The following is a 455,208-nucleotide window of genomic DNA, read 5'->3' on the forward strand; positions in this document are numbered from 1 at the left end:
GCAGCAGCTCCGGGTCCGGGTTGGCCTTGGCCGCGTAGTACAGCTCGATCCCCGGCAGCGCGGCCCGCACCGCCGCCGCGTGCGCGTCCAGGGCGGCCAGGTCGTACACGTAAGCGGGCAGCCTTCCATCCGCCGCCAGCTCACGGGCTCTTACGGTGAGAGCGTCCACAAAAATCTCCGATCGATGTGGGATGCCGAGGATCAGGTGAGCGGGAACGTGGATTCGATGATCAGGTAGCTGGTGGGCGTGACGGTCGTGGTCACTTCCACGGTCCGGCCGTCAGCCGTGCGCCCCGTGTGAAGAATGTCGAAGACCGGCCTTTCAGCACTGATCTCCAGCTCCTCCGCCTCTTCGTCGGTGGGCAGACGAACCAAGATCCGCTCGTCTGCCTCTACCTGAGGATGACCGAGGCCGGCGTACAGGGACTTGATACCCCCGACGATCATCGGCTCAGGTTCTTCGAGCGCGGTGCCGACCGCGATGTCAGCAGGCATGTAGGAAATGACGAGGCTGACGGGTATACCGGAGGCAAGCAGGCGACGTGACCGGCGCACCACGGTGATCTCCGAGAGGCCAAAGAGGGCGGAGATGTCGTTCGGAGTGGTCATCCGCGTAACCGAGATCTCATGCTGCGGTTCCAGGCCGATGGCACGGATCTCAGCGTCGAATGCTCCTTTCGCTCCTTCGTGCTCACGCGTGTCGCGCCGATAGCGGGCGCCGGACCGAGACAGGGGCGGAAGCCAAGTCACTCGGGTCCCGTCTCCCTGCCGGGGACGTACCAGGCCTTCAGCGGCCAGGAGCTGCAACGCCTTGTTCACCAGACTACGAGAGACGCCGTAGTTCGAGGCGAGGGCTGTCTCGGACGGCAGAGTCGTACCGGGAGCGTAGGTTCCACTCCGGATCAACTTACGTAGGTCTTCGGCTATGTCCCTGTACGTGAACTTCATGATCCAGCCTTCCTCTCTCGCAGCTACCTCAGCATAAGGGTCAAACGTTTGTCATCTCTTGACGTGGGGTCTCAGTCGCGCCAAGCTAAAGACGTTAAACGTTTGTCTTTTAGAGTACCGCCTTGAGCTGTCAGAGAAAAGATCGGGCCTGCTAGGTGCTGAGAACACCGAACAGGCCCTTGATCAGGAAGGCGCTCCTGACCCGTGAACAACCCTAATACCCCGGTTCTCGACCGGACTGCGGCAATCGGCTGTGGCTGCTTCGTCGAGGCTTCGCCGATGCCAATGGGCTGTGCCCTCTGCGGGCACGCCCCCTATGCGCACGGCTGCCCCGGCCAGGGCGCCGACCACGACTACGCCCAGCCGTCCCGGGAGCTGATGGCCATCCGCTTGGAGGCCCGCCGCCTCGGCGTCCTGCTGCCCGCCTCCGAGGCGTTCGCCGACGCCGAGATCATCCCCCTCGTGCCCGCGCAGTGCCGTCCTGAGCAGCCCGCCCCGGCCACGCCGACGCCGCTGCCCAGGGGCACACCCCGGCCCTTCCCTCGCCCAGACATCCGCCCCGCCGTCGTCGCACCGCCGGGGCGCGACGACGGCCGACGCCCCGCCCCGTCGAGACCCGGCAGGACCGCGCGGCCCGCCTGGCACTCGCCCGCGACCCGTGCGCCCGCCGCCGAGCCTGCGTCGCGGCCCGCGCTCGCAAGCACGCCTCCGCACCACACCACCGTACTCCAGCAGCTCGCGCACCTCCCCGACGCGAGTGAGCGGCGTCAGCCGCACCAGGTCCTCCGGCCGGGGCGGCCAGCGCCTTCGGCCGGGGCCACCCACCGACCTCCCTGCCTTCTCCCCTGCTCGCCCCGTATCGTCAGGAGGTCGCGGCATGAACGAGACTCCGGAACGGGGCGACGCCCCACCAGTTGGCGCGGCGGCAGTCCCGCAGCTCGGACGATCGCCGCCGCGTTGTCGACCGCCGCCGAGCGGCTGTCCCCCGTGCGGCACGCCGAGGACCTGGCCGCTCTCCTGGCCGACGTCCACGGCATCGTGGCCGACGTCCACGAGTTCACCTCCGGCAACGCCATCGTGTCCGTCCATTACGGGCTGCTGGCCTACACCGACGGCGAAAGCTTCTGGTGGACCAGCCCCGAACTCAACCACGCCGGAGCACCGATCCTCAGCTCCGCGCTCGCCCTGGCCGAAGCCGCCACCCAGCTCGCCGAACACCACGCCATCCTGAGCGCGCGGGAGGCTACCGACGTGGTGCGCGGCGGGCTGCCGCTGCTGGCCGACGTGATCGGTGCCGAGCATGTTGACCCTTGCTGACCTCGACGCGGCCCGAGCCGCCCAGCAGGTCCAACAGCACGCACCCGACTGGTTCGTCATCTGGAGCTTGCGCCACCGCCGCTTCGAGGCATGGAACTTACCGACCCTCAGGAGTGCCGCATCCTCTACGCGCAAAGCGCCATCGCCCTGTGGAACCTCATGCAACAGACCGAAGTCGACCTGTGGCGGACCTCACCATACGGCGCCACGCCGCCCCCCGGCGCGGCCAGCACGGAGCCGCCACTCCCGGTGACCCCGGGGCTCGTTCCCCACCCCCGCGCCCTGCCCCAGCGCACACCGAGCAAGCCCCGAGGCCACGCCCCTCGTCGTGGAAAAGGAGGCGCCCGTGATCCCGCACCCCGGCCCCCTGGCAGGCGACCGGCTGAGCGCGGCCACCTGGCGCCCCGGTACCATCAGCGCCCTCAAGCACCTGCGCACCGAACTGCACACCCACCGCATCTACCCAGAGATCGCCTACGACCAGGGCCGGCCCCGCCTCGTGATCAGTGCCGAGCTGACCGTATGGGCCGACCAGGCGGGCACGGTCTTCTGCTGGGGAGCCTGCTTCCTCGAAGAGCCCGCCGACCAGGCACCGACCGACAACATGCCGCAGGTCGCGCGCCGCATCGCCGGACGACTCGGCAAGCACTACGCCGAACCGATAGATCCGCCCTAAGCCGCGTGACGGTACGGCGAGACCTGATCTCCAGTGCCGTCGCGCCCCCAACTCCCTGCGGCGGTGGTGTGCATCACTAGTGGCCTGTCACGCAACCTTGGACGGGTAACTGGTCCAGCTACGGATGGGTGAGCTGGCGGCGAAGCTGGTCTTGGGTTGAGCGCGAGCGTTGCGCCAGCGGACGTAAGCGCCGATCGCCGCGTTCTGCTCGTCGTGGGTGCGGTGGTCGGTGCCGTTGAGGGCGTAGTAGCGCAAGGCGGCGAATTCGGACTCGATCCAGTTCAACCACGACCCGTAGGTAGGCAGGAACACCAACTCGACGTCGTGCTCGGCGGCCCAGGCGCGGACCTCGGAATGCTTGTGCGGCGAATAGTTGTCCATGATCACATACAGCTTTTCGCCCGGCCAGCGGGCGCGAAGGGTCTTGAGGAAGGACAGAAACTCCCGCCACCGCTTGCGTCTGCGGATGCGGTAGTAGAGCTGGCCGGTGGCCAGATCCAGCGCGGCGATCATGTGCATGACGCCGAAGTAACGGTTGTAGGTCGCCCGCAGCCGCGCCGGGCCGCCGGCCGGCCGCCAGCGTTTGCCCTTACGGGGCATCAGGTTCAGCGGGCCGAACTCATCGGCGCGGATCACCCGCCCAGCAGTGGGCCGCTGGTCGTATAACGCCAGTACACGCTGCATCTTGGCGATGAACTGTGGGTCGTTGGAGGACTTCCATGTGGTGGTGGTCTGCCAGGTCACCTTGCCCGCGCGCAGGATCCGCGACAGGTGCTGGCGGCTGATCGAGGTGACCACGCCCCGGCCGATGAGGTGCTCGGCCAGTGTGCGCAGGCTCCAGGTGGAGTGGCCGGTGATGCCCCACTCGGCGGGGACTGTCCGGGCGATCAGGCAGATGTGCTCGCGCGCCTGCTCACTGATCGCCGGTGGACGGCCCCCGCTCCATTTTGGGTTCAGCGCATCGAACCCCCGCTCGTTGAAGGCATGGATGACATCGCGTACGTAGTCCTCGCTGACCTGCATCAACGAGGTGATGTCCGGCGCGCTCTGGCCCTGGCCGGACATCATCACCACGATTGCCCGGCGCAGCTTGACCGGGTCCTTGGCGGTCCGGGTGATGCGCTGGAGTTTGCGGCCCTCCTCCATCGACAAGGGCCGGACGAACACATCCGGTCGACGAGCCACGACCACCTCCCAAGAGTTGCAGAGGAGTCAGCCTGCCGGGTTCACCGCCCGAGATCAATTACCGGGTTAACGTTCAGAGACGGGCCACTAGCCGGGGAGCCGCCTGGCAGGACATCGCTGACCTCGTCCCTCATATGATCATGGCGGGCCACTCTCCAGCGTCGGCGGAGAAAACGCTGATCGGCGTCCCGGCCTGGGATCTCGCCCTACCAGAAGTGATCACCAGCTATGCGGCATCGTTCGCCGGGTACTGGACCCGGATGAGTCGGCAGCCCGCGCCGACGGGCGTCCCGAACCTTCGCGGCTACCAACGCCGAGCGGCTGCCGCTGCCATCGCATGGACGATGTACCGCACCGGCTGGTGACCCGGCGACACAGCGTAGGTCCTCCTGCGAGGTTCAGGCCGCAAGCCGAGGCTTGGCGGCGGAACACCCTGATCCTGACCATCACCCTGGACGTAGGCGGGTTGAACTCCCGGCGCAGCTCGGCGCAGAGCGCGTGGTAGGCGTCGAGCTGCACGGCCGGCCACGGCGTATGGCTGTCGTTCCCGGCTCGATTTCGATGCTCGCGCTGTTGCGGGAGAGCGTGGCGCGTTCAGCCTGGGAGGCGGTAGGTGCCGTCGTCGAGGACCTCGGCCAGGCCGTCGGAGATCAGGCCGTCAAGGGCGCGCTCTCGTTGCGGGGCGTCGTCCCAGACCACGTCGAGGGCGTCCTTGGGCACCGGGCCGTGGGCCTGGCGCAGCACCGCGAGGAGGCGGCCGCGGCACTGGCGGTCCGTGCCCGCGTATGTCTGGCCCCTGCGCGCGGGACCGTCGTAGGCGGGCTTGCCCGCCAGGCGCCAGGCGCACAGGTCACTGATCGGGCAGTCGGCGCAGCGGGCGGCACGGGCGGTGCAGACCAGTGCGCCAAGCTCCATGACGGCGACCGCCCAGACGGGGGCGCGGTCGGCGTCGGGGAGCAGCGAGGCGGCGAGCCTGCGCTCGGGGGGCGTGGTGGCCTTCGGCGGATACTCCTCGCCGCTGACGGCCCGCGCCAGGACCCGCCGTACATTGGTGTCGAGAACCGCGTGGCGGCCTCCGAAGGCGAAGCTGGCGACCGCGGCCGCGGTGTACTCGCCGACGCCGGGAAGCGCCAGCAGGGCATCGTGCCCCGAGGGGACCTCGCCATCGTGCCGGTCGGTGATCGTGCGGGCGCAGGCGTGCAGGTTCAGTGCCCGGCGGGGGTAGCCGAGGCGGCCCCAGTGGCGTACGGCCTCACCGGGGGGCTCGGCGGCGAGGGAGGCGGGCGTGGGCCAGCGCTCCATCCACTCGGTCCAGACGCCCAGCACTCTGGCCACCGGTGTCTGCTGCAGCATGATCTCGCTGACCAGGATCGACCAGGGGGAGGCGCCGGGCGCCCGCCAGGGAAGGTTGCGGGCATGGCCGGCATACCAGTCGAGGACGGGTTCGAGTAAGCGGTTCGACTCGGGCACCTTTTGACGATAGTGCGGGATCAGGCCCCCTCGACCCGCCTTCACCCGCCTTCACCCGCCTTCATCCGTCTTCTGCCGATGATCGATGGCCGAAACGTGGACGGGAGCGGCGGGTCTCCCCCTGCGGCTCGCAAGCACTAACCATACTGTCTGTATGGATCCCGACACGTTCCGTAGCGATATCGGAGCTGACATCTACTGGCGGCGCCGGATGGCCGCGCTCGTCGGTGTGCTCGTGGTGGTCGCCGTCGTGGCGTGGGCCTGCTCGTCGACGAGCAGGCCGCAGGACGCCCGGGAGGCCAGGGAGGAAGGCACCTCGGCCGCGCGGAAGGACGCGCCGGACCCGCTGCTGGCCATCCTGCCGACCATGACGGTCATCCCCTCGCCGCCCGCGAGCCCGACCCCGGAGCCGCGGGAGAGCAAGGCGGCCCCCAGGCCCCGGAGACCTGGTGAGCCCTGCGCCTCCCCGCAGCTCGTGCTGAGCATGGAGGGGCAGGGGACGGTCTACCCGCCGGGCATCCGGCCCCGGTTCATCCTCACCCTCGTCAATGTCGGCAAGGTGATGTGCACCACGGACGTGGGGCCGCGCACCATGGAGGTGCGCATCACCTCCGGTGACGACCGTGTGTGGTCGTCCTCCGACTGCGTCAGCGGCGAGACCGAGAACGTCCGCAAGCTCGACCGGGGCATCCCCTACGTCCGGGAACTGGTGTGGGACCGCCGCAGGTCCGGGAACGACTGCTCCGTCGACCGCACCGCCGCGCGTCCCGGCACCTACGTCGCGGTGGTCCACGCCCCCGGCCTGAGGAGCCGCAAGGCCGTCTTCCACCTCCGGTAGGAGGATCGGGGTGGGGGTTTCCTACACGTAGCGTTCGAGGATGGACGACTCGGCCAGCCGGGACAGGCCCTCGCGGATGTGGCGGGCCCTGGCCTCGCCCACCCCGCCCACCTCCTGGAGGTCGCCGATGCTGGCGGCCAGGAGCTTCTGCAGGCTGGCGAACTGGTCGACGAGGCGCTCGACCACGGTGCCCGGCAGGCGCGGGACCTTGGCCAGCAGGCGGTAGCCCCTGGGGCTCACGGGTGTCTCCAGGGCGTCGTTGCCCGAGTGGCCGAGGATCTGGGCGACGACCGAGAGGTCGAGCAGGTCGGTGGAGGAGAGCTGGTCGAGCTCGTGCAGTGCCTCGGCGAACTTGCGCGGGCGGCGGCCCGTCGCGGGCAGGTAGTCGCGCACGATCAGCTCGAGGTCGCTCTCCGTGCCGGCCACCAGCTCGTCCAGCTGCAGCGAGAGCAACCGGCCGTCGGTACCGAGCTCGACCACGTAGCCCGCGATCTCCTCGGAGATGCGCCTGACCATCTCCAGCCGCTGGGCGACCACCGCGATGTCGCGGACCGTCACCAGATCCTCGATCTCCAGCGCCGAGAGCGTGCCGGAGACCTCGTCCAGGCGGAGCTTGTAGCGCTCCAGCGTGGCGAGGGCCTGGTTGGACTTGGACAGGATGACCGCCGACTCCTCCAGCACGTAGCGGATGCCGTCGAGATAGAGGGCGATGATCCGCATGGACTTGCTGAGGGAGATGACCGGAAAGGAGGTTTGAAGGGCCACACGCTGGGCGGTGCGGTGCCGGGTGCCCGACTCGTCGGTGGGCAGGGACGGATCGGGCATCAGGTGCACGGCCGCGCGCACGATCCGCAGGTCGCCGGAGTTGAGGACGATGGCGCCGTCCATCTTGGCCAGCTCGCGCAGCCGTGTCGCGGAGAACTCGACGTCCAGCTCGAACCCGCCGCTGCAGATCTCCTCGACGGTGCTGTCGTATCCCAGCACGATCAGACCGCCCGTGTGCCCTCGCAGGATGCGCTCCAGGCCGTCGCGCAGGGCGGTGCCCGGTGCGACCGCGGCCAGGATGCCCCTGCGGCGTTCATCGAGCCCTTTGTACATTGCTGCCACATGACCCCCGTGGTCTGCGTATAACGCTCAGCCTACCGGCGAAGACCTCGCGCGGCCCGGAATCATCTGATGACCATGGGGCGCCCGAGGGCCGTGGGACGTCGCGCCGCCAGGAGCGTGACGCCTCAGGTGACGTGGGTGAGGGCATCCCAGACGTTCTCCGCCTCGACGACGTCGAAGCCGGGTGCGAAGGGTGCGCCGCGCCCGGCCACCGGAACCAGGGAGTGGTCACCGTTGCGTTTCTTGCCCACCTCGAGGGAGCCCGCGGGGACCAGTGCCCGGGTGAAGCCCAGCCGCGCGGCCTCCGACAGCCGGCGCCGCACGTCGCGCACCGGGCGCAGCTCCCCTGCCAGGCCCACCTCGCCGAGCACCACCAGGCCGGCGGGGAGTGCCTTGTCGCCGGCCGCGCTGGCGACCGCCAGCATCACCGACAGGTCGACCGCGGGATCGCTGAGCTTGATCCCGCCGACGGTCGCGGTGAAGACGTCGCACCCGCCCAGCTTGGCGTTGAGCCGCCGCTCCAGCACGGCCAGCACCATCGTCACCCGGTAGGTGTCGAGCCCCGAGGAGGAGCGGCGCGGCTGCTGGGCCTCGGTCCTGGCGACCAGTGCCTGGACCTCGGCAGGCAGTGGCCGGGTGCCCTCCAGGGTGACCGTGACGCACGTGCCGGGCACCGGGTCGGTGCGGTGCGAGACGAACAGGCCGCTGGCGTCGGCGATACCCTCGATGCCGCTCTCGTGCAGGTCGAAGCAGCCGACCTCGTCGACGGGGCCGTACCGGTTTTTGATCGCGCGGACCAGGCGGAGCCGGGAGTGCCGGTCGCCCTCGAAGTGGAGCACGACGTCGACGAGGTGCTCCAGCGTGCGGGGGCCGGCGATCGAGCCCTCCTTGGTGACGTGGCCGACCAGCACGGTGGCCATGCCTCGCTCCTTGGCCAGCCGCACCAGATTTCCCGCGACCTCCCTGACCTGGGTCACCCCGCCGGGCACGCCGGTCGCCTGGGCCGAGCCGATCGTCTGCACGGAGTCGACGATGAGCAGGTCGGGCCGGACCTTCTCGACGTGCGAGACCAGCGCGCCCAACTCGGTCTCCGCGGCCAGGTAGAGGAGGTCCTGGATGGCGCCGATCCGGTCGGCCCTGATCCGCACCTGGGCGGCCGACTCCTCGCCCGTGATGTAGAGGACGGTCTGCTGCCGGGCGATCTTGGCCGCCGCCTCCAGCAGGAGGGTGGACTTGCCGATGCCGGGCTCACCGGCCAGCAGCACGACGGCTCCGGGCACCAGGCCGCCGCCGAGGACCCGGTCGAGCTCGGGCACCCCGGTGCCACGCGCGTGCGCCACCTCGGCCTTGACCTGGCCGATCGGCACCGCCGGCGCCGACACCGCCCCGGCGGAGGCCACCCGCGCGCCCGCGGGCGCCGTCTCCTCCTCGACCGTTCCCCAGGCCTGGCACTCGCCGCAGCGCCCCACCCACTTGGCCGTCTGCCACCCGCACTCGGCACAGCGGTAGCCACCAGCCTTCTTCGCCATGGCCGCACGTTACCCGGAGGAGCCGACAACTTTCACCCGGTACGGCGGCCGCACCGGGTGAAGGTCGCCGGAAGAGGCGCCAGGCGGCACGTCAGATGTGGCCTTCGAGGTCGGCCAGGAGCAGGCGCTTGGGCTTGGCACCCTTGATCTGCCGCACCACCTCGCCGTTCTTGTAGAGGTTGAGCGTCGGCAGGCCGAGGACGCCGTACCTCGCGGCGATCTCGGGGTGGTCGTCGGCGTTGAGCTTGGCGATCGTGAGGCGGTCGCCGTACTCGGCCTCGATCTCCGCCAGGACCGGCGCGATCATCTTGCACGGTCCGCACCACTCGGCCCAGAAGTCGACCAGGACAGGCTTGTCGCTCCGCAGCACCTGCTCGTCGAAGTTCTCGCCGGTCAGTGTGATCATGGTTTTCCCACTTTCCTCAGTACGCATCCTGGGCAGGCGGTGGTCAGCTGCGCCGCCACCTCCGCCCTCCGGGTGAGCAGCGTGCGGATCTCGTCGTCGATCTCCGCCAGCTTGCGCTGGTAGACGGCCACGGACTCCGGGCACGACCCCCCGGAATCGTGGCCGGCCCGCAGGCAGGCCACGAACGGGCGGGCGTCCTCCAGGGTGAAGCCGACGGCGAGCAGTGACCGGATCTCGGAGACGAGCCGCAGATCGGTCTCCCCGTACTCCCGGTAGCCGTTGGCCGAGCGCCGGGCCGTGATCAGCCCCTGCTGCTCGTAGTAGCGCAGTGCCCGGGTGCTGACACCCGCCCGCCGCGCCAGCTCGCCGATCCGCATCCGGACCTCCTCATGGCCCGACGATAAACCTTGACATCAACGTCAAGGTCAAGCCGGTGTCCCGTTGTTCCCCGCTCGCCCGCGCGGGGCCGGCCGGCATCCGCGGGCGAGGCTCAGAACCGCCTCCAGCGCAGCAGGTTGGGGTAGGCGATCTCCAGGCCTGGGGTCTCGGCGATGGCGAGGTCGGCGACCGCGGGGGTGAACTCGATGCGGAGCACCGCCTCCAGATCGGCGCGGCGCTCGAAGGACATGCGCAGGTCGAGTTTCTCCACCTGCCAGCCCTGGCGGTTCCAGAAGTTCTCGACGGCCCTGGCCGAGTACGCGGGGATGGACTGGCTGAACCAGCGGCCGAAGGCGCCGCGGGTGGTGTCGATGTCGATCACGAAGGCCGCGCCGCCGCGCCGCATCACCCGGGAGAGCTCGGCCAGGCCGGGCTCGCAGCCGGGGCCGAAGAAGTAGGCCCAGCGGGCGACGGCCACGTCCACGGAGGCGTCGGGCACCGGGAGGGCCTGGGCGGTGGCGGCGTGGACCTCGACGTTCCGCAGGGCGTGGCAGCGGCGCCCGGCCAGCCGTACGAGGTCCTCGTGGGGTTCGACGCCGATCACGCGGGCGGCGGTGGCGGCCATGGCCGGCAGGTGATAGCCGGTACCGCAGCCGATGTCGAGGACCGTCGCCCCTGTCCACGACCTGACGGCCGCCATCGCGGCCTCGGCGCGTCCCTCGGGATCCACCGCCCGGTTCTCCAGCTCGTAGGTCTGGGGCGTGTTCCAGATGTTGGGGCTGGGGATGACGCCCCTGGCGAACCTCGGCATGTCCTTACCGTAATGACTCCTCCGCTCCCCGAGGAGAGCGGCTTCCCGTCTCCTCCGGCCGAGGTGGGCGTCGGTCAGGCCCCGGCCGGTTCGAACTCGGCCGGCTTCCGGGGCGGCCCCGGAGGTCCCGTCGGCTTCCGGGGCGGCCCCGGAGGTCCCGTCGCCGAACATGAGGTGTGATCTCGGTCGTGTCGGTGGTGGCGGACAGCACTGCTCGCCGGACCCGCTTAGGCTGGCAAAGGTGAGCGACATGAGCGAGCGGGCCGGTATGCCCAACGGTGTTCGCCAGGGTGTGCTCCGAGCCGGAGACGAGGAAGCGGTATGAGCGTCCGTGTATCCAGCGCGAAGATCGCGCTGTCCACCGCGTCGGTTTATCCCGAACGCACCCCTGACGCCTTCGAGTTGGCCGCACGTCTGGGATACGACGGTGTGGAGATCATGGTGGGCGCAGACCCCGTGAGCCAGGACATCGACGTCCTGGAGCGCCTGTCGGACCATTACCAACTGCCGATCCTGGCCATCCACGCGCCGTGTCTGCTGGTGACGCAGCGGGTGTGGGGCAAGGACCCGTGGGCGAAGCTCCAGCGGGCGCAGCGCGCCGCCGAGCGGGTCGGTGCCAGGACCGTCGTGGTGCACCCACCGTTCCGCTGGCAGCGCGACTACGCGCGCGACTTCGAGCTCGGCCTTGCCAGGATGCGCGAGGAGACCGACGTGGTCTTCGCGGTGGAGAACATGTTCCCGCTGAAGGCCAGGGGCAATGAGGTGGTCCCCTACTCACCCGACTGGAATCCGGTCGACTACGACTTCCCGCAGGTCACGCTGGATCTTTCGCACACGGCCGTGTCCGGGTCCGACGCCATGGAGATGTTCACCAAGCTCGGCGACAGGCTTGCCCACCTGCACCTGGCCGACGGTGTGGGGATGGCGAACAAGGACGAGCACCTGGTTCCCGGGCGGGGTGGTCAGCCGTGCGCGCCGATCCTGGAGCGGATGGCGGGCAACGGCTACTCAGGGCTGGTCGTACTGGAGATCAACACGCGCAAGGCCGTCAGCCGCACCGAGCGGATCGACGATCTCGCCGAGGCGCTGGCCTTCGCCCGGCTGCACCTCGCCGCGTCCACCAACGTATGAGTGAGCCCGTCGTGAGCACGCCGCCCGCGAACCGGTCCTCCCGGGATGAGTCCGGAGCGGTCAGAAGGCGCCCGGGGCGCAGGCCGGGATCGGCCGACACCCGAGGGCAGATTCTCGCGGCGGCGCGCGAGACCTTCGCGGAGAAGGGGTTCGACAGGGCGACCATCCGGGGCATCGCCCGGCAGGCGGGGGTGGATCCGGCGCTGGTCCACCATTACTTCGCCGGCAAGGAGGGGATGTTCGTCGAGGCCATGGAGCTGCCGATCACCCCCGAGAGCGTCGTCTCGGCGGTCCTGGCGGGGCCGCGAGAGGAGGTCGGCGAGCGGCTGGCCCGGTTCATCCTGACCGTCACCTCGGATGCCGGGGCCCGCCAGCCGCTGCTGGCGCTGGTCCGCACCGCGATGACCAACGACCAGATGGTCGTCATGATCCGCGAGTTCATGACGCAGGCGCTGCTGGCCCGGGTCGCGGAGGTGCTGGGAGTCCCGCCGATCCGGATGGAGGCGGCCTTCGCGCAGCTGTTCGGCGTGGTCCTGGTGCGCTACGTGCTCAAGTTGGAGCCGCTGGCCTCGGTGGACGTCGAGGAGCTGGTCGAGCTGCTCGCACCCACGATCCAGCGCTATCTCGACGCGCCCGCCTAACCTCGACGGTATGTAGAGCATTGTTCTGGGAGCGGTGCCGGCCGTAGGGTGGCCGCGGTCGCCGTGAGCCTTCGGTTTGAAGTTAAGTTACCGATAAGTAGGATTTATGGAGACCCGTCGTCAGCGTGGATGACCGACAGTCGTACGCTGTCAGCCAACGTCGTCTGTGGGAGGACCCGTGCTCTGGGTAGCGATAATCGGGCTGGTCATGACAGCCGTGGCGCTCGCGCTTGCCGCGCGCCGCGTGTTGTTCTTGTACAAGCTCGCCACCATCGGGCCGGGCGCGCCCGAGCGCGTCGAGTACGCGAAGAACAACCTCGGCGAGGAGATCAAGGCTCAGCTGGTCGAGGTCTTCGGGCAGCGGAAGCTGCTGAAGTGGACCGCGTCGGGCGTCGCGCACTTCTTTGTCATGTGGGCGTTCTTCATCCTGGCGACCGTCTATCTGGAGGCGTACGGCTCGCTGATCCAGGGGGCCGTCACCGGGACCCCCGACTTCCACATCCCCCTCATCGGGACGTGGCCGATCCTGGGTTTCCTGCAGGACTTCATCGCGGTCGCGGCCCTGCTGGGACTCATCGCCTTCGCGACCATCAGGGTCAAGAACGCTCCGAAGAAGCTGGGCCGCAAGTCCCGCTTCTCCGGGTCGCACCTCGGCGGCGCCTGGCTCGTCCTCTTCATGATCTTCAATGTGATCTGGACGATGTTCCTCTTCCGTGGCGCGGCGGCCAACACCGGCAACCTGCCCTACGCCTCGGGGGCGTTCGCCTCCGACGCGACGGCCGCGCTGCTGCGGCCGCTGGGAGAGGCGGCCAACGAGGCGCTGGAGCACGTCGGCCTGCTCCTGCACATCGGCGTCATGCTGGTGTTCCTGGTGATCGTGGTGAACTCCAAGCACCTGCACATCTTCACCGCGCCGATGAACGTGGCCTTCTCCCGACGCCCGGACGGCAACGGCGCGGCCCAGCCGATGCGGATCGACGGCAAGATCGTCGACTTCGAGGACGAGGACCTCGACGGTGACAGGCTCGGCCGGGGCAAGATCGAGGACACCACCTGGAAGGGCTTCCTCGACTTCTACACCTGCACCGAGTGCGGCCGCTGCCAGTCGCAGTGCCCGGCGTGGAACACCGACAAGCCGCTGTCGCCGAAGATGCTGATCCTGGACCAGCGCGACCACGCCTTCAAGATCGCGCCGTACCTGATGGCCACCGAGGAGCAGCGCGCCGACCTGCACGAGGACGTGCTGGCCCTGCTGGAGAAGCCGCTGGTCGGCGAGGACGGTGTCATCCACCCCGACGTGCTGTGGTCCTGCACCAACTGTGGCGCCTGCGTCGAGCAGTGCCCGGTGGACATCGAGCACATCGACCACATCCTCGACATGCGCCGCTACCAGGTGATGGTGGAGTCCAACTTCCCCTCCGAGGCCGGCGTCATGGTCAAGAACCTGGAGAACAAGGGCAACCCGTGGGGGATGTCCGAGATGAAGCGGGCCGACTGGATCGAGGAGCTCGCGAGCCGCGAGGTCGACCCGATCGAGGTCCAGCTCATCGACGAGAAGATGCCCGAGGACACCGAGTACCTGTTCTGGGTCGGCTGCGCCGGCGCGCTGGAGGACCGGGCCAAGAAGACCACCAAGGCGGTCGCGGAGCTGCTGCACGTCGCGGGTGTCAAGTTCGCGGTGCTCGGCCCGATGGAGGCGTGCACCGGTGACCCGGCCCGCCGCCTGGGCATGGAGTTCCTCTTCGACATGCTGGCCAAGCAGAACATCGAGACGCTGAACGAGGCCGGGGTCAAGAAGATCGTCGCGACCTGCCCGCACTGTTTCAACACCCTCGCCAACGAATACCCGCAGCTGGGTGGCACCTACGAGGTGGTGCACCACACCCAGCTGCTGGCCAAGCTCGTGGACGAGGGCAAGCTGGTCCCGGTCACGCCGATCGAGGAGAAGATCACCTACCACGACCCGTGCTTCCTCGGCCGCCACAACAAGGTCTACTCCCAGCCACGCGACATCATGGCGAAGGTGCCCGGCGTGCGGACCCAGGAGATGCACCGTCACAAGGACCGCGGCTTCTGCTGCGGCGCGGGGGGCGCGCGGATGTGGATGGAGGAGCGGCTCGGAAAGCGGATCAACACCGAGCGCGTGGACGAGGCGCTGACGACGGACCCGGACACCATCTCCACGGCCTGCCCGTTCTGCCTGGTCATGCTCGGTGACTCGATCAACGAGAAGAAGAACACGGGCGAGGCCAGGGAGACGCTGGAGGTCGTCGACGTCTCCCAGCTGCTGATCAAGTCGATCAAGGGCCAGCCCGTCGAGGCTTCCTGACACCCGATGTCTGAACGTCAGGTGCGGCATTTTTTCGCATGCCGTACCTGACGTGCGGTCAAGTTATCGGGAAAAGGAAGTTAGGTCCGAAAACCTTCCTTTCACATAACGGTCAAATCACGGTAACCTCAACGTCGCGTAGCTCATTCAACGGGGAGGGGGCTTGACGATGCCTGTCGTCGTCAGCGATGCCGAGGTTACCCTGGCCGATGTTCTCTCACTTCGGCTGACCGTCGACGAGCCGCTGGCCGACGGCACCGAACTGGTCCTGCGCAACCGGGCCACCGCGGTCGAGAGCCGGGTGCCGCTGGGAGCGCCGGGCGTTCAGATACGCGAGGCGGCACTGGCGGTCTCGCTCGCCCCGCTGGCGCTGGGGCCCGGCCGCTGGGACACCTACCTGCAACAGGGTGCGGCGCGCACGCGGCTGCGCAGCGTCGACCCCGGGTTCTCCCTCGACCACCTGGACGCGTACGCGCTGAGCCGCCGCACGCTGGCCTACCGCGCCTACCGGACCCGTAACGGCTTCCTGGCCTTGAAGATCGACGACGCCCGGCCGACGGCGGAGGTCCGTTCCGTATGGTTTCGGGAGGGCCGCTTCGAGGTCACCGGGCTGCTGGCCTTCACCGGCCTCGACGACGACGAGGCCCGGCACGAGGCGCGGCTCGCCCTGCGCCGCAGCCGGCCCGACGCCGAGCTGACCTCCATTGCAACGGTCCAGGGCGTGCGCTTCCACGCCGCGCTCTCGCTCTGCGACGTGCTCGCCGCGGCTCCCGACCAGACCGGTACCTGGGAACCCTCACTGCGGGTGCGCGGCGTGGACACACCGCTCCGGCTGGGTTCCCGGCTGGATGACGTCGACGGCAAGCGCCGTCGTCTGCACTATCCCGCCGCGCAGATCGACGGGGTACCGATCCGACCCTGCTACACGGCGGACGACGAGCTCAGGATCGAGGTCGGCGGGTGAGGATCTGCCTGCTCGTCCCCTCCGTCTACGGCATGCGCGGTGACACTCGCTCGGTGGTCAACCTCGCGGGAGAGCTGGCAGCACGTCACGATGTCGAGATCCTCAGCGTCCGCCGCCAGCGGGAGAAGCCGTTCTTCCCGGTGGCGTCCGGGGTGAAGCTGTCCTGGGTGGTCGACGCCCAGCCGGGGGTGCGGCACCTGCTCCCGCGGGGCCAGATGCGCACCGAGGTCGCCCTCTGGCGGCGGCTGCGGGGCCTGAAGGCCGACGTGCTCATCAGCACCCGACCCGGCCTGAGCGTCCAGGTGGCCAGGCACGCGCCGCGTGGCGTCGTGCGGGTCGCCCGCGAGTGGGGCCGCCCGCCCGTGCCGGGGCCGATCAGGAAGCTCTATCCGCGCCTGGACGCGGTCGCCGCCGCCACCGAGACGAGCAGGCAGGAGTGGGACCGCCTGCTGGACGGGAACGTCGAGGTCGGCATGATCCCGGACGCGCTGCCCGCCGGGCCGTGGCCGCGCTCGCGGATGGACAACCGCATCGTCGCCGCAGGCGGGCGCCTGGTGCCGGCGAAGGCCCACGACCGGTTGATCCGCGCGTTCGCCGTCGTCGCGGGCAAGCGCCCCGACTGGCGGCTGCGCCTGTACGGCGGGGGTCCCGAGGAGAAGCGCCTGCGAGCCCTCGTCGGCGCCCTCGACCTGCACAACCACGTCTACTTCATGGGCACCACCTCCGACCTGACCGGTGAGTTCGCCAAGGCCTCGATCGTGGCGACCACCTCCAGGACGGAGATGCTCGGGATGACCGTGATCGAGGCGATGGCCAGCGGGGTGCCGGTGATCGCGTTCGACAGCCCGCGGGGAGCGGGCGAGTTCGTGGCCGACGGGCGGAGCGGGGTCCTGGTGGCCGAGGGGGAGGGCGAGATCGAGGCGTACGCGTCCGCGCTGCTCGCGCTCATCGACGACGAGCGGCGTCGGCGGGAGCTCGCGGCGGGGGCGCTGGAGGCCGCGGCGGCCCATGGGGCGGGTTCGGTGGCGGGCCGCTGGGAGAAACTGATCGCGGCTACATCCCGCTGCGCCTGACACGGGTACCGTTGGCACATGCATGGGTATAGCGGTGACAAACAGGCTTATCTGACCCGGTTACGGCGGATCGAGGGGCAGATCAGAGGTCTGCAGCGGATGGTCGAAGAGGACGCCTACTGCATTGACGTGCTGACCCAGGTGTCCGCCGCCACGCGGGCGCTCCAGGCGGTGGCACTCGGCCTGCTTGAGGATCACATCGGTCACTGCGTCGCCGACGCCATCAACATCGGGGGTCCGGAGGCGCAGGAGAAGGTCAAGGAGGCGTCGGCCGCGATCGCCCGTCTCGTCCGTTCGTGACTAGTCACTGACTATTTTTCCGACCACGTCCCGGACCCCGTTACGGGGTCCGGGACCGGGTCTTGAAAACGGTTCTTACCGTGGCTTCAGCAGACAGCCGAAGCACTCAACCCGAGCGCGTTGTCGAGCTCCACCAAGGTGAGGGGCCGTTCGCTGATGGCGACGGCGGACAGCACCTCGGCATAGAGCGCGATCTCGTCCAACGCGACACGGTCGTGGACTCTAGAGTCCAGGTCGTCGTGCCCCACCGCGTCGTCCTTCCTTCCGCAGCCCACACCCACTTCGAGGTTACGGCGGACGGTCATCGGTGCCCATGGCCCATCGGGACCATTCCTCGCCCCGCCCGGCACGCCCTCAAGGAGGATCATTTCCCGATTACGAGATCACAATTCAGCTAATTGTCTGATGCATAGGGGCCTAGAAGGATATAGGGAGAGTAAGGATGAAATAACTCTATTTGTGGTTTAAGCATACTGGCGTGTGTCAGAAGTGGCGGGGGTAGGTTCCCGATACTCCGGGGACGGGGTCGTCCCGCTCGTGTGTCAGCCGGTGCACGACCGCCGAGGCCGTCGCGAAACCGCGCTCGGGTATCTCGGTCCCGGTGAGACGGCACCACGCGAGCCCGGTGGCGTAGGCGGCGCCGAGCAGGGCCGCGGCCGAGGCCCGGTCAGGCGGGTGGAGCGCGGGAGGCAGCTCTCCCGAACGCGGCCAGCAGCCCCGCAGCGGGTGTGCGGCGTCGGTGAGCACCACGTGGAGGATGTGCCGCAGCTCGGGATCCAGCCACGGGTAGAGGCCGTCAGCCATTCTCGGCGCGCAGGCCGCCAGGTCGGCGGCGAGCAGTGAGGCGGCCACCGCCCGTGGATCGGCACCCATCGGGGCGAGGAACCCCAATGCCTGGACCAGGTCGTAGACCACGTGCTGGAAGTGGTCGCCGGGTGAGGTGTCGGGCAGCGTCATGTGGGGCGGGCAGCGCGAGATCCACGCGTGGCGTACCGCCTCGTCGCCGTGGTGGGCGGTGGCGGGATCCTGGCAGGCCCGGCGGAGCAGCGGTTCGATCATGGCCAGCAGGGCGCCGGCACGCGGCCCGAACCTCGGGTCGCCGCGTACCACGGCGGCGGTGTCGGCCATCAGCGCGACCAGCCGCAGGCCCGCCTCCGGATGCCCCGCCCTGACTCGCTCGCCGTACAGCGCGGCCAGCTCGCCCAGTGAGGTGGGCGGCAGCCAGCGGACCCACTCGTCACCGGGCAGCGGGCGGGCGAGGAACTCCCCGAACATCGACAGCAGCACCTCGTTGCCGTCGAAGGCGGGGGCGTAGGCGCACCACATGAGCGTTCCCCAGATCGCGGCGACCGGGCTGGCCACCTCCCCGGCGAAGAGCCGGGTGAACGGCTCGGTGAGCGGGAAGTCCTCCCTGCGCCTGCCTCGCTGGGCGATGACCAGTTCCCGGATCCGTTCGGTGATCTCGTAGGGCACGTCGGGACCGACGAACCCCTGGACCGACCCACGGTCGACGGCGAAGTCGGGGCCGGTCGGGATCAGATGCGGCAGGACCATCGAGGTGACCTGGATCACCTGCGCCGCGGTGCGGAAACCCCGGTCGGCGGGGGGCGCGGTCAGGTACCAGCGGCCGTCGGCGGGATCCTGGCGGTACCACCGGGCGTGGGCACCGAACAGCCAGTGCCCGCCGTCAGGGGTGGCCAGCGTGCGCTGGGCGATGGCCTGGGCTCGCGCGAGCGGCGGGAGTCCCGTCCACCGATGATCGGCGACCATGGTCCGCACGTCGCGCTCGATGGCGTCGAACCCATCCCACTGCCACATGCCGGTCATCGGTATTCCGGGGCCGGGGCCCCTGGCCTTCGCCACGGGCGGGATGCCCCTGCCTCCCTTCGGTCAAGGTCGTGTCCGGCGCCGCGATCGCCAAGCGGGCCTCGCACGATCGTAAGGCTCTCCCGGCCCCTCCGGCAGGCAGGCGTTCAGGCCGGTGGGAGAGCGACCGCGGCCCGGTGGCGGGCGGCCCTGGCGACGTAGCCGGCCGACGTGCGGGCGAAGGAGTCGCGGTCGTCGTCCGTGAGTTCTCGGACGATCTTCCCGGGGACGCCCGCGACGAGCACACCCGCCGGGATCCGCTTTCCGGGGGCCACCAGGGCGCCGGCCGCGATCAGTGACCCCGCGCCGATCCTGGCGCCGCCCAGCACGATCGCGCCGATGCCGACGAGCGCGCCGGTCTCCACATGGGCCCCGTGCACCATGGCCTTGTGCCCGAGGCTCACCCGGGGCTCCAGCACGGCCGGCTCGCCCGGGTCGGAGTGCAGGCAGCACAGGTCCTGGATGTTGCACTCCTCCGCTACCTCGATGTCCTCGTCGTCACCGCGGAGGACCGAGCCGTACCAGACGTTCGCGGCGCGGCCCAGCCGGACCCTCCCGACGACCACCGCTCCGGGGGCGACGTAGGCGTCCGGATGAATCCGCGGGATCGCGTCGCCGTCGAGGGCGGCGATGTATGGCATGGCGTTCATGGAGACGATGTTAGAGGGGGCGTTCTGTCCGGTATTTCGGCAAGCAGGTGGCGTGTTCAGGTTGCGGAGTCGGGCAGTAAGCAGGACAGTCGTCTCCTGACGTCACCTTTCCCACCACACAACCTCCACGGGCAGTGCCATGACAAACCAGCACGAGAGCTTTCCCGACCTGATGCATGAGGACTCGTTCGAGGTCGTCATGCGCGGTTACAGCCGCCGTCAGGTTCACGACTACATGGACCGCCACCGCCACCAGATCCGCGATCTGGAGGAGCGGCTCGCGCGCGCGATCGACCAGGCCGAGCAGGGCCGGGTCGAGCTGTCCGAGGCACGCAGGAGGCTCTCGGACGCCCCGCAGGACTACGACGAGCTCGGCGAACGGCTCAGCCAGATACTGAAGCTGGGCGAGGAGGAGGCCACCGCCAAGAGGCAGGTCGCCGAGGCCGAGGCCCTCAAGCTCAGCAACGACTCCGCCGCCGAGTCCGAGCGGCTGATCACCTCCGCGCAGGATCGGGCCGAGGCCATCCTGAACGCCGCGCAGCAGGAGGCCGAGCGCAGGGTCGCCGAGGCCACCGCCACCGCCGAGCAGAGGCTCTCCCAAGCCGGCAAGGAGGCGGAGGAGACGGTCAACGCGGCCCGCGCCGAGTCCGAGGAGACCCTGCGCAGCGCCCGTGCCGAGGCCGACCGGATGGTCACCTCGGCGAGGAAGGAGGCGGAGCAGACCGTCGAGAACGCCCGTGCCGAGGCCGACTCCACGCTGAGCGCGGCCCACGCGGAGGCGCGGGCGACGGTCAACGCCGCCAACACCGAGGCGCACTCCACGCTGTCGGCGGCCCAGCAGCGTGCCAACATCCTGGACGAGACCACCGGCCGCCGGGTCGTCTACCTCACCGACACCCACCACGAGGTCATGCGCCGCCTGCACGAGATGGGCGCCGTCCTGGGCGACCTGCTCCACCGCGAGAGCAGTTCGGGACCCCTGATCGACGAGGACTCCGTGCTGCCCCCTGCCCGCGTCCAGCCCGCGCTGGCGGCTCCCGTCCCCGCCGAGGCCGTCGACGACGAGGCCGTCGACGGTGTCTCCAGCGCCCCCGAGGCGACGCGGGAGGCCGCGCCCGACAACGCCGAGGTGACGGCGGGGTACGCCGGATCGGAGGACGCGCGAGACGCCGACCTCGATGCCTCACTCGACCTCGACGCCTCACTCGACCTGGACTCCGTACGGGTGATCGTGGACGACGCCCCCGGTAAGGATGCCGGTGACCGTTCGGGCGAGGAGATCGAGGTGTACGACGACACCGATGTCGACCTCGCCCCGGCCGTGGGAAAGAACGAGGGGAAGTACGCCGCCCCCGACGGTGAGGCCTTGCCGCCCCGGAGAGTGTGAGCGGGGCCGCACGGCCTCGGAGATCGGCGCGTGTGACCGTGGAGTTCCGCGGCTCCGCGGAGATCGTGAGCAGGTCCGAGTGGTTCCGGAGGCCGGCGTGCGTGACCGCGAGATTCGCGGTGTGGTCGGAGCCCGGAGCCGCCCGGAGGTCAAGCGGAAGCCCCCGCCCCCGATAGGGTCGGGGGCTTCCGCGATTGGGGGCCCGGCGCCGGGACCGCATCGGATCCGCTCACCCCGGCACCGGGCGGTCTTCAAGTGTCCGTTCCAGGCTCCGCCTCGCCGGAACGTTCCCGCTGGGCGCGCAGTTGCTCACGCAGCCCCTCGGGGTCGTCCGCGTCGATGGTCATCGCGCAGCCGACATCACGCTGGGCGGAGGTCAGCGGGTGGTGGCGGGTTGCCCACCACCTACCCGCGTCGCTCCGCCAGATCGTCCAGTCGGGAAACTCCCGGGCGATTTCTGCGAGATGTCGGTCGAAAGACATCCGTGCACCTTCCCCGCGCCCAGGCCCGTCTTTGCGACGTTCCACCTCTGACGGTGCGGCACTTCTCTAGAGAAATCAATGATCGTGAAGGACAGGTCAACCTATCGGTTGACGGACGGCCTTGAACTATGAGTCGAAGTCGTACTGAAGTACGTAAGAGGCGGCGTCGAGGACCATCTCGTTGACCTCGACGGCGACGCCGTCGGTGGTGCGGGCGACCCGGGCGATCACGATGACCGGGGTTCCGGCGGGGAGGTCGAGCTGGACGGTCTCATGGGGATGGGGCATACGGGCGCGGATCTCCTCGGTGAAGTGTGCCGGGGCGTGGCCAAGCTCGCCGAGGCGCGCGTAGACGCCCCCCGGACCTGTGTCCTCTCTCGTGATCGGGGTCCCCTCCACCAGTTCGGCGGGGAAGTGGGAGACCGACAGTTGCACCGGCCGCCCGTTCACCGAGTAGCGCCGCCTGCGGACCCACACCTCGGTGCTGTCCAGCACCTGTGCCACGGCGTCCTCGGCCCTCTCCCGGTCGATCTCCACCTCGTCCACGGTGTAGGGGCGGCCCTCGGTATCGGAGTCCCAGATGGCCGCGCCGCGCCCCCACCTGTCACGGGAGAGCCGCCGGGAACCGTGTCGCCTGATCGGGCGGAACTGCCTGACATACACCCCCGAGCCGCGTTTGGGGACGGCCAGCCCTTCGTTGATTAGCACGGAAAGGGCCTGTCTGGCGGTGGCGCGGGCTATGCCGTGCCGTGCCATCAGGGCGTTCTCGCCCGGAAGCCGATCCCCGTCTCGGAGATCGCCGGACAGGATCGCTTCGCGAAGCCCGTCGGCGATGCGCCGATAGATCGGGGGCTCGGGAGGTACCGGGGACTGCTGCACGTTCGATCACCCTCTGTCACCAACCGGGTTTGGCGTCTCCAGAGAACTTGCCCCGTCTTGTCCACGATCGCACAGATATAGGGGTTGGTAACGTGTTTCTTTTGGGAGGTATCGTGCCCGTGTGGCGAGCTTAAGGAGTTTTCCCGGTCCGTTACCGTGGAACGATCCCAGCCGCTATTCGGCCGGCCCACCACCGGCGCGTGACGGCCGCGGCCAGCACGGCACCCGCCGTGTTGACGATCACGTCGTCGACGGAGCTCACCCGCCCCAGGCGCAGGGCGTACTGGAGGACCTCCACGGTGAGTGAGGCGCCCGCCGCCACTGCCGCGATCCGGGCGAGTGAGGTGAGGTGCGCCGAGCGTACGGGGAGCATGGCGCCGAGCGAGGCGAAGACCAGAAGATTCCCTCCGACCTGTACGAACGCCGCCTGTGCCGGCCCCCGGAGGGTCGCCCACAGGTCCACAAGGGGGAGGAGGCTGACGTCGGAGGCGCCCGCCCGAGGAGTGAGGATCATCCAGATCCAGGGAGCGGTCCCGGTCACCGCGACCACGTCGGCCAGGGCGGTGCGGACGGGAAAGGGATGACCCGTACGGGCACGACGGCGGGCCAGCACGCGGACGGCGACGACGGCCACCGGGACCGCGAGGAAAGTCGCTATAACGATATTTCCCCATAGCTGCCATGCCTGGTACATGAGGCAATGATGCCGGTGCTCGAAGCCCGGTCGGCGGCCCTGTGAGGTTACGAGAAGGTGACCTTCAGGCAAGGGGTTTTCGCGGGCGTCGGATCCGAGTGAATCGGCACGATGTGGAAGCCGAGCCGTGGCCCGGATTCGAGGCGGCCGGTCGGCGGGTCAGATGGTTCTGGCCAGGGCGCGGGAGATGCCCAGGGCGGCGGCCTTGACGGCGGGAGCCAGCCGGGTGGGCTGGAAGCGGGCCAGCGGGACCGAGATCGACAGTGCGGCCACGGCCACCCCGTCTCCGAACACCGGGGCCGCGATGCAGGCGCCGCCCAGCTGGGCCTCCTCCCGCTCGTAGGCCAGCCCCGCGGCCTGGATCTGGCCGAGTGCCTCCTCCAGGCGTCGGGGATCGATGATCGAGTGCGGGGTCAGCCGGCGGAGCGGGCGGCCGAGAACCTCGTCGATCAGGTCGGGCCCGGAGTAGGCCAGCAGCGCCTTGCCGATTCCGGTGCAGGTCAGCGGGAGGCGCCCGCCGACGCGCGAGGGCAGCGCGAAGGCCGTCTGGCCGCGGATCTTCTCGACGTAGATGACGTCGAGGCCGTCGCGCACGCCCAGGTGGACGGTCTCGTGGGTGGCCTCGTAGAGGTCGTGCATGAAGGGCAGCGCCGCGTGTCTCAGGTCGCGCTCTCCGGGCACGATGCTTCCCAGTTCGAAGAGGCGGCGGCCGAGATAGTAGCCGTCGGGGCGGCGGGTGACCGCGCCGATCGAGGTCAGCTCGGTGAGCAGCCGGAAGGCCGTCGTCTTGGGCAGATGGCAGCGCTCGGCGACGTCGGCCAGGCGCAACGGCCCGCCCGTGGGGCGGAACGCGTCAAGCACCAGCCAGGATTTCTCCAGCACGGACAGCCGGTCGGGGTTCCGTTTCACGGAACACATTCTTGCTTATGAACCACCTGGGGCTCTATACCCGTATGGAGTGACCCAGCGGAGTACATACCCGAGGAGAAGTCTTGTCTGACCAGGTGAACCACTTCATCGGTGGGGTGCCGGTCGCGGAGGGCGCGACGTTCGCCACGTACGACCCGGTGACCGGGCTTGCGGTGCGTGAGGTCCGCGAGGCGGACCGGGGCATCGTCGACAGGGCGGTGGCCGCCGCCCGTTCGGCCCTGCCCGCGTGGGCGGCGCTGCCGGTGGCCGAGCGGGCCGCCTGGATGCGCCGCCTCGCCGACGCGATCGAGGAGCGGTTCGAGGATCTGGTGGCCGCGGAGATCGCCGACACCGGCAAGTCGATCACCCAGACCCGGACCCTGGACATCCCGCGCGGCGCCGCCAACTTCAGGTCGTTCGCTGAGATCGCGGCCCAGCACCCGGAGAACGCGTTCCACCTGACGGACGTGCTGAGCTACACGGTGCGCAAGCCCCTCGGGGTGGTCGCGGTGATCGTGCCGTGGAACCTGCCGTTCCTGCTGGCGACCTGGAAGCTCGGCCCGGCGCTCGTCGCGGGCAACACGGTGGTGGTCAAGCCCTCGGAGCACACGCCGGGCTCGGTCGCGGTGCTCGCGGAGATCGCCGCCTCGATCGGCCTTCCCCCCGGTGTCCTCAACGTCGTGCACGGCTTCGGCGGCGGCTCCACCGGCCAGTTCCTGGTGGAGCACCCGGGCGTGGACGCGGTCACCTTCACCGGTGAGAGCCGTACCGGTTCGACGATCATGAAGGCGGTGGCGGACCGGGTCAAGCCCGTCTCGTTCGAGCTGGGCGGCAAGAACGCCGGGCTGGTCTTCGCCGACGCGGACCTCGACGCGGCGGTCGAGGGGAGCGTGCGGTCGGTCTTCACCAACGGAGGCCAGGTCTGCCTGTGCACCGAGCGGCTGTACGTGGAACGGCCCGTCTTCGAGGAGTTCACCGCGCGGCTGGCCAGGCGCGCGGGGGAGTTGCGGTTCGGCCGCCCCGCCGACGAGGACACCACGATGATGCCGATGATCTCGGACGAGCACCGGGACAAGGTGCTCTCCTACTACGAGCTGGCCAAGAGCGAGGGCGCGGAGATCCGCGCCGGCGGCGGCGTGCCGCGTTTCGGCGACGACCGCGACGGCGGCTACTACGTCGAGCCGACGGTGCTGACCGGCCTGCCGCGCGACTCCCGGGTGAACCGGGAGGAGATCTTCGGCCCGGTCTGCCACGTCGCCCCGTTCGACACCGAGGCCGAGGCGGTCGGGCTGGCCAACGACAGCGAGTACGGCCTGGCGGCGACGGTCTGGACCTCCAACCTGAGCAGGGCCCACCGGGTCGCGCAGTCGCTGGAGGCCGGGCTGATCTGGGTCAACACCTGGTACCTGCGCGACCTGCGCACCCCCTTCGGAGGAGTGAAGCTGTCCGGCATCGGACGCGAGGGCGGCACGCGCTCGCTGGACTTCTACTCCGAACCCACCACGATCACCATCAAGCTGGAGCCCGGACATGACTGAGTGGAGCGAGGCGGTCGACGCGCACGTGGAGGCGGCCGACCGGTTGCTGGAGGCGGCACGGAGCGGCAAGCCGTGCCGCCCGGTGCGTGAGACGTTGCCCGGTCTGAGCGCCGAGATCGGCTACGCCGTACAGGAGATCAACACCAGGCGGGCGCTGGAGGAGGGGCGGCGGCTGGTCGGCAGGAAGATCGGGCTGACCTCCCCGGCGGTCCAGCGCCAGCTCGGCGTGGACCGGCCGGACTTCGGGATGCTCTTCGCCGACATGGCCTACCTCGACGGCCTGCCCGTCCCGACCGGCCGCTTCCTGCAGCCCAAGGCGGAGGCGGAGGTGGCGCTGGTCCTCGGGAGTGACCTGGAGGGCGGCCCGTTCACCGTCGCCGACGTCATCAGGGCCGTCGACTTCGTGCTGCCCGCGATCGAGATCGTCGACAGCCGCATCGCGGAGTGGGACATCACGTTCGTCGACACGGTCGCCGACAACGCCTCCAGCGGCGCGTTCGTCCTCGGCAACACCCCGATCGGGCTGCGCGGCCTGGACCTGCGCCTGGCCGGGATGACCATGAACAAGAACGGCCTGGAGGTCTCCACGGGCGCGGGTGCGGCCTGCCTCGGGCACCCGCTGAACGCCGCGGTCTGGCTGGCCGACGCGCTTGGCCGCACGGACTTCCCGCTGCGCGCCGGAGATGTCGTGCTCACCGGCGCGCTCGGCCCGATGGTCGGCGTCGAGTCCGGTGACGTGTTCGAAGCACATATCGAGGGCCTCGGCTCGGTCAGGGCGGTGTTCTCATGAAAATAGCGATCATCGGTTCAGGGAACATCGGCACCGACCTGATGTTCAAGGCACTGCTGTCGAAGAAGGTCGAGGTCTTCGCGATGGCGGGCATCGACCCCGACTCCGACGGCCTGGCCCGCGCCCGCCGTCGCGGGGTCGCCACCACCCACGAGGGCGTCGAGGGTCTGGTCGCGCTGCCCGGGTTCGCCGACGTGGACATCGTCCTCGACGCGACCTCGGCCGGCGCGCACCGGCACAACGACAAGGTGCTGCGGGCGCACGGCAAGCGGGTCATCGACCTGACCCCCGCCGCCCTCGGCCCCTACGTGGTGCCCCCGGTCAACCTGGAGGCACACCTCGCCGAGCCGAACCTCAACATGGTCACCTGCGGCGGGCAGGCCACGATCCCGATCGTCGCGGCGGTCGCCTCGCAGGTGCCCGTCCGGTACGCGGAGATCGTCGCCTCGATCGCCTCGAAGTCGGCGGGGCCCGGCACCCGGGCCAACATCGACGAGTTCACCGAGACGACCTCCCGGGCGATCGAGGAGGTCGGCGGGGCGGCCAAGGGCAAGGCGATCATCGTCCTCAACCCGGCCGAGCCGCCGCTGATCATGCGTGACACGGTCTACTGCCTGGTGGACGAGTGTGACGAGGCGGCGGTGGTGGAGGCCGTGCTGGCCATGGTGGAGCGGGTCCGTGACTACGTGCCCGGCTACCGGCTCAAGCAGGACGTGCAGTTCGAGACGGTCCCCGCCGGGGAGCCGCTCCCCGACGGCACCCGCGACGGCGGCGTCAAGGTGACCGTCTTCCTGGAGGTGGAGGGCGCCGCCCACTACCTGCCCGCCTACGCGGGCAACCTCGACATCATGACCTCGGCCGCGCTGCGCACGGCCGAGCGCCTGGCCGAGACCGAGGACCGTACCGACAACGAAGGCGTGCGCGCGGAGGTGAAGGCGTGAAACTGTACGTTCAGGACGTGACGCTGCGGGACGGCATGCATGCCATCCGGCATCGCTACACCGTCGCCCAGGCCGCCGAGATCGCCGCGGCACTCGATGCCGCCGGGGTGGCTGCGATCGAGATCGCGCACGGCGACGGCCTCTCCGGGGGCAGCTTCAACTACGGCATGGGCGCGCACACCGACGACGAGTGGATCGAGGCGGTCGCCGGGGCCGTGAGCCGGGCGAGGTTGACCACCCTGCTGCTGCCCGGCATCGGCACCATCGGCGACCTCAAGCGCGCCCACGCGCTCGGTGTCACCTCGGTCAGGGTCGCCACCCACTGCACCGAGGCCGACATCTCCGCCCAGCACATCGCCACCGCGCGCGAGCTCGGCATGGACGTGTCCGGATTTTTGATGATGTCGCACATGGCGGAGACCGATGAGCTGGCCAGGCAGGCCAAGCTCATGGAGTCGTACGGCGCGCAGTGCGTCTACGTGACCGACTCCGGGGGCCGGTTGACCATGGACGGGGTCAGGGACCGGGTCCGGGCCTACCGCTCGGTGCTCGACGAGGGCACCGAGATCGGCATCCACGCCCACCACAACCTGGGGCTGGGCGTGGCCAACTCGGTGGTCGCGGTGGAGAACGGTACCTACCGGGTGGACGCCTCCCTCGCCGGGATGGGCGCGGGCGCGGGCAATTGCCCGATCGAGGTGTTCGTCGCGGTGGCCGACCTGATGGGCTGGGAACACGGCTGTGATCTGAACGCCCTGATGGACGCGGCGGACAACCTGGTCAGGCCGCTGCAGGACCGGCCGGTCCGGGTGGACAGGGAGACGCTGACGCTCGGCTACGCCGGTGTCTACTCCAGCTTCCTGCGGCATGCCGAGGCGGCCTCGGCACGGTACGGGATCGACACCCGGACCATCCTGACCGAGGTGGGCCGCCGCCGGATGGTGGGCGGCCAGGAGGACATGATCGTGGACATCGCGCTGGACCTGGTGCGCTCGGGGGAGCAGTCATGACAACAAGCACCATATGGGTGCCTGTGAGAAGGATGGTGCCCTAGTGACCGACATCCACAAGCTCGCCGCGGTCCTGGACGAGGCTGCCCGCACCGGTCGTGCGGTGCCCAGGCCCGAGCAGGACTACGATGTGGCCGACGCCTACCGGGTGCAGGAGGAGCTGATCCGGCTCCGTCTTGAGCGGGGGGACCGGCTGGCCGGGGTGAAGCTGGGCTTCACCAGCGAGGGCAAGCGCCGCCAGATGGGCGTGCACGACATCATCTTCGGCCGGGTGCCCGAGTCGTCGGCCATCTCCGACGGTTCGTATGCGGACGTGTCCGGCTATATCCATCCGAGGGTGGAGCCGGAGGTCGTCTACCTCATCGGGCGGCGCATCGCGTCGCCGTCCGACGCGCTCGCGCCGGACGCCATCGCGGCCGTCGCCACCGGCGTCGAGGTCATCGACTCGCGCTACGAGGACTTCCGGTTCTCGCTGCCCGACGTGATCGCCGACAACACCTCGGCCGCCGGATACGCCGTCGGCCGGTGGCAGCCCTACGACCCGTCCCAGTGGAACCTGGGCGTCCTGCTGGAGATCGACGGGCGCGTGGTCCAAGCCGGATCCACCGGTGCCATCCTGGGCGATCCGCGCCGGGCACTCGCCGAAGCCGCCCGCCTGGCAGGGCAGGCAGGGGTGGTCCTGGAGCCGGGGTGGATCCTTCTCGCAGGTGCCGCCACACCCGCGGAACCGCTCGCGCCCGGCGCGCGAGTGCGGGCCGAGATCCAGCATCTGGGGTCGGTGTCGTTCACCGCGGCCGCGTCCGAAGAGAAGTCCTGAAGGGGGGCCGGGGATGTCGTCGGCGCCCATGGGAGAGGAGAGAGCATGAGCGACGGGCTCGTCGTCACCGGGAAGGCCACCCCCAGGGGAAGGTTTCCGCACGTCAAGCGGGCGGGTGACTTCCTGTACGTGTCCGGGACCTCCTCGCGCAGGCCGGACAACACGATCGTCGGCGCCGAGGCCGACGAGTTCGGCACGACCCGGCTCGACATCGTCGAGCAGACCAGGGCCGTGATAGAGAACATCGGCGACATCCTCCGGGCGGCCGGGGCCGACCTGAGCGATCTCGTCCAGATCACCACCTACCTGGTGAACATCAATGACTTCGCCGGATACAACGCGGTCTACGCGGAGTACTTCGACGAGACCGGCCCGACCCGCACCACGGTGGCCGTCCACCAACTGCCCCACCCGCACCTGCTCATCGAGATTCAGGCTGTTGCCCACCGACCGGAGGAGTTTTCGTGATCCCACCCATCGACTTCACCAAGTGGATCGACGAGCACGCCCACCTGCTCAAGCCGCCGGTGGGCAACAAGGTCATCTTTGAGGGCGCCAACGACCTCATCGTGATGGTCGTCGGTGGCCCGAACGCGCGGACCGACTTCCACATCGACCCGTACGAGGAACTCTTCTACCAGGTCCGCGGCAACATGCACGTCAACGTCATGACCCCGGAGGGGCCCGACACCGTGCACATCCGGGAGGGGCAGATGTGGCTGCTCCCGCCAAACCTGCCGCACTCGCCCCAGCGCCCGGAGGAGGGTTCGGTCGGCTTCCTGGTGGAGCGGATCCGGCCGGAGGGCATGCCGGAGAAGTTCCGCTGGTACTGCCAGGAGTGCAGTGCCGTGGTCCACGAGGTGGAGCTTCAGGTCCGCGACATCGTGACCGACCTGCCGCCGATCTTCCAGGCGTTCTACGACGACGAGAAGGCGCGCACCTGCGGGAACTGCGGCGCCGTCCACCCCGGCAAGGGATAGCCGTTGATCATCGATGTGCACACCCACCATGTCCCCAAGGGCTGGCCGGATCTCGGCTGGCCGGGGGCGCCACGGCTCCGGGTCGACTCCGAGCGGGAGGCCGTGATCCTGCTCGGGGACCGGGAGTTCCGCCGGATCGCCGACGACTGCTGGAACCCCTCGGTCCGCCTGGAGCGGATGGACGCCGACGGGGTGGACGTCCAGGTCGTCTCGCCGACGCCGGTCTTCTTCTCCTACGAGCGCCCGGCGGCGGAGGCCGTACGGGTCGCGAAGATCTTCAACGACCTGGCGCTGGACATCTGCGCCTCCGAGCGGCTGGTGCCGTTCTGCCAGGTGCCGCTCCAGGACCCCGACCTGGCCTGCGCCGAGCTTGACCGGTGCATGGCCTCCGGGCACGCGGGCGTCGAGATCGGCAACCACGTCGGCGACCGTGACCTCGACGACGAGGGGGTCGTCCAGTTCCTCCAGCACTGCGCCGCCGTGGGCGCGCCCGTCTTCGTGCACCCCTGGGACATGGCGGGCGGCCCCCGGCTGGAGCGCTGGATGGCGCAGTGGCTGGTCGGCATGCCCGCCGAGACGCACCTGTCGGTGCTCGCCCTGATCCTGGGCGGTGTCCTCGACCGGGTGCCGGACACGCTGCGCCTGTGCTTCGCGCACGGCGGCGGCTCGTTCGCCTTCTGGCTCGGCCGGTTCGAGAACGCCTGGCACCGCCGGGGTGACCTCGTCGGGGTCTCCGAGTTCCCGCCGTCGCACTACCTCGACCGGTTCAGCGTGGACTCGGTCGTGTTCGACGAGCGGGCGCTGCGGCTGCTGGTCGACACGATGGGAGAGGACCGGGTCATGCTCGGCTCCGACTTCCCCTACCCGCTGGGCGAGTCGCCGGTGGGCTCGCTGATCCGAGGGGCGGGGTTCCTCTCCGAGGACGCCCGCGCCAAGCTGCTCGGCGGCAACGCCACCCGCTTCCTGGGCCGCTGACTCCGGGAACGACACCACCGGTTCCCGGTTCGCTTGAGCATCCGCCTCACCTGGCAGGGACGTCCCATCTGGCAGGGACGTCCCATCTGGGCATCCGTCCCATCTGGCAGGGACGTCCCGCCTGAACATCCGTCCCATCTGGTGGAGACGTCTCATCTGGTGGGGTGAGAGGGCTCAGCGGTTGCTCAGCCTGCGTCCCCTGAACATCGGGTGCCTGGTCTCCCAGTATCTCCAGCCCTCCACCCGCGCGGGGATGTTGGCTACGCCGGCTGTGACCTTGCGTACGCGGCAGTTGTAGACCTGGCGCCACGCCGTGAAACTCACCCGGTAGCCGAAGACGCGGTACCACAGGTTTCCGTACATGCCGTCGCTGATTTCCCGCGTGTATTCGTGTCCGGTCTCGACGATGTGCTCGTTTGCGAGCAGCGGGCTCACAAAGTTTCGCAGCTGGCGGATCAGTTTGCCCGTTTCGATTTCGCTGATCTTTTCTCTTTCTATTTCCATCTCGGCGTATACGCGGTATTGCCGGGTGACCGCCGCCGCCATCGTGCCGCCGGGACCGTCGATGAATCGGGTACGGGGAATGAAGAAATTCCTTGGCCTGAAGGAACGGAACCTGAAGAAGGACCTCGGCCTGCACTTCCTGCGTGCCTGTTCCGCGAGCGAAGGGCGGGAGCCGCCGGAATCGGTGGCGGAGGGGGGATCGGTGCTGACCGAGGCGATGGGGGAGGTCGGGTTGGGTGGCGGCTCGTCGAGCGTGGACGAGGTGGTGATCGAAGAGGGCTCGGTGCTGGGCGAGGCGGTGGGCGAGGCAGTGGGCGAGGCAGTGGGCGAGGCGGTGATCGAGGCGGTGATCGAGACGGCGGGCGAGGCCGGGGCGGGTGGCGGGACGTTGGGTACGGACGCGGCGGCGGGCGTGGAAACGGTGATGGTGAGGGCCACGGAGAGGGATCCGGCCAAGGACAATATGGCCATCCCTTTTATTGGCCGATGTCCTTTGTGTCGATCGGGTGGGGCCGTCGGCTTTATTTGAGGCCTGGGGGTGGACATGGAGACCTCACTCCTTTCCACGCGCGATCCACGACCGGTCCGCTGGTTGGAATGTGGCCTCTGTCGTTATATGGAACAACCCAGCGTGACAGTGACGATGCTTACAGCCGGGATTCGCCGCCACGTGGTGCCACGCCGACCCCCACCCCACCGAACAGGGAAAGAGCAAGTGAAAAGACGTCCATGCCGACTGTCCGCCCGCGTGCCGCCCGCTTGTTCGGCGCTCGGTCTGTTCGGTGCTCCGTGCGAGGTCTCAGCGGGGAACGATCGGCATGATGATGAAGGAGTCGGGGAAGACGGCCTGTGTGAGGTCGCCGAGGATGGGCAACAGCGCACCGAACCCGGCCCCCACGTCCTCGCCCGCTGCCATCTGGTGCATCAGCCCGAGCATCGACTGCATTGACTGCATTGACTGCATTGACTGCATCGACTGCATCGACTCAGGTCAGGATGTAGGCGTCGTAGCGCACGGCGTCCGAGGTACGGGCCGCCGAGGCCACCGCCAGGGTGCGGTTGAGCCACAGGTAGCGTTCGTCGCCGGTCTCGAAGCGGCAGAACAGCCGGAAGTAGTACTCGCCCGGGTCGACGGGCTCGCCCCGAGACAGACGTTCCAGAACGGAGGGCTGGCCGTGCCGCACCCCGTTGGTGGAGATGAACAGGTGCGCGCCGTCGTGGGTGCGCAGGGTGTAGCGGGTGTCGATGCTGGCCATGCCGTCGGCGTGCAGGACCTGCCAGTCGGCGCCGCCGGGCAGCACGGTCCCGGAAAGGCGCGGCCCCTCGAACGACCCACCGACAACGTTGATCACTCGGCGTCGGCCCCACTGGGAGTCGCCGAGATCGAGGACCGGGTCGAGTTCCACATGAAATGTGGCGAGCGGTTCGAGGTTCACCGGGTCACGTTCCAGGAGGGACGCTCGTTGAGCGACACCGGGTCGAAGCCGGCCGTGCGCTTGTACGACGCGGCGATCTCGGTCCGCTCCGTGAGGGGGAGGACCCGCTCGATGTCGTCGAAGCCGTCCGGGGCACGCTCATGGGCGAGCTTCATCACCACCTCGGGACCCATCTGCCGGTTGGACAGTTGCAGCGCGGTCGTGACCGGGCGGCGGGCCGCCTCGTAGGCGGCGAGGTCGCCGTGCGCGAGGGAGTGGGCGAGCACCCGGGCGTCGATGATCGCCTGGGAGGCGCCGTTGGAACCGATCGGGTACATGGCGTGTGCGGCGTCGCCCAGCAGGATCACGTTGCCCGACGTCCAGTACGGCAGCGGGTCGCGGTCGACCATCGGGTACTCGTACGCGGCCTCGGCACCGGAGATGATCCTGGGCACGTCCAGCCAGTCGAACCGCCAGTCCGCGAAGTGCTCGACGATCCTCTGAGGATCCGCCGGGCGGTTCCAGTCGCCCCGGGCCGGGGCCTCGCCGTCCAGCGGGCGTTCGGCGATCCAGTTGATCAGCGTCCGCTCGCCCGTCTCGATCGGGTAGGCCACGAACTTCCGCGTGCCGTCCCCGGCCATGATCATGGATCGTCCGGTCAGGAACGGCTCGCCGTACGTCGTGCCGCGCCACAGGAGCAGCCCGTTCCAGGGCGGTGGTCCCTCGTCGGGGAACAGGTGCGCCCGGACCGCCGAGTGGATGCCGTCCGCTCCGACCAGCAGGTCGTCCGCCTCGATCCGCAGGTCGTCCGCCTCGATCCGCAGGTCGTCCGCCTCGATCCGCAGGTCGTCCGCCTCGATCCGCAGGTCGTCCGCCTCGATCCGCAGGTCGTCCGTCCCGATCCGCAGGTCGTCCGTCCCGATCCGCAGGCCGTCCGCGCCGGATCCCGGCCGCGGGCCGGTGGAGACGACGCGGCGGCCGGTCTTTACGGCGTGCGCGCCGAGGCGCTCGATCACGGTCTCCAGCAGGAGCATCTGCAGGCGTCCGCGGTGGATCGAGTACTGCGGCCAGTCGTATCCCGCGCCCAGGCCCCTGGGTTCCGACCAGATCGGCGTGCCGTACCGGTTGAAGTAGGCCAGCTCCCCGGTGGCCACCCCGATCTCGGCCAGCCGCTCCGCGAGGCCGAGCTCGGTGAGCTCGCGCACGGCGTGCGGCAGCAGGTTGATGCCCACGCCCAGCGGGCGGATCTCCCCGGCAGCCTCGCACACGACCACGTCCTCGAAGCCGGCGGCGTGCAGGCTGAGCGCCGTCGCCAGCCCGCCGATGCCGCCTCCGGCGATGACCACCCGCACAGGTGCCTCCCATAGATTGTTATGGCCATAACAATATTCACGACGGACCTCTCGTTGCGCAAGACTTGGCCGATGGACAGAGCAGACCTTCGATACGCCGCCTACGCGCGTGAGCGTCTGGCGGCCATGCCGCCCCCGGCGGACGCCGAGGCCTTCGCGCTGGCCTACAACCTGCTCCAGTTGGCCTACCTGCTCGTCACCGACCTGGAGACACGCATCCACCGCCCACGCGGCTGGACCCTGCCCGGCTTCCGCCTGATGTTCAAACTCTGGCTGTTAGGCCCCACCCAGCCCGCCAGGCTCGCGGAGATCTCCGCCACGTCCCGCTCCGCGGTGACCAACGCCGTCAACACCCTTGAGCGGGACGGCCTGGTCGAGCGCCGCCCGCTCCCCGAGGACAGGCGTGCCGTGGTGGTCGGCCTCACCCCGGCGGGCGAGGCGGCGGTCCGCGAGATCTTCGCCGAGCAGACCAGCAGGGAACAGGAGTGGTTCTCCTCGCTGGGGGCCGACGAGCGCAGGGACCTTACGGACCTCCTCGGCCGGGTCCTCGCCGCCCGGCCGGAGGACGCCCCTTGATCAGAGTCGGCGCGCGCGAGTTCGGGGGCCTGCTCCACCGGACTCGGGCACGGGGGCCGGTTCGGATGCCCGAGTCCGCTCGGCCCGCACGGCGGGGGCGCCGGGCTCAGGGACGCGGGATGCTCCGCAGGTTCGCCTTCGCCATGTCGACCATGCGCCCGACCCCGCCGGTGAGCACGATCTTGCTCGCGGCCAGGGCGAATCCCTTCACCTGCTCCGTGGTGATGCGCGGCGGCATGGCCAGTACGTCGGGGTCGGTGACCACGTCCAGCAGGAAGGGGCCGGGGGTCGCGAAGGCGCTTGCCAGGGCATCCCGTACGTCCGAGGGGTCCTCCACCCGTAACGACCCGATACCGGCCGCGGCGGCGAACGCCCCCGCCTCCTCGTTGCGTACGTGGACCCACTCGATGTGGCCGGTCCTCCTGACCGCGTCGACCACCGGGTTCAGGCTGTCGCCCACCACCCCGTAGATCCGTTCCACCCCGGCCTGGCGGAGAACCTCGATGAACTGCTCGGCGACGGTCGCCATGCTGCCCCCTCGTGTATGGCGTCACCGGTGTACCTCACCGCATTTCGCCGCATCATTCCCCGAGGAGGCGGTTGACCGGCCTCCTCGGCGGAGAGAGCACCCTTCAAAGCGGGTGTTCGCTTGTCAAACATAAGTTCTTTTTCCGGACATAGTGTGGCGCGGGGGATACGTTCTTCAAGGGGAAGGGTCCTGTGCGACCGAAAGCCTGTCACTTTCCGTGTCCTGCCGCTTACCATGCGACGGAGGTCACCCACTTTCGGAAGGTTCCACATGACCGGGCAGAACTCCGCGACCGCGTCTGACTACGTGTTCGACAACGACGGGGATCACTCGTCCGACCAGCACCGCTACCTCGCCCGGCTCCTCGACCCGCTGACGTTCGAGCGCCTCGCGCTGACCGGTGTCGGCGCCGGCTGGAACTGCCTGGAGGTCGGGGCCGGCGGAGGCAGTGTGGCGCTCTGGCTGGCCGAGCGGGTGGCGCCCGGCGGGCGCGTGCTGGCGACCGATATCAAACCCGGCCTGATCCCGTCCAGGCCGGGGCTGACCGTGGCTCGCCACGACGTCGTCACCGACCCGCTGCCGGTGGACGCGTTCGACCTGATCCACGCCCGGCTCGTGCTCAGCCACCTGCCCGGGCGCCGCCAGGTCCTGCGGCGCCTGCGCGCCGCGCTGCGGCCCGGCGGCTGGCTGCAGATCGACGAGATCGACATCACCCGCTGGGTGGCGCCGCCCACCCCCGGCGGGCGGGAGGGGGAGCTGTACGGGGCCTACATCGCGGCCATGACCCGGGTCCTGAGCGCCGCGGGCAGCGATCCGACCTGGGGCGGTTCCGCCGCGCGGGAGATGGCGGGGGCGGGCCTGGTCGATGTCGACCCGGTGCGCTGGACCGAGGTGTGGGAGCGCGGCTCCGCCGGGCTCGGCCTCCTGATCAGCAACAGCCATCATCTGGAGGAGCGCCTGGTGGAGGCGGGGATGACCCCACGGCAACTCCGGGAGGTCCGCGCGGTCATGTCGGCTCCGGGGTTCAGCGCGCCCTCCTTCGAGATCTACTCGATCCTCGCCCGCAGGGCCTGCGACGGCTGAGGGCGAGACCCGGCCCGGGAGGCGGTCCCCGATCGGGCATCGGTTGCTCGGCCGTCGGGCTGCTCGGCATCGGCGGGTGGTAACGGAATGCTTTCGATCCGTGGTGGCGAAGGCGGCGGTGCCGGACGGCCGTACCCGCTTTGAGCTGCGTGATCGTCTAAAGCCCCGGCCCGTGTGGATGAGAGGTCTCGTGGTCTGTCGCGAACATTGAGATTCAATCTTCGCTCTGCGGCTTGAAGCTACATATGTCCATGGGCATAGTGTTTCAAATCACACACGCACCAGTCGCGGTGTGCGACAGCGGGACTTTCTGAGCCCGGCGGCTGCAGGCCACGCGCAGGAATCGCGGATTGGACAAGAAGAATGAGTTCCCCCCCTCCGATCCGCTCGAAGATCCTCAAGATTCTTGTCGTTCCTGTGCTCTCGCTGATCGCCCTCTGGGTGTTCATCGCCTACTCGTCCGTCTCGCAGATCGCCGGCATCTCCCAGACGCAGACCCGCTGGCAGGTGACCGGGGCGCCGATCCGGGAGATGATCGTCGAGATCCAGCGCGAGCGCCGGCTCTCCGCCGACGCGGCCGGGGCCACCGCACAGAACGAGCCGCTCTCCGAGCAGCGGCGAGCCACCAATCGCACGGTGGATCTGGTGCGCCAGGCGATCTCGTCCGCCGAGGGTTACGAGCCGGAGAACGCCCCGGCCGACATGCGGACCCTGAAGTCGGCCATGGACGGGCTCGTCCTGGTGCGCACCTCCGCCGACAACGGCTCGATGAGCGCGATCCAGGTGACCGACGCCTACAACGCCTTCATCAGCGCCGCCGACAAGCAGTTCGGCGACTCGACGGAGCTCGTCGACGTGTCGTCCTTCCGTATCGTCCGAGGCATGACCGCTTACAGCACCACCGCCGAGTATCTGGGCAGGGAGCAGGCCGTGCTCGCCCCCGTGCTGAAGCGCGGCAGGATGACGAACACCGAGCAGGCGGCCTTCGTCGCGGCGATGACCAGCCGACGTAACTCCCTTACCGCCGCGGAGCGGGACATGAGTCCCGAACTGCGGGCGCACTACCAGCAGGTCGCCGGGGACGCCGCCCACCAGCGGCTGCTGGCCGTCGAGAACAAGATCTTCGCGTGGGACCTCAAGGGGAAACCGCCGCTGGACGCCGCCGAGTGGAAGCGGGACTCCGAGACGGTGGTGAGCACGGTCAACCAGCGCACCCGGGAGGAACTGGCCCGCGCCACGATCAAGGGCAACGAGCTCAGGAGCTCGGTGTTCCTGCGCATCGGGCTGGTCCTGGGCCTGGGCCTGCTCGCGATCATCGTCTCGATCGTGTTCTCCTACCGGTTCGGCCGCTCCATGATCGATGAGTTGAAGCGACTCCAGGCCTCGGCCGTGGAGCTGGCGGAAGAGCGGCTGCCGCGGCTGGTCGAGCGGCTGCGCAGGGGCGACGACGTGGACCCGGCGACCGAGGCTCCCGAATTGGATCGCGCCAACACCGCCGAGGTCGACCGGGTCGTGCACGCGTTCTCCGCGGTGCAGCGCACCGCGGTGGAGGCCGCGGTCGGCCAGGCCGCGCTCCGCAAGGGCATCAGCCAGGTCTTCCTGAACCTCTCCTGGCGCAACCAGGCGCTGCTCCACCGCCAGCTCCGGCTCCTCGACACGATGGAGCGCCGCGTCGAGGAGCCGGAGACCCTGGAGGATCTCTTCAAGCTCGACCACCTGACCACCCGCATGCGGCGGCACGCGGAGAATCTGATCATCCTGTCCGAGGCGTCCCCCGCCCGCAGGTGGCGCGACCCGGTGCCGATCTTCGACGTGGTGCGCAGCGCCGTGCTGGAGGTCGAGGACTACACCCGCGTCACGGTCCTCCCCATGCCGCAGGCGCCGCTGCTGGTGGGCGGGGCGGTCACCGACGTGATCCACCTGATCGCCGAACTGGTGGAGAACGCCGCGGTCTTCTCGCCGCCGAACACGGCGGTCCACGTACGGAGCATGGTGGCGGCCAACGGCTTCGCGCTGGAGGTCGAGGACCGGGGCCTGGGGCTGAACCGGGCCACCCTCGACGAGCTCAACGCCAAGCTCGCCGACCCGCCGGAGTTCGATCTGGCCGACAGCGACAGGCTCGGCCTGTTCGTCGTGGCCAGGCTCGCGGCCCGGCACGGGATCAAGGTCGTACTGCGGCCCTCGCCGTACGACGGCACCACCGCGATCGTGCTGCTGCCGCAGAGCCTCCTCGCCACCTGCGAGGCACTGACCGCCGAGGCCGTCCCCCACGTACGCCAGGTGGGCTCCTACCCGGGCGGGCCGGTGAAGGCGCTGAGCGCGACACCGGAGGTGCTGCCCAGGGCGCTCTACAGTGCGCGGGACCTGCCGGTGGCACGCACCGAGCCCTCGCCGGGATGGTTCCCCGCGCCGCAGCAGCGGCAGGAGACCTCCGCCCCCTCGATGCCCGTGCGGCGTGCGGTGTCCGTACCGGACGTCGACGAGGACCTGGACGGGTTGCCGGTGCGGGTGCGGCAGGCCAGCCTGGCCCCCCAGCTCCGCCGGACCCCCCAGCTCCGCCGGACGCCCTCACCGGAGCGGAACGACGTTCCCGCGCGTACTCCCGAGGAGCTCTCAAACCTCATGTCGTCCATGCAACGAGGCTGGCAGCAGGGTCGCAGCCAGACCGAGCAGGACCAGGACGTGTGGAAGCGAAAGGATGGCCACTCCGATGCCTGAATCCAGATCTGAACTGAGCTGGCTTCTCGACGACCTGACCCAGCGGGTCCCCGGTATCCGGCACGCCATCGTGCTGTCCGCCGACGGCCTGGCGATGGGCGGCTCCCGGGAGCTGACCCGGGAGGACACCGAGCACCTGTCCGCCATCTCCGCCGGGAGCCACAGCCTCGCGTCGGGCGCGGGGCGGCACTTCGGCCTCGGCGGCGTGCGGCAGACCATCATCGAGCTGGAGGGGGGCTTCCTGTTCGTCACCGCGGCGGGGCAGGGAGCCCGGTTGGCCGTGCTGGCCGCGGGCGACGCCGAACTCGGCATGGTGACCTACGAGATGGCGCTGCTGGTCAAGCGCGTCGGTGAACATCTGTCCTCACAGCCGAGGGGAGCTGCCCCGGCACCCGCCTGGAACGGTGCGAGATCGTGACAGGAGAGGATCCCGGGCCCCTGGTCAGGCTCTTCGGGGTGACCGGCGGCCGGGCGCGCCCGATCGGGGAGAGCATCGACCTGGTGGCCATCGTCACGACCGTCGACATACCCTTCGAGCCGGTCGGGTTGATGCCCGAGCATCTCGACGTGCTGTCGGCGTGCCGCCGGCCCACCCCCGTGGCGGACGTGGCGGCGCACCTCAAGCTGCCGCTCAACATCACCCGCGTACTCCTCAGCGAACTGCGCCGCGAGGGCCTGGTCACCATCGACAAGCCCCGGCCGATGGGGAAGACGATCGACGAACGCATCTACAGGGAAGTGCTGCATGGAATACGCGGCCTCTGAGCCGGGCATGAGCCTGGTCGACAGCCCGGCGATGGCCATCAAGATCCTTGTCGCCGGTGGTTTCGGGGTCGGCAAGACGACCATGGTCGGTACGATCAGCGAGATCAGGCCCCTGCACACCGAGGAACTGCTGAGCGAGCGCGGTGTCGGCGTGGACGACATCGCGGGCGTTGAGTCGAAGATCACCACAACCGTGGCGCTGGACTTCGGCCGGATCACCATCCGTGACGGGCTCTGGCTCTACCTGTTCGGCACTCCGGGCCAGGACAGGTTCTGGTTCATGTGGGACGAGCTGTCCGTCGGCGCGCTCGGCGCGGTCGTGCTCGCCGACACCCGTCGTCTGCAGGACTGCTTCCCCGCCGTGGACTACTTCGAGCAGCGCGAGCTCCCGTTCGTGGTGGCGGTCAACTGCTTCGACGGCGCGCGACGGCACGACCCGATCAAGATACGGAGGGCGCTGGGGCTGGACGGCGTGGCCCCGATCATCCTCTGTGACGTGCGCAGGCGCGAGTCGGTCAAGGAAGTGCTGACCACTCTGGTCACCTACTCGGTGGGAGGCGCCTTCCAGAAGGCTCACACGGGCGCCTGACGCCTGTTCCATCATCGGCCGAATCCAGGCTTCTCCGGCCAGACGTGCGTGACGGCTCACGTGGGCGCCCGGCGGTCACGTTCCACCGACGGCGGCTCGCTCGTCGCGTCTACCCACCCGGCGGCCCGGCCGCCGGGCTTCCGGCCGGTCCGCCCAACGCGTCATCTTCTCGCTGCGCGAGAAGGCTCCCGGCGCGGCTGGCGCACTGTATGCGCTGGATCTCCCAGGCCGATACCGCGCTCGACCGCGCGCTCAACCGCTACAGCCACGGATCGCTGCTGGCCGAGAAGCAGGGGATCCAGTGGCTGATCGCAGACTCGGCCATGGAGCTCTACCAGTGCAAGCTGATGGTCCTGCACGCCGCCTCGAAGATCGACAAGGGTGAGGACTTCCGGACCGAGGTCTCGATGTCCAAGCACTTCGTGGCCAACAGCCTCAACCGGATCGTCGACCGGGCGATCCAGGTGCACGGCGCGCTCGGCTACTCGACGGACACCCCGCTGGCCAAGATGCTCCAGCACGCCCGCTGGGCCCGCTTCGCGGACGGGGCCGACGAGATTCACCAGATGCGCATCGCCGAGCATACGATCGCGGCGTACCAGAGCACGGGCTCGACCAACGCCGCCACCGGAGGGCTGCCGCTTTGAGCACGAAAGCTTCGAGCACGGAAACTTCGAGCACGAAAGCTTCGAAAGCTTCGAGCACGGAACAGGCTGGGACGGTCCCTGACACCGTGCCTGGCACGGGGGCGGAGCCGGGGTCGGCGGCCGGTGTCGCGATGGGCACGGCCGGTGCCGGGTTCGCCGGCGGCGGAGGCGGGCTGCTCAGCGGGTTGGCGACCGAGAGCCCGGCCGAGGCGTTCAACGTGGTCCGCAGCGATCACCTGGAGGGCAAGGTCGCCCTCGTCACCGGCGGCGGCAACGGCATCGGCGCGGGAGTGGCCCGGCGGCTGGCCGAGGGCGGGGCTCGCCTCGTGCTCGCCGACGTCGACGACGCCGCGGGCGAGAAGTTCGCCGACGAGCTGGGCGCGACGTTCGTGCACTGCGACGTCTCCAGCCTGGAGGACAACGAGGCGGCGGTGGCGACCGCGGTCGAACGGTACGGCAGGCTCGACCTCGCCTTCCTCAACGCGGGTGTCTCCTCGGGGTGCGGGCTGGCTGAGGACTTCGACATCCGGCGCTACCGCCTGGCGATGGGGGTCAACCTCGACGGCGTCGTCTTCGGGGCGCACGCCGCGATCCCGGCGCTGCTGGCGGCGGGCGGCGGCACGATCGTGGCGACCGCGAGCATGGCCGGCATTGTCGGCATCCCCTCGGATCCCATCTACGCGGCCAACAAGCACGCCGTCGTCGGGCTGGTCCGCTCGCTCGGCCAGGATCTTCAGCCGCGGGGGATCAGGGTGCAGGGGCTCTGCCCCTCGTTCGCGGACACCGCGATCCTCGGCGAGGGCAGGGCGATGCTTCAGCAGCTCGGCTTCCCGATTCTGGACGTCTCGGCGGTCGTCGAGACGTTCGTCCAGCTGCTCGACAGCGACGGCACCGGCGAATGCTGGTTTGTGATCCCCGGCAGGGAAAGCCAACCCTTCTCCTTCCGCCGTGCCCCAGGCCCCCGAACCTGAGCCGACAGTCCCGTCTTCCGGGACTCCGAACACCTGCAGGTCGCGTCCACGGACGTGGTGTACGAGCATCCGAGTCCGGTGAGCCGGTCACGGTGGAAAAGCGTGGCGTCGTCCGTGGGGGAAAAGCGCGGCGAGGGGGGTGGAGTGGTTCAGGGCCGCTCGTTGGTGTCGCGTCGTGCGGGGTGGAAGGTCAAAAGCGCGGCGAGGGTGGTGGAGTGGCCCCAGACCGCTCATCGGTACGGGTCCGCCGCGGTGTGGAAGGATTCGGGGCCGCTCCTCGCCGCTGCTCGCCGCCGCCTTGCGCGGGGCTCTCGCCGTGCGGGGTACGAAGGTCCGCGGGGCGTCCGGTCACGGGTCGCCCTCGGCCGGGTGCGGGGACGAATCGGGCCTTCCACCACGAAAAGCGGCCCACCCGAGGGGCGGGGAGTGGCGCCTTCCTTGATCTGGGTGAATCCGCACGCCCCCAGCGTGCCAACTCATCCAGATCATGGAAAATCCCCGATCGTCACCGCCACGGCCCCGCCTCCACGCCCGCCATGACCCGCTTTGCCCCCTCCAGGAGCTCCACCGGCCCGCCCCCGGTCACCCACACCCGGCCAACGCCCGCCACCCCCCCCGTACGATGCGTTGCCGGTGAGCGGCCCTGAACCACTCCGCCGCCCTCGCTGCGCTTTTGATCTTCGGCCCTGTGCGATGCGTTGCCGGTGAGCGGCCCTGAACCACTCCGCCGCCCCTCGCCGCGCTTTTCCCCACGGACGACGCCGCGCTTTTCAACGGCGATCAGCCAGGCGCGACGCAGGTACCGATCTCAAACACTCGTACACCACCTGCGCGGACGCGACCCCTGCACCTTGAAGCACGACCCCTCGTGGGGGCGATGAGGACCCCAAGGTAAATGCGAACCTTTCGGGGCTGATCGCGGGGTCGGGGGCGATCGGGGAGTCATGGCCCCGACCGCGAAAGACCCCCTTCTCCCCCCGCCGAGCCCCGGGCCCACGTACCCGAGACGGTGTCATACGGGGTGTGATTTGTCTGAATTTTGGTGGTTCGTAGGCTCCGCTGCTCCGCCACGGGGTAGAGCACGAAAGGGTTGGACCCCGCGGGGGTCCGCGACGGGGGTGGACTCCGCGGGGGTCCGCGACCCTCTTCTGCATCGCGGGGAGGAAAAAATGACCGCTCGACCGCATCGGCCCACGCGGCCGACCCGGGTGCCCGCCGGCGCCTCCACGGCGGGAGACGGTATCGCCGTGGGCTCGGGCCCGGTCATCGTGGACGCCTACATCGACTTCCTCTGCCCGTTCTGCAGGATGTTCGAGGAGGCGGCGGGGCCGGCGCTAGGGCGGCTGGTGACGGACGGGGCGGTCAGTCTCGTCTACCATCCCATGGGCTTCCTGGACGAGCTGTCCACCAACCGCTACTCCTCCCGCGCGTCCGCCTCGTCGGGCTGCGCCTCGGACCGGGGGATGTTCGTCGAGTACGCCCAGGCGCTCTTCGCCAACCAGCCCGCCGAGGGGGGCCCGGGGCTCACCGACGACGAGCTGGTCGAGGTCGGCCGCGTCGTGGGGATCACCGATCCGGGGTTCGGTGGGTGCGTGCGCGAGGGTGTCTACCTCGACTGGGCCGACCATGTGACGGAGACGGCCATCGAGCGTAGGGTGGGTGCCACACCGACGGTCCTTGTCCAGAACATCCCGGTACCGGCCAACGCGCAGGCCATCCTCACCGCCGTGCTGGCCGTCGCCCGCTCGTTCCGGTGACCGGTCCGGGCCGGAGCCTCGGCCACCTCACCCCGCGCGTGCTCACCACGGACCGTTCGGATCTCGTACATCGGGGTCTGGGATCCCGAGTCCTCTGACATGCGGGAACACGGGATCCCCGGCTACGTACGGGAACACGGGATCCCCGGCTACGTCAGAACACGGGATCCCCGGCTGTGTCAGGAGGTGTCGGGATCCCGCTCGTCCGGGTCCCGTACCGAGATGGCGCCCGAGGGGCAGAGCCGCTCGGCCCGGCGGACGGCGGCGTGCAGCTCGGGTGGCGGTGTCTCGTCGAGGAGCACGACGGTGCCGTCCTCCTCGCTCTGGTCGAACACCTCCGGCACGGTGAGCACGCACATGCCCGCTCCGATGCACCGCGACGTGTCCGTGGTCACCTTCAACGTGTTCTCTACCATCTGACCGGCAGCTCCCGTACGCCGTAGATGGACATGGTGTCGCGCATGCGGACCTCCTGCGCCGGTATGGCGAGTCGTAGATCGGGGAACCGATCGAACAGCATGGGAAACGCGGTGCGCATCTCCACGCGGGCGAGTTGCTGTCCGAGGCACTGGTGCAGCCCGTGCCCGAACGTCAGATGCCCGCTCGCGGGGTGGGTGATGTCCAGATGGTCGGGGTCGGTGAAGCGCGAGGGGTCGCGGTTGGCGGCCTGGACCGAGAGGGTCACCACCTCGCCCGCCCTGATGAGCTCCCCGTCCACCTCGACGTCCTCCAGGGCGGCGCGGATCGGGCCGATGTGAATGATGCTGAGGTAGCGGAGCAACTCCTCGACCGCATTGTCGATCAGCGAGGGGTCCGCACGTAGCGCGGCGAGCTGGTCGGGGTGCTGGAGCAGGGCGAACGTGCCGAGCCCGAGCATGTTGGCGGTCGTCTCATGCCCGGCGACGAGCAGCAGGAACCCGATGTTGCCCAGCTCCTCGTCGGTCAGCTCACCGCCGGTGACGAGCCCGCTGAGCAGATCGTCGGCCGGCTCGGTCCGCTTGAACGCGATGAGCCGGGCGAAGAACGCGGCGGCGCGGGCGATCGCGGCGTGGATGTCCCCGACGGCGGACTCCAGGTTCAGCAACACCGAGGTGGTCTGCTGGAACTCCTCGCGGTCGGAGTACGGGACGCCGAGCAGCTCGCAGATCACCAGGGAGGGGATGGGCAGCGCGAACTCCCTGACCAGGTCCTGAGGAGGCCCGGCCTTCTCCATCGCGTCCAGCCGCTCCTCGGTGATCTCGTGGATCCTGGGCTCCAGCTGGTTCATCCGCCGCACGGTGAACTGCGCGGTGAGCAGCTTCCGGTAGCGGGTGTGGTCGGGCGGGTCCATCCGGATGAACATGCCGGGGTCGGCCGGGCGGCGCATCTCCTGCATCAGCGGGAAGGGCACCGGGACGTTCAGCAGCTCGCGCCGGGAGCTGAACCGGGGGTCCGCCAGGATCGAACGGACGGCGGGGTAGGAGGTCACGAGCCAGCCCACCCGGCCGTCGGGGTAGGTCATCCGGGTGACGGGCCGCTCCTCGCGCAGCGAGGCCAGGCGCTCGGGCGGGGTGAAGGGGTCGGGGCGTCCGAAGGGGAAGGTGATCACCTCGGGGTAGGGCTCTGTCATCTTTTGCTCCCATGCAGAGATGCGCTCCGTCTCCGCCCAGAAAACTACATCAAATGCAAAATTACAATAGATGCAGAGTATGGTGCTGTGCATTAAGATGCCCGCATGAGTGAGGTTCTGGGACTGCGTGAGCGGAAGAAGCTGCGCACCCGGCACGCTCTCATCGCCGCGGCGCTTGAGCTCTTCGTCGAGAAGGGCTACGAGCAGACGACCGTTTCGGAGATCGCCACGGCGGCCGACGTCTCGACGCGCACCTTCTTCAGCTACTTCGCGAGCAAGGAGGATGTGGTCTTCCACAACTCCCGCGAAGGCACCGACCGCGCCCTGCGGGTGATCGCCGAGCGTGGCCCGGGGGACCGGGCGGTCGACCTGCTGAGCCGCGCCATCACCTCTGGCTTCGCCGCGCTCGCCGTCGACGACCGGCTCGCCCGCGAGATAGCCCCCGTCAACCACCTCATCATGACCGTCCCCTCGCTCAGGGCGCGCGGCCTGCTGCTCCTCTTCGACAGCCAGCAGGAGCTCGCCGAGGCCCTGCACCGGGCATGCTCCGACGAGCTGAACCTGACCGAGGCGTCGGCGGCCGTCGGCTCGGTGATCGGCGCCGCGAAACTCGCCGCCTTCGTCAGCATGAACCGCGGCGCCTCCCCCGAGGAGATGCTGGAGGCCGGTCGCGAGGCCGCCGAATTCGCGCTGAACGGCCTCCGCGCCGCCTTCCCGCCCGTCTCCTGACGGCCCCCACGGGCGAGGCCGGAGTGCTTTCAGTCCTGGCCGAGCCAGAGGTCGGGAACGTTTTCAGTCCTGGCCGAGCCAGAGGTCGGGAACGTTTTCAGTCCTGGCCGAGCCAGAGGTCGGGGCCGAAGACCTCGTAGTGGACGTCGCGGGCGGGCACCCCGTGGCGGAGCAGGTCCGCGCGCACGCCGCGCATGAACGGCACCGGGCCGCACAGGTAGGCGACGAGGCCCGCCGGCAGGTCGATCGCGCCGAGGTCGGCGTACCCGATGCGGGGCGCGGGGTCGCAGGAGCAGGTGCCCGCCTCCTCGTACCAGCGGTGCAGGGTCGCGCCGGGCAGCTCGGCGACCAGCCGGACGAGCTCCTCGCGGTGGGCGTGGTCGGCGGGGCTCCGGTCGGCGTGGACGACGACCACCTGGCGGGTGGAGCCGGTGGCCACGAGGTGGTCGAGCATCGACAGCATGGGGGTGACCCCGATCCCGGCGGAGGCGAGCAGCAGCGGGGCGTCACCCGGAGCCAGGGTCAGGTCGCCGTACGGTGCCGAGATGGTGAGCTCGTCCCCGGCCTGGACGTTGGCGTGCAGCCACCCGGAGACCTCGCCGTCGGGCCCCGAGCCGCGGGCCCACCTGACGGTGATCCGCCAGTCGCCGCGCTCGGGGGCGCTCGACAGGCTGTACTGCCGGATCTGCCGTGCCCCGTCGGGCAGGGTGACCCCGACGCTGACGTACTGCCCGGGGGTGAAGGCGAGCGGGGCCGACGGGGCGAGGGTGAAGGAGACGGTGTCCGGTGTCTGGCGTCGCCGCTCCAGGACCGTGGCGCGCAGCCAGGGGTCGCCGGGCTCGCGCAGCAGCCGCGCCTCCAGCGCGATCAGCGCGTTGGCCATCAGCCAGTAGACCTCGTCCCAGGCCGCCGCGACCTCGGGGGTGACGGCGTCGCCGAGCACGTCGGCGATGGCGGCGAGGAGGTATTTGTGCACGATCTGGTACTGGTCGGGGGTGACCCCGAGCGAGGCGTGCTTGTGCGCGATGCGGGAGAGCATCGCGTCGGGCCGCTCGTCCGGCCGGTCGAGCAGGAGGGTGGCGAAGGCGGCGATCGACCCGGCCAGTGCCTGGCGCTGCGTCCCGCTGGCCTGGTTGCCCCGGTTGAAGAGGTTCCCCAGCAGGTCCGGGTTGTCGGCGAACATCGTCGCGTAGAACCGTCCGGTGATCTCCTCCAGGGCTTGCTGGACGACGGGCAGGGTGGCCCGGACGGTCGCCGCCGATTCATGAGAGAGCATGCCTTCTCCAAATTGGTAAATGATCTTCATATTAAAGTGTGCGATGACGGGAGGGGTTCGGGAAAGGACGATCAGGGCCGGGTGGACGAGAGGGCGATCAGCACGGGGCCGGTCGGCGAGGTGACCAGATCGTCCACGGTGAGCGGGTCGAGCGCCGCGTAGAAAGCCCGCTGGGCGTCGCGCAGCGCACCGCGCAGACGGCAGGCCGCCCGCAAAGGACACGGTGTTTCGCCCTCGCAGGCGACCACCTCCTCCTCTCCCTCCAGCTCGCGGACCAACCATCCCAGCGAGGCCTTGCGGCCGAAGCCGGTCAGTTCCAAGCCGCCGCCGCGCCCCCGGCGGGCGTCCACCACCCCCAGATGCTGCAGGCGTGCGATGGCCTTGGCCGTGTGGGTGTAGGGGATGGCCATGGCGTCGGCCACCTCCCGGGTGGTGAGGATCGTCCCGGGTTCGGTGACCGCCAGCCGCATGGTCACCCGGAGTGCCAGATCCGTGAACTTCGTCAACCGCACGATAGGACCGTAGCAAACATGAATGTCAGGTACCAATTCAGGGGTGCCTACAGAGAAGGGGGAAATGGTGAATCGCGTTCCGGCAGGCGTACGACCCGTACTGGAGGACGGGGGGCGGCTCGGCTAGGTTCGGGGAGATGACCCCCCTCGACGAACTCGCCGCTCGGGCCCGCTCTCTCGTACGGGAGGGGCGCCGCGCGCTGCTGGGCATCACCGGCGGTCCGGGGGCCGGCAAGACCACCCTCGCCGAACACCTGGTCGCGATGCTGCGCCCGGCGCCTCCCGAGGGGCTGCCGGCGCGGGAGTGGGTGGCGTACGTGCCGATGGACGGCTTCCACCTCGCCGACGTCGAGCTCGACAGGCTCGGGCGCCGCGACCGCAAGGGGGCCCCCGACACCTTCGACGCCGCCGGCTACGCGGCGCTCCTCCGCCGCCTGCGTGAGGACGAGGACGACGTGGTCTACGCGCCCGCCTTCGAGCGCGACCTGGAGCAGCCGGTCGCCGGCAGCATTCCGGTCCCGCGCGCCGCCAGGCTCGTCGTCACCGAGGGGAACTACCTGCTGCTCGGCCAGGGGGACTGGTCGAGCGTGCGGCCGCATCTCCACGAGGTCTGGTACTGCGACCTCGGCCCCGACGAGCGGGTGCGCCGTCTCGTCTCCCGCCACGAGCACTTCGGCAAGGACCGCGACGACGCCGTCGCCTGGGTGCTGGGCATCGACCAGCGCAACGCCGACCTCGTCGCCACCACCCGCTCCCGCGCCGACCTCGTCATCCCCGACGCCATCATCCGCTCGATCGGCTCCCCCGAGGCGACGGCCGGCTGACGGCCGTGGCTCCCGGCCTTTCTCGCCGGGATGAACGGCCTCGCACCGGAGCGGGCGTGCCGAATGCGAATCGGCCAGATTCTTGATCATCGGCGTGGTTCTCTTTGCCTTATATCAGGCAATATCCCCGCTGTACCGTTTATGTCTTTTGGGGGAGCAAATGTCTATTTCCCGCTGTCTCGTCACCGCCGCTCTGGCCGCTTCGGCGGTAGCGCTCGCCACACCGGTCGCGTACGCCGACCCCGTTCCGCCCTGGTCCCCCGAGTCGCCGTACTACGATCCCGCCGGCACGCTGACCCTCACGGACGGTGGCCGTACGGAGACCTGGACCTGGGAGCCCGGCCACCAGAGCTACCGGAGCAGCGAGAGCAACTCCGGGACGATCGAGCACGGGTAGCCTCCGGCAGGCCCGCCGAATAATGAAGAGCGTCAGCCAGGGCGGCGGGTTTGTGGTCGGCGGGCCGGCAGCAGGGCGCAGTCACCGCACATGCCGCCGCCGGGCAGGCGGTAGTACAGGCAGCAGCTGCGACGGACGAAGAAGAGACGGCCGGGTGCGGGCTCGGTCAGTTCGCCCGTGTCGCGCAGGAGATCCCGGTTCAGCAGTTCGCGGCCCAGCCTCACGGCCTTCGCGGTGAGGTCAGGCCGCCGGTGGGTGAAGGCGCCGATGGTTCCGACCAGTGCGGAGGCCGCATTGCCCCACAACAGCCCTGGCGCGATCTTCACGATCCGCCGGACCGCCTCCGCGAGCGGTTCCAGCATCTCGGTCATGATGTCGCGGTAGACCGGTCCGGCGATCCGCGTGGGGTCGCGGATGTCCCAGCCGGACAGCCGGGTGGCTCGCAGCGGCAGCGGGTCGGGGGCCGGCCGCCAGTACAGGTGCCCGGGGGCCAGGTCGATGAGCAGGTCGTGCGCGACCACGGCGCCGATGGACGGTGACCACAGGCGGGCGGCCAGGCCCTGGAACAGGATCGAGGCGGCCACCCGGTGCTCGGTGGTGCCCAGCCGTCCGGCCATGTCGTGGATTCTTGCCTCCAGGACGCCCGGATCCGTCCACAGATCGGGGAACGGCCGCCATCCGGCCTCGGCCTCGCCTGTCTCGATCTCGAAGTAGCCGCCGATGGTGCGGACGTCGGCGATCGCTCCGAAGACCGCAGCCGGGGCAGCGGGCAGCAGTCCGGGCGGAGCGCCGGCACGTGAGTCGCACGGCATGACGATCGCCTTCCTCTCCTCTCCCAGACTAAGGAAGCCACCGTTTCCGGCGGCGCGCTTTTCACCGTGTACCGGCGATATCTTGCTGAAAACGCATACGCCGTCTCGCGTGCTCCCCTAGCCTCTGCTAGGTCGTACCATCCGCACCTCAAAGGAAAACGGCATGGCACAGTCGTGGGCCGAGTTGCCGACGTGCCGTGTTGTGTGGGTGCGCGGAGTGAATTCCGCAGCCGTCACGTCGCGAACCGACGCATTACCCGAAGGCTTCCCCGCGATATTCGGCTACCTCGCGGTCAGGGGACGGACTGTGGCGGAAACGGTCGCCGATGTGCTTCACGAGCTGGAAAGAACCGTCGTTGATCTTTTCCCGGCCTGGCTCCCCGGTGCGGAGGGTATCGACGGTCCGGGGGGCGGCGCCGTGGCCGCCGTACGCGAACTCGCGAGGCGGGCGGCGTCCGGTCATCGGCACCTTGCCCCTTTCATGGCGGATCTCGCCGCGCGGTCCCTGACCGGTGAGGTGTCCCGTGGCCACCTGGGCGCGACCGAGGTGCGCGCCGCCGGGCTGGCCCTGGCATTCGCCACGAGTCTCGGCCGCCCTCGTACGTCGATTCTCGTCCAGATGCCGGAGGGTCTCTCCCCCGCCGAGGAGGAGACGCTGGTGGCGGCCGGTGAGTGGCTTGTCCAGCGCGGTGGGCTCGGTGTCTGGCTCACCGGCGCCGCGCCGGTCGCCGTCGACCGGATCCAGACGGTGGCCGTACGGCCTGAGCCGCAGGTAGGGCCCGCGCCGCAGGTAGGGCCCGAGTCGCAGGTAGGGCCCGCGCCGCTACGGCGCGTCTCCGGTTCCTCGGCCACGGCGGGGCTTCCGCATCCGTTCAGCCCCGTGGAGTCCGCGCTGGAGCGGGCACTCAGCTCTCATGGGTGGGCCGCGGGGCGGGCCTGGAACCAGACCTACCAACCGCACCCGCTGGCCAACCCCATCCGGGTGGATCTGCTCTGGCCGGATGAGCGCTGTGTCGTCGAGCTCGACGGTCCGGAGCATCGTCACCCGGGCAGGCTCGCCGACGACCTGGTGCGGGACACGCGGCTGGGAAAAGACGGTTACGCGGTCCTGCGCTTCACCAATGAGCGCGTCATGGCCGACATGCCGGCCGTGCTCCGCGAGCTGAAGCGATTTCTTCAAACCCACCGCACGCGCGAAGGACAGGGATATGCCGGGAACAGAACTCACGCTCTCCGAGACAGCGGTGCTGGTGGTGTTGATGGTCGAGGTGGATGAGATCTCCAACCCCGAGCTCAAGGCGCGCCATGGCCTGACCCTTGACGGGAAATCACGCCTGAAACTGAACGAGCTCAAGCTCGTCGAGAGCCGAAAGGTAGGCCGGGCGTTCGTCCATCTCCTGACCGAAGACGGCTGGGCCAGAATGGCCGAGGAGATCCAGTCCGGCATTCCCGTGCCCAGTGGTGCGGCCGGTGCGATGAATCGTGCCCTGCTGTTCTGGCTGCGTGGGTTTCTGATGCAGACCGGTCAGAGCCTGGCCGACATCTTCTCCCTCAAGAGCGATCCGGTCGAGGCCGGTGATGTCACCGCGCGTATCCCGGTCGAGGCCGGTGATGTCACCGCGCGTATCCCGGTCGAGGCCGGTGATGTCACCGCGCGTATCCCGGTCGAGGCCGGTGATGTCACCGCGCGTATCCGCGCCGCATACGCCGAGCTGGCCGCCGAGCCCGGTGCCTTGGTCAGCCTGGCGCGGCTGCGACCGCTGCTCGGCGAGTTCGCGAGAGCAGAGGTGGACGGTGCGCTCAAGGGGATGATCCATCTGCCGGGGGTGAGCATCGTGCCCGCGAACAACCAGAAACTTCTCAGCGCTGAGGCCAGGGCGGCGGCGGTGACCATCGGCGACCAGGACAAGCACCTGATCTCGATCGAGGTGCCATGAACAACGAACTGAAAGCCCTTCAGGCGCTCAGGTTCAACTGGGCCGAGGGGCCGGAAGACGTGTGGAGCCCCTCGCCCTTCCACGTGGAGGGCCTGAACCCGCACGTGGAACGCGGCATTCTCAGCGGGCTCGCCGACGTGGTCGCCGGGGGCGCCACCAGCCCGATCGGCCTGGTCCTGCGCGGGCAGCGAGGTTCGGGCAAGACCCACCTGCTCGGCTGGACCAGGGAAAGGATCCAGTGGGAGAGCGGCTACTTCTTCCTGGTCAGCCTGCTGGACGCGCGGACCTTCTGGGAGAGCACGCTGATCTCCATACTCGACGGCCTGCTGCGGGACGGCAGCGAGGGGGAGAGCCAGCTCAAGATCCTGCTGCGGCGGCTGGCGGAACTGGCCAACGTGCCGCGCTGGGCGCAGCGCGAAGTGATCGGGAACCGTCTGGTAACGCCTGAGGGGCTCGATGCCTTCGCCGCCGGTCTGCGCGAGTTCAACCCCCAGGTCGGCAAGGACGCCAGGGACACCCTGCGCGCGCTCGTGCTCTATGCCAGCGCCGACCACGGCATGCAGGACGTCGGCGACGGGTTCCTCTCCGCGCTCCGCGAAGAGGACCCGGGCGAGCGCGCGGCCTGGGGGATCCGGCAGTTCCCGAAGACGCCGCAGGAGATCGTCAAGGACATCTCCCGCCTCCTTGCGCTGACCGGGCCGTCCGTCATCGCCGTCGACCAGATAGACGTACTCGTGGCGCAGTCTCCGGTCCCCGATGAGGGCACAGCCGTGCACGACTGGCGTGACCTGATCGTGGTCGACCAGGTGGCCGGTGGCCTGATGGCGCTGCGTGAGATCACCCGCAGGACCCTGACGGTCGTCTCCTGTCTACAGCACACCTGGACCCTCATCGAGAAGTTCGCCACCGACACCGCGCGCGACCGGTTCCGGTCGATGCCCGACCTCCAACCGCTCCCCAACGCCGGGGCCGCTCGCGCTCTGATCGAGAAGCGGTTCGCCACCCGGTTCGCCGAACTCGGCTTCGAGCCGCCCTACCCGACCTGGCCGGTACGGGAGGCCGTGTTCGGCGATGCCGACGAGTTCACCCCGCGACAGCTCCTGATGAGGATCGACGCGCACATCGAGGCATGCCTGAACGACGGAGAAGTACGGGAACTGAAGCGCCTCGGCCAGATTGCCGATCCGAGTCCTAAGCCTGCCCTCGATGACCTACGCTTCCGCGCCATCGACTCCCGCTTCGCCGAACTCCGGCAGAAGGCGCAGGTGACCGACGCCCTGGACGCCACCGTCGAGGACGCCGTGATGCCCGCCCTGCTGGCGGCGGGGTTGTCGGCCTGGATCGACGGGCTCGGTGACGCCGGACGCGAGTTCAGCGTCGACCCGCCACCCGGCAAGAAGCCTCCGCTGCACGCCCGCCTGCGGCACACCCTGGACGAGGAGACCGAGGACGAGGCGCACTGGGCGTTCCGCGCCATCGCCGCCACGAATGCGATCGCCGCGTTGAGTCGCCTGCGGACCGCCTCGGTGGCGGCCGGACTGGACTCCAGGGTCCCCAGGCGGAGGCTGTTCGTACTCCGTACGGAGCCCTGGTCGAAGGGACCCCGAACGATCGAGGCCGTCGCCGAGTTCGAGCGGGCGGGCGGCAGGGTGCTCGCGGTGAGTGAGGAGGATCTCAGCGTCCTGGCCGAGCTGCGGGAGCTGTACGCGGAGAACCCGCCGAACCTGCGGGCCTGGATCGCCGCGCGGCGACCGGTGGGCGAGGTCACGCTGCTGCGCGAGGCCCTCACTGACATCGACACCGCACAAGTCGGGCACTCGGCCACCGAGCCCGTACTCACCGACACCGGCACCGCACAAGCCGAGCCCTTGGCCACCGAGCCCGTGCTCACCGACATCGACACCGCACAAGTCGGGCACTCGGCCACCGAGCCCGTGCTCACCGACCCCGTGGCCGTCGAGGTGACGAGCGGCACGCCGTACATCCCCCTTGGCGACACCGTTCCCGGCGGGCAACCCATCGGAATCGAATTGGAGGCGCTGAGAAAGCACGCCGTGATCTTCGCTGGTACCGGGTCGGGGAAGACGGTCCTCATCCGCCGCCTGGTCGAGGAGTGCGCGCTCCAAGGAGTCTCGGCGATCGTGCTCGACCCGAACAACGACCTGGCACGGCTCGGGGACGGCTGGCCGGAGCAGCCCTCGGAGTGGGGCCCCGGTGATCAGGAGAAGGCCGCCGACTACCTGGCAGCCACCGATGTCGTCATCTGGACACCCCGCCGTGTAGCCGGACGACCGCTCAGTTTCCAGCCACTGCCCGACTTCACGGGCCTCGCCGCGGACCCCGATGAGTTCGGCGCGGCGGTGGACACCGCCGTCGCCTCGCTCGTGCCGCGTGCCAAACTCGATTCCAAGATGGTCAAGGCCCAGCGCGGGCAGGCCGTGCTCAGGGAGGCCGTCGCGTACTACGGGCGCGCGGGCGGACAGGGAGTGCCGGGTCTCATCGGGCTGCTGGCCGCCCTGCCGGACGGGGTGAGCGGGCTCGACAAGGCCGAGCAGATCGCCGCCGACCTGGCGCAGACCCTGAAGGCGGCGATGGTCAACGACCCCCTGTTCGCCGGTACCGGAACTCCCGCGGACCCCGGTGTCCTGCTCACCCCGTCACCGGGCAAACGGGCACGGGTCTCGGTGATCAGCTTCGTCGGCCTGCCCTCGGATGAGCAGCGCCAGAGCTTCGTCAACCAGTTGCAGATGGCGCTGTTCGCCTGGATCAGGAGGCATCCCGCCGGTGACCGCCCGCTGGGCGGCCTGTTCGTGATGGACGAGGCGCAGACCTTCGCGCCGTCCGGTGCGATGACCGCCTGCACGCAGAGCACGCTGATGCTGGCCGCCCAGGCGCGCAAGTACGGCCTCGGCCTGGTGTTCGCCACCCAGGCTCCCAAGGGGCTGCACAACATGATCCCGGGAAACGCGGCGACCCAGTTCTTCGGCCTGCTCAACGCTCCCGCCCAGATCGAGGCGGCCAAGGAGGTGGCCCGGGTCAAGGGCGGCCGGGTCGACGACGTCTCCCGGTTGACGGCCGGTCAGTTCTACCTGGCCGCCGAGGGGACCGCTTTCACCAAGACCCGGGTGCCGCTCTGCCTGACCCACCATCCCAGGGCTCCTCTTACGGCGGAGGAGGTCGTCAGCAGGGCGGGCATCTGAGAGGAATTACCTTCGGTCGGATCGACGTGCCCGTGGGAGGTCAGGGGAGGCAGCCGACGTAGGCGAGGGCCTGCTTCAGCAGAGTGCCCTGACCGCCGAGCATCTCCTGCTGTACCAGCGGTGACGCGGCCTCCTCTGGAGTGAACCAGACAAGGTCGAGGGCGTCCTGCCGGGGGCGGCAGTCACCCGCGACCGGGACGACGTAGGCGAGGGAGACCGCGTGCTGCCGGGGGTCGTGATAGGGCGTGACGCCCTGCGTCGGGAAGTACTCGGCGATGGTGAACGGCTGCGGAGAGGCGGGGACGTTGGGCAGCGCCGTCGGGCCGAGGTCCTTCTCCAGATGGCGGATGAGCGCGTCACGGACCCGCTCATGGTGAAGCACCCGGCCGGAGACGAGGGCGCGGCTGACCGTCCCGTCCGCTCCGATGCGCAGCAGCAGGCCGACATGCGTGACCACTCCGGCCTCGTCGACTCGCACCGGCACGGCGTCGACGTAGAGGATCGGCATTCGTGCGCGGGTAGACTCCAGCTCGTCGGGAGAGAGCCAGCCGGGCGTGGTTTCGGTCATTTCGGTCATTGATCGATCGTACTTCGCGGCGGGCTCGGAAACGTGTTTCTCCTCGGACGACCTGCCGAAAGTCGGGGCCGGTGTACGTCGATCGGCGGATGGGCCGGACGTGCCGTCGGTGCCGCGCCCGCCACTAGACTTGAGCCCGTGGACGACGAGCCCGAGGTAGAGATCGGTGCACCGCTCCCCGCCACCGCCTACATGGTTCTGGGCGTTCTGTCGGTCCTCGACGAGGAGCTGTCCGCCGCTGAGATCAAGGTCCGGTGCGACCACACGCTGCGCTGGTTCTACTGGTCCCCCGCCATCAGCCACATTCGCCGGGAGCTGCGGAGACTGGGGGACCTGGGGCTGGTGACCGAGCGCGAGGTGACAATCGGCAGGGTCAGGCGGAGCACCCTGTACCAGACCACGGAGCGCGGTGAGGAGGTGCTCCGGCAGTGGGTCTCAAGCCCGCCGGTCGACGAGCCGGTGATGCTGAAGAACCCCGCGCTGCTCCGGGTCTACCTCGGCAGGTTCACCGAGCCCTACGAGCTCGTCAAGATCCTCGACGACCGGCTGGAGGAGTTGGAGGAGCAGATCAAGGACCTCGTCTGGGGCAGGAGGCGCAGCCAGGAGCTCGGCCTCGACGAGGAGGAGCGTGTCCAGTACGGGACCGCGCTCGGTGACTACCTGCTGCGCGCCGCCCACTTCGAGTACGGCAACGTGCGCCAGCTGCGCGATCGCATCGCCGACTACGACCCCGACCATCCGGAGCTGAAGGTCACCCGCCCGAAGGGCCTGCTCCGGCGCCGCCTGCGCCAGCACGACGCGCCGCCGGAGGACCTGCCCGACCAGTGACGTGGCGGAGACGGCGGGCACGCCGGAAGCCACCGACCTCGCCGAGACGGTCGGTGGCCCGGTGCGGCGGTGCGTTCCCGCGAGGGGCGGACGGTCAGTTCTCCTCCGAGACCACCCCCAGGTACGTCCCGTAGACACCGAGCCGCTCGCCGTCACGCTCGATCTCCCCGAGCAGCCGGCTGCGCGGGGAGATCTCGCCGCCCAGCGGGAGTACGCTGAACCGGACGTGGACGGGCCGGGAGGTCTCGGGGTCGGGAATCCGTTCCCAGCGGGCTCCGGGGATGAGCGCGGCGAGTTCCGCCGCCCCTTTGAAATCGCCGGTGAAGGAGTGCATCCGCAGCGTGCGTACCGAGGGCCGACGCCCGTGCGGCACGGCTGTCACGTCGGCCGTCCCGCTCACAGGCCCGCCGGCCGGGTACCGATCACCTTCTCCTCGGCCAGGACCCGGATCTCGTCCTCGCTCATCCCGAGGATGCCGGTGAGGATCTCCTCGTTGTGCTGGCCCAGCAGGGGCGCCGGGGTGCGGAACCACGGCTCGGTGACACTGGCGAGGCGGAACGGCAGCCCGGCGGTCAGGAACTCCCCGGTCGTCGGATGTGCCGACGGCTCCCAGAACCCGCGGGCGGTGAGTTGCGCGTCGGTCAGCAGGTCGGCCGCGGGACTCACCCGCGCGGTGGCGACCCCGGCCGCCCGGAGCCGGTCCACCGCGTCACCCACCTCGACGTGTGCGATCCACGAGTCGATCGCCTCGTCCAGTTCGTCGGCCGACGCCCGCCGGCCCGGTTCGTGGGCGAGGTCGGCGCGGCCGGCCAGATCCTCCCGGCCCAGCAGCCGCGCGAGCGCGGGCCAGGCGTCGTCGTCGAGCAGGGCCAGGGCCACCCACTCGTCGTCCCCGGCGCAGCGGTAGACCCCCTGCGGGCCGGCGCCCGGGCCGCGGTTGCCGTCGCGCCGCAGCTCCCGGCCGTTGACGCTCGCCTCCAGGAGTGCCTCGGCCGCGACGTTGAGCGCGGCCTCGACCATCGTCGACTCGACCTGCATGCCTACCCCTGTGGCGTCGCGTACCTCGAAGGCGGCGATCGAGGCGAACGCGGCGTGCAGCCCGGCGAGCTGGCCGCCCGCGTTCATGTCCCGGACCCGCTCGTCGACGTTGAAGCAGCCGGGCCGCATCTCGTCGTAGCTGCTGGCGTCGATGTTGTACATCTCGCGCGGCTTGCCGGCCACCGCGTTGAGGCCCATGTTCCGGCCGCGCAGGTCACCGTAGTACCACTGCTGGACCCCGTTCTCCTCGATGATCACCCGAAGAGCCTGGTCCTTGTACCGCTCCGGGACATGGGCGTGGAACATGTCCGCGGGTTCGGCGATGTGGTCGTCGACACTGATCAGGATCAGATCGTCCTTGTTCATTTCAACCTCCGTTGGCTGGTCCTGCCTGGCAGGACGGATGAGGGGATGCGGTCCGGACCCTCTTTTCGGGGACGAGTTTTCGGGCGCGAGCCGGGATCGATCGAGAAGCGCGAGCGGGATGAGCCGTCGCGACGAGGCGGGACGGTCGAGGCGGGACGGGGCGGTCGAGGCGAGGCGGGGCGGGGCGGTCGAAGCGGGACGAGGCGGGGCGAGGCGGGGCGAGGCGGGGCGAGGCGGGGCGGTCGAGGGCTCAGGCCCGTTCCCGTACCGGCCGCCACGTGGCGAGGAGCAGGACGGCCGCGCCACCCACGCCGACGAGAAGGGCGACCGCCAGCCCGGCCCATCCGTCGGCGAGGGCGTCGATTCCCAGCACCGCGTCGAGCGAGACTCCGCCCGGACCGGCGAGGGCGATTGCGAGGCAGGGCACCGCGAGCAGCAGCACGTACTCGTAGCCGTCCTTGAACACGAAGAAGCCGTTGCGGGCGTGGGCGGTGAGCCCGGCGACGACCGCGACACCGACCAGCACGCCGGCCGCCACCGGTGTCAGCAGTCCCAGCGTGAGCGCCGCGCCCGCCACGACCTCCACCGCGACCGACATGACGGCCTGCAGCCTGGGATGGCGCATGCCCAGGCCCGCGAACCAGCGGGCCGTTCCGGAGAGCTTCCCGCCGCCGAAGGCGTGGTTGAGACCGTGCACGATGAAGATCACTCCAACCGCGACACGGACGAGGAGGACGGCGCCGTCCGTCGATCCCATGCGGATCCCCTTTCCTCGGGTCCGGCCGGCTCAGTCGCTGGCCGGGAGCGGCTTGGCAGTCCTCCCTCGAATCCCCAAGGTGCGCAACTTCCGTGGCTACGCCGAGGCCGGACGGAAGCTTGCCGACCTGCACATCCACTATGAGCAGGCCGAGCCATACAAGGGCATCGTGGAGAAGGTCTCCGGCAATGCGGCCACCTCGCCTCACGAGCTGTACCACGTCGAGAAGATGAAGATCCCCAAGACAAAGGGGAAGGCGGACCGCTCGACCATCGTCTACAACAACCGGATGACCCTTACCAACATCCCGGAAGAGGCGTACCGCTACCAGCTCGGTGCCCGCTCCGCGATTGAGTGGATCATCGACCGGTACCAGATAAAGGTCGACAAGGACTCCGGCATCATCAACGACCCCAACGACTGGTCCGACGACCCGCGCTACGTCATCGACCTTCTCAAGCGAATCGTGACGGTCAGCCTGGAAACGATGAAGATCGTGGACCATCTCCCACCCCTGGGTATTTTGGAGTGGTCACTCACCCGCGAACCAGCACAACGTAGGCGTAGCCTCGCTCCTGCCCTCGCGTAACCTGGATGTGCTCGGGGTCTCATGGCAATAAAAAACAGAGTGCTCCTGGCGTCCCAGGAGCACTCTGTGCCAAGCGGTCGTGCATCACTTATGGTTTCATGATGGACGATTCTTCTGCCGACGCGGGGGAGGGATAATCAACCGCTCCTCTCCCGCACTGTCATCGGTTTCAGAGGTATCTTCGGAGTTGCGGAAGGTCAGCTCGATGCCAAAGATTGGACTCTTGACTGCGACTTTCTCAACATTGCACTCGTTCCCCTTGGACATTAGTCCTCGGATACCCATAAACGAGAGCACGATGATTAGGCCTAAGAAAAGGGCTCCAAGAAAGGGACTGCTGACCAATATGTTGGCCAGTGTCCCCATGGCTTCTAGCTAACCTTGTTCAGGCTCGCGATTTTCACCGACACCTGCCCTTTCGTTGGTTGAGCCTATCTAGGGGCAAGGGTGACGTCGCTTTTAACGTCTCTGCTGTCTGTTCTTTGTGTGGGCTCACAAAACCAGAGCAGCAGGCGCAGTCCGCTTGAAAAGCTCACGCTCGGTCAACACCGAGACGTTTACTAGCCGGAGGCGGTCCGTCTGGACCGTCTGAGGATGGACCGAGAGCCCCGACTCTCAGGCCGTCTTCAGGCGGACCAGACAGATAAGAAACGCTCACCCAACGCCTTCAAGGAAGACGCCCTGCCTGGCCGTCTGAAGGTGACCCAAGGAACAGAAGGTTGGGTCACCTTCAGACGGCCAGGCAAGGACCCCAGTCTAGCAACTCAGAACGTCCGGCCAGATTCTCTTAATGGCAGCTCTAATAATGCCTTTTAATGCAAGCCTAAAATGAAGCCGGTCGTGCGGCCTTTTGCCTGGGAACGCGATGCCTCCGAAGCCTGGGAACGCTCTCCGCGAGGCCAAGAGGCACTTCGTCCATAGCTGCGAGTTGCGGGACGAAGGTCCTGGCTGCTGCGTTGTTCCCTGGCTCGCGATCACGAGGAGGGCTTGTGCGGCCGCACGGCCAGACGGCCTTCCGGGCGGTTCTGGTCGTGCGGCACTTGTGGCCGGGTCAGATCTCTTCGCTGCGGATGCCTGTCAGGAAGTTGTTCCAGGCTGTGGGGGAGAAGGCCAGCGCGGGGCCGGCTGGGTCCTTGCTGTCGCGTACGGCGATGATGCCCGGCAGGTTGGTGGCTACCTCGACGCAGTCGTTGCCAGTACCCGAGTAGCTGCTCTTGCGGAACTCGGCGTCGGACAGGTTAGGGGAGATCATGCTCACTCCTCACCGCGACGAGGAAGGCCGCGGATTCCTTGGGGGACAGGGACGCGCCAGCGAGGCGCTCGAACGTCAGAATAAGTCGCCGTACCTGATCGGCCGCTTCTACATACACATCACCCGCCGGTCCTTCCACATACCCAACATCAGGATCAGTTGGCTCAGTGAATTCCAGGATGGAGAAAGCTCCTTCCAGGCCCCGGTGGAGTCCTGTGAGGTACGGAAGGACCTGGATCACGATGTTGTCCTGGCCGGTAAGATCCAAGATCGCGTCTATCTGCTGGACCATGACACCGGGGGCGGAGGACCTTCGTAGTACGGCCTCGTCGATCACTGTATGGAGCGTCGGGGCCGAGTCGTTCATCAGCGCGAGCTTTCGGGCCATCCTCGCGGATACGCGACGGTCCAGCTCTGATTCACTCAGGTCGGGAAGCCCGTGCCGGAACAGCTCGCGTGTGTACGCCTCGGTCTGGAGCAGGCCGGGCACCAACAGCGGCTGCCACGTACGGATGCATGATGACTCTGTCTCCATGCCGACGTAGCTGCCGGTGAAAACATCGCTGTATGCGGTCCACCAGCCACGTTGGCTGGCGTCCTTGCAGAGTTGGATCAGACTCGCTTTCGTCGCGGAGTCCGCACCGTAGAGATCACAAGCATCTGCGACATCTGTCGGGCTTGTTGCGATGCGAGCATTTTCGATTCGGTTGACCTTCGGTCTGCTCCAGCCGAGTTGTGTCGCAGCCGCTTCCGGTATGAGACCTGCTGCTTCACGGAGTCGTCGCAGCTCACGGCCTAGGCGGCGGTGACGGACCGTAGGGCTTCTCATGGTCATGGCGTCCAGTGAGGTGGGAGGGACGAAAAAATATCTGAGAACTCTTGCCGCGGTGCACAGTACAAGCGCATGATGGCTCAACAGCTCCACTACTGTGAGTGAGAACATGATGACACTGGATCACCGCTCTGCCTTGCGGATTGACTCGATTGTGATCGCAGAGGCTCTATCGCAGCTTTGCGGTCTGTGTGTCTCCGGGGTCACTTTGCCGGGTGAGCTCAGGCGGCAATGCAAAGGTTCCAGGGCTGACAACGAGGTTGACGAATCCAAGATCGCACAAGACTCGCGTGGCGCTCGCGCCATTGCCACCTGGCCCACCCCGGAACCGCTGATCATCTGTGACCGGACCATCGAGGGCCTGAAGGCCCAGATGCGCGAGGCCGAGATGACCGCGCTCCTGCACCGCTGGGCGCTCACCTCCGGCTCGGCCAGTATCGGCCACTTCTGATGAGCGGGCACGGCGGCCCCATCCCTTCCCCGGTCCGGGGCCGTCGTGCCGTCGAAGACGTACCGCGTGAGGGTGAAACGCGGTGCGTGACGCGGGCGGGCCGCCCACCCGGCCCGACCGCGTCATTCCTTGGCGGCCTGGCGCAGCGATACGGGCGTGCCGACCCTGCCCTGCAGGGGAGTTGAGGCAAAAAGAAAGGGGCAGTGGCCACGAATGGCGAGTGCCCCTCCAAGTCTGCTAGCGACACTAACACGCTCAGTAGCGATCCGCTACGGTACTCCATGTGCATCAGTCGTCACTTGAGGTGTCTGGCGAGTCGTACGCACGCCATGTTCTCGCACGTATGATCGATTACTTTACGGATGAGGGCACTCCGTGGGCACGCAGGCTCTGGGACATCGGGTCCCTGCTGGCATTGGAAGAACTGTGGGAAGCAGGGATCTGGCAAGCGCAGGGAGTTCTTTCCTCTGCTGCTTGTGACTGGCAACGTGCTGAGCTGCGGATACTCATCGGTCCGGACCGAGGGTTGGGCGAGCGCGAGCTACGTAAGGAAATCACCGGCCTGCTCAGTGGTCCGCTGCCCGACCCGAGCCCGGCGCGTCGGCGGCTGCGCGAGATCATAGATCATGCCCGCTCGGGGTACCTGGAGCGTTGGGCCACTGCCGTCGCCTTGTCGGATCGACCTGGGCCAGAGCGGTTCTCCCGTAGCATCGCCGCACATTTACTGGACCTGGGATACAGTGCGAGTTATTTGCTGGCATGGGCCAAAGAGCTTTACTCGAAGCGTGTGAATACCGGCACTATCGCCGAAAGCGCCGCCGGTCTCGCGCAAGCCAAACCGATTTCGTTTGATGTGCTGGTCGCTCTGTCGGGACTGCCGCAGCGTGAACTCGCCGAGTCGTTGGAGAACTGGCTGTCCAAGGGGAAAGTGATCTCGTGGTTGCAGGAACACGGGCACGACACGGCAGCTGTGCGACCAGGTGGAGGCTTCTCGTACCGTTTCACCGCACTTGACGCTTACGGGGCGGCCGAGCAGGCCAGGCAGATGGTCGAGCGAATGGTTGCCCGCTCGTCGTTTCTCCGTCGCAATAGGGGAGGGATCGACCCACTACCGTTCATCTGGGTGGCTGGGCATCCGAAACCGATTCCCTTCACACCGCCGGCACGGGGTGCCGATGTTTTGACCCTTGTCAATGAGGGACATCTGTACCGGGTAGACGGTTCCCGCAGCCGCATTGACGATGCTCTGGAGTTGGCAGCGCCCATTAACCAAGGCCCGCTTGGCCCGGCTGTGGCCGGTGCCTGGGCTGCCGTTGAAGCGCTGCTTTCGCACCCCGACGACCCTCAGGAGGCGGAGCGGTCTGGCAAGGCCGTCGCTGCTGACCGTCTTGCGGCGATCATTGCTTGTTCCTGGCCGAGAGCCGAACTCACTGCTCTGGCCCATCACCACAAGCCGCGACAGGCTGATGGCCTCGCTCGACGAATCTCTGGCTGTGCGACGAACCAGGAAAGGGCTCGGTGCATCGCCGAGGCCCTGCACATGTCCGGTACCGCAGCACTGGATTTTACGGGTGCTCGGACCAAGCACAGTGACAGCCCAGCTGCAGAGCGGATGGTCGCCCTGCTGGCGGATCCCCGCCGAGTACTAGGCGAGGTCATGGGCACGTACCGCATTACACTGCGCCGCCTGTATCGCACCCGTAACATCGTGCTGCATGGCGGTGCGATGCAGGGAGTAGCTCTGCACGCTTCTCTACGTACCGCTGCTCCCTTGATCGGTGCTGGCTTGGACCGGATCGTGCACGCGGACCAGGCGGAGCAACTCGCCCCCCTGGATCTCGCAGCTCGTGCGGAGGTCGCTTTAAAACTTGTGGGAGGCGAGACCGGGCTGTCCATCGTCGATCTTCTTGAAACGGCGCAGGTCTATTAGAGGGCATAGGCTCGGTTTGGCATCTACCGGGTGGGCGACGATGCTTCTCGTACACCACATGGGCGGATATGACCGGGCACGAGCACGTCGGGTCCGTGCCGGACGGCGGTCGGCCCCGGTGATCCGTTCGGACGAGCGCGCGGAGCGGATTCGTGACATCTTCTTATCTCTTGCGGGAAATCCCTTGTGTGAATCGGATACAACTGTCACCGCCGGTCCGCGGCTTTCCGGAACGATGTGGTTGACAGCGAACCCGTCAACACGATAAATGGCATCGCCATTCCTCGTGAAGGGACGCGACTGGGCCGGACGCTTGGCCGGCGGGCGAAACTCTGATTACTCTGGCGCTGCCATTCATCCCGAAATCGAGGAGAGGAAGGGTGATGAAGGGAATCGTTCTCGCCGGCGGTAGCGGTACGCGTATGTACCCCCTGACATTGGCTACGTCCAAGCAGCTGCTGGCCATCTACGACAAGCCAATGGTTTATTACCCGCTTTCCGTGCTCATGCTGGCCGGCATGCGGGACATCCTGGTGATCTCAACGCCTTCGAGTCTCCCCGCGCTGCACAACCTGCTGGGCGACGGGTCGCATCTGGGGCTGGACATCTCCTACGCCGAGCAGGCGGAGCCGCGAGGAATCGCCGAGGCGTTCATCATCGGCGCGGACTACATCGGCAACGACCAGACGGCGCTCATCCTGGGGGACAACGTCTTCCACGGCGCGGGCTTCCCGCGGATCCTGCGGGCCTGTCGCACCAGGTTGAACGGTTGCACGATGTTCGGATACCCGGTGTCGGACCCGGAGCGGTATGGCATCGGCGAGGTCGACGGCAGCGGTGCGCTGGTGTCGATCGAGGAGAAACCGCTCCGCCCGCGCTCGAACGACGCGATCACCGGGCTTTACTTCTACGACAACGACGTCGTGGAGATCGCCCGGGATCTGGTGCCCTCGCCGCGCGGCGAGTTGGAGATCACGGACGTCAACCAGACGTACCTGAAGCAGGGGCGGGCACACCTGGTCCGGCTCGGGCGGGGTTTCACCTGGCTCGACGCCGGCACGCACGACTCGATTCTGGCCGCGAGCCAGTACGTGCAGGTCATCGAGAAACGCCAGGGCGTCCGGGTGGCCTGCCTGGAGGAGATCGCGGTGCGCATGGGATACATCGACGCGGACGCCTGCCATCGGCTCGGCGCCGAGATGAAGAATTCGGAATACGGCCAGTACCTCATGGAAATCGCCCAGTCGCTCGGCTGAGCAGTACTGTCCCGCCAGCGGGACAGCAAATCCGATTCTTTCGTCTCTCTTTCCGCATGCCCGGGGTAAAGGAGTGGCCATGGATTATGCCGAGCTGAGCCCGGCCGAATTGCTTTCCCTTGAATTCAGCGCGCCGGCGATGACCGACAGGGCCTGGCAGGTGCGCTGGGATCTCGCCGACCGCGATCCGGGGGAACTGGTGCTCGGCATCCTGCCGCCGACCATTGATTTTCACACCTCGGGGAGTACGGGTCCGAGCCGGTGTTGGCGGCGGTTGCGGGAGAACGTCTGGCTGGAGGCGGGCATGCTCGCCGAGCTGATCGAACCGGAGAAGCCGGAGGCGGTCATCTCCTGCGTGCCCCCGACCCACCTGTACGGGGCGCTGGCGAGTGTGCTGATACCCGCTCATCTCCGGCTGCCGGTCTGGTACAAACCGACGTTCTACGGTGTCATGCCGCCGATCGAGCAGCGGCGGGTCGTGGTGGTGGCGACACCGTGGATCTTCACGTTGCTGTTGCAGCACATGAAGTGGGTCCGCGAGATGGAGCACATCACCGTGCTGTACGGCGGCGCGATGCTCCCCGCGACGGCCGGGGAGTTCCTCGCCGCGGCGGGTCCGGACCGGGCGCTCATCGTGGAGGTGCTGGGCTCCACCGAGGCGGGCGGCATCGCGACCCGGCGCTGGCGGGAGGGCGAACCTCCCCCCTGGACCCTCTTCCGCGACGTGTCCTTCGCCGAGCCCGCCGGGCCGGAGTCCGCCGGGCCGGAGGACGACGGGGAGATAGCGCTCGTGATCCGCAGTCCCCGGCTGGCGTTCCGGCCGGACGAGCGGCCACCGCCGCTCTGGGAGGCGGACGACCACGTCCAGCCGCTGGACGAGCGGACGTTCCGGTTCGCCGGTCGCCGCACCCGGCTGGTCAAGGTGAACGGCCGCCGGATCAACCTCGACGAGGTCGAGCACGCGCTGCGCGCCGTGCTGGACTGCGAGGACCTCGCGGTCGTCCCCGTCGCCGACCGGATGATCGGCGAGCACGTCGACCTGCTGGTCGTGCTGAAGCCGGGCACGGAGCTGGCCGACCTCGACCTGTCCACCGCGTTCGACCGGATCGGGGTCCGCCCGAAACGCGTGCACGCGGTGCCCAGGATCGAGCGGTCCGCGCTGGGCAAGGTACGGCACCTTCAGACATCACCCACCACTGAGGCAACCGAAGCAGAGGTAGCAACGTGACACTGACCGCCGAGATGACGAGCAGCGAGACGACCGGTGCGGCGTACCTGGCGGAGATCGCCAGGAGCGCCTCCTGGGAGGGCCGGGTCGATCCGTGCGACGACGCCGACATCGCCAGGATGGAGGCCAGCGCGGCGACCGTCGCGAAGCATCTGGCCGCCGACCAGCCCATCTACGGCCTTACCCAGGGATTCGGCCCGCTCGTCACGTACGCCGCGGAGTCGGAGATGGAGCAGGGCAGCTCGCTGATCTCGCACCTGGGCACCGGCCAGGGCAGGCCGCTGAGCCCGGAGGTGTCCAGGCTCATCTTCTGGCTGCGCCTCAACAGCATGCGCCGGGGGTTCTCGGCGGTCTCGCCGGAGTTCTGGCAGACCCTGGCCGACCTGTGGAACGCCGGTTTCACCCCGGTGATCCCCCGGGACGGCACGGTCAGCGCGAGCGGGGACCTGCAGCCGCTGGCACACGCGGCACTGACGTTCACCGGATTCGGCGAGGCGTGGATGCGTGGCGCCGACGGCGACTGGGAGACGAGGCCCGCCAGGGAGGCGCTCGCGGCGCTGGGCGCCGAGCCGTTCGAGTGGCCGGTCAGGGAGGCGCTCGCCTTCGTCAACGGCACCGGTGCGAGCCTGGCGGTGTCCATCCTCAACCACCAGTCGGCGCTGCGGCTGGTCCGGGCGGCGGCGATGCTGACCGGCCGGCTGGCCACCCTGCTGCGGGCCAACAGCGAGCACTACGCCGACGGCCACGCGTTCGCCCGCGGCCAGCTCGGGCAGCTCACCGCGGCCAGGTGGATCAGGCGGGAACTGCCCGCGGGCCTGGTCCGGGACGAGCGGCGGCCGCTGCAGGAGCCGTACAGCCTGCGGTGCGCGCCGCAGGTGCTCGGCGCGGTGCTCGACCAGCTCACCTCGGCGGGTGACGTGCTGGCCAGGGAGGCGAGCGGTTGCCAGGACAACCCGATCGCCTACGAGGGCCAGATCCTGCACGGCGGCAACTTCCACGCCATGCCGGTCGGCCTCGCCTCCGACCAGATCGGGCTCTCCCTGCACATGGCCGCCTACCTGGCCGAGCGGCAGCTCGGCCTGCTGCTCAGCCCGGCCACCAACGGAGACCTGCCGCCCATGCTCACGCCGAGGGCCGGTCGGGGCTGCGGGCTGGCGGGCGTGCACATCAGTGCGACGTCGTTCGTCTCCCGGATCAGGCAGGTCGTCTACCCGGCCTCGCTGACCACGCTGCCGACCAACGGCTGGAACCAGGACCACGTCCCGATGGCGCTCAACGGGGCGAACTCGGTGTCGGACGGCCTGGAGCTGGGCTGGCTGACCATCGGCTCGCTGGCCCTGGGGGTGGCCCAGCTCGCGGTGATGGTCGGCGAGGAGCCCCAGGCCGACGAGATCTGGGCGGAGCTGGCCGAGATCTCCCCGCCGCTGGACGCCGACCGGCCGATGGCCCGGGAGGTGCGGGACGCCCGCGACCTGCTCGACCGGCACGCCGCCGCGGAGCTGGCCGGGAGCGGTGCATGAGTCTTGATCGGTTGCGGGCCAGCGCGCGCGACTTCACCGCCGCTCCCGAGTCGTTGACCACGCGCGACTTCCACCCGAGCGCGGGGAGCGTCAAGACGGTACAGGCGCCGTCCGCCAAGGAGGTCGGGGAGTTCTACGACCGGAACGGCCGGGTGCTCACCGACATCTTCGCGGGCAGCATGCACCTCGGGTACTGGCTGGGCCCGGACGACGACAGCGATCTGAAGGCGGCCACCGAGCGGCTGACCGAAATCATGATCATCAAGCTCCGGGTCGAAGCGGGCGACACGGTACTGGATCTCGGCTGCGGAACCGGCAAGCCCGCGGTGCGGCTCGCCAAGACGACCGGCGCGCGGGTGGTCGGCATCTCGGTCAGTACGGAGGACGTCGCGCAGGCCACCGCGCTGGCCCAGGCGGAGGGGGTGGCCGACCTGGTCGACTTCCGGGTCGCCGACGCGATGGACCTCCCGTTCGAGGCCGGTTCCTTCGACGCCGTGCTCGCCCTGGGCTCCATCCTGCACATCCTCGACCGGACGCACGTGCTGAAGCAGGTCGCCCGAGTCCTGCGGCCCGGCGGCCGGCTGGTCCTCACCGACGCCATCAAGCGGGGGAACGAGGAGGAGGACGAGATGGCGGTGGCCATCCTGACCGAGGTGCTGGACGCCTGGCGGCAGGCGTCGCCGGTGCGCGCCAGCGACTACTGGCGGTTCGGGCGCGGCGCCGGTCTGGTCATCGACGAGATCACCGACATCACCGAGCACACGAAGTACACGTACCGGAAGATCTACGCGGAGATGGACGCGTACGGTGAGCTGCCCCCCGACATGGTCCGCATCCACGACCACGGCGAGGGCGTGGACTGGGTGGAGGTGGAGAACGGGCCGCAGCCCGACGGGATGCTGATCGTGGTCGCGCACCGGCCGTGACGGCAGGGAAGGACCCCGGGGCACCACTTCCCCGGGGTCCTTTCCCTATGGGCGGTACTTGGCGACGAGCTCTTCCAGCTGCGGGACGAGCTCGTTGGGCGTGGGCAGATCGTGCATCTCGTCCCGGAGGTCCTCGGCACGCTTCCGGAACGCCGGTTCGTCCAGCAGCCGGAGCAGGGCCTCCCGGACGGCCTGCCCGGTCCCGAGGGCGGAGGGGATGGCCAGCCCGGCGCCGTGTTCGGTCAGCGTCCTGCCCAGCAGTGGCCCCTCGAAGTGGTACGGCAGGGCGAGCTGCTGCACCCCGTGCAGCGCGACCGTGCTCAGCGTGCCCGCCCCGCCGTGGTGGATGACCGCCGAGCAGGTGGGCACGAGCGCGTGCAGCGGCACGTACGACACCAGGCGGGCGTTGGCGGGGACGCGGGCGAGCTTCTTCTGCTCGGCCTCGGCGATGGTGGCGACGACCTCGATGTCCAGGTCGGCCAGCGAGTCCAGGATGTCCTGCACGTTGGCGGCGTAGCCGGAGAACACGTCGGTGGCGGTCGTGCCGAGGGTGAGGGCGACGCGCGGCTTCTCGGGCGGTGCCCACAGCCACTTCGGGACGGCGGCGGGGCCGCCGTAGGCGACGTAGCGCATGTGCACGTTGTGCAGGCCGGCGGCCGTCACGCCGATCGGCGGGGGGAGCTGGTGGATGGTGAACTGGCCGGTGACCATGTCCTCGGTGAACTCGAAGCCGTACTTGCGGCTGTAGCCGGCGAGCCACTCGCCGAGCGGGTCGATCGGCGTCTCCTGGAGCCGGAGGAAGTGCTCCCGCGTGGCGCCGAAGACGTCCGCGCTCCACAGCAGGCGGGCGTGCGCGGCGCCACAGGCCTTGGCGGCGATGCTCCCGGCGGAGGTGAAGGGCTCCCAGATGATCAGGTCGGGCCGCCACTCGCGGGCGAAGTTCACCAGGCCGGCGATCAGCGGGAAGTTGTGCGGCTTCTGCTCGTACTGAACCGTGCCGCGATAGGCCTCCGTCATGGACTCTCCGGTGGCGCCCGTCGGATCCTCGGCGACCGCCCAGGGCATGGGCAGTCCGCCGCGTGCCTGTTCGAGCAGCGCCGGGTCCAGTTTCACGTCCCACCAGAAGTCGGCGTCGCGGCCGACGGGGACGGCGGTCAGCCCGGCCTGGGTGATGACATCGGCGAAGGAGGGCTGGCTGGCGACGCGGACCTCGTGCCCGGCGGTGCGCAGCGCCCAGGCCAGCGGCACCGATGGCAGGAAGATCGTTTTCTCGGGAATAGTGACAAACAGGACACGCATCGTGTCTCCTCAGCGGTGTTTCGCGGTGAGCTCTTCGAGCCGGGGGACGAGGTCGTTGGGGCTCGGCATCGCGTGGATCTCGTCGCGCAGGTCGGCGGCGCGCCCAGCGAAGGCGGGTTCGTCCAGCAGCCGGAGCACCCCGTCGCGGACGGTCACGTCGGGACCCACCTGCAGCGCGCAGCCCTGGGCCGCGAGCCCGCGCGCGATGATCGGCTCGTCGAAGTGGTAGCCCATGGTGAGCTGGGGGACCGCGTACAGGGCACTGTTGAGCACGGTGCCGACACCGCCGTGGTTGACGATCGCCGAGCAGGTCGGCATCAGCGCGTGCAGCGGCACGTACGACACCAGCCGGGCGTTGTCGGGGACGGCGCCCAGCTTCTCCCGCGCCGAGTCGGCGATGGTGGCCACCACCTCGATGTCGAGGTCGGCCAGTGAGTCGAGGATGCCGCGCACGTCGGCGGTGTATCCGGCGAACATGCCGGTGGCGGTGAGTCCGAAGCTGAGGGCGACGCGGGGCCGTTCCCGGGGAACCTGAAGCCACTTCGGCACCGTGGCGGCGCCGCCGTAGGGGACGTGGCGTATCGGCAGGTAGTCCAGGTCGGCCCGGATGCTCAGCGAGTCGGGTAGCAGGTCGACGGTGAAGTCGCCGGTGACCATGTCCTCGGTGAACTCGAAGCCGTACTTGCGGCCGTAGGCGCCCATCCAGTCCGCCACCGGGTCCTCGTCCCCCTTGAACTCCAGGAACCGCTCCCTGGCCACCCCGAAGACGTCGGCGCCGAACAGCATGCGGGCGTGCGCGGCACCGCAGGCCTTGGCGGCGATCGGCGCGGCGTAACAGAACGACGACCAGACGATGAGGTCGGGCTTCCACTGCCGGGCGAAGTCGGCCATGCCCGCGACCATCGAGAAGCTCTCCGCCCGATCCCCCTCGGCCATGTCCCGGCATGCCTGCAGCATGGTCTCCCAGGTGTAGCGATCGGGGTCCTCGGCCACGTCGTACGGCGCGGGCAGCCCGATCCGGACCTCCTCGAACTGGTCGCTCGTCATGCCGTACCACTGGAAGAGCCGCACGGTGTCGACGTCGCGGCCGACGGGGACGGCGGTCAGCCCGGCCTGGGTGATGACGTCGGCGAAGGAGGGCTGGCCGGCGACGCGGACCTCGTGCCCGGCGGTGCGCAGCGCCCAGGCCAGCGGCACCATGGGCAGGAAGATCGTCTTTTCCGGGACGGTGGCGAACAGGATGCGCATCGTGTCTCCTCAGCGGTGTTTCGCGGTGAGCTCTTCGAGCCGGGGGACGAGCTCGTTGGGGCTCGGCATCGCGTGGATCTCGTCACGGAGTTCGGCGGCGCGCTCGCGGAAGCCGGGTTCGCCGAGCAATCGCAGCACGTTCTCCCTGACGACCGCGCCGCTCGCCCGATCGGCCACGACGACCAGCGCCGCGCCCTGGTCGGCGACCTGCCGGGCGAACAGCGGTCCGTCGAAGTCCCACGGCATGGCGAGCTGGGGGACCGCGTTCCTGGCGGTGGTGAGCACGGTGCCGAAGCCGCCGTGGCTGATGACCACCGAGCAGGTCGGCGCCAGCGCGTGCAGCGGCACATAGGAGACGAGGCGGGCGTTGGCGGGGACGCGGTCGAGTTTGTCCTGCTCGGTCGCGGCGATGGTGGCGACGACCTCGATGTCCAGATCGGCCAGCGCGTCGAGGATCTCCTGCACGCTGACCGAGTAGCCCGCCTGGTGATCGGTGAGGCTCAGGCCCATCGTCAGGGCGACCCGCGGGCGTTCGGGGGCGGTCCACAGCCATTTCGGCACGACGGCAGGTCCGCCGTAGGGGACGTACCGCATGGGGACGTAGTCGAGGTCGGCTCGCATGCTCAGCGAGGCGGGCAACTGGTCGACGGTGAAGTGGCCGGTGATCATCTCCTCGTCGAACGCGAAACCGTGCTTGCGGCCGTAGCCTTCCAGCCAGTCGCGGAGCGGGTCGGCCCGCTCGTCGCCGAGCCGCAGGAAACGGTCCCGGGTGAGGCCGAAGATGTCCAGACTCCACGGCAGCCGGGCGTGGGCGGCGCCGCAGGCCTTGGCGGCGATGGGCCCGGCGAAGGTGAGCGGCTCCCAGATGACGAGGTCGGGCCGCCAGTGCCGCGCGAAGTCCACCAGCCCGGCGATGATCGGCAGACAGGCCGGCCGGTGCCACGACTGCTGCACCCCGGCGTACCCCGTGGTCAGATACTCCCGAGTGGCCTTCGCCGGAAACTCGGCGACATCGTATGGCGTGGGAAGGCCGTAGGCGGGCTCCCAGGACCAGTCCGGGATGCGGTGGTCGCGGGCGAGCAGTTGCCACAGGTCGGCGTCGCGGCCGACGGGGACGGCGGTGAGCCCGGCCTGGGTGATGATGTCGGCGAAGGAGGGCTGGCCGGCGACGCGGACCTCGTGGCCCGCGGTGCGCAGCGCCCACGCCAGCGGGACCATGGCCAGCAGGTGCGCCTTCTCCGGGTTGGCGGCGAACAGTACGCGCATGACGTCATCTCCCGCCGAGCATGGCGGGTCGCCGGTGCGACGCCACCCGCTCTTCGAGCTGGACCGCCATCTCGTTCGGGGTCGGCATCGCCAACATCTCCTCGCGCAACAGGTCCGCGCTCCGGCGGAACCGGGATTCGTTCAGCAGCCGCAGCAGTCGTTCCCGGAGGAGCACGCCGATGGCCTGGTTGCTGTGGACGGCGAGACCGGCGCCCTGGGCGGCGATCCGCCTGGCCAGGGTGGGGCCGTCGTTGTCCCACGGGATGATCAGCTGCGGGACCGCGTTCAGCGCGGTGGTGGCCAGGGTGCCGAATCCGGCGTGGTGTATCACGGCATCGCAGGTGGGGACGAGGTCTGCCAGCGGTACGAACGGAACGAGCCGGGCGTTCTCCGGGATCGAGGCGAGTTTCCGCTGCTCCGCCTCCGGGACGGTGGCGACGAGCTCGATGTCCAGATCGGCCAGCGAGTCCAGGATGTCCTGCAGGTCGAACCAGTAACCCGCTCCGCGGTCGGCGCCGCTGAGCCCCATCGTCAGCGCGACCCTGGGACGTTCGGGCCGCTTCCACAGCCACGACGGCATGACCGCCGCGCCGCTGTAGGGCACGTAACGCATCGGCAGGTAGTCCAGGTCGGCGTCCATCCGCAGGGAACGCGGCAGCAGGGTGATCGTGAACTGGCCGGTGACGAGGTCCTCGCCGAACTCGAAGCCGTGCTTGCGGGCATAGGGGGACAGCCAGTCGGCGAGCGCGTCGGCCCGCTCCCCGGGCGGCTGCTGCTCCTTGAGCCGCAGATAGTGTTCGCGGGTCACCCCGAGAGTGTCCACGCTGAACAGCAGGCGGGCGTGCGCGGCGCCGCAGGTCTCGGCGGCGATCGCGCCGGCGTAGGTGGTGGGTTCCCAGATCACCAGGTCGGGCTGCCAGCTCTGGGCGAACCTCACCAGATCAGCGATCAACGGGACGTTGCTCATCTTGTGCCAGCGGCCGACCTGGATGTCGTAGCCGTCCTTGAGATAGCTCCAGGTGATCTCCCGCGGATGCCACTCGGCCGCGTCGTACGGGATGGGCAGCCCGCTGACCCCCGACCCGATCCAGGTGAGGTTCCGGCCCATGAGCTGCCACAGGTCGGCGTCGCGGCCGACGGGGACGGCGGTGAGCCCGGCCTGGGTGATGATGTCGGTGAAGACGGGCTGGCTGGCGACGCGGACCTCGTGGCCCGCGGTGCGCAGCGCCCACGCCAGCGGCGCCATGCTCAGGAAGTGTGTCTTCTCCGGGTAGGTGACGAACAGGACGCGCATCGGCGTCACCGGGTCCCGCTGTGCTCGGCGACGAGTTCGAGGAGTCGCGGGACGAACTCGTTCGGGGTGGGCATGGCGAGGAACTCCTCGCGCAACCGGTCGGCGCCCTGGCGGAAGGCCGGCTCGTTCAGCAGCCGCAGCAGGTTCTCACGGACCACCGGGCCGGTCGCCTTGGTGGCGTGCACGGCCAGCCCGGCGCCCCGCGCGGCCAGCCGCTCGGCCAGGGCCGGCTGGTCGACGTCCCACGGCAACGCGAGCTGGGGCAGCCCCTGCAGGGCGGTGGAGGCGAGGGTGCCCACTCCGGCGTGATGGATGATGGCCGAGCAGGTGGGCAGCAACGCCTGAAGCGGTACGTAGGGCACCATCTTGATGTTGTCGGGAACCCGGTCGAGCTTGGCCTGTTCCTCCTCCACGATCGTGGCGATGACCTCGATGTCGAGGTCGCCCAGGGCGTCGAAGAGGTCCTGCACGTCGACGGGGTAACCGACGTCGCGGTCGGTGACGGTGAGCCCCATGGTGATGGCGACGCGGGTGCGCTCGGGCTGAGTCCACAGCCATTTCGGGACGACGGCGGCGCCGCCGTACTGGGTGTACCGGAGCGGGGCGTACTTCAGGTCGGCCCGCATCCGCAGCGAGGGCGGCAGCATGTCGATGGTGAACTGGCCGGTGATCATGTCCTCGTCGAACTCGAAGCCGTACTTGCGGGCGTAGCCGCCCAGCCAGTCGGCCATCGGGTCGGCGCGGTCCTCGACGGGGCGCTCGGCCCGCAGGCGCAGGAAGTGGTCCCTGGTGATGCCGTAGACGTCCGCGCCGATCAGCAGGCGGGCGTGCGCGGCGCCGCAGGCCTTGGCCGCGATCGCGCCGGCGTAGGTGGTGGGTTCCCAGATCACCAGGTCGGGCTGCCAGCTCTGGGCGAACTCCACCAGACTGTTGATCATCGGGGTGTTGCTCTGCTTGTGCCACTGGTGGATCTGCAGCTTGTACCCGTCGTGCAGGTAGTCCCAGGTGACATCCTCGGCCGGCCACTCCGCCGCGGCGTACGGCGTGGGCCAGCCCACCTCCTTGCTGCCGGTCCACTCCTTCTTCGCGTCGGCCATCTCCTTGAGGCGGCCGAGGTACTGCCACAGGTCGCGGTCGGTGCCGATGGGCACCGCCGTCAGCCCGGCCTGGGTGACCACGTGGGCGAACTTGGGCTGGACCGCGACGCGTACCTCGTGACCCGCGGTGCGCAGCGCCCAGGCCAGTGGAGCCAGCAGCAGGAAGTGTGTCCGCTCGGGATACGTCGTGAACAGGATGCGCATCGTGTCTCCTCAGCGGTGTTTCGCGGTGAGCTCTTCCAGCTGGGGGACGAGCTGGTTGGGGGAGGGCAGGGCGTGGATCTCGTCGCGCAGGTCGTGGGCGCGGTGGCGGAAGGAGGGTTCGGTCAGTAGCCGGAGCAGGTTTTCGCGGACGGCGGGGCCGGTGGCCTGGCTGGTGTGCAGTTCGAGTCCGGCGCCGTGGTCGGCGAGTTTGCGGGCCAGGATGGGCTGGTCGTAGTGGTAGTGCAGGGACAGGTGCGGGATGGGGTGGAGGGCGGCGGTGGCCAGGGTGGCGGCGCCGGCGTGGTGGATGACGGCCGAGCAGGTGGGGGTCAGGGCGTGCATGGGCACGTAGGGGACCAGGCGGGCGTTGTCGGGGACGCGGGCCAGTTTTTTCTGTTCGGATTCGGCGACGGTGGCGACGAGTTCGATGTCGAGGTCGGCGAGGTGGTCGAGGATGTCCTGGACGTTGACGGTGTAGCCGTTGTAGACCTCGGTCGCGCTCAGGCCCATGGTGAGGGCGACGCGGGGCTTCTCCGGTGGTGCCCACAGCCATTTGGGCACGATCGCCGGGCCGCCGTAGGGGACGTAGCGCATGCGCAGGTAGTCCAGGTCCGGGGCCTCGACCTGGAGGCTGGCGGGGAACTGGTCGATGGTGAAGTGGCCGGTGAGCATGTCCTCGCCGAAGTCGAAGCCGTACTTGCGGGCGTAGCCGCCCAGCCAGTCGGCGAGCGGGTCGGCCCGCTCCTCGGGGGGTTGGGCGGCGTTGAGCCGCCGGTAGATCTGGCGGACGCCGCCGTAGACGTCGACGCCGTACAGCAGGCGGGCGTGCGCGGCGCCGCAGGCCTTGGCCGCGATCGGCGCCGCCAGGGCGAGCGGTTCCCAGATGACCAGGTCGGGCTCCCAATGCCGGGCGAACCTCACCAGATCCGCGATCATCGGAAAGTTCCCGTAGCGGTGCCAGAAGCCCGTCGCCTCGGCCAGCCCGGGTTTGAGGTACTCCCAGGTGGCCTTCGCCGGATCGTCGAAGGCGTCGTACGGGGCCGGGATGCCCGGTCGTTCCGCTTCGAGCTCCTCCTGCTCCCGCGTCATCCGCAGGTCGCGATCGTGTCCGACGGGGACGGCGGTCAGGCCGGCCTGGGTGATGACGTCGGCGAAGGCGGGCTGGCTGGCGACGCGGACCTCGTGGCCCGCGGTGCGCAGCGCCCACGCCAGCGGAGCCATGTACAGGAAGACGGTTTTCTCGGGGGTCAGTACGAACAGAACACGCATGTCGGCTCCTCTCTCGTCTGTCAACGGGTGGCGGAACGATGCTTGGCTGTGAGTTCTTCGAGCCGGGGGACGAGCTGGTTGGGGGAGGGCAGCGCGAGGATCTCGTCGCGCAGGCCCATGGCGCGTTCACCGAACGCGGGCTCGTCGAGCAGGCGCAGTACGGCGGCTCGGACGCTCTCCCCGGTGGCCTGGTCGGCGAGGATCGCCAGTGATCCGCCCTGTGCGGCGGCGCGGCGGGCCAGTTCGGGCTCGTCGAAGTCCCACGGCACGGCGAGCTGGGGGACCGCGTGCAGGGCGCTGGTCAGGAAGGTGCCGGGTCCGGCGTGGCTGATGATCGCGTCGCAGGTGGGGGCCAGCGCGTGCAGCGGCACGTAGGACACCACCCGGGTGTTGCCGGGGACACGGGTCAGTTTCTTCTGCTCGGACTCGGCGATGGTGGCGACGACCTCCATGTCCAGGTCGGCCAGTGCGTCGAGGATGTCCGGCACGTTGGCGGCGTACCCGGCGAAACGGTCGGTCGCGGTGGTACCCAGGGTGAGGGCGACGCGGCGGCGTTCCCTGGGGGTCCACAGCCATTTCGGGACGACGGCGGCGCCGCCGTAGGGGACGTAGCGCATCGGCAGGTAGTCCAGGTTGGCGTGCATGCTCAACGAGGCCGGCAGGTGGTGAATGGTGAACTGGCCGGTGAAGAGGTTCTCGGTGTAGTCGAACCCGTACTTGCCGCCGTAGGAGCCCAGCCAGTCGGCCATCGGGTCGGCGCGCTCCTCGGCGGGCCGTTCGGCCTTCAGGCGCAGGTAGTGCTCGCGGGCGACGCCGAAGACGTCGACGCTCCACACCAGGCGGGCGTGCGCGGCGCCGCAGGCCTCGGCGGCGATCGCCCCGGCGTAGGTGTTCGGCTCCCAGATGACCAGGTCGGGCTGCCAGCTGCGGGCGAACTCGGTCAGACCGGCGATCAGCGGGAAGTTGTCCAGCCGATGCCACTGCTCCAGCAGGTTCTCGTAACCGGCCCGCATCGTCTCGAAGTCGAGGTCCGCCGGGTCCAGCACCGCCGCGTCGTACGGCGCGGGCAGCCCGGCCCGCTCCGCCTCGACCTGCTCGGGGTTGCGTTCCGCCATCCGCCAGGTCACCGGATTACGGCCGACCGGGACGGCGGTCAGACCGGCCTGGGTGACGGTGCCGGCGAACTCGGGCTGGACCGCGACGCGTACCTCGTGACCCGCGGTCCGCAGCGCCCAGGCCAGCGGAACCATCGCGTGGAAGATGGTCTTGTCCGGATAGGTGGTGAGCAGGATGCGCATCGTGTCTCCTCAGCGGTGTTTCGCGGTGAGCTCTTCCAGCTGGGGGACGAGCTGGTTGGGGGAGGGCAGGGCGTGGATCTCGTCGCGCAGGTCGTGGGCGCGGTGGCGGAAGGAGGGTTCGGTCAGTAGCCGGAGCAGGTTTTCGCGGACGGCGGGGCCGGTGGCCTGGCTGGTGTGCAGTTCGAGTCCGGCGCCGTGGTCGGCGAGTTTGCGGGCCAGGATGGGCTGGTCGTAGTGGTAGTGCAGGGACAGGTGCGGGATGGGGTGGAGGGCGGCGGTGGCCAGGGTGGCGGCGCCGGCGTGGTGGATGACGGCCGAGCAGGTGGGGGTCAGGGCGTGCATGGGCACGTAGGGGACCAGGCGGGCGTTGTCGGGGACGCGGGCCAGTTTCCTCTGCTCGGATTCGGCGACGGTGGCGACGAGTTCGATGTCGAGGTCGGCGAGGTGGTCGAGGATGTCCTGGACGTTGACGGTGTAGCCGTTGTAGAGCTCGGTCGCGCTCAGGCCCATGGTGAGGGCGACGCGGGGCTTCTCCGGTGGTGCCCACAGCCATTTGGGCACGATCGCCGGGCCGCCGTAGGGGACGTAGCGCATGCGCAGGTAGTCCAGGTCCGGGGCCTCGACCTGGAGGCTGGCGGGGAACTGGTCGATGGTGAAGTGGCCGGTGAGCATGTCCTCGCCGAAGTCGAAGCCGTACTTGCGGGCGTAGCCGCCCAGCCAGTCGGCGAGCGGGTCGGCCCGCTCCTCGGGGGGTTGGGCGGCGTTGAGCCGCCGGTAGATCTGGCGGACGCCGCCGTAGACGTCGATGCCGTTGAGCAGGCGGGCGTGCGCGGCGCCGCAGGCCTTGGCTGCGATCGGCGCGGCGAAGGTCAGCGGTTCCCAGATGACCAGGTCGGGCTCCCAATGCCGGGCGAACTCCACCAGATCCGTGATGATCGGGAAGTTGCTCACCCGGTGCCAGCCCTGCACGGCCTTGACCAGCCCGGGTTTGAGGTACTCCCAGGTGGCTTTCGCCGGATCGTCGAAGACGTCGTACGGCGCCATGATGCCCACGCGCAGCGCGTCGAGCGCCTCCTGCCGATTCTCCGTGATCCGCCACGAGCTGCGGTCGTTGCCCAGCGGAACCGCGGTGAGCCCGGCCTGGGTGATCACCTTGGCGAACGCGGGCTGGCTGGCGACGCGGACCTCGTGGCCCGCGGTGCGCAGCGCCCACGCCAGCGGCACGTGGTACTGGAAGATGCTCTTCTCCGGATTCACGGCGAACAGGACGCGCATGGCTCTCCTCTCAGAATTCTCTGGCGATGGCGGCGGCGACGCCGTCCAGGCCCTCGAACAACGGCACCCTCGGAGCCCAGCCGGTGGCGTCCTGGAACGCGGCCGGGTCGAGTACGAAATCCAGCACGTCCGTCGGCATGGAGTGGTCCGCGGGCGGGACCGAGACGACCGGGACCGGCGGTCGTCCCGAGCGGGTGGCGACGGTCTTGGAGATCATCGCGAACAGGTCGGCGACGCTGGTCGCCTGCCCCGTCCCGACCAGCCAGTGCCGGCCGGAGACCACTTCGGCCTGGTCCAGCGCGGTGACGAACGCGGTGGCCGCGTCGTCGACGCAGAGCAGGTCCCGCTTGACGGAGCCGTCGTGCCACATGGTGAGCGGTTGGTCGGCGAACGCCCGGCGCATCATGGCCGCGACCACGCCCCGGTCCAGGGCGGTGGGATCGGTGCCCCGGCTGTAGAGGGTCGCCAGCCGCAGCGTGCTGCCCCGGATCAGCCCTTCGGCGCAGGCGGCCTCGATCGCGCGTTCGGCGGCCAGTTTCTGCCGGTCGTACGCCGTCAGCGGCTCGTCCGGCTGGCTGCCGTCGATCCGCGCCGACAACGAGCGCCCCGCCTGCGAGACCGAGCCGGCGAACACCACCGTCGGGGGCCGGTCCGGCCGTTGCGCCCGGACCGCGTCGACGAGGTCGTGCACCAGGCCCAGGTTGACCCGCTCCGCGGCGGGGTCGACCGCGGCGGCCCGCCACGTGCTCGCGTTTCCCCTGTGCGCGACCAGGTGAATCACCGCGTCGGCGCCGTCGACCGCGGCGGCGAGGGCGTCGCCGTGGGTCAGGTCGGCGATGCGCACCTCGACGTCGGCGCGCGATCCGGACGGGACGGAAGTGGGGCGGCGCCCGACCAGCCGGAGCCGGACCGGCCTGACCGCCAGCTCGCGGGCGACGGCCGTGCCCAGCAGGCCCGAGGCACCGAGTACGGTGATCAGCGGTTTCGCGGCCGTGGTGGCCATGTGTTCTCCTTCACGTTGCCGGAGCGGATCGCGACGCGGGGACGGGGCGATGTCCAGCGGGCCGTCAGGACACCTCAAGAGGCCGGGGCGGCGCGGCCCGCCAGCTCAGCGGCGGGGGAAGCACGCCGGTGGCGTTCCGGTCGATGTACTCCTCCCACTTCGGGCGCTCGATCTCGAAGTTGTGCAGGTCCCACAGGCGCCCGCGGAAGTACATGTGATCGCGCAGGGCGCCGATCTCCTTGTCGCCCCCGGTGATCCCGAAGGAGGCGAAGCTGGCCTCGGTGGTCTGCCCGATCACCCGGTCGACGTTCAGTGTGGCGAAGGCATAGTTGATCATCAGCAGGATGGCCTCGGAGCCCACGCCCAGCCGGGCCCGCTGGGGATCCAGGTAGACGGCGCATCTGACATGCCCGGCCGGGTCGAGCGCGTGCAGGCCGGCGAAGCCCAGACGCTCGTTGGTGGCGGTCGTGGAGATGTGGAAGGCGGCGTGGGCGCGCATCGTTCCCCGGCCCGGCCGTACCGCCGGGCGGACGCTCTCCACCCCCGTACGTACGAAGATCTGGGCGAAGCCGGCCTGGTCGGTACCGCTCGCGGGGTGGAGCACGACACGGCGTGACGCCGTATGCGGAAAGATCAACTTCTTGGGTCCTGTCATCTGGGTCAGCTCCGGTGGGTCGGCGAGCCGGTGGAACGGAGCTGGTCCCAGCTCATCTCGCCCATCGCCGATGGGAGGTGGTGGATGTCGCGTAGATCCTCGGGGGTGAGGAGCAGGTCGACCGCGGCCGCGTTGTCCCTGAGCCAGTGCCGTCGCCTCGTTCCCGGGATGGGGACGACGTTGCCGCCCTGAGCCATCGTCCAGGCGATCGCCACCTGCGCCGAGGTGACGCCGTGCCGGGCGCCTATCGCGCGCAGGCCCTCGACGATCGCCTGGTTGACGCTCATCGCGTCGGGGCTGAAGCGCGGGTCCCGGTTGCGGGAGTCGTCCGCGCCCAGGGCGGTGTGGTCGACGTGGCCGGACAGGTACCCGCGGCCCAGCGGAGCAAAGGCGAGGAACCCCACGCCGTTCTTCTGACTCCACGGCAGGACGTCGTCGAGGGTGCCCGTGGACCATACCGACAGCTCGTACTGGACCGCGGTGATCGGGAACACCGAGTGGACCAGCTCCAGCTCCTCGCAGGTGGCATGGGAGATGCCGAGCGCCCGGACCTTGCCCTCGGTGACCAGCTCGCCCAGTGCTCCCCAGGTCTCGACGAGCGGGACGGCCGGGTCGACCCGGTGCAGCTGGTACAGCCCGATGGAGTCGGTCCCGAGCCGGCGGAGCGAGCCCTCACAGGCGGTCCGCAGGTACTCGGGACGGCCGTTGCGACGGAACCTGCCGTCCGGCCCGACCACCAGGCCGCACTTGGTGGCGATCGTCACGTCGTTCCGGTGTGATCCGAGCGCGCGCCCGAGCAGTTGCTCGTTGGTGTACGGCCCGTAGACGTCCGCGGTGTCGAAGATGTCGATGCCGTAGTCGATGGCCCGGTGGATGACCCGGACGGACTCCTCGTCGTCCCGGTCGGCCGGCCCGTAGCCGTGTGACATCGAGCTACAGCCGAGGCCGATCGCGCTCACGGAAAAGTCGTCCGTGAGGTTGGTCTGGCGCATTTCTACCTCCTGTCCACCAGGTAGGTGAGCGGGGTCAGCTGGACGGGTTGTCGTTGACCAGGAATTCGGACACCAGTTCCGGGGTCCCGCCGTGCGCGAACGTCACGGCCTGGTCCGCGGCGACGTCCGGTATCTCGTACGAGCGAGCCCCGGCCGCGGTAGACACCCGGATGGTCATCAGCCCCAGCGCGCGCTGCAGGAGCGACTGGCTCAACGTCCAGCCGATCACTCCCCGGCACTGCAGCACGACCGTGTTGCGCCGCACCACCCCGGACCGCATCACCAGGTACGGCCCGGCCAGCGTGTGCCCCAGTGACCGGTACGCCACGAACGCCAGAAGGCAGGTCACCGGCATCAGCGCGACGGGGACCAGCCAGATCCGGCCGGGGACGGCACCGGTCGCCCCCAGCCAGGCCAGCAGGCCGGCGACGACCCCCGGCACGTAGACGGCCCAGATCAGCCGGCGGTACAGCGCGGTGCGCGGGTGGGCGCGGAGCTTCGCCTCCAGCGGCCGGTGCTCGTCTCCGAGGACCAGGACCGCCACCCGGCGCGCCTCGCCGATGGGCGCGCGCGGCAGGATGCTGCTGGACGCGTCGCTCCCGGGGATCCACCGCAGCCCGGTCGAGATGACCTCCGTCTCGGCCAGTCCCATCCATCGGGAGAGCAGCGGTTCGCTGATGTGGACCCCGCGCAGGCGCCTGTCGTCGCGGTACACCTCGCGGGTGCCGAACAGCCCCTGCCGGGTGAGCAGCGCCGTGCCGCCGTCGTCGGTCGTGGTGCGGACCAGCTCGAAGTTCCACTTCTCCTTGAAGAAGGTGATCGTCAGGCCGATGGTGCCCACGACGAAGCAGCCGATGGCCCCGACGGCGATCGACCAGCCCAGGCCGAGGTCCTCCCAGCCGACCGCGTTACCGATGATCTCCCAAAGGTCGACGTCGAACATCTGCAGCGTCAGGCTGGTACTCAACAGGAACAGCCCCGCGGCCAGGAAGGACCAGATACTGATCACGTTGTACGGGATCCAGGACCAGCTGAGCCGCGCGATGACGGTCTCCTGGGGCGCCGGGCGGTCGTTCTCGGGAATCACGTCCTCGCGGGGATCCGCGCTCCCCCGATCGCGCAGCAGCTCGTCGCGGAGCTCCTCGGCCGCCTTCTTGGGGATGGCGTCGAGTTTGAAAGAGGTGCGCGCCTCGCCGGAGGCGATGTGCAGCACGCGGAGCCCGGCGATCCGGTGCCGGAACTTCGCGGTGGTGTCCACCGTGCGGATCCGGTCCCTGGGGACGGAGCGGTACTTGCGGACCAGCACCCCTCGGCGGATCTCGACCCGGTCGGTGGTCAGCCGGTACCTGGTGGTCAGCCAGCGCCGCAGGTTCAGGATGCTGACCGTGGTGCCGACCACGGTGATGATGAGGACCGGCCAGGCGTCGAAACCCCGGTCGAAGACGAACATGGTGAGAAAGCTGGGGATCAGGCTGAGCACGAATCTCAGCCCGTCGACCCACGCCACCCGGCCGCTCAGCCGTTGCCAGCCCACCCCGTCGTCGATCACCTCGTCGATCACCTCGTCGACCACCTCGACGGCCTCGGCCGCCGCCTTCGCGGTCGGCGGCGGGTCGGCGGGTGGTGGGTCGGCGGTCGGCGGCGGCGGGTCGGCGGGTGGTGGCGGCGGGTCCGTCCGGAGCGGTTCGTCCGCCGACCGGGTGGTGCTCACGTGGCATCTCCCGGAGTGGCCTGGGTGATCTCGGTGAGCCGGCGCGAGCACTCCTTGGCCACCCCCGCGTCCAGCCCGTCGATGGTGATCCCGCCCTCCCTGGAGGCGGTGGTCACCTTGAGCGTGGCCAGGCCCAGCACGCTCTGCAGCGGACCCCTTCTGGTCTCCACGGATTGGATGCGCGAGATGGGGGTGATCCGCCACTCACGGGTGATCCAGCCGTTGAGCGCGTAGACGGCCTGGTCGTTGATCTCCCAGCGGTGCACCAGATAACGCCAGGTCGGCATGACCGCCACGTTCACCGCGTAAATCGCCGAGAAAATCCAGATCACCGGGCCCAGCCACGGCCGGGTATCCGGAACCAGCACGTACAGCACGCTGAGAGCGCCGACGACGAATATTCCCCAGATCAGCGCGTTGAGCGTCCACATAAGGATCGACCGCTGCTCGATCCGATGCCTCGGGGGGTGCAACCTGAGTGGTTCCCGGGCCGGTTCGGGAGAGATCGCGTGCGATGTGTCAGGCATATCGTCATCCTGGGTCAATGGTACTCCGGGCGCAATGAACAGCCTGCCGATAAAAGTGGCCCCAGTGGCATTCCATGGATTATTCCGCGGCCGTTCTCCCAGGCGCATTGTTTGGCCGGCGGACACCCGGGATTCCGGTTCTGCCGCCACTGCGCTGTCTCGCTGGCGGGACAGCGCACGGGTCGGCGGCTAAACCGGCGACGCCTGCTCCCGGGGTGCTTCCGCGGCTCCCTGCTGCTTCTCCTGATCGTCCTCCACGGTCAACTTGACGATGAACTCCGCGAGGTCGCGGAACGTCTCGCCCTGGAAGCCCTCGAACCGCTCCAGCAGCTTGAGCTGCGTGGTGTTCTCCAGCTCCAGCAGGATCTGGACCATCGAGAACGAGTCGAGGTCGTGCAGCGACTCCGGCTGCGGCACATCGGGCTGCTCGGCGCAGATCATTTCGGCGGTACCCCGGACCATGCGCTCCACATCGTCGACCAGGGTGAGGTCGACATCGGTGGCCAGGTCATTGTCTGACATATCTTTCGTCCTTTCGTGCGGTCGCGGTGATGCCCACGCGAGGTCCGAATCGACAAAGCTTGGAAGTGCTTTCGCGGGCCCGCTCCTAAACGGGGCTTTGTCGGCGTACGCCTAAACGCCGACGACAGTAGTCACGGCCTCATGCCGGGGGCAATAGCGTTGGCCCCGTTCGCCGTTCTTATCCGGCTACCCGAAATAACCGGCGGGGTGCCGGTGACCGTGCCGATGTGATAGATCTGGTGAACACCCGAAGGATTTCCGGCCGACGTACTGATTCGGTGTGCGTCCACCTGTCCCGCCGGCGGGACAGGCGATGGTCCATGCGCGTTTCCCGAAAATCTGTGCCATTGGCGCGTGAATTCCATTTCATGTCGCCGGAGCTCGGCTCCGAAACGAGGATGACCAAGAAATGTTGTTTCCGTACACCGAGTCCAGGCAGATCGAGTTGCGGCCCGCGGGCGGCAAGGACGCCGCCAAGGTCTACGACATCCTGTTCCGACTGGGGCACAGCGGTCTGCCGGTGATCGACAGGTTCGTCGACACCTTCGGCCAGGGGTTGTCCGCCTGTTTCCTGGTGCACCGCAAGGACACCGGGGAGGTCGTCGGGTTCAGCACGCTGTCCGAACTCGCCCCGGCGGGCCATCTCAAGGCCGACGTCCACCTGGCCGGCCAGCCGGACGGGATCCGGACGGACGCGGCCGCGCTCACGGTCAACTTCGCCTTCGCGATGTGGCGCACTCGCAAGGTCTACTTCCACGCCACCGATCCCGGCGTCGAGAGCCTGGGGTTCGCCGAGCCGTACGCGCTGATGGTCGAGGCGGAGGCGGTCCTGCCCAGGCACACGTACTTCCACGGCCAGGTGCTGGACGTCCACGTCTTCGCGATCTACCGCGAAGCCTGGGACGTGCATGGAGTTGACCTGCTCAAGCACATCGTCTGAAACCCGTCGTCCGAGCCCGCGGCCAGCTGCTGGACGGGCCCTCGCGCATTGGAGGTGACGTGCCCCGATGACCCTTTTCGTGTGGGGTTATTTGCCGGAGTACGAGAAGGAACGCGACGACATCCTCGACGCGGTCGACACGGTGTTCCGTTCGGGCCGACTGGTGCTTGGGCCGAGCGTACAGGCGTTCGAGGAGGAGTTCGCCGCCTACCACGGCGTCCCGCACTGTGTGGGCGTCGACAACGGCACCAACGCGATCGTGCTCGGCCTGCGCGCCCTCGGCGTCGGAGCCGGTGACGAGGTGATCACCGTCTCGAACACGGCCGCCCCGACGGTCGTCGCGATCGACGCGGTCGGCGCGACGCCGGTGTTCGCCGACATCGATCCGGACACCTACCTGATGAACGTCGAGCAGGTGGCCGCCCTCGTCACCGACCGCACGCGATGCATCGTGGCGGTCCACCTGTACGGGCAGTGCGTCGACATGGCGCCGCTGGAGGCGCTCGCCGCCGAGCACGACCTGCCGATCCTGGAGGACTGCGCGCAGGCGCACGGCGCCCGCCACCACGGCCGGATCGCCGGCTCGATGGGGCAGGTCGCGGCGTTCTCCTTCTACCCCACCAAGGTGCTGGGCGCCTACGGCGACGGCGGCGCCACCATGACCCGGGACGCGGAGGTGGACGCGAACCTGCGCCGCCTGCGCTACTACGGGATGGAGAGCCAGTACTACGTCGTCTCCACGCCCGGATACAACAGCCGGCTGGACGAGGTGCAGGCCGAGATCCTGCGCCGCAAGCTGACCCGGCTCGACGACTACATCGCCAGGCGGCGGGTGATCGCGGCCCGCTACGCGGAGGCCTTCGCCGGCACCGACCTGGTGACCCCGAAGACCGCCCCGGGCAACGACCACGTGTACTACGTCCACGTGGTGCGTCACCCGAAGCGGGACAGGATCCTTGAGGCGCTCAAAGCGCACGGCATCGTGTTGAACATCAGCTACCCGTGGCCGGTGCACACCCAGTCGGGCTTCGCGCACCTCGGCTACCGGAAGGGTTCCCTGCCGGTCACCGAGACGGTGGCCGACGAGATCTTCTCCCTGCCCATGTACGCCTCGCTCTCCGACATCGACCAGGAACGGGTCATCGACACGCTCCGCGACGTCCTGGCGAAGGTCTGAAGGAAATCGCACCGAGGACGGGAAGGGACCCATCATGACGCGACTCGCGGCTTCGCGCGCGCAGACCGGGGAGGCGGCCGGTGCGCCGACGCGCCGGATCTCGGCGGCCGACGACGGGGCGCTCATGTCCACCGAGGAGTTCCACGACTGGTGGGCCGACCGGCACCGCAGCGGTCGCTTCATGGTGGAGCGGATCCCCTTCTCCCGGCTGGACGACTGGAACTTCGAGCCGGACACCGGCAACCTGGCGCACGCCAGCGGGCGCTTCTTCACCATCGAGGGCCTGCAGGTCCGCGACGGCGGCCGGGAGACGTGGTCACAGCCGATCATCAACCAGCCGGAGATCGGGATTCTCGGCATCGTGGTGAAGGAGTTCGACGGCGTCCTGCACTGCCTGATGCAGGCGAAGATGGAACCGGGCAACATCAACACGCTGCAACTGTCGCCGACCGTCCAGGCGACCCGGAGCAACTACACCCAGGTGCACCGCGGCGCGGGCACCAGGTACCTGGAGTGCTTCGTCGGACCGGCCCGAGGTCAGGTGCTGGTGGACGTCCTGCAGTCGGAGCAGGGGGCCTGGTTCTGGCGCAAGCGCAACCGCAACATGGTGGTGCTCATGACCGGCGACGTGCCGGTGCACGAGGACTACCGCTGGCTCACCCTGGCCCAGATCCGCGAGCTCACCCAGGTCGACAACCTGGTCAACATGGACGCCCGCACGGTCCTGTCCTGCCTGCCGGTCGAGCTGCCGGAGGATGAGGACGCGTCGACCGGAGACCCGTTCAGGGACGCGCTCATCCGCTCCTACCGGTACCGGCCGGACGACGTCGGCGCCGGCGAGGTGCTGAGCTGGTTCACCGAGGCGAAGACCCGGTGCGACTGGACGGCCCGCCTGGTGCCGCTGGCGAAGGTCGGCGGCTGGGAGCGGACCGACGACGAGATCACCGACGGTGAGGGCCGGCACTTCCGGATCATCGCGGCCGAGGTGGAGGCCGGGACCAGGGAGGTCAAGCGGTGGACCCAGCCGCTGCTGTTCCCCCGCGGGGAGGGGCGCGCGTTGTTCGTCGCGCGACCCATCGGCGGGGTGCTGCACCTGCTGGTCCAGGCCAGGCCGGAGTTCGGCCTGATGGACATGGTGGAGATGGCGCCGACCGTGCAGCTGCTGCCGGGGGCGGGGGTCACGGAGATCGAGGACCTTCTGCTGCGTGACGTCCTGGCCGACGCGACCATGCGCTACGACGCGGTGCTCTCCGAGGAGGGCGGGCGCTTCTACCAGGCCCTGACCCGCTACCAGATCGCCGAGGTCGGCGAGGACTTCTCCCTCGATGTGCCGGCGAACTTCCGCTGGATGACCGTCCGCCAGCTCACGGACCTGCTGCGGCACGGCCACTACCTCAACATCGAGGCCCGCAGCCTGCTCGCCTGCATGCACAGCCTGTACTGATCGCGGGCTCCCGTGCGGGCCGGGCCGCGTAGCCATCGGAAGGCCGGCGAGCCGATCGCCGGCCGTGACGTTCTCATTCAGGAGTGTGGTGCCGGATGTTCGACTCGATGATGGTGACCGAGCTGTCGGTGCCGGACGCCTACCGGTTGACGCCGACCAAGCACGACGACCGGCGCGGATACTTCTACGAGGCGTTCCGCTCCGAGGTGATCTCCGATGCGATCGGCTACCCCTTCACCGTCGGCCAGGCCAACTACTCGTCGAGCCGCCGCAACACGCTGCGCGGCATCCACGGCACCGCGCTCCCGCCGGGTCAGGCCAAACTGGTCACCTGCGTGCGCGGCGCGGTGCTGGACGTCGTGGTGGACCTGAGGGTGGGCTCGCCGACGTACGGGAAGTACGAGACGACGCTGCAGGACGAGAAGTCCGGCATCGCGGTCTATCTCGCCGACGGTCTCGGGCACGCCTTCCTGGCGCTGACCGACGACGCCTGCATGAACTACCTGTGCTCGGAGGCGTACGAACCGGGCACGATGCTCGAGATCGATCCACGGGACCCTGAGATCGGTATCCCGTGGGGTCTCACCGAGCCGCCGATCATGTCGGACAAGGACGCGGGCGCGCCCACCCTGGCTGAGGCGGCGGCCAAGGGGCTGCTCCCCACCTACGAGGATTGCCTGGCGCACTACGCGGCGCTGAAGGCCGGTCCGCAGCGCTGAACCGGGATGCCGCGGTGGGTTCGCGCGATCGCCTTCTGTCCGTCCTATGCCGAGTGGAGTCGCACCAATGATCAGTGTCAGCACCGACCGGCTCCGCATGGGAGTCATGGGATGCGCGGACATCGCCTGGCGGCGGACCCTTCCCGCGATGGTGGCCGACGCGGACGTGCAGGTCACCGCAGTCGCCAGCCGTGACCTGCGGAAGGCGACCGCGTTCACCGACCGGTTCGGCGGCGTCCCGCTCAAGGGGTACGAGTCGATGCTGGACCGTCCGGACGTCGACGCCGTCTACATCCCGCTGCCGGCGCTGTTGCACGCGGAGTGGATCGAGCGGACGCTCGAATCCGGCAAGCACGTCCTGGTCGAGAAGCCGATGACCGACAGCCAGGCGGAGACGAGCAGGCTCCTCGCGCTGGCCCGCTCGCGAGGGCTGGTGCTGCTGGAGAACTACATGTTCCTGCACCACTCCCAGCACGCCGCGGTACGCAAGCTGGTCGCCGACGGCGCGATCGGCGAGCTGCGCGGCTTCGCCGCCGCCTTCACCATCCCGCCCAAACCAGAGGGTGACATCCGCTACCAGCGTGATGTCGGCGGCGGCGCCTTCCTGGATTTCGGCGGCTACCCGGTCCGCGCGGCGGTGCACTTCCTCGGCGGGGATCTTCAGATCATCGGCGCCGTCTTTCGGCACGACCAGAAGCAGGACGTGGTGATGTCCGGGAGCGTCCTGCTCTGCACGCCGCAGGGCGTCCCCGCGCAGCTCACCTTCGGTATGGAGCACTCCTACCGGAACGACTACCAGCTCTCGGGCAGCACCGGCCGGATCCTGCTGGACCGGGTGTTCACCCCGCCGGAGACGCACCTTCCGGTGCTGCGGGTCGAGCGCCAGGACCACCGTGAGGAACTGGTCCTGCCGGCCGACCACCAGTTCGCGAACGTGATCGGCGCCTTCGTGCGCTCGGTGCTGCACGGTGGCGACGTCCGGCCGCAGCAGGAGGGAAGCCTGCAGCAGGCGGCCCTGATCGAGCGGATCCGGCAGGTGGCGCTGCACTTCGAGGCCTGACGGGTATGCGTGAGGGCGGGCCGGTGGCCCGCCCTCACGCATGTGGTCCTTCAGGAGCCCGGTCTGGCCCGCCGGGCGGCGTCCTCCCGCTTCAGCAGCGGCCAGATCCGGGACCAGGCCGCGGTACGGCCCTCGCAGAACCAGATCGGAGTGCCGATTCCGAGGCCGATCCTGCCCTCGACGGTGCCCACCTGCCGGACGCCGGAGAACATCGACCGCAGCTCATCGTCCATCCTGCCGACGTAGAGGACGGGGCCCGGCTCCTCCGGCGGGGTCGCCAGGTAGCCGTATCCGCGGTGCCCGCTGTACGGGTGCGGCAGCCCCTGCCTGGTGCCCAGCACCTCCAGGGCGCCCGCCTGCCAGAAGTATCGGGTGAGGACCGTGGTCCGGTCCCGGGTGGCCGGTGGCAGCGCCTGATAGGCCCGGGTCACCGAGTTCGCGAACTCCGGCCAGCCGAGCTGGAGGAAGGCCTCCAGCATGTCCGACCGTTCCTGCGGGGTGGTCGGCTGCCTGAGCTCCGCGACCGGGGTGATCGGCAGCTGCACCAGCGGCAGCAGCGCCGCCAGCACGAAGACCGGCCGGCTGACGGTCCAGCGCCACCAGCGGGCCGGCCGGTGCCGCTCCATCCGTACAGTCGCCGCCGCGAAGACGAGGGGGAACACCCCGCCGACGTAGGTGAAGCGGCCGCCGGCCGCGAGCAGGACGGCGATCACGCCGAGCACGGTCCAGCCGAGAAAGCGGTGGTCGCGCAGGTCGGGGGCGCGCAACAGCGCCCACAGGCCGTAACAGAACAGCACCGTCCCGACCGGGATGCCGGTGACCACCAGCAGCAGCGGCAGGAACATCGGCCGGCCGCCCCAGAGCATCTCGTTCTCTCCGGTCAGCGCGGCGGCCACCTGGAGCTGCGGCCATCCGTGAACGGTCTGCCAGACCAACCCGGGCACCGTGGCGACCACCGCGATCGCGGCCCCCGCCCACAGCGCCGGTCGCCGCAGCAGGTCGCGCGGGCCGACCGCGAGCACGCTCACCGCCAGAGCCACCCAGAAGACCGGGATGAGGAACTTGACCTGCAACGCCACGGCCGTGACGACGCCGGCCCACAGCAGCGGCAGGTCGGCGCTCCGGCCGGTGCGTCCCTCGCCGCGTAACCGGACCCAGCGGACCACCAGCAGGCCGGCCGTCATCCACAGCACGACGTCGAACGTCTCGGTGTCGAGCCTGCCCGCCTGGCCGAGGAACGCGATCGCGTAGGCGGCGGCCGCCATGACCTGCGCCCGCCCCCGGCCGCCCATCTCCCGTGCGATCTGCGCGGTGACCACGACACCGGCCGCGACCACGAGCAGGTCCAGCAGCCGGAGCGCGAGCAGCGAACCGGGGAACAGGGCGTCGGTCAGCGCGGCCAGTAGCGGCACGAGCGGCGGCTGGTCGGCGTATCCCCAGGCCGGCTGCCGGCCGGCCGCGATGAAGTAGAGCTCGTCGATGTTGTAGCCGTAGCCGTCGATGAGCAGCACCACCGGCACGACGACGGCCGCGACGAGCAGCGCCAGCGGTTTCCAGGCGAGCGGGTGGTACTCCCAGCGGGGCCGGGCCGACGGCTCAAGCGCGATGATGGCCAATGATGGTTCCTCCGTTGTGGGCGATGTCTCCGTGGGGCGGCGTCAACGCGCGTGGCCGGGCAGGCCCTCGGGGCCGATCAGGTCGGGACGGGTCCACCCGTCGAGGTCGTACTCGGCCATGCACTGCTCGGCGAAGCCCTTCAGCGCCTGGGCCTGCCCGCTCGCCGCGTAGGACTGCAGCGTCTGCACCCGGATGCCCTCGTGGTCACCGGCGTAGCTGCGCTCGTAGAGTTCGTGGCGTCCGGCGAACTCGGTGCCGACGCAGTCCCAGAGCAGCTTGAGCAGCTTGACCCGGTCGATGGCCTGGATGCCCCGCGAGCCGCGCAGGTAGCGGTCCAGGTAGGGGCGTACGTCGGGGTTCTTCCAGTCGGCGGCGTGCGAGTTCAGGTAGATCAGGCCGCTGCCGAGGGTCTGCTGGAGGATCTCCTTGATGCGGGGATAGCCGACGCCCATGAACGTGCGGTACGCCATGGCGTAGTTGAGGTTCGGCTGCACGGCGCCGCCGTTCCACGAGGTCGGCGACTTGGCCATCGCGTCGGACAGCCCCCAGAACAGGTCACGCCAGTTGAGGATCTCGCCGATCTGGGCCTGCACGCCGCGGAACGTCGAGACGCCGGTCGCCTCCACGCCCTTCATCGCGCAGCCCGCGATGAAGTCCAGCTTGACGGCCAGCCGCGCGCAGCCGTGGAAGGTGAAGCGCTCCAGGACACCGGATCCGGCGGAGAAGGAGTTGGCCGCGCCGGCGTCGTACATGAAGACGTTCTCCCAGGGCACGTGCACCCGGTCGAACACCATGATGCTGTCGTTCTCGTCCATCCGGCTGGACAGCGGGTAGTCGAAGGGGCTGCCCTGCGCCGCCGCCGCCTGCTCGTAGGAGGTGCGGCAGATGAACTTCAGGCCGGGAGAGTTCGTCGGCACCGTGAAGACCAGGCCGAACCTCTTGTCCCTGAGCGGGAGGCCGAAGTGGGCGATGAAATTCGCGTTGGTGATCGCGGACCCGGTCGCGACGACCTTCGCGCCGGACACGATCAGGCCGGAGTCGGTCTCCTCCTCGACGTGGACGCACACGTCCGCGGTCCGGTCGGCCGGCCGGTCCCGGTCGACGGGAGGATGCGCGATCGCGTGGTTGAAGTAGAGCAGCCGCTCCTGCGCCTCCTTGTACCAGCGCAGCGCGTTGTCCTGGAACGGGTGGTAGAAGTCCGCGTTGGCCTCCAGGGTGCCGAAGAAGCCGGCCTTGTAGTCCGGGGTGCGGCCCATCCAGCCGTAGACGAGCCGTTGCCAGGCGACGATCGCGTCCCGGGAGGCGACCAGATCGGCCGCGGAACGGGCCGTTTTGAAGTACGGATGGGTGAATCCACCGTTTCCCGTGTCGGTCGGCACCCGCAATACATCCGCGGCCTCCGGTTCGTGTAGCGCGTCGTACAGCCGGGCGATGGAACGCGCGCTGTTACGGAAGGCCGGGTGAGTGGTAACGTCCGGCACGCGCTCGCCCCCGATATATACCTCGCGGCCGTCGCGCAACGACTCCAGATATTCCGCACCGGTCATCGGCCGAACATTATTCAGCGGGCCCGCCGGAGCGGGCAAAATGGTGGTCATCTCGGCATTCTCCTTCGCGTGCGGGGGGCGGAGCGGCCATGGCACGCTCCCCGGCAGCCCGCGTCGCCCGGCTGTCCCGCCGGCGGGACAGCTCCCATCCATCGTCTAATAGCGACATTAATGCGCCGGGTGGCCCGTTCATTCGGTGAATACGGTGCGATAATTCGGCGGTGTCGAGACTTATCATGCACGGCTGGAGTTTTTGCGGCAACGACCATTTCCGCGGCCTGCGCTATTGACCCTGTCGAGGCGCCCTGGTTATGGTCGGGCCACGTTTTGGGGCCCGCTGCTGTGGACAGCCATTCGAGGTGGCCCGGTAAATATGTTCGGCGGGTTCCGGCGGGTTCCGGCGGGTGCCGCCGGAAACCCAGAAGAATGAAGCCATCAGGAAAGGTGTCAATGTCTCGCGGAGCATATCTTCTGAATTTCCTGACGGAGCGGAACGGTGAGCGCAGGATATGAGGCCGTCGACTGTGCGCCCCCCGGCCGGACGACTCCGGCGGTGAACGCGCGGGTCGGTGACGGCGTCCTCTCAGCGGTCGGTGCGACCCCCCTGGTGCGGCTGACCCGCCTCTTCGGGGACTCCCCGGTCCGGTTCCACGCCAAGCTGGAGTCGTTGAACCCGGGCGGCAGCATGAAGGACCGGTCCGCCATGGGCATGGTGCTGGGCGCGATCGAACGCGGCGAGCTCATCCCGAACCGGTCGACGATCGTCGAGTCGAGCTCGGGCAACCTCGGCATCGGGCTCGCGCAGGTGTGTCGCTGGTTCGGCCTCCGGTTCATCTGCGTGGCGGATCCGAAGATGACCGCCCAGAACCTGGCGATCCTGGCCGCGTACGGGGCGGAGCTGGACATCGTGCGCGAGCCCGACAACGAGATGGGCGACTTCCTGTCCGCCAGGATCCGGCGCGTCCGCGAACTCGTCCACGACATTCCCCACGCGTTCTGGCCCAACCAGTACGCCAACCCGCTCAACGCCCGCGCCCAGGAAACGATCATGCAGGAGGTCGTCCGGCAGCTCGACGGGGACGTCGACTACCTCTTCGTGGCCACCGGGACCTGCGGCACCATTCACGGGTGCGCCAGGTTCGTCGCGGACCACGGGCTGGGCACGCACATCGTCGCCGTCGACGCGGAGGGCAGCGCCATCTTCGGCGAGCCGTCCTGCCGACGGCTCATCCCGGGACACGGCGCGGCGATTCGTTCGGAGCTGTACTACGACGGCATCGCCCACTCCGTGGCCCGGATGACCGACCAGGACTGCGTGGTCGGCTGCCGGCGGCTGGTCGGCGTCGAGGCGATCCTGGGCGGTGGTTCCTCCGGCGCGGTGGTGAGCGCGGTCGCGCAGCGGCTCGCGGAGATCCCGGCCGGCGCCAACTGCGTCCTGCTGCTGCCCGACCGGGGCGAGCGGTACCTGGACACCATCTACTCCGACGTCTGGGTGGAGGAGAGGTTCGGCGACATCGCCCACCTCTGGAAGGAGCAAACGTCATGCTGATCCTCCGCAGGAGCGACGTGCTGGCGGTGCTGGACGACGCCGAGGACGCCGTCTGCCGGACCGTCAGGGACGCCTACCTGGCCCATTCGCGGCGGGAGACCTCGGTGCCGCACTCGGTCTTCCTGCGTTTCCCCGGCAACACGCGTGACCGGATCATCGCGCTGCCCGCCTACGTCGGAGGCGAGCGCCCGGTCGCGGCAGTCAAGTGGGTGGCGTCGTTCCCCGGAAACCTGGCCCTCGGGCTGGAGCGGGCGTCGGCCGCGATCCTGCTCAACTCCGTCACGGACGGACGGCCGGTGGCGCTGCTGGAGGGAGCGGTCGTCTCGGCCAGGCGCACCGCGGCCGGCGCGGCCGTGGCCGCGGCCACGCTCACCGCCGACGCTCCCGCCGACGTCCGGAGCGGGGTCGCGCTGATCGGCTGCGGGGTCATCAACTTCGAGATCCTCCGCTTCCTGCGGTCACAGCTCCCCGAGCTGGCGACGGTCACCGTGTTCGACCTCGACACCGAGCGCGCCCGGGCGTTCGCGTCCCGGGTGCCCGACCTGAAGGTCGAGATCGCCGGCGACGTCGAGGAGGCGCTGGCCGCGCACCGGATCGTCTCCCTCGCCACCACCGCCGGCGAGCCGCACCTGAGCACGGACTCCTGCCTGCCGGGCACCGTCGTGCTGCACGTGTCGCTGCGCGACCTGACCCCGGAGTCGATCCTGGCGGCCAGGAACGTGGTCGACGACACCGACCACGTCTGCCGCGAGGCGACCTCGCTCGACCTGGCCGCGCGGCTGGCCGGGAACCGGGGATTCGTCACCGCCGAGATCGGCGATCTGCTGGCCCCGGGCACCGCGCTGCCCTATGACGCCGGATCCGTGACGGTGTTCTCGCCTTTCGGGCTCGGCGCCCTCGACGCCGCCCTCGCCGCCCATGTCATGGACGAGGCCGCGGCGCGGGGGCTCGGGATCCACCTTCCCGACTTCTCCACGGACCCGGAGGCGGATCCGGGAGAAGTGGAACAACGCGACCGTTGAGGAGAGAGATGTCCGCGGACGAGAAGTACCTGGTCGTGGTCAACCACGAGGAGCAGTACTCGGTCTGGTTCGCCGACCGTGCGCTGCCCGCCGGTTGGCGGGCCGAGGGCGCCTCCGGGACCCGGCAGGAGTGCCTGGACCACATCGAGCGGGTCTGGACCGACATGCGCCCGCTCAGCCTGCGGCTGCGCATGGCCGACGAGGCTCGCTGACGATCCGCCGAGCCATCCCGAGGGGACGATGAGCATGCCTGACCAGACCGGTGTGGATCCCACCCCTTCGCGACGGCACGCGCCGCCAGCGGACCACCCTCCGGAGAGGGGCCGGGAGGCCGCGGCGGTGATGCCACCGGAGCCGTACCCCGCGCTTCCGGTGCATGAGCTGATCGCGGCACAGGCGGCCAGGACGCCGGACGCGGTGGCGGTCGAGTGCCGCGACCGGCGGCTCGGCTACGCGGAGCTCATGGCATTGGCCGGTGCCCTCGCCGGCCGCCTGCGGCGGCTCGGCGTGCGTTCCGGTGAACCGGTCGGCGTGGCCGTGCCGCGCGGCGTCGAACTCGTCGCGGCGCTGGTCGGTGTGCACCTGGCCGGGGCGGCCTACCTGCCGCTCGATCCCACCCATCCGGCGGACCGGCTCCGCTACGTGCTCGACGACGCCGGGGCGAGGGTGCTGGTCACCTCAGGCGCCGGCGGGGTGGACGCGGCCACCGTGGTGCGGATCGACGACCTCGCGGAGCCTGCTGTGTCGCCGGGGTCCCTGGGGTCTCTGGGGTCTCTGGGGTCTCTGGGGTCCGCGCGGTCCCCGGAACCCGCGCCGCGGGCGGTGGCGCCGGACGACCCGGCCTATCTCATCTACACCTCGGGGTCGACCGGACGGCCCAAAGGCGTGCTGGTCTCGCACCGGGCGCTCACCAACTTCCTGTGGTCCATGCGCGAGCGTCCTGGGCTGGCCCCCGGCACCGTCTTCCCGGCCGTGACCACCGTGTCGTTCGACATCGCGGCGCTGGAGTTGTTCCTGCCGCTCGTCGTCGGAGGGCGCGTGGTGGTCGCCGAGCCCGAGGACGCCCGCGACCCGGAGCGGCTCGCCGCCCTGCTGGTGAGGATCGGCGCGACCGTGATGCAGGCGACCCCGACGACCTGGCGGCTGCTGCTCGACGGCGGCTGGAGCCCGCCCGCCGGGTTCACCGCGCTCTGCGGCGGCGAGCGGCTGCCCGCCGAGCTCGCGCGCCGCCTGTGCGCGGCCGGCGCGCGGCTGTGGGACCTGTACGGGCCGACCGAGACGACCGTGTGGTCGTCGGTCGCGTTCCTGAAGGACGGCGAGGTGCGCGACTTCGCCCCGGTGGCCAACACGACGCTGCACGTCCTGGACGACGGACTGAACCCGGTGCCCACCGGGGCGAGCGGAGAGCTGTGCATCGGCGGCGACGGCGTCGCGGTCGGCTACCACCGCAGGCCGGCGCTGACCGCCGACAGGTTCGTCCCCGACCCCTACGGCACGGTGCCGGGTGGACGGCTGTACCGCACCGGCGATGTCGCCCGGCGGCACCCGGACGGCAGGATCGAGATCCTCGGCCGCACCGACGACCAGATCAAGATTCGCGGACACCGGGTCGAGCCGGGCGAGGTCGAGGGCGTGCTGGCGGCGCACGAGGGGGTGCGGTTCGCGGTGGTCCAGGCGATCGAGGCCGGTACCGGACCGCGCCTCGTCGCCCACGTTCAGCCGGTCGACCCGGCCGCGCCGCCCTCCGCGCGGGAACTGCACCTGCACTGCGCGCGGCTGCTCCCGCCGTACCTGATCCCGGCGGACTTCCTCGCGGTGGCGGAGTTCCCCACGACGCCCAACGGAAAGATCGACCGAGTGGCCCTGCGGGCGATGCCCGCCCCCGCGGTCACCGCGGGACGCGAGCCGGGGACGCCCGCGGGACGCGAGCCGGGGACGCCCGCGGAACGCGAGCCGGGGACGCCCGCGGAACGCGCGGTGGCGGCGGCGTTCGCGGAGGTGCTGGAGCGTCCGGTGGCCGACGCCGAGGCGGACTTCTTCGCCCTGGGCGGGCACTCGCTCTCGGCCAATCTCGTGCTCGGCCGCCTGCGCGCCGAACGGGGGGTCGAGCTGCCGGTCTCCGCGCTGTTCGAGGCCCGTACCGTCGAGCGTCTCGCCGCGCGGCTGGAGACCGCCGGCCGCGCCCTCCCACCGGTGCCGGTCGCGTCGCGGACCGGTCCCTCACCGCTCTCGTTCGCGCAGCGGCGGATGTGGTTCCTGCACCAGCTCGACCCGGAGGGCACCTCCTACCTGGAGCCCCTCGCGGTAAGGGTGCCGGGCCCGCTGAACCCCGACCGGCTGCGCGCCGCGCTGACCGGGCTCTTCGAACGTCACGAGATCCTGCGCACCCGCTACCCGGCCGAGGGCGACGGCGAGCCGGCGCAGGTCGTCGAGCCGGCCGGGCCGGTCCTGGCGCGGATCGAGGACGGCGACCCCCGGCAGGTGCTCGCCGAGGAGATGACCCGCCCCTTCGACCTGTCCGCGGCCCCGCCGGTCCGGGTCCGCGTGGTCCGCGGGCCCGGCGGCGAGCACACCGTGCTGTTCACGCTGCACCACATCGCGACCGACGACCGGTCGCACGAGGTGCTCGCCGGCGAGCTGGTCGCGGCACTGGAGGGCAGGCCGCTGCCGCCGCTCCCGGTCCAGTACGCCGACTACGCGATCTGGCAGCGCGACCGCATGGCGGGGTCCGCCGAGCTCGTCGAGCGGGAGCTGGGGTTCTGGCGGGAGCGGCTGGCCGGGATGGAGCCGACCGAGCTGCCGGCCGACCGGCCGCGCGCCGCGGTCCGCGACCCGAGGGCCGGTACGGTCAGGTTCGCCGTACCGCCGGAGACGGCGGCCCGCCTCGACGAGCTCGGCGGCGGCCACGGGGCGACGCCGTCCATCACGCTGCTGGCCGGCTTCCTCGCGATCCTGGCCCGCTACACCGGCCAGACCGACCTGGCCGTCGGCGTGCCGGTCTCCGCGCGGAACCGGCCCGAGCTGGACGATCTCGTCGGCCTCTTCGTCAACACCGTCGTGGTACGGGCGACTCTCGCCGACCGGGCCACCTTCACCGACCTGCTGGCGGAGGTCCGGGAGAGCGCCACGGCCGGATACGCGCACGCAGAGGTGCCGTTCGAGCTGGTCGTCGAGGAGCTCGCGCCGCAGCGCGACCTGTCCCGCAACCCGCTGTTCTCGATCATGTTCGCGACGCACGAGGCGGCGGCCCGCCCGCCCGGCGTGGAACCCCCCGACCTGCCGGGCGCCAAGTTCGATCTGGGCTGCCATCTGACGCGGCGGCCGGACGGCGGCCTGGACGGCCGGATCGAGTACGCGTCCGCGCTCTTCGACGCCTCGTCGGTGGCGGGCTTCGCCGGCCACTACGTGCGGCTGCTGCGGGCGGCCGTCGCGGCGCCGGACACACCCGTGCGGCGGCTGCCGCTGCTCACCGGCGCGGAGGCCGCGGCGCCCGTCCTGGTGGGCGAGCCGGTGCCGGACGACTCCGGCACCGTGCCGGAGCTGATCGCGGCCCGCGCGGCCGTCACCGAGGGGGTCGCCGTCACCGGCGGCGGAACCACCCTCACCTACCCCGAACTGAACCGCGAGGCCAACCGGCTGGCCGGCCACCTCCGCGCGCTCGGCGCCCGCCGCGGCACGCTCGTCGCGGTCCGGTTGCCGAGAACCGCCGACCTCGTCGTCGCGCTGCTGGCCGTGCTCAAATCCGGGGCGGCCTACATCCCGCTCGACCCCGCCCATCCGGCCGAGCGCCTGGCACAGGCGCTGGCGGACTCCGCCGCGCCGCTGTTGATCGCGACCGCCGACGCCGCTCCGCCGCTCCCCGCGGGAGTCCGGCTGGTGGCGCTGGACGACCCGGCCGAGCGGGCCGGGATACGGGCCTGCCCGCCGACCGCGCCGGACGTCCGGCCGCACCCGGACGACCTGGCGTACGTGGTCTACACCTCGGGATCCACCGGTCGCCCCAAGGGGGCCATGGTCACCCACGGCGGCCTGGCCGGCTACACCCGCTGGGCCTGTGCGGAACTGCGGCCGGGTGACGGTGTGGGATCGCCGCTGCACACCTCCATCGCCTACGACCTGGCCCTCACCTCGCTCTACCCGACGCTGGCCGCCGGAGCCCCGGTGCGGCTGGTGGACGAGGACCCGGCCGGCGTCGAGCAGCTGGCGCGGGCGCCGGCCGACGGCCCCTACGGCGTCGTCAAGCTGACCCCGACCCACCTGGACCTGCTGGCCGGGACGCTCCCCGCCGACGTGCTGGCCGGCACGGCCAGGTGCCTGGTGGTCGGCGGCGAGGAACTGCGCGGCGAGCAGCTCGCCGTGTGGTCCGCGCATGCCCCGGCGACCCGGATCGTCAACAGCTACGGTCCGAGCGAGACCGCCGTCGCCTGCTGCGTGCACGTCGTGCCCGCGGGTGAGACGGTGCCGGGTCCGGTCCCGATCGGCCGGCCGATCCCCGGCGCCACCGTCTGTCTGCTCGACGACGTCATGCGCGCGGTGCCGCCCGGCGTGGCCGGCGAGATCTACGTCGGCGGGCGCGGTGTCGGCCAGGGCTACCTCGGCAGCCCGCGCCTCACCGCGGACCGCTTCGTACCGGATCCGCACGCGACCGAGCCCGGAGCGCGCCTCTACCGGACCGGCGACCTCGCCCGGCAGCGACCCGACGGCACCCTGGTCTTCCTGGGCCGCGCGGACCAGCAGATCAAGATTCGCGGTTTCCGGGTCGAGCCCGGTGAGATCGAGGGCGTCCTGGCCGAGCATCCGGCCGTCCGCGCCGCCGCGGTGGTCGCCGACCGGTCCGACCCGGGCAACCCGAGGCTGGCCGCCCACATCCTCCCGGCGGGCCCCGGCGTGCCGCTCTCCGAGCTGCGGACCTACCTGGCCGAGCGGCTCCCCGGTCACCTGGTGCCCACCCTGTGGGGGACCCTCGCCGAGCTGCCGCTGCTCGGCAACGGCAAGCTCGACCGCCGGGCGCTGCCCGGCCTGGCCCCGCTGGGCGGCGCGGAGACCTACACCGCGCCCGCCACTCCGGCGGAGCGGGCGATCGCCGAGGTGTGGGCCGAGGTGCTCGGAGCCGGCCGGGTCGGCCGGCACGACCGCTTCTTCGACCTCGGCGGGCAGTCGCTGCTCGCCACCCGGGTGGCGGCCCGGCTGCGCGAGCGGTTCCCGGTGCCGGTCTCGGTGCGGGACGTGTTCGCCGCGCCGACCGTGGCCACCCTCGCGGACCTCGTCGCCGCCCGGGTGCGCGCCCAGACGGAGGAGATGTTCGGGGCGTCCGCCGGGGCGCGGCAGCCGGAGACGCCGCAGGCGACCACCCCCTCCTCACCTGTCACCCCCGCGGACAGGTCCGGCCCGCTGCCGCTCTCCTTCGCGCAGCGCGGCCTGTGGGTCCTGGACCAGTTGCGTCCGGGCGGGACGGAGTACCTCGTGGTGACCGCGCTGCGGCTGCGCGGAGAGCTCGACGTGGACGGGCTCGGGCGGGCACTGACCAGGGTGGCCGAGCGGCACGAGATCCTCCGCACCCGCTACGTCGCGGGCTCCGACGGCGAGCCCGTGCAGGTCGTCGACCCGCCGCCGCGGCTCCGCCCGGTCGCCGAGAACGCGGACCCGGCCACGGTCCTCGAAGCGGAACTGGCCACGCCGATCGACCTGGCGCGCGGTCCCGTCCTGCGCGTCCGGCTGGTGCGAGCCGGTACGGACGAGCACGTCCTGGTCCTGGTGACCCACCACATCGCCACCGACGGCTGGTCGAGCGGCATCCTCGCGACCGAGCTGGCGGACGCCTACCTGGGCCGGGACCTGCCGGAGCCGGCTCTGCAGTACGCCGACTTCGCCGCCTGGCAGCGCGAGCGGTTCGCCGGGCAGGCGCTGGACGGCGCACTGGCGCACTGGCGCGGCAGGCTCGCCGGTCTGGAGCCGACCGAACTGCCCACCGACCGGCCCCGTCCCCCGGTCGGCGACCATCGCGGGGCGGTCCTCCGCTTCGACGTGCCGCCCACGCTGGCCGGGGCGCTGGAGGAGCTCGGCAGGCGGGCCGGAGCCACCCCGTTCACGACCTACCTGGCGGGGTTCTACGCGCTGCTCGCCCGCCACACCGGGCGGAGGGACCTGGCGGTCGGCGTGCCGTTGTCCGGCCGCGACTCCGCCGAGGTCGAGGGGCTGATCGGCTTCTTCGTCAACACTGTCGTGATGCGCGCCGACCTCACCGGAGACCCGTCGTTCGGCACGCTGCTCGGCCGCGTCCAGGACGTCGTCGCCGAGGCGTACCAGCATGACGAGCTGCCGTTCGAGCGGCTGGTGGAGGAGCTGGCACCGAGCCGCGACCTGTCCCGGCACCCGCTGTTCCAGCTGCTCTTCGCGTTCCGGGAGGAGGGAGAGGAGCGGTTCCGGCTGCCGGGGCTGGACGTCTCGCCCGAGCCGGTGCCGTGGCGTACCGCGAAGTTCGACCTCACCGTGGAGCTGACCCGGCGTGCCGACGGCGGCCTGACCGGCGAGATCGAGTACGCGACCGCGCTCTTCGACCGGGCCACCGCCGACCGGCTCGCCCGCCACTACCTGACCCTGCTGGAGTCGGCGGCGGCCCGGCCGGACGGCGCGCTCGGGGAGCTGGAGCCGCTCGACGACGCGGAGCGGCACGCGCTCACCGCCGGCGCCGGTGGCCCCGTCCGGAGCAGGCCCGACCTCGGCCTGCCCGAACTGGTCGCCCGCCAGGCGGCCCTGGCCCCCGGCCGGGTCGCGGTGGAGTGCGACGGAGCCGCGCTCACCTACGGTGACCTGGACTCCGCCGCCAACCGGCTCGCCCACCACCTGCGGGCCGCCGGCATCCGCCGTGACGACGTCGTGGGCGTCTGCCTGCCCCGGCGACCGGAGCTGGTCGTGGCGCTGCTCGGGGTGCTGCGCGCCGGAGCGGCCTACCTCCCGCTCGACCCCGCCCACCCGGCCGACCGGCTGTCCTGGATGCTCCAGGACAGCCGGGTGCGGCTGGTCGTCGTCGACGCCGAGCCGTCTCCGGCGAGCGGCCACGGCACGCCGGTGCTGAGCCTGGCCGCCGAGCGGGCCGGCATCGACGGCAGCCCCGGCGAATCCGCACCGGTCGGCACCGACCTGGACGGGTTGGCGTACGTCATGTACACCTCCGGCTCCACCGGCCGGCCCAAGGGGGTGGCCGTACCGCACCGCGGCATCCGCAACCGGGTGCTGTGGACGGTCCACGAGCACGGGCTCGGCGCCTCGGACCGGCTCCTGCAGAAGACGTCGGTCACGTTCGACGCCTCCGTCTGGGAGTTCCTCGGGCCGCTGGTGTCCGGTGGCACCGTGGTGCTCCCGCCGGACGGGACCGAGCGCGACCCGGCGAGCATGGTCGAGGCGCTGGTCCGGGACCGGATCACCGTGCTTCAGGGCGTCCCCTCCTTCCTGCGGACGCTCGCCGACGAGCCGGGCCTGGAACGCTGCGGCACGCTCCGCCTGCTCTTCTCGGCCGGCGAGCCGCTGCCCGGCGAGCTCGCCGCCCGCCTGTCCACCCGGCTGGGGACGGCGCTGGTCAACACCTACGGCCCGACCGAATGCTCGATCGACGTGACCGCGTGGCAGTACGAGCCGGATGACGGATCCGGTGACGGGCCCGGCATCGTGCCGATCGGCAGGCCGCTGGACAACACCCGCACGGTCGTCTACACGCCGGACGGCAGGCTCGCCCCGGTCGGCACGCCGGGCGAGCTGCACGCCGCGGGGGACGGGCTGGCCCGCGGCTACCTCGGCAGGCCGGGACTGACCGCCGACCGGTTCGTACCCGACCCGTACGGGCCGCCGGGTGCCCGCGCCTACCGCACCGGCGACGTGGTGCGCCGCAGGACGGACGGCGCGCTGGAGTTCCTCGGCCGGGCCGACCGCCAGGTCAAGATCCGCGGTGTCCGGATCGAGCTGGACGAGGTCGAGGTCGTGCTGTCCCGGCATCCCGCGCTCGCCGCGGCCGTGGTCGAGGCCAGGCGGGGACCCGACGGCCTGCCCCGGCTGGTCGGCTACCTGGTGGCGCGGGGAGACGCGCCGGAGCAGCGGGAGATTCGCGAGTTCCTGCTCGCGCGGCTGCCCGAGCCGTACGTGCCCTCGGTGCTCCGCACCGTGGACCGCCTGCCGCGGACCTCCAGCGGCAAGATCGACCGAGCCGCGCTGCCCGACCCGGACGGCGTCCGGCAGGCCGGCCGGGCCGTCCCCGCAGCGCCGCGCACCCCGGCCGAGAAGATCGTGACGGATGTGATGGCCGAGGTGCTCGGGCTCGACGTGGTCGGGACGGGCGACGACTTCTTCGACCTGGGCGGCCACTCCCTGCTGGCGATCCGGATCGCGGCCCGGCTGCGGGCCGCGTTCGGCGTCGCCCTGCCGGTCCGCGCCGTGTTCGAGGACCGCACCGCCGCCGCGCTGGCGGCCAGGGTCGACGGCCTCGGCGTCCAGGCCGCCGGGGAGATCGTCCCGCTGGACGCGGAACGGCGGGCCGGACCGGTCCCGCTCTCCTTCGCCCAGCAGCGACTGTGGTTCCTCGATCTCCTCGACCAGGGCGGCCAGTATCACGTGACCTGGGCGTTCCGGCTGTCCGGGCAGCTGGACGACGACGCCCTGGCCGGCGCGCTGACCGGACTGTTCGCCCGGCACGGCGCCCTGCGCACCCGTTACGTGACCGGGCAGGACGGCGGCGCGGCCCAGATCGTGGATCCGGCCGCGCCCGTTCCGCTGCCGGTCATCGACCTGTCCGGAGCGGACTCAGAACGGGTGACCGCGCTCGTCCGCTCGCTCGCCGAGCGGCCCTTCGACCTGGCCGGGCAGGTGCCCGCGCTGCCCTACCTGATCAGGCTCGGCGCCCGGGAGCATGTGTTCCTGCTGGTCATGCACCACATCGTCGCCGACGCCTGGTCCGAGCAGATCATGGCGCGCGAGCTCTCCGAGCTCTACGAGGCCCGGGTGCAGGGCCGGCCGACGGTGCTCGGGCCACCCCCGCTGCAGTACGCCGACTACGCGTCCTGGCAGCGCTCCCAGCTGACCGGCGACGTGCTGGACCGTGAGCTGGCTCACTGGCGCGATCGGCTGGCCGGACTGCAGCCGCTGGAACTGCCCGCCGACCGGCCCCGGCCGCCGGTACGCCGGGGCCGCGGCGCGACCGTCACCTGCGACATCCCCGCCGAGGTCGCGCAGCCGCTGCTGGCGCTCGGCCGGCGGCATGGCGCGACCGCGTTCATGACCTTCCTGAGCGTGTTCGCCGCGATGCTCGGCCGCTACACCGGTGCCACCGACGTGGCGATCGGCACGGTCGTCGCCGGTCGTGGCCAGGCGGAACTGGACGATGTCGTCGGGTTCTTCGTCAACACCGTCGTGGTGCGGGTGGACCTGGCCGGCGATCCGACGGTGACGACCCTGATCGGCCGGGTCAGGGAGAGCGCGCTGGACGCCTTCAGCCACGACGAGTTGCCCTTCGACCGGTTGGTGGAGGGGCTGGCCCCGCAGCGGGACCTGTCCCGTTCCCCGCTGTGCGACGTCACGTTCGGGCTGCGCGAGCAGGCGCCTGAGCCGCCGCGCCTGACGGGGCTCGACGTGCGGCCGGTCGCCGTCGAGCGGGCCACGGCCAAGTTCGATCTCACCTTCGGCCTCGTCGCCGGCACCGATGGCGGCTATCTGGCCGAGCTGGAGTACGCGACGGACCTGTTCGCCGAGGCGACGATCCGCCGTCTCGCCGGACATTTCCGGACCCTGGTGGAGTCGGCGGCGCTGGCACCGGACCGGCCCGTCAGCCGCCTCGACATGCTGGACCCCGCCGAGCGCGGGCGGCTGCTGCGGGACTGGAACCCGCGGGCCACGCCGATCACGCACGAATCCCTGCACGAGGCGTTCGCCGCCCAGGCCGCCCGCACCCCGGACGCGCCCGCGGTCGAGTACGCCGGCGAGCGCCTGAGCTACGCCGAGCTGGACGGCCGGGCCGCCGCGCTGGCCAGGCGGCTGCACGCCGCGGGGGTGCGCCCCGAGGACCCGGTGGCCGTCTACCTGGACCGGTCACCGGCGGCGGTGACCGCGCTGCTGGCCGTGCTGCGGGCGGGCGGGGTGTACGTGCCGCTGGACACCGCGCAACCCGCCGAACGCCTGGCGGCGATGCTCGGCGACCTGCGGCCCGCGGTGGTGCTCACCGACCATCGGCCGAGTTCCCTCCCCGGCCCCCTCTCCGGCCCTCTCTCCGGCCCTCTCTCCGGCTCGGTCCCGATCCTCGTGGTCGGTGAGGCGGAAGACGCGCCACCCGGTGACCTCCCACTCGTCGACCTCCCACCCGGGGACCCCGGGCACGCCGCGTACATGATCTACACCTCGGGCTCGACCGGCCGGCCGAAGGCGGTCGTCGTCCCGCACGGCGCGTACACCCACCACTGCCGCGTCCACGCGGACGCGCACGACATCCGCCCCGGGGACAGGGTGCTGCTGCACGCGCCGCTCATCTTCGACCCGGCCATGGCGCAGATGGGCGCCACCCTGCTGGCGGGCGCCACCGTGGTGATCGGCGACACCGGCGTCGTCGCCCCCGCCGACCTGCCGGACCTGCTGGCCGAGACCGGGGTGACCCACGTCGCGCTCGCGGCCACCTACTACCGCGACGTGATGACCGGCATCCGGCCCGGCGACCCGAGGCCGGCCGCGCTGCGCGTGCTGGCCGTCGGCGGCGAGGCGGTCGGCTACCAGGACGCCCGGCTCTGGCTGGCCACAGGTCTGCCCGCCAGGTTCCTCTGCGTGTACGGCCCGACCGAGGCCACCATCGGCAGCCTGTGCCATTCCGTGACCCCGGCCGAGGTGGCCGCCGCCGCCCCGGACGCGGGCCTGCCGATCGGCCGCCCGCTGCCGGGCACCCGGGCCTACGTGGTGGACGCGGCGTTCAACCCGGTGCCCGTCGGCGTGGTCGGCGAGCTCTGCCTGGGCGGCCCGCGGGTCAGCCGGGGGTACCTGCGGCAGCCGGGGCCGACCGCTGATCGTTTCGTCCCCGACCCGTTCGGCGCGGAGCCCGGGGAACGGTTGTACCGGACAGGGGACCAGGTCAGGTACCGTCCCGACGGGGTGATCGAGTTCATCGGCCGGATCGACGCCCAGGTGAAACTGCGCGGGTTCCGGATCGAGCTCGGCGAGATCGAGACCGCGCTGGCCGCGCACCCCGGCGTCCAGGCCGCCGCCGCGGCGGTCTGGGAACTCGCGCCGGGCGACCGCCGGCTGGTGGGGTACATCGTGCCGACGTCCAGCTCCAGTTCCGGGTCCAGTTCCGGGTCCAGTTCCAGGTCCGGGTCCAGCTCCGGCTCCGGCGCCACGCCGTCGTCGCCGGAGCTCCGTGCCCACCTGCGCGACCGGGTGCCGGAGTACATGGTGCCCGCGCTGTTCGTGACGCTGGACGGGCTACCCGCGACCGCGGGCCAGAAGGTGGACCGCCGCGCGCTGCCGGTGCCCGACCCGGGCACCGCCCTCGCGCCGGAGGAGACGGTCCCGCCTGCCAACGAGGTGGAGGAGGCCATCGCCGCCGCCTGGGCCGAGGTGCTCGGCCTGCCCGCTGTCGGCGTGGCACACGACTTCTTCGAACTCGGTGGCCACTCGCTGCTCGCCACCCGCCTGATGGCCCTGCTGCGGGACCTGTTCGGACTGGAGATCCCGCTACGCGTCCTGTTCGAGGCCACCACCGTCCGCGCGCAGGCCACCGCGCTGGAAAGACTGGCCGAGGCCGCCGCCCCCACATCGTACGAGGGAAGAGACGATGAGCACTGACGTGACCAAGCCGGAGACGAGCGCGGGCGCCGGGCTGCTGAGGGATCGCCTGCGTTCCCGGCGTGCGGCGGGGCGGGAGGGCGCCATCCCGGTCATGCCCTCCGACGTTCCGCCGCCGCTCTCCTTCGCGCAGCGGCAGCTCTGGGTGCTGGACCGGCTCCGCCCGGGCGGCACCGACTACCTGGTGCCGCTGGTGATCCGGCTGCGCGGTGACCTCTCCGGCGTCGATCTGGGCGCGGCCCTCGACGAACTGGTACGTCGCCACGAGATCCTGCGCACCCGCTACACCACCGAAGGGCCCGACGCCGAACCGATCCAGACGATCGACCCGCCGGGCAAGGTGGATCTGGCCTTCGACGACCTCACCCCGGCCGAGTTCGACGCCCTCCTGGAAGCCGAGACCGGCACGCCGTTCGACCTCGCCGCGGGTCCGATGCTGCGCGCCAGGCTGGTACGGCTGGCACCCGAGGAACACGTACTGGTCCTCATGCTGCACCACATCGCCGTCGACGGCTGGTCGGGCGGCCTGCTGGTACGCGAGCTGGCCGCGCTGGCCACCGGCGAGGAACCGCCCGCGCCCGGGTTGCGGTACGCCGACTTCGCGGCCTGGCAGCGCGACCAGCTCTCCGGTGAACGGCTGGAACGCGACCTCGGCCACTGGGCGGAGACCCTCCGTGACCTGCCGGCGCTGGAACTGCCGACGGACCGGCCGCGCCCGGTGGTGTGGGACCCGGCGGGGGAGACCGTCCGGTTCGACCTCCCCGCCGAGATCGGGCATCAGGTCCGGGTGCTGGCCAGGGAGCACCAGGCCACGCCCTTCATGGTCTACCTGGCGGCGTTCTGGTCGCTGCTGCACCGGTACACCGGCCAGGCCGACTTCGCCGTCGGCAGCCCGGTGGCCGGCCGGACCCGCGCGCAGACGCACGACCTGATCGGCCTGTTCGCCAACCTGCTCGTGCTGCGAGCCGACCTGTCCGGCGACCCGACGTTCGCCGAGCTGCTCGATCGTGCCCGCGGTACGGCCCTTGACGCCTTCGCCCGCCAGGACGTCCCGTTCGAGCGCGTCGTCAACGCGCTGGCGGCCGGCCGGGACCTGTCCACCCACCCGCTGGTCAGCGTCAACCTGACCCTGCAGAACAACGAACCGCTGAGCTTCGAGGCCGGAGCGGTCTCCGGCGAGCTGGTCCCGGTCCTGGCGCGACAGGCCAAGTTCGACCTGAGCTGGACGCTGGAGGAGCGGCCGGACGGTTCGGTCGCGGGCGAGGCCACCGTCGCGCGCGCGCTGCTCGACCCGGACACGGCGCGGCGGATGGCCGGGCACTACGTCCGCCTGCTCGGCGCGGCCGTCGCCGACCCCGGGACGCGGGTGAGCGAGCTGCCGCTGATGGGTGCCGCGGAGCTCGATCGGCTGGTCCGCGGGCCGGTCGTCCCGCCGAGCTCAGAGACGACCGGCGAGCCCTGCCTGCATGAGCGCTTCGCCGCCCGGGTACGGGAGCGGCCCGGCGCGATCGCGGTGACCTTCGACGGCCGGCACCTGAGCTACGCCGACCTGGAGGCCAGGGCCAACCGGCTGGCGCACCGGCTGGCGGAACTCGGCGTGGGCCGCGAGGACCTCGTGGGGATCTGCCTGCCGCGCGGCGTCGACATGCTGGTCACCGTCCTCGCGGTGGTCAAGGCCGGGGCGGCCTACCTGCCGCTCGATCCGGATCACCCGGCCGAGCGGATCGACTTCCTGGTCCGTGACGCCGCCGCCTCCGTGGTGGTCACCGAGACCGCGCTGGCGGAACGGGTGTCCGGGCGCAGCCTGTATCTGGACGACGCCGATGAGATCGACCGCATCGCGGCGCTGCCCGCCGAGGCGCCCGCGCTCCGGACGCACCCCGACGATCTCGCCTACGTCATCTACACCTCCGGGTCCGCGGGCCGCCCCAAGGGTGTCCAGGTGACCCATGCCAACGCGGTCCGCCTGTTCACCGTGACCGAGGACGACTACGGCTTCGGCCCGGACGACGTCTGGGCGCTGTTCCACTCCTACGCCTTCGACTTCTCGGTCTGGGAGATGTGGGGCGCGTTCCTGTACGGCGGACGCCTCGTCGTCGTCCCCTACGAGGTGTCGCGCTCGCCCTGGGACCTGGCCGTGCTCCTCGCCGACGAGGGCGTGACCGTGCTCAACCAGACGCCGTCGGCGTTCCGCTCGCTGGTCGATCTGGCCAGGCGCGGTGAGGCCGCCCTCGACCGGCTCCGGCTCCGCCTGGTGATCTTCGGCGGGGAGGCGCTCGACGTCGGCATGCTGGAACCCTGGTGGGACAGGTACGGCGCCGACCGGCCGAGGCTCGTCAACATGTACGGCATCACCGAGACGACCGTGCACGTCACCTACCGGCCCCTCGGCCCGCCCGATCTGGCGGGGGAGCGCAGCCCGATCGGGCGGCCCCTCGGCGACCTCACCCTGCACGTGCTCGACGGGCGGATGCGTCCGGTGCCGGTCGGCGTGCCGGGCGAGCTCCACGTGGGCGGCGCCGGCGTCGCCCGCGGCTACCTCGGCCGTCCCGCGCTCACCGCGGACCGCTTCGTGCCCGATCCCTTCGGGCCGCCGGGCTCCCGGCTCTACCGCTCGGGAGACCGGGCGAGGTGGCGGCCGGACGGCGACATCGGCTTCCTCGGCCGCCTCGACGACCAGGTGAAGATCCGCGGGTTCCGGATCGAACTCGGTGAGGTCGAGGCGTGCCTGTCCGGCCATCCGGACCTGGACGACGCCGTCGTCACCGTGGACGAGAGCGTGCCCGGCGAGCGGAGGCTGATCGGCTACGCCGTACCCAGGGACAGTGCGCGGATCGGCGCGGCGGAGCTGCGCGCGTACGCGGTGGAGCGGCTGCCCGGCCACATGGTCCCGGCCGCCTTCGTGATCGTCCCGAAGCTGCCGCTGACCGCCAACGGCAAGGTCGACCTGCGGGCGCTGCCCGCCCCCGACGGCTCGCGGCAGGAGCAGGGCAACGGCTACGTCCCGCCGCGGACCGAGGCGGAGACGGCGATGGCCGGGATCTGGGCCGAGGTGCTCGGCATCGAGCGGGTCGGCGTGGACGACAACTTCTTCGAGCTCGGTGGCGACTCGATCCGCGCGGTCCGCCTCGTCGGGGCGCTGCGCGCCGGCGGCCTCGACTACTCCGTGCAGAGCCTGTTCCGGCATCAGAGCATCGCCGACCTGATCCTGGGGGGCGACGGCGACGTGACCCGCGTCGAGCGGGCCGGCACGCCGCCGTTCGCGCTGATCGGCGCGGCGGACCGGGCGAAGGTGCCGGCCGGAGTGGTGGACGCCTATCCGATGGCGCGGGTCCAGGCCGGCATGGTCTACGAGCTGCTGGCCGATCCGGACGGCAACCCGTATCACAACATCACCAGTTACCTGATCCGTGATCACGGCGTCTTCGACGCCGCGGCGTTCGCCGCCGCGACCGAAGAGGTCGTGGCCCGGCACGACATCCTGCGTACCTCGTTCGACCTGGCGGCCTTCTCCGAGCCGTTGCAGCTCGTGCACGACCGGGTGGAGGTCGAGGTCGGGTACGCGGACCTGCGCGGGGAGTCGCCGGACGAGCGGGAGGCGAGCATGACGGCGTTCCGGGCGGCGGAGCGCGCACGGCTCTTCGACCTCGGCGCGGCACCGCTGCTGCGCGTCCACGCGCACCAGGCCGGTGACGACCGGTGGTACCTCTCGCTCACCGAGTGCCACGCGATCCTGGACGGCTGGAGCCACAACTCGATCATCACGGAGGTGCTCGACCTCTACCGGGCGATCCGCGACGGCCGGCCCACGCCTGCCGAGGAGTCGAGCGCCGTCAGGTACGCCGACTTCATCGCGCAGGAGCGGCGCAGCCTGACCGGCCAGGCCGACCGGGTGTTCTGGCGGGACCGGCTGGGCGGCGCGAACCGGCTGACCATCCCCGCCGCCTGGGCCGACCCGGACGGCCCGGGGGCGTACTCGACGGTCGTGCCGTTCCACGACATCGAGGCCGCGCTGCGGCGGGTGGCCACGTCGGCGGGGACGTCGCTGAAGAGCGTGCTGCTCGCCGCGCACGTCGCCGTGTGGCGGGCGGTCGCCGGTCCGGGACCGTTCTACTGCGGCCTGGTGTGCAACGGCCGTACCGAGGTCGAGGGCGGGGACCGGGTCCGCGGCATGTTCCTCAACCCGGTGCCCTTCGTCGCCCCGACCGGGGCGGCCACCTGGCGTGAGCTGGTCGAGGCGGTGTTCGCCGAGGAGGTCGAGCTGTGGCCGCACCGCCGCTTCCCGCTGCCCGAGATGCAGCGCGAGTTCGGCGACGGGCAGCGCGTGCTCGACGTGGCTTTCAACTACCTCGACTTCCACGTACTGGACCGGGAGACGGTCGACACCTCCGGCAGCACGGACGTCAGCCCGAACGAGTTCCCGCTGGCGGTCATGAGGGGCGCCCAGGGGCTGGTGATCGCCACCAAGTCGTCGTGGGTCGGGCGCCCGTACGCCGAGCTGCTCGCCCGGATGTACCGGCGGGCGCTGACCCTGATGATCGCCGACCTCGACGGCGACGCCGGTGTGTCACTGCTCCCGGCGCGCGAGCGGGAACGGCTGCTGACCGGCGGGGTGGACCGGACCCGGGCGCCCCGGCCGCGCCGGGGTGTCCACGAGCTCTTCGCCGAGCAGGCCGCGCGGATCCCCGACGCGGTGGCGGTCGAGGCGGCGGGTGCCACGCTGACCTACCGGGAACTGCGCGACCGTGCCTGGCGCTGGGCGGCCGGCCTGCGGGAGGCGGGCGTGCGCGCCGGGGACCTGGTCGGGGTGTGCCTGCCCAGGGAACCCGACCTGGTGGCGGCCGTGCTCGGTGTCCTCGCCGTGGGCGCGGCGTACGTCCCCGTCGACCCCGGGCACCCGGCCGACCGGATCGCCGCGCTGGTGCGCGACGCCGGGCCGCGGGTCGTGGTGAGCGGCACCGAGATCGCCGGGGCCGTCGTGGTCACTCCCGGCCGGATCGATCACGCCGAGCCGGTCGCCGAGCCGCACCGGCCTGATCCGGAGGAGCTGGTCTACGTCGTGTACACCTCCGGGTCGACCGGCCGCCCCAAGGGGGTGATGGTCCGGCACGGCGCGCTCGCCGACCGGGTCTGGTCGATGTGGCGGAACCTCGGCCTGGCCGTCCACGACGTGGCGGCCGCGGTCGTGCCGATGGTGACCGACGTGTGCCAGCTCGCCGTCTTCACCACCCTCGCCAACGGCGGCCACCTGGTTCTGGCCGGTGAGGACCTCGGCCGGGACCCGGTCTCGCTCGCCGGGCTGCTGCGCGGCAGCGGCGCCAGGTTCCTGCAGGCCTCGCCCACCACCTGGCGGATGCTGACCGAGTCGGGCTGGTCCCCGCACGCCGGATTCCGGCTGCTGTCCGGGGGCGAGGCGATGAGCGCCGACCTGATGACCCGGCTGCGCGCCACCGATGCCCAGGTCTGGGACATGTACGGCCCGAGCGAGGCGACCGTCTTCGCCTTCGGTACCCGGATGACCGATGACGAGCCCGTCTGGGTGCCGGCCGCCGACACCACCGTGTACCTGCTCGACCGGGACCTGGAACCGGTGCTCGACGGGGTGGCCGGAGAGATCTTCGTCGGTGGCGACGGGCTGGCCCGAGGTTATCTCGGCAGGCCCGCCACCACCGCGGACGTGTTCCTGCCCGACCCGTTCGCCGCCGAGCCGGGCGGCAGGATGTACGCCACCGGCGACATCGGCAGGCGCGACCGCGGCGGCCGGATCGAGATCCTCGGCCGGCGCGACCACCAGCTCAAGATCCGCGGGTTCCGGGTCGAGCCCGGCGAGGTGGAGAACATCCTCGCCGGCCACCCGGACGTCCGGGCCGTGGTGGTGCACCCGGTCCCCGGGCCGCAGGGCGATCGGCGGCTCGCCGCCTACCTGATCCTCCGCGACGGCGCCGCCGTCGAGGAGGTGCGCCGCCACGCCGACCGGGTGCTGCCCGGGTACATGGTGCCGACCCACTTCGTGGTCCTGGGGTCCTTCCCCCGCCTGGCCAACGGCAAGGTCGACCGGGCCGCGCTGCCCGTGCCCGGTTCCGACCGGCCGAAGGTGACCACGCGGTACGAGCCGCCGGACGGCCCGGTCGAGACGGCGATCGCCGAGGTGTGGGCCGACGCGCTGGGCGTCGAGCGGGTGGGCCGCGACGACGACTACTTCAAGCTGGGCGGCCACTCGCTCCTCATGCTCCGGATCGTCGCCCGGCTGGCCAGGGAGCACCGCGTCGAGGTGACCTTCCGCGACTTCCTGGAACACCGCACGGTACGCGGTCTGGCGGCCGCCGCCGCGACGGAGCGGGAGAGGCCGTCGGTGCTGCTCTGGCTCAACGACCGGGGCGAGGGCACGCCGCTGTTCTGCGTCCACCCCGGTGGCGGGAGCGCCCACTGGTACCGGCATCTCGCCGACGTGTACGCGCCGGAACGACCCCTGGCGGCCTTCGAGTGGCCCGGATTGCACGGCGACCACGGTCACGCCACGAGCGTGCCGGAGATCGCGGCCACCTACCTGGCGGAACTGCGGGCGGCACGGCCACAGGGCCCGTACCACATCCTCGGCTGGTGCGCCTCCAGCGGTATCGCCTGGGAGATGGCCCGCCGGCTCCACGAGATCGGTGAACGGCCCCGGCTGATCCTGATCGACCCGTTCGAATACGCCTCGGCCGGGGTCAACCCGCTCCTGGCCAACCTGGAGGTGCTGCGCCGGGCCGAGGGGCTTCTCGCGGACCTTCGGGACGGTGCGGGCGGCGAGGAGGCGCGCGCCGAGATCATGGGCGTGCTGCGCGAGGTGATCGACGACGGCGACCTGCTGGTCGACGGTGCGGACCTCGACCTCGGCGAGGGCTGGACGCACTGGCTGCGCTCCTGGCGGGAGATGCTGGAGGCCCGCTCCCGCTACCGTTTCGCCGCCTATCCGGGCACGGTCGACCTGATCGTTTGCGAGGAGCTCGCCGCGGGCGGCTACCAGACCATTCTCGGCCGGTCGTTCGACGACTACCTGGACCAGTGGCGGCGGCAGGCCGCGGGGGTGCGTGTCCACCGCGTCCCCGGCGACCACCGGACGGCACTCTTCCCACCGCAGGTGTCCATCCTGGCGGCCGCTCTGACCGCGGTCATCGACAACCCCGAGGAGTGAGTCATGGTCGGTTCCCGTGATGTGATCTCGCTGCGCGACCTCAAGGACGACGACATCGAGTCGATCGTCCGGCGCGGTGTCGACCTCGCCGCGGCCCCGGAGGCGCACGACGCCCCGCTGCGCGGCCGGATCGTCGGCGTCTACTTCAGCAAGACCTCCACCCGTACCCGGACCTCCTTCACCACCGGCGCGCTGCGACTCGGCGCGCAGGTGATCACCTACGGGCCCGGCGACCTGCAGCTCAACACCGGTGAGACGCTGGAGGACACCGCGAGGGTGCTCGGCGGCATGCTGGACGGCCTGGTCATCCGTACCGCCGGGCCGCAGCGGGAGATGCGGACGTTCGCCGAGCACTGCCCCGCCGTCGTCAACGCGATGAGCGCCGAGGAGCACCCCACGCAGGCCCTGGCCGACCTCACCACGATGTCGGCCAGGTTCGGCCGTCTCAAGGGTCTGCGCGTGCTCTACGTCGGTGAGGGCAACAACACCGCGGTCGCGCTCGCCTTCGCGCTCTCCAGGTTCCCCAGCGTCGAGCTGGAGTTCCGCACTCCCCGCGGGTACGGCCTCACGCCGGACGTGCTCGCGGAGGCGGCCGCGCTGGCCGCGCGATCCGGCGGCAGTGTCCGCGAGAGCCACGACATGCTGTCGCTGCCCGCCCAGGTCGACGTCGTCTACACCACCCGCTGGCAGACCACCGGGACCAGCAAACCCGACCTGCGATGGCGGCAGATATTCGCACCGTTTCAGGTGGACGTATCCCTCATGTCCCGTTACCCGGACGCCTGCTTCATGCACGACCTGCCGGCGCATCGCGGCGAGGAGGTGACCGCCGAGGTGCTGGACGGCCCGTCGAGCATCGCCTTCGAACAGGCGCGTAACAAGCTCCACAGCGCCATGGCAGTGCTGGAATGGTGCCTGGCCCGGTAGCGCGTGTCGCCTGCGCTCTACCCAGACAGAAAGGTGTGTCTCACTCATGAGAATCCTCGTCACCGGCGGTGCCGGGTTCATCGGGTCCCATTTCGTGCGCACCACCCGGGATGCCCGGATCACCGTGCTCGACCGGCTCACGTACGCCGCGGACCCCACCAACCTGGAAGGGGTGCCGCACGACTTCGTCCAGGGCGACATCTGCGACGCCGAGCTGCTCGGCCGGGTGGTCCCCGGCCATGACGTCGTGATCAACTTCGCGGCCGAGTCGCACGTCGACCGGTCGATCGAGGGGGCCGGCGAGTTCGTCCGCACCAACGTGCTCGGCACCCAGACGCTGATGCAGGCCTGCCTGGACGCCGGTACGCCGAGGGTCGTCCAGGTCTCGACGGACGAGGTGTACGGGTCGATCGAGACGGGCTCCTGGGACGAGGACGCCCCGCTCCGCCCACGCTCGCCGTACGCGGCGGCCAAGGCGGGCGGCGACATGATCGCCCGCGCCTACGCGATCACGCACGGGCTGCCGGTGTCGATCACCCGGTGCGGCAACAACTACGGGCCGTACCAGTTCCCGGAGAAGGTCATCCCGCTCTTCGTCACCAACCTGCTGGAGGGCGGGAAGGTTCCGCTGTACGGCGACGGCGGCAACATCCGAGACTGGATCCACGTCGACGACCACTGCCGGGGCATCCGCCTGGTCGCCGAACAGGGCGAGCCCGGCGAGGTCTACCACATCGCGGGCACCGCCGAGCTGACCAACCTGGAACTCACCCAGCGGCTGCTGGACGCGCTGGAGGCCGACTGGACCATGGTCGAGCGGGTGACCGACCGCAAGGGTCACGACCGCCGCTACTCGCTCGACGACGCGAAGCTGCGCGCTCTCGGCTACCGGCCGCTGACCGCGTTCGAGGACGGCCTGGCGGAGACCGTCCGCTGGTACGCCGACAACCCCTCCTGGTGGAAGTCCAAGCGCGCCGCAGGCTGAGTCACCGCGGGTCGTCGAGCAGGCCCGCGTCGTGGACGAGCAGCGCGATCTGGACCCGGTTGTTGAGGTCGAACTTGGTGAGGACGCTGGACACGTGCGTCTTCACCGTGGCCAGGCTGAGGTGGAGCATGGCGCCGATCTCGGCGTTGGACCTGCCCTGTCCGACCGCGATCGCCACCTCGCGTTCCCGGCCGGCCAGCCGGGCCAGCCGCTCCCGCGCCCGGGTGCGGCGCTCGTTCTCGCCGTCGTCGGCGACCCGGGCGATGAGGCGCCGCGTCACGGCGGGGGAGAGCACCGGGTTGCCCAGGGTGACCTGGCGCACCGCGGCCACGATCTCCGCGGGCGGGGTGTCCTTGAGCAGGTAGCCGGCCGCTCCCGCGCGCAGCGCGCGCAGGACATGGTCGTCGGCGTCGAAGGTGGTCATCACGATGACCTCCGGGGCGCCGGGGCGGGCGCGGAGCTCCCTGGTCGCGGTCAGCCCGTCCATGACGGGCATCCGGATGTCCATCAGGACGACGTCGGGGCGATGCCGGGCGGCCAGCGAGAGCGCCTCACTCCCGTCGCCCGCCTCCGCGACGATGTTGAGGTCGGGCGCGCCGCCCAGCATCATCACCAGCCCGGCGCGTACCAGGGGGTCGTCGTCGACGATGAGCACGCCGACCTGCCGTGGCTGCTGGGAGGTCATACCGGCCAGGGTAGCCAGGACGACAGGCGCCAGCCACCTTCGGCGGTGGGCCCGTGCTCCAGCCGCCCGCCGATCAGGGCGACACGTTCGGCCAGCCCGACCAGCCCCTGCCCTGAGCCCTCGCCGGGCGCGGGGGAGGGAGCGGGGGCGGCCGAGGGAGGGGTGACGGGCGCGGAGTTGCGCACCTCGATCGAGAGCCACTGGCCGGGTGTCCCCGTGGTGTGCACCCACACCTCCGCTCCGGGAGCGTGCTTGCGGGCGTTGGTGAGGGCCTCCTGCACGATCCGGTAGGCGGTGCCGGCGCTCCGGCCGGGAACGGTCCCGGGAACCTCCTGGGTGAGGTTCACCCGCATCCCGGCCCGCCGGGACTCGGCGGCGAGCTCCTCGACGTCGGCCAGGGACGGCTGCGACAGCTCGCCGACCGGGGCCCGCAGCACGCCGATGGCCTCCCGCAGGTCCTGCAGCGCCTGATGGGCGCTCTGCCTGATCACCTTGGCCGCGCGGGCGATGTCCTCCGAGGGGGCGTCCGGCCGGAACTCCAGCGCGCCCGCGTGCACGCTCAGCAGGGACAGCCGGTGCCCGAGGACGTCGTGGATCTCCCTGGCGATCGCCTCGCGGGCACGCTGCTGGGCCTCGGCCTCGGCCCTGGCGGCGCTCTCCCGCAGCGACAGCAGGAGCCGGCGCCGGTGGTGCACGAAAAGGCCCCAGCCGGTGGCGGAGCCCTGGGTCGCGACCCCCAGCAGGAACAGCAGCTCGCGCGACGTGCCGACCTCCTGCCTGATCACGGCGTAGACCAGCGCGGCGAGCAGGCTCAACGCGAAGACGGCGATCGTGGTCCGCGCCGCCCGGTGCACCGCCACCGTGAACAGTGCCACCAGCATCGCGCCCGCGACCAGCTCGGAGAAGGCCGACAGGACGACGAGGGTCAGGGCCAGCTCGACCGGATGGCGCCGCCGCAGCCACAGCGCGGCACAGCCCAGCACGCCGATCACCTGGTCGAGCTGGAACACCCAGGGCAACACGTCCGGGGTGGGCATCTGAAGACGCTCGGCGGCCGCCACGATTCCGAAGGCCGCCGCGAAGAGGAACAGGCCGATGTCCACGAGCCAGTCGCGTACGCTGCGCCGGGACGCGGGCGGCACGGCGAATTCATCCATCCCGGGTAAGTCTAGGACGCGGCACGGGGGCCTGGCGGCGGTGCGGCTTCCGGCACCGCCGCTGGCCGGGGCATTTCGCCTCATTCGTAGCCGTACTGCTCCAGCAGGTCACCGAACTGCTCGTTGAACCTGGCCAGGTTGCGCGCGGTGAACCGCTCCTGCCAGCCGCCGCTGCGGCCCTTGTAGAAGCTCCACGAGTCGGGGTTGTAGACCCGGCCCGCGACCTCCTCCGCGTCCCGGTCGGAGCCGAGATGGCGCAGCACCCGGTTCACCGCGTCGAGCTGCCGCTCGCGGGAGCCGCCCCCCTGCGGCCCGACCAGGTCCTCGTACCGCACCTTGCAGACCTTCGGGTGATTGAGCAGCCAGAGCGCCTTCTCGAACTGGTCCCGGCCGAGGAACGACCGGTCCCGCAACGCGTAGTCGATCTTCTCTTCCCAGGTGGGCTTGCCGGCCAGGATCGCGCTGAAGATGTCGGCCTCGAAGAAGTTGCCGTACCCCTCCCTGGTCCGCCCCTCCAGAAAGTTGATCATGGAGACGACGGCGTCACGCGGGTCACGGTAGTTGAAGATGAGCGGCGGGCTCGCGGTCTCCACCCACTCGCTCAGGAAGGTGCCGTCCACCCGCTCGATGTCCAGCTCGTGGAAGATCCAGCACAGGCCGGGCGGGGTGTCGGCGAACCGGCTGTAGGACAGGTGCGGGTTGGTGGCGAGCCCTTCGGCGTACTCGTACCTGGTGCGCCCGTACCGGTTGACCACCCGCTGGCCGAGCTGGCGCTGCCAGTGCCAGACCATCGTCCCCCAGAGCTCCTGGGCGCGCTCGGCGAACGCCTCGGTGCCCCGCAGCTCGACGAACTCGTCGTAGTCGAGCTTGGAGAGAACCTGCGCCGCGATGGCCATGCTCTGCTCCTCGTCGAACACGGGCACGGTGTGCGGCGCGGGCCGGGGCACACCGACCATCTTGAAACCCAGCTCCAGCATGAGTTCCTGCATCAGGTGGGTCCCGCTCTTCTGGAGCGAGATCACCATCGCGCGCGGTTCTCGGGTCATGTGTGCGGCTCCTTCACTCGCTGCCGTTGCGGACGCGGCGGTACAGGACGCCGTCGCTCCAGATGATGTCGATCCGGCCCCAGCGCATCGCGGAGACGACGTCGGGGAAGAACCCGCTCCCGCTCAGACCGGCACTCGTGCCGCACAGCACCGGAATCCCGCTCCACTTGCGGTACTCGCGCAGGATGGTGGTCAGCGTCGGATCGTCGTCCGCGCCGACCGTCTGCAACCGGGTCGTGCCGTCCAGGTGCTGGACGGCGGGGATCCGATCCACCCACTCAGGGCGGAGGCGGTGCTCGAACAGCATGTACGGGTCCGGCGTCCCCGGATCGAACACGTCCCGCGCGTGGTCGGCCAGGCATATCGGGGTGACCGGCCGGTGCCCGTCGCGCTGCTTCACCTCGTTCAGCAGCCGGCGCATGCCCGCGTCGACGGCGGGGGCCAGGATGCTGCGCGACCCCAGCGCCTGTGGGCCGAGCTTGGCCCGCCCGCTGAGCACAATCGCCGGCTTGCCGGTGAGGTGCAGCAGGCGGGCCAGTTCCTCCGGCCGGCACGGCGACACCGACCAGCCCGCGGGCAGATGCGGGTGGCGGACCGGCACGGGGCCGGCCCGCAGGTCCCACTCGAGTGGGCGCAGGCCGTCCACACGGCCCAGATGGGCCGCCGCGGCGCCGATCGCCGATCCCGAGTCGTCGGGGAAGGGCGGCACCCACATCTCGCGGATCGCCGGCTCCGCACGGAGCGCGGAGTTCCACTTGACGTTGAGCGCGCAGCCGCCCGCGAAGCACAGGTTGAACGGCCCGTCTCCCCGCCACGCCCGCATCCGCGGCACCAGTCGCTCGATGAGGAGCCTCTCCACGAAGTCGTGCAGGCCGGCCAGTACGTCGGCGTCGCCGCCGCCCAGCCGGTCCATCCGCTCGCGGAGCTCGCCCAGGTAGGCGTGTACGTATCGGTGGGACGGCTCGGCGGTGCCGCCGCAGCCGACGACCGCCTGCCGGTACTCCCGCGCCCGAGGTGTGTCCGCCTCGAAGTGCTCGTGGAACAGCGTGCGGAGCACCACCTGGATCTCGTCCTTGACGGTGCCCATCGCGATGTACGCCATGAGGTTCCCCGCCGCGCGGGGGTCGGGTTCGCCCTCCCCGCTCTCCCGGGGAAACGGTCCGAAATGCCGGGTGGCCATGGCGTACACGTCGCCGATGAGCGGGAACAGCGCGCCGTCGGCCTCGATCCGCCCGCTCTCGTCGACATGGTAGAGCCGTGGGAAGCCGTCGCCGTCCCACACCAGGACCATGGCGGGCTCGCCGCGCCGGGCGAACGGGCTCGTGCAGTAGGCCGCCGCGATATGGCTCGTCACATGCGGATAGCTGGTATATGGTCTGGACTTCCCGCCCAGTAGGACGGTGCCCCGGTGGCCGGGCAGGGCGGGGTCGGGCGCCGACCCCGTCTCCAGGTACGACGCCACCTCGACATCCAGCACCCGACCGCTTTTCGTGCCCGTCCAGCCGTCGACCACCCATTCGTCGACGTCGTCCACGTCGTATCCCCGGTCGGCCAGCAATTTCGGCAGGGTTTCCAGGTCCTGGACGCCGCTATAACGTGGGTTGTTGTCCAGCTGCTGGATCTCGATATTGAACTCGAGCCTGCCATCCCGGATCAGGGCGAGGCCGCCGCTCTTGGTCAGCTTGAGCCCGGCAGTAATCATCGGTCTCCTCCGCATTCGTCGCGCGGTTGCGCCGTGCCCGCCATTGATAGCGAATTAACAACGCAAAATGCTAGGCGGCCGTCGGCCGGGTGGCGCCGCAGGGTGCTCCCGCCGTACCAGATAAACCCCGAGGCGAACCGCCTCTTCGTCCCGCTGGCGGGACAGCGAACCGGCCCGGCTCCCGGAAATTAAATCAGTTCCCGGCCAGCTCAAGAAAGGCGAAACACCATCGCCGTAGGGTGCTCTGGGAACGAAGTGTTTGCCGAAAGAGCATTGCTTGCGGAAACTTGTACGGAGCGATTCCCGTTCCTTGGTCGAGGACACCGCGGATGAGTCCGCCCATTGACGCTCGGCCCACTCAACTCGCCGTCGGTTTTGGTCAGTCAGGAGCTCATATGCCGAACACATCCCAATGCCGCGTGTGCGGTGGCACTGTTCATGAGTTTTTCGACTTCGGGCGCCAGCCGCTGTCCGACGCCTTCCTCGCCCCCGGCTCCGACCTCGGCCAGGAGTTCTTCTTCCGCCTCGCCACCGGCCTCTGCGAGGCGTGCACGATGGTGCAGCTCATGGAGGAGGTGCCGCGGGACCGCATGTTCCACGAGGAGTACCCGTACTACTCCTCCGGGTCGGCGTACATGCGCGACCACTTCGAGGGGCTGGCCAAGCGTCTGCTCACGACCGAGCTCACCGGCGAGAACCCGTTCATCGTCGAGGTGGGATGCAACGACGGCGTGATGCTCAGGGCGCTCGCGGAGGCCGGCGTCCGGCACCTCGGCGTGGAGCCTTCCGGAGGCGTGGCCGACCTCGCCGCCGAGAAGGGGATCAGGGTCAGAAAGTCGTTCTTCGAGGAGTCGACCGCGAAGGAGATCCTCGCCGCGGAGGGGCACGCCGACGTCGTCTACGCGGCCAACACGCTCTGCCACATCCCCTACATCGGGTCGGTCCTGTCCGGCGTCGCCGCGCTGCTGGCGCCGACCGGAGTGTTCGTCTTCGAGGACCCCTACCTCTCCGACATCGTCGAACGGACCTCGTTCGACCAGATCTACGACGAGCACTTCTTCTTCTTCACCGTGCGGTCGGTTCGTGCGATGGCCGCCGCGCACGGGCTGGAGCTGGTGGACGTGGAGCGGCTCCCGGTGCACGGCGGGGAGGTCCGCTACACGCTGGCTCCCGCCGGGGCGCGGCAGCCGTCCGCCGCGGTGGCCGGGCTGCTGGCGGAGGAGGACGCGCGCGGGCTCGGCGAGATGGCCACGCTGCGCCGGTTCGGCGAGAACGTGCTGAAGATCCGCGAGGGCCTCACGTCACTGCTGCGCCGCCTTCGCGACGAGGGGAGGTCGGTGGTCGGGTACGGTGCCACGGCGAAGAGCGCGACCGTGACGAACCTCTGCGGCATCGGGCCCGACCTGGTCTCCTTCGTCTGCGACAGCACCCCCACCAAGCAGGGGCGGCTCACCCCGGGTACGCACATCCCGGTGCGGACGCCTGCGGACTTCTCGCGGCCCTACCCCGACTACGCCCTGCTGTTCGCCTGGAACCACGCCGAGGAGATCATGGCGAAGGAGCAGGAGTTCCGGGACGCGGGCGGCAAGTGGATCCTGTACGTCCCGGACGTGCGGATCGTGTGACCCCTCCCCGGCCCGCGAGCCGGGACCTTTCCCGCCTGTACCGGCTCGCTGAACGCGACGGTCGTGTCGCCTTCGCCGATGCCCGCTTGAAGGAGAGCTTGATGACCGCACACGCGACCGGATTCGGCCCGTCCTCCGACGGCACGGGGCTGTCCGCCAACATCTTCAACTCCACCGTGGCCGGGTTCGCGATCGCCGCCGCGTGGGAGGTGGGCGCGTTCGACGTCCTGAACGACCGCGGCGTGATCGACGTCCCCGCGTTCTGTGCGAAGCACAACCTGCATCTGCCGTCCATGCGGAGCATGTTCGCCGCGCTCGGCTCGGCCGGTGTGGTGGTCCGCGACAGTGCGGACGACGGTGCGGACACGGTGCGTGCCGGGTCGGCGTTCGCCGAGGTCTACCGGGACAAGGCGTTCTTCCACTGGCTGACCATCGGCTGCGCCGAGCTGTTCGCGAACATGCCGGGCATCGTCCGCAACGAGAACAGGGTCGGTGGTTTCTATCGGCGCAACGCCGTGGCCATCGGTTACGCCTGCAAGGACATCAACCGGCATTCGTTCGATCCGGTCTTCTGGGAGGCGATGGAGGCGCTCGACTTCGACTTCGGCACCGTCGCGGACCTCGGGTGCGGCAGCGGCGGGCGCCTGGCGCAGATCGCGAGCCGCTACCCCAACGTCCAGGGCATCGGGATCGACATCGCGCCCGACGCCCTCCGCGACGCCGCGGAGAACGTGGCCGCCGAGGGCTTCGGCGGGCGCTTCGACTTCATCGAGGCGGACGTGCGCGACCTGGGCCAGGACCCCCGCCTGGAGAAGGTGGAGGTGCTCACCTGCTTCATGATGGGCCACGACTTCTGGCCGCGAGAGCGGTGCGTGGCCTCGCTGCGCCGGCTGCGCGAGGCGTTCCCCAACGTCCGGAGGTTCCTGCTCGGCGACACGGCGCGGACCACCGGCATCCCCGACCGGGACAAGCCCGTGTTCACGCTGGCGTTCGAGACGGCCCACGACCTGATGGGCGTCTACCTGCCCACGCTCGCCGAGTGGGAGGGCGTGTTCGAGGAGAGCGGCTGGAAGTTCCTGAACGCTCGCGTCGTGCGGGTCCCCGCCGACTCCGTCGTCTACGAGCTGGCCTGACCGGGCCGAGATCCGGCCTTTCCAACGAATGTTGAGGAGCTTTAATGATCCGATCCGTGGTTATCGTGGGCGGTGGTACGGCCGGATGGATGACGGCCGGCTATCTGATGGCGGCGTTCGGCGACCGGATCGACGTGACCCTGGTGGAATCGCCCCAGGTGAAGCGGATCGGCGTCGGCGAGGCCACCTTCAGCACCGTGCGGCACTTCTTCGACTACCTCGGTCTTGACGAGGCCGACTGGCTGCCGAAATGCGCCGGGGGCTACAAGCTCGGCATCCGCTTCGAGAACTGGAGCGGAACGGGCGAGTACTTCTACCACCCGTTCGAGCGGCTGCGCGTGGTGGACGGATTCTCCATCGCCGACTGGTGGCTCGAACTGGGCGACCGCAGCAGGCCGTTCGACCGCTCCTGCTTCATCACCACGGCGCTCTGCGAGGCCAAGCGCTCGCCGCGGATGCGGGACGGGTCGCTCTTCGCCTCCGAGCTGGACGGCCCGCTGGGCCGGTCCACCCTGGCCGAGCAGCGGGCCCAGTTCCCGTACGCCTATCACTTCGACGCCGACGAGGTCGCCAGATATCTGGCCGACTTCTCCGTCAAGCGCGGTGTCCGGCACATCCTGGACAACGTGCAGCACGTCGCGCAGGACGAGCGCGGCTGGATCAGCCACGTGCACACCGCGGCCCACGGTGAGATCGCCGGTGACCTCTTCATCGACTGCACGGGTTTCCGCGGCATGCTGATCAATCAGACGCTCGGCACCGAGTTCCAGTCGTTCGAGGACGTGCTGCCCAACAACCGCGCGGTCGCGCTCCGGGTGCCGCGTGAAGAGGCCACGGACATGAGCCCGTACACCACGGCGACCGCGATGAGCGCGGGCTGGATGTGGACCATCCCGCTGTTCCGCCGTAACGGCACCGGCTACGTCTACTCCGACCAGTTCATCGGCCCGGAGGAGGCCGAGCGGGAGCTGCGTCAGGCCGCCGCGCCCGGCCAGGAGGACCTCCAGGCCAACCACATCCGGATGCGCATCGGCCGCAACCGGGAGTCGTGGGTCAAGAACTGCGTGGCGATCGGCCTCTCCAGCGCGTTCGTCGAGCCGCTGGAGTCCACCGGCATCTTCTTCATCCAGCACGGCATCGAGCAGCTCGTCAAGCACTTCCCCGACGAGCGGTGGGACAGCGACCAGATCGCGGCGTACAACACCCGGGTCGCGCACGCCGTGGACGGGGTGAAGGAGTTCCTCGTCCTGCACTACAAGTCCGCGCAGCGCGACGACACGCCGTACTGGAAGGAGGCGAAGACCCGCGCGATGCCCGCCGGGCTGCGGGAGAAACTCGACCTCGCCCAGTCACGCCTGCTGGACGAGGAGACCATCTACCCCTACTTCCACGGCTTCGAGAGCTACTCGTGGAACGCGATGAACCTCGGTCTCGGCAACCCTCCCCGTACGGCGCCGCCGGCGTTGAAACACCTCGACCCCGGCAACGCCCTGGCCGAGTTCGCCCGGATCAGGTCGGAGGCCGAGGAGATGGTCGCCGCGCTGCCCAGCTGTTACGAGTACCTGGCCGGTATCAATGGCTGACCGGCATCACCTCGTGACGCCGGACGCCTTCCGCGGCTTCATGAGCTCCTACTTCACCGGTGTCACGATCATCACGTCCATCGACGGCGACGAGCGGCCGCACGGGCTGACCTGCAACTCGCTCACCAGTGTGACGCTCGACCCGCCGACGCTACTGGTCTGCCTGGACATCCGGAGCGGGACGCTGGCCGCGGTCGGCAGCCGGGGAGAGTTCACGGTGAACCTGCTCGACGACGGCGCCCAGAGCACGGCGGAACTCTTCGCCTCGCCGGAATCCGATCGCTTCGATCAGGTCGCCTGGCGGAGGACGGCGCTCACCGGGCTGCCCTGGCTGGTCGAGGACGCCTTCGCGGTGGCCGAGTGCCAGGTGGCCGAGACGTTGGTCGTGGGCGACCACGCGGTGCTCTTCGGCCGGGTCGTGAACGTGGAGGCCGGTCCTGGAAACCCGCTGCTGTACGGCATGGGGGCGTTCTCGGGTGGGAGGTCGCGGCCGGTGCCGGCCTCCTGACCCGCCCTCCTGACCCGCCCGATGGCACGACCTCGAAGAAAGGAGCCTGCTCCGCCCGGCCACCGTCGTCACCACCGCGCTCACCGGATGGCTCAACCGCCGCACGACAGGTCGTGAGCCGTCACGCCGAGCCCCGCTGAGGGCCACAGCCGCTGGGGCCTCCGCTTCTCCTGGAGTTCGCCGGCCCCACCGGTCCCGCCGGCGAGGTAGCGGGTCGTGATCCCCGGGACGGTGGCCGGGCAGGTGGGGGGTCGCCCGCGCAGGGCACGCCTGATCTCCTCGGCGCCGCCGGCGGCGTCGTCGACGGTCACCACGAATTCGCCGCCCCCGCGTAGCGCCACCAGGAGCCCCTCGCCCTTACGGATCACGATGGCGTGCCGTCTGATGCCGCGCAGCCGCCAACCCCAGCCCCACTCCCGCGGATCGATCTCGATCTTCTCCGCGGTCTCGATCCGGCTGAGCGGGATGCGCCGGATGAGACCGAACGGGATGCGGCCCCGGACCGAGAGCGCCGTTCCGTCGAAGGAGGCGACGATTCCGCCCCACAGATGCAGCGTGGTCAGCGACAGGAGAGCCGGTACGGCCATCCAGTACGTACCGGCGATCGTGAGCACGACCATGATGCAGGTGACCGTGAACGTCTTCCACACCAGGTCGGGATTGCGGGACTGACCGATCCACACCATACGCCCCCGCCGGGAGCGTGCCTGGCCGATGATCGGCTCGGTCGGCAGGTCGGTGGTCTCACGCGGGCCCCGCCGCAGCGGATGCACGGCGATCGCGCCGAACACGAGGGCCAGCGCTCCACCGGCAATCGTGATGACCTCCGAGGCCGGTGACGTGGTGGCCTCTCGCCAGGTCGGGGCGTCCAGGTTGGCGCCCACCGTGCCCAGTAGCACGGCGAGCCCCAGCGTGGTGGGCAGGGCCACGGCGCCGCCCGCGGCGGCCCTGCGCCCGAGCGAGCCCGGGGGCCGCAGGTAGGCGAGCAGGGCCAGGATCGACCACGCGCTCGCGCCGACTATCAGGATGTCCCGGATCAGTGGTTGCAGTGGGGCTGACTCATCGGGGCGTCCGTCGGTAAAGTGGGCGGCCACCGGGTCGGGCAGACGCTCGCTGAGGAGGAAGGGCACCGCCAGGGCCAAGACGAACACGCTGAGAGGAGCGAGCACCACAATGAGTAAGAAACGTATTGCCGCTCGCCTATCCTCCTCCTGGAATCGCATATTCCTCCACTATTATAACATTTATCTAAAAGCGGATAGATGACGCTGTATTGATCAGTCCGAGATGGTGTCATAACCTGTGTTGCTTCGGAAAGCGTGTGACACAAGATTCATCAGAGCACTCTCCGTGATGCCGGCCCGTCGCGCTTCGACGACGAGGCTCACGAGCGCTCTGTCCAGGCGCCGGTCTCCACTTCGTGTCCCGGGGGCGATGACCACGGTTCCCCTGCCGCGGCGTACCTCGACCATGCCCTCGTCGCGGAGCAGCGCGTAGGCGCGCAGCACCGTGTGCAGGTTCACCTGAAGGCTCGCCGCCAGTGTCTTGGCGGGAGGCAGGTGGTCACCGGGTCGCAACGTTCCCGTGATCAGCTCGCGCCGCAGGCCCCGGGCGATCTGGTCAAAAAGCGGGACTGTGGAGTTAGGGTCGATGTTCAGCTTCATAAGGTCTCAAGATTGGGCGCCTCCGCCGTAGGCAAAAAGGTGGTATGGCGTCTGGCCAGGCCATTGGCCCCTTTACTGATTGTTATAGAAATTATAGGATAACTTCCGTCTTGCCCGATACGGGTTGTTACGGGGTGCCAATGCAGCATAGACAGGTATCTATAGGACTATTGTGCGCTATAAGCCTCTTAGGTGCCTCCAGTGCGCTGGGGGCCACAGAGGTCAGACGTTATGACGGGGAAGCCCTGTTCCGAGGGCTTTTCCTGGGACAGGGCCAGGTGGCGGAAACGTATCCGGACCTGCGCGCCCCATCCTCGACCGGAGCCTGGCCCGCAGCCAAGGCGGAGCAGCTGGTCGCCGGGATAAAGCGCGCCGAGCCGGACTTCTTCCCCGCCTTCGAGACCGCGATCACCAGCGGCGACCGGATCCGCATCGAGCAGGCCGCGTCCACCGCTGGCGAGCTGGCCGCGAAGACGCCGGTCGGCGACAGCGGTCTCGCGTCCGCTCCCGACGTCGCCTACTCCTTCATCGTGGTCGATTCCACGCTGCTCAAGCAGACCAACACCATCTGGAACACCAACCGGTTCTGGAGCGTCATCCCCGAGGGTGGCACCGTTCTGGCCCAGGAACGCTGGGTCGACGACGTGGCGAAGACTCTTGCCCGGTGAACGCCGACGCCAGGCTGGGCATGTCCGCCGCCGCACTCGGCCTCGGGTGGACCGCCCTGATCCTCTATGTCGTCATCGGCCAGCTGCCCAGCGCCGCCCTCCGGCTGCCCGCGCAGCGAACGGTGAGCGAGGCGGCGCGGCTGGTCGCTCCCCAGGGGTGGGCGTTCTTCACCAAGTCCGCCCGCGAACCGAGGGAGACCGTGTGGCGCGCGTCCGCCACCGGAGCGTGGCAGTCCGTCGCGCTCGGGCCACACGCCGAGCCGCGCAACCTGTGGGGGTTTGACCGACGCTCCCGCGCCGAGGGAGTCGAACGCGGCATCCTGCTCGCGGCCGTACCCGCCGACCGGTGGCGCGACTGCCGACGCGAGGTGACCGGATGCCTCGGACTACCCGGCGCGGCGGTGCCGGTGCGCAACCCCTCTCCCGATCCGATTCTCTGCGGAACGCTTGAGGTGACACGGCAGAAGCCACTGCCGTGGGCCTGGGCGGACGCCGCGGCGCACACCCAGATGCCGGTCTCGGTGGTGCGATTGGAGGTCGCATGCTGAGTGGACTCGGCGCGAAGGCACGGGGAATCGCCGAGACGAGTCCGTGGACGAACGTGTACGGGCTGGCCAGGACCCTGCTCGCCCTCTGCACCCTGACCACGCTGCTCGCCAGCGAGACCTCCTCGCTCTTCAGGCCCGCGCAGGGCGTTCCCGACTACCCGTACTGTGACGGCGCCGCCGCCTACGGCCTGTTCTGCGTCCTCGACGCCGACCAGGCGCATCCGGTGGCCATCGCGGTCCTCGCTGTCGCCGCCTCCGGGTGGCGGCCGCGGTTCACCGCGCTGCCGCACTGGTGGGTGGCCGTGAGCTTCCAGGCGTCCGCGACGATCCCCGACGGCGGGGACCAGGTCGCCGCGGTGCTCACCCTCCTGCTCCTGCCGATCGCGCTGACCGACGGACGCGCCTGGCACTGGGGACACCCCCAGGCCGTCGGTGATCCGGTCACCTCGCTGGTCGCATGGTCGGCCCTGCTTGTCATCCGTGTCCAGGTCGCGGGCATCTACCTGCAGTCCTCGGTGGCGAAGCTGGGCCGGGAGGAATGGGCCGACGGCACCGCCCTGTACTACTGGCTCAGCGATCCGCTGTTCGGTGGTCCCGGCTGGGCGGCGGGGGTTCTCGAACCTCTGCGCGTCTCATCGGTCGGCGTCACGCTGCTCACCTGGGGGCCGGTGGCGATCGAGTTCGCCCTGGTCATGGGGCTGGTGTCCCGGCGGGCCGTCCGGCCGTACCTGCTGGTGGCCGGTCTCACCCTGCACACCCTCATCGGGCTGCTCATGGGGCTGGGAAGCTTCGCTCTGGCGATGTTCGCCTGCCTCGTCATATACCTGAGACCTCTGGACCGGCCGTTCGCGTTCGGGGACGTGACTCTTCCGATGCTTCTTCCACACCGACTGCGCGTCCTTACCGGCTCTGCCCGGCAGGCGATGGCACGCATCGCCCGTCAGCCCAGGGACGCGAGTGTTGCCGAGGCCGGCCTCGGCCTGACCGATACCGACGCACGCCGCTGACCATCTGGCGGCCGGCCAGAAGAGGGCCGGCGCCGCGGCACCTATTCGAGCTGCGCACCTTCGTGGTCTGGCTCCGCGCACTCGGAGCGATCACGATTCGGCCGTTCACGCCGTACTGATGCGAGGAGCAGCGATATGGCGAAGGAAGGAAAACGATGAGCAAGCCTCTCGTTCGGGGAAAGAAAGGCGGCGAGAGCCGCGTGACACCGGTCCTGTCTCAGGAGAACGGGATCAACCACCGTCTCGGGCTCGACCGGACGGTGATACCGAGAAGAACCGGTCTGCAGTTTCCGGCCCAGATCCCGTTCGCCAACTGGGAGAGCATCGGTCGCCAGCTCTCCCTCATCGCCGACTCCTCCGCGTGGTGGCTGGGCGACTGGCTGGTCTACGGGGAGAAGCAGTACGCCGACCGCTACCGGACGGCCATCGAGCGGACGTCGCTGGACTACCAGACGTTGCGCAACTACGCCTGGGTGGCCCGCCGCTTCGGCCTGCCCCGGCGCCGGGACAAGCTGAGCTTCGCCCACCACGCGGAGGTGGCGGCGCTGAGCGTGCCCGAACAGGATCTGTGGCTACAGCGCGCCGAGCAGCACGCCTGGTCCAGGAACCGCCTGCGCAAGGAGCTCAGGCAGGCGGCCGCCCTGAGAAACGGGGAGGGCGAGCCGGCCGAGGCGCCGAGCCCGCCGGTGGGCGGTGACGGGGTTGACACCGAGACCTCAGGCGGCTCCGGGCTCGCCGTGAAGCTGCAGCTGAGCCCGAGCCAGGAACAGCTCGAACGCTGGGAGTTCGCCGCGCGCAAGCACAACTGCGACCTGGTCAACTGGATGGTTCTGGCGCTGGAGAAGTTCGCGCGGGAGGTCACGCAGGAGGGTGCCGGGTCCGTGGCTAGAGCTCCATCCGGCGCAGCAGCGACCGCTTGGCCGAGCTGAACTCCTCGTCGGTGAGCACACCGGAGCGGTGTAGATCGCCGAGCTCGGTCAGGCGGCGCACCAGGGCGTCGTGCTCCTCCAACTCGGCCAGGCGCTGCCGCCGATCGTCCGGCCGGCTCGGCGGCAGCGCGGGCGGCAGCGCGGCCGGCTCCTCGGCACGGCGCGACAGCCGGGCCAGCACGGCGGCGGCGACCAGGACGGTCGAGCCGCCGTACCGCTGCACGCCCCAGGACAGGCAGTGCAGGTCCTTCTCCGGCGACACGGCGGGGGCGGCGCCCCTGAGGCGGAAGCGGAGGCGGCCATAGCCGATGCCGGTCTGCGGGGCCCACTCCACGCCCTCCACATCTCGCAGCGGGAACGTCTGCGGACCTGCCTCCTCCTTGACCGACTTGGCGAACACGCTCCACTCCAGGCGAATCCGCTCACCGTCGAAGTTCACCGTGCCGTCGCCCGCCGAGGCCGACACCGGTACGGCGGGGCCGGGCAGCAGGAAGGACTCACAGGGACCGCTCGGCACCTGCTCCAGCATCAGGTGGGTGCGCACCTCGTCGGCGAAGTACTCGGCGGCCCCGGTGCGCCCCTTGGGGACGGTCAGCCGGTACGGATCGGCGGATCCCGACAACCGCCCGGTGACCACGTCGGTCAGCGGATCGGCTCCCGGCCGCAGGCGAAGCTGCAGGTTGCCCCCCTTGCGCGAGGGCTCGAACGACACTCCGGAGATCGCTGTGAGGGGGATCTCCAGTTCGCCGAGCGTCTTGCGTAGTTCGTGGACGTCGCTGTCCCCGCCTGGCACGATCCTGAGGATTTCACTGTCGAACGTCCATGATCCGTCCGGAATGGAGATCTCGGCCATGTCGTCACCCTAGGACATCCGGGAGCGTCGCAGTACGCCCCCGGCAGACGTCGGTCGTGTCACCTGTCGACGGCTCACTGGTGCTGGATGGCCCGCAGGACGTTCATCCGCGAGGCCCGCCGGGCCGGCCAGATCGCCGCCACGACACCGATCAGGACGGCACTGAGCAGGTAGAGCCCGAGCCGGCCGTACGGGATGTCGAGTACCTCGACGCCGTCGGCCGCCATCACCCGCTGCAACGCCCAGCCGAGCGCGGTCCCGAGAGCCAGACCGGCCACGGCACCGAACAGCGAGACCATCACCGACTCGTAGCTGATCATGGATCGGGTCTGGCTGCGGCTCATCCCGACGGCTCGGAGCAGCCCGATCTCGCGGGTCCGCTCCATCACCGACAGGCTCAACGTGTTCACGATGCCCAGCGCGGCGATGGCGATCGAGAGCACCAGCAGGACCACGATCAGGTTCAGCACCTGATCGATCTCCTGGCGGGCGTCGGCCCGTACCGCCTCGCGATCCTTCGGCTCGACGTTCGGGTAGGCCTGAAGCGCCGACCGCACGTCCTGCAGGGCCCGCTCCCCGCCGCCGTCGTCGAGGTCGACGAACGCCTTCTGGATCAGACCGGCCGGAGCGTGCGCCTGGTAACCGGCCGGGCTCACGATGAAGGACATGCCCAGCACCTCGTTGGCGGCGAAGAGTCCGCTCACCCGCAGGGTCGCGGTGGACCGGTCCGGGTACCGGCCGGTGATGGTGCTGCCCACCTTCCAGCCACGCTCCGCGGCGAGTGCGCTCTGCACGAGCAGCCCGTCGGCGGCCAGGGTGCCGGTGCCGTCCTCGATCCTCAGGTTGGCCGGACCCGCCAGCGCGACCGGGTCGGCGACCAGGACGGGCACCTGTCCGTCGGCGATCCTCATCGTCCCGTGCCGGACCGCGGTGACGCCGCGCACGCCCGGGACGGCGGCCACCCGGTCCACCGTCTCCTGGCTGAAACCGGTGAGACCGCGCGGGTCCAGGGAGAGGTCGGCGCCGAACTGACGCGCGATCCTCTGGTCGGCGGACGTGCTCATCGAGCCGGCCACCACCGTCGCCACCGAGACGAGCGCGAGCCCGACCATCAGCGCCGACGCCGTGGCCGCGGTACGGCGGGGATCCCGCCGGGCGTTCTCCCGGCTCAGCCGCCCGACCGTGCCGCCGAGCCGGGAGATCGGCCAGCCGAGCAGCGCGATGACCGGCCGGCTCAGGAACGGGCTGAGCATCGTCAGGGCGAGCAACGCCAGCAGACCGCCGCCGATCACCAGGGCCGTGCCCCCCGCCTTCCCGGTCGCCAGGCCCGCGGCCGGCGCTCCCGCGCCCAGCAGCGCCATGACGACGCCGGCGACGAGGCGGAGGGTCATCGAACGGCGGGTGAGCGCCACGTCGTCGCGCATCGCCGCGACCGGCGGGATCTTCGCCGCGCGGCGCGTCGGCAGGTAGGCGGCCAGCAGCGTGACGAGCATGCCGACCGCGTACGCCCAGATCACGGTCGAGAGCTCGACCACCGGCGTGCGCAGCGGAACCTGGGTGCCGCCGGTGAACCGCTCGAACAGCAGCCTCAGCCCGTAGGACAGTCCCACGCCGGTGAGCAGGCCCAGGGTCGAGCCGAGGAAACCGATCCCGAGCGCCTCGCCGAGAACCGCCCGGGTCACCTGGGCGCGGCTCGCGCCCATGGCCCGGAGCAGCGCGAGCTCCCGGATCCGCTGCACGACCAGCATCGTGAACGTGTTGAGGATGATGAACGATCCGATGAAGACCGCCACACCGGCGAACACCAGCAGGAACCGGCTGATCAGCTCGAAGAGCGAGCTCAGCTGGGACTTGACCTCCTCCACCTCGTCCGCGCCGGTCTTGGCCTCGTACTGCGCCGGGAGTGCCGCGCCGACCTGCTGGAGAAGCTGCTGCTGCGAGACGCCCTCGCGTGGCCGTACGAAGATCGCCGAGTACTGCCCGGGGCCGGTCAGCAGGGCCTGCGCGGTCTCGGGGGCGAACATCACGTAGGTGGCGGCACGGCCGACCTGGTCGTTGACCGCCCTGAAGACGCCGGCGACGCGCATGGACCTCGTCGCCCGCGCGGTCACCACGCTGACCGAGTCGCCGACCTTGAGCTGCCCCTCGGCCGCGGTGCGCTCCTCGACGACGACATCGTCGGCCGCCGAAGGCTCCCGGCCGGAGAGTATCTGAAGGCCCGCGCCCGGGCGCTCCAGGTACGCCGCGCCCAGGTGCGCCGCGCGGTCCTCACCGACGATCCTCCCGTCCTGGCGGACGATCGCCGCGTACCCGTCGTGCTGCCCCTTGAGCTCTCCGGCGCCGGGCACGCTCTGCTGCAGCGTGCTGACCAGAGAGGCCGGTATCGTGGCCGGCGTCGCGTTCTCCCCCTCGGCCGGTTTGGGCCGGACGACCACGGTCGTGGTCTCGGTCCGCCCCGCGAAGATCGGGTCGAAGCTCTGGGTGGCGGTGTCCCGGAAGATCATCGTGCCCGCGACGAAGGAGACCCCGAGCGTCACCGCGAGCACGGAGAGCAGCAGCCGGACCCGATTCGCCATGAGATTGCGCAGTGTGAGCTTTGCGAGCATCAGATCCGCCCCCGCTTGCCAGGGGTCGTGCTGCTCGCCCCCGCGGGTTCGAACCTCTTCAGCCGCTCCAGGACCTTCTCCGCGGTGGGTTCCGGCATCCGGTCGACGACGCGGCCGTCGGACAGGAAGATCACGTGATCGGTGTACGCGGCGGCCGTCGGGTCGTGGGTGACCATGACGATGGTCTGGCCGGTCTGCCGTACCGACTTCTGCAGGAAGCCCAGCACCTCGGCACCGGACCGGGAGTCGAGGTTACCGGTGGGCTCGTCCGCGAAGATGACGTCCGGCTTGCCGGCGAGCGCCCGCGCGCACGCCACCCGCTGCTGCTGGCCGCCGGAGAGCTGGTTCGGACGGTGGTCCAGCCGCTCGCGCAGGCCGGTGGTCTCGATCACGGAGTCCAGCCATTCCTGATCGGGCGTGCGGCCGGCCAGCCGGATCGGCAGGACGATGTTCTCCAGCGCGGTCAGGGTGGGCAGCAGGTTGAAGGACTGGAAGATGAAGCCGATCCGGTCCCGGCGCAGCCGGGTGAGCTGCTTCTCGTTCAGGTCCGTCACGTCCTGGTCGCCGACGAACACCCGCCCGGAGTCCACACTGTCCAGCCCCGCCATGCAGTGCATGAGGGTGGACTTGCCGGAACCGGACGGTCCCATGATGCCGGCGAACCGGCCACGCGGGATGTTCAGCGACACGCCGTCGAGGGCCGCCACCGCCGTGTCTCCGGTGCTGTACCGCTTGGAGATGTTCTCCGCGCGGGCGGCAACGGGCTCACCCGTCTCCTCCGCCAGCACCGCCGTCGAGTTCTTCATTTCCGGCTCCTCGGACAGGTGGGTAATGGTCGTGACAATTCGTTCATGGCCTCTGCTGACATCCCGACATTGGATAGGTGGGGTGGAGAGCGCGGGACGCTAAGACGCCGGAGCTCTTTCCGCGGCGATGATCACAACAATCCCGAGGATCGCCAGGATCAGGTTCGCGTAGATCTCGTAACCTTCGAGGAAGGCCACGTTGTTGACGATGACGCGGTTAAAGAAGTTGAGCACTGCGCCGAGGACGGGCTGAACGGCGATCTGGTCGATGGCCCCGCTTACGCCTTCGAGGATCATGATGAACCCGATGAGCTGTAAGGATTTACGCACGATTCAACATTAAGGCCGGTCGTGGCGGCGGGAATCGGTCGTCGGCATCTCCCGTCTCAACCGAAGTCGCCGATACGGAACCTGCTTTCCGACTAAAGTATGGGCCGCATCGACTTTGGTATCACGACCGTCGGCGGGATCCCCAAAGCTGACCGTCTGCGGTCAGCATTGGATCGTGGCGGGAAAGGCCACAGCACGTTCTACACGGTCCGGTAAACGGCCGGGATCAGGAGCAGCCGAGATGCAGCCACTGAAAATCAAAGGCGCATGGATTGACGACCCGAAAATCCACATCGACGATCGGGGAGCTCTCCACGAATGGTTCCGCGAGGAGGAGTTCCACGCGGTCACCGGACGGCGGCTGCGGCTCTCCCAGGCCAACTGCTCCGTTTCGCGCCGGGGCACCCTGCGCGGGATTCACGTCGCCGACGTGCCACCGGGCCAGGCGAAGTACGTCAAGTGCGTGCGAGGGGCGATGCTGGATGTGATCGTGGACATCCGGGTCGGCTCACCGATGTTCGGCCAGTGGGAGATGGTGCGCCTGGACGACGAGGACCACCGGGGAGTGTTCCTGTCCGAAGGGCTGGGGCACGGCCTGCTCGCACTGACGGACGACGCGACCGTGATCTACCTGTGTTCGGAGGGCTACAACCCGACCAGGGAGCACGGTATCCACCCGCTGGATCCCGAACTGGGCATCACCTGGCCGGCGGACGTCGAACCGCTCCTGTCACCCAAGGACGCCGCGGCGCCCACCCTCGCCGAGGCGCGCGCGGGCGGCCTCCTGCCCTCCTACGAGGAGTGCCTGGCCTTCTACGCCTCGCACGCCCGCCCTTAGGACCTCACCGGCCCGTCGCGACGGTTTTCGGCCATCGCGTCGGCGCGCCGGCCGCGAACCGTCACCGGGTCTCCGCGGCCCACCGTCGACGGGCGGGCGCGTACCTTCTCAGCGGAGCGGCTTCGCCGGCTCGGGATGGGCCTTACGCAGGGCGTCCCGCCAGGGGCGGAGCGACTCCAGGCCGAGCTCTCGCCACCGCTCGTGCCCCCTCGGCGGGCGCGTACCTTCTCAGCGGAAGGGCTTCGCCAGCTCGGGATGGGCCTTACGCAGGGCGTCCCGCCAGGGGCGGAGCGGCTCCAGGCCGAGCTCTCGCCACCGCTCGTGCCCCAGGACGCTGAAAGCCGGTCGCCTCGCCGGGCGGACGAAGCCCTCGGAGGTCGTCCGGCGCACCCGGTCGGGATCGGTGCCGGACAGCCGGAAGATCTCCTGGGCGAACTCGAACCAGCTGGCCTTTCCGGAGTTGGTGGCGTGGAACATCCCCGCCGCCGAGCCGAGCTCGCCGAGCGTGATCAGCCGGTCCGCGAGGTCCGCGGCCCAGGTGGGCTGCCCGAACTGGTCGTCGACCACCTCGACGGTCTCCCGCTCCGCCATGAGACGGAGCATGGTGCGCGCGAAGTTCGGCCCGTGGGCGCCGTACAGCCAAGCCGTCCGGACCACGGCCGCGGAAGGCAGCGCATCGAGGACCGCCTGCTCTCCGGCCAGCTTGGTCCGCCCGTACGCGCTCCGGGGCTCGGCCGGATGGTCCTCGCCGTACGGGATGGTGGCGTCACCGGAGAAGACGTAGTCGGTGGAGACGTGAACCAGCCGGGCGCCGTGCCGCGCACAGGCCTCGGCGAGCAGCCGCGGACCGTCGGCGTTGACCCGGTACGCCTCTCGCTCCCGTTCCTCGGCGTCGTCCACCGCCGTCCAGGCAGCGCAGTTGACCACGACCCGCGGGGCGAGCGCCTGAAAGGCCGACTCGATCTGGGCCCGATCACAGACGTCCAGGTCCCGGCGGCCCCGCGCGGCGACGCCGTACCCTCGTCCGCGCGCCAGCGCGACCACCTCGTGCCCGAGCATGCCTGTCGCCCCTGTGACGAGCCAAGTCATGACGTCCTCTCCCTGAGCGGTCGACCAGGCGAGTGCTTCCCGGTATCGCGACTCTGATCACTCTAGGTTTGGAAGTCGAGATTTTCGCGAAAAGCGGCCATCATCTATTTCGAGCTGAGCGCCGCGGCCACCGCATCGGTCGCTCAGTCGCCGGACTGCCACCATCACCACCGAGGACTTGCCTGGCCTTGAACAACCATCTTGGCCCCTGAGGAACAGGTCGTCTGGCCCCGGTCAGCGATCGTGTTGGCCGGCTGTGAACGACGTGATCGGCTCCACCCGGACATGGTGTCGCGGCTGTTCAGGGTCGCCAGGTTTCTCGCCGGTACGAGTGTGGCTCGTGGCCGCCGTTTCACCGAGACGACGGAGCATGTGCGCCCAGCCGTCGCCGGTCTCCTCTTCGAGTAGGGCCGGCAAACCGCTGTGGTGGAGGGTGAGCTTGGTGCCGTCACCGTCCCGGGTCAGGGTGACTTCGACCCGGGAGGCCTCGGGTGGGATGTCGGGCGCTCCCGGCGTGGCCTCCCAGCCGAAGGTGAAGACGATCCGTTCATACGGCACGAGCTCCACGAACCGCCCGAGCATCACCGGGCGTGGGCCCTCGTGCATCGCGACCTGCAGGGTGCCGCCAGGGCGGGCGTCCAGCTCGGACGTTCCCCACCATCGCGCCAGGCGTGCCGGGTCCGTGAAGAACCGCCACACCGTCTCGGGACGCGCGCGGATGTGCAACGTCTGCTCGATCGTCCTGCTCACAATGATCCCTTCGCATCCTGGTCGCCGGTGTGCGCGTGTTCTTCTCGTTCGGCCTCGCGCTGGAGGCGGCTGAGCGAGGTGGACCACATCGTCTCCAAGAACGTCACCGCCTCGGCCAGGCCCTCGGGACGTAGTCGGTAGAAGCGGCGGTTGCCTGCGCGGCGGACGTCGACGAGGCGGGCTGCTGTCAGCGTCCGCAGATGCTGGGAGACCGCCGGGCGACTGATCTCAGGAAAGCGCTCGGCGATCTCGCCTGCCGACACCTCGCGGTCCCGCACCAGGACGAGGATGGCGCGGCGGGTCGGGTCCGCCACCGCCCGCAGGGCGTCGTCCATGGCCCACCGCCTTTGTTTGCGCACTGTCTGGAGAGTATGTAAGTGTTTAAGCAACATCTTACATACTTTCGAGGTGAGAGGAATGCGCCATGTCAGGAGACGGCAACACCCAAACCCGGTCCGGTAAAGGCGTCCTCCGACCACGCCGACCGTGATCGACGTGTGACAGCACACGGCGACCGGCCGGCTACCTCACGGTCTCTTAGGTGATGCGAGCGAGCGTGATCCTGCGTTGGGCGTCCGCGGCGGCGTCGATGAGACGCCTGCCGATCTCGGCGAGGTCCGAGGTCTGCATCCGATAGGTGGGCATGCACACGGAGATACCGGCGATCGGCCTTCGGCGGGCGTCGACGATCGCGACTCCGACGCCTCCGACCTCGGGACGGTAGGAGCCGCGGTTGATCGCGTATCCACGGGTGCGCACTCGCGACAACTCCTCGCGGATCTCGGCCTGGTCCGTCATCGACCGCTCGGTATAGCGCTGCAGCGGGACGGCCAGGATCCAGTTGAGTGTTTCGGCGGGCAGGGCGGCCATGAGCGCGAGTCCCGGTGACACGCAGTGGGCGGGGGAGCGGCTGCCGAGGGTGCTGACGGAGCGGACCGGTTTCGGTGAGACCAGCTGATCCAGATAGATGATGTGCCGGCCGTGGAGCTCGGTGAGATGGACGGTCTCCTTGGTGGCATCGTGGAGTTCTTCCAGGATCGGCCGCAACGTGGCCTTGAGGTCGTGCTTCGCCTGCGTGGCGGGCGAGAGGCCGAGGATTCCGGGGCCGAGCCGGTAGTGCAGGTCCGCGTCCTTCACCAGCCAGCCGCGATCGACGAGTGTCTTGGCGAGCCGGAAGGCGGTCGCCTTTCCGGTGCCGAGTCGGTCCGCGAGCTGGGTGACGGTGAGGCCGCTGCTTTCGGCCAGGAGCTCGATCATCGTCAGCGCCCGGTTCACCGATGACAGCGCCTTGGTGTCAGCCATGTTGTTCACCATAGCGGACCGATCCCCGGAAGAAGTGTTCCGCTATGGTGAACAACATATTGCGTACTGAGAAACGTCCTGCATATGGTGCACACCACCCCCCACAACCGCTGGGGCCCCAGCCATAGGAGAACCACGTGGACGATGTCAACGGCGTGCGCAAACGCCAGGTGCGATCGGCTGGCATCGCATCCATCACCGGATGGGCGATGGACCTGTATGACCTCACCGTCATCCTGTTCGTGGCCTCGACCATCGGCCCGCTGCTGTTCCCCGCGGGGAACGCGACCCTGCAGCTGACGTTCGTGTACGCCTCGTTCGCGGTCACTCTGCTGATGAGGCCGCTCGGCTCGGCGCTCTTCGGTGCCTACGCGGACCGCAACGGACGCAAACTCGCCATGCTCGTGTCCATCAGCGGTGTCGGCATCTCGACCGCCCTGATGGGCGCCGTACCCACCTACGAGGCGGCGGGCTACCTCGCGCCGTCGCTGTTCCTCATCCTGCGAATGATCCAGGGCATCTTCGTGGGCGGGGTTGTGGCGTCGACGCACACGCTCGGAACCGAGACCGTACAGCCCGGGCATCGCGGTCTGATGTCGGGCCTGGTCGCGGGTGGCGGCGCGGGTGCCGGAGCCGTCCTGGCGTCGATCGCCTACTTCGTGATCTCCACGCTGTTCCCGGGAGAGGCGTTCGCCACGATGGGCTGGCGGGTCATGTTCTTCACGGGCATCGTCACGGCCGTTTTCAGCTTCTACGTCTACCGCCGGACCGAGGAATCCCCGCTGTGGGCCGCGCGTCAGGACCGTCCCACCCCGCGGAAGTCGCCCCTGCGACAGGTCTTCGCACGTCAGTACCGCACCGTGATGCTGGTCAACACCGCCGTCACCGCCGGTGGCGCCGCGTTCTACTACCTCACGGTGGGCTTCTTCCCGACCTTCTTCGGTGCGAACATCGGCATCGGCAAGACCACCGCGGCGATTATCTTGATCATCGCCAACCTGGGCATCATCGCGGGAGGGATCATCGGTGGCCACCTCAGCGACCGGTACGGCCGCCGTCCAGTGTTCCTCGGGTTCGGGACCGCCACCCTCGTCGCGGTTCCCTTCCTGTACCTGTGGCTGGCGGACCGGCAGCCCGGCGAAGCCGTTGTGATCACGGTGGTCGCGACCGTCATGGCCTTCGTGGTGATGGCGGCGGGGGCACCGATGCTCATTTTCCTCAACGAGCGCTTCCCCACCGAGATCCGCGCCACCGGCACGGGGCTGAGCTGGAACCTCGGCTTCGCGATCGGCGGTGTGATGCCGGCGATCGTCACCTTCTTCAGCCCGGAGGTCAGCGACATCCCCTCCCGCCTGGCGATCGGCATCGCCGCCTTCGCCGTACTGTTCCTGCTGGGGGTGTTCGTCGCCGGCGAAACCCGCCACCTGGGCCTCGGCGAGGCGACCTCCGGTGATGGCTCCGATCGCCCGACGGGCGTGGCGGACCCGGCGGCACGGAACTGACCCACCAAGCGACCGCTACCTTTCCACCGACGCACTCGGAGAAGTGTCATGCCCCTGATCCGCATCAACCACGCCGCACCGCTGAGCCCGGAGGTCATCGAGAACCTGCTCCACACGGTCACAGACGCCTACGTCACGGCGACCGGCTCCGACCCGGCGGCAGTGCACGTGCTCGTGGAGCGGGTGCAGCCGGAGAACTGGGCGGTGGGAGGCACCAGCCTCGCCGCACGGAACGCCCGCTGAACGCCCACTGAACGCACGATGCCCCAACACCGAAAGGACGCCACGACCATGTCCCACCCACTGAGCGATCGAACCGCCGTCGTCACCGGCGCAGGAGGTGGCCTCGGCCGGGCGGTGGCGCGCGCGCTGTCGCGTTCGGGCGCTCGCGTGGCGTGTGGCGACCTCGACGGGCAGGCCGCGCGGGAGACGGCGCACGGCATCGTCTCCGACGGAGGGACCGCGATGTCGTGGCAGGTCGACGTCACCGACGAGGCAGCCGTGCAGGGCTGGCGAGACGAGATCACCACGCGTCTGGGCGCGGCGTCGATCATCGTCAACGTCGCCGGCACGATCGACCGGCGGCTGCTGCTCGACCTTGATCACGACGCGTTCCTGCGCGCCGTCGACGTCAACCTCGGCGGTCCCTACGCGGTTATCCGGGCGTTCGCCAGGGACCTGCTGGATCGCGGGAGCGGCCGGATCGTCAACGTCGCCTCGGTGGCGGGCACGACCGGATACCCGTTCCCCAGCTATGCCGCGTCCAAGGCGGGACTGGTCAACCTGACCCGGTCCCTCCTCACCGACTTCTGGGGAACCGGCATCACCGTCAACGCCGTCTGCCCGGGCGCGATGGACACGCCCATGTTCAATACGGCGCTGATCCCGGAGATGGCACGGCGTAGCCCGATCGGGAGGATCGTCACCGTGGACGAGGTCGCCGCCGCCGTGGAGTTCCTGTGCCAGGACGCCGCGGCCGGAGTGAACGGCGTCGCCCTGACCGTCGACGGCGGCGCCACCGCCGTCATCAAGTACTTCGACAATGAGTGAGGCATCGGCGATGACCACGGGTCCGGACAACCGCGAGGTCGTCGTGCTCCTCCACAGCCTCGGGACGGACCGGCGCCTGTGGCACCCCCAGGCCACGGCCCTCTCCGGCCGATACCGGGTGATCACTCCCGACAGCCGGGGTCATGGAGACACGGCGTGGCGGGGGCCGCTGCGCCTGTCGGACTGGGTCACCGATCTGCACGCGGAACTCGCCCCCGTCTCCCGCAAGGTGCACCTGGTGGGTCTTTCCATGGGGGGTGTCCAGGCGGTGGCGTACGCCGAGCGGCATCCCGATCGCGTGTGCAGCCTGGTGCTCGCCAACACCTTCGCCGGGCTCGCGCCCGAGATCGCCGACCGCCGTATGGAGGCCATCTCGCGGGCCCTGCCCGAGCAGGGCATGGCCGGCTACGCCGAGACCTACCTGAAAGAGACCCTCACCCGGCCGCTCGCGTCCGCCGACCGCGCCATGCTGTACGACGCCATCGCCTCCGTCTCACCCGAGGCGTACCTCGCCTCCGCCGAGGCCACCTTCCGGGTGGACAACACCAGCCGTCTCACCGGCATCGATGTCCCCACGCTCGTGCTCGCGGGAGCGGACGACAACAAGACCCCGCTGCCGTTGTTGCGGGAACTGGAGCAGGGGATCCACGGGGCTACCCTTCGGGTAATCCCCCGCGCCGGACATTTGTCCAATATCGAAAACCCGGAGGCGTTCACCGAAGCGCTGACGACGTTCTTCGCCGCGATCGGCGGCGAGCGACACATGAGGAAGGAACCGGCTCTATGACGGTCACAGTCGTCACCGGAGGCGCGAGCGGGATCGGTGCGGCCATCACACGATCCCTGTGCGCGGACGGGCTGCCGGTCGTCGTCGTCGACCTGCGCGTTCCCGAGGAGCGAGTCGACGGCGCACAGTATGTCGTGGCCGACCTGAGCACCGCCGACGGCATAACGGCGATGTGCGACGGGCTCGCCGCGGGCGGCGTGACCCAGGTCGATCACCTCGTGCACTGCGCGGCGGCCACCCACTGGTCATCGTTCCGTGACACCGGGCGTGAGGTGTGGGAGCGCGTACTGCGCACCAACCTGGAGGGGACCATCGCGCTCACCCAGGCGATCGTCCCGATGATGGTCAGGGGCGGCCGTATCGTGCTGTTCGCCTCTGGCACGGTGTTCAAGGGGCCGCGCAACCTCTTCGCCTACGTCGCCTCGAAGGCGGGGGTCATCGGGTTCGCGCGCTGTCTGGCCGATGAACTCGGCGACGACGAGATCACGGTGAACGTGATCAGCCCGGGCATCACCGCGACGCCGATGATCGCGTCGATGGCGCATACCGAGGAGCAGAACATCAGCACTCGCTCGCTGAAGCGCCGCGCCTACCCGGAGGACATCGTCGGGCCGGTCAGATTTCTGCTCTCCCCGGGCGCCGCCTTCGTCACCGGCCAGACGCTCTGCGTCGACGGCGGCTCAGTAAAGCACTGAGCACGCCCTCACCGACAAACAACCCAGAAACATCACAGGACTAAAGAGGAAGGGCATAAGCGTGACCAAGCCCAGTCGCCCCGTGCAGACAGTCATGGCCGGAGGTTTCCGCACCGCCTATGTCGAGGCCGGTGACCCCCAGCGCGACACGGTCGTACTCATTCATGACGGCGGTTTCGGCACCACCGCGGAACTCTGCTGGGGACCGGTGATCGACGCCCTGTCCGCGGACTTCCACGTGGTCGCGCCGGAACTCCTCGGCTGGGGCGGCACCGACAAGGCCGTCTTCCTCGACCGGTCCCCCTACGCGGCGCGCATCGTGCACGTCGCCGCCTTCTGCCAGGCACTGGGCATCGACCGGGCACACTTCGTCGGTGCCTCCTTCGGCGGCTCCCTGCTGCTGCGGGCACTGGTGGAACCCGGCCGTCCCTGGCCGGTCGACCGCGCCGTCAGCATCTCCGGCACCGGTGGACCGTTCCGAGTCCCCGAGGGCATCGCCGCGCTCGCGGACTACGAGCCCAGTCTTGAGGCGGCCGAGAAGATGACCCGGTTGATCGTCCGCAGCACCGAAGGACTGGACGACCACATCCGCCGGCGGCATGAGAACAGCCTCATCCCCGGCCACTGGGAGTCGCTGATGGCACCGCGGCTGAGCAACCCCGCCGTGCAGCGGCAGCTTCCTCCGGACACCTTCCTTGATCGGATGCGCGAGCTGGAGACGCCGTTGCTGCTCGTCGAGGGACGGTACGACACGCTTCTGGAAACCGGATGGTCCAAGAAACTGACCGATCTCGCACCCGGGGCGACCAGCGTGGAAGTCGACTACAGCCACGAGCCGAACATCGAGGCGCCGGAGGAGACGAGCCGCATGATCGCCGAGTTCCTCCAGAAGAAGGCGGTGTGAAACCGATGCCGGCGCAATCGGGGCCCAGCGATTTCATCGCTTTCACCGAACCCGACTACGACGACGTTCTGCCGATCACCGAGGACGACGACTTCATCGCCCGGGCGTTGGCGGATGCGGAGCTGCCCGCCCTGCTGGCCGCGCTGGCACTGGTCGACGACGAGCCCGAACTGCTCGGCGACGATCTCAAGCCGCCACTGCCTCCCATGGACTCCGTGATCGCTCCGCAGGGGGGGATGAGCGCGGCGAGCCAGGAGCGCGCACGCGCGGTGGCGCTCCAGGCGCTCATCCGTCTTCGGGACCGGGGGTCGGTCCGCGCCGCGGAGCCGAGCGCGGAGCCGAGCGCGGCCGCCCTCAACCGCATCATGCGGTTCCTCACCAAGGACGCCGGACCCGAATACATCCCGCTGCTCCGCCACGAGCTGGGTCTTCCCCGCGACTACGGGACACCGGGCTGGTCGAAGCAGGACATCGCCCCGGAGGCGGACTTCACCGTCGCCGTCATAGGGGCCGGCATCTCCGGCATGGCCGCCGCGCACCGCCTGCGCCAGGCCGGTGTGCCGTTCGTGATGTTCGAGAAGAACCCGGAGGTGGGCGGCACCTGGTGGGAGAACGTCTATCCCGGGTGCCGGCTCGACACCCCGAACTATGCCTACAGCTACTCGTTCGCGCAGAAGCCGGACTGGCCGCAGCAGTTCTCCGAGCAGGTGGAGATCGAGGCGTATCTCCAGGACGTGGCGACCCGGTTCGGGCTGCGCCCGCACATTCGTTTCGGCACCGAGGTCGTCGAGGCCTGCTTCGACGAGACGAAGCAGGGATGGGATGTGACCGTCCGGGACTCCGACGGCAACACCCGCACCCACCACTTCCAGGCGATCATCACCGCGGTCGGGCAGCTCAACCGCCCCAACATCCCCGACATCCCCGGCCGGGACACCTTCGCGGGCCGCTCGTTCCATTCCGCGCAATGGGACCGGGAACTCGACCTCACCGGCCTGCGGGTGGCAGTGATCGGCACCGGCGCCAGCGCGTACCAGATCGTGCCCGCGATCGCCGACCAGGTCGAGCACCTCACGGTGTTCCAGCGCAACGCGCCGTGGATGCTGCCCACACCGACCTACCACGATGACATCCGTCCCGGCATGTTCTGGCTGCTGCGTCACGTGCCGTACTACGGCCGCTGGTACCGGTTCTGGCATTTCTGGCTGGCCGCCGAGGGCCGGCTGCCGTTCGTCCAGGTCGATCCGGACTGGACCGATCCGCACTCGACGTCCGCCGCGAACGCCGCACTGCGCAGCCAGCTGCTGGAGCGCCTGAAGATCCAGCTCGCCGACCGCCCGGACCTGCTGGCCAAGATGACCCCCACCTACCCGCCCGGGGCCAAACGGATGACCCGGGACAACGGCGTGTGGGCGGCCGCGCTGAAGCGGCCGCACGTCGACCTCGTCGTCGACCCCATCGAGGCCATCACCGAGAAGGGGGTGCGGACGGCGGACGGGACCGTGCACGATGTCGACCTCATCGTCTACGCCACCGGCTTCCATGCCTCGGACTACCTGGAACCGATGACGATCCGCGGACGAGACGACGCCGACCTCCACGAGTACTGGGGCGGAGACGCCCGTGCCTACCTCGGGGTCACCGTGCCCAGGTTCCCCAACCTGTTCATGCTGATGGGGCCCAACACCGGCGTGGTGGTCAACGGCAGCGCGATCTTCATGGCCGAGTGCGCGGCCGAATACACCGTCGCGTGCATCGGGGAGCTGCTGCGATCCGGGTACCGGTCCCTCGACTGCCAGGAGACCGCCCTGAAGGAGTTCTGCGACCGGGTCGACGCCGGCAACAAGCTCAAGGCCTGGGGTGCCGTTCAGGTCAGCACCTGGTACCAGAACCGGTTCGGGCGGGCCTCCCAGGTCTGGCCGTTCTCGCTGCAGGAGTACTACGACATCACCCGCGCACCCGACCTCGCGGCCTACGAGCTGCTCGGCCACCACCCCGAACAGGAGACGGCCAGGTGACCGACGACGAGTTCTCCGTCCCCGCCGGGTCCGTTCCCGCCGGGTCCGTTCCCGCCGGGACGGACCAGGCCACCGTGCGCGTCACCGCCAGAACCCAGGTCGCCGACGACGTCGTCGCGCTGACTCTGGAACACCCCCAGGGCGACCGGCTGCCGGCCTGGACCCCGGGCTCACATGTGGACCTGGTGTTGCCCAACGGCCTGACCCGCCAGTACTCCCTGTGCGGTGACCGGTGGGACCCGTTCACCTACCGGGTGGCCGTTCTCCGCGAACCCACTGGCCGCCGTGGCTCCGCCTGGGTGCACGACACCCTGCGGCCCGGCGACCTGCTCGGGCTCGGCGGGCCCCGCAACCACTTCCCGATGGTGCCCTCGGACGAATATCTGTTCATTGCCGGAGGCATCGGGATCACCCCGCTGCTGCCGATGATCCGGCAGGCCGACATGATGGGGGCCGAGTGGAAGCTGCTGTACGGCGGGCGGCGGCGCACGTCGATGGCCTTCCGCGACGAACTCGAGCGCTACGGCGACCGAGTGCGTCTCGTACCGCAGGACGAGTACGGCCTGCTGGACCTGGCCACCTGGCTCGGCGAGCCACGAGAAGGGACGAAGGTCTACTGCTGCGGCCCCGCCCCCCTTCTTGCCGCGGCCGAGTCGGCCTGCTCCCCGTGGCCGGAGTACACGCTGCGTACCGAGCGGTTCACCCCGCCGGAACTGGACGCGCCGGCACGCAAGGGGCCGTTCGACGTCGAACTGCGCCGCTCAGGCAAGACCGTCACCGTCGATCCGGACGTCTCCATCCTCGACGCGGTACGCGGCGTGGGCATCGACATGCTCTCCTCCTGCAGGCAGGGCACCTGCGGCACCTGTGAGACCACGGTGCTCGACGGTATTCCCGACCACCGTGACTGCGTCCTGGACGAGGCGGAACGCGCGGCAGGCGACTGCATGCTCATCTGCGTTTCCCGCTCCCGCACCGACCGCCTCGTCCTGGACCTGTGACCGACCGCCTCGTCCTGGACCTGTGACCGAGCGTCCATCACGCCTACCGGAGCCCAACCATGACCTCCATCCGCCAGGATGCCGCCGCCCTCCCCACCAGTGACATCGACCCGTTCGACCACGAGAACCTACGCGACCGAACCCCCATGCAGATCGCCCTGCGCGAGGCGGGCCCGGTGGTGTACCTGAACCGCTACGACGTCTACGCGCTGGGCCGCTATGACGAGGTCGGCGCAGCCATGGTCGACTGGCAGCACTTCCAGGTCGGTGCCGGTGTCGGCCTGGCCAACTTCCATACCGAGAAGCCCTGGCGTCTCCCTGCCATGCCGACGGAGTCGGACCCTCCCCTGCACGACGCCCCTCGCCGCGTACTCAGCAAGATCCTCAGCCCGCGAGTGCTGCGGCGGGTGCGCGAGCAGTGGACCGCGGACGCCGAGGAACTCGTCGAACGCCTCGTCGCCGCGGGCGGCGAATTCGACGCCATGCCCGCCTTGGCCGCCGCCTTCCCGCTCAAGGTCTTCCCCGACGCGGTCGGCCTGCCCAAGGAGGGCCGGGAGGACCTCCTGGCCTACGGTGACCTGGTCTTCAACGCCTTCGGCCCTAAAAACGACCTTTTCACCCGCAGCGCGAACCGGCTGGCCGAACTCTCCGCATGGGTCACCACCCTGTGCGCCCGGGAGGTTCTCGCCGAGGGCGGTTTCGGCGCCGAGATCTGGGCCGCCGCCGATCGAGGCGACCTCACTCAGCAACAGGCGCCGCTCGTGGTGCGCTCACTGCTGTCGGCCGGGGTCGACACCACCGTGCACGGGATCGCCGCGATCCTGCACGCTTTCGCCACGCATCCGGAGCAATGGCAACGGCTACGTGAGCAGCCGCAGCTCGCGCGCGTCGCCTTCGACGAGGCCGTACGCTGGGCCTCCCCCCTGCAGATGGTGTTCCACACCACCGCCACGGAGACGGCGTTCGCCGACGCGACCATCCCCAAGCACAAAAAGATCCTCATGCTGCTCGGTGCGGCCAACCGCGATCCTCGCCGGTGGCACAATCCCGACGCCTTCGATCTCACCCGCGATCCGTCAGGCCACCTGGGTTTCGGCATGGGCATCCACCAGTGTGTCGGCCAGCATGTCGCCCGACTTGAGGCCGAAGTCCTGCTCACCGTCCTCGCGCGCCGCATCAAGCAGATCGAGCCGGCCGCTCCGCCCCGCAGAGGCCTCAACAACACACTGCAGACCTGGGAGTCCCTCCCCATCCGGGTGAGCACGTGAGGTCCCGCCTCCGTTATGCGCGGTCTGCGCTTCTTGCTTCGTGACCGGGACAACGACGCGCGGTTCACGGTTGGCGGGCCTGCCTGGTCCATCCTGAACGGTGCTGAACGTCCCTGTAGTGCAGCCGGAGATGCAACCTGCGACGGTCCTCGGTCGCCGACGGATCTGTCGTGGGTGGATGGCAGGATCATCGCCATGACAGACATTGATGATCTTTTCCGGCGGGTGTCAGTGAAGGCGGGGACTCCCGGAGAACCGTTGCCTCCCCCTGCGACGGCGGAAGAGGTGGCACAGGCGGAGATCATCTTGGGTTTCGGACTCCCTCCCGTACTCGCACGGCTCTACTGCGAGGTGGCCAACGGAGGCTTCGGCCCTGACTACCAGCTCTTTCCGCTCGCGGGAGAAGGGCGTACCGCAGTGAACGTCTACCGCGAGGAACGCTCGATGTCGGAGTCTGGCGGTGAAGTGCATTGGCCGGCGGATGTCCTGCCGATCCTGGACTGGGGATGCGGCATGTACGCCGCCGTGGACTGCCGGAGCTCCGAGGGCACCGTGCTGGTCTTCGAACCGAACGGGATCGATGTTCGGCGTCAGGGTCTCGAAGGAGGATCTCAAGAGCCGGTCGCGGTACAACACCTATGCGCGCCTCGGCCTGCCGCCCGGTCCCATCTGTAACCCGGGCGCCGACGCCATCGAGGCTGCCCTGAAGCCGGCCGCTGGGCCCTGGCTGCACTTCGTGACGACCGATCCGGAGAAGGGCGTCACGAAGTTCGCCGACTCCGAATCCGGGTTCTTCAAGCTGGTCCAGGAATACAACAAGAACCGCAGGACCGGGTGATGGAGCGGCGCGCCGCAGTCCTCGGTTCACCGATCGGGCACGCTCCCTCTCCCCGTACCTCCATCGGGCCGTGCGGCGGCGCGCCGCGCCGCCGCCTTGATCGTCCTTCTCAAGCTCCACAAGGAGTCCCAGAGGCTCGAACGGGAGGCGGTCATTCCCAGCTCACCACGACCAAGCCACCCACATCACGGAGACGCTCGCGATCGAGGCGGCGGGTCGGATGGGACGGGCGCTGTGGGACGGCTGACCGCAACCTGACGGCGACCATTGCAACCCTGGGCAGACTTCCCGAGTTGGAAATGGGAAGTCTGCCCAGCTCATTGGGGTAGGGCGCCTGGGACTCGAACCCAGAACCTACGGATTAAAAGTCCGCAGCTCTAACCATTGAGCTAACGCCCCGCAGGTGACAGCGTACCGAGGATAGTGTCCACTAACGTCCGTCGCCAGGCCCATTCGCGGTCACCTGTTTGCGGAACGGCAGGTGGAACGCGGGACCGGCTCCTAGAGTGGCGGGCATGACGAGCTCGGGGCTTGAGCCCGCCCGCAACGCACATGTCTCCACGAGGCAAGGGTATGTCGTGGTCGACGTGGAGACCACGGGTTTCTCGCCGTCCAGGGGTGACCGGATCTGTGAGATAGCGCTCATCTCGCTGAACGCCCAGGGCGAGACCGTCGACGAGTGGCACTCACTGGTCAACCCGAGGCGCGGCACAGGGGCCGTGCACGTTCACGGCATCACCGGTGCGATGGTCGCGGGCGCGCCGATGATCGAAGAGTTGCTGGACGAGGTCTGGCAGCGGATCGCCGGCCGGGTCCTGGTGGCCCACAACGCCCCCTTCGACCTGCGCTTCCTACAGCGCCTTCCCGGCAGCGAGTGGGTGACCGAGACCCTGTGCACCCAGCGGCTGGCGCCGGGCTTCATCCCCGACGGCAGGTGGACGCTCGCCGCGTGCTGCGAGCGCGCGGGGATCCCGCTCCTCGGCGCCCACGCCGCGCTGGCCGACGCCCGCGCCACCGCCGAACTGCTCCGGTTCTACCTGCGTACGGGAGTCTCCTGGGCGGAGAAGCTCGAGCAAGCGGCCCAGGCCCCCGAGTGGCGTCCCTGCGGGATGCCCCAGCGCCACCCCCGCCGAAGGTAGCCCGAGCACGCCGGACACGGGCAGAGCGTACGCCAGGGCCCTGCGGGACCTTCAAAGGTACGCGGAGGCGTCAGCGGTAGGCGGGGATACCGGTCAGCGCCTCGCCGAGCACGAGCGTGTGGATCTCCTGGGTGCCCTCGTACGTCAGCACGCTCTCCAGGTTGTTCATGTGCCGGATCACCGGATACTCCAGCGTGATGCCGTTGCCGCCCAGGATGGAGCGTGCCTGGCGGGCGATGTCCAGGGCGGCGCGGACGTTGGCGAGCTTGCCGAAGCTGACCTGGCGGGGGGTGAGGGTCCCCGCGTCCTTGAGGCGGCCCAGGTGGAGCGCGGTGAGCTGTGACTGCCCCAGACCGACGTACATCCAGGCGAGCTTCTCCTGGGTCAGCTGGAAGCCGCCGATGGGCCTGCCGAACTGGACGCGGGAGGTGGAGTAGTCGACCGCCGACTCCAGGCAGGCGCGGGCGGCGCCCACCACGCCCCACAGGATGCCGAAGCGCGCCTCGGACAGGCAGGACAGCGGGTCCTTCAGGCCGCGCACCCCGGGCAGTACGGCGGAGGCGGGGAGGCGGACGTCGTCGAAGTAGAGCGACGAGGTCACCGAGGCCCGCAGCGACATCTTCTTGTGGATCTCCGGGGCGGTGAAGCCAGGGGTGTCGGTGGGCACCACGAAGCCGCGGATGCCGTCCTCGGTCTGCGCCCAGACCACGGCGACATCGGCGACGGAGCCGTTGGTGATCCACATCTTGGCGCCGTTGAGTATCCAGTCGCCCGAGGGGTCCCGCTTGGCGTGGGTGCGCATGCCGGCGGGGTCGGAGCCGTGGTCGGGCTCGGTCAGGCCGAAGCAGCCGATCGCCTCGCCCGCGGCCATCCGGGGGAGCCACTCGTCCTTCTGCTCGGCGGAGCCGTACTTCCAGATCGGGAACATCGCGAGCGAGCCCTGCACGGAGACGAACGACCGCAGCCCGGAGTCTCCCGCCTCCAGCTCACGGCAGGCCACGCCGTACGAGACGGCGTCGAGGCCCGCGCAGCCGTACCCCTGAAGGTGCATGCCCAGCACGCCGAGCGAGCCGAGCGCCGGGGCGAGCTCGCGGGCGGGGAAGGCGGCCTCCTCGAACCAGTCGCCGATGTGGGGGAGCACCCGGTCCGCGACGAAGGCCCGTACGGTGTCGCGGATGAGGCGCTGCTCCTCTACGAGCGTGTCGTCGATACGCAGGAGATCGTCCATGGGTTTTCCTCTCTATTCGGCCCTGTCAGGGTATTGCCGGTGCGAGGAGGGGGCGGGTCAGGGTTGGGCCAGGGGGAATCCCGATGTGATGAGGACCCGCCACCGGGCAGTCTTAACACATGAACGAAAACGACTTTTCCGGCGTCAAACAGCTCCGCAGGACCAGGGACGGGCGCATCGTCGCCGGTGTGGCCTCCGGCCTCGGACGCTACATCGGGGTGGACCCCAACATCATCCGCGCGGCCCTCGCCATCGTCACCTTCTTCGGTGGCCTTGGGGTGGCGATCTACGCGATCGGCTGGGCGCTCCTGCCCGAGGAGAACAAGGACAGGTCGGTCCTCCAGAACCTGATCGACAAGAACAAGGACAACCCGATCTGGGTGGATGCCAAGAACAAGGCCGAGCAGGGCTGGGCCAAGGCCACCAGCCGGCACCACGCGCCGCACCAGCAGGTCCCGCAGTACCCTCCCTACCAGGCTCCTCAGGCTCCTCAGGCTCCTCAGGCTCCTCAGGCCCCTCAGACCCCGTACGGCACGGTGCCGCCGCGCGGTGACGACCCCCGCCCCCAGGGGTGAGTCAGGAGTTCGCCTCCGCGCGAACCCTCTCGATGATCTCCCTGCGGGATCCCCTCCAGAGCATGGCCAGCGCGGCCGCCACGGCGAGTCCGGTCGCGCCGGCCAGTGCCACCACGATCTCGGGGCCGAGGTGGTCGGCCGCGGCCCCGCCGAGGAGGATGCCGACCCCCTGGGAGGCCAGCAGCCCCGACTGGACCAGACCGAATGCCTGTCCCCGCCGTTCGGCGGGGACGCACTGCACGAACGCGGCGTTGGCCGCGAGCTGGTAGGCCCCGCCCAGCCCCGAGGCGAACCAGAGCAGCAGCACCACGGGCAGCGGCGGCCGCGCCGCGCACAGGATCAGCGGCGCGCAGGTCAGCATCGCCATCCAGCCCATCGCCCGCAGCCGGTTCGACGGGCTGACGTAGCGGCTGAACAGAAACGCGCCGACGACGGTACCGGTGGGCATGGCGCCCATCAGTAGACCGGTGACCAGGGAGAGCTGCTGGGGATTCCTGGTCAGCTCACCGGCGTACGGAGCCGCGATCCCCTCGGGGAGCACGTAGAAGCCGCAGAGCCAGGCAAAGAGCACCAGCGTCCGTAGCCGGGGGTCGCCGAAGACCAGCCTGGCACCGGCGCGGGTCATCGTCCACATCGAGGGCCGGTTCTCATCGGCGGAGACGGGGGCGGGACGCCGCCGTACGCCCGAGACGATGATGAGCGCGGAGGCCAGGAAGGTCGCCGCGTCCAGGGCCAGCGCGCGGTACGGCCCCATTCCCATGATCAGGACACCGCCGAGGGCGAAGCCGAGCATCTGCGCGCCCTGGTTGGTCATGTTCTGCAGAGCGGAGCCCGCGACGTAGCGGTCGCCCGTGAGCAGCTCCGGCAGGAGCGCCGCCCGTGCCGCGGAGAACGGCGCGCTGAGCAGCACCACGCAGAAGACCAGCACGCACAGCATGGCGAACGAGGTGCCGGGGATCGCCATGAGCGCGACCAGGAAGGCCCTGAGCACGTCACAGACGAGCATGATGCGCCGGCGGGAGTGGCGGTCGGCGAGTCCGGCGAGAAGCGGCCCGCCGATGATCGGTGGCAGGTAGGTCAGGGCATAGACCGACGCCGTGGCCAGGGGCGAGTCCGTCCGCTCGAAGACCAGGACGGACAACGCCACCCGGGAGAGCTGGTCGCCGAGCAGGGAGAGCCCCTGGCCGATCCAGAGCGCGCGGAACTCTCCGATGGCGATGACCTCGCCGTAGGTCGCTTGGCGTTCCGCCGGACGGCGGTGCCGCCCGGGTAGTCGGCCGGACTTGGTCGCCGCCATAGGACTCCGCTGAGCTCGCAGGCACACTGACTGTGGGTGTTCACTGTGTAACCTACGGTGCCCGCTATAAGGCCGACGCGCAACCGAAAGCAATCAAGCACATGCAAACTGTAATGATAAGCCGTGGTATTTCGGGAACGGTGGTTTTGATGTGTTGTACGGGGCTAGTTACCAGCCCAGCTCGTGCAACCGGTCGTCGTCGATGCCGAAATGGTGGGCGATTTCGTGGACGACGGTTATCTGCACCTCTTCGATGACCTGGTCCTCGGTCTCGCAGATCGAGCAGATCGGCCTGCGGTAGATCTCGATCCGGTCGGGTAGCACTCCTGCGTACCAGTCGCCCCGTTCGGTGAGGGGAATGCCGGTGTAAAGACCTAGAAGATCTGGTTCGGGCGGGTCGTCGACGACGACGAGCACCACGTTGTCCATCACTTTCGTCAGCTCGGGGGGGATGGTGTCCAGGGCCTCGGCAACAAGCTCCTCAAACTTCTCCCGCGAGATCTCGATCACACCCGTCATTCTGCCCCGGTGCTTCCGGGTAGAGGTGGAGGCAAATGAAATTCGCTGATTGGACCCAGGGGAGCCGTCGACTCGCAGGCGGTCTGGCCACCGGTCGGATCGCACGCGGCATGGCCGTCGCCGCCGTCGCACTGGCGGGTGCGTGGCTCGGAATCATGCTCGGCGGGGCGGTACGGTCCAATGTCGGTCCGGTGGAGCTCGGCATGTCGGCGGAGCCCTCGTGGACCGGGGAGACCGTCGTGGACGCTCACCCTTTCGGCACACTTCTGTTTGACACCCACAACGCCCCGATCGGCCTCCGGGTGACCCTGGAGAACATCAACCCCGAGCGGGCGCGCGGATTCCTGGACGACCCGAGGCTTTCGGCGGACCGGCTCCCCGCACTCCTGGAGGAGGAGCTGGGCAACGGCGTCAGGACGCTGATCGTGCGCGCCGCCTTCTGCGGCCTGGCGGGTGCCCTGGTCACGTCCCTGATCGTCTTCCGCCGCCCCGGACCCGCCCTCGCGGGCATGCTGGGCGTCGCCGTCGCGATCGCCGGCACGGGCGCCGCCATCGCCCTGACCTTCCGGCCGGACTCCGTGGTGGAACCCAAGTACACCGGCCTGCTGGCAGGCGCCCCGACGCTGGTCGGCGACGCCGAGTCGATCGTGACCAGGTTCGAGTCCTACCGGGTCCAGCTCGCCAAGCTCGTCAACAACGTCTCCCAGCTCTACGACGTCGTCTCCGCGCTGCCGGTCTACGACGCCGACCCCACCTCGATCCGGATACTGCACGTCTCCGACATCCACCTCAGCCCCATCGCCTGGAACCTCATCCGCTCGATCACCACCCAGTTCAAGATCGATGCGATCATCGACACCGGCGACCTGACCGACCACGGCACCGGTCCCGAGGACAAGTTCGTCGAGGAGATCGGCACCTTCGGCGTCCCGTACGTCTTCGTCAGGGGCAACCACGACTCCATGACCACCCAGCGGGCCGTGGCGAAGCAGAAGGGCGCGGTCGTCCTCGACGACTCGGCAAAGACCGTGGCCGGGCTGCGCGTCTACGGCCTGGGCGACCCCCGGTTCACCCCCGACAAGTCCGTCTCCGTCGACTCCAACCTCGAGTCCCTGGACGCGCTGGGCCGCTCCCACGCCGCCGAACTGGCCCGGCTCCCCAAGCAGGTCGACCTGATCGCCGTCCACGACCCGACGATCGCCAAGGGATTCTCCGGTGCGGCCCCGATGATCCTTACCGGCCACTCGCACGAGCGGTCCACCGAACTGCTGCCCTCGGGCAGCCGCCTCCTGGTCCAGGGATCCACCGGCGGCGCCGGTCTGCGAGCCCTCGAACACGACGAGCCCACCCCCGTCGCGGCCTCGGTCCTGTACTTCGACGCCGACACGCACCGCCTGCGGGCCTGGGACGACATCACCCTGGGAGGGCTCGGTGAGCAGTCGGTCCAGATCCAGCGTCACGTTGAGACCGAGCCTGGCCGTACAATTTCTCCTGTGCCGACGATCGCCCCGTCTCCAACGGGGTCCATCGCCGTCACACCGACGCCGTAGGCCGGAAAGCCGCTTTGGCAACGGGGCAAAAGTCCCCTATGCTTCAGAGGTCTCCAGCGGAGCACGGCGACGGAACGGGACGCAAGTCCTGAGCCCCCATCGTCTAGTGGCCTAGGACACCGCCCTTTCAAGGCGGCGACACGGGTTCGAATCCCGTTGGGGGCACCGGCAGAGCCCAGGCTCGCCAGGGAAACGGAAGGTCGAAGACCTCCGAAGAACTGGTAGGCTGGCAAAGCCAGAAAGGCGGGGGACAAAAGCCCCAGCCAAGCAAGGTCCTGTAGAGCAGTTTGGAGTGCTCGCCACCCTGTCAAGGTGGAGGTCGCGGGTTCAAGTCCCGTCAGGACCGCTTAGGTAGGTGTTCGATCCACCACCAAGGTCAGGTAGCTCAGTCGGTACGAGCGTCCGCCTGAAAAGCGGAAGGTCGGCGGTTCGACCCCGCCCCTGACCACAGCAGCTGAGCAGCACAAACGCCCCGAGCGAACATCGTTCGGGGCTTTTTTTGATCTCCGGTGAGAGTAACGAACTCGCATACTCAGGAAGCAGTCCTTCCCTGCCGAGGTGAGTGGTCCTCCTGATCCACGCTGGGATCCGACCTGTAAATCTTGTGGAGTCGTAGAGCACTTGTATCGCAACACTCCGGACCGAAAACCAGGTGCACATCATGAGCGATGGTACGTACTCCGCGCGCTTCGTCGCCGAATACCAGTTCCGGGGCCTCTTTCCAGGCGCATCCTGTCGCGTCAAGGGCGTTGAGCACCTCTGAGACGGTGAGGCGGGAAGGCGCGGGTATGTCCCCTCCGCAGAGGGCATCAGGTAGCATGACCGACTCGCGCCAAAGGGGGAGGCCCACCTCCACCACGAGTCCGTGGCAGATCAGGACTTCCATGTCGTGCCAGAAGTGCAGCCGAGGTCGCCAACGACGAGGTTTTGAATCGTGCATTCGGTCGTGGAAAGGCCCGATCAGTTCTTCGACATTCTGCAGTGTCATCCCGCAGCGCAACGGGCCGAGCCGACCGCTGTCAGCGAACCGCACAACCAAATCAAGCACTTGAGTCACCAGGTCAGAGAAGCAGATGCCCTGGGTGTACAGCCACAGAAATACGTCAGGCCATCGTCCGCCAAGTCGGGACGATGGCCTACGAAGATATGAGCTGTTGGCTTAGCCGAGAGCGTCACCGAGTTTGCCGAGGGCGTTGCGCTTGTCGTTGTGGGAGACGTGGGCGTAGATGGTCATGGTCACTTTGATGTCGCTATGGCCGACGATGTCGCGGACGACCTGGGGCGGTACGCCGAGGTTGAGCAGCAGGGTCACGCAGGTGTGGCGGAGACCGTGAAAGCGCATGTCGCCGAGGCCCGCGGCCTTGCGGATCGCTCCCCAGCCTCGCCGGAGGTTGTCCGGCTCCATCGGCATTCCGCGCCGGGATGTGAAGACAAGGCCGTGTTCCTCCCAGTCGTCCCAGTCGTCCCAGCGGTCGGAGCGTTCGGTGAACTGCTGCTTGCGGTGTGCCCGAAGCGCTTCCGCACAGATAGAGGGGAGAACCACGCACGCCTGGTCCCGTAGACGAGGCTGGGCGATCACCACTAGTCCCAGCCCGACCACGCGTACCAGGGGCCGGAGATCGGATCGAGCCGCTCCAGGCCGTCCTCGGACATCTGGCCCGTCGGGTTCCATGCGAAACCTGCCGACGTGCTTATCTGCCAGTCGTCGATGCTGAACTGGGCTCCGCCATCGGGTGTGGCCACTGACCAGCAGATCGGATAGAGACCCACCAGTCGGCACTCGTGGGAGGAGGTACCGCTCCGGGCCACGGCCTGGGCATGGTCGGCCAGGGCGGACTTTGACAACGCGAACCGTACCTGGAAGGGGATGTCGGCGGTGATCGCCAAAGCGGTGCAGCTGGCAATGATCCATGGCATCAACCAACGGAGCATGTTCGCCTCCATCGCGTTGATGTCGGTCAAAAGCGCCGGGATGGCCCGGATGATCCACAGTAGGAAGAGCGCGCCCCCCGCGAAGAACACCCAAAGGGATAGTTCGACGTACGGGTACGGCGCGCTGGCCCACCATAGGCACACGAAAGCCGTGAACGAGAACGCCGTGAGCAACGGCCATCCGGGCGGCTTGGTGATCACGGCGCCACCTTAGCGATCAGCCGAGCAATACCAACAGTCGGCGTAGACGGGCTGGTTACGCCCCCACCCGATCGGCAAGTCCTCGTAGCTCGGGTGAGGGTGGATCCTGCATGGCCAGCAGGTCGGACACCAGTTGGTGAGTGGTGCGGTGGTTCTGTATCTGCTCCGGGGTGATGGCTTCGGCCGCCAGCAGCGCGGATACGGCTTGGTCGATCTGGCGGCGTTGGGCATGCGCGCGGGCAAGGTCCACCTGGAGCCGGGCACACCGTTCGTTCGAGAGCGTCGAGGTGTCCACCGCTGTCCCGACCCGGAGTGCGTGACCGGCGTCTCCCAACTCGACCGCCACGGCCACCTCGTGAAGCGCGACATTGGCCGGCCCGAACTCGGTGTTGTAGTCGTTGCGTCCTTCTTCCAGCTGCCTCGCGACCTCGCGAGCCCGCGCCAGGTGCTGGTACGCGGCATCTGCCTCGTTCAGCCGGGAAGAAGCCACGGCTCGCTGCAAGGTAAGACCACCCCACAGCGACATGGCCTCGGGATTGCCCTCGTCGACCAGGAACCACAACGCCTCGGCGGCCGTCCGAGCTGTCTCCTCCACCTGGTCGAAGTGGCGTGCGCCCAGGAAGACGAAGCCGAGCCGGAAAGCACCGGCCGCCATCATCAACGGGTTACCCGCCCGCTCTGCGGCGACGATCGCCCGGTCGGCGGCGATCCACGCGGCCTCGGGCTCACCGAGCTTGGCGAGCGCCGCCGAGCACGCCTGGTAGGTCACCGCGAGCAGTTCGAACAGCTCCGCCCGCCGCTCCTCGGGGGCCGATCGGGCGGCGGTCTCCAGTGCGGGCACCAGGCCCCGCAGCAGGTCGGCCAGTTCCACATACCGGCTCTCGTGCGTCAGCGCCCAGGCCCGGTCGACCTGCGGCTTGATCTCCGACGTGGCCAGAACGGGTGCCGAGTGCAGCATGGCCCGCAGGGAATGAGCCCCCGACAGCACTAGGCGCAGACCGGCCGTTCCCGGTATCTCCTCAGCGGAGGCGGCGACCACCGGTGCCTCCGCGGCCAGCTCCGACAGCGGTATGTCGAGAGCCTCGGCGACCTTCTCCAGGACCGACATGCGATCGACCTTGCGAACCCCGCGCTCCACCTGGGAGATCCAGGCCACCGACCGATCGACCAGCCGCGCCAGCTCCGGCTGTGACAGGCCGCGCCGCTTGCGTTCCTGGGCGATGCGCCGCCCCAGGGCTCTTTGGTACTCGGTGCTCACCCCGCCGTTCCCTTACCGGTCTGGAGGGTCAGCCAGTCGACCTCGACCGAGGCCAGCAGTTCTTCCCGAGCAGTCAGGAACCGCCGGGTGTGCTCCTGCTTCTCGTGGGTGTCGAAGGCCGGCCGATCCTGGTAGAGCTCGTAGAAGATCCGCTGGAGCGGCTGACCGTCGACTCGGTGTGATGCGTACACCAGCGTTCCCGGCTCACCTTCGCAGATCTTCTCGATGCTCTCACCGACCAGCTGATCGAACGCTGTGGCGCTTGCCTCGTCCTTACAGGTGAAGCGGACCATCAGACCGAACATGGGTGTCCTCCTTCGTCGCAGCCTCTAGAAGATCAGTACTTATTGTACGGCACAAGTACTTCAAGTAGCTTGCATGAGAAGTGCTACACACGTACTTTAAGTATCAGTCATAGGTGTGAGTGGTCCTGACCTGCTTGATCGTGAGGTGAGCCGACGATGATCTCACCCTCAGGCAGCTGTGAGGGCACCAGAAGATGGCACCGAACCTTCCCTGGAAAAAAGGAGCAGGTACGCGCGGCCCGCAGTTTCGTGAAGGCCCACCTTTCCGAGCATCTGGACGCCGAGCTCATCGTCAGCGAACTCGCAACCAACGCCGTCGAGCACACGCGCACGGGACAACCGGGCGGAGTCTTCACCACCACCGTCAAGCGCAACCCCGACGGCACTGCCTACATAGAGATCGCAGACCAGGGCGGCCCTGTCGTATTCGGCCTTCCCACTCCCAACCGCGAAGGCGGCCGAGGGCTCTACCTCGTGACGGCTCTCGCCACCGCATGGGGATTCAAAGGTGACGCCGCCGGCCGAACGGTCTGGGTCGAGCTACCCCCGCCTGCTCCATGAGCACCGCGCCCCCAGGGCTACGCGCTCTCCGTGAGCGGTTTCCCGCCTGGGCGTTCCTCTACAACCCGTTCGCGTATCGGTGGTTCGCCCTCCAGGGCCGTACGACCATGCTCACCGCCGACACCGCCGAGGAACTCGCGGCCCGCGTCGAGCGCTTCCAGTCACGCCGCCCCATGACCAGACCTCAACCGCGGCGATGACCAGCACCACTCACGCGATTACACCGGCATGCCCGATCGAGTGCCTCAAACCCGTGCTGTCCGCCAGGGCTTACAACCCACTCGCCCAAGCCTGCGGAGCTTCGTTCGACCGGCCCGATACGGTCGCAGACGTGATCACGCTGTTGTGCACACGTCGACTCGATCAGATCTGGGGCCTGGGTCCACGGCGTATCGGCGAGATCGAAGTAGCCCTGGTGTTCGTCGGTTTGACCCGCGACCATGGCGGCCCGCTTAGCAGCAACCTGTGAAGTGCCAGGTGAGGGCATCGTGACAGCTGCTATGCATTCAAGATCATCGGGGTTCGCCTACTCCGGATGAGACCTCCGATGAGGCTAAGTCGTCAAGCCGTCCGCTACGCGGCCGGGCCATCCGGACCGTCCGGATCGGGCGTGCGGCCTCTTCGGGCCGGTCCCGATCCGGCGACCGGCTGGCTGCAGGCGCCGAAAGTTTCTTGACACAAAAGAGATGATCTACGGACTATCCGAGGATTCAACGGACATCGACAACTGATAGCTAGCCGCCGGCCCCATGACCGTTGACAAGCACCGAGTTGAGCGTTCGACGCCAGGTAATCCAGGGTTCCTGGTCGACGGCGGTGCTGGCTGTGGTCTGGGCGATGTAGGCGCAGGCAGCGTTTGCGTGGCGCATTGCACGGGAGCAGTGTGGCGAGCAGGCTACGTATGAGACCAGGGCGACACCCGCTTGGTAGCCGCGCGGGTCGAGATGGTGTGCCTGTTCACGGTCACAGTGGTCCCCGAGACGCGTCGCATGGTCGTCGATGCGTTCCTCGCCAATGGCTGCCGTTGTACGGGCGCAGCATTCCGGGTAGCCGAGGAGCAGGCCCAGTTCGAGGGCGTGCGGTTGCGGCCTGCGATCAACGTCGAGGATGTGTCGGGCCATCTGGCCGGTCGGCGCCGCAACAAGATACTCCCCGTCGTGGGCGGACGCCCAGCCGACCTCGGCGAAAGCGGCGGCGGTGCAAGCGGCGATTGCGGTATCACCCACGGCGATGCGTAAGGCGGGCTTTCGGTACGCGTAGATACCGAGAATGTCGACGCGGACGCTGGGCGACAGGTCGGGCCAGGGTAGATCGATCCACTCCATCAGCGGTGTTTGCCTGGCCGTTTCCAGACCATGATGAGCTGCGGGGTGGATACGTCTTCATCGACGACGTATCCGGCGTACTCGGCGGCCTTGCGGGAGGCGAGGTTGGACTTGCGCATGTGGGCGTAGACGGTGTTGTGTTCGCTGGCTACGCTGGCCAGCCGGTAGGCTATGCGTCCTATTCCTCGCCCCTGGCAGTTCTGGTTTACCTTGATTTGGATGCTGGCGTGGGTTCCCAAAGGCAGTTCGTCGATGACGTTGATGTAGACGGCGCCAGCGCGGGTGGTGCCGAGATAGATGTGCCAGAACCCGCCGCCGGGTCCGTTTCCCCGACCCGCGCTTCCAGTGCCTTTCTCCAGCCGTACCTCGTCCGGATCGGCTGGCGGTCGGCTACCGCTGCGCACACTGGTCGGCGGTGGTGGGGTGCTGCGCCTGCGGGTAGTTGTCGCGCGGCGCGGTTGTCGGCCGGAGGTTGGCTTACCGGGTGCCATGAGCGTCTACGGCTCAAGTCGATCGGAGCTAGCAAGTCGATCAACGAGAGTGCCGCAGACCAGCTGCCACAGTTCAGCGGGGAAGAACCCAGGTGAGATTCCGATGGCCACGTCCACGATTCTATGGCGAAGCGGTGCCAGCGCGTCCACGACCCGATCAACTCGCCGCATTACCTGATCTCTGTTGGGATCATGGCGATGGACATTGCCCAGCCAGTCGGAATCCCCGTCGAACCGGTTGTTGAAGAAGTCGAGATCGACATGGAGCAGGATCGGCCCTTCGCCCAGATCGGCCAGCAGCGCTGTTTCGTCATGTCGTACCTGGTATGTGCCAGCAGCCTGGTCGGGAATGGCCAGCGGGTCGACGATCGGGTCAAGGCGAACTGACGGCCGACGCGCCCGGGGATCAAGGATGGTGTCTGGCTCGTGGGCGCGAACGAGCCAATACCGGTCGGTCCGCTCCCGCGCATAGTCCGTGTCGCATAGGTGACGTATGTCAATGAATGGCAGGGTGTGTAGTAGGGGGACGAGGAAGCTGCCCATCCCTATGGCGCCGCTGTTGATCGCGGCTTCGACCGAGGACGGGTCGCGTAGGTCCACCGGATGGCCGGTGAGAAGGTCAGCGAGCCGGTTGTTGTACGCGGCGAGCCGAGGGCACATCAAGTCGTCGTGGTCGTCGAGGTGGATGATCGTGAGGTGACTGGGTAAGGACGCTTGGCCAGCCAGCCATCGACTGGCCGACAGCAGCGTCCAAGCATCGGAGAGACTGACGAAGACGCCCTGCATCATCCGGTGCGCGAACGGGATGTCCGTGACCGAACAACCCCACCACGTCAGCCCCTGGGCAAGCCGTGGATCAATGTAGAAGTCGGCGGTAGGCGGGACGCCGAGGCTGACGCGCCAACCGCCGTCGCTATTGCTGTCGAGAACAGAGCTGGGGACCCGTTCGGCGAAGTACTGGGTCAATACGTGGTCGCGAAGCGCGGGTTCCTCCGGGAGTAGGCCAGCCGGGATGGACCATGCCAGCGGGTTCACGCTCGGGTCCGCTCCCGCAGCAGCGCGGCGAGGTGCTGCCCGGCCGGGGTGAGCTGAACCGTCGCGAGCGTTTGCCAAGCCTGGGCCAGCCTCTGCTCGGTCGTGGCGATCTGAGCGGTCGCGCGTGCGCGGACCTCCTGCCCGACGTTTTGGTCGATGTAGCGCCAGAACCGCAGCAGTTCCACGAACACCCATGCCGCGTGCAGTAGGCCGCTGGGCGGGCGCGGTTCCTCGCGCCAGGGCGAGGCGACTAGCGGTCGGTCCACGGCGACCAGTTCGGCCTGCCGGCCGAGCAGGTACAGCTTCTGGTGGCGGTGTTCGTGGATAAGGCTGTCGGCCAAGTCGTAGACGTCGACGGCGCCTGCGCGACTGCCCAGGCCGAGGTAGAGCGCCCCGGGCACAACATCGTCGCTGAACGAGACGACCTTGTCTGGGTGGGCGGACGTATCGCGTACAAACTGGATTTCTGGGCTGAGCAGCCGGATCTCGGCAGCCAACGCCGTGTCGAACTGGCTGATCAGCGTTAGAGCCTGGGCGACGAGCTCCCGGCCGAGAGACGCGTCGGCCTCGTCGGCGAACTCGATCGGTGCGCTAAACGGCAGCCGTAGCCACGGGTCGTCGCGGTGCACCCGTACGGGTGCATCCATCGGCTCATACAGCATCTGCGCCACTGTGATGGCGTAGGTCGGGTCGAAACGCACTGGTGTGCCGTCTTGGCGACGCAGCGACGCGCCGAACCGCTCGTCGGCGCCAAGCCGGGTCCACAGCACGACACTGGGGCGGATCACGATCTGGCCCAGCAGGTCATCCGACGCCGCGTCCAGGGCCTGAACGGCACGCAGCACTGCCTGGCTGACGTCGCCGCTTGCAAGAATGTGCGCGGCTACCGCCCGCAGATCGGTCAAGGCTGCTCGGCGCCAGTCCTGGACCAGCATGTCCACGACTGCACGAGCTGTGGACGCCTGTTCGAACGCGTCCAGGTCGACGTGGTCAGCGGCGCCACGGGCAAACCGCCGATGGCGTTCCTCGACCATGGTCGAGCGCATGCGGTGTTCAGCGTGTTCGATCAATGCGAGCATTTCCCGGCAGTACACCGTCGGGTTTGCGAAGCCGTTGCTGGAGTAGCGGTGCGGCACCGAGCCGCCGCCGCACATGTCAACGACCGGACAGGCCCGGCATGTGTCGCACAGGCCATCCACGGTGAGCAGTCGCCGGTGAACGGCCAGTTTCGGTGAACCGGCCACCTCGCCGATCGACATGGCGGTGACGCCCGCGCCGAGTGAGGTCTGCCCCTCCTCTGTGATCTTGAGGACGTCGAGGTCGTGATAGCCGCCATCGGTCTCGATAGCCAGCAGACTCACGTCACCGAAGCCGAAGGCATCCGTCCCTCCCGGTAAGCCCGCCAGCTTCGCAAGGAGCCCGTCAAACGTTCGGAGGGGCAGGTGCGGGTACCGGTCATACCACAGATCGAACGCGCGGATGATCCAGTCGCGGTAGAGGTTGGTTTCGGTGTCACGGCCCTGCGGTGGCGTCAGGTGGTTCGCGTCCGGCAGCAGCAGATCAAGTGTCGGCAAGGCCCGCGAGGCGAAGAACTCGAACACATCCTCGGGCGCCACCGCGGGATCGATGACGGCGATAACGCCCGTGAAAATGTCGGGCCGTCGCTCCAGACGGCGGAGCGCGTCGGAGGCCGCGGGAAACGTGCTACCGCCAGCAGCGGTGAGACGATGGCGGTCGTTGGCCGGCCGCGGACCATCCAACGACAGGGACACCCCGATGCCCGCCCTTGCAAGGGCATCTAAGGCTTCGTCGTCAAGCAGGACACCATTGGTCTGCAACGAGAAGTCGACCTTCGTCGCGGTTGGCAGCCGTGACCGGATGTCGTCGGCGAACGCCGCGAGAGTGGAGGCGCCCGCGAGCAGCGGTTCGCCCCCATGAAAGATCACCAGCATGCGTTGCATGACGGTCGCAGCGGCGTACTCGGCGAGCCGATCGGCCACCCGTTGGCGCGTGGCCGCGCTCATCAGGTGCGGTTGCTCCCGCCAACTCTGATCGCGGTGCTCGTACATGTAACAGTAGTCGCACTTGATGTTGCACCGGGACGCGACCTTGAGCAGGAAAGTCGTGAACTGAATCGGATTGGTCTGCGCTACCAACGTGTTCTGTATCAATGGACCATCCACAGTGGCGTCATCGACCTATCTTCTAAGATCGGTTGTGCCGGTGGTGCATCCGGTCATAGCTGGTGATCTGCTGATCCTCGGTGTCGATTAGTCGGCGATGAACGCGCGCCAAGACCGGGTGGTCGGGACTATGCTCGCGCAGTTCGTCAACGAGACTCCCCTGTTGGGCAAGGGAACTGGCGGAGTCGGCATCCACGGTAGCCTCCGTGTCCGTATCTTCGACGGTCCGAGAAATCGGACTCATCGACCATGGTGCCGGACTATTACGCGGCGCGGAAGCCCATACCCCCACCGCCCTAAAGTTAAGACCTTTATTCCGTTTTGGGCAAATCCTAAAAGCGTGTTTGAGATGGGCTATGGCTCTCCCCTCGTACCGTGGAGGTCTGACCTAAGGGGGGTCGGGTCATGGGAGAGACCAGACGTAGTTTCGATCCGGAGTTTCGGGCGGGTGCGGTGCGTATCGTGCGCGAGACCGGAAAATCGATCGCCGCGGTCGCCAAGGACCTGGGGATCAACGCGGGCACGCTGGCCAACTGGATACAGATGGACCGGCTGGCTCGCGAGCAAAGCGCGACCGGGGATCTGAGTGGGTCCGAGCGCGAGGAACTGGCGCAGCTGCGTCGCCAGCGGGCCGAGTGGGTCAAGGAACGCGCAGATGGAGCGTGATGTGCTCAAGCGCTCGGTGGTCTTGTGGGTGAAAGAGGCGACGGGGGGAAGCTCACACGGCGCTGAGTGGCCAGTCAGTTCTCGGTGGGGATGTCCAGGGCGGTGCCGTACAGACGTGACACCCGCAGCCTGATCACCAGGCGTCGTTCCCGCACCGCCTGCCTGAGGAACGCCGCCTCCTGTGCCGGGTCCTCGAAGCCCGGGGTGAGGGCCAGCAGTTCCTGGCCGATCGCGTCTCCGGGCTCAGTCGTCACCTCTGACACCTCCGCATCGCCCTCGGCGACGGCGAACGACCAGATGTCCGGCCCGTTCACGAGCAGGGCGAGGCGGGGGTTGTTGCGTATGTGACGTGCTTTGAGGCGGCCAGAGTGGACAGCACTGCGACGCCGACGGCCATGCCGGTCTGCTGGGTGGTGTTGAACACCCTTGAGGCCAGGCCCGCGTCGTCGGCTTGGGCGCCGGACATGCCGGCCGAATAGAAAGTTTCCACGGTTTCAGGGGATTGCCATTATGAGCGGACCGCCCGGGCGCGCAGACGCTGCTCAATCGTGGGATGAGTCCGCGGTGCCCAATGCTGGCGGATGGCATTTCGTGCTCCCCTGCCCTCATTTTGCAGACACAGCATGGCCCGCACCGGGGCGGCGCCAATCAGATCAACCGCGAACCGATCGGCCGCGTACACCCGGTGACGCAAGATCCATAGCACGGCCTGCTTGGCCAACAGCAGGCCGGCCCCGACGATGAGCATCATCGGCAGCATCGCAAACTCGATGATTCCCCACACGCCTATCACTGCGGCCACTACCGGCAGAATGTGCCGGGCGGCATATAAGACGTACACGTCGAAACGGATGTATCCCAGCGCGATGTACCCGAGTTGGTGGGCGACCAGACCGGCCAGCGCATCCTGGGGCCACTGTTCGGCTGTAGTTCTGTCGACCACGAGTGTCGCGGCTGGGCGAGGCCAGGCCCACCTGACGTCGATCGTCGCCGTCACATGCAGGTCCCCGACGGCGACGGGCAGGCGGGGATCAAGATCTGCGCGCGCTGTGAGAGCGCGCACCAGAATGTGCAGCCGATCATCTGTGTCTGTGTCCATTGTCTCCGCCTACGACGAAAGATCAGCATACGAGCCGCTGCCGTCGACCAGTCACGCTGAATGACGTTCAGCAACACTGCTTTACACGACGCATCTACCGCCCACTCAGTGTGCGAGCCTGCCGACCTGTAATTAAGGAGTCTTCGCCGTTCTCTCTCTATAGCGGGTGAGGCGGTTCAGGGGCGGTCGATGGTGTTCGATCTCGGAAAGTGGTCGCGATGACGAGCGCCGCCGCGGCCAGTAGGTGCCATCGGATCATCATGGTCGCGTCCGAGAAGTGTTCGCCGCCCACGACGATGAGAGCCGCCACGAACCCCTCGAAGGTGGCGAGGACGAGGAGCGCACCGGTCCCCAGGGCGATACGGCGCCGCGCCCGGCTCGCGATGACGCCGCCGGCCGCCGCGGTCAAGGCGATGAGCACGATCAGCACGCCGTCCACATCGGCCTTGCAGGCCCAGGCCCCGGGTTGTTTCCACAGCAGTTCCACAGGCGGTGTATAGGCGAACCAGCCGAAGGAGGTGAACTCACCACCTGGGAGAGCGAGTCGACCGACCGTCCACGAGGCCGCTACGGTGGCCGCCACCCAGAGCATGGTTCCCTGCGGAGGCCGGGGGCCAGAACGTCATCGGTCACAGCCGGCAGGCGCCAGGTCATCGCCGTCCACGCCGCGGCGGCGACGGCGAGTGTCCAGAGATCGCCTCCATGCTCCGTCCGTGACAGCGGTGACCGGGCCGCCAGGGCCAGTGACACCGTGGCCACCGGGTAGCAGACGATCAGGGACCAGGGCAGCACGGGTGGGTGCCGGGCAGGAAAATCGCCCTGAACAGCCCGAGCGCGAGTACGGCGCCAACCGCTGAGACGGCCGTGAGCGTGGCCCAGCGCGACATGCGCAGGACGAGGCCGGCCAGGACGACCGGTAACAGGAGTTTTGCCCAGAACAGCAGCTCCCACGACGCGCTCTCCAGGGCGTGGGGATCGGAAGAAACCGTTGCGGAGATGGCCGCACTCCCGGTGTTCCCGCGGCTCCCACGCGTCCGCGGTTACCTGAGCCGTTGAGCTGTATGAATGCCTGCTCCTACGTCCTGAGGGCCAACAGGGCGGGCAGCGGTTCTCAGTCGAAGCCGGCGTGCGGTGCGCTGGTGCCCTGTGGCACGCGGAGCGGACCGGACGCGCCGGGACGGACATCGAAGTCGAAGATCGCGGTTGGCAGGTAGACGGTGGCGCAGGAGTTGGGGATGTCCACCACCCCCGACAGCCGGCCCTCGATCGGCGCGGCGCCGAGCAGCAGATATGCCTGCTCGGGGCTGTAGCCGAACGCCGTCAGGTAGTCGATCGCGTGCAGGCAGGCACGCTGGTAGGCCAGCTGCGAGTCAAGATAGCGCTGCTCGCCGTCCAGGGTGACGGACACCCCGGAGAAGGCGAGCCACTCGCTGTACTGAGGGCCGGTGCGGCCCGGCATGAAGATGGCGTTCTCGCCGACGCGGTACGTTTGCATACCATCCTTGATGACCTCGACCCGCAGGTCGATGAAGCCGCCCATCTCGATGGCACCGCAAAAGGTGATCTCGCCGTCGCCCTGCGAGAAGTGCAGGTCGCCGACCGACAGGTTCGCGCCGGGTACGTACACCGGGTAGAACACGCGGGAGCCCCGGGTGAGGTTCTTGATGTCCTGGTTGCCGCCGTTCTCTCGCGGCGGCGCGGTGCGGGCCGCCTCGGCCGCGATCCGGTCGAACTCGGATGGGGAGACAGAGCCGAGGACGGCGTCCCGGGGCTCGGGAGGCAGGGCCAGCGGCGGCACTCTCTGCGGGGCCGTGGCTATCAGCGCCGATTCCCGCGCGTTCCATTTCGACAGCAGCGCCGCCGACGGCGCGGTGCCCATGAGCCCGGGGTGGGTGATGCCGGTGAACGACACCGCTGGGATATGACGTGATGTGGCAGTCTGGCCGGAGAAGTCCCAGATCGCCTTGTAGGCGTCGGGGAACTGCTCGGTGAGGAACCCCCCGCCGTTCTTGGTGGGGAAGATCCCGGTGTAACCCCAGCCCTGACCGGCCAGCGGGCCGCTGTCCTCCTGGAGGATGGGCCCCAGGTCGAGGATGTCCACGACCAGCAGGTCGCCCGGCTCGGCCCCCTCGACCGCGAACGGGCCGCTGAGCGCGTGCACCGTCGTCAACGGGGCGTCACGGATGTCCTCGGCGGAGTCGTCGTTGTGGATCGCACCGTCGAACCACTCCCGGCAGTGGACCCGGAAGCTGTCGCCGGGTTTGACCCATGCCACAGGCGGGATCGCGGGGTGCCAACGGTTGTGACCGATCTTGACCTGGTCGGTGAACTTCCTCTTCGAGTCGAGCGGGAAAATCAACTCTGGCACGGCTGGATTCCTTTCGGCGCTGCGAGACGGTCACGGCCGCGGCAGGCGGCTGGTAGCGGGATGGGCGACCGCCGCGCCTCCGGTACGGCGCCGCGGCAGGGACGTGACGACTTCGGGCTCGAAGGCGCTGCGCTCCGCGCGCTGCAACCGGGTGGACATGGCGGCCGGAGTACGCGCGAGCATCGGCGCTGAGAACGCCCGAACCGAGGCCGCGCCGCAGTCTGGGCACGGCACCGAAGCGGGTGCGGTGCCGATCGGAAAGGTGATCTCAATTTCAGAGCAGCACGGGCACCGATAGACATATACCGCCATAGCGCGCGCCCTTCGAGCGAATCCGAAATGGTTTTTCCCGGTCGTGACCCTCTCCGCCGACGCGATCTCGGGAAATGGTCTCAGAGTCGGATGTATCCGCAATTTAACGTATGAATGCAATGTAATGCATCTTGCTTTCGTCAACTTGCTCGCACAATAAGGTAGATCGCTTAGTTCATAAGCGGAAATAAGAGGAAATATTCCTTTGTTTGCAATACGTAAACCATGTGGTTTTTTGCCGACTGTGCTCTCCCGGAGCGGGCGCCTCAGGCTCAGACGCTCCTCATGAGGTGGGTAGCTATGGGGCTCTTCGATCTTGAGGGTGAACATCCCCCTCAAGATCGAAGAACCACTATGTCGTCACGGATGCGCTGCAGGCGATGGATATCCTGCACGCGGTTCGGTGACCAATTCGGAAGCGGGGGAGACGCAAACGTCGATCTTGCTAACGCGGATGCTAATCCGAAAATCGGACAGTAACCGGGCAGGCGGCAGCGAACCCCGGCGTACGGTGGCGCGTGGGGTTGGTGGTCGGCCCGGGCGGTCAGGCGGCGGGTTGGAGGATGACCCGGTAGCCGAGGGCTTCGAGCTGGTGGATGTGGTTGCGCTTTTTGCGTTCCGGGCCGATGCGGTTGGTGTAGTAGTCGGCGCCCAGGTCGATGAAGTGGGCGTCGGGGTCGGACAGCAGGTGCCAGATGATGGTGAGCAGGGAGCGGCCGACCACGACGATCGCGCGTTTCTTGCCGCGTCGGCGGGCGATGCGCCGGTAGCGTTCGCCGGGGAAGGTGCTGGTCCTGCCCGCGATCACCGCTGCCTCGCCCAGGATGCGGGCCAGGTAGGGGTTGCCGTGGCCGGTCCCGGCGTGGCCCTTCTTGCGTCCGGCCGACTCCTTGACCCCAGGGGCGAACCGCGCCCAGGAGGCCAGATGCCCTGGGGTGGGAAAGCGGCTCATATCGGTGCCGATCTCGGCGAGGATCACCGCGGCCGCGGTGGGGCCGATACCGGGAATCTCATCCAATCGCGCCGCCGCCGAGGCGAAGGGGGCGAGGAGTTCGGTGATCTTGGCGTCGACCTCGGCGATGTCGGTGCTGATCGCATCGACTCGGCCCAGCATCTTGCCCAGTAAAAAGGCGTGGTGATCGGTGAAGTGGCCGGTGAACGCCTCCTGCAGCAGGGGAATCTTCTTGCGCAGGCTGGTGCGGGCCAGCTGCGCCAGCACCGCCGGATTGCGTTCTCCGGCGATCAGGGCGGCCATCATCGCCCGCCCGGAGGCCCCGAAGATGTCCGAGGCCACCACCGACAGCTTGATCTGCGCGTCCTCCAGCAGCTTTTCCGCCCGCTGTTTTTCGGCGGTCCGTGCACCGATCAGGTCGATCCGATACCGGGTCAGGTCCCGAAGCCGGCGGATCTGCGGCGGGGGGACGAGGCTGGCGCGTAGCATCTGCCGTTCGGCGACCTTGGCCAGCCAGACCGCATCCAGCCGGTCGGTCTTGGGACGACCGGGCAGGTGCTTGACTTGACGTCACGGGCATTGACCAGCCAGGTCTCGAACCCGGCCGCCTCCAGCAGGTAGAAGATCGGCTTCCAATAATCGCTGGTGGCCTCCATCACGACCCGGGTCACGCCCAGGGCGTGCAGGTGATCGGCCATCTGCAGCAGCGCGCCGGTCATCGTCGCATACGTCTGCACCTCCTGCAGGCGCCGCCCCGGCCGGTCCTCGTCCGGCACCCGCGCGCAGCAGACCAGGAAGGCCTTCCCGATGTCCAGCGCCGCGACCCGCTCGATGATCTCCTCGTGGTCCCTGGCTTCCTCCAGCATGCCGCCTCTCCTGCCGTCGTCACCGCTTGCGAGCACCCTGCACGAGCTGCCCGCAAGAGCCGCAAGGACGAAGCGAATCTAATCCGCGTGCTCAAAGCACGGTGAAGGGCCCACGGCGCGGCTCCCGGCGTCCGACTAACAAACGGCCTTAACCAGACCAAGCACCTACGACGTCGGCGAGCAACCACCCCGATTTTCACCCCGGAACGGGCATCCCGCCAGGGATATCGAGGACTAACAACAGCGCTGGACGTTCATGAACGTCCATGGACGATCGTGGACTGAGGGACCTCGTGAAGCCCGCCCGAGCAGGCCCGGAAGACGATCGTGGACGGTCCTGGACGGTCGTGCTTCTAACTCGTAATGAAGGAGGCCGGGGTTCGATTCACCCCATTAGGGGCACTTCCCGGTTGATCTGGGCTACGCGTGCCTTGGTACGGCATGTGACGCGGCTAAGGCGTCCTCCAGTAGCCGCCGGAGCTCGGCAGGCGACTGGACACCCGAGACGGGGGGGCTTCCGTCGATCACTATCGAAGGGACACCGATGACGCCCTGCTCGGCGGCGCGGTGTTCATCGGCCCTGACGTCCTGGGCGTAGGCGTCACCGGCCAGGGTGGTGCGCACCTCGGTGGTGTCCAACCCGGCCTCGACCCCCAGGCGCTCCAGTGTCTGCGGGTCGGCGATGTTGAGTCCCTCGGTGTGGTAGGCGCGAAGCAGACGCTCCATCACCTCGTCGGCCAGACCGTGCTCGACGGCCAGGTGGCACAGCCGATGGGCGTCGAAGGTGTTCACCGGCCGGGCGGCGTGCAGGTTGAGTTCCAGGCCTTCCGCGGCACCAATCGCCTGGATGCGGGCGATCCTGGCGGGCGCCTGGTCGCCCCACCACCCCTTCATCGCCTCGGCGGCCGTCGGGCCGGGGAGTCGGCCTTCCTCCGGGGCGAGTTCGTAACTGCGCCAGACGATCTCCAGCCGATCGCGGTCGGCGACCTGTGCCAGAGCGGTTGCAATACGTCTCTTCCCGATGAAGCACCACGGGCACAGCACGTCAGCGTAGATTTCAACCTTCATGACTTCCTTTTCGGCATATGACGGACCGGCCGCTGGACGTGGCCGGGGACACGGAGCCGGTCCATCGATAGCGAGGCGTTCGCGCCCGGACAGAGGGAGGACCGGGTCAGTCGGATCAGGAACCGGTTGTCTGCGGCCCCGGACCGACCTCGCGGACGACGGTGTAGGTGGGCACTCCGCTCATGCGGGCCTCGGCCTCGCCGGAAAGTCCCTCCAGAGCCTTTTGGATGGCGACCATCCGGCCCTCGGTGTCAGACGTCTCCACGAAGTTGCGGTAGTCCGCCTCGCTCGCCCAGTGCACGACGTTGTAAACCCGGGTGCCGTCGGTGCTCACGTGGAAGCGGGCCGACCGGTAACCGGGGTAGAAACGCACCCATCGCTCCTGGATCTCAGCGAAGGCGTCCACGAGCTCACGCTGGGTACCGGCGCCGTCAACGGTGTAGTCGATGATCGAGTAGAAACCGGTCTCCGCGCTCACAATGCGTTCTCCCTCATGCGGCGATGTGAGATGAGGGCCGACGCCCTGATATGAATCATGCAACCTAGACTTAACTTGAGGTCAAGTGATGCCAGCGGGCGCCTAAGCAGGGCGTTTACTCCGCCCGGTTCGGAAAATCGGTTCGTTGGTGGGTAAGCGGCGACGACAACAAGGGCGGGAAACAGCAATCGACCAAGATCCGAAAACCGGCTCCGAGCGGCCGTGGAACGCAACCTCGCGCACCTGGTCAAATGGAAGATCCTCGACACCGGCTGGTGTGGACGCCTGACCGGCTTCCCGGAGGTACTACACACCGTCACCAGCAGTGCTGATCGCGGGGCTGGCATCTCCGGCACCGGATCGATCTGCCGGCATGACGTGGCCTGGTACGCCGGCCGCCTGGTGGTCTCGCTGTCGTGGCCGGGGACGACGGCAGTGATACACCAGGGCCGGCGGCAGATTCGCCCACACGGTCCGCCCGAGGACGACTTCCTCGAACCGATCCGCCAATGACCGGCGGAGCCGGCGAGCCGGGATGAACCGGCGGGCGTGGACATAGGCGAAGGTCGTGAAGGCACCCTGTGGCGACAAGGCGTCCACGACGGCGTCGAGCAGTTCACGCTGTCGTTCGTGCCGAAACGACGCCCACGGCAGGCCGCTGACGATGGCATCGGCCTGACCGAGGCCGCGCTCGGCGAGGATGGCGGAGACGTCACGGGCATCCGCCGTGACCGCGTCGAGGCCGGGGAAGCGTTCGGTCAGCAGGGCGGTGAAACGCTCGTTGACGTCGAGGGCGATATGCCGCCCACGCCCGTCGAGTCGGTCTTGAATCGTCCGGCTGAACGCACCGGTGCCGGAGCCGAGTTCCACGACGACCGGTTGTCCCATGGACGGAACCGGTGCTGTCATCTGCCGGGCGAGAGCTTTGCCGCTCGGTATCACCGATGCGACAACGGTCGGCGCCTTGGCGAACTCACGGATGATGGGTGACGCCGAGGTCGAGCGCGCGATGGATCGCGCGGATGGATTCAGCGTCGTCCAGGCCGCCGCCGGAAAGGAGGGTGCCGGCCATGGACATGGCACCCAGGCCGATCCGGGAAACCCGCAGGCTCCCCAGCATGGCGTGCTGCATCAGAGAACTCGTTTCTCATCGGGAACGTCGAAGGAAGGCGCATCAGAAGAAAGCGGCCAGGGCCCGCGTCCGCGGCACCCGGGGCGGCGATCTCGATCTCGCCGACACCCAGCCAACATCGGTTCACCACATCTCGACAGGCACTGCGAAAAGGGGTACTCACAGGGACCCCTTACGGGACGTGGGCCGGGCCTATCCTTGATCTCATGGACGAGAAGGAGGCCGCGCGGGCGGCGGTCCGCGAGTTCCTCACCACCCGCCGCGCCCGGGTCACCCCCACCGACGCCGGCCTTCCTGCGCAGGGCACCCGCCGAAGGGTGAAAGGCCTGCGCAGGGAAGAGGTCGCGCTGCTCGCCGGGGTCAGCCCGGAGTACTACGTGCGGCTCGAACGCGGCCAGGCAACCGGGCCCTCCGCCGGAGTCGTCGATGCCGTCGCCGACGTCCTGCGTCTGGACGACGACGAACGCGCCCACCTCGACCGGCTGCTCGCCGCTCTGACCCCCGCGGCCCGCAAGCGGCGCCGCGGCGCGGCGAAGGACCTGGTCAACCCCGGAATCCGGGTGCTTCTGGACTCGATGGACCACCTACCCGCAGTGGTCTTCAACGGCCGGTTCGACATCCTCGCGGCCAACGCACTCGGGCGCGCGCTCCTCGCCCCCGTGTACGACCTGCCCGGACGGCCGAACAGCGCCCGCTTCCTGTTCCTCGACGAGCCCAGGGCCCGGGACCTGTTCCCCGAGTGGGACCGGATCACAGCCGACACCGTGGCGACGCTGCGCATCGAGGCCGGTCTCCACCCCGACGACCCCGACCTGACCGAACTGATCGGACAACTCGCCACCCGCAGCACAGAATTCCGGACGCGCTGGGCGACCAACGACGTACGAACCCCCCGAGCCGGAACCAAGACCTTCCGGCACCCGCTCATCGGCGAGATCACACTGCCCTACGAGACCCTCCGCATCGACGCCGTCTCCAGCCAGATCATCAGTGTCTACACCCCCCAGCCCGGCACCCCCGAAGCCGACGCGATCCGCCTCCTGGCCAGCTGGAACGCCGACGACCAACGGAACAACAACCCGACAGCAGGAACACGCGGCCAGAACCCCGAGGACTAACTTGATCTTTAGCCTGCGGCCGGTCGGTATCGACCCCGGCTGACCATGGGGACAGCCCTTGATCGATCATTCCTCTGGCTCAGTGAGTAAGCAGGGACTTAGGCTCCCGACTATGAAGCGCTCGACGATTGCGGTGCTTGTCGTCTGTGTAGGGGGCGGTGCTGCTTTGGTTGCTCTTGTCGCTTTCCTGATGCTTCCCGATGGGTGTACCGCTGAGGATGACCGGCTCGCCGCTTCCTTGGCCACGCTCAGCATTCTCGATGCTCATCCGGTGACCGCGACGCCCCAGGGGGGACGCAGCTCCGGTTGCCACAGTGACGGCCGGCTAGTGAACGTCGTGCAGTCCTATCGCTCTTCAGGCCCGGTAGCCGATGTGCTGTCCTTCTATCGAGACGCCGCGATCATGGAGGGCTGGAAACCCCCTCCGGGGGAGGATGGCGAAGGGGTGAGCTGCTTTGTCAAGTCCGTTGGTGGTAGAGATGTTGGCTTCTCTGTGTGGGTCGTGAAGGAGGAAGGCGAGGAGTACAGCGACGACTACGACGTAGACGTGACCTCTTCCATGACCGGCGGCAGGGGTTGGTGTTGACGCCGCGGAGTCTCGGACCGCTTCGAGCCTCCATCGCCGGCGCCGCGGGATCGAGGTGGCCGAAGGTCAACGCCGTCTTGAGAATTCCGTAAGCCCTGGGATCTATCTCGAAAGGCTCCGAATTACTGTTGTGCTAGATCGATCTAGCGTGGCGTTCCAGTATGCCTTCTTCTCTTGCACGAAATTTTAGCAGGAGGATAGCCGATATGGCTGGCCGGCTCTCCGGTCCGCATGTATCGAGGATCCAGGAGGATTGGCGCTCACCGTCGAGGGCGGCGCCTGTGTTTATTGATCCCAGGCGCGGGGATACTTGTCGCCGTAATCGCTCATTCCGGGCGAATCGACGAATTCGGGAGGCTGACATGAATGGATACCTACCGTATCGTGATTCCACTCCGACTACCCGCCTTGGAGGCGTACGCGGCTGGCAGGCGGACATTCTTCGCGGCGAGTCGTAGCTGAATGAGCCGAGGTGCTGCGGTGCGTAAGGCCGCAGTGCCTCGACCTAATTGCAGGCGGGGCAATGCATCGGGGGGCGTTTGTGACGCGATTGTTTTACCCTGCCGTTTGGCGTAGCGATGCGGTGGAGGATCTGTTCGGAACCCCGGTTTCCGACCCCTACCGGTGGTTGGAAGACGGCAATGATGCGCGCGTGCGGGACTGGGCCGCGGCCCAGGATCATCTCTTCCGCGCGTATCGCGCCGGATGGCGTGAGAAGCAGTCGTGGGCGTCTTTGCTGGATCAGGTGTCATCCTTTGGCGTGTCGGAACCTCCGATGGTGCGTGGTTCGGTCATGTTCCTTGCCGAGCAGCTCCGTGGGGACGAGCAACGGCGCCTGCTCGTCGTTGACCCTGCGGGGAACAGGCGGGTGCTGGTCGATCCGGTAGCGATCGATCCGTCCGGTCGTACCGGGCTGTATGCCTGGTGGCCATCGCGTGAGGGCGAACGTGTGGCCGTCCAAATGGAGGTCGCCGAGCAGCCCGGCAGCGACATCATGGTGCTGGACGTGCGTACCGGAGAGGTGGTGGACGGGCCGTTGCCACGCGCCCGTAACACCTCGCTTGCCTGGCTGCCGGGAGGGGATGCGTTCTACTACGTCAGCCGTGTTCCCGATGAGGAACTGGCCCCCGGCGACATGCGTTTGCAGCGGCGGGTGAGGTTGCATCGGATCGGTTCGCCCTGGCGGACCGACGCGGTGGTGTTCGGCGGCGATGATGCCCCAGACCACTATTACGGGCTCACGGTCAGCGCCGACGGCCGTTGTCTGGCGATCACTGCGATGGCCGGGCCCGCCTCATACAACGATGTGTACGTGGCCGAGCTCACCGATCCGGAAGCCCCGCATTTCGTCAAGATCGTGGACGGGCGCACCATACGCGCCCGTGTTCTCCCGCGCTTCCTCGCGGACAACGATCTGCTGCTGGTCACCGACTACCAGGCCCCGTGTGGCCGCATCTGTACGGCGCACCGGCACGATACCGACCCAGCAGCATGGCGCGCGCTGTTAGCCGAAGATCCCCAAGCCCCCTTGGACGAGTGTCTGGTCCTGGACGGTCCTGCACTTCCGCGGCCCCTCCTGTTGGTGGCACGCGCCCGCCACGGCACCTCCACCCTGACACTGCACGACCTGGCCAGTGGCCGGCCGCTCACCGGTCTGCCCCTTCCCGGCGCGGGCGTCGTGTCATCCCTGCGCACGAACATCCCACACGGGCATCACGCATGGTTCAGCTACTGCGACGCGACCACACCCCCCACCATCTATCGCCACGACGCCACCAGCGGGAAGACGGAACAAGAAACCGGCGCCACAATAGCCGGACATACTCCAGAAATCCGCAGCCGCAGCGTGCGTTATCACGCCGGCGACGGCACCGAGATCACGCTGCTCCTGTTCACCCCGGCTGAAGAACATCAGGGCCCCCGCCCCACCCTCCTCTACGGCTACGGCAGCTTCGGCATGCCGATGCGCTCATGGTTCTTCCCCATGGCAGCCGCATGGGTCGGCGCCGGCGGCACCTACGCGGTCGCCTGTGTACGCGGAGGCGGCGAAGAAGGCCAACGCTGGCACGACGCCGGCCGCGGACCACACAAACACCGCGCGATCAGCGACTTCAACGACGCCGCGACCTGGCTCATCGACACCGGTCGAACCACCCGCGACCAACTGGCGATCTTTGGCCAATCCGCCGGCGGGCTACTGGTCACCGCCGCCGCCACACAGCGACCAGACCTGTATGCCGCGGTCATCGCCGAAGGCCCGCTATGTGACATGGTGCGCTACGAACACTTCGGCCTGGGATGCACATGGACCGACGAATTCGGTACCGCCTCCCAACCCGAACAACTCCAATGGCTCCTCACATACTCCCCTTACCACAACATCACGCCCGGAGCCCGCTATCCCGCATTCCTCCTCACCGGCGCGGTAACCGATCTGCAGACCGGAGAGGCCCACGTCACCAAAATGTGCGCGGCCCTTCAACACGCCACCAGCAGTGACCGGCCGATCCTTATGCGCCGAGAACCCGACACCGCCCACGCCGCCTCTCCCGCGAGCAAAGAACGCGCCCTGACCGTGGACATCCTGGCCTTCGCCGGAAAACACACGGGTCTGTCACCGAAGAAAACAACCATGCGTCTTCACGAGACCGCCGCAGAACCACACTGAGAACGGTACAGTCCCCTCCCCGGCCGCCTTCCACGCCGGGGCCGAGCGCACCGTCGACGCCGACAGCCTGGAGGCCCTCCGGGCCGAGACCGACCGACAGGAGGCCATCGCCAAGGAGGCCAACGCCCAGGCGGTTGTCGTCACGGAGACTGCGGCCGGGGAGGCGCAGGAGCAGGCCGCCATGCTGGAGATCACCTGGCCGGGCTGGGCCGTGCTGTACGGCACCGGCAGTCGGCTCTTCCATGCCATCGCCACCTGGTCCACCCCAGAGCCACTGATCATCTGTGACCGCACCATCGATGGCCTGAAGGTCCAGATGCGCGAGGCCGAGATGACCGCGATCATCCAACGCTGGGCGCTCGCCGGGACCGGCCGCTTCTGAGCAGGCACGGCGGCCCCATCCCTTCCCCGGTCCAGGACCGCCGTGCCGTTGACGACCTACCGCGCGGGCGCCAAGAAAGGCGCCCGCGCGGTAGGTGACGTCATATAAAGCGTGCGCTCTTTCCGGGCCGGTCCGCCTCGGCCGGAACGGGACGTACCCGAGATCCCCTGAAGATTGTCAACTGATCCAGCGCGACGGCTGTCCGGTCAGGCGGGAGATGGTGTCGAAGTCAGCGTCGGCATGCAGCACGGTGAGCTTGTGATGCCGAGCCGTTACCGCCATGAGGAGATCGACCGGGGAGGCGCTCTGGTGCCACCCCTTGTCAGCGAGATCGCGTTGCAACTCGCTCGTCTCGTCCCAGGCCGATTCGGGGATGACGTAGTACGGGAAGGTCTCCTGGAGCAGATTGCCGGCTTCGTAGAAGGCTGGTCGGCCGCCGACAGCTCGGAGATACTCCTGCCTAACAGGCTCACAGATGCCGACGAGCCCGGCAGAGACCGTCTGGTCCCATTCTGTCCCGACCTGGCCACGGTAGAAGCGGACCAAGGCGCTGGTATCTATGAGATAGAGCTCTGTCACGCCACGACCTGGTGTGTGCTGTCACCCTTATCGATGGCTGAGAAGTCGATCTCACCCTCAGCCACCATCTCCCGCATGCGAGCCACGGCCGCTGCCCGCCTGCGTCGATCAACGATCTCTCGCAGGGCGGCGTTGACCGTGTCTTTCTTGGACGAGGTGCCGAGCAACTTCGCGGCCTCGGCCAGGGCCTCGTCATCGAGGTCGATCAGGGTCTTGGTCATGATGCCCCCGCCTGTATATACGAATTAAGATTAGTATATCAGCGGTGTTGATCCAGAGACGCTGTTCGCAACCTGAACGCGCGAAGACGAGGATCAGGTTTTGCCATGAGGACGGGAGCCGTCGGTTGCCGGGGGTGGCCAACGTGATGCTGACAGGCGCAGGCTTCCGGCTGACTCACGGCGCAAGTACCGACGTTGTGGTCGTTCGCCTCGGCGGGGGCAGCCACTCGCGGTCGTAGCGAGGGCTTGTGCTCTCGCGTGACCGGGCGGTTTTCCAGCCGGTACCGGTCTCGTGGCACCCGGCGTCTGGTCAGATTTCTCCGTTGCGGATTCCCGTCAGGAATCGGTTACTCCAAGAGCAAGCGGAATCAGATAATCTGATTTCATGAAGGTGATGACTGCCACCGAGGCGTCTCGGAGCTTCGCGGCCGTTCTGGACGAGGCCGAGCGAGGGGAGACAATCATGGTCACTCGTGGGGGTAGGCGAATCGCGGTTATCGGCCCCGCGCCCACGGCGCCAGGGCGTATGGTCAAGGCCTTCCTGACCAGAAGCGCGAGAACGCTGGACGCCGATTTCGAGGCCGACGTCGCGGCAGCCCGGGATGCGGTCGACGACGAGATGAGGGAGACGTGGCCCGACGCCTGATCCTGGACACCGGCGTGCTGATCGCCGCGGTGCGAGGTAGGGCCTCGGTGGACACGGTGATCGGAGACGCCGACGATGTGGCGATTGCCGCGATCACCGTGGCCGAGCTGCTCGTCGGTGTGGAAATGGCGGACGCGGCACGCCGCCCCGGCCGGCAGGCCTTTGTGGATGAGGCCCTCGCGTTGATCCCGGTCGAGGAGTACACCACGGACGTCGCCAGGGTCCACGCTCGTCTGATGGCACATGCGCGACGAGAGGGAAAGACGCGGGGCGCATACGATCTGCTGATCGCCGCGACGGCCGCGGCCACCGCGAGAACCGTGATCACGATGGACTCGTCTGCCGCGTTTGACGATCTACCCGGTGTGCGGGCACAAGTCGTTCCCCGCTGAGCACTGACGGCAACCCTGACGGCAACGTCGACCGTCCGCTCTCGCTCTGTTCATCGCATGCGGGTTGCGTCCACGGAGGTGGTGCACCACCTTGCGCTGGGAGAGGGCGGAGCGGATCGGTCACCGGACCTGCCACGGACGGCGGAGAACCGTGGTGTGATGGCGCTGTGAGCCGCGCCGTAGAAGAGACCAACCGCCGCATGCTCCGGGCACGGGATGCGATGGACCGCGCCTACGCGCAGCCGCTGGACGTTCCGGCCCTGGCCCGGATCGCCCATGTGTCGGAGGCGCACTTCACGCGTACCTTCCGGGCCACGTTCGGCGAGACGCCGCACCGCTACCTGCAGCGCCGCCGGGTCGAGCGTGCGATGTACCTGCTACGGGAGACCGACCGCAGTGTGACGGACATCTGCTTCGAAGTCGGCTTCGGCAGCCCGGGAACCTTCAGCCGCACGTTCCGCGACATCGTCGGCCGGTCGCCGAGGACGTACCGCAAGGAAACGGCGGCCACGAACGTACCGACGTGCTTCACGATGGCGTGGATGCGGCCGAGCGCCTGACCGTCCGCACTACCCGTACCGTCCGTCGACTGAGCAGTTTTGGATAAGTTTTCGTCCGGCTTGCCCGGTAGCGTGATGCACATGTTCAACGCCATCACGCACTCGCAGATATACGTCCTCGACCAGGGTGAGGCCCTCGACTTCTACGTCGGCAAGCTTGGCCTGGAGGTCTGCGCCGACGTCGACATGGGCTCCATGCGCTGGCTGACCGTCGGTATCCCCAGCAGCCCTGAGCGCCAGATCCTGCTGGAGGAGCCGGGCGGTCCGATGATGTCCAAGGAGACGGCGCAGCAGGTCCGCGAGCTGGTGACCAAGGGCGCGATGGGTGGCCAGCTCATCTTCAGCACGGACGACTGCCGCAAGACGTACGAGACGCTGCTGGGCCGGGGTGTCGAGTTCACCGAGGAACCCACCGATCGCCCGTACGGAATCGACTGCGCCCTCCGCGACCCCTTCGGCAACCACATCCGCTTCACCCAGCCGAGTGCCTGAGGACTGTCCCACGGGTTACGAGCGGAGCCGGAACCGGATCGCGGCGACGGTAACGGTGCCGTGAAAGAGATGGGCCCGCCAGAAGGGAAGGAGTATGGCCGGGGCTTTTTTGATCTCTGGTGACGGCAACGCCTCACCCCTGGAAGAGTGCGGGATGAGCCGTGACGAAATCCCGCACGCTCGATGCCGGCCTTCCTATGATCTTCTCGATGTCATGCGTCACGCGGTCGTAGCGTCCTTCCGAGTGGAGGCGCGCCATGCCGGCGAGGTGCTCGAAGACGTGCTGGGGCAGCCCGAGAGTGCTCAGTTCCTGGTCGACCCATTGTCGATAGGGCACATCGACGTAAGTGACGGATCGGCCCAGCGCCTCGGAGTACTCCGCCGCCATGCCGGTCAGGTCCTGGGATCGCGGCCCGGTGAGTTCGTAGACCTTCCCGATATGCGGGGAGGGGGCCACGAGGATCGTCGCGATCACTTCGGCGACGTCACGGGACGCGACCGGTGAGGTACGGCCGGAGCCGAAGGGCAGCCGTATGGTGCCGTCCTTGGCGATCGAGGAAACGGCGAAGGTCGTGAAGAGCGGGTTCTCCATGAAAACGGTCGGCCGTACCTGCACCCCGGGCAGGCCGGACCAGTCGAGGACCTGCTCGGCGAGCCAGTGCAGCCGCTGTTGACGTGATTCCGTGGTACTCGTGAGGCTCATCTGGGAGACGGTCATCTGCGACATGTTGATGAACACCTCCAGGTCCCCCTGCTCGCGAGCGGCGGCCGCCGCGGTGGCCGCCGCCTCCAGGTACGAGGTGGACACGCTCATGCTGAAATACACGCGGCGGCAGCCGGCCATCGCACGGACGACGTCCGCGCCGCGGGTGAGATCGCCGGCCACTACCTCGGCGCCCGTGGCGCGTAGCGCCTCCGCCCGGTCGTCCTCGCGATGGACAAGCGCACGAACGGGTAGGTCACGTTGCCGCAGAATCCCGACCACGGCCCGGCCGACCGCTCCGACGCTCCCCGCGGCGCCGGTCACCAGAATCGGTCGCTCATCGGACATCATCATCTCCTCACCGGTATCGACGATCTGCTACCCACGCTGTTCCAGCCGTATCCCTCCTGGTCAGGGTGGTTCCGGTCCGCTCCATGTCGCGACTGCCGGGCGAGGCCGCCGCGGATGACGTCGAGGGATTCGCGCAGGCTTGGCCGTGCCTGGCCGGGCTCTCGCAGGTCGAGGAGGGTGGACAGGGGGCGCGTCCACGGATGTGGTGTACGAGCGTCCGAATCCGGTAAGCCGGTCACGCTTGAAAAGCGCGGCGTCGTCCGTGGGGAAAGCGTGGCGAGGGTGGTGGAGTGGTTCAGGGCCACTCGTTGGTGTCGCGTCGTGCGGGGTCGAAGGTCAAAAGCGCGCCGAGGACCGTGGAGTGGTCCCAGACCGCCCATCGGTACGGGTCCGCCGCGGTGTGGAAGGGTTCGGGGCCGCTCCTCGCCGCCGCCTCGTGCGGGGCTCTCGCCGTGCGGGGTCGGAAGGTCCGCGGGGTGTCCGGTCAGGGGTCGCCCTCGGCCGGGTGCGGGGACGAATCGGGCCTTCCGCCACGAAAGGCGGCCCACCCGAGGGGGCGGGAGTGGCGCTTTCCATGATCTGGGTGAATCCGCACGCCCCCAGCGTGCCAACTCACCCAGATCATGGAAAATCCCCGATCGTCACCACCACGGCCCCGCCTCCACACCCGCCATGACCCGCTTTGCCCCCTCCCGGAGCTCCACCGGCCCGCCCTCTGCCACCCACACCCGACCAACGCCCGCCACCACCCCGCACGATGCGTTACCGGTGAGCGGCCCCCAACCACTCCGCCGCCCTCGCTGCGCTTTTGATCTTCCACCCCGCACGATGCGCTACCGGTGAACGGCCCCCAACCACTCCGCCGCCCTCGCTGCGCTTTTGATCTTCCACCCCGCACGATGCGCTACCGGTGAACGGCCCCCAACCACTCCACCGCCCTCGCTGCGCTTTTCCCCACGTACTACGCCGCGCTTTTCAACGGCGATCAGCCAGGCGCGACGCAGGTATCGATCTCAAACACTCGTACATCACCTGCGCGGACGCGACCTGGACAGGAGTTCTTCGTTACGGGATTCGTGAAAGCGCGGGGGGTAGGCGCGCATCAGCAGACGGCACCGACACTCATAGGGGTCCATCAGGTCCCCATGCCTGGCTGAAGGTTGAGCCGTCGCTGGGCCGTGGCAGCCAGGCGGCTCAGCCGGACGGTCTCCTCGGTGAGCACCTGTTGGCCATGGCCGGTGAGGTCGTAGTAGCGGCGGTGGCGGCCGTCGACGACCTCCTCCTTGACCACGATGACCAGCCCATCGCCGGCCAGCCGGTCCAGGGCGCCGTAGAGGGTTCCGGCACCGAGCCGGACGCGGTCTTCGGACAGTTCCCGTACTGTTTTGATCACGCCGTATCCGTGCAGCGGGCCTTGGGACAGGGCCAGCAGGATCAGATAGCTCTGCTCACGTAGCGCCATACCTGACATGTATCGCTAAACGTATTATTGGTCAATATTGCCGCGCTTCAGGGGTACCTCACCCGGCGCTCCTCGGAGAGCGTGGACGCTGTCCAGGGCGAGGGTTGCCGGAATCCTTGGGGACGTGTCGATCTGAGCGGGTCCCGTTCGTCGTCATGGTGTACGGCAACCCGCCGTGCGAGGACATGAGGAGAGTCAGGCCATGAAGTACATGTTGCTGATCTACAGTGCCGCGACCACCGACGGGGCCGACCAGTGCGACTTCGAGGACTGGGTGGCCTATGACAAGGCAATGAAAGAGGCGGGGATCTGGGTCGGCGGCCACGCGCTGAAGGACCTGACCACCGCCACGACGGTCCGGGTCGGCCCAGCCGGTGACCGGAACGTCACCACGGACGGACCGTTCGCCGAGACCCGCGAGATCCTCGGCGGCTACGACATCATCGACGTGCCGAACCTCGACGTCGCGCTCGACTGGGCCGCCCGCTGCCCCGGATCGCGCGACGGCGGGTCGGTCGTGGTGCGGCCGGTCGCCGAGTTCGAGGCCTGACACCGGTGGACGAGCGGGTCGCCGGTGCCAGATCGTCCGTGGAGTCGATGTTCCGCGAGGAACGTGGCCGGTTACTCGCCTCCCTGGTCCGCCGCTTCGGCGACCTCGACCTCGCCGAGGAGGTCGCCTCCGAGGCCGTCGAGGCGGCGCTGGTGCACTGGCCGGTCGAGGGGGTTCCGGCCAGGCCCGGGGCCTGGCTGCTGACGACGGCGCGGCGCCGCGCCGTCGACCGGCTGCGGCGGGACCAGGCCTACGCCGCCCGGCTCGCCATCCTGCAGGTGGAGGCGGACCGGGCCGACCCCGCCCCGCCCGCGGACGCGAACAGCGATCTCCCTGACGAGCGGTTGCAGCTGTTCTTCACCTGTGCCCACCCGGCTCTTTCCGCCGAGGACCGCGTGGCACTGACCCTGCGCTGCCTGGCCGACCTGACGACGGCCGAGGTCGCTCGGGCCTTTCTGGTCCCGGCCGTGACGATGGCCCAGCGGATCGTACGGGCGAAGAAGAAGATCCGCGAGGCCCGTATCCCGTTCCGCGTACCCGGCGCCGACGAACTGCCGGAGCGCCTGCCCGGGGTGCTCCAGGTCATCTACTCGATCTTCACTGAGGGGTACGCGGCCAGCTCGGGCCCGGACCTGCAGCGGCTCGACCTCGCCGAGGAGGCCATCCGGCTGGCGCGGATCCTGCGCCGGTTGCTGCCCGTCGAGCGGGAGGTCGCCGGACTGCTCGGGCTGATGCTGCTGGTCCACGCGCGCCGCGACGCCCGGAGCGGTCCGGGCGGCGAGCTCGTGCTGCTCGATGACCAGGACCGCGGCCGCTGGGACCGCGTGATGATCGAGGAGGGCCGCGGCCTGGTGCTCGTCGCGCTGACCGGTGGTCCACCCGGCCTGTACGGGGTTCAGGCCGCGATCGCCGCTCTGCACGACGAGGCCGCGGACGTCGCGACCACCGACTGGCCGCAGATCGTGGCGCTCTACGACGTGCTGCTCGCTCTCGCGCCGTCCCCGGTCGTCGCGCTGAACCGGGCCGCGGCGGTGGCGATGCGCGACGGGCCGGAGACGGGCCTGGCGCTGCTCGACGATTTGGCCGGCGAGCCGCGACTACGCGGCTACCACCCCTACCCGGCAGCCCGGGCGGACCTGTTGTGCCGGCTCGGCCGGTTCCCCGAGGCCGCCGCGGCCTACCGGGAGGCACTTGACCTGGCCGGCACCGCCCCCGAACGTGCTCACCTGCGGCGCAGGCTGAGCGCGGTCGCGACGGCAGGTCCGGCCGACACCTGACGACACCTGACGACACCGCCGGGTGCGAGGCGGGGGTTTAGCATCAAGTGGATGGAGCTGTGGGAGCGTTCCGCGACGCTGGATCTCCTCGGCGATCTTCTGCGCGAGAGCGCCCGCGGCGGCCGAGTGGCGGTGGTGGCCGGCGAGGCGGGCATCGGCAAGTCCGTGCTCGTAGCCGAGTTCGCCCGGCGATGCGGGCCGGCAGCATGGGTGCTCTGGGGCGGCTGCGACCGGTTGATCACCCCGCGGGCGCTGGGCCCCCTGCACGACATCGGCCGCCAGACCAGAGGCGTTCTGGCCGATCGGCTGAGCGCCGGCGCCGCGCGAGAGGAGATCTTCGCGGCTTTCCTGGACGAGCTTTCCGGGCCGCCGCAGCGGCCGCGCCCGGTCGTCGTGCTGGAGGACGCGCACTGGGCCGATGAGGCCACACTCGACTGGCTGGTCTGGTCGGGCCGGCGGATCGGCCGGATGTCGGCCCTGTTCGTGGTGACCTACCGTGACGACGAGGTGGGCGCCGAGCACCCGCTGCGGGGTGCCCTGGCGGCCCTGCCCAGCGCCATCGTGCGACGCGTGTCGCTGTCGCCGCTGTCACCGGCGTGCGTGACGGAGCAGGCGCACCGGGCCGGGCGGGATCCGGAGCCGGTCTACCGATTGACCGGCGGCAATCCGTTACTGGTGACCGAGCTGTTCAAGGCCGAGGGCCGGGCGGTGCCGGCCACCGTGCAGGATCTCATCCTGGACCGGCTGCGGGCACTGCCGCGGCCCGCCCGGGAGCTGGCCCAACTCGTGGCGGTGATCCCGACTCGCGCCGACGCCGCCGTCGTGGCGGGAGCGTCGGACCTGGTCGACATGTGTGTCGACGCCGGGGTGCTCGTGCCGTCCGGCGACGGCGTGTCGTTCCGTCACGAGCTGCTGCGCAGCGCGGTGGAGGACGCGATGTCGCCCGCGCGCCGCGCCGCCCTGCACCGGCGGGTGCTGGGCGTGCTGACGGGAGTGGCCGGGGTCGACCCCGGCCGCCTGGTCCACCACGCGCTGCACGCGGGGGACGAGGCCGCAGTCCTGCGGTACGGGCAGGTGGCGGGGGCCGGCGCGGCCCGGCAGGGCGCGCATCGGGAGGCGACGGCGCATTACCGGGCCGCGGCCGTGCACGCCGACCGGCTGCCGGCTCCGCAGCGGGCCGAGCTGCTGGAGGCGTACGTCTTCCAGGCGTACCTGGCCGGGCTGGCCGAGGAGGGACTGCGGGCCCGGCAGGCGGCGCTGGCCGTACGGGAGGATCTGCGGCAACCCGAGCAGGTCGGGGAGAACCTGCGCTGGATCTCCCGGCTGGCGTGGTGGGCGGGGGACGCGGGGAAGGCCCGCGAGGCGGCAGCCCGGGCGGTGACGGTCCTCGAGGCCGGGCCGCCGGGCCGACAGCTGGCCATGGCCTACAGCAACCGGTCGCAGCTGCACATGCTGGCGGGGGAGGGGGAGACGGCGGTCACGTGGGGGGAGCGGGCGCGGACCCTGGCCGACCGGCTGGGGGATGTGGAGACCTCCGTTCACGCCGTGATCAACGTGAGCAGCGCCCGGCTGATGGACGGTGACGACGCCGCGGCCGCGGCGCTGCGGGAGGCGCACGAGCTGGCCTCCTCCCTGGGCCTGACCGATCACGCCGCCCGGGCGCTGGTCAACCTGGCCACTTTGCTGGTCCAGTCGGCCGAGTACGAAGCCGCCGTCCCGGCGGTCGAGCGGGCGCTGGCCTACGCCACCGAGCAGGACCTCGACGGCTACGTCCAGTACCTGCTCGGGGTGCGGGCGGGGGTGCGGCTGGTCCGCTGTGACTGGACCGGCGCGCTGGCCGACGCGGACGCGGCGCTGGACCGGCCGGTCCGGGCCGGGGTCGCGGTGGTTCCCGCACTGGTGGCGCGGGGCCGGATCCAGGCGGCTCGTGGCGAGCCCGAGGCGCCGGCCACGCTGGACGAGGCCGCCCGCCAGGCCGAACGCACCGGTGAGGTGCAGCGGGTCTGCCCGGTGGCGGCGGCCCGTTCGGAGTACTTCCTGTGGTGCGGCGATGCCGAGCGTGCCGCCGAGGAGGCTCGGCGAGGCCTGGACCTGGCCATGACGGTGGGCCACCCGGTGTACATCGGGGAGCTGGCCTACCGGCTGTGGCGGGCCGGTGGGACCGGCATCCCGGGTGCGTCGGCGCGGCCGTACCAGATGATGATCGACGGCGACTGGGCGGGCGCGGCCGCGGAGTGGGCACGGCACGGCGCCGGATACGCGCGCGTCGAGGCGCTGGCGGGCGGTGACCAGGACGCGGCGGCCGAGGCATTGCGGGTCCTGGACGAGCTGGGGGCCACGCGGGCGGCGGAGAGGTTACGGGCCGAGCTGAGAAGGCGCGGATTCACCCGGGTGCCGCGCGGCCCCCGCCGGGCGACGGCCGCCAACGCCGCCGGTCTGACGCCGCGCCAGGCGGAGGTGCTCGCGCTGCTGGCCGAAGGGCTGTCCAACGCCGAGATAGCCGGCCGCCTGTCGTTGTCGGTCAAGACCGTCGACCACCACATCTCCGCGGTGCTGGGCAAACTCGGTGTGGCCAGCCGGGGTCAGGCGGCCGCTGCGGCGCACCGGCTGAACCTGATCCGGGATCCCGCAAATTAGGGAGATCTCCCCAATCGCGGTCCGTTGCAGAGGTCCTACCGTTCCGTGCGGAGGCGTCGCCGTAACCGGTGTCACGGCCGGCGGATGATCCGTCACAGGCTCCCTCACCCGCCGGTGCCGCGTCGTTCGGGAAGTCCACGTGTTCCATCGGCGAAAGACAAGGAGAAATCCATGGCCGGAAAAGCCGTCGTCAGCTTGACCACCGGGCTCGAGGACCCTGAGCGGGTCACAGTGGCGTTCCTGGTCGCGGTCGGCGCGGTCGAGCAGGGCCGTCCCACGCTCATGTTCCTCACCAAGGAAGCGGCCCGGCTGGCGCTGGACGGAGTCGCCACCGCCGTCGCGTGTGACGGATGCCCTCCGCTGACCGACCTCGTGGCCAGGTACGCCAAGGCAGGTGGACGCTACTTGGTCTGCCCGATCTGCTTCGAGGCCCGCGCGCTCGACAGGGGGCGACTCATCGAGGGCGCGGAGCTGGGCGGCACCGTCCCCATGTGGCAGTGGATCGGCGACGAGGGCGCGACCACCTTCAGTTACTGATGTCCGGAGGGCACCGAAGCAGCGGTGAGGTCGTCGATGAGGTCGTTGGTGAGGTCGACCATCAGCCGGCATGAGAAGTTACCGATCGAGGATCATCACAGCGTCACGGTGCACGGTTTCCAGCCGGTCGGATGCCACCTCGATGGTCCAGACGCCGGGCACCGTGTCCAGGGTTCCCTGCCATGCCCCCGTGCCGTCCGGGAACAGGCGCGTCTTCGCCACGGGGTCACCGCCGGCCGAGCACAGCCGCGCGGTGAAGCGGAGGCGCGGATCGGCTGCCGTCACCGTGACGGTCAACGGCTCGCCCGCTACGGCGAAGTCGGGCACTTCCACGCCGAACATGTCATCTTCGGCCAGGTACTCCGACAGCGGGATGGCGTTGTAGACATTGCTGAGCTGCCGGAGCACGGGCTTCTCGTTCGGCAGTGCCGTATGTCTGTAGGAGTGCAGGACGGTTCGCCCCGTGTGCTCGAACTCATGCGGGGTGGCCGAGAGGCCGGTGACCGTGCCATCCCCCGACCATTCACGCAGGTCGTCCAATGTGGCGTGGAACTTGAGGTCGCCCGCGGACACCGAGAGACCGTGGTCGGTGGGGTGACTGCCGCCGCCCGCGATTGCGATCAGATCGTAGGGACTCGGCTGCCCCTTCATACGATCGGCGACGTCGTTGGCCTCCTGCGCCTCTCGGAGCTCGGCATGGAAGGAGAACGCATCACGCACCATCGAGGTCGGCAGGTCGGGAACGTCCACACTGTCCAGGCGGGTGAGCGCGCCCTCGGGGGCATGGACCGCAGTGTAGACGGGAAGGAGCTGCGCGACGGAGGGGAAGGTGCGGACCACCGGGGTGAGCCGGTCGGCCACGTACTTCGGCACCCGCCAGGGGAGGCTACCGGTGAGCAGCCGGACCGCCTTGACGGCGCCGTGATAGGGGGTGCCGACGGTCACCAGTGCGGAGGCGATCTCGCGCCCGCCCATGCGCTCAAGGTAGTACCGGGCGACGAGCCCGCCCATGGAATGGCAGATAAAGATCACCCGAGGCTCCTCCGTTCCCGGTGACGTCGCCGCCACGCGCTCGCGCCACTGTGCGAGCCGGTCCTCGACGAAAACCTTGAGCCGTAGTGCGGACAGCCGGTTCGACAACCGCCAGTCGTAGGGGAAGACGACGAGCCGATCATGGAGATCGTTTTTGAGGTGGTTGAGGCAGTCGCGGTAGCCGAGATGCGGTAAGCCCGGCCACACTCGTGGCTCACACAACGCCCCCGGGGCTTCGAACGCGTGAGAGCCCTCCGGCTCGCCGTCACCGAGACCTTCGGGTAGCGGCAGCGATTTCAAGGTCACCGATGATCTCGCGATGGCGGACATGGAGAGGTTCCACACGTCGTGGCCCGACTGCGTCAGCCGGCTTCCCATGATTCCCGGGATGAACACCACGAGGTCATGGCGCATGTCGTGCTCCGTTCTCGTCGTAGAGGAGAGGGTTGAGCCGGGTCATGGGCAGCTGTAGCTGATCGCAGCGCTCCTTGCCGGCGAGGAACAGCATGATGGCTCGACGATCGGCTACCGCTGCCACGTGTTCCACCAGGTAGCCGCGATCGGGGATGTCGAGCAACGGCCGACGCCCTACCAGGTCCCAGAGCCGTACCGTCGCCGCTCCGTTCCTGGCGATGAGCAGAGGGCGTTCGGGTGATCCGGTGAGAGCCATGGAGCGCACCGCGGTGGCCGACGTGGTGAGGAGATCCGCCTGCCGGCGCTTCTCCGTGAACTCCGAGACGAAGATCTTCGATCCGGCGGACACGGCGATGAGCGGAGCCCGAGAGCTGTAGACGCCACAGCTCAAGGCGCTCATCGGACCCATGGGCACGTCGATCCGCGAGATGGGATGCGGTCCGGTCTGCCAGAGATAGGCGGATGCCCCTGCCCTGGCCACAACGTACGGTTCATCATCCGGGCGTGCGATCACGGCTATCTGCTCGATCATGGCGGCAGCTGTCACGGAGGCGCTGGTCTCTCCCGGGTGCCAGCCCAGATCCGCGGCATCTCGCCGGTACACGTGCAGCCGCTGGCCGGCCGGAACAAACAGCCGGACGGCGTCGCGGTCGGCGTGCAGGGCCACCGCGCGTATTCCGTCGTCCCTTGGACCGTCCAATTGGAGTTCGTGCCGGTGAGCGACGGTGCCGTTCACGATGGTCCACAGCCATACCGTTCGCCGGAACACCGTCGCGACCAGCCAGGTGTCGTCGGCGAGCGGAACGGCTGAAATCTCGGTGGCCTTGTCGGGCGCGTGGTCGAGGACGAGCTCCTCGGGGGACCACCGGTGGGACCGCCCGGCCGCGGTGTGCTCGGTGATCCTCACCCGGGAACCATCTGCTCGGCAGAGCAGGTGCCGATCACGAATGCCGGGAAAGAGCCGCAGCAGGTGGAGTGCCGATCCGGCCGTGACGTCGCGCGGCGCGATGTCCGCCGGCTCCCAGATGCGCACGGTGCCGCCGTCGGCGACGGCCAGCCGCCCGCTTCCCGCGGGGTCGAAGACCAGAGAGCTGAGCATCGTGTCATGCCGCGTGAGTGGAATGTGCGCTCTGCCGTCCACGTTCCACGTACGGATCTCGGCCCCATCCTTGACGGCGGCCAGCACGCCGTCCCGCCCGCGCCCGAGAGTGACGCCTCTGCCGTGCGTGGCGATGTCGAGGACCGGGGCGTCGCGATTCTCCTCGCGAGGGATTTCACGGAGGTGCCAAACTCGGAGCCGTTGCCACCCCACCGTGGCGACCCATGCGGTGCCGTCGGCTTCGGCGAGGACCGCTACGTCGTCGACGCGTGCCGTACCTGTCTCAAGGAAGCCGGTCGGGGCAGGCTTCCGGGTGCCCCTTGTGATCTCCCGCAGCTCGATCCGCCTCCCGCAGCCGATCACGGCGACGAGAGCCCCGGAAAGGGGAACCAACCGGACCGGGCGGGAGTGTTCGTCTAGCCGGGTTTGATGGATCCGGCTCGGCCGAGGCGGGGCCTTCACCGGCCAGCTCCATACCCACAGCATGTCGCCGTCGAGGGCTGCCGCGTACGCGTCCGCGCCGAGCGAGGTCACCGTCACCGACTTCAGGTCGCCGCCCCAGTACATGCGCTGAGGGTGGCGGGGGGAGGCGGTCGTCCACAGAAGCAGCGCCTTGGCGTCGGCGGCCACGATGACGGGGACGTCGGAGCCGACGACGCCGACGGTGGACAGCGGCCCTTCTCCTCCGAGGGGGTCCGCCTCTCTCTCGAACGTCCACGCGACGTGCCCGCTCGATGCGTGCCAGGCGCGGACCTCGCTGCTTCCCGAGGCCAGCACGAGGTCCCCGCCCGCACCCGTCCAGGAGACCGCGTGTGCTCCCCCGAACGGCCCGCTCCACGCCCGATGCACAGGTTCGGGGCTTGCATCCGTCCAGACGTCGTTCCAGAGCAGCCGCGAGGTCTCGTGTCCCGCCTCGCTGAGAAGGTCGGGGTGGCTGCGCAGGGCGGTGGCTCGCAGCAGGGCCCACCGCTCCGGAACGTCGAGCCGTGGGAATTCCGTGACCACGCGCATATAGAGCCTGAGCGGCTCTGAGACATGGGAGGTGGTGCCGACCAGTGGTAGCACCCCTGCCGGGTCGGCGTTCACGAGGAAGTCGAGGTCGCTCGTAAGCCGTTCGAGCATGTCGTCGCCCGCGGCCGCCGCGTGGGCCGCGATATGGGTCTTGATGTAGGGGTCGGTCTTTTCCCATGAGCCGTCGCCGTCCTTATAGCGCAGGCGATCGAGGGCGTCGACGACGCGGCGATGGAGAAGGCCGGGCTGGGCGTCGTGGCCGAGGGGGAGAAGATGAGCGCCAAAACTTAGGTGATGCAGTCGGTAGAGGTCTCTGCCCTCCTCGCGCTCCACGGAGACGAGCGTCTTCAGGGTGCCACGGACCACACGCAGGAGCTCGTCGTGGGTGTACGGCCGGCCTTTTCTCAGCCGCAGCGCGTTGGCGATCTCAAGCCATACCGACGGACACGGGAGGCCCGCTTGCGCCAGGGCGAGTGGCCTCAGGAGGTCCTGCGTGCGCTCGGGATCGGTGGGGTCCAGCATCCGTATCTCTTCAGCCATGAGCGCGCTCAGCTCGGCCAGGCCCGAGCCGATGCCGCTGTCCAGACGGTGGCGGGGGAGCACCTCCTTCTGTCTCGCGAGGTGGTGCGCCCACATCGAGGCGACGATGAAGAGTCCGCGACTGCGGGTTGACAGCGACGAGCAGACGTAGGCCCGTTCGTCGGCCCTGGTCCGGTACGGCGATCCTTCGGAGTTCAGCACGTGTTCGACGTACCGACCGATGTCGGCGTCCGTGGCAGGGTCCTCGTCGATCGCCAGGGGATCTTCATTCCCCTGTAACACCTCTGGAAGCGTCGCGGTGACCACGTAGTCGGCGGGCAGCTGTCGCGGAAGATAGCGGGTGCCGACGATCACCTTGATCGCGGGACGCGCTGCGAGCCGGTTCAGCAGGTCTCGTGCGATCTCGAAGGACTGTCCTGTCGCGGCCTCGTCCAAGCCGTCGACGAGCAGGGTGAGCGCGCCTTTCAGCTCGGCCACCCGGGCCACCGCCGCGGTGAACTCTTCGGCGGTGTCGAACGAGCGGGCTTCGAGGCCGAGCGGGTGAAGGCGCAGTGCCAGTTCGGAGATGAGGCCCGAGATGCTCTTCCCCCGGCAGTGCACAGCCGCGTGGATGGAGCGGAGATCAGGCTGGAGGTGGAGGGGCGGCTTGCCGGACAGCCGCTCGTAGAACTCGGGAATGGTGAGGTGCGCCACGTAGCTGAGGAGCGCCGACTTGCCGCTCCCGGAGGGGCCGGTCACCACGAGCATGCCGCGGGATCGGGTGCCCAGCCAGGTCACGATTCGCCGTACGCTCGCCGTCCTCCCGGTGAAGTGCCGGATGCCCCACAGGTCGGGGGTCTCGGAGAACGGCCGCATCACGTCCTTGCGAAGATCGTCACCGATCCAGCTTTCGTCCTCTTCCGGTCGTACGGCACGCCGTACAGATTCCGAAAAGTAGGGATTTCGGAGAAATATGCGGGAAAGGGGGGGAATCTCCTGCCAGTTCTGGACCTGCTCGCCCCGGGTCCAGCCCATGTTTTCCGACAGCGCCTTCAGCAGGTCCGGCAGGCTGACATATCTTTCGGTACGGGGGAACAAGGGCTTCTCTTCCACGAACAGGCGGGGGTTGCCCACCACGTGCTTGAGATTTCTGACCCATGCACCCGAGGCCGCCTGCTCTTCGGCCGTGGCGACGACTGCGAAACCCGCAGATCTGCCGCGTTCGTCGACCTCACGGCCCATACTCCTGATGATCTGGGTCACCGTGTCGAGGGCGGCGGTGCTGAAGCAGGCGTCCAGGATCAGGAGGACCTCTCCGGGAAGTTTGGAGGTCATGTGTGCGATGTCCGTGACGTCGAACGCGAGTTCCGGCTGCGCCGAACTGTTGCGGTAGCAGTCGCTGGGCAGTAGAAAGTACTCTTTCTTGCCCTTCCCGAGCACTTTACCGTGCCCGGTCCAATAGACGATCTTGCGAGTGGCGGGGTGCCGGGCCAGGATCTCGAACCCCTCGATGATCGCCTGTTTGGTGCCGCGGGCCTTCTCTGAACCGGCGAGGTCCAGGTAAGAGGCGCGAAACCCCAGTGCGGCGGCCAGCTCGACGAAATCGTCCGCGCTCTGCTGGACGAGCTCGCGACGCTCCTGGCCCTTGGGAGCGCCGGGATAGGAATCGACCACCACGGTGGCGACAACTCCGATAGGGCCGTCGTCAAGTTCCACCACGGTGCACCTCCTGGCAAGGCTCTGAACGCGGTTCTGTCAGGCGTTGAGCGAGGTGCATTCGACCACGATTCGATACGCTTGCCAAGTCAGAGTATGGAATCACACAGTGCGATGCCGGAGGCAGTAGTGTCCTATCGCGACAGGTTCACTGTTGGTGATCTGATTACCGACTCACATGTCTTCGAGGGGGACGGCACCCGCCCGATTAAAGAAGAAAACATTCAGATCATGTACGACCCGGAGCAGATGGTCCAGTTGCCTTCTGAAGTGGCGCGTTGGCGTGCGGAGATTGAGGCCGAGGAGGCGGGGCTGCGGGCAGCCGGCCATCAATACCGATGGAACAACCCCCGGTTCGCACTGGAACGCATCATTGTGGGACGTACCTCGGAGGCTGAAGAGCCTGTGGTACAGCTCCACTTTTCCAATGCGGACTATTATGACTTCCTCGCGGTGACCACCAATCTCGATTTGCCACTCGATGCGTCTGGCGTCACGTTGCGTTCTCTGCACCTGGAGTCCGGCGATCCCACCGATGCACCCGGCTTCATGTCGTGCAGTTTCGGGGTGAACATCGCTGTGGAGACCGGGCCGGACCAAAAGATGATCTTCGCCCGAAGGAGTGGCAAGGTGGCCGGCGTCAACACCCGCCGGTGGAACTCCTCAGCCAACGAAGGGCTCGCCCGCATCCACGATATTCCCGAGGACGGATCGCCGATCAGCCTGCATGCGGTCGCCCGCCGGGCGCTGAAGGAGGAGATGGCCGTCCAAGCGGGTGACGACGTGTCTCTTGAGTTGCTGGCCTTCGCCCTGGACCTCAAGAATCACCAGTGGGCCGCGTACTTTCGGGCGGTTCTGACCGACCTCACCGAGGAGCAGTTGCGGGGGCGGTGGTCCAAGGGCGTTGAGGACAAGTGGGAGCACGAAGCGTATGCCTTCGTCCCGGCCACGCCCGATGACGTCCTTGACTTCATCCTGGGTCAGCCCGCCGATGAATGGACGCCGTGCGCGCCGTCCCTGTTCTACCTGGCGCTGGTCAGAGGTGCGGTGCTTGCCAGGGGTGAGGATCCTGATGGCCGACTTGACGTGGAGGCGGCAGAGCAGCGGGCGGTCCGGCGCCGCCTGAAAAGCGGCGCCGCCTGAAAGACGGCGGGCTGTCTCTCTAGTAGGGCAGGAAGATCTGACGCTCCGTCGCGCTGTCGTCGAACGCCTCCAGCCGGGCCTGTCCTTCGGTGGAGAGGGTGTCCAGCATGGTGTGGAGCAGCGCGGTGCACAGAACCGTGGGACCGGCGTGGGAGTCGAAGGCGAAGTCAGAGCTCACCGGTGCGAGCAGGACCTCGTCCGCGAGCTCGGTGAGCCGTCCCACCGGCTGGTCGGTGATGAGGGCGATCTTCAGCCCGACTCGGCGCGCCCAGGTGAGCCCCTGTTCCAGCTCGCGCGGGTAGCGCGGCAACCCGATGGCGAGCACCCATTCGGCTCCGGATTCCGCCGCCCGGCTCAGCCGGTCCTCCGCGGTCGAGCCCGCGATGTCAAGTACCCGTACGTCGGGGAGCACCTTCTCCGCGAGGTGGCCGAACAGGTGCGCCAGCGGTGCGGAGATCCGCAGTCCCATCACGAGGAGAGGACGCGACCTGGCCAGTTGACCCGCCACCTCGCGGAGCTGACTCAGATCCCGGAGGCTGTCCCGCAGTCGCTCAAGGTCGCGGATCTCGGAGTTGACCAGTTCCTGGATCTCGTTGAGGTCCTCGGCGGGCAGCTCTCGCTGCGAGCCGCCGAACACCGATGAGCGGAGCGCGTCCCGGAACTCAGGGAACCCCCTGAACCCGAGCGCGGCGGCGAAGCGGGTGACCGACGGCTGGCTGACGCCGACGCGCTCGGCGATGTCGGCACTGGTGAAGAAGACGGCCTCCTGCGCGTGCTCAAGCAGGTAGCGCGCGATCCGGCGTTGTGAGGGGGAGAGCCGGTGGTCGTCGAAGAGCCCGCGCAGGTTCGCGGCGATTCGCGACGCGTCCGGCACGGCGAGCGGCTGGCCGGTCTCCCTGGCATGCCCCATCCTTGAACTTCCCTTCCCCACGGAGTGATGACGGACCCAGCGATGATTCTCACCGCCCGGCGGGCAGGGCGATCGGGTTTTGGCCGCATGACTTCAAGAGTGTGGGGCGAAAGCGGTGCCGGGCGGCCCCCCACAGGGGACCGCCCGGCTTATTGGGGTGCGCTCAGTGCTTCGGGCCGTTGCCGTTGAAGCGGGTCTTGCACTCCTGCAGCCGAACATCGACCTGCTCGCCCCTGTCGACGGTGACCTTCACCGTCTCCAGGACCTCACCGTTCGGACGGGCGCAGGTGAGCGTCCAGCTCTCCTGGAGGAAGTTGCCCGGACCGGTGGCGACGACACCGTTCTCGGTGTAGGCCGGGACCGGCCGCACCGACGGGTTGACGTGCCAGGTGAACTTGCCGTTGGTCGGGGCGATCAGGCTGGACTCCAGGTGGGTGGGGACCGCCTGGGGCGGGTCGAGGACAGTGCTCGTCTGCCGGATCGGCGCGGTCCACAGGTCGAAGTCCTTCGTGATCGTCAGAACCGCGCCCTTCGGCGCCTTGCCCGTGATCACGGAGTGCCCCGCCGGGTCCGCCGCGTACTCCAGGGCCACCATGAACGCCTCGCGGTTCGACTTGCCCTCGTAGCGACCGGTGCCGAGGTAGTCCTCGATCACCTCGGGGTAGGTGTTGTTGGTCGACTGGGTCTTCATGATCTCGTACGTGAACCCGAGGCCGCGGGTGGCGTAGTACGACCAGTCCGGGGTCTCGCCGGTCGTCTCGTAGTCGAAGCCCGACTTCATGCCCACGTAGCCGTTCTTGGCGGTTATCGCGTCGGTCAGGGCGGAGTAGACGGCCTCGTCCGGGGTGTCGCCCGCGCGCTTCTCCAGCGGCGGACGGAGGAGGGTGTGACCGGAGGTGTGGTTCGTGATCAGGACGGTGACCTGGTTGGTCGTGGTCAGGTCCATGATGTTCCGCACCTCGGGCTCGGAGGCCGGCGCCGGGCCGCGGTTCGTCACGTTGGAACCCGCGTTGCTACCCCAGCCGAGGGGGTAGTTGCGGTTGATGTCGACTCCGCCGCTGCCGGCGCACGTCGGCGAGATGCCGCAGCTGGTGCGCCGGTTGATGAGGAACCCGTCCACGTTGACGACCGGGACGAAGATGACCCGCGCCTGGTCGAGCAGGCGCTTGACCTTCGGGTCCTTCCCGGCGTTGTTCACCAGGTCGTAGGCGAACTCCAGGGTGTGCTCACCCGAGGGCCACTCGTTCCCGTGGTGCATTCCCGTCATGAACAGGACGGGCTTGCCGTCGGAGGCGTTGACGTCGCGGGTCACCTCGATGCCGTACACCTCGCGGCCCTGGCGGGTTTTGTGCGGCAGCGTGATGTGCTTGACGAGGTTGGGGTGCTGCTTGCTCAGCGCGAGCATCTCGTTGTTGTAGTCGGTGATCGTCCGGTAGGTGGTCCGGCCGCTGGGCAGCGTCGCTGACTGCGCTGCCAGCACCTGGGCGGCTGCTCTGATGTCGGTGGACTCGGCGAAGGTGGTGGTGGCCGCCGGAATGCTGAGACTTCCCAGAAGTCCGACGCTCAACGCAAGCGTCAAAACGCGTTTCTTGGCGCTCCAGGCCGTGGGGGACTGCGAGTCTCTTGAAGACATGCTGAAAGAACCTTTCTAGCCACGGACGAATTGGCATCAGAAACGCGCGCTTCTTCCCGTGCCGTTCTTTCGGGAGCGCTTTGGATGCCCAACGATCGACCGTTGATTGCAAACTTTCAGTCAGTCTTGGTCATGAATGTATGATTGTCAACCGGTTGTGTCGGCGGTATTTCCGCACATGTGTGGGATGTCGGGGGTGGGGGGTGTCTTCGAAACATGGCCGGAGCGGGCGGGGTGCCGCCGGGCGGATGAGCCTCGACTCGGATCGGGCGGGGGTGTCGTGCGGTGCTCAGGTGCCGGTCGAGGGCGCGCCGACGCGGCGCTCAGCATCGGGATCCTGACGACTCGGGTTCCTCCTGGCGCATGCTCCGGTAGTCCACGCGCGGTCGCCGGCGGTGGCGGGTGACCGGTTCCGCTGGGAATGGCACGGGGGCGAAGCGGCTTGGCCGGACGGCACCAGTGGCGCTTGAGTCCGGCTCTAGCCGGTTGCGTCACGATGTGCCGGGGAGTTGCGGCCGGATTCCGTACGCCGTTCCGAGAGCGCCATACCGTTCACCGTTTCGGCCGGAACCGGAACGGTGCCGAACGGCATGCCGTGCACGAGGTGGAACCGCTTCTTCGCCGAGTTTTCGTGCGAGGCGGCGATGTAGTGACAGGCCCGCGAACGTAACACGAAAGTAGTGACAGGCCCGCGAACGTAACACGAAAGTAGTGACAGGCCCGCGAACGTAACACGAAAGTAGTGACAGGCCCGCGAACGTAACACGAAAGTAGTGACAGGCCCGCGAACGTAACACGAAATCAGAAGAGGTGCAGATGGCGACGGAGGCATCGACCGCATCCACATCCGAATCGGATCCTCGTAGGTGGCTCGCGCTTCTCATTGTCCTCACGGCCGTTTTCATGGATCAGCTCGACGTGACGATTGTCAACGTCGCGCTGCCCTACATGCAGCGGGAGCTGAACGCGGACTATTCGATCGGGCAGTGGATCCTCGCCGGCTATGCCCTCACCTACGCGCTTTTCCTGGTCACGGGGGGACGGCTCGGGGACATCGCGGGGCGCAGAAAAACCTTCCTTATCGGTATCGCCGGATTCACCGTCGCGTCGATGCTGGCGGGCCTGTCGTGGAGCGGCGAGGTGATGGTCGGCGCACGCCTGCTCCAGGGGGTTTTCGCCGCGCTCATGGTGCCCCAGGTGCTGTCGGTGATTCAGGCGATGTTCCCGCCGCGTGAGCGCATCAAGGCGATGGGGCTGCTGGGGGTCGCCATCCCGGCCGCCGCCCTCGTCGGTCCCTTCGTCGGTGCCGTGCTCACGGCGGGGCCCGGCTGGCGGTGGATTTTCTGGGTGAACATCCCGATCGGCCTGCTCGCCTTCGTGGGAACCCTGCGAGTGTTGCCCGAGAGCAGGTCCGACCGCCCGCTCCGGTTGGACATCCCCGGTGTGCTCCTGCTCGGGGTCGCATCGATCATGCTCATGTACCCCCTGGTACAGGGGCGCGAGATGGGCTGGCCCACCTGGGCCTTCGTGTCGATGGCCGCCTCGGTGCCGATGTTCCTCCTCTTCGGACTCCATCAGCGACGGCACGAGAACGACTCCCCGCTCGTGCCCCCGGCGCTGTTTCGCAACCGGTCCTTCGTCGCCGGATCCATCCTGCTGACGATGGTCTTCTCCGGCATCATGTCCTACGTTCTCGTACTCGTGTGGGGCTTCCAGATCATGCATGGCTGGAGTCCGTTGCGCATGGCGCTGGTCGGTCTGGGCTGGACGGTCGGCCTCGGCGTTACCGCGAACCTGGCGGTCAGGTTCGGGTCGCGCATCGGCCGCAGGCTCATCGGGACCGGCCTCGCCCTCATGGGCACGGGGATGTCCCTGCTGATCCTCGTCATCAGGCAGTACGGCTCCGCCACCACGACCTGGCAGGTGTTCGGGTGCCTGTTCGTGGCCGGTCTGGGCACCGGACTGATGGTGCCCATCCTGGTGGACCTCATTCTCGCCGGTGTCCCGGCGCGTGACGCGGGTGCCGGGTCCGGTGTGGCGAACGCGACGATCCAACTGGGTGGGGCCATCGGGGTCGCGATCATCGGGGCGCTGTTCTTCGGGGTGGCGGGTACCGGCCCACCCGACCGGGCGGTCTGGATCGAGGCGTCCTGGCAGTCCCTGTTCTACAACGCCGGCGTGTTCTTTGTGGCGATCCTGCTGGTCCCATTCCTGCCTCGGCGCACCCGTGTACTCGGAGACGAGCGGGCCTCCTCTGTTACGCCATAAAAGGGCGCCGCGCATACCTCTGCCTGCATGATCGTGATAGGAAGGTTGCCATGACAGAAAAATCCGGCAATAATCCTGATTGCGAAGGTATGTAATTTGTTTCATCTCTTCCAGGTGCCGGTCGGCGAATTGTTGATCATATGCGTCGGGGAAGATGCCCTAAGATACGGCAGGTGCGCATTCGCTAGATAATCCATGGCCGATAACCGTCGGAAGAAGCCTGATGGTTGTTCGTGAATCAGTACTCCTGATGAATGCGGGGGTTCTTCAGCATGGGACAAGCGCTACAGTTCGGGATCCTGGGACCGCTGGACGTGCGGCGCGGCAATCAGTCACTCACCGTTAACGCAAAAAAGCAGAGGGTCATTCTCGCCACGCTTCTCCTGTCCGCGAACCGGATCGTTCTGGCGGACGAGCTCATGGAACGGCTCTGGCAGGACCGGTTTCCACGCGACGCGCGCGCGTCATTGCAGACCCACCTCGCACGGCTGCGCCGTACGCTGGGCGACGGTCACGAAGACACGAGGATGATCCACACCAGTCCCGGCGGCTATCTCATCAAGGTCGACACCGAACACCTCGACCTTCTGCGCTACCGAAGCCTGCTCGACCGGGCATCCCGGGCCGAGTCCGCCGGTGAGCCGGAGGAGGAGGCCCGGCTGCTGCATGAGGCGCTGGCACTGTGGCGGGGGCCCGCCCTGGCCGACATCGCCTCGGACTCTCTCCTCCGTGAGGAGGTGCCGCAGCTCACCGAGGAGTGGTTCAAGACTCTCCATCGGCGTTTCGACGTCGAACTCATGCTGGGCAACCACGCCGAGATCGTCGCGGACCTGCACAGGCTCATGCTCAGGCATCCGATGCGCGAGCGGTTGTGCGGCCAGCTCATGATCGCGCTGTTCCGCTGTGGCCGACAGGTCGAGGCACTGAAGGCGTACGCCTCGGTCGCCACCCTCCTGCGGAACGAGTACGGGCTTGATGTCGGGGACGAACTGACCCGCCTGCACCGCGCGGTGCTGACCGGGGATTCGGCCCTGGAGGCCGAGTCCAGCCGGCGCAAGGACATCAACAAGATGCCCGAGGGGCATCGGCCCTGGGCAACGCCCCGCCAGCTGCCGGTCGGGGTCGCCGACTTCGTGGGACGGGCCGATATCCTGGAGCGGATCGACACCTCTCTCAGAGAGGAGCAGCCCGACGGGATGACGATCGTCACCGTGACGGGACCGCCCGGCGTGGGCAAGAGCGCGATGGCCGTCCAGCTCGCGCACCGGGTGCGGGACCGCTTCCCCGGCGGTCAGTTGTTCGCGCGGCTGGGCAGGGGCGGCGAGCGGCGCGACCCCTCGGAGGTCCTGGCCGAACTGCTGGAGGCTACGGGGGTGAGCCGCCCCGTCATCCCGGCGGGCCAGGAACAGCGCGCGGCCATGTTCCGTTCCAGACTGGCCGACCGGCGCGTCCTGCTGCTCCTTGACGACGTGACCGACGTCGAGCAGGTACAGCCCCTCCTTCCCGGCATGCCGGGCTGCGCCGTGATCATCACCAGCCGGTACATGCTGTCCGCGCTTGCCGGGGCCGTCTCGACACACCTGGGCAACCTCACCGAGCCGGAATCGGTCGAGATGCTCGAGCGCCTGGTCGGGGAGAGACGGATCCGGCAGGAGGGAAAGGCGGCGGCGCGAATCACCACCGCCTGCGGTCACCTGCCGCTGGCGCTGCGGATCGTGGGGGCGAAGCTGAGCATGCAGCCGTTGGTGAGCCTCACATCGTTCGCGGACCGGCTGCGGGACCGGAACCGCCGTCTGGACGAGCTGAAGGTCGGCGGCCTCGACATGCGCCGTAGTCTGCGGCAGAGCTACATCGTGCTCGACCCGCCCGCTCGTGCCGCGTTCCGCCAGCTCGGTCTGGTGCCGGATGCCGAGGTCGCGCCCTGGGCGATGGCGGCGCTCACCGGCGGCGACGAGCGGCTGACGGACCAGCTCATCGAGGCCAACCTTCTGGAGCCGGTCGGGCTCAACGCGATGGACGATCCGACCTACCGCCTGCACCCTCTCTCGGCCCTCTACGCGACAGAACTCGCCGAGCAGGACCCCTCTTCCGTCACGGTGGCCCTGCGCCGCTACATCGACACACTGCTGGAGCTGGCCGCACGGGCCTCGCGGCAGCTACCCCACGCCGTCGGCCAGCTGCCGCTGGAACCCCTCTCCGGAGGCTGGCTTCTCCCGCACGACGCCGGCCGCGTGGAGGCCCAGCCGTGGAAGTGGCTCGTCACTGAGCGAGACCGGCTTCTCTCCGCGATCACGCATTGTTGCCGGTACCGTTGGCACGATCGGGCGGCACGGCTGGCCGAGATCGTCATCCCGCTCGCGAAACACCGTGACGATCTGGCGAAGCTGATCCAGGTGTCCATCATGGTGCGCAACGTCAGCTGGGCCAACGGCGACCAGCGGACCGGCTGGCGGGCCGAACACGGCCGCGCCATGCTCCTGTTCAGGCAGGGCAGGGTGGGGGAGGCGCGGAGGCTGCTCACCCAGTGCGTGAGCGCCTTCGAACGGCTTGAAGCCCTGCGGGAACTTCCCTTCAGCCTGGCCATGCTGGCCCACACCTGCGCGCTGCAGCAGGCGGCCGACGAGGCGCTGAAGCTCGCCGAACAGGCCCATGAGCTCGCCCGGTCATCCCCCGCCGCGCACGCCGAGATCCTCACGTCCGGGGTCATCGCCGACATCATGCTCGCCACGGAGCGCGAGGAGGAGGCGAGGAGCATCCTTGACAGGATGCTGGCGCGCGCTCGCGAACTCCGCGAGACCCGCTTCGAGGCGGTGACGTTGAACGCGCTCGGCCGTTGCCACCTCCAGGAGGGTGATCTACCGGCGGCGATCCTCCTGACCGAGGAGGCGCAGGCGCTCGCCGAGGTCGGCGACCGGTACGGCAGGGCGCGTCCCCTGGAGTTGATCAGCGCGGCCGAGCTGGCACGGGAGCGCCACGGGGAGGCGATGCGGTTCGCCGAGAACAGCCGGCGTGTCTTCGCCCGTCTCGGGGACGCTCGGGGAGAGGCCGAACTCGCCTGCCTGGAAGCGAGGATCCATCTCGCGGCCGGACGCCCCCGCGACGCCATCGCCCTGCTCGTGCCGAGCCTGAGCCGGCTCGATGAGCTGGGCGCCTACCGGGAGCAGGAGAACGGGGCGCGCGTCCTCGCCAGGGCGCACGCCGCACTCGGCGACCACCAGGCGTGGTGTCATGTCTCCGGCCAGGTCGACGGCCACAGCGGCGCTGCCTGATCACGGTTCCGGTATGTCTGGAGTATCCGTGCGCCCGGTTCTTCGCGAGGATCCACCCGTCCGCGAGAGCCGACCCGGCCGGCAGGACCACCGCGTCACCCGGCACGAAGAGCCCGATGAGGAGCGAGGTCTCCGCGCACATGAACAGGGCGACCGCCGCGGCGAGCAGTAGCGGGTGAAGTCCGTCCAGGAATTCGAGAATCTCGATGACAACCTCCTTCCGACAGGTGTCACGTTCTTCATTGTGGGTTGATTCCGGATGGTCAAATCCCTGACCGGTTATTTGTCAGGGGTGACTCAGGGATCCCCCGAGAAGAACTCGGGGGAGAACCCCGATGGTGTGATCCTCTCGGTTCCGCGAATTTGGAAGGGAGGCCTCGGAGAATGTCGTCTGTTTCCCGCATGAGTACTTGTCCGTATCGCGGAGGAAACGTGGCATTCGGCCGTTGGGGCCTCGACCCCGGTAATCCGCACCTGAGCGTGCCGGCGGCGTACTCGGACGGACCCCCGGGATGCCGATCGGGCGCGGTCCCGAACGATCCCCACCACAGAGGAGCAACGACATGGGCTGGCCGGACCTCCCCGCCGGAACACGCTCTCACGACCCCCTCTTTCCGCACATGGTGGACGAGCGCCGCTCGTTGCGGATACTCCTGGGCACCGACACCTATCCTCCCGACATGAACGGCACGGCGCGTTCCGTACAGCGGCTCGCCTCCGAACTGGTCATGCGCGGTCACGAGGTCCATGTCGTGTGCCAGTCCGACCACGGGCCGCCCCGGGTGGAGAGCGTGGACGGTGTGCGGATCCATCGGCTCCGGTCGGTGCCGGTGTTCGGGAGACCCATGGCGCGGGTCACGGCACCGGTCTGGTCGCGGGGAACCGTCGAGAGGGTGATCGGGCGGATCGCCCCCGACGTGGTCCACGTCCAGGGGCACCTCATCGTCGGGCGTACGGTGCTCGGGGCCGCACTCCGGAGCGGCATCCCGGTGGTCGCCACCGGGCACGTCGCACCGGATCGCCTGTTCCGCCGACGCGGGGTGCCCGCGCGGGTGCGGGCCGTGGCCGCGGACCTCGCGTGGCACGATCTCGCCCGGGTGTTCAACGGCGCCGACCACGTCACGGTGCCCACTGCGATCGCCGCCGACCTGTTCAGGGGCAGGGGTCTCACCCGCCCGGTCGAGCCGGTGGTCCACGGCGTGGATCCCAGTCGCTTCCGCCCCCGTGAGCGGGCCAAGGCATCGGTCCGCAGGGAGCTCGGCCTCCCCGAGCGCGCCACCGCGCTGTACGTCGGCCGGCTCGGTGCGGACAGGAGGCTGGAGGACCTGGTCCGCGCCCTGCCGTACGTCTGCCGTCGGACCGACGCGCAGGTCGTGCTGGCCGGTGCCGGACTCCAGCGGCCACGGCTGGAACGGCTGGCCGACGAGGTCGGGGTGGCCGATCGCCTGTGCTTTCTGAGCCCGGTGACGGAGAGGGACCTCCATCTCACCTATGCCTCGGCCGACGTCTTCGCCGTCCCGGGCGTGGCCGGGCTGCAGAGCGTCGCCACCCTTGAGGCGATGGCCAGTGGTCTTCCCGTCGTCGCCGCCGTCGCGGACGCGCTCGCCCACCTCGTGCGATCGGGCAGCACCGGTTACCTGTACAGGCCGGGGGACGTGGCCGCCCTCGCGCGTCATCTGACGTGTGTCCTGACCGATCCCTGCCGGAGAGCCACGATGGGCGGCGTCTGCCGCGCCATCGCGGTCACTCATGACCATCTCCGCTCGCTCGCCAGGTTCGAGGAGATCTACGCCTCCCTGGCCCAGGCGAGCCGACGGCGGCTCGCTGGAGAGCGGGCGGGGTGACCGGCCGGTGCCGTGGAGCACGGGCTCAGCGTGGCACGGGCTCGGCGGAGTACGGGCCCGGAGGTCAGGGGAGCTTGTCGGCGATCAGGACCCGGAACGCCAGGCCGGGAACGTCGTATCGCCGGCCGCCGGTGAAGCCCGCTGCGGCCAGCATGCGGTCGTAGGCGGGGATCGAGTGCACCTCACCCTCGAACGTCCAGGACAGCATGAGGATCGAGAACAGGTGCGGCGCCGGATCCTCGGCGGGGCTCTCATCTCCCAGGGTGAAGCCCACCAGCACGATCTTGCCGTCCGGCTTGACCACGGGGGCCAGCCTGCTGAGCAGTTCGCCGGCTCGTTCCTCGGAGAAGTGATGGAGGACGTTGGTGACGAGGACGACATCGTAGGGACCGCCGAGGGGCACCTCGAACATGTCGCCGGGCAGCCGGTGCAGCCGGTCTAGGACCCCCATCCGCTCCGCGTGCTGCTCGGTCAGCGGGAGAACGTTGGGCCAGTCGAGCGCCCAGACCCGCGCCTGCGGATTGTGTTGCGCCAGGGTCAGCCCGTACATCCCGTGGCCGCACGCCACGTCCAGTACGTCCAGCTTTTCCCGATCCTTGGCCCACGGCGCCAGTGCCTCCGCCGCGACCTCGGCCGTGGGGCGGGCCACCACCGTCGCGTAGGCCGCGAAGTCCTCCCAGTACCCGTATCCGGGAGTCTCGGCGTGCACCTCCATGACCGTCCCGCCGTGCCGCACGGCCTCGTCCAGCCTCTTGAGCGAGTCCCACTCCCAGTCACTGGCCATGATCCGGACCATGTCCCCGAGGTAGCCGGGGCTCTTGTTCACCAGGAACTCCTCCGCTCCGGCAGGCAGCTCGAACCGGCCCGCCCTCTCCTCCACGAGGCCCACCGCGGCGAGGGCGTTCAGCAGGATCCGCATGCCGCGTGGGTGACTGCCCAGACGGCCCGCAGCCGTCTCGGCGTCCACCGGTCCCTCCGCCAGGCAGTCGAACACGCCCATCGACACGCCCGTCCGCAGGAGGCTCGTCGTCTTGTACGCCTGCATCATGCCGAGTAGCGATTCGCGGCTGATCGTTTTCTTGTTCATGGTTGATGCCCCTCCCCGCCGAAACGGTGACAGTGGTCTCGCTGGTTTGCGTGCGTGGCCGGGCTACCGTCACAGAGCCGGCCTGGGGATCACTCCCACCCCGGCCTCCCACCGGTAGAACTCCCTGGCCATCGCGTCACGCGGCGAGCGCCAGGTCTGGGGGTCGTACGGTTCGACGAACCGCGTCAGGCTCTCGCTGAGACGCAGGAACTCGGGGTGCTGACGTATCTGACCCATCGTGTGCTGCGCGTTCTCCCGCACCTCCATGAGCTGGAAGTACAGGCCGTGGAATGAGAACAGGCTGCGACTGACGGCGCCACCGAGCTCGGGCAGTTCGGTGTGGTCCGATTCGGCGAACAGGTGGGCGACCTCCGTCTCCGCGGACGGCCGCATTCGTGCGACGACCAGGATTCGTTCCATTCGGGCTCTCCTTCGGGTAACGATCGGCGCATCGAGGATGATCTCTGCTGTAGTTTGCGCGCCCCCGCTCGTAGGCGACTAGAGGCCGGTTCAAGTGGTGGTATCCCGCGCGGTGCGCTCCGGCGAGGCCGAACAGGGATGACGTGGATCGCTTGGTGGTATCCCGCGCGGTGCGCTCCGGCGAGGCCGAACAGGGATGACGTGGATCGCTCCCGCCGGTGGTGGGCGACCAATCGGGGATTCACCGGGACCCGCGACCGTGCCCGCCGGCTCAACCGGTCTTCGACCCGGGCTCTAGCCCCGCATCGGAGCATTCTGAGAGTCGATCACCTCTGGAGAACCCATGACCGCGACTTTCGATGCCTCGAAGACACGGACCCAGCCTCGCTGGTTCACCACCCTGTTCCTGACCGACATGTGGGAGCGGTTCAGCTTCTTCGGCATGCAGGCCATCCTGATCCTGTTCGCCGTGGCTCCCGAGAGTCAGGGCGGGCTGGGCCTGCCGCAGCCCACCGCGGTCGCGCTGTACGGGGCCTACGTCGGGCTTCTCTTCGTGCTGTCCATGCCGGGAGGCTGGCTCGGCGACCGGGTTCTCGGCGAGCAGCGGGCGACGCTCTACGGGGGGATCGTCATCGCGCTCGGCCACTACATGATGCTCCTTCCAGCCCGGGTCACCGCCTATCTCGGGCTCGTGATGATCGCGGCCGGCACCGGGATGCTGAAGCCGAACATGCTCGCGTTGCTCGGCCGCTTCTACGGTCCCGACGAGAGAGGCAAGCGCGAGGCAGCCCTCGCCGTCTTCTACATCGGCATCCAGATCAGCGCGCTCCTGGCGCCACTGGTCACCGGATTCCTCGGTGAACGGGTGGACTGGCACATCGGTTTCGGCGCCGCCGGTCTCGGTATGACGTTCGGGGTCATCCAGTACGCCGTGGGCGTCAGGAAGTTCGGAGACACCGGCCGCCGGCCCGCGCACCCGGTGAGCACCGGCGAACTGCGCACCGTGACGAGGAGGATCGCCGTCGCCGCGGCGGTCCTCGCCGTGCTCCTCGCCGCCGACATCCTGGCGGGCACCTTCACGATCATTCACGTGATCGCGGCCTTGGGCCTCGTGACCCTGGTCTCGCCGTTCGTGTACTTCTCGACGTTGACCCGGCGGACCCGGCTCGGCCACGCCGAGCGCCGGCGGCTGTCCGCCTTCCGCTGGGTGCTGCTCGCCGCGGCGCTGTTCTGGATGTTCGTCATCCAGGCGGGTTCGACGCTCAGCCTGTTCGCCCAGCAGCGCACCTCGCGCACGGTGGGTGACTTCCTGATTCCGGCGAGCTGGTTCCAGTCGGCGATCCCCCTTTTCATCCTCGTCACCGCTCCGGTCTTCGCGTGGTTGTGGCTGCGCGGCGGCGGCCGTACCGGGGTGGCTGTCAAGATCAGCCTTGGGCACGGGATCGTGGGCGCCGGCTTCGTCGTGATGAGCCTGTCGACGGTGGTCGCGGCGGAGGGGGGCCAGGTATCCCCGCTGTGGCTGCTGTTCGTCCTGTTCACCCTGGCCTGCGGCGAGGTGATCCTCGGCCCGACGACACTCAGCGCGGCCGTGGACCTCGCCCCCGCGGCGTTCACCGGCCGGACGATGGCCCTCTACTGGATGTTCGCGGGAGTCGGTGGAGGGCTCGGCAGCCTGCTGGGGCGTCTGGCCGGAGGGGAACCGCGGCCCGTCTACTACCTCGGTCTCTCCCTGCTCGCCCTGGTCACCGCCGCGGGGTTCGCGCTCGCCCGCCGGCGACTGGCCGAGGCCATGGCGCCGTCCGTACCGGAGTCGGCACCGTCCCTCCCCAGTGGCTGATGTCGTTGAGAAGTCATCCCATTCACTATCAGAACAGGGCGAAAGAGAGGCGACAGCGCCACGTCAGAGGCATCCACTAGAAAGAGAAAACATGGGGTCGGTCATTGACTCAAGGAGCACATCCAACAGGAAAGTCCGTAGTCATCACCGAAGGGACACGGGTGGACATGCGCTTTCAGGTGCTGGGAACTCTGGAGATACAGGACGGTCCACAGCGGATCGCGCCAAGCGCGCCGAAACAACGGAGCGTGCTCGCACTGCTGCTCTCCTCCGCCAACGAGGTCACTCCGACGGAAGTGCTGATGGAGGAGCTCTGGGAGGGGCGCCCGCCGACGAGCGCGCAGACGACCCTGCAGACCTACGTCTACCAACTGCGAAAACTGCTCTCCCGCGGTGCCGTCACGGCGGATTCTCCGCGGCTCGTCACCAAGCACGGCGGCTATCTGCTCACCGTCGGGGATGGGGGCCTCGACGCCGTGGAGTTCGAGGGTTTCGTCGACGTCGCCGGTGAGAGCCTCAAGGCGGATGACGTCGAACGTGCGTCGTCGGCGGCCCGCCGGGCGCTCGATCTCTGGCATGGACAGGCGCTCGCCGATGTGGTCACCGGGCCACGCCTGGACATCTACCGGACCCGGCTGGAGGAGCTTCACGTCCACGCCGTCAAACTAAAGATCGAAACACAGATGAGGATGGGACAGCACCATGAGCTGATCGGCGAGCTCAAGGAGCTCGCCAGCGTCTACCCGCTCGACGAGTGGTTCCACCTCCAGCTCATGGAGGCGCTCTCGCGCGCCGGCCGCCGCCATGAGGCACTGGAGGTCTACCACCGCCTGCGGTATCTCCTCCGGGAGGAGCTCGGGCTGGAACCCGGCTTCGAGATGCAGGAGCTCCAGCAGGACGTACTGGCCGCCAACCACCCGAGGAGCGGGCGGCCGAGGCACAGCGTCGCCTGCGCGGCCGGCCGGCCTTAAGCCGGCCGCGGGGGGTCACCGCGGGGAACGGGGCCCTCACGACCGGAGAGAGACCATGTCGTCCACCCGCGACGTGTGGTGCCTCGCCTCGAGGAACAGCGTGTCGGCCAGTATCTCCCGCAGGAACCCGATCGTGGTGCACACCCCCCGCCCGGTGATGCGGAACTCGCTCAGCGCGCGTTCCATCCGGACGATCGCCTGATCACGGTCGGGTGCCCAGACGATGACCTTCGCCAGCAGGGAGTCGTAGTCGGCGCTCACCGAGACGCCGTTGGCTCCGTGGGTGTCGACCCGGGTGAACGGCCCGCCGGGCGGTACGAACTCCTCGATGCGTCCCGGCGTCGGCAGGAATCCACGAGTGGGATCCTCGGTGTTCACCCGGCACTCGATGGACACCCCGCGCGGGGCGATGTCCCCCTGGCCAAAGGAGAGAGGCCTGCCGGAGGCGATCAGGAGCTGCTCCCTGACCAGGTCGATGCCGGTGACCATCTCGGTCACCGGATGCTCCACCTGGATCCGGCAGTTGGCCTCGATGAAGAAGAAACCGCCCCCGGCGTCCACGAGGAACTCGAACGTGCCGGCACCCACGTAGCCCGCGGCGCGGGCACAGGCGACGGCGGCCTCTCCGATCCGCGCGGTGAGCTCCGCGGGGAGCCCGGGCGCCGGTGATTCCTCGATCAGCTTCTGCCTGCGCCGCTGGATGGAGCAGTCACGTTCCCCGAGGCTCACGATGTTGCCGTGGAGATCGGCCAGGATCTGGACCTCGACGTGCCGTGCGGTGTCGACGTACTTCTCGACGTAGACCCGCCCGTCGCCGAACACCGCCTGGGCACTCGCCCGGGTCTCGGTGAAGGCTCGCAAGAAGTCCAGCGGATCGCGGACCACCGCCATACCGCGTCCGCCGCCGCCCGCCGCGGCCTTGATGATGACGGGGTAGCCGATCTCGTCGGCGACGTCCTTGGCCGCCTGCGCGATGGAGAGCGTGCCGGCGCTCCCGGGGAGGACGGGCAGCCCGGCCCCGGTGGCGAGCTTTCGCGCCCGCGTCTTGTCCCCCAGGGAGGCGATGACCGGCGGCGGCGGTCCGACGAAGGTCAGCCCCTCCGCCTCGCACATCTCCGCGAAGTCCGCGTCCTCGGAGAGGAAGCCGTAACCCGGGTGGACTGCTTCCACCCCGGCGCCCAGCGCGGCCTCAAGGATCGCCGGTGGGTAGAGGTAGCTCCGCTTCGCCGCGGCCGGTCCGATCCGCACCAGCTGGTCGGCCAGCCGCAGCGCCGGCGAGTCGCGATCGGCCGTCGAGTAGACCATGACCGTTCGGATGCCCAGCTCACGGCAGGCGCGGGCGATCCGCAGCGCGATCTCGCCCCGGTTGGCGATGAGAAGCGACGAGATCACGGAGCCTTCGGATGAGCGCTCAGGCACGCTCATGGCGCGTCGAGGGGGGCGATGGCGAACAGCGGCTGGCCGTACTCGACCGGCACGCCGTCGGACGCCAGGATCTCGACGACGCGGCCGGGCCGGTCGGCCTCGATGGGATTCATCAGCTTCATGGCCTCCACGATCCCGATCTGCCGCCCCTTCTCCACCGTGTCGCCCACCCCGACGAAGGGCGGCGCCCCCGGCTCGGGGGCCCGGTAGAACGTCCCCACCGTCGGCGCGCAGACGTGGTGCGAGTCATCGGCCTCGGGCACGACCTCCGCCGACGGCACCCCGTGCGAAAGGGCCGCGGACGGTGCGCCCCCGGTGGCGGCGACGCTCTCCGGCCACTCCAGCTCGACGCTGGAATCGCCCAGCTGCAGGCGGACCCGCCGGAGCCCGGACCCGCCGGCCCGGCCGGCGCCGATGAGCTCGACGGCACACCGGCAGAGCTCGCCGATCAGCGCGTGTGAGGTTGCCTCGGTCGTCTCTTCCACGGCGCTTCCTTCACTCATCAGCGCTCCCCTCATCTATCGCGGTGCCGAGCCGAACTGGCGGAATCGCTGGCGTCGCTGCGCGACCAGCTTCCTCGGATCGTGAATGGCCAGCTCCTGAAACGCCTCGGTGACCACCGCGCCGAGCAGTCGCGCGCTCCTCACCGGGTCCGTGTGAGCACCCTCGCCGGGTTCGGGGATCACCCCGTCGACGATCCCGTGCCTGAGCAGCTCCCTGGCGTCCAGCCGCAGCGCGTCGGCCGCCCGGGGAGCCTCGGCCCGGCTCTTCCACAGGATGGACGCGCAGCCCTCGGGGCTGATCACCGAGTACACCGCGTTGGACAGGGCCAGCACGCGGTTGGCGACGCCGAGTGCCAGCGCCCCCCCGCTGCCGCCCTCGCCGGTGACGACGGCGACGACCGGAACGGGCAGCGCCGACATCAGGCGGAGGTTCTCCGCGATCACCCATGCCTGGCCGTTTTCCTCCGCCTCGATGCCCGGGTAGGCGCCAGGCGTGTCGATGAGTGTCAGCACGGGGTAGCCGAGCTTGGCGGCGAGCCGCATCAGCCGGGCCGCCTTGCGGTAGCCGGCGGGGGTCGGCATGCCGAAGTTGCGCTCGATTCGCTCGCGGGTGTCGTGCCCCTTCTGGTGACCGACGAGGACGATGGGCCTGCTGTCAAGCCGTCCGATCCCGCCGACGATGGCCGGGCAGTCACCGCCGACACGGTCCCCGTGCAGCTCGACGAACTCCTCCAGCAGGTAGCCGGCGTAGTCGAGAGTGGTGGGACGGTCCGTGTGCCGGGCGAGCCGGACCGCTGTCCAGCCGTCCCGTACCGGCAGCCGTTCCGGCTGGAAGATCAGCTCGGACGGCGGCTCCGGCCGGTTCACGGGGGTGAGGGTCGATCCGGGGTTCCGGAAGGCACAGAGTCTGGCGAGTGTCGAGCGCAGCGCGCTCCGGGGCTGGACGACGTCGATGAGCCCCTTCGCGCGCAGGAACTCCGCGGTCTGGAACCCTTCGGGGAGCTCCTGGCCGATGGTCTGCTTGATCACGCGGGGGCCGGCGAACCCGATGTGGGCGCCGGGTTCGGCGAGGATGACATCGGGCAGGGTCGCGAAGGACGCGGCCACCCCGCCGTAGGTCGGGTCGGTGACCACGGCCACCGTCAGGATCCCGGCCTCGTCCAGCTCGGCCAGGGCCTGGCCGGTCTTGGCCATCTGCATGAGCGACAGCGCGCCCTCCTGCATCCGGGCGCCTCCCGATGCCGTCACCAGCAGGAACGGCATGCGTTCGGCCAGTGCGGTCTCGGCCGCGGTGACGATGCGCTCTCCCACCCCGGACCCGAGGCTGCCGCCCATGAAGCGGAAGTCCATGACGGCCGCGATGGCCGGGTGTCCCTCGATCGTGCCGCGGACGCAGACGACGGCCTCGTCCAGTTCCGTTTTCAGGCGTGCCTCGCGCAGCCGGTCGGTGTATGGCCTGCTGTCCGCGAACCCGAGGGGGTCCTCCACGACCGGCGACGCCTCGATCGGCTCCGCGCAGCCCTCGTCGAAGAGCTGTTCGATCCGCTGCCACGCGCTGAGCCGGGTGTGCAGCCCGCAGCCGGGACACACGCCGAGCTCGCGCGCGAACCGCTTGCCGTACACGATCTCGGTGCACCGTGAGCAGCGAACCCACTCGATGCCCCTTACCGCCGCTGGAGAAGTCACGGTCATCGCGGGTCCTCCCTGCCATCCTTCACACCGGTCAACCACACGTCGGCGAAACCCGTCCTCGCGACGCTCTGCAACCCGGTCCACAGGTGCCGTCCTACCGCGTTCGCGACCCGCCACGCGGATGTCCGGGGCTCTGCCCTCGGATCAGAGCTCGTCCACGACTTCATAGACTCCGTAACCTCTCCCTCGTCCCTCGTCTCGATAGGGCCGGAGCGAGGACGTCTGCCCCTTGTGCCGCGTCCCCTCCTCCCAGACACGAAACTCCGCGAGGCTCGCCCACTCGCTGAGCACGGCGAACTCGCCCGGTTCGAGCGCCGAGCGGAGCAGCTGGCTGCTCCGCAGACCGGGGGTGCCGCGCATCGTCCCGTTGACCTCGCGGTAGGCCTCGACCACGGAGCCGGCCTCCTCGGCCGGGGTGGAGTAGTAGACGACGACCCGGACCTGGCCGCTCATCCGCCACTCTCCATCCGCTCGCGGCCGAGGTCGAACACCATGTTCAGGGTCGTCATGGTGCCGTGCGAGCGGTACGGGTGCAGCTTCTTGCGGTGCTCGACGTGCGCGTCGCTGCCCTCGAACTCGCGGAACCTGACCTCGTCCACCCAGTCGCTCATGATGTGGTAGACGCCCTCCTCCTCGGCGCTCCGCAGCAGCCACTGCCCGACGTTCGCGGGGTTGTCGCCGACCACGTCCGCGACGGAGTACCAGACCTTCTCGAAGTCCCGCTCCATGCCGGGGAAGATCTGCATGCGCAGCATCACCCGGAAGACCGTCGTCTCCGCCATGTCAGATCCCTCCGTCGACGTGAACGGTCTCGCCGGTCATGTACCGGGAGCGGTCGCTGGACAGGAACAGCACCACGTCGGCGACCTCCTCGGGCTCACCGAGCCGGCCGAGGGCGGTCATGGTGCGGTAGCGCCGCGCGTGCTCGGGGCTGAGGTCGTCCACGGCGTGGGTGTTGATGATTCCGGGCGCGACCACGTTGATCCGGATGCCGCGCGGGCCGAGTTCCTTGGACAGGGATCGCGCGAGGCCGAGTTCGCCCGCCTTCGACGCGGTGTAGTGGGTGCGCAGCGGCACGCCGACCATCGCCGCCTTGGAGCCGATCGCGATCACCGATCCGCCCTCGGACATCAGGGGCAGCGCCCCGCGCACCACGAGGTACATGCCGGTGAGGTTGGTGTCGAGTATCCGGTGCCACTCGTCGAGTTCGAGCTCGGCGAAGGGCACGTGGCTGATGGCGCCCGCGTTGTGCACGACGACGTCCAGCGAGCCCAGCCTGGTACGGCACTCGCCGATCAGACCGTTCACCTCCTCCTGCCGGCTCACGTCGGCCTGTACGACACTGTGCTTGCCCGGGGTGGACGCCAGGTCGTGCTCCAGTCGCTCGGCCGCCTCCTTGTCGGCGCGGTAGCAGGTGACGACGTTGCATCCCTCCTCGGCGAGACCGAGCACCACCGATCGCCCGATTCCCCTGCTTCCGCCGGTGACCAGGACGTTCTTTCCAGACAGTCGGAAACTCATGAACTCTCTCTCCTCTGTTGTCACGCGATTTCGCTGTCGCGCGATCGGCGGCCGTTCACGGCAGGGTGGCGGCCGCCGCCGTGTTCAGGACGAGGGCGAGCACCGCCACCGCGGTGCGCGTGCCGTTCCACCGCGCCCATCGGTTCCGGAAGGCGTCCAGGTCCCAGCCGGCGGGCAGCGACCCCGGGTCCTGCGCCTTGATCCAGCGGTTCATCGGGACGGTGCGGGTCAGCGAGATGGCCACCACCGAGATGGCCGCCAGGCCGGCCGCCGCGCACAGCACGCGCACCGTCGTGGTGGGCGCCGTGATCGCCTTCGCGGTGTCGGCCGCGAAGGTGATCAGCAGGCAGGCCGGCTGGAAGGGGTCGTACCTGCCGACGGCGAAGGCGTGCGCCCTGACGTAGCTGTCGGCGGCGAGTGTCATGTAGAACGGGACGACCCCCAGCACCGTGCCCACCAGCACGCCGGCCGCGAGGCCGTTGGCCAGGAGTGCCAGCGGCAGCAGCAGGTCCGTCATACCGCCTCGGCTCGCCGCGCCGCCTGCTCGACCCGCTCCTTGATCAGCTCCATCTGCACCGGCGTGTTGGTGTCGATCCGCCTGGTCATCTGCTCCAGGCTCACCGGCGACTCCGGCTTCATGCGGAAGTCCTGGATCCAGCGCATCTCCACGCCGTCGGGCACCTCCCGGTACTCCCAGCGGATGTTCATGTACTCGAACCAGCCGGTCTCGACCCGGTACGCCCGCACGGTGCGCGTCACCGGATCCGCCGTCCGCTCCGACACCCAGGACCAGGCGTTGCCGTCCTCGTCGGGATGCATCGTCAAACGGAAGCGGACCGTGTCGCCCTCGCGATGGATGATCTCGGCTCTGGCGTACTCGCTGAAGAGGTTCGGCCACGACGCGACGTCGTTGGTCATCTTCCACACCAGATCCGATGGAGCGGAGATCACGATCGCTCGTTCGGTGTGTCCTGCCATGATCAGTTCACCCCGGCCTTCCGGTTGACGTGGTCGAGCACCTCGCGGGGGGTCTTCAGGCCCGCGGCCACTTCGTCGGGGACGGTCACACCCCAGTCCCGCTCGATACGACTGGCCAGCTCCAGCACGGCCAGCGAGTCGTAGTTCATGTTCGTGAACGTGGTATCGACGATGTCGCCCTCGATGTCGATGTCCTCGTCCACCCCCGCGCTGAGCCGCATGAGCTCCCGCAGATCGTCGAGGTCGAAGTCCTTCATCGCTGCTCCTGTCGTTGTCCGTACGGTTGGTCGCTCACGAGGGCGCCCGGTTGGTCGCTCACGAGGGCGCCCGCAGCACGAGTGCGGCGTTGAACCCTCCGTAGCCACGGGCGAGGACCATCGCGGTGCGTATCTCGACGACCCGAGGCTCGTTCGTGACCAGGTCGATCGCGTAGTCCGGCACCGGATTCGCGACGCCGACCGTCATCGGGATGATCGAGTCGCGGATGGAGAGCAGGGCGGTGACGGTGTCGAGGGCGGGCCCTCCGGCGTACAGCCGCCCGGTTATCGTCTTGGGCGCCGTGACCGGTACCGCCCGATCTCCGAACACGGCCGCGATCGCCTCCGCCTCGGCCCGGTCGAGCTCGGGGACGCCGGCCGCGTCGGCGAAGACCACGTCCACGTCGCGCGGCTCCAGGTCCGCGTCGATGAGCGCGTTCTCGATGGCCCGGCGCAGGGTCGGCGGGCGCTCGCTCCCGGGGGCCGGGTCGAACGTGGCGGCGTGTCCGGCGATCACGCCGTACACCTTCTCCGCACCGCGTTCCCGGGCGCTCTCCGCGTCCTCCAGCAGGATGATCGCACCCCCCTCTCCAGGCACGTAGCCGTTGGCGTCGGTATCGAAGGGCAGGTAGGCCCGTCGCGGATCGGTCCGCGTGCTGAGCCGCCCGCCGGCGATCTGGCAGGTCAGCCCGTACGGGCTGAACGGAGCGTCGGTGCCGCCGCTCACGACCAGGCGGGCGCCGTCCCGCAGGACCCGGCGGGCCTGGGCGAGCGACTCCAGGGCGCCGGCCTGCTCCGCGACCACGACCCCGCAGGGACCACGCATGCCGTGCCGGATGGAGATCTGACCGGTGGTCGCAGCGTAGAACCAGGCGATCGACTGGTAGGCGCCGACGTGGCGGGGGCCCTTGTGCCACAGTTCCTGGATCTCGCGCTGGCCGAACTCCACCCCGCCGGAGGAACTCGCCGTGACCACGCCCATCTCGTACTCGGGCAGGTCCGCGGGGTTCACGCCGGCGTCGGACAGGGCCATGTCGGTCGCCACCAGCGCCATGTGCGTCCAGTGGTCGGTCTGCGGGATCAGGCGGCCGGGGACGTTCCCCGCCGCGGTGAAGTCCTCGATCTCGCCGGCAAGACTCACCGGGTAGGAGGAGGCGTCGAATTTGGTGATCCTGCCGACCCTCCTCCTTCCCCGGAGCGTGGTGGACCAGTGCTCCTCCACGCCGAGACCGGTGGGGGCCACGACACCGATCCCCGTCACCACCGGGGCGGCGCCTCTCATGCCACCTGCCTTCCGGGGGCGGTGAGTACGGTCGCCGTCTGGAATCCGCCGAAACCGCTGCCTACGCTGAGCACCACGTCGATCGGCCGCTCCCGCGCGGTGTGCGGGACGTAGTCGAGGTCGCACTCCGGGTCGGGGGCGTTGAGGTTGGCCGTGGGAGGCACCACCCCGTGCTCGATCGCCAGCGCGCAGGCCGCCACCTCGATGGCTCCGATGGCACCGAGCGAGTGCCCGATCATGGACTTGATGGAGCTGACCGGCGTCCGGTAGGCGTGGTCGCCCAGGCTGCGCTTGAAAGCGGCTGTTTCGTGGCGGTCGTTCTGCTTCGTCCCGGAGCCGTGCGCGTTGATGTAGTCCACGTCGTCCGGGTCCACCCGGGCACTGTCCAGGGCCACCCGGATGGACTCGGCCATCTCGCGCCCGTCCGGCTTCAACCCGGTCATGTGGTAGGCGTTGCCGCGGGTGGCGTAGCCCGCCACCTCGCAGTAGACATGGGCCTCGCGCCGCCGGGCGTGCTCCAGGCTCTCCAGGACGAACACGGCCGAGCCCTCGCCCAGCACGAAGCCGTTGCGGTCCCGGTCGAAGGGGCGCGAGGCGTGTGCCGGATCGTCGTTTCTGGGGGAGGTCGCCTTGATCGCGTCGAAGCAGGCCACCGTGATCGGCGAGATCGGGGCATCCGTGGCGCCGGCCAGCACGACGTCGGCCGTTCCCTCCGCGATCAACCGCGCGCCGTACCCGACGGCGTCGAGTCCGGAGGTGCATCCCGTCGAGATGAGCGTGACCTGGCCCTCGGCGCCGCATGTCCACGCGACCTCGGCGGCCAGCGAGCTCGGCACCAGATGTCCGTACAGGTGCGGTACCCCGTAGGACGGATCGACCTGCCACTGCCGGCCGGCGTCGCTCACGATGACGTACTCCTCTTCGAGGCTCATCGTGCATCCGACCGCGCTGCCCAGCGTCACACCGACGCGGGACGGTTCCAGCCCGGCCAGGTCGAGACCGCTGTCCTCGATCGCCTCCCGCGCGGAGACGACGGCGAACTGCGCGGCCCGGTCCATCCGCCGCACCTCGCGCGCGGTGAGTCCCTCCGCGACCGGGTCGAAGTCGCACTCGGCCGCGATGCGCGACCTGAACCCCTCGGCGTCGAACAGCGAGACGGTCCTGGTCGCGGTACGGCCCGCGGTCAGCAACTCCCAGAAGGCCTTACGGCCCGTCCCGCCCGGCGCCACGACCCCGATGCCGGTGACGGCCACCTGCCGGCGTCTCATCTGCATTCCCCCACGCCGAGGGAGGGCTCCGAGGCGTTGGGCAGCGGCTCGGTGTCGACGTGGCCGAGCTCCGGCCGCGGCGCCAGCGGGCCGAGCTGGAACACCGCGAGGGCCTGCTCGCTTCCGTCGTTCTCGACCCGATGCCGGACGTTGACGGGAATCATGAGCGCCTCACCCGCACTCAGCGTGACCGGCGTCCCGTCCACCCGCACGGTCAGCTCACCGCGTACGAGATAGAGGAACTCCTCGGAGTACGGGTGGTAGTGCTCGGACACGAACTCGCCGGGCTCCAGGGTCAACACCCCCATGAATCCCGAAGTCGATCCCACCGTGGCGGGGCCGAGCAGAACGCGAATGTCACCCCCACGCCGACGATTCGCGGCAATCTCGTCGACACTTATTTTAGATCGGGATATCGCCATTCAAGGTCCCCTCTCCAGGCGTATGTCTCCGCTGGGCGCCATCATCATCGCCGCACCTGCTCGAAGCATCCTCGAATCACGCTCAAAGCCAGGCTCAATGGATGACACGCGACGTTCCCCAGCAATATTCGAGGCCGCCTCAAGTCGAGGACGCGATACTTCGTTCGGTGACCGAGAGGAGGAGCGACATACGTGATCGCCCAAATTCTCACCGCCGCCGTGCTGGTCAGTAGCGGGATCGCCGCCGGTGTGCTGTTCACCCACGCGGTCGGCGTCTGGCCGGCGATGCAGGCGATGGCGCCCGATCGCTACGTGGCGGCGCACAAACTCCTGGGCCGCGCCTATGACCCGATGATGCCTATCATCGTCGGCACGTCGCTGGTTCTGGACGTCAGCCTCTCCATTCTTTCCGGAAACGACACGGCCAGAACTCTTTTCATAGCCTCGGCCGTCTGCCTGGCCTGCGTGGGACTGGTCTCGCAAACCCGTAACGTCCCCATCAACCGGCGAGTGAAGTCACTCGATCCCGATGCGATTCCGGCGAACTGGGAAGACCCGAGAGGAGCCTGGGGGAAATGGAACCTGATACGGACGACATTCGCCGTTCTCGCTCTGGTGGGAAACGCCGCGGCAGCCGTTTCGGCCATCTGAGCGATCGAACAAGAAAGGAAGGAGGATGGCCGTGACCGGCACCGCGCGGGGCGTCGTGCTCCCGCCCGCCCGCGATCTCGCCCAGCGCAAGGCCGACGTGGTGGAGAAACTGACGACCGACAGGCACGCCTGGCTCGCGACCGGCGGCGCCTCCACCGCGCACCTGGTTCCGCTCGGGTGCGTGTGGGACGGGACCCACCTGGTGATGGCCACCCAGGAGCGGCACCGGACCGTCCGCAACCTGCGCGAGCACGGTTTCTCGCGGGCCGCGCTCGGCAGTCCCGCCGACGTGGTGCTCATCGACGGCCCGGTGGAGATCGTGCCCTATCCGGAGCTGCCCGCGGACGCTCCCGCCATTCTCGCCGAGCTGCCGGTGAACCCCTCCCGGGTGCCCGGCTGCGTCTACCTCTTTCTCACCCCGCGGCGCGTTCTCGCCTGGCGGCACCGCGGTGAGATTCCCGGCCGGACGGTGATGAAGGACGGCCGCTGGCTTGCCTGACTCGAACGGCACTGAACGGCTCACCCGCTCCGAACGGCGCCAACCTGCTCACCCGACCTGACCGGCCCCAGAACGGACCTCGACCGACGGCACGATTTCCGAGGAGCGCACATGTCAGAGACGATCCCGCCGCCAAGCGACATTCCCGACTCGGCCCTGATCGATCCCTATCCCTTTTACCGGCGGCTGCGCGCGGCGGGACGAGTGCATCGCATGCAGACGCCGATCGGACTGGAAGCCTGGTTCGTCACACACTACGAGGACGCCCGCACGTTGCTCGTCGATCCCCGTTTCAGCAAGGCCGTGCACCACTCCGACGGGTCCGCGGCCGGCGACCGGAAGCGCGAGAGCTCGTTCGCCAACAACATGGTGAGCACCGATCCACCGGAGCACACCCGGTTGCGCAAACTGGTGCAGAAGGCGTTCACCCACCGCCGTACCGAGCTCCTCCGCCCCCGCGTGCAGGAGTTCACCGACCAGTTGCTCGACAAGCTGGAGAAGGAGGGCAAGGCGGACCTCATGGAGGATTTCGCCTTCCCGCTGCCGATGATGGTCATCGGGGAGCTTCTCGGGCTGCCCGACGAGGACCTCGCGGGCCTGCGCGAGAAGACGGTCTTCTTCTTCCTTGAGGAGAGTTACGAGGGCAACCCCGTGCAACGCTTCCGGGAGAAGCAGGCCGGCATCGGGGAGTACGTCAGAAAGCTGATCGAGCACAAGAGGGCGACCACCGGCGACGACCTCGTCCACGGGCTGATCGAGGCGCGCGACGGCGAGAACAGGCTCTCGGAGAAGGAGCTCGTCGCGACCGTGATGCTCCTCATCTTCGCGGGCTTCCTGACCACGGTTAACCTGATCACCAACGGGCTCCACGCGCTGCTCGTCAATCGCGACCAGTTCGACCTGCTCGCCGCGTGGCCCGAGCTCATCAACTCCGCCATCGAGGAGTTCCTCCGTTACGAGAGCTCGCTGGGGCTGATCGAGGGGCACGCGACGGAGGACATCAAGGTCGGGGAGACCACGATTCCGGCCGGCTCGCTGATCATCGTGTCCGTGCACTCGGTCAACCACGACCCGGCGGCCTTCCCCGACCCGGAGCGTCTGGACATCACCCGCAACCCCAACCCGCACCTGGCCTTCAGCCACGGCCTGCACCACTGCCTGGGCGCCCCCCTGGCGCGGCTGGAGGCGCAGGTGGCCATCAACGGGGTGCTGAAGAGGTTCCCCGATCTGAGGCTCGACTGTGCTCCCGAGGACGTGGCCTGGCACCGCGACTTCTTCTCGCGATCCCTGCACGCGCTCCCGGTACGGCTCGCGCGCTGATCCGCCCTCGACCGACCCTTCCGTTCCACACCCACCAGAAAGGAAGCCGGATGTCCCTTCCGGAGAGCGCACTACCCATTGTCAGGACGGCGACCGGATTCTTTCAGGCGCAGGCGCTGTTCGTCGGGATCGAGCTGGGAATCTTCGCCCGCCTGTCTCGCGAACCCGCCGACGCCTCGGAGATCCAGCGGGAATTCGATCTGCACCCCTCTCTGACCGGCGACTATCTGGACTCGCTGGTCGCGATGGACCTGCTGTCACGGAACGGTTCCCGGTACGGGGTGACCCCCCTCGCCGCGGCCTACCTCGATCCGGCCAAGCCCGAGTACATCGGCGGGTTCCTCGCCTTCAACCAGCGCCGGCTCTATCCGGCGTGGGGCACTCTCGGCACGTTTCTGCGATCGGGCGAGAACCTGGCGCAGAAGTTCTCCGCCGAAGGCGACTTCACGTCCGAGCTGTATGCCGACCCCCGGCGGGCCCGCGCCTTCACGGAGGCGATGGACGGCTACGCGGTGCTGCTGGCCCGCCCGCTCGCCGAGAAGTACCGCTGGCACGAGGTGAAGTCCTTCGCCGACCTGGGAGGGTGTCGCGGGCTGCTGACCACGAGGATCGCCGCCGCCCATCCTCACCTGCGCGGGGTGACCTTCGACCTGCCCCCGCTGGAGCCGTTCTTCGACGAGCTGGTCGACGCGGTGGGCGGCGAGACCGATCTCCGCGACCGGGTCACCTACCAGGCGGGCAGCTTCTTCACCGACGTGCTGCCCGACACCCAGGTCTACATATTCGGCCACGTCCTGCACGACTGGGTCGACGAGCGCCGCCGCGAGCTGGTGCGGCGGGCCTTCGAGCAGCTGCCCCCGGGCGGCACGCTCCTCGTCTACGACAGCATGATCGACGACGAGCGCCGCGAAGGGATCTTCAACCTGTTGATGAGCCTCAACATGGCCATGATCAGTGGCTCGTCGGAGTACACCGTCTCCCAGGGCGTCGGATGGCTGACGGAGGCCGGATTCACGGTCGAGGAACCGGTCGCGCTCAACGAGATCACCACGCTGCTGGTCGCCGGCAAACCACTCTGAGCGGTCACTTCCCGGCGGGAGCCGCCGAAGGGGCCACCCGGCGGCTCCGGCGCCGCCTCCGGGCTCGCGAGCGGGTCCGGGAGCGGCGCGGGCTCAGCCCTTCGGGCCGCCCGCCACATACAGAACTCCTACCGCACCAATCTGCGACGAAGCATGACCTGACCCGAGACGACCGTTTCTCCGTGGTCCATCATCTCGATAAGCGCGATATGAACATCCCCGGGCCCGCCCATGTGATTTAGAGTCACTACTATTATCGTTTAAATGACATGTCCGCTAGGTGGTATGAAAGGGTATTCAACCAGCTCAATGTGCCTCTTCCCTCGTTTTTCGCCGGATGGAATTACTCGTGGAGCGGATTTACCCTTGACGGGGACTTCGGAGACCGTTATTCATGGAAGCAACCGTTCGGTTTCTCCGGCGCGAAAATCACTGATCCGGTTAACGATGGCCTCGTGGGTGTGATTTCTCGCCTCCGACACGAGCAGGGTGATGAGCACCGACTCCAGCGACAGAGACCAGGGATCCGAAGGCCACGTCAACGAGCTGGACGGGACCGTGCTGGGACCGGTCGTTCAGGCTCGCGACATCCACGGCGGGATTCATCTGCACCAGGCCGTCACCCCCCTGCCGAGACCGACCCAGCTGCCGGCCGGCAGCGTCCTGGTCAATCGAGGTGAGGCGCTCGCCCTGCTGGACGACATAGGTTCCGGTCACGGCGGGATGGGCGTGCCCAACGTGGCGGTGGTCAGCGGTCCGGCGGGGATCGGCAAGACCGCGGTGGCGTTGCACTGGTCGCATCGCGAGCGGGGGGAGTTCCCCGACGGCCAGCTCTTCGCCGATCTGCGGGGACATGCCGCGGACGCCCCCGTGCAGCCGGCCGAGGTCCTGGGGCGGTTCATCCGCGCGTTCGGGATCGCGCCCGAGCGCATACCCGGCGGCCTGGCGGAGCGCGCGGCGCTTTACCAGTCGCTGGTGAGCGGGCGCCGTCTGGTCATCGTGCTGGACGACGCGCTCTCGGCGGCCCAGGTGAGCCCGCTCCTGCCGGCCTCGGCGGACAGCGTCGCGATCGTCACGAGCTGGTTGCGCCTGGCGGGACTGCTGGTGCGCGGCGCGCGAGGCGTGCAGCTCGACCAGCTCAGTACGGACGCGGCCCTGACGTTACTGCGACGGGCCGTGGGCGAGGAGCGAGTCCGGAGAGAGCCGGACGCGGCCGGTGAGCTGGTGGAGTTGTGCGCGCGGTTGCCCCTCGCCCTGTGCGTGGTGGCCGCCCGGCTGGCCACCAGACCACACTGGCTCCTGTCCGAAATGGTGGAGGCACTCACCCATGAGCGCCAACGCCTCTCCGAGCTGTCGGTGGAGGACGACATGACGATCCAGGCCGCCCTCACGCTCTCCTACCACGGGCTCCCACCACAGGCGGCACGGGTCTACAGATTGCTCGGGCTTTTCCCCGGCACCACCTTCGACAGCCGGGCTGCCGCCGCCACGGTGATGCTTCCCCGCGTCCAGGTGCGGCAGCTGATGGAAGTCCTGACAAATGCCAATTTGCTTGACGACGTACCGGGGGGAGGGTACCGCTTCCACGACCTGACCAGGTTGCACGCCCGGGAGCTGGCCGAGCGGGAGGAATCCGCGAAGACCCGTGACGAGACCGTACGCGGAGCGCTGGACTGGTTCCTGTACACCGCCTGGACCGCGAGCCGGACGGCGATGCCGTACCGGCGGGTTCCTCGCCAGGTGGTGGTTCACGAGCCCGCCGAGCCCCTCGCCTTCGCCGATCCGGCGGAGGCGCTCGACTGGCTGGAGTGCGAGTTCGACAACCTCAGGTCGGCCGGTCGGGTGGCCTTCGAGCGGGAACTGTTCCCCACGACGTGGCAGCTGGTCGATGCCGTCTGGCCCCTGTTCCTGCACCGCGGCCATCACGCGGAACGGCTGGAGGTCGACATGCTGGGGCTGGCGGCGGCACGGGCCTGTTCGGACTCCATGGCCGAGGCCAAGATGCTGAACCGGACCGGGCTGGCACTGCGCGCCCTCGGCCGGCTGGACGAGGCCGCCCAGGACTTCCGCGGCGCCCTGGAGATCTGGAGCCGTACGGGAAACCGGCCCCGGATGGCGGGGAGCCTGCGCCGGTTGGGACTGGTGGAGATGGACCGGGGGCGAGTCGACGAGGCCATCGTCCTCTTCGAGGAGGCTCTCGACGGGTATCGCGCGGTGGGCGGAGCGCGCAAGGTCGCTCTCGTACTGTGCGATCTCGGCAACGCGCTCGCCGAGCGGGGGCGGGCGAAGGAGGCCGTCGCGCGTCTGCTGGAGGCGCGACGGCTTCTCGCGACGGAGCCCGATCGGTACAACCGGGCACGGGTGCTCATCCTGCTCGGCAGGGTACGGGCCGATGGGCCCGCGGCAGCGGCCGATCTTCTGGAGGAGGGGCTGGAGGAGATGCGGCGGATCGGTTCGGACACCGGCGAGGTCCAGGCTCTCCAGGCGATGGGAGATCTCGCCCTGGAGAACCGCGGGCAGGATGACGCGCGCCGTCTCTACGAGGAGGCGCGCCGGATCCTCGCGCGAAGTGGCGCGCGGAGCAGGCAGCTGGACGATCGGTTGTCACGCCTGGACGGCTCGTGACGGCCGGTCGTCCCAGCGCCCGACGAGGGTGCGAGGCGAGTGCGAGGTCTTCAGGAGGGACAGCTCCGCGCAGGTCAGTGATGCCGTCGCCGGTGTCCGGCAGCCGATCTTCCAGCCCGCGTGCACCACCGCCGCCCGGAGTGCCCGCACCGGATCGCCGGTGTTCCGCCAGACGTGGAGGAAGGTGGCGAACAGTGCGTCGCCCGCACCCGAGGTGTTGACGACCTCCCGGGGGGTCACGGCCTCCACCCTGATGAGCAGCCCGTCCCTCGTGCCGAGAACCGCCCCCTGCCCGCCGAGCCCGATCCCCACCACCCGGCAGGCCGGGTAGCGGCCGAACATCTTCGCCACCCAGATTTCGGGTGGATCGGGAAGGTGCTCGTGGCTGCAGAAAACGATCTGCGCGGCCTCCAGCCATGGCCGGTTGTACTCATCGGCGAGATCGGCTATCAGGTGGACGTCCACGGCGATGGGAATACCGAGCCGGGCCGCGGGCCCCACCAGGTCCCGGACGAACTTCGCGTTGGTCAGGACCAGAAGGTCGGCGCCGTCGGCCCTCGCGCGGAGCAGTTCCGGCGGATACGCGACCTGGTTCACGGGCGCCAGATGCGGGAATCCCATGCGGCGACCGTCGGGGGCGACGAGTACCAGGCCCGCCGACGATTCCGCGCCCTCGATGACTCCGGGGCCGAGCAGCCCCGCGCGGCCCAACTCGGCGGCTATGCCGGCACCGATGGGGTCGCGGCCGACGACGGTGCACAGGTGTACGTTGTCGCCGAGCGTCCTCAGGGTTCGCGCGATGTGGCCCGCCGCCCCCGAGACGCCGCCGGCGAGCCAGCGCGGCGATGAGGTGGGGACGTATCGCACCGGAAACTCCCCTATCCCGACCGAGAGATAGAAACTGACGGCGCCGGCGACGACGATCTTCCGGCTCATGCGGACATCCCTCCGGCGTTCCACATCCGGCGCCTGGCCAGTCTGATCTGTGCCCTTCCTGCGACTTCGAGTGATCCGAGCCGGCCCGCGGACGAACCGGTGTAACGACCCACGATCACCGAGGCGGTGGCCAGGCACTCGAACGGCATCCCGGCGACCCGCCAGCCGTACAGGAACGACCCGTAGACCGCCGGCCACGAGCCGCCGCCGGATGACCCTCCCGCCGTGGTGATCGTGGCGAGCCGCCCGTCGCGCAGCCCGGCCAGGCAGTCGTGCCCACGTCCGACGGTCGCGATCTCGCAGCCGGGATACCGGTCGAGGAGACGTGCCACCTCGCGTTTTGGTACGTTCCACGCCCTCCTGGCCCCCACGAGTACGTCGGCGACCTCACGCCATTGCCGGTCCGCGAGGTCGTCGATGCCGGCGACGGTGTGCGCGCCGTCGAAGATCTGGGGGCCGGGTGGTAGGTCGCGACGGTGTTGTACGCAGGACAGGATCATGAAGTGGGGTGCGCGGAGCGAGCCCTCGCGGGGGATCACCAGGATCGCCGGCGCGTCGTACCGCGAGGCGAGGGCTCCAGGCGGGACGCGGCGCAACCTGAGTGCGCGCTCCAGCCGGAACAGGTGGACTGAGACGAGCTTGCCGAGCATGTCGGCCCTCCGATCTGGCTGGTCTATGTGACGAGGAAGGGCACCGAGGCCGGTGCGGTCACCGGGATGGTCGCGGGCTGCCGCAGATCCAGTAGCCGGTAGATGAGGTGGCGCATGTTGCGGTCGAAACGACCCGGTGCGGAGGTGATGCCCTCGGTGACGGTTCGGTAGTGGTCGGGCCGCACCTCGGTGGCGATCCTGGCCAGCTGGTCGCGGAGCGAACCGAGCCTGGAGATCCGGGGCGCGATGGCGGCGAGCCGCGCGAGCGCGGACGCCGGATCGATGCCGGAGCGGGGGAAGCCGGCCAGCACGACCGGGACTCCGGTGGCCGTCCCGTACAGGGGCGCCGATCCGTGGTCCCCGATGACCCAGTCGGCCGCGGCGAGGACCGCACGCCAGTCCGCTTCCGGTGGCACCAGGCTCAACCCGTGCCGCAGGCAGTCGGCGAGCCAGGTTCTCACCTGCCAGATACCGTGCCCGAACCAGACGTTGGGATGCAGGAGCACCACGATGCGGTACTCCCGCCGGGGTAATTCGGCGATCAGACGGGGCAGCAGATTGGGCCACCGGCCGAAGAGCGACTGCGGGCCCCAGGTCGAGCTGACCACGACGAGTTTCTGGGCCGGCTCGACCGCCAGCGCCCGGCGATACGAGTCGCGGTGCGGCAGGCCGGCGACCAGCCTGTCGTACGACGGGTCGCCGATGACGGAGGCCACGGGCAGTGCCTCCGGACAGGCCCGGCCCAGCCTCCCCAGTTCGGACTCGTGGGAGAGGACGATCCCCGCAGGAAGCACGGCGCCGTCGTGCAGCAGTCGCTGGGGGTCGAGCCCGTACGCCACGCGGTCGCCCACGGCACGGGCCCCCTCCCGCACGGTGGCGAACTTGTTGAAGCCGGCACCGTGCGGCATGACGATCAAGGGCGCGTGGATCTCGCGGATCGAGCCCAGGCCGGCCGTGAGGGCGAGGTCGAATCTCTGCTGTGTCGCTTGCGGCCAGGGCAGCGACACCGCGCCCAGGCCGCTGATGAACTGTGCCACTCCATTGCTGAATACATCCGGAGCCATGGTGAACACGACCTGGATTCTCAGGTCGGACTCCACGAGACGGACGGTGTCCAGCAGACGCTGTCCTGAGGTCACGGTGTGGACGACCACCAGAACCGATTTACAGTCCCTGCGTGTCACCCATCGGCGGGCGTCAAGTCCGATCGGAACCCTGCTCCATTCGTGGCCAGACATTTGCGGGCTATCCCTCCTTCCGAGGTGCGGGCGAGATGTGTCGCCCTCTCCTGAGAGTCACTGCCGGAACTTGCGGAAACCCTTGCGGTGATCCTGTTGCCAGCCAAGGACGGTTGGGGATAAATAGGTCGTAGAGCTAGTCAGGCCACTTACTGCTCGATTGACCCTCTCTAGATAAAATCGTCATATGGGAAGGTAGTTCGCTCGGGAAGGGACTCGAATGGAATTCCGTGTTCTCGGTCCAGTCGAGTTTTGGTCTCGGAAGAAGCGCTGTGACCTGGGCTGGGCCAGGGAACGTCATATTTTGGCCATCCTGCTCATGACACCGGGCAAGCCGGTGTCCGCGGAGTCGTTCATCCGCAAGGTGTGGGATGAGAATCCGCCCCCGAAAGCCCGGGACCGCCTGTACAGTCACATCGCCCGGCTGCGGGCACGCCTTCACGACACCGGAGAGGACGTGCGCCTGAGGTACGGTTCCGGGGCGTATTTTCTCGAAACAGACCCCGAGAACATCGACTACCACCGCTTCCGTACGCTCCGTTCGCAAGCCCGTTCGATAACCGAAAGTGGAGATATAAACCATGCTTTTCGGCTGTATCGTGACGCGAGCCGGCTGTGGCGAGGAGAACCGCTGGCGGGTCTCTCCGGTTCCTGGGCGATCCAGAACCGCCAGAAGCTCGAAAGCGAATTGCTGGGCGGCACCGTAGAACGTATCGAACTCGAACTCCTGCACGGTCGCCACACCGACCTCGTGGCGGAACTACACGATCTGACCAATCGGTTTCCGTTCGACGAGAAGCTTGTTGAGTTGCTCATGCAGGTGCTCTATCGCGGCGGCCGGCAGGCGGAGGCCCTCGTCACCTACCGCCAGGCGCGCACGCGTATCTTCCGGGATCTCGGCACCGAACCTGGCCCCGGGCTGCGGACACTGCACCAGCGCATCCTCCAGGGCGATCCGGCGCTGCTGCCCGAGTCCCCGGTGAGCGCCAGGGGAGATCCTCCTCCGAACAACCTTCCCCGTGACCTCACCACCTTCACCGGCAGGGTCCCCGAGCTCGACCGGCTGACCGGGGAGCTGGTCAGGCGGGACGCGGCCACCGTGCTCGCGATCGACGGCATGGCGGGCGTCGGCAAGACAGTGCTGGCCGTGCACCTGGCCCACCGGCTCGCCGACCACTATCCGGACGGCCTGCTCTATCTCCACCTTCACGGTCACGACGCCCAGCATGCCCCCATGGACGCCACCGGGGCGCTGGGGCAGTTACTCAGAATGCTCGGCATCCTCGCCTCCCTCATCCCGAGCGGCCTGGACGAGCGCGCGACGATGTGGCGGGCCGAGCTGGCCCGCCGCAGAGTGCTCATCGTTCTCGACGATGCCACGAGCCACGACCAGATCAGCCACCTCCTTCCCGGGACGCCCGGGTGCCTCGTCATGATCACCAGCAGGCGGGGGCTGGCCGGGCTGGACGACGTCCGGTCACTCTCTCTGGAGGTGCTGCCTCCTGAGGACGGGGCCACGCTCTTCAGCCGCGCCGTGGGCTCGCGGCGCATGCTCCAGGCGGACGACGTCGCCTCGGTCGTACGGCTCTGCGGATATCTCCCTCTCGCGATCCATCTGGCCGGTAGCCGGTTCCGGCACCGGCCCGCGTGGAGCGTGGCCGACCTCGTGGGGCTGCTGGAGGAACCCGACCGGCGGCTGGCCGAGATCCGCGCGGGGAACCGGAAGATCATCACAGCGTTCGAGCTGTCCTTCCACTGCCTCGACGAGGGGCAGCAGCAGGCGTTCTGGCGGCTCGGGCTGCACCCCGGGGCGGACATCACCGCCGAGTCCGCGGCGGCACTGCTGGACTTCAGCCAGGTCGACGCTGAGAAGTTTCTCGACGATCTTCTCGATCACCACCTGATCGCCGAACCCCGGCGAGGCCGGTACCGGTTCCACGATCTCATCGGCGAGTACGCCCGCCTGCTGTCCGGCCGGGAGCCGGAACGCCGGCGTGCCGAGGTGCTCCAGCGGCTCCTCGACTACTACCTCTTCGCGGCGGACGCGGCGGACCGGCTGCTCTACCCGTACCTGGCGCGCGGCCCCATTGAGGTGTCCCGCCCACTGAATCTCCGATCTGGCGCCGGTACCGAGGACCAGGCCCGTGCCTGGATGACCGCAGAACTGGACAATCTCCTCATCGTCGCGCGCTATGCCGCTGACAACGGGTGGACGAGGTACGCGGCGCTGCTCGCACACGTGATCGGCCGTCATCTCGACACGTGGGGACGCTGGCCGGAGGGGGCCGAGCTTCACGCGCGTGCCGTGACGGTGTGGCGGGAGACGGGTGACCGTGCGTGGACGGCGCGCGCACTGGCCGATCTCAGCATGGCGCGCTGGCGGACGGGCCATCACGACGAAGCGCTTCGGCTGGCGGATGAGGCGCTTGTGATTCAGGGCGCCCTCAACGACCAGCGGGCCGTCGCCGATCTGCTCGACCACAGCGGCTTGGTGTACTGGCACCGCTCCGATTTCAGCGCCGCCCTAGGCTGTTTGGAGCGGGCGCTGCACCTGCGACGGGTGATCGCGGACCGCCACGGCCAAGGCGGAACTCTCAACTACATCGCGTTCATTCACTGGCACCGCGGGGATTACGCCGAGGCCGCTGCTCGCCAACGGGAGGCGTTGGCGCTGTACCAAGAGGACGGCGACCGGCGTGGACAGCAGATGACGCTGAACAACATCGGCGAGACTGAAATTCGTCTCGGTAATTACGCCACGGCATTGAGTCATTATGAGGAAGCCGCTTCCCTTCATCCGCATATGGGTCCTCAGAAAGAAGCCATATGGCTGAACAATGTCGCCACCGCATATCAGGGCCTGGGTCGACATGCCGAAGCACTCGAATACTACAGAAAAGCATTGAGGGGATATCGTGATATCGGTGACCGGCGGTGCGAAGCAGATGTCCTGAACAACATCGGCAGTTGCCATGCGCGAATGGGCAGGGATGGAGAGGCGCTTATCCATCATCAGAATGCCCTGCGCATATCGGTCGAGATATCGGAACGCTACCAGGAAAGCCAGGCCCTGCACGGTATCGGCGGTGTTCATCGTCGTGCGAATCGTCATGAGGCCGCCCTCTCTCACTACGAGAGGGTCCTCGACCTGACGCGTGCGATCGAGGACGTCTCCCAGGAGGCCCGCACACTTGACGACATGGGCACCACGCTTGCTCGCATCGGTGAGAAGACGCGGGCGGAGGAGCACTGGCGGCGTGCGCTCGACCTGTATGAGGCCCTTGGAGCCGCTGAGGCCGAAGCCGTCCGGATCCGGCTTGCCGGGCAGGAGGACGTTCTTGCCGGGCAGGAGGACGTTGCCCATTCGTAGCATTTCAGTCAGACACCACTTGAGGGTTATAGTGTGCTGAAACCAGTCACATAATCATTATGTCACCCATTATGGTGATTTATGAGGCATATGGCGGTCGTATCCGAGATGGGAACGATGAAGATTCGTCAAATTTCCCGACACGGCTATGATCTAGCTAGGCTCGCCGCAGCCGCTCCTCGATCCTCAGGGCTCGGGTGAAGGGTGTGCGGCGATTGTTCGTTAACAAAGGAAGCAAGTCAAATTGGTTCTGCATTCCCTTTTTTTGACGCTAATCTTTAATATGTTCATGACCTACTAATTTTATCTGTATAGGTTCGTCTGCGATATCGTCTGAAGAGTAGGAGAAGTGGGTAGAGCGGGGAGGGGAGACTGTCTCGCCTCCCCTTAAGCATGTCGGGACCGCAATTCCTCGCAGGGCCGGCGGTTGCACCCCCGATGATCGGGGAGGCGCGTGGGCAAGGCCCCCGGAAACCGAACCGGTGGAGAGAACGGGTCCCCGCACCTCGGTCGCGGCCGCCGGAATCCCGGTCGATCACGTCCGATCGGATCCTGGGTTCGCGGGAGCACCGGCGTCCCGGATGCCCGGTATGAAATCCATCGTTCACCTCAGGGCGCGACGGTGGCGCCCAGGTCCGTTTCCTCCTCGGTGTTGTAATAGTGCTCGGGGAGTCGTGAGTGACCGCCGGGCGTGATGCCTTGTGGGATGGCGGTTCACCTGCTCTGATGTGCGAAGGGTGAGGTGAAGCCGGTACGGGGAGGGTTGGCTTTCTGCTGTGGAGGCGTCTGTCGAGCAGTTGGTGTACGTCCGGGAGGACGAGTACACGATCGCGCGGATGAGCGCCGAGGGCATGCCCGGCTTCGTCGCCTCCGGCCGAGCTCTGGGCGGGGTCCAGCCGGGGGAGACGCTCCGGCTCATCGGCGCGTGGGGCGAGCATCCGCGGCATGGCAGGCGTTTCGAGGTCACGGCGTGCGAGCGGCTGGTCCCGGCCACGGTCAGGGCCATCCGGATCTATCTGGGCTCCGGCCTGATCCGGGGTATCGGGCCGAGGCTCGCCCACGCCATCGTCAGTCACTTCGGTGAGACGACGCTGACCGTCATCGACACCGAACCGGGACGGCTCACCGAGGTCGTCAACATCGGCCCCGCGCGGCAGGCCCAGATCGCCGACGCGTGGCAGGAGCAGAAGGCGATCGCCGAGCTGATGGTGACCCTGCAGGGGTTCGGGATCAGCCCGCTGCTCGCGGCCAAGATCTACCAGGTGTTCGGGGTGGAGTCGGGCGACATCCTCACCTCCGATCCGTACCGGCTCATCGGCAAGGTCAGGGGCATCGCGTTCACCACGGCCGACCGGATCGCCCTGCGCTCCGGGGTCTCCGAGAGCAGCCCGCAGCGGATCAAGGCGGCGATCCTGGACAGGCTGGAGACGGCGGCCAGCCGCGACGGGCACTGCTACGTACGGCTGATCGCCCTGGTCGCCCAGTCCGCGGAACTGGTCGAGCAGGACCACGACCTCGTCCGCCGGATGCTCGACGCCCTCGTCGCCGACCGCAGGGTGGTCGTCGAGGTCTCGCCGGAGGACCAGGGGCAGGCCGTGGTGTACCTGAAGGAGACCCACAGCCGCGAACTCACTCTGACCGCCCAGCTGACCAGGCTCTGCCAGGCCGCTTCGACACTGCCCATGCGCGCCTTCCAGGAGGATCCCGGGCTGGACGAGGATCAGCGGGCGGCGGTGAACATGGCGCTGACCAGCACAGTGTCCATCATCACCGGTGGTCCGGGCTGCGGAAAGAGCCATACCGTCAGGACCGTGGCGGCGACCGCGAAGGCGATGGGCGGTACGGTGACCCTCACGGCGCCGACCGGCAAGGCGGCCAAGCGCCTGTCGGAGCTCACCGGAATGCCCGCGATGACCGTGCACCGGCTGCTGGCCCACCAACCGGATCCCGACAGCGGTGCGCTGTTCGAGCAGACACCCGCGCAGGCCGACCTGATCGTGGTCGACGAGGCCTCCATGCTGGACCTGCACCTGGCCACCCGGCTCACCGCGGTCATACCGGCGGGCAGCCACCTGCTGATCGTGGGCGACAGCGACCAGCTCCCCAGCATCGCCCCCGGCAGCGTGCTGGCCGACCTGCTGCGCGTCGAGGAGATCGCGCGGATCCACCTGACCCGCGTCTTCCGCCAGGCCGAGGGCAGCGGGATCATCCGGGCCGCCCACCGGATCCGCCTCGGAGAGGTGCCCCCGATCCCCGGCGGGGGAGGCTTCTGGTTCGAGGAGGTCGACGACCCCGACCAGGTCGCCGAGCGGGTGACGCACCTGGCGACGGTGGCGATCCCGAGCAAGCAGGGGGTGAACCCGGACCAGGTCCAGGTGCTGTGCCCGATGCGCAGGGGCCTGACCGGGACCGCCGAGATCGGCCGGATGATCCAGGAGCGGCTCAACCCGGCTCGCGAGGGAGTCGCGGAGCACTGGTCGGGCGCCTCGGTCTTCCGGGTCGGCGACCGGGTCATGCCGATCCGCAACAACTACGACAAGGGTGTCTTCAACGGGGACACCGGCACGGTCACCGCCATCACCTCGGAGGAGAGGCTCGTCGAGATCCGCACCGACGACGGGCAGATCGTGAAGTACGGCTTCGGCGAGCTCGACGAGCTGACCCACACGTACGCCATCAGCATCCACCGCTCCCAGGGCAGCGAGTATCCCTTCGTGGTCGCGCCGCTGGTCACCGAGTCCGGGGGCGTCATGCTCCGCCGCAAGCTGCTCTACACCCTGGTCACCCGGGCGCGGTCCTGGGTGATCGTCGTCGGCGAGCGCAAGGCTCTGGAAACGGCCGTCCATCGGCTCGGCCACCGCCGCAACACCGGGCTCGCCCGCCGGCTCGCGCTGAGCCTCGGAACCGTTCTGATCGGTGACCGACGAGGACCTCAGAAGTGACTCCTCCGCTCCCCGGGGGTTCCCCGGCCAGGGCAGGCGACGGCCAGGCCCTGACCGTCGGCCGGGGCAGGCGTCGGCCAGGCCCTGACCGTTTCGAACACCGGAACCATGACGGGAGGGCGATTCCCCGGCCGGGTGAGCCCGGCCGGGGAATCGCCGAACATGACGACGGGCGAGCGGGAGGGCTCAACCGGGGCGTCCGGCTTCCCCGGAGGGCGAGGATGAGGTGCCAGATCATGGCATGGCCGCCCTGAGGTGTGCGCCTGCCATGAGATATGGGGATAAAGACCTGCATATGCAAAGGTATGGTGATTGTTGTGACGACGTTTCGGATCAGTGAGGCCGCCGCGCTGCTGGGGGTAAGCCCCGACACCGTCCGCCGCTGGGTGGATGCCGGGCGGCTCGCGGCCCGGCGGGACGAGCACGGTCACCGGATGGTGGCGGGCGCGGATCTGGCGGCGTTCGCGCGCGCCCAGATCGAGTCCGAGAACGGCTCGGGGCTCTCCTCGGCGCGGAACCGTTTCCGCGGGATCGTGACCGAGGTGATCAAGGACGCGGTGATGGCCCAGGTGGAGCTCGCCGCTGGTCCTTACCGGGTGGTGTCGTTGATGAGCCGTCAGGCCGCCGACGAGCTGGGCCTGGAGGTGGGGGTGATGGCGGTCGCCGTGATCAAGTCCACCAACGTGGTCGTGGAGATCCCCGACCACGCCCGTACGGCGGGCTGACAGCCCGGTGAGCGGTACGGCGGGCGGTTCCTCCGGTGAGCGGACGGCAGGTGGTTCCTCTGGTGAGCGGACGAACGGCCGATCGGGTGGCGTAGTGGGCGACCCGTCCGGTGGGGTGGCGTAGTGGGCGACCCGTCCGGTGGGGTGGCAGGCCGCCTGCCCTGGGTGCTGGTACTGCCCGCAGTGGTCGGAATGGTCTTCCTGACACTGCCGCTGGCCGGGCTGCTGGTGCGCGCCCCCTGGTCCACGCTGATCGAGAGACTGAGCGAGCCCCATGTGCTGGAGGCGCTGCGCCTGTCGCTGGTGACCGCGACCCTGGCCACGCTGGTATGCCTGCTGCTCGGCGTGCCGCTGGCCTGGCTGCTGGCCCGCGTCGACTTCCCCGGCCGCCGCCTGGTGCGGGCACTGATCACAGTCCCCCTCGTGCTGCCCCCGGTGGTCGGCGGGGTCGCCCTGCTGCTCGTGCTGGGGCGGCGCGGCCTGATCGGCCAGTGGCTGGACACCACCTTCGGCATCACCCTGCCGTTCACCACGGCGGGAGTCGTCGTCGCCGAGACGTTCGTCGCCATGCCGTTCCTGGTCATCAGCGTCGAGGGCGCGCTGCGCGCGGCCGACCTGCGCTTCGAGGAGGCCGCCGCGACGCTGGGAGCCTCTCGCTGGATCATCTTCCGCCGTGTCACACTGCCCCTGATCGCCCCGGGCATCGTCGCCGGAGCCGTGCTGTGCTGGGCCCGCGCGCTCGGTGAGTTCGGTGCCACCATCACCTTCGCCGGCAACTTCCCCGGCCGGACCCAGACCATGCCGCTGGCCGTCTACCTCGCCCTGGAGACCGAACCCGAGGCCGCGATCGTGCTCAGCCTCGTCCTGCTCGCCGTCTCGGTGATCATCCTGGCCGGCCTGCGCGACCGGTGGGTGAGTGCCCCGTGACCCTGAGCGCCCGCCTCGTCGTCACCCGGCCCCGCTTCCACCTGGACATCGAGCTGGAGGTCGCCGCGGGTGAGGTCGTCGCCCTGCTCGGCCCCAACGGCGCGGGCAAGACCACGGCGCTGCGTGCGCTGGCCGGGCTCACCGCGCTGTCCGGCGGGCGGATCAGCCTGGACGGCGAGGCGCTGCACACCCTGGCGGCGGAAAGACGCCCGATCGGCGTGGTCTTCCAGGACTACCTGCTCTTCCCGCACCTGTCGGCACTGGAGAACGTCGCCTTCGGGCCCCGCTGCCGCGGCACCTCCAGAGCGGAGGCGCGGCGCGACGCCGCGGTCTGGCTGGAGCGCGTCGGCCTGGCCGAGCACGCCGCGATGAAACCCCGGCAGCTCTCCGGCGGTCAGGCCCAGCGCGTCGCCCTGGCCCGAGCCCTCGCCGTGGAGCCGCGGCTGCTGCTGATGGACGAGCCGCTGGCGGCCCTGGACGCCCACACCCGCCTGGAGATCCGCTCCCAGCTCCGCCGCCACCTGGCCGACTTCGGCGGCGCGACGGTCCTGGTCACCCACGATCCGCTGGACGCCATGGTGCTCGCCGACCGCCTGGTCGTCATCGAGAACGGCGTCGTCGTGCAGCACGGCACCCCCGCCGAGGTCGCCCGGCGCCCGCGCACCGACTATGTCGCCCGCCTGGTCGGCCTCAACCTCTACCGGGGCACCGCCGCCGGACAGCAGGTCGCCGTCGGAGAGGTGCTCTTCAGCGTCGCCGAGCATCTGGACGGCCCCGCGTTCGTCGCCTTCCCGCCCAGCGCGGTCGCGCTGTATCGGACCCGCCCCGACGGCAGCCCGCGCAACCTCTGGCAGGCCACGATCGAGGGCGTCGAACGGCACGGCGACAGCGTCCGCATCCACCTGGACGGACTGATCGCCGCCGCGGCCGACGTCACCCCCGCCGCCGTCGCCGACCTCGACCTCACCCCCGGGCAGCGGATCTGGGCATCGGTCAAGGCCACCGAGACCCACGTCTACCCGTTCTGACGCCGCGATCGGCGGGCTGCTGCGCGGCGGATCACGCTAGGTGTACTGCCCAGACGGCGCCCCGCGGCGTTGTCGTCGTCACGAGCCGCCCGCCGGCCCGATGCGCCCGTACAGCACGAGGGCCCAGGTGAGGCAGCCGAAGGCGGCGACGCACGCCACGGTGCGGGCGAGATTCCAGCGAACCCACACCGCCTCGAACCGCTCGCGCAACGCCGCGAGGTCCGCGACACCGTCGGGCTCCCCGGCCGCGTCGAGCGCGTTGTTGAGCGGCACGTTGACCCCCATGGTGATGACGAGCACCGTCATGTACAGGACGAGCGCCGCCACGATCCAGGGCAGCACGGGTCGCCCCTCCCGCTGGAGGTGGAGCGCCGCGGCCAGGACGGTCAGCACCGGCGCGCCGCCGAAGCAGACGGCGCGGTGGCCGCTCAGGTCGGGTACGGCAGCTCGTTCGCTCTCAGCGCCGCCTTCAAGCGCGTACGCGGGGTCAGCCCGCAGGAGCACCGTGCCGGGGTGAGGTAGCCGGGGTGAGGTAGCCGGGGTGAGGTAGCCGGGTCCCCGGGCAGGAAGTCCTCAATACAGGTCGCGACCTGGGCGTTCATTCTCGTACCGACCGGGAACGCTAGCCGGTCGAGGGGAACGACATGGAATACAAGGACTTCATTGGGCGCACCGGCCTGACCGTGAGGGAGACCACCGCCGGGGTGCGGGCCGTGCTGACCACACCGCACGAGGTGATCGACGACAAGGTCTTCGATCACGTTCTGGCACAGCTTCCCGGGGAGTTCCAGGAGATGGTGGAGATCACCACCTGACCCGGGGGGCCGGCGGGCGGGGAGCCTGGCGAAAGCGGACAGCCTGGTTCCCCGCCGCGGGCCGGAAATCCCGGAACCGGTGGGTGTTTCCATGCCGGCGGGCATACCTGAATGAGCGGACGTATCCGAAAGAGCGGATATGCCGCCCGGCAGGTGGCAGGTGTTCCTGAGCAGGGCAGCCGGAGAGGAGGAGAGGGCTCATGACAGCGGATCCATCGGTGGGCGCGCTGCCCGCCTCCTCCTTCCCGCCCATCGCCGACTACGCGTTCCTTTCCGACTGCGAGGTCACCGCACTGGTCGCGCCGAGCGGGAACGTCGAATGGCTCTGCCTGCCCAGGATGGACTCCCCCAGCGTCTTCGCCGCCATCCTCGACCGGGGCGCGGGGGGTTTCCGGATCGGCCCCGCGGACCTGAGGGTGCCCGCGGCACGCCGCTACCTGCCCGGCACCATGATCCTGGAGACGAGCTGGGGCACGCCCACCGGCTGGATCATCGTGCGCGACCTGCTGCTCATCGGGCCCTGGCACCACCACGAGGAGCTCTCCCACACGCACAGGAGGGCGCCGACCGACTACGACTCCTCCCACGTGCTCCTGCGCACGGTGCGCTGCGTCAGCGGGGAGGCGCAGATCACCCTCGGCTGCGAGCCGATCTTCGACTACGGCCGCATCCCCGCCCGCTGGTCGTACACCGACAGGGGTTACCACCAGGGCGTCGCGAGGGCGGCGGGGCAGAGCTTGGAGCTCAAGCTCACCACGGACATGCGGCTGGGCTTCGAGGCCGGGCGCGCGACGGCGCGCACCCTCCTCAAGGAGGGGGACACGCGCTTCTGCGCGCTGTCGTGGACCGTGCACGAGCCGCCGTACACCTTCCAGGAGGCCTACGAGCGGCTCGTGTGGACCGCCCACCACTGGCAGCACTGGCTCGCCAGGGGAAACTTCCCCGACCACCACTGGCGGAGTTACCTGGAGCGCAGCGCCCTCACCCTCAAGGGCCTGACCTTCGCCCCGACGGGCGCGCTCATCGCGGCGGCGACCACCTCCCTGCCCGAGACCCCCGGCGGCAACCGCAACTGGGACTACCGCTACGCCTGGATCAGGGACTCGACCCTCGCCCTCTGGGGCCTTTACACGCTGGGCTTCGACTGGGAGGCCGACGACTTCTTCTGGTTCATCGCCGACGTCGCGGAGCGGGACGAGGAGCTCCAGGTCATGTACGGCATCGACGGCGAGCGCGAGCTGAACGAGTACATTCTCGACCACCTTCACGGGTACGAGGGCGCCAGGCCCGTCCGGGTCGGCAACGACGCCTACCGGCACCGCCAGAACGACGTCTGGGGCGCCGTCCTCGGCTCCTTCTACATCCACACCCGATCGCGGGATCGCCTGGACGAGCGGATCTGGCCCATCCTGACGCGACAGGTCGAGTCGGCGGTCAGACACTGGCAGGAGCCCGACCGGGGCATCTGGGAGGTTCGCGGAGAGCCGCAGCACTTCACCTCCTCGAAGGTCATGTGCTGGGTGGCGGTCGACAGGGGCACCCGGCTCGCCTGGCTCAGGGAGGAGTTCGAGCTGGCCACGCGCTGGCAGGCGATCGCCGACGAGATTCACGCCGATGTGTGCGCCAACGGCGTCAGCGAGCGAGGTGTCTTCAGACAGCACTACGACACCGACGCCCTCGACGCGTCGCTCCTGCTCATCCCGCTGGTGCACTTCCTGCCGTCCACCGACCCCCGGGTCCGTGCCACCGTTCTGGCCATCGCCGACGAACTGACGGCCGACGACCTGGTCCTGCGCTACAAGACGGAGCACACGGACGACGGTCTGTCGAGCGAGGAGGGCACCTTCACGATCTGCTCGTTCTGGCTCGTCTCGGCGCTGACGGAGATCGGGGAGTACACCCGGGCCCGCAGGCTGTGCGAGAGGGTCCTCTCCTTCGCCAGCGCTCTCGGACTCTACGCCGAGGAGATCGACCCGGTGACCGGGCGCCACCTCGGTAACTTCCCCCAGGCGTTCACCCATCTGGCGCTCATCAACGCGGTGATCCACATCATCCGCGCGGAGAGAGAGCGGTTCACCCCGACCGCATGGCCGACATCGGAGCGGTTATGACCGCATGCGGACATACGAGAGCACCCGGGTGGCCTGACTAGGCTTTCGGGTATGAATCGTCGGGTGATTGCGATAGTGGTGCTCGTCGGCCTGCTCGCGACGAGCGGTCTGTCGGTGGTGCTGGCCTGGGGACTCGGCGGCTGAGTCCATGGGGCCATCAAGGGACCGAGCCGTCGCGTGCGCCCCCCGACGCAGCGACCGCTCTCTGCGAGGATGTCGCTAGGCGACCACCATCGAGTTCTGGCCCGTGGGCTGCGCGTTCTGCTGAGGGGGGTGGGCGGGCTGCCGCTGCGTGGCGGACTGCTCCGCGGCGGGCTGGGGCTGCTGCTGATCGGTGACCTGCTCGGCGGGGGCCTGCGCGGCGGGGCAGGTGCAATAGCCGTTGGTCACGATCAGGCGACCCCGCTGCGCCGTGTAGGTGCGGGAGTCGGTGGCGAGGAGAACGCCCGTACATTTGTCGCAGACGACGGACTGATGATCCATGGGCCGGCTTCCTTCCTTGAGGGTAGCCGTCGAACGTCTCTCTGTCCGGCCGGCTGGCTGCTCGTGCCCCGCCGGAGAGAGGTGAATCTCCCAATTGGGGTTTCTATCGTACTTCGTAGCGCAGGGCGATCATTGAGCGACCCCAAGTGACAGATGTGCGGCTTGGTGACGCTGCTTCACAACGGTCTCATGTGAAGCGATCCGGCGGGTGGGGAATGTCCCTCTCACATCTCGGTCGATTCTTGGCGTGACCGGGCGACTCGCCACGTCCTTATGACGCGTCGGCTACCCCGAACGGCTTCACCGGAACGCCTCGGGTTCGATGTCTTCCATGGGCGGCTCGACGGGTTTGCGGCCCTCTCCCCGGCGCCAGGCCTCGAAGCCCACGGACGTCCCTGCCACGACCACCACGCCCAGCGCGACCCCGGCGATGACGTCACTGGTCCAGTGGACGCCGAGTGCCACCCGGCTGTAGGCGACGAACACCACGACGACCGCCGCGACGATCCAGGCGACGATCCGGGAGGCCGGACTCCGCAGGAAGGGCAGCAGGATGAGCACGAGGATGCACGCGCCCAGCGCGGCGCCCATCGCGTGGCCGGAAGGGAAGGCGGCACCGGGCGCCGAGGCCACCGGATCGGGCAGGTCGGGCCGGGCGCGGGCGACGATCCCCTTGACCGCGAGGTTCAGCAGGCCGCCGAAGGCGATCGTGGCGACCGCCCAGACGGCCAGGCGCGACGCCCCCCGGTACCAGAGCCAGGCGGCGGTCAGCAGCACCAGCCCACGCCATGTCCAGGGGCCGAAGACCTCGGTCGCCACGTTGAGGAAGGCCGTGTAGTCGGGGTTCTCCAGTGCCTGGGCGTGCAACTGGACGGCGATGCCCTCGTCGAAGCTCCTGAGCGGCGAGGAGGAGGTCTTCACGAGCACGAGCAGGATCACGAACGGCATCGTGAAGATCGCCACTGCCACCACCGCCAGCGTCAGGCGTACGCCCAGGCGCAGGTCAGCAGAGTGATCATCGGGATTCTCGTGAGGTGGAGACTCGCCTTGGACAAATCTGACCATCGTTCATGGCTACCCGATTCCCGGTGAATATTGTTCCATTCCAGGTAAAGCATCAGGCAGCGGGCCGGGATTCGCGCCGGATGGTCCAGCGCAGGACGTCGCAGTGCCGCCGCTCGGCCTCGGCGAGTGCCGCGTCGTCCGTGTAGGCGTCGAGGACGGCCCGTAGCTGCGGCATCTGCGCCGCGACGTCGTCCCACGCCTGGGGCGGGTCATCGAGGCCGAGCTCGATCAGCGCGTCCAGGTGTGCGGCGTAGGCGGTCCACCACTGCCGGCTCAGCTCGGCCAGGAACCCGCCGAGCCCGTCGAACTCGCGCTGGATCTCCTCCTCCCACCAGAGGGGGACTGTGACGGCACCGGTGTCCGCGAGGTCGCGGAGCACGATGTGCGCCAGGGTGCGCCGCCGCCGGGCGACGGCCGAACGTGACAGGGCGTTCATGTGTCCACCCTGCCGATCTCTGTTTGCCGAACGCTTAACGATGTGTTGACGGCGATATGCGGCCTTGAATCCGGCGGATGCCCGCTGATCGGGAACTCCGGAGGCATGGTCGGCGCGAGCCTTACCCCGTAGGGGCACTAACCTGATCGGTGATGTACAGACTCGTCTTCTCGCAGGTCCTCAGCCGCCTCGACGCGGAGGACGCGCACCATCTGACGGTGCGCGCGCTCCGTGTCCTCTCGGTCACGCCCGTGGTCAGGGGGCTGCTCCACCGCGGCCTCGCGCCGCGCGATCCCGCACTGCGCGTACAGGCCTTCGGCGTGCACTTCCCCGGGCCGTTCGGGCTGGCGGCCGGTTTCGACAAGGACGCCGGCTGCGTGGAGGCCCTGTCCGCGCTCGGCTTCAGCCACGTCGAGGTCGGCACGATCACCGCCCACGCGCAGCCGGGCAACGCCAGGCCCCGGCTGTTCCGCCTCGTGGGAAACAGGGCGATCATCAACCGGATGGGCTTCAACAACGCCGGTGCCTCCGCGGCGGCCCGGCGGCTGAGCAGGCCCAGAGGTGTTCCGGCGATCGTCGGCGTCAACATCGGCAAGACCAAGGTCGTGCCCGAGTCGGGAGCCGTCGACGACTACGTGACCAGCGCCAGAAAGCTCGCCCCGCTGGCCGACTACCTGGTCGTCAACGTCAGCTCGCCCAACACCCCCGGGCTGCGCGACCTCCAGGCCGTGGAGCTGCTGAGCCCGCTGCTGCGGGCGGTGAAGGAGGTCGCCGACGCCACGCCCAAGCGCACCCCGCTGCTGGTCAAGATAGCTCCCGACCTGGCGGACGCCGATGTGGACGCGGTGGCCGACCTGGCCCTGGAGCTCGGGCTCGACGGCATCATCGCCACCAACACCACGATCAGCCGGCAGGCGCTGACCGGCGCCGAACGTGACCGGGGCCAGGAGAGCGGCGGCCTGTCCGGCCGGCCGCTGAAGGCGAGGTCCCTGGAGGTGCTGCGCAGGCTGCGCGCGAGGGTGGGCGACCGCCTGGTGCTCGTCTCCGCCGGCGGAGTGGAGGACGTGGACGACGTCTGGGAGCGCCTGCTCGCCGGGGCCACGCTCGTCCAGGGCTACAGTGCGCTGATCTACGAGGGGCCCTTCTGGGCGCATCGCATCAACCGCGAGCTCGCCCGCCGGCTACGCCGCCACGGCGTGGTGGACCTCCGCCAGATAATCGGCCGAACCGCGGCCTGATCCGGTTCCGGCGCGACCCGGCCCGTCGTCCCGGCGGCGCGCGGGACGGGCTGCGGTATACCCTGGGTGGGTAATCTTGGACATTGGAGGCACGATGAGCGTGATCACATACACCGTCACCGGCATGACCTGTGGCCACTGCGTGAGCTCGGTCAAGGAGGAGGTCGGCGAGGTCTCCGGCGTCACCGGTGTCGACGTCGACCTCGAGACGGGCAGGGTCGACGTCTCCGGTGACCCCCTCGACGACGCGGCCGTACGCGCCGCCATCAAGGAAGCCGGCTACGAGGTGGCCGGCTGAGGCCCTGATCGCCCCTCTCCGGCGGTCCGGGGCGGTCAGGGCCTCCCGCCCCGGACCGTCGGCGGGGGAGCCCCTGACCGCCGGGCCTGTGGCGCCGGTTCGAAGGCCGCGACGTCCGACACGGTGATCGTGTCGCCGATCGCCAGGGGCTCCAGCTCGGACGCGGCCTCGGCGTAGTCGAAGTACAGCGGGAAGACCGAGGTCTGCACCACGTCGTGCCCGGCCGCGGCGGCGCGCCTGGCCACTCCGGGGCCGCGCCAGGGCATCACGATCGTGTCGGGCCTGAGCATGCCGCTGACGAACGCCTCGTCCCACACCACGGCCCGGCTGCCGCGCGTCGCCAGCACGTCCGCCAGCCGGCGCAGGAACCAGGCGTGCAGGTCGGCGAGGCTCCCCAGGCCCAGCTCCGTCTGGAAGGCGACGATCTCGGGGGAGGCGGCCCAGTCGTCGAGCACGCATTCGTCCCCGCCGACATGGACGTACGGGGTGTCGCCCAGCGCCGCCAGGATCTCGTCGAACACGTCGGTCAGGAAGTCGACGGTGCCGGGCAGCGGGGACAGGATCGCGGGGGAGATGCCCCAGCGCTCCAGCACCCGGAAGGGCTCGGGCCGCCGGCCACCGGTGGCACGGGCGTCCAGCTCGGGGTAGGCGGCGAGGATCGCCGAGGCGTGTCCCGGCACGTCGATCTCGGGCACGACGGTCACGGCGCGGGCCCGTGCGTAGGCGCCGATCTCGGCGAGGTCGTCCAGCGTGTAGTAGCCGCCGTGCGGCACGTCGTCGAAGGCGAGGTCCTCCCGGTAGTAGCCGGTGGCCGTGCGCGGGCGGTGCGAGCCCACCTCGTGCAGCCGCGGGTGCCTGCGGCTCTCGACCCGCCAGCCCTGATCGTCCACCAGGTGCAGGTGGAGGCGGTTCAGCTTGTGCGCCGCCATGAGATCGACCATCCTGAGCACCTCGCGCTTGGGCATGAAGTGCCGTGCCACGTCCAGGTGCACCCCGCGCCAGGAGAACCAGGGCGTGTCCCGTATCCGGCCGAGGGGGACGCTCAGCCCGTCCCCGCCACCGTGCGGAACGCCGCGGCGGGGAGCAGCTGCCGGAGCGTCTGGCCCGCGTAGAAGGCCCCGGCGCGATCTCCTGCCGCGATCCGCACGCCCTGGGCCGTCACGTCCAGGGTGTACGACTCGGCACCGAGCGACGCGTCGGGTTCCACCTTGATCACACCTGCCTCGCCGGGGCGCGGGTCGAGCACGGCGAGTGCGAGCCGTACCGCGTCGACCAGATCGGCGGGGCCGAAGACGCCGACCCCGGGGGAGAGCCCAAGGAAGCCGTCCACGGGTGTGTACGCGGCAGGAAGCGGCAGGAGGTCAGTCATGGTCTGAATCATGCCAAGCTCATCGGCCGATAGGCCTTTACTCTGCCGACCCGGAGCATGAGGCCAAGAACCGCCCAAGTCCAGCGAGGGAGAGCCGGGGGAGATCTTCCAGGTGGACATGCTGCTGCTCATGTTCCAAACGTCCTGGCACGCGGTCCGCACGCCGCTGACGACCCTGATGGCGACACTGCTGGTCGCCGGATGCGGCGCCACCGCCGAACTCCCCGCGGAGCCGCCCTCGCCCACCCCCTCGGTGTCGGCGTCCGCGGTGCGGAGCGCCAAGGCGGCGGGCGCCACCGCGGCCGAGAACGCCAAGACCGGCGACCCCGACTGGCGAGTGCGTCACCGCGGTGCCGAGCACGAGATCGAGGGCTTCGCCGACCGGGCGAGCGTGCCGCCGGGAGAAGGCTTCCGGCTGTACGTCTCGACCACCGCCGACCGCTACACCGTCAGGGTCTTCCGCATGGGCTGGTACGGCGGAGCCGGAGCCAGGCAGGTCTGGCGGGCGAGCGGGCTGCCCGGCATGAGACAGGTCCCGGCCAGGACGATCGCCGCCACCCGCACGGTGACCGCCGCCCACTGGAAGCCCGGCCCCGAGGTGGACACCTCCGGCTGGCCCGAGGGCTCCTACCTGATCAGGCTGGACGCCGCCACCGGAGGCGGCCGCTACGTGCCCCTCACCGTCAGGTCCACCTCCACCAGGGGACGCCTGGTCGTCGTCAACGCGGTCACCACCTGGCAGGCGTACAACGACTGGGGTGGCCGCAGCCTCTACCGGGGGCCCGGCGGTTTCGAGGACAGGTCCCGCGCGGTCAGCTTCGACCGTCCCTACGACACATCGGGAGCCCGGCTCTTCCTGGACATGGAACGCGACGCCGTCGAGGTCGCCGAGCACAGCGGTGTCCCGCTCGCCTACGTCACGAGCGCGGACCTCGACCGCGACCCCCACCTCCTCGACGGGGCAAGGGGCCTGGTCTCCCTGGGCCACGACGAGTACTGGTCGGCGCGCATGCGCCGCACCGTCGAGGCGGCCCGTGACCACGGCACCAACCTCGCCTTCCTCGGCGCCAACGCCGTCTACTGGCGGATCCGCTTCGCCGCGACGCCGCTGGGCCACCGCCGCCTGGTCGTCTGCCACAAGGACGCCGCCGAGGACGCCCACACGGTCCTGTGGCGCGCGAGCGGCAGGCCGGAGAGTTCGCTGACCGGGCCGATGTACGACTGCTTCCCCTCCGAGTCCGCCTACGTGGTCCGGAGTCCCGACAACTGGATCTTCAAGGGGACCGGGGTGCGGCGCGGCACCACCTTCCCCGGCATGGTGGGGGTGGAGACCGACCGGGTCGGTACCGGCGTGCCCCGCCCGATGGAGGTCCTGTCCGTCTCCCCGGTCGACTGCGGCGGACGCCCCACGGTCGCGCACAGCGCCTACTACACGGTGCCGAGCGGCGCCGCCGTGTTCTCCTCGGGCACGATGCGCTGGGTGTGCGCGATGCGGGGAGCCCGCTGCGGCCACGGCGTCACGGAACGGGCCGCCTCCTTCGTCCGCAGGGTCACCGGGAACATCCTGCGGGCCTTCGCGGCCGGCCCGGCCGCGCGCCGCCACCCGGCCGAGGACAACCTCAGGTCCCTGGGCCTGGCCGGTCCGGCGAGAGGCTGAGCGGGCCGTCAGTGGGTCAGGTACTGCTGCAGCCCGTTGGCCAGGGAGAGCGCGATCTTCTGCCGGAACGCCGGCTGCTGGAACCTGGCCGCCTCGGTCGGGTTCTTCATGTTGCCGCACTCGACGAGGACCTTGGGGACCGTGGAGAGGTTCAGTCCGCCGATGTCGTTGCGGTAGTCGAGGGCGTCCTTGCCGATGTAGGTGGAGTACGGCAGGCCGGTGCCGCTCCTCATGGCGTCGCGTACGTCGAAGCCGAGCCTCTCGGAGGCCTTGACCACCGGGTCGACCGGACCGCCGATCCTCTTCGGGATGATCACGTGGAAGCCGTGGTTGGCGGGGCCCGCCCCGTCGGCGTGAATCGAGATCGCCACGTTCGCCCTGGCCTTGTTGCCGATCGCGGCCCGCTGGGTGATGCAGGGGCCGACGCCGGTGTTGTCCTGGCGGGTCAGCACCACCTTCGCGCCCCGGTTCTTGAGGATCTTGTCCAGGCGCTGGGAGACGTCCCAGGTGAAGGCGGCCTCGCTGTAGCCGTTCGCGGTGGCGGTGCCCGTGGTGTCGCAGGCCTTCCGCTTGGTCAGCACGTCGACCTGCTTGTTGATCTCCGCGGGGTGGCGGTAGTTCTGCCCGTTGTGGCCGGGGTCGATGACCACGACCTTGCCGCTCAGCGGTTTTCCAACCGGCGTGGGACTCGCCGCGGAAGCGCTCGCCGCACCGGTCGCGGAGCCGGCCGGGGTGGCGGCCGTGCCGCCGGTCACGGGGTGGGCGGCCGTGGCGGCCACCGGAGGGACCCCCACGCGATCTCGCGCGAGGTCCGCCGTGGTGCCGCCACAGGCGGCGGCGCCCAGGCCGCACAGGACAAGGGCCGTCGCGAGTGCTCTGCCGGTCACGCTCATCGCCCCCTAGTGAGTCGTCAACCACCCAACTTACGCCGCGCGACGACATGACTTGGTCATTGTCGCGATATGTGCCCGCCTGTTACCGGGAGTGAGAGCCTGTCACCAGGCGTGCTCGCCGACCTCCTGCTTCTGCAGGAGCGAGGCGAGTTCCCTGGCGTCCTCGGCGTCCAGCCCGAGGACCACGCGCGGCCGCCCCCACGGGTGGTCGATCGAATGAGCCACGTAACTGGCCACGGACTCGGCTCCGGCATCCCCGCTGCGGCCCCGGGCGGCCCGCCAGTGCGCCCACGCCCGCTCAAGCTCGGCGGCGGCTCGCTGGGCGCATGACACCAGTTCCGGATCACGCATTGTTACCCCCCTCGTCTCGGCCAGAGTCAACACCGGCGGCGCGCCGTCGTTCGCGATGTTGACCTGCTTTTGGGGAGTTCATGGAGCCTGCCTGGGCGTGCTGTAACGCTCCAGGCAGGCTCTTTAGCGCTCGATGGGGCTCGTGCTGTGCCGTACGACCAGCTGCGGCGCGACCTGGCGCAGGCGCGAGGCCTTGCCGGGGTCGCCGATCCGGTCGTGCAGCAGCGCGGCGGCGGAACGGCCCATGGCACGGCGGGGCTGGTCCACGGTGGTCAGCGAGATCGGCTGGGTCCCGGCGCGGTGGATGTTGTCGTACCCGACCACCGACAGGTCCTCGGGAACCCGCAGTCCCAGTTCGGCGGCCGCGGAGAGCACGCCCATGGCCACCAGGTCGTTGGCGGCGAAGATCGCTGTGGGCCGGGGGTCGCGGGTGAGCAGGCTGTGTGCGGCCCGCGCGCCGCCCTCCTCACCGGAGGCGCCCTCCTCGACCATGATGTACGGCGCCAGGGAGTGCCTGCGCATCGCGACCAGGTAGCCCTCGCAGCGGAAGCGCCCGGAGGAGATGCCCGAGGCCTCTATGTGGGCGATTCGGCGGTGGCCGAGCTCCACGAGGTGGTCGACGGCCAGACGGGCGCCGAGTTGGTCGTCGTCGACGACGATGTCCACGCCGCCGAGATCGATGTCGCGCTCGCCCACCACGACCGTGGACGTGTAGCCGGTGGCCTCGATGAGCGTCCCGCTGGTGGGCGCGATGCCGAGCAGGACGAGCCCGTCGACGCGCAGTTCGAGGAACGCCTCGACCGCCTCGTCCTCGAAGGCGGGGTCCCACTGGCTGTTGCCGATGAGGAGCCTCAGCCCGTCGCCGTGCAGGCTCTCCTGCAGGCCGTCCAGGAACTCGGCGTAGAACGGGTTGTGCAGGTCGGCGACGAGCGCCCCGACCAGGTGGGTACGGCCCTCGACGAGGCTGCGCGCGACCGCGTTGGGCCGGTAGCCGAGGTCTCTGGCCGCCTGGAGCACGGCCTGCCTGCGATGCTCGCTGACGTGTGGCGATCCGCGCAGGACGAGCGAGACCAGTGATTTGGAGACACCGGCCCGTTCGGCGACATTGCGGATCGTGGGTCTCGGGCGTGGTCCGCACCCGTCGGATAAGACGGGCTCGGCGAACCCGCGGGCTCGGGTGAATGTGGTGTTGACCGGCGGTCCTGACATGGCTCTCCCCCGCAATGGTGGATGGGCACCTGTCACTCAAAACGATCGAGTTCCGAATGGGGTACGGCCTCCGGGGTAGGGAACTCCGATCTTGACCTCGCCGCCGTGCGTATCGACTCCGATAGTCTTCACGGTGTGGGCTCGACATCCGGAGCCGCCGAACAGGTGAAACCTGCGGCGGGTGACGCGCGACCGGCGCGTCGCAGGCTCAGCGTGGACCGGCGCCGTGAGGAGCTCATGGCCGCGGCCCTGGAGTTGTTCAGCAGGCGAGACGCGGAGGACGTGTCGATCGATGACGTGGCCTCCGCGGCCGGCGCGTCGCGGGCCCTGGTCTACCACTACTTCGGTGGCAAGCAGGAGCTTTATGTCGCCGCGCTGAAAAGCGCCGCCGCGCAGCTGGAGGCAAGGCTCAAGCCCCATGGGGGCGGCCGCCCGCTGGACGAGCTGGCGGGAGGGCTCACCCGGTACTTCGACTTCGTCGAGGAGCACGCGGCGGGTTTCGCCGCACTGCTCAGGGGCGGTCCCGCCAACCGCAGCGGCGACATCGGGGAGATCGTCGACTCGGTCAGGAACCGGCTGTTCAGGCTGATCATGAGGCAGATGCGGGTCGAGGAGCCCGGCCCCGTACTCCGCATCACGCTGCGTTCGTGGATCGCCTCCGTCGAGACCGCGGGCCTCGACTGGCTGGAGCACCGCGACATCGAGCGGCCGGCTCTGGAGCGCATGCTGGTCGACCACATGGTGGCGCTGTTCGGCGTGGCGGCCAAGCACGACTCGCAGGTCGGCGAGTTGCTGGACGATCTGGTCCGGGACCGGTCGGGCTGACCCGAGGTCCAAAGGAGCTGCCGGGCATGTGCTGGGGCGGCGCCGGGCGGGCGACGCCGCTCCCCATAAACCTGTGTGGCCTACGCGCTCACAGGGTGAGCGCGCACCAATCCCCCTAGGTCAGTGACGGCCCCCGTCTTACTCTGAGCGCTGCTGCGGAATCCCCGCGAGCAGCGCGCGAACCTCGGTCTCCCGGTACCGGCGGTGTCCACCCAGGGTGCGGATGGACGTCAACTTGCCCGCCTTCGCCCACCGGGTCACGGTCTTGGGATCGACGCGGAACATGGTTGCGACCTCCGCCGGGGTGAGCAGCGGCTCTGCCTCGGGTGTACGAGCTGACATTTGTGCGGCCTCTCCTCCATGTGGACCGGCGACAGCGATCCTGCGACTTGACGCTTGTCACGGATGTCCGCCTATGGCCATTGCGTGCGGCAGTTTGGGCCATATACGGCATCACCCGATGTGACCATACAGCCACGTAGAGCGATTGGCGAGTCTTTGAGTGACTCATCTCTCTTGTGCACGTGTTGTTGTCACGCTCGGTGATTCTAGCGACACGTTTCGTGGTATCGCAGTGAAAACGGCAAACTACTCAGTTCGTAGGTGCATCCCCGGTCATCGACGGACCTACTTACGCAGGTCGAAGGGATGATTTGCGAGTCAGTTTGCTGATTCGAGAAGTTGTATTGATCGCCAGCGGAGGATGACGCGCTGGTACATGGCGAACGCCAGTTCTTCCTCGCCTTTTTCCAGACCTGTCAGTGCCGCCGCGAGCTCCGCCACGGACTCGTCGGCCTGGAGCCTCTCGTCGTCCATGAGGTTGACGATGCCGCCGTAGTCGAGCTCGACCAGCGAATGCGGGTGGAACTCCTCCAGCCAGCGCGCCACGTCCTCGACCTCGGCGGTGACCGAGACCTCGCCGACCTGCCTTCTGATGATCTGCAGGGCGCGGGCACTGCGGCGCCTGGCATGGGCCATGGAGGTGACGTAGATCAGGTTGCGCGTGGTGGTCGTGCCCCCCTGGCCCCCGTTGCCGTCGATCACCAGCCAGCGCTCGTTGCCGTCGAAGGGGACGAACCACGAGGTCGGAACGTGCCAGGTGGAGCCACGGATGTGGGTGCGCAGCGCGGCCGAGTCGCTGCGACGCTTGAACCGGTCGAAGTCGTCGACGGTCTGCTCCGCGACGGCGGGTGGGACGAACCGCTCCATCAGCTTGGGCGGGGTCGCCCCGCGAAAGCGCGAGAAGGCCAGCCACGACCTCAGCCTGCTCTGCCATGGGCAGACGTACAGGACCTCCTCCACGCGCCTCAGATAGGCGTTGGGGCTCTCCTGGACGGGTGCCGGGGCCGGTGGGATCCCCAGGAGGCGTCGCACCGCCTCGCCGTGTTCGGCGTGCAGGGCGCCGGCTCGGCGCGGTCGGTCGGCAGCCTCGGCGTAGGCGGCCCACGAGGCGCGCTCCGCAGGGGTGAACGCGACCAGTGGCTCGTAGACGCGGAGGTACGCGGCGTAGGGCAGCACGTTCCGCATCGTGTCACGAAGGACCGGCCGCTGTCCGTACGGGACCGGCTTTCGTGGCCTCCGTCTCGGCGACCGAGGCGACTCCTCCGCCCCCGGGGCCTCTCGCCTTCCTCGGCCGAGGCGGGCGACGGCCGATCCCTGATCGTCGCGGGAACCGTGACGGCGGGCGACAGACCTGCGAGGCAGGCCCGGCAGCCCACTCGTCGACCATGATGGGGCCTTCGCGTGAGTCGTCCCTTCGCGGGTCTGTGGTTACGCTGAAGGCGATCTCCGCCGCGACGGAGCGGCGGGAACGGACGACTGGGAGTCACCACAGTGACCGACGTCTTCGGGCCGTCCCACAAGGACACCGGCCCGGTAATCGGACAGACCCGGCACGAGCAGGTCGTTTTCTGCTCCGACGAGCGCAGTGGCCTGCGCGCCATCATCGCCATCCACAACACGGCCCTGGGCCCGGGCCTGGGCGGCACCAGGTTCTACCCCTACGAGAGCGAGCAGGCCGCGCTGGCGGATGTGCTCAATCTCTCCCGGGCGATGTCCTACAAGAACGCCCTGGCGGGACTCGACCTCGGTGGCGGCAAGGCCGTCATCATCGGCGACCCGGCGAAGGACAGGAGCGAGGCGCTGCTGCGCGCCTACGGCCGGTTCGTCCAGTCACTCGGAGGCCGCTACTACACCGCGTGTGACGTCGGCACCAACAGCGAGGACATGGACATCGTGGCCCGCGAGAGCTCCTACGTGACCGGCCGCACGCCGGCCAACGGCGGAGCCGGGGACTCGTCGATCCTGACCGCCCACGGCGTCTTCCAGGGCATGCGCGCCGCCGCCGAGCACACCTACGGCACGCCGACGCTGCGCGGCAGGCGTGTCGGCGTCGAGGGCGTGGGCAAGGTCGGCCACCGCCTGGTCGGCCACCTGGTCGAGGACGGCGCCGAGGTCGTGGTCTGCGACGTGAGCGAGCAGGCCGTGGAGCGGCTGCTGCGGCGCTACCCGAGGGTGGAGGTCGTCGCCGACCGGCTGGAGCTCACCGGATCCGACATCGACGTCTACGCGCCGTGCTCCCTCGGCGGGGCGCTGGCCGACGAGACGGTGGCCCGCCTGCGCGCCACGATCGTCTGCGGCGGGGCGAACAACCAGCTGGCCCATCCCGGGGTGGAGAAGCAGCTCGCCGACCGGGGAATCCTCTACGCGCCCGACTACGTGGTCAACTCCGGCGGTGTCATCCAGGTCGCGGACGAGATCCGCGGGTTCAACATGGACCGGGCGCGGGCAAAGGCCACCCAGATCTACGACACGACTCTTAAGATCTTCTCCAGCGCGGCGGAGGACGGCGTCCCTCCGGCCGTCGCAGCCGATAGGCTGGCCGAGCGAAGAATGTCGGAAGTCGGGCGAATTAGGGGCATTTGGCTGGGCCACTAGCCCTACACGCCCATACGACGTACCGAGCCGGGCGTAAAACGGGTACGGTTGTAGGCGAACGAGAGCTGGCGCCTCAAGTCAGGTGGCGTCAGTGCGTGGTGCGTTAGCGACGAGGGGTCGGGCACGACCCCACACGAGGGGGTCGAGCCAATGGGGCGCGGCCGAGCAAAGGCCAAGCAGGTCAAGGTTGCTCGCCAGCTGAAGTACAACAGCGGTGGCACTGATCTTGAGCGTCTTCGCGACGAGCTCGGAGTCAGAGATGACTCCAACCACAACGACGACTCCAACGACGCCTACGACGAGCTGGCGGATCGGTACGCCGATTACGCCGATGACTTCGGCTCCAAGGATGACCGCGACGACGGGACATCCGGGCGCCGCTAGGCGGGTTTCGGTTTGACGGTGAGCGGGGCACCCGGTGGTGAGCACAGAGCCACCGGGTGTTCTTCTCGCTGGGAGTCGACAATATGCGGCGCTCCGGTGGTCCGGGGCGCTTTTCGTCGTACTCGACTCACACCGGCCCTTCCCTGCCCCGGGCGGGGGCGGGGAAGGGCCCGAGGGTCATCGGAAACGTGCCTGCCCAGAGCCCTCGACGATCTCGCCCAGCACCCAGGCCGGAAGGTTCCGCTCAGCGAGCAGCGCCAGGGCGGGCTGCACGGCCTCCGCGGCGACGACCGCGGCCATGCCCACGCCCAGGTTGAACGTGCGGTCCATGTCGGCCTGGGCCACCCCGCCGTGTCCGGCGAGCACCTCGAAGACGGCGGGCGGGGTCCATGACGAGCGGTCGAGCAGCGCGTCCAGCCCGTCGGGCAGCGATCGGGACAGGTTGCTCGCCAGGCCGCCACCCGTGATGTGCGCGTACGCGTGGACGTCGACCTTGCGGGCCAGCTCCAGGCAGTCGAGCGAGTAGATCCTGGTCGGCTCCAGCAACTCCTCGCCCAGCGTCCGGCCCAGCTCGGGCAGCTCGGCCTCCAGCGACAGCCCGGCCCGGTCGATGATGTGCCGGACCAGCGAGTAGCCGTTGGAGTGCACGCCCGAGGAGGCCAGCGCGAGGACCACGTCGCCCTCGCGCACCCTGTCCCGGCCGAGCATCCGGTCGGCCTCCACCACGCCGGTGGCGGCGCCCGCGAGGTCGTACTCGTCGGCGCCCATGGCCCCGGGGTGCTCGGCGGTCTCCCCGCCGATGAGGGCGCAGCCCGCCAGGCGGCAGCCCTCGGCGACGCCACCCACGATCTCGGCGATCCGCTCGGGAACGACCTTGCCGCAGGCGATGTAGTCGGTCATGAACAGCGGTTCGGCACCGCAGACCACCAGGTCGTCCACGACCATGCCGACCAGGTCGAGGCCGATCGTGTCGTGCTTGCCCAGCCGCTGGGCCAGCATGACCTTGGTGCCGACGCCGTCGGTCGACGTGGTGAGCAGCGGCCGCCGGTACGACAGCAGGGCCGAGGCGTCGAAGAGGCCGGCGAAGCCGCTGGCGTCGTCCACGACCTCGGGCCGCCGTGCCCGCGCGACCTTCGACCTCATCAGCTCGACGGCGCGCTCACCCGCGTCGATGTCCACTCCTGCGGCCGCGTAGCTGGTCATGGGGCCTCTCTCGTCGGCCGGGCGGTCTGGCCGCCTGACCTGCTCAATGCTTGGCCTCCAGCACGTATTTGCCCACATTGTCCTGGTCGATCGGAATCGGGTAGTTACCGTCGAAGCAGGCGCGGCAGAGCCGGTCGGCGGGGATCGTGGTGGCCTTGGTCAGGCCCTCCAGCGAGATGTATCCGAGCGAGTCGGCGCCGAGCGAGGCGCGGATCTCCTCCACGCTGAGCGAACCGGCGATCAGCTCGGCCCGGGTGGCGAAGTCGATGCCGTAGAAGCACGGCCAGCTGACCGGCGGGGAGGAGATCCGGACGTGCACCTCCCTGGCACCCGCCTCGCGCAGCATCTTGACGATCGCCCGCTGGGTGTTGCCCCGGACGATCGAGTCGTCCACGACGACCAGGCGCTTGCCCGCGACGACCTCCTTCAGCGGGTTGAGCTTCAGGCGGATGCCCAGCTGACGGATCGTCTGGGACGGCTGGATGAAGGTCCGGCCCACATAGGAGTTCTTGACCAGGCCCTGGCCGTACGGGATCCCGCTCGCCTCGGCGTAGCCGACGGCGGCGGGGGTGCCCGACTCGGGCGTGGGGATGACCAGGTCGGCCTCGACCGGGTGCTCACGGGCCAGCATGCGGCCGATCTCGACGCGCGTGGTCTGCACGCCGCGCCCGGCGATCGTGGTGTCGGGGCGGGCCAGGTAGACGTACTCGAACAGGCAGCCCTTGGGTTCGGCGAGCGCGAACTTTCGCGAGCGCACGCCGCGCTCGTCGATGGTGATCAGCTCGCCCGGCTCGATCTCGCGGACGAACGTGGCGCCCACGATGTCCAGTGCCGCGGTCTCGGAGGCGACCACCCAGCCGCGCTCCAGGCGCCCCAGGACCAGCGGGCGGACGCCCTGGGGGTCACGGGCCGCGTAAAGGGTCCTCTCGTCCATGAAGACGAGCGAGTAGGCGCCCCTGACCTGCGGAAGAAGCTCGGCGGCCGCGTCGTCGATGGGCTGGCTGCGGTCCTGGGCCAGCAGCGACGTCAGCACCTCGGTGTCGGTGGTCGCCCGGGTGGAACCCGGGGCCAGACGCCTGGCCAGCACCGGGGTGTTGATCAGGTTTCCGTTGTGGGCGAGGGCCAGCCCGCCGCCCTCGGTCGAGCTCAGCGTCGGCTGCGCGTTCTCCCAGACGCTCGATCCGGTCGTCGAGTAGCGGCAGTGACCGATCGCCAGGTGGCCGCGGAGGGTTCCGAGCACGGACTCGTCGAAGACCTGGGACACCAGCCCCATGTCCTTGTAGACGAGGATCCTGCTGCCCTCGCTGACCGCGATGCCCGCGGACTCCTGACCGCGGTGCTGCAGCGCGTACAGCCCGTAGTAGGTGAGTTTGGAGACTTCCTCCCCAGGAGCCCAGACCCCGAAGACGCCACATGCGTCCTTCGGAGGCCGGTCGTGGGGGTCAAGGTCATGGCTCAGATGGCCGTCGCCCTTCAACACATGCTTCATTCTAGGTCGGCTTCTTCCCTGCTCGCACCTAGGGTCCGTTCCGTGGCATGTCGCACCCTGACCGAACAATCATCGGTATTTTGCCGTGTCGGCCTGTTTCGTCGGCGGGTGACAGGGGAGTGTGAGATATCCGGCATGCCCAAGCGTCGGGAGAGTAGACGTGACAACACCTGTGGACCCGAACCAGCCCGACCCGCGGCAGGAGCCGGATCCCGAGTCGCCCGTACCCGATCCCAGTGAGGCGCCGACCTGGCCGCCGTCCCCCGTTCCCGGGGAACCGAGGGTGCCGCCGCATCCGGACACGCCGGTCGCGCCAGAGGTCCCTCAGCCCGACCAGGCCGGTGATCCGGACGCCCCGAGGGGGGACGAGACACCCGAGAAACCGGAGTCCGGTGGGCGGGAGGGGGGAGTTCCCTCGCCGGAGGAACGGCCGCCCCACCCCGTGCCCGGTGCCACGCCCGCCGCGTATCCCGGCTGGGAGGGCGCCTCGGAGGCTCCGGGCGGTCCTGACCACCCCGGCCCCGCCCAGCCCTCGCGCTACGAACCGCCTGAGCCCTCCGAGGAACCCGCGGCCCAGCCTCGGCCCACCGAGCCCGCCGCCGGTGGTTTCCAGGCGGATCGGCCGCCCGCTCCCGGAACTCCCCAGCAGGGCTATTCGGGCCGGCACGGCTACGGGGAACAACCGAGATACGGGGAGGCCCAGCAGGCCGGGCAGCCCTACGGAGGTCCCGGCCCGCAGACGCCGTCCGCGGCGGGCCCTTACCAGCCGGCTCAGGGCGCGGCGGGCCCTTACCAGCCGGCTCAGGGCGCGGCAGGCCCCTACCCGCCGCCTGGCGCGCCCGCCTATCCAGGCGCCGCGCCCTACCCGGCGTCTCCGGGTGAGGGGCGCAGGCAGGGTGACGGGCTCGGTACCGCCGCGCTCGTGCTCGGGATCGTGGCCATCGTGTCGCTCATCGCCTGCGGCCTCGGCGTGCTGGTGGCGATCGTCGGTCTGGTCGTCGGCATCATCGCACTCGCCAAGAAGTCCGGCCCGGGCCGGGCCTGGGCGGGCATAGCGCTGAGCGTCCTCACTCTGATCATCGCCGCGGTCTTCCTGAGCTGGCTTTACAGCAAGGTCGGCGACTGCGCCAACCTGCCACCGGAGCTCCAGCAGCGCTGCATCGAGGACAGGTTCGGCGTCCGGCTCCGGCCCGCCCCTTGACGATCCCGCCACGCGCCTGGGAACGGCGGGAGCTATCGCAGCGGCAGATGGTCCGACAGGTCGGCGCGGGCTCCGCTCGCGGCGACCTTGCCGGTGGCCATCGCCGCAGGCCAGGTCAGCCGGCCGGTAGCCAGATCCAGCCAGGTGCGCGCGTCGGTCTCCACCACGTTGGGCGGGGTGCCACGGGTGTGACGGGGACCCTCCACGCACTGCACCGCCGCGTAGGGCGGGACCCGGACCTCGACGGTCCGGCCGGGAGCGGCCGTCGCCAGCGCGTCCAGCAGGTGCCGTACGGCGAAGCGGGTGATCTCCCGTTCCGGGCGGATCTCGCGCTCGAAGGCTCGCAGCACCACGCTCACGCAGGCGTCCAGCAGCGCCGTGACTCCGGTAGGACCGTCGTAGAGCGGCTCGTCGAGGGCGCTCAGCTGGGTGTCGAGGGCGGCGTGAACCTTGGCGGCGTCGGGCTTGTAAGGTGGCACGCCCTCCATGATGCCCGCCGGAGCGGCCCGTCCCGACGACAGGACGCCTCTGAGCTGCTCGATCCCGGTGACACCGGGCAACGGTTCATTGCCTGGGCAAATGCCGTTCACCTCCGGTTTGGCTGGCGCACGTAGCGTCCGGGCCGTACGATCCCGCCCCCTTTTTTGGAGGATCCTGTGGCGAACATGTCGCCGCGCCGCCCGCTGCCCCTGCTCATGAGCCCTCACAAGGGGGGCCGCAGCGCGCTCACCTGCCGGTTTCGTTGCGGTGACCAGTGCGCCCACGATGTGATGAACACCAGTGACAACACCTACTTCGGCGACGTGGTCGCCGAGGCGATGACCCGGCGCGGGATGCTGCGCGCGGGTGCCCTGGGCGCCATCGTCGCCGGGGTGGGGATCGGTACGGTGCTCCCGGCCGTCGCCGCCCCGGAGCCGGAGGCGAAGACCTTCGGATCCGGCGGGGGCCACGGCCATGGGAACGGTCAGCAGGGTGGCCTGCGCTTCGCCGCCGTCGCGCCGAACACCGACGACAGGGTGACGGTCCCCGCGGGCTACCTGTCGGCGGTCGTGGTGCGCTGGGGTGACCCGGTGCTGCCGGGCGCCCCGGCGTTCGACTTCGAGAGGCAGACGGCCGCCGCGCAGGCCAGGCAGTTCGGCTACAACTGCGACTACGTGACGCTCTTCCCGCTGGGACAGCGGCGCGGCCTGCTCTGGGTCAACCACGAGTACACCGACGAGAACCTGATGTTCCGCGGTTACACGGACGGCACCTCCGCGACGGAGGAGCAGATCAGGATCGCGATGGCCGCGCACGGCGGCTCGGTGGTCGAGGTCGAGCGGGTGGGCGCGTCCGGCCAGTGGAAGCTGGTCACCCGGGGCCCCCGCCGCTACAACCGTCGCATCACGGTGCACACCCGTATGAGGTTCACCGGCCCGGCGGCCGGCAGCGACCTGCTGAAGACCGCGGCCGACCCGAGGGGCACCACGCCGGTCGGCATGCTGAACAACTGCGCGGGCGGCACCACGCCGTGGGGCACGGTGCTCAGTGGCGAGGAGAACTTCAACCAGTACTTCGTCAACGGCAACGGTGTGCCCGAGGCGCAGAAGCCCTACCTCACCCGGTACGGGGTGAGCGCCACGACGGGCATCCCGAATGGAAACCGCAGGTTCGACCGGGTCGAGGACCGTTTCGACCTGGCGAAACACCCGAACGAGATCAACCGTACCGGGTGGATCGTGGAGATCGACCCGTTCGATCCGGACTCCACCCCGATCAAGCGCACCGCCCTGGGCAGGATGGCCCACGAGGGCGCCACCACCTCCCTGGCCGCCGACGGCCGGGTGGTGGCCTACATGGGGGACGACTCCCGGTTCGAGTACGTCTACAAGTTCGTCTCCAGGAAGCGCTACATTCCCGGCTTCGACCGGAACAACCGGGACCTGCTGGACGACGGCACGCTGTACGTGGCCAGATTCACCGGGAACAGCCCCGCCACGGAGATCGACGGCACCGGCAAGCTCCCGGCCGACGGGCGGTTCGACGGCTCGGGCGAGTGGATCCCGCTGGTCACCGGTGACGTCTCGCACGTACCGGGGATGACGGCCGCGGAGGTGCTCGTCTACACGCGGGTGGCGGCCGACAAGGTGGGGGCGACCAAGATGGACCGCCCCGAGGACGTGGAGCGCAACCCCGTCACCGGTGGCGTCTACGTGGCGCTGACCAACAACACCAACCGGACTCCTGCCCAGGTGGACGAGACCAACCCGCGCCCGGCCAACAAGCACGGTCACGTCCTGGAGATCGTCGAGCGGCGCGACGACGCCGGGGCCACCACCTTCGCCTGGTCCCTGCCGCTGGTCTGCGGTGACCCGAACGACCCCGCGACCTACTTCGCCGGGTTCGACAAGACCATGGTCTCGCCGATCTCCTGCCCGGACAACGTCGCCTTCGACGCCGACGGCAATCTCTGGATCTCCACGGACGGCAACCAGCTCGGTGCCCACGACGGCCTGTTCGTCATGCCGGTCCGCGGTCCCGAACGCGGCTACCTGAAGCAGTTCCTGAGCATGCCGGTCGGCGCGGAGACCTGCGGCCCGCTGGTCAGCGCGGACCAGCGCAGCGTATTCGTGGCCGTGCAGCACCCCGGCGAGACCAACGGTGCCACCCCCGAGGCTCCCAGCAGCCACTGGCCGGACGGCGGCACCTCCCAGCCCCGCCCGTCCGTGGTGGTCGCCTGGCACGCGAGGGGCGGCAAGATCGGCTCCTGACCGCCGTCTGTGCTTCCGGGGGGAGGCACGGGGTCCTGTCCCGGCGGCTCCGGTGAGAGCCACCGGGACAGGACCCGGCATTGCCCGGGGAACCGGTCCCCCGGGAAGCCGGCGATACCGGGTCGCCGGTGGGGCGTTCAGTCGAAGAACTGCCAGATGCTGAACCTTCGTACGAAGAGTGGGGCGAAGGCCCGGCCGGTCACCCGGATCCGCCTGATACGGGTCTGTTTGTTCATCGTGACCTTCACGCACTTCAGGCAGGCCCCGTGGGGTCCGGGCAAGGCGAAGTAGGAGATGGACGCGCCGCGGTGTGCCAATCCCCTGTCGGAGAGTCCTACCCCGATCTCCCGGTAGAGACGGTTCGACCCCTTCAGGTTGAACGCGGTGGAGCCGATGATCGCGTGGTTCGACGAGGGAGGGCAGTGCACGAATATCCGGACGTGACTGGCCTGCCGGGGCCACGGGGGCAGGACGCGGAGCGACGGGACGTTCTTCAACGCCTTGGGGATGGTGTTTCTGCCCCCTATAGTGGGAATTGACACTGTCTGGTTGGTTTTGGTGGTGACGCTGGTCGTGGCACCGGACGTGGATGTGGCGCTGAGGGTGGGCGTAGTGCTGGGCGTGGTGCTGGCGTTGGGGGTGGCTGTGGCGCTGGGCGTGGTTGTGGTGCCGGGGGTGGGTGCGGGTGCGGGTGCGGGACCCGGCCCGGCCACGCGCGGTGGGTTCTCTCCTGCGAGGAGAGCCCGCATGATCTCCCGGCTCCTGCTCCGGGGCGCGATCCCGCTGTCCGCCCGCCCCGCGGCGAGCGCTGACCCTCAGGCCCGGCGGCGGGGACGGGCCAGGGAGGCCGTCAGGGCGCCCGCCAGGGTAACGGCGAACAGGACGGCGTAGGTCCGCTGGAAGCCGGTCACCAGGTGCTCCACGGCGACGGGGGAGAGGCGCGACAGCGTGCCCGCGTACACCTGCCCGCGAAGCTCGGCACTGACCGAGCCGGTCAGGACGCTGAGTGTGAGGGCGACGCCCAGCACGATCCCGACATTCATGATCATGAGCCGGAAGCCGTTCACCACTCCCAGACTCTCCGCGGGCAGGGCGGCCATGACCTGGGTCGTGTTGCCGGTTATGAAGGTGCCGCTGCCGCAGCCGCACAGGAACAGGCCCACCCCGATGATCCAGTACGGCGTGGCGGGGGCGGTGTTCAGGAGCAGGATGCCCAGCCCGGCCGCGCTCATCAGGGTGCCCCCCACCGAGAGCGCGTACGGCTTGATCCGGCGGCCGAGGGCACCCGCGGCCGGGGAGGCCAGAGCCATGCCGATCGGGACGGGGAGCACGCCCAGGGCCGCGGTGACGGCGTCGATGCCCCTGGCGGCCTGGAAGTAGAGGGCGACCAGCAGGATCAGCGCCGAGCGCGCCAGCGCGTTGCAGAAGGAGGCGAGGTTGGCGAAGGCCAGCATGCGCTCGCCGAACAGGCGCAGGTTGAGCACGGGATACGACGCCCGGCGCTCCACCACGACCAGCACCGGGACCAGCACCACCGCGATCGCCGCACCGACGATCACCACGGGGCCGGACAGACCCTGCGACCCTACCTCGGACAGCGCGATCAGAGCCGCGGAGAGGGCGGCGAACACGATCAGGTTGCCGAGCGCGTCCACCGGCCGGCGGGCCCCCCGTGGAACCCGGCGTAGCGTGAACGCTCCCCAGACAAGGGCGGCCAGCCCGGCCGGCACGTTGATCCAGAAGATCCACTGCCAGCCGGCGGCCTCGGCGATGAGGCCGCCCAGGGTGGGGCCGGCGAGCTGGGCGACCGAGAGGGTGCCGATGTAGACGCCCATGCCCTGGCTGAGCCTGTCCGGAGGGAAGGCGTCGGTGATGATCACGGTTCCGTTGGCAAGGACCATCGCGGCCCCGATCGCCTGCACGGCGCGCATCGCGATCAGGAACCAGATGTCGGGTGAGAGCCCGGCCAGCAGTGATCCGACGGTGAACAGGACGAACCCCGCCAGATAGATCTCCCGTCGGCCGAGCAGATCGGCCACCCGGCCGAAGAACACCAGCGTCGCGGTGTTGACAAGGAGGAAGGCCAGCAGGACCCAGCCGGCCGCGAACGCGTCCGCATGGAAGTGCCTGACCACGGTGGGAAGTGCGACGTTCAGTGTGCTGCCGGAGATGCCGATCATGACCATACCCAGGCTGGTGACCGAGCAGACTCGCCACGCATAGCGGAGTTTGGATAGGTATTCAGGGGATCCAGGCAGGTCTTGGGGGATTGCGACCATGAGTCACAGTCTGACGTACGTTGTACGTCGATCTTGATCCAGATCCGCTTTAGAGCACGTCTGCCCCGTCGGCGCCTCGGGTCAAGCCCCCGGCGTGGGCGACGGCTGGGTGGCGGATCGGCTCCGCCGGAGGAGATCGTCGTGCTCGTTGCCGTCGCCGGGGACCGTGCCTGTCACCTTGCCCCGCGCGGCGAGGGCGTGCCTTCCCGCTCGTGGGCAGGCGCGCCCTCGCGCCGGTCGTCCGGTGTGCCGCCGGCGCGCTCTCAGCGCGCCCGTCTACGCAGGCCCTCCATATCGTGGATGATCACGCGGCGGCGGCCCGTCTCGATCAGCCCACGGTCGCGCAGGGAGCGCAACGCCTTGCTGACCGCCTCGCGGGAGGCTCCGGTCCAGCCGGCCAGCTCGTCCTGGGAGAGCGGCAACATCACCCGGACCCCGCCGTTGGCGGGCTCGCCGTACCGCTCGGCCAGCTCGACCAGCCGGGTGGCCACGCGGCCCGTGGTGTCGAACGCGCCGTACTCGATGCGCTTACGGTCGGAGTCGCGCATCTTGCCGACCACCATCCGCACGAGCAGCACCGCGACTCTCCCGTGGTCCCGCAGGTAACCGGGAAAGTCGTGGACCGTGACTCCTTCGACGGGTTCGAGGGCGGTGATCGTGGCGGACCTGGGCAGCCCGTCGATCGCCGCGAACTCGCCGAGCAACGCCCCGGGGCCTCGTATCGCGAGGACCACCTCGCTGCCACTCGCGGTGTGCGAGGACACCTTGACACGACCGGATGTCAGGACGAGCACCCAGTCGCTCACATCACCCTCGGTGCACATCGTCGCGCCCCTGTCCCAGCGCCGGGAGTGCCCGGCGGCGTACAGGGCCGCTACCTCATCGCTTGTGAGCAACGTGATGAACTCACCCGGTTCGGGGGAGGAAGTCATAACCACCTCGTGGCGATCTCGATCGTGTCCGTACGGCTCCCGAGGCGGGAGGTGCTTCTACGAGAGCCCGGACAGCACGTGGGCATGGACGGGTTGTTCCCTGCCCTTGAGGTTGAGCAGGCCCAGGGAACGGCTCTGGGCCCGGGGGCCGATCAGGTCGAGGGTGCTCTGGCCGATCACGACGCTGCCGGGATCGGCGATCCCCTCAAGTCTTGCGGCCACGTTGACACAGTCGCCCATCGCGTTGAAACCGCGTAGCTCGGGGCTGCCGATGTTTCCGACAAGCGCCTCACCGGTATTGATCCCGATCCTGAAGCGAGGATAGCCGGGCATCCCCGTCGCGATCTCCTCGGCCGCCTCCTGCATCGCCAGGCCCGCCCGCACCGCGGCGAGGGCGTGGTCGGACTGCCGGGCGGGGGCATTGAACAGCGCGAGCAGCGCGTCACCCACGAACTGCACGATCGTGCCGCCGTTGCCGAGCACGATGGGCACGGCCGCGGTGTGGTAACGGTTCAGCATCTCGACGATCTCGCCGGGCGCCACCCGCTCGGAGAAGCTCGTGAATCCCTTCAGGTCGGCGAAGAGCGCGGTCAGCTCCACCAGTTCGCCGCCGAGAGCCGCGGTCTGCGGGTCGGCCAGCAGCGACTGGGCCACGTCCGGCGACATGTACTGCCGGAAGAGGGTCTCCAGCTCGCGGTAGAGACGGACGTTCTCCAGGGAGATGGACAGCTGACCGGCCAGCATGGTGGCGAGCGCCTCGTCCTGCGGGGTCCTGCCGATCGGCACCTCCAGTGCCCCGGCGAGCCTGCCCTGCACGGTCAAGGGGTGGACGACCCTCCCCTCCAGCCGGATCGGCTGGTCGTCGGGGAAGTCCCGCGGACCGTACTCCCTGGAGTTCACGGTGACCCGGCCGTTGTCGACCAGCTTGATCCGGACGTCTCCATACGCCTGCCGCACGCGACCGAGGCTCTGCGCCAGCAGTTCACGCTCCGGCAGGCCCACCCGGGCCTGCCGGCCCGTGTCGACCAGCGCGGCGAGCCTGTCGGTCAGCTCCCGCTCGTTGGCCAGCGCCTCACCCGCCCGGTCGAGCACCGCCACCTGGGACTCGGTGAGCCCGAACTTGCCCGCCAGCCTGTTCGCGATCGGAACCCTGCTCTCCTCCCTGCGCCGCAGGTGGCCGACGAGCTCCTCCAGAGCGGCCTCGTAGTCGGCTCTGATCCTGCGGACCGTCGCCGACAGTGCCACCGAGTCGAACAGTCCGGCACTCGTGCCCTCCCGCCGGAACTGCAGGTAGGCGCTGTAGGCGACGAAGAGGAACGCCGTGGTCAGCAGCACGTGCCAGAGCCACCACGACAGGTGCCAGTTGCGGTGGGACAACCCCGCGACCAGGGACTCGGCGAGCAGCGCGTACGCGGTGACCAGGCTGATCAGCACGACCGCGGGACGGCTGCGGTGCAGCTGGAACATCATCGCGGCCGCCACCACGTACAGGGCCACCCCGATCCACTCCAGGCCGCCCAGGCCGGTGCCCCCGGGAGGCGAGTCGCTCAGCGGGGTCAGGCCCGGCACCAGGCAGGCGATCCCCCACCCGGTGATCAGGGTGGCCAGACCGCCGCGCAGCCACATCTGGTGCCTGAGGACGGTCTCGGCCGCTCGGTCCCTCAGGGGCAGCGCCGATGTGAACGCGAACACCGAGGCGATGAGGAGACCCACCGGGTGGGACAGGTCGAACCCGTAGCTGGGGGTGCCCAGGATGATCCCCGGCGTGGACAGCCCGTGCACCAGGAAGGATCCGGCGCTGCTCAGGAAGACCAGCGAGACCAGGAGCAGGCGTGCGTCCGCCCGTCTGGCCGATGCCTCGCTGATCATGAGGCCCAGGGCCAGGTTGATCCCGGCGACGGTGATGATCAACCAGAAATGACTGGGATTGTCCTGTAGAACGATGTTCAGGTCGGGTTGGGCCAGTAGCAGCCAGAGTCCGAGCATTGGCAGTGCCAGGTGCAACACCCACACCAGGGTGCGGACCGGCTGGGTCGCAGGCGGCAGGTACGGTTCCCGGCCGGAACGGTCTCGGGTGACCGTGTCCGTCGGGTTGATGGTCGGCACGGTGGCCTCCGCGTCTGGAGAACCCGTTGGTTCCCTGTGTTGTTCGTCCACGCCCAGCGGGCAGGTTCCCCCGAACGGTCCGATTATTCCGCACGCGGCCGTTGACGGCAGACATCTGGACATTCGGACATCTGGGCTTCCGAGATTGAAATGTGATGTTTCACCGGTAAACCATTGGAGCGGTTGAATCGTGTACCACTCGTACCTCTCCCATCACGCCAGACTCTGGTGTCGCAGAAGGAAGCCCAGTGGCTATCAAGTTGCCGGGCGGACGCACGCTCGCCGTCATGACCGTTGGTGTACTCGCTGGAACGTTGTTCACCGCGAGCGGCAGTGCCGTAGCCTCGTCGGCGGCCGCGGAGATCCACGCGTGTGTCCACAAGCAGACGCGCTACACCCGCATCGTCAACGCGACGGCCAAGTGCAGGCCCACCGAGATCCGGATCAGGTGGGGCCAGGAGAGCCTCCGCGCCCACTTTCTCCGGTGGCAAGCCGAGCGGCTGGTCCGTCTCCGTCGAGGCGAACTCCGGCTCCGACGACGACGACAGGGACGGCAGGGAAGACGGTAAGACCTCCGGGGGCACCACCAGCGGCCACGGAGGGAGCGGCAAGATCCAGGGCACCGTGTACGTGATCTGCGCGGCCGCCTGATCACCCGACCCGTTCGCGGGAACGCGACGGGCGGGTGACGCGGTGGGGACCCGTCGTCCTCACCGCGTCGCCCCCCGGCACCGACCGTGTGATCCATATAGATCGGTCAGGCCCCGCACCGTCATGTGACGGTGCGGGGCCTGACCCGTAAGCGCACCTCGTACGGGAGACGATCAGCCGAAGATGCCCGGCAGGGTGGAGATGTGGGTCTGGCGGAGCTCGGTGACCGGGATGTCCAGGACACCCTTGACGCTCAGGGAGTCACCGCCGGTGGCGCCCAGGCCGTAGCAGGGCACCTCGTGGGCCGCGCACAGCTCGGCGAAGGCGTCGAACGAATCGGGCCTGACGGTCACCAGCGCGCGTGCCGACGACTCGCTGAACAGCTCGACGAACGCGTCGTCGCCCGTCAGGGAGACCGCGCAGCCGATGCCCTGGGCGAGGCAGGCCTCGGCGAGGGCGATGGCCAGCCCGCCGTCGGACAGGTCGTGGGAGCCGGTCAGCAGCCCCTGCGAGGCGGCCTTGGTCAGGACGAGGGCCAGGTCGCGCTCCGAGGCCAGCCGCACCTTGGGCGGCAGGCCGCCCAGGTGACCGTGGGCCACGTGCGCCCACTCCGAGCCGCCGAACTCCGCCTCGGTCTCGCCGAGCAGCACCACCCTGTCGCCGTCGCCGGTGAAACCGGACCGCACGCGGGTGGACACGTCGTCGATGACGCCGAGCACGCCGACGACCGGCGTCGGGTGAATCGGCACGGATCCCGTCTGGTTGTAGAAGGAGACGTTGCCGCCGGTCACCGGGACGCCGAGGGTCTTGCAGGCGTCGGCCAGGCCACGCACGGCCTCGGCGAACTGCCACATGACCTCGGGGTCCTCCGGCGAGCCGAAGTTGAGGCAGTTGGTCACCGCCAGCGGCGTCGCGCCGGTGGTGGCCACGTTCCGGTACGCCTCGGCGAGGGCGAGCTGGGCTCCCGCGTACGGGTCGAGGCGGGCATAGCGGCCGTTGCCGTCGGTGGCCAGCGCGATTCCCCGCTTGGTCTCCTCGGCGCCGGGCATGGCCTCGCTGATGCGCAGCACGCCCGCGTCGGCGGGCTGGGCCAGCACGGTGTTGCCGCGGACGTAGCGGTCGTACTGGGAGGTGACCCACTCCTTGGACGCCAGGTTCGGCGAGCCGAGGAGCTCCAGCAGCGCCGCGCGCAGGTCGGTGGGGCGGGCGAGGCGCTTGGGGGTGTCGCTGTTCAGCGCGATCTGGCCGGCCGGCTCCTGGAACGGCCGCTCGTAGACCGGGCCCTCGTCGGCCGCGGTGCCCGGCGGGATGTCGACGATGGTCTCGCCGTGCCAGGTCATCACGAGGCGGCCGCCATCGGTGACCTCGCCGATTACGGTCGCGGGAATGTCCCATTTCGCGCAGATCGCCATGAAGGCGTCGATGTCGTCGGGGGTGACGACCGCCATCATGCGCTCCTGCGACTCGCTCATCAGGATCTCCTCGGGCCGCAGCGAAGGATCGCGCAGCGGCACCAGGTCGAGCCTGACGTTCATGCCGCCGGTGCCCTTGGCCGCGAGCTCGGTGGTCGCGCAGGAGACGCCCGCGGCACCGAGGTCCTGGATGCCGACGACCACGTCCGCCTGGTAGAGCTCCAGGCAGCACTCGATCAGCAGCTTCTCCATGAAGGGGTCGCCGACCTGGACGCTGGGACGCTTGGCATGCGACTTGTCCTCGAACGTGGCCGAGGCCAGCACGGACGCGCCACCGATGCCGTCGGGGCCGGTCAGCGCGCCGAACAGGACCACCTTGTTGCCCGGTCCGGGGGCCACCGCGAGCTTGATCTGGTCCTTGCGCAGCAGGCCCACGCAGAGGGCGTTGACCAGCGGGTTGCCGATGTAGCAGGGGTCGAAGACGACCTCGCCGCCGATGTTGGGCAGGCCCAGGCAGTTGCCGTAGTGGCTGATGCCCTCGACCACACCGGGCAGCACCCGCCGGGTGTCGTGGGCGTCGGCGCCGCCGAAGCGGAGCGCGTCCATCACCGCGACCGGCCGGGCGCCCATCGACATGATGTCGCGGACGATGCCGCCGACGCCGGTCGCCGCGCCCTGGTGGGGTTCGACGTAGGACGGGTGGTTGTGCGACTCGATCTTGAAGGTGGCGGCCCAGCCGTCACCGATGTCCACGACCCCGGCGTTCTCCCCCATGCCGACGAGCAGAGCAGCCGAGGAGGGAGCCTTGGTGGCGAACTGGCGCAGGTGCACCTTGGACGACTTGTAGGAGCAGTGCTCGCTCCACATGACGCTGTAGATGGCCAGCTCGGAGCCGGTGGGACGGCGGCCGAGGATCTCGCGGACCCGCTCGTACTCCTCGAGCTTCATGCCCAGCTCGGCGTACGGCTGGCGCTCGTCGGGGGTTTCCCCGGCACGCTTGACGGTGTCAAGATTCACGCGTTCACCAGCTTCTTCAGGATCGAGGAGAAGAAGGCGCGCCCGTCGGTGCTGGGCGCGCCGGTGAGGTCCTCGACGGCGTGCTCGGGGTGCGGCATGAGGCCGACGATGTTGCCGGCCTCGTTGCGGATGCCCGCGATGTCGTTCAGGGAGCCGTTGGGGTTGCCGCCCGTGTAGCGGAAGACCACCTGGCCACCCGCCTCCAGCGCGCCCAGGGTCGCCTCGTCGGCGACGTAGCGGCCCTCCCCGTGCTTGATCGGCAGCACGATCTCCTGGCCCTCGGTGAAGTCGGAGGTCCAGGGGGTGGAGGTGCTCTCGACCCGGATGCCCTGGTCGCGGCAGATGTAGTGCAGTCCGGCGTTGCGCATCAGCGCTCCGGGCAGCAGATGGGCCTCGCAGAGGATCTGGAAGCCGTTGCAGGTGCCCAGCACGGGGAGCCCGGCCCTGGCGGCGGGGATCAGCTCCTCCATCAGCGGCGCGAACCTGGAGATGGCCCCGCAGCGCAGGTAGTCCCCGTAGGAGAACCCGCCTGGCAGGAAGACCGCGTCCACCCCCCTGAGATCGGGATCCGCGTGCCAGAGCGGCACGGCTTCGCCACCCGCCTGGCTTACGGCGCGGGCCGCGTCCTGATCGTCAAGCGTTCCGGGAAAAGTGACGACGCCCACGCGGGCAGCACTCATGGCAGCGTTCCCCTCCACAAACGGGCGCCGCGCCGGCGTCTCTCACATCGGACGTCGGTCTGCGGCGGTGCTTCCAGGCTATCCGCTCCGGGCGAGCGGTCATGCGCGGAGTGCCCGATCACACAACCGGGCGGACGGGAGGGACCTTCCTGTCGTCCGTACGGCCGGTGGAGCCGGATTCTCGCCGGGAACCGGGGCTATACGGCGGCGAGCACCCGGTCGCGGGAGAAGGCGGCGGCGTCGTCCCAGTCCAGATGCTTGCGCAGGTGCACGACGGTGCCCCTGCCGGGCGCGATGTCGAAGGAGATCTCGTCCACCACCGCCTGCATGATGAGCAGGCCCCTGCCGTTCTCGACGTCGGCCGACGGGTAGTGCTCCGGCACTCTGACGAGGCCCTGGCCCCGGTCGATGATGCGAACGTCGCAACGCCCGTGGCCGATGGCGGCCTCGACCTCGTAGCGGTTGGCCGGACCTCCGTGCCGCACGGCATTGGCGCACGCCTCGGTCACCGCGAGCAGGATGTCGGAGACGCAGTCCTCGGTGACGCCGAGTGAGCGCAGGGAGTCACCGAGTGCCCTGCGGACCATCGGGATGCCGATGGCCTGTCGTGGCAGAGCCAGCGAGAACTCCATGTCCACCGGTTTCCTCCCGGGGTCAGACGTCACCTCGTGAAGGCTTCCCTGCAGAATCCGGGCTAACCGCAAAATAACCGTAATGTTATTGACTAGTGGTCAAGCCGTGGGATTGCTCCACCCATATGGCCGGATATAGGCGGATCTGGGGGGTTGATCTGCGGGGAGTGACGGCCTAGGACTCGACGGTGACGGTGTACTCCTCGATCACCGTGTTGGCGAGCAGGGTTTCGGCCATTTTCCGGACGTCCGAAAGTGCCGCCTCATCGGCGGGCCCTTCGATCTCCACCTCGAACCGCTTGCCCTGCCGTACCGCTGAGACACCTACGAGGCCGAGCCGAGGCAGCGCGCGGGCGATCGCCTGCCCCTGCGCGTCGAGAATCTCGGGCTTCAGCATGACGTCGACGATGACGCGCGCCACGGCGTTCCTCCTGGTTGCGACGGGGACGGTTCGGCGCCTCAAGAGTAACGGGCTCCGGCCGCGCTCAGGCGCGGGGGCCGGACCCGCGCCACGCGGACGAAATGGGCGGGTGAAAGGGAACGCGCGGGGAACGGGGAGCATATGGACGCCGAGGCAGGTCTTGCGCACACGTATATGACCTCTGCCACGATGGCCACAAGCGCGTACGAACCACCATCAGACGGGTCGAACGCGTCGCGAATCGGCCGGACAGCGGTGGCGAACCCATCCCAGACGGCCCCTAGCACACAGGAGTGGCACGTGACAGCCGACGCCTCTCGTGGTGCGGAAGCACCCCCGGAGCTCATTCAACTGCTGACCCCGGAAGGAGAACGGGTCGAGCACCCCGACTATGACATCGACCTGACCCCGGAGGAGGTCCGCGGCCTCTACCGGGACCTGACCCTGGTCCGCCGCGTCGACCTGGAGGCCGTGGCCCTGCAACGCCAGGGCGAACTGGGCCTGTGGGCATCGCTACTCGGGCAGGAGGCCGCGCAGATCGGCTCCGGCCGGGCGCTGACCGAGGCCGACATGGCATTCCCGACCTACCGCGAGCACGGGGTGGCCTGGTGCAGGGGCGTTGACCCGATCAATCTGCTCGGCCTGTTCCGCGGCGTCAACCACGGTGGCTGGGACCCCGCTGAGCACAACTTCCACCTCTACACCATCGTGATCGGCAGCCAGACCCTGCACGCGGTCGGCTACGCCATGGGCATCCAGCGCGACGGCGCCGAGGCCGCCTCGATCGTTTACTTCGGTGACGGCGCCACCTCCCAGGGCGATGTGAACGAGGCGTTCATCTGGGCGTCCGTGTTCAACGCGCCGGTGGTGTTCTTCTGCCAGAACAACCAGTGGGCCATCTCCGAGCCGCTGGAGAAGCAGACGCGCATCCCCCTGTACCGCAGGGCCAGCGGGTTCGGGTTCCCCGGTGTCCGGGTCGACGGCAACGACGTCTTCGCCTGCCTGGCCGTCACCCGCAAGGCGCTGGCCGAGGCCAGGTCGGGGCAGGGACCCATGCTGATCGAGGCGTTCACCTACCGGATGGGTGCCCACACCACCTCCGACGACCCGACCCGCTACCGGGTGGCCGCCGAGCTGGAGGCGTGGAAGCTCAAGGACCCGATCGAGCGGGTCAGGGCCTACATGTTCAAGAACCAGATCGCCGACCAGGAGTTCTTCGACGCGATCGACGCGGAGGCCGACGAGCTGGGACGGGACGTCCGCAAGCGCTGCCTGGAGTTGCCCGATCCCGAACCGCTGGCCATCTTCGACCATGTCTACGCAGAACAGCACTCCCTGATGGACGCCGAGCGCGCAGAGTTCGCCACCTATCTGGAGGGCTTCGAGGCATGACCATTCTCACGCTGGCCAAGGCGCTCAACGAGGGTATGCGTAAGGCCATGGAGGACGATTCCAAGGTCCTCGTCATGGGTGAGGACGTGGGCAAGCTCGGCGGGGTGTTCCGGGTGACAGACGGCCTGCAGAAGGACTTCGGCGAGCAGCGGGTCATCGACACCCCGCTGGCCGAGTCGGGCATCATCGGGACGGCCATCGGTCTCGCGCTCCGGGGCTATCGCCCGGTCTGCGAGATCCAGTTCGACGGGTTCGTCTTTCCCGCGGCCGACCAGATCATCACGCAGCTCGCCAAGATGCCGCTGCGCTCGCTGGGCAAGCTGAGACTGCCGGTGGTCGTCCGGATTCCCTGCGGCGGCGGCATCGGCGCGGTGGAGCACCACAGTGAGTCGCCCGAGGCGTACTTCACACACACCGCGGGCCTGCGCGTCGTGGCCTGCTCCAACCCGGCCGACGCCTACACCATGATCCAGCAGGCGATCCGCTGCGAGGACCCCGTCATCTTCTTCGAGCCCAAGCGGCGCTACTGGGAGAAGGCCGAGGTGGATGTCGACTCCTCCGGCTGGATCCCCTTCGACGAGGCCAAGGTGGTGCGGCAGGGCACGGACGTCACCCTGCTCGCGTACGGGCCGATGGTGAAGACCTGCCTGGAGGCCGCGAAGGCGGCCGAGGACGACGGCCGGTCCCTGGAGGTCGTGGACCTGCGCTCGCTCAATCCGCTCGACGTTTCGAAGATCACGGAGTCGGTGCGCAGGACCGGGCGCTGCATTGTGGTGCACGAGGCGCCCGTCTACAACGGTTTCGGCGCGGAGATCGCCGCCCGCGTCACCGAGGAGTGCTTCTACAACCTGCAGTCCCCGGTCCTGAGGGTCGGAGGGCCCTCCACCCCTTACCCGCCCTCGCGGCTTGAGGACCACTACCTGCCCGACCTGGACAGGGTCCTGCACGCCGTCGACCGCGCGTTCGCGTTCTAGAGGAGGGGCTGGGTATGAAAGAGTTCAGACTCCCCGACGTGGGAGAGGGACTGACCGAGGCGGAGATCGTCCGCTGGCACGTGAAGGTCGGAGACCCGGTCAAGGTCAATCAGACCATCGTGGAGATCGAGACCGCCAAGGCGGTCGTCGAGTTGCCCTGCCCGTTCGAGGGCGTCGTGGCGGCCCTGATGGCGGACGAGGGCGAGACCGTGGACGTCGGCAGGCCGATCATCTCGGTGGACGACGGCACCGGTCCCGGGGCTCCCGAGGCCCCCGTTCCCGTCGTGGAACGGGCCGAGGTACCGGCCGACGACATGGTGCCCGCACCACCGGCCGAGACGCGACAGCCGGTGCTGGTGGGCTACGGCGTCAAGCCGGGCGCGGCCAAGCGCCGCCCCCGCAAGCCGTCGTCGTCCGGCGCCTCTCCCGTCGGCGGCTCCTCCGGTACGCTTCCCGCGGGCGCTTCCTTCACCGGTACGCCTGCCGGGGCGCGGTCGCCCGAGGTGGTGCCGTCCGGCCTGAAGGGGGCCGGCACCGGCCCGGTCTCACCACCGGAGAGTGTCGCGGTCCTGGCGAAGCCTCCGGTGCGGAAGCTCGCCAGGGACCTGGGCGTCGACCTGACCGCCCTCACCGGGACCGGCCCGCACGGCTCGATCACCAGGGACGACGTCCAGACCGCACTCGGTGCCGCGCCGGCCGGGGCGCAGGCGCCGGCCGTGACGCGGGAGGGGGAGGACGAGGAGCGGATCCCGGTCAGGGGGGTGCGCAAGGCGACCGCGCAGGCCATGGTGGCCTCCGCGTTCACGGCGCCGCACGTGACGGAGTTCCTCCAGGTGGACATGACGGCGACCATGGACGCGGTCCGGCGCCTCCGGGACCTGCCCGACTTCGCCGAGGTCAAGGTCTCGCCGCTGCTCCTGGTCGCCAAGGCCGTGCTCGTCGCCGCCCGCCGTCATCCGATGATCAATTCTGCCTGGGACGAGGCCCGTCAGGAGATCGTGGTCAAGCACCGCGTCAATCTGGGCATCGCCGCGGCCACCCCGCGCGGCCTGCTCGTGCCCAACGTCAAGGACGCACACCTCCTGCCGCTACCCGGCCTGGCCGGCGCCCTCGGTGCCCTCGCCGAGACCGCCAGAGCGGGCCGCACCCAGCCCGCGGACATGGCCGGGGGCACGATCACGATCACCAACGTGGGTGTCTTCGGGGTGGACGCGGGCACCCCGATCCTCAACCCCGGCGAGTCGGCGATCCTGGCCTTCGGCCAGGTCAGGGATATGCCGTGGGTGGTGGACGGGCAGGTCGTGCCGCGTAAGGTCTGCACGCTCGCGATCTCGTTCGACCACCGGGTCGTGGACGGGGAGGTCGGCTCGCTGTTCCTGCGTGACGTCGGCGCCATGCTTGAGGACCCTCTCCGCATGCTCGCCTGGGGGTGACCCGGTGATTCCTCCGCCTCCCGAGGGGACTTTCCCCGGGAGGCGGAGACAGGCGACGGCCAAGCCCGGACCGTTCGAATACAGGCCCCCAACGGGGAGGCGATTCACCTGCCGGGCAAACCCGGCAGTCCCCTCACCAAACATGACGGCCGAGCCGGTCAATTGGTGTGGACGGGAAAAGGGCGAGGGGTCCGGGGGCTTCCTCCCGGCCGCCGGGACGCCGTGCCGGGCCGCCATCCCGGCGATAATCGGAAACCTCTTTTTGTCCCTTGTGGACCAGGGTTTATGGTGCGTATCCCCAGCTCGGGCGGGAGGGCGGGGCGCCGCGTGGAACTTTTGTCAGGCTTTACTCTCGATACGTTTTATGGCTTTTCTGAATGGCTTGTTAAAACATCTTTAATGTGCATCGATATGGGCGGTTTGTCTGGGTATAAGTGCTAGTGTCGCGGTTGGTAAGTGCGACAAGCTCAGCACGAAGGGGGAAGCCATGACTTTCAAGCAGCTCTTCCCGTCTAGCCGGTACGTGACCTGGGGTGGATGCTGCTGTCGGCGCCGCCGCCGCTGCGGATGCGGGTGTGGTGGCGGCGGCGGGTGGTGGTGGTAGCCAGATCCGGTGCTAGCGAAAACAAATGAGAGCCGGCGGGTGACCCGCCGGCTCTCATTCTCAGAGTCGCTCTCGCCCAACGGGGCGAGAGCCGCGGTGCGTCGCCCTCCCCCGGCGCCGACGGTCTCCATCCGCAGGACCTTCCGGGAGTTCTGGCCGTACACCCGCGGTATTCGCAGGCTGCTCGTGGCCGGTGGCGTGCTCGCCATCGTCGCGGCCGTCTGCGAGGTCGCCGCGATCGGCCTGTTCGGCTTCATCACGGACGAGGTGCTCAGCAAGCAGAACCTGGGGGCCTTCTGGCTTCCCGCGGCCGCCTGGCTTGGTCTCGCGGCCGTCGCGGGGCTGGTCTCCTTCGCGGGGTCCTACCTCACGGCCCTGGGCGGTGAGCGCTTCCTGCTGCGGTTGCGAGACAGGGTGTTCGACCACATCCAGACGCTCACGCCCGACTTCTTCGACAACCGCCGGCTGGGTGACCTGATGGCCAGGCTCACCGACGACATCGAGGCCATCGAGGAACTCGTCGGTTCGGGCCTGGTCAAGCTCTTCACCACACTCGCCAGCGTCGTCTTCTTCGCCGGTGCCGCCCTCTACATCCGGTGGGACCTGGCGTTGCTGACGTTCCTGCTGGCCCCGGCGTTCCTGCTGGTCTCCAAGGTCTTCGCGGGCAGGTTCAGGACCGTGTCGGCGCGTGAGCGGCTCAGCAACGGGATCATGAACAGCGTCATCGAGGAGAGCCTGTCCAACCAGTCGCTCGTCCAGTCCTACAACCGCCAGGGCACCGAGGCGGAGCGACTGCACACGGAGGGGAGCACCTGGCTGCGGGCCAATGTGGCTCAGGCGTGGCTCTCCTCCCTGTACGGGCCCGTCGTGCAGGTGATCGAGACCATCTGCCTGATCGCCATCCTCGGATTCGGCGCCTGGGAGATCTCCTCAGGACGTCTCACCATCGGCGGACTGCTCGCCTTCGCCGCCTACCTCGCCTACCTCTACCCGGCGGTGCAGAGTCTGGGGCAGATCGCCCTCACCGTCTCCGAGGCGGCGGCGGGCTCCGATCGGGTCATCGAGATCCTGCGGGCCCGGCCGACCGTCACCGACCGCGACGCCCCCGTCCACCTGGGACGCGGCCATGGCCGCATCGAGTTCCAGGAGGTCGGCTTCACCTATCCGAACAGGAGGAGGCCGACGTTGCGGGACCTGTCCTTCGTCGTCGAGCCGGGGGAGCTGGTCGTGTGCACCGGACCGAGCGGCGTGGGCAAGTCCACGCTCGCGAAGCTCCTGCTCCGCTTCTACGACCCCACCACCGGGCGCATCCTGCTCGACGGAACCGACATCCGGGACCTGTCGCGCGAGTCGCTCCGTGACAACATCACCATCCTGCAGCAGGAGAACCTGCTCTTCTCCGGGACCGTGCGCGACAACATCGCCTACGGTCGCCCCGGTGCGGACCTGGACGACATCATCCGAGCCGCCGTCATGGCGGACGTCCACGACTTCGTCAACACGCTTCCCCACCGGTACGACACGCCGATCGGGCAGCGTGGGCGGCTGATGTCGGGCGGGCAACGCCAGCGGATCGCCATCGCCAGGGCCATCCTGCGCGACGCCCCGGTGCTCGTCCTCGACGAGCCGATGACGGGGCTTGACACGCTCACCGCGGAACGGATCATGGAACCGCTCAAGCGGCTCATGGCCGGCCGCACGACCATCCTGATCACCCACGACCTCCGTTTCATCCCCGAGGCGGCCCAGAAGATCGTGATCGAAGCCGTGCCGCGGCGCTCCGGCCAGATAAGGATCAAATTCGCCGGGTGCCGCCGCTCCGTACCGCGCCCGGTGTGAGAGCGGATCACTCCTTGACGGCGATCACGCCCCGGACGGGCCGCGACACCCGCCCGGGCTCGCCGTCACCCGTCTCCGCCCCGTCCGCGGGGTCGTTGCCGGTTCCTGTGGCGCCTGGCCGTACGCTGGCCGGGAACCCAAACGAAGGGAAGATCATGTTCCGGCATGTCGTGCTGTTCACCTGGGCACAAGAGGCCACCGACGAGCAGAGGGCCAGGGTCGCGACGGAGCTCGGCAAGCTGCCCGGAGCCATCACGGAGATCCGCTCCTACACTCTTGGCGCGGACGCGGGCGTGAACGCCGGCAACCACCACTTCGCGGTCGTCGCGGACTTCGACAGCGTCGACGACTACCTGGTCTATCGTGACCACCCGCTGCACCAGGCCGTGATCACCGAGCACATCAAGCCGATCGTGGCCTCGCGGGCGGCGATCCAGTTCGAGGTCTAGAAGTGCACTGAAAATCTTGCGTTCTGGTCCCGCCTCGGATGATTCGGGGCCAGACTCGTTGCGTGCAGGGTGAATGGGCTGGAGAACCGGTAGGGCCGGATGTGTGGCAGACCTGCCGGGAGCTGATCCCAGCCGGGAGCGTTTTCGCGTTCCTGGCCGAACATCGGCAGACGCTGTTCCCAGCAGACATGTTCACGGACATGTATCCCTCGGCGAACGGGCGGCCGAGCATGCCGCCGCAGGTGCTCGCCACAGTGATCGTCCTGCAGAGCCTGCACGGGCTGTCGGACTTCGAGACGGTTCAGGAACTGCGTTGTGACCTGAGGTGGAAGGCCGCCTGCGGCCTGGGTCTGTACGACACCGCGTTCGACCCGTCGCTGTTGACCTACTTCCGACGGCGCCTGCAGCGCTCGGCCGATCCGAACCGGCTGTTCACCAAGGTCAGGGAAGTCGTCGCGGCCACCGGCGTCCTCAAAGGCAGGCAGCGCCGGGCGTTGGACTCCACCGTGCTGGACGACGCGGTCGCCACCCAGGACACCGTCACCCAGCTCATCGCCGCGATCCGCCGGGTCATCCGCGACGTCCCCGGCGCCGAGCCGGTCGCCGCCCAGTGGTGCACCGCCCACGACTACACCGACCCCGGCAAGCCGAAGATCGCCTGGAACGACCAGCAGGCGCGGGACACACTGGTCGACGCCCTGGTCACCGACGCCCTTAATCTCATCGCTCACGTGCCCGGCCAACCGCTCGGCGAGACGGCGGCAGGCGCCCTCGGACTGCTGGCACTGGTCGCAGGACAAGACGTCGAGCCCGCCGACGGCTCCGACGGCCGATGGCGGATCGCCCGGCGCACCGCCCACGACCGCATCGTGTCCACGGTCGACCCCGAGGCCCGCCACATCCACAAGAACCGCACCCGCCACCAGGACGGCTTTCGCGCACATGCCGCGTTCGAGCCCGAGGCGGGGCTGTTCACCGAGGTCGCCCTCACCGCGGGCAGCGGCGCGGACAACCACGAGGCCGCCGTCGCCCGAAGCCTCCTCGCCGGCGACGACGATGCCCTGACGGTACTGGGCGACACCGCCTACGGCACCGGCGACCTGCGACAGACCCTCCAAGCCGACGGCCACACCCTGGTGATCAAGCCGCCGCCGCTACGCCAAGCCGTCCCCGGCGGCTTCACCACCGACGATTTCCAGGTCGACACCCAAACCGGCCGCGTCACCTGCCCGGCAGGCCACACCAAAACCCTCGGCCGCCCGCTGGCAGGTGGTAACCGCCAGGCCCAGTTCAAGATCCTGTGCCGCACCTGCCCACTGCGCGAACGCTGCACCACGTCCAAGACCGGACGCACCTTCAACGTCCACCCCCACTATGACCTCCTCAAAACCGCCCGGCAGCAGGCCGCCACCAGTCAGCGATGGCAGCAGGAGTACCGCCGCTGGCGACCACCCGTCGAACGCGCCATCGCCTGGCTGGTCGCCAAAGGCAACCGTCGCGTTCCCTACCGCGGCGTCCTCAAGAACAACATCTGGCTCCACAACCGCGCTGCCGCACTCAACCTCCGCCGCCTCATCAACCTCGGACTCACCCACACAGGCGGCGCCTGGGCACTGAACCCCGCCACTGCATAAGCCGCCGGGGCGCCTGCTCCGCGCCGATATCCACTCAAACCAAGATCTTCAGTGCACTTCTAGGCCCTGTGCCCGCTGAATCCTCCGCCCACCGCGGCCAGGGGGTGCCTCGCCGCGCTGTCGCCGGTCACAGTGGCGTGCCGCGGCGGCACCGGCTGACCGATCCTCGCCACGGCAAGATCCGCAAGGTGGCGCCTAGCTCTCCGGCGGGTGGTTCTCGCGGTGCATCAGGCGGTCCTCGGACGTGTTCCCGCGCCTGGGGGCCAGCACAATGCTCAGCACGACTCCGACGGCACCGACGATCATGAAGATCAGGCCGATCACGTCGATGTGCACGGCCTCGCCGAGGACGGTGGGGTCGATGGCGAAGCGGAGGATGGCGCCAAGCGTGAGAAAGAAGATGCTGACCCCGACACCCATGAGTTCCTCCGGGTAAGGCTGTCCACCAGGTAAAGGGAGAGTACGAGAAGGGTCATACCCTTTCGGGTGCGGTCACACCACGGAGAAGGACCTTGTCGGTGGCGGTGGGCCCGTGGGACCCCAGCCACACCGGGACCCCCAGGGCCTCGGCCACCGCCGCGGGCCAGTCGTCGATCCCGTCGGCGTAACGCGGCCGGGCAGCCGACAGCCGCCCGGTAAGCCTGGCCTGCCCTTCGAGGTCGCCTGCCGCGCCCACCGGCAGCTCGCCGATGTCGTACGACACGCACATCCGCGAGACCGGCGCGTCCAGGTGGGTGAGCGCGAGGGCGTCGGCCCCGCCCGTGACCGCCAGCGCGTAGCGGTGGGCCACCGCGTCGAAGTGACCGGCGCGGAAGGGCCCCTGCCAGGGACCGTTCCCGTTGTGAGCCTCGGGCAGCGTCAGCGCCGCGTCCTCGGTGACCAGCGGTCCCGGGCCGTGCCTGGGGGTATAGGTCCGCAGCACGCCCAGCCGTACGGCCGGCACCCCGTCGAGCAACTCCAGCGCGTTGGCGAAGGTCGTCGTGCTCCAGGTGGTGTACGGGTGAAAGCCGTGCCACTCGTCGAGCAGTACGCCCTGCGCCCCCTCGAAGATCACGGGCCGCCTGCGCAGCAGCGCGGTCGTGAAGGAGGAGCCGACCAGGATCACCCGTTCGGCGAACGCCCGGTAGGCGGCGACGCAGTCCTCCACGGGCGGCCCGGTCACCCCCAGTGCCTCTCGGAGCGCGTACAGCTTGCGGGTGAGCCGGGCCGGTTCCTCGCAGTCGCCCACGGTCGGCGCGAGCTCCGGGTGCTCCAGGGCGTAGGCCATGGTCTCGCCGACGCCCATCCCGCACGACCCGTGCCGGTCATCGCCGCGTGCCAGTTCCCTGGCCTGCCCCGCCGCCACGTGGTACGGCGTGGCGAGCAGGGCGTCCCGATCCACGGTGAGCAGGCGGAACGGGTCGGGAACGCCCAGCTCGCTCAGGTGGGCGGCCTCCCGGGCCAGCGAGAGCGGATCTGTGACCATGAACCTGGACAGGTGGGTGGGCACGCCTCTCAGCGTGCCCGACCCGAACTGCGCGAACGTGTGGTGCCGTCCATCGGGCAGCACGACGTTGTGGGCCGCCTGTCCGCCTCCGTTGAATCTGACCACCGCCCCGATGGGCTCGCGGGCGCAGAGCCAGTCGATGATCGTGCCTTTGCCCGCGTCGCCGTAGCCGAGGTCTGTCACGATCATGTGTTCGCGCATGTGGTTTCCTGTTCGTCGTGGCCGCCTGCCCGGCGTGTTCCTATCGCCGGGCAGGGGCCGTCTCCCTTCGTGGTGGCACTCCCCGCCGCTTTCGCGGTGGCCGCCGCACGGCGGGGAGGTCTTCAGAGCCGTGTCACGCCGCTGTCGCCGCCCAGGTCGAGACCGTCGGCGACCACGAGCGTGCCGCGGTCGAGTTTGGCGAGGGCCCTGCCCACGGCGGTCCCGGCGGTCGAACCGAGCTCGTCGAGGTCGTCCAGCCCTTCCCGCAGGTCGATGGCGTCCTCGCCGAGGCCGACGGTGAGCGCGATGGTCTCGCAGACGGCGTCGAGGTCGTCCAGCTCCAGCACGTTCTGACCGAGCAGCTCGCGCCAGGCGGCCAGCACCCGGCCGTCCCCGGCGTAGCTCGCTCCGGCCGGAAGGATGTAGTAGACGTCGTAGACCCTGGTCAGCTCGGCGACGATCTCCCTGGTCGGGATGTCCCGCCGGAGCCGATCGCCGACGACCTTCTCGACCTCGCGCCGTTTGACCTGCGGGTAGGGCAGCTCGTCGCCGATGATGAACAGGTAGCCCCTGCGGCCCCGCTTCTCGAAGCAGTCGATCGAGGTGTGCCTGGCCATGAAGTACATCGCCAGCTCGTACGACTCGCTCATCTGGCCGCCGCCCCCGCCTTCCAGCAGGACCTTGCCCAGGTGCTCGTCCATCCGGTTGTCGGATTCGAACTGGCCGACCTGCAGCGGGGCCCGGTCGCAGGTGGCGTCGCCGATCGCGCCGAAGAGGATCTGCGGGTCGGCGGCGTACCCCTTGCGGAGCATCAGCCCGAGCAGATCGGGCAGCTTGGCCTGGAGGGTGCGGGGCACCCCGCCCATCGAGCCGGTCACGTCGAACAGGACGGCCACGGCGAGGGAGTCGGGGTGTTCGGCGGAGTCGCGGCTCTCGCGGAGCGTCACCCCGCGCGGGTCGAGATCGGGGTGCGCGGAGCGGGCGCCGCCGTCGCTGTAGGCGAAGGCGCTTGAGCCCTTGGCCGCACGGTAGCTCGCGGCGGCGGAGTAGACGTCGGTGGACCAGATTCCGCTTCCCACGGGGGATCTCCTCAGATAAGGGGTGGAACGTTCTCAAAGGTGCAGCGGCCGGTACTTCCTCGGCCCGTACAGGTCGTCGAGCAGGTCGTCGAGTTCCCCCAGGAGCCGCCACGCGTCGCCCGGCGGGCTCATCAGGCTTCCCCGGACGAAGCGTCTGATCGGAGTGGGGGCGTGGCCGCCCATGAGGGCGGCCACGGAGCGGGTGGCGAGGTGGATGTCGGTGGCGGGGGTGGCGGGTTTCCTGGCCGGTACCTCCGGCGGATAGTCGTCGCGGTGCCTGGTCACCAGGGCGGTGATCGGGGTGCCGAGCGGTACCGACTGGCTCCAGTCGACGAGCACCAGGCCGTGGTCGACCGGGTGGACGAGAACGTGGTGCCCGAACACCGCGCCGTGCACGACCCCTGCCCTGTGGGCCGCGCCGACGGCCACCAGCAGCCGCCGCCAGATCCACGCCACGTCTCTCGCGTCGAGCACCGGCCGCCGCCGCCTGACCTCGTCCAGGCTGACGAACCCGCCGGGCGCCCGGCTGATCACGTTGGCCCGCCGCTCGACCCCGGCGCAGCGGTGGCGGAACGAATCCACCAGACGCGGCACGTACGGCAGGAGCAGCGGGTCGCCGTCTCGCGCGATCGTCTCCAGGGCGTCCGCCTCGCGGCGCATGAGGTCGTTGTCCGCGTGGCTGCGCGGGAGCTTGAGCAGCGTGTCCGGGCCACTCTCGTAGAGCACGGCCGAGGCGCCTCGCCGGAAGACGCTCCCGATCCGGTAGGTCCCCCGCCCGGTGGTGATCACCGTCTCCGTGGCCCGCCCCGTGGCCCGCCCCGAGGCCGCGCCGCGGGCCGCCCAGAGCTCGGCCAGCCTGGCGAACGCCTCGGCGGCCTCGGCTCCCGGCGAGAGGTCGGGGTGGAGCAGCCTCGCCAGCCTCCGGTACGCCCGGTGCGGAAGGTCCCCGCCGAACAGGTCGTCGGGAGTGCGGGCGGCGGTCACCAGCGCGATCGCCTCGGCCGTGGTGGTCATCTGATCTGCTCCTCCCCGGCGGGCCGTAGCAGGGCGGGGTGCAGGAGCCGGGCGTCGCCGGCCCGGTAGAGCTTGGCCCGGGGACCGCCCCTGGCCCCGCCGCTCTCGGTGGTCTCGCCGGTGCTCTCCACGAAACCGGGCACCGACAGGATCTTGCGGTGGAAGTTGCCCGCGTGCAGCGGCACGCCCCAGACCGTCTCGTAGACACCGCGCAGCTCGGAGATCGTGAACTTCTCGCCGGCGAACGCGGTGGCCAGCGGGGTGTACTCCAACTTGCCGCGTGCCCGCTCCAGCCCGTGCGCCAGGATGCGATCGTGGTCGAACGCGAGCTCCGGCAGCTTGTCGACCGGCTGCCAGGCGGCGTCCGCCGCGTCCGTGCCCGCCCGAGGGTCGGGCAGGTCGGGGGCGAACGCCAGGTAGGAGATCGACACGACCCTCATCCGCGGATCACGGTCGGGCGTCCCGTAGCTGGCGAGCTGCTCGATGTGGACTCGGTCCCCGAGGCCCGAGAGCCCCGTCTCCTCCGCCAGCTCCCGCGCCGCGGCCTGTGGAAGATCCTCGTCTGGCCGGATGAACCCCCCCGGCAGCGCCCACCGCCCCGCATGGGGTTGCTCGCCCCGCCTGATGAGCAGAACGCGCAACCCGCCCCCGCGAATGGTGAGCGCCACCACGTCGACGGTCACCGCCACCGCCGGGTACACCCGTGGGTCGTAACCCGCCAGAAACTCGGATTCATCCATCACATGTCCTTCTCATGTTGAGACAGTCTCAGTATGAGAATAACAAAGGCCGGTGTCAACCCGCTCGCAGACGTCACGTCCCCGGCGGCGCGGCGTGCCGCCGGGGACGGGTCCCGGGAAACGCGAAGGGCGGTCCCGTTTCGGCGGGACCGCCCTTCATGCCTGCCGCGGGAGCAGGGGGCTTGCTCAGAAGGCCTCTTCGGGCAGCTCCATCAGGTCCTGGCCGGTGGCCTCCAGCGTGCGGCGCTCGGCGGCGAGGCGGGGCAGGACGGTCTGGGCGAAGAACGAGGCCGCGGCGACCTTGCCGGTGTAGAAGGCCTGGTCGCCCTGCCCGGTCTCGGCGGAGCCCAGCGCGGCCAGAGCCACCTCGGCCTGGCGCAGCAGCAGCCAGCCGATCACCACGTCGCCCAGGGCGAGCAGGAACCGGGTGGTGTTGAGGCCGACCTTGTAGACCTCCTTCGGCGTCTCCATCGAGTTGATGGCCCAGCCGGCCATGGTGTCGGCCATGGACTTGACATCGTCGGCGGCCTCGGCGAGAAGCTTGCGCTCCTCCTTCAGGCGCCCGTTGCCGGCTTCGGAGGCGGCGAAGGCCTTCAGGTCGCCGTAGAGCGAGCCGAGGGCCGCGCCCTGGTTGCGCAGGACCTTGCGGAAGAACAGGTCCTGCCCCTGGATCGCGGTGGTGCCCTCGTAGAGGGAATCGATCTTGGCATCCCTGATGTACTGCTCGATCGGGTATTCCTGCAGGTAGCCCGAGCCGCCCAGGGTCTGCAGGGAGCGGGCGAGCAGCTCGTAGGAACGCTCCGAGCCGACGCCCTTGACCAGCGGGAGCAGCAGGTCGTTCATCGCCTCGGCGTGGCTGTCCCTGCGGCCCTCGTGCTCGGCGATCAGCACGTCGTCCTGGTAGGTGGCGGTGAGCAGGACCAGCGCCCGCATGCCCTCGGCGTACGACTTCTGGAGCATCAGCTCCCGGCGCACGTCCGGGTGGTGGGTGATGGTCACCCGCGGGGCCGACTTGTCGGCCATCCGGGTCAGGTCGGCGCCCTGTACCCGGGCCTTGGCGTACTCCAGGGCGTTCAGGTAGCCGGTGGAGAGCGTGGCGATCGCCTTGGTGCCGACCATCATCCGGGCGTGCTCGATGATCATGAACATCTGCTTGATGCCCTCGTGGACCTCGCCGATCAGCGTGCCCACGGCCGGGTGCTTGGCGCCGAAGGTGAGCTCGCAGGTCGTGGAGACCTTCAGGCCCATCTTCTTCTCGACGTTGGTGACGTAGACGCCGTTGCGCTCGCCGAGCTCGCCGGTCTCCAGATCCACGTGGTACTTCGAGACCAGGAACATCGACAGGCCCTTGGTGCCGGGGCCGTGCCCCTCGGGGCGGGCCAGCACCAGGTGGAAGATGTTGTCGCTCAGGTCGTGCTCGGCGCTGGTGATGAAGCGCTTGACGCCCTCGATGTGCCAGGTGCCGTCGTCCTGCCGTACGGCCTTTGTGCGGCCCGCGCCCACGTCGGAGCCGGCGTCCGGCTCGGTGAGCACCATGGTGGCGCCCCACTGGTTCTCGATGGCCAGCTCGGCGTAGCGCTTCTGGGCCTCGGTGCCGATCACGTGGAGCACGTGGGCGAAGGCCGGGCCGCTGGAGTACATCCAGATGGCCGGGTTCGAGCCGAGGACCATCTCGGCCAGCGCCCAGCTCACGCTGCTGGGCAGGCCGGGGCCACCCAGCTCGGCGGGGAGGCTGAGGTTGGTCCAGCCGGCGTCGCGGTAGGCGGCGAAGGACTTCTTGAAACCCTCCGGCATCGTCACCGAGCCGGTGGCGGGGTCGAAGAGCGGCGGCTTGCGGTCGCCCTCCTCGAAGGAGTCGGCGAGCACGCCGGTGGCCAGGCGGTTGACCTCGTCGAGGAGGCTCCGCACCACGTCCTCGTCCAGTTCGGCGTAGCGGCCGGTGCCCAGGATGTCCCGGCGCCCGAACACCTCGAAGAGGTTGAACTCCAGGTCACGGACATTGCTCTTGTAGTGGCCCATGGGGTCTGCTCCTTGAAACCGGGGGAACCGGAACTTTCCATACTCGCCAGTAACCTTACCGGCAATGCTACCCACCAGTAACCCCCAGAAAACCGCATCGACTGGGACGTTCGTCACGACACTCGGAGATGCCCCGCACGCGGGCCGATCGACCGGCCCCCGAAGCTCTTCTAGGCTCGCCACATGGACGAACAGTGGCGGGCCGACCTCGGGCTGTGGGCCATCCCCGAGGAGATCACGGCCAGGGCGCCGGCCGACCCCTGGGGGCACTCGCCGGCGCGGTTCGCCGAGCGCACCGACCTCGCACTCGCGACCCCCGGGGGCCCGACGTCGGCGCGGACGGCCGAGGCGCTCCCGCCGGGCGGGAGCCTGCTGGACGTCGGTGCGGGAACGGGGGCGGCCTCACTGCCGCTCGCTGCCGGCCTGAGAGAGCTGATCGCGGTCGACGTCTCCGACGCCATGCTCGCCGAGCTGGCCTCCCGGGCTCACGCCCTGGGCGTCCCCGCCCGGATTCTGCGGGGCCGCTGGCCCGACATCGCGGCCGAAACGCCGATCGCGGACGTCGCGGTCGCCGCCCACGTCGTCTACAACGTGCCGCGACTGGCCGCTTTCCTCACCGAGCTCACCGGCCATGCCCGAGGCCGGGTCGTCCTGGAGCTCACCGGGCAACACCCGATGAGCTGGCTCAATCCCCTCTGGCAGCACTTCCACGGCATCACCCGCCCGCGCAGGCCCACGGCCCACGACGTGATCGCCATCGCCGAAGGGCTCGGCTACGAGGTGCACCACGAGTGGCGCGTGGCCCCGCTGCCCCGCTTCACCCGGCTCGAAGACCTCGCCGAGAGCGCCTGCCGGAGGCTCTGCCTCGGTCGGGAGCGGGCCGACGAGGTCATCGCGGCCGTGGTCGAGCTGGACATGTGGCCGGTCCCCCGGGACCGGTGGTTCACGCTCTGGTGGGAATCAAAGTGAGATCCTGCCGCGTTCCATCAACCGAACCCTCAAAAGGAGCGTTCCCGGACGAGACGCGCCGTACCCGGTAGGCAAAGACGACGCTCCTGCATTGAAGGGGAGCCGTCATGGTCTGGGTTGTCATTCTCATCGCCGGTCTGTTCGAGGTCGCGATGGCGTACTCGCTCAAGCTGAGCAACGGATTCTCCGTGCTGCTGCCGAGCATCGGTTTCCTCGTCTTCGGCGCGATCAGCTTCGGCCTGCTCGCGTTGGGTCTGAAGACCCTGGAGGTCGGTACGGCCTACGCCGTCTGGACGGGCGTCGGAGCCGTCGGCACCGCCGTGCTGGGCATCGTCGCCCTCGGTGAGAACGCGTCGGCCCTCAAGATCGCCTCGATCCTGCTCATCGTCGCGGGCGTCGTCGGACTCAACATCGCCGGCGGCGGCCACTGACCGTACGCGTTCTTGAGCATGCCGTACGACGTGCTCGGGAGGGGCGGATACGGGTGGCCCGGCTCCGAAGGGAGTCGCCTGAAACCGGCTTGACGGTTTTGCTGGTGTCGGGTTGGCTGGGCGCATGATTGTTGTTCACTGCGTGACCTTCGACTGCGCCCAGCCGTACGAACTGGCGACCTTCTGGCGTGACGCCACCGGCGGGGAGCTCCACCCGGAGACGGAGAAGGAGGACGACGAGATCCTCCTCCAGGGGGGCGGGGTGGATCTGCTGTTCATCAAGGTTCCCGAGGGCAAGACCGTCAAGAACCGCCTTCACCTGGACCTCACCGGCTCGGCGGGGACCACCCGCGACGAGGAGGTCGAGCGCCTGCTCGGGCTCGGTGCCACGGTCTTCGAGGACAGGCGCAACCCCGACGGCACCGGCTGGGTGACGATGCTCGACCCCGAGGGCAACGAGTTCTGCGTCTGCCGCGCCGAATACGAGCGCGTCCAGCGGCCCTGAGCGGCCTGGGGCCCGGTCACTCCAGAAAGGCCCGGCCGGGTCGCGAGCCTCGGCGACCGAAGGCGACCGGCGGCTGCCGACACGAGAACCGGCCGCCCGCGGGACTCGGCGATCCCCACGAGGACGGGTGATCACCGGAAGATCGGCGATCACCCGAGGGTTCAGCGACCGCCGGGAAGCGAGGCCTGGCCGCGACCCTTGAGGGTCAGCGCCAGGACAGCCGTGATCAGATAGACCACCACCCCACCCTGCAGGGCGTCCAGCGCCGCGCTGAACACGCCCTCGCCATCGACGATGAGCTGCACCGGATACATGAGCATCGCGGCGCCGAGCGAGGGGTAGAGGGCGAACCTCCAGGGGTGGCGCAGCGCCCAGAGCCGGGCCTGCCGGGTCACCCGGTCCCCGCTGTTGGGCTTGCTGATCGAGCCGATGGCCGCGATAAGCGAGAACAGGCTGATGCCGAGCACCATCGCCCAGGTCAGATCCCCGCCACCGGTGAGTGCGCCCAGCCCGAAGCCGGTGGCGGCCACCGCGCCGCCGGTCACCGCGGCGGCCTTCCAGGGAGCGCCGTGCAGCGCCGCTCCGGCGAGGGACATCTCGTCACGTCGAGTCAGTTCGTCGTTCATGCCGTCAGCCTGCCTCCCCAGCCCCCTTGCTCACATCGGGGAGCAACCCTGATTCCTCCCCTACCCGTCAGCTCCCTCCGGTGACAGGCGGAGGCTCCCTTGGGAGGTCTCCGCGAGGGGCACGCGGGGTGCCGGGGATACGGGCGGGGCCGCTCCGGGCACCTCATGGGCTCCCGCCCCGCCGGTTGGTCACCCGGCGGCGCACGGGCCGATCTCGACCAGGTTGTCGTGATAGACGGCGCCGCGGCCCATGTCGGCGTCGCGGGCCTCCACCACGGCGTTCACGGTCGCACCCCCCGAGCTCAGCTTGCGCCAGTGCCCCTTGGTGGACGCGATCACGCCCGGCCGGACCCTCTCGCTGATCTCGACCACGGCCTCGAACTCGCCGCCGGCGTTGAACACCCGGGCCCGCTGCCCGTCGCTCAGCTCCCTCGGTACGGCGTCGGCGGGGTTGACCAGGACCCGCGGGCCCTTCGAGCGCCGCAGCAACTCGGGGTTGTTGCCGAAGATGGTGTTGAGGAAGGTGTGGGAGGCGGGGGTGATGAGCGCCAGCGGGTACGGTCCCGGCGCGGCCGAGGCGGTGCGCGGCGGGACGTAGGCAGGTCCCGCGCCGAACTCCATCCGGCCCGAGGGCGTCGGGAAGCCCTCGGTGAACGGCACGAACGGCCGCGGTACGTTGAGGCGGACCCAGCCCTCCTCGCGCAGCCGGTCGAGCGTGACGCCCTCCAGCGACGGATGGCCCGAGGAGAGCAGTTGCTCGGCCAGCTCCAGGTCGGAGTCGTACAGGGACGGCTCGGTGAGCCCCATGTGCCGAGCCAGGCGGCGGAACGTCTCGGTGGTGGACAGGCACTCGCCCGGCGGCTCGACCGCGGGTGAGTTCCACATCAGGTACATGTGCCCGTAGCCCGCGTGCAGGTCGGCGTGCTCGATCTGCATGGTGGCGGGGAGCACGATGTCGGCGTAGTCGACGGTGTCGGTCGGGAACTGCTCCATCACGACGGTGAACAGGTCATCGCGCGTCAGTTTCTCGCGGATTCGGTTCTGGTCGGAGGTGGAGCTCATCGGGTTGGCCGCGTACACCCACAGGCATTTCACCGACTCGTCCAGCTGGTCGGCCAGCCGGGTCATGGTGAGCGTGCGGACCGGCCGGGCGAGCAGGTCGTCACGGGTGTCGATGTTCAGGTGGATGTGCCCGCTGGTGGAGTACGCGATCCCGCCGCCGGGGTGGCGCCAGTCGCCGGTCACGCCGGGGATGGCGGCGATCGTGCGCATCGCGGTGCCGCCGCCTGCGTGCCGCTGCACGCCCATGGTGGCCCGGATACCGGTGGGCCGGGTGTGCGCCAGCCGCGCCCCCAGGGCCCGGATGTCGCTCTCGGGCAGCCCGGTGATCTCCGCCACGCGTGCCGGGGGGTGGCGCAGGATCTCCTCGCGGAGGTTCTCCCAGCCGCTCGTGTGGTTCTCCAGGTAGTCGCGGTCCTCGGCGCCCTCGGCGAGCACGACGTTCATCAGCCCCAGGGCGAGGGCCGCGTCGGTGCCCGGCCTGATCGGCAGGTGCTCGTCGGCCTGCTCGGCGGTGCGGGTCCGGATCGGGTCGATCGCCACCACGTGCGCCCCCGCCGCGCGGGCGTCCTGGATGAACTTCCACAGGTGGTGCCCGCTGGTCAGCGTGTTCGTGCCCCACAGCAGGATGAGCCGGGACAGGGCGAACGTCTCCGGATCCATCCCGCCCGGCGTGCCGTAGACCTGCCGCAGCCCGGAGTTGCCGGCCGACGAGCAGATGTTCGGAAAGTGCCTCGACGCGCCGAGGACGTTCCAGAACCGCCGCCCCGCCACCCCCTCGGCCCCCTGGACGTACCCCAGCGTGCCGGTGCCCATATAGGGCCAGATCGCCTCGCCGCCGTGCTCGTCGACGATGCCGCGCAGCCGTACGGAGATCTCCTCCAGGGCCTCTTCCCAGCTGATCCGCTCGAATCTGCCGGACCCCTTGGGGCCGGTCCGCCGCATCGGGTGCAGGATGCGGTCGGCCGCCCGGGTGTGCTCCAGGTAGCGGTTGACCTTCACGCAGAGTGCGCCACGGGTGTAGGGATGGTCAGGGTTGCCGCGCATCTTGACGGCCTCGCCGTCCTGGACGGTCACCACCCAGGAGCACGTGTCGGGGCAGTCAAGCGGGCACGCCCCCAGCACTCGAAGTTCGCCTGACGACATGCCCTCGACTGTAGCCGCGCCCGGAGAGCGCGGGGGTCACCGGAGAAGCCCGGGGGGCTCGTGGTGGTGGTCGTGTCCCAGCCCGCCCCCACCGGTTCCGGGTCCTCCGACCTCCGGTCCTCCTGTGGAGCCGGGGGCGACGGGATCACCGGGGAGATCGCGAGCGTACGCGTAGACGTACGCCGCCGCGGCGATCGCGGAGGCGTTCACCTCCAGCGCCCCGTCGTCGATGTTGGCGAGGGTGTCGCACGCCTGGTGGTAGCACCTGTCGTAGGGGGCCCAGGCTTTGCCGCCGAACTTCTCGGCCTCCTCGGCGCTCTTGAGGCCCTCGGCGCCGGTGAACAGCCCGCCCGCGGCGATGCCCACCTTGATGAAGGGGCCGTAGTCGGAGCGGCCGGTGAAGTCGGCCTCCTGGTGCGGCTTGCCCACGGCGTCGAAGTACGACTGGAAGAGCTTCTCGATCCGGTCGGAACCGGCAGGTGGACGTGTGTCCAGGCCCGTGTCGGAGTTGTCGCCGTCGTAGATCCCCAGGACGTAGTTCGGCGAGGCGATCATGTCGAAGTTCAGGTACAGCTTGATCTTCGCCCTCTCCGCCGCCGAGAGATGGGCCACGTAGTGGGTGGAACCGAGCAGGCCCAGCTCCTCCGCACCCCAGAAGGCGAAGCGCAGCCTGTTCCTCGTCCGCAGGTCCTTCGCCGCCAGCGCCGTCTCCAGGACGCCCGCGGTCCCGGAGCCGTTGTCGTTGATGCCGGGTCCCGCCATGACACTGTCCAGGTGGGCGCCGAGCATGACCACCCGGTCCGGGTCGCCCTGGCGGCTCTCGGCGATGACGTTGCGAGTCCTGCGGCCGGGGTCGCTCTCGGCGTCCACCGTGAGCGTCGCGGTCGTTCCCGGCGCCGACAGCTCCTTGCCTGCCGCGAAGGTGGCTCCGACGATCGGAATCTTGATGCCGGAGGTGTTGACCGAGCCTCTCAGTAGAATCCTGCGGTCGGCGAGAGCCTCACCCGGCTGCCCCTCATTGAAGACGACCACCCCGGACGCGCCGGCCGCCTGGGCCCGCTCCGCCTTGACCTGGAAGCTGCAGGAGCCACGCTGGATCAGGGCGATGTTCCCCCGGACGAACCCGTTGAAGTCACTCGCCTCGCATCCGGAGGAGGAGGTCGCGTTCGGGGCCGGCGGCAGCACCAGGTCCACTCCCTGCACCGGAGCCGTGACCTTCCCCGAGCCGGAGTACGTCATCGTCTGGAAGTCGGTGCCGGGCGCGTACGCCCTGGCCGCGGGTGACACTCGCGCCAGCACGGGAACCGCCCGCTCGTGGAAGAAGGGGATCCCGAACTCCTGCAGGGTGACCTGGTACCCGGCGGCGCGAAGTCTGTCCGCGACGTAGGAGACCGAGGCCTCGTGGCCAGGGGTGGCCGCGGCCCGGTTGCCGCCGTTGGCCGTGGCGATCTCCTGGAACCTTTCCAGGTGTCGCTTGACGGACGCGAGCTTGATCGACCGCCCGAACGCCTCCGCGCCCGGCGGCAGGGGGCTCTCCGGAGGCGGTTCCGAGGGCAGGCCGGACGGGCCGTGGATACCGGCGTCCACCGGTTCCGGTGCGGAGGTGGCGGGCCGCACCGTTCCGGGCGGGGTCGTGGCCCAGGCCGTGTTGACGACGGGCGGGATCGTGACCGAGGCGATGGTGACGGCGGCCAGCACTCTCCCGAAGGCACGTGCACTCAAGTCAGGCTCCTCTGACATCGGGGACGGCGTTACTTGAAAACAGTGGAATGGCCGCCCTCCCATGAAGGCGGTGAGAGGTGACCGCGACGGGGCGTTCTCGCTCCCCGCCCGCGGTCCTGCGGGCTGCGGGCGGGGAGCGGGAACATGACGGCCAGCCTTCCAGTCCGGCACCCGCTGAATCCAGTATTCCCGCAGGTAGGAGGGTCAATTCTCCATCTCGGACAGGTACGCTGTGTTCGCTCTGTCCCTCTTGTTGAGACCGGGATAGGTGTGCACCAGGAGTCTGTGATCTCTTCGAGCGGCAGGGCGGAGGCCGATCGTCGGTATGTTGCCCCGCCCCGCCCGCCCCGCCCGCCCCGCCCGCCCCGCCCGCCCCGCCCGCCCCGCCCGCCCCGCCCGCCCCGCCCGCCCCGCCCGCCCCGCCCGCCCCGCCCGCCCCGCCCGCCCGGACACCGGGAACCTTGTTCGCGGCGATCGACGCGGTCCAGCGGTCCGCGATCGCCTGATCCGCCCGTTCGCCGATCAGGGCGCATGCGATGTCACCATGTGGCCCGGTTTTCTGATTTCAGGCGCCAAGATGTAAGTCAGAGTGTCAAGACTGTTGGAGGCTGCCGAGACGCGCATGGCTCTGATCGCGGATACCGGGGAGAAGGTTGGTGACGCAGCTGTAATGCGGAACATGCAGAATCACTGGCGGTGACGGAAATCAAGGAGCTGGACGGAACGGCGTCCGACGACGGCACACGACCGGCGACGGACGGCGATCTAGCCGTGCGCGTCATCGAGCCGCTGCTTCCCCAGCGGATCCGCCGCCCCTCGGACCTGCTGCGGTTCCTGGCGACCCTGCTCGGGCTCGTGGCCGTGATCCTGCTCGCCCTCGTCGCCAAGAAGACCCTGAACGGCCTGGAGGGCGATGTCGCCGACGGCACCAGCCGGGCGCCGTTCCTGCTCAGCGGCGTGGCCGGGGTGTTGAGCGCCTCGGCCATGCTCGGCGTGCCCATCGCCTTCGCCATCGAACGGGTGCTGCACCGCGACGGCCTCCGGGTAGCCGAGGGGCTCTTCGCGGCCATCGCCGCGATGGTGCTCTCCTTCGTACTCGGCGAGTGGATCGTCAACGCGGGACCCGAGGACCTGAGGCTCCTGCTGACCGGTGGCAGAGCCGGGGTCGAGCCGGTCAACACGCTGCTCACCCCGATCATCGCCTACGTCACCGCGGTGCGCATATCCCGCCGCCCCACCTGGCGGGCGGCACTGTGGAGCGCGGTCGCGCTCAACGCCGTCGCCCTGTTCGCCGGGCTCGCCGCCACCATCCTCGGCATCGTCGTCTCCATCCTGGTCGGGCTGGCCGTCGGCTACGCCACCCTGTACGGCGTGGGCAGCCCCAACACGCGCCCCCCGGGCAGTGCGGTCGTCAGCGTGCTCCGCAAGCTGGGCTTCGTCCCCGTCAGGGCCCGCAGGCTTGACGACGACCACCAGAGCAGTCGCCGCTACGCCGTGGAACTCAAGAACGGCAACCGCCTCGACGTCACGGTCCTCGACCGGGACCGACAGGTCGCCGGGGTGCTCTACCGCCTCTGGCGGCGCATCCTCCTCAACTCCGAGACCCGACGCAAGGCCATCCGCTCGCTCCGCGCCGAACTGGAACGCGAAGCCCTCATGGCGTACGCCGCGCAGGCGGCGGGAGTGAGCACCCCCCGGCTCGTCGGCACCGGCGAGATCGGCACGGAGGCCGCGCTGCTCGCCTACGAGCACATCCCCACCCGCGCGCTCGACGACATCCCCGACGAGGAGATCGACGACAACCTGCTCGCCCAGATCTGGGAGCAGGTCCTGCTCCTGCAGGTCCAGCGGCTCGCCCACCGGCGGCTGACCGGCGACAGCATCCATGTCGACCGCGATGGCCGGGTCGTCCTCACAGACGCCCGGAGCGGTGAGATCGCCGCCGGTGACCTGCTGCTCCGCCTGGACATCGCCCAGCTGCTCACCTACCTCAGCCTGCGCGTCGGCGCCCAGCGGGCGGTCAACGCCGCCGCTGCCGGGGCCGGTCCGGGCCTGCTCGCCGACGCGCTCCCACTGCTTCAGCGGATCGCGCTGATCCGCGAGACCAGGGCCGCACTCAACAAGAACAAGGGACTGCTCACCGAGATCCGCGAGCGGATCGTCGAGCTCACGCCCAGGGCCGAGGCCGAGGAGGTGCGCCTGGAGCGCTTCCGCCCCAGGACCCTGATCACCATCATCGGCACCGCGTTCGCCGCGTACTTCCTGGTCTACTACCTGACCCAGATCAACCTCAACATGATCACATCGGCCAAGTGGAGCTGGACCGGCGTGGCACTGGTCGCCGCGATGATGAGCTACGTCGCCGCAGCCCTCATGCTGATGGGCTTCGTGCCGGAGAAACTGCCTCTCCGCCGTACCGTGCTCGTCCAGTTCGCCGGGTCGTTCGTCAAGCTCGTCGCGCCCGCCGCGGTGAGCGGGGTCGCGATCAACACCCGCTACCTGCAGAAACGCGGCATCCCTCTGGGGCAGGCGGTGGCCAGCGTTGGTGCCTCCCAGCTCATCGGGCTGGCATTCCACATCGCGCTGCTCCTGCTGTTCGCCTACATCACCGGTTCCGGCACCGCCTCGTCGTTCACCCCGTCGCGCACGCTCGTGCTGACGCTGCTGGCCGTGGCCGTGGTGGTGCTGGTCATCGTGGGCGTGCCGCGCCTGCGTCGCATGATCACCACGAGGCTCCGCTCGCTGTTCTCCGGCGTCATCCCGCGCCTGCTCGACGTCCTCCAGTCGCCCCGGAAGATCATTGAGGGCTTCAGCGGCACCCTGATGCTCACCCTGTTCTTCGTGCTCTGCCTGGACGCCTGCGTCCGCGCCTTCGGCGGCTCCCTCAACTTCGCCACCGTCGCCATCGTCTTTCTCGCGGGCAACGCCATCGGCTCGGCAGCCCCCACCCCCGGCGGCCTCGGCGCCGTCGAACTGTCCCTGTCGGTCGGCCTGACCCTCTCCGGCCTGCCCGGTGAGGTGGCGACCTCAGCCGTGCTGCTGTTCCGGCTGCTGACCTTCTGGCTGCCGGTCCTGCCCGGCTGGGCCTCGTTCGCGTACCTTCAGCGGCACCAAGCGCTCTAGGCCCTGTCCCGTGAGGTGCTCTCGTCCGGGGACCGCCGACACCGGCGGTCCCCGGAGGGACGGGGGTCAGGCCTCGCTCGACCTGGCCCAGAGGTTGATGCCCGCGTCGACCGCGTCCCTGTCGATCGCCTCAAGCTCCGCGGCGTCGAACGACGTGTTCTCCACGGCCGCGAGACTGTCCTCCAACTGCTCCACACTGCTCGCGCCGATCAGCACCGACGTGACGCGCCTGTCGCGCAGCGCCCATGCCAGTGCCATCTGCGCCAGCGACTGGCCACGCCTGCCCGCGATCTCGTTCAGGGTGCGGATGTGCCGCATCGTCTCCTCGGTGAGCATCCCCGGGGTGAGGAAGCGTCCCAGCGAGGCCCGCGACCCCTCGGGGATCCCGTTCAGGTAGCGGTTGGTCAGCATGCCCTGCGCCAGCGGGGAGAACGCGATACAGCCCACGCCCTCCTCCTCCAGGACGTCGAGCAGCCCACCCTCGATCCACCGGTTCAGCATCGAGTACGAGGGCTGATGGATCAGCAGCGGCGTGCCCATCTCCCGCAGGAGCCGCGCGGCCTCCGCGGTGCGCTCGGGCGAGTAGGACGAGATGCCCGCGTACAGCGCCCTGCCCGACCGGACCGCGTGGTCCAGCGCGCCCATCGTCTCCTCCAGCGGAGTGTCCGGGTCGAAGCGGTGGCTGTAGAAGATGTCGACGTAGTCGAGCCCCATCCGCTCCAGCGACCTGTCCAGGCTGGACAGCAGGTATTTGCGCGATCCCCACTCGCCGTAGGGGCCGGGCCACATGTCGTAGCCCGCCTTGGTGGAGATGACCAGCTCGTCCCGGTACGGTGTGAAGTCCTCGCGGAAGTGCCGGCCGAAGTTGGTCTCCGCGGACCCGGGCGGCGGACCGTAGTTGTTGGCCAGGTCGAAGTGGGTCATCCCCAGGTCGAAGGCCCTGCGCAGGATGGCCCGCTGGGTCTCGAAGGGCTTGTCGTCACCGAAGTTGTGCCAGAGCCCCAGCGAGACGGCGGGCAGCTTGAGCCCGCTCTTACCGACCCTGTTGTACGGCCGGCGTCCGTGGTATCTGTCATCTGCCGCGATGTATGTCACTGTGTCACCTTGGCTGTGTCGAGAATCCAGGAGAGGGTGAAGGCCTCCTCACGCCAGGAGTCGTACCGGCCGCTGCGGCCGCCGTGTCCGGCACCCATCTCCGTCTTGAGCAGGAACGGCCCGCCGTCCGCGACGTCGCGGAGCTTCGCGACCCACTTGGCGGGCTCGTGGTAGAAGACCCGGGTGTCGTTGAGGCTGGTGATCGCCAGAATCGGCGGGTAGACCCGGCCGTCCACGTTCTCGTACGGCGTGTACGACTTCATGTACGCGTACACCTCGGGGTTGTGCAGCGGGTCGCCCCACTCGTCCCACTCGATCACGGTCAGCGGCAGCGAGGGATCGAGGATCGTGTTCAGCGCGTCCACGAACGGCACCTCCGCCACCACGCCCGCGAAGGTCCCGGGCGCGAGGTTGGCGACCGCGCCCATCAGCAGCCCGCCCGCCGATCCGCCCCTGGCGACGATCGCGCTCGACCAGCCGGCGGCCGAGAGGTGCTCTGCGGCGGCGACGAAGTCGGTGAAGGTGTTCTTCTTCTTCTGGAACTTGCCGTCCTCGTACCAGTGGCGGCCCATCTCACCGCCGCCTCTGACGTGCGCCATGGCGAAGACGAAGCCCCGGTCGAGCAGGCTGAGCCTCGCGATGGAGAACGAGGGGTCGATCGAGATCTCGTAGCTGCCGTAGCCGTACAGCACCGCGGGGGCCGGCCGCTCCGTGCCCTTTCTCATCACGATCGAGATCGGGACGCGGGTGCCGTCGGAGGCGGTCGCCCACTCGCGGAACTGCTCGTAGTCGGCGGGGTCGTAGCCGCCGAGCACGACCTTCTGCTTCAGCAGGACCAGCTCGCGCGCCGCCAGGTCGTAGTCGTAGACCGAAGGCGGGGTGACCATGCTGGTGTAGCCGAGCCGCAGCCGCCCCGTGACGAACTCCGGGTTGCCCGACGGGGCCACGTCGTAGATCGGCTCGGGGAAGGAGATCTCGTACGCCTCCCCGGCACGGGGCAGGATGCGGATGCCGGTGAGCCCGTCTCGGCGGAAGTGCACGACGGTGTGGCCCTCGAAGGCGTCGACGTCGAGCAGCCGGGTGTCGGCGCGGTGCTCGATCAGCGGCGTCCAGTCGCCGGGGGCGTCGAGTGGCGCGATGGCCAGCTCGAAGTTCTCCGCGTTCCGGTTGTGCAGAACCAGGAAGTGGTCGCCCGCGTGGTCGACCCCGTACTCGACGCCGGTCTCCCGGGGCCGGACGACGCGGAACTCGCCGGTGGGGTCGTCGGCCTCAAGGACGCGCACCTCGCTGGTGATCTTGCTTCCGGCGGAGAGGACCAGGTAGCGCTCACTGCGGCTGAGCCCGATGCCGACCCAGAACCGCTCGTCGGCCTCCTCATGGACGAGCGTGTCGTCCTTGGCGGGGCTGCCGATCGTGTGCCGGTGCACCTGGTTGGGCCGCCAGGCCTCGTCGACGGTCGTGTAGAAGAACGTCGTGCCGTCGGCCGACCAGGCGCCGCCGTAGAAGATGCCGGGGATCTCGTCGGGGAGGGTCTCGCCGGTGGCGAGGTTCTTCACCTTCAGGGTGAAGCGCTCGTCGCCGGTGAAGTTGGTGGAGTAGGCCAGCAGGGTGCCGTCGGAACTGACCGAGCTGGTACCGATCGAGAAGAAGCCGGAGTCTCCGGCGAGCTCGTTGCCGTCGAGCAGGACCTCCTCACCGGGAAGCGACTCGCCGGCTTTCAACTCGGGCGGGGTCTCGCCGTCCGCCGCCACCCGGCACTGGATGCCGTACTGCTTGCCCTCCTCGGTCCGCGAGTAGTACCACCAGCCGCCCTTGCGGGTGGGGACCGAGAGGTCGGTCTCAAGGGTGCGCCCCTTGATCTCCTGGAAGAGCGTCTCCTGCAGGGGCTTGAGGTGGGCGGTCGCCTCCTGCGTGTAGGCGTTCTCCGCCTCCAGGTAGGCGACTACCTCCGGGTCGTCCTTGACCGTCAGCCACGCGTAGTCATCGACCACGGTGTCCCCGTGGTGCACGCGCTCGCTGGGAACCTTCTTCGCCGTCGGCGGCGTCTGGCTGCTCACCCAGTCGAGTCTATGTTTCCGCCGGTCCCCGTTCGGATCGCTCGCCCGGTCGGGCGAGTGGTCTCGATCCACCTCTGCCTGCTGCGGCTTGCCTCGGGCTGCTCGCGAGCCGGACTCGTCTCCTCCGGCCGGCCCGAGGGTTCCCTGTACGGGGTTCACCGTTACGTTCCGAGCGGTCTTGGAAGACTGCTAATCTTTTGAAGTCGGCAGGGTCCGGCGCAAACCACTCTAATCACTCCGGTGACTTCCGTATGGCTTGTGTCGTGTCCGCCGACAATCCCTTTGAAACCCAACGGTTCCAGAGTCCGGTTCGCAGAGCCGCTCAGGTGCTGGTAAGTTTGAGGGGTTGCCCCGGAAACGGGGTCGTCGAATTCCAGCAAGACCTGCAAGATCAAGTCAATCGCTTCAAAACGAGCCGGTTTGACACGGAAAAGCGGGCCTGAAAGAATAACGGCACAACGAAAGAACAGAATAAAACGAACCGCCCCTGGTTCTCCGATCGAGTCCGGTCGGGACGACGGTGTACGCGTCCGTTTCTTGAGAACTCAACAGTGTGTTAAAAGCCAGTGCATGAAGCACAACCCTGTCCGACCTGCCCTTTGGGGTGGGAGGACGGATTCCTTTGGTTGAACATCCATCATGTGAGATGGGTGCTTTCAGCCGGGAGCAACTGTTCAGACATTGTTTGGAGAGTTTGATCCTGGCTCAGGACGAACGCTGGCGGCGTGCTTAACACATGCAAGTCGAGCGGAAAGGCCCTTCGGGGTACTCGAGCGGCGAACGGGTGAGTAACACGTGAGTAACCTGCCCCTGACTCTGGGATAAGCCCGGGAAACTGGGTCTAATACCGGATACGACACCTCCCGGCATCGGGTGGGTGTGGAAAGTTTTTCGGTTGGGGATGGACTCGCGGCCTATCAGCTTGTTGGTGGGGTAACGGCCTACCAAGGCGACGACGGGTAGCCGGCCTGAGAGGGCGACCGGCCACACTGGGACTGAGACACGGCCCAGACTCCTACGGGAGGCAGCAGTGGGGAATATTGCGCAATGGGCGAAAGCCTGACGCAGCGACGCCGCGTGGGGGATGACGGCCTTCGGGTTGTAAACCTCTTTCAGCAGGGACGAAGTTGACGTGTACCTGCAGAAGAAGCGCCGGCTAACTACGTGCCAGCAGCCGCGGTAATACGTAGGGCGCAAGCGTTGTCCGGAATTATTGGGCGTAAAGAGCTCGTAGGTGGCTTGTCACGTCGGGTGTGAAAGCTTGGGGCTTAACTCCAGGTCTGCATTCGATACGGGCTGGCTAGAGGTAGGTAGGGGAGAACGGAATTCCTGGTGTAGCGGTGAAATGCGCAGATATCAGGAGGAACACCGGTGGCGAAGGCGGTTCTCTGGGCCTTACCTGACGCTGAGGAGCGAAAGCGTGGGGAGCGAACAGGATTAGATACCCTGGTAGTCCACGCTGTAAACGTTGGGCGCTAGGTGTGGGGACCTTCCACGGTTTCCGCGCCGTAGCTAACGCATTAAGCGCCCCGCCTGGGGAGTACGGCCGCAAGGCTAAAACTCAAAGGAATTGACGGGGGCCCGCACAAGCGGCGGAGCATGTTGCTTAATTCGACGCAACGCGAAGAACCTTACCAAGGCTTGACATCGCCCGGAAACACTCAGAGATGGGTGCCTCTTCGGACTGGGTGACAGGTGGTGCATGGCTGTCGTCAGCTCGTGTCGTGAGATGTTGGGTTAAGTCCCGCAACGAGCGCAACCCTTGTTCAATGTTGCCAGCACGCTCCTTCGGGGGTGGTGGGGACTCATTGGAGACTGCCGGGGTCAACTCGGAGGAAGGTGGGGATGACGTCAAGTCATCATGCCCCTTATGTCTTGGGCTGCAAACATGCTACAATGGCCGGTACAGAGGGTTGCGATACCGTGAGGTGGAGCGAATCCCTAAAAGCCGGTCTCAGTTCGGATTGGGGTCTGCAACTCGACCCCATGAAGTCGGAGTCGCTAGTAATCGCAGATCAGCAACGCTGCGGTGAATACGTTCCCGGGCCTTGTACACACCGCCCGTCACGTCACGAAAGTCGGCAACACCCGAAGCCCGTGGCCCAACCAGCTTGTCTGGGGGGAGCGGTCGAAGGTGGGGCTGGCGATTGGGACGAAGTCGTAACAAGGTAGCCGTACCGGAAGGTGCGGCTGGATCACCTCCTTTCTAAGGAGCATCGGCTGCGGTCGTCTTCGGGTGGTCGTGGTTCAGGTCGTGTCTGCAGGCGTATGTTCTGCACACGGCGCGCTCATTAGTGGAGCGCTGGCTATTCGGTTCGGCGGGATCGCTGATCGGTTAGTACCGCCTTGGTTCTTCGGAGCCGGGGAGTGGGAACGGCGGTTGCGGGGTTTCGCTGGGGTGAACACACTGTTGGGTCCTGAGGAAACGGACTTTGAGGTGGGCCCGCTTGCGGCGGGCTTGCTGTCTGTTTGGGCCTCATGCGGGACCGATCATCTGTCATACCGGCTCGTTCGTGGCGCACCGTGGGTGCGACCCGGGTGGGTGTTGGTGGCGGGTCTGGTCTGGTCGCTGTTTGTTGTTTGAGATTTGCATAGTGGACGCGAGCATCTTTGTGGCCAAGTTTTTTAGGGCACACGGTGGATGCCTTGGCATCAGGAGCCGATGAAGGACGTGGGAGGCTGCGTTAAGCCCCGGGGAGTCGCCAACCAGACTTTGATCCGGGGATGTCCGAATGGGGAAACCTAGCACCAGTCATGTGGTGTTGCCTCCGCCTGAATGTATAGGGCGGTTGGTGGTAACGCGGGGAAGTGAAACATCTCAGTACCCGTAGGAAGAGAAAACAAATAGTGATTCCGTGAGTAGTGGTGAGCGAAAGCGGATCAGGCTAAACCGTAGGCGTGTGATAGCCGGCAGGCGTTGCGTTTACGGGGTTGTGGGACCCTCTGGGAGGGGCTGCCGTTCCTCCGGACAGTAAGAAATCCTTTCGATAGCCGAAGCTTCTGGGAAGTGGCGCCGTAGACCGTGAGAGTCGGGTAGGCGAAATCGGTTGGACTGTTGGAGGGGATCCCAAGTAGCACGGGGCCCGAGAAATCCTGTGTGAATCTGCCAGGACCACCTGGTAAGCCTAAATACTCCCTGATGACCGATAGTGAACAAGTACCGTGAGGGAAAGGTGAAAAGCGCCCCGGTGAGGGGTCGTGAAATAGTACCTGAAACCGTGTGCCTACAAGCCGTAGGAGCGTAAACATTCTTCGGAGTGTTTGTGATGTGACTGCGTGCCTTTTGAAGAATGAGCCTGCGAGTTATGGTGTGTGGCGAGGTTAACCCGTGTGGGGGAGCCGTAGCGAAAGCGAGTCTGAATAGGGCGTTTGAGTCGCATGCTGTAGACCCGAAGCGGAGTGATCTAGGCATGGGCAGGTTGAAGCGCGGGTAAGACCGCGTGGAGGACCGAACCCACCAGGGTTGAAAACCTGGGGGATGACCTGTGTTTAGGGGTGAAAGGCCAATCAAACTCCGTGATAGCTGGTTCTCCCCGAAATGCATTTAGGTGCAGCGTTGCGTGTTTCTTGCCGGAGGTAGAGCACTGGATGGCTAATGGGCCCGACAAGGTTACTGACGTCAGCCAAACTCCGAATGCCGGTAAGTGAGAGCGCAGCAGTGAGACTGCGGGGGATAAGCTCCGTAGTCGAGAGGGAAACAGCCCAGACCACCGACTAAGGCCCCTAAGCGTGTGCTAAGTGGGAAAGGATGTGGAGTCGCAGTGACAACCAGGAGGTTGGCTTAGAAGCAGCCATCCTTGAAAGAGTGCGTAATAGCTCACTGGTCAAGTGATTCTGCGCCGACAATGTAGCGGGGCTCAAGTACACCGCCGAAGTCGTGGCATTCACACGTATACTGAGCCTTTGTGGTTTAGGTGTGTGGATGGGTAGGGGAGCGTCGTGCGGCCGGTGAAGCAGCGGAGTGATCCAGCTGTGGAGGCTGTGCGAGTGAGAATGCAGGCATGAGTAGCGAATCAGAAGTGAGAAACTTCTGCGCCGGATGACCAAGGGTTCCTGGGGCAGGCTAATCCGCCCAGGGTAAGTCGGGACCTAAGGCGAGGCCGACAGGCGTAGTCGATGGACAACGGGTTGATATTCCCGTACCCGCTACGATGCGCCAATACTGAATCCAGTGATACTAAGGGTCCTTAACCCCTCCGAGCCTTCGGGTTTGGGGTGAGGGTGAACGCCTGGCCTGAATTGGTAGTAGGTAAGCGATGGGGTGACGCAGGAAGGTAGCCCAGCCCAGGCGATGGTAGTCCTGGGGTAAGCATGTAGGACGTGTTGTAGGCAAATCCGCAGCACATTAAGTCTGAGATGTGATGCCGAGCCGATTGTGGCGAAGTGGGTGATCCTATGCTGCCGAGAAAAGCCTCTAGTGAGTGTCGTGGCGGCCCGTACCCTAAACCGACTCAGGTGGTCAGGTAGAGAATACTAAGGCGATCGGGTGAACTGTGGTTAAGGAACTCGGCAAATTGCCCCCGTAACTTCGGGAGAAGGGGGGCCTTCGCTGGTGATGAGTTTTGCACTCTGAGCTGGTGGGGGTCGCAGAGGCCAGGGGGAAGCGACTGTTTACTAAAAACACAGGTCCGTGCGAAGTCGTAAGACGATGTATACGGACTGACGCCTGCCCGGTGCTGGAACGTTAAGGGGACCGGTTAGTCGCACGTGTGTGGCGAAGCTGAGAACTTAAGCGCCAGTAAACGGCGGTGGTAACTATAACCATCCTAAGGTAGCGAAATTCCTTGTCGGGTAAGTTCCGACCTGCACGAATGGCGTAACGACTTCCCCGCTGTCTCAACCGCAGACCCGGCGAAATTGCACTACGAGTAAAGATGCTCGTTACGCGCAGCAGGACGGAAAGACCCCGGGACCTTCACTATAGCTTGACATTGGCGTTTGGAACGTCTTGTGTAGGATAGGTGGGAGACGGTGAAGCTATCACGCTAGTGGTGGTGGAGTCATTGGTGAAATACCACTCTGGTCGTTTTGAACGTCTAACTTCGGTCCGTGATCCGGATCAGGGACAGTGTCTGGTGGGTAGTTTAACTGGGGCGGTTGCCTCCTAAAGAGTAACGGAGGCGCCCAAAGGTTCCCTCAGCCTGGTTGGCAATCAGGTGTCGAGTGTAAGTGCACAAGGGAGCTTGACTGTGAGACCGACGGGTCGAGCAGGAGCGAAAGCTGGGACTAGTGATCCGGCGGTGGCATGTGGAAGCGCCGTCGCTCAACGGCTAAAAGGTACCCCGGGGATAACAGGCTGATCTTCCCCAAGAGTCCATATCGACGGGATGGTTTGGCACCTCGATGTCGGCTCGTCGCATCCTGGGGCTGGAGTAGGTCCCAAGGGTTGGGCTGTTCGCCCATTAAAGCGGCACGCGAGCTGGGTTTAGAACGTCGCGAGACAGTTCGGTCCCTATCCGCTGCGCGCGCAGGAGACTTGAAAGGAGCTGTCCCTAGTACGAGAGGACCGGGACGGACGAACCTCTGGTGTGCCAGTTGTTCCGCCAGGAGCACGGCTGGTTGGCTACGTTCGGAAGGGATAACCGCTGAAAGCATCTAAGCGGGAAGCTCGCCTTGAGATGAGGTCTCCCACCCTGTGAGGGGGTAAGGCTCCCGGTAGACGACCGGGTTGATAGGCTGGAAGTGGAAGCGCAGTAATGTGTGGAGCTGACCAGTACTAATAGGCCGAGGACTTGACCACAAAGCAATTCTTGCTCGCGTCCACTAGGCAATTCTGAGACAGCAAACAGTGGTTTGTGTGTTTCATAGTGTTACGGCGGTTATGGCGAAGGGGAAACACCCGGTTACATTCCGAACCCGGAAGTTAAGCTCTTCAGCGCCGATGGTACTGCACCGGGGACGGTGTGGGAGAGTAGGTCGCCGCCGGACAATCTTTCATGTGAGGGCCCTCACCATTCGTGGTGGGGGCCTTCGTGTTTTCTGCCTGGAATCTGCACCGCGGGTTGGTGGGATTCTCATGTTTTCCAGGGGAGTCCCGAAACGGGGCTTACCGGGGCTCCCGCCAGTCGGTGGGAGCCTTTCTGTTTTGAGGACTTCGCGGACCGGGAGTCACGGGCCGGCCGGAGGCCACGGAACCCCGGGCTCTGTATGGAGCTCGCCGGATAGCACGGTCACCGCGTGCCCCGCCAGTTCGACCCGGTCGCCCCGCACGGTCGTGCGGACCACGCCCCCGCGCTGCGACAGCTGGGCGCCCACCAGGCTGTCGGAGCCGAGCCTGGCGGACCAGTAGGGAGCGAGCGCGCAGTGGGCGGAGCCCGTCACCGGGTCTTCGGGGACTCCGACTCGGGGGGCGAAGAAGCGGGAGACGTAGTCGGCGCCCTGTCTGGATGCCCGAGCCGTCACGATGACTCCCCGCGCCTCGACGGCCTCCAGGGCGCGGAAGTCAGGGGCCGCGGCGAGCACGGCCTCCTCGGACTCGACCTCCACGAGATAATCCCAAACATTTTTTCCTCCCCAAACAGGTTTAACTCCGAGCGCATCGATCAGCCCGCTGGGAAGGATCGTCTCTTGGAGTACTTTTGCCGGGAAATCCATGCTGATTAAACCTGATTTATCCCTGGTCACGGACAGGATTCCACTCTTCGTTGAGAATTCGAGGGTTTCTGGGGCCGTGCCCGTGGAATACAGCACATGCGCCGTGGCCAGGGTCGCATGCCCGCAGAGGGCCACTTCGGTCACCGGCGTGAACCAACGGAGCGAGTACGGACCGCCGTCCTCCGCTCCGAGCAGGAAGGCTGTCTCGGAGTGCCTCATCTCCGCCGCTACGGACTGCATCCAGGTGTCAGGGACGGGATTGCCGAGTACGCAGACCCCGGCAGGGTTACCCTTGAAAAATTCACTGGTAAACGAATCGACCGTGTAGACGAGCATGATGCGATGCTAGCGGTGCCGGAGATATCGGTTGAAGTCGAGTCAGGGGATCGGGCAAAGTCAGGGATCGGGCAAACCAGTGCGGTAGCCGTACAAAGTGGAAATAAGCGCTGGGCGTGTCGCATGGCGAACTTCAGGTCGTCGGTTACCGTCCAAGATGTAGGGACAGGCCGGGTACGGCGTGGTCCTGGCGAAAGGACGAGCCGATGGGGGCAGTGCGCAAGGTGGCAAGCTACCTTGGTCTGAGCGGGGCCGAGCATTATGACGAGTCCTACGACTACGAGGATGAGGTCGAGGGCGAGGACTGGCAGTCTGCCTCGGAGCGCGCGGCCAAGCGCTGGCACGCGATGAACGAGCCCTCACGAATCGTGATGCTGACGCCGATGAAGTACAACGACGCACCGGTCATCGGACAGCACTTCCGCGACGGTCAGACGGTCATCATGGACGTCAGCGGGATGAGCACCGCCGAGGCCACGAGGATGGTCGACTTCGTCGCCGGGTTGGCGTACGGCTGCGAGGGGCGTATCGAGCGGATCGCGGAGAAGGTCTTCCTGCTGGCTCCTGCCGAGGTGGAGATCACCAACGGGTGATTCCGCAGTGGCCTGGCCATGCGGGGCCGGAGAGATCGGCTCCGTCACAGGCTTGAGGAGGCGCGGTGCGCATGCCAGGAGCGTTCAGTCGGCCCTGGGTTCGGTGAAAACGCCTGGGGAACGGACCCGGTCAGCCCGCCCGGGGACCCCGGCGGAGCAGACGGGTGAGTTCGGCCAGGTCGGAGGCCGCTGTCTTGATCCGGCCTTCCGACTCGCGAGCGTGGTCATGCAGGGCCCACACCGCGCCCTGGGCGAGCTCTCTGAGCTCGGAGAGCTGCGTGACGACGTATTCGGCGTCCGCCCGCTCACGCCTGCGCCTGCGCCACAGCAGGTAGCCTCCCCCCGCGGCCGGTAGCAGGGCGAGCAGCGCGAGCGGGAGAACGGGAAGGACGAGCGCGACCCCCAGGATCACCGGTGCGAGGGCGAGCAGCAGGTAGGCGGCCCAGGGGCGGCCGCGGACCGGCGTTCCCTCGGCGATGATGCGCTCCTCGGCGGCGCCGAGCGATTCGGGATCCGGGCCCTCGGGGCGGAGTGTCACGCGGTGGCCGAGGATCGGCATGGTGACCGACTCAGGGGCCTCGGCCCTGGTGGCCTCGGCGAGGTTCTCGGCCGCGGCCCGCACGATGGGGGCGGCGACATGCAGCGCGATCGCGGCCAGGTGGGGATGGGAGCCCGGGCGCAGATCGCTGAGAAGGTGGTCGGTGAGCGGTCTCACCGGTCGCTCCGGGGTGCCGGAGCCCATCAGCTGGCGGAGCACGGTCAGGGGCTCGTCCTCGCTCCACACGACCGTCGTCTCGCCGGAACGGTCCGCCCGCGCGGCGTCGAGGAACGAGAGGTCACCCAGGTCGGTCCCAGCCTCGCCGCTCGCGCCGGGCGTGCTCTCGCGGACCGAGGTGATCTCGGCGCAGCGGTCGCGCAGGTGGGCCAGCCTGGCGGCGGCCTGTACGGGGACGGCGAGTTCCGGGATCTCGGCGAGCTCCGCGAAACCGGCCAGAGCCGGCGACACGACGGTCGACGGCTCGTCGGGGATCAGAGCACGCAACCACAGGTTGGGCTCGGATGCCGGGGACGCGGCCACCGCGTCGAGCCTGCGGAGAACAAAGATCTTTCCTGCCGGGCCGTACGCACCGCGGGCGGCGGCGAGCCAGAGAGCCCGCTGGCCGTGGCTCACCGGGCGGTCCAGGGACAGGTCCCCAAAGGCGCTGCCGAGCCAGGAGGCGTGGATGCGGTCGCCCTGGCCGGCGACGGCCAGGGCGAGGCAGAGGAAGAGCGCGGTCCGTCGCTCGTCGCGCTGGGCGGCGCGGGCCAGGGGTTCGAGTGCCTCTTCACCGCGCATGAGCAGCACGAGGGCCTCGATGGCCGGAGCCAGCCAGTGGTCGGACGTGTCCGCGAAACCGGCCGGCATCCCGGCGGGGACGGTGCCGATGGCCAGGTCGGTGAGGAGCGCATCGGCACAGCGGTGCAACTCTGTCCCGGCCTGCGGATTCGCGGTCAGGTCCGTGCTCAAGGCAGAGAACTCCCCGAAGTTGTGACCGATGACCGCGCCAGCGTATTGCGCTTCGGACATCCCCACGGGGAGGCGCGCCGAACATGACTTTGCCAGACGATCGCCTTGATTTTCCCAATAAAGACGATCATCTGGTGGACAGGTTACATGCGCTCGGGCACGGGGACGCCGAGAAGGCCCAGGCCGGTCTCCATGATCTTCAGGGTGAGCGCGCACAGGGCGAGCCGCGAGGCGCGGGTGGCGGCGTCGACGTCGTCCTTCAGCACCGGGCAGTTCTCGAAGAACGTGGTGAAGGCGCTCGCGGTGTCGAAGAGGTAGGAGGCCAGCTTGTGCGGTGTCGAGTTCTCCGCCGTCTCCTCGACCACCGAGCCGAACCCGAGGAGCTGGAGCGCCAGTGCGCGCTCGGCCGGGTGACCCAGCACGATGGGGCCGCCTGTCTCGGCCGGGGTCACCCCGCCCCTGCGGAAGATGGAGCGGATGCGGGCCTGGGCGTACTGCAGGTAGGGGCCGGTGTTGCCGGTCAGGGCGAGCATCCGGTCGAAGTCGAAGACGTACTCGCTGTCGTGGCTGACCGACAGGTCGGCGTACTTGACCGCGCCCATGCCGACGGCGTGTGCGATCTCCCTGCGCTCCGCCTCGTCGTACTCGCGGTCCTGGATCACCCCGGCGGCCCTGGTCTCGGCCTCGTCGAGCAGTTCCAGGAGCTTGACCGACTTCCCGCTCCTGGTCTTGAACATCTTGCCGTCGGAGCCCAGCACGCTGCCGATCTGGACGTGTTCGGCCCTGACGTGGTCGGGCAGCCAGCCCGCCAGCCTGGCCGAGTCGAACAGCATCGACATGTGCAGCGACTGGGTCGCGCCGATCACGTAGATGATCCGGTCGGCCTTGAGGTCGTCGACCCGGTAGCGGATCGTGGCCATGTCTGTGGTGGCGTAGCCGTATCCGCCGTCGCTCTTACGGATCATGAAGGGGAGCGGCTGTCCCTCGCGGCCGGTGTAGCCCGGAGGGAAGACGCAGAGCGCGCCGTCGCTGAGAACGGCGATGCCGCGCTCCTGCAGCTCGTCGCAGACCTGGGCGAGGACATGGTTGTACATGCTCTCACCGGCGATGTCATCGTTGGTCAGCGTCACGCCGAGCGTGACGTAGACCTTGTTGAAGTAGCGGAGCGTGGCGTCCATGAAGATGTGCCACAGGCGCATCGTCTCGGGCTCCTCGGCCTGCAGGGTGACGACCCGGGCGCGGGCGCGGGCGTTGAACTCGGGGTCGGTGTCGAACTTCACCCGGGCCGCCTGGTAGTAGGCGTTGCCCTCGCCGGCCTCCAGCTGGGCGACGGCGGCCTCTTCGCCGATATCCAGCAGGTGCTCGATGAGCATGCCGAACGGCGTGCCCCAGTCGCCCAGGTGGTTCTGGCGGATGACCCTGTTGCCCAGGTGTTCGTGGACCCGGGCGAGCGCGTCACCCACGATCGTCGTGCGCAGATGGCCGACGTGCATCTCCTTGGCCGCGTTGGGCGCGGAGTAGTCGATCACGATGGTCTGCGGGGAGGCGGACACACCGGCTCCGGCGCGCGGGTCGGCGAGGATCTCCGAGACCTGTGCCGAGATCCAGGCGTCGGAGAGGGTCAGGTTGAGGAAACCGGGGCCGCTGACCTCGACGGTGCCGGGGAACGGGGCGTCGGCCCGCCCGGTGAGGTGCTCGGCGATCTCCTGGGCGACCTCCCGCGGGGCCCGTCGCAGTCGCTTGCTCAGACTCATCGCCACGTTCGCCTGGTAGTCGGCGAACTGCGAGGGGCGGATCAGCGGGTCTGCGTCGGAGTATTCGGCACCAAAGGCGTCGGCCAGCGCCTGCTGGACGCGCTCGGTGAGTGCGAATTGCGGGTCGGTCATGTTCCAAGGGTAGCGGTTGACCAATCCTGAACCGATTGGACATCACCCTGGCCGATCCCGTACGGCGGGATCGCATAACCGCGAAGACGCCGGTCAGCACGGCCCCCGCGGCGCCGCCGAGCCCGGTCGCGACTCCACCGGCGGCACGTTCGCGGCATGTCGCCGGAGGTGGTGTGGGCGGGGGTGGTGAGGCGCTCGCCGGTTTCGCGACACGTCACCAGAGGCGGTGTGGGCGGGGGATGGTGGCGAGGCGCTCGCCGATACGGTGCACCACGCCCTCATGGGCCAGCTTGGCCGCGAGCACGCAGGCGGCGCTCACCCCTTTGGCGTGTGAGGCGCCGTGCGCGATGACCACGGTGCCGTTCAGCCCGAGCAGCACGGCCCCGCCGTGGACCTCGGGGTCGAGCCGCCGGTAGAGCTCCCTGATGCGCCTCTTCTGCAGCAGGCCGCCCACCCTGGCCGTCCGGCTCTCCTTGATCGTCTCACGGAGTTCGGCGAAGGCGTAGCGGACGCTGCCCTCCATGGTCTTGAGTGCCACGTTGCCGGTGAATCCGTCGGTGACGATGACATCCACGGTACGGGTGAGCAGGTCGTGGCCCTCGACGTTGCCCGAGAAGTCGAGGCCGGGGGCGGCCGACAGTAGTTCGTGGGCACGTTTGACGAGCTTGTTGCCCTTCTCCGGCTCGCTGCCGATGGTCAGCAGGCCGATCCGGGGATTCTCGATGCCCATGGCCGTCTCGGCGTAGGCGGCGCCGAGGTGTGCGAACTGCACCAGCATCTCGGCTTTGACCTCGGCGTTCGCCCCGGCGTCCAGCAGGACGGTCGGGGTGGGTCTGGTCGGCAGGGCGACGGCGATGGCGGGCCTGAGCACGCCGGGCTGGCCGCGGAGCCGGAGTTTTCCGGTGGCCACGATCCCGGCGGTGGAACCGGCGGAGACCACGGCGCAGGCGTCACCCCGCCGGACGAGGTGGCAGGCGACGGCGATGCTGGAGCGCGGGCGGCGCAGGCTGGCGAGGGCACCCTCGTCCATGGCCAGAGCCTCCTCGGCCCTGACGATCGGGATCTCGGTGGTCGCGTCATGCCGGGAGAGCGCCTCATACAGGGGGCGGGGGGCGCCGACGAGCACGATGGAGATCCCGTGCTCTCGCACCGCCCGTACGGCTCCCGCCACGATCTCGTCGGGGGCGTGGTCGCCGCCCATCGCGTCAAGGGCGATAGGCATGGCGCCGGGAGCGTCGGTCTCAGGCAAGCGGTCACCTCGTGCGGGATGGTTTGTCCGCATCGTAGGCGGGCCTGGGACCGGCATGTTCCGTTGGGGTGTTCAGGGAGTTCCGGGGAGATTCCAGTCGGTGCTCTCCCGGGAAACGATGATCTTTCCGAAGGTGGCCCGGCCGACGACCCGGATGACGGGAGAGCCCTCGCCGCCCCGACGGTCGGCGTGCTCGACGCTGGTCAGGCGGCCGGTGGCGAGCGCCTCACCCAGCACCGCGGCCACGTGGTCGCGGTCGGCGTCGGAGGCGCGCAGGACGGGGTCATGAGACGTCATGACGCGAGTGTACGACTACTCAAGATATATCGCGAGACTCGTCCATTGCCTGTGGCGGCGGGGAAACCGGCTGGTCTCCCCGCCGTCTCAGCGGCCCGGGCGTCGCACGGAGGTGCGGCGGGCGATCTCAGCTTGGAGTCTGGCCATCTGCCAGTGCAGCTCGATGAGCTGCTCGGTGAGCTGGAGACGCGGAATCTCTGATGGGTCCTCGACGGACAGGTGGTCGATCGCGGTGGACAGCTCTCGCATCGCGCGCCCCCACTCCATGACGGCTTCCTTGGATCGAAACAACGTTCGAATCATACCGGAACACCGAACACGCTGTCAGTCCATTGCCTCCTGTGTCACGCCTCCTTGGCTAGTTCTCGTACTCGGGGATGATGTATCCGCGGGCCAAGGTGTGGACGGTGATGTTGAAACCCAGCACGGCAGCCGAGGTGCCGGCGTCGAGGCCGAGTTTCTCCACGTCGAGGGCGTGCACCGCGAAGATGTAGCGGTGCGGGTACCCGGGGGGCGGTGCGGCGCCGCCGTAGGCGTTGATGCCGTAGTCGTTTCGGCCGTGCACGCCCACGCCGCCGTCACCGGCCCCCGCGCCGGCGGGCAGCTCGGTCACGTCCGCGGGGATGTCGAACAGCAGCCAGTGCCAGAACCCGCTGCCGGTGGGCGCATCGGGGTCGAAGCACGTCACGGCGTAGCCGAGGGTGCCCTCAGGCGCGCCGGACCAGCGCAGGTGAGGCGAGACGTTCTGGCCGTTGAATCCCCAGTCGTTGAACACCTGGGCCTTGGCCAGGCGCTCGCCGTCGCGCACGTCGTCGCTTTCGACGGTCAGAGTGGGAACCTGGGGCAGGAAGTCGTACGGAATCGGTGGCCGGGTGGACACGATTCACCTCCGATGGGAGCGTCTTGTCGGTCGCTCCTCATCTTGCCCGGCGATCAGCCCTTGTTGTATGCGGCGAGGACCGTCTGCGGGTCGCCGTCCATCTTGATTTTGCCCTTGTGCAGCCAGATGACCCGGTTGCAGGTCTCCTCGATCACGTCGAGGTTGTGGGCGACCAGGAAGACGGTGCCGGCCTCGTCGCGCATCTTCTTGATCCGGTCCTGACTCTTGCGCCGGAACTCGCGGTCGCCGGTGGCCAGTGCCTCGTCGATGAGCAGCACGTCGTGGGACCTGGCCGAGGCGATGGCGAAGCGGAGCCTGGCGCCCATGCCCGAGGAGTAGGTGGACATGGGGAACTGCACGAACTCCCCGATGCCGGAGAAGTCGACGATGTCGTCGTACTTCTCCTTGACCTGCGCGGGGTTCATGCCCATCGCGTAGCAGCCGAGCACGATGTTGCGCTCGCCGGTGAGCTCGCGCATCAGCGCGGCGTTGACACCGAGCAGGGAGGGCTGGCCGTTGGTGTAGACGGCGCCGGAATGCGGGGGCAGGAGCCCGGCGATGGCGCGCAGCATGGTGGACTTGCCGGAGCCGTTGCGGCCGACGATGCCGATGGCGTCGCCGTGACGGGCCACGAAGGACACGCCGCGCACGGCGTGGACCTCTTTCATCTGCGGCCGTCCCTGGCGCTTGACGAGGCGCATCAGGGCGTTGACGGCGTTGCCCTTCTCCACGTCGCTGGCCGCGCCGTAGACCCGGTAGATGATGTGCAGGTCGTCCACGATGACCGTGGGGGTGCCCTCCCGGGCGTCCTTGACGGGTTCGGGGTTGGGATGCACCCTGACGTCCGTGCCGGGCACGGCGGGCTCCTCGGCCTTCACTCCGGACAGCTCCTCGGTCAACTCAGCCACGGCCGTACTTCTCCTCGGCTCGCCAGAAGTACCAGAAGCCGCCGAGCAGAGCGAACACTGCCCAGAATACGCAGACCGCCCAGATGTAGGGCCGGGCCGGGTGGGTCTGCATGAGCAGGTCCCGCATGAGCTCGATGTACGCGGCGGCCGGGTTGAAGTACATGATGTCGGCGACCCACTGGGGGAGACCGGCGCCGTCGGGGCCCACCACCCTGTCCTCGATGGAGAAGAAGACGCCGGAGGCGTAGAGCCAGGTGCGCATGATGAAGGGCAGCAGCTGGTTCAGGTCGCGGGCGGTGGAGCCGAACCGGGCCAGCACCAGGCTGGCGCCGATGTTGAACATGGTCTGCAGCGCCAGGGCGACCGGGATCAGCAGCCACAGGAGGGTGACGGGCTCCTGGGTGAGCAGCACCAGGCCGAGCAGCACGCCCATGGAGATCAGGAGCTGCTGGAACTCCTGGATCGTGTAGGCCAGCGGGAGCGCGGCGCGCGGGAAGTGCAGGGCCCGGATCAGTGACAGGTTGCCGGAGATCGCTTTGGCGCCGCCGCTCACCGAGCGCTGCGTGTAGGTGAAGACGAACATCCCGGTGATGAGGAAGGCCGGGTAGTTCTCGATGTCCTTGCTCGCGCCCAGGATCACGCCGAACATCAGGAAGTAGATCGCGGCGTTCAGCAGTGGGGTGAGGACCTGCCAGAGCTGGCCCAGGGCTGAGTTGCTGTACTTCGAGACGTTGCGCGAGGTCGCGTACGTCATGACGAAATGCCGTCGTTCCCACAGCTGGCGTAGGTAGACGGGCAGACTCGGGCGTGCGATGGCACGCCGAAGTCCGTAACGCGCGGCGAGCTTGGCCAGCGGCTCTGGGGTGCCGTTACTCGGGCCGCCCGCCTGGGCGTCCGCGATCGCGGATTCCGGCTGGCTCATGGCAAGGACTCTATTGGATGTGGGTGGATGAAGCGCCTGCGGCGGTGTCCCGCCGCACACATTGGACGGGATCTCCGGGAAAGAGGTTCCAGGGCAATTGTGTGTTTTGCCGGTGAGCGACCTGCTCTTTCGCGCCCCGGCCAGAGTGGGCCCAGCTCAGGGGCGTGAAAAGGCAATGGATGCGAGCACTCCCGGCGTGGGGGTAGTTTGACGTGACCGTTCATGTCCCACATATCCCTACATGTCACCTTTAGGAGCATTCGGGATCTTGGCCTCGTCGAGTTGGTAGACGTATAACGCCGAACCGGTTCATGCGTGACCGAACTGCAACATCACCGATGTGAATCGATGTGGAGCGGTAAGGAGCAGCCGCGACCGATCGGTGTGGCGTCAGCACCCGGACCGGAGTGGCGGGAGGCGGGAACCACAAGATCCTCCTTCGTGCTGCTCGGGTTACGGATCTCAGTGTCGACGCGGGCCTGAAGAAGGAGGATCCACCTCAATGCGCGTTACCAAGGGTGCGCGGCTCGCCGCCGGCACCGCGCTACTCGCCCTCGCGCCGGCCGCGTGCGGCGGTTCGACGTCCTCGGGCAGCGGGACGGCCTCGGCCGACCTGCCGGTGCGGATGGAACTCGGCGAGCCGCAGAAGCTCTTCTACCCCGGTGACACCGTCGAGTCCGAGGGCGCTGAGGTCATGGCCGCGGTCTTCGCGCCGCTGGTCGGCTACGACGAGAACAAGCAGGTCGTGGACGAGGTCGCCGAGTCGATCGAGTCGAAGGACAACAGGGTATGGACGATCAAGCTCAAGCCCGGCTACACCTGGCACAACGGTGAGAAGCTGATCGCGCAGAACTACGTCGACGCGTGGAACTACGCCGCCGACCAGGACAACGCGCAGGGCGCCAACGGCTTCTTCAGCCGGATCGACGGCTGGGCCGACCTGAACCCGGGTGAGGGCCGGACCGTCTCCACGAAGGAGATGAAGGGCCTGAAGGTCGTCGACGAGAGCACCTTCACCGTCACCCTCGCCAAGCCGTTCTCGCAGTTCAAGACGATGCTGGGCTACACGGCGTTCTACCCGCTGCCCACGGTGGCCTTCGGCGGCGACGGAAAGATCACCGAGGCGTACGCCAAGAAGCCGATCGGCCAGGGCTACTTCCAGTTCGACAAGCCGTTCAACAAGGGCACCGACCAGTCGATCGACCTCACCCGATACGACAAGTTCCCCGGGACGAAGCCGAAGTTCACCAAGCTCCGGTTCAAGCTCTACACGAGCTCGGAGACCGCGTTCAACGACCTGGCCGCGGGCAACCTCGACATCCACGACTCGCTGCCCCCGTCCGCGATCGCCAGGGCCAAGTCGGAGTTCGGCGAGCGCTACCTGGACGAGGCGGACGCCGGTGTCGCCTACATCGGCTTCCCCATGCAGTACAACAAGACGTACGCGAACGTGAAGGTCCGCGAGGCCATCTCCATGGCCATCGACCGCGAGACCATCGCCGACAAGGTCTTCTCCGGCACGCGTGCCCCGGCGGACGACTTCATCAACCCGCTGCTCGACGGATACCGCCCCGGCGCCTGCGCGGTCTGCGTCTACGACCCGGCCAAGGCCCAGGAGCAGTACACCGCGGGCAACGGCCCCAAGACCCTGGAGCTGGGTTACAACTCCGACGGTCCGCACAAGGAGTGGATCGAGGCCGTCGCCAACAGCCTCCGCGCCAACCTGGACGTCGAGGTGACGGTCAAGCCGTTCGAGAAGTTCGCCGCGATTCTCGACGAGCTCGACCAGAAGACCTACGGTGGCATGTTCCGCATGGGCTGGGCGATCGACTACCCCTCGGCGGAGAACTACCTGACCCCGCTCTTCTCCACCGTCGAGATCAAGACCGGTTCCAACTACGCCGGCTGGTCGAACAAGGAGTTCGACGAGCTCCTCGCCAAGGGCGACTCCGCCGCGACGCGGGAGGAGGGCCTGAAGTTCTACCAGCAGGCCGACGACATCCTGATCAGGGAAATGCCCTACATCCCGGTGTACTTCTACCGGACCAACGCCGCGTTCTCCCAGAACGTCAAGGGCGTCAAGATCGACCTGCTCAACCAGATCAAGTGGACCGAGGTCGAGAAGGCCGGCTGACGACCGGCTGACGACCGGCTGACGACCGGCTGAGGGTCGGGCGGGAGCCCGGCCCCACCGGCGACCCGGGAACGATCTCACCGCAAAGGAAGCGATTCCCCTGCCGGGTGAACCCGGCAGTCCTCTCGCCAGAGCTTATGAACCGTTACATTCTCAGACGCCTGATCCAGGCGATACCAGTCCTGCTGGGCGCCACCCTGCTCATCTACGCCATCGTCTTCGCGCTGCCCGGTGACCCCATCGCGGCGTCGGCGGGCGAGAAGCGGATGGACCCCAACATCGTCGACGTCCTGCGCGAGCAGTACCACCTGAACGATCCGTTCCTGGTGCAGTACTGGTACTACATCGTCGGCCTGCTGGGCGGCGACTTCGGCACCACCTTCGCCGGTGTCGGGGTCGGCGACATCATGGCGGGAAAGTTCCAGGTGACCATCAACCTGGCGGTGACCGCCCTGGTGATGGAGGCGGTCATCGGCGTGGGCCTCGGCCTGTACGCGGCGCTGCGCCACGGCAGGGCCGGTGACTCGCTGATCCTCGCTGCCACGCTGGTGCTGATCTCGGTGCCCGTCCTGGTCACCGGCTTCGTGCTCCAGTTGCTGCTGGGCGTGAAGCTCAAGCAGGCCGGGATCGATCTCTTCCCCGTCGCGGGCGTGTCCGAGGGCTGGCGCGGCTACCTGCTGCCCGGCTTCGTGCTCGCCGGGACGTCGATCGCCTATCTCACCCGGCTCACCAGGAACAGCCTGGTGGAGATCCTGCGCGCCGACTACATTCGCACCGCGGTGGCCAAGGGCCTGCCCAGAAGCCGGGTCGTCGGCCGGCACGCGCTGCGCAACGCGCTGATCCCGCTGATCACCTACCTCGGCGCCGACCTCGGCGCGTTGATGGGCGGTGCGGTGATCACTGAGACGATCTTCAACCTGCCGGGAATCGGCCAGCAGCTGTTCAGCTCGGTCTACCTGCGCGAGCAGCCGGTGGTCGTCGGCATCGTGACGGTGCTGGTGCTGATCTACATCCTGGCCAACCTGGTCGTCGACCTGCTCTACGCCGTGCTCGACCCGAGGATCCGCTATGAGTGACACCCTTGCCCCGGCGGACAGGCCCAGGGACGGTGGAGCGGAACGGGGCGCGAGAGCGTCCAGGCCGCCCAAGGGCGCGAGCCTGTGGACCGATGCCTGGTACGACCTGCGACGCCGGCCGCTCTTCATCGGTTCGGCGATCCTCATCGGCGTCCTGGTCGCCATGGCCGTCTTCCCCTCGCTGTTCACCTCGGTGAACCCGTTCGACGCCGCGACCTGCGATCTGGCCCAGGCCAGGCAGGGCATGAGCGCCGTTCACTGGTTCGGCACCGACAACCTCGGCTGCGACGTCTACTCCCGAGCCGTCTACGGTGCCCGCAACTCGATGGTGGTCGGCCTGAGCACCACGGTCGTCACCGCGCTGGTGGGCGGTCTGCTCGGCCTCCTCGCCGGGTTCAGGGGCGGTGCGCTGGACACGCTGCTCTCCCGGATCACGGAGATCTTCTTCGCGATCCCGTCGATCCTCGGCGCCCTGCTCATCCTGGCGATCTTCCGTACCGGCAACGTGTGGACGGTCATGCTCGCGCTGGCGGTGCTGGCCTGGCCGATGACGTACCGGATCATGCGGGCGGCGGTGATCACCGCCAAGGGGCAGGACTACGTGCTCGCGGCGCGGGCGCTCGGCGCCTCCGAACCGAGGATCATGTTCCGGCACATCCTGCCGAACGCGGTCGCCTCGGTGATCGTGGTCGCCACGATCAACCTGGGCACTTTCATCGCCGCCGAGGCAGGCCTGTCGTTCCTCGGGGTGGGCCTGCGCTCACCCGACATCTCGTGGGGGCTCATGATCTCCGACGCCAGGGAGCGTTTCCTGGAGGCCCCGTGGCCGCTGCTGTTCCCGGCGCTGTTCCTGAGCCTGACGGTGCTGGCCTTCATCATGCTGGGCGACGCCGTCCGCGACGCCCTCGACCCGAAGCTGCGGTAGGGGGACCTGTGAAGAAGACCTCGACGCCGGTGGTGCCGTCCGGGGAGGCTCCCGGCGGTGAGCCGCTGCTCGCCGTCGACGACCTGCACGTGGAGTTCGTGACCAGGCAGGGTGTGGTCAGGGCGGTCAACGGGGTCAGCTACTCGCTGAATCCCGGGGAGACGCTCGCCGTGCTCGGCGAGTCGGGCTCGGGCAAGTCGGTGACCGCGCAGGCCGTCATGGGCATCCTCGACACGCCGCCGGCCCGTGTTTCCAGGGGCGCGATCCGCTTCCGGGGCACTGACCTGCTCGGGCTGCCCGAGCGGGCCCGCTCCCAGATCCGTGGCCGGCGGATCGCGATGATCTTCCAGGACGCGCTCTCCGCGCTGAACCCGGTGTTCACCGTCGGTTTCCAGATCGGCGAGATGTTCCGGGTGCACCGGGGCGTCTCCAGGCGCGACGCCGAGAAGAGGGCGATCGAGCTGATGGACCGGGTCCGCATCCCCGGGGCCAGGCAGCGGGTGCACGACTACCCGCACCAGTTCTCCGGGGGGATGCGCCAGCGCATCATGATCGCGATCACGACCTGTCGGTGGTCCGGCACATCTCCGACCGGGTCGGAGTGATGTACCTGGGCAGGATGGTCGAGCTCGGCAAGGACACCGAGATCTACGACCGGCCCGTCCACCCCTACACCCAGGCGCTGCTGTCGGCCGTTCCGGTGCCCGACCCGGAGGGACGGGAGCGGCGAGAGCGGATCGTCCTCCAGGGTGACCCGCCGTCCCCGGCCAACCCGCCGTCGGGCTGCCGGTTCCGTACGCGGTGCTGGAAGGCGGCGGAGATCTGCGCCGTCGAGGAGCCGCCGCTGCGGATCCGGCCGGGTACCGGGCACGCGAGCGCCTGCCACTTCGCCGAGATCCACGACGTGACATACGCGCGGGGAGGCGCGGAGCACAGGCCACCGGAGGTCTGGAGGCGGTGATCCGGAAGGCGGGCAGGGAAAGCGGAGGGCGCGACCCCCACATGGAGATGTGGAGGTCGCGCCCTTTCTGTCTTACCGCGGGTTGTCAGCCCTACTGGAGTCAGCCCTACTAGAGGATGTCGACGCCGACGCCGCCGATGCCGACGAGGCCGCCGATGCCGACGCCGTGGCCGACTCCGCTACCGCTGCTGATCACGTTGCCGCCGCCGACGATGTTGTTGCCCCGGCCGATGCCGCCGCCGAGGATGCCGCCGCCGATGCCGCCGCCGTAGACGCCGCCGCCGTAGACGCCCCCGCCGTAGACGCCCCCGCCGTAGACACCGCCACCGTAGACGCCGCCGCCGTAGATCCCGCCGCCGTAGACGCCGCCGCAGCCGGCCCCGTAGACGCCGCCGCCGTAGATGCCGCCCCCGTACACGGGAGCCGCGACCACGGTGGGAGCCGCGACCACGGTCGGGCAGGCGACGGCGAGCGGCGCGCTGACGACGCCGACGCCGCAGCAGTCGGCCTTGGCGGACTTGACGGCCTTGGCCTTGGCCACGGCCTTGGTGGTGGAGGTGGTGGAGGACGTGGACGCGGAAGCGGCCACGGCCGGTGCGAGGACGGCGATGCCGACGCACGCGGAAGTGATGAGAAGACGACGAATCATGTGTGGTTCCCCCTGGAAGGAAATCGCGGCAGTGTCTGGGGCCTCTGGAACGGACCGTCTGCGCGCGGCTACTCAAAGTAACGGGAGTGAGACTATCCAGCGACATGCTTTGGGGAGGGTCAAGAATGGTCAGCTTGTGGCAATGATCGAAGAGCCGCGGCCGAACAGGCCTTGGTTGATCGCCGGCCCGATCCGGGCGCCTTCCACCTGCCGCACTCCCGCCATGCCTCTCAACTGTCAGGTCGGCTCGCAGACCTGGGCGATGGCCTGGGCCGATATGACACAAGCGCTTGCTAGGTGACATCCCTCCTGCGGGGAGCGGGCCCGGCGGAAATCCGCGGGCCGGCCGCCGACCCACATGTCATGGCGCGGGTGAGAGGCGCACGCGGGCTCCCGGCGGCAGGCCCAGTCGTTGGGAGGCGTCGCTGGAGTTGATCGCCAGCGTGACCAGTCCGACCGAGTCGATGAAGGCCACGACCTCCCCGGGAGGGACCGCGGTGAAGGACTCCCTGAACGGCACCGCGAGCCGCCACCCGCCCAGCCAGACCACCAGTGTGTCTCCCGGTGAGACACCCATCGTCATCAGGTCGGCGGCGCCGATCGACAGTTGGACGTTGCCGTGCCGGTTGACCGACAGCACCTCCCCCTCGGCATAGTCGTCCCGGATCGTCGAGGTGGGCGCGGGCAGCGAGATCAATCGGTTTATCGGGATCTCCGGCCCCAGTTCGGCCGGATGCCGCCCGATCGCCAGATGCGCCGCGACGGGTGCGAAGAGGTCGCGCCCGTGGAAGGTCGGCGAGAGAGGAGGCAGGAAGAACTCCTCGTTGGACAGTTCGTAGGCGGCCCGCGCGCCTCCGCTGGCGTGGATCGCCCACGACAGCAGTCCGTTGTCCGGGCCCAGGAACACGTGGTCGCCGGCCTCGACCGCCACGGCCCTGCGCGAGCCGCTGGGATCCACCGCGGCGATGTGCACGCCGGGAGGCAGGTAGGTGATCGTCTGGGCCAGGATCGCCGCACCGCGCCGCACGTCTCCCAGGGGCACCAGATGGCAAACGTCAATGATCCGCGACTCCGGAGAGATCCTGACGATCACGCCGTGACAGGCGGCGATATAGCCGTCTTCCAGTCCGTAGTCGGTGAGAAGGCTGATGACAGAGGTCACACTTGGTGACTGTACGGCTCCGCATCCGTCATGAACAGCGCGAAATTCCGGACTATTCTGACTTCGGGCCGCGTGTGCGCGGTGTCATCGCCATGTGCCCCGACCGAGGAGGAAGCCATGGACACCGAGCCGATCTCCGGTGACAGTGCCGGCGGCGGGGCTGCCCGAGAGCCCGCGTCGCCTGCTCTCACCGACAGGGAGCGGGAGTTGCTCGCCTTCGAGCGCCGGTGGTGGCGCCACGCGGGCGCCAAGGAACAGGCGGTCCGCGAGGCCTTCGACATCTCCGCGACGCGTTACTACCAGTTGCTCAGCGAGCTCATCGATCTACCGGCGGCACTTGCCCACGATCCGATGCTGGTCAAGCGCCTGCGCCGGCTCCGTGAGACGCGCCGGAGCGATCGCGCCACCCGGAAGATGGGCTTACGCCCCTGATGTTGGGGTACGACCGGTCGGGCAGCCGATCGCGAGGGCGAGACGGCGGAGACGGAGAGGGGCCGGGCGGGTATGACGGAGACGCGGAGAGGCCAGGCACGATGGCGGGGCCAGGCACGATGGCGGGGCTGGGCATGACGGCGAACCCGCCCGACGGGCTGAAGGCGATCGTCGCCGACCCCGGGGGAGCGGTGATCGGGCTCGACTTCGACGGCACGCTGTCCCCGATCGTCTCCGACCCCGCGCAGGCCAGGATCCACCCCGGCGGACCCGAGGTACTGACCAGACTCGGCGGCCTGGTCGGCGCCGTGGTGATCGTGACCGGCCGCCCGGCCGCCACGGCCGTCGAGTACGGCTCACTGGCCGGGGTGCCAGGCCTGGTGGTGCTCGGACACTACGGCCTCGAACGCTGGGAGGCGGGCACGCTGGCCGCGCCCCCCATCCACCCGGGCCTCGACCTGGTCAGGGCAGGACTCCCCCCGCTGGTCGCGGGGCGGGGCGGGGTCAGGGTGGAGGACAAGGAGCGGGCGATGGCCGTGCACACCCGGCAGGCCGCCGACCCGTGGGCGATGCTTGAGGCATTGCGCGAGCCGGTGGCCACGCTGGCCGCCGAGGCCGGGCTGGTGGTGGAGCCGGGCAAGTTCGTGCTGGAGTTACGCCCGCCCGGGATGGACAAGGGGATGGCGCTGAGCGCCTTCCTGCGCGAGCGGTCCGCCAGATCCGTGCTGTTCGCCGGGGACGACCTGGGAGATCTCGCGGCGTTCGCGGCGGTGCGAGCCTCCGGGCTGCCGGGGGTGACGGTGTTCAGCGGGTCGCCCGAGATCGAGGTGGAGGCCGACATCGTGGTGGACGGGCCCCCGGGGGTCCTGGGGCTCCTCAGTTCGATCGCCGACGCCATCGAGGGAGAGTCGTCCCGGTGAGCGGATGATCGCGCCCCGGGACCGAGGCCCGGATCAGCGCGAGGTGCCTCGCCGAGCGGGCGATTCTTTCAGTCTGACGGGGGCGATCGCGGTCAATTCAGACTCCCCGTCCGTAAGAAAGTGAAATAGCCGCGAAAACCATCTCATGAGGGGCTAAAACTTCCTGTCCTCACCCGAGGGCGTCCAGCTGCTCGGCGAACCACCGGTGCGGCGGGAGCCTGGTCGCCGCCGCGGCCAGCAGGGCGCCCCTCCTGGTCCGCTCGGCCTCGGGCATCGTCAGACCCTCGTGCAGCGCGGCGGCCGTGGCTGAGACGTCGTAGGGGTTGACCGTCACCGCGTGCTCGCCCAGTTCGGCGGCGGCGCCCGCCTCTCGCGACAGCACCAGCGCGCTGCCCGGCGACAGGATCGGCCCCTCCTTGGCCACCAGGTTCATGCCGTCGCGGATCGGGTTGACCAGCAGCACGTCGGCCAGCCGGTAGGCGGCGAGCGAGCGTGGGTAGTCGTCGTCGACGTTGAGGATCAGCGGATCCCAGTCCTCGGTGGCGTACTCGTCCTCGATCTCCTTGGCACAGCGTTGCACCGCCGCGGTGTACTCGCGGTATTCGGGCAGGTCGTGCCGGGACGGGTAGGCGAAGGCGAGGTGGGTGACCCGGCCGTGCCACTCCGGGTGGGCCGAGAGGAACTCCCGGTAGGCGACCAGGCCTCTGACGATGTTCTTCGACAGCTCCGTCCTGTCGATCCGCACGATCAGTCTGCGATCGCCCACCTGGGCGCGGAGCGCGGCCAGGTGCGACTCCACGTCGGGCTCGGACGCCCGCGCCCAGAGTGCCTTGCCGTCCACGCCCAGGCTGTGCGTGCCGACCCGGGTGGTCCTGCCCTCGTGCGTGACCGTGCGGCTGGCGCGTTCGACCCGGGTGCCGAGCACCGTCTCGCAGCAGTCCATGAACGCCCCACCCCAGCGGGCGGTCAGGAAACCCGCGTGGTCGGCGCCCAGAATGCCCTCCAGGACCTCGGCCGCGACGTCGTCGGGGAGCAGGCTGAAGTATTCGGGCGGGGCCCACGGCGTGTGCGAGAAGTGGGCCACCCGCAGGTCGGGCCGCTCCCCCCTGAGCATGGCCGGGACCAGGCTCAGGTGGTAGTCCTGCACCATCACCCGAGCCCCGTGCGGGGCCTCCTCGGCCAGTGCCATCGCGAACGCCTCGTTGTATGCCTGGTACGACTCCCACTCCCTGCGGAACCTGGCGTCGAAGTGCGGTCTGTTGGGGGTGTCGTACAGCAGATGGTGGATGAACCAGAGCGTGGAGTTGGCGATCGCGTTGTACGCGCGGTGGAAGGTCGCGGGGGGAATGTCGAGCATGCGCAGTGCCCCGGTGTCGTAGCCCGCCTGATCGAGACGGCCGCCGGGCGCCAGCCGCACGGCTCCGCGATCGCCGTCGGACAGTGCCGCGCAGACCCAGAGGACACCAAGGTCCTTCGCGACCTCCGACAGGCCGGACACCAGGCCGCCGCCTCCCCTGCGCATGGACAGCGAGCCGTCCTCGGAGAGAGTGAAGGAGACGGGGCCGCGGTTGGAGGCCACCAGGATCGCGTTCATTCAGATCCCTTCACGCGGGGCTCAAAGCGCGTTACCGCGCCTCAAGTCCCCTCCTTCAGGAGGGGGTCGTTGACCGGCTAGGGACACGCTTGTCCAGAAGATTAACCGGCGTCCGGCCGGGACGCCCTGCTCTTCGGGCCAAGGAAGAATGGCGTTCCTTTAAGTGTGTCAGCTCTTGTCAGCAGCTCGGTTGGTGCGTCCCGGTTTCATGACTTTCCAGCGACGGAGCGGAAGATCGGCGACCGTGACCTCCGTCTCCGGAGAGTTCCGGTGGCGCTGAACGGGCTGACGGGGAACCCGGTCTGGGCGTTCCGGGGGGTGTCCGCGTGGCGTGTCGCGTTTTGGGGTTTGGGGGCAACGGCTGGATTAGGGTGGCGTTGCCCGTATCGCATGATCGGTCTGTGCTGCGGGGTGCTCTCCCCCTCCTGCTGTGAAAGCCGAGGTCGAGGAGGGATCGATGTCCCGCAGACATTTCGTCGCCATGGGCTGCGTCCTGGCGGTCACCGGGCTCACCCTGACGGGCGTGCCGGCTGCCGCCGGACCGCGGGCAAAGGGTGTTCCGGTCACCGCGCCAGCCTGGAAGCCGCCGTCGGGCATGCTGGAGGCGCTCCAGCGCGACCTGGGACTGACCAGGGAACAGGCCCAGGCACGCCTGCTCAACGAGGCCCGCATGATTCCGATCGAGGCGCAGCTCCGTAGGAGGCTTGGTGACCGTTTTGGTGGCTCGTGGCTGACGGGAGCCATTTCGCAGACCCTCGTGGTGGCCACCACCGACGAGGCCGACATCCCCCGTATCCTCACGGCGGGTGCCCGGGCCGATGTCGTCGGCCGGTCGATGGCGGAGCTTCTCCTGATCAAGGAGAAGGTGGACGAGGTACTGCCCGCCAAGCCGCGCGTGGCGGGCGTGCGCTACATCGATGCGGAGAACAACAGAGTGGTCATCCTGTCCGCACAACCCCCGGTGACCGAGGACCTCATCAAGAACATCGGCGTGGACGCGGGTGCGGTGAGCGTGGCGCCGTCCACCGAGCAACCCCAGCCCCTCCATGACGTGCAGGGCGGTGACGCCTACTACATCGGCAGTTCGAATCGCTGCTCCGTCGGTTTCTCGGTGACCCACGAAACCCAGGCGGGTTTCGTCAGTGCCGGCCACTGCGGCAAGGCGGGTGATGCCACCACCGGTTTCAACCGGATACCCCAGGGTGTCTTCAAGGCGTCGAACTTTCCCGGCGATGACTACGCCTGGGTCGCGGTGAACCGCAACTGGACGGCCAGGCCGGCGGTCAACAACGGTGCCGGCGGCGCCGTTCCCGTCGTCGGCTCCAAGGTGGCCGTCGAGGGTGCCTCGGTCTGCCGGTCCGGCTCCACCACCGACTGGCAGTGCGGGATCATCCTGCAGCGCGACACCAGCATCACCTACCCCCAGGGCGTGGTCTCCGGGCTGACCCGCACGAACGCCTGCGCCGAGCCGGGCGACTCGGGTGGTTCGTTCATCTCGGTGGACCAGGCCCAGGGGGTCGCCTCCGGTGGCTCCGGCGACTGCACCTCGGGTGGGGTCACCTACTTCCAGCCGGTCAACGAGATCCTCGCCGCCTACGACCTGGCCCTGGTGACCAACGCGATCACCTCGCCGAGCACGGGCACCTGCACCGGCTATCCGAAGATCTACGTCGGTAATCTGGAAAACGGTAAGGTCGTCTACCGGCCGGGCAGCAGCTACTACCGGACGACCGTCGCCGGCCAGCACCATGGCTGCCTGGACGCGGACGACGGCGTCGACCTCGACCTCTACCTCGAGAAGTGGAGGGGGACCAGTTGGGGCACCGTCGCCGCCTCCGACAGCCCGGGACCCGACGAGCAGATCAGCTACATCGGCACACCCGGCTTCTACCGCTACCGCGTGGTCTCCGTGAGCGGCTCCAGCCCCTACACGCTGGGGTTCACGACACCTTGACGACCGGTCCCCATCGTCCGCGCTCCCAGCAGACCGCTCAGGGGAGCGCGGATAGGCCAAAAATCAGCATATTTCGGGTTCATGCCTTTTGTGGCGAGGCCGGAGGTCGGAAATAGGGATCTCCGACCGTAGGATGTCCAGCGACCGTGACCGCTGATAGGGGCTCGTGATGGCGTTGGACGAGACGACCGAGGAGCTGGCCCAGGCAGCAGCCCAAGGTGACCACCGCGCGCTCGGTGAGCTGCTGAAACGTATCGAGCCCGCGGTGCTCCGGCACTGCGGCCGCATCCTTCCCTTCCGGCAGGACGCGGAAGAGGCCTGCCAGGACACCCTGCTGGCGGTGGCCCGCAACATCGGTCGCTTCGAGGGGCGCGCCAAGTTCAGCACCTGGCTGCACATCGTGACCGCCAACTGCGCCAGGACCACCTACCGTTCGCTGAAGCGCCGCGCCGCGGAGCAGAGCTCGGACGAGTTGCCGCTACAGAAGCCTGACGTCGCCAGGGTGAGCGTGATCGCCGGGTCCCGGCTGGACCTGCTCGACGTGATGGAGGCCCTGGAGGCGGAGAAGCCCGACCTTGCCCAGGCACTGGTGCTGCGCGACATCTGCCAGCTCGACTACAGCGAGGTGGCCGAGCAACTTCGCATCCCGCTGGGCACCGCCAAGTCCCGCATTCACCAGGCGCGCAAGTACGTCCAGGGCGCTCTGGGCGATGCCTACGGCTTCTGACCTCGACGGATCCGTAGGGAACTTCGGAGCGGCCGAGCCGGTCCGGGGTTTCGCCCCTCACGAGAATGGCGGCGCGCCGGCGAGGCGAGACCCGATCGAAATCGTCTGCCGCGTGGCGTGTGGCGTTTTGGGGGTTGGGGGCAACGGCTGGATTAGGGTGGCGTTGCCCGTATCGCATGATCGGTCTGTGCTGCGGGGTGCTCTCCCCCTCCTGCTGTGAAAGCCGAGGTCGAGGAGGGATCGATGTCCCGCAGACATGTCGTCGCCATGGGCTGCGTCCTGGCGGTCACCGGGCTCACCCTGACGGGCGTGCCGGCTGCCGCCGGACCGCGGGCAAAGGGTGTTCCGGTCACCGTGCCCGCCTGGAAGCCGCCGTCGGGCATGCTGGAGGCGCTCCAGCGCGACCTGGAACTGACCAGGGAACAGGCCCAGGCACGCCTGCTCAACGAGGCCCGTCTGACAGGAGTGGCGGCGGAGCTCCGTACCAGACTCGGCAACCGTTTCGGCGGCTCGTGGCTGATGGGAACCATCGCGCAGACCCTCGTGGTGGCCACCACCGACGAGGCCGACATCCCTCATATCATCGCGGCGGGTGCCAGGGCCGAGGTCGTCAAACGGTCGCTGGCGGAACTCGACAAACACATAGACAGTCTCGACCAGACAGTCCCCGGCCCCAAGAACGAGGGGAGTGTCCGCTACGTCGACGCCAGGAACAACAGGGTCGTCGTCCTGTCCTCGGAGCCGCTGGCCGCGGAGGACCTCATCGAGTCCGCCGGTGTCGACACGAGTGTGGTGAAGGTGGTGCCGTCCACCGAGCGGCCCCGGCTTCTCAGTGACGTGCAGGGCGGTGACGCCTACTACGTCGGTGTCGCGAGTCGCTGCTCCGTCGGTTTCTCGGTGACCCACGAAGCCCAGGTGGGTTTCGTCAGTGCCGGCCACTGCGGTAAGGCGGGTGATGCCACCACCGGTTTCAACCGGATACCCCAGGGTGTCTTCAAGGCGTCGGCCTTTCCCGGCCGTGACTACGCCTGGGTCGAGGTGAACGCCGGTTGGACGCCCAAGCCGGTGGTGAGCAACGGCAGTGGCGGCGCCGTGCCCGTCGCCGGTTCCAGGGCGGCTCTGGAGGGTGCCTCGGTCTGCCGGTCCGGCTCCACCACCGACTGGCACTGCGGGATCATCCGGCAACTCAATGCCAGCGTCACCTATCCCCAGGGCACCATCCACGGGCTGGGCCGTACCAGTGTCTGCGCCGAGCCGGGCGACTCGGGTGGCTCGTTCATCTCGGTGGACCAGGCCCAGGGGGTCACCTCCGGTGGCTCCGGCGACTGCACCACCAGCGGTGTCACCTACTTCCAGCCGGTCAACGAGATCCTTGCCGCCTACGGCCTGACCCTGCTGACCGCCAGCACCGCCCCCTCATCGGGTGACGTTTCCCCGGGCACCATCCCATCGGGCAAGCAGGACTGCGCCGGCTATCCGAAGACCTACACCGGCACGCTGAACGACGGTCAGTCCGTCTCGCAGCCGAGCCGCTACTACCGGGCCGCCGTCACCGGCACGCACTCCGCCTGCCTGGACGGTGGTGAAGGCGTCGACTTCGACCTCTACCTCCAAAGGTGGCAACGGTCGGTCTGGGTCACCGTCGCCACCTCCGAGGGCGCGGGTCCCGACGAGCAGATCAGCTACATCGGCCTGCCCGGCTTCTACCGCTACCGCCTGGTCTCCGCGAGCGGCTCCGGCCCCTACACACTGAAAACGAAGTCCCCCTGACCCGCCTCGCGCGGCCCTTTCGCGGTCCTCGCGCGCTCCTTTCGCGCTCCTCTCGCGGTCCTCTCGCGGTCCTTCGCGGTCCAGGCCGACATGCCGCCGAGCGGCCCGGTTCAAATCGTCTGCCGCGTGGCGTGTGGCGTTTTGGGGGTTGGGGGCAACGGCTGGATTAGGGTGGCGTTGCCCGTATCGCATGATCGGTCTGTGCTGCGGGGTGCTCTCCCCCTCCTGCTGTGAAAGCCGAGGTCGAGGAGGGATCGATGTCCCGCAGACATGTCGTCGCCATGGGCTGCGTCCTGGCGGTCACCGGGCTCACCCTGACGGGCGTGCCGGCTGCCGCCGGACCGCGGGCAAAGGGTGTTCCGGTCACCGTGCCCGCCTGGAAGCCGCCGTCGGGCATGCTGGAGGCGCTCCAGCGCGACCTGGAACTGACCAGGGAACAGGTGCAGGAACGTCTGGCCAACGAGACCCGTGTGTCGAGGATCGAGGCAGACCTCCGCGAGGCGCTCGGCAATCGTTTCGGCGGCTCGTGGCTGATGGGAACCATCGCGCAGACCCTCGTGGTGGCCACCACCGACGAGGCCGACATCCCTACGATCGTCGCGGCGGGTGCCAGAGCCGAACTCGTCAAACGGTCACTGACGGAACTCGCCGGGCTCATCAGCGACCTTAACGTGGACCTGCCGGGACGTGGTGAGGGGGGAGACGTGCGCTACGTCGACACCAGGAACAACAGGATCGTCATCCTCTCGAAGAGCCCACTGGCAACCGAGGACCGCGTGGAGGCCGTGGGGGCAGACTCGAGTGTGGTGAAGGTGGTGCCGTCCACCGAGCGGCCTCGGCTCCTCAGTGACGTGCAGGGCGGTGACGCCTACTACATCGGCAGTTCGAATCGCTGCTCCGTCGGTTTCTCGGTGATGCGTGGGACCCAGGCGGGTTTCGTCAGTGCCGGCCACTGCGGTAAGGCGGGTGATGCCACCACCGGTTTCAACCGGATACCCCAGGGTGTCTTCAAGGCGTCGGCCTTTCCCGGCCGTGACTACGCCTGGGTCGAGGTGAACGCCGGTTGGACGCCCAAGCCGGTGGTGAGCAACGGCAGTGGCGGCGCCGTGCCCGTCACCGGTTCCAGGGCGGCTCTGGAGGGTGCCTCGGTCTGCCGGTCCGGCTCCACCACCGACTGGCACTGCGGCCTCATCCGGCAACTCAATGCCAGCGTCACCTACCCCCAGGGCACCATCCACGGGCTGACCCGTACCAGTGTCTGCGCCGAGCCGGGCGACTCGGGTGGCTCGTTCATCTCGGTGGACCAGGCCCAGGGGGTCACCTCCGGTGGCTCCGGCAACTGCACCACCAGCGGTATCACCTACTTCCAGCCGGTCAACGAGATCCTCGCCGCCTACGACCTGACCCTGCTGACCAACGACATGGCCCACCCACCAGGTGTCGTCGCGCCTGATCCGAAGACCTGCGCCGGCTATCCGAAGACCTACACCGGCACGCTGAACGACGGTCAGTCCGTCTCGCAGCCGAGCCGCTACTACCGGGCCGCCGTCACCGGCACGCACTCCGCCTGCCTGGACGGTGGTGAAGGCGTCGACTTCGACCTCTACCTCCAAAGGTGGCAACGGTCGGTCTGGGTCACCGTCGCCACCTCCGAGGGCGCGGGTCCCGACGAGCAGATCAGCTACATCGGCCTGCCCGGCTTCTACCGCTACCGCCTGGTCTCCGCGAGCGGCTCCGGCCCCTACACGCTGAAAGCGAAGTCCCCCTGACCCGCCTCTCGCGGTCCTTCACGGTCCGCGCGCGCTCCTTTCGCGGTCCTTTCCTGGTCCTTTCGCGGTCCGGGCAGGGCGCGGGAGGTTCCACGGGACGTCCGCCGTGAGCGGTGTCTTCCGGCAACGAGGGGACGCGTCCTGTGGTCCAGGGCGGTATGTCCGGCAGGTAACACGCCATGTCTCGTACAGTGAGACAAGTGGTCGGGGTCGCGCCACGTCGGGGTAGAGTGCTTAAGGCCTGCATGTCAGGTTTCCAACTGAATATTTGCTCATCCAGAGGGGTGGAGGGATCGGCCCTGCGAAGCCCCGGCAACCATCCCGGTCAAGACTCGTGATCTGAACGAGGTCAACCGGGACAGGTGCCAATTCCGGTCTGTGACCAGGGTGGTCCGCAGACGAAGATGAGGGAAAGGCCTCGCTTCATGGCGCTCGCAAGCACTGAGAATCCCACCGTCTCGCCCGGTCATGCCGAAGACGCGCAAAACCAGCGCTTCGGTCCCGCCGTGGCACTGTCCTGTCGCGAGTGCGGTGCCCGCTACGACCTCGGCCCGAGCTTCGCCTGTGCCGAGTGTTTCGGACCCCTTGAGATCGCCTACGACTTCGGGCGGGTGACCCGGGAGCAGATCGCCGAGGGGCCGGCCAACATCTGGCGTTACCGCTCGCTGCTGCCCGTCCCCGCCGACGTGGCCTCCAAGCCCAACATGGAGCCCGGCTGGACCAGGCTCGTCAACGCGGGCAACCTCGCTCGCGAGCTGGGCATGCGCTCGCTGCACGTGAAGGACGACTCCGGCAACCCCACGCACTCTTTCAAGGACCGTGTGGTGGCCATCGCCGTCGAGGCGGCCCGCAACTTCGGCTTCCACACGCTCTCCTGCTCCTCCACCGGCAACCTGGCCGGCGCCGCCGCCGCCGCCGCCGCGCGGGCCGGGCTGGACGCCTGCGTGTTCATCCCCGCCGACCTGGAGCACGCCAAGGTCGTCATGGCCTCCGTGTACGGGGGCAGGCTCATCGGTATCGAGGGCACCTACGATGATGTGAACCGCTTCTGCTCGGAGCTCATCGGCGATGAGCTGGGCGAGAAGTGGGGCTTCGTCAACGTCAACCTCCGGCCGTACTACGCGGAGGGCTCCAAGACCTTGGCGTACGAGATCGCCGAGCAGCTCGGCTGGCGCGTTCCCGACCAGATCGTCGTGCCGGTCGCATCGGGCTCACAGCTCACGAAGATCGATAAGGGTTTCAAGGAGCTGATCGAGCTCGGCCTCGTCGAGGACAGGCCGTACAAGATCTTCGCGGCCCAGGCCGAGGGGTGCTCCCCGGTCTCCGCCGCCTACAAGGCGGGCCACGACGTGATCCGCCCGGTGAAGCCGGACACGATCGCCAAGTCGCTGGCGATCGGCAACCCTGCCGACGGCCCGTACGTGCTGGACATCGCCCGCCGCACCGGCGGCGCGGTCGAGGACGTCACCGACCCCGAGATCGTCGACGCGATCCGGCTGCTGGCCAGGACCGAGGGCATCTTCGCCGAGACCGCCGGAGGCGTCACCGTCGGGGTGCTCCGCAAGCTGGTCGCGGAGGGAAGGCTCGACCCGGAAGCGGAGACCGTGGTTCTCAACACCGGAGACGGTCTCAAGACCCTCGACGCGGTGGCCGCCGAGGCGCGCCCCACCGCTGTGATTCGCCCCTCTCTTGACGCATTTCGTGCGGCAATCGCCTAGAAATCGTGAAAGGTACTGAATTATGAGCGTTTCTGTGCGGATTCCGACGATTCTCCGGACTTACACTGGCGGTGCTGCCGAGGTGAGCGGAGAAGGTGAGACCCTGCGCGACGTCCTTCAGAAGCTTGACGCGGACTTCCCGGGGATCGGCGCCCGAATTTTTGATGAAACGGGTAAGATCCGCCGTTTTGTCAACGTCTATGTGGGAGATGAGGACGTCCGTTTCGTCGACAACCTCGACACGGCAACGCCCTCCGGTGTCCAGGTCTCCATCATCCCGGCGGTCGCCGGGGGCTGAGCCCGCTGCCCGACTCGCCCCGGTCGCACCCGGCTTCCCTCCCGGGGCGCCCGCGACGCCTCTCCACGACACCCGCCCGGCTCCGGCCGCGTGCGGGTGTCGTGCTTTGTGGCGCGGGCCGGTATTCGCCAGGGGGAAAGATAATGTAATCTTTAACTAACTAATAGTGATAGTCAAACTATGTTCTCGCGCTAAATGCTCTTGTAAAGAACTAGTTTGGTGCTTGACTCTGTTGCCCTACCGGTTCCCACAGGTATGGTCGAGGGCGATCGATGTGGCGAAGTCCGCCCCGGAGATTGAGGACTTCGCGAGAGGAATGGGCGTCGTCCTTAAGTCCAGTAAGAGGAGTCGCAAGTGGCGCAGGGCACCGTCAAATGGTTCAACGCGGACAAGGGCTACGGCTTCATCGCGGTAGACGGTGGTAAGGATGTGTTCGTCCATTACTCCGCGATCATGATGGATGGCTACCGTGCACTCGAGCAGGGCCAGCGGGTCGAGTTCGAGATCACCCAAGGGCAGAAGGGCCCCCAGGCGGAGTCCGTCCGGGCGGTCTGACGCGGCCGTCCCGTGAACTCGCCGGGAGGAGCCGGTGGATCCCGCGACAGTGCGGTCCGCTGGATCCTCACCCCCTAGGTCCGGCTCGCCTCCCCGATCGGCGGGCCGGGCCTTCGCTTTGCGCGGAACGCACACCGACATGACGCGGAGCATGCGCTGACGTGGCCCGGAGCGGATGTCCGCTTCGGGCGCGGCGCAGGTCAAGGGATCGTGGCTTGCACTCGACAGGGTAGAGTGCTAAACACATTGTTGGCACTCGCACATAGAGAGTGCCAACCCTGGATCGAGGCGATGGGGCCCACCGAACGGAGTCGTGGGCCCACATGCCGTCGCGGGCGTCGGCTCGGTCCGGTGCAAGCCACCCTGTCTCTGGGAGGTCTAGCCGTATGGCAGCCAAGATGATCGCGTTTAACGAGGACGCCAGGCGCGGTCTCGAGCGTGGCATGAACCAGCTCGCGGACGCCGTCAAGGTGACCCTCGGCCCCAAGGGCCGAAATGTCGTTCTGGAGAAGAAGTGGGGCGCCCCCACCATCACCAACGATGGTGTCTCCATTGCGAAGGAGATCGAGCTCGAAGACCCGTGGGAGAAGATCGGGGCCGAGCTCGTCAAGGAGGTCGCCAAGAAGACCGATGACGTCGCGGGTGACGGCACCACCACCGCCACCGTGCTCGCTCAGGCTCTCGTACGCGAGGGTCTCCGCAACGTCGCCGCCGGCGCCAACCCGATGTCCCTGAAGAAGGGCATCGAGGCCGCCGTCGAGCGCGTGTCGGAGGAGCTGTCCAAGCTGGCCAAGGACGTGGAGACGAAGGCGCAGATCGCCTCCACCGCATCCATCTCCGCGGGCGACCCGCAGATCGGCGAGATGATCGCCGAGGCGATGGACAAGGTCGGCAAGGAAGGCGTCATCACCGTCGAGGAGAGCAACACCTTCGGCCTTGAGCTTGAGCTCACCGAGGGCATGCGCTTCGACAAGGGCCTCACCTCGATGTACTTCGTGACCGACCCGGAGCGTATGGAGGCCGTCCTTGACGACCCGTACATCCTGGTCGTCAACTCCAAGGTGTCCGCCAACAAGGACCTGCTCCCGGTTCTCGACAAGGTCGTGCAGGCCGGCAAGCCGCTGCTGATCATCGCCGAGGATGTCGAGGGCGAGGCCCTGGCCACCCTGGTCGTCAACAAGATCCGCGGTCTGTTCCGCTCGGTCGCCGTCAAGGCGCCCGGCTTCGGTGACCGTCGCAAGGCCATGCTGGGCGACATCGGCATCCTCACCGGTGCCCAGGTCATCAGCGAGGACCTCGGCCTCAAGCTGGAGTCCACCACCCTGGACCAGCTCGGCCGTGCCCGTCAGGTCATCGTCACCAAGGACGAGACCACCATCGTCGACGGTGCCGGCGACGCCGAGCAGATCGCCGGCCGGGTCAACCAGATCCGCGCCGAGATCGACAACACCGACTCCGACTACGACCGCGAGAAGCTCCAGGAGCGTCTCGCCAAGCTGGCCGGCGGCGTGGCCGTCATCAAGGCCGGCGCGGCGACCGAGGTCGAGCTCAAGGAGCGCAAGCACCGCATCGAGGACGCCGTTCGCAACGCGAAGGCGGCCGTCGAGGAGGGCATCGTTCCCGGCGGTGGCGTGGCTCTGCTGCAGGCCGGCGCCAAGGCGTTCGACAAGCTGGAGCTCTTCGGTGACGAGGCCACCGGCGCCGCGATCGTCAGGAAGGCCCTTGAGGAGCCGCTGAAGCAGATCGCCGTCAACGCCGGCCTTGAGGGCGGCGTCGTCGTGGAGAAGGTGCGTAACCTTCCCCCGGGTGAGGGCCTCAACGCCGCCACCGGCGAGTACGTCAACCTGTTCGAGACGGGCATCATCGACCCGGCCAAGGTGACGCGTTCCGCCCTGCAGAACGCGGCGTCCATCGCGGCGCTGTTCCTCACCACCGAGGCCGTCATCGCCGAGAAGCCCGAGAAGGCCGGAGCCGCCCCCGCCATGCCCGGCGGCGGCGACATGGACTTCTAAGTCCAACCGCTTTCACATAAAAGAGGCGACCCCGAGCTCTCGGGGTCGCCTCTTTTATGTGTTTTCCCGAGACGTCGTCCGTCGCTTGTCGTCGCATGTCCCCGCAGGGGGTGTTCTGACGGCCGTCGCCGGAGAGACCGTGAGCTGCGGCATTCGATCAGGCAGCCGCCGCGCGGAGTCGCGGGCTTTCGCCGATCAGACGGTCATCCAGCGAGCTGGGCGGGAAGCTCCCGGGCGTGCAGGACGGTCAGTGAGGTGACGGCCCGGGTCAGGACCACATACAGGCGGGCCAGGCCGCGGGGTTCGGCGTCGACGATGTCGGCGGGCTCGGCCACGATCACGTGGTCGTACTCCAGGCCCTTGGCCAAAGTCGCCGGGATGACCAGGAGACGGTGGTCCTCGACCGTGTCGGGGCTCAGCACCCGATGATCCAGGTGGGACAGGGCCTCGGACGCGGCACCCACCGAGGCGTCCGGGACGATGACGCCGATCGACCCCTCGCGGGCGAGCGCCTCCCGCGCGGCATGGGCCAGCGACGCGGCCAGGTCGGGCGTCGGCCGCACCGACAGGGAGCCCGCGCCGGGGCGCAGTGAACGGGGGGCGGCCAGATCCGGGGCGATGGAGGGCAGCAGCCTGGCCGCGTAGTCGAGGACCTCGCGGGGCACCCGGAAGCCGAGGGTCAGCTCGGTGACGGCGCCGTCCTCGAAGCCCAGATGTCGCAGGACGTCCGTCCAGGACCGGGCGGACCAGGGAGTGGTGCCCTGGGCGAGGTCGCCCAAGACCGTGGCGGAGCCGGTGCGGCAGCGCCGCCCGAGGGCCCGCAGCTGCATCGCCGACAGGTCCTGGGCCTCGTCCACGACCAGGTGGCCAAGCGGGACGGTCCGCTCGATCATGTCGCCCAGCTCGTCCATCAGCGCGCCGTCGGCCGCCGACCACTTCGCCGAGCGGAAGGATTTGGCAGGCTTGGGCCAGAGCAGCAGAGACCGCTCGGCGGCCGTGAGGTCGTCCTTGGCGGCGGCGGCGAGGAAGTCGGGGTCGCTGAACAGCCGGTGGAGCACCTGCTGCGGGGTCAGCTTGGGCCAGACCGCGTCCACGAGCTGCCGGACCGGCTTGGACCTGGCGACCGCGTCCTGCACCCGGTCGTCGGGAGACTCGCCGCGCTGCTCCATTCGGACGAGCACCAGGTGGGCGAGACGCTGGGCGAGCGTCGCGCGCCCCGGACCGTAGCGGGTGGTGCCGCGGAGCGAGGCGACGATCTCGCGAACCTCGTGGTCCGCCACCCGGTAGCGGTTGATCCCCTTGGTGAACAGCACGCCCTCGGTGGGCTTGACGACATGCGCCCACAGGGCACGCCGCAGTACGCCGACGATCCGCGCGTCGCCCTTGAGCGCGCCGACCGCGGGGTCCTCGGGCGCGGAGTGGTCGCCGAGGAGCCCGGCGACCGTGGTCTGGTCGACCTTGACCTCGCCCAGTGCGGGGAGGACCGAGGAGATGTAGGAGAGGAACGCCCGGTTCGGGCCGACGATCATCACGCCCGACCTGGCGAGCCGCTCGCGGTGCGTGAAGAGCAGGTAGGCGGCCCGGTGCAGGCCGACGGCGGTCTTCCCGGTGCCGGGGGCGCCTTGGACGCACACCGTCCGGCCCAGTTCGGAGCGGACGATCTCGTCCTGGTCGGGCTGGATCGTCGCGACGATGTCGCGCATCGGTCCCGAGCGGGGGCGCTCGATCTCCTCGGTGAGGATCCTGCTCTGGGCCAGGGCGGTGCCGCCCTGGTCGAGGCGCTCGTCCTCGTAGGCGGTCAGATCGCCGCGCTGGTAGCCGAACCGGCGGCGCAGCACGACACGCATCGGATCGGACGGGCTGGCCTGGTAGAAGGCCCGTGAGACAGGGGCGCGCCAGTCGATCACCAGGGGGCGGCTGCGGTCGTCGTGGACGTGCCTGCGCCCGACGTAGACCGTGCCGGGAAGATCGTCGCCCGCCTGGCGGTCGAGACGGCCGAAGAACAGGGGCGTGCCCGAGTGGTCGGCGAGCGCCGCGACCCGCTGATCCAGCAGCGCCTGCAGGATCTGCTGGGAGACCCAGTCTCCGGCGGCGTCGGAGGAGAGGGACCGGGCGTGCTCGCGCATCGCGCGCAGCGCCGTTCTGGAGGTGGCCAGGTGCTCACGCTCGGCGGCGAGGATCCGGGGGGGATCGTCGGCTATGTCAGGGGCCAATTGATGTGTGGGCACGCTGAAGCGCCTCCCATTCGATAAACGGAGGTGGTGGTCGTCGGGCAGCGAATGGACCAGCTTAGCGGCGCCCCTCGTGTGTCTCAAAAGGATTAACACCGGACTGGCGCGCGGCGGTCGCGGGTATCCCGACGGTCGTGCGGATCTCCCCGGTCATACCGACGGTCGCCAATCTTCTACTGGCCGTGCTCTGGGGGTTTTCGGTGTTCGCGGGCTGGGGGCCGGAGGCATTCTGCTCGGACCCGGGATGCGCGGCCCGGCTGGATGGGGTGGCCAGGGCATCGGCCCTGTTCGCGGTGATCGCGGCCTGCTGTACGGCGGGTGCCTGGCTGGTACTCCGGATTCGCGGCGACGAAAATCGTTTTACCGCTCTGATGACCACCGCGGTGATCACATGGGTGATCGCGGAAAGCGTTTTCTTTGCCGGCGGGCTGATCGTTCGGTAATCACCCTAACACCCTCCGTCATTCTCCTGTGAAATGGCGAAAAAGCCAGGCGAACATGGTGACTCCCGAAGATCATGGGGGTATGTCGCCAGTGGCCGCAAGGCCTAGCGAGGGGGTGGTTTGTTTGTCGAAGGCCCGCGGGATTTCGTGGACCTGACACCAATTGACGACGTGTTCGCCATGTGAGGCTATTCTCCGGCGAGCACGTCGTCTGCGTCGATGATCTGATATGCGTACCCCTGCTCGGCCAGGAACCGCTGCCGGTGGGCGGCGAAATCCTGATCGACCGTGTCCCGGCTGACCACCGAGTAGAACCGGGCCCCGCCTCCGTCGGCCTTCGGCCGGAGCACCCGGCCGAGCCGCTGCGCCTCCTCCTGCCGCGACCCGAAGGTGCCCGAGACCTGGATGGCCACCGCCGCCTCCGGCAGGTCGATCGAGAAATTGGCGACCTTGGAGACGACCAGGACCTGGATCTCCCTGTCGCGGAACGCCTGGAAGAGCCGCTCCCGCTCCTTGATCCTCGTCTCCCCCTTGATCACCGGCGCGTTCAGGTGCTCGCCCAGCTCGTCGAGCTGGTCGATGTACTGCCCGATGACCAGCACCTGCTCGCCCGGGTGCTGCCGGACCAGCGCCTCGGTCACCCGCGTCTTGGACGGTGTGGTCGCGCAGAACCGGTAGCGCTCCTCGGACTCGGCCATCGCGTAGGCCAGCCGCTCGCCGTCGGTCAGGGTCACCCGCACCTCGACGCAGTCGGCCGGGGCGATCCAGCCCTGGTTCTCCATCTCCCTCCACGGCGCGTCGTACCGTTTGGGGCCGATCAGGGAGAACACGTCGCCTTCGCGGCCGTCCTCGCGCACGAGCGTCGCGGTCAGGCCCACCCGCCGCCTGGCCTGCAGGTCGGCGGTCATCCGGAAGATCGGCGCGGGCAGCAGGTGCACCTCGTCGTAGACGACCAGGCCCCAGTCGCGGGCGTCGAACAGCTCCAGGTGCCGGTAGACACCCTGCCTGCGGGTCGTCATCACCTGGTACGTGGCGATGGTGACGGGCCGGATCTCCTTCTTCGTGCCGGTGTACTCGCCGATCTCGTCCTCGGTCAGCGAGGTCCGCTTGAGCAGCTCCTGCTTCCACTGGTGCGCCGAGACCGTGTTGGTCACCAGGATCAGCGTCGTCGCCTTGGCCTGTGCCATCGCCGCCGCACCCACGATCGTCTTGCCCGCGCCGCAGGGGAGCACGACCACGCCGGAGCCGCCGTGCCAGAACGCCTCGGCGGCCTCCCGCTGGTAGGTGCGCAGCTCCCAGCCGTCCTCGGTGAGCGCGATCGGGTGGTGCTCACCGTCGACGTACCCGGCCATGTCCTCGGCGGGCCAGCCCAGCTTGAGCAGGTGCTGCTTGATGTTGCCGCGCTCGCTCGGGTGCACCGCCACGCCGTCGCCGGTCAGCCGCTCGCCCAGCAGTGGCTGGATCTTCTTGGAGCGCAGTACCTCCTCCAGCACCGCCCTGTCGGTGCTGGTCAGGATCAGCCCGTGGACGGGGTGCTTCTCCAGGCGGAGCCTGCCGTACCGCGACATCGTCTCGGCGACGTCGACCAGCAGCGCGTGCGGCACGGGGTAGCGGCTGTAGGCGATCAGCGCGTCGATCACCTGCTCGGCGTCGTGCCCGGCGGCCCGCGCGTTCCACAGTGCCAGGGGGGTGACGCGGTAGGTGTGCACGTGCTCGGGCGCGCGCTCCAGTTCCGCGAACGGGGCGATCGCCTTGCGGCACTCCCCGGCCTTCTCGTGATCGACCTCAAGGAGCAGGGTCTTGTCCGATTGGACGATCAGTGGTCCGTCAGTCACAGACTTCTCCCTATGGTCACTGTGGGTTACGGCGGATCAGGTCATGGTCGCACTCGCGGGTGCGCCCCGCTCCACGTCTCCTGTGTCAACGGGCGGAAACGCCCAGGCAGTCCCGCGCCCCGTCCGGCGTGATCGATCTCACCGCCCGGCCGTCGCGCGTACGGCCGCCCGAGGTCACCCTTCTTCGCCCGCCCGGTCGGCCACGATACCCGTGCGCGATCGCAAGCCGTGATCACAAGCCGTGATCACAAGCCGTGACCCGGTCCCGCCGGCACGGTGGCGGCGATCCCGGGAGCGTTCAGTCGAAGGCGCCGTTGATGCCGGCGATGATGAAGGCGGCCACGCCCAGGATGATCAGCCCGACGTTGATGCCGATGCTGATCCAGGTCCACTTGAGCAGGTTCCTGGCGCCTCGGGGGTCGGTGTCGACCTTACCCAGGGCGATGCCCGACAGGATGGCGCCGGCCAGGCCGCCGAGGCTCACGTAGCAGCTCAGCGCGAGCACGATGCTGATGACCAGGGCGACGATCGCGTGGGTCCTGACACCCTCGGTGTTGCGATACGGGGGTGCGCCGTAGCCCTGACCGTAGCCGGGCTGTCCGTAGCCCTGACCGTAGCCGGGCTCGCCGTAACCCTGCCCGTAGGGCTGCTCGACGTAGCCTGGTTGCCCGTAGCCGGGTTCGCCGTAGCCTGGTTGCCCGTAGCCGGGAGCCTGGTAGCCGGGCACCTGGCCGTAGCCGGACGGCTGGGAGTGGTCGGGCCGGTGCCCCTGCTGCGGCTGCTCGTGGCCGTGAGGTTGCTGTCCATAGCCGGGGGCCTGACCGGGGCCCGTGCTGTAAGGGCTCTTCCAGTCGTCCGGGTTGGTGCTGGGGCCTTCGGAGTGACCGCTGCTCACTGTGGATCTCTCGCTTCTGTGGAGCTCGGAACATCAACAGATATCACGATATGGGTCGTGAGCCGTGCGCCATTGGCGACTGGACTCGGTCGCATTCCGGCAGCTAGGGCCAGGATGAGACTGCAGGGGCCCTCGCGCCCCGGCGAGCGACGCGGCCCCGCCGGACAGATGACCGATCTCGCGGCGGTCCCATCCCGAGATCGAGAATACCCCGTGGCCTTCCCCGGCACACCGGGGCCGTTCCCGATCCCGGCCGGACCCGCCAAGGACATCTCAGGCGATGTCGGCGATGCCGGTGATGCGGTGCAGGGCGAAGCGGTGCACCGCCGCCCGCGTCTCGTCGTAGGCGGTGAGATAGCCGCCCTCCATCCGGGCCGGTTCGAGGATCCGGCTGGTGGCGTTGCCCTGGGAGTCGAGGTAACCGATCCAGACCTGCGACCCCTGCCGGATGGCCTCGCGCAGGGCGACGATCGTGGAGGTGGCGGGGGAGCGCGGCACCTGGCCGCCGGGGGCGGCCACCGGGGCCCTGCGGGCCTGGTGGGCGGCGTCACCCGCGCGTACGGCGCGGACGGCGGCCGCCACCATGTCGGCCTCGGGGCCGCCGAACGTGACCGGGGCGCGGACCGCCAGGGTGCTCTCGGTCCTGCGGACGTCGAGCTGGGTGATGATCACGTCGCCGTCGAGGGACTCCGCGGCCGGGGCGTAACCCATCGCGCGCAGCGAGTCGACCAGCGTCGGCCGGGAAGACTTGGAAGCGATCACCGTGGGGGCGAGCCGCCGCAGCCGTAGCGGGATCGCCCGCCTGTCGGCCATCACCTCGTCCAGCAGCGAGGAGTCGTCGCATCGCACGTACGCGCTCGCCGTGCCGACGCGCATCCGGCCGTGGCGCCGGGCCACATCGGTGACCAGGTAGCTGAGCGGTTGCGGCACCGGCGTGGTCGAGTGGCGCTCCAGCATGGCCAGCATCTCCTCGGCGCCCTGCCCGGAGTCCAGCGCCCGCCGGATCGACCGCTCGTCGAAGCGGTAGACCGTCGCACCGCCGGTCGACTCCACCTCGGCCGCCAGCGCCAGCCACCGTCTCAGGTCACCGGTGAGCGGACCGGGGGCGACGGCGGTCAGGTCGGCCTGCAGGAGCACGTGATCAAGCGGCTCGGGCAGCAGCGGGAGCAGCAGGCGGGCGGCCGAGGCGGCACGGCCCCCGCCGGGGATGCCGGGGTCACCGGAGACGTCGGGGCCGTCGAGGGCCTCGGGAAGCAGGGCTCGACCGTGGCCGGAGAGCAGTCCGAGGCCGGTGACGCCGATCTGCTCGGCCTCGCGCAGCGTGAACTCCACCAACTGGTCGCGCTGGCCGCCGCGACGGCGGGGCTGTTCCCAGGCCAGACGCATCCGTACCGCGTCGAGAGTGGGGGCCACCCCCGGCGTCGAGGCGAGCATGGCCAGGGTGGTGGCGCGCACCTCGGCGGCGGCGGCGCGGCGTAGGTCGGGATGGAGGGCGTTGAGCAGCCGGTCACGCTCGTCACGCTCGCCGATGACCCCCGGCACCCGGTCCATGGTGAGCCAGGCGGTGGCCAGTACGGCCCAGCGGTCCTCGGTGGCCTTCACCCGCCAGCCGTCGTAGCCGGGGGTGGGCATCCACTCCCCGTCGACCGCGCCGCTCGCCGCGACCAGCCCCGCCGCGTAGCACACCTCGATGATCAGCCCCGCCACCCATTCGGGCTGGTCGAGCAGGGTCGCGACCCGTTTGAGATCGCGCACGGCCAGGCCGCCGCTACGGAGCACGCCGGGCGGGTCGATGCTCCAGCGTTCGCACAGCTCCTCCACCGTGCGGGTGAAGGTGAAGGCCTGCCCGGCCGCCGTGCGGTCGGCGAGCCTCTGGTCGGGCTCGGTGCCCCCGGTCGCGGGCGGGAGGGGGGACAGGTCCCGGTGGATCCGGCCGTCGCGCAGGAACAGCGCGACCTCGCGGGGCAGCACCACGGTCTCCTCGCCGGTGGCGGCCAGCAGCGCGCGGGAGAGGAGCTGCTCGATCGGCGACTTCGCGGTGGCGGCCCGAACCTCGCGGCGGGCGTTGGGCACCCGGCCACTGGCCGGACCCCAGGCCAGCTCGTTGAGCGCCGACCGGGCCTGCGGCGAGACCTCCTCGACCAGCCGTCCGACGATCTCCGGATCGCCGAGCAGTGCGGCGAGGGCCTCCCTGGTGTCGCCGTCCTCGCCCCCGGCGTCCTGGACCAGCTCGGCCAGCCGCTCGGCGGAATGGTGCCGGAACGCCTCCTCGGCGGGCGGGCCGAGCCCGGCGGGACCGTCCAGCACCTCCCGCACACCGGGGGCCGGGGTCAGAGCCCGGTCGGGTCCGTAGACCAGCGCCATGGTGCGCAGCCGCTCGACGGCCTCCTTGAGCGCGCTCTGAAACGCCTGCCCGGCCGTCCCCGGCAGGGCGCGGGCCATCTGGGTGCGTAGCGACCTGTAGGGGACAGGGCCGGGAAGCACGACCAGCGTCTCCATGACCGCGAGCGTGAACCGATCGAGCCGGTCGAGCGCCCTGCCCACCGCCGACGGGCTGCCGGCCCGCCCGGCCAGCCCCTCCAGATGCGCGGGCACGGGGGTGATGAGCTCGGGGCGTACGGAGACGAGAGCCCGCAACCGATCGTCGCTCTGGCTGCGCAGCCACTCGGTGAACTCCGTGCTCATTCCGTCAATGGTAAGAGGCTTGACCGACATCGTGCCGCCTGAGTGAATTCCGTGATCACACGAAGGGCCTGAATCGATCATGTGATGGGGGGTGAATGGGGGAAGAAGCTCACGAGCGAGGCGATGTCGAGAGAGGATGGCCAGCGTGATCGAGCGTGCCGACCAGCTCGTCCTGGACTACGTCAGCAAGGCGGCCGACGCCGCCCACGGCGTGCTGCAGCCGAGACAGCGGATCAACTTCGTCGCGGTGCTGCGCAGGCGGATCGACGCCGAGCGGGCGGGGACGGACGACCCGGTCGTCGTGGAGAGGGTGCTGGCCCGGTTCGGTGACCCCGCCGTGCTGGTCCGCCGCGAGCTGCGCCGCCTGGGCGTCCAGCCGCCCTTCCGGGCCGGGGGCGTCGTCACTCCCGTCGTGCCCCTCGCCGCGCCCACACCGGACGATTCCGCCCCCGATTCCGATCCGGCGGGTCCCGCCGGGCGCGCGCCTGGCGATCTCGGCGTCCCCGCTCCTCGCAGAGCCGTGCGGGGGCATCCGTACGCCTCGACGGGGGGTTCCCCGGATGCCGCCCCGCCCCCTCGCGAGGCGGGGCAGGAGGATCACGGCCTCTCACCGTCGTCCTCGGCCACCACCGGAGACGACGAGGACGGGCCGGCAGTGCCCGGCGACGGTTCAGACGAGTGGGAGGACGAGGTGGAGAGCGATCCGCCGACCGAGGAGATACCGCTCATACGGGATCCCTCGCCGCCGGAAGCAGAGGGGCGGGGGCGTCAGGAGGCCGCACCGGCGGCACCCGAGGCATCGGGAGCGGCTCGACCGGAGTCGGCGGAAGAGACGTCGTCGTCGGAAGCACCGGGTGAAGGGCCGGAGGGCGCGGTGGCACGGCCCGGGTTGCCGCCCGGCGTGGCCAGGGGCATACGGAAGGCAGAGGAGCGGCTGGCCAGGCGGCGGTTACGTGGTCAGCGGGGTTGGCCGGGTCGGCGGAGCCTGGGTCGGTCGGGAGAGGGGCGGTGGAGCCCGGGTCGGTCGGGAGAGGGGCGGTGGAGCCCGGGTCGGTCGGGAGAGGGGCGGTGGAGCCCGGGTCGGTCGGGAGAGGAGGTCACCCTCGCCGCGCGGGACCCCCGGACGATCCTGCTGAGCCACCGGCGCGAGACGGTCGGCCTGGGCCTGCTCGCCCTGGCCGGGCTGCTGATCCTCCTCCCGCTCGCCCCGATCGCGATCTTCCGGATCCCGGTGCTGGTCTGGGCCGTCGCGGTGCTCGTGGTGACCACCTGTCAGAGCTGGCACACCTCTGACAAGGCTCTCGCGATGGCCGCTCCGATCGTGAGCTACACCCTCGGTGGTGGCCTGGTCGCCCTCGTCCGGGCCAGGAACGACCTCGGCACCGTGGTGGAGGAGTTCTTCGCCATCAGCGGGTTCATGTTCCTGCTGGGCGCGGCATGGGGTGTCTTCTGGCTGGCCTACCGCCTGCTCGATCCCGAGGTCACCACGGGGAGGGGAGGCAGGTGACCCCTCTCGGCCGGGCTACGAGGGAAGACCGCGTTCCGCGGCCCGCGCCGGGTCTCTCAGCCGATGGCCTGGATGCCGGGTCTCTCAGCCGATGGCCTGGATCGCCGAGCGGGGCAGCAGGCCGAGCGCGAGGCGCACCCAGGAGGCGACGAAACGGTCGCGCTCCGCGCGGCCGGGGGGTTCGCCCACGGTCTCCTCGAACAGCCGGTAATGGATCACCGCCCCGCCGAGCACGGCACCGATGGCGGGCCAGTCGACATCGGCCCCGGCGTATTCGGGCTGGGCGCGGAACCAGGTGGTGATCGCGTCGAACATGGGCTGTAGGAGGCCTTCGCGTACGGTCGCGACCAGCTCGGGGAACTGGCTCAGGTCGCGGAAGAAGACGCGGGTGAGGTCTCTCTCCTCGCGGACCTTGGCCAGCCCGGCCCTGCACAGGTGGGCCAGCCGCTCCTCGACCTCGGCCGAGGTGTCGACGACGCTGAGTTCGGCCAGGGTCTCGGCGATCTGCGCCCGTGTTCTGGCCGCGTGCTCGTTCACCGCCGCGGCCAGCACCTCGTACTTGGACTTGAAGTGCCGGTAGAGACCCCCGGCGCCCGGTGACAGCCCGGAGGCGGCCTCGATCTCGGCCACCGAGGTTGCCGAGTAGCCTCGTTCGGCGAACAGCCGCAGGGATTCGTCGATGATCCGTTCGCGCGTTGATCTGGTCATTTCTCTGCCGATACCTCCATCATGACCCTATCCAGTGCCGACCACGCCGGGTCGCACCGCACCGGTCCAGGCTCGTTGCGAGGGCACGCCGACCGGCTCGCCGAGGGGGGTGTGCAGGCCGTCGGGCGCTCAGCGGAACCGTCCGGGGAGGGACCGTTTGTCGGCGGATAAGTAAATCCTTCCGGTGAAGGGTTCTACAGTGGGCGGCGTCATGTACAACACCTGGGATTGGCCATATTTAGGGGGATTTGGCATTCTTTGAGGGCTTCTCGGAGAATCCTCTTCGAGTAGCCGACAAGGAGCGGTGAGTGACCCGATGAACTCGGTGGGATTTGACCTCGATCTGACGCTTGCCGACACGCGTGCGGGCATCGCCGCCGTTTACGACGAGGTGGCGCTGCGTACCGGCTTCTTCATCGACAGCGTCGCCGTGCTGGCCAGGCTGGGGCCACCGCTGGAATGGGAACTGGCCAATTGGATGCCCGCCGCCGAGGTCCCCGCGGCAGCCGACGTCTACCGGCGGCTGTACCCGTCGATTGCGGTTCCCGTCACCACTCTCATGCCCGGCGCGCGCGAGGCGGTCGACGCCGTACGGCGGGCCGGGGGCAGGGTCACCGTGGTGACGGGGAAGAACGCCCGTGACGCGGCGCACACCGTCGAGTTCCTCGGCCTGGAGGTGGACGAGCTCGTCGGATCGGTCTTCGGGGCGGCGAAGGGGCCCGCGCTCGCGACTTTCGGCGCCGCCGCCTATGTTGGAGATCACGTCGCGGACATCGAGGCGGCGCGAGCGGGAGGAGCCGTCAGCGTGGCGGTGGCAACGGGCGTCTACCCGGCGGGGGAACTGCGTGATCACGGAGCGGATGTGATCCTGGGTGATCTGACCGAGTTCACCGAATGGTTCGACAGCTGGCGAACTCCCACGGCTCTTGTGTAATTCGGGCCCCAATACACGGTCGCTCTCGGCGTCCGCTGGGCATAACCTACATCCATTCCTTTTCACGACAGTCTGAACGAGGTCACCCCTGTGCCGAGTGGCAAGGTCAAGTGGTACGACGCCGACAAGGGTTTCGGTTTCCTCACCCGCGACGACGGCGGTGAGGTCTTCGTGCATTCTTCCGCGCTGCCCTCCGGCGTGGAATCCCTCAAGCCGGGCCAGAAGGTCGAGTTCGGTGTGGCCGAGGGGCGCCGCGGCCAGCAGGCGCTCTCGGTTCGAGTGATCGACCAGCCCCCCACGCTCGCCAAGACCGCCAAGCCCAAGGGCAAGCGTAAGAAGCCCGACGAGATGGTCGTCATCGTGGAAGACCTGATCAAGCTGCTGGACACGGTCTCCACGTCGTACCAGAAGGGCAAGCACCCCGAGGCCACGCACGCGAAGAAGATCGCCGCCGTGCTCCGGGCGGTGGCCGACGACCTGGACGACTGACAGCCCGCCGACCGCCTGCCCGCTTCGCGGCTCAGCCGTGGGGGGAGGTCAGCGGTCTGGTCCGCTTCTCCGTGGGGGCGTCCTCATGCCGCACGACCGTTGTGGCCGTCCCCGCGGACCGTGGCCTGACCCACTCCGCGGAGACCCCGTCCCGGGAGAACCGCTCCCCGCCTCCGGCGGGGCGGGGCCCCGAGGGGGAGGAGGCCGGGCCTCTTGCGGCCTCGACCCTGGCGTCCACCTCCCTGACCCGCCTGCGGCGACGGACCAGCAGCCAGCCGAGCGAGCCCGCCAGCACCACGGTCATCAGGGCCAGCCCGGCCGATCCGCCGGCGAACAGCGACAGCAGCAGTCCGACCAGGCCGCCCAGCACCCACGAGATCTGCAGGAAGGCCTCCACCACCCCGAACGTGGACGAGCGCACCTCCTCGCCGATCTCGCGCTGCACGATCGCGTCCAGCGCGAGCTTGCCCAGGCCCTGGGCGAACGCGGCCACCAGCGCGACCGCCACCGCGCTCCACAGCTGGAAGACGACGGCGGCCAGCACCGTGACCGTGCTCGTCACCGCGAGCGTGGCCAGCACGATGACCTGTGGGGAGTGGTTACGCACCCAGGAGGCCACGGCCGTGCCCGCCAGCCCGCCGACACCGGCGGCCACGGCCAGCACGCCGATGGCGACCGCCGGCGGAAGGCCCGGCAGGTTCCTGTCCTGCACGAGGAAGAGCAGGTAGAACAGGAGGAACCCGGAGTAGAGGCGGATGGCCACGTTGGCCCACATCGCCTCGGCCACCACCGGGCCCACGTTCAGCATCGTGCGCCAGCGGTGCGGCCGCTCCTCGTCGCCCTCGGCCAGTTCCTCCAGATCGGGGGAGTCGACGTGGCGCGGAAGCCGTATGGCCAGCACGCCCTGGAGCAGGAAGAGCACGGTCGCCCCGCGCAGCACCCATTCGGCGCCGAGCCAGGCGCTGACGCCCGCGCCGACCGGCACCGCGATGCCTGCCGTGACCAGCGCGAACAGGGCGACCCTCGCGTTGGCCGTGACCAGCGCGATGTCCGCGGGCAGCACGCTCGGCATGATCGCCGCACGGGAGACGCTGTAGGCCTTCGACAGCACCAGCACGGCCAGCGCCGCCGGGAAGATGGTGAACACGTCGGAGGGGACGATCGCCGCCGCCATCGCGAAGCAGAGCAGCCCGCGGCCGAAGAGGGTGCCGGCCATCACGAAGCGCCGTCCCGAGCGGAACCGGTCGAGGACCGGGCCGACGAACGGCGCGACCACCACGAACGGGATCATCGTGATCAGCAGGTAGAGGGCGACCTGGCCGCGGGCCTCGTTCACCGGGAGCTTGAAGAGCGTCCCGGCCAGGGCCGCGGTGACCAGGGCATCACCCGCGCTGTGCGCGGCGGTCAGTTCGATCAGCTGGCCCAGCCCGGTGCGGCCCGCGCCCTGGGCATGGGTCAGCCGCCGCGCGGCCCTGCCCACCCGCTGGGTGCCGCTGACCGCGCCCAGGGCCGCCCGCGTCGTCGCCCGGCCCGTGCCCCGGCCCGCGCGCGCGCCTGCCCGGCCGGCGCGCGCGCCGACCCGGCCCGCGGCGGCGGCCGACCTGCCGACCTGCCGCGAGGCGTCACGCACCGTCTGTCGAACCCGCTCCCACCTAGCTGCCACGTATCAGTCATACCCGAAGGGCGGGTGAGTTGTCCGGTGCGCCAGGTCACTCCCCGGGTGAACGGGAGTCCACGGTGCCGTTCGCTCCGGTCATGGGTGAGAATGAACTGTGAGCGCAGTGAGCGAGCTAGCCAGTAGGGACAGCGGCCGACGTGCTGCGAGGCTGACGGGAGACGACTCATGAGTCGGACTCGATCCCGCGCCGTGGTCCTTGACCAGGCGTGCGTCGCGGCCGTCGACCTGGCCCGCGCCGCTGTCGAGGAGAACATCAGGCCGGGCGACGTGGGCGATCACCTCGGGGTCGAGGGCGAGGGCGACCGTGTCGTCACCCACTACTTCGCCTGCCTCGACCGCGCCTACCGCGGCTGGCGCTGGGCCGTCACCGTCGCCCGCGCCTCGCGGGCGCGCAACGTGACGGTCAGCGAGGTCGTGCTCCTGCCTGGGACGGGTGCGCTGATGCCGCCGCAGTGGGTGCCCTGGAGCGATCGGCTCCGCCCGGGTGACCTCGGAGTGGGCGACCTGCTGCCCACCTCGGAGGACGATGACCGGCTCGCGCCGGGCTTCACCGAGACCGATGACGACTCCGACCATCAGATGATCTTCGAGTACGGCCTCGGCCGGGCCCGGGTGCTCTCCCCGATCGGCCGCGACCGAGCCGTGCGGCGCTGGCACTCCGGCGAGTCGGGGCCGCACACCCCGCTCGCGCATGCCGCTCCCGCCCAGTGCTCCACCTGCGGTTTCTACTGGCCGCTCGCGGGCGCGCTGCGCACCGGCTTCGGCGTCTGCGCGAACGAGTACGCCCCCGACGACGGGCGGGTGGTCGCCGCCGACCACGGCTGTGGCGCGCACTCCGAGGCCGCGGTGCTGCCGCACCAGGTCGAGCCGACCTCGCCGATCCTTGACGACCTCTCGTACGACACCGCCGAGCACATCTCGGAACCCGACCTGACCGGATCGGTGGACGATACGGCCTCCGAGCCGCTCGGTCACTCCTGACCCGGCGCCGCCGGGCCCGTTCCGCCCCGCAGCCGTCCCCGCCGCCCTCCCAGCGGCTCGCCCGGCCGTCGCCGGCCGGGCGCCGCTCCCGTGGTGTCTCGGCCAGGACGGCCGGCCGCGCGGGGCCCCGACCTTTGGAAGATCGCCTTGACTGACATCTTCGGCACCGAACGACTGCGCTCCGCCGTCCTGGCCGCCTGGACGGCATCGCCCGCGCGTTTCCGCGAGGACGCCAACGCGGAGGAGGACTTCGCGCTCGGCGGCTACCGCGACCGGCTGATCGTCGAGCTCGCGCAGAACGCCGCGGACGCCGCGCTCCGCGCCGGGGTGCCAGGAAGGCTCCGCCTCTCGCTGCGTGAGGGCGTGCTCTCGGCGGCCAACATCGGCGCTCCCATCGACGCCGGCGGGGTCGAGGGCCTGTCCACGCTGCGCGTCTCCGCCAAGCGCGCCGACGCCCACGCGGCCGGCCGGTTCGGCGTCGGGTTCGCGGCCGTGGTGTCGGTCTGCGATGAACCGGTGATCGGCTCACTCGGCTCAGGGGTCGTCCGCTGGTCCCGCGACCAGACCGCCGCCCTGGTGGCCGCCGAGCCCGAGCTGGCCAAGGAGCTCGCCGAGCGCGGAGGACACGTCCCGCTGCTGCGCCTGCCCTTCCCCGCGGGCCCGGTCGAGATCCCCGCCGGGTTCGACACGCTCGTGCGGCTGCCGCTCCGTGACGGGGCGGTCGAGGACGCCGTCAGAGCGATGTTGAGGGAGACCAGCCCGGCCCTGCTGCTGGGCCTGCCCGCTCTGGAGTCGATCGAGGTCGACCTGGACGGAGAGACGAGGATCGTCACCTCGGAGGGCTGGAAGGTCGTCTCGGCCTCGGGGAGGTTCACCCCCGAGCAGGTGGCCGAGCTCTTCGCCGACCGCCCGACCGAGGAGCGTTCCCGGCCGCACTGGCGGGTCCGCTGGGCCGTACCCGTGAGCGAGGCCACCGGGGAGCCCCGGCCGCTGCCCGCGCTGGTGCCGCCCGTGGTGCACGCGCCCACGCCGAGCGACGAGCCGCTTGACCTGCCCGTGCTGCTGATCGCCTCGTTCCCGCTGGCCACCGACCGGCGGCACGTCGCGCCGGGTCCGCTGGCCGACTTCCTGGTCGAGCGTGCCGCGGACACCTACCTGGAACTGCTCACCGGCCTGCCGCGAACGCCCCGGCTCCTCGACCTCGTCCCCGGCATGATGGGCAAGGGTGAGCTCGACGCGAGCATCCGCCGGGCGATCCTGCGCAGGCTCCCCGACGCCCCGCTGCTCCCCGCGCTCTCCCTGCCCGCCGATCTGCCCGCAGATCTGTCCGCCGATCTGCCCGCCGATCTGTCCGCCGATCTGTCCGCCGATCTGTCCGCCGGTCCGGACTCCAAGGCCGGGCCGGGCGAGGCCGGAGCATCGCTCCTGCTATCCGACGATCTCCCGGAAGGTTCCGGCACGGCCTGGACCCCGCCCGCGGTCGGTGCGGAACTGGTCGTCTCGGGGCGGCAGGCGTCCGTGGTCGCGGCCACGGCCGCGCTGCTGGAGATGGTCGCTCCCATGATCGGTGGGCTGCTGCCCGCGGGATGGCCGTCACGGCACCCGGCGATCACCGCGCTCGGCGTCAGGCGGGTGCAGCTCTCCGACATCGTGGACATGCTCTCCGGCGACGCCGTCAAGGACAGGGACCCGGCCTGGTGGCGGTCGCTGTACGAGGTGCTGCCCGCCGACGACCCGGAGGCCCTCGGCGCGCTGCCGGTGCCGCTCGCGGACGGCCGCCTGGTCAGGGGGCCGCGCGGCACGTTGCTGCTGACCGACGGCTCCGCACTGGATCCGGCGGTCCTCGCCCCGCTCGGGCTGCGCGTGGTGCACCCGGACGCGGCCCACCCGCTCCTGCTCAGGCTCGGCGCGGGCGAGGCGACGCCCCGCACGGTCCTGGAGGATCCGCTGACCCGCTCGGCCGTCTCGGAGTCGCTGGACAGCCCCGACTCCGAACCGGTGGCCCAGGCGGTGCTCGCGCTGGTCGACGCCGCGGGGCTGACCGCGGGCGACGCACCCTGGCTGGCCGAGCTGGCGTTGCGCGGCGCAGACGGTGAGCTGTACTCGGCGGGCGAGCTGCTCCTCGCCGACGGGGCGCTGGCCGGGCTGCTCGACACGGAGACGCACTTCGGTACCGCCGCACCCGAACTGGTCGAGCGGTACGGCCCCCGGGTACTCGCCGCGGTCGGGGTGCTCGACGGCTTCGCCGTGGTCAACGACCACGATGTCATGATCGACCCGGACGAGTGCGACCACGACCTCGACCGCGAGGACGAGTGGCTGGAGACGGTCCTCGACCTGCTGCCCGAGATGAACGTGCCGCCGGTCGCCCGGGAGTTCTCCGCGGTCCGGGACCTGGAGTACGTCGCCGACTGGCCCGCCGCCCTCGCCCTGCTGTCACGCCCGCCGCTCCGCTCGGTACTGCATCCGCTGCGGGTCCTGGTGGCGGGAGAGGTCGTCGAGGTGCTGTCCTACACCGCGTGGTGGCTCTCCACGCATCCGGTGCTCGGCGGCAGGCGCCCCACGCAGCTGCGGCTCCCGGCGGGTGACCCGCTGCTGTTCGGCCTGTACGGGGACGCCCCGGCCGGTGTCGACGAGGCCGCGCTGGCGATGATCGGCGTCCGGAGCACGCTGGCCGACCTGCTCGCCTCGCACGGAGGCCCGGACGAGCTGCTCGATCTGCTGGGCGACCCCTCCATGGAGGTCGACCGGGCGCAGCTCCGCTCCCTGTGGGTGGCCCTCGCCGCCGTCGACCCCGCCCGCGTCGCGCCCCCGCGCGCCGTCCGCGCGGTTCTGGGTGACGAGATCGTCGTCGTCGACGCCGCTGACGGCCGACCGGTGTCCGCCGACGCCGGTTCTGGGAACGAGGGCGCGGGCGAGCCGGTCGTGGTCGAGGCCCCCGACCTGCTGCCGCTCGTCGCGGGACGGCCGTTGGTCCTGGCCCCGTTCGACCTGGCGGAGGCGCTGTCGGAGCTGCTCGACCTGCCGCTGGCCGGGGAGGAGGCGGCCGGGGAGGTGACGTCCTCGGGCGAGGTCCGCGACGTTCCGCCGGCCGTACGATCGCTGCTGCCGACCGCGCCCGCGAGCTACCTGGCGCATGAGCGGCTGCTGGTGGACGGTGTCCCCGCGGCCTGGCGGTTCTCCGAGGGCACGGTGCACGCCTCGGACATGGAGGGGCTGGCGCGTGGGCTCGCCTGGGCGTCCGGCCAGTGGGGCGACCGGCTCGCGGTGGCGGCGCTGCTGCGCGATCCCGCGGCGGTGCCGTTGCTGCTCGCCGAGGCCGACCTGGACAGCTGGACCGCTTCGACCTAGTGGCCCCACACCGAACGTTGACCGGGAAACCCGCAGCGGGGAACAGACGTTCCGGCCCGGAAAAGCCCGGTCAAGGTTCGGAGACGCCCCACTAGAAGATCGGCTCGGGTGAGCGTCTCCTCGTACGCCGAGTGGGAGTCAGCCGGGTGATACGCCTGCCTCTCACTCCTGCCGACCTGCGCGCCGGCCGGTCAGAAGATCGCCGTGGTCGGCTCGACCTGCTCCTCGGACGGGGGCGGGGGGCGGCGGTCACGGCGGCGTACATACCAGAGGCCGAAAAGGCCGCCGCAGATGCCCGACACGCACATCCAGATCCACCAGCGGTGCTCGGAGTCCGGCTGCACGACCAGGAGGACGACCAGGGCGACGGCCCACAGACCCGTACCCGTGAGGATCGTGAGCGTGTCGTTGGTCTGCAACGGCTTCAGATCCGGACGGCGTGGCTGGTTCACGTGCTCCAGACTAGGCGACGGTGTCTCACTATTCGCAAAACGGATTACGTGAAGGCGCGAATCCATCTCGAAATCCTGATGGGGGTCATCGGCAAGGTCCCCTTCGCGATGGCCGCGGGCCTCGGCCTGAACGCCTTCGTCACCTTCGGCATCGCCTCGCAGATGTCCTGGGAGTCGGCGATGGGCCTGGTGTTCCTGGAGGGCGTGATCATCGCGCTCCTGGTGCTGACCGGGTTCCGCACCGCCGTGTTCAACGCCATTCCAGCCCAGCTCAAGACCGCGATCAGCGTCGGCATCGGCCTGTTCATCGCCCTGATCGGCTTCGTGGACGCAGGCTTCGTCCGCCGGGTGGCCGCGGGACCGCCCCTGGAGCTCGGCATCGCGGGCTCGCTGGCCAGCTGGCCGATCTTCGTCTTCGTGGTCGGCCTGCTGCTGATGGTGGTGCTGGTGGCGCGTAAGACGAAGGGCGCCATCCTGATCGGCATCGTCGCCACGACGATCATCGCGATCATCGTCCAGGCCGTCACCAAGGTCGGCGCCGCGACGGTGCCGGGCCAGGACCCCAACCCGACGGGCTGGCAGCTCGTCGTTCCGGAAATGCCCAAGGAGATCTTCGGGTTCCACAACCCGCTGGTGCTGTTCGCGGAGTTCGACCCGATCGGCGCCTTCGGCTCGGTCTCGGTCATCGTGGCCCTGCTGCTCATCTTCACCCTGCTGATCACCGACTTCTTCGACACCATGGGCACGATCGTGGGCGTCGGCGGACAGGCCGGCTTGGTCAAGGAGGACGGCACCCTGCCCAGGACCAAGGAGATCCTCCCCGTCTACTTCGCCCTCGGCCCGATCAAGACCCTGCTCAACCTGGGCTGAGAAGTGGTGCGGAAGCCGTCACGGTGCTTGATTCTCGTCGGGCATCATGGCGGCTTTCGCGTGTCAAGGGCGACTGCTTCACGCCAAGATTGGCGAGCCCTGGTTGTCTGGCGCACCGTCTGGCGCACCGTCTGGCGCACCGTACGGCCCGCGTCGAGGAGTAAACCCCCTGGAGGGAATCGCGTGCAGTCGTATATAGTTAGCAAAGGTAATGACTTATGCTAACGAATCACCCCAGGAAGGACCACGTCGCGATCCTGCGAGGCGACGCCGGTCTGGCTTCGGCTCTACGCGTGTCACTGGCACGACTGAACAGGCGCCTGCGCAGGCAGGCCGCGGTGCACTCGCTGACGCCCACCCAGCTCGCGACGCTTGTCGCGGTGGAACGGCATTCCGGGATAACCCCCGGAGAATTGGCCGATCTAGAGAAGGTGCAACCGCCCTCGATGACTCGCGTGATCGCCGTGCTGGTCGAGCGGGGGCTGGTGTCGCGTACACCGCACCCGACCGACCGGCGCCAGGTGACCGTGAGCGTGACCGATCAGGGGTCGGCGCTGCTGAAGGAGGAGCGCCGTCTCAAGGAGGCGTGGCTGACGCGGCAACTGAAGGAGCTGACACCCGAGGAGAAGGCGACGCTCAGGCAGGCGGCCCCGATACTGGAGAAGCTCAGCCGGATCTAGCCGACCCCGAGGAACCCGGGGCCCCGGCGATCTCGTATGACGCCGGGGCGTCCGCCACATCAGGCGGAAAGTCCAGGAGAAGGCTCGGGCTGAGGGCGCGGGTGCGGCGGCGGGCCGCGAGGGCCGCCACCGTCAACGAGCTCCAGGCCGTCGAGAGTGGATCGGCCCAGGCCGTCCCCGAGACGCGGGGCGGGATGTTCCGGTCGCTGCGTATCTACAACTACCGGCTGTTCGCGGCCGGCGGCGTGGTCTCCAACGTCGGCACGTGGATGCAGCGCACCGCGCAGGACCTGCTGGTGCTCGACCTGACGAAGGGTAGCGCCACCGCGCTGGGCCTGACCGTCGCGCTGCAGTTCCTGCCGTTGCTGCTGTTCGGCCTCTGGGGCGGCATGCTCGCCGACCGCTATCCCAAGCGGTTGCTGCTGATCGGCGCCCAGTCGCTCATGGGCCTGCTCGCGCTCACCATGGGCGTGCTCACCGTGACCGGCTCGGTTCAGGTCTGGCACGTGTACGTGATGGCCTTCACGCTCGGCCTCATCGCCTGCGTCGAGGTGCCGACTCGGCAGTCGTTCGTCGTCGAGATGGTCGGCCACCAGGACCTGTCCAACGCGATCGCGCTGAACGCGTCGATCTTCAACCTGGCCCGCGTGGTCGGCCCGGCCCTCGCCGGTGTCCTGATCTACGCGCTCGGCGGCACCGGCCCGATCTTTCTGATCAACGCGGTGTCGTTCGCCGCGGTGCTCAGCGGGCTGCTGCTGATGCGCACCTCCCAGCTGACCACCCCCGAACCGCTACCGAAGGCAAAGGGGCAGCTCCGCGAGGGCCTGCACTACGTGATGGCGCGGCCAGAACTGCTCATGCCGATACTGCTGGTCGCCTTCGTCTCGATGTTCACCCAGTCGTTCTCGATGTCGATAGCGCTGATGGCGCGCCAGGTCTTCGGGGCCGGAGCCTCCTCGTTCGGGCTCGCCTCCAGCATGTTCGCGGTCGGCGCGCTGGCGGGCGCCCTCATGGCGGCGCGGCGGGTGAAGCCGAGCAGGCGACTACTGCTCGGCGGTGCTGTCGCGTTCGGCCTGTTCCAGATCGCCAGCGGCCTGGCGCCCTGGTACCCCCTCTATCTGACCCTGCTCGTGCCCACCGGCCTCGCCCTGATCTCGATAAACACCGCGGCCAACGCGAGCGTGCAGCTGGCCACCTCGCCGGAGATGCGCGGCCGGGTAATGGGGATCTACGTGCTCGTGTTCACCGGGGGAGCCCCCCTCGGCGCGCTGCTGCTCGGCTGGATCTCCGATCTGGGCGGTCCCCGTACGGGGGTCGTGGTGGGCGGGGTGCTCACCCTGATCGGCGTCGGTGCGGCGAGAATGCTGACAAAGGTAATCAGCAGGAGGTCGCATGCGGCTGTTCGTGGGACTGCTGCCGCCGCCGTCGGCGCGCGATGAGCTGGACCGCGCCCTAGAACCCCACCGGGCACGATGGCCGGGGCTCCGCTGGCTGGACGCGGAGAACTGGCACGTGACGCTGTCGTTCCTGGGGGAGGTGCCCGACCGGGTGTTGCCCGAGCTGCGGACGCGACTCGCCAGGGCGGCCGCGCGGCACGCCCCGATGACACTGTCCTTCACCGGTGCCGGCGCGTTTCCCTCGGCGGGCAGGGCGCGGGTCTTCTGGACCGGGCTGCGCGGTGACCACCTCCGGCTGGGCCGCCTGGCCGATTCCGCGGCGGCCGGGGCGCGCCGAGCCGGAGCCGGGCAGGCGGAACACCGGAGGTTCAGGCCGCATCTGAGCCTGGCCAGGTGCCGCCCCGAGACGGACATAGGTCCTCTGGTCGAGGCGTTCGGGCCGTTCTCCGGCGCCGAGTGGGAGCTGGGGACGGTGCACCTGATACGGAGCGACCTCGGGGCCAAGGTCCGCTATGAAACGGTTGAGAAATGGGGCCTGACGGCGCGGGCATCCCGTGAGCAGAGCTAGGCTCCAGGGCGTGGATCGTCCCCGTCGCTGGCTGCTGCCCACGGTGCTCGTGCTTCTCGTGCTCCTCGTGGTGATCGGCGCACTGGTGTCCTAGGTTCCGTTCCCCGACTCTTTCCCCCACCGCGGCCGCCCGGACGGCATGGCAGGATCCTTGGGACGGGACCTGGACGCCCATCGGCGGCTTTCCCGACGACCTCGCGGGGGCGCCACCTGAGCACCGGCTACCAGGCGTACTCCTCCGGTGCCGTCCTGAACCCGGGGAAGATCTCGTCCAGGCGGGTCAGGGCCTTCTCGTCCAGAGTGATCTCCAGCGCCTTGGTGGTGCCGTCGAGCTGGTCGAGCGTGCGCGGCCCGATGATCGGTGCGGTGACGACCTTCTGGTGGAGCAGCCAGGCCAGCGCGAGGTTGGCCGGGGCCACACCGAGCTCGTCCGCGAACGCCTCGTAGCGCTCGATCTTGTCGCGGTGCTTCTCCAGCTCGGCGGTGATCTGCTCCGAGGCCGACCGCCCCTTGTCGATCTTCTTGAGGATGCCGCCGAGCAGGCCGCCCGCGAGCGGGCTCCACGGGATCAGACCCAGGCCGTAGTCCTCGGCCGCCGGGATGACCTCAAGCTCGGGGGCGCGGACGATCAGGTTGTAGTGGGACTGCTCGGAGACCAGGCCGAGGGTGTTGCGGCGCCGCGCGCTCTCCTGGGCCTTGGCGATGTGCCAGCCCGCGAAGTTGGACGACCCCACGTACAGGATCTTGCCCTGCTGCTTGAGGATGTCCATGGCCTCCCAGAACTCCTCGAACGGGGTGCTCCGGTCGATGTGGTGTGCCTGGTAGAGATCGATGTAGTCGGTCTGCATCCGCTTCAGCGACGCGTCGGCGGCGCGCCGGATGTTGAGCGCGGACAGACGGCCCTCGTTGGGCCAGTCGCCCATGTCACCGTAGAGCTTCGTGGCGATCACCGTCTTCTCGCGGCGCTCGCCTCCCTTGGCGAACCATCGACCGATGATCTTCTCGGTGATGCCCTCGCCTTTCTTCCAGCCGTACACGTTGGCCGTGTCGAAGAAGTTGATTCCCAGCTCGTGGGCGTGGTCCATGATCTCAAAGGAGTCTTCCTCCGAGGTCACGGGGCCGAAGTTCATCGTGCCCAGGCAGAGGCGGCTGACCTTCAGGCCGGTACGGCCAAGCTGCGTGTAATCCATACGCCCACCCTAAATACCTGGAGTGCACTCCAGGCGAGAGGCTTCGCGGGGGAAATCCATGTCGGCCGGACCCGTCGCGTCTGTGACGCCCGCCGGTGTCGCCGGGGCATGATGACTGGATGCTGAGTAAGCCGGGGGAAGTCTTGGTTCGCGCGTTCGCGGTGGCCGGCCTGACCGCGGCCGCGGTCTTCGCGGGGCAGAGCGCATCGGTGAGCGGCGGGCGGGCGGCATGGGCCGACGCGGGGCAGGAGGCTGGGCAGGGGCCGAGGGCCGACGCGGGGCAGGAGGCGAGGGCGGACGACGAGGAGCGGATCCTCTTTCGTTTCAAGGACAGCCGGATCGCCGAGTCGAGCGGGCTGGCGGTCTCGCCGACCCGCGAGGGCGTCTACTACACGCACAACGACAGCAGCGCCGGACCGGTCTTCTACGCGGTCGGCCCCAACGGTCAGACCCGCGCGAGCTTCACCCTGCGAGAAGCGGAGGCCCGCGACTGGGAGGGCATGGCCGCCTCCGTCGATCAGAAGACAGGCCAGGGGGTGCTCTGGTTCGCGGACATCGGCGATAACTTCGACGGGGCCTGGCCTGATATTTCGGTATACAGGGTTGCGGAGCCCACGGTGCTGAGTGACGCCGTCGTCCCCGCGGTGCGTTACCGCTTCCGCTACGAGGACGGCGGACACAACGCCGAAGGCATCATGGTGAACCCTCGCACCGGGCGCCTCTACATCGTGACCAAGCAGTTCGCCGGCGCCGTCTACCAGGCACCGAAACGGCTGCGCACCGACAGGGTCAACGTGCTCCGCAAGGTCGGCTCCGCGCCCATCATGGCCACCGACGCCGCCTACGCCCCCGACGGGTCGAGCTTCGTGATCCGAACCTACTTCTCCGCCACGGTCTACCGTGCTCCCGGCGAGCAGATCGCCCGGGTGACGATGCCGCAGCTGGAGCAGGCCGAGTCGATCGCCTACACGCGGGACGGCAGGCACCTGCTGACCGGTAGCGAGGGGAAGCGCAGCCCGGTCTACCAGGTGCCACTGCCCGAGGAGGTTCTCCGTGAGGCGGCTCCGGAACCCACGTCCGCCCTGCGGCGGGCGGCTCCCACACCTCCCACGCCTCCTGCCCCAGCCCGCACGCCGGTCGCCGGGGCGAAGACCGAACAGGACGACACCGGCGCGGACGCGGGGGTGCCGACCTCGGCCGTGCTTCTCTGGCTGGCGGTCGCCGCCGGCGCCACGGGCACCATCACCCTGATCGCCCGCCACACCCGCTGAGGGACGATCGACGCCCGCTGAGGGACGATCGGGGCGGCCCGGCCGGTTCAGTCCGGCAGCCCCGGCCGGTTCAGTCGGGAAGTCGCGGGTCGCGGTGGGTGGTGTGGGCCAGGGAGGCCGCCACGTCGGCATCGATGAGGAACCAGGCGTACAGGCCGGTCATCTGCAGGAGGCGTTTGAGGACGTCCGACACCTCGGCCAGGCGTAACCACCCGCCCGCCTCCGAGGTCATGCGCGCGCCGCTGAGAAGCGCCCGCAGCCCGGTGGAGTCGCAGAAGGTGATGTCCCGGGCATCGATGACGATCCGCGAACGGTAGTCGGAGACCAGCCGCTCGATGGTCCCCCTGAGCAGTTCGCTGGAGTTACGGTCGATGTCACCCGCGACGATGATCACGGTGCAGCCGGCACGCTCGTGGTGATCGACGCCGATGGAGAGTTCTCTGCTCATCGCCTCGCATTTCCACCCGGTGAAGCCGCCGGTTCCGGCTGTCGTCCGGCCTGATCAAGGTATACCCCGCCGTGCCATCGGGGTGGGCGGCGGGCGGGAGACAGGTGCGTAACGGCTACGAGGGGCAACGGCCGTCTCCCGTGCCGCCGGCCGGCCGGGAACGTGATCTCATGCCGAAAAATGAATGACCGCATACAGATTTATTGCCCCGACATATTCGGGTATTCCTCAACCGTCCCGGACGGATTTCCGGCAATAGGCAGTGATGATTAAGAACCAGAGGGGTTATCCCTTCTCTTCCGGTGAGGATTGCCGCTAACTTTCGAAGATGCGCGTTCTGGTAACCGGGGCATCAGGTTTCGTCGGCTCGCATGCGGTCGCCGCGCTCCTCGCCGACGGGCACGAGCCGCTTCTTCTCATACGCAATCCAGAGAAAACGCGCGAAGTGCTGGCCGGGGTCGGGGTGACGGAGCCGATTCCCCTGCACCGGACCGATATCCGCGACGCGGCGGCCGTGCGGGACGGGCTCGAACAGTGTGACGCGGTCATTCACGCCGCCGCGGAAATCGGGGTCATCGGCCGTGCCGGCGACCCGGCCGGCACGAATGTGAGTGGGGCGAAGAACGTCCTCGGGCAGGCCGTCGAGCTTGGTCTCGACCCGATCGTGCACATCTCCAGCATCGGCGTCTTCGTGCCCCCGGCCGGCCCGGTGATCACGACCGAGAGTCCGCTCTCCGCCCCGAGGAACGAGTACGGCAGGAGCAAGATCTCCGCCGAGTACTACGCCAGGCGGCTCCAGGAGCAGGGGATGCCGGTCACGATCGTCTACCCGGCGGCGGTCGCCGGACCCTGCCAGCCCTCGCTGGACGCGCTGATGGACGGGCTGCGCGCAGGACTGGAACAGGGGTGGCCGATCACCGCCGGCGGCGTCGGCGTCGTCGACGTAAGGGATCTGGCCCTCGTGCTCGCCCGCTGCCTCGAACCGGGCAGAGGGCCTCGCCGGTTCATGCTGGGCGGGCACTATCTCACCTGGGCGCAGCTCGCCGACGTCTGCGACGAGGTGACCGGGAACCGCTGCCGGAGGTTCAGGGTCCACCGCTCGGTGCTGCGTGGCGCGGCGGCCGTGGTCGACGCGATGAAACTGATCAAGGAGATCGACTACCCGCTGACCAGGGACGCCGTCGAGATGATGGTCACGATGGTCCGCGCGTACGACACCCCGACCCTGGAGGCGCTCGGCGTGGGGTTGCGACCGGTCCAGGAGACCGTCGCCGACTCGCTGCGCTGGCTGGCACAGGAAGGGCACCTCGCCGCCGACAAGGTCGGCAGGCTGGCGGGTAGTGTCACGCGGTAACGCGATCCCTACCGCATGGCAGGGGCGGCGGCGGTGCCCACCTCACAGTCAGGAGTCGGCGATGAAGGTCGGGGTGGTCGGTGCGGGGATCGTCGGGTTGGCCGTCGCGAGGGAGGCGGCACTGACCCGCGGCGCCAGGGTGACGGTCCTGGAGAAGGAGGATCACGTCGGAGCCCACCAGACCGGGCACAACAGCGGCGTCGTTCACGCCGGAATCTACTACCGGCCTGGCTCGCTCAAGGCCACACTCTGCAGGGAGGGCGCGGCACTGCTGCGGCAGTACTGCGCCGAGCACCGCATCCCCTACGACGAGGTCGGCAAGCTCGTCGTCGCCTCCACCCCGGCCGAACGGCCCGAACTGCGGCGGATCGCCGAACGGGCCCGCGCGAACGGGGTTCCCGGCATCGCCGAACTGGACGCGCGGGCCCTGCGGGAGATCGAGCCGCACACCGTCGGCACGGGTGCCGTGCACTCCCCGCGTACCGCGATCGCCGATTTCCCCGCCGTCGCCAGGCGTCTGGCCGCGGACGTGGAGGAGAGCGGCGGATCGGTGCTGCTCTCACATCCGGTACGCGCGGTACGGGAGACCGCGAGCGGGGTGAAGGTCCTGGCAGGGGAGCGGACGCTGAGCTTCGACCGGCTGATCGTCTGTGCCGGGCTCGGTACCGACACCGTCGCGCGGATGGTCAAGGCCACCGGAGACGTGCGGATCGTCCCTTTCCGCGGTGAGTACTACGCGCTGACCGGCACGGCGAAGGACCTGGTCCGAGGGCTCGTCTACCCGGTTCCCGACCCCCGCTACCCGTTCCTCGGCGTGCATCTGACCCGCAGGATCGACGGTGAGGTACTGGTCGGCCCCAACGCGGTCATGGCGCTGGCGCTGGAGGGCTACTCATGGCGGGACGTCGACCTGGCGGAGCTGGGCCGGATCCTGGCCTGGCGTGGCACCCGGCGGCTGGCCGCCAGGCACTGGCGGACCGGGATCAGGGAGGTGACCGGTTCGATGGGCAGGAGGTCGTTTCTGAGCGCCGCGCGCCGCTACGTCCCCGCCCTGACCGCCGCAGACCTCGTCAGGACCACCGGAGGCGTGCGCGCACAGGCGGTGGACGCCTCCGGCGGTATGCTGGACGACTTCGCGATCGACGTGCACGGCCGCGTCGCCCTCGTGCGCAACGCCCCCTCCCCGGCGGCGACCTCCAGCCTGGCCATTGCCAGGCATATTGTGGGGTTAGCCTCTGTGTTGACCAGTTAACTGCTTTCTCATGTGGGCCGGTGAAAATAGACCAGTGACCGACTCACCTGAGGCACGCCTGCTGATCGTCGAGGACGAGCCGAACATCCTTGAGCTCCTGGCCGCGAGCCTGAGGTTCGCCGGCTTCGGCGTCAACACGGCGAAAAACGGCACGGACGCCGTCGCCGCCGTCCAGCGGCACCGGCCCGATCTCATCGTGCTCGACGTGATGCTCCCGGACATGGACGGCTTCGATGTCGTACGGCGCCTGCGCGGCGGCGGCAGCGACACCCCCGTGGTCTTCCTCACCGCGCGCGACGCCACCGAGGACAAGATCCGGGGGCTGACCATAGGCGGGGACGACTACGTGACCAAGCCGTTCAGCCTGGAGGAGGTCGTGGCCCGGATCCGGGCGGTGCTGCGCCGAACCGGCTCCGGTGACCTCGTCCCCCGCCTGCCGCGGCTCAGCTTCGCCGACATCGAGCTCGACGAGGAGAGCCACGAGGTGTGGCGCAAGGGCAAGGCGGTGGCACTGTCACCAACGGAGTTCAAACTGCTCCGCTACTTCATGGCGAACGCGGGGCGGGTGCTGTCCAAGGCCCAGATTCTCGACCACGTGTGGGACTACGACTTCCGGGGTGATGTCGGGATCGTCGAGTCCTACGTCTCCGTGCTCCGTCGCAAGATCGACAACATGGACCCACGACTGATCCACACGCTGCGCGGCGTCGGATACGTGTTGCGCCTGCCGCCGGCGCCGTGATGTTCAAAGGGACCCCGCTACGGGTGAAGCTGATCGCCGTCATCCTGGCCCTCCTGACGATCGCGCTCACCCTCATCGGGATCGGCAGTGTCTCGATCATGCGCGGCTACCTGATCGACCGCGTCGACACCCAGATCAACATAACGGTCGACACCGCGCTGCGCCGGATGAACCGGGGGGTCATACCCATCGGCAGGCCGCTGTCGCCCGACGCGAGGTTGGAGCTCCGCGACTCCAGCGGCAGGACCTTCGACGTCTACAGCGGTACCGATGTGGAGGGCAAGCCGGGGCCGCAGGTGCCCCCGGGCCAGGACATCCGGCCGTTCGACAGCGGCGGCTGGAGGGTCCGCACGACACCCCTGAACGGCGGTGGAAATCTCGTCGTGGCCGTTGACATGGCCGAGGTCCGGCAGATCGTCGGCCAGCTCGCGCTGGTGGAACTGCTCGGCGGTGGCGGCCTGATGCTGATGCTCGCCGGGGCAGGGGTATTGATCATCCGCAGGAGCCTGCGACCGCTGGAGGAGATCGAGCGTACCGCCCAGGCCATCGCCGCCGGAGACCTGAGCCGCCGCATCCCCGATGCCGACCCGCGCACCGAGGTGGGCCGCCTCGGCCGTTCGCTCAACGGCATGCTCGCCCAGATCGAGACCGCCTTTCAGGCCCGTTCGGAGTCGGAGTCCTCGGCCCGCAGGTCGGAGGAGCGCATGCGAAGGTTCGTGGCGGACGCCTCGCACGAGCTCCGCACGCCGCTGACCTCGATCCGGGGGTTCGCCGAGTTCTATCGGCAGGGGCCGGGAATCGACGCCGCACCGCTGATGCGCCGGGTCGAGTCCGAGGCGGTCAGGATGGGCCTGCTCGTCGACGACCTGCTGATGCTCGCCCGGATGGACCAGCAACGGCCGCTGGTCATGCGCCCGGTCGACCTGCTCGCCATCGCCGCCGACGCCGTCCACGACGCCCGCATCCTCGCTCCCGAGCGTGAGGTCACGCTCTCGGTGGACGGCTCCGCGCTCATCGTCTCCGGCGACGAGGTACGGCTCCGCCAGGTCGTGGGAAACCTCATGACCAACGCGCTCACCCACACTCCCGAGCGCACCCCGGTGCGGGTGGTGCTCTCCGGCGATGACGGCATGGCCGTCATCGAGGTCGTGGACGAGGGTCCTGGCCTCACCTCCGAGCAGCGCGAACGCGTCTTCGAGCGGTTCTACCGCGTCGACTCCGCCCGGGGCCGTCGCGCCCCCGAGGACGGCGGGAGCGGACTCGGCCTGGCCATCGTGGCCGTGATGGTCGAGGCTCACGGCGGCGGCGTCGCCGTGGACTCGGAGTCCGGCAAGGGGGCGACGTTCCGGGTGCTCCTCCCCCTCGCCTCCGAATCCGGCTGATCTCCGTCCGACTCGACGGAGCCGTCTGTTCGGGGTCGTGTCCCGGGCTGGTCGTGCGAGGTGTGGTGGTCGGTGTTCCGGCTCTGGTTCTCGTGTGGCGAGTGATCGTCTGTTCGAGGTCGTCTTCCTGGCCGGTCGTGCGGGGTGGGGGCGGGGTGTGGCGGCCCACAACCCCGGCCCGGTTCCGGCTCTGGCGTCAGGGACGGTCGTCCGGGGCTCAGGGGGCGCCGGCGCCGGTCTCCGGCCAACTGCTGTCGGGGAACTCCCCGTCGGCCGCGCCGCCGGGCATCACCACCCGGTCGTTCTCGGCCAGTCCTGAGGTGATCTCGACGTACTGGTCGCCACGGACGCCCGTCTCCACGACCCGCTCGGTGCCGCCCTGCACGGTGACCCGGGAGATCCCCTCGCTGGTTTTCACCGCCTGAGCCGGGACATAGAGCGTCTCCGCGGACTTGGCGACGGTCACGGTGACCGAGGCGGTCTGACCCACCATGAGGTCCGCCGGGGGCTTGTCGAACGCGATCGTGACGCCGTACCTCACCAGGCGGTCCGTGGTGGTCGCGGTGGGGGCGATGCCGGTCACGGTGCCCGTGTACCGCTCCCCCTGCCGTGTGGCCAGGGTGATCGTCGCCTGTTGGCCCAGCTCCAGGCTGCCGATGTCCGACTCGGTGAACAGCGCCTCCACCTGGAGCTCGTCCAGGTCTCCCAGGGTGAGGAACGTCCCGGTACCCGTGCTGTCGCCGACCGCGCCGGCCACGGACATGACGGTGCCGTCGGCGGGAGCGACGATCCGCACGCCCGCCAGTTCCTCCGTGGCGTCGGTCAGCTCCGCCTGAGCCTGCTTCACGCGGGCCTCGGCCTGCTCCACGCTGAGCGTTCCCTGCCCGGCCCCGCCGGTGGAGGCGTCAGCGCCGCCACCCTGCCCGGTTTTCGGGGCGGTGTCCTGCTTTGCGGCCTGCCCGGAGTTCTGGCCCGCGTTCGCACCCGCACCGGCGCCCGCGCCCGCGTTCGCACCGGCGCCCGCACCGGCGCCCGCGTTCGCACCCGTGCCCGTGCCGGTGTTCGCGCCCGGTTTCGGGGTGGAGCATCCGGTGGACCCGGGAGCCGGCGTCCTGCCGGTGGTGGGCCTGGCGGTTGCCGTCGGCTTGGCGGTCGTGGGGGCGGCAGTCGGCCCGGGGTGGGTCGCCGGTCCTGAGGGACCACCCGGGTTGGTCGCCGGTCCTGAGGGCCGGGTCGTAGGCGCCGGTTCCGAGGTCGCGGGTGGCCCGCCACCGTCCGGTCTCGCGGTCACGGTGACCGTCGCGGTGGCCGTCACCGTCACCGTCGGAGCGGCCGTTACGGTGACGGTGACGGTGACCGTCGGCGCCGGCTGGGGAGAGTCGTCCCCCGGCCCTCCCGCCGCTGTCGGTGTCGGTGTCGGGGTGGCCGCGGGCGTCGCGGGCGAGGTCCGCGCGAGCGCGGCGGCCGGAGCGAAGGAGCGCGCCGTCGCGGACGCGGGGGCCGAGTCGCGTACGGGGGTGGGCGTGACCGGTGGCGTCGTGAGGCGGTATCCGGCGGGTACGATCCCGCCGGCCGGGACGACCCGTATCTCTCGCTCGGCTCCGGTCGGCTCGGGCACCGGGGCAGGAGCGTCCGTCCCGGTCGGGGCAGGGGTGGCGCCCGCCCCCGGTGGCCGCGTCGCGGTGGGCTCACATCCGGTCTGCCCGGCGGGATCGGACCGGTCGGCTCCCGTCTGGCCCTGTGTCCCCTGCTGCTGTGTCCCCTGCCGGGTCTGCTGGGGAACTCCGCCTGTCGTATTCCCCGATGTGCTTTCCGCCGTGCTTCCGGCCTCCTCCAGCGCCTCCTCGGCCGCCGCGAGTTGCGCTTTCGCGGCGGTGTAGCGCTCGCGTGCGGGCGCGGAGCCGATCCTGGCGAGCACATCTCCCCTGCCGACCTTGTCCCCGGCCTTGACGTAGACCTTCGTGACCGTTCCCGATCCACCGAAGGCCAGGTCGCGGGTGCCGTCGTCCACGGTGTTGCCCGCGGCCGACACCGCGGCGGTCACCGTCCCGCGTCTGGCGAAGGCCGGCTCCCCCCGGGGGGCCTGGTCGGAGCCGCCGTCGAGTGCGACGATCGCGCCCGCGCCCACCAGGACGAGGGCGGCCAGGGCGAGTCCTCCCGTGCGCAGGTTCTTCGGGAGATGGGTCGGTCTCATGGCGGACAATCCTGGACTGTCTGATTCACAGCATGCTCACAGGCCCCTGAAGGTTTGCTGTGCATCCTGAACGGTACGACGCGGTCTACAGGAAATCTTCAGCCTTCGCCGGGGTAGGCCCAAGCCTGGTACGCCAGGGTCGAGCGCTGTGAAGCTGTCGACCAAGCGCGGAGCGCTGATCGTGAACGGGGCCCTCGGGGTCCTGTTGCTGGGCGGAGCGGTGATCGCCTACTCCTCCCTCGGCGGCGAGGCATCATCCGCCGACGCCGCGGTGCGGACCGTGCAGGTGACCCGGGCCACGGTCACCGCCTCCGTCTCCGCCTCGGGGGCCGTGGCCAGCGCCCGCGCACGGGCGCTCGATTTCGCATCGAGCGGCACCGTCGAGAAGATCTACGTCAAGGCGGGGGACAAGGTCACCAAGGGCCAGATCCTCGCCAGGCTGGACGACGACTCGGCGCAGGAAAGCCTGGACGCGGCCGCCGCCGCCCTCGACACCGCGGACGACGACACCTCGACCGCCGCGGCCTACGCCCAGTACGTCACGGCCAGGAACACCTACCGGGCCGCGCGGCGCGCGGTGGAGGGCACGGTCATCAAGGCGCCGTTCTCCGCTACCGTCACCGCGGTCAACGGCACGGTCGGGGGCTCCTCGGGTGCGTCCGCCAAGGCCACCGGTAACGAGGGCAGCACGGGCAGTGCGGGCAACTCGGGCGGCTCCGGTGCCTCCGGCGGTACGTCGAGCGGCTCGGATGGCACGGGCGGTTTCATAGACATCGCCGACACCGGCGAACTCCAGCTCGTCGGCACCTTCACCGAGTCCGACGTCACCCGGCTCAAGGTCGGCCAGGCGGCGTCCATCGGGTTCGACGCGCTCAGCGGCGTCACCGCGGCCGGGAAGGTCATCCAGATCCAGCCGACTGCCACCACCAGCAACAACGTGGTCCAATACCCGGTGACGATCTCCTTCACCGAGGTGCCGGACGAGGTCAGGCTTGGCCAGACGGCCACGGTCGGGGTCGTCGTCGAGAGTGTGGAGGACGTTCTCGCGGTCTCCTCCACGGTGATCTCCACGACGGGCTCCCGCAGTACCGTGACAGTCCTGCGGGACGGGCGGCAGGTGCCCGTCCAGGTGGAGCTCGGGGTCAAGGGCGACATGCTCACCGAGATCAAATCCGGGCTGAACGAGGGCGACCAGGTGGTCCGCCCGGCTGCCACGGGGACCACCACCCAGCAGGGCGGAGGTTTCCCCGGCCTCGGCGGCGGGGGTGGTCGCGGCGGCGGCGGCGGTCTCGGCGGCGGGGGAGGAGCGGGCAGATGACCGTCCCCGTCCTCTCCCTGAAGGACATCACCAAGGTGTACGGCCGAGGAGACGCCGAGGTCCGGGCGCTGCGGGGCGTCTCGCTCAGCGTCGAGCGGGGCGACTACGTCGCCATCATGGGCGCCTCCGGATCAGGCAAGTCCACGCTCATGAACATCCTGGGCTGCCTGGACGTGCCCACCTCCGGCGACTACCACATCGACGGCACCGACGTCGGCTCACTGGACGAGCGCCGGCTCGCCGTGCTCCGCAACCGGAAGATCGGGTTCGTCTTCCAGTCGTTCAACCTCATCCCCCGGATGAGCGCGCTCGCCAACGTCGAGCTGCCCATGGCGTACGGCGGGGTCGGCGCCGCGGATCGGCGGGCCCGCGCCCTGGCGGCACTGGAGCAGGTCGGCCTGTCCGACCGGGTCCGCCACGAGCCGAACGAGCTCTCCGGTGGCCAGCAGCAGCGGGTGGCCGTGGCCAGGGCGCTGGTCACCGCGCCCGCACTCCTCCTCGCCGACGAGCCGACCGGCAACCTCGACACCGCCTCCACCGAGGACGTGCTGGGCATCCTCGACGGGCTCAGCGTCTCGGGCAGGACGATCATGATCATCACCCATGAGGACGATGTGGCCGCCCACGCCAAGCGGGTCATCCGCCTGGTGGACGGCCGGATCATCGAGGATCGCCGCCAGGCCTCCGCCGACGGTCTCCCGCCCCGAATGTCGGAGGTCACCAGGTGAGCCGGCTGGAGATCCTGCGGTTCGCGCTGCGCGGGCTGGCCGCGAACAAGCTGCGCAGCTTCCTGACCACGCTCGGCATCCTGATCGGGGTGGCGGCCGTGATCCTGCTGGTCGCCTTCGGCGAGGGAGCCTCGCAGAGCATCCAGCAGTCCATCCAGCGGCTCGGTGCCAACACCCTCACCATCTCGGCGTCCTTCGCCGGGGGTGGTGGTGGCGGTTTCGGCGGGGCCGGAGCGGGCCTGGCGGGAGGGGGCCAGAACAGCGGCCCGCGTACCCAGGCCAGGCCGCTCACCCTGGAGGACGCCAGGGCACTGACCGACCGCGAGCAGGTGCCCTCGGTACGGAGCGTGTCGCCGGTGGTGACCATGAACTCGGCCGCCGCGGTCCACGAGGGCGCCGGTCATACGATCGCGCAGCTCGTGGGCACCTACCCCAGCTACTTCGAGGCGACGAACAAGCCCGTCGAGAGCGGCACCTATTTCGTCAACGACGACGTGCTGGCCGCCAGGAAGGTCATGGTGATCGGGCGGACCGTGGCCGAGGGGTTGTTCGGCACCGCCGATCCGGTCGGCAGGCCGGTCAGCGTCTCCGGGGTGCCGTTCACCGTGATCGGGGTGCTCAAGGAGTCGGGCTCCACGGGCATGCAGGACGCGGACGACGTGGCAGTCGTGCCGCTGCCCGCCGTGCAGCAGAGCCTGACCGGGTTCGGCGCGCTCGGCTCCATCGTCGTGCAGGCGACCGGCGCGGACACCACCGACTCGGCGCAGGCCGAGGTGACCGCCGTACTCAACCAGCGGCACGGCATCACCCCGACGGGCACCGCGGACTACCGGATCCTGAACCAGGCCACCCTGCAGGAGACGGTCAGCTCGACCATCGGGATCTTCACCGCCCTGCTCGGCGCGGTCGCCGCCATCTCCCTGCTGGTCGGCGGCATCGGCATCACCAACATCATGCTGGTCACCGTCACCGAGCGGACCAGGGAGATCGGCATCAGGAAGGCCATCGGCGCGCCCAGGAGCGCCATCCTCGGTCAGTTTCTGCTGGAGGCGACGGTGCTGAGCCTGGTCGGCGGCCTGTCGGGTGTCGCGATCGCGTTCGCCGGTACCCGCTTCACGATCGCCGGGATCTCGCCGGTGCTCGTACCGTCCTCGATCGCGCTGGCCCTCGGCGTCTCCGTGGGCATCGGGCTGTTCTTCGGCGGCTACCCGGCCAACCGGGCGGCCAGGCTCCGGCCCATCGAGGCCCTGCGCCACGAGTGACCCGTACGGCTTAGGCAAGGAGAGAGACATGGGCGGCAACGCCGACGAGACGGTCCCGGCGGGGAGACCTCTGGAGAGCTCCCCGTTCCCGGGAGACCTGGACAGCGAGCTGGCGGCCCGGCCGCCACGCCGCCTGGCCACGCTCACCCTCGTGCTGGGCGCCGGGGTGATGCTCGTGGCAGGGGTGATCGTGGGTATCCAGGTGCAGAAGGCGGTGGGCGGTACATCCGGTCCGTCCGGTCCGGCCGGCGCCCCGGGAGCCGCGATGCGGCAGGGCACGGGGCCCGGCGGCGGTCAGCAGGGCGGGCAGGGCGCGGGCCAGGGCGGACAGGTTGCAGGGCCCGGTGGCTTCGGCGGCGGTCAGCAGAGCGGTCAGGGCGCGGGTCAGGGTGGTCAGGGCGCGGGTCAGGGTGGGAACGGTCCGGGCGGCGGTGGCCGGGGCGGCATGACCGTGGGCACCGTGCAGCGGGTGGACGGCGGGAAGGTCTACCTCCAGACAGCCGACGGATCCGTGGTGACCGTGAACACCACAGGCGAGACGTCCGTACGCCTCACGAAGGAGGGCAGGGTCGCAGACCTCAAGCCCGGCGGCACCGTGGTCGTACAGGGAGCCAGGGCCGAGGACGGCTCGGTCGCCGCGACCGCGATCAACGAGGGGGGCGGCCGACGGTGAGCAGGTTCCCAGGAAACGTTCAGCCTCGGCTGAGCTTCGTTCCAGAGAGGTGAGCGAGCCTCGGGGGGTGCTGGACAGTGTGGAAGCCCGATTGCTGGTCGTGGACGACGAACCGAATATCAGGGAGTTACTCTCGGCCAGCCTGCGACTCTCCGGATTCGAGGTGGTGACCGCGGCGGACGGACGGGAGGCCATGCAGTTCGCCGAGCGCATCCGTCCCGACCTTGTCGTGCTGGACGTGATGCTGCCCGACATGGATGGCTTCGCCGTGGCCGGGCGGCTGCGGGAGATGAGCGAGCAGATGCCCGTGCTCTTCCTCACCGCGCGGGACGGCACCGACGACAAGGTCGCCGGGCTGCGCGTGGCCGACGACTACGTGACCAAGCCGTTCAGCCTGGAGGAGGTCCTCGCCCGAATCCGGGCCGTGCTCCGGCGTACCAGGGGAGACCTCGACCTGCCCGTCCGCCTGCAGGTCGGCGACCTGGAGTTGGACGAGGAGGCGCACCAGGTCTGGCGGTCCGGCGTCCCGGTGCGGTTGTCGCCCACCGAGTTCAAGCTTCTGCACTACTTCATGGTCAACAGCGGCAGGGTGCTGTCCAAGGCGCAGATCCTCGACCACGTCTGGAACTACGACTTCGGCGGCGACGCCGGGGTGGTCGAGTCCTACGTCTCCTACCTGCGCCGGAAGGTCGACACGGCCGAGCCACGGCTCATCCACACCCTCCGCGGGGTGGGATACGTTCTGCGCCCCCCGCGCAATGATTGAATTTTCAGCCGATATTCAGCTCTACCTGACCTGATTCTGAGTTTTGTGTGTTCCAATAGACCCTGCATGACCCCCGATCGCCTCGGAACCATCCGATGGACTCGGGCTCGCCTCCAGCTGCGGGGGAGACGAGTCCGGCACGGTCCACGGCTGAGATCCGAGGGCTGCGCCCCACCGCTTTACCGAGTTCGCCCCCGTAACCCGGTCAGGCGGTGGGGCCAATTTCGTTTTGAGGGGTCCCGTAGGGCAGGGGCCGCGGTCCTGCGGCAGACGCCTTGGTCGTGACCTCACCTCCGGAACCGCGCAGAGCGGCGGGGCGATACGCGTCTAGAGGACATCCCATCGGGCAGGATCGACCGTATGGGCGACAACGACGGTCTGCTGGAGACGCTGCGAGAGTTGCGGCGACATCTCGACCGTGACCTGTTCCCCCTCACGATCGGTGACGTGGCGGCCGATCGCCGGGCACTGCGCGAGCTGACCGGCCAGCTCGACGACTATCTCATCCCCCGGCTGAGCGCCATCGACGCCCCGCTGCTCGCCGTCGTCGGCGGCTCCACCGGGGCAGGCAAGTCCACGCTGGTGAACTCCCTGGTCGGTGCGGACGTCTCCGAGCCAGGCGTGCTGCGGCCCACGACGATGGCCCCCACCTTGGTCACCAGTCCCGCCGACCGTGACTGGTTCACCGCCCAGAACATCCTGCCCGGCCTGCCCCGCGTCACCGGTAACGGCAGAGGAGAGCCCGGCACGCTCCGGGTCGTCACCGCCGGGGCACTCCCGCCGGGACTGGCCCTGCTGGACGCCCCCGACATCGACTCGGTCGTCACCGCCAACCGCGAGCTGGCCGCCCAGCTGCTCGCCGCCGCCGACCTGTGGCTGTTCACCACCACCGCCGCCCGGTACGCCGACGAGGTCCCCTGGAGCTTCCTGCGCTCGGCCAGGGAGCGGAGCACGGCCCTGGCCGTCATCCTCTCCCGGGTGCCGCCGGAGGCACTGAGTGTGGTGCGCAAGGACCTGGCCCGGCTGCTGGAGGCCAATGGCCTGGGCGGGACTCGGCTTTTCGAGGTGCCCGAGCTGGTGTTGCCCGAGGAGAACGCCCGGCTGCCGCGCCAGGCGGTCCAGCCGATCGCCGACTGGCTCACCACCATCGCCGCCGACTCCCGTTCTCGCGCCGACGTGGTGCGCCACACCCTGTCCGGCGCGCTGGAGAGCCTCTCCACCCGCGTTCCCGCGCTCGCCGGAGCGGTCGAGCGCCAGCACGCCGGGGCCGCCGAACTGCGCTCGATGGCTGATGCCGCCTACGCCGTGGGCCTCGCCTCCTTCGACGAGGGCATGCGGGACGGGTCGCTGCTACGGGGGGAGGTCCTGGCCCGATGGCAGGACTTCATCGGGACCGGCGACCTGATGCGCTCCCTGGAAAGCCGGGTCGGCCGGGTCAGGGACCGCCTCGTGGCGTTCGTCACCGGGCGGCCCGCGCCGGAGAGCGAGCTGCGGGTCGCGCTGGAGAGCGGGGTGGAGGCACTGATCAGGGCCTCGGCCGACGGTGCCGCCGAGCGCCTGATGGAGTCGTGGTCATCGCACCCGGCGGGACGCGCCCTGCTGGAGCGTGAAGGGGTCGCCACCGCGGGGCGTCTCGGCCGGGCCTCCGCCGACCTGCCCGCCAGGGCGCAGGAGGCGGTCAGGGGCTGGCAGTCGTACGTGCTCGACCTGGTCAGAAAGGAGGGGGCGGACAAGCGGACCACCGCCCGCATCACCTCGTTCGGACTCAACGGCGCCGGGCTGCTGCTGATGCTCGCGGTGTTCGCCTCGACCGGCGGCCTGACCGGCATCGAGGTCGGCATCGCCGGAGGCACCAGCGTGCTCAGCCAGAAGGTCCTGGAGGCAGTCTTCGGCGACCAGGCCGTCCGTACCCTCACCGTCAAGGCCCGTTCCGACCTGCGCGCCCGGGTGGCGATCCTCCTCGGTGAGGACGCCGACCGCTTCATCACCCTCCTGGACGCCGTCCAGCCCCCCGAGGGCACCGCCCCCGCCCTCCGTACCACCGCGGACGCGGTACGCGAGCACCTGCGCGAACTGCCCGTCGTGGACCGCCGGGCCGCTCTTTCGCCGGGCTCCGCCCCCGAAGGCGCGGGTTCCGCCGCGGTCGTACCTGATTCCCGGCAGCGGTCCGGTGTCCAGCGCCCGCCCGGTGGTGTCCAGCGCCCGCCCGGTGGCGTCCAGCGCCCGCCCGGTGGCGTCCAGCGCCCGCCCGGTGGCGTCCAGCGCCCGCCCGGTGGGCACGGTCCGCATCCGCCCGACGGGTCCGACGACGTTCCACGTGTGAGTGGCGGGACCGATGACGGGGGGCCGCGCGCCACCGGCGCCGGAGAGGTGGGCGAGGCGTGAAGCTGCTGCGAAGGGAGAAGGCGGTCTCGCTGGACGACCGGCTGGCGGCGCTGGCACGGGCCGCCGACCTGGCCGACGGGCGGCTGGACGCCGAGGCGGTCGCCGTGGCGCGTTCGGTGGTCTCCCGCGCCGGGGTACGGGCAAGCCTGTCGGTCGACCACACCGCGGTCGCGCTGGCCGGAGCCACCGGCAGTGGTAAGTCCTCGTTGTTCAACCTGCTGTCCGGCACCTCGCTCGCCACGGTCGGGGTCACCCGGCCGACCACCTCGACCGCCCAGGCCGCCCTTTGGGAGGGCGGCGGGGCAGGACCGCTACTCGACTGGCTGGGTGTCCCCCGCCGTCACGAGCTCCTGGACACCTCAGGCTCGGCCGGTGTCACCCCCGAGAGGGATCGCGAGATCCGCTCCGCTGACGTCGCCCAGGAGGAGTTCGCCTCCGGGGAGCACGAGCTTCTCGACGTTCCCGGCTCCGGCGTCTCCGAGGGTGGTCGCGAGATCCGTTCCGCCGGTCCCGTCCCCGATGCTCCGGTGCCCGTCGGTCAGCCGTCCGGGATGGACGGGGAGGCCGCGGGGCTGATCCTGCTCGACCTGCCCGACCACGACTCGATCGAGCCCTCGCACCGGCTGGAGGTCGACCGGCTCGTCGAGCTGGTCGACCTGCTGGTCTGGGTGCTCGATCCGCAGAAGTACGCCGACGCGGCGGTCCACGACCGCTACCTCAGGCCGCTGGCCCGGCACCGGGAGGTCACGGTCGTCGTCCTCAACCAGATCGACCGGCTCTCCCCGGCCGCCGCCGAGCGGTGCCTGAAGGACCTCCGGCGGCTCCTCGACACCGACGGGCCGGCCGGGGTGCCGGTGATCGGGGTCTCCGCCCGCACCGGCGCGGGCATCCCCGAGTTGCGCTCCCTGCTCGCCTCCCGGGTCGCCAACCGGCGGTCCTGGGCCGCACGCCTCGCCGCCGACACCGGTATGGCCGCCGACGCGCTTGGAGAGGCGTCCAGCGCCACCACTCCAGGAGAGAACCTCTCGATGGACAATCTGGTGAAGCCGCTGAGGGACGCGCTGTCGGAGGCCGCCGGGGTGCCGGCCGTCGTCGAGGCCGTGGCCAGGTCCTACCGGCACCGCTCGATCGCCGCCACCGGATGGCCGCCCACCCGGTGGATCCGCCGCCTGCGGCCCGACCCGCTCCGCCGCCTCCGCCTGGACGCCACCAGCCGTGCCTCGGGGGAGTCGGGGGAGCAGGGAAACATTGAGGGGAACATCGTCGGGAGGACCTCGATCCCCGTCGCGACGGTCGTCCAGCGCTCCCGGATGGACAACGCGATCAGAGAGGCCGCGAGAAGCGCCTCGGCCGGGCTGCCCGCGCCGTGGACGGCGGCCGTGCGGCAGGCGGCGAGGTCACACGGGGACGAACTGGAGGACGGCCTGGACCGAGCGGTCGCCACCACCTCTCTCGGCGCCGCCCGGCGGCCCCTGTGGTGGCGGCTGGCCGGGCTGGCGCAGTGGCCGGCGCTGGCGACGGTGCTCGCCGGAGGGGCCTGGCTGCTCGCCCTGGTCGCCATCGACTACCTACGACTTCCGCAGCTCTACCTGCCGACGGCGGGAGAGCTGCCCTGGCCCACCACGCTGCTGATCGGGGGTGTCCTGCTCGGCCTGCTGATCGCGCTGCTCTCCCGGGTGGCCTCCTGGGCCGGCGGCCGGCGCCGCGCCCGCAGGGCGGCGAGGGCACTGCGGGAAAGCGTCGACCGGGTCGCCCGCGAGCTGGTGCTCGACCCGGTGGAGGAGGAGCTGTCCCGATACCACCGCTTCACCGAGGCGGTCACGCTGGCCAGGAACGGCACTCGCAGGTGAGGTGACTCCCAGAGGGCGTTGCGCGAGTTGATGTCCTTTTCGTCTTGTGGATTGGGGAAGGCGGGCCGGTCGGGGCGTTACCGGCGGGGTCAGCCGTGGGTCATCAGGCGTCGGTGGAGGGCACGTACCTCGTCGACGTACTGCTCCACCGGTCCCTCCGCCCGAACGCCGGGCGCCACCGCCTGGATGGGAAGCGGACTGACCGGGCTGGGTGGGGCGCCGCATTCCGTTCGCCACTGGCTGAGCTGCTTTCTGGAGGTGGCGTAGACGATGCGGCCGAGGCCGACCAGCGCATGCGCGGCCGCGCACATCGGGCAGTGCTCGCCCGAGGTGTACACCGTCACCGCGGCGCGCTCCTCGGGGGACAGGTTCGCCGCCGCCCACCGGACGATCGCGAGCTCCGGGTGGCGGGTGCGGTCGACGGCGTTCACCCGGTTGCGCTCCTCGAGCAGCACCTCACCCGTGGGGTCGGCGAGCACCGAACCGAACGGCTCGTCTCCGGCATCGAGCGCCTCGGCCGCAAGGTCCACGCAACGGCGCAGATGCCGCAGGTCAGTCTCAGTGATCATAAACAGGAGCCCTTTCTGGAAACCTGCCGACGCAGGGATCAGCGATCAGCGCCTTGGAGATGCGGCAGTGGACGCCCTGGGTGATGTCGACGACCTGTGTGAGGGCGAAGTCGCCTGCCCCGCTGAGATAGAGGTAAGCCTCGTCCGCGCTCATCCCGGTCACCTCGCGCAGCAGATGAACGGCCTGGCGTACGCACTGGCGCATGGCCTCGCCGAGATCCTCGTCCAGGCCGACCGTGATCCACGCGTCCGGCGTCTCCGCGAGCGGCCACGTCGTGGCCCCTGGGCCTGCGTCCGCGACCGACAGGCGTACGGTGGCGCGCAGCGAGCCTTCCAGAGCGGTGAGCGCGACCTCGCCGTTGCCTTGGGCGAAGTGCGGATCGCCCACGTAGAACCCGGCTCCCTCGGTCTGCACGGGCAGGTGGAGCGTGCTGCCCGCAGTCAGCTCGCGCAGGTCGAGGTTCCCGCCGTACGGCCCGGGCGGGATGGTGCCGAGCGCCTCCGGGCCGGCCGGGGTGACGCCGCACAGGCCGAGAAACGGCCGGACCTCGATCAGCGCCTCCCCGCCCCTGTGCGGGAAGACCGCGTAGCGTCCGTCGGGTGTCAGCGCGCAGAACCGGCTGACCAGCGGCTTGCTCGGCAGCTCACCGGGTAGGGCGCCGCGGCCGTGCCGGCTGGAGATCACCCCGTACGGCACGCGGGGATCGAAGTCCAGGAACTCCACCCGTAGCCAGTCCCCTGGCCGCGCCTGCCGTACGCGCACCGGGCCCAGCACGAGATGCGGGCCCAGTGTCGGGCCGAGCCCGGAGGCGGCGATCTCGGCCGCTTCGGCCAGCACTCCGTCGGCGGGCACGCCGAACGCGCCGAAATAGGAGACCGGGTCGCGCCCCTGGTCGGGCATCAGCCCCTCCTGCGACACCGTGTCGAAGACGACCACGTCGCCGCTGTCGACTTCCAGGACCGGCGGGGTCCGCTCGGTGGGAAGCGCGCCCCAGGAGACTGTGCCGGGTGCGCAGCCCAGGTGGTGCCTCATCGCTCGGCCCGCTTGGCCAGGTACTCCCGCCAGCCGCCCGGCTCGGTGATCTCGGTGACGCCTGGTAGGCCCGCCGGGTCCGACCGGCAGACCATGCTGAGCGAGCTCCGGCCGTCCTCCAGTTCGATGACGGTGAGCTCCAGCTCGGCGGGTTCCCTCGGCAGGAGCCGTTCGCGCAGGTCGGCGTAGGAGATCTCGTAGATCTCCCCGGGCACCCCCCAGCCGCCGGGGCCGGCCGGCAGCAGGCCGGGGAAGGTGTCGTGGAAGGAGAAGAACCGGTAGCGAGGTGCAGTGCGCACCTTCCCGCTGAAGCGGGCCATGGCCAGGGCGTCGTTCAGCTCTCCGCCGCTCATCGCCTGGCCGTTGACGAACATGGTGACGTGCTGGTCCATGAAGGACGCTCCTATAGCGTGGAGTTGCCGTGCCCGCGCAGCGCGTGTACGCGTACGGCGGTGACGGCGCGTTCGGCGTTGCCGCTGGACAGGTCGTCGAGCAGGGCCCGGTGCTGGGACACCGGCTCGTGCCCCGACTGCTGGACGTAGTCGTCGGAGGGGTACAGGAACGCCTGACGTTCCAGGAAGCCCGAGGTGATCGTGGAGAAGGCCGCCCGGTTGATCGCCATGTGCAGGTCGAGATGGGCCATGGAGAATTGCGGGCCGGCGATGCCGTGCTCCTCCAGCGCCTGCCCCAGCGGATCGAGCAGGGCGTACAGCGGCGCCCAGTCCACCAGGTCCGCCTTCTCCGCCAGGAGGCCGGCGGCCACCTGGTCGAACGCCACGCGCAGCAGGTGCATCTCTCCTCTGGCCGCGGCGTCCAACTCGACCACGGTGAGGTGGCCGCGGCGCACCCGCTGGACGAGACCGTCGCTGGCGAGCCGCTGCAACGCCTCGCGGATGGGGGTGCGGCTGACACCCAGTTCCTCGGCGATCTGTTCCTCGACCAGGCGGGTGCCGCCGGTGTACTCACCGGTGGTGATGCGCTGGCGCAGGTAGCGGTAGACCCGTTCGCGTGCGGTCACCGTGCCTGTGCCTCCGCCCGTGCTTTGACCAGGGCCGCGCGGCAGGCGTTGGTCACCCGCTGCATGTACGTGCCGGACATGACACTCATCCCGGCGCGCAGGGCCATGCCCTGAAGTGCGGAGGTGCGGTTGTTCAGGTCGAACAGGCGCCCGCCCGGCGCGGCGATCGCCTCGAACGGGAAGGCGAACGGGTTCCGCTCGGAGTCCTCGGTCTCTCCCCAGGTCGTGGTGTTGACGATCAGGTCGGCCGGCCGGTCCAGGTCCGCGGGGGCGACGGCCTCGGCCCCGTACCTCTCCGCCCAGGCCGCCAGGGCGGCGGCGTCGCGCGCGCTGCCCACCAGTCGCGCCCGCGGCCAAGCCCGCCGTACGGCGTGCGCGACGGATCCCGCCGAGCCGCCCGAGCCGAGCACCAGCACGCCGGCCGGGTCGTGACCGGCGAGCAGGGTGTCCATCGCGGCCCAGGCGGCCCAGCCGTTGGTGTTGACGCCGGTCAGGTAGCCGCCGTTCCTGACGATCGTGTCGATGACACCGGTGGCCGATGCGGTGGGGGTGATCTCGGTGACCAGCTCGGACACCGCCTTCTTCCAGGGGCTCAGCACGAGGGCGAGGTCCCAGTCGCCGGCGGCGACCAGATCGTCCGGCGAGGGGTACGCCAGGGCGGAGGTGACCTTGATCTCCAGCCGCTCCATGGCGTCGTGCAGCAGGCCGCCGGACACGGCGTGTGGGGCGGTCGTGCCGATGCCGGCGAGCGAGGCGGCCAGCGGGCCGGGGGCGCCGTGGGTCAGGCCGGACTCCGTGAGACAGCGGTCGACGGCGCGGCTCAGGTTGTCACGCACGGGGCCGCACCTGCCGTCCCACCGGGCCGCCGACGATCTCGCCGCGGTCGAAGACACGGTGGCCGCGCACGTACGTGCCGACGACGGCACCGGTGACCTTCCTGCCTTCGTACGGCGTGACTCCGTGCGCGGACTTCAGCTCAGCACCCGTGATCACGGTTTCCGCGTGGGGGTCGACCAGCACCAGGTCGGCGTCGTATCCGGGGGCCACCTTGCCCTTCCCCGGCATCGACCAGCGCCGGGCCGGTGCGTAGGAGGTGACCCGGACGACGTCCTCGACGCTCATCCTGCCCTCGGCGGCGGCGGTCAGCAGCAGCGGCAGCATGGTCTCCACTCCGACGAATCCTCCGTGCGCCTTCCACACGTCCGGCTCCGCCTGCTCGGCGGCGGTGTGAGGGGCGTGGTCGGTGGCGATGACGTCCACGTCTCCCTTGGCCACCCCGTCCCACAGCGCGGCCACGTCCGCGGCCGGCCGGATCGGCGGGTTGAGCTTGATGAGGTTGCGATGCGTGTCATAGGCCGAATCGTCGAAATGCAGGTGGGCGACCAGCACTTCGACGCTGACCCGGTGCCCCTGGGCGCGCAGGTCGCGGACCCGCTGCAGGCCCGCCCCGGTCGACAGGTGGTGGATGTGCGCCTTGGCGCCGGCCGCGCTCGCCAGCGTGACGAACCGGGTGACCGCCTCGACCTCGACGAACTCCGGCCGGCTCTCCAGATGGGCGCGCGGGTCGGTACGGCCGGCGGCCTTCAGCCGCTCGATGAACAGGCGCAGCAGGTGGTCGTTCTCGGCGTGCGCGCCCACCACCAGGCCCGCCGCCGCGGCGGCCTCGAGCCCTTTGAAGATGGAGGCGTCGTCGGGGCAGCGGTTGTCGCCGGTGGTCTGGCCCATGAACAGCTTGAAGCCCATGGCGCCGAGCTCGGCCATCTTGGTCATCTCCGCCGCGTTGTCCTGGCCGAGCATGCCGTACAGGCCGAAGTCCACGTATGCCTTGCCGGAGACCAGGTCCAGCTTCTCCTGGAAGCCGGCCGCGGTCGCCACGGGCGGCACGGTGTTGGGCATGTCCACGACAGTGGTGACGCCGCCCGCGGCGGCGGCCCTGGTGCCGCTGGCGAAGTCCTCCTTCTCGGTCATGCCCGGCTCGCGGAAGTGGACGTGCACGTCCACCAGGCCAGGCAGGACCAGCAGGCCGGTGGCGTCGACGGCGGGCACGCCGGAAGCCGCCAGCCGCTCGCCGACCGCGACGATCTGTCCACCTGCGACCGCGACGTCGTGGTGGTGGCGGCCGTCGTGGGAGACGACGGTCCCGCCGGTGATGACGAAATCCATGTTCTGCTTGCCTCTCAGTTCTTGACGGTCGCGGCCAGGGCGGGGTCGGCTTGGTAGATCTCGCGGATAGGGCCGAGGTCGAACAGCCGGTCCACGGTGAGCTTCAAGCCACCGGCGTTGATCGCTTCGACGTTGCTCTCCGCCTGCTCGTCGGTGAGCGAGATGAGCTGCTGGGCGGGCTCCCCGCTGCGGATGAGGTCGTTGCCCGCCTTGCAGCAGTCCAGGGTGGCCGCGGGGTTGAGTTTGAGGTCCTTGCCGTACTCGTTGACGGTCAGGTCGGTCGCGTACTGCGGATCGGCGAGCACCTCACGCCAGCCCTTGATCTCGGCGCGCAGGAACGCCTTGACCTTGTCCCTGTTGCTGTCGAGGTTCTCCTGCGTGGTGACGTACGTCTGGCCCACCAGTGGGAAGCCCACGTCGGCCAGGAGCATCGTGGTGATGTCGTGCCCCAGGTGTCTCAGGTCGATGACCTGGCTGTTGATGAACCCGAGGTACCCATCGATCTCCCCCTTCGTTATGCCGATGGGGTTGCCCTGGACCGGCACGGTCTTGATGCGGGACTGGTCGAGCCCCCGCGCCGCCAGGAACGTCCGCCACACCGGCTCGCTGGAGGAGGCGCAGCCGATGGTCTTGCCGTACAGGTCCTCTGGGGTCTTGATCGGGTTGTCGGTCATCGACATCACGCAACCGGCGTAGCGGGTGTAGACCGCACCGATGATCTTCAAGGGCGCGCCCTTGGCGACCGCCGCGCCGACGATCGGCACCTGAGAGACCCCGGCGAAGGTACGGCTGAGCACGTCGGACTCGATCGGCGGCGCCGTGGGCCCGCCCGCGACCAGTTCGCTGCCGCCGAACCCCTCCGCCCGGTAGTAACCCTTCTTGTCGGCCACGTAGCTGCCGGCGAACTGGGTGTTCTTGATCCAGGCGAGCCGCTGGGTCGCGATCCCGTACCTGGCCGCGCCGGCGGCGGGCTCCCGCCCGCTTCCGCAGCCCGCCAGCAGTAGTGGGGACGCGGCGGTGGCCATGAGGAACCGGCGCCGGGCAAGGGTCATGACGAACTCCTAAGACGGGATTGGACCAGGGTCTCGACAAGGGCGAGCAGTTGGTAGACGGCGATGCAGACCACGGTGAGCACGACGACGGACGCCCACAGGCGGTCGAACTGGAACTCGTTGGCGTCGCGCATCATCTGCCCGCCCAGCCCGGCGCCTGAGGCCAGCCACTGGGCGAGCAGCGCGCCGACGATCGCGGTGGTGACGGAGATGCGCGCGGCGGTGAACCAGGTTGGCACGGCGTGCGGCAGTGCGACCTTGGTGAACGCGGTCCAGGCCGTGCCGCCGTACGCGCGGCACAGGTCGAGTCCGGCCACCGGTGCGGAACGGATACCGTGCAGCATGGTCAGCAGCGCGGGGACGAGGACGATCGCGGCGCCGATGACCGCGGTGCCTGCTTCCTCCCGCCCGAAGACCAGCACAATGATCGGGGCGACCGTCACCATCGGAATGGCCCGCAGTGAGGCCAGGGCCGGCAGGAACATCCTCTCTGCGACGCCGGAGAAGTAGAACAGCAACGCGATCGCCGTGGACAGGCCGAGCCCGGCGGCGAACCCCAAGGCGGCGTCTGCCAGCGTGCGCCCGAGCAGCGGCCACATCGCAGCCCGGTTGGCCGCGCTCGTCAGATACGTCCACACGTCCAGCGGCGTCTTGGCCACGAACGGGCTGACGTCCACCACGGCGAGGAACGCGGTCCACACCACGACGACTGCGATGACGGTGCCTGCCAGGACGAGCAGCCCACCCGCCGCTCTCTTCACCACAGGGCTCATCGGGACGCCTCCGTCCACGGGGTGGCCAGGCGCTCGACGGCGGCGAGGGCGAGGAAGGCCATGATGGTCAGCAGGCTCGAGACCAGCGTGATCCCCCAGGTGCGGACGACGTCCGCGGCCTGCTGGGCGACCATCAGGGCGGCGCCCAGACCGCGTTCCTGGCCCATGAACTCGCCGATGATCGTGCCGAGCACGGCGGCCGGCACCGCGATCTTCAACGCGGTGAGCACACTCGGCAGCGCCGACAGCAACTGCACCTTGCGCAGTACGGCGAACCGCCCGCCGCCGTAGGCGCGCACCAGGTCTTCGCTGGTTCGGTCGGACAGGCGCAGCCCGTTCACCGTACTGACCAAGGTGGTGAAGAAGACCGACACCCCCGCCATGACCACGCACGCCGTCGGGCCGTTGAAGACCGCGGCCAGGATCGGCGCGATCGCCACCAGCGGGATGCAGGCGGAGGCGATCCCGATCTGCAGGATGAGCTTCTCCAGCCAGGGCAGCACGATCACCAGGGCGGCGCATCCGATGGCGGCCAGGTTGCCCCACAGGTAGCCGAGCAGGGCCGAGCCGAGCGTGGCCGGCACGTGCAAGGTGTAGAAGGCGACGCCGTCGGCGATCACCCCGGCGACGATCTCGGTGGGCGGCGCGATTCCCGGGCCGAGCAGCCCTAGCCCGCCCAGCACCTGCCAGGCGACCACGATGATCGCGGCCCCGGTGAAACGCACGATCATCCCGGGTCTCCCGCGTAGACCGCCTGGCCGAACAGGATCGCCGACAGGCGGTCCACGTAGGCGTGGAACTCCGGCGTGCGCGACAGCTCCGGCGGACGTGGCCTGGGCAGATCGATGGGCACGACCTCCCTGACCCGGCCCGGCCTGGCGCTCATCACCACGATCCTGTCCGAGAGGAACACCGCCTCGGCGATGCTGTGCGTCACCATGAGCGTCGTCGCCGGCCGCTCCGTCCAGATGCGCAGCAGCTCGCCGTTCAGGTTCTGCCTGGTCATGTCGTCCAGCGCGCCGAACGGTTCGTCCAGCAGCAGCACCCGCGGCTTGACGACCAGGGCGCGGGCGATCGCCACCCGCTGGCGCATGCCGCCGGAGAGCTGGTGGGGCCGGGCGTTCTCGAATCCCGACAGACCGACCAGGTCGATGAGCTCCTGAACGAAACCCTCCTCCGCCGTGCCTCTGCCGATCTCCAGCGGCAGGCGGATGTTCGTCCGCACCGACCGCCATGGCAGCAGCGCGCTGTCCTGGAAGGCGATGCCCAGGTGGTGGCGACCGCGCATCTCGGCCGGGGTCTCACCGTGCACCAGCACCCCACCGGAGGTCGGCTCCTCCAGCCCCGCCAGAATCCGCAGGATCGTGCTCTTCCCGCACCCGGACGGCCCCAGCAGGGAGACGAACTCCCCCTCTCCGGAGCGGATGTCGACCCCGTCGAGCGCCACCACCTCCCGGGGGCGCGTTGTGAAGGATTTGGTGAGTTTCTCGATGTGGATGCCGGGCGCTGTCGATGCGTCCATGCGTGCTCCTCGATCTCCTGGATCCGAACTTGGATCCAAAGGCGTGAGACCGAACGTAGGAGCGAGGTGTTACGCCTGTGGAACGGTCAGGGCGCCCCGTGCGTTACTGCTTCCGCACTCCGCCGATCGCCGGTCGTCAGGCATCGCACCCGGCCACTGCGCCGCCTGTGCGGCTCTGGAACAGGCCCGTCATGCGTGACTCGATCGCGGGGGGATGATCCAGCCGGTGCTGGATCGGGCAGCCGATGAGCACACCCGGCACCGTCGCAGCGTGGAGGCCCCGTCGTTCACGGTGGGGAGGAAACGGCTCTCGTCCGAGGCCGGAGGGGGCGACACCCTTCGCCTGCCCGGCATGGGTCTCGATGCGTGGGGGCAGGGAGCGGTCCGGCGGCGTGCGTTTCCCGGTGGATGTTCTGGGGGCGAGCGCCTCCCGGTAGAAGGGGACGGACCCGGAGAAGGGGATCGGTGTCCGTCACGCAGGAGGCGCTCAGTTGGGTCCTCACCGCGAGGCCGGACCGGTCGGTGCCGGTCGGGACGTCAGGTGAGGGGACGGATCAGGCGACGAGGTTGACGTAGTACGTGGAGTAGCCGTTCATGTCGATCAGACGGGTGCCGACGCGCCTGGCAGCGGTGCTGCCGATGTTGATGCAGGAGTCGAAGGCGTTCTGATAGACGTACATCGGGCCGTAGGGGCCGGTCCAGACGGCCCCGTTGGCGGCCTCGGCGTAGTAGGCGGCGTAGCGGTTGTTGGTGTTGAGGACGAACGCCTCACCGCCCGGATCGATGGCCCACCAGCCCCGGGTGCCCCACTGGCCGTAGTCGCGGCAGCCGTCGGGGCTGTAGAACATGATCGCGACCCACACCTTGGAGGTGTAGCGGTTACGGAAACGCAGCTGCATGTCTACTCCTCCGCTTCCGTGAATCGCAGGGCGAGGGGCCTGTCGTCAAGCGCCTCGCCGGCCACCGGGGGAAGGTGGTCGTCGCTCTTCGCGACGACCGCGACGCGGTCGGCCGCTCCCGGCCGCTCGTTCGACTCTCCCGTGCTGGCCGCCGTGGCGTCCGCGAACGCCACCCGGGGGTCCGGGGGATGTTCGGTGCCGTTGTCCGGCATGGTTGCTCACCTACATTCGTTTGAGTGCGTAGGGTGATCTAGCGACAACATACAGTCACAGTCAAGGTCGTGTAAAGAATAGTTTTCAATTCCACGGTGGGTGCGCCGCTGGACCGGGCTCGACAAGACGGCGGATCTCGGAGCGGGCCGGAGCGGGCATGCCTACGACATCCCGGTCCTGGAACTGGACGATGAGTCCTCGGACGCACGGAAGGTGGTGGCGGCCCGCTGCGCCGAGGCTCTGGACCGGGACGGATGCGACCTCCGCGGCTTCTCCGTCTGATGTGCCCGCTATGACCGGGGCGCGCCGTACCAGCGCCAGGTGGTGAGGCGCGGGCGCCCGGGAAGTTCGGCGCGGCTGGTGGCCCACAGCAGAGTCGGCCAGGGGTCCGTGCTCGTCGGGGCGTCCGGGAAGAGCCGGGCGAGCACCCGCGAGCACAGGTCGGCGGGCGGGGTCCAGGTGAGCCCCAGCCCCTCGGCCAGATCGTGGGTGTGCACCAGGGTCTCCACGATCCCCATCGCGGCGAAGCCCTCCGGGTCCGACGTCCCGTGCACGTGGTGGGCATCGGTCGTCAAGGCGTGAAAGTGCTGCTTTGCTCGCCAAAGATCAATAGAGCCCATGACGGCGGGCGTAAGGGCCGAACGTCGCACCTGAGCATGGTAGCCGCATGCCCGTTGCCTTGAGCGTATCGACGATGTTGCCCGCTCCCACCTCGCTGAGCTTGCCGTCCCGGCAGGCGATTGCGAGCAGCCACACGGTTCCGTGAACCTTCAGGCCGAAGTTCCTGCCCACCGCCACAGCCTCTCGATCGTCGGTGATCGCGATTCCACCGCAGAGTTCGGCCGCCGAGAACACGCTGGCTTCGCCGAGGTTCCGTTCTGAGGAGCCAATCCGCTGCGACCATTTCGCGAAACATCTGATCTCCTGCAGTGAGTCCAGGCGTGCGACACCAAGCCAGTCCGAATCCAGCACGTTCAGCAGGGCAGGATGTTCGGTAACCCCCGCACGCAACTCCTCCCGTACGACATGGGTTGTCAGGCAGTTTCTACCGATGAGGAGATCACGTAGAACGTCCAGGCGTTCGGCGCGTGCGAAGTGGTTGAGGCACATCGCGTCGAACACCAGGGCGAGATCCGGTTCGGGAGGGATCAAGGTTCGAGGTCCGGTTCCTCGCGGGTGGGGAGGTCTGACTCCACGATCTGGCCACGCATGAGTTCCACGGCACGGGATGTGGTTATCCGGCTCTTCTTCCATGCCTGCAGCACGGCGTGAGCGTACCCCGGCGGCACGCGCACCGCTTGGAGATCAGGCTGTGGCGTCCAGCCCACGGCCTCCATGAGTTCGGCGCGCGTTGGATTCTTCCGTCGCAGATCCCTGGCGTCCCTGCCCAGGACTCCGGCTGCGACCGCTTGGCGGATGGCCAATGACCAGGATATTCGGTATTTGGCGGCGAGGACTACGAGGGGATCTCGTAAGGAACCCTCGTTTCCCGAATAGCCGTTCAGCACAGATTCGATGGGAAGAAGAAGTTCTGCGGCGAAAGCGTCGATCACCAGTTCTCTTTCGGCGCGAGAGGTGTGGACGCCCAGATCCGCCGAGTACTCATCGCCGATGATCATGTGACCCAGTTCGTGAGCGGTGGTCGCTCGACGTCTTCCGGGATCCCCCTGGCTGCTGACGACCGCCACGGCGATTCCGTCCTCGATCAGAGAGGCTCCGTCTCCCGGCGTGTCGACCACCGCCACCAGTTGGCCGAGCCCTTCGCAGACGCTCATCAGCGAACTGATCGGATCAACTCCAAGGCCAAGTTTCTGCCTGGCCCACCTGGCCGCTTGGCGGGCGATCTCGACGTTCTCCACGGCACCGTGGAATTTCTCGGGCGTAGGAGGAGCAAACTCTTGTAGCTCGACAAGTTGCCGGACATCGTCAAGCCACGTCGCCAGAGCTGCTTCAAGCTGGTAAGACTGGCGGGCGGCGTCCGTTGCCGGGTCGTCGATGAGTTCGGTACGACGCGATACGACTGCCGGAGGCCGGCGCAGGAAATGCGTCAGAGGAACGCCGAGAACCGACGACAGCCTTGCCAGTTCAAGGGCGTCCACCCGTCGGGTACCCGCTTCGATCTTGGCGACCATCGTACGGTCCAGGTTCATGGCCGATGCGAGCTGCTCCTGGGACATGTCAGCCGCAACGCGGCATTCGCGGACGCGATCGCCCACGTCTGCCCACTCTCCGACCTCTCTCATAGTGCGATAATCGCACGTGGGCTGGTCAGGGACGAGGTGGCCCGGCATTGCCGCAGCCAATCGTTACCTGCGGTGATCTTTTTTGGTGGTTTTGCGAGTCTGTACGGGGCAAAGACAGACGGAGTCATTCCGCGAGGCGCGCTCACGCTCCGGACGACGAACCTGAGGTTGTTCCGCCTGGGCCAGATCGGGTGATTGAAACCGGGGGAGGCGTGGAGCCACCGCGTTGAACCCAGAAGCGCCTCTCGGTGAACCTGTCCTTCAATACGGAAGTGAAGGACAGAGCATCGAGAAACTCAGGCACCCTCGTAGAGACGAGTCAGATCAATGAGTTGTACGTCCGTGCGGCTCTGCGCGGTTTCCCGCAGTTGGGGCATGAAGCCGGCGGCGCTGAACAGCAGAAGCCGGGTGCCGGGGGTGGCGCGGTCGTCGCGACGGATGAGCAGTTCACGGAGGCGCTCAAGGCGTTCAAGGTGAGCGCGGCCGATGACGTCGCCGTACTTCGCCTCACCGATCGCGAGGATGACCTCTTTACCCTCGCTGTCACGTCCGAAGACCACCACGTCGATTTCGTGGCTGCTCCTGGCCGCAGGGTCGGGCAGGATCCCGGAGGCGACACGGGTGCGCAGACCGCCGAGAGTTTCGGAGTGGGCATACCAGCGTGTCCAGGTGCGGGCGAGGTGTTCGAAGTGCGGACCGAGGACCTTGCTGCGGAACGCCGTCTGTGAACGGTCCCAGACCTGCTCGGCATAACCGGGACGCTCCAGGTCGGTCCACTCCGGCCGCATGATCGCGTGGTAGAAGCTGAGGATGGGTTCGGTGATGCGGTAGGTGGAACGCTTGCCATGGAAGGCATCCGGATCCCGGGCGATCATCCCGACGTCTTCCAGGAGCGTCAGGGAATGGCTCAGATCAGTGGATTTGCGACCGAGGTATCCGGCAATGCCGCCGCGGGTGTGGTTGCCGTTCGCGATCGCCGACAGAACACCGTGGTACAGGGCGACGTCCCGTAGCTCCGGCTCTTCGGCGAGGAGGAACCTGGCTTCACGGAACAGGGGCCGGCCCGGGTTGAGCACGTTGCGAACAACCCACGGTCCGAAGTCCTCGATTCCGCTGGGGACGTCGCCAAGGGTGAACTCGCGCCGGTAGGCGGGAGTACCGCCGACGACCGCGTTGACGAGCAACGCGAGGGCGGGGTCGACGATGTCCCAGAAATCCCGGGCCAGCCGGTAGTCAAGGGTGGAGACCACCAGCTCCAGACTCGCCCGGCCGCGGAGCGGCGCGGTTCCCGCGAGCAGTGATCCCATGAAGGAGAGCACCGACCCGCAGAGCAGGAGCCGTACCGCACTGCCCTGACGCTGTCCCTGAGGGCCGAGAGCCCGTTGGATCAGGGAGGGAAGCTGCGGAGAGGCTCTGACCAGATAGGGAAACTCGTCAATGACCACCGGGGTCGGCCCGGTGGCGGCGATGGTCATGAGGAACTCGACGGCTTCATCCCAGTGCGTGAACCTGCGAGGGACCGGTTCACCGAGATGGCGGGCGAGTGCCGTGCCGAACTGCTGGAGAGACTCGGCCTCGGTCGCTTCGGTCGCGGCGAAGTAGAACCCTCCCGTCGCCCGGCAGACCGCGTCTAACAGGAAGGTCTTACCTTGACGACGCCGCCCGGACACCACGCCCAGCGTCGCCTCCGGCCCCGGGTAGCGGACGAATCGCGACAGCTCCGACCACTCGTAGTCACGGTCGAACATCTCTACGGGCTTGTCCATGATCATCTCTATCAATGAGGAGGATGTTTATTATAAGTCAACTCATCATCGGCTCTCAGGGATGGGACAGGGATGAGAGAGCGAGTGGGGCGCCGGGCAGGGGAGGCCTCGCCGCCGCGCACGCCATCGGTGTCGAAGGCCCTGCCGAGGCCGTCACCTTCGGCGGGCCCTCGGAGATCTACACTCGGGGTGCCCCGTACCAGCGCCAGGTGGTCAGACGCGGGCGCCCGGGTAGTTCGGCGCGGCCGGTGGCCCACAGCAGGGTGGGCCAGGGGGCCGTGCTCGTCGGGGCGTCCGGGAAGAGCCGGGCGAGCACCCGCGAGCACAGGTCGGCGGGTGGGGTCCAGGCGAGCCCCAGCCCCTCGGCCAGATCGTGGGTGTGCACCAGGGTCTCCACGATTCCCATCGCGGCGAAGCCCTCCGGGTCCGACGTCCCGTGCACGTGGTAGGCGCGGACCTCCGGCGATGCCGTACGCACCATGGCGACCAGCAGCGCGCCGCTCGCCTCCAGCACCTGCAACAGCCCGGCCGGTCCCGCCGCGCGGTCCGCGTGGATGGTGTTCGAAGGGCCTTGGGGCCTTCTGCGCTCCCGCACGAAGGGCACTCTGCTCTCCACAGGTGGTGTCCTGAGGCCCAGTCGGGAGGCGTACGAGAAGAGGTCGTCGCTGAGGTGCTCGACGGTCTCCCAGCAGTCCCACTCCAGTGAGCCGGCCTTGCCGTCCCAGGCCACCGGAGGCGCCTCCCGAAGGACGCCGACGGCACGTTGAACGGCCAGGTCAAGGTCGTCCGCTGTCACGGGGGAGGATCCGGCTTCGGTTGATCGGTGCATGACGGGAACGATATCGCCGGCTCGGAGCGTGCTCGGTCCGCTCGCCGTCCTCCCGGCGCGCTTGTCGTCGCAGGGTGTGGCGTCCGGCCAGGCGGCCCGCCGTGGTCCGCGAGGCGGGTGAAAAAATACGACACAAGGTGTCGGGTTTTGGGTCGAGCATGGTTTCGCCGGTCGGCGTCGATGGTGGGCGTGGACCGGGCCCTACGGATAGACAAGGATTCCAATGCGCGAAACGCCGGAAGAGCTCAACGAGCTCCAGGCCCTCCTCGATGCCTCCCTCTCCCGCTCCACCTCGCACCTCCGCTCGATCATCAACAGCGAGCGCACTCTGACCGCAGAGCAGCTCACCCAGGTTCTCACCGGCATGTGCACCCTCGCCCTGTCCACCGTGACGGCGAAGGGCGAGCCGCGGATCAGCGGTGTGGACGGGCACTTCCTGCACGGAAAGTGGCACTTCGGCACGGCACGCAACGCCGCCAAGGCCCGCCACCTCGCCGCACGCCCCACCGCCAGCGCCGCGCACATGCGCGGTGAGGAGCTGGGCGTGTTCACGCACGGCACGGTGGAGATCCTCAACCCCCAGGACGGCGAGTCGGCCGCGGACTGGCCGGACCTGCTCGCGTACTTCAAGGACTTCTACGGCGACGACTCCTTCGACTGGGACAACGACGTGGTCTACTACCGACTGCATCCGCACTGGATGACCGTCTACGCCTCCGATGTCGCGAGGCTCACCGCGGCGCCCCGGTCCTGATCCGCGGCACATGTACGCACCATGGCGACCAGCAGCGTGCCGCTCGCCTCCAGCACCTGCAACAGCCCGGCCGGCCCCGCTGCCCGTCCGCGTGGATGGCGTTCGCCGGGCACTGTCGGAAACTCCCTGTTGATCCGCGACTCCATCGCGAATGAGTGCAGCCATCGTTCAGAGAAGATGACGGTACGATCACGGTCGGGGAGGTGCGACGGCATGTATATCGCCGATCTCAAAGTCTCTGGTGTCCGCGGCTTCTCCGGCTCCCGGAGCGCGGATCTTCGGCTGACCCGTCCAGATGGCAGTCACGCCGGGTGGACGGTTCTGGCGGGACGGAACGGCTCGGGCAAGACGACCTTGTTGCGCGCGCTCGCGCTGGCCATGGCGGGGCCTTCCGCGGCGCGCAGTCTCGTTCCCACCTTCGACGGCTGGATCTCCAACGACCTCCTCGACGCGACGGTCGAGGCGAAGATCGTGTTCGATGACCTCCTGGACGGGTTCGGCCGTGGGCGGCGCCCTCGGCACCCGTTTCCCGCCCGTTTGACCTGGTCCCGTGCGCTCATCGGTGACTCCGGCCGGTACGGCCCGCAGCCGAACATGCAGGGCCATGGAACGACTGCTCCACGCGGGCCGTGGGCGGACAACCCACAGGGCTGGTTCTTCGCCGGCTACGGTCCCTTCCGGCGGCTGACGGGTGGCTCAGCTGACACACGGCAGCTCATGCAGAGCACAGGGCCTGTGGCGCGCCTGGCAAGTTTGTTCCATGAGGATGCCTCACTGGCCGAAAGCGTCAGCTGGCTGATCGACCTGCACCTTCGGAGCCTGGAAGGACGATATGGAGCCGCAGACCTGCTGGCGTTCGTCACCGAACTGCTCAACGACGGTCTTCTGCCTGACGGGTTTCGTATCGAACGGGTCAACAGCGACGGCCTGTGGGCAAGGCGGGACGGCGAACTCATCTCGCTCCGGGAGATGAGCGACGGATATCGGACCGTCACCGCGCTGGTCCTCGATCTCGTCCGTCAGATGAACCAGGCGCTTCCTGGTTACATGGAGGGGTACCTCACCGGTCGGCTGGCAGATCTTCCCGGCCTACCACCGCTCCCGCCCGGGCCGCCTGTTCTCCGCTTTCCGGGTGTCGTGCTGATCGACGAGATCGACGTTCATCTCCATGTGAGCTGGCAGAAGAAGATCGGTGAGTGGCTAAAGCGCCACTTCCCCGCCACCCAGTTCATCGTGACCTCACACAGCCCGTACATCTGTCAGAGCGCCGATCCAGGAGGGTTGATCCGGCTCCCCGGCGTCGACGAGGACGTTCCACCACGTGTTGTCGACGAGGAGCTGTACGAGCGCATCGTCTACGGTAGCGGCGACGACGCCCTCCTTACCGACCTCTTCGGGATGGACTCCCCTTACTCCAGCCACGCCGAAGACCTGCGGCGCAGGCTCACCGTGCTGGAGCGTGCGGTTCTTCGTGGGAAGGCGACTCCCGAGGAAACGCGCGAGTACGAGCAGCTTCGGGAGACGCTCACCAGCTCCCTGACAGCCCGTGTGGACGAGGTCTCCGCGAGGATCGCCTGACTCCATGATCCGTATTCACCGTGTGGTGCTCCCCTCCCACCTGGCCGACCAACTCCGCGATCGAGCCGGCAAGCTGCGTGAGAGCCAGGCCGATTGCCCGGCGGCCCGTGCCGCGTGGAAGTCCGCAGCCACCACCCGAACGCGGCTGACCGAGCAACTGACCACGATGGCCACCGGAATCCGCCGTTGCATGTACTGCGGAGACGGCCTCGGCACCGATATCGACCACTTCGAACCTCTGGCGGAGGCGCCGCTGCGCGCCTTCGACTGGCCGAATCACCTCCTGGCTTGCTCGTACTGCAACAGCCACCAGAAACGGGAGCTCTTTCCACGGGACGGGGACGGCAGGCCCCTGCTTGTCGATCCGTCGGCGGAGGATCCTTACGAGCATCTCGAACTCGTTCTGAGTACGGGAACCTATGAGGCGCTGACCGCCCGAGGGGACGCCACGATCAAGGTCTTCGGTCTGAACCGGGGCGATCTGGAGCGTGGCAGGGCCGCCGCTTTCATCCGGACGGTATCAATGCTCCGAGACCACGCCTGTCTGCGGCGATTCGACGACGCCGAGGCAGAGGCCACCGAAGTCGCCCTGTCACTCCTCGACCAGCCCTTCGCCGACGTCCTCTACGCCATGCTCCGCTATCGCGACCTTCCCGGCGCCGAGCACGTTTTGAGAGGCCCGGATGTCGTAACCGCGCTCGCCGACCCAGCACTGCACTTCTGGCCTTGATCTACTTCACGACCTGGCAGGCATGTCCGCTGCTTTCCCCCTGGTGAACTCGGAGCGTGCGGGGATGAATGCCGGCGCGGTGCCTCCTACTGTCTCTGGTCGGCAGGAGGCGGGTTGAGGGAGTCGCCGTCCCAGGCGAGCCGGTGGTCGGCGCCGACCTTCATGGCCTCCAGTTCCTCGTCGGCGACCAGTGTTGCGACGCACTCGTCGGTGCCGCCGACATAGGTGGTCATCAGATCGACGTCGGTGGCGACACACCACGTGCGGTCCTGCGGCCACCACAGGCCGGCCCGCTGGTCGAGCCACGATGTCGCGCTGAACGAGGTGGTCGCGGCGGACAGCGGTCCCGACAGCAGCAGCATCGGCCGGGCGGGCATCTCCACCCTCGGGATCTCCTCATCCTCCACGGGAAGGCCGAGGCCACCGAAGCCCTCCCAGACGGCGAACCAGCACTGCTCGGGGGTAGCGGTGTACGCGGTGAGGATCCGGGCCAGTCGTGCCGCCTGCCGTACCGGGAGAGATCCCTCCTGTGGAGGATTGTCCCAGAGTCCCGGCTGGTCATCGGAGGAGACGAACCGCCATGAGCCGGTGATGGAGGGCCACTGCATCGCCGGATGTGCCAGGCGCCCGTTGGCCTCGGCCACCTCCGCCCACGACACCTCCTTGGCCTGCTCGCCGTTCTCCCGGCGCGCCGGATGGAACACCCGCGCGTAGGCCGCGAAGACCGGTGGGACCAGGCATCCCACGACGTTGTCGTTGAAGTTTCGCGCCGCTTCCACCGCCCAGTCGGCGGGGCGCGCATCGGTCCGCAGGGTCAGGCCGCCGATGGTGAAGGATTCGTCCACCTCGCGATTATGTCGGCCTCGCCGTGGCCTGACCATGCCACCGCTGTGAGGGGTTCGGCTGATGCCTGCGTTGAGGCGGCCCCGCCCCATTCCCCGTCCGCGCTAGGTTCGGGACATCCGAGGCGGCTGAACTGTCCGTCCGAGGAGTGCCCGCCCTGGAGGCGGCCCCGCCTGTTCCGAGTCAACGGGGCCAGGACGGCCGCGGCCGGAACGGGAGGGAGGCACTCCTAGCGAGCGTGGTTTCGGGGCAGAACGCGGCTTCGGGGCGATTCGCGGTAGGTGGAAAACCTGTTGATATCTCCCCCATCTTCCGATTCACTCGCATCATCGAGACAAGTTGTTGAAGGGGGGATTTTGATGCCTGCGGGCACCGAAGCAGCCGTCGCACGCCCACGATGTGGCGTGACAAGGGCGCCGGTGACCTGTGCCCATCATCATCCCTGAGGAAGTCTCCTTGTCCCGCAACTCATCCCGCGACCGTGACCGCTGCCGTGACCGCTGCCGTGACCGCGCTCGCATCCGTTCCTTCCGCTGCGTCCACTGCGGCCTCGATGTCCCCGCTGACGCACCTGGTACGGCGCACCGTAACCACTGCCCGACCTGCCTGTGGAGCAGGCACCTGGACAACACTCCAGGTGACAGGGCGGCGGACTGCGGGTCGTCGATGGCCCCGATAGCCGTCCACGTCCGCCACCAGGGCGAGTGGGCCCTCGTCCACCACTGCGCGGGCTGCGGAGTACTCGACACCAACCGCATCGCGGGTGACGACAACCCGCTCGCTCTCATGCGGATCGCGGTGGCGCCCCTGGCCCGGCCGCCGTTCCCGCTTGACTGGTTTGCCCGGCTCTGAACTCAGCCGGCGCGGCATCGCGGCCGGGAACGTGCCGGTGGAGTGACATCACCGCGCCGGACCGGCCGCCGGCCCTGCGCGATGATGAGCTCGGTATACCGGCTCGCTGACAACCTCGCCCTACAGCGGGCCGGTGAAGTGGATCGTGTTCGACAACTGGACCGAGGCCACTGACACCCTCGTCAGCGGTCGAGAACTACCCGCGAGACCGGGAGCGGGGTGGTACGCGAGCCCTCGCTGGAAAAAAGCTTGCCCCGGGTCGCATGCAGAGCAGTGGCGATACCCGGGGCGTACGTGAGCCAGCGTAACTCACTCCCGGTCACAGCGGGAGGTACACGATTAATCGTGATGAGACCAAGCGGATCGCGGACCTGGTTTCCCCGGCGCGCCTGGCGCCTTATCTCGCCGCTTCAGGCGGGGATCTGGAGGTCGTGCTCCGGCTCTACGCGTGGAGCCTGGAGGCGAGCTGTGCCTTCGCGGGGGCGCTGCAGTTCCTTGGAGTTCCCGGGTCAGGTCGTCCATCGCTGGATCGCCTTCTTGATCGTGTCGATCGGCTTCTCCGAATACGAAGGGTGTTGCCGATGTTCTGTACTGTGAAGCTCTCAATTGATTCCCTGCCTGTGCAAGGCGCCTGCACTACGCTCGGGACATGAGCAACGAACTTCCCGCTGATCTGCTCGCCGAGGCCAGGCAGTGGATTGCCGAGACCGGTCAGGACATCACGCCTGCCGAGTACATCGCTCAGGCTGTTCACCGGCAGATGCAGCGGGATTACCGGGCTGCCAAGGAGCGAGAGGCGCGTCGCATCGAGGCGATCCGTACCTCCAACCCCGAGGGGTTCGCCGCCGGTGAGCGTCGAGCCGAGGAACTGATCGCCAAGTACGCCGGCCGGGCCACGGCGTGAGTGCCAAGTTCATCCTCGACACCTCGCTCATCACCGCTTACGCCCAAGGGCACGACCAGGCAGTCGGCGTGGTCCATGGGATCAAACGTCGTGTCCCTGACGGCCTTCTCCTGCCTGCCATATCGGTGATCACCGCACGAGCACACCTCACCGTGGACCAGCGAGAATATCTGGACGCGGAACTCCTGGCGCGTAATCCCCGACCGGCCCTCGATGAGGTTGTCGTGAAACTCGGCGTTGGATACGACCCTGTTAAAATCGATCTTGACGGGGATGCCCAGCGAGGGATCTCCGGCACCTGGGCGGACCTTGGGGTCGATACGGTGCCGATCGACGTGGCAGAGGCCGCCTACTGGGGCAACCGGACTGACCGCACTGTGCTGACGCTCGCAGGAAAGCAGGTATGGGGGCGGTTGCTCAACGACCTGCCGGGAGTGAGCGTCGAAGACCTACAGGACGGTCCGCCCGAGAACTGGAGCTGACTGTGACGGGCGCCGACGATCCAATCGGTCATAGTGACTGAGTTCTTCCGCTACACAGAGAAACCCCCCGAGGATGTGACCGGGGGGTTTCTTGGTGAAGGTGCATGTGAAATCAGTCGCAGTCGCCGTTCTTGATGGTAGTGATGAAGGTGGTCCACTGGTGGGGGGTGAGGATGAGGGCGGGGGCGGTGGGGTTTTTGCTGTCGCGGATGGCTCGGTGGTTGGTGGAGAGGTTGGCGATTTCGACGCAGTTGCTTCCGTCGCTTCCAGATAGGCTTGATTTACGCCAATTGGCGCTGTGTAGCTCCTGATTCAGATGGTCCATCTTTGGATCGCCTCCTTGATCGTGTCGCGTGAGTCGCTCCGGGGTAGAGCGTCCGCTCGTATTAGGTTATGCCTGAATTCTAGCCTTTTCACCTCTTCGAGTCGCTCGCTCACCCGATCCCCGATGCTCTGGGAATCGATGTAGGCCACCGGAGGTGCGTTTTTTGGCATGTCCGCTATCACGAAGCCGCCCAGTAGGCCAATCACACTGTGTGCAGCGTACGGGAGTACCTGAAGAAAGATCCAGGGGCTTTCCGTAGCCTGAAGAAGGTGCTGGAACTGGCCCTTCATTACTTCTGGGGCGGCGACGGGTCGATGAAGGACACCAGCGTCCAGGACGATCCAGAGCATTGGAGGTTTCGGTCTCTTGAGGATGCCCTGCCGGTTCATCCGTGCGGCGACGTGTTCTTCGATCTTCTCGTCGGTGATACCGGGCTCACGGCTTAGTACGGCTCGCGCGTAGTCCTCGGTTTGGAGGAGGCCGGGCACCATTAGGGGCTCCCACATGCGCATGGACTCCGCCTCGCGTTCGAATTCCAGCCAAGGGCGGAACCAGCGGGGGACCTGTGTGGCCATGCGGTCCAGGCGGTCCAGCAGGTCGACGAGCGTTGTGCCCAGGTCGAGTGCCTCGTCCAACTGGTGGGCCAGTTTCCTGGTGGGCGCCCGGTGACCGTTCTCCAGCATGCTCAGATGGCTCACGGCGAGGGGGACCGCGATGCAGAGCCGTCTCTGGGTAAATCCGGACAAAATCCGGTATTTCCGTAGCTCTCTGCCGAATTGAACGCGCGTGGATTCATGTGAATCCGTATCGAACTCCGGCTCTGACTCTGTCTCCGGCCCTGTCTCCGGCCCTGGATCTGTCTCCGGCCCTGGATCTGTCTCCGGCTCTGGATCCGGCTCCGGGATGATGCGCATTTTGGTCTCCTCTCGCTGTCTCTTTGGGATTCTCCTTCATTTTCATTGCCGAGGGAATGGATACGAAGTTTTCATGGGTTCACAGTGTTGTGAACTTACTTCGCGAACTGTGAACCCCTGGTAATCGCGGTTCGGCTTCCGCTGTGCCTCGGTGTTTGGGACCGTGTGCCTGTCGAGCTATAGCTGTCACGGGATGTCAGTCAATGGCTCCGATGAAAGCAGGTCGGTTCAATTCGGTCGGAAGGGGCAATTCCATGGAACCGGAGACCTTTAGTGAAATACTTCTGCCCAGTAATGCCGAAGCCGCTTCAATCGCGCGGGAGGAGGTTCGTAAATGGCTGGGTGAGAGCCATCCGGCGTACGAGAACGCGCGGCTGGCCGTGTCCGAGTTGGTGACCAACGCGGTCCAGCATGCCCGGCACGGGATCGCCGGGCAGGCCGAGATCTCCGGTGCCGGGGCTTCCAATGTCAGAGCTTCCAATGTCAGAGCCGCCAACAGCGGGGCCGCCGACAACGATCCGCTGGTCCTGCGGCTGATGTCGTATGGCGGGTTGTTGCGCGTCGAGGTCGCGGACACGGGCCTGAGCACCGAGGAACCGCACGCTCGGGCGGACCCGGCATGCCTCCTGATAGAGAACGGCCGAGGACTGGCCATCGTCGGCATGCTCTCCGGCGGAAACTGGGGTTACCGCTCCCACGGCGGAAACTGGGGTTACCGCTCCCACGGCCGAAACCCCGGCCGGACCGTCTGGTGCGAGCTTCCCGCAGAGCCGTCCGCTGACGAGGGTCTCACCGAGACGTCAGCCCCGCCGCCTCCGGATGATCTCCTCCCCGGAACGCCGGCCTTCGTTCAGCCGAGGTGACGCGCCGCTCCCGGCACCCGTTGGGAGCTCCGAACCACCCCCGGCGGGTAGCGGCACGCGGGTCGTCCCCCATGAAGAACCTGCGTCATGTGCCGTTCCAGCTCCGCTTCCCCCGTTGGAGCACCCCGCCGGGGGCCTCATCCCAATGCCGGAACCTGGCTCACGGGCGCCGCCACGTGGGAGCGATGGGCACCACTGCGCTCGGGTCTGTACTTGCCTGAGTCGGATCGAGCCCGTCGTCGCTGTCACATCGCCGTCAACCGGTCGTACAGTTCCGGGCGCCGGTCACGGAGGAACGGGCGGCGCCGGCGCGAGGTCGCGATCAGGTTGAGGTCGACTTCGGCAACCGCGACGTCGTCGGTGTTGTCATTCGCCTGAGCGAGGACGTCGCCGTTGGGGCCGTAGACGGCGCTCATCCCGAAGTAGTCCTTGACGCCTTCCCTGCCCACCCGGTTAGCACAGATCACGAAGAGCCCGTTGAACACGGCGTGTGCCTTCAGTTCGAGCTGGAAGACCTCACGCATGGGCGCGCTCGCGGACGCGACCGGCACGCATAGCACCGAACCGCCCCGAAGAGCGACGATCCTGCTCAACTCCGGGAAGTGCCTCTCGTAACAGATGATCGTGCCAACCCCGGTCTCACCCGTGTGCACGACTTCAGGCTCGGTGCCCCCCGGCCGGAAATAGAACTTCTCCGGGAATCCATTGGAGAACGGCAGGTGGGACTTTCGATAGACCGACTTCAGCTCGCCCGCGACGTACGTGCAGGCGGTGTTGAAATACACGCCGGGCACGTCACCGGCTTCGAATACCGAAGAGACCACCGTGATCCCGTGCCGACGGGATCGGTCAGCCGCCATCGTGTTCGACGGGCCGTCGAGACGCTCCGCCAGCTCGAAGTAATCCGGATCCGGGTCGGGCTGCACGAACGGGACAGCGAACAGCTCAGGAAGAAGAACGATGCCGGCGCCCTGGCCGGCGGCGGCATCCACGAGATCGCCGGCCCTGCCGATGGTTTCGGTCCGGTCGTCCGTGGCACGGAGCTGAACTGCGGCGAGCTTCATGCGATCACCTTTTCGGGAGTAGGCTGCGGCATTCCGGTCAGCGCGACGCCAGACCGCGGACGCACGATGGCGATGGTCGTTCGGGGAAAGTGGTGATCCATCGTTCAGTCCTTCCCGGCCAGGGCAAGGCGGGTGAGCGTCTGCTCCTTGTCACCGAGCGTGGAGATGATCGGGCATCTGACACCGGCCTCGTGGTAGGCCATGAGCTTGTCGAAGGCCTGTGATGTGGACCCGCACGCGGTGACGTTCTGCACCAGCGAGTTCGGAACGAGAGGCATCGCACGCTTGATGTCCTCGGGAGTCGCGGGCCATCCCGCCACCTCCTGCAGCCGGTCGACCAGTTCGCGCTCCACGCCACAGTGCTCGGCGATGTGCGGCTGCTGCATGAGGTAGAGGGTCAGGAACGCCTTGCACGCGTCGATGGCCTCCTGCGGGTCGTCGTCGTTGACGCTGCATGCCACGATCTGGGTCAGGTCGATCCCAGTGCGACCGTCGGTGCGCTTGGCAACGCCCCGGCCGATCGCCTCTTTGGCGCCGGTCAGATAGGACGGCGGCAGGAGGAAGTCCATGTGGACGCCATCGCTGATCTCTCCGGCGAGCTCAAGCATCTTCGGCCCGACCGCCCCTATGTAGATCGGGATGTCGACCGGCTTGTTCTCGCGGTACATGCTGTCGAATCGCACGTCGCGCATCTGCACGAACTCCCCTTCGAAGGAGACGAGTTCATTGCGGAAGAACGCTTGGCAGACGGTGATGTACTCGCGCATCGAGGCGATCGGCTTCACGAGCGGCTGACCGACCTTCGTGGCGAGCGGCTCCCACCAGGCGCCGATGCCGAGGATCGCGCGACCCGGAGCCACCTCGTCCAGGGTCTTGAAGGTCACCGCCATCAGTGCCGCGTTGCGGCTCTTGTTGTTGACGACGCCCGTGCCGATCTTCAGGTTGGAGGTCTTGCTCGCGATGATGGCCGCGGGCACGATTCCGTCCCTGGCCAAGCGACCCTCGGCCACCCAGACCGACTCGAATCCGTTCCGATCCGCGAACTCTGCCTGCCAGTAGGTCTGCTCGAGGCTCAGCCTCTCGCCAACGTGGATGCCGAGGGGAAGTTTCATAGCCGGAGAACTCCGATCAGTCGGGGGTCAGAAGAGGTGGGGCTTGCCCCGGGTAAGGAAGGATCCGCGACCGGGCTTCCCGTCGAAGGCTCCGTCGTTGACGAGGTGATGGCCGCGGGAGAACACGTGGACCGGTCGTCCGGTCACCCGCATGCCGTCATAGAGGTTGTAGTCCGTGCGCATGTGCGAACCCGCCGTGGTGATGACGTGGTCCGCCGCGGGATCCCACACGAGGAGGTCGGCGTCCGCACCCACGGCTACCAGACCCTTGTGTGGGAAGAGTCCGAACAACTTGGCCGGACGCGTCGCCACAAGGTCGACGAACCTGCACATGTCAATCCGGCCCGTCTTGACTCCTGTCTCCCAGAGAACCATGAGCCGGTCCTCGACTCCCGGAACCCCGTTGGGAACCTTCGGGAAGTACCCGGGGCTTCGCAGTTTCTGCGGGGGGAGATCGTCGGGTTGCTCCAGGCAGAAACCCGCGTGGTCGGTGGCCACCGTCGACAGCGCCCCCACGGTGAGCGCCTGCCACAGGCCCTCCTGGTTGCCGCGCTCCCGGATCGGCGGCGAGCAGAGGTAAGCGGCGGCTTTCTCGCCAAGCTCGGCGTAGTCCTCGTACGCGACCGCGAGATACTGCGGGCACGTCTCCCCCCACACCAGTGAGCCCCGCCCCCTCGCCTGGCCGATCTCCGCCGCGGCCGTCGCGCTGGAGACATGCACCACGTAGAGGGGACTGCCGACGGAGTCCGCCAGGACGATCGCCCGATGCACCGCTTCGGCTTCGGAGTCGTGGCCGTGCGCCGTGGCGTGGTAATTCTCCGCGGTACGTCCGCTCTCGATCAGCAGGCGGGTCTCTCGGGCCACCATGTGGCCGTTCTCGGCATGCACCATCGGCAGCACGCCGTACTCGACCGCGAGTTCGAAGCCTTCGAGCAGTTGGCCGTCGTCGACCATCTGCGTGCCGGGGTAGGCCATGAAGAACTTCCAGCTCGACGCGCCCTCTCCTGCCAGGCGGCGCAAGTCGTCCAGCACGTTCTCCTGCTGGTCACGTGGCGGCACTATGGCGTGCAACCCGAAGTCGACGACGGCCTTCTCAGCGGCCACGTCCCGGCGACGCATATATGAGTCGAGGAGGGACTTGTCGGGCTCCTTCTTCACGAAATCGATGACCGTCGTCGTCCCGCCGTGTGCGGCCGCGATCGTGCCGCTGTGGAAGTCGTCCGCCGTTCGGGTCGTGAAGCCGTCGATCGGGTATTCCAGATGCGTGTGCACATCGATCCCGCCGGGGAGGATGAGTTTCCCGGTCGCGTCGATGACCTCGTCGGCCGACCAGCCGTCGCCGAACCCGAGCGCGACAACGAGACCGTCGCGCACCAGAACATCGGCCCGGACGGCGGCGTCGGCGTTGACGACGGTACCGCCTTTGATGAGCGTCGATCCCATCGTTCTCCTTCTTGAACGGCCGGTCACACCAGCTAGGTGGTCAGTCTGATCAGCCGGTGTAGTGCTCGTCGGCCAGCGTGAGCACCTCGTCCAGCACGTCGAGAGCCAGGTCGATCTCCGACTCGCGGATGATCAGGGGCGGGGTCAGGCGCAGCACGTTGAAGTTCGCCGTGAGGTACAGGCCACGCTCCATCGCCGCCTTGAGCATGCGACTCACCGGTGCGGCCGCGGGGCCCTTGGCGTTGAACGGCACGAGCGGTTCGCGCGTCGCCCGGTCCTTGACGAGCTCGACTCCGTAGAAGAGGCCACGGCCACGAATGTCACCGATGCTCGGATGCCTGTCCGCCAGGGACGCCAGCCCTTCGCCAAGCCGCCGGCCCATGAGCCGGGCGTTCTCGACGACACCCTCGTCCTGCATGATGCGCAGAGAGGCGACACCGGAGGCACAGGCGAGCGGGTGTCCCGCGTAGGTGAGACCGCCCCAGAACATGTTGTCACGCAACCAGTCGGAGATCTTCTCTGACACGGTCATCGCACCCAGCGGGATGTAACCGGAGTTGAGCCCCTTCGCGGTGGTGAGGATGTCCGGGGCGACGGCCCAGTGGTCGCAGGCGAACCATTCGCCCGTCCGGCCGAATCCCGACATGACCTCGTCGAAGATGAGCAGGATGCCGTACCGGTCGCAGACCTCCCGAAGGGAGCGGAGGTATCCGTCAGGCGGGTACAGAAGTCCGTTCGTTCCGGTCACCGGCTCGACGATCACGGCGGCCACGGTGTTGGGGTTCTCGTACTGGAGGATCTCCTCCAGGTGCGGTCCCCCCGAGCAGACAGGGCACGGGTCGGGGTGGCCCGCGGGACAGCGGTACGTGTACGGATCGAGCATCCGCACCACGCCGGTCATGCCCGGCTCCGCCGCCCAGCGACGCGGGTCCCCGGTCAGCGCGATGGCCCCCGCGGTCGCCCCGTGATAGGAGCGGTAGCGAGCCACGATCTTCTGGCGGCCGGTCACGTGCCGGGCGAGGCGCACGGCGTTCTCGTTGGCTGCCGCACCACCGGTGGTGAAGAAGCTCATCTTCAGGTCACCGGGCGTCAGCCCGGCCAGCATCTCGGCCAGCTCCGCCCGGGACCGCTCGGCGAAACCGGGGCCGATGTAGCACAGCTGTTCAGCCTGGCTGCGAATGGCCTCGACCAGCCTCGGGTGCTGGTGTCCGAGGTTGAGATTGACCAGCTGCGATTGGAAGTCGAGGTACTTGCGGCCTTCGTAGTCCCAGAACCAGGAGCCCGAGCCTCCGGCAACCGGAATGGGGTCGAGCGCGCCCTGGACCGACCAGGAGTGAATGACGTACTCCTTGTCGGCCTCCTTCACGCGCCGGCCGGTCCACGTCTGCGTGTCGATGACGGTCATCGGATCGCCTTCTCTCATCCCGTAGGTGTCACTGGGTCTTCGTCTCGGCGCCGAACACGGCCAGGCGGGCCAGGGGGCGACCGGCGTTGGCGGCCGCGCAGATCACGAGGATCTCGCGGGGGCGAGGGACGTCGGACACCTGGAAGGTCACCGTCTGATGGTGCGATCGGGTCTTCGAGTCGAGCTTGTGCTTGAGCGGGATGTCGATGGGGCTGCCTGGGAGACCGACCTTCTCGGCGGCGGGCAGAAGTTCGGTGCCGCCGGCCGCCTTGCGGAAGACGTTGCCGAACCGGAGGTTGTGGATCAGGGCCGAGCCGTGCTCGACCTCACCGTCGATGCCGACGAGCGCCGCCTTGCCGAACGCCTCCACCTCGTCACCGAGCAGGTCCACGCAGGCCGGGCCGACAAGTTGCCCGATCTCCTCGCCCAGCTCGTCAGCGAGCGTCACCAGGTCCTCGACGTACTCGCTCGGGTATGGGTTGGCGATCACCGCACCGACGAATGCGACCCGATGCGGGCGCTCGACCGGGCGCCCGTTCTCGAGCATGGTCTCTTCGAGATGCTTGATGATCTTGCGGACCTGGATGCTCACTTTGCCTCCTCGGATGGTTCATCTGATGAACCATTGGTTCAAATTTTGATGACGGGCGGGGATTGTGTCAAGGGACTTCGAGGATGGAAAGCAATCCCGCGGTGGCGGGATCAGTCCCGTCGACCGTCCTGGGCACACCGCGCGTCGCGGGTCACGTAGAGATCAGGGCGGCGGTCCGCCAGCGGCTGGTTGAACGGGTTGCCGTGCCGGGCTTCTCGCGACCCGATGAGGTCGATCTCGGCGAGCAACATCTCTTCGCCGTCGTTGCTCGCGGGACCCGCGAGGATCCAGCCGTCAGGGCCGACGATCACCGATCTCCCGACGAACTCCTGGCCACGCTCGACACCCACCCGGCTCACGCCCGCGACATAGGACTGGTTGCTGTGCGCACCGGTCATGCACATGAGGGTGGCCATGGCCGGCACATCGGCCGGCTGGCCCGGCACGGGGACCCAGTTCGAGGGAAGAACGATCAGGTCGGCGCCTTGGAGAGCCGCGCTGCGGAAGGTCTCGGGGAACCACGCGTCGTAGCAGATCCCCACCCCGATCCGTCCCAGCGGCGTGTCGAAAACCGGAAACCCCGCCTCGTTGCGGCCGTAGACGACCTTCTCGTCGTTCCAGAGATGGGCCTTGCGGAACGTCCCGACGTGCCCGTCCGGGCCTATCAGCACGGCCGAGTTGTACGGCCGGCCGCCTTCCCGTTCGGTGACACCGGCGACGATCCAGAGATGGTGCCTCCGGGCGAGTGCGGCCCAGGCTGAGCAGGCCGGTCCGCCGGGTACGTCCTCGGCGTACCGAAGGGCCTCGGCACGGTCCGCGAAGACGTACCCGGCGGAGGACGCCTCGGGAAGGACGACGAGCCGCGCACCGGCCTCGGCTGCTTTGGTGATCCACTCCGACGATCGCTCGATGTTGCCGGCGACGTCACCGAAGCGCGGGCGCAACTGCACGCCCGCGAGGATGAACTCGGTCACCACGGCGCCCTGATGGACATGTACTTGACCTCGAGGTACTCGTCTATCCCGACCCGGCCGCCCTCACGCCCCAGACCGGATTGCTTGACCCCGCCGAAGGGAGCCGCCGGGTTGGAGATCACGCCCTGGTTGAGGCCGACCATGCCGCTCTCAAGGCGCTCGCAGACGCGCAGCCCCCGGTCGAGGCGTTCCGTGAAGACGTACGCCGCGAGGCCGTACTCCGTGTCGTTGGCCATGGCGACCGCGTCGTCCTCCTCGTCGAAGGTGATGATCGGCGCGACCGGGCCGAAGATCTCCTCGCGAACGGTCCGGACGCCGTGGGGCACCCCGGCGAGGACGGTCGGCCGGTAGAAGTTGCCGTCGCCGGCCAGCGCCTCACCGCCGGTCAGCACTTCGGCTCCGGCGGCTCGTGCCTCGTCGACCAGCCCGGCCACGCCGGCGAGGGCGCCCCGGTCGATCAGGGGGCCCACCTGCGTCGACGGGTCGAGACCATGGCCCACGGTCAACGAGCCCAGCCGTTTGGCGAGCGCCTCGCTGAAGTCCCGGGCGACTCCCCTCTGGACGTAGAACCTGTTCGCGGCCGTGCATGCCTCACCGATGTTGCGCATCTTGGCCTGAACCGCGCCCTCGACCGCCAGATCGAGGTCGGCGTCGTCGAAGACGATGAACGGCGCGTTCCCACCGAGCTCCATTGACGTGCGCAGCACCTTGTCCGAGCACTGCGCGAGCAGAGTGCGGCCGACCTCCGTTGAACCGGTGAACGAAAGCTTGCGCAGTCGCGAATCGCGCAGCAGCGCCGACGTCACCTCTCCCGACCTCGATGTGGTGAAGACGTTGACCACCCCGGACGGCAGGCCGGCATCCTGGAGGATCCCCACCAGCGCGAGCATCGACAGCGGTGTCTGTCGTGCCGGCTTGACCACCACCGTGCAACCGGCCGCGAGCGCGGGCCCGATCTTGCGAGTGCCCATCGCCATGGGAAAGTTCCACGGGGTCACCAGCAGGCTGGGGCCGACCGGCTGCCGGGTCACGACCACGCGCGACCCGCCGCCGGGGGCGACCAGGTAGCCGCCGTCGATGCGGACGGCCTCCTCCGAGAACCACCGGAAGAACTCGGCCGCGTACGCGACCTCGGCTTGCGATTCGGCCAGCGGCTTACCCATCTCCAGCGTCATGAGCCGCGCGAGATCGTCCCCGCGGACGAGGATCTGCTCGAACGCCCGTCGCAGGATCTCCCCTCGTTCACGAGGTGGCGTGGCGGCCCAGGACGCCTGCGCGTCGGCAGCGGCCGAGAGAGCCGCCAGACCGTCCTCGACCCCGGCGTCGGCGACCTCGGCGATCGTCCGGCCGGTGCCGGGGTCGTCGACGGCAAGCACGGCGCCGGAGTCGGACCCACGCCACTCGCCGCCGACGAACACGCCTTTCGGCACACTGTCGGCAATGCTTTCGGCCGCGGCGATCGTGTCGGTAAGAGATGTCATGGGCGAACTCCTTTGTCGCGCCCCTTGGCGCCGATCAGCTGGTGGCCTAGCGCCCGGTCAGGGCACTCGGCAGGATGATGTCTGTGACGCTCAGCAGTTCACTCAGCCCTCGAGCGGCCTTGATCACTGACTCCGCCACCGAATCGATACGGTCACGCGTGATGCGATAGGTGGGGCCGCCGATCCACACCGCGTAGGGCGTCGAGTCCCGGACCCGTACTGGCGCGGCCACGGATGCCGCGCCGACTTCGAGCTCGTCGTAGGCGAGGGCGTAGCCGTTGCGGCGCACCGAGCCCAGCGACTCGATGAACGCGTCCAGACCTCCCAGCTCCTCGGGCGCCTTCTCCGAGAACTCGGCTGCGAAATCCGTCCGCACCGCCTCCGGATCGAGGGCGGCGAGCAGAACCTTGCCGGTCGAGGTCGCCCACACAGGCTGGGTCCGCGGGACGGGCTTGAGCGTCTGCCCGATCAGCGAGGGCCCCGAAACCTGTGCGACGACCATGACGTTGGGCGCCAGGAGCACGTCGAACCCGGAGGTCTCCTTGGTCTCCTCGGCGAGCTGCCGCAGGACGCCGCGCATGTGACCGTAGGCGCCGTCGCTGTCCAGCAGTCCCCCGACGATCGAGAGAAGGCCGAGTGAGACCCGATAACGCCGAGTGTCCGGATCAAGTGTCAGCCAGCTCTCCCGTTCGAGGACGGTGAGCACGCGGTAGCACGTCGCCTTGGGGATGCCGGCCTCCCTGGCGACCTCGCTGAGCCCGACGCCCTCCGGGTGGGCGGCCACGGCACGAAGCAGCCAGATAGTCCGGCGGACAAGTCCCGCTTCACTTGGTGCCATTGTCTCCTCCGTTGAGGTGATGTGATCGACGGTTGCGGCCATCATCGTGGCAGGCTCGCTGGCTGTTGTCCGTGCCTTACGCGGACTTATGCCGCGTAACGCACGGATATCGTCTGCTACTTGCCTCCGGCGGTTAGCTCTACGGTCTCCGGCTTGTAGCCATCGCCGGTGACGTCGAATCCCTCCGCCTTCAGTTCCTGGTCCGCCTTCTCGGTGAGGTCCCCGCGGAAGGCGCCCTCACCGGGGTCGGCCTTGAGCACCTTGGCGTCGACTGCGATCTTGATGGTCTGGTCCCATGCCTTCTGGTCGATGGTCCCGATACCGGCAGGTGAAGGCCACACGAGCTTGTTGACCTCGTTCAGCATCCACGTCTGGTGGCCCTTGCCGAGCGCGCTGCCGTTGTTGAGGACGACCTCGACACAGCCGGCCAGGTCGTCCCGGCAGAAGCCCCAGCCCTTGTACGTCGCCTTGAGGAACTTCACGGCGATGTCCTTGTTGGCATCCTGGGCCAGCCAGTCGCCACGCGCGTAGATACCGTCCTCAAGGCTCGTGTATCCCGCGTCCTGAAGGCTGATGGCCGAGAAGTCCTCCGGCTTGTACAGCGCACCGGTCTTGGGGTTGATGGTCTCCAGAAGCTGGGCGTACTCGTTGTAGATCTTGGCCTGGGCCGCGTCGACCTCCCGCTTCAGCAGCAGCGACATGTCGAACGGCTGCTGCACGACGGTGACGTCCTTGGCCGGGTCGACGCCGGAGCCCCTCATCGCCGCGAACAACACCAGCTCGTTGCCGAACCCCCAGCTGCCCACCTTCTTGCCCTTGAGGTCCGCGAGCTGCTTGATGCCCGAGTCCGCCCAGGCGACCTGCAGGTAAGCACCGCGCTGGAACACCTGGCCGACGTTGACGAGGTCGGCTCCCTGCTCCCGGGTGACCATCGTCTTGGTGACGTGGCTGACCGCGAACTCCGCGTTGCCCGCCGACAACACCTGCTGCGGCACGATGTTGACGCCACCCTCCTGGATGGTCACATCGAGACACTCGTCGGCGTAGTAGCCCTTGTCCTTGGCGGCGTAGTAGCCGGCGAACTGCGACTGCGCCACCCACTGGAGGACGAGCCTGACCGGGGTTCGCGTCTGGCACGACGCGGTGTTCTCCGCGCCGGATCCGGACACCGGGGCCTCCTCCGACATGCCACAGGCGGACAGGGAGAGCGTGGCGGCGACCACCAAGGCGCCGACGACGCGGCGATTGACTCGTGGGCGCGCGAGGCGCCGAAGGGAGCGGGGCATTGTGACTCCTTCAAGAAGGTAAATCGTGGGGGGAACGACGGGAGATCACGCCTCGTCGCTGTGAATCGACTCGTGCCAGGGCATCAAAAGACGTTCGAGCAGCGACATCAGTCCGAACATCGCGAGCCCGAGCAGGCTGGCTACGAAGATCCCTGCCCATGCTTCGGCGAAGCGCGGCAAGGCCGCCTGATAGGCGATGTACACCCCGAGCGCATTGCTTGGCCCCCCGAAGTACTCGGTCACGATGACGCCGATGACGGCCAGGGTGGACCCGAGCTTGAGCGCGTTGAAGAGATAGGGCAACGCGTTGGGGAGTCGCAACATCAGGGAGATCTGCCGCGGTTGTGCCGCCAGCGACTCCATGAGCTCCAGGTGCAGCGGTGAGACCTGGAGCAGACCCCTGGCCGTGTTGACCAGGACGGGAAAGAACACCATGACCGATGCGACGCCGGCCTTGGAGGCGATATTGGTCACGCCGAACCAGTTGTTGAAGATCGGCGCCAGCGCGACGATGGGAGCGCAGTTGACGATCACGGCCATCGCCAGAACCGGGCCCGACACCTTGTGAAAGCGGCTGACCACCAGCGCGACGAGGACGCCGGCGACGGACCCGAGAACGAGGCCGAGTAGGACCGCCTTAACGGTGATATTCGAGGCCGAGAGGATCGTCGGGAGCTGCGATGACAGCGCTGAGGCGATTTCACTCGGCGCGGGCAGGATGAACGACGGGACCTGGAACAGCCGCACCACAAGCTGCCAGGCGCCCAGGATGACGACCGCGGTGACCAGGACCGGCAGTCCTCGCCTGATGGTCGCCCCGGCCCGCCCAGCGGTGATCGGCATCGAACGCCTGCTTCCCGTACGGACGCTCATGGCGCGTCCTGGGCGACTGACATGCCATGCAGAGCGGACCTGACCTCAGTGATCTTTTTGAAGTACTCGGGTGTCGTGCGTGTGGCGGCGGAACGCGGGTACGGCAGATCGACGTCGATGCTGGCGGCGATCCGCCCAGGACGAGGGGACATCACCATGATCCGCGACGACAGGAACACGGCCTCTGAGATGCTGTGCGTCACGAAGACGACGGTCGTCCTCGTGTCGGACCAGATCCGGAGGAGCTCCCCCTGAAGGCGTTCCCGGTTCATCTCGTCAAGTGCGCCAAGTGGTTCGTCCATGAAAAGGATCTTCGGATCCGCGGACAGTGCCCGGGCGATCGCCACTCGCTGCTGCATGCCGCCGGAAAGCTGCCACGGGAAGTGGTGAGCGAACTCGGACAGGCGGACGAGTTCGAGCATGGACGTGGCCTTGGCCCGCCGAGTCCGCTTGGCCACGCCGGCGACCTGAAGCGGCAACTCCACGTTGCGCTGGACGTTTCGCCAGTCGAACAGGCCGGCCTGCTGGAAGACCATCCCGTAGTCACGGTCTCGCCGTGCGGTGTCGGGTGTTTTGCCGTTCAAACTCACGGAACCGCTGGTGGGTTGGGTGAGGTCCGCCAAGATCCGCAGGAGCGTGCTCTTCCCGCAGCCGCTCGGACCCAGCAGTGACACGAACTCGCCTTCGGCGATGGACAGGTCAATGTCCGTCAGCGCCGTTACAGAACGGTCTGTCCCGCTGTTGAACTGCTTCGTGACGCCGCTGACACTGATGATTGCGGATTCAGGCATCGTGGGCTCTCCAGGGATCGGAAGAGAGATGGCGGTCATCGGGTGTGCCGGTTGCGGAGGGCGAATCGCTCGATCCAGCTGAGGAACTGGACGAACACGATCCCCGCGACGGCCGCGACAAGGACGGCGGCGTACAGCTTCTCGGGGCCGTTCGAGTAGTAGTAGGCGAAGGTGAGGATGGCTCGGCCGATTCCTCGTCCCGTGCCGGCCGACAACTCGCCCACGATGGCGCCGACGACACTGGCCGTGGCGGCGAGTCGTAGCCCCGCGAAGACGTACGGCAGCGCCGCGGGCAGGCGGAGCCAGAACAGGAACTGGAGCCTCCCGGCGCCCACGCTGCGCATGAACTCCGTCTGCACCTTCGGCGGTGACTTGAGTCCTCGCAACGCGTTGATCGTCACGGGAAAGAACGCCAGGTACGCCGCGATGCCGGTGACCGCGACCCACGGTGGCAGTCCCGCCTTGCCGCCCCAGATGACGATCATCGGGGCGATGGCGACCAGCGGAATGGTCTGCGAGGCGATCAGCCACGGCATGAGGCCACGCGAGACCGGCGGGATGTGGAGGAAGACGATGGCGAGCGCCAGCCCGAGGAGCGATCCGGCCACCAGGCCGTAGGCGGCTTCACGCAGCGTCACGGAGGCTTCCCCGAGCAGGTACACGCCCAGGCTGGTCGGGTTCCCGCGCCGGGCGGGTTCCACCAGCGCGCCTAGGATCGTGCCGACGTGTGGCATGGACAGATCGTCGGTCGCGACTGGGAATGGTATTCCGAGCAGTCGATCGCCTGTCGCCTGGCCCAGCGCCTTGTAGCCCTCCCAGAGCGCGGCCAGGAAGGCCACAACGGCAAGGCCGACCACCCCGCTTGTGAGTCGGGATCTCAAGGCCGCTGTGGCTGTGTCCGTGATCGCGGCCTCCCGCTTTGGAGGGGGGTCCGGGGTGATGGATGCTATGGGGGGGCTCTTCATGGCCGTCATGCCGGTTCACTCTCCGGGTCGTGGGGAGAGACATGTCACGGTGCAGGCGTTCATCGCTTGCGGTGAACCATCGGATCACTCAGCGATCCGATGGTTCAATGTAGGTGCGGCGTTCATCCGCCGTCAATGGTTCGCATGAAACTTCATGTGTCACCGGTCGCGCCTCGGCAACCCGTCCGAAACCCGTAGGCTGGCGGAAAGTGGTGATCTCTGGTGACCTGCGCATACTCCTGGATCGGCAGACCCGCTCAGCCGAGGTGACGCGCCGCTCCCGGCACCCGCTGGGAGCCCCGAACCACCCCAGGCGGGTAGAGCGGCATGCGGGTCGTCCCCCACGAAGGACCTGCGGCATGTGCCGTTCCAGCTCCGCTTCCCCCGTTGGAGCACCCCGCCGGGGGGCTCATCCCAGTGCCGGAACCTGGCTCACGGGCGCCGCCACGTGGGAGCGATGGGCGCCACGACGCTTCGCGTAGGCCGAATACATCTTCGGTCATACCGAATATCAACCCTGCGGAGACGGGGCCGGCGCGGCGTCATCGCGGTGTGCCGGAGCGCGTCCAGCACTCGGGTGAATCGGAAATCACTCCTGAGAGTCGGCGAAGATGACTATCTCGTCGATGTCGCCCTCGACGGTGACGTGCACCACGTCCATCCCGGTCAGCAGGCTCCGGCCTGAGGCGTCCTCGTAGCGCCACCCGAAACGGGCCCACTCTCCCGGTGCGTCCACCCGGGTCGTACGGACCATCCGGCAGGGACCCGACGGGTGCCCCCGCACCACCTCGGTGATGAAGTCCTCGACCGCCTTGCGCCCGATCCCTCGGCCCAGCGGACCCCAGAAGACGACGTCGCCGGTAAGGGCGCGGCTCAGCAGCGTGGCCCGCCGCGCCGGATCATCGGCATTGGTCGCCGCGATGAAGGCGTCAATGGCGTGATCATGAAGGGCGTCATCCGTCACGTCGCGATACTAGCCAGCGGATCCGCGTCACGAAGATGTGAAGTCACCCAGATCATGGAAGTCACCGTTGCCGACTTCATTTGACTGCTGATGCCTTCGGGTCTTGGCGCTTTCAGAACAGGCCAAGGTGGTCGAGGAGCTTGCCGGTGGCGTCGAGCAGTGCGCGTGCGGCCGCTATCGCGCGATCTGCTTCCGTTGTTTCCACTACCTCGTCGGGGAACTCCGGATATTCGAGCTCGTTGCGCCTGCGGCGCATGGTGCCGTACGGCTCGAACGTGGGGCCGAACTGCCGGATCACGGTTTGCTGGACGGCATAGTGGCCGCCGGAGGTTGTGGCTCGTAACCCTTGTTGCGCCAGTAGACCGGCACAGGCGAAGCGCGCCGCGTCGTAGGCGAGTGTGTAGGCGGAGTTAGGATCGGTTGTTCTGAGCCCTTCGGCGCTGGCGAGGGTGGTGGTTGCCTTCTCCAGCCATCCACTGCCGTCGGCGGCCTCGCCTCGGACGCGCTGGAGTTCGCCGGAGGTCAACATCCGCTCGACGTCGGCCTCGCCACGTGTCCACCGTGTCATGGGGCGGGTTTCTCCGATCAGGCGTGGATTTCGGCGGTCAGGTCGATCACGGGGGCTGACTTGATCTGTCTGATGAGGGCGTCGGCCTCCGCGTTCCAGCGGTGGGTGGAGGCGAGGACGGGATTGACCGGCATGCCGATGCGTTCCTGAGCACGGTCGGCGGCGGCATAGAGGGCGGTCCGATCGACCTCACCGACGACGAGTATGTCAATGTCGTGGGGAACAGGTCCTGGATTTCCGGCATGACGGGCGGCCCACGAGCCGAAGATGAGCAGGCGCTCGGTGCCGGGGACGCCGGCGAACTCCTCGCTGATGATCGTGTGAGGGCCGTACATGTAGTTCAGGATCTCGGTCACGGGTCGGAACAGCGGATGGTCGGGATTGGCATGCAGGACCTGGGAGCGTCCGATCTCGACCGTAGTGATCAGCTGTGCGTCGATGAGGCGATGTACCTCGGCATGCAGGGTGGAAGGTGCCATGCCCAACTCTCGGGCGAGAGAGGCAAGGGTCCAGTTCTGCCGAGGCCGCAGATAGACGGCGGCCAGGATCTCCGCCTGCGTTCGGGTTTTGAAGATGGGAACGATGGGCGCCGCAACGCTTCGCATAGACCGAATGTATCTTCGGTTATACCGAATGCCAATCCAGCGAGGACGGGGCCGGGGTCGTGTCGTTCTCCGGGTGGGCTGGGCAGGCCTCCCCGTGGAGAGCGGGCTCGGACGGAACCCGATGTGGCCGACCGGTGTGGGTCTCTCGGAGCTCTACGCCTCCAAACGGATGTCTCGCCGTAGGGGAGATCGTCGAGGCTTCCCGCTTCAGTGGCCGGAGCCGGTTGGGTAAAGCTTTCTCGGCAAAACGCCCGCTCACGCGTCCGGCGGCCCTTCGCTTGTCGAAGAAGTCGCCAAATGGGACTTTTCGGGCAGGTGGCAGGTATGGATCTTGTGCTTCACGCGGTGATCATAGGGATAGCCGCCGCGGTCGCCCTGGTGGCGACGGTCGGTGGCCGTTACTGGCATTGTCGGCGACGCCGTCGGTCTCGGCTGGGAAGGGCCCGGCTCCGATGCCGTCGAAGGCGCTCGGTCCGATCTCCTTGAGCCCGAGGACCCGGGGTTTCAATGCCGGAAGGCGGCCCCGGGATGCCGCCGGGTGCGCGTCGGCCGCCCCCACGGGCTGAATCCCCGGACTCAGGCCGGGGAGCGCGTCAAGGTGACGGGGTCCGGTCCAGGGCCGTCGCGGTGTGCCGTAGGGCGCCCAGCAGGGGGATGAGCAGGGGGTGCCGTTCCGCACCCCGGCGTACGGCGGTGAAGACCCGGCGTTCCGGGCCCGCGACCCGGCGGATCACCACCCCGGACAGGTCGGTGCCGCGCAGGGCCAGGCGTGGCACCATCGCCACCCCGGCCCCGGCGGCGGCCAGCGCGACCACCGCGCTGAAGTCGTCCGAGGAGTGCGCGAACTCGGGGGTGAAGCCCGCGTGCTCGCAGGCCAGCGCGATCACGTCGTGGCAGGGGTTGCCCGGGTAGGGGCCGATCCAGGTCTCCCCGGCCAGGTCCGCGACCGTCACCTCGCGCTCTGAGAGGGCATGGTCCCGGGGGAGCACCACGTCGAACGGTTCGGAGTAGAGCGGGATGCGCGACAGGCGCCGGTCGTCCTCGGCGGGGGCTCCGCGATACTCCACGGCCACGGCCGCGTCCACCGCGCCGTCCAGGACCATGGTGAGGCTCTGGTCGCCCTCGGCGTCCAGGACCCGCACCCGGATGCCGGGTTCCTTGTCGTGGAGGACGCCGATCGCCGGGGCCAGCAGGAGCCCGATCGCGGTGGCGAAGGAGGCCACCTTCACCTCGCCCGCCGTACCGGCGGTGTAGGCGGCGATGTCGGCCTCGGCACGCTCCAGCTGGGCGAGGATCTCGTTGGTGTGGCCGAGGAGGATGCGGCCGACGGCGGTCAGCCGTACGCCCCGGCCGTCGCGGTCGAGCAGCCGGTGGCCCACCTCGTGCTCCAGGGCGGCGAGCTGCTGGGAGACCGCCGAGGGGGTCAGGTGCAGCGCGGCGGCGGCCGCGGTGACCGTGCGGTGGTCGGCCACCGCGCGCAGGGTCCTGAGCCGCCGTGTCTCTATCACCTCCGTATTGTCGCCGAGGTCGCTCGTACGCTCAGCGGCGGGCCGGTGAATGCCTTTGGGGACACCGCTCCCATTGGCATGACCCCGGCCGAACCGTCTGATGCGAGCTTCCCGCGGACCCGCCGTCCCATGGACTCGCCGTCCTGCTGACCGCGTCCGTTTCCTACAAGACCGCAGCGGGGAGGCGGGGTTAGGTTGAGCCGTACCAGGGGGATCCACGGTCCGGTGTTCCGGCCGGTTACGCGGGTCTCGGCGGGCCGAGGGCGGCCCGCGATCTACATCCCACCGCGAACCCACGATCGGAGACATTCGATATGAAAGCCCAACTGGACGTCATCGGCATGGTCGTCGAGGACATGGGCCGCTCGCTGGCCTTCTACCGGCTGCTCGGCCTGGAGGTGCCGCCGGAGGCCAACGGGCAGCCGCACGTCGAGGCGGTCCTGCCCGGCGGTCTGCGCCTCGCCTGGGACACGGTCGAGACGATCCGCTCGTTCCACCCCGACTGGCGGCCCGGGAACGGGCAGGGGATCTCGCTGGCGTTCCGGTTCGACACCCCGGCCGAGGTGGACGAGGCGTACCGGCAACTGGTCCTTCTCGGATACGAAGGGGACAAGGAGCCGTGGGACGCGTTCTGGGGGCAGCGGTACGCGGTGATCCACGACCCGGACGGCAACGGCGTCGACCTGTTCGCTCCGAGCGCGGAGAGCTGACCGGGGGTGAACTGCGCGCGGTCAGTCCCGCGCGTCGTGGCGGACGATCAGCCGCGGGCCGTGGCGAACGCCTCCAGGGCTCGGTCGACGTCCTCGGTGGAGTGGGCCGCGGAGAGCTGGACCCGGATCCGGGCCTGGCCGTGCGGGACGACGGGATAGGAGAAGCCGATCACGTAGACGCCCAGCTCCAGCAGGCGTTCGGCCATCGCGGCGGCCTTGGCGGCGTCGCCGATCATCACCGGGACGATGGGGTGGTCGCCGGGCAGGATGTCGAACCCGGCTGCGATCATCCCGGCGCGGAACCGCTCGGTGTTGGCGCGCAGCCGCCGGCGGGCCTCGTCCGAGCCGCTGATCAGGTCGAGGACGCGCAGCGACGCGGCGGCGATCACCGGGGCCAGGGAGTTGGAGAACAGGTAGGGGCGCGAGCGCTGGCGGAGCAGTTCGCAGATCTCCTCGCGGGCCGCGACGTAGCCGCCGCTGGCCCCGCCGAGCGCCTTGCCGAGCGTGCCGGTGAGGATGTCGACCCGGTCCCGCACACCGTGCAGCTCGGGGGTGCCCCCGCCGTGCTCGCCGACGAAGCCGACGGCGTGCGAGTCGTCGACCATCACCATGGCCCCGTACCGCTCCGCCAGGTCGCAGATCTCCGCCAGCGGCGCGAGGTAGCCGTCCATGGAGAAGACGCCGTCGGTGACGATCAGCCTGCGCCGGGCGTCGGCGGACTCCTTGAGCCGTGCCTCCAGCTCGGCCAGGTCGCGGTTGGCGTAGCGCAGGCGCCGGGCCTTGGACAGGCGGATGCCGTCGATGACGCTCGCGTGGTTGAGCGCGTCGGAGATCACCGCGTCCCGGTCGTCGAGCAGGGTCTCGAAGATGCCGCCGTTGGCGTCGAAGCACGAGCTGTAGAGGACGGTGTCCTCCTGGCCGAGGAAGGCGGACAGCCGCGTCTCCAGCTCCTTGTGCACCTCCTGGGTGCCGCAGATGAAACGGACCGAGGCCATGCCGAAACCCCAGCGGTCGAGGGCCTCCTTGGCGGCGGCGATCACCTCGGGGTGGTCGGCCAGGCCCAGGTAGTTGTTGGCGCAGAAGTTCAGCACCTCACCGCCGCCGGTCACGGCGATGTCGGCGCGCTGAGGGGTGGTGATGACCCGCTCCGGCTTGAGCAGCCCGGCGGATGCGATCTCGTTCAGGGTGGTACGGAAGTCGTCGCGGACGTTGTCGAACATCAGGCGGTCCAATCCAAGGTGATCTTGCCGGTTTTGCCGCCGGCGGCGGTGTCGAAGTCGCGCCGGACGCCGGACATCAGGCGGTCCAGTCCAGGATGACCTTGCCGGTTTTGCCGCCGGCGGCGGTGTCGAAGTCGCGCCGGACGCCGGACATCAGGCCGTCCAGTCCAGGATGACCTTGCCGGTCCTGCCGCCGGCGGCGGTGTCGAAGGCCGCGTCGAAGTCGCGGTAGGAGAAGCGGTCGGTGATCACGGGGGACAGGTCGAGGCCCTTCTCTAGGAGCACGGACATGGCGTACCACGTCTCGTACATCTCCCGGCCGTAGATGCCCTTGATGGTGATCATCGAGGTCACCACGGTCGCGAAGTCGACGGCGAACTCCTCGGCGGGCAGCCCGAGCATGGCGATCTTCCCGCCGTGCGACATGTTGGCGATCATGTCGCGGAGCGCCTGCGGGTTCCCGGACATCTCCAGTCCCACGTCGAAGCCCTCCCGCATGCCGAGTTCGCGCAGGCCGTCGGTGACGGACTTCTCGGCGACGTTCAGCGCCAGGGTGACGCCCAGCTTGTTCGCGATGGCCAGCCGTTCGTGGCTGACGTCGGTGATGACCACGTTGCGGGCGCCCACGTGGGTGGCCACCGCGGCGGCCATCAGCCCGATCGGCCCGGCCCCGGTGATCAGCACGTCCTCGCCGACCATCGGGAACGTCAGCGCGGTGTGCACCGCGTTGCCGAACGGGTCGAAGATCGCCGCCACGTCCAGGTCCACCGGCACCCGGTGCACCCAGACGTTGGAGGCCGGGAGCGTCAGGTACTCGGCGAAGGCGCCGTCCCGGTTGACCCCCAGCCCGATCGTGCTGCGGCACAGGTGCCGTCGTCCGGCCATGCAGTTGCGGCACTTGCCGCAGACCAGGTGCCCCTCGCCGCTGACCAGGTCGCCGATCGCGATGTCCTCCACGCCCGGCGCCACCTCGACGACCTCGCCGCAGAACTCGTGCCCGATGACGAGCGGGATCCGCAGGGTCTGCCGGGCCCACGCGTCGAAACTCCGGATGTGCAGGTCCGTCCCGCAGATCCCGGTCCGCAGAACCTTGATCAGCACCTCCCCGGCGCCGACCGACGGTTCCGGTACGTCGGTCAGCCACAGGCCGGGTTCGGCCCTCTCCTTGACCAGCGCTTTCATCACGGATCCCCCCTCAACTCCGAACCCTATGCACTGTGCCCGGCCGCCTTCGGGGGTGTCCATCGCGGTTTTCTTAACCCTGCCCACAGCGTTGCTTCACGCCCGGTCCTCGCTTCTAGCGGCATACCCGGACATTTGATCGCAAATCGGCCAGATGGGCGGTTCCCGTAACGGGACCAGTCTTCTCACCGAGATCGATCCCCTCGACGGAACCGGCTGTCCCAGCGGAACCGGCCCCAACGGGGACGGCCCCTGTCGCGACGATGATCGTCGTGACAGGGGCCTCGGAGCAGGGAGCGTGCGGGGTCAGGGGGTGGTGCGGTGGTGCTCCTCCTGCGGGACCGAGAGGCCGTCGGCGGGCAGGGGGGCCGGGGCCGCGTTGAGCTGGCGGGGGCCCAGATCGGCCTCGGCGGCCTCGGCGACCGCCTCGGCGGCGGCCTGCTCGGCCTGCTTGCGCTCCTGTTCGGCGGCCTCGTTGACCCTGGGGGCCTCGCGGGTGGCCGCCGACTGCGGCAGCGCCTCGGTGAACGCCCTGGAGACACCCTGGATGGCCGAGGTGACCTCGCTGGGGATCACCCAGAACGTGTTGTTCGGGCCCTTGGCCAGCTCGGGCAGCACCTGGAGATACTGGTACGCCAGCAGCTTGGGGTCGGGGTCGTTGCGGTGCACGGCCTGGAAGACCTCGTCGATGGCCTGCGACTGGCCCTCGGCCTTGAGGATCGCGGCGCTCCGGTCACCCTCGGCCCGCAGGATCGCGCTCTGCTTGTCACCCTCGGCGGTGAGGATCTGCGACTGCCGCTGACCCTCGGCGTTGAGGATCGCCGCGCGCTTGTCCCGCTCGGCGCGCATCTGCTTCTCCATCGCCTCCTTGATGCTCTTCGGCGGGTCGATGGCCTTGATCTCCACCCGGTTGACCCGGATGCCCCACTTGCCGGTCGCCTCGTCGAGCACGCCACGGAGCTGGCTGTTGATCGTGTCGCGCGAGGTCAGCGTCATCTCCAGGTCCAGCGAGCCGACGACGTTGCGCAGCGTGGTGACCGTGAGCTGCTCGACGGCCTGGATGTAGTTGGCGATCTCGTACGCCGCCGCCCGGGGGTCGGTGACCTGGAAGTACAAAACCGTGTCGATTTCGACAACGAGGTTGTCTTCGGTGATCACCGGCTGGGGCTGGAAGGAGACGACCTGCTCGCGCAGGTCGATCATCGGATAGACCCGGTCGATGTACGGGATCACGAAGTTGAGGCCGGGCTTGAGCGTGCTGTGGTAGCGGCCGAGCCGCTCCACGTTGCGGGCCCGCGCCTGCGGGACGATGCGCACCGAGCGAACCACGGTGAACACCGCCAGCAGGACGATGAGAAGCCCGGCTATGAGCACAGCGTCCATGAAGTCACCAACCTGATATCTAGAGCGGATGCCCTGTCCTTCAGGGCGGGGAGGAAGTCCTTCATCGTTCAATCCCGGGGATACACGAGAGCGGTCGCGCCCTCGATCTCGATGACGTCGACGGTCGCCCCGGCGGGTATCACCAGGGTCTCGTCGTAGGCTCTGGCGGACCACTCCTCGCCGCCGATCCGCACCCGGCCGTCCTGGCCGGTCACCTCGCGCAGCACGTACGCGGATTTGCCGACGATCGCCTGGATCCCGAACCGCTGGCTCCGGGGTTGCAGCGCGCTGAGGTGGCGCTTGGCGATGGGCCGGACCACGACCACCCCCGCGCCCAGGGAGGCGACGAAGGCCAGAAGCTGGAGCGGAATCGGCAGCCCGAGGCCGGCGACGACGGAGGCGACGAGGGCGGCACCCCCGAGCAGGCCGAGAGCAGTGGTCAGGGTGAAGATCTCGGCGATTCCCAGCACGAGCGCCAGAATCAGCCAAATGACCCAGTAATCCATGCTCCGGCCCTCCTCCTTAGTCAACGGATCAGGCGTCCTGGAGGTTCCTTTCCCTACCGTATGTCTTCCGCCGGACGCCTGTCAGGAGCGCTCGTGCCCCGCCTACCTCGCGGGCTCGATCTTTCCCGACACCTCGCCCAGGGTGATCACGGTTCCGCCGGGTCCCGGGGCCGTCGCGGTGATCGTGACGGTGTCCCCGTCCTCCAGAAAGGCCCTGACCGAGCCGTCGGGCAGCTTGAGCGGCTCGGTCCCGTTCCAGGTCAGCTCGATCAGCGAGCCGCGCTCGCCCGGCCCGGTGCCGGAGATCGTGCCGCTGGCGTAGAGATCGCCGGTGCGCAGTGCGGCGCCGTTGACGGTCATGTGGGCGAGCATCTGGTCGGGTGTCCAGTACATGTCCCGGTACGGGGGGCGGGAGACGACCTCGCCGTTCACCGCGACCTCCAGCCGCAGGTCGAGCCCCCACGGTTCCGAACGGCGCAGGTAGCCGAGCGGCTCGGGATCCTGTGCCCTGCCCTCGACGCGCGCCTCGGACAGGGCGGCGAGCGGGGTGACCCACGGCGAGATCGAGGTGGCGAAGGACTTGCCGAGGAACGGGCCAAGCGGGACGTACTCCCAGGCCTGGATGTCGCGGGCGCTCCAGTCGTTCACCAGGGTCACGCCGAACACGTGGTCTGCGAACCGTCCGGCCCGGTCACCGAGGGCCGTCGGCGCGCCGACGACGAACCCCAGCTCCGCCTCGATGTCCAGCTTGACGGACGGGCCGAAGACCCCCGCGCCGCGCTGCCCGGACGGCCGGGTGATCGGGGTGCCGGAGGCGACGACGGTCCCGGCCCTGCCGTGGTAGCCGACCGGCAGGTGCCGCCAGTTCGGCTTGAGCGGCTCCTCGTCGGGGCGGAACATCCGGCCCAGGTTGGAGGCGTGCTCCAGCGAGCAGTAGAAGTCGACGTAGTCGGCCACCTCGATCGGCAGGTGCAGCGTCACCCGCTCCAGCGGGACGAGGTGCGGCTCGACCACCGACAGGTCGGTGCTCAGCTTGTTCTGGATCAGGGTGCGGGTGTCCCGCCACGCGACCGGACCCCTGGCCAAGAAGGCGTTGAGCGAGCCGGTGGCGAACACCTCGTCGTGCAGGGCTCCGGCGAGGTCGACGACATGATCGCCGTACCGGACGCCGACGCGGGGGATCTCCCCCTCGCGGCGTGAGAAGACCCCGTAGGGCAGGTTCTCCAGGCCCCAAGCCATCACTTGCTCTCCTTCGTTGTGTGTACGGCCGCGGCCGGGCGCCGGGCGATGAGACCCAGGGCCGTGAGGTCCTCGATCGGGGTGCTCGTGCTGCATGATCCGTACGACACCAGCAGCTCCCTGGCCCGCGTCGCGATTTCCTGGGGTACGGCCCGCGCGAGCCGTACCAGCTCGCCGACGTCCGTCAGCTTCAGTGCCGGTACCGGATCGCGGCCCTCCGTGGCCGCGCAGACCGCGAGGACCAGGTTGAGGAAGCCATGCCGGTCCACCCCCAGCGCGGAGTCGAAGTGGCGGACCGCGTTGTGCAGGCCCGCGGTCGCCTTGAACGGCACACCGTGCTCCGCGCAGTGCGCGATGACGGCGCCCAGGTCGACGGCGCTGGGAAAGGCATCGGCGGTCAGCCCGCCGCAGCGGAACTTCAGTCCGGGTCCCGAGCCGCCGTGCGGCAGGGACCCACGGTCGTCGAGAGGCACCTCGACGAACAGCCCGGCCCCGGCGGGCAGCCGGTCGGCCAGCCGCTCCGACACGGCCTGAGGTGTCTCGTCCGGTGCCTGCCGCACCTCGACCAACTCGACGGTGAGGTCATCGAGTGGCGGGAGGTCGGGGGTGTCCAGGATCAGGCCGAGCCGGATCGGGAAGGTCAGGTGGTCGCGGAGCTCCGCCAGGCGGCCGGCCGTGCAGAGGAACCGGTGGGTGAGCACCGGGTCGTTGCCTGCCAGGTCGTTCCTGTGCCGTTCCAGGGCTTCGGCCATCGGCAGCCCGGTCGGCGGGAAGAGCCCGGCGTCGTCGACGAGCCCCCGGAAGAGCGTCGCCGTTCCCATTCCCAGGTTCGTGTTCATGTCTGTACCCATGGCCCTGCCCATACCCAGTGGCGATCCCGTGACCGGGTCCGCCCCGCACCTGTACTCGGGGTGGCCGAGGAAGCGGGGTCTGTGCTTGGGCCGGCCGTGGGAGCCGAACCCGCCGCCGGGCACCCGCCCGTCAACGGGCCCACGTCCACGCGTAGCCGGGGTCCTCCACCGACAGGCCGGCGGGGCCGAGGTCGAGGGGGCGGAAGGTGTCGACCATCACGGCCAGCTCGCTCGTCTGGGTGTGGCCCTGCCGGACCGCCTCGATGACCGCCTCGACGGCGCCGGGCTGCGGGCCGTGCGTGAACCCGGCCGGGTGCAGCGAGACCGAGCCGACGTCGATGCCCGAGCCCCTGCGGGCCGTGTAGTCGCCGCCCGCGTAGAACATCAGCTCGTCGGAGTCGACGTTGTGGTGGTTGTACGGGATCGGGACCGCGTCGGGGTGGAAGTCGAGCGGTCGGGGGCAGAACGAGCAGATCACGAAGTTCGGGCCCTCGAAGGTCTGGTGCACCGGCGGCGGGGCGTGGGTGCGCTTCACGACGGGCTCGAAGTCGTTGATGTTGAACGCGTACGGGTAGAGGCAGCCGTCCCAGCCGACCACGTCGAACGGGTGGTTGCGGTAGACCAGCCGGGTCAGCCCGCCGCGCGTGCGGACCAGCACCGGCACCTCCTCGCCCTCGACGATGAGCGGCTCGTCAGGAGAGCGCAGGTCGCGCTCGCAGTAGGGGGCGTGCTCCAGGAACTGGCCGTGGGTGGACAGGTAGCGCTTGGGGGGCCGGATGTGTCCCGCGGCCTCGATGGTGAACGCCGTGACGCGGCCCTGCGGCACCCAGCGGTGGATTGTTCCGGTGGGGATGACGACGTAGTCGCCCTCACCTGCCTCGATCACCCCGTACGTCGACTCGAACCTGACCCGCCCGCTCGCGATGTAGACGCACTCGTCGCCCATGGAGTTGCGGTAGAGCTCGCTGGGCGCCTCGCTCGCGGTGTACGACATGCGGACGTCGGCATTGCCGGCGAGCAGCCCGCGCCCGGTGACCAGGTCGCCCCCGACCGGTAGGTCCTGGGTGCGCAGGTGGCGGGGGGAGAGGGGCAGGTTGGGGGCGAGCCGGCCGGCCTCGGTGGGTTCGACGGCCTCGGCCTTGATGATCGCCGTGGGGAGATGGCGGTGGTAGAGCAGCGACGAGTCGCTGGAGAACCCCTCCTCACCCATCAGCTCCTCGGCGTACAGCCCGCCGTCGGGCCGCCGGAACTGCACATGCCGCTTGCGAGGTATCTCCCCCACGACCCGGTAGTACGGCATCCACTTCCCCCACCTTGTCCGCTTATCGGACGCATATGTCCTTTATATGAACAACCATCCGCCAGGGTGGGAGGGATGTCAAGCGGCACCCGCCCGGCTGTCGGCCGGCCCGTTCTCGCGGATCCCTCCGGGGACTCGGTCGGGTCGGTCGCGGCCGCCGGTGTCGTGTGGGTTGGTCGCTGCGCCGGTGTCGTGCGGGTCGGTCGCTGCGCCGGTGTCGGCGAACGTCCCCGCGCTGCAGGCGGCACTGGACGCCTCGCTGGCCGACTGGCTCCACAACCTCAAGAAGAAGGCGGAGAGACAACCTCAAGAAGAAGGCGGAGAGACAACCTCAAGAAGAAGGCGGAGAGCCGCCCCTGAATGAAAGAAGGGCCCGCTGGGGAGGCGGGCCCGGTTGCTCGTTTCACCCGGGTGAGGTTGATCCGGGTGCCAAGGGCCCGCTGGGGAGGCGGGCCCGGCTGCTCCGTGACAGAAAGTGCTTAGTGCATCAGGGCTTGCGGCCGACGGCGCAGAACTCGTCCACCTCGCGGAGGCCGCCGACGATCGAAGGGCCGGGACGCCAGAGCGGGCACGAGACCACGCCGGGCTCCACCAGTTCCAGGCCCTCGAAGTAGCTCGCGATCTGCTCGGGGCTGCGCAGGGTGTACGGAACCGAGCCTGCCTCGTTCCAGATGGCGATGGCCTTCTCGAACTTCCCGCCCTTGATGACGTTGGTGCCGTCGGCGACCGCCAGGTAGCTGCCGGAGGGCAGGGCCTCCAGCAGGCGACGTGCGATCGACCGCCCCTCATCGATGTCGGTGATGTGACCCAGGATGTTCATCAGCATGAGCCCGATGGGCCTGTCGAAGTCCAGGGTGGCCTGGGCGGCCTCCAGGATCCTGTCGGGGTCGCGCACGTTGGAGTCGATGTACTCGGTCGTGCCCTCGGCGGTGCCGGTCAGCAGGGCGCGGGCGTGCGTCAGCACCATGGGGTCGTTGTCGACGTAGACGATGCGCGCGTCCGGGGCCACCCGCTGGGCGACCTGGTGGGTGTTGTCGACGGTGGGCAGCCCGGTGCCGATGTCGAGGAACTGGCGGATCCCGCCCTCGTCGGCCATGTACTCGACGGCGCGGGAGAGGAAGGCCCTGGAGGAACGGGCAATATCCACAATCTCGGGAAATATCCCGACGAACTGGTCGCCGATCTCGCGGTCGATGGCGTAGTTGTCCTTGCCGCCGAGCCAGTAGTTCCAGATCCGGGCGGAGTGGGCCACGCTGGAGTCGATCGGGTTCACCGACTGCCGGCCGGAGGTGTGAGGGAGGGTCTCGTCAGGCACGGGGGCTCTTTCTCTGGTGCGTGAGAGGGAAGATCTCTACTTTGCCATCTTGCCAGTCCTGTGCCGTTCTCGTCGCTGCTTGTCGTTTATCACCGTATTTAATATGCGGAACCGTCCGGCGGATGGGGCCGGCCACCCGGGGAGCGATGGAGCTCGGGGTGCGGGGGAGGGGTCATGCTCAAGTGAGCGAGCCGGACAGTTCGGCGGCGGCGGCGGCCACCCGGGGGCCGACGGAGTCCTGGTCGAGGGGGGTGAAGGCGACCACGCCCACCGACGCCTCCAGCCAGGGCAGGCCGGGTACGGGGGCGGCGATGCCCCTGGCACCCTCCTGGAGCTGGCCCTCGGAGACCTGGTAGCCGGTGCGGCCCTCGCGCAGGGCGAGGATGGCCAGCCCGGCGGCACCCCGGGTCAGCGGGTGGCGGGACCCCTCGCGGTAGGCGACGTGCATGTTCGTCCAGGAGGGTTCGACCACAGCCACCGCCAGGCCCTCATCGCCCTCGGCCACCGTCAGGTGCGCGGTCGCGCCCACCTCCTCGGCCAGCCCGCGCAGGGTGGGCAGGGCGCCCTCCCGGAGCAGCGGCTGCACGGCACGGGCCAGGACGAGAACCCCGAAGCCCAGATGGACCCGCCCGCCGCCGTCCCGGCGGACGAAACCCTCGCTCTGCAGGGTGGTGAGCAGGCGGTACACCGCCGGGCGGCTCAGCTCCAGCTCGGCCGCCAGCTCCGTGGGCGTGCGGCCCCGGCGCCCGTCGGCGAGCAGGCGGAGCAGCCGCAGGCCGCGCTCCAGGGTCTGCGAGGATTCGGCCGGCATCTAGGACACCCACTGGGCTGGAACCATGTCCCCGATTATCGCGCCGCCCGGGCAGTGGAACCGCTCGCCGAGGTGGACGCGCGTGTGAGGCGCTCGGACTCCGACCGATTTTCCCGCTAGCTGCAATGTGCCGACGCCGCTTCCCTGAGATCCTCGATATGTGGCCGTACGATGTCTCATCGTCGATGACAGCGATCACTTCCGTCGTGCCGCCCGTGCGCTGCTCGAGCGGGAGGGGATCGTCGTGGTCGGCATGGCCTCCGCGGGCGACGAGGCCCTTCGGCAGATCGGCGATTCCCGGCCGGACGTCGCGCTCGTCGACATCGATCTCGGTGAGGAGAACGGTTTCGACGTCGCGCAGCGGCTCGCGCGGGTGCCACCCGAGGGCCGTCCGCACGTCATCATGATCTCGACCCACGCCGAGAAGGACTTCGTGGACATGATCAGGGCCAGTCCCGCCATCGCGTTCCTGGCGAAGTCAGCCCTTTCCGGGGCGGCGATCCGCGACATTCTCCGGGAAACCTGCGACGAAGGGGATCTGGGCTCCAGCTGATCCGGGGCGTGTTCCGTGGATTTCCCGATCGGTCCTTCAGGCCACGCCGGCGATCCGGGTCAGCGGGCTTCGAGGAAGGCCAGTACGGCGAGGACACGGCGGTGGTCGTCTCCCGATCCCGGTATCCGCATCCTGGACAGGATGCTGTGCACGTGCTTCTCGACCGTGCCCTCGGTGATCCAGAGTTTGCTCGCTATGCCGGCATTTGAGCGTCCCTCGGCCATCAGGGCGAGGACCTCCTGCTCGCGCGTGGTGAGAAGCCCCAGCGGATCGTCCCTGTGGCGGGTCTTGATGAGCTCCCGCACCAGGCTCGGATCGACGACCGAGCCGCCCTGGGCGACGCGCTCAAGCGTCTCCATGAAGTCGCTGACCCCGGTCACCCGGCTCTTGAGCAGGTAGCCGACCCGGTGCCCGGTGGCGAGCAGCTCCATCGCCTCCTCCACCTCGATGTGCGCCGACAGCAGGAGGATCCCCATCTCCGGAAACTCCTCGCGGATCACCTGTGCCGCGTCAAGGCCCTCGTTCGTGTGGGTCGGGGGCATCCGGATGTCGAGGATGACGAGATCCGGCCGGTACTCACGGACCAGGGAGAGGATCTCCACCGCGTCTCCGGCCTGGCCGACGACTTCGAAGCCCGATCGTGCCAGCAGGCTCGACACCCCCTCGCGGAAAAGCACGTCGTCGTCCGCCACTGCTACCCGTATCCGGTTCTCGTGCACGATCATCGCCCTTTCGCGGTGTTTTTCCCGCCGGACCCATCATTAAAAGAATGGCCACTTCAGGGTTAAGGAATTCTCAATACTCTGGACAGTGGGCCGTAAGTCCACGAGCGGGGTACGGTCCGGAATGAAGTGTGAAATATCTCGTTTACATGCGAGTATCTTAGTATCCATGCGCGAGCGGCTGCTGTCGTCATTGACGCACACAAAGCGTCAATCCTTCGTGCTGGGGATCATAGGCGGCGCCGTGTGCATCGCGGTGGAAGTTTTGCTGTCCCTTTTTCTGGGCCGCTTGACACCGGGCGGTTCCTCGGGGGAGATCTACCTGCTCGGCGTTCTGCTGGTCTCGGTCGTCTGGGGCCTGTGGCCGGGGCTGGTGACCCTGCTGGCCAGTGCCGCCGCCTTCAACTACTTCACCCTTCCCCCAGTGGGGAGCTTCATCCCCAAGGAGGACTGGCTCTGGACCCCGATTTCGATCTTCTTTCTCGTCGGGCTGGCGACCTGTTTGATCGCGGCACGGGTGCGCTCACTGGGCGTCCAGACGAGCCAACGTCGCTGCGAGGCGGACCTCACCGTGCAACTGGCCCACATCCTGCTGCGTACGGAGAACCTGAGCGCGGCGCTGCCGCCGGCCTCGCACCTTCTGGCGTGGGCTCTGGAGGTGCCGGGCCTGGAGATCCGGCTTGAGGAGGTCCCCGCCGGCGAGCACGGCGAGGTTCTGCCGCTCATGGAGAACGGCGGCCGGATCGGCACGCTCGTCCTTCCCGCCGGTGTGCCGGAAGACGTGCGGATACGCCTGCGCGACCGGATGCTGCCCTCTTTGGAAGCACTGTTGCGGGCGGCCCGCGATCGCGAGAGCGTCGGGGCCGTGCTGGCGTCCAGTCGTGACGAGCTCCGCAGGATCGCGCAGGAGCAGGCGACGTTGCGGCGTGTCGCGACCCTCGTGGCGCGGGGCATCTCCTCGACGGAGCTGTTCAACGCGGTCGCCTGCGAAATGGGCTCCCTCATGCAGGCGGACCACGTGTCGGTCAGCCGCTACGATCCCGGCCACACGACGGTGGTGGGCTCGTGGAGCCTCCGGGAGGACATAAACGAGGTGATGCCTCTCGGCTCGCAGTGGCCGATCAACGAGACGGTCATCTCCGGCATGGTGCTGAGGACGGGAAGGCCGGCCCGGATAACGAACTATGCGGAGACCTCGGGAATGATCATGAAGTTGGCCCGTGACATGGGCGTCACCTCCGCGCTCGGCTCTCCCGTGATCGTCGACGGCTCATTGTGGGGTGTGGTGCTCGCCTTCTACAGCCGCTGGGAGCCGAGGCTTGAAGGCGCCGAGGAGCGGATGACGGACTTCACCGAGCTGATCGCGACCGCCATCTCGAACGCGCAGGCCCGTGCCGATCTCGCCGCCTCCCGGACGCGCCTCGTCGCGGCGTCCGACGAGATCCGCCGGCGCATCGAGCGTGACCTGCACGACGGTGCCCAGCAGCGACTGGTCTCGCTCGGGCTCGAACTGCGCGCGGTGGAGGCCGGAGTGCCGCCGGGGATGACCGAGCTCAGGGAGCAGCTGTCTCACACGGTCCAGGGCCTGACCGGGGTCGTGGAGGATCTGCAGGAGCTCTCCAGGGGCATCCACCCGGCGATTCTCTCGAAGGGCGGTCTCGCACCCGCGCTGAAGACGCTCGCACGCCGCTCCGCCGTTCCGGTCGAACTCCAGCTGGGCTCCGTCCCGCGCCTGCCGGAACGCGTCGAGGTGGCTCTCTACTACACGGCGGCGGAGGCGTTGACCAACGTGGTGAAACACGCGCACGCCTCCGTGGTGTGCGTCACCTTCGGCGTGACCGGGGCGACGGCCCGGCTCTCGGTCAGCGACGACGGGACCGGGGGAGCCGAGTACGGCGGGGGGTCGGGGCTCATCGGGCTCAGGGACCGCGTCGAGACGCTCGGCGGAAGGCTGACGATCACGAGTTCCGCGGAGGAGGGCACGTCGCTTCTGGTGATGGTGCCGATCGAGAACTGACGGCCGCGGCCGGCTCGCCGGGGTGAGCGGGGGACCTGCCCCACCGGTCGGCGGCCGATGGGGCAGGCTCGCCCGGGAGGCCCCGGGCGAGCGGGCCGGAGAGGGAACTCGGTCGCCGGTCCGGGGGAGCTTGGACGGGCGGCCGTCCGGTCAGGGGTCAGGGGGTGGGGGTCAGGGGGTGGGGGGCCCGCAGGAAGCGGTCTCTCCATGGTCGTCCAACCGTGCGGCGGTGGCGAGCGGAAGGCGGAGGACGAACCGTGCGCCGCCCAGGGGGGAGCCGTCCACCTCGATGGTCCCCAGGTGGGCTTCGGCGATGTCGCGGGCGATCGTGAGGCCGAGCCCGATGCCTCCCCGGTTGCGGCAGCGGGCCGTGTCCAGCCGGGTGAACCGCTCGAAGACCCGTTCCCTGTCGGCGTCGGCGATGCCGTCCCCGTCGTCGGTGACGACCAGCTCGCCGTACTCACCGTCCCTGCGCACCTCGACCAGCACCGTGCGCCTGGCATGGCGCTGCGCGTTGTCCAGGAGGTTGGAGAGGAGCCGGTCGATCTCCGCGTCGACGACGTTCGCCCTGACAGCGGGGGCGAGCCGAAGTCGTACGGGGATGTCGTCCCCGCGCCGCGAGACCGTGGCGCGGGCCAGCTCACCCAGGTCCGTGCTGACGAACGCGTCCGGTGGGTTCGTACCGACCTTCGCCAGCATCAGCAGGTCGCTAACGATCTTCTGAAGCCGGTCGACGTCTCTCAGCGCGTTTCCCAGCAGCTCGCTCAGGTCCGTCTCCTCGGGGTGCAGCCGGGCCTCTTCCAGGAGAGCCCTGAGCCCGGCGAGCGGGGTGAACAGCTCGTGCGAGGCGTCCGACACGAATCGCCGCTGCTGGACCAGCGACCGGTCGATCCGGTTCCTGGCGCTCTCCATCCGCTTCAGCAGGTCGCCGGTCGCCAGGACGAGACAAATGATCTGATCCGACCCTGGAAGCCCGTGGAACCGGCTGCTCAGATCGTTGGCGTACGATGACATGAAGGTCCTGTTTCGGTCTGCACCAATCGGCGTGCTTTCAAGGAGGGGAGCGGAGTCTCATCATCGGCTTGACGCCGCGGCCGAGGTTCTCCGCTGCCCCGGGCGGTTGCCCGCACCACCATGATGTTGTCTTTGTCGCCCGCCGTCTGCGCTGGCAGCATCCGTTTGCCGCTTCACACCAGTAGGAGCTCGGCATTCCGGCTACCTGCAATGCCCCGGGCTCCTGCCCGCGTGGGACGCCGGATCAGCCGGAAGGCATCGAAGTCCTGTGGGTCCTTGACCGGGTCTGTTGAGCCCATTGCGATCTGGGTAAAGTGTGGGTCGATCGTTTTGGCTGGCTTTATCCGGGGAGTTCAGGACATGCGACTTACTCTGCGCCGGACCCTCGCCGTCGGCGCCGCGCTCGCGCTCGTCGGGATCATGACGCCCGGGGCCGCGTACTCGCAGGACGATCCCCGCAGCTGCAACGATCTGCTGGGGGCCGACGCCCCGGCCTACATCGTGTGTCACTGGCTGGCCAAGCCGGAGGAGGCCCTCGGCGTCGCGCTCTTCTGGGGCAGCGACGACGCCGCCAACCTCAGAGAGGCCACCCCGTCCAACGGCAAGTTCATCGACTGCTCGGCCGCCGGATCCTTCTGCCCGGAGCCGCTCGACGGCGGCGCCGAGGGCGGCGAGAACTCCCCCCTCCCCGAGGGCGCGGGAGAGGACGGCACGCCCGAGTGTGAGGCGGGCCGGCAGTGCTCGATCAACGGGCACGGCGAGGGTGGCGACGGCACCGTCCCCGGACCCGAACTGACCGGTGCCGCCAAGCCGACCGCCACGAGTACCCAGGATGCCGCCGTCGCGGCGGCCGCGCAGACTCCGGCAGGTCAGGCGATCACCGCGGCGAAGGCCCTGCAGCTGAGGGTCTGGGTCGACACCGAGCTGGCCGACGACTGGAAGGCGGGCAGCGAGACCTTCACCGCCGCGGTCAAGCGCATCGGCGCGCTGGCCGCGCGCCCGGAGGTCGCGGGCATCCGCTTCACCTCCCAGCTGGGCTACAACACCACGTTCAAGACGGATGCGGAGATCACCGCGTTCGTCACCGCGGCCTCCGACGCCCTCCGCCAGGTCGCGCCCGGCAAGCGGCTGGGTGTCCACACGGTGGTTCCCGAGCTCGCCTGCGGCGCGGACGACACCTGCAAGGCGGAGATGCGCAAGCGGTACCCGCTGCTCGCCCCCGAGAAGATCGAGTCTCCGCTGATCGCGGGCCGCGTCGACCAGCTCTCCCTGGACACCGGCCTGCTGTACGGCGGCTACGACACCTGGAAGATCGACGCCGAGCAGGCCCACCGCAACCAGTGGATCCAGGTCCGCGCCCGATCGTGGGACGTCCTGACCCAGATCGCCGCGGAGGAGACCGGTCTCGTCGGCCAGGTGACCGACGAGCAGATCGCCTCCCGGCTGTCGGTGCCCGTCAAGGACGGAGCCGCCCAGCAGGTGAACGTCTGGACCCGCGTCCAGAACGCCCAGGGTGCCGAGAATCGGCTGACCGCCTGGGACCAGCTGAAGAAGCTCACCCCGATCCAGCGCCGCCTGGCCGCCGTCTACGACCCGGCCAACCCCGAGGTGGACGTGGCCGCCGACCTCAAGAAGCTCTCCGAGGCCTTCGGCCAGATCTATCTCACGACAGCCTGACGCACTCCCGAGATGTCCCGGTGAAACGGCTCCGGCCGGCTTCGCCGGGACCCTGTCATGAGATGAGGGGGTGTCGTCCCCAGGCTCCAGGCCCGTGAACCGGCAGACCTGGCCGGCGGGGTGAGCGGTGGAATCCCCGCCTCCTGATCCTTCTCGGGCCGATCGCCGCCCGACCCGGCGGGGAGGACGTCACCTGCCTTCGTGATCGGTGAGGTGTTCCATCGCGGTGAGGTCGATCTCCATGACGCTCGTCCCCGGTGGCAGTCCCAGGGCCTGAACCGTAGCGGTGCGCAGCTCACCCGCGTGGCCGAGCACCGACTCGCCGACGAGCAGCTCCAGGCAGCGTCCCGGCAGCCAGGGCGCGTACTCGGTGGGGCGCGTGACCAGACCGGCCCCCATGACGTGCGCGGCCGTTCGCGCGGCGTCGACGGCACGGGCCCACGACGACTCGCCGGTCAGGGCGGCGGCGAGATGGTTGGGCTGGGCGGGGACAGCGGCGTTCAGCGCGTCGAGCCGGCCTTCGGCGGGGCGGCGATCCGACGGGGGGAAGGGCGCGGGGCCGGCGCCCGTGAGGGGTGCGAAGACCACTCCCTGCTCGAAGAGCGCCGGGTGGTGATTTCCCAGGGCGAGGTTGAGGCCCAGCGCGGCCAGCAGCCCGGGGAGGAGCGTGGTGCGCAGCGACGGCTCGCGCGGGCTGATCGGGTTCGTGAGCGTCAGCGTGGTGCGGCGCGGGTCGCCGGGCGCCAGGCCGAAGGCGTCCCACGCGGCGGCGCAGACGAAGGGGAAACGCGGTGTCTCGACGTATCCCGCCCCTGCCAGCGCGTGCCCGATCCGCCGTCGCAGGCTCTGCGACCGGCTGAGCCCCCCGCCGGCCTCCCGTCCCGGTGATCCTCTCCTGCCGTGACCGCCTCGCGTCAGCGGGATGGTCTCCAGATCGGGTACGGCCCGCGCGGCCGGTACGGCCCGCGTGGGGGGCGTGCTCCGGGGGCGTGGACTGGGCCGGGGCCTGCCGCCGGGGGCGAACTCGTCCATCCCGAGGGGGAAGCGGATGTCGCCGTCGATGATGTCGCGGATGTCCTTCAGACCGTGCCGGAGCATCAGGGTGCGCTCGACGCCCATGCCGAAGGCGAACGCGCCGTACCTGTGCGGGTCGACGCCGCAGGTGGTCAACACCCGTGGGCGGACCGTGCCGCACCAGCCCCACTTGACCCATCCTTCGCCGCCGCACGTCCCGCACGTCCCGCACGGGCTCGCGGAGGCATCTCCGGAGACGTCTGGGCGGACGCCTCGGCAGACCGCGCACTCCACGTACACCTTCGCCGACGGGTCGGTGTAGGCGGACCGGTGGGTGCGGAGCCGGGTCACCGTGCCCCTGCCGAACACGGAGGCGGCGAAGTGGTCGAGGGTCTTCTTCAGGTCGACCATGGTGAGCCCCAGGTCGACGGCGAGGCCCTCGACCTGGTTGAACACCGGGCTGTGGATGGCGTCGGCCGGGCCGGGACGGAAGGCGCGGCCCGCGCAGACCAGGCGGAACGGAGGTGCCGTGCCGAGCGTCGCCCGTACCTGCGCCGGTGAGGTGCGCGTGCGCAGCACGAGGCCCGACCTTTCGCCGGGCTCCGCGGGGTCTTCGATGTGAAAGGCGCGGTCGGGGTGGCCGTCGTCCATGTTGAGCGCGTCAAGGGTGAGCCACTCGGCCTCGACCTCGGGCCCCTCGACGACGCGGTAGCCAAGGTCGAGAAAGACGTCGGCCATCTGCTCGGCCATGACGGTCGCCGGATGCCGGGCCCCGCGCGAGTCGTGCGGTGCGCTCCCCGCATGTCCGCTGGATGCGCTACTCAATGCGCTGCCTCTTCCTGTGTGAGCGCGCTTCCCGCGCTTCCCCCGAGACGGTCAGCCGAGAGCCGCGGGTCACCCTTCGCGGGGATGCGACGGCACGCCGGACGACTTCGCGCGTGAGATCGGAGGTCGCACTCGGGAGGGGGATCCGCGTCCGACGTCCGTTCCGAAATGTCGGGGTTCACGCGCGACCTCGAATATCCGTCACGCTAGATATTGGAATAACTACTCAAAGTTATTGTCTGGTCAACGGCGAGTCAACACGCCGCGGGGCCGACGATGGGCGTCGAGAAGGCGGCCGCCCCGTCAGGGGTAGATCATCGGCGCGCGTCCGCTACTCCGGAGGGCGGATTCCCCGGGAGCCCGCTGAACTCCGCCCGCTGAACTCCGCCGGGTGAAGTCGTCGGTGACGGATGGTCCGGCCAGGGCCGGCGACCGGGATCGGCCGTCGGGGTCGGCCGTTGGTGAGATCTGGCGCCGGTCGGGCGTCTGCGGGTGGGCGTCGGCGGTGGTGGGGCCGGATCTGATCGGGGTGCCTCGTTCAGGCCCTGGACGGGCACCCCGATCGGGTCAGGTCGGTCAGCCCCGGGTCTGGGCGAGATAGCCGGCGAACTCGTCCAGGGAGATGAGGCCGTCGCCATCCTCGTCGATGCCGGCGACGGCCGCCGCGGCCCCCTCGGGGGTGATCGGCTGACCGAGCACCTCCATGAGCCTTGTCAGCTCGGAGACCGAGATGAGGCCGTCACCGTCAACATCGACGATCTTGAAAGTTGTCGCGTAGTCGTCCGCCACGATCGCATCCGCCTTTGGCAGCAGGGAAATCAGACGGCAAGCACACTAGCGGCATTCGGGGCGCCCTTCCCGGCTGAGTCCGGGGGATTGCGCCTGTTCCAGGTGTCGGCTGAGCCGGGAGGATCGTGCCTGCCCGGGGTGCTGTACGGGCAGCCTGCTTGGGACTGCATGGACAGCCTGCCCAGGGCGTTGTACGGGCAGCCTGCTCGGGGGTGCTACACGGGCAGGGGCGCCGCCGATGCGATCGGCGACGCCCCTTTCGTTTGTTTTGTCGCTACCCTCGGAGGACCCTGTGGTTCTGCGAGGGTTGTTCGGGACCGGCCGACGGCTCAGGCTCGCGCGTTCGCCATCGTCTGGCACGCCTTGGCCCATGCCCGGCACGCGTCGGCGCACTCCTTCATCATCGGGTCACTCTCCATGGACATGCACGCGTCGGCGCATTTGTTCGCCGCCTTCGCGCACATCGTGGCCATGTCCTTCGCCATCGGTGACTGGCGCATCATCATGTCCGCGCAGAGGCGGGTCATGTCGGCACAGTCCATGAGCGGGCCTATCAGTGCCATGTCGGCGTACCGACCCCCCTGTGTGAGGCAGTAGGTCATGGTCTGCTCGCAACGGCTGTGGCTCTCCAGGCACATGTCGATGCTCTTCTGTACCTGAGGGTTCATCTTCACCGCATGGCTCATACTTGCTCCCCGTGTTCGTGACCGTTCCGCTTCAACGTTCGAAGCTCTCGCATCAGTGGTTGTGCCCTGCCGGGTGCTTCGGCCTTCCGGGAATTTACGGTTTTAATCGCCCATCGAAATAGTTTTATGCATAAATGCGCCTATCTTCTGTAGGGTTAGTGGGGAAGCCACGGAAATGGGCGGCTCCTCGCGGGATCCCGCGAGGAGCCGCCCATCGGACCCGGGCCGGAACGCGATACGCGCCCCTGCCCCTGCCCCTGCCCCTGCCCCTGCCGCTCAGACCAGAGCAGACCGGCCGTGCCCGCCTGGCCAGAGCGTGAGGGTCAGAGTACGGCGCCCGAACCCTGGCGGGCGGGAGCCGGGCCCTTCCGCTTGGGCCGCGGCGGCGCGCCGGGCTTGCGCTTCTCCAGCTCGATCGCCGCCGGCCCCGCGACCAGCGCGGAGGAGAGCGTGCCGACGATGATCCCGATCAGCAGCGCCACCGCGAAGTCGGTCAGCGAGTCGCCGCCGAGCACCGCCAGCGCGGCCAGGATGAACAGCGCACCCAGGCCGGTGTTGACGGTACGGGGCACGGTCTGCAGGATCGAGGTGTTGACCACCTCGGCGAACGAGCTCTTCGGCCGCGCACCCCATATCTCGCGGACCCGGTCGAAGACCACGACCTTGTCGTTGACCGAGTAGCCGATCACGGTGAGCATCGAGGCCAGGAACACCCCGTCCACCGGCTTGCCCAGCCACGCGAACGCGCCGATCACGATCGTCGCGTCGGCGACCAGGGCCACCACCGTCGCCAGGCCGAACGTCCAGCGGAACCGGAAGGCGAGGTAGGCGAGCTGCGCGGCGAGCGCGACGCCCAGCGCGATCAGCGCGTTGCGGCGCAACTCGTCCCCGAGGCTCGGCCCGATGAGCTCGTCGCGCTCCTTGGTGACCTGGCCGCCCTCACTCTCCAGCGCCTTCTCGATCTTCACCACCTCGGCGGGAGTGATCTGACCCGTCCGTACGGAGATGTCGTCATCAGAGGCCTGCACCACCGCGTTGGGGTACCCGGCCTTGCTGACGAGCTCGCGGGCGGTGTCGGCGCTCATCGGGGTGGTCGTGGAGTACTCCACGAGCCTGCCCCCGGTGAACTCCACGCCGAAGTCGAGCCCCCGCACCGCCACCCCGGCCATGGACACGGCCACCAGCAGGCCGGTGATCGCGAAGTACAGCCCGCGACGGCTCATCAGGTCCGGCTTGCGGGTGTTCAGCCAGCTGCGGACGCGCCCGATGTCGGCCAGGCCGGTCATCTTCGGCCGTGCGGACACCACCTTGAACCTCACCGCCCACTGGGCCAGGACGCGCGTGATGACCATCGCGGTGATCAGCGAGGCGATCACGCCGATGCTCAGCGTGACGCCGAAGCCGCGCACGGGACCGGACGCCAGGAAGAACAGCAGCCCGGCGGCGAGCAGGGTGGTGACGTTGGAGTCGGCCACCGCGCTCCACGCGTTACGGAAGCCCTTCTCCAGCGAGCCGCCGAGGTTGGGCGTCTCGGCGTACTCCTCACGTGCCCGTTCGAAGACCAGCACGTTGGCGTCGACGGCCATGCCGATGGCCAGCACGAAGCCCGCCAGACCCGGCAGGGTGAGCGTGGCACCGAGCCCCACCAGCGCCGCGTACGCGATGAGGGCGTAGCAGGCCAGCGCGATGGCGGCGAGAAGGCCCACCAGCCGGTAGATCACGATGATGAAAAGCGCGGTGAGCGCGATGCCGATGACCGCGGCCCAGGCGCTGGCCTTGATCGCGGCGGCGCCGAGCGTCGGGCCGACGGTCCGCTGCTCGACGATCTCGACGGGCACCGGCAGCGAGCCGCCCTTGATCAGCAGGGCCAGGTCCGAGGCCTCCTCGGAGGTGAAGGCACCGGTGATCTGGGTGGTGTTACCCGGCAGGCCGACCTTGCAGCCCACGTCCTCGTTCACCTGGGGCGAGACGATCACCTTGGAGTCGAGCACGATGGCGATCCTGCGCTTGGGGTCGCCCGGCTGGTTACAGGCCGCCTCGCCGGTCAGCTTGGCCCACGCCGCACGTCCCTGATCGCGGAAGTCGACGGTGACGAACCAGCCACCGCCCTGCTGGGCGTCGATCCCGGCCTCGGCACCGCCGACGCCGTCGCCGGTGAGGGCGGCCGGTCCGATGTGCAGCGGGGCGCCGCGATCGTCGGGCAGGATCTGCTCTCCCTTGCCAGGCTTGGTCTTCGCTCCCGGGTCGGGGGCGCCTAGAACGGGGTGGAAGGTGAGCTGCGCGGTCTTGCCGATGACCTCGGCGGCCTTGGTCGGGTCCTGCACACCCGGCAGTTCCACGATGATGCGCCGCTCGCCGGAGCGGGCCAGCGGCGCGTCCGCCACGCCCAGGCTGTCGGCCCGGCGGCGGAGCACCTCAAGGGTGCGGTCGGTGGCCGCGGCGTCGGCCTTGACCGTCGGTGAGTCCTGGGTCTCCAGGACGAGTTGGGTGCCGCCGCGCAGGTCGAGACCGAGGCGCGGCGACATTGTCAGGGCTATGTACAGCGAGGTGGCGATGACGGCGAACGCCGCTATCGCGCGTACCAGCGAGGCACGCGACATGGAAGCCTCCACAGGCTGGGGGAGTTGTCCTCGGTCAGGCCGAAGGAGCGTTCAGGTACGGCGGCACGCTTCGCGTACGGCGAAAACGCCTTTCGGCTGTGGCGAAGGCGTTTTCCGCTCATGGGAAAGATGTCTTCCGCTCGTGGCGGAGACGTTTTCGCGTACGGCGAAGAGACCCGGAGCGGTTCCGGGGTGTTTCAGTCGGCTGTGGAGGCGGGTGGTGCGCGCCCCGGCCTGACGAGCAGGGCCGCGAGCGGGTGGGTGTCCTCGTCACCCGCCGGGCGGGTGAGCGGGCCGGTGGCGAGGAACAGGTGCCGGAGGTCGGCGGGCGGGGTCGCGAGCGGGTGGCCGCCCCCGCCGCCCAGACCGGTCCCGGTGCCGGCGAAGCCGGAGGCGAGGGAATGCCGCTGCACGCTGTCGAGGAGCGGGCGCGACAGCGGCTGATGCTCGCCGACGGCCTGGACGACCGCGGTGTGCCGTACGAGGGCGGAGGTGCTCCCGCCCAGTCCCCCGGAGACCAGCAGCGGCAGCAGCAGGGTCAGCAGCCAGCCGAAGGGCGCGCCGCGCCTCAGCTGTCGCATGATCTCCTCCTGGCCGTCATCGCTGTCCACCGTAGCCCTTCGGAGCCTTTGCGATCCCCGGAAGCCGACTCCGGGTCAGCATTACCCCATAAATGCTTCAAGAGAGGGTAATGCGGGCGCATGCGACTCACCCACGGCTCAGGGCCGGTGCGGATGATCGCGGCGCGGGTCCCGTCTGGTCTTGAGCCTGCCCAACTGGCGGATCAGCTCGTCGCGGACCTCCGCGAGCGCGGTGGACAGATCCTGCTCGTCGGAGCCGGCCACCAGCGGCTCCGTCCCCGGGAGCACGCATTCGAGCGTCACCCGCTGCTGGGGCGTGTCGCGGTCCTTGACGCTCAGCCGCAGTTCCACCGCGTCACCGGGATAGGAGAGCAGTCGCTTCCCCAGCCCGGCCAATCGCTCGATGATCTCCTGACGCTCGCTCTCGGCGAGGCCCGTCCCGAACCTGAGCCGCTCGGCGACGACATCTTGCTCCTCGCCACTCGCATCTGTCATCGTCAACAGCCTCCTTTGGATGTAGTCGCAATATTACATTCGGTTATCATCGCCATTTTGGGGGAGGTCGACCCGAATTCCCGCCCGTGCTGCCGGGCGCTGGAATCCGGCCCGCCCCGGCGAGAGGTTCGACTGCGGATCCTCTTGCTGTAGGGGGGCTAAAATTCCACTCGGTGTCGAGCGCGAGGAGGCGGTCCCCGATGGATCTGAAGACGCTGCGTGATGTTTCCGGGCTGAGTGACCCCATTGAGCGTGCACGGCTTCTGGGTCGTCTCATGACCGAGGAGCAGGAGCTTGTCGAGGAAGCGGCAAAGATGCGTCGCCAGGCGATCGCCGAGGCTCGTGATTCCGGCATGGGCCTGGAGGAGATCGGGGCACGTCTGGGCGTCTCTCCCGGTCGTATATCCCAGATGAGGAAGGGGCCGACGGCCCGCACCCCCGAGGGGGCGGCGGCCCGCGCGCCAAAGGTTCTGGTGCGGCGGGCGCTGCCGACCGACCCCGCCGTGCGCGCCTCCGCGTCCCTCTTTCTCGTCGAGGCGGAGCGGCAGGGGATCAGGCCGGACCGCAGAATGCTCTATGTCGGCCCGGAGCCGGCGAGTGATCACGTGGCGGCCTGCCTGCGCGTCGAACCCGGCGCCGAGGTGATCGCCCGCCGGAAGATGATGACGGCCAACGAGGTTCCGGTGCGGATCGCCACCAGCTACTTCCGGGTGGACCTGTTCGGGAGGACGCGCATCGCCGAACCCGAGTTCGTCAAGCCGTCGCTCCAGTCGGCACTGGTCGCCCTCGGTCACGCCTTCGGTCATGCGGAGGAGGATCTGACGGCTCGCCCGCCGACATCCTTCGAGTACGAGACCCTGGAACTCGAACCGGGGGAGTGGGTCGTGCAGGTCCTTCGAGCCGGTTACTCCAGCGAGGACACGCCCGTCCACGTCCTGGAGACGATCTGCGCCGCGAACAGGCACGTCTTCTCGATCGGCCAGGTCTCCGGGTACGACGAGTTCTAAGCGACCCGCCCTCGGGCTCGGGCCGGTCACAACCGTCACGCTCACGTCGAGATCGGAGAGAACGCAGTGACAATCGCAGCCGCAGTGACAGCCACAGCCACGGCCGCAGTGACAGCCGCAGCCGCAGCCGCAGCCGCAGCCGCAGCCGCAGCCGCAGTGACAGCCACGGCCACAGCCGCGACGCGGCCCTCGGTGCCGGTCCTCGCCGGGCGGCTGCCCGCCTATGTCTACGACCTGGCCGAGCTCGACGCCCACGCCCGGTCGCACTGAGGCCCGGTGACCGGGTGGAGTTCACCATGGCGGGCGCCTACGCCTGGAACATCTCTCACCATGACTTCCTGATGCATCCGAAACCGAGCTTCCACTACCTGGCCTCCTCGCCCGCCTGAGGCAGGCCGCCAACCCGGGTGTGTGGATGCCTCCAGGTGCGCATATGCTGCGCATCACCGCTTTCATGCATCAAAGGGAGAAGCTCGCCGTGTACAAGGAGTTCGCAATCGAGGCCGTGGTCTGGGTCATCCCCGTAGTAGTGCTGCTCGGGCTGGCTTTCATGATCACTGCCTGACCTGGACGCGGCCGAAGAGCCACCACAGCCACACCTGTGACGCCACCAGCAGGGGAGTGAGCAGCAGCATCGAGGGAGTGAGCAGGGCGAGCGTCGCCGGATCCGCCAGGTTCTCCGCCAGTGGCAGGCGGGCTCCGGCCAGCAGACAGGCCAGAGCCATCCCGACCGACGTCAGAGCGTAGACCGTACGCCCACCAGAGGGTCCGGCGAACCGCCGTGCCCTCTGCCGAGGGGCGCCTTCGAGCCGGAGCCCGGCCAGCGCCAGCCCGTGGGCGGCGAACAGGACGGCACCCAGCGGAGCGGCGACCAGCGCACCGAGACCGACGGTGAACCCGTCGCCCATCCCGACGAGGATGAACCCCCAGCTCAGCACCGCCACCCAGCTGCCCACGACCACTGCGCCCTCACACCAGGCCCGCCAGGCGACCCGATCCACCTGCCCGCGCAGCCAGATCCCCGCGTCACGGGCGACCCAGCCGAGCAGCAGCGCGGCGAACGGCAGGTACAGCCCGCTGAGCATCTCCCCCTCCAGCACGGGGAACGCGCCGACCATTACGCCCACCGCCGTGACCAGCCAGACCTCGTTCGTCAGGAAGAACGGGGTGATGGAGGCGAGCACCCGGCCGCGCTCCTCGGGGGTGCGGCCGAGATACGGCAGGAGCATGCCGACCCCGAGATCCGCGCCCGCGAGGACGAAGTAGCCGACCGCGAAGAACGCGAGCAGGGCGATTTCCATCAGACTCTCCCGAGGGGATCGTTGCTTTCAGGCGACGGGGGAATCGGGAGCGGGAGGGCCGCCCAGGCCCGAGCGTGTGGTGACCTGTCAGGTCTGCGCATTCCGCGTCGCCTCTTTTCGACATTCGATACGGTGGGAACAGGAGTTCCAGTGAGGGTGGTGGTGTGATGCGCAGGTCCTACAAGTTCCTGTTGCGCCCCACCGCAGGGCATGTGATCGCGTTGACCGCCTGTTTGGACGACCACCGCGCCCTGTACAACGCCGCGCTGGAGCACCGCCGCACCGCCTACGCCAAGGCGGGGGTGAGTGTGAGGTACGGCGACCAGTCGGCGGAGTTGAAGGACATCCGCGCAGAGGACACCGGTGGGCAGGGCCGGTGGTCGTTCTCCTCTCAGCAGGCCACCCTGCGCCGCCTGGACAAGGCGTTTCAAGCTTTCTTCCGGCGTCTCAAGACGGGCGGGAAGGCGGGCTTCCCCCGCTTCAAGGGCAAGGGATGGTTCGACACCGTCGAGTGGCCCAGGGACGGCGACGGCTGCGGCTGGGACTCCCAGCCCGAACACCCCAGCGCCACCTACGTCCGCCTGCAAGGTGTCGGCCACGTCCGGGTGCACCGGCACCGGCCAGTACGCGGCACAGTGAAGACGATCAGTGTCAAGCGGGAGGGCTCGCGCTGGTATGTGATCCTGTCGTGTGACGACGTGCCCGCCGAGCCGTTGCCCGCGACCGGGAAGGCGGTGGGCATCGACCTGGGGGTGGCGTCGCTGGTCACCACCAGCGACGGCGACCCTTTGGACAACCCGCGGCACCTGGCCGTCTCCGCCGACCGGCTCGCCAGGGCACAGCGGGACCTGGCACGTAAGAAGCGCGGCTCGACGCGACGCCGCAAGCAGGTGGCCCGCGTCGCCGCACTGCACGCCCAGGTGCGCCGCAGGCGTCTGGACGGGGCGCACAAAGCCGCACTGACCTTGGTCGGCGGCTATGACGTGATCGCCCACGAGGACCTGCGTGTCACGAACATGACCAGGCGCGCCGCCCCGAGGCCCGATGGCGAGGGTGGGTATCTGCCCAACGGCGGTGCGGCGAAGTCGGGTCTGAACCGCAGCATCCTGGACGCGGGGTGGGGGGTGTTCCTGACGATCCTGTCGTACAAGGCTGAAAGCGCCGGTCGAGAGCTGATCGCGGTGAATCCCGCCCACACCTCCCGCACCTGCTCGCGGTGCGGGCATTGCACGAAGGAGAACCGCCGTACCCAGGCCGAGTTCGCCTGTACGGCATGCGGGCACAGCGCGCACGCCGATGTGAACGCGGCGATCAATATTCTCAGGGCAGGGCTTGCCCTTCGTGAGGCTGCGCGAGCGGCTTAGCGAGAAGCCGCTCCCTTCAGGGAGCGGAGGAGTCACATCGATGTCCCTTTGCGAAGGCCGGGAGGGGCCAGAGAACGGGCTGTTAGAAGGCCAGGACCGAGATCTGTCAGAAGGCCAGGACCGGGAGCGGTTCAGCCGGGGCGGTGCCGGTGGCGGGCGCCTCGGGGCCCTGGCGGGCGCTGCGCGCCAGGATCCAGGTGTTGACGGCCATCAGCAGGACGGAGAGCGCGATGAAGGCGACCAGCGAGAACCAGATCGTGCCCGGGGACAGGTCGCTCAGCGCGTCCTCGGTTTTCAGCAGGCCGTTCACCATCCAGGGCTGGCGGCCCACCTCCCTGAACACCCAGCCGGCGATCATGGAGACGAACGGCAGCGGGATCATCGCGATCAGCAGCACGTGCCAGGCCCGCGACCCCAGGATCATCCGGCGGAACGAGGCGAGCAGGACGCTCAGCATCGACACGAGCAGCAGCACCGTGAAGACAGCCAGCATGACGATGGCGCCGACCCGTGTCGCCGCGACGGGCGGGATGTAGTCCCCCGGACCGTAGGCGGTGACCATCTCGGCCTGCAACCGATCGATCTCCGCCTCCCGCCCGCCGAAGACGGCTCTCTTCATCGGCTGGAGGGCAGGGAACTGCACGCCGCCGAACGCGGCGTTGGCCAGCAGCGCGGGCAGCGTGGTGAACACGCCGATCCGCAGGGACCTGCGGAAGAACTCCTGCTCGGCCGTCCCGCGGCGCAGGTGGTAGGCGCTCACCCCGGCGAGGAAGAACCCGGCGGTCACCAGGGCACCGGAGAGGATGTGGGCGAACGCGAGGAGCGCCTCGGGGTTGGTGAGCACCGCCGCCGCGTCGGTGAGCCGCAGCGCCCCGTCCACGACCTCGGCGCCGACCGGGTTCTGCAGAAAGCCGTTGGCGACGAGGACCCAGTACGCCGAGGCGTAGGCGGTGAGCGTGACCACCCAGATCACGGCCAGGTGCGCCCAGCGGTTCAGCCGGTCCCAGCCGAAGATCCACAGGCCCAGGAACGTCGACTCGATGAAGAAGGCGACGAGGGTCTCCATCGCCAGGGAGGCGCCGAACACGTTCCCCGCGAAGTGCGTCAGCCCGCTCCAGGCCATCCCGAGCTGGAACTCCATCACCAGCCCGGTGAGGATGCCCATCGCGTAGTTGATCACATACAGCCGTCCCCAGAACCGGGTCATCCGCAGGTGCACCTCGGAGCGCGTCAGCGTCGCCCGGGTCTGCGTGATCGCCAGCAGCGTGGCCAGGCCGAGGGTGAGGGCCACGAACAGGAAGTGTGCCCCCGAGGTCACGGCGAACTGCAGGCGGGCGAGATCGAGCGTCTCCATGTCGCTCATGCTTCCGGCGCGATCACCGCCCGCGCGTCCCTCACCGGGAGGTACCCGTTGTACTCCAGGAGTCGCGATCTCCGTCCTCGGCCGTACGACTTCCAGCGCATTCACCCGCGTTTCCCGCGCGGGTGAGGCCAGGTGCCCGGCCTGGTCCGCGGCCGTACGGCTTCTGGCGCGTCCATCCGGGTTCCACGCGGGCGACTCGGCCTGGTTCGCGGTCGTACGATTTCCGGCGCGTCCACCCGGGTTCCCATGCGGGTGAGGGCCCGGCCTGGTCCGTGGTCGTACGATTTCCGGCGCGTCCCCTGGAGGGCGACGGTGGGCCAGGGGCCTCGGGGCGTCTCCGCGGTTCCGTCAGGGAAGTTTGGTCCAGGGGCCCGGGGCGTGGTCGTCCTTGGGGATCCAGAGCGCGGGCTGGAGCTCCCGGAGTCGCGGGGCGCAGCCGTCGTTCCAGGGGAAGCGGCCCGCGGCGTCGGGCCAGACGATCTCCATGAAGGGCAGCGGGGGCCGCTGGTAGAAGTGCAGCGCGGTGCCGAACAGCGACCGGTACCAGCTGGTGTCCACGGTCTTCGCGACGACCGGATAGTTCCTGATCACGTCGTCCCGCTCCCGGCCCTCGACCAGGTGGTGTCCGGCGGCGATCTGGTCGGCCAGGGTGTTGAGGCAGTTGCCCATCACGTCCACCCGGAGGCCGAGCATGACCACCTCGGGGGAGCGGAGCGTGTGCCACAGCCCGACGGTGAACGCCCAGCCGGGACCGTCCTCGTCCTCCGGGATCATGACAACCGCCCACCCCCGGTTCCGGACGCTTCGCAGCATCGCGAGATCGGCCTCGTCGAGCTCCACCTCCTGCTCGACGCAGAGCAGGCAGTGGCATACCGGCTGGTCAGACATATGCCGAGCGTAGTGCTCTGTGCGGATAAAAGCTGACAAGTCCCCGCCCGTCGCCCCGCAGTGCCCGTACGGCGAACAGGGGCCTTCGGAGAGGATCGGACCGGAGGCCCGGGGTGGACCCCACCCGGAACGGCAGGTCGACGCCCAGGGGCAGCAGGGCGTGCCCGCCGACCAGGAGCATGGTGGTGGCGGCGCGGGCAGGTCCGCGTCCTCGCCGTCCTGAAACTCCTGGTAGATCTACCGGCATCTAGGGAAAAAGCATTCGACGTCACTGATGTCGCACTGAGATAGTGGTCGGCGCTGGATGCCCGGAAAGACGGTGATCCGGCAGGGGCCGGACGCTTGCTCGCCGGCGTCGCCCGAGCCCTGTCCCTCCCCGACGGAGGCACAGGTCGCGCAGGCAGGGCCCAGTAGACGCGTCGATCAACAGTAGGTGAGTCATGATTCCGGTCGGTGAGAAGGAGATACGCGGATCCTTCGTCAACTGCTCCAAGGGGGAGGCGCGCAGGATCAACCTGCCCAGGGGCCTGTCGGAGATCCCCTGGGCCGACCTTGACTTCCTGGGCTGGCTCGACCCCGGCGCGCCCGACCGCGGCTACCTGGTCACCGAGCGACGCGGCGAGCTCGTCGGCGTCACCCTGCGCCTCACCCGGGATGTGCGCAGGAGCTACGCCAAGAGCACGGTCTGCTCGATCTGCGTGACACCCCACGCCGGCACCGGGATCTCCCTGTTCGTCGCACCCAGGGTCGGCGCCGCGGGCCGCCAGGGCAACACGGTCGGCACCTACATGTGCGCCGACCTGGCCTGCTCCCTCTACGTGCGGGACAAGAAGAAGACCGAGCTCGGCGTGCGGTTCGAGACGCTCGGCAACGAGGAACGGATCATGCGAGCCGTCGTCAACCTGGAGGGCTTCCTGGACAAGGTCTTCGACGGCGATCTGAGCTCGGACGTGGCCTGAGCCGCACCCGCTCCCGGGGCGGCGGCCTGGGACCCCGCCGCCCCGGGAGCGTCTCGGACGCCGGTGGGCTACCAGGCGACCCGCAGGGACGTCGCCCGAGGCCTGGCGCCCCTGGGTCGGCGACTGCCTGGCCCCCAACCCGAGGTCTCGGCCCAGCGCGGCCCGGGTCAGCGCGTCCCGGGTCAGTCCCGCGCCGCCGGGAACGTCGCGCAGCCGCTCCAGGATCTCCGGCACCGTCGGGACGACCGGGGACGAGCCGTCACGGTCGGGCTGATCACCGACATGCCGGTCACCCCGCAGGTGCGCGGTGCCGCCTTCCGGATGCTCGCCGATCTGGAGACCATCGAGGTCGTCCGTGACGTCGTCGACGCGGAGGGCCGTACCGGCAGTGCCGTCGCCATCGAGGAACGGGTCAGGGCGAAGGCGGACGCCAAGGGCGGCGAGGGGATCCTGCGGAACCGCCTGATCTTCGACGAGGCGACCGGGCGGGCACTGGCCAGGGACAGCGTCGTCGTACGGCCGGGCGGCCTGCAGGCCGGATTCGCGCCGGGCACCGTGTGGCACTCCCAGACCATCCTCGAAGCCGGCTGGACCGACGAGAAACCCGCCTCCTGACCCCCGGAGGACTCGCCGTACTCCCGGGGTGTACGGCGAGTCCTCCGCGCGGCGCGGCTCTACGGCCTGAGCGAGCTGCTCAACCACCGGCGCGCCCGGCCTTCGGTGCGAGCGGCTCCGCGGGCACGGGGCACGGGGCCCGCGGCGCGGCGGCGCGTTCCAGGTTCGGATCAGCCGACGCGCTGGTCGAGCCCCCAGCGACGCCGGAGGGCGTTGTCGGCCGCGCCGAAACACATGTCCACGACGATGCCGATGACCAAAATCACGATCATCGTCGCGAGGAGGCCGGGCGCGTCGGAGAGTTCCCGGGCGTTGTCGAGCTGTTCGCCGATCGACGTCTGGTGAGCGATGATCACGAGGAGCTCGCCCGCCATCAGGGACCGCCACGCGAACGCCCAGCCCTGCTTGAGCCCCGACAGGAACGACGGCAACGACGCGGGCAGGATGACGTGCCGATAGAGCGCCAGGCGCCGCAGGCCGAGGATGTGCCCGGCACGGAGCAGGAGCGGAGGGGTGTAGTCCACGCCGGCGATCAGCCCGTTGGCGATCGACGGCGCGGCCCCCAGGACGACCACGAACAGGATCGCGCTCTCGCTGAGTTTGAAGAACAGGATCGCCAGCGGGAACCACGCGATGGAGGGCATGGTCTGCAGGCCCGTGATCAGGGAGCCGAGCGCCGCCCGCAGGGGCCGGACCCGCGACACGGCCGCGCCGACCACGAGCCCGACCAGCACCGCGATCGCGAACCCGGTGATCGCGCGGCGCATCGTCACGCCCAGGGCCTGGTAGAACTCGGCCTCACCGAGGCGGTTCCACAGATCCGCCAGGACGGTCACCGGGCCGGGGAGGACGTACTCCGGGCGCCACCCGCTGAGCACGACCAGCTCCCAGACGGCGAGGACGAGGACGATCGCCGAGATCATCGGCCAGCTCCTGGCCCAGAGCCTCGAAGCCAGACTCTGCCGCTCCCGGTTGGACAGCTCCAGCGCGTCCAGACCGGCGATGTGCTGGGAAAGATCAGCAGTCATTGGGCACCCGCTACTTCTCGATCCCGGCGCCGACGGGCGGCCGCGCCGCCGGCTTGGCGTGGCGCAGCACCTCCTGGCGCAGCCTGTCGGTGATGGTGGAGGCCGGTTCGGCCACTTCGGCGGAGTCGGTACGGCGTGGCCGCGGCAGCGTCACCGGGAAGTCCTCGATCACCTTGCCGGGCCTGCTGCTCAGCAGGACGACCCGGTCGCCGAGCCGTACGGCCTCGCGCACATTGTGGGTGACGAACAGGACGGACAGCTCCCGCTCCCGCCAGATCCGCTCCAGCTCGTCGTGGAGCAGGTCACGGGTCATCGCGTCGAGGGCGCCGAAGGGCTCGTCCATGAGGAGCACGTCGGTGTCCTGGGCGAGGGCCCTGGCGAGCGCGACCCGTTGGCGCATGCCGCCGGACAGCTCGTGCGGGCGCTTGCCGCCGAAGTCGGCGAGGTGAACGATCTCCAGGAGCTCCGCCGCCCGCGCGCGGCGCTCCTTCTTCGTGGTGTTCCTGCCCGAGCTCGTCACCCGGAGCGCCAGCTCGATGTTCCCCGAGACCGTGAGCCAGGGGAACAGAGCGGGCTCCTGGAACATCATCGCGATGCGGGCGTCCCTGGTGTCGATCTCTCCGGCCGTGGGGCGGTCCAGGCCGGCGACGAGGTTGAGCAGCGTGCTCTTGCCGCAGCCGGACGCTCCCAGCAGGCAGACGAACTCGCCTCTGTCCACCGAAAGCGTGACCTGGTCAAGGGCCAGGAGCTCCCTGCCGTACACCTTGGAAACCGCGCCCAGCCGGACCGCGGGCTCGTGCCCGTCGGTCCGGCCGGGGCGCAGCTCCTGTATCGGAGCCGTCACTTCGCCTCCCTGACCAGCGGCTCGCCGGCTCGTGACCGAGAGGGCCGCCTTGGCTCTTCCGTCCTGTGCTGCCTGCTCGCCGCGCCGAGATCGCCCGGCTCGTCCGGCTCGCTTGGCCCGCTTGGCTCGTCCGAGTTGCTCGGTCTGCTCGGTCTGCTTGGCCCGTCCGAGTCGCTTGGCCCGCCCGGGTCGCTTGGCCCGCTTGGCTCGTCCGGCTCGCTGGGGTCGATCACTTGTCGCTCACCGCCGGCTGGCTCTTGGCCGCCAGGACCTCGTTGAGGATCGTGAGGTCGTAGATGCCGTTCAGGTCCACCGGGTCGAGCAGGCCGACCTTCTGGGCGTGGTCGGCGCTGCCGACGAGGGAGGACGCGATCGGGTCGTTGGTGAAGGTGATGTTGCCGAAGGCGCTGTCCAGGACCGCCTGCGCGATCGGTTTGCCGCTCAGTTCCTTCAGCTCCGCGTTGACCGACTCCTTGGCGCCCGCCGGGTCCGACTGGATGTAGGCGTTGGACTCGACGTGCGCCTCGATCAGCTTCTTCACCAGGTCGGGGTGCTCCTTGAGGAACTGCTGCCGCACGATCAGGTGCGTGATCACGAACTGCTTGTTCGGCCAGAGGTCGGCCTCGGTGAGCAGGATCTTGCCCTTGCTCTCCTGGACCAGGCGGCTCGCGAAGGGCTCGGGAACCCAGGCGCCGTCGATGTCGCCGGTGGCGAAGGTCTGCAGGGTCTGGGCGTTCTCCTGGGGGAGGATCGAGACCTCGCCGCCGCCCTTGGTGTCGGTCTCGATCCCCTTCTCCTTGAGCCAGTAGCGCAGCGCGACGTCCTGGGTGTTGCCGAGCTGAGGCGTGGCGATCTTCTTGCCCTTGAGGTCCTCGATGCCGTTGATCCCGGGCTTGACCACGAGGAACACGCCACCGGACGCCGCGCCTGCGACGATCTTGATGGCCTCGCCCTTGGACTTCGACCAGGCGTTGATGGCCGGGTTCGGTCCGATGTAGGTCGCGTCGATGGCGTCGGAGAAGATCGCCTCGGTCGCGGCCGGTCCGGCGTTGAAGGTCGAGGTCTTCAGCGTCACGTCGCTGCCGAGCGCCTTGGCGAAGAAGCCCTTCTGTACCCCGACCAGAGCCGTGGAGTGCGTGATGTTGGGGAAGAAACCGAGGCGGACCTCGGTCTTCGCCGTGTCGCCGCCGGAGGACCCCCCACCTCCTCCGCAGGCCGCCGCGAGGGCTGTCACCGCGACCGCGGCCAGTGCCGCTGCCATCCCCCGGAGCCTGCGAACCATCATTGATTACTCCCTAATTCCTACTTAACAAGTCGGTTTAGTGCATAAAACGGCAAGTGGGACCTCCTGTCAAGCGGCGGTGACCGCATGGGCACGAGTCGTTACCGGTTCGTGTTTCGCGGTACGTCGCCGTCGCCCTGCATGGGTAGATATATGGCGTTATGCCTGCTTGGTCGCGTGAAAGTGTCTTCGTGCCGAGGTGGGCGGGCGTTACCGGCTGGAGTCACCCTTGCCGCGGGTGCGCGGAGCCGCTGAGCGTGGCGGTGCGGCGCGCATGTGGCCGCAGCCCCGGGTCAGCACGCCGCTGAGCGTCCGCAGATCCCGCTGGGTGACTGGGGGAGGGAGTCGTATGAACCTTTAGACATGACTTGATCTCACAAGCCTGCTGAATCAGCACCCCGATACGCGATAACTTCTTGGGGCGCACCCCATGCGCACCCCGGGAAGTCCAACGAACAGGAGCGTGATGCGAGTTTCCGTGATCGGGTGCGGCCATCTTGGCGCTCCACACGCCACCGCGATGGCCGAGATCGGCCATGAGGTGATCGGTGTCGAGTTGGACCCGGACAAGTGCGAGGCCCTGGGCAACGGCATCGCCCCCTTTTTCGAGGAGGGCTTCGAGGACCTTCTGATCCGGCACACCTCCTCCGGCCGACTCCGCTTCACCGCCGACCTGCGGGAGGCCGTGGACTTCGCCGACCTGCACTTCATCACGGTCGGCACCCCGCTGCGCGAAGACGGCCACGGCTACGACATGGCCCAGGTGATCGACGCGATGCGGTCGCTGGTCCCGCTGCTGAGCAGGCCGGCCACGATCGTCGGCAAGAGCACGGTGACGGTCGGCACCGTCGAACGGCTCCAGAAGATCATCGACACTGATGCGCGGATCTCGAGCGTGGAGTTGGTCTGGAACCCGGAGTTCCTGCGCGAGGGCCATGCCGTGCAGGACTCACTGTTCCCCGACCGGATCGTGGTCGGCCTGACCTCCCCGCAGGCCCGCAAGGCGGTCGAGGAGGTGTACGCGCCGATCCTCGACCATGGAGTGGCGGTGATCCTCACGGACCCGCCCACGGCAGAGGTGATCAAGTCGGCCGCGAACGCGTTCCTGACCACCAAGATCTCGTTCATCAACGCGATAGCCGAGGTGTGCGAGTTCGTCGGGGCGGATGTGAACACGGTCGCCCATGCGATCGGCGCCGACAGGCGGATCGGGCACGAAGGGATGCGGCCGGGCATCGGTTACGGCGGCGGTTGCCTGCCCAAGGACGTGGCGGCCTTCACGCACCGGGTCGGCGAGCTGGGCGCGCGGAACGCGTACGGGCTCCTGATGGCCGTCGAATCGATCAACGCCGACCGGATCCCGGCGGCGATCAGGCTGATCGAGAAGGCGCACGGCGGCCCGATCGACGGCTGTACCATCGCGTTCCTCGGAGCGGCGTTCAAGGCCGGCACCAGCGACGTACGCGACTCGCCCGCCCTGCGCCTGGCCGGGAAACTGGCCGAACGCGGCGCGACACCGGTCGTCTACGACCCCGAGGCCATCGCCGCCGCCCGCGAACTGCACCCCGAACTCGGCTACGCCGACACCGCCGAGCAGGCCATCGCGGACGCCGATCTCGTCGTGCTCGCCACCGAGTGGCCGGAGTTCACCGCCGACCCCAAGCTCCCCGCGGACACCGCCGACCTGGTACGCCGCCGGGTGCTGGTGGACGTGCGCAACGCCGTCGAGTCGGGTCCGTGGCTCGCCGCCGGATGGGAGGTCTGGCAGCTCGGCAGCCGGCCTCAGCGTCCGTAGAGCGGCCTCGCTCCCGCACGGAAGGCGGCACGCACGGTTGCCGGCGGGCACGACGCTCATCGCCAACCAGAGCGCCGCCAACCGGGACGGACGGGTGTTCGCCGACCCCGACCGGATGGGCCGCTATCCGGGCCCGTGGTCGCTTCCACCGGCTTTCGCCGCTTCCGCCAAAAGGGCCGAACCTCGGGGTGTTCTCGAAAACTGTCGGTCCTGGTCGTCACCATCGACGGATACTCCCAACCTCACCCCCGGAGGCCGCCGATGACCCGACGACGTACACCGGCCAGACGAAGACCCCGCCGCCGCAAGGACAACGCGGACTGGCTGCTCTGGCTGGTCGCCGTCGTCTTCCTCCTGGCGGTCGCAGGCTGGCTCATCGACCTGGTCGTCGCCAACTGGCCACTGATCATCGGCCTTACGGTCGTGCTGGTGGCGGGGCTGGTCGGCCTGCTCGTGCTCCGGCAGCGAACGATCGACGCCCGGCAGCGGGAATGGCTGAGAGACAACGCCCACCTCGAACGCGTCGACCAGATGACCGGCGTTCAGTTCGAGTCACTCGTCGAGGCACTGCTTCGGCGGGACGGGTTCCACAAGGTCCGCAGGGTCGGCGGCAGCGGTGACGGCGGTGTCGACGTCATCGGGACCGCTCCCACCGGCGACCTCTTCGTCGTTCAGTGCAAGCGCTGGGCCAAATCTGTCGGCTCGCCCGAGGTCCGAAACCTCCTCGGTGCCCTCCATGCCTATCCCGGGCACCGAGGTGTTCTCGTCGCCACGACGCGCTTCACCGCTCCGGCCAAACAGTGTGCGGTGGGAACGGACCTGCTGCTGATCGACCGAGAGCAACTCGCCGCCTGGCTGAACGGAGCCGCTGCCCTTGCTCCGCCGGCGAGCGCGACCGGCGGCTTATGGCCTCCGCGACACCAACGCTGATCACACACCTTCCCTCCAGGCGCCCCAGCGCGGCGCGTACTCGCAGCAGCACCGTACGGAGCACGGTCACGATGTCCGAGACGAAGATCTTGCGATTGTGCGGATCGTGGACGTGCACCTGCCGATCGACGGTGAGACCACCGTCGAATGGCGGCATCGGCATCGGCATCGGCCACGGAGGCGAGAGCATCCGGCTGTTCGGTCGCGGTCGGCGGTGTTCATCGCGGTCGGCAGCACGGTGGGCAGCACGGCCGTGACGCCGACGGTGGCGAGCACCCGGTCGGCGGCCCGGGTCGCCGCCGGGGTGCTGTCCCTGCGCCTGCACGCCGCGAGGTGGTTCAGGTGTCCTTGAGGTGTGCCAGCGCGCCGATGATGCGTTCGGCGATGTTCTCCGGCCATGGGAAGGAGCGCAGCACGGCGCGTTGGTGGGCCAGGCCGTGCAGGCCCAGCCACAGCGCGACCGCGTCGCTGAAGAGATCGGTGCTGGTGGCCTGACCCGCGCTGACGCAGTCGTCGAGGGCGTCGATGAAGACCTGCAGGGCCTCCATACCCAGCCCGATCATGTCCTCTTCGGTGACCGAGCCTTCGCTCAGGTTCGGCAACCACAGGCCGCCGAACATGATGCGGTAGCGCCCGGGATGGGTCTGGGCCAGGTCGAGGTAGGCGCGGCAGGCGGCGAGCAGCCGTTGCCGGGGGTCTGGGCCACCGCCCGTCGCGGCCGCGCGCAGGGCTGTGGCGAGCTGGTCGTACTCCTGGCGCACGACGGCCAGCATGATGGCCGGCTGGTCGGGGAAGTGCGGGTAGATCGAGGGGGCGGCGATCCCGATCCGGCGGGCGACCGAGCGCAGTGTGATGGCGCGTTCGTCGCCTTCCTCGTCGAGCAGTTCCACCGTGGCGGCGATGATCTCGTCGCGGAGCTTGCTCCCCTCGCCGCGGCGGTTGCGCCTTCGGGTGGGTCCCGGGGTGGCCGACTGCGCCGGTTCGATGTTCTTCACCCTGTAACCATACATCGCGAAGTTTATGGGTGGCGTCTCTTGCACCGCTAGACTTACGGCTGTTACGTTACGACCGTAAGCAAACAAGCGAAGCCTCAAAGGGAAACGCCATGAACAGCACCGTCGCCACCCACACCACGGAAATCGTCCTGCCCGGCATAGTCGACCCAGACGGCCTGCAAACCCGGACCCGCGACCTTCCGCCCCCCACCAAAGGACAGGTCCTCCTGCGCATGGACGCCACCGGCGTCTCCTTCGCCGAGCAGCAGATGCGCCTGGGCAAGTACTACGACCAGCCGCCCTTCCCGTTCGTACCGGGCTACGACGTGGTGGGCACGGTCACCGCCACCGGCCCCGGCGTGGACCCCACGCTGACAGGCCACCGCTTCGCCGCCGTCATCAAGACCGGCGGATGGGCCAGCCACCTGCTCGTCGAAGCCGCAGACCTGGTACCGGTACCAGACGAGGTGGACGCGGCAGCCGCGGAGACCGTGGCCGTCAACGGCGTCACCGCCTGGCAGATGCTGCACCGCACGGCCAAGGTCCGCTCCGGCGGGACCATCGTGGTACTGGGGGCCAACGGCGGTGTCGGCTCCATCCTCGTCCAACTGGCCCGCCACGCCGGGATCACGGTGATCGGCACGGCCGCGGCACGCCACCACCAGAGCGTGCGCGAACTGGGCGCCACCCCCGTCGACTACCGCCACCCGAACATGTACGAACAGATCCGCAACCTCGCCCCCGAAGGCGTGGACGCGGTCTTCGACCACGTCGGCGGACCCGGGCTGGTGCAGTCATGGCAGCTGCTGTGCAAAGGCGGCACACTGGTCAACTACGGCACGGCCTCCAGCAAGAACGACAAGGGCAACGCCGCCCTGCCGGTACTCAAACTGTTCGCACGACTGCTGGTATGGAACTACCTGCCCAACGGCAAAAGCGCACACTTCTACAACTTCTGGGCCGGCCGGCGCCGCCTGGCCGCCTTCCGCCGCCGGCTGAGCAGCGACCTCACCCAGGTACTGCACCTGGTGGCCACCGGCGCCGTGACCCCGCAGATCGCCGCACGCCTCCCGCTCGCCGACGCAGCCGCCGCCCTGGCGCTCGCCGAGTCCCGGACCGTCCTGGGCAAGGTCGTCATCGTCCCCGGACCGTGAGACCGCGCGCCGCGCCGTCGCCGCCCCACCGGCCCGCCGGGCAGAGCGCGCACGCAACCGCCGGGGCCAAGGCGCCCGCCTGCGGGCCGACATCCTGACCGCGGCCACCGGCCTGCTCGACCGGGGTGGCGAGCGCGCCGTGACCCTGCGGGCCGTGGCCCGCGAGGCCGGGATCGCCACCTCCTCGATCTACCCGCACTTCCCCGACCAGCCGGCCCTCCTGCTCGCCGTGGTCGCTGCGGCCTTCGCTGACCTGGCCCGCCGCCTTGAGGCGGCCATCACAGACGATGACGCCCCACAGCGCCTGTACGCCGCCGGCCACGCCTACCTCGACTTCGCCGCCGCCCACCCCCGCCGCTACCGCGCCATGTTCGGCTCGACCCGCCCTCCGATCGACCTCGACGCGCTCATCCTGCGGCTTTTGGCCGACCTCCTCACCGACTGCGCCGCCGCCGGGCACTCGACCAGCACCGACCCCGGTGCCGACACGATCGCGCTGTGGCTGGGCCTGCACGGCCTGGCCCACCAGCACACCGTGACCCGCACCTTCTCCTGGACAGCCCAGCTCGTGCCGCATGTCGTGGCCTCGCTGGCACACCTCACCCCGAACCGCCCACCCCAGTAGATCCTAGATCCCTCGGAGGTCTCCACCATGAACGCCACCACCCGCATCACGCCGGCTCCCGCCACCACGACCCCCGCCACCGCGACCCCCACCACGGGCGAGGTCGACAACCGCTCCGCCTACCTCAGCTTCACGCTGGCCTACCTGCTCGGACACGGTGGGGCCGCGCTCTCCAAGGGCGCCGACCCGCTGCTCTCCCTGCCCGGCTGGCTGCCCATCACACTGCTCGGCGCCGGCATCGTGACCGGCGTGATCCAGAGCATGAGCGCGAGCATCCGCGCCCAGCGCGGCGCCGGCAAGTCCGAAGCGCTCGCCGGCCAGCTGGCCGGCCTCTCCTGGGTCACCGGCTTCGTCGCCCTGTTCCTGGCCATCACCGGCCTGACCACCGCCTACGACACACCCGAACTGCAAAGCGTGCTCTGGCCGCCGGCTCCGTCCTCGTGGTCGGCCTGATCTACCTCGCCGAGGGCGCCGTGCACCGCAACATGCTGCACTACGGCCTGGGCACCTGGCTCGCCCTGATCGCGGCCGCCTCCCTCTTCCTCGACGCGCCCGGCCTTTATGCGGTGCTGGCCATCGCGGGCGGCGGCGGCTACGCCGTGGCCGCGGTCCTGGAACGCCGTCGCCTGGCCCTCTAGAGCCCGCAAGCCCAGTGGTGACCGACAACGGGCATCATCAACGATGATCTTGCCCCGCTGGAGCGGTGCCCACAACCGGCCGGCATCGACCGGCATCGACCGGCCCCCCGGGCACCGCAAGCGTCCTCGGCAACGACAGCGCGGCGTAGTGACCCGCCGCCCTCCCCACACACAGACCGTGACCCTACACACAAGGCCACACCGTTGAGTCCCGCCGGACCTCAACGGTGTGGCCTTGCGCGTACTGCACGCGAACACGTGTCGATCACGCCGAGGTCAGCGCGGAGGCATCGCGTGCTCGTCGAGCCGGCCGCCGTACGAAGTCGACGCGAGGTGTCCGCCCTCCTTCGGCCTCGGTGTATCCAGCACCGAGGCCGCGACGAGAGCCCCGCCGGCCGGCTGGCCCAGCTTTCGGCCGCCGCGCACATCCTCGACCGGGCGGCCCAGGGCGACTACGCCACCCTCGCCGATCCCACGGGCTGCGCCCACCGAAAAACCCATCGAACAGATCAAGGTCGGCGACAAGGTCATCGCCACCGACCCCGAGACCGGCGCCACAACGGCGAAACCCGTCATCGCACTCATCACCAGCCAGGGCGCCAAGAACCTCGTGCAGATCACCGTCGACACCGACGGCGACAAGGGCACCGCCACCGGCATGGTCATCACGACCGACCAGCACCCCTTCTGGGTCAGCGAGCAACGAGACTGGGTACAGGCTACTCAGCTCAAGCCTGAGGCCTGGGTTCGGACCAGTGCTGGAACCCAACTCCAGGCCGTGGAGGTCGCGAAGTGGACCACTGGCCACCAGCGTGTCCACAATCTTACGGTCAGCGACTTCCACACCTACTATGTGGCAACAGGGGAGAGGACGGTCGCCACCGGGGCCGGGGCGGTCGTGCTCAGGACGGCCGCTGGTCGCGCCTGAGCGGGTGGTCATCGGGGACCTCGACGAGGACGACGGATGTCCCGTCGGGGTCCTCGACCCACATCTCGACGAGCCCCCACGGCTCCTGCCGCGGCTCCCGGGTCACCTGGACTCCCAGGGCGGCCAGCCGTTCGTGCTCGGCCCGGACATCGCGGACCTGGAGCCATATTCCGACCGCCTGGCCGGACGCGCCCTCGGAGCGCCCGGAGACCTCCAGGAATCCCTGGCCGAGGAAGAACACCACCCCCGGATCGTCGGGCGGCCCGAACTCGCGGTAGACCGCGAGGCCCAGCACGTCGCGGTAGAACCGGCGGCTGCGGTCGGGGTCGGCGGGGCGGAGGAGAATCCGGCTGCTGAGGACTTCCATGCCCCGGATCGTGCCCGCGCCCGAGGAATCCATGGGTGCCGCGGGTTTTCCACGCCGGAGCGCTTCACAGGGGTACGGCGGTTTCGCCCGGTTGAGGGGGTGGTGGTGCTGCCCCTCCCGGCTCGCGTCATGGATCCGCCTTACCGAAAGGCGGGACAGCGTCGCGGTTTGTGACACCTCGGCGCCGGGGATCCGCAATCCGAGGAATCTCGCCGGAGCTGTCACAGGCCAGAGGGCCGCCCCGTCCCAGCCGGCGACCGGGTGGCAACGGATGCCCCAGAGGACAGGAAGGCTTGTCATGAAGATCGTGGTAATCGGCGGCACCGGCCTGATCGGGTCGAAGCTCGTGACGAAACTCGGCGAGCACGGCCACGAGGCGGTGGCGGCATCACCGCGCACCGGCGTCAACACCCTCACCGGCGAAGGACTCGCCGAGGCGCTGGCCGGGGCGCAGGTGGTGATCGACGTGTCGAACTCCCCGTCCTTCGAGGACGCCGCGGTACTGGAGTTCTTCGAGACCTCCACCCGCAACCTGCTCGCCGCGGAG

424 protein-coding genes, 4 tRNA genes, 3 rRNA genes, 3 pseudogenes and 2 riboswitches (2 of these 436 cut by a window edge) are annotated in these 455,208 nt (G+C 69.0%); of the genes and pseudogenes, 205 read left to right on the forward strand and 229 right to left on the reverse strand.

All coding sequences use genetic code 11. From position 1 onward, the window contains the following. Together OIE13_RS31915 and OIE13_RS31920 are read right to left on the reverse strand one after the other, a co-directional pair. Nucleotides 1-169 carry the 5' end (the start) of an alanine racemase gene (locus tag OIE13_RS31915; RefSeq protein WP_326645947.1) on the reverse strand. The gene continues 920 nt to the left of window position 1, outside the view, so the window shows 169 of its 1,089 coding nt (coding positions 1-169); it begins with the start codon at nt 167-169; its stop codon lies beyond the left edge, outside the window. Nucleotides 170-201: 32 nt separating this feature from the next. Beyond that, a complete protein-coding gene (locus tag OIE13_RS31920) occupies nt 202-948 on the reverse strand; it encodes a GntR family transcriptional regulator (RefSeq protein ID WP_326645946.1) in 747 nt (248 codons plus the stop codon). Nucleotides 949-1,227: 279 nt separating this feature from the next. Here OIE13_RS31920 and OIE13_RS31925 point away from each other — a divergent pair, with 279 nt between their 5' ends. Together OIE13_RS31925 and OIE13_RS31930 are read left to right on the forward strand one after the other, a co-directional pair. Further along, the gene (locus tag OIE13_RS31925; RefSeq protein WP_326829157.1) at nt 1,228-2,265 is read left to right on the forward strand and encodes a hypothetical protein; all 1,038 of its coding nucleotides are present in this window, start codon (nt 1,228-1,230) and stop codon (nt 2,263-2,265) included. Nucleotides 2,266-2,611: 346 nt separating this feature from the next. After that, nucleotides 2,612-2,941 carry a hypothetical protein gene (locus OIE13_RS31930; protein WP_326829158.1) on the forward strand — a complete coding sequence of 110 codons (330 nt, stop codon included), beginning with the start codon at nt 2,612-2,614 and terminating at the stop codon, nt 2,939-2,941. 87 nt (nt 2,942-3,028) lie between these two features. Here the strand turns inward: OIE13_RS31930 and OIE13_RS31935 are convergent, their stop codons facing one another. Further along, nucleotides 3,029-4,126 (reverse strand): IS630 family transposase, encoded by a 1,098-nt coding sequence (locus OIE13_RS31935; protein ID WP_326645943.1) that lies wholly within the window; start codon nt 4,124-4,126, stop codon nt 3,029-3,031. A gap of 134 nt (nt 4,127-4,260) precedes the next feature. Between OIE13_RS31935 and OIE13_RS31940 the strand changes: the two genes are divergently transcribed. Continuing rightward, entirely contained in the window at nt 4,261-4,491 is a 231-nt protein-coding gene (locus OIE13_RS31940) for a hypothetical protein (protein ID WP_326645942.1), read from the forward strand. 229 nt (nt 4,492-4,720) lie between these two features. Here the strand turns inward: OIE13_RS31940 and OIE13_RS31945 are convergent, their stop codons facing one another. Beyond that, nucleotides 4,721-5,596 (reverse strand): A/G-specific adenine glycosylase, encoded by an 876-nt coding sequence (locus OIE13_RS31945; protein ID WP_326645941.1) that lies wholly within the window; start codon nt 5,594-5,596, stop codon nt 4,721-4,723. Nucleotides 5,597-5,750: 154 nt separating this feature from the next. Between OIE13_RS31945 and OIE13_RS31950 the strand changes: the two genes are divergently transcribed. Continuing rightward, nucleotides 5,751-6,434, forward strand: coding sequence for a hypothetical protein (locus tag OIE13_RS31950; protein ID WP_326645940.1), 684 nt, complete (start codon nt 5,751-5,753; stop codon nt 6,432-6,434). Nucleotides 6,435-6,455: 21 nt separating this feature from the next. Here the strand turns inward: OIE13_RS31950 and disA are convergent, their stop codons facing one another. From disA to OIE13_RS31975, 5 genes are all read right to left on the reverse strand, one after another. Next, nucleotides 6,456-7,532: a DNA integrity scanning diadenylate cyclase DisA gene (gene disA, locus OIE13_RS31955; RefSeq protein WP_326646927.1), complete on the reverse strand. Its 1,077-nt coding sequence runs from the start codon at nt 7,530-7,532 to the stop codon at nt 6,456-6,458. 134 nt (nt 7,533-7,666) lie between these two features. Further along, nucleotides 7,667-9,070 carry a DNA repair protein RadA gene (gene radA, locus OIE13_RS31960; protein ID WP_326645939.1) on the reverse strand — a complete coding sequence of 468 codons (1,404 nt, stop codon included), beginning with the start codon at nt 9,068-9,070 and terminating at the stop codon, nt 7,667-7,669. 91 nt (nt 9,071-9,161) lie between these two features. Further along, nucleotides 9,162-9,476 (reverse strand): thioredoxin, encoded by a 315-nt coding sequence (gene trxA, locus OIE13_RS31965; protein WP_326645938.1) that lies wholly within the window; start codon nt 9,474-9,476, stop codon nt 9,162-9,164. Beyond that, nucleotides 9,473-9,853 carry a MerR family transcriptional regulator gene (locus OIE13_RS31970; protein WP_326645937.1) on the reverse strand — a complete coding sequence of 127 codons (381 nt, stop codon included), beginning with the start codon at nt 9,851-9,853 and terminating at the stop codon, nt 9,473-9,475. Before OIE13_RS31970 ends, trxA begins: the two co-directional genes overlap by 4 nt. Nucleotides 9,854-9,966: 113 nt before the next feature. Continuing rightward, nucleotides 9,967-10,665 carry a class I SAM-dependent methyltransferase gene (locus OIE13_RS31975; RefSeq protein WP_326645936.1) on the reverse strand — a complete coding sequence of 233 codons (699 nt, stop codon included), beginning with the start codon at nt 10,663-10,665 and terminating at the stop codon, nt 9,967-9,969. Nucleotides 10,666-10,677: 12 nt separating this feature from the next. Here OIE13_RS31975 and OIE13_RS31980 point away from each other — a divergent pair, with 12 nt between their 5' ends. From OIE13_RS31980 to OIE13_RS32010, 7 genes are all read left to right on the forward strand, one after another. Further along, nucleotides 10,678-10,845: a hypothetical protein gene (locus tag OIE13_RS31980; protein WP_326829159.1), complete on the forward strand. Its 168-nt coding sequence runs from the start codon at nt 10,678-10,680 to the stop codon at nt 10,843-10,845. A gap of 141 nt (nt 10,846-10,986) precedes the next feature. Beyond that, on the forward strand, nt 10,987-11,796 hold the full coding sequence (locus OIE13_RS31985; protein WP_326645935.1) for a sugar phosphate isomerase/epimerase family protein: 810 nt from the start codon (nt 10,987-10,989) through the stop codon (nt 11,794-11,796). A gap of 11 nt (nt 11,797-11,807) precedes the next feature. Continuing rightward, nucleotides 11,808-12,437, forward strand: a complete 630-nt coding sequence (locus OIE13_RS31990) for a TetR/AcrR family transcriptional regulator (protein WP_326645934.1) — start codon at nt 11,808-11,810, stop codon at nt 12,435-12,437. 178 nt (nt 12,438-12,615) lie between these two features. Next, the gene (locus OIE13_RS31995; protein ID WP_326645933.1) at nt 12,616-14,766 is read left to right on the forward strand and encodes a heterodisulfide reductase-related iron-sulfur binding cluster; all 2,151 of its coding nucleotides are present in this window, start codon (nt 12,616-12,618) and stop codon (nt 14,764-14,766) included. 169 nt (nt 14,767-14,935) lie between these two features. Next, nucleotides 14,936-15,730, forward strand: coding sequence for a hypothetical protein (locus tag OIE13_RS32000; protein WP_326646926.1), 795 nt, complete (start codon nt 14,936-14,938; stop codon nt 15,728-15,730). Beyond that, nucleotides 15,727-16,803: a glycosyltransferase gene (locus OIE13_RS32005; RefSeq protein ID WP_326645932.1), complete on the forward strand. Its 1,077-nt coding sequence runs from the start codon at nt 15,727-15,729 to the stop codon at nt 16,801-16,803. The genes OIE13_RS32000 and OIE13_RS32005 overlap by 4 nt, the downstream gene beginning before the upstream one ends. A gap of 18 nt (nt 16,804-16,821) precedes the next feature. Further along, a complete protein-coding gene (locus OIE13_RS32010; RefSeq protein ID WP_030905552.1) occupies nt 16,822-17,103 on the forward strand; it encodes a metal-sensitive transcriptional regulator in 282 nt (93 codons plus the stop codon). A gap of 86 nt (nt 17,104-17,189) precedes the next feature. Here the strand turns inward: OIE13_RS32010 and OIE13_RS32015 are convergent, their stop codons facing one another. From OIE13_RS32015 to OIE13_RS32025, 3 genes are all read right to left on the reverse strand, one after another. Next, the gene (locus OIE13_RS32015) at nt 17,190-17,408 is read right to left on the reverse strand and encodes a hypothetical protein (RefSeq protein ID WP_326645931.1); all 219 of its coding nucleotides are present in this window, start codon (nt 17,406-17,408) and stop codon (nt 17,190-17,192) included. A 178-nt stretch (nt 17,409-17,586) separates the two neighbouring features. Beyond that, on the reverse strand, nt 17,587-18,921 hold the full coding sequence (locus tag OIE13_RS32020) for a hypothetical protein (protein ID WP_326829160.1): 1,335 nt from the start codon (nt 18,919-18,921) through the stop codon (nt 17,587-17,589). A gap of 155 nt (nt 18,922-19,076) precedes the next feature. Continuing rightward, nucleotides 19,077-19,619 carry a gamma carbonic anhydrase family protein gene (locus tag OIE13_RS32025; protein WP_326645929.1) on the reverse strand — a complete coding sequence of 181 codons (543 nt, stop codon included), beginning with the start codon at nt 19,617-19,619 and terminating at the stop codon, nt 19,077-19,079. Between the two features lie 139 nt (nt 19,620-19,758). On the opposite strand from OIE13_RS32025, the gene OIE13_RS32030 reads away from it, so the two are divergent. Continuing rightward, the gene (locus OIE13_RS32030) at nt 19,759-21,006 is read left to right on the forward strand and encodes a hypothetical protein (RefSeq protein ID WP_326645928.1); all 1,248 of its coding nucleotides are present in this window, start codon (nt 19,759-19,761) and stop codon (nt 21,004-21,006) included. Nucleotides 21,007-21,257: 251 nt separating this feature from the next. Here OIE13_RS32030 and OIE13_RS32035 read toward each other — a convergent pair whose 3' ends face one another. The 4 genes from OIE13_RS32035 to OIE13_RS32050 all read right to left on the reverse strand — a co-directional run bounded on the left by OIE13_RS32035 (nt 21,258) and on the right by OIE13_RS32050 (nt 23,979). Next, nucleotides 21,258-21,488 carry a hypothetical protein gene (locus OIE13_RS32035; protein ID WP_326645927.1) on the reverse strand — a complete coding sequence of 77 codons (231 nt, stop codon included), beginning with the start codon at nt 21,486-21,488 and terminating at the stop codon, nt 21,258-21,260. A 126-nt stretch (nt 21,489-21,614) separates the two neighbouring features. Beyond that, nucleotides 21,615-22,367 (reverse strand): GntR family transcriptional regulator, encoded by a 753-nt coding sequence (locus OIE13_RS32040; protein ID WP_326645926.1) that lies wholly within the window; start codon nt 22,365-22,367, stop codon nt 21,615-21,617. A gap of 151 nt (nt 22,368-22,518) precedes the next feature. Next, nucleotides 22,519-23,061 carry a VanZ family protein gene (locus OIE13_RS32045; RefSeq protein ID WP_326645925.1) on the reverse strand — a complete coding sequence of 181 codons (543 nt, stop codon included), beginning with the start codon at nt 23,059-23,061 and terminating at the stop codon, nt 22,519-22,521. A gap of 159 nt (nt 23,062-23,220) precedes the next feature. Beyond that, the gene (locus OIE13_RS32050) at nt 23,221-23,979 is read right to left on the reverse strand and encodes an IclR family transcriptional regulator (RefSeq protein WP_326645924.1); all 759 of its coding nucleotides are present in this window, start codon (nt 23,977-23,979) and stop codon (nt 23,221-23,223) included. Nucleotides 23,980-24,053: 74 nt separating this feature from the next. On the opposite strand from OIE13_RS32050, the gene OIE13_RS32055 reads away from it, so the two are divergent. From OIE13_RS32055 to OIE13_RS32090, 8 genes are read left to right on the forward strand one after another with little or no spacing between them, the layout of a single operon-like run. Further along, nucleotides 24,054-25,508, forward strand: a complete 1,455-nt coding sequence (locus OIE13_RS32055; RefSeq protein ID WP_326829161.1) for a 2-hydroxymuconic semialdehyde dehydrogenase — start codon at nt 24,054-24,056, stop codon at nt 25,506-25,508. After that, nucleotides 25,501-26,298 carry a 2-keto-4-pentenoate hydratase gene (locus OIE13_RS32060; protein ID WP_326829162.1) on the forward strand — a complete coding sequence of 266 codons (798 nt, stop codon included), beginning with the start codon at nt 25,501-25,503 and terminating at the stop codon, nt 26,296-26,298. The genes OIE13_RS32055 and OIE13_RS32060 overlap by 8 nt, the downstream gene beginning before the upstream one ends. Continuing rightward, complete coding sequence (locus OIE13_RS32065; RefSeq protein WP_326645921.1) at nt 26,295-27,239, forward strand: acetaldehyde dehydrogenase (acetylating); 945 nt, start codon at nt 26,295-26,297, stop codon at nt 27,237-27,239. The genes OIE13_RS32060 and OIE13_RS32065 overlap by 4 nt, the downstream gene beginning before the upstream one ends. Continuing rightward, nucleotides 27,236-28,249, forward strand: a complete 1,014-nt coding sequence (gene dmpG / locus OIE13_RS32070) for a 4-hydroxy-2-oxovalerate aldolase (RefSeq protein ID WP_326645920.1) — start codon at nt 27,236-27,238, stop codon at nt 28,247-28,249. Before OIE13_RS32065 ends, dmpG begins: the two co-directional genes overlap by 4 nt. Before the next feature lie 43 nt (nt 28,250-28,292). Next, a complete protein-coding gene (locus tag OIE13_RS32075; protein ID WP_326645919.1) occupies nt 28,293-29,066 on the forward strand; it encodes a 2-keto-4-pentenoate hydratase in 774 nt (257 codons plus the stop codon). Nucleotides 29,067-29,111: 45 nt separating this feature from the next. Continuing rightward, complete coding sequence (locus OIE13_RS32080) at nt 29,112-29,534, forward strand: RidA family protein (RefSeq protein WP_326645918.1); 423 nt, start codon at nt 29,112-29,114, stop codon at nt 29,532-29,534. Next, entirely contained in the window at nt 29,531-30,046 is a 516-nt protein-coding gene (locus OIE13_RS32085; RefSeq protein ID WP_326829163.1) for a 3-hydroxyanthranilate 3,4-dioxygenase, read from the forward strand. Before OIE13_RS32080 ends, OIE13_RS32085 begins: the two co-directional genes overlap by 4 nt. A gap of 3 nt (nt 30,047-30,049) precedes the next feature. Beyond that, complete coding sequence (locus tag OIE13_RS32090) at nt 30,050-31,021, forward strand: amidohydrolase family protein (RefSeq protein ID WP_326645916.1); 972 nt, start codon at nt 30,050-30,052, stop codon at nt 31,019-31,021. A 174-nt stretch (nt 31,022-31,195) separates the two neighbouring features. Here the strand turns inward: OIE13_RS32090 and OIE13_RS32095 are convergent, their stop codons facing one another. Next, nucleotides 31,196-31,384 carry a hypothetical protein gene (locus tag OIE13_RS32095; RefSeq protein ID WP_326645915.1) on the reverse strand — a complete coding sequence of 63 codons (189 nt, stop codon included), beginning with the start codon at nt 31,382-31,384 and terminating at the stop codon, nt 31,196-31,198. Between OIE13_RS32095 and OIE13_RS32100 the strand changes: the two genes are divergently transcribed. Further along, nucleotides 31,383-32,054 (forward strand): hypothetical protein, encoded by a 672-nt coding sequence (locus OIE13_RS32100; RefSeq protein ID WP_326829164.1) that lies wholly within the window; start codon nt 31,383-31,385, stop codon nt 32,052-32,054. The genes OIE13_RS32095 and OIE13_RS32100 overlap by 2 nt on opposite strands. Before the next feature lie 270 nt (nt 32,055-32,324). Here OIE13_RS32100 and OIE13_RS32105 read toward each other — a convergent pair whose 3' ends face one another. From OIE13_RS32105 to OIE13_RS32115, 3 genes are read right to left on the reverse strand one after another with little or no spacing between them, the layout of a single operon-like run. After that, nucleotides 32,325-32,480 (reverse strand): hypothetical protein, encoded by a 156-nt coding sequence (locus OIE13_RS32105; protein ID WP_326829165.1) that lies wholly within the window; start codon nt 32,478-32,480, stop codon nt 32,325-32,327. A gap of 31 nt (nt 32,481-32,511) precedes the next feature. Next, nucleotides 32,512-32,961: a DUF3237 domain-containing protein gene (locus OIE13_RS32110; RefSeq protein ID WP_326645912.1), complete on the reverse strand. Its 450-nt coding sequence runs from the start codon at nt 32,959-32,961 to the stop codon at nt 32,512-32,514. After that, complete coding sequence (locus tag OIE13_RS32115; protein ID WP_326829166.1) at nt 32,958-34,292, reverse strand: flavin-dependent oxidoreductase; 1,335 nt, start codon at nt 34,290-34,292, stop codon at nt 32,958-32,960. The genes OIE13_RS32110 and OIE13_RS32115 overlap by 4 nt, the downstream gene beginning before the upstream one ends. A gap of 72 nt (nt 34,293-34,364) precedes the next feature. Here OIE13_RS32115 and OIE13_RS32120 point away from each other — a divergent pair, with 72 nt between their 5' ends. Further along, on the forward strand, nt 34,365-34,868 hold the full coding sequence (locus OIE13_RS32120) for a MarR family winged helix-turn-helix transcriptional regulator (RefSeq protein WP_326645910.1): 504 nt from the start codon (nt 34,365-34,367) through the stop codon (nt 34,866-34,868). A gap of 355 nt (nt 34,869-35,223) precedes the next feature. Here OIE13_RS32120 and OIE13_RS36880 read toward each other — a convergent pair. Next, nucleotides 35,224-35,397: pseudogene (locus OIE13_RS36880) on the reverse strand (thiamine pyrophosphate-binding protein); the annotation flags it as partial. Between the two features lie 270 nt (nt 35,398-35,667). On the opposite strand from OIE13_RS36880, the gene OIE13_RS32130 reads away from it, so the two are divergent. The 8 genes from OIE13_RS32130 (at nt 35,668) to OIE13_RS32165 (ending at nt 43,927) form a co-directional block, all read left to right on the forward strand. After that, nucleotides 35,668-36,480 (forward strand): class I SAM-dependent methyltransferase, encoded by an 813-nt coding sequence (locus tag OIE13_RS32130; RefSeq protein WP_326645908.1) that lies wholly within the window; start codon nt 35,668-35,670, stop codon nt 36,478-36,480. A 363-nt stretch (nt 36,481-36,843) separates the two neighbouring features. Then, nucleotides 36,844-39,198 (forward strand): sensor histidine kinase, encoded by a 2,355-nt coding sequence (locus OIE13_RS32135; protein WP_326829167.1) that lies wholly within the window; start codon nt 36,844-36,846, stop codon nt 39,196-39,198. Next, entirely contained in the window at nt 39,191-39,616 is a 426-nt protein-coding gene (locus OIE13_RS32140) for a roadblock/LC7 domain-containing protein (protein WP_326645906.1), read from the forward strand. The genes OIE13_RS32135 and OIE13_RS32140 overlap by 8 nt, the downstream gene beginning before the upstream one ends. After that, nucleotides 39,613-39,963: a DUF742 domain-containing protein gene (locus OIE13_RS32145; RefSeq protein ID WP_326645905.1), complete on the forward strand. Its 351-nt coding sequence runs from the start codon at nt 39,613-39,615 to the stop codon at nt 39,961-39,963. Before OIE13_RS32140 ends, OIE13_RS32145 begins: the two co-directional genes overlap by 4 nt. Continuing rightward, a complete protein-coding gene (locus OIE13_RS32150; RefSeq protein WP_326645904.1) occupies nt 39,944-40,552 on the forward strand; it encodes a GTP-binding protein in 609 nt (202 codons plus the stop codon). The genes OIE13_RS32145 and OIE13_RS32150 overlap by 20 nt, the downstream gene beginning before the upstream one ends. Nucleotides 40,553-40,596: 44 nt before the next feature. Further along, nucleotides 40,597-41,199, forward strand: coding sequence for an acyl-CoA dehydrogenase family protein (locus tag OIE13_RS32155; RefSeq protein WP_326645903.1), 603 nt, complete (start codon nt 40,597-40,599; stop codon nt 41,197-41,199). A gap of 86 nt (nt 41,200-41,285) precedes the next feature. Then, nucleotides 41,286-42,170, forward strand: coding sequence for an SDR family oxidoreductase (locus OIE13_RS32160; protein WP_326645902.1), 885 nt, complete (start codon nt 41,286-41,288; stop codon nt 42,168-42,170). A gap of 1,169 nt (nt 42,171-43,339) precedes the next feature. Next, nucleotides 43,340-43,927 carry a DsbA family protein gene (locus OIE13_RS32165; RefSeq protein ID WP_326645901.1) on the forward strand — a complete coding sequence of 196 codons (588 nt, stop codon included), beginning with the start codon at nt 43,340-43,342 and terminating at the stop codon, nt 43,925-43,927. A 179-nt stretch (nt 43,928-44,106) separates the two neighbouring features. Here OIE13_RS32165 and OIE13_RS32170 read toward each other — a convergent pair whose 3' ends face one another. Both OIE13_RS32170 and OIE13_RS32175 read right to left on the reverse strand, forming a co-directional pair. Beyond that, nucleotides 44,107-44,322, reverse strand: coding sequence for a ferredoxin (locus OIE13_RS32170; protein WP_442816026.1), 216 nt, complete (start codon nt 44,320-44,322; stop codon nt 44,107-44,109). A gap of 14 nt (nt 44,323-44,336) precedes the next feature. Then, nucleotides 44,337-45,536, reverse strand: coding sequence for a cytochrome P450 (locus OIE13_RS32175; RefSeq protein ID WP_326829168.1), 1,200 nt, complete (start codon nt 45,534-45,536; stop codon nt 44,337-44,339). A 105-nt stretch (nt 45,537-45,641) separates the two neighbouring features. On the opposite strand from OIE13_RS32175, the gene OIE13_RS32180 reads away from it, so the two are divergent. Further along, nucleotides 45,642-46,265, forward strand: a complete 624-nt coding sequence (locus OIE13_RS32180) for a TetR/AcrR family transcriptional regulator (RefSeq protein ID WP_326645899.1) — start codon at nt 45,642-45,644, stop codon at nt 46,263-46,265. Between the two features lie 97 nt (nt 46,266-46,362). Here OIE13_RS32180 and OIE13_RS32185 read toward each other — a convergent pair whose 3' ends face one another. Together OIE13_RS32185 and OIE13_RS32190 are read right to left on the reverse strand one after the other, a co-directional pair. Continuing rightward, a complete protein-coding gene (locus OIE13_RS32185) occupies nt 46,363-47,541 on the reverse strand; it encodes a globin domain-containing protein (RefSeq protein WP_326645898.1) in 1,179 nt (392 codons plus the stop codon). 71 nt (nt 47,542-47,612) lie between these two features. Next, nucleotides 47,613-48,053, reverse strand: a complete 441-nt coding sequence (locus OIE13_RS32190; protein ID WP_326645897.1) for an RrF2 family transcriptional regulator — start codon at nt 48,051-48,053, stop codon at nt 47,613-47,615. A 137-nt stretch (nt 48,054-48,190) separates the two neighbouring features. Between OIE13_RS32190 and OIE13_RS32195 the strand changes: the two genes are divergently transcribed. Both OIE13_RS32195 and OIE13_RS32200 read left to right on the forward strand, forming a co-directional pair. After that, entirely contained in the window at nt 48,191-48,877 is a 687-nt protein-coding gene (locus tag OIE13_RS32195) for a nucleoside/nucleotide kinase family protein (RefSeq protein ID WP_326645896.1), read from the forward strand. Nucleotides 48,878-49,037: 160 nt separating this feature from the next. Next, entirely contained in the window at nt 49,038-49,274 is a 237-nt protein-coding gene (locus OIE13_RS32200; RefSeq protein ID WP_326645895.1) for a hypothetical protein, read from the forward strand. Between the two features lie 32 nt (nt 49,275-49,306). On the opposite strand, the gene OIE13_RS32205 is transcribed toward OIE13_RS32200, so the two are convergent. Further along, the gene (locus tag OIE13_RS32205) at nt 49,307-50,086 is read right to left on the reverse strand and encodes a (2Fe-2S)-binding protein (RefSeq protein WP_326645894.1); all 780 of its coding nucleotides are present in this window, start codon (nt 50,084-50,086) and stop codon (nt 49,307-49,309) included. Nucleotides 50,087-50,393: 307 nt separating this feature from the next. Between OIE13_RS32205 and OIE13_RS32210 the strand changes: the two genes are divergently transcribed. The 3 genes from OIE13_RS32210 to OIE13_RS32220 are packed head-to-tail and all read left to right on the forward strand — an operon-like array spanning nt 50,394 to nt 55,223. Continuing rightward, entirely contained in the window at nt 50,394-51,362 is a 969-nt protein-coding gene (locus OIE13_RS32210) for an endonuclease domain-containing protein (RefSeq protein WP_326829169.1), read from the forward strand. Then, complete coding sequence (locus OIE13_RS32215; RefSeq protein ID WP_326645892.1) at nt 51,295-52,023, forward strand: hypothetical protein; 729 nt, start codon at nt 51,295-51,297, stop codon at nt 52,021-52,023. Before OIE13_RS32210 ends, OIE13_RS32215 begins: the two co-directional genes overlap by 68 nt. Continuing rightward, on the forward strand, nt 52,020-55,223 hold the full coding sequence (locus tag OIE13_RS32220) for an ATP-binding protein (RefSeq protein WP_326829170.1): 3,204 nt from the start codon (nt 52,020-52,022) through the stop codon (nt 55,221-55,223). Before OIE13_RS32215 ends, OIE13_RS32220 begins: the two co-directional genes overlap by 4 nt. Nucleotides 55,224-55,263: 40 nt before the next feature. Here the strand turns inward: OIE13_RS32220 and OIE13_RS32225 are convergent, their stop codons facing one another. Then, nucleotides 55,264-55,800 carry an NUDIX hydrolase family protein gene (locus tag OIE13_RS32225; RefSeq protein WP_326645890.1) on the reverse strand — a complete coding sequence of 179 codons (537 nt, stop codon included), beginning with the start codon at nt 55,798-55,800 and terminating at the stop codon, nt 55,264-55,266. A 138-nt stretch (nt 55,801-55,938) separates the two neighbouring features. On the opposite strand from OIE13_RS32225, the gene OIE13_RS32230 reads away from it, so the two are divergent. Further along, nucleotides 55,939-56,628, forward strand: coding sequence for a PadR family transcriptional regulator (locus tag OIE13_RS32230; protein ID WP_326645889.1), 690 nt, complete (start codon nt 55,939-55,941; stop codon nt 56,626-56,628). A 94-nt stretch (nt 56,629-56,722) separates the two neighbouring features. On the opposite strand, the gene OIE13_RS32235 is transcribed toward OIE13_RS32230, so the two are convergent. From OIE13_RS32235 to OIE13_RS32245, 3 genes are all read right to left on the reverse strand, one after another. Further along, complete coding sequence (locus tag OIE13_RS32235; protein WP_326645888.1) at nt 56,723-57,010, reverse strand: hypothetical protein; 288 nt, start codon at nt 57,008-57,010, stop codon at nt 56,723-56,725. Nucleotides 57,011-57,024: 14 nt separating this feature from the next. Continuing rightward, nucleotides 57,025-58,032, reverse strand: a complete 1,008-nt coding sequence (locus OIE13_RS32240; RefSeq protein WP_326645887.1) for a CoA transferase — start codon at nt 58,030-58,032, stop codon at nt 57,025-57,027. Between the two features lie 250 nt (nt 58,033-58,282). Further along, nucleotides 58,283-58,789: a DoxX family protein gene (locus tag OIE13_RS32245; RefSeq protein ID WP_326645886.1), complete on the reverse strand. Its 507-nt coding sequence runs from the start codon at nt 58,787-58,789 to the stop codon at nt 58,283-58,285. On the opposite strand from OIE13_RS32245, the gene OIE13_RS32250 reads away from it, so the two are divergent. Beyond that, entirely contained in the window at nt 58,788-59,378 is a 591-nt protein-coding gene (locus OIE13_RS32250) for a type ISP restriction/modification enzyme (RefSeq protein ID WP_326829171.1), read from the forward strand. The genes OIE13_RS32245 and OIE13_RS32250 overlap by 2 nt on opposite strands. Before the next feature lie 1,051 nt (nt 59,379-60,429). On the opposite strand, the gene OIE13_RS32255 is transcribed toward OIE13_RS32250, so the two are convergent. Together OIE13_RS32255 and OIE13_RS32260 are read right to left on the reverse strand one after the other, a co-directional pair. Then, a complete protein-coding gene (locus OIE13_RS32255; RefSeq protein WP_326645884.1) occupies nt 60,430-60,630 on the reverse strand; it encodes a DUF397 domain-containing protein in 201 nt (66 codons plus the stop codon). After that, the gene (locus OIE13_RS32260) at nt 60,617-61,573 is read right to left on the reverse strand and encodes a helix-turn-helix domain-containing protein (protein WP_326829172.1); all 957 of its coding nucleotides are present in this window, start codon (nt 61,571-61,573) and stop codon (nt 60,617-60,619) included. The genes OIE13_RS32255 and OIE13_RS32260 overlap by 14 nt, the downstream gene beginning before the upstream one ends. Between OIE13_RS32260 and OIE13_RS32265 the strand changes: the two genes are divergently transcribed. From OIE13_RS32265 to OIE13_RS32290, 6 genes are all read left to right on the forward strand, one after another. Next, nucleotides 61,572-61,913 carry a hypothetical protein gene (locus OIE13_RS32265; protein WP_326829173.1) on the forward strand — a complete coding sequence of 114 codons (342 nt, stop codon included), beginning with the start codon at nt 61,572-61,574 and terminating at the stop codon, nt 61,911-61,913. The genes OIE13_RS32260 and OIE13_RS32265 overlap by 2 nt on opposite strands. 343 nt (nt 61,914-62,256) lie before the next feature. After that, nucleotides 62,257-63,843: a hypothetical protein gene (locus OIE13_RS32270; RefSeq protein ID WP_326645881.1), complete on the forward strand. Its 1,587-nt coding sequence runs from the start codon at nt 62,257-62,259 to the stop codon at nt 63,841-63,843. A 383-nt stretch (nt 63,844-64,226) separates the two neighbouring features. After that, nucleotides 64,227-65,099 (forward strand): glucose-1-phosphate thymidylyltransferase RfbA, encoded by an 873-nt coding sequence (gene rfbA, locus OIE13_RS32275; protein WP_326645880.1) that lies wholly within the window; start codon nt 64,227-64,229, stop codon nt 65,097-65,099. 79 nt (nt 65,100-65,178) lie between these two features. After that, nucleotides 65,179-66,327, forward strand: coding sequence for a class I adenylate-forming enzyme family protein (locus tag OIE13_RS32280; RefSeq protein WP_326645879.1), 1,149 nt, complete (start codon nt 65,179-65,181; stop codon nt 66,325-66,327). Continuing rightward, complete coding sequence (locus tag OIE13_RS32285) at nt 66,324-67,847, forward strand: aromatic amino acid ammonia-lyase (protein WP_326645878.1); 1,524 nt, start codon at nt 66,324-66,326, stop codon at nt 67,845-67,847. Before OIE13_RS32280 ends, OIE13_RS32285 begins: the two co-directional genes overlap by 4 nt. Then, nucleotides 67,844-68,773 carry an SAM-dependent methyltransferase gene (locus tag OIE13_RS32290; RefSeq protein WP_326829174.1) on the forward strand — a complete coding sequence of 310 codons (930 nt, stop codon included), beginning with the start codon at nt 67,844-67,846 and terminating at the stop codon, nt 68,771-68,773. The genes OIE13_RS32285 and OIE13_RS32290 overlap by 4 nt, the downstream gene beginning before the upstream one ends. A 45-nt stretch (nt 68,774-68,818) precedes the next feature. On the opposite strand, the gene OIE13_RS32295 is transcribed toward OIE13_RS32290, so the two are convergent. The 14 genes from OIE13_RS32295 to OIE13_RS32360 all read right to left on the reverse strand — a co-directional run bounded on the left by OIE13_RS32295 (nt 68,819) and on the right by OIE13_RS32360 (nt 84,433). After that, nucleotides 68,819-70,072: an activator-dependent family glycosyltransferase gene (locus OIE13_RS32295; protein WP_326829175.1), complete on the reverse strand. Its 1,254-nt coding sequence runs from the start codon at nt 70,070-70,072 to the stop codon at nt 68,819-68,821. 9 nt (nt 70,073-70,081) lie between these two features. After that, nucleotides 70,082-71,320 carry an activator-dependent family glycosyltransferase gene (locus OIE13_RS32300; RefSeq protein WP_326645875.1) on the reverse strand — a complete coding sequence of 413 codons (1,239 nt, stop codon included), beginning with the start codon at nt 71,318-71,320 and terminating at the stop codon, nt 70,082-70,084. A 9-nt stretch (nt 71,321-71,329) separates the two neighbouring features. Next, nucleotides 71,330-72,586: an activator-dependent family glycosyltransferase gene (locus tag OIE13_RS32305; protein WP_326829176.1), complete on the reverse strand. Its 1,257-nt coding sequence runs from the start codon at nt 72,584-72,586 to the stop codon at nt 71,330-71,332. A 4-nt stretch (nt 72,587-72,590) separates the two neighbouring features. After that, nucleotides 72,591-73,880 carry an activator-dependent family glycosyltransferase gene (locus OIE13_RS32310; protein ID WP_326645873.1) on the reverse strand — a complete coding sequence of 430 codons (1,290 nt, stop codon included), beginning with the start codon at nt 73,878-73,880 and terminating at the stop codon, nt 72,591-72,593. Between the two features lie 5 nt (nt 73,881-73,885). After that, complete coding sequence (locus OIE13_RS32315) at nt 73,886-75,181, reverse strand: activator-dependent family glycosyltransferase (RefSeq protein WP_326645872.1); 1,296 nt, start codon at nt 75,179-75,181, stop codon at nt 73,886-73,888. Nucleotides 75,182-75,190: 9 nt separating this feature from the next. Then, nucleotides 75,191-76,450: an activator-dependent family glycosyltransferase gene (locus tag OIE13_RS32320; RefSeq protein ID WP_326645871.1), complete on the reverse strand. Its 1,260-nt coding sequence runs from the start codon at nt 76,448-76,450 to the stop codon at nt 75,191-75,193. 20 nt (nt 76,451-76,470) lie between these two features. Continuing rightward, nucleotides 76,471-77,748 carry an activator-dependent family glycosyltransferase gene (locus OIE13_RS32325; protein ID WP_326645870.1) on the reverse strand — a complete coding sequence of 426 codons (1,278 nt, stop codon included), beginning with the start codon at nt 77,746-77,748 and terminating at the stop codon, nt 76,471-76,473. Between the two features lie 9 nt (nt 77,749-77,757). Further along, nucleotides 77,758-79,023 carry an activator-dependent family glycosyltransferase gene (locus OIE13_RS32330; protein WP_326645869.1) on the reverse strand — a complete coding sequence of 422 codons (1,266 nt, stop codon included), beginning with the start codon at nt 79,021-79,023 and terminating at the stop codon, nt 77,758-77,760. 10 nt (nt 79,024-79,033) lie between these two features. After that, a complete protein-coding gene (locus OIE13_RS32335) occupies nt 79,034-80,026 on the reverse strand; it encodes an NAD-dependent epimerase/dehydratase (RefSeq protein ID WP_326645868.1) in 993 nt (330 codons plus the stop codon). Between the two features lie 64 nt (nt 80,027-80,090). After that, nucleotides 80,091-80,663 (reverse strand): GNAT family N-acetyltransferase, encoded by a 573-nt coding sequence (locus OIE13_RS32340; RefSeq protein WP_326829177.1) that lies wholly within the window; start codon nt 80,661-80,663, stop codon nt 80,091-80,093. 23 nt (nt 80,664-80,686) lie between these two features. Then, nucleotides 80,687-81,673 (reverse strand): aldo/keto reductase, encoded by a 987-nt coding sequence (locus OIE13_RS32345; RefSeq protein ID WP_326645866.1) that lies wholly within the window; start codon nt 81,671-81,673, stop codon nt 80,687-80,689. 34 nt (nt 81,674-81,707) lie between these two features. Next, nucleotides 81,708-83,384: a PH domain-containing protein gene (locus OIE13_RS32350; RefSeq protein ID WP_326645865.1), complete on the reverse strand. Its 1,677-nt coding sequence runs from the start codon at nt 83,382-83,384 to the stop codon at nt 81,708-81,710. Continuing rightward, on the reverse strand, nt 83,381-83,911 hold the full coding sequence (locus OIE13_RS32355; protein ID WP_326645864.1) for a PH domain-containing protein: 531 nt from the start codon (nt 83,909-83,911) through the stop codon (nt 83,381-83,383). The genes OIE13_RS32350 and OIE13_RS32355 overlap by 4 nt, the downstream gene beginning before the upstream one ends. A gap of 189 nt (nt 83,912-84,100) precedes the next feature. Further along, a complete protein-coding gene (locus OIE13_RS32360; RefSeq protein ID WP_326645863.1) occupies nt 84,101-84,433 on the reverse strand; it encodes a hypothetical protein in 333 nt (110 codons plus the stop codon). Nucleotides 84,434-84,842: 409 nt separating this feature from the next. Here OIE13_RS32360 and OIE13_RS32365 point away from each other — a divergent pair, with 409 nt between their 5' ends. The 5 genes from OIE13_RS32365 to OIE13_RS32385 all read left to right on the forward strand — a co-directional run bounded on the left by OIE13_RS32365 (nt 84,843) and on the right by OIE13_RS32385 (nt 89,773). Next, entirely contained in the window at nt 84,843-85,373 is a 531-nt protein-coding gene (locus OIE13_RS32365) for a GNAT family N-acetyltransferase (RefSeq protein ID WP_326645862.1), read from the forward strand. 67 nt (nt 85,374-85,440) lie between these two features. Further along, entirely contained in the window at nt 85,441-86,550 is a 1,110-nt protein-coding gene (locus OIE13_RS32370; RefSeq protein WP_326645861.1) for a DegT/DnrJ/EryC1/StrS family aminotransferase, read from the forward strand. Nucleotides 86,551-86,584: 34 nt separating this feature from the next. Further along, entirely contained in the window at nt 86,585-87,994 is a 1,410-nt protein-coding gene (locus OIE13_RS32375; RefSeq protein WP_326645860.1) for an NDP-hexose 2,3-dehydratase family protein, read from the forward strand. A 95-nt stretch (nt 87,995-88,089) separates the two neighbouring features. Further along, on the forward strand, nt 88,090-88,713 hold the full coding sequence (locus OIE13_RS32380) for a dTDP-4-dehydrorhamnose 3,5-epimerase family protein (protein WP_326645859.1): 624 nt from the start codon (nt 88,090-88,092) through the stop codon (nt 88,711-88,713). A gap of 67 nt (nt 88,714-88,780) precedes the next feature. Then, a complete protein-coding gene (locus tag OIE13_RS32385; RefSeq protein ID WP_326645858.1) occupies nt 88,781-89,773 on the forward strand; it encodes a Gfo/Idh/MocA family protein in 993 nt (330 codons plus the stop codon). A gap of 50 nt (nt 89,774-89,823) precedes the next feature. On the opposite strand, the gene OIE13_RS32390 is transcribed toward OIE13_RS32385, so the two are convergent. Both OIE13_RS32390 and OIE13_RS32395 read right to left on the reverse strand, forming a co-directional pair. After that, complete coding sequence (locus tag OIE13_RS32390) at nt 89,824-91,389, reverse strand: glycosyltransferase family 39 protein (protein ID WP_326645857.1); 1,566 nt, start codon at nt 91,387-91,389, stop codon at nt 89,824-89,826. 42 nt (nt 91,390-91,431) lie between these two features. Beyond that, nucleotides 91,432-92,988: a 4-hydroxyphenylacetate 3-hydroxylase family protein gene (locus OIE13_RS32395; RefSeq protein ID WP_326645856.1), complete on the reverse strand. Its 1,557-nt coding sequence runs from the start codon at nt 92,986-92,988 to the stop codon at nt 91,432-91,434. A gap of 445 nt (nt 92,989-93,433) precedes the next feature. Here OIE13_RS32395 and sbnA point away from each other — a divergent pair, with 445 nt between their 5' ends. From sbnA to rfbB, 7 genes are read left to right on the forward strand one after another with little or no spacing between them, the layout of a single operon-like run. Continuing rightward, the gene (sbnA, locus tag OIE13_RS32400) at nt 93,434-94,486 is read left to right on the forward strand and encodes a 2,3-diaminopropionate biosynthesis protein SbnA (protein WP_326645855.1); all 1,053 of its coding nucleotides are present in this window, start codon (nt 93,434-93,436) and stop codon (nt 94,484-94,486) included. Continuing rightward, nucleotides 94,480-95,508: a 2,3-diaminopropionate biosynthesis protein SbnB gene (gene sbnB, locus OIE13_RS32405; RefSeq protein WP_326645854.1), complete on the forward strand. Its 1,029-nt coding sequence runs from the start codon at nt 94,480-94,482 to the stop codon at nt 95,506-95,508. The genes sbnA and sbnB overlap by 7 nt, the downstream gene beginning before the upstream one ends. Before the next feature lie 8 nt (nt 95,509-95,516). Beyond that, nucleotides 95,517-95,720, forward strand: coding sequence for an MbtH family protein (locus OIE13_RS32410; RefSeq protein ID WP_326645853.1), 204 nt, complete (start codon nt 95,517-95,519; stop codon nt 95,718-95,720). A gap of 34 nt (nt 95,721-95,754) precedes the next feature. Then, nucleotides 95,755-107,316 carry a non-ribosomal peptide synthetase gene (locus OIE13_RS32415; protein WP_326645852.1) on the forward strand — a complete coding sequence of 3,854 codons (11,562 nt, stop codon included), beginning with the start codon at nt 95,755-95,757 and terminating at the stop codon, nt 107,314-107,316. Further along, nucleotides 107,306-114,490, forward strand: coding sequence for a non-ribosomal peptide synthetase (locus OIE13_RS32420; protein ID WP_326645851.1), 7,185 nt, complete (start codon nt 107,306-107,308; stop codon nt 114,488-114,490). Before OIE13_RS32415 ends, OIE13_RS32420 begins: the two co-directional genes overlap by 11 nt. 3 nt (nt 114,491-114,493) lie before the next feature. After that, the gene (locus OIE13_RS32425) at nt 114,494-115,417 is read left to right on the forward strand and encodes an ornithine carbamoyltransferase (protein ID WP_326645850.1); all 924 of its coding nucleotides are present in this window, start codon (nt 114,494-114,496) and stop codon (nt 115,415-115,417) included. Nucleotides 115,418-115,463: 46 nt separating this feature from the next. Beyond that, nucleotides 115,464-116,402: a dTDP-glucose 4,6-dehydratase gene (rfbB, locus tag OIE13_RS32430; protein WP_326645848.1), complete on the forward strand. Its 939-nt coding sequence runs from the start codon at nt 115,464-115,466 to the stop codon at nt 116,400-116,402. A gap of 1 nt (nt 116,403) precedes the next feature. Here rfbB and OIE13_RS32435 read toward each other — a convergent pair whose 3' ends face one another. The 4 genes from OIE13_RS32435 to OIE13_RS32450 form a co-directional block, all read right to left on the reverse strand. Next, nucleotides 116,404-117,087 carry a response regulator transcription factor gene (locus OIE13_RS32435; RefSeq protein ID WP_326645846.1) on the reverse strand — a complete coding sequence of 228 codons (684 nt, stop codon included), beginning with the start codon at nt 117,085-117,087 and terminating at the stop codon, nt 116,404-116,406. Continuing rightward, nucleotides 117,084-118,244 (reverse strand): sensor histidine kinase, encoded by a 1,161-nt coding sequence (locus tag OIE13_RS32440; protein WP_326645844.1) that lies wholly within the window; start codon nt 118,242-118,244, stop codon nt 117,084-117,086. The genes OIE13_RS32435 and OIE13_RS32440 overlap by 4 nt, the downstream gene beginning before the upstream one ends. Nucleotides 118,245-118,324: 80 nt before the next feature. Further along, nucleotides 118,325-119,290 (reverse strand): hypothetical protein, encoded by a 966-nt coding sequence (locus OIE13_RS32445; protein ID WP_326645843.1) that lies wholly within the window; start codon nt 119,288-119,290, stop codon nt 118,325-118,327. 13 nt (nt 119,291-119,303) lie between these two features. Next, complete coding sequence (locus OIE13_RS32450; RefSeq protein ID WP_326645841.1) at nt 119,304-120,992, reverse strand: carbamoyltransferase N-terminal domain-containing protein; 1,689 nt, start codon at nt 120,990-120,992, stop codon at nt 119,304-119,306. A gap of 395 nt (nt 120,993-121,387) precedes the next feature. Here OIE13_RS32450 and OIE13_RS32455 point away from each other — a divergent pair, with 395 nt between their 5' ends. The 4 genes from OIE13_RS32455 (at nt 121,388) to OIE13_RS32470 (ending at nt 125,841) form a co-directional block, all read left to right on the forward strand. Then, on the forward strand, nt 121,388-122,617 hold the full coding sequence (locus tag OIE13_RS32455) for a class I SAM-dependent methyltransferase (RefSeq protein ID WP_326645839.1): 1,230 nt from the start codon (nt 121,388-121,390) through the stop codon (nt 122,615-122,617). Between the two features lie 101 nt (nt 122,618-122,718). Beyond that, entirely contained in the window at nt 122,719-123,750 is a 1,032-nt protein-coding gene (locus OIE13_RS32460; RefSeq protein ID WP_326645837.1) for a class I SAM-dependent methyltransferase, read from the forward strand. 44 nt (nt 123,751-123,794) lie between these two features. Further along, nucleotides 123,795-125,333 carry a tryptophan halogenase family protein gene (locus tag OIE13_RS32465; RefSeq protein ID WP_326645835.1) on the forward strand — a complete coding sequence of 513 codons (1,539 nt, stop codon included), beginning with the start codon at nt 123,795-123,797 and terminating at the stop codon, nt 125,331-125,333. Further along, the gene (locus OIE13_RS32470) at nt 125,326-125,841 is read left to right on the forward strand and encodes a flavin reductase family protein (protein WP_326645833.1); all 516 of its coding nucleotides are present in this window, start codon (nt 125,326-125,328) and stop codon (nt 125,839-125,841) included. Before OIE13_RS32465 ends, OIE13_RS32470 begins: the two co-directional genes overlap by 8 nt. A gap of 92 nt (nt 125,842-125,933) precedes the next feature. On the opposite strand, the gene OIE13_RS32475 is transcribed toward OIE13_RS32470, so the two are convergent. After that, nucleotides 125,934-127,010 carry a hypothetical protein gene (locus tag OIE13_RS32475; protein WP_326645831.1) on the reverse strand — a complete coding sequence of 359 codons (1,077 nt, stop codon included), beginning with the start codon at nt 127,008-127,010 and terminating at the stop codon, nt 125,934-125,936. 108 nt (nt 127,011-127,118) lie between these two features. Further along, complete coding sequence (locus OIE13_RS32480; protein ID WP_326645828.1) at nt 127,119-127,505, reverse strand: GntR family transcriptional regulator; 387 nt, start codon at nt 127,503-127,505, stop codon at nt 127,119-127,121. Between the two features lie 278 nt (nt 127,506-127,783). Here OIE13_RS32480 and OIE13_RS32485 point away from each other — a divergent pair, with 278 nt between their 5' ends. The 4 genes from OIE13_RS32485 (at nt 127,784) to OIE13_RS32500 (ending at nt 130,657) form a co-directional block, all read left to right on the forward strand. Further along, complete coding sequence (locus OIE13_RS32485) at nt 127,784-128,173, forward strand: hypothetical protein (protein ID WP_326645826.1); 390 nt, start codon at nt 127,784-127,786, stop codon at nt 128,171-128,173. Beyond that, complete coding sequence (locus tag OIE13_RS32490; RefSeq protein WP_326645824.1) at nt 128,170-128,721, forward strand: SdpA family antimicrobial peptide system protein; 552 nt, start codon at nt 128,170-128,172, stop codon at nt 128,719-128,721. Before OIE13_RS32485 ends, OIE13_RS32490 begins: the two co-directional genes overlap by 4 nt. Further along, nucleotides 128,715-129,728: a sporulation-delaying protein SdpB family protein gene (locus tag OIE13_RS32495; RefSeq protein ID WP_326645822.1), complete on the forward strand. Its 1,014-nt coding sequence runs from the start codon at nt 128,715-128,717 to the stop codon at nt 129,726-129,728. The genes OIE13_RS32490 and OIE13_RS32495 overlap by 7 nt, the downstream gene beginning before the upstream one ends. Nucleotides 129,729-129,883: 155 nt before the next feature. Next, entirely contained in the window at nt 129,884-130,657 is a 774-nt protein-coding gene (locus OIE13_RS32500; RefSeq protein WP_326645820.1) for an LmbU family transcriptional regulator, read from the forward strand. Here OIE13_RS32500 and OIE13_RS32505 read toward each other — a convergent pair. The 4 genes from OIE13_RS32505 to OIE13_RS32520 form a co-directional block, all read right to left on the reverse strand. Next, on the reverse strand, nt 130,614-131,510 hold the full coding sequence (locus tag OIE13_RS32505; RefSeq protein WP_326645818.1) for a DUF4429 domain-containing protein: 897 nt from the start codon (nt 131,508-131,510) through the stop codon (nt 130,614-130,616). The two genes, OIE13_RS32500 and OIE13_RS32505, sit on opposite strands and share 44 nt — an antisense overlap. A gap of 74 nt (nt 131,511-131,584) precedes the next feature. Beyond that, complete coding sequence (locus OIE13_RS32510; RefSeq protein ID WP_326645817.1) at nt 131,585-134,116, reverse strand: ABC transporter permease; 2,532 nt, start codon at nt 134,114-134,116, stop codon at nt 131,585-131,587. After that, entirely contained in the window at nt 134,116-134,922 is an 807-nt protein-coding gene (locus OIE13_RS32515; protein ID WP_326645815.1) for an ABC transporter ATP-binding protein, read from the reverse strand. Before OIE13_RS32515 ends, OIE13_RS32510 begins: the two co-directional genes overlap by 1 nt. A 99-nt stretch (nt 134,923-135,021) precedes the next feature. Beyond that, entirely contained in the window at nt 135,022-135,252 is a 231-nt protein-coding gene (locus tag OIE13_RS32520; RefSeq protein WP_326645813.1) for a hypothetical protein, read from the reverse strand. A gap of 241 nt (nt 135,253-135,493) precedes the next feature. Here OIE13_RS32520 and OIE13_RS32525 point away from each other — a divergent pair, with 241 nt between their 5' ends. Further along, a complete protein-coding gene (locus OIE13_RS32525; protein ID WP_326645811.1) occupies nt 135,494-136,090 on the forward strand; it encodes a dTDP-4-dehydrorhamnose 3,5-epimerase family protein in 597 nt (198 codons plus the stop codon). Between the two features lie 228 nt (nt 136,091-136,318). Here OIE13_RS32525 and rfbD read toward each other — a convergent pair whose 3' ends face one another. From rfbD to OIE13_RS32545, 4 genes are all read right to left on the reverse strand, one after another. Further along, nucleotides 136,319-137,179 carry a dTDP-4-dehydrorhamnose reductase gene (rfbD, locus tag OIE13_RS32530; protein WP_326645808.1) on the reverse strand — a complete coding sequence of 287 codons (861 nt, stop codon included), beginning with the start codon at nt 137,177-137,179 and terminating at the stop codon, nt 136,319-136,321. A 234-nt stretch (nt 137,180-137,413) separates the two neighbouring features. Beyond that, the gene (locus OIE13_RS32535) at nt 137,414-137,929 is read right to left on the reverse strand and encodes an SRPBCC family protein (RefSeq protein WP_326645806.1); all 516 of its coding nucleotides are present in this window, start codon (nt 137,927-137,929) and stop codon (nt 137,414-137,416) included. Then, the gene (locus tag OIE13_RS32540; RefSeq protein WP_326645805.1) at nt 137,926-138,288 is read right to left on the reverse strand and encodes an ArsR/SmtB family transcription factor; all 363 of its coding nucleotides are present in this window, start codon (nt 138,286-138,288) and stop codon (nt 137,926-137,928) included. Before OIE13_RS32540 ends, OIE13_RS32535 begins: the two co-directional genes overlap by 4 nt. A gap of 178 nt (nt 138,289-138,466) precedes the next feature. Then, nucleotides 138,467-139,231 carry an IclR family transcriptional regulator gene (locus OIE13_RS32545; RefSeq protein WP_326645804.1) on the reverse strand — a complete coding sequence of 255 codons (765 nt, stop codon included), beginning with the start codon at nt 139,229-139,231 and terminating at the stop codon, nt 138,467-138,469. Between the two features lie 137 nt (nt 139,232-139,368). On the opposite strand from OIE13_RS32545, the gene OIE13_RS32550 reads away from it, so the two are divergent. The 11 genes from OIE13_RS32550 (at nt 139,369) to OIE13_RS32600 (ending at nt 149,294) form a co-directional block, all read left to right on the forward strand. Continuing rightward, nucleotides 139,369-140,733, forward strand: a complete 1,365-nt coding sequence (locus tag OIE13_RS32550; protein WP_326645802.1) for an MFS transporter — start codon at nt 139,369-139,371, stop codon at nt 140,731-140,733. Nucleotides 140,734-140,781: 48 nt separating this feature from the next. Beyond that, nucleotides 140,782-140,976 carry a tautomerase family protein gene (locus OIE13_RS32555; RefSeq protein ID WP_326645801.1) on the forward strand — a complete coding sequence of 65 codons (195 nt, stop codon included), beginning with the start codon at nt 140,782-140,784 and terminating at the stop codon, nt 140,974-140,976. A 48-nt stretch (nt 140,977-141,024) separates the two neighbouring features. After that, nucleotides 141,025-141,783, forward strand: a complete 759-nt coding sequence (locus OIE13_RS32560) for an SDR family NAD(P)-dependent oxidoreductase (protein ID WP_326645799.1) — start codon at nt 141,025-141,027, stop codon at nt 141,781-141,783. Further along, a complete protein-coding gene (locus OIE13_RS32565) occupies nt 141,776-142,570 on the forward strand; it encodes an alpha/beta fold hydrolase (protein ID WP_326645797.1) in 795 nt (264 codons plus the stop codon). The genes OIE13_RS32560 and OIE13_RS32565 overlap by 8 nt, the downstream gene beginning before the upstream one ends. Further along, nucleotides 142,567-143,265 (forward strand): SDR family NAD(P)-dependent oxidoreductase, encoded by a 699-nt coding sequence (locus tag OIE13_RS32570; RefSeq protein ID WP_326645795.1) that lies wholly within the window; start codon nt 142,567-142,569, stop codon nt 143,263-143,265. Before OIE13_RS32565 ends, OIE13_RS32570 begins: the two co-directional genes overlap by 4 nt. Before the next feature lie 61 nt (nt 143,266-143,326). Beyond that, the gene (locus OIE13_RS32575) at nt 143,327-144,169 is read left to right on the forward strand and encodes an alpha/beta fold hydrolase (RefSeq protein WP_326645794.1); all 843 of its coding nucleotides are present in this window, start codon (nt 143,327-143,329) and stop codon (nt 144,167-144,169) included. A gap of 5 nt (nt 144,170-144,174) precedes the next feature. Then, complete coding sequence (locus OIE13_RS32580; protein ID WP_326645793.1) at nt 144,175-146,187, forward strand: flavin-containing monooxygenase; 2,013 nt, start codon at nt 144,175-144,177, stop codon at nt 146,185-146,187. Beyond that, entirely contained in the window at nt 146,184-147,188 is a 1,005-nt protein-coding gene (locus tag OIE13_RS32585) for a PDR/VanB family oxidoreductase (RefSeq protein ID WP_326645791.1), read from the forward strand. The genes OIE13_RS32580 and OIE13_RS32585 overlap by 4 nt, the downstream gene beginning before the upstream one ends. A gap of 59 nt (nt 147,189-147,247) precedes the next feature. After that, complete coding sequence (locus OIE13_RS32590; RefSeq protein ID WP_326645788.1) at nt 147,248-148,456, forward strand: cytochrome P450; 1,209 nt, start codon at nt 147,248-147,250, stop codon at nt 148,454-148,456. A gap of 195 nt (nt 148,457-148,651) precedes the next feature. Beyond that, nucleotides 148,652-149,131: an SMI1/KNR4 family protein gene (locus OIE13_RS32595; protein ID WP_326830325.1), complete on the forward strand. Its 480-nt coding sequence runs from the start codon at nt 148,652-148,654 to the stop codon at nt 149,129-149,131. Next, nucleotides 149,037-149,294: an endolytic transglycosylase MltG gene (locus tag OIE13_RS32600; protein WP_326645784.1), complete on the forward strand. Its 258-nt coding sequence runs from the start codon at nt 149,037-149,039 to the stop codon at nt 149,292-149,294. Before OIE13_RS32595 ends, OIE13_RS32600 begins: the two co-directional genes overlap by 95 nt. Before the next feature lie 326 nt (nt 149,295-149,620). On the opposite strand, the gene OIE13_RS32605 is transcribed toward OIE13_RS32600, so the two are convergent. Beyond that, nucleotides 149,621-149,693 (reverse strand) — tRNA-Lys (locus OIE13_RS32605). Between the two features lie 116 nt (nt 149,694-149,809). On the opposite strand from OIE13_RS32605, the gene OIE13_RS32610 reads away from it, so the two are divergent. After that, a complete protein-coding gene (locus OIE13_RS32610; RefSeq protein WP_326645782.1) occupies nt 149,810-150,433 on the forward strand; it encodes a 3'-5' exonuclease in 624 nt (207 codons plus the stop codon). A 70-nt stretch (nt 150,434-150,503) separates the two neighbouring features. Here OIE13_RS32610 and OIE13_RS32615 read toward each other — a convergent pair whose 3' ends face one another. Next, nucleotides 150,504-151,661: an acyl-CoA dehydrogenase family protein gene (locus OIE13_RS32615; RefSeq protein WP_326829178.1), complete on the reverse strand. Its 1,158-nt coding sequence runs from the start codon at nt 151,659-151,661 to the stop codon at nt 150,504-150,506. 119 nt (nt 151,662-151,780) lie between these two features. On the opposite strand from OIE13_RS32615, the gene OIE13_RS32620 reads away from it, so the two are divergent. Beyond that, nucleotides 151,781-152,236, forward strand: a complete 456-nt coding sequence (locus OIE13_RS32620) for a PspC domain-containing protein (RefSeq protein WP_326829179.1) — start codon at nt 151,781-151,783, stop codon at nt 152,234-152,236. Between the two features lies 1 nt (nt 152,237). Here OIE13_RS32620 and OIE13_RS32625 read toward each other — a convergent pair whose 3' ends face one another. Both OIE13_RS32625 and OIE13_RS32630 read right to left on the reverse strand, forming a co-directional pair. Next, a complete protein-coding gene (locus tag OIE13_RS32625) occupies nt 152,238-153,533 on the reverse strand; it encodes an MFS transporter (RefSeq protein WP_326829180.1) in 1,296 nt (431 codons plus the stop codon). A 168-nt stretch (nt 153,534-153,701) separates the two neighbouring features. Further along, entirely contained in the window at nt 153,702-154,052 is a 351-nt protein-coding gene (locus OIE13_RS32630) for a metallopeptidase family protein (protein WP_326645775.1), read from the reverse strand. Between the two features lie 35 nt (nt 154,053-154,087). Here OIE13_RS32630 and OIE13_RS32635 point away from each other — a divergent pair, with 35 nt between their 5' ends. The 4 genes from OIE13_RS32635 to OIE13_RS32650 all read left to right on the forward strand — a co-directional run bounded on the left by OIE13_RS32635 (nt 154,088) and on the right by OIE13_RS32650 (nt 156,050). Continuing rightward, the gene (locus tag OIE13_RS32635; protein ID WP_326829181.1) at nt 154,088-155,602 is read left to right on the forward strand and encodes a metallophosphoesterase family protein; all 1,515 of its coding nucleotides are present in this window, start codon (nt 154,088-154,090) and stop codon (nt 155,600-155,602) included. A 92-nt stretch (nt 155,603-155,694) separates the two neighbouring features. Continuing rightward, nucleotides 155,695-155,767 (forward strand) — tRNA-Glu (locus OIE13_RS32640). A 106-nt stretch (nt 155,768-155,873) separates the two neighbouring features. Beyond that, nucleotides 155,874-155,948: transfer RNA gene (locus OIE13_RS32645), tRNA-Asp, on the forward strand. 28 nt (nt 155,949-155,976) lie between these two features. Then, a tRNA-Phe gene (locus tag OIE13_RS32650) sits at nt 155,977-156,050 on the forward strand. Nucleotides 156,051-156,761: 711 nt separating this feature from the next. On the opposite strand, the gene OIE13_RS32655 is transcribed toward OIE13_RS32650, so the two are convergent. The 4 genes from OIE13_RS32655 to OIE13_RS32670 are packed head-to-tail and all read right to left on the reverse strand — an operon-like array spanning nt 156,762 to nt 159,298. Then, the gene (locus OIE13_RS32655) at nt 156,762-157,145 is read right to left on the reverse strand and encodes a tyrosine-type recombinase/integrase (RefSeq protein ID WP_326645771.1); all 384 of its coding nucleotides are present in this window, start codon (nt 157,143-157,145) and stop codon (nt 156,762-156,764) included. Nucleotides 157,146-157,183: 38 nt separating this feature from the next. Then, on the reverse strand, nt 157,184-157,735 hold the full coding sequence (locus OIE13_RS32660; protein ID WP_326645769.1) for a hypothetical protein: 552 nt from the start codon (nt 157,733-157,735) through the stop codon (nt 157,184-157,186). 55 nt (nt 157,736-157,790) lie between these two features. Then, a complete protein-coding gene (locus OIE13_RS32665) occupies nt 157,791-158,993 on the reverse strand; it encodes a helix-turn-helix domain-containing protein (RefSeq protein WP_326645767.1) in 1,203 nt (400 codons plus the stop codon). Next, entirely contained in the window at nt 158,990-159,298 is a 309-nt protein-coding gene (locus OIE13_RS32670; RefSeq protein WP_326645765.1) for a putative quinol monooxygenase, read from the reverse strand. Before OIE13_RS32670 ends, OIE13_RS32665 begins: the two co-directional genes overlap by 4 nt. 156 nt (nt 159,299-159,454) lie before the next feature. Here OIE13_RS32670 and OIE13_RS32675 point away from each other — a divergent pair, with 156 nt between their 5' ends. Genes OIE13_RS32675 through OIE13_RS32685 form a run of 3 tightly spaced genes read left to right on the forward strand, consistent with a single transcriptional unit; the run spans nt 159,455 to nt 160,328 of the window. Further along, a complete protein-coding gene (locus tag OIE13_RS32675) occupies nt 159,455-159,859 on the forward strand; it encodes an ATP-binding protein (RefSeq protein WP_326829182.1) in 405 nt (134 codons plus the stop codon). Further along, on the forward strand, nt 159,856-160,059 hold the full coding sequence (locus OIE13_RS32680) for a hypothetical protein (protein WP_326645761.1): 204 nt from the start codon (nt 159,856-159,858) through the stop codon (nt 160,057-160,059). Before OIE13_RS32675 ends, OIE13_RS32680 begins: the two co-directional genes overlap by 4 nt. Next, nucleotides 160,056-160,328 (forward strand): hypothetical protein, encoded by a 273-nt coding sequence (locus tag OIE13_RS32685; RefSeq protein WP_326645760.1) that lies wholly within the window; start codon nt 160,056-160,058, stop codon nt 160,326-160,328. Before OIE13_RS32680 ends, OIE13_RS32685 begins: the two co-directional genes overlap by 4 nt. Before the next feature lie 265 nt (nt 160,329-160,593). On the opposite strand, the gene OIE13_RS32690 is transcribed toward OIE13_RS32685, so the two are convergent. The 5 genes from OIE13_RS32690 to yhhA form a co-directional block, all read right to left on the reverse strand. Further along, nucleotides 160,594-161,184 (reverse strand): hypothetical protein, encoded by a 591-nt coding sequence (locus OIE13_RS32690; protein ID WP_326645758.1) that lies wholly within the window; start codon nt 161,182-161,184, stop codon nt 160,594-160,596. Continuing rightward, nucleotides 161,184-161,588, reverse strand: a complete 405-nt coding sequence (locus OIE13_RS32695; RefSeq protein ID WP_326645757.1) for a GNAT family N-acetyltransferase — start codon at nt 161,586-161,588, stop codon at nt 161,184-161,186. The genes OIE13_RS32690 and OIE13_RS32695 overlap by 1 nt, the downstream gene beginning before the upstream one ends. Before the next feature lie 93 nt (nt 161,589-161,681). Continuing rightward, nucleotides 161,682-162,710 (reverse strand): hypothetical protein, encoded by a 1,029-nt coding sequence (locus OIE13_RS32700; protein ID WP_326645756.1) that lies wholly within the window; start codon nt 162,708-162,710, stop codon nt 161,682-161,684. Continuing rightward, nucleotides 162,707-164,866 (reverse strand): cyclophane-forming radical SAM/SPASM peptide maturase YhhB, encoded by a 2,160-nt coding sequence (gene yhhB, locus OIE13_RS32705; protein ID WP_326829183.1) that lies wholly within the window; start codon nt 164,864-164,866, stop codon nt 162,707-162,709. The genes OIE13_RS32700 and yhhB overlap by 4 nt, the downstream gene beginning before the upstream one ends. A 49-nt stretch (nt 164,867-164,915) precedes the next feature. Then, nucleotides 164,916-165,137 carry a YhhA family cyclophane-containing RiPP gene (yhhA, locus tag OIE13_RS36885; protein ID WP_442811681.1) on the reverse strand — a complete coding sequence of 74 codons (222 nt, stop codon included), beginning with the start codon at nt 165,135-165,137 and terminating at the stop codon, nt 164,916-164,918. Between the two features lie 161 nt (nt 165,138-165,298). On the opposite strand from yhhA, the gene OIE13_RS32710 reads away from it, so the two are divergent. Continuing rightward, complete coding sequence (locus tag OIE13_RS32710) at nt 165,299-165,559, forward strand: transposase (protein ID WP_326645753.1); 261 nt, start codon at nt 165,299-165,301, stop codon at nt 165,557-165,559. A 74-nt stretch (nt 165,560-165,633) separates the two neighbouring features. Here the strand turns inward: OIE13_RS32710 and OIE13_RS32715 are convergent, their stop codons facing one another. The 10 genes from OIE13_RS32715 to OIE13_RS32760 all read right to left on the reverse strand — a co-directional run bounded on the left by OIE13_RS32715 (nt 165,634) and on the right by OIE13_RS32760 (nt 172,702). Then, complete coding sequence (locus OIE13_RS32715; RefSeq protein ID WP_326645751.1) at nt 165,634-165,813, reverse strand: hypothetical protein; 180 nt, start codon at nt 165,811-165,813, stop codon at nt 165,634-165,636. A 56-nt stretch (nt 165,814-165,869) separates the two neighbouring features. Continuing rightward, the gene (locus OIE13_RS32720) at nt 165,870-166,049 is read right to left on the reverse strand and encodes a hypothetical protein (RefSeq protein WP_326645749.1); all 180 of its coding nucleotides are present in this window, start codon (nt 166,047-166,049) and stop codon (nt 165,870-165,872) included. Between the two features lie 18 nt (nt 166,050-166,067). After that, on the reverse strand, nt 166,068-166,658 hold the full coding sequence (locus tag OIE13_RS32725) for a M48 family metalloprotease (RefSeq protein WP_326645747.1): 591 nt from the start codon (nt 166,656-166,658) through the stop codon (nt 166,068-166,070). Between the two features lie 157 nt (nt 166,659-166,815). Continuing rightward, a complete protein-coding gene (locus tag OIE13_RS32730) occupies nt 166,816-167,241 on the reverse strand; it encodes a hypothetical protein (protein ID WP_326645745.1) in 426 nt (141 codons plus the stop codon). Between the two features lie 528 nt (nt 167,242-167,769). Continuing rightward, nucleotides 167,770-169,026 (reverse strand): formamidase, encoded by a 1,257-nt coding sequence (gene fmdA, locus OIE13_RS32735; RefSeq protein ID WP_326829184.1) that lies wholly within the window; start codon nt 169,024-169,026, stop codon nt 167,770-167,772. A gap of 30 nt (nt 169,027-169,056) precedes the next feature. Then, nucleotides 169,057-169,209: a hypothetical protein gene (locus tag OIE13_RS32740; RefSeq protein ID WP_326645741.1), complete on the reverse strand. Its 153-nt coding sequence runs from the start codon at nt 169,207-169,209 to the stop codon at nt 169,057-169,059. Between the two features lie 673 nt (nt 169,210-169,882). Beyond that, nucleotides 169,883-170,818 carry an IS110 family transposase gene (locus tag OIE13_RS32745; RefSeq protein ID WP_326830326.1) on the reverse strand — a complete coding sequence of 312 codons (936 nt, stop codon included), beginning with the start codon at nt 170,816-170,818 and terminating at the stop codon, nt 169,883-169,885. Next, nucleotides 170,725-171,156 (reverse strand): IS110 family transposase, encoded by a 432-nt coding sequence (locus OIE13_RS32750; protein WP_326645739.1) that lies wholly within the window; start codon nt 171,154-171,156, stop codon nt 170,725-170,727. Before OIE13_RS32750 ends, OIE13_RS32745 begins: the two co-directional genes overlap by 94 nt. A gap of 420 nt (nt 171,157-171,576) precedes the next feature. Next, nucleotides 171,577-172,224: a DsbA family oxidoreductase gene (locus OIE13_RS32755; protein WP_326645737.1), complete on the reverse strand. Its 648-nt coding sequence runs from the start codon at nt 172,222-172,224 to the stop codon at nt 171,577-171,579. A 115-nt stretch (nt 172,225-172,339) separates the two neighbouring features. Next, nucleotides 172,340-172,702 (reverse strand): antibiotic biosynthesis monooxygenase family protein, encoded by a 363-nt coding sequence (locus tag OIE13_RS32760; RefSeq protein ID WP_326645734.1) that lies wholly within the window; start codon nt 172,700-172,702, stop codon nt 172,340-172,342. A gap of 222 nt (nt 172,703-172,924) precedes the next feature. On the opposite strand from OIE13_RS32760, the gene OIE13_RS32765 reads away from it, so the two are divergent. Then, a complete protein-coding gene (locus tag OIE13_RS32765) occupies nt 172,925-173,215 on the forward strand; it encodes a hypothetical protein (protein ID WP_326647135.1) in 291 nt (96 codons plus the stop codon). A 123-nt stretch (nt 173,216-173,338) separates the two neighbouring features. Here the strand turns inward: OIE13_RS32765 and OIE13_RS32770 are convergent. Together OIE13_RS32770 and OIE13_RS32775 are read right to left on the reverse strand one after the other, a co-directional pair. Continuing rightward, nucleotides 173,339-173,611: pseudogene (locus tag OIE13_RS32770) on the reverse strand (class I SAM-dependent methyltransferase); the annotation flags it as partial. A gap of 64 nt (nt 173,612-173,675) precedes the next feature. Further along, complete coding sequence (locus tag OIE13_RS32775; RefSeq protein WP_326645732.1) at nt 173,676-173,834, reverse strand: hypothetical protein; 159 nt, start codon at nt 173,832-173,834, stop codon at nt 173,676-173,678. 206 nt (nt 173,835-174,040) lie between these two features. Here OIE13_RS32775 and OIE13_RS32780 point away from each other — a divergent pair, with 206 nt between their 5' ends. From OIE13_RS32780 to OIE13_RS32795, 4 genes are all read left to right on the forward strand, one after another. Continuing rightward, nucleotides 174,041-174,952: a helix-turn-helix transcriptional regulator gene (locus OIE13_RS32780; RefSeq protein ID WP_326645730.1), complete on the forward strand. Its 912-nt coding sequence runs from the start codon at nt 174,041-174,043 to the stop codon at nt 174,950-174,952. Nucleotides 174,953-175,064: 112 nt separating this feature from the next. Then, nucleotides 175,065-175,538: a hypothetical protein gene (locus tag OIE13_RS32785; protein WP_326645729.1), complete on the forward strand. Its 474-nt coding sequence runs from the start codon at nt 175,065-175,067 to the stop codon at nt 175,536-175,538. Between the two features lie 583 nt (nt 175,539-176,121). After that, entirely contained in the window at nt 176,122-178,206 is a 2,085-nt protein-coding gene (locus OIE13_RS32790; RefSeq protein WP_326829185.1) for a prolyl oligopeptidase family serine peptidase, read from the forward strand. A 181-nt stretch (nt 178,207-178,387) separates the two neighbouring features. Continuing rightward, nucleotides 178,388-178,588, forward strand: coding sequence for a hypothetical protein (locus OIE13_RS32795; protein WP_326645725.1), 201 nt, complete (start codon nt 178,388-178,390; stop codon nt 178,586-178,588). Nucleotides 178,589-178,765: 177 nt separating this feature from the next. Here the strand turns inward: OIE13_RS32795 and OIE13_RS32800 are convergent, their stop codons facing one another. Both OIE13_RS32800 and OIE13_RS32805 read right to left on the reverse strand, forming a co-directional pair. Then, nucleotides 178,766-179,167, reverse strand: a complete 402-nt coding sequence (locus OIE13_RS32800) for a PIN domain nuclease (RefSeq protein ID WP_326645723.1) — start codon at nt 179,165-179,167, stop codon at nt 178,766-178,768. Further along, nucleotides 179,164-179,388 carry a type II toxin-antitoxin system VapB family antitoxin gene (locus tag OIE13_RS32805; protein WP_326645721.1) on the reverse strand — a complete coding sequence of 75 codons (225 nt, stop codon included), beginning with the start codon at nt 179,386-179,388 and terminating at the stop codon, nt 179,164-179,166. Before OIE13_RS32805 ends, OIE13_RS32800 begins: the two co-directional genes overlap by 4 nt. A 394-nt stretch (nt 179,389-179,782) precedes the next feature. On the opposite strand from OIE13_RS32805, the gene OIE13_RS32810 reads away from it, so the two are divergent. From OIE13_RS32810 to OIE13_RS32825, 4 genes are all read left to right on the forward strand, one after another. Continuing rightward, a complete protein-coding gene (locus OIE13_RS32810) occupies nt 179,783-180,034 on the forward strand; it encodes a type II toxin-antitoxin system Phd/YefM family antitoxin (protein WP_326645720.1) in 252 nt (83 codons plus the stop codon). Beyond that, nucleotides 180,019-180,426 (forward strand): PIN domain-containing protein, encoded by a 408-nt coding sequence (locus OIE13_RS32815; protein WP_326645718.1) that lies wholly within the window; start codon nt 180,019-180,021, stop codon nt 180,424-180,426. Before OIE13_RS32810 ends, OIE13_RS32815 begins: the two co-directional genes overlap by 16 nt. 200 nt (nt 180,427-180,626) lie before the next feature. After that, nucleotides 180,627-180,986, forward strand: a complete 360-nt coding sequence (locus OIE13_RS32820; RefSeq protein WP_442811727.1) for a helix-turn-helix domain-containing protein — start codon at nt 180,627-180,629, stop codon at nt 180,984-180,986. An 81-nt stretch (nt 180,987-181,067) separates the two neighbouring features. Then, nucleotides 181,068-181,478, forward strand: coding sequence for a VOC family protein (locus tag OIE13_RS32825; protein WP_326645716.1), 411 nt, complete (start codon nt 181,068-181,070; stop codon nt 181,476-181,478). A gap of 133 nt (nt 181,479-181,611) precedes the next feature. Here the strand turns inward: OIE13_RS32825 and OIE13_RS32830 are convergent, their stop codons facing one another. Together OIE13_RS32830 and OIE13_RS32835 are read right to left on the reverse strand one after the other, a co-directional pair. Beyond that, entirely contained in the window at nt 181,612-182,535 is a 924-nt protein-coding gene (locus tag OIE13_RS32830; RefSeq protein ID WP_326829186.1) for an NAD(P)H-binding protein, read from the reverse strand. A 1,132-nt stretch (nt 182,536-183,667) separates the two neighbouring features. Continuing rightward, a complete protein-coding gene (locus OIE13_RS32835; protein ID WP_326645713.1) occupies nt 183,668-183,994 on the reverse strand; it encodes a PadR family transcriptional regulator in 327 nt (108 codons plus the stop codon). A gap of 202 nt (nt 183,995-184,196) precedes the next feature. Between OIE13_RS32835 and OIE13_RS32840 the strand changes: the two genes are divergently transcribed. The 4 genes from OIE13_RS32840 (at nt 184,197) to OIE13_RS32855 (ending at nt 188,995) form a co-directional block, all read left to right on the forward strand. Continuing rightward, complete coding sequence (locus OIE13_RS32840) at nt 184,197-184,544, forward strand: YciI family protein (RefSeq protein WP_326645711.1); 348 nt, start codon at nt 184,197-184,199, stop codon at nt 184,542-184,544. 47 nt (nt 184,545-184,591) lie between these two features. Continuing rightward, entirely contained in the window at nt 184,592-185,821 is a 1,230-nt protein-coding gene (locus OIE13_RS32845) for an RNA polymerase sigma factor (RefSeq protein ID WP_442816079.1), read from the forward strand. 51 nt (nt 185,822-185,872) lie between these two features. Next, nucleotides 185,873-188,458: an ATP-binding protein gene (locus OIE13_RS32850; RefSeq protein ID WP_326829188.1), complete on the forward strand. Its 2,586-nt coding sequence runs from the start codon at nt 185,873-185,875 to the stop codon at nt 188,456-188,458. A gap of 171 nt (nt 188,459-188,629) precedes the next feature. Next, on the forward strand, nt 188,630-188,995 hold the full coding sequence (locus tag OIE13_RS32855; protein ID WP_326645706.1) for a hypothetical protein: 366 nt from the start codon (nt 188,630-188,632) through the stop codon (nt 188,993-188,995). A 78-nt stretch (nt 188,996-189,073) separates the two neighbouring features. Here the strand turns inward: OIE13_RS32855 and OIE13_RS32860 are convergent, their stop codons facing one another. Further along, the gene (locus tag OIE13_RS32860) at nt 189,074-190,441 is read right to left on the reverse strand and encodes a lipase family alpha/beta hydrolase (protein WP_326645705.1); all 1,368 of its coding nucleotides are present in this window, start codon (nt 190,439-190,441) and stop codon (nt 189,074-189,076) included. Next, nucleotides 190,431-194,786: an nSTAND1 domain-containing NTPase gene (locus tag OIE13_RS32865; protein ID WP_326829189.1), complete on the reverse strand. Its 4,356-nt coding sequence runs from the start codon at nt 194,784-194,786 to the stop codon at nt 190,431-190,433. Before OIE13_RS32865 ends, OIE13_RS32860 begins: the two co-directional genes overlap by 11 nt. A 129-nt stretch (nt 194,787-194,915) precedes the next feature. Between OIE13_RS32865 and OIE13_RS32870 the strand changes: the two genes are divergently transcribed. Further along, on the forward strand, nt 194,916-195,929 hold the full coding sequence (locus tag OIE13_RS32870; RefSeq protein ID WP_326645702.1) for a hypothetical protein: 1,014 nt from the start codon (nt 194,916-194,918) through the stop codon (nt 195,927-195,929). Nucleotides 195,930-195,948: 19 nt separating this feature from the next. Here OIE13_RS32870 and OIE13_RS32875 read toward each other — a convergent pair whose 3' ends face one another. Together OIE13_RS32875 and OIE13_RS32880 are read right to left on the reverse strand one after the other, a co-directional pair. After that, nucleotides 195,949-196,839 carry a MurR/RpiR family transcriptional regulator gene (locus OIE13_RS32875; protein WP_326645700.1) on the reverse strand — a complete coding sequence of 297 codons (891 nt, stop codon included), beginning with the start codon at nt 196,837-196,839 and terminating at the stop codon, nt 195,949-195,951. 163 nt (nt 196,840-197,002) lie between these two features. Beyond that, nucleotides 197,003-198,406, reverse strand: coding sequence for a M14 family zinc carboxypeptidase (locus tag OIE13_RS32880; RefSeq protein WP_326645698.1), 1,404 nt, complete (start codon nt 198,404-198,406; stop codon nt 197,003-197,005). Nucleotides 198,407-199,288: 882 nt separating this feature from the next. Between OIE13_RS32880 and OIE13_RS32885 the strand changes: the two genes are divergently transcribed. The 3 genes from OIE13_RS32885 to OIE13_RS32895 all read left to right on the forward strand — a co-directional run bounded on the left by OIE13_RS32885 (nt 199,289) and on the right by OIE13_RS32895 (nt 205,853). Beyond that, a complete protein-coding gene (locus OIE13_RS32885; protein ID WP_326645697.1) occupies nt 199,289-200,740 on the forward strand; it encodes an MFS transporter in 1,452 nt (483 codons plus the stop codon). Between the two features lie 272 nt (nt 200,741-201,012). Then, nucleotides 201,013-204,009: an AfsR/SARP family transcriptional regulator gene (locus tag OIE13_RS32890; RefSeq protein WP_326645695.1), complete on the forward strand. Its 2,997-nt coding sequence runs from the start codon at nt 201,013-201,015 to the stop codon at nt 204,007-204,009. A gap of 563 nt (nt 204,010-204,572) precedes the next feature. Next, nucleotides 204,573-205,853, forward strand: a complete 1,281-nt coding sequence (locus OIE13_RS32895; RefSeq protein WP_326645694.1) for a glycosyltransferase — start codon at nt 204,573-204,575, stop codon at nt 205,851-205,853. 64 nt (nt 205,854-205,917) lie between these two features. Here OIE13_RS32895 and OIE13_RS32900 read toward each other — a convergent pair whose 3' ends face one another. Both OIE13_RS32900 and OIE13_RS32905 read right to left on the reverse strand, forming a co-directional pair. Continuing rightward, the gene (locus OIE13_RS32900) at nt 205,918-206,940 is read right to left on the reverse strand and encodes a class I SAM-dependent methyltransferase (RefSeq protein WP_326645692.1); all 1,023 of its coding nucleotides are present in this window, start codon (nt 206,938-206,940) and stop codon (nt 205,918-205,920) included. A gap of 69 nt (nt 206,941-207,009) precedes the next feature. Beyond that, complete coding sequence (locus OIE13_RS32905) at nt 207,010-207,360, reverse strand: TcmI family type II polyketide cyclase (RefSeq protein WP_326645691.1); 351 nt, start codon at nt 207,358-207,360, stop codon at nt 207,010-207,012. Nucleotides 207,361-207,703: 343 nt separating this feature from the next. Between OIE13_RS32905 and OIE13_RS32910 the strand changes: the two genes are divergently transcribed. Continuing rightward, nucleotides 207,704-209,197 (forward strand): peptide MFS transporter, encoded by a 1,494-nt coding sequence (locus OIE13_RS32910; RefSeq protein ID WP_326645689.1) that lies wholly within the window; start codon nt 207,704-207,706, stop codon nt 209,195-209,197. Nucleotides 209,198-209,364: 167 nt separating this feature from the next. Then, on the forward strand, nt 209,365-210,168 hold the full coding sequence (locus OIE13_RS32915; RefSeq protein ID WP_326646923.1) for an AfsR/SARP family transcriptional regulator: 804 nt from the start codon (nt 209,365-209,367) through the stop codon (nt 210,166-210,168). Nucleotides 210,169-210,204: 36 nt separating this feature from the next. On the opposite strand, the gene OIE13_RS32920 is transcribed toward OIE13_RS32915, so the two are convergent. The 12 genes from OIE13_RS32920 to OIE13_RS32975 form a co-directional block, all read right to left on the reverse strand. Further along, nucleotides 210,205-211,560 (reverse strand): acetyl-CoA carboxylase biotin carboxylase subunit, encoded by a 1,356-nt coding sequence (locus OIE13_RS32920; RefSeq protein WP_326645687.1) that lies wholly within the window; start codon nt 211,558-211,560, stop codon nt 210,205-210,207. Nucleotides 211,561-211,589: 29 nt separating this feature from the next. Continuing rightward, nucleotides 211,590-212,096 carry an acetyl-CoA carboxylase biotin carboxyl carrier protein gene (gene accB / locus OIE13_RS32925; RefSeq protein ID WP_326645685.1) on the reverse strand — a complete coding sequence of 169 codons (507 nt, stop codon included), beginning with the start codon at nt 212,094-212,096 and terminating at the stop codon, nt 211,590-211,592. Between the two features lie 15 nt (nt 212,097-212,111). Beyond that, complete coding sequence (locus tag OIE13_RS32930; RefSeq protein WP_326829190.1) at nt 212,112-213,788, reverse strand: acetyl-CoA carboxylase carboxyltransferase subunit alpha; 1,677 nt, start codon at nt 213,786-213,788, stop codon at nt 212,112-212,114. A gap of 144 nt (nt 213,789-213,932) precedes the next feature. After that, nucleotides 213,933-214,241, reverse strand: a complete 309-nt coding sequence (locus OIE13_RS32935; protein WP_326645682.1) for an antibiotic biosynthesis monooxygenase family protein — start codon at nt 214,239-214,241, stop codon at nt 213,933-213,935. Continuing rightward, complete coding sequence (locus OIE13_RS32940) at nt 214,238-214,570, reverse strand: antibiotic biosynthesis monooxygenase family protein (RefSeq protein ID WP_326645680.1); 333 nt, start codon at nt 214,568-214,570, stop codon at nt 214,238-214,240. Before OIE13_RS32940 ends, OIE13_RS32935 begins: the two co-directional genes overlap by 4 nt. A 1-nt stretch (nt 214,571) precedes the next feature. After that, entirely contained in the window at nt 214,572-215,309 is a 738-nt protein-coding gene (locus OIE13_RS32945) for an SDR family NAD(P)-dependent oxidoreductase (RefSeq protein WP_326645678.1), read from the reverse strand. Nucleotides 215,310-215,364: 55 nt separating this feature from the next. After that, on the reverse strand, nt 215,365-215,826 hold the full coding sequence (locus OIE13_RS32950; RefSeq protein WP_326645676.1) for a DUF1772 domain-containing protein: 462 nt from the start codon (nt 215,824-215,826) through the stop codon (nt 215,365-215,367). Continuing rightward, nucleotides 215,823-216,287: an SRPBCC family protein gene (locus tag OIE13_RS32955; RefSeq protein WP_326829191.1), complete on the reverse strand. Its 465-nt coding sequence runs from the start codon at nt 216,285-216,287 to the stop codon at nt 215,823-215,825. Before OIE13_RS32955 ends, OIE13_RS32950 begins: the two co-directional genes overlap by 4 nt. 2 nt (nt 216,288-216,289) lie before the next feature. After that, complete coding sequence (locus OIE13_RS32960; protein ID WP_326645672.1) at nt 216,290-216,544, reverse strand: acyl carrier protein; 255 nt, start codon at nt 216,542-216,544, stop codon at nt 216,290-216,292. A 58-nt stretch (nt 216,545-216,602) separates the two neighbouring features. Beyond that, a complete protein-coding gene (locus tag OIE13_RS32965) occupies nt 216,603-217,826 on the reverse strand; it encodes a ketosynthase chain-length factor (protein ID WP_326645670.1) in 1,224 nt (407 codons plus the stop codon). Next, nucleotides 217,823-219,094: a beta-ketoacyl-[acyl-carrier-protein] synthase family protein gene (locus tag OIE13_RS32970; RefSeq protein ID WP_326645668.1), complete on the reverse strand. Its 1,272-nt coding sequence runs from the start codon at nt 219,092-219,094 to the stop codon at nt 217,823-217,825. Before OIE13_RS32970 ends, OIE13_RS32965 begins: the two co-directional genes overlap by 4 nt. Continuing rightward, entirely contained in the window at nt 219,091-219,402 is a 312-nt protein-coding gene (locus tag OIE13_RS32975) for a cupin domain-containing protein (RefSeq protein WP_326645666.1), read from the reverse strand. The genes OIE13_RS32970 and OIE13_RS32975 overlap by 4 nt, the downstream gene beginning before the upstream one ends. Nucleotides 219,403-219,708: 306 nt before the next feature. On the opposite strand from OIE13_RS32975, the gene OIE13_RS32980 reads away from it, so the two are divergent. The 5 genes from OIE13_RS32980 to OIE13_RS33000 all read left to right on the forward strand — a co-directional run bounded on the left by OIE13_RS32980 (nt 219,709) and on the right by OIE13_RS33000 (nt 225,690). Beyond that, entirely contained in the window at nt 219,709-220,167 is a 459-nt protein-coding gene (locus tag OIE13_RS32980) for a DUF1772 domain-containing protein (protein ID WP_326645664.1), read from the forward strand. Nucleotides 220,168-220,198: 31 nt separating this feature from the next. Continuing rightward, on the forward strand, nt 220,199-220,666 hold the full coding sequence (locus OIE13_RS32985) for a pyridoxamine 5'-phosphate oxidase family protein (protein WP_326645662.1): 468 nt from the start codon (nt 220,199-220,201) through the stop codon (nt 220,664-220,666). Nucleotides 220,667-220,777: 111 nt separating this feature from the next. Next, nucleotides 220,778-221,986, forward strand: a complete 1,209-nt coding sequence (locus OIE13_RS32990; protein ID WP_326829192.1) for a cytochrome P450 family protein — start codon at nt 220,778-220,780, stop codon at nt 221,984-221,986. A 50-nt stretch (nt 221,987-222,036) separates the two neighbouring features. Next, entirely contained in the window at nt 222,037-223,065 is a 1,029-nt protein-coding gene (locus OIE13_RS32995) for a methyltransferase (protein WP_326645658.1), read from the forward strand. 492 nt (nt 223,066-223,557) lie between these two features. Then, nucleotides 223,558-225,690: a tetratricopeptide repeat protein gene (locus tag OIE13_RS33000; RefSeq protein ID WP_326829193.1), complete on the forward strand. Its 2,133-nt coding sequence runs from the start codon at nt 223,558-223,560 to the stop codon at nt 225,688-225,690. Here OIE13_RS33000 and OIE13_RS33005 read toward each other — a convergent pair. From OIE13_RS33005 to OIE13_RS33015, 3 genes are read right to left on the reverse strand one after another with little or no spacing between them, the layout of a single operon-like run. Then, nucleotides 225,670-226,626, reverse strand: coding sequence for a carbohydrate kinase family protein (locus OIE13_RS33005; RefSeq protein WP_326645654.1), 957 nt, complete (start codon nt 226,624-226,626; stop codon nt 225,670-225,672). The genes OIE13_RS33000 and OIE13_RS33005 overlap by 21 nt on opposite strands. Beyond that, nucleotides 226,623-227,276: a hypothetical protein gene (locus tag OIE13_RS33010; RefSeq protein WP_326645652.1), complete on the reverse strand. Its 654-nt coding sequence runs from the start codon at nt 227,274-227,276 to the stop codon at nt 226,623-226,625. Before OIE13_RS33010 ends, OIE13_RS33005 begins: the two co-directional genes overlap by 4 nt. A 23-nt stretch (nt 227,277-227,299) precedes the next feature. Beyond that, nucleotides 227,300-228,430: a hypothetical protein gene (locus tag OIE13_RS33015; protein ID WP_326645650.1), complete on the reverse strand. Its 1,131-nt coding sequence runs from the start codon at nt 228,428-228,430 to the stop codon at nt 227,300-227,302. A 304-nt stretch (nt 228,431-228,734) separates the two neighbouring features. Here OIE13_RS33015 and OIE13_RS33020 point away from each other — a divergent pair, with 304 nt between their 5' ends. The 5 genes from OIE13_RS33020 (at nt 228,735) to OIE13_RS33040 (ending at nt 237,506) form a co-directional block, all read left to right on the forward strand. After that, a complete protein-coding gene (locus tag OIE13_RS33020; RefSeq protein WP_326645649.1) occupies nt 228,735-231,884 on the forward strand; it encodes an AfsR/SARP family transcriptional regulator in 3,150 nt (1,049 codons plus the stop codon). 776 nt (nt 231,885-232,660) lie between these two features. After that, nucleotides 232,661-234,826 carry an SF1B family DNA helicase RecD2 gene (gene recD2 / locus OIE13_RS33025; protein ID WP_326645647.1) on the forward strand — a complete coding sequence of 722 codons (2,166 nt, stop codon included), beginning with the start codon at nt 232,661-232,663 and terminating at the stop codon, nt 234,824-234,826. Nucleotides 234,827-235,143: 317 nt separating this feature from the next. Continuing rightward, the gene (locus OIE13_RS33030; protein ID WP_326645646.1) at nt 235,144-235,551 is read left to right on the forward strand and encodes a TOBE domain-containing protein; all 408 of its coding nucleotides are present in this window, start codon (nt 235,144-235,146) and stop codon (nt 235,549-235,551) included. Nucleotides 235,552-235,743: 192 nt separating this feature from the next. Next, a complete protein-coding gene (locus OIE13_RS33035) occupies nt 235,744-236,478 on the forward strand; it encodes an ABC transporter permease (protein ID WP_326646922.1) in 735 nt (244 codons plus the stop codon). Beyond that, on the forward strand, nt 236,475-237,506 hold the full coding sequence (locus OIE13_RS33040) for an ABC transporter ATP-binding protein (RefSeq protein ID WP_326645645.1): 1,032 nt from the start codon (nt 236,475-236,477) through the stop codon (nt 237,504-237,506). The genes OIE13_RS33035 and OIE13_RS33040 overlap by 4 nt, the downstream gene beginning before the upstream one ends. Nucleotides 237,507-237,584: 78 nt before the next feature. Here the strand turns inward: OIE13_RS33040 and OIE13_RS33045 are convergent, their stop codons facing one another. Continuing rightward, nucleotides 237,585-237,938 (reverse strand): anthrone oxygenase family protein, encoded by a 354-nt coding sequence (locus OIE13_RS33045; protein ID WP_442811725.1) that lies wholly within the window; start codon nt 237,936-237,938, stop codon nt 237,585-237,587. On the opposite strand from OIE13_RS33045, the pseudogene OIE13_RS33050 reads away from it, so the two are divergent. From OIE13_RS33050 to OIE13_RS33060, 3 genes and pseudogenes are all read left to right on the forward strand, one after another. Then, nucleotides 237,921-238,028, forward strand: a pseudogene (locus tag OIE13_RS33050) (AraC family transcriptional regulator); the annotation flags it as partial. The gene OIE13_RS33045 and the pseudogene OIE13_RS33050 sit on opposite strands and share 18 nt — an antisense overlap. A gap of 122 nt (nt 238,029-238,150) precedes the next feature. After that, entirely contained in the window at nt 238,151-238,321 is a 171-nt protein-coding gene (locus tag OIE13_RS33055; protein WP_326645643.1) for a hypothetical protein, read from the forward strand. Between the two features lie 200 nt (nt 238,322-238,521). Continuing rightward, on the forward strand, nt 238,522-240,432 hold the full coding sequence (locus OIE13_RS33060; protein WP_326645642.1) for a glycoside hydrolase family 15 protein: 1,911 nt from the start codon (nt 238,522-238,524) through the stop codon (nt 240,430-240,432). Between the two features lie 219 nt (nt 240,433-240,651). On the opposite strand, the gene OIE13_RS33065 is transcribed toward OIE13_RS33060, so the two are convergent. The 3 genes from OIE13_RS33065 to OIE13_RS33075 form a co-directional block, all read right to left on the reverse strand. Beyond that, nucleotides 240,652-240,915 (reverse strand): hypothetical protein, encoded by a 264-nt coding sequence (locus OIE13_RS33065; RefSeq protein ID WP_326645640.1) that lies wholly within the window; start codon nt 240,913-240,915, stop codon nt 240,652-240,654. 300 nt (nt 240,916-241,215) lie between these two features. Then, on the reverse strand, nt 241,216-241,980 hold the full coding sequence (locus tag OIE13_RS33070) for a phosphatase PAP2 family protein (RefSeq protein WP_326645638.1): 765 nt from the start codon (nt 241,978-241,980) through the stop codon (nt 241,216-241,218). A gap of 52 nt (nt 241,981-242,032) precedes the next feature. Further along, nucleotides 242,033-242,416 (reverse strand): hypothetical protein, encoded by a 384-nt coding sequence (locus OIE13_RS33075; protein ID WP_326645636.1) that lies wholly within the window; start codon nt 242,414-242,416, stop codon nt 242,033-242,035. 152 nt (nt 242,417-242,568) lie between these two features. Here OIE13_RS33075 and OIE13_RS33080 point away from each other — a divergent pair, with 152 nt between their 5' ends. Both OIE13_RS33080 and OIE13_RS33085 read left to right on the forward strand, forming a co-directional pair. Continuing rightward, nucleotides 242,569-243,654: a quinone-dependent dihydroorotate dehydrogenase gene (locus OIE13_RS33080; RefSeq protein WP_326645633.1), complete on the forward strand. Its 1,086-nt coding sequence runs from the start codon at nt 242,569-242,571 to the stop codon at nt 243,652-243,654. Nucleotides 243,655-243,748: 94 nt separating this feature from the next. Beyond that, complete coding sequence (locus OIE13_RS33085) at nt 243,749-243,952, forward strand: heavy-metal-associated domain-containing protein (protein WP_326645632.1); 204 nt, start codon at nt 243,749-243,751, stop codon at nt 243,950-243,952. Nucleotides 243,953-243,987: 35 nt separating this feature from the next. On the opposite strand, the gene OIE13_RS33090 is transcribed toward OIE13_RS33085, so the two are convergent. Then, nucleotides 243,988-244,932, reverse strand: coding sequence for a beta-N-acetylhexosaminidase (locus OIE13_RS33090; protein ID WP_326829194.1), 945 nt, complete (start codon nt 244,930-244,932; stop codon nt 243,988-243,990). Nucleotides 244,933-244,994: 62 nt separating this feature from the next. Next, on the reverse strand, nt 244,995-245,321 hold the full coding sequence (locus OIE13_RS33095) for a glycoside hydrolase family 20 zincin-like fold domain-containing protein (protein ID WP_326645629.1): 327 nt from the start codon (nt 245,319-245,321) through the stop codon (nt 244,995-244,997). 118 nt (nt 245,322-245,439) lie between these two features. On the opposite strand from OIE13_RS33095, the gene OIE13_RS33100 reads away from it, so the two are divergent. After that, nucleotides 245,440-246,978: a N,N-dimethylformamidase beta subunit family domain-containing protein gene (locus OIE13_RS33100; RefSeq protein ID WP_326646921.1), complete on the forward strand. Its 1,539-nt coding sequence runs from the start codon at nt 245,440-245,442 to the stop codon at nt 246,976-246,978. An 8-nt stretch (nt 246,979-246,986) separates the two neighbouring features. Here OIE13_RS33100 and OIE13_RS33105 read toward each other — a convergent pair whose 3' ends face one another. From OIE13_RS33105 to OIE13_RS33115, 3 genes are all read right to left on the reverse strand, one after another. Continuing rightward, complete coding sequence (locus tag OIE13_RS33105) at nt 246,987-247,865, reverse strand: N-acetylmuramoyl-L-alanine amidase (protein WP_326645627.1); 879 nt, start codon at nt 247,863-247,865, stop codon at nt 246,987-246,989. A 108-nt stretch (nt 247,866-247,973) separates the two neighbouring features. Next, nucleotides 247,974-248,222: a hypothetical protein gene (locus tag OIE13_RS33110; protein WP_030917491.1), complete on the reverse strand. Its 249-nt coding sequence runs from the start codon at nt 248,220-248,222 to the stop codon at nt 247,974-247,976. Nucleotides 248,223-248,345: 123 nt separating this feature from the next. Beyond that, entirely contained in the window at nt 248,346-249,431 is a 1,086-nt protein-coding gene (locus tag OIE13_RS33115; RefSeq protein ID WP_326645625.1) for a LacI family DNA-binding transcriptional regulator, read from the reverse strand. A 135-nt stretch (nt 249,432-249,566) separates the two neighbouring features. On the opposite strand from OIE13_RS33115, the gene OIE13_RS33120 reads away from it, so the two are divergent. Further along, on the forward strand, nt 249,567-250,256 hold the full coding sequence (locus OIE13_RS33120) for a TetR/AcrR family transcriptional regulator (RefSeq protein WP_326645622.1): 690 nt from the start codon (nt 249,567-249,569) through the stop codon (nt 250,254-250,256). 138 nt (nt 250,257-250,394) lie between these two features. On the opposite strand, the gene bldC is transcribed toward OIE13_RS33120, so the two are convergent. Together bldC and OIE13_RS33130 are read right to left on the reverse strand one after the other, a co-directional pair. Continuing rightward, a complete protein-coding gene (gene bldC / locus OIE13_RS33125) occupies nt 250,395-250,598 on the reverse strand; it encodes a developmental transcriptional regulator BldC (RefSeq protein WP_013133571.1) in 204 nt (67 codons plus the stop codon). Between the two features lie 318 nt (nt 250,599-250,916). Next, a complete protein-coding gene (locus OIE13_RS33130; RefSeq protein ID WP_326646920.1) occupies nt 250,917-251,774 on the reverse strand; it encodes a hypothetical protein in 858 nt (285 codons plus the stop codon). A gap of 315 nt (nt 251,775-252,089) precedes the next feature. On the opposite strand from OIE13_RS33130, the gene OIE13_RS33135 reads away from it, so the two are divergent. Both OIE13_RS33135 and OIE13_RS33140 read left to right on the forward strand, forming a co-directional pair. Continuing rightward, nucleotides 252,090-253,193 (forward strand): Leu/Phe/Val dehydrogenase, encoded by a 1,104-nt coding sequence (locus tag OIE13_RS33135; protein ID WP_326645621.1) that lies wholly within the window; start codon nt 252,090-252,092, stop codon nt 253,191-253,193. A 150-nt stretch (nt 253,194-253,343) separates the two neighbouring features. Then, the gene (locus OIE13_RS33140) at nt 253,344-253,577 is read left to right on the forward strand and encodes a DUF3073 domain-containing protein (RefSeq protein WP_030917477.1); all 234 of its coding nucleotides are present in this window, start codon (nt 253,344-253,346) and stop codon (nt 253,575-253,577) included. A gap of 177 nt (nt 253,578-253,754) precedes the next feature. On the opposite strand, the gene purM is transcribed toward OIE13_RS33140, so the two are convergent. Both purM and purF read right to left on the reverse strand, forming a co-directional pair. Further along, nucleotides 253,755-254,780: a phosphoribosylformylglycinamidine cyclo-ligase gene (gene purM / locus OIE13_RS33145; protein WP_326645620.1), complete on the reverse strand. Its 1,026-nt coding sequence runs from the start codon at nt 254,778-254,780 to the stop codon at nt 253,755-253,757. A gap of 43 nt (nt 254,781-254,823) precedes the next feature. Continuing rightward, complete coding sequence (purF, locus tag OIE13_RS33150; RefSeq protein ID WP_326645619.1) at nt 254,824-256,269, reverse strand: amidophosphoribosyltransferase; 1,446 nt, start codon at nt 256,267-256,269, stop codon at nt 254,824-254,826. A 160-nt stretch (nt 256,270-256,429) separates the two neighbouring features. On the opposite strand from purF, the gene OIE13_RS33155 reads away from it, so the two are divergent. Further along, on the forward strand, nt 256,430-257,470 hold the full coding sequence (locus OIE13_RS33155) for a hypothetical protein (RefSeq protein WP_326829195.1): 1,041 nt from the start codon (nt 256,430-256,432) through the stop codon (nt 257,468-257,470). 32 nt (nt 257,471-257,502) lie between these two features. On the opposite strand, the gene OIE13_RS33160 is transcribed toward OIE13_RS33155, so the two are convergent. After that, entirely contained in the window at nt 257,503-257,958 is a 456-nt protein-coding gene (locus tag OIE13_RS33160; RefSeq protein WP_326646919.1) for a sterol carrier family protein, read from the reverse strand. A 168-nt stretch (nt 257,959-258,126) separates the two neighbouring features. On the opposite strand from OIE13_RS33160, the gene OIE13_RS33165 reads away from it, so the two are divergent. Then, on the forward strand, nt 258,127-260,220 hold the full coding sequence (locus OIE13_RS33165) for a PhoX family protein (RefSeq protein ID WP_442816027.1): 2,094 nt from the start codon (nt 258,127-258,129) through the stop codon (nt 260,218-260,220). 137 nt (nt 260,221-260,357) lie between these two features. Here the strand turns inward: OIE13_RS33165 and OIE13_RS33170 are convergent, their stop codons facing one another. The 4 genes from OIE13_RS33170 to OIE13_RS33185 form a co-directional block, all read right to left on the reverse strand. Next, on the reverse strand, nt 260,358-260,969 hold the full coding sequence (locus OIE13_RS33170; RefSeq protein ID WP_326645615.1) for a hypothetical protein: 612 nt from the start codon (nt 260,967-260,969) through the stop codon (nt 260,358-260,360). Between the two features lie 66 nt (nt 260,970-261,035). Continuing rightward, complete coding sequence (locus OIE13_RS33175) at nt 261,036-262,499, reverse strand: MFS transporter (protein WP_326645613.1); 1,464 nt, start codon at nt 262,497-262,499, stop codon at nt 261,036-261,038. 263 nt (nt 262,500-262,762) lie between these two features. Then, the gene (locus tag OIE13_RS33180) at nt 262,763-263,431 is read right to left on the reverse strand and encodes a Crp/Fnr family transcriptional regulator (RefSeq protein ID WP_326645611.1); all 669 of its coding nucleotides are present in this window, start codon (nt 263,429-263,431) and stop codon (nt 262,763-262,765) included. 57 nt (nt 263,432-263,488) lie between these two features. After that, a complete protein-coding gene (locus OIE13_RS33185; protein WP_326645609.1) occupies nt 263,489-265,537 on the reverse strand; it encodes an adenylate/guanylate cyclase domain-containing protein in 2,049 nt (682 codons plus the stop codon). A 248-nt stretch (nt 265,538-265,785) separates the two neighbouring features. Between OIE13_RS33185 and OIE13_RS33190 the strand changes: the two genes are divergently transcribed. After that, on the forward strand, nt 265,786-266,106 hold the full coding sequence (locus OIE13_RS33190) for a hypothetical protein (RefSeq protein ID WP_326645607.1): 321 nt from the start codon (nt 265,786-265,788) through the stop codon (nt 266,104-266,106). 255 nt (nt 266,107-266,361) lie between these two features. Here OIE13_RS33190 and purL read toward each other — a convergent pair whose 3' ends face one another. From purL to purS, 4 genes are all read right to left on the reverse strand, one after another. Further along, a complete protein-coding gene (gene purL, locus OIE13_RS33195) occupies nt 266,362-268,617 on the reverse strand; it encodes a phosphoribosylformylglycinamidine synthase subunit PurL (protein WP_326645605.1) in 2,256 nt (751 codons plus the stop codon). After that, nucleotides 268,614-269,297: a phosphoribosylformylglycinamidine synthase subunit PurQ gene (gene purQ, locus OIE13_RS33200; protein WP_326645603.1), complete on the reverse strand. Its 684-nt coding sequence runs from the start codon at nt 269,295-269,297 to the stop codon at nt 268,614-268,616. The genes purL and purQ overlap by 4 nt, the downstream gene beginning before the upstream one ends. Nucleotides 269,298-269,494: 197 nt before the next feature. Continuing rightward, a complete protein-coding gene (locus OIE13_RS33205; protein ID WP_326829196.1) occupies nt 269,495-269,962 on the reverse strand; it encodes an ATP-binding protein in 468 nt (155 codons plus the stop codon). A gap of 142 nt (nt 269,963-270,104) precedes the next feature. After that, on the reverse strand, nt 270,105-270,350 hold the full coding sequence (gene purS / locus OIE13_RS33210; protein ID WP_326645599.1) for a phosphoribosylformylglycinamidine synthase subunit PurS: 246 nt from the start codon (nt 270,348-270,350) through the stop codon (nt 270,105-270,107). A gap of 300 nt (nt 270,351-270,650) precedes the next feature. Here purS and pdhA point away from each other — a divergent pair, with 300 nt between their 5' ends. From pdhA to OIE13_RS33240, 6 genes are all read left to right on the forward strand, one after another. Beyond that, complete coding sequence (pdhA, locus tag OIE13_RS33215; protein ID WP_326645597.1) at nt 270,651-271,742, forward strand: pyruvate dehydrogenase (acetyl-transferring) E1 component subunit alpha; 1,092 nt, start codon at nt 270,651-270,653, stop codon at nt 271,740-271,742. Further along, nucleotides 271,739-272,716 carry an alpha-ketoacid dehydrogenase subunit beta gene (locus OIE13_RS33220; RefSeq protein WP_326645595.1) on the forward strand — a complete coding sequence of 326 codons (978 nt, stop codon included), beginning with the start codon at nt 271,739-271,741 and terminating at the stop codon, nt 272,714-272,716. Before pdhA ends, OIE13_RS33220 begins: the two co-directional genes overlap by 4 nt. A 14-nt stretch (nt 272,717-272,730) precedes the next feature. After that, a complete protein-coding gene (locus tag OIE13_RS33225) occupies nt 272,731-274,149 on the forward strand; it encodes a dihydrolipoamide acetyltransferase family protein (protein ID WP_326645593.1) in 1,419 nt (472 codons plus the stop codon). A gap of 700 nt (nt 274,150-274,849) precedes the next feature. Then, the gene (locus OIE13_RS33230; protein ID WP_326645591.1) at nt 274,850-276,592 is read left to right on the forward strand and encodes an ABC transporter ATP-binding protein; all 1,743 of its coding nucleotides are present in this window, start codon (nt 274,850-274,852) and stop codon (nt 276,590-276,592) included. A 155-nt stretch (nt 276,593-276,747) separates the two neighbouring features. Further along, a complete protein-coding gene (locus OIE13_RS33235; RefSeq protein WP_326645589.1) occupies nt 276,748-277,041 on the forward strand; it encodes a Dabb family protein in 294 nt (97 codons plus the stop codon). Nucleotides 277,042-277,103: 62 nt separating this feature from the next. Next, nucleotides 277,104-278,675, forward strand: a complete 1,572-nt coding sequence (locus OIE13_RS33240) for an IS1182 family transposase (RefSeq protein ID WP_326639485.1) — start codon at nt 277,104-277,106, stop codon at nt 278,673-278,675. Between the two features lie 195 nt (nt 278,676-278,870). Here the strand turns inward: OIE13_RS33240 and OIE13_RS33245 are convergent, their stop codons facing one another. The 6 genes from OIE13_RS33245 to OIE13_RS33270 all read right to left on the reverse strand — a co-directional run bounded on the left by OIE13_RS33245 (nt 278,871) and on the right by OIE13_RS33270 (nt 285,214). After that, nucleotides 278,871-279,095 carry a DUF6458 family protein gene (locus OIE13_RS33245; protein WP_326645588.1) on the reverse strand — a complete coding sequence of 75 codons (225 nt, stop codon included), beginning with the start codon at nt 279,093-279,095 and terminating at the stop codon, nt 278,871-278,873. Nucleotides 279,096-279,147: 52 nt separating this feature from the next. Further along, entirely contained in the window at nt 279,148-280,362 is a 1,215-nt protein-coding gene (locus OIE13_RS33250; protein ID WP_326645586.1) for an adenylosuccinate synthetase, read from the reverse strand. Between the two features lie 122 nt (nt 280,363-280,484). Continuing rightward, complete coding sequence (locus OIE13_RS33255) at nt 280,485-281,441, reverse strand: hypothetical protein (protein WP_326645584.1); 957 nt, start codon at nt 281,439-281,441, stop codon at nt 280,485-280,487. Between the two features lie 33 nt (nt 281,442-281,474). Next, the gene (locus OIE13_RS33260; RefSeq protein WP_326645583.1) at nt 281,475-282,455 is read right to left on the reverse strand and encodes a lipopolysaccharide kinase InaA family protein; all 981 of its coding nucleotides are present in this window, start codon (nt 282,453-282,455) and stop codon (nt 281,475-281,477) included. Then, the gene (locus OIE13_RS33265) at nt 282,452-283,195 is read right to left on the reverse strand and encodes an NUDIX hydrolase (protein ID WP_326645582.1); all 744 of its coding nucleotides are present in this window, start codon (nt 283,193-283,195) and stop codon (nt 282,452-282,454) included. Before OIE13_RS33265 ends, OIE13_RS33260 begins: the two co-directional genes overlap by 4 nt. A 186-nt stretch (nt 283,196-283,381) precedes the next feature. Then, a complete protein-coding gene (locus OIE13_RS33270) occupies nt 283,382-285,214 on the reverse strand; it encodes an acyl-CoA dehydrogenase (RefSeq protein WP_326645581.1) in 1,833 nt (610 codons plus the stop codon). A gap of 183 nt (nt 285,215-285,397) precedes the next feature. On the opposite strand from OIE13_RS33270, the gene OIE13_RS33275 reads away from it, so the two are divergent. From OIE13_RS33275 to OIE13_RS33285, 3 genes are all read left to right on the forward strand, one after another. Then, nucleotides 285,398-286,183, forward strand: a complete 786-nt coding sequence (locus OIE13_RS33275; RefSeq protein ID WP_326645579.1) for a class I SAM-dependent methyltransferase — start codon at nt 285,398-285,400, stop codon at nt 286,181-286,183. Between the two features lie 21 nt (nt 286,184-286,204). Continuing rightward, nucleotides 286,205-286,270, forward strand: a riboswitch (guanidine-III (ykkC-III) riboswitch). Between the two features lie 20 nt (nt 286,271-286,290). Next, the gene (locus tag OIE13_RS33280; protein WP_326645578.1) at nt 286,291-286,614 is read left to right on the forward strand and encodes a DMT family transporter; all 324 of its coding nucleotides are present in this window, start codon (nt 286,291-286,293) and stop codon (nt 286,612-286,614) included. A 124-nt stretch (nt 286,615-286,738) separates the two neighbouring features. Further along, a complete protein-coding gene (locus tag OIE13_RS33285; protein ID WP_326645576.1) occupies nt 286,739-287,119 on the forward strand; it encodes a VOC family protein in 381 nt (126 codons plus the stop codon). 161 nt (nt 287,120-287,280) lie between these two features. On the opposite strand, the gene OIE13_RS33290 is transcribed toward OIE13_RS33285, so the two are convergent. From OIE13_RS33290 to OIE13_RS33300, 3 genes are all read right to left on the reverse strand, one after another. Continuing rightward, nucleotides 287,281-287,745 carry a hypothetical protein gene (locus tag OIE13_RS33290; RefSeq protein WP_326645575.1) on the reverse strand — a complete coding sequence of 155 codons (465 nt, stop codon included), beginning with the start codon at nt 287,743-287,745 and terminating at the stop codon, nt 287,281-287,283. Between the two features lie 189 nt (nt 287,746-287,934). Continuing rightward, entirely contained in the window at nt 287,935-289,950 is a 2,016-nt protein-coding gene (locus OIE13_RS33295; RefSeq protein WP_326829197.1) for a molybdopterin-containing oxidoreductase family protein, read from the reverse strand. Nucleotides 289,951-289,986: 36 nt separating this feature from the next. Further along, nucleotides 289,987-291,672 carry a M28 family metallopeptidase gene (locus tag OIE13_RS33300; protein ID WP_326645572.1) on the reverse strand — a complete coding sequence of 562 codons (1,686 nt, stop codon included), beginning with the start codon at nt 291,670-291,672 and terminating at the stop codon, nt 289,987-289,989. 696 nt (nt 291,673-292,368) lie between these two features. Here OIE13_RS33300 and OIE13_RS33305 point away from each other — a divergent pair. Continuing rightward, entirely contained in the window at nt 292,369-294,795 is a 2,427-nt protein-coding gene (locus OIE13_RS33305; RefSeq protein WP_326645570.1) for a lysylphosphatidylglycerol synthase transmembrane domain-containing protein, read from the forward strand. 66 nt (nt 294,796-294,861) lie between these two features. Here the strand turns inward: OIE13_RS33305 and mgrA are convergent, their stop codons facing one another. After that, nucleotides 294,862-295,890 carry an L-glyceraldehyde 3-phosphate reductase gene (gene mgrA / locus OIE13_RS33310; RefSeq protein WP_326645567.1) on the reverse strand — a complete coding sequence of 343 codons (1,029 nt, stop codon included), beginning with the start codon at nt 295,888-295,890 and terminating at the stop codon, nt 294,862-294,864. Then, nucleotides 295,887-297,947 (reverse strand): S9 family peptidase, encoded by a 2,061-nt coding sequence (locus OIE13_RS33315; RefSeq protein WP_326645565.1) that lies wholly within the window; start codon nt 297,945-297,947, stop codon nt 295,887-295,889. The genes mgrA and OIE13_RS33315 overlap by 4 nt, the downstream gene beginning before the upstream one ends. A 682-nt stretch (nt 297,948-298,629) precedes the next feature. Here OIE13_RS33315 and OIE13_RS33320 point away from each other — a divergent pair. From OIE13_RS33320 to rrf, 3 genes are all read left to right on the forward strand, one after another. Further along, nucleotides 298,630-300,153 (forward strand): 16S ribosomal RNA (locus OIE13_RS33320). Between the two features lie 408 nt (nt 300,154-300,561). Next, nucleotides 300,562-303,687, forward strand: a 23S ribosomal RNA gene (locus OIE13_RS33325). Nucleotides 303,688-303,758: 71 nt separating this feature from the next. After that, a 5S ribosomal RNA gene (gene rrf, locus OIE13_RS33330) occupies nt 303,759-303,875 on the forward strand. Together the 16S, 23S and 5S rRNA genes form the textbook arrangement of a ribosomal RNA operon. 180 nt (nt 303,876-304,055) lie before the next feature. Here the strand turns inward: rrf and OIE13_RS33335 are convergent. Beyond that, the gene (locus OIE13_RS33335) at nt 304,056-304,877 is read right to left on the reverse strand and encodes a PhzF family phenazine biosynthesis protein (RefSeq protein ID WP_326645563.1); all 822 of its coding nucleotides are present in this window, start codon (nt 304,875-304,877) and stop codon (nt 304,056-304,058) included. A 206-nt stretch (nt 304,878-305,083) separates the two neighbouring features. Between OIE13_RS33335 and OIE13_RS33340 the strand changes: the two genes are divergently transcribed. Then, nucleotides 305,084-305,470: a cell division protein SepF gene (locus OIE13_RS33340; protein ID WP_326829198.1), complete on the forward strand. Its 387-nt coding sequence runs from the start codon at nt 305,084-305,086 to the stop codon at nt 305,468-305,470. Between the two features lie 130 nt (nt 305,471-305,600). On the opposite strand, the gene OIE13_RS33345 is transcribed toward OIE13_RS33340, so the two are convergent. From OIE13_RS33345 to OIE13_RS33380, 8 genes are all read right to left on the reverse strand, one after another. Beyond that, entirely contained in the window at nt 305,601-306,977 is a 1,377-nt protein-coding gene (locus tag OIE13_RS33345) for a hypothetical protein (RefSeq protein ID WP_326645559.1), read from the reverse strand. A gap of 143 nt (nt 306,978-307,120) precedes the next feature. Next, nucleotides 307,121-308,863: an arginine--tRNA ligase gene (gene argS / locus OIE13_RS33350; protein WP_326645558.1), complete on the reverse strand. Its 1,743-nt coding sequence runs from the start codon at nt 308,861-308,863 to the stop codon at nt 307,121-307,123. A 214-nt stretch (nt 308,864-309,077) separates the two neighbouring features. After that, complete coding sequence (plsX, locus tag OIE13_RS33355; protein ID WP_326646917.1) at nt 309,078-310,085, reverse strand: phosphate acyltransferase PlsX; 1,008 nt, start codon at nt 310,083-310,085, stop codon at nt 309,078-309,080. Between the two features lie 99 nt (nt 310,086-310,184). Next, nucleotides 310,185-310,409: a DUF1707 SHOCT-like domain-containing protein gene (locus OIE13_RS33360; RefSeq protein ID WP_326645556.1), complete on the reverse strand. Its 225-nt coding sequence runs from the start codon at nt 310,407-310,409 to the stop codon at nt 310,185-310,187. A gap of 87 nt (nt 310,410-310,496) precedes the next feature. Next, complete coding sequence (locus OIE13_RS33365) at nt 310,497-310,700, reverse strand: hypothetical protein (protein ID WP_326645554.1); 204 nt, start codon at nt 310,698-310,700, stop codon at nt 310,497-310,499. Nucleotides 310,701-310,767: 67 nt separating this feature from the next. Further along, a complete protein-coding gene (locus OIE13_RS33370; protein ID WP_326645553.1) occupies nt 310,768-311,289 on the reverse strand; it encodes a YbhB/YbcL family Raf kinase inhibitor-like protein in 522 nt (173 codons plus the stop codon). A 53-nt stretch (nt 311,290-311,342) separates the two neighbouring features. Beyond that, complete coding sequence (locus tag OIE13_RS33375; RefSeq protein ID WP_326645551.1) at nt 311,343-312,197, reverse strand: ABC transporter ATP-binding protein; 855 nt, start codon at nt 312,195-312,197, stop codon at nt 311,343-311,345. Further along, nucleotides 312,190-313,119, reverse strand: a complete 930-nt coding sequence (locus OIE13_RS33380; protein ID WP_326645549.1) for an ABC transporter permease — start codon at nt 313,117-313,119, stop codon at nt 312,190-312,192. Before OIE13_RS33380 ends, OIE13_RS33375 begins: the two co-directional genes overlap by 8 nt. Nucleotides 313,120-313,621: 502 nt before the next feature. On the opposite strand from OIE13_RS33380, the gene OIE13_RS33385 reads away from it, so the two are divergent. From OIE13_RS33385 to OIE13_RS33405, 5 genes are all read left to right on the forward strand, one after another. Beyond that, nucleotides 313,622-315,253, forward strand: a complete 1,632-nt coding sequence (locus OIE13_RS33385) for a peptide ABC transporter substrate-binding protein (protein ID WP_326645548.1) — start codon at nt 313,622-313,624, stop codon at nt 315,251-315,253. Nucleotides 315,254-315,390: 137 nt separating this feature from the next. After that, nucleotides 315,391-316,329 carry an ABC transporter permease gene (locus tag OIE13_RS33390; RefSeq protein WP_326645546.1) on the forward strand — a complete coding sequence of 313 codons (939 nt, stop codon included), beginning with the start codon at nt 315,391-315,393 and terminating at the stop codon, nt 316,327-316,329. Then, complete coding sequence (locus tag OIE13_RS33395; protein ID WP_326645544.1) at nt 316,322-317,254, forward strand: ABC transporter permease; 933 nt, start codon at nt 316,322-316,324, stop codon at nt 317,252-317,254. The genes OIE13_RS33390 and OIE13_RS33395 overlap by 8 nt, the downstream gene beginning before the upstream one ends. A gap of 8 nt (nt 317,255-317,262) precedes the next feature. Next, nucleotides 317,263-317,859 carry an ABC transporter ATP-binding protein gene (locus tag OIE13_RS33400; protein ID WP_326645542.1) on the forward strand — a complete coding sequence of 199 codons (597 nt, stop codon included), beginning with the start codon at nt 317,263-317,265 and terminating at the stop codon, nt 317,857-317,859. Then, complete coding sequence (locus OIE13_RS33405; RefSeq protein WP_326645540.1) at nt 317,826-318,215, forward strand: ABC transporter ATP-binding protein; 390 nt, start codon at nt 317,826-317,828, stop codon at nt 318,213-318,215. The genes OIE13_RS33400 and OIE13_RS33405 overlap by 34 nt, the downstream gene beginning before the upstream one ends. 109 nt (nt 318,216-318,324) lie before the next feature. On the opposite strand, the gene OIE13_RS33410 is transcribed toward OIE13_RS33405, so the two are convergent. Both OIE13_RS33410 and OIE13_RS33415 read right to left on the reverse strand, forming a co-directional pair. After that, nucleotides 318,325-318,864 carry a hypothetical protein gene (locus OIE13_RS33410; RefSeq protein WP_326645538.1) on the reverse strand — a complete coding sequence of 180 codons (540 nt, stop codon included), beginning with the start codon at nt 318,862-318,864 and terminating at the stop codon, nt 318,325-318,327. Nucleotides 318,865-319,225: 361 nt separating this feature from the next. Beyond that, entirely contained in the window at nt 319,226-320,026 is an 801-nt protein-coding gene (locus OIE13_RS33415; protein WP_326645537.1) for an SAM hydrolase/SAM-dependent halogenase family protein, read from the reverse strand. 117 nt (nt 320,027-320,143) lie between these two features. Here OIE13_RS33415 and OIE13_RS33420 point away from each other — a divergent pair, with 117 nt between their 5' ends. Both OIE13_RS33420 and otsB read left to right on the forward strand, forming a co-directional pair. Next, a complete protein-coding gene (locus OIE13_RS33420) occupies nt 320,144-320,458 on the forward strand; it encodes a DUF3263 domain-containing protein (protein ID WP_326645535.1) in 315 nt (104 codons plus the stop codon). Between the two features lie 101 nt (nt 320,459-320,559). Next, nucleotides 320,560-321,378, forward strand: coding sequence for a trehalose-phosphatase (gene otsB / locus OIE13_RS33425; RefSeq protein ID WP_442811676.1), 819 nt, complete (start codon nt 320,560-320,562; stop codon nt 321,376-321,378). Between the two features lie 169 nt (nt 321,379-321,547). Here otsB and OIE13_RS33430 read toward each other — a convergent pair whose 3' ends face one another. Beyond that, on the reverse strand, nt 321,548-322,972 hold the full coding sequence (locus tag OIE13_RS33430; RefSeq protein WP_326645533.1) for an alpha,alpha-trehalose-phosphate synthase (UDP-forming): 1,425 nt from the start codon (nt 322,970-322,972) through the stop codon (nt 321,548-321,550). 457 nt (nt 322,973-323,429) lie between these two features. Here OIE13_RS33430 and OIE13_RS33435 point away from each other — a divergent pair, with 457 nt between their 5' ends. The 8 genes from OIE13_RS33435 (at nt 323,430) to groL (ending at nt 333,775) form a co-directional block, all read left to right on the forward strand. Further along, on the forward strand, nt 323,430-324,926 hold the full coding sequence (locus tag OIE13_RS33435) for a S1 family peptidase (protein ID WP_326645532.1): 1,497 nt from the start codon (nt 323,430-323,432) through the stop codon (nt 324,924-324,926). A 169-nt stretch (nt 324,927-325,095) separates the two neighbouring features. Then, entirely contained in the window at nt 325,096-325,653 is a 558-nt protein-coding gene (locus OIE13_RS33440; protein WP_326645530.1) for an RNA polymerase sigma factor, read from the forward strand. A gap of 243 nt (nt 325,654-325,896) precedes the next feature. Beyond that, a complete protein-coding gene (locus tag OIE13_RS33445) occupies nt 325,897-327,423 on the forward strand; it encodes a S1 family peptidase (RefSeq protein WP_326829199.1) in 1,527 nt (508 codons plus the stop codon). 257 nt (nt 327,424-327,680) lie between these two features. Next, entirely contained in the window at nt 327,681-329,192 is a 1,512-nt protein-coding gene (locus OIE13_RS33450; protein WP_326829200.1) for a S1 family peptidase, read from the forward strand. 269 nt (nt 329,193-329,461) lie between these two features. Beyond that, nucleotides 329,462-329,603, forward strand: a riboswitch (SAM riboswitch). 14 nt (nt 329,604-329,617) lie between these two features. Continuing rightward, complete coding sequence (gene thrC, locus OIE13_RS33455; protein WP_326645525.1) at nt 329,618-330,910, forward strand: threonine synthase; 1,293 nt, start codon at nt 329,618-329,620, stop codon at nt 330,908-330,910. A 22-nt stretch (nt 330,911-330,932) separates the two neighbouring features. After that, the gene (locus tag OIE13_RS33460) at nt 330,933-331,208 is read left to right on the forward strand and encodes a MoaD/ThiS family protein (protein WP_326645524.1); all 276 of its coding nucleotides are present in this window, start codon (nt 330,933-330,935) and stop codon (nt 331,206-331,208) included. A gap of 354 nt (nt 331,209-331,562) precedes the next feature. Beyond that, nucleotides 331,563-331,763 (forward strand): cold-shock protein, encoded by a 201-nt coding sequence (locus OIE13_RS33465; RefSeq protein ID WP_012895270.1) that lies wholly within the window; start codon nt 331,563-331,565, stop codon nt 331,761-331,763. A 386-nt stretch (nt 331,764-332,149) separates the two neighbouring features. Next, entirely contained in the window at nt 332,150-333,775 is a 1,626-nt protein-coding gene (groL, locus tag OIE13_RS33470) for a chaperonin GroEL (RefSeq protein ID WP_326645517.1), read from the forward strand. A 203-nt stretch (nt 333,776-333,978) separates the two neighbouring features. Here groL and OIE13_RS33475 read toward each other — a convergent pair whose 3' ends face one another. Further along, a complete protein-coding gene (locus tag OIE13_RS33475; RefSeq protein ID WP_326645515.1) occupies nt 333,979-336,003 on the reverse strand; it encodes a HelD family protein in 2,025 nt (674 codons plus the stop codon). A 137-nt stretch (nt 336,004-336,140) separates the two neighbouring features. Here OIE13_RS33475 and OIE13_RS33480 point away from each other — a divergent pair, with 137 nt between their 5' ends. Further along, entirely contained in the window at nt 336,141-336,449 is a 309-nt protein-coding gene (locus OIE13_RS33480) for a hypothetical protein (RefSeq protein WP_326829201.1), read from the forward strand. A gap of 188 nt (nt 336,450-336,637) precedes the next feature. Here the strand turns inward: OIE13_RS33480 and OIE13_RS33485 are convergent, their stop codons facing one another. From OIE13_RS33485 to OIE13_RS33495, 3 genes are all read right to left on the reverse strand, one after another. Further along, a complete protein-coding gene (locus OIE13_RS33485; protein ID WP_326645512.1) occupies nt 336,638-338,284 on the reverse strand; it encodes a DNA repair helicase XPB in 1,647 nt (548 codons plus the stop codon). A gap of 298 nt (nt 338,285-338,582) precedes the next feature. Further along, nucleotides 338,583-339,179 carry an MgtC/SapB family protein gene (locus OIE13_RS33490; protein WP_326645509.1) on the reverse strand — a complete coding sequence of 199 codons (597 nt, stop codon included), beginning with the start codon at nt 339,177-339,179 and terminating at the stop codon, nt 338,583-338,585. A gap of 273 nt (nt 339,180-339,452) precedes the next feature. After that, a complete protein-coding gene (locus tag OIE13_RS33495) occupies nt 339,453-341,864 on the reverse strand; it encodes a helicase C-terminal domain-containing protein (protein WP_326645508.1) in 2,412 nt (803 codons plus the stop codon). 145 nt (nt 341,865-342,009) lie between these two features. On the opposite strand from OIE13_RS33495, the gene OIE13_RS33500 reads away from it, so the two are divergent. Further along, the gene (locus OIE13_RS33500) at nt 342,010-343,371 is read left to right on the forward strand and encodes a hypothetical protein (protein WP_326829202.1); all 1,362 of its coding nucleotides are present in this window, start codon (nt 342,010-342,012) and stop codon (nt 343,369-343,371) included. A gap of 84 nt (nt 343,372-343,455) precedes the next feature. On the opposite strand, the gene OIE13_RS33505 is transcribed toward OIE13_RS33500, so the two are convergent. After that, a complete protein-coding gene (locus OIE13_RS33505) occupies nt 343,456-344,079 on the reverse strand; it encodes a TetR/AcrR family transcriptional regulator (RefSeq protein WP_326645505.1) in 624 nt (207 codons plus the stop codon). A 304-nt stretch (nt 344,080-344,383) separates the two neighbouring features. Between OIE13_RS33505 and OIE13_RS33510 the strand changes: the two genes are divergently transcribed. Next, nucleotides 344,384-345,013, forward strand: a complete 630-nt coding sequence (locus OIE13_RS33510; RefSeq protein ID WP_326645503.1) for an HAD family hydrolase — start codon at nt 344,384-344,386, stop codon at nt 345,011-345,013. Between the two features lie 90 nt (nt 345,014-345,103). Beyond that, nucleotides 345,104-345,502, forward strand: coding sequence for a cold-shock protein (locus OIE13_RS33515; RefSeq protein WP_326645501.1), 399 nt, complete (start codon nt 345,104-345,106; stop codon nt 345,500-345,502). A 31-nt stretch (nt 345,503-345,533) separates the two neighbouring features. Here OIE13_RS33515 and OIE13_RS33520 read toward each other — a convergent pair whose 3' ends face one another. Next, nucleotides 345,534-347,165: an MFS transporter gene (locus tag OIE13_RS33520; RefSeq protein ID WP_326829203.1), complete on the reverse strand. Its 1,632-nt coding sequence runs from the start codon at nt 347,163-347,165 to the stop codon at nt 345,534-345,536. Between the two features lie 180 nt (nt 347,166-347,345). Between OIE13_RS33520 and OIE13_RS33525 the strand changes: the two genes are divergently transcribed. Beyond that, entirely contained in the window at nt 347,346-348,161 is an 816-nt protein-coding gene (locus OIE13_RS33525; RefSeq protein WP_326829204.1) for a DUF3027 domain-containing protein, read from the forward strand. A gap of 147 nt (nt 348,162-348,308) precedes the next feature. Then, entirely contained in the window at nt 348,309-351,512 is a 3,204-nt protein-coding gene (locus tag OIE13_RS33530; RefSeq protein ID WP_326829205.1) for a sacsin N-terminal ATP-binding-like domain-containing protein, read from the forward strand. Nucleotides 351,513-351,703: 191 nt separating this feature from the next. Here the strand turns inward: OIE13_RS33530 and OIE13_RS33535 are convergent, their stop codons facing one another. Continuing rightward, nucleotides 351,704-351,964 (reverse strand): DUF2530 domain-containing protein, encoded by a 261-nt coding sequence (locus tag OIE13_RS33535; protein WP_326645495.1) that lies wholly within the window; start codon nt 351,962-351,964, stop codon nt 351,704-351,706. Nucleotides 351,965-352,012: 48 nt separating this feature from the next. Here OIE13_RS33535 and OIE13_RS33540 point away from each other — a divergent pair, with 48 nt between their 5' ends. The 4 genes from OIE13_RS33540 to thpR all read left to right on the forward strand — a co-directional run bounded on the left by OIE13_RS33540 (nt 352,013) and on the right by thpR (nt 355,479). Next, a complete protein-coding gene (locus OIE13_RS33540) occupies nt 352,013-352,834 on the forward strand; it encodes a solute carrier family 23 protein (protein ID WP_326645494.1) in 822 nt (273 codons plus the stop codon). A gap of 218 nt (nt 352,835-353,052) precedes the next feature. Continuing rightward, nucleotides 353,053-353,514: a MarR family winged helix-turn-helix transcriptional regulator gene (locus tag OIE13_RS33545; protein WP_326645493.1), complete on the forward strand. Its 462-nt coding sequence runs from the start codon at nt 353,053-353,055 to the stop codon at nt 353,512-353,514. A 101-nt stretch (nt 353,515-353,615) separates the two neighbouring features. Beyond that, on the forward strand, nt 353,616-354,953 hold the full coding sequence (locus OIE13_RS33550; RefSeq protein WP_326645491.1) for an MFS transporter: 1,338 nt from the start codon (nt 353,616-353,618) through the stop codon (nt 354,951-354,953). Beyond that, the gene (gene thpR / locus OIE13_RS33555) at nt 354,907-355,479 is read left to right on the forward strand and encodes an RNA 2',3'-cyclic phosphodiesterase (protein WP_326645490.1); all 573 of its coding nucleotides are present in this window, start codon (nt 354,907-354,909) and stop codon (nt 355,477-355,479) included. The genes OIE13_RS33550 and thpR overlap by 47 nt, the downstream gene beginning before the upstream one ends. A 221-nt stretch (nt 355,480-355,700) precedes the next feature. On the opposite strand, the gene OIE13_RS33560 is transcribed toward thpR, so the two are convergent. After that, on the reverse strand, nt 355,701-356,669 hold the full coding sequence (locus OIE13_RS33560) for an aldo/keto reductase (protein WP_326645489.1): 969 nt from the start codon (nt 356,667-356,669) through the stop codon (nt 355,701-355,703). 119 nt (nt 356,670-356,788) lie between these two features. On the opposite strand from OIE13_RS33560, the gene OIE13_RS33565 reads away from it, so the two are divergent. After that, a complete protein-coding gene (locus OIE13_RS33565; RefSeq protein WP_326645487.1) occupies nt 356,789-357,940 on the forward strand; it encodes a hypothetical protein in 1,152 nt (383 codons plus the stop codon). Nucleotides 357,941-358,010: 70 nt separating this feature from the next. Here OIE13_RS33565 and OIE13_RS33570 read toward each other — a convergent pair whose 3' ends face one another. Continuing rightward, nucleotides 358,011-358,388 carry an STAS domain-containing protein gene (locus OIE13_RS33570; RefSeq protein ID WP_326645485.1) on the reverse strand — a complete coding sequence of 126 codons (378 nt, stop codon included), beginning with the start codon at nt 358,386-358,388 and terminating at the stop codon, nt 358,011-358,013. A gap of 328 nt (nt 358,389-358,716) precedes the next feature. On the opposite strand from OIE13_RS33570, the gene OIE13_RS33575 reads away from it, so the two are divergent. From OIE13_RS33575 to OIE13_RS33590, 4 genes are all read left to right on the forward strand, one after another. Beyond that, entirely contained in the window at nt 358,717-359,742 is a 1,026-nt protein-coding gene (locus tag OIE13_RS33575; RefSeq protein WP_326829206.1) for an NAD-dependent epimerase/dehydratase family protein, read from the forward strand. A gap of 61 nt (nt 359,743-359,803) precedes the next feature. Continuing rightward, on the forward strand, nt 359,804-360,994 hold the full coding sequence (gene lhgO / locus OIE13_RS33580; protein ID WP_326645481.1) for an L-2-hydroxyglutarate oxidase: 1,191 nt from the start codon (nt 359,804-359,806) through the stop codon (nt 360,992-360,994). 10 nt (nt 360,995-361,004) lie between these two features. After that, nucleotides 361,005-361,736, forward strand: coding sequence for a response regulator transcription factor (locus OIE13_RS33585; RefSeq protein ID WP_326829207.1), 732 nt, complete (start codon nt 361,005-361,007; stop codon nt 361,734-361,736). Then, nucleotides 361,736-363,118 (forward strand): HAMP domain-containing sensor histidine kinase, encoded by a 1,383-nt coding sequence (locus tag OIE13_RS33590; RefSeq protein ID WP_326830328.1) that lies wholly within the window; start codon nt 361,736-361,738, stop codon nt 363,116-363,118. The genes OIE13_RS33585 and OIE13_RS33590 overlap by 1 nt, the downstream gene beginning before the upstream one ends. A gap of 217 nt (nt 363,119-363,335) precedes the next feature. Here the strand turns inward: OIE13_RS33590 and OIE13_RS33595 are convergent, their stop codons facing one another. Next, entirely contained in the window at nt 363,336-365,312 is a 1,977-nt protein-coding gene (locus tag OIE13_RS33595; protein ID WP_326829208.1) for an efflux RND transporter periplasmic adaptor subunit, read from the reverse strand. A gap of 148 nt (nt 365,313-365,460) precedes the next feature. On the opposite strand from OIE13_RS33595, the gene OIE13_RS33600 reads away from it, so the two are divergent. The 7 genes from OIE13_RS33600 (at nt 365,461) to OIE13_RS33630 (ending at nt 374,294) form a co-directional block, all read left to right on the forward strand. Then, nucleotides 365,461-366,630 carry an efflux RND transporter periplasmic adaptor subunit gene (locus tag OIE13_RS33600; protein WP_326645473.1) on the forward strand — a complete coding sequence of 390 codons (1,170 nt, stop codon included), beginning with the start codon at nt 365,461-365,463 and terminating at the stop codon, nt 366,628-366,630. After that, nucleotides 366,627-367,358: an ABC transporter ATP-binding protein gene (locus tag OIE13_RS33605; RefSeq protein ID WP_326829209.1), complete on the forward strand. Its 732-nt coding sequence runs from the start codon at nt 366,627-366,629 to the stop codon at nt 367,356-367,358. Before OIE13_RS33600 ends, OIE13_RS33605 begins: the two co-directional genes overlap by 4 nt. Beyond that, nucleotides 367,355-368,620 (forward strand): ABC transporter permease, encoded by a 1,266-nt coding sequence (locus tag OIE13_RS33610; protein ID WP_326645470.1) that lies wholly within the window; start codon nt 367,355-367,357, stop codon nt 368,618-368,620. The genes OIE13_RS33605 and OIE13_RS33610 overlap by 4 nt, the downstream gene beginning before the upstream one ends. A gap of 28 nt (nt 368,621-368,648) precedes the next feature. Then, nucleotides 368,649-369,293 carry a hypothetical protein gene (locus tag OIE13_RS33615; RefSeq protein WP_326829210.1) on the forward strand — a complete coding sequence of 215 codons (645 nt, stop codon included), beginning with the start codon at nt 368,649-368,651 and terminating at the stop codon, nt 369,291-369,293. A gap of 49 nt (nt 369,294-369,342) precedes the next feature. Then, nucleotides 369,343-370,059, forward strand: a complete 717-nt coding sequence (locus OIE13_RS33620; RefSeq protein WP_326645466.1) for a response regulator transcription factor — start codon at nt 369,343-369,345, stop codon at nt 370,057-370,059. A gap of 360 nt (nt 370,060-370,419) precedes the next feature. After that, nucleotides 370,420-372,444 (forward strand): ABC transporter, encoded by a 2,025-nt coding sequence (locus tag OIE13_RS33625; RefSeq protein ID WP_326829211.1) that lies wholly within the window; start codon nt 370,420-370,422, stop codon nt 372,442-372,444. After that, nucleotides 372,441-374,294 (forward strand): GTPase, encoded by a 1,854-nt coding sequence (locus tag OIE13_RS33630; RefSeq protein ID WP_326645461.1) that lies wholly within the window; start codon nt 372,441-372,443, stop codon nt 374,292-374,294. The genes OIE13_RS33625 and OIE13_RS33630 overlap by 4 nt, the downstream gene beginning before the upstream one ends. An 89-nt stretch (nt 374,295-374,383) precedes the next feature. Here OIE13_RS33630 and OIE13_RS33635 read toward each other — a convergent pair whose 3' ends face one another. The 12 genes from OIE13_RS33635 to OIE13_RS33690 form a co-directional block, all read right to left on the reverse strand. After that, a complete protein-coding gene (locus tag OIE13_RS33635) occupies nt 374,384-374,863 on the reverse strand; it encodes a nucleoside deaminase (RefSeq protein ID WP_326829212.1) in 480 nt (159 codons plus the stop codon). Beyond that, nucleotides 374,853-375,896 (reverse strand): acetamidase/formamidase family protein, encoded by a 1,044-nt coding sequence (locus tag OIE13_RS33640; RefSeq protein ID WP_326829213.1) that lies wholly within the window; start codon nt 375,894-375,896, stop codon nt 374,853-374,855. The genes OIE13_RS33635 and OIE13_RS33640 overlap by 11 nt, the downstream gene beginning before the upstream one ends. Further along, complete coding sequence (locus tag OIE13_RS33645) at nt 375,893-376,288, reverse strand: allophanate hydrolase-related protein (protein ID WP_326829214.1); 396 nt, start codon at nt 376,286-376,288, stop codon at nt 375,893-375,895. The genes OIE13_RS33640 and OIE13_RS33645 overlap by 4 nt, the downstream gene beginning before the upstream one ends. A gap of 11 nt (nt 376,289-376,299) precedes the next feature. Further along, nucleotides 376,300-376,914 (reverse strand): GntR family transcriptional regulator, encoded by a 615-nt coding sequence (locus tag OIE13_RS33650; RefSeq protein ID WP_326645452.1) that lies wholly within the window; start codon nt 376,912-376,914, stop codon nt 376,300-376,302. Further along, nucleotides 376,911-377,750, reverse strand: coding sequence for a hypothetical protein (locus OIE13_RS33655; RefSeq protein WP_326829215.1), 840 nt, complete (start codon nt 377,748-377,750; stop codon nt 376,911-376,913). The genes OIE13_RS33650 and OIE13_RS33655 overlap by 4 nt, the downstream gene beginning before the upstream one ends. Next, nucleotides 377,743-379,077: an allantoinase AllB gene (gene allB / locus OIE13_RS33660; RefSeq protein WP_326829216.1), complete on the reverse strand. Its 1,335-nt coding sequence runs from the start codon at nt 379,075-379,077 to the stop codon at nt 377,743-377,745. Before allB ends, OIE13_RS33655 begins: the two co-directional genes overlap by 8 nt. A gap of 14 nt (nt 379,078-379,091) precedes the next feature. After that, on the reverse strand, nt 379,092-380,129 hold the full coding sequence (locus tag OIE13_RS33665) for an ABC transporter substrate-binding protein (RefSeq protein WP_326645446.1): 1,038 nt from the start codon (nt 380,127-380,129) through the stop codon (nt 379,092-379,094). After that, nucleotides 380,126-380,902, reverse strand: coding sequence for an ABC transporter permease (locus OIE13_RS33670; protein ID WP_326829217.1), 777 nt, complete (start codon nt 380,900-380,902; stop codon nt 380,126-380,128). Before OIE13_RS33670 ends, OIE13_RS33665 begins: the two co-directional genes overlap by 4 nt. Then, nucleotides 380,899-381,633: an ABC transporter permease gene (locus OIE13_RS33675; RefSeq protein WP_326645442.1), complete on the reverse strand. Its 735-nt coding sequence runs from the start codon at nt 381,631-381,633 to the stop codon at nt 380,899-380,901. The genes OIE13_RS33670 and OIE13_RS33675 overlap by 4 nt, the downstream gene beginning before the upstream one ends. After that, nucleotides 381,630-382,424 (reverse strand): ABC transporter ATP-binding protein, encoded by a 795-nt coding sequence (locus OIE13_RS33680; RefSeq protein WP_326829218.1) that lies wholly within the window; start codon nt 382,422-382,424, stop codon nt 381,630-381,632. Before OIE13_RS33680 ends, OIE13_RS33675 begins: the two co-directional genes overlap by 4 nt. 554 nt (nt 382,425-382,978) lie before the next feature. Then, on the reverse strand, nt 382,979-383,323 hold the full coding sequence (locus tag OIE13_RS33685; protein WP_326645438.1) for a DUF1036 domain-containing protein: 345 nt from the start codon (nt 383,321-383,323) through the stop codon (nt 382,979-382,981). A 2-nt stretch (nt 383,324-383,325) separates the two neighbouring features. Further along, nucleotides 383,326-383,535: a hypothetical protein gene (locus tag OIE13_RS33690; protein ID WP_326645437.1), complete on the reverse strand. Its 210-nt coding sequence runs from the start codon at nt 383,533-383,535 to the stop codon at nt 383,326-383,328. A gap of 100 nt (nt 383,536-383,635) precedes the next feature. Between OIE13_RS33690 and OIE13_RS33695 the strand changes: the two genes are divergently transcribed. Further along, nucleotides 383,636-383,818 carry a hypothetical protein gene (locus OIE13_RS33695; RefSeq protein WP_326645435.1) on the forward strand — a complete coding sequence of 61 codons (183 nt, stop codon included), beginning with the start codon at nt 383,636-383,638 and terminating at the stop codon, nt 383,816-383,818. Between the two features lie 8 nt (nt 383,819-383,826). Here the strand turns inward: OIE13_RS33695 and OIE13_RS33700 are convergent, their stop codons facing one another. The 5 genes from OIE13_RS33700 to OIE13_RS33720 all read right to left on the reverse strand — a co-directional run bounded on the left by OIE13_RS33700 (nt 383,827) and on the right by OIE13_RS33720 (nt 388,374). Further along, nucleotides 383,827-384,111 (reverse strand): hypothetical protein, encoded by a 285-nt coding sequence (locus OIE13_RS33700; protein WP_326829219.1) that lies wholly within the window; start codon nt 384,109-384,111, stop codon nt 383,827-383,829. A gap of 31 nt (nt 384,112-384,142) precedes the next feature. Continuing rightward, nucleotides 384,143-384,688, reverse strand: coding sequence for a hypothetical protein (locus OIE13_RS33705; protein ID WP_326645432.1), 546 nt, complete (start codon nt 384,686-384,688; stop codon nt 384,143-384,145). Continuing rightward, nucleotides 384,685-385,752, reverse strand: a complete 1,068-nt coding sequence (locus OIE13_RS33710; protein ID WP_326829220.1) for a helix-turn-helix domain-containing protein — start codon at nt 385,750-385,752, stop codon at nt 384,685-384,687. The genes OIE13_RS33705 and OIE13_RS33710 overlap by 4 nt, the downstream gene beginning before the upstream one ends. A gap of 323 nt (nt 385,753-386,075) precedes the next feature. After that, complete coding sequence (locus OIE13_RS33715) at nt 386,076-387,545, reverse strand: AAA family ATPase (protein WP_326829221.1); 1,470 nt, start codon at nt 387,543-387,545, stop codon at nt 386,076-386,078. Between the two features lie 178 nt (nt 387,546-387,723). Continuing rightward, nucleotides 387,724-388,374, reverse strand: coding sequence for a maleylpyruvate isomerase N-terminal domain-containing protein (locus tag OIE13_RS33720; protein ID WP_326645426.1), 651 nt, complete (start codon nt 388,372-388,374; stop codon nt 387,724-387,726). Between the two features lie 223 nt (nt 388,375-388,597). On the opposite strand from OIE13_RS33720, the gene OIE13_RS33725 reads away from it, so the two are divergent. The 3 genes from OIE13_RS33725 to OIE13_RS33735 all read left to right on the forward strand — a co-directional run bounded on the left by OIE13_RS33725 (nt 388,598) and on the right by OIE13_RS33735 (nt 391,436). After that, the gene (locus tag OIE13_RS33725; RefSeq protein ID WP_326645425.1) at nt 388,598-389,128 is read left to right on the forward strand and encodes a pyridoxamine 5'-phosphate oxidase family protein; all 531 of its coding nucleotides are present in this window, start codon (nt 388,598-388,600) and stop codon (nt 389,126-389,128) included. 213 nt (nt 389,129-389,341) lie between these two features. Next, the gene (locus OIE13_RS33730) at nt 389,342-390,706 is read left to right on the forward strand and encodes an AAA family ATPase (protein WP_326829222.1); all 1,365 of its coding nucleotides are present in this window, start codon (nt 389,342-389,344) and stop codon (nt 390,704-390,706) included. 4 nt (nt 390,707-390,710) lie between these two features. Further along, the gene (locus OIE13_RS33735; protein ID WP_326645420.1) at nt 390,711-391,436 is read left to right on the forward strand and encodes an HNH endonuclease; all 726 of its coding nucleotides are present in this window, start codon (nt 390,711-390,713) and stop codon (nt 391,434-391,436) included. Between the two features lie 86 nt (nt 391,437-391,522). Here the strand turns inward: OIE13_RS33735 and OIE13_RS33740 are convergent, their stop codons facing one another. Beyond that, nucleotides 391,523-392,281 carry a hypothetical protein gene (locus OIE13_RS33740; protein ID WP_326645418.1) on the reverse strand — a complete coding sequence of 253 codons (759 nt, stop codon included), beginning with the start codon at nt 392,279-392,281 and terminating at the stop codon, nt 391,523-391,525. Between the two features lie 454 nt (nt 392,282-392,735). Here OIE13_RS33740 and OIE13_RS33745 point away from each other — a divergent pair, with 454 nt between their 5' ends. From OIE13_RS33745 to OIE13_RS33755, 3 genes are all read left to right on the forward strand, one after another. Continuing rightward, on the forward strand, nt 392,736-393,131 hold the full coding sequence (locus OIE13_RS33745; protein ID WP_326829223.1) for an RNHCP domain-containing protein: 396 nt from the start codon (nt 392,736-392,738) through the stop codon (nt 393,129-393,131). Between the two features lie 649 nt (nt 393,132-393,780). Continuing rightward, the gene (locus tag OIE13_RS33750; RefSeq protein WP_326645414.1) at nt 393,781-394,035 is read left to right on the forward strand and encodes a hypothetical protein; all 255 of its coding nucleotides are present in this window, start codon (nt 393,781-393,783) and stop codon (nt 394,033-394,035) included. Further along, nucleotides 394,032-394,517 (forward strand): hypothetical protein, encoded by a 486-nt coding sequence (locus OIE13_RS33755; protein ID WP_326645412.1) that lies wholly within the window; start codon nt 394,032-394,034, stop codon nt 394,515-394,517. The genes OIE13_RS33750 and OIE13_RS33755 overlap by 4 nt, the downstream gene beginning before the upstream one ends. 112 nt (nt 394,518-394,629) lie before the next feature. Here OIE13_RS33755 and OIE13_RS33760 read toward each other — a convergent pair whose 3' ends face one another. Then, nucleotides 394,630-394,842: a DUF397 domain-containing protein gene (locus OIE13_RS33760; protein WP_326829224.1), complete on the reverse strand. Its 213-nt coding sequence runs from the start codon at nt 394,840-394,842 to the stop codon at nt 394,630-394,632. Further along, entirely contained in the window at nt 394,830-395,756 is a 927-nt protein-coding gene (locus OIE13_RS33765) for a helix-turn-helix domain-containing protein (RefSeq protein WP_326829225.1), read from the reverse strand. The genes OIE13_RS33760 and OIE13_RS33765 overlap by 13 nt, the downstream gene beginning before the upstream one ends. A gap of 254 nt (nt 395,757-396,010) precedes the next feature. On the opposite strand from OIE13_RS33765, the gene OIE13_RS33770 reads away from it, so the two are divergent. Further along, nucleotides 396,011-396,619: an ATP-binding protein gene (locus tag OIE13_RS33770; protein ID WP_326829226.1), complete on the forward strand. Its 609-nt coding sequence runs from the start codon at nt 396,011-396,013 to the stop codon at nt 396,617-396,619. Nucleotides 396,620-396,864: 245 nt separating this feature from the next. Here the strand turns inward: OIE13_RS33770 and OIE13_RS33775 are convergent, their stop codons facing one another. The 16 genes from OIE13_RS33775 to OIE13_RS33850 form a co-directional block, all read right to left on the reverse strand. Continuing rightward, on the reverse strand, nt 396,865-397,683 hold the full coding sequence (locus OIE13_RS33775) for a carbon-nitrogen hydrolase family protein (RefSeq protein WP_326645403.1): 819 nt from the start codon (nt 397,681-397,683) through the stop codon (nt 396,865-396,867). Nucleotides 397,684-397,787: 104 nt separating this feature from the next. Next, entirely contained in the window at nt 397,788-398,795 is a 1,008-nt protein-coding gene (locus OIE13_RS33780; RefSeq protein WP_326829227.1) for an LLM class flavin-dependent oxidoreductase, read from the reverse strand. Between the two features lie 27 nt (nt 398,796-398,822). Then, entirely contained in the window at nt 398,823-400,238 is a 1,416-nt protein-coding gene (hydA, locus tag OIE13_RS33785; protein WP_326645399.1) for a dihydropyrimidinase, read from the reverse strand. A gap of 49 nt (nt 400,239-400,287) precedes the next feature. Further along, nucleotides 400,288-401,643 (reverse strand): aminotransferase class III-fold pyridoxal phosphate-dependent enzyme, encoded by a 1,356-nt coding sequence (locus OIE13_RS33790; RefSeq protein WP_326829228.1) that lies wholly within the window; start codon nt 401,641-401,643, stop codon nt 400,288-400,290. A 28-nt stretch (nt 401,644-401,671) separates the two neighbouring features. Then, nucleotides 401,672-402,235: an amino acid synthesis family protein gene (locus OIE13_RS33795; RefSeq protein WP_326645395.1), complete on the reverse strand. Its 564-nt coding sequence runs from the start codon at nt 402,233-402,235 to the stop codon at nt 401,672-401,674. Nucleotides 402,236-402,345: 110 nt separating this feature from the next. Beyond that, a complete protein-coding gene (locus tag OIE13_RS33800; protein ID WP_326645393.1) occupies nt 402,346-403,209 on the reverse strand; it encodes a nitrilase family protein in 864 nt (287 codons plus the stop codon). Beyond that, complete coding sequence (locus OIE13_RS33805) at nt 403,206-404,690, reverse strand: NAD-dependent succinate-semialdehyde dehydrogenase (protein ID WP_326645392.1); 1,485 nt, start codon at nt 404,688-404,690, stop codon at nt 403,206-403,208. The genes OIE13_RS33800 and OIE13_RS33805 overlap by 4 nt, the downstream gene beginning before the upstream one ends. A 46-nt stretch (nt 404,691-404,736) precedes the next feature. Further along, nucleotides 404,737-405,528 (reverse strand): IclR family transcriptional regulator, encoded by a 792-nt coding sequence (locus OIE13_RS33810; RefSeq protein ID WP_326645390.1) that lies wholly within the window; start codon nt 405,526-405,528, stop codon nt 404,737-404,739. Nucleotides 405,529-405,644: 116 nt separating this feature from the next. Next, entirely contained in the window at nt 405,645-406,814 is a 1,170-nt protein-coding gene (locus tag OIE13_RS33815) for an ABC transporter substrate-binding protein (RefSeq protein ID WP_326829229.1), read from the reverse strand. Between the two features lie 45 nt (nt 406,815-406,859). Continuing rightward, entirely contained in the window at nt 406,860-407,657 is a 798-nt protein-coding gene (locus OIE13_RS33820; protein WP_326829230.1) for an ABC transporter permease, read from the reverse strand. 26 nt (nt 407,658-407,683) lie between these two features. Further along, the gene (locus OIE13_RS33825) at nt 407,684-408,478 is read right to left on the reverse strand and encodes an ABC transporter ATP-binding protein (protein WP_326645385.1); all 795 of its coding nucleotides are present in this window, start codon (nt 408,476-408,478) and stop codon (nt 407,684-407,686) included. A 35-nt stretch (nt 408,479-408,513) separates the two neighbouring features. Further along, the gene (locus OIE13_RS33830; protein ID WP_326645382.1) at nt 408,514-409,359 is read right to left on the reverse strand and encodes an ABC transporter permease; all 846 of its coding nucleotides are present in this window, start codon (nt 409,357-409,359) and stop codon (nt 408,514-408,516) included. 673 nt (nt 409,360-410,032) lie between these two features. Further along, entirely contained in the window at nt 410,033-410,407 is a 375-nt protein-coding gene (locus OIE13_RS33835; RefSeq protein WP_326645380.1) for a nuclear transport factor 2 family protein, read from the reverse strand. Between the two features lie 112 nt (nt 410,408-410,519). After that, a complete protein-coding gene (locus tag OIE13_RS33840; protein WP_326645378.1) occupies nt 410,520-410,975 on the reverse strand; it encodes a hypothetical protein in 456 nt (151 codons plus the stop codon). 17 nt (nt 410,976-410,992) lie between these two features. Then, nucleotides 410,993-411,580, reverse strand: coding sequence for a hypothetical protein (locus OIE13_RS33845; RefSeq protein ID WP_326645376.1), 588 nt, complete (start codon nt 411,578-411,580; stop codon nt 410,993-410,995). A 593-nt stretch (nt 411,581-412,173) separates the two neighbouring features. Further along, nucleotides 412,174-413,088, reverse strand: a complete 915-nt coding sequence (locus tag OIE13_RS33850) for a LysR family transcriptional regulator (RefSeq protein WP_326645374.1) — start codon at nt 413,086-413,088, stop codon at nt 412,174-412,176. 314 nt (nt 413,089-413,402) lie between these two features. Between OIE13_RS33850 and OIE13_RS33855 the strand changes: the two genes are divergently transcribed. Next, nucleotides 413,403-413,798: a VOC family protein gene (locus OIE13_RS33855; protein ID WP_326829231.1), complete on the forward strand. Its 396-nt coding sequence runs from the start codon at nt 413,403-413,405 to the stop codon at nt 413,796-413,798. A 47-nt stretch (nt 413,799-413,845) separates the two neighbouring features. On the opposite strand, the gene OIE13_RS33860 is transcribed toward OIE13_RS33855, so the two are convergent. The 9 genes from OIE13_RS33860 to OIE13_RS33900 form a co-directional block, all read right to left on the reverse strand. Continuing rightward, nucleotides 413,846-415,018, reverse strand: coding sequence for a glycine C-acetyltransferase (locus tag OIE13_RS33860; protein ID WP_326645370.1), 1,173 nt, complete (start codon nt 415,016-415,018; stop codon nt 413,846-413,848). 153 nt (nt 415,019-415,171) lie between these two features. Further along, complete coding sequence (gene tdh, locus OIE13_RS33865; protein WP_326829232.1) at nt 415,172-416,200, reverse strand: L-threonine 3-dehydrogenase; 1,029 nt, start codon at nt 416,198-416,200, stop codon at nt 415,172-415,174. Between the two features lie 306 nt (nt 416,201-416,506). Further along, nucleotides 416,507-417,583 (reverse strand): SPFH domain-containing protein, encoded by a 1,077-nt coding sequence (locus OIE13_RS33870; RefSeq protein ID WP_326645366.1) that lies wholly within the window; start codon nt 417,581-417,583, stop codon nt 416,507-416,509. Nucleotides 417,584-417,651: 68 nt separating this feature from the next. After that, a complete protein-coding gene (locus OIE13_RS33875; RefSeq protein ID WP_326645364.1) occupies nt 417,652-418,089 on the reverse strand; it encodes an NfeD family protein in 438 nt (145 codons plus the stop codon). A gap of 102 nt (nt 418,090-418,191) precedes the next feature. Then, nucleotides 418,192-419,328: a fumarylacetoacetase gene (gene fahA, locus OIE13_RS33880; protein ID WP_326645362.1), complete on the reverse strand. Its 1,137-nt coding sequence runs from the start codon at nt 419,326-419,328 to the stop codon at nt 418,192-418,194. Further along, entirely contained in the window at nt 419,328-420,167 is an 840-nt protein-coding gene (locus tag OIE13_RS33885) for a hypothetical protein (protein ID WP_326645360.1), read from the reverse strand. The genes fahA and OIE13_RS33885 overlap by 1 nt, the downstream gene beginning before the upstream one ends. Nucleotides 420,168-420,309: 142 nt before the next feature. After that, on the reverse strand, nt 420,310-421,479 hold the full coding sequence (locus OIE13_RS33890; protein WP_326645359.1) for a homogentisate 1,2-dioxygenase: 1,170 nt from the start codon (nt 421,477-421,479) through the stop codon (nt 420,310-420,312). A 487-nt stretch (nt 421,480-421,966) separates the two neighbouring features. Then, a complete protein-coding gene (locus OIE13_RS33895) occupies nt 421,967-422,794 on the reverse strand; it encodes an SAM-dependent methyltransferase (RefSeq protein WP_326645356.1) in 828 nt (275 codons plus the stop codon). 178 nt (nt 422,795-422,972) lie between these two features. Next, the gene (locus OIE13_RS33900) at nt 422,973-423,605 is read right to left on the reverse strand and encodes an IclR family transcriptional regulator (RefSeq protein ID WP_326645355.1); all 633 of its coding nucleotides are present in this window, start codon (nt 423,603-423,605) and stop codon (nt 422,973-422,975) included. Between the two features lie 160 nt (nt 423,606-423,765). Between OIE13_RS33900 and OIE13_RS33905 the strand changes: the two genes are divergently transcribed. Next, the gene (locus OIE13_RS33905; RefSeq protein ID WP_326645353.1) at nt 423,766-424,158 is read left to right on the forward strand and encodes a response regulator transcription factor; all 393 of its coding nucleotides are present in this window, start codon (nt 423,766-423,768) and stop codon (nt 424,156-424,158) included. Nucleotides 424,159-424,217: 59 nt separating this feature from the next. Here OIE13_RS33905 and OIE13_RS33910 read toward each other — a convergent pair whose 3' ends face one another. Continuing rightward, nucleotides 424,218-424,883 carry a response regulator transcription factor gene (locus tag OIE13_RS33910; protein ID WP_326645352.1) on the reverse strand — a complete coding sequence of 222 codons (666 nt, stop codon included), beginning with the start codon at nt 424,881-424,883 and terminating at the stop codon, nt 424,218-424,220. Nucleotides 424,884-425,049: 166 nt separating this feature from the next. Between OIE13_RS33910 and OIE13_RS33915 the strand changes: the two genes are divergently transcribed. Beyond that, nucleotides 425,050-426,897 (forward strand): sensor histidine kinase, encoded by a 1,848-nt coding sequence (locus OIE13_RS33915; RefSeq protein ID WP_326829233.1) that lies wholly within the window; start codon nt 425,050-425,052, stop codon nt 426,895-426,897. Between the two features lie 171 nt (nt 426,898-427,068). Here the strand turns inward: OIE13_RS33915 and OIE13_RS33920 are convergent, their stop codons facing one another. Then, the gene (locus OIE13_RS33920; protein ID WP_326645350.1) at nt 427,069-427,911 is read right to left on the reverse strand and encodes a sensor histidine kinase; all 843 of its coding nucleotides are present in this window, start codon (nt 427,909-427,911) and stop codon (nt 427,069-427,071) included. Nucleotides 427,912-428,271: 360 nt separating this feature from the next. Here OIE13_RS33920 and OIE13_RS33925 point away from each other — a divergent pair, with 360 nt between their 5' ends. Next, complete coding sequence (locus OIE13_RS33925; RefSeq protein WP_326829234.1) at nt 428,272-429,588, forward strand: hypothetical protein; 1,317 nt, start codon at nt 428,272-428,274, stop codon at nt 429,586-429,588. 189 nt (nt 429,589-429,777) lie between these two features. Here OIE13_RS33925 and OIE13_RS33930 read toward each other — a convergent pair whose 3' ends face one another. The 6 genes from OIE13_RS33930 to OIE13_RS33955 form a co-directional block, all read right to left on the reverse strand. Beyond that, nucleotides 429,778-431,427: a tRNA ligase subunit PheS family protein gene (locus OIE13_RS33930; RefSeq protein ID WP_326645346.1), complete on the reverse strand. Its 1,650-nt coding sequence runs from the start codon at nt 431,425-431,427 to the stop codon at nt 429,778-429,780. A gap of 576 nt (nt 431,428-432,003) precedes the next feature. Continuing rightward, nucleotides 432,004-432,216, reverse strand: a complete 213-nt coding sequence (locus OIE13_RS33935; RefSeq protein WP_326645344.1) for an EF-hand domain-containing protein — start codon at nt 432,214-432,216, stop codon at nt 432,004-432,006. 329 nt (nt 432,217-432,545) lie between these two features. Then, on the reverse strand, nt 432,546-432,902 hold the full coding sequence (locus OIE13_RS33940; RefSeq protein ID WP_326645342.1) for a four-helix bundle copper-binding protein: 357 nt from the start codon (nt 432,900-432,902) through the stop codon (nt 432,546-432,548). A 323-nt stretch (nt 432,903-433,225) separates the two neighbouring features. Next, the gene (secD, locus tag OIE13_RS33945) at nt 433,226-435,502 is read right to left on the reverse strand and encodes a protein translocase subunit SecD (RefSeq protein ID WP_326645340.1); all 2,277 of its coding nucleotides are present in this window, start codon (nt 435,500-435,502) and stop codon (nt 433,226-433,228) included. Between the two features lie 197 nt (nt 435,503-435,699). Further along, nucleotides 435,700-436,083: a hypothetical protein gene (locus tag OIE13_RS33950; RefSeq protein WP_326829235.1), complete on the reverse strand. Its 384-nt coding sequence runs from the start codon at nt 436,081-436,083 to the stop codon at nt 435,700-435,702. Between the two features lie 138 nt (nt 436,084-436,221). Beyond that, nucleotides 436,222-436,578 (reverse strand): hypothetical protein, encoded by a 357-nt coding sequence (locus tag OIE13_RS33955; RefSeq protein WP_326645337.1) that lies wholly within the window; start codon nt 436,576-436,578, stop codon nt 436,222-436,224. 200 nt (nt 436,579-436,778) lie between these two features. Here OIE13_RS33955 and OIE13_RS33960 point away from each other — a divergent pair, with 200 nt between their 5' ends. After that, complete coding sequence (locus OIE13_RS33960) at nt 436,779-437,585, forward strand: GntR family transcriptional regulator (RefSeq protein ID WP_326645335.1); 807 nt, start codon at nt 436,779-436,781, stop codon at nt 437,583-437,585. A 433-nt stretch (nt 437,586-438,018) separates the two neighbouring features. Further along, nucleotides 438,019-438,150: a hypothetical protein gene (locus OIE13_RS33965; RefSeq protein WP_326645333.1), complete on the forward strand. Its 132-nt coding sequence runs from the start codon at nt 438,019-438,021 to the stop codon at nt 438,148-438,150. Here the strand turns inward: OIE13_RS33965 and OIE13_RS33970 are convergent. Beyond that, nucleotides 438,140-438,886 (reverse strand): cytochrome d ubiquinol oxidase subunit II, encoded by a 747-nt coding sequence (locus OIE13_RS33970; RefSeq protein ID WP_326645331.1) that lies wholly within the window; start codon nt 438,884-438,886, stop codon nt 438,140-438,142. The two genes, OIE13_RS33965 and OIE13_RS33970, sit on opposite strands and share 11 nt — an antisense overlap. 167 nt (nt 438,887-439,053) lie before the next feature. On the opposite strand from OIE13_RS33970, the gene OIE13_RS33975 reads away from it, so the two are divergent. Beyond that, a complete protein-coding gene (locus tag OIE13_RS33975) occupies nt 439,054-440,250 on the forward strand; it encodes an RNA-guided endonuclease InsQ/TnpB family protein (RefSeq protein ID WP_326645328.1) in 1,197 nt (398 codons plus the stop codon). Nucleotides 440,251-440,356: 106 nt separating this feature from the next. Here the strand turns inward: OIE13_RS33975 and OIE13_RS33980 are convergent, their stop codons facing one another. Both OIE13_RS33980 and OIE13_RS33985 read right to left on the reverse strand, forming a co-directional pair. Further along, the gene (locus tag OIE13_RS33980; protein WP_326645326.1) at nt 440,357-441,604 is read right to left on the reverse strand and encodes a cytochrome ubiquinol oxidase subunit I; all 1,248 of its coding nucleotides are present in this window, start codon (nt 441,602-441,604) and stop codon (nt 440,357-440,359) included. A gap of 357 nt (nt 441,605-441,961) precedes the next feature. After that, complete coding sequence (locus OIE13_RS33985) at nt 441,962-442,501, reverse strand: DUF4262 domain-containing protein (protein ID WP_326645324.1); 540 nt, start codon at nt 442,499-442,501, stop codon at nt 441,962-441,964. 19 nt (nt 442,502-442,520) lie between these two features. Between OIE13_RS33985 and OIE13_RS33990 the strand changes: the two genes are divergently transcribed. The 3 genes from OIE13_RS33990 (at nt 442,521) to OIE13_RS34000 (ending at nt 444,075) form a co-directional block, all read left to right on the forward strand. Next, nucleotides 442,521-442,724 carry a hypothetical protein gene (locus OIE13_RS33990; RefSeq protein WP_326645322.1) on the forward strand — a complete coding sequence of 68 codons (204 nt, stop codon included), beginning with the start codon at nt 442,521-442,523 and terminating at the stop codon, nt 442,722-442,724. A 217-nt stretch (nt 442,725-442,941) separates the two neighbouring features. After that, on the forward strand, nt 442,942-443,460 hold the full coding sequence (locus OIE13_RS33995; protein ID WP_326645320.1) for an FBP domain-containing protein: 519 nt from the start codon (nt 442,942-442,944) through the stop codon (nt 443,458-443,460). Between the two features lie 63 nt (nt 443,461-443,523). Beyond that, a complete protein-coding gene (locus OIE13_RS34000) occupies nt 443,524-444,075 on the forward strand; it encodes a hypothetical protein (protein WP_326645318.1) in 552 nt (183 codons plus the stop codon). Between the two features lie 170 nt (nt 444,076-444,245). Here OIE13_RS34000 and OIE13_RS34005 read toward each other — a convergent pair whose 3' ends face one another. The 3 genes from OIE13_RS34005 to OIE13_RS34015 all read right to left on the reverse strand — a co-directional run bounded on the left by OIE13_RS34005 (nt 444,246) and on the right by OIE13_RS34015 (nt 447,208). Next, a complete protein-coding gene (locus OIE13_RS34005; RefSeq protein ID WP_326645316.1) occupies nt 444,246-445,103 on the reverse strand; it encodes an ABC transporter permease in 858 nt (285 codons plus the stop codon). Nucleotides 445,104-445,113: 10 nt separating this feature from the next. Continuing rightward, the gene (locus OIE13_RS34010) at nt 445,114-445,947 is read right to left on the reverse strand and encodes an ABC transporter ATP-binding protein (protein ID WP_326829236.1); all 834 of its coding nucleotides are present in this window, start codon (nt 445,945-445,947) and stop codon (nt 445,114-445,116) included. A gap of 229 nt (nt 445,948-446,176) precedes the next feature. Continuing rightward, nucleotides 446,177-447,208 (reverse strand): ABC transporter substrate-binding protein, encoded by a 1,032-nt coding sequence (locus tag OIE13_RS34015; RefSeq protein ID WP_326645313.1) that lies wholly within the window; start codon nt 447,206-447,208, stop codon nt 446,177-446,179. A 487-nt stretch (nt 447,209-447,695) separates the two neighbouring features. Here OIE13_RS34015 and OIE13_RS34020 point away from each other — a divergent pair, with 487 nt between their 5' ends. From OIE13_RS34020 to OIE13_RS34030, 3 genes are all read left to right on the forward strand, one after another. Continuing rightward, nucleotides 447,696-449,024 (forward strand): UDP-glucose dehydrogenase family protein, encoded by a 1,329-nt coding sequence (locus OIE13_RS34020; RefSeq protein WP_326645312.1) that lies wholly within the window; start codon nt 447,696-447,698, stop codon nt 449,022-449,024. Nucleotides 449,025-449,285: 261 nt separating this feature from the next. Continuing rightward, complete coding sequence (locus OIE13_RS34025; protein ID WP_326645310.1) at nt 449,286-449,954, forward strand: restriction endonuclease; 669 nt, start codon at nt 449,286-449,288, stop codon at nt 449,952-449,954. Nucleotides 449,955-450,051: 97 nt separating this feature from the next. Next, nucleotides 450,052-450,306: a hypothetical protein gene (locus OIE13_RS34030; RefSeq protein ID WP_326829237.1), complete on the forward strand. Its 255-nt coding sequence runs from the start codon at nt 450,052-450,054 to the stop codon at nt 450,304-450,306. Here the strand turns inward: OIE13_RS34030 and OIE13_RS34035 are convergent. Next, on the reverse strand, nt 450,293-450,949 hold the full coding sequence (locus OIE13_RS34035; protein ID WP_326645306.1) for a TetR/AcrR family transcriptional regulator: 657 nt from the start codon (nt 450,947-450,949) through the stop codon (nt 450,293-450,295). The two genes, OIE13_RS34030 and OIE13_RS34035, sit on opposite strands and share 14 nt — an antisense overlap. Before the next feature lie 110 nt (nt 450,950-451,059). Between OIE13_RS34035 and OIE13_RS34040 the strand changes: the two genes are divergently transcribed. From OIE13_RS34040 to OIE13_RS34055, 4 genes are all read left to right on the forward strand, one after another. Next, complete coding sequence (locus OIE13_RS34040) at nt 451,060-452,103, forward strand: medium chain dehydrogenase/reductase family protein (protein WP_326645304.1); 1,044 nt, start codon at nt 451,060-451,062, stop codon at nt 452,101-452,103. A 79-nt stretch (nt 452,104-452,182) separates the two neighbouring features. Then, nucleotides 452,183-452,728: a TetR/AcrR family transcriptional regulator gene (locus OIE13_RS34045; protein ID WP_326646913.1), complete on the forward strand. Its 546-nt coding sequence runs from the start codon at nt 452,183-452,185 to the stop codon at nt 452,726-452,728. A 27-nt stretch (nt 452,729-452,755) separates the two neighbouring features. Then, nucleotides 452,756-453,181 carry a hypothetical protein gene (locus OIE13_RS34050; protein WP_326829238.1) on the forward strand — a complete coding sequence of 142 codons (426 nt, stop codon included), beginning with the start codon at nt 452,756-452,758 and terminating at the stop codon, nt 453,179-453,181. Continuing rightward, a complete protein-coding gene (locus OIE13_RS34055; RefSeq protein WP_326829239.1) occupies nt 453,169-453,366 on the forward strand; it encodes a hypothetical protein in 198 nt (65 codons plus the stop codon). The genes OIE13_RS34050 and OIE13_RS34055 overlap by 13 nt, the downstream gene beginning before the upstream one ends. 276 nt (nt 453,367-453,642) lie before the next feature. On the opposite strand, the gene OIE13_RS34060 is transcribed toward OIE13_RS34055, so the two are convergent. Next, complete coding sequence (locus OIE13_RS34060; protein ID WP_326647134.1) at nt 453,643-453,942, reverse strand: hypothetical protein; 300 nt, start codon at nt 453,940-453,942, stop codon at nt 453,643-453,645. On the opposite strand from OIE13_RS34060, the gene OIE13_RS34065 reads away from it, so the two are divergent. After that, entirely contained in the window at nt 453,896-454,294 is a 399-nt protein-coding gene (locus OIE13_RS34065; RefSeq protein ID WP_326830330.1) for a polymorphic toxin-type HINT domain-containing protein, read from the forward strand. The genes OIE13_RS34060 and OIE13_RS34065 overlap by 47 nt on opposite strands. Here the strand turns inward: OIE13_RS34065 and OIE13_RS34070 are convergent. Further along, nucleotides 454,269-454,661 (reverse strand): VOC family protein, encoded by a 393-nt coding sequence (locus OIE13_RS34070; RefSeq protein WP_326645300.1) that lies wholly within the window; start codon nt 454,659-454,661, stop codon nt 454,269-454,271. The two genes, OIE13_RS34065 and OIE13_RS34070, sit on opposite strands and share 26 nt — an antisense overlap. A gap of 298 nt (nt 454,662-454,959) precedes the next feature. Between OIE13_RS34070 and OIE13_RS34075 the strand changes: the two genes are divergently transcribed. Beyond that, a protein-coding gene (locus tag OIE13_RS34075) for an SDR family oxidoreductase (RefSeq protein ID WP_326829240.1) crosses the window boundary here: on the forward strand, nt 454,960-455,208 show its 5' end (the start). It continues 507 nt past the right edge of the window; the window shows 249 of its 756 coding nt (coding positions 1-249); it begins with the start codon at nt 454,960-454,962; its stop codon lies off the right edge, out of view.

The sequence above is a fragment of the Streptosporangium sp. NBC_01810 genome (assembly GCF_035917355.1).
Classification (GTDB): Bacteria; Actinomycetota; Actinomycetes; order Streptosporangiales; family Streptosporangiaceae; genus Streptosporangium.

Excerpts from the sequence above, each read along its gene's own strand:
- OIE13_RS33575 (WP_326829206.1), top strand. The coding sequence starts at position 358,717 with ATGCGCGTTCTGGTAACCGGGGCATCAGGTTTCGTCGGCTCGCATGCG.
- OIE13_RS32385 (WP_326645858.1), top strand. The coding sequence starts at position 88,781 with ATGATCAGTGTCAGCACCGACCGGCTCCGCATGGGAGTCATGGGATGC.
- OIE13_RS32755 (WP_326645737.1), bottom strand. The coding sequence starts at position 172,224 with ATGAAGGTTGAAATCTACGCTGACGTGCTGTGCCCGTGGTGCTTCATC.
- yhhA (WP_442811681.1), bottom strand. The coding sequence starts at position 165,137 with ATGAGTCCGATTTCTCGGACCGTCGAAGATACGGACACGGAGGCTACC.
- rfbA (WP_326645880.1), top strand. The coding sequence starts at position 64,227 with ATGAAGGGAATCGTTCTCGCCGGCGGTAGCGGTACGCGTATGTACCCC.
- OIE13_RS33960 (WP_326645335.1), top strand. The coding sequence starts at position 436,779 with ATGGATCTGAAGACGCTGCGTGATGTTTCCGGGCTGAGTGACCCCATT.
- OIE13_RS33805 (WP_326645392.1), bottom strand. The coding sequence starts at position 404,690 with ATGACATCTCTTACCGACACGATCGCCGCGGCCGAAAGCATTGCCGAC.
- OIE13_RS31920 (WP_326645946.1), bottom strand. The coding sequence starts at position 948 with ATGAAGTTCACGTACAGGGACATAGCCGAAGACCTACGTAAGTTGATC.
- OIE13_RS32305 (WP_326829176.1), bottom strand. The coding sequence starts at position 72,586 with ATGCGCGTACTGTTCGCCGCCAACCCGGAGAAGGCGCACCTGCTGGCC.
- OIE13_RS33920 (WP_326645350.1), bottom strand. The coding sequence starts at position 427,911 with ATGTCATCGTACGCCAACGATCTGAGCAGCCGGTTCCACGGGCTTCCA.
- OIE13_RS33810 (WP_326645390.1), bottom strand. The coding sequence starts at position 405,528 with ATGGCACCAAGTGAAGCGGGACTTGTCCGCCGGACTATCTGGCTGCTT.
- OIE13_RS32150 (WP_326645904.1), top strand. The coding sequence starts at position 39,944 with ATGGAATACGCGGCCTCTGAGCCGGGCATGAGCCTGGTCGACAGCCCG.
- OIE13_RS32580 (WP_326645793.1), top strand. The coding sequence starts at position 144,175 with ATGCCGGCGCAATCGGGGCCCAGCGATTTCATCGCTTTCACCGAACCC.
- OIE13_RS32265 (WP_326829173.1), top strand. The coding sequence starts at position 61,572 with ATGATGACACTGGATCACCGCTCTGCCTTGCGGATTGACTCGATTGTG.
- OIE13_RS33590 (WP_326830328.1), top strand. The coding sequence starts at position 361,736 with ATGTTCAAAGGGACCCCGCTACGGGTGAAGCTGATCGCCGTCATCCTG.
- OIE13_RS32410 (WP_326645853.1), top strand. The coding sequence starts at position 95,517 with ATGTCCGCGGACGAGAAGTACCTGGTCGTGGTCAACCACGAGGAGCAG.
- OIE13_RS32875 (WP_326645700.1), bottom strand. The coding sequence starts at position 196,839 with ATGGGGCATGCCAGGGAGACCGGCCAGCCGCTCGCCGTGCCGGACGCG.
- OIE13_RS32615 (WP_326829178.1), bottom strand. The coding sequence starts at position 151,661 with ATGGACGATCTCCTGCGTATCGACGACACGCTCGTAGAGGAGCAGCGC.
- OIE13_RS33060 (WP_326645642.1), top strand. The coding sequence starts at position 238,522 with ATGACAGCGGATCCATCGGTGGGCGCGCTGCCCGCCTCCTCCTTCCCG.
- OIE13_RS33390 (WP_326645546.1), top strand. The coding sequence starts at position 315,391 with ATGAACCGTTACATTCTCAGACGCCTGATCCAGGCGATACCAGTCCTG.
- OIE13_RS32130 (WP_326645908.1), top strand. The coding sequence starts at position 35,668 with ATGACCGGGCAGAACTCCGCGACCGCGTCTGACTACGTGTTCGACAAC.
- OIE13_RS33910 (WP_326645352.1), bottom strand. The coding sequence starts at position 424,883 with ATGATCGTGCACGAGAACCGGATACGGGTAGCAGTGGCGGACGACGAC.
- OIE13_RS32105 (WP_326829165.1), bottom strand. The coding sequence starts at position 32,480 with ATGCAGTCAATGCAGTCGATGCTCGGGCTGATGCACCAGATGGCAGCG.
- OIE13_RS33290 (WP_326645575.1), bottom strand. The coding sequence starts at position 287,745 with ATGAACGACGAACTGACTCGACGTGACGAGATGTCCCTCGCCGGAGCG.
- OIE13_RS33720 (WP_326645426.1), bottom strand. The coding sequence starts at position 388,374 with ATGCACCGATCAACCGAAGCCGGATCCTCCCCCGTGACAGCGGACGAC.
- OIE13_RS33940 (WP_326645342.1), bottom strand. The coding sequence starts at position 432,902 with ATGAGCCATGCGGTGAAGATGAACCCTCAGGTACAGAAGAGCATCGAC.
- OIE13_RS33160 (WP_326646919.1), bottom strand. The coding sequence starts at position 257,958 with ATGGAGGGCGTGCCACCTTACAAGCCCGACGCCGCCAAGGTTCACGCC.
- OIE13_RS31950 (WP_326645940.1), top strand. The coding sequence starts at position 5,751 with ATGGATCCCGACACGTTCCGTAGCGATATCGGAGCTGACATCTACTGG.
- OIE13_RS33560 (WP_326645489.1), bottom strand. The coding sequence starts at position 356,669 with ATGGATTACACGCAGCTTGGCCGTACCGGCCTGAAGGTCAGCCGCCTC.
- OIE13_RS33870 (WP_326645366.1), bottom strand. The coding sequence starts at position 417,583 with ATGGACGCTGTGCTCATAGCCGGGCTTCTCATCGTCCTGCTGGCGGTG.
- OIE13_RS32670 (WP_326645765.1), bottom strand. The coding sequence starts at position 159,298 with ATGTTCGGTCTGATGGTCCGCTTCACCTGTAAGGACGAGGCAAGCGCC.
- OIE13_RS33760 (WP_326829224.1), bottom strand. The coding sequence starts at position 394,842 with ATGGACCATCTGAATCAGGAGCTACACAGCGCCAATTGGCGTAAATCA.
- OIE13_RS33875 (WP_326645364.1), bottom strand. The coding sequence starts at position 418,089 with ATGGATTACTGGGTCATTTGGCTGATTCTGGCGCTCGTGCTGGGAATC.
- OIE13_RS32215 (WP_326645892.1), top strand. The coding sequence starts at position 51,295 with ATGCCGGGAACAGAACTCACGCTCTCCGAGACAGCGGTGCTGGTGGTG.
- OIE13_RS33110 (WP_030917491.1), bottom strand. The coding sequence starts at position 248,222 with ATGCGTGATCCGGAACTGGTGTCATGCGCCCAGCGAGCCGCCGCCGAG.
- purF (WP_326645619.1), bottom strand. The coding sequence starts at position 256,269 with ATGAAGCATGTGTTGAAGGGCGACGGCCATCTGAGCCATGACCTTGAC.
- OIE13_RS32310 (WP_326645873.1), bottom strand. The coding sequence starts at position 73,880 with ATGCGCGTCCTGTTCGTCACCTACCCGGAGAAGACACACTTCCTGAGC.
- OIE13_RS33965 (WP_326645333.1), top strand. The coding sequence starts at position 438,019 with ATGCTGCGCATCACCGCTTTCATGCATCAAAGGGAGAAGCTCGCCGTG.
- OIE13_RS32935 (WP_326645682.1), bottom strand. The coding sequence starts at position 214,241 with ATGAGCGGCCAGGTCCGGGTCGTCGTCTACTACTCCACCCCGGCCGAG.
- OIE13_RS32555 (WP_326645801.1), top strand. The coding sequence starts at position 140,782 with ATGCCCCTGATCCGCATCAACCACGCCGCACCGCTGAGCCCGGAGGTC.
- OIE13_RS32025 (WP_326645929.1), bottom strand. The coding sequence starts at position 19,619 with ATGAACGCCATGCCATACATCGCCGCCCTCGACGGCGACGCGATCCCG.
- OIE13_RS33885 (WP_326645360.1), bottom strand. The coding sequence starts at position 420,167 with ATGAACACGAACCTGGGAATGGGAACGGCGACGCTCTTCCGGGGGCTC.
- OIE13_RS33685 (WP_326645438.1), bottom strand. The coding sequence starts at position 383,323 with ATGCAGCTGCGTTTCCGTAACCGCTACACCTCCAAGGTGTGGGTCGCG.
- OIE13_RS33970 (WP_326645331.1), bottom strand. The coding sequence starts at position 438,886 with ATGGAAATCGCCCTGCTCGCGTTCTTCGCGGTCGGCTACTTCGTCCTC.
- OIE13_RS33395 (WP_326645544.1), top strand. The coding sequence starts at position 316,322 with ATGAGTGACACCCTTGCCCCGGCGGACAGGCCCAGGGACGGTGGAGCG.
- OIE13_RS32000 (WP_326646926.1), top strand. The coding sequence starts at position 14,936 with ATGCCTGTCGTCGTCAGCGATGCCGAGGTTACCCTGGCCGATGTTCTC.
- OIE13_RS32095 (WP_326645915.1), bottom strand. The coding sequence starts at position 31,384 with ATGTACGGAAACCTGTGGTACCGCGTCTTCGGCTACCGGGTGAGTTTC.
- OIE13_RS33855 (WP_326829231.1), top strand. The coding sequence starts at position 413,403 with ATGAAAGCCCAACTGGACGTCATCGGCATGGTCGTCGAGGACATGGGC.
- disA (WP_326646927.1), bottom strand. The coding sequence starts at position 7,532 with ATGTACAAAGGGCTCGATGAACGCCGCAGGGGCATCCTGGCCGCGGTC.
- OIE13_RS32250 (WP_326829171.1), top strand. The coding sequence starts at position 58,788 with ATGCGGATCCCCTTTCCTCGGGTCCGGCCGGCTCAGTCGCTGGCCGGG.
- OIE13_RS32840 (WP_326645711.1), top strand. The coding sequence starts at position 184,197 with ATGAAGTACATGTTGCTGATCTACAGTGCCGCGACCACCGACGGGGCC.
- OIE13_RS32965 (WP_326645670.1), bottom strand. The coding sequence starts at position 217,826 with ATGAGAGGCGCCGCCCCGGTGGTGACGGGGATCGGTGTCGTGGCCCCC.
- OIE13_RS33565 (WP_326645487.1), top strand. The coding sequence starts at position 356,789 with ATGCTGAGTAAGCCGGGGGAAGTCTTGGTTCGCGCGTTCGCGGTGGCC.
- OIE13_RS32495 (WP_326645822.1), top strand. The coding sequence starts at position 128,715 with ATGCTGAGTGGACTCGGCGCGAAGGCACGGGGAATCGCCGAGACGAGT.
- OIE13_RS32050 (WP_326645924.1), bottom strand. The coding sequence starts at position 23,979 with ATGTGTTCCGTGAAACGGAACCCCGACCGGCTGTCCGTGCTGGAGAAA.
- hydA (WP_326645399.1), bottom strand. The coding sequence starts at position 400,238 with ATGGGATCGACGCTCATCAAAGGCGGTACCGTCGTCAACGCCGACGCC.
- OIE13_RS31980 (WP_326829159.1), top strand. The coding sequence starts at position 10,678 with ATGACTCCTCCGCTCCCCGAGGAGAGCGGCTTCCCGTCTCCTCCGGCC.
- OIE13_RS33525 (WP_326829204.1), top strand. The coding sequence starts at position 347,346 with ATGAGTCGGACTCGATCCCGCGCCGTGGTCCTTGACCAGGCGTGCGTC.
- OIE13_RS32035 (WP_326645927.1), bottom strand. The coding sequence starts at position 21,488 with ATGTCTTTCGACCGACATCTCGCAGAAATCGCCCGGGAGTTTCCCGAC.
- OIE13_RS33065 (WP_326645640.1), bottom strand. The coding sequence starts at position 240,915 with ATGGATCATCAGTCCGTCGTCTGCGACAAATGTACGGGCGTTCTCCTC.
- OIE13_RS32140 (WP_326645906.1), top strand. The coding sequence starts at position 39,191 with ATGCCTGAATCCAGATCTGAACTGAGCTGGCTTCTCGACGACCTGACC.
- OIE13_RS32480 (WP_326645828.1), bottom strand. The coding sequence starts at position 127,505 with ATGAAGCTGAACATCGACCCTAACTCCACAGTCCCGCTTTTTGACCAG.
- OIE13_RS33100 (WP_326646921.1), top strand. The coding sequence starts at position 245,440 with ATGCTGCTGCTCATGTTCCAAACGTCCTGGCACGCGGTCCGCACGCCG.
- thpR (WP_326645490.1), top strand. The coding sequence starts at position 354,907 with ATGCGGCTGTTCGTGGGACTGCTGCCGCCGCCGTCGGCGCGCGATGAG.
- OIE13_RS32590 (WP_326645788.1), top strand. The coding sequence starts at position 147,248 with ATGACCTCCATCCGCCAGGATGCCGCCGCCCTCCCCACCAGTGACATC.
- OIE13_RS33775 (WP_326645403.1), bottom strand. The coding sequence starts at position 397,683 with ATGAAGCTCGCCGCAGTTCAGCTCCGTGCCACGGACGACCGGACCGAA.
- OIE13_RS33605 (WP_326829209.1), top strand. The coding sequence starts at position 366,627 with ATGACCGTCCCCGTCCTCTCCCTGAAGGACATCACCAAGGTGTACGGC.
- OIE13_RS32445 (WP_326645843.1), bottom strand. The coding sequence starts at position 119,290 with ATGACCCGAGAACCGCGCGCGATGGTGATCTCGCTCCAGAAGAGCGGG.
- OIE13_RS32380 (WP_326645859.1), top strand. The coding sequence starts at position 88,090 with ATGTTCGACTCGATGATGGTGACCGAGCTGTCGGTGCCGGACGCCTAC.
- OIE13_RS33010 (WP_326645652.1), bottom strand. The coding sequence starts at position 227,276 with ATGCTCGGCAAGCTCGTCTCAGTCCACCTGTTCCGGCTGGAGCGCGCA.
- OIE13_RS34040 (WP_326645304.1), top strand. The coding sequence starts at position 451,060 with ATGAACAGCACCGTCGCCACCCACACCACGGAAATCGTCCTGCCCGGC.
- OIE13_RS32990 (WP_326829192.1), top strand. The coding sequence starts at position 220,778 with ATGTCAGAGACGATCCCGCCGCCAAGCGACATTCCCGACTCGGCCCTG.
- OIE13_RS33450 (WP_326829200.1), top strand. The coding sequence starts at position 327,681 with ATGTCCCGCAGACATGTCGTCGCCATGGGCTGCGTCCTGGCGGTCACC.
- OIE13_RS32465 (WP_326645835.1), top strand. The coding sequence starts at position 123,795 with ATGATCCGATCCGTGGTTATCGTGGGCGGTGGTACGGCCGGATGGATG.
- OIE13_RS33635 (WP_326829212.1), bottom strand. The coding sequence starts at position 374,863 with ATGATCACTGAGACTGACCTGCGGCATCTGCGCCGTTGCGTGGACCTT.
- OIE13_RS32065 (WP_326645921.1), top strand. The coding sequence starts at position 26,295 with ATGAAAATAGCGATCATCGGTTCAGGGAACATCGGCACCGACCTGATG.
- OIE13_RS33115 (WP_326645625.1), bottom strand. The coding sequence starts at position 249,431 with ATGTCAGGACCGCCGGTCAACACCACATTCACCCGAGCCCGCGGGTTC.
- OIE13_RS32995 (WP_326645658.1), top strand. The coding sequence starts at position 222,037 with ATGTCCCTTCCGGAGAGCGCACTACCCATTGTCAGGACGGCGACCGGA.
- fahA (WP_326645362.1), bottom strand. The coding sequence starts at position 419,328 with ATGGCTTGGGGCCTGGAGAACCTGCCCTACGGGGTCTTCTCACGCCGC.
- OIE13_RS32885 (WP_326645697.1), top strand. The coding sequence starts at position 199,289 with ATGGCGACGGAGGCATCGACCGCATCCACATCCGAATCGGATCCTCGT.
- OIE13_RS33495 (WP_326645508.1), bottom strand. The coding sequence starts at position 341,864 with ATGAGCACGGAGTTCACCGAGTGGCTGCGCAGCCAGAGCGACGATCGG.
- OIE13_RS33285 (WP_326645576.1), top strand. The coding sequence starts at position 286,739 with ATGATTGTTGTTCACTGCGTGACCTTCGACTGCGCCCAGCCGTACGAA.
- OIE13_RS32740 (WP_326645741.1), bottom strand. The coding sequence starts at position 169,209 with ATGCTCGCGCGTACTCCGGCCGCCATGTCCACCCGGTTGCAGCGCGCG.
- OIE13_RS33545 (WP_326645493.1), top strand. The coding sequence starts at position 353,053 with ATGCTAACGAATCACCCCAGGAAGGACCACGTCGCGATCCTGCGAGGC.
- OIE13_RS32780 (WP_326645730.1), top strand. The coding sequence starts at position 174,041 with ATGGACGAGAAGGAGGCCGCGCGGGCGGCGGTCCGCGAGTTCCTCACC.
- OIE13_RS32290 (WP_326829174.1), top strand. The coding sequence starts at position 67,844 with ATGAGTCTTGATCGGTTGCGGGCCAGCGCGCGCGACTTCACCGCCGCT.
- OIE13_RS32905 (WP_326645691.1), bottom strand. The coding sequence starts at position 207,360 with ATGGAACGAATCCTGGTCGTCGCACGAATGCGGCCGTCCGCGGAGACG.
- OIE13_RS33245 (WP_326645588.1), bottom strand. The coding sequence starts at position 279,095 with ATGGGTGTCGGGGTCAGCATCTTCTTTCTCACGCTTGGCGCCATCCTC.
- OIE13_RS32955 (WP_326829191.1), bottom strand. The coding sequence starts at position 216,287 with ATGGCAGGACACACCGAACGAGCGATCGTGATCTCCGCTCCATCGGAT.
- OIE13_RS32080 (WP_326645918.1), top strand. The coding sequence starts at position 29,112 with ATGAGCGACGGGCTCGTCGTCACCGGGAAGGCCACCCCCAGGGGAAGG.
- OIE13_RS32365 (WP_326645862.1), top strand. The coding sequence starts at position 84,843 with ATGTTGTTTCCGTACACCGAGTCCAGGCAGATCGAGTTGCGGCCCGCG.
- secD (WP_326645340.1), bottom strand. The coding sequence starts at position 435,502 with ATGTCGCGTGCCTCGCTGGTACGCGCGATAGCGGCGTTCGCCGTCATC.
- OIE13_RS32330 (WP_326645869.1), bottom strand. The coding sequence starts at position 79,023 with ATGCGCGTCCTGTTCGCCGTGAATCCGGAGAAGAGCATCTTCCAGTAC.
- OIE13_RS32295 (WP_326829175.1), bottom strand. The coding sequence starts at position 70,072 with ATGCGTGTCCTGTTTGTCACTATTCCCGAGAAAACGATCTTCCTGCCA.
- OIE13_RS32610 (WP_326645782.1), top strand. The coding sequence starts at position 149,810 with ATGACGAGCTCGGGGCTTGAGCCCGCCCGCAACGCACATGTCTCCACG.
- OIE13_RS32395 (WP_326645856.1), bottom strand. The coding sequence starts at position 92,988 with ATGACCACCATTTTGCCCGCTCCGGCGGGCCCGCTGAATAATGTTCGG.
- OIE13_RS33570 (WP_326645485.1), bottom strand. The coding sequence starts at position 358,388 with ATGAGCAGAGAACTCTCCATCGGCGTCGATCACCACGAGCGTGCCGGC.
- plsX (WP_326646917.1), bottom strand. The coding sequence starts at position 310,085 with ATGCCTATCGCCCTTGACGCGATGGGCGGCGACCACGCCCCCGACGAG.
- OIE13_RS33675 (WP_326645442.1), bottom strand. The coding sequence starts at position 381,633 with ATGATCGTGCGTTTCACCGGGGCCGCGATCATCGTGGTCGCCTGGCAG.
- OIE13_RS33360 (WP_326645556.1), bottom strand. The coding sequence starts at position 310,409 with ATGACGTCTCATGACCCCGTCCTGCGCGCCTCCGACGCCGACCGCGAC.
- OIE13_RS32570 (WP_326645795.1), top strand. The coding sequence starts at position 142,567 with ATGACGGTCACAGTCGTCACCGGAGGCGCGAGCGGGATCGGTGCGGCC.
- OIE13_RS32510 (WP_326645817.1), bottom strand. The coding sequence starts at position 134,116 with ATGCTCGCAAAGCTCACACTGCGCAATCTCATGGCGAATCGGGTCCGG.
- OIE13_RS33715 (WP_326829221.1), bottom strand. The coding sequence starts at position 387,545 with ATGGACAAGCCCGTAGAGATGTTCGACCGTGACTACGAGTGGTCGGAG.
- OIE13_RS34020 (WP_326645312.1), top strand. The coding sequence starts at position 447,696 with ATGCGAGTTTCCGTGATCGGGTGCGGCCATCTTGGCGCTCCACACGCC.
- OIE13_RS33915 (WP_326829233.1), top strand. The coding sequence starts at position 425,050 with ATGCGCGAGCGGCTGCTGTCGTCATTGACGCACACAAAGCGTCAATCC.
- OIE13_RS33170 (WP_326645615.1), bottom strand. The coding sequence starts at position 260,969 with ATGCGGGCTCTCCTCGCAGGAGAGAACCCACCGCGCGTGGCCGGGCCG.
- bldC (WP_013133571.1), bottom strand. The coding sequence starts at position 250,598 with ATGTCAGCTCGTACACCCGAGGCAGAGCCGCTGCTCACCCCGGCGGAG.
- allB (WP_326829216.1), bottom strand. The coding sequence starts at position 379,077 with ATGGATTTCGTCATCACCGGCGGGACCGTCGTCTCCCACGACGGCCGC.
- OIE13_RS32335 (WP_326645868.1), bottom strand. The coding sequence starts at position 80,026 with ATGGCCACCACGGCCGCGAAACCGCTGATCACCGTACTCGGTGCCTCG.
- purQ (WP_326645603.1), bottom strand. The coding sequence starts at position 269,297 with ATGAGTGCTGCCCGCGTGGGCGTCGTCACTTTTCCCGGAACGCTTGAC.
- OIE13_RS33950 (WP_326829235.1), bottom strand. The coding sequence starts at position 436,083 with ATGCGACAGCTGAGGCGCGGCGCGCCCTTCGGCTGGCTGCTGACCCTG.
- OIE13_RS33780 (WP_326829227.1), bottom strand. The coding sequence starts at position 398,795 with ATGAAACTTCCCCTCGGCATCCACGTTGGCGAGAGGCTGAGCCTCGAG.
- OIE13_RS32375 (WP_326645860.1), top strand. The coding sequence starts at position 86,585 with ATGACGCGACTCGCGGCTTCGCGCGCGCAGACCGGGGAGGCGGCCGGT.
- OIE13_RS33890 (WP_326645359.1), bottom strand. The coding sequence starts at position 421,479 with ATGCCGTACTACCGGGTCGTGGGGGAGATACCTCGCAAGCGGCATGTG.
- OIE13_RS33340 (WP_326829198.1), top strand. The coding sequence starts at position 305,084 with ATGGGGGCAGTGCGCAAGGTGGCAAGCTACCTTGGTCTGAGCGGGGCC.
- OIE13_RS32845 (WP_442816079.1), top strand. The coding sequence starts at position 184,592 with ATGTTCCGCGAGGAACGTGGCCGGTTACTCGCCTCCCTGGTCCGCCGC.
- OIE13_RS33690 (WP_326645437.1), bottom strand. The coding sequence starts at position 383,535 with ATGCCGGACAACGGCACCGAACATCCCCCGGACCCCCGGGTGGCGTTC.
- OIE13_RS33615 (WP_326829210.1), top strand. The coding sequence starts at position 368,649 with ATGGGCGGCAACGCCGACGAGACGGTCCCGGCGGGGAGACCTCTGGAG.
- groL (WP_326645517.1), top strand. The coding sequence starts at position 332,150 with ATGGCAGCCAAGATGATCGCGTTTAACGAGGACGCCAGGCGCGGTCTC.
- OIE13_RS32685 (WP_326645760.1), top strand. The coding sequence starts at position 160,056 with ATGACCAGCACCACTCACGCGATTACACCGGCATGCCCGATCGAGTGC.
- OIE13_RS32120 (WP_326645910.1), top strand. The coding sequence starts at position 34,365 with ATGGACAGAGCAGACCTTCGATACGCCGCCTACGCGCGTGAGCGTCTG.
- purM (WP_326645620.1), bottom strand. The coding sequence starts at position 254,780 with ATGACCAGCTACGCGGCCGCAGGAGTGGACATCGACGCGGGTGAGCGC.
- OIE13_RS32940 (WP_326645680.1), bottom strand. The coding sequence starts at position 214,570 with ATGGCGGAGACGACGGTCTTCCGGGTGATGCTGCGCATGCAGATCTTC.
- OIE13_RS31985 (WP_326645935.1), top strand. The coding sequence starts at position 10,987 with ATGAGCGTCCGTGTATCCAGCGCGAAGATCGCGCTGTCCACCGCGTCG.
- OIE13_RS33095 (WP_326645629.1), bottom strand. The coding sequence starts at position 245,321 with ATGACTGACCTCCTGCCGCTTCCTGCCGCGTACACACCCGTGGACGGC.
- OIE13_RS32175 (WP_326829168.1), bottom strand. The coding sequence starts at position 45,536 with ATGACAGAGCCCTACCCCGAGGTGATCACCTTCCCCTTCGGACGCCCC.
- OIE13_RS33985 (WP_326645324.1), bottom strand. The coding sequence starts at position 442,501 with ATGTCTGACCAGCCGGTATGCCACTGCCTGCTCTGCGTCGAGCAGGAG.
- OIE13_RS33645 (WP_326829214.1), bottom strand. The coding sequence starts at position 376,288 with ATGGACCAGCACGTCACCATGTTCGTCAACGGCCAGGCGATGAGCGGC.
- OIE13_RS32200 (WP_326645895.1), top strand. The coding sequence starts at position 49,038 with ATGTCTATTTCCCGCTGTCTCGTCACCGCCGCTCTGGCCGCTTCGGCG.
- OIE13_RS32280 (WP_326645879.1), top strand. The coding sequence starts at position 65,179 with ATGGATTATGCCGAGCTGAGCCCGGCCGAATTGCTTTCCCTTGAATTC.
- OIE13_RS32795 (WP_326645725.1), top strand. The coding sequence starts at position 178,388 with ATGCTGGAGATCACCTGGCCGGGCTGGGCCGTGCTGTACGGCACCGGC.
- OIE13_RS32975 (WP_326645666.1), bottom strand. The coding sequence starts at position 219,402 with ATGGGGGTGTTGACCCTGGAGCCCGGCGAGTTCGTGTCCGAGCACTAC.
- OIE13_RS32970 (WP_326645668.1), bottom strand. The coding sequence starts at position 219,094 with ATGAGACGCCGGCAGGTGGCCGTCACCGGCATCGGGGTCGTGGCGCCG.
- tdh (WP_326829232.1), bottom strand. The coding sequence starts at position 416,200 with ATGAAAGCGCTGGTCAAGGAGAGGGCCGAACCCGGCCTGTGGCTGACC.
- OIE13_RS33080 (WP_326645633.1), top strand. The coding sequence starts at position 242,569 with ATGTACAGACTCGTCTTCTCGCAGGTCCTCAGCCGCCTCGACGCGGAG.
- OIE13_RS33235 (WP_326645589.1), top strand. The coding sequence starts at position 276,748 with ATGTTCCGGCATGTCGTGCTGTTCACCTGGGCACAAGAGGCCACCGAC.
- OIE13_RS32675 (WP_326829182.1), top strand. The coding sequence starts at position 159,455 with ATGATCTCACCCTCAGGCAGCTGTGAGGGCACCAGAAGATGGCACCGA.
- OIE13_RS32620 (WP_326829179.1), top strand. The coding sequence starts at position 151,781 with ATGAACGAAAACGACTTTTCCGGCGTCAAACAGCTCCGCAGGACCAGG.
- OIE13_RS32825 (WP_326645716.1), top strand. The coding sequence starts at position 181,068 with ATGTTCAACGCCATCACGCACTCGCAGATATACGTCCTCGACCAGGGT.
- OIE13_RS33280 (WP_326645578.1), top strand. The coding sequence starts at position 286,291 with ATGGTCTGGGTTGTCATTCTCATCGCCGGTCTGTTCGAGGTCGCGATG.
- OIE13_RS33840 (WP_326645378.1), bottom strand. The coding sequence starts at position 410,975 with ATGACACGGTGGACACGTGGCGAGGCCGACGTCGAGCGGATGTTGACC.
- OIE13_RS33335 (WP_326645563.1), bottom strand. The coding sequence starts at position 304,877 with ATGCTCGTCTACACGGTCGATTCGTTTACCAGTGAATTTTTCAAGGGT.
- OIE13_RS32370 (WP_326645861.1), top strand. The coding sequence starts at position 85,441 with ATGACCCTTTTCGTGTGGGGTTATTTGCCGGAGTACGAGAAGGAACGC.
- OIE13_RS33265 (WP_326645582.1), bottom strand. The coding sequence starts at position 283,195 with ATGGATGAATCCGAGTTTCTGGCGGGTTACGACCCACGGGTGTACCCG.
- sbnB (WP_326645854.1), top strand. The coding sequence starts at position 94,480 with ATGCTGATCCTCCGCAGGAGCGACGTGCTGGCGGTGCTGGACGACGCC.
- OIE13_RS32470 (WP_326645833.1), top strand. The coding sequence starts at position 125,326 with ATGGCTGACCGGCATCACCTCGTGACGCCGGACGCCTTCCGCGGCTTC.
- OIE13_RS33180 (WP_326645611.1), bottom strand. The coding sequence starts at position 263,431 with ATGACTTCCTCCCCCGAACCGGGTGAGTTCATCACGTTGCTCACAAGC.
- OIE13_RS32100 (WP_326829164.1), top strand. The coding sequence starts at position 31,383 with ATGCCGTCGCTGATTTCCCGCGTGTATTCGTGTCCGGTCTCGACGATG.
- OIE13_RS32945 (WP_326645678.1), bottom strand. The coding sequence starts at position 215,309 with ATGAGTTTCCGACTGTCTGGAAAGAACGTCCTGGTCACCGGCGGAAGC.
- OIE13_RS33725 (WP_326645425.1), top strand. The coding sequence starts at position 388,598 with ATGCGCGAAACGCCGGAAGAGCTCAACGAGCTCCAGGCCCTCCTCGAT.
- OIE13_RS32300 (WP_326645875.1), bottom strand. The coding sequence starts at position 71,320 with ATGCGCATCCTGTTCGCCACCGTCCCGGAAAAGACGATCTTCCTGCCC.
- OIE13_RS32165 (WP_326645901.1), top strand. The coding sequence starts at position 43,340 with ATGACCGCTCGACCGCATCGGCCCACGCGGCCGACCCGGGTGCCCGCC.
- OIE13_RS32030 (WP_326645928.1), top strand. The coding sequence starts at position 19,759 with ATGACAAACCAGCACGAGAGCTTTCCCGACCTGATGCATGAGGACTCG.
- OIE13_RS32565 (WP_326645797.1), top strand. The coding sequence starts at position 141,776 with ATGAGTGAGGCATCGGCGATGACCACGGGTCCGGACAACCGCGAGGTC.
- OIE13_RS32595 (WP_326830325.1), top strand. The coding sequence starts at position 148,652 with ATGACAGACATTGATGATCTTTTCCGGCGGGTGTCAGTGAAGGCGGGG.
- OIE13_RS32545 (WP_326645804.1), bottom strand. The coding sequence starts at position 139,231 with ATGGCTGACACCAAGGCGCTGTCATCGGTGAACCGGGCGCTGACGATG.
- OIE13_RS32775 (WP_326645732.1), bottom strand. The coding sequence starts at position 173,834 with ATGCAGCACGCCATGCTGGGGAGCCTGCGGGTTTCCCGGATCGGCCTG.
- OIE13_RS33825 (WP_326645385.1), bottom strand. The coding sequence starts at position 408,478 with ATGCCTGAATCCGCAATCATCAGTGTCAGCGGCGTCACGAAGCAGTTC.
- OIE13_RS32680 (WP_326645761.1), top strand. The coding sequence starts at position 159,856 with ATGAGCACCGCGCCCCCAGGGCTACGCGCTCTCCGTGAGCGGTTTCCC.
- accB (WP_326645685.1), bottom strand. The coding sequence starts at position 212,096 with ATGAGTGAAGGAAGCGCCGTGGAAGAGACGACCGAGGCAACCTCACAC.
- OIE13_RS32850 (WP_326829188.1), top strand. The coding sequence starts at position 185,873 with ATGGAGCTGTGGGAGCGTTCCGCGACGCTGGATCTCCTCGGCGATCTT.
- OIE13_RS32220 (WP_326829170.1), top strand. The coding sequence starts at position 52,020 with ATGAACAACGAACTGAAAGCCCTTCAGGCGCTCAGGTTCAACTGGGCC.
- OIE13_RS32195 (WP_326645896.1), top strand. The coding sequence starts at position 48,191 with ATGACCCCCCTCGACGAACTCGCCGCTCGGGCCCGCTCTCTCGTACGG.
- OIE13_RS34015 (WP_326645313.1), bottom strand. The coding sequence starts at position 447,208 with ATGGCAGCGGCACTGGCCGCGGTCGCGGTGACAGCCCTCGCGGCGGCC.
- OIE13_RS32805 (WP_326645721.1), bottom strand. The coding sequence starts at position 179,388 with ATGACCAAGACCCTGATCGACCTCGATGACGAGGCCCTGGCCGAGGCC.
- OIE13_RS32435 (WP_326645846.1), bottom strand. The coding sequence starts at position 117,087 with ATGACCTCCCAGCAGCCACGGCAGGTCGGCGTGCTCATCGTCGACGAC.
- OIE13_RS32810 (WP_326645720.1), top strand. The coding sequence starts at position 179,783 with ATGACTGCCACCGAGGCGTCTCGGAGCTTCGCGGCCGTTCTGGACGAG.
- OIE13_RS33925 (WP_326829234.1), top strand. The coding sequence starts at position 428,272 with ATGCGACTTACTCTGCGCCGGACCCTCGCCGTCGGCGCCGCGCTCGCG.
- OIE13_RS32750 (WP_326645739.1), bottom strand. The coding sequence starts at position 171,156 with ATGCTGGAGGAAGCCAGGGACCACGAGGAGATCATCGAGCGGGTCGCG.
- OIE13_RS33440 (WP_326645530.1), top strand. The coding sequence starts at position 325,096 with ATGGCGTTGGACGAGACGACCGAGGAGCTGGCCCAGGCAGCAGCCCAA.
- OIE13_RS32205 (WP_326645894.1), bottom strand. The coding sequence starts at position 50,086 with ATGCCGTGCGACTCACGTGCCGGCGCTCCGCCCGGACTGCTGCCCGCT.
- OIE13_RS34050 (WP_326829238.1), top strand. The coding sequence starts at position 452,756 with ATGAACGCCACCACCCGCATCACGCCGGCTCCCGCCACCACGACCCCC.
- OIE13_RS33680 (WP_326829218.1), bottom strand. The coding sequence starts at position 382,424 with ATGGACGCATCGACAGCGCCCGGCATCCACATCGAGAAACTCACCAAA.
- OIE13_RS33220 (WP_326645595.1), top strand. The coding sequence starts at position 271,739 with ATGACCATTCTCACGCTGGCCAAGGCGCTCAACGAGGGTATGCGTAAG.
- OIE13_RS32860 (WP_326645705.1), bottom strand. The coding sequence starts at position 190,441 with ATGCGCCATGACCTCGTGGTGTTCATCCCGGGAATCATGGGAAGCCGG.
- OIE13_RS33770 (WP_326829226.1), top strand. The coding sequence starts at position 396,011 with ATGGAACCGGAGACCTTTAGTGAAATACTTCTGCCCAGTAATGCCGAA.
- OIE13_RS32360 (WP_326645863.1), bottom strand. The coding sequence starts at position 84,433 with ATGTCAGACAATGACCTGGCCACCGATGTCGACCTCACCCTGGTCGAC.
- OIE13_RS32135 (WP_326829167.1), top strand. The coding sequence starts at position 36,844 with ATGAGTTCCCCCCCTCCGATCCGCTCGAAGATCCTCAAGATTCTTGTC.
- OIE13_RS32345 (WP_326645866.1), bottom strand. The coding sequence starts at position 81,673 with ATGCGCCAGACCAACCTCACGGACGACTTTTCCGTGAGCGCGATCGGC.
- OIE13_RS32915 (WP_326646923.1), top strand. The coding sequence starts at position 209,365 with ATGCGCTTTCAGGTGCTGGGAACTCTGGAGATACAGGACGGTCCACAG.
- otsB (WP_442811676.1), top strand. The coding sequence starts at position 320,560 with ATGGCGGGGCCAGGCACGATGGCGGGGCTGGGCATGACGGCGAACCCG.
- OIE13_RS33000 (WP_326829193.1), top strand. The coding sequence starts at position 223,558 with ATGAGCACCGACTCCAGCGACAGAGACCAGGGATCCGAAGGCCACGTC.
- OIE13_RS32010 (WP_030905552.1), top strand. The coding sequence starts at position 16,822 with ATGCATGGGTATAGCGGTGACAAACAGGCTTATCTGACCCGGTTACGG.
- OIE13_RS32950 (WP_326645676.1), bottom strand. The coding sequence starts at position 215,826 with ATGACGGACCTGCTGCTGCCGCTGGCACTCCTGGCCAACGGCCTCGCG.
- OIE13_RS33270 (WP_326645581.1), bottom strand. The coding sequence starts at position 285,214 with ATGGGCCACTACAAGAGCAATGTCCGTGACCTGGAGTTCAACCTCTTC.
- OIE13_RS32450 (WP_326645841.1), bottom strand. The coding sequence starts at position 120,992 with ATGATTACTGCCGGGCTCAAGCTGACCAAGAGCGGCGGCCTCGCCCTG.
- OIE13_RS32440 (WP_326645844.1), bottom strand. The coding sequence starts at position 118,244 with ATGGATGAATTCGCCGTGCCGCCCGCGTCCCGGCGCAGCGTACGCGAC.
- OIE13_RS33460 (WP_326645524.1), top strand. The coding sequence starts at position 330,933 with ATGAGCGTTTCTGTGCGGATTCCGACGATTCTCCGGACTTACACTGGC.
- argS (WP_326645558.1), bottom strand. The coding sequence starts at position 308,863 with ATGACCGACCCGCAATTCGCACTCACCGAGCGCGTCCAGCAGGCGCTG.
- OIE13_RS32425 (WP_326645850.1), top strand. The coding sequence starts at position 114,494 with ATGGTCGGTTCCCGTGATGTGATCTCGCTGCGCGACCTCAAGGACGAC.
- OIE13_RS33380 (WP_326645549.1), bottom strand. The coding sequence starts at position 313,119 with ATGAGCCAGCCGGAATCCGCGATCGCGGACGCCCAGGCGGGCGGCCCG.
- rfbB (WP_326645848.1), top strand. The coding sequence starts at position 115,464 with ATGAGAATCCTCGTCACCGGCGGTGCCGGGTTCATCGGGTCCCATTTC.
- OIE13_RS32515 (WP_326645815.1), bottom strand. The coding sequence starts at position 134,922 with ATGAAGAACTCGACGGCGGTGCTGGCGGAGGAGACGGGTGAGCCCGTT.
- OIE13_RS33640 (WP_326829213.1), bottom strand. The coding sequence starts at position 375,896 with ATGAGGCACCACCTGGGCTGCGCACCCGGCACAGTCTCCTGGGGCGCG.
- OIE13_RS32020 (WP_326829160.1), bottom strand. The coding sequence starts at position 18,921 with ATGTGGCAGTGGGATGGGTTCGACGCCATCGAGCGCGACGTGCGGACC.
- OIE13_RS32240 (WP_326645887.1), bottom strand. The coding sequence starts at position 58,032 with ATGAACAAGGACGATCTGATCCTGATCAGTGTCGACGACCACATCGCC.
- OIE13_RS33225 (WP_326645593.1), top strand. The coding sequence starts at position 272,731 with ATGAAAGAGTTCAGACTCCCCGACGTGGGAGAGGGACTGACCGAGGCG.
- OIE13_RS32325 (WP_326645870.1), bottom strand. The coding sequence starts at position 77,748 with ATGCGCATCCTGCTCACCACCTATCCGGACAAGACCATCTTCCACGCG.
- OIE13_RS32910 (WP_326645689.1), top strand. The coding sequence starts at position 207,704 with ATGACCGCGACTTTCGATGCCTCGAAGACACGGACCCAGCCTCGCTGG.
- OIE13_RS33140 (WP_030917477.1), top strand. The coding sequence starts at position 253,344 with ATGGGGCGCGGCCGAGCAAAGGCCAAGCAGGTCAAGGTTGCTCGCCAG.
- OIE13_RS32225 (WP_326645890.1), bottom strand. The coding sequence starts at position 55,800 with ATGACCGAAATGACCGAAACCACGCCCGGCTGGCTCTCTCCCGACGAG.
- trxA (WP_326645938.1), bottom strand. The coding sequence starts at position 9,476 with ATGATCACACTGACCGGCGAGAACTTCGACGAGCAGGTGCTGCGGAGC.
- OIE13_RS31975 (WP_326645936.1), bottom strand. The coding sequence starts at position 10,665 with ATGCCGAGGTTCGCCAGGGGCGTCATCCCCAGCCCCAACATCTGGAAC.
- OIE13_RS34060 (WP_326647134.1), bottom strand. The coding sequence starts at position 453,942 with ATGACGGGTTTCGCCGTTGTGGCGCCGGTCTCGGGGTCGGTGGCGATG.
- OIE13_RS33505 (WP_326645505.1), bottom strand. The coding sequence starts at position 344,079 with ATGACCAGATCAACGCGCGAACGGATCATCGACGAATCCCTGCGGCTG.
- OIE13_RS32630 (WP_326645775.1), bottom strand. The coding sequence starts at position 154,052 with ATGACGGGTGTGATCGAGATCTCGCGGGAGAAGTTTGAGGAGCTTGTT.
- OIE13_RS33445 (WP_326829199.1), top strand. The coding sequence starts at position 325,897 with ATGTCCCGCAGACATGTCGTCGCCATGGGCTGCGTCCTGGCGGTCACC.
- OIE13_RS33735 (WP_326645420.1), top strand. The coding sequence starts at position 390,711 with ATGATCCGTATTCACCGTGTGGTGCTCCCCTCCCACCTGGCCGACCAA.
- OIE13_RS34070 (WP_326645300.1), bottom strand. The coding sequence starts at position 454,661 with ATGGAAGTCCTCAGCAGCCGGATTCTCCTCCGCCCCGCCGACCCCGAC.
- OIE13_RS33815 (WP_326829229.1), bottom strand. The coding sequence starts at position 406,814 with ATGCCCCGCTCCCTTCGGCGCCTCGCGCGCCCACGAGTCAATCGCCGC.
- OIE13_RS33020 (WP_326645649.1), top strand. The coding sequence starts at position 228,735 with ATGGAATTCCGTGTTCTCGGTCCAGTCGAGTTTTGGTCTCGGAAGAAG.
- OIE13_RS33900 (WP_326645355.1), bottom strand. The coding sequence starts at position 423,605 with ATGCCGGCCGAATCCTCGCAGACCCTGGAGCGCGGCCTGCGGCTGCTC.
- radA (WP_326645939.1), bottom strand. The coding sequence starts at position 9,070 with ATGGCGAAGAAGGCTGGTGGCTACCGCTGTGCCGAGTGCGGGTGGCAG.
- OIE13_RS32890 (WP_326645695.1), top strand. The coding sequence starts at position 201,013 with ATGGGACAAGCGCTACAGTTCGGGATCCTGGGACCGCTGGACGTGCGG.
- OIE13_RS33385 (WP_326645548.1), top strand. The coding sequence starts at position 313,622 with ATGCGCGTTACCAAGGGTGCGCGGCTCGCCGCCGGCACCGCGCTACTC.
- OIE13_RS34025 (WP_326645310.1), top strand. The coding sequence starts at position 449,286 with ATGACCCGACGACGTACACCGGCCAGACGAAGACCCCGCCGCCGCAAG.
- OIE13_RS32015 (WP_326645931.1), bottom strand. The coding sequence starts at position 17,408 with ATGACCGTCCGCCGTAACCTCGAAGTGGGTGTGGGCTGCGGAAGGAAG.
- OIE13_RS32185 (WP_326645898.1), bottom strand. The coding sequence starts at position 47,541 with ATGCTCTCTCATGAATCGGCGGCGACCGTCCGGGCCACCCTGCCCGTC.
- OIE13_RS32820 (WP_442811727.1), top strand. The coding sequence starts at position 180,627 with ATGCTCCGGGCACGGGATGCGATGGACCGCGCCTACGCGCAGCCGCTG.
- OIE13_RS33980 (WP_326645326.1), bottom strand. The coding sequence starts at position 441,604 with ATGGAGACGCTCGATCTCGCCCGCCTGCAGTTCGCCGTGACCTCGGGG.
- OIE13_RS33035 (WP_326646922.1), top strand. The coding sequence starts at position 235,744 with ATGGTCTTCCTGACACTGCCGCTGGCCGGGCTGCTGGTGCGCGCCCCC.
- OIE13_RS32060 (WP_326829162.1), top strand. The coding sequence starts at position 25,501 with ATGACTGAGTGGAGCGAGGCGGTCGACGCGCACGTGGAGGCGGCCGAC.
- OIE13_RS32900 (WP_326645692.1), bottom strand. The coding sequence starts at position 206,940 with ATGAACAAGAAAACGATCAGCCGCGAATCGCTACTCGGCATGATGCAG.
- OIE13_RS32960 (WP_326645672.1), bottom strand. The coding sequence starts at position 216,544 with ATGAAGGACTTCGACCTCGACGATCTGCGGGAGCTCATGCGGCTCAGC.
- OIE13_RS32835 (WP_326645713.1), bottom strand. The coding sequence starts at position 183,994 with ATGGCGCTACGTGAGCAGAGCTATCTGATCCTGCTGGCCCTGTCCCAA.
- OIE13_RS33410 (WP_326645538.1), bottom strand. The coding sequence starts at position 318,864 with ATGATTCGTCGTCTTCTCATCACTTCCGCGTGCGTCGGCATCGCCGTC.
- OIE13_RS32710 (WP_326645753.1), top strand. The coding sequence starts at position 165,299 with ATGGGAGAGACCAGACGTAGTTTCGATCCGGAGTTTCGGGCGGGTGCG.
- OIE13_RS32315 (WP_326645872.1), bottom strand. The coding sequence starts at position 75,181 with ATGCGCATCCTGTTCACGACGTATCCCGAGCGGACACACTTCCTGCTG.
- OIE13_RS33765 (WP_326829225.1), bottom strand. The coding sequence starts at position 395,756 with ATGCGCATCATCCCGGAGCCGGATCCAGAGCCGGAGACAGATCCAGGG.
- OIE13_RS33665 (WP_326645446.1), bottom strand. The coding sequence starts at position 380,129 with ATGACCCTTGCCCGGCGCCGGTTCCTCATGGCCACCGCCGCGTCCCCA.
- OIE13_RS32785 (WP_326645729.1), top strand. The coding sequence starts at position 175,065 with ATGAAGCGCTCGACGATTGCGGTGCTTGTCGTCTGTGTAGGGGGCGGT.
- OIE13_RS32690 (WP_326645758.1), bottom strand. The coding sequence starts at position 161,184 with ATGGAGTGGATCGATCTACCCTGGCCCGACCTGTCGCCCAGCGTCCGC.
- OIE13_RS32455 (WP_326645839.1), top strand. The coding sequence starts at position 121,388 with ATGCCGAACACATCCCAATGCCGCGTGTGCGGTGGCACTGTTCATGAG.
- rfbD (WP_326645808.1), bottom strand. The coding sequence starts at position 137,179 with ATGACTTGGCTCGTCACAGGGGCGACAGGCATGCTCGGGCACGAGGTG.
- OIE13_RS32830 (WP_326829186.1), bottom strand. The coding sequence starts at position 182,535 with ATGATGATGTCCGATGAGCGACCGATTCTGGTGACCGGCGCCGCGGGG.
- OIE13_RS32460 (WP_326645837.1), top strand. The coding sequence starts at position 122,719 with ATGACCGCACACGCGACCGGATTCGGCCCGTCCTCCGACGGCACGGGG.
- OIE13_RS32500 (WP_326645820.1), top strand. The coding sequence starts at position 129,884 with ATGAGCAAGCCTCTCGTTCGGGGAAAGAAAGGCGGCGAGAGCCGCGTG.
- OIE13_RS32260 (WP_326829172.1), bottom strand. The coding sequence starts at position 61,573 with ATGTTCTCACTCACAGTAGTGGAGCTGTTGAGCCATCATGCGCTTGTA.
- OIE13_RS33625 (WP_326829211.1), top strand. The coding sequence starts at position 370,420 with ATGGGCGACAACGACGGTCTGCTGGAGACGCTGCGAGAGTTGCGGCGA.
- OIE13_RS33670 (WP_326829217.1), bottom strand. The coding sequence starts at position 380,902 with ATGAGCCCTGTGGTGAAGAGAGCGGCGGGTGGGCTGCTCGTCCTGGCA.
- OIE13_RS33435 (WP_326645532.1), top strand. The coding sequence starts at position 323,430 with ATGTCCCGCAGACATTTCGTCGCCATGGGCTGCGTCCTGGCGGTCACC.
- OIE13_RS32525 (WP_326645811.1), top strand. The coding sequence starts at position 135,494 with ATGCAGCCACTGAAAATCAAAGGCGCATGGATTGACGACCCGAAAATC.
- OIE13_RS33055 (WP_326645643.1), top strand. The coding sequence starts at position 238,151 with ATGGAATACAAGGACTTCATTGGGCGCACCGGCCTGACCGTGAGGGAG.
- OIE13_RS32725 (WP_326645747.1), bottom strand. The coding sequence starts at position 166,658 with ATGGACACAGACACAGATGATCGGCTGCACATTCTGGTGCGCGCTCTC.
- OIE13_RS33070 (WP_326645638.1), bottom strand. The coding sequence starts at position 241,980 with ATGGTCAGATTTGTCCAAGGCGAGTCTCCACCTCACGAGAATCCCGAT.
- OIE13_RS33175 (WP_326645613.1), bottom strand. The coding sequence starts at position 262,499 with ATGGTCGCAATCCCCCAAGACCTGCCTGGATCCCCTGAATACCTATCC.
- OIE13_RS33845 (WP_326645376.1), bottom strand. The coding sequence starts at position 411,580 with ATGCGAAGCGTTGCGGCGCCCATCGTTCCCATCTTCAAAACCCGAACG.
- OIE13_RS33085 (WP_326645632.1), top strand. The coding sequence starts at position 243,749 with ATGAGCGTGATCACATACACCGTCACCGGCATGACCTGTGGCCACTGC.
- OIE13_RS32635 (WP_326829181.1), top strand. The coding sequence starts at position 154,088 with ATGAAATTCGCTGATTGGACCCAGGGGAGCCGTCGACTCGCAGGCGGT.
- OIE13_RS32855 (WP_326645706.1), top strand. The coding sequence starts at position 188,630 with ATGGCCGGAAAAGCCGTCGTCAGCTTGACCACCGGGCTCGAGGACCCT.
- OIE13_RS33820 (WP_326829230.1), bottom strand. The coding sequence starts at position 407,657 with ATGCCGATCACCGCTGGGCGGGCCGGGGCGACCATCAGGCGAGGACTG.
- OIE13_RS32625 (WP_326829180.1), bottom strand. The coding sequence starts at position 153,533 with ATGGCGGCGACCAAGTCCGGCCGACTACCCGGGCGGCACCGCCGTCCG.
- OIE13_RS33955 (WP_326645337.1), bottom strand. The coding sequence starts at position 436,578 with ATGACAGATGCGAGTGGCGAGGAGCAAGATGTCGTCGCCGAGCGGCTC.
- OIE13_RS34005 (WP_326645316.1), bottom strand. The coding sequence starts at position 445,103 with ATGACTGCTGATCTTTCCCAGCACATCGCCGGTCTGGACGCGCTGGAG.
- OIE13_RS33975 (WP_326645328.1), top strand. The coding sequence starts at position 439,054 with ATGCGCAGGTCCTACAAGTTCCTGTTGCGCCCCACCGCAGGGCATGTG.
- OIE13_RS33295 (WP_326829197.1), bottom strand. The coding sequence starts at position 289,950 with ATGTCGTCAGGCGAACTTCGAGTGCTGGGGGCGTGCCCGCTTGACTGC.
- OIE13_RS33750 (WP_326645414.1), top strand. The coding sequence starts at position 393,781 with ATGAGCAACGAACTTCCCGCTGATCTGCTCGCCGAGGCCAGGCAGTGG.
- OIE13_RS33430 (WP_326645533.1), bottom strand. The coding sequence starts at position 322,972 with ATGAACGCGATCCTGGTGGCCTCCAACCGCGGCCCCGTCTCCTTCACT.
- OIE13_RS32045 (WP_326645925.1), bottom strand. The coding sequence starts at position 23,061 with ATGTACCAGGCATGGCAGCTATGGGGAAATATCGTTATAGCGACTTTC.
- OIE13_RS33790 (WP_326829228.1), bottom strand. The coding sequence starts at position 401,643 with ATGACCGTCATCGACACGCAGACGTGGACCGGCCGGCGCGTGAAGGAG.
- OIE13_RS32270 (WP_326645881.1), top strand. The coding sequence starts at position 62,257 with ATGATCGATTACTTTACGGATGAGGGCACTCCGTGGGCACGCAGGCTC.
- OIE13_RS33275 (WP_326645579.1), top strand. The coding sequence starts at position 285,398 with ATGGACGAACAGTGGCGGGCCGACCTCGGGCTGTGGGCCATCCCCGAG.
- OIE13_RS33420 (WP_326645535.1), top strand. The coding sequence starts at position 320,144 with ATGGACACCGAGCCGATCTCCGGTGACAGTGCCGGCGGCGGGGCTGCC.
- OIE13_RS32895 (WP_326645694.1), top strand. The coding sequence starts at position 204,573 with ATGGGCTGGCCGGACCTCCCCGCCGGAACACGCTCTCACGACCCCCTC.
- OIE13_RS32245 (WP_326645886.1), bottom strand. The coding sequence starts at position 58,789 with ATGGGATCGACGGACGGCGCCGTCCTCCTCGTCCGTGTCGCGGTTGGA.
- OIE13_RS32180 (WP_326645899.1), top strand. The coding sequence starts at position 45,642 with ATGAGTGAGGTTCTGGGACTGCGTGAGCGGAAGAAGCTGCGCACCCGG.
- OIE13_RS31970 (WP_326645937.1), bottom strand. The coding sequence starts at position 9,853 with ATGCGGATCGGCGAGCTGGCGCGGCGGGCGGGTGTCAGCACCCGGGCA.
- OIE13_RS33260 (WP_326645583.1), bottom strand. The coding sequence starts at position 282,455 with ATGACCACCACGGCCGAGGCGATCGCGCTGGTGACCGCCGCCCGCACT.
- OIE13_RS33860 (WP_326645370.1), bottom strand. The coding sequence starts at position 415,018 with ATGTTCGACAACGTCCGCGACGACTTCCGTACCACCCTGAACGAGATC.
- OIE13_RS32320 (WP_326645871.1), bottom strand. The coding sequence starts at position 76,450 with ATGCGTGTTCTGTTCGTACTGACCCCCGAGAAAACCGTCTTCCTGTAC.
- OIE13_RS32930 (WP_326829190.1), bottom strand. The coding sequence starts at position 213,788 with ATGACCGTGACTTCTCCAGCGGCGGTAAGGGGCATCGAGTGGGTTCGC.
- OIE13_RS33075 (WP_326645636.1), bottom strand. The coding sequence starts at position 242,416 with ATGAACGCCCTGTCACGTTCGGCCGTCGCCCGGCGGCGGCGCACCCTG.
- OIE13_RS33585 (WP_326829207.1), top strand. The coding sequence starts at position 361,005 with ATGTGGGCCGGTGAAAATAGACCAGTGACCGACTCACCTGAGGCACGC.
- OIE13_RS32355 (WP_326645864.1), bottom strand. The coding sequence starts at position 83,911 with ATGCCTGACACATCGCACGCGATCTCTCCCGAACCGGCCCGGGAACCA.
- OIE13_RS32415 (WP_326645852.1), top strand. The coding sequence starts at position 95,755 with ATGCCTGACCAGACCGGTGTGGATCCCACCCCTTCGCGACGGCACGCG.
- OIE13_RS33730 (WP_326829222.1), top strand. The coding sequence starts at position 389,342 with ATGTATATCGCCGATCTCAAAGTCTCTGGTGTCCGCGGCTTCTCCGGC.
- OIE13_RS32600 (WP_326645784.1), top strand. The coding sequence starts at position 149,037 with ATGTTCGGCGTCAGGGTCTCGAAGGAGGATCTCAAGAGCCGGTCGCGG.
- OIE13_RS31940 (WP_326645942.1), top strand. The coding sequence starts at position 4,261 with ATGATCATGGCGGGCCACTCTCCAGCGTCGGCGGAGAAAACGCTGATC.
- lhgO (WP_326645481.1), top strand. The coding sequence starts at position 359,804 with ATGAAGGTCGGGGTGGTCGGTGCGGGGATCGTCGGGTTGGCCGTCGCG.
- OIE13_RS33005 (WP_326645654.1), bottom strand. The coding sequence starts at position 226,626 with ATGAGCCGGAAGATCGTCGTCGCCGGCGCCGTCAGTTTCTATCTCTCG.
- thrC (WP_326645525.1), top strand. The coding sequence starts at position 329,618 with ATGGCGCTCGCAAGCACTGAGAATCCCACCGTCTCGCCCGGTCATGCC.
- OIE13_RS32505 (WP_326645818.1), bottom strand. The coding sequence starts at position 131,510 with ATGGCCGAGATCTCCATTCCGGACGGATCATGGACGTTCGACAGTGAA.
- OIE13_RS33595 (WP_326829208.1), bottom strand. The coding sequence starts at position 365,312 with ATGAGACCGACCCATCTCCCGAAGAACCTGCGCACGGGAGGACTCGCC.
- OIE13_RS33250 (WP_326645586.1), bottom strand. The coding sequence starts at position 280,362 with ATGCGCGAACACATGATCGTGACAGACCTCGGCTACGGCGACGCGGGC.
- OIE13_RS31925 (WP_326829157.1), top strand. The coding sequence starts at position 1,228 with ATGCCAATGGGCTGTGCCCTCTGCGGGCACGCCCCCTATGCGCACGGC.
- OIE13_RS32420 (WP_326645851.1), top strand. The coding sequence starts at position 107,306 with ATGAGCACTGACGTGACCAAGCCGGAGACGAGCGCGGGCGCCGGGCTG.
- OIE13_RS32255 (WP_326645884.1), bottom strand. The coding sequence starts at position 60,630 with ATGATCTCCCCTAACCTGTCCGACGCCGAGTTCCGCAAGAGCAGCTAC.
- OIE13_RS33995 (WP_326645320.1), top strand. The coding sequence starts at position 442,942 with ATGATTCCGGTCGGTGAGAAGGAGATACGCGGATCCTTCGTCAACTGC.
- OIE13_RS32560 (WP_326645799.1), top strand. The coding sequence starts at position 141,025 with ATGTCCCACCCACTGAGCGATCGAACCGCCGTCGTCACCGGCGCAGGA.